Origin of the sequence: Aquicoccus sp. SU-CL01552 (genome assembly GCF_040365005.1) — a bacterium.
GTDB lineage: Bacteria > Pseudomonadota > Alphaproteobacteria > Rhodobacterales > Rhodobacteraceae > Antarcticimicrobium.
On sequence record NZ_BAABWV010000001.1, the window covers coordinates 1 to 451,359 of the forward strand.

The window sequence follows — 451,359 nt, forward strand, 5'->3', positions numbered from 1 at the left end:
GCGTGGGAAGTCGACGTGAAGTTGGTCTCGGAATTCGTTGCCATGCGCAGGGATGCGGGTGCTTCAATCGCGACGATCAATCGCGACCTCACCGCTTTCAACCATCTCATGAGCCATATCAAAAATCTGGGCTGGATTGAAATGAATCCAGTTCTGCAATTCGAGAAAACCGGAATGAAGGAAAGTCTGCCGGACATTGTGCTCCCCACCGATGAGGCTATCCAAAAGCTGGGTCGGCGCGTACCAGGCACCCTATGCTTTTTCCCGGCCTTCCTCGACGCAACCGGGGGCCGAGTTACAGAGATGTCGATGATCAAGTGGGCTGACGTGAAAGGCATGGACTGCCCAGTTGAGGGCCATGTAACGCTGACCTTGCTACACACCAAGGGACGTAAGATTCGGACGATCACTCTGCGCCAGCAGGCGATCGACATCCTGTTGCAGATCCGTCGCTCAAATTGCTCGCCATATGTCTTCTGGAACAAAACCGAGGATGGCTACTATCGTAGCGCGGCCAATCTGTTCTGGGACTATGCGCAGGAGACGGAATTTGGAGCTCGCCTCCACGGCATCCGACACAAGTTCGCCATCGAGCGGCTGATGGAAGGCTGGTCGGTCTACCGCGTGCAGCGCTACATCGGACATGGTTCTGTGAAGACGACCGAGCGTTACTACTTCCGCTACCTGTCTCAGGAGCAGCAGGAGATTGCCAATGCCGATGGCAACATCGGTCTATGAACATCTCGTTGCGTAGGAAAGAAGCCCCGCCAGAAATGGCGGGGCTTCTTGCATTAAGGGGGGCTGCCTGGCGTCCGTTGGCGTTCGGCCATGGCATACCAAGTGCATTCAGCGGCCGGAAATCCGGCATAGTATGACACCTTACTGCATTTTCAGGTATTGGGGCGCTCAAGGCCTGCCATTAAAAAGCCCCATTAATTCAGGGGCTTAGTGGCGGAGAGACAGGGATTCGAACCCTGGGATCCCGTGAAGGATCAACGGTTTTCGAGACCGCCCCGTTCGACCACTCCGGCACCTCTCCGCGGGGGTCTGGAGGCTGCGTTTAATCGCGAATGCGACGCGGTGCAAGGGCCGATTCCGGCCCAAACCGGGTTTTCCCGGATTTTCCGTTGCCCGGCCCGGCAAAACCCTTAGGTTCGGTGCCATGAGACACCTTGAAAACCCCCGGTTTCACCGCCGGATCGCTGTTGCCCCCGCCTTGGCGGGTCTGGTCATCCTGTTGTTTTCGCTGGTCTTGTTGCCTGGCTCGGCGCGGGCCGCCGAGCGTGACAGGATCGAGGCCTTTCTCCAGGTCACCGGTTTCGACGTGGCGCTCGACAGTATCGCGCTGTCGGCCAGCGCGGCGCCGAAGATGCTCGGGATCGACCCCGGGGTGTTCGGATCGGAATGGACCCGGCTCAGCAAGCAGGTCTTCGATACCGTGCAGATGCGCGAGATGGCGCTCGACATCCTGGTGCCCGCGCTTGGCGATGACGCCCTGGCCCATGCGGCGGGGTTCTATGCCACCGACCTGGGGCAGCGGCTGGTCGCGGCCGAGAATCGCGCGCATATGATCGAGGACGACAGCGTGAAACAGTCCGAGGGGATGCGCCTGTTGACCGAAATGCGCGACAAGGCGCCGGGGCGGCTGGAGATGCTGGAGCGGATGAACGGCGCCATCGACGCCTCCGGAACCAGCCTGCGCGCGCTGCAGGAGATCCAGTTCCGGTTCCTGATGGCGGCAAGTGCCGCGGGGGTGGTCGATCTGCGCGCCGACGCGGACGAGTTGCGGGCGCTGCTCAAGGAGAACGAGGACGAGTTGCGCGCCGCCATCCGGAGTTCGGCTCTGGCCTCGGCGGCCTATACCTATCGCGATTTTTCCGACGCCGACCTTGCCGCCTATACCGAGGCGCTGGAAGACCGCCTGATGCAGGAGGTCTATGAGTTGCTGAACGCCGTGCAATACGAGATCATGGCCAACCGGTTCGAGGCACTGGCCGCCCGCATGGCCGGGCTGCAACCCGGACAGGATATCTGACCCGATGACGGCGCTGCGCCGGTTTGGCGTCTCCTTGGCGGTGTTCCTGTGCGTGTCCGTCGCCGCGTTGAACGCCACGCCGAGCGGCGAGGCGCTGGCCCGCGTCCTGCGGATCGACGACCTGGCGCAGGCGCTGCATCACGAGGGGATCGACCACGCCCAAAACCTCGACGTGGAGATGCTGGACGGACGCGGTGGCGCCCATTGGTCCCGGCAGGCCGCGCGGATCTATGAAGTGGATCGGATCGCCGGGGCGATTCGGGGCGTGCTCTCCGACGGTCTCGCGGAGGACGAGGCCACGCAAACGATCGCGTTCTTCGACAGCCCGCTGGGGCAGGAGATCCTGTCACTGGAGATCGCCGCGCGAATCTCGATGCGCGACCCGGATGTAGAGGCGGCGGCGCGCGCCATCCATGATGGTCTGAAGGGCACTGGCGATCCCCGGCTGGCGCTGGTGACCCGTTTCGTCGCGGTCAACGACCTGGTCGAGCGCAACGTCGCCGGCGCCATGAGTGCCAGTTACCAGTTCCTGCGCGGCCTCTCGGACGGGGGCGCAACCGGGCTGGACGACGCGGCGATCCTGGCCGAGGTCTGGGCCGAGGAACCCGCCACGCGGGACGAGACCGAACGCTGGCTGTTCGCCTATCTCCTGATGGCTTACCGCCCGCTGACCGACGACGAGTTGCAGGCCTATATCACGTTTTCGGAAAGCCCGGCGGGACAGGCATTGAACGCGGCGCTGTTCGACGGGTTCGACCTGCTTTATCGTGGGATTTCCTATGAGCTGGGCCTCAGCCTGGCCGGGGCCCTTACGGCCAGCGACATCTGAGCGGGGGAAACCGGTTGACAGCCGTGGGCGAGGACGCCATAAGCACGCATCCCGGCCCGTTCGCGCGTGTCGGGTTTTGTTATCATGTCGCCCGAAGGGGCGCGCTGTCCGACGGTGGCGCCGGTTGAGAGCCCGGCCCGCAACACCCCGCCAAGGGGGGCCACAGGACGCGGCAAGGAAAAGGAAAGACGCATGTTTGCGGTCCTCAAGACCGGTGGCAAGCAGTACAAGGTTCAAGCGGGCGATATCCTCCGCGTTGAAAAACTGGCTGCCGATGCCGGCGAAAAGATCCAATTCAACGATGTCCTGATGCTGGGTGGTGACACCCCGGTCGTGGGCGCGCCCCTCGTCGACGGGGCTGCCGTCCAGGCCGAAGTGATCGACCAGGTCAAGGGCGACAAGGTCATCCACTTCGTCAAGCGCCGCCGCAAGCACTCCAGCAAGCGGACCAAGGGCCATCGTCAGAAGCTGACCCTGGTCAAGATCACCGAGATCCTGACCTCGGGCGCGGACAAGACCGGGATCAAGGTTGCAACCGGCAAGGGCGACGCCCCCGCCGCGGCTGCCGCCCCGGCTGCGAAGGCCGCTGCTCTGGCTGTTGCCGCATCCGACGATGATCTGACCAAGATCACCGGTGTCGGTCCCGCCGCCGCCAAGAAACTGGCCGAGGCCGGTCTGACCAGCTTTGCCCAGATCGCAGCCTTGTCCGAAGACGACATTGCTGGTATCGACGCGGTCAAAGTGAAGCCCGAATGGGTTGAGCAGGCCAAAGAGCTGGCCAAGGGCTAAGGAGACAGACGAATGGCACATAAGAAAGCTGGCGGTTCCTCCCGTAACGGGCGCGACTCCGCAGGTCGCCGCCTTGGCGTGAAGCTCTATGGCGGTCAGGCCGTCATTCCCGGCAACATCATCGTGCGTCAGCGCGGTACCAAGTTCTGGCCGGGCGAAGGCGTTGGCATGGGCAAGGATCACACCATCTTTGCGACCACCGATGGCGCCGTGAAGTTTCACAAGGGCCTCAAGGGGCGCACCTTCATTTCGGTCCTGCCGGTAGCGGAGGCCGCCGAGTAAGCCGAAACCCGAAGGGTTCCAGACAACTGGAGGGGGATCGGCGAAACCGCCGGTCCCCTTTCTCGTTGTGCCGCATCTCGCGCCACAGGTCTTGCGCAAACACGGGCGGCTCAACATATCGGTTAGGGGGAACGGTTGACCCAACGGTCAACACGTTGGTTTTTTGGAGGGGAAAAGAAGATGATGCTGGAACAGATCACGACGCAGACGGTCATCGACGCCGAACGTTTCGACCTGCGGCCGCTGCGGCGGTCGGACATGGGGTTGATCGAGCTTTATGCCGGTGATGAACGTGTCGCGCGCATGACCACCTCGATCCCGCATCCCTATCCCCCCGGCGCCGCCGAAGCCTTTGTCACCCGCGTGATGGCGCCCGACCGCAAAGAGGACGTCTGGGCCATCGACGGCACCAAGTCCGGCGAGAGCGAGGTTCTGGGCCTGATCAGCCTCAAGAAGATGGACCGCAACCAGTCCGAGGTCGGTTACTGGGTGGCGCCGCTGTTCTGGAACACCGGCATGGCCTCCGAGGCGGTGCAGGCGCTGGTCGAGGCCAACCCCCAGGGCAACGCCACCATGTTCGCCAGCGTTTTCCAGGACAACCTCGCCTCGGCGCGGGTCCTGACTCATTGCGGTTTCGCCTATCTGGGCGATGCCGAAGTTTATTCGGTGGCGCGCGATGCCACCGTTCCCACCTGGACCTACAGCCGAAAACTCTGATTGTGGCCGGACGGTTCTTTGCGATAGGCAAGGCCCATGAAATTTCTTGATCTCGCAAAGGTCCATATCCGGTCCGGCGCCGGCGGCAACGGCTGTATCAGCTTTCGCCGCGAAAAATACATCGAATACGGCGGGCCCGATGGCGGCGACGGCGGCAATGGCGGCTCGGTCATTGCCGAGGCGGTCGAGGGGCTGAACACGCTCATCGACTTTCGCTATCAGCAGCATTTCTTCGCCAAGAACGGTCGCCCCGGCATGGGCCAGCAGCGCACCGGCAAGGATGGCGAGGATATCCTGCTGCGCGTGCCGGTGGGCACCGAGATCCTCGACGAGGACGAGGAAACCGTGATCGCGGACCTCTCTAACGTCGGCGACCGGGTCGAACTGGCCCGGGGCGGCAACGGCGGCTGGGGTAACCTGCATTTCAAGAGCTCGACCAACCAGGCGCCGCGCCGGGCCAACCCGGGGCAGGAGGGGGTCGAACGCACGCTCTGGCTGCGCCTCAAGTTGATCGCCGACGCCGGGTTGTTGGGCCTGCCCAATGCGGGCAAATCCACATTTCTCGCCGCGACATCGAACGCGCGCCCCAAGATTGCCGACTATCCCTTTACCACGCTGCATCCCAACCTCGGGGTGGTGGGGATCGACAATGTCGAATTCGTCATCGCCGACATTCCCGGCCTGATCGCCGGCGCCCATGAGGGCAAGGGGATCGGGGATCGCTTCCTCGGCCACGTGGAGCGTTGTGCGGTGCTGTTGCACCTGGTCGATGCCACCTCCGAGACCATCGTCGAGGATTACCGCACCATCATCCACGAGTTGGAGGCTTATGGTGGCCACCTGGCCGACAAGCCGCGCGTGACCGCGCTGAACAAGGTCGATGCGCTGGATGAAGACCAACGCGCCGAGGCGAAGGCCGCATTGGAGGCCGAGGTGGGCCGGCCGGTGCTGTCGATGTCCGGCGTCAGCGGCGAGGGGCTGAAAGAGGTGCTGCGCGCGCTGCGGGCCGAGATCGACGAGGACCGCCTGCGCCACAAGCCCGGCGAGGAGGACGCGCCTTGGCAACCCTGAGCAGCGCGCGGCGCGTGGTGGTCAAGATCGGCTCGGCGCTGCTGGTCGACCGTGAAACCGGTGATCTGCGCGGCGACTGGCTGCATTCGCTGGCCGCCGACGTGGCGATGCTGAAGAGCAGGGGAACCGACGTGATCCTGGTCTCTTCCGGCTCGATCGCGCTGGGGCGCGGGGTGCTGGCGCTGCACGGTACCGACCTGCCGCTGGAACAATCCCAGGCCGCCGCCGCCGTCGGTCAGATCCGTCTGGCCCGCGCCTATGAAGAGGCGCTGACGCCGCACGGCATCACCACCGCGCAGGTCCTGGTGACGCTGGAGGACAGCGCCAACCGCCGCCGCTATCTCAACAGCCGGGCGACGCTGGAAACGCTGCTGGGATTCGGCGTGGTGCCGATCGTGAACGAGAATGACACCATCGCGACCGACGAGATCCGCTATGGCGACAACGACAGGCTGGCCGCCCAGGTCGCCGTCACCGTCGGCGCGGATCGGCTGGTGCTGCTCTCGGACGTGGATGGGTTCTATTCCGCCAACCCCAATGACGATCCTACCGCGCGCCGCTACGACGTGATCGAGGAGATCACCGCCGAGATCGAGGCGATGGCCGGCGATGCCGGGTCGGGCCTGTCCAAGGGTGGGATGAAGACCAAGCTGATGGCGGCCCAGACCGCCACCGCCGCCGGCTGCGCCATGGCGATCACCGAGGGCTCGCGCTGGAACCCGCTGCGCGGCCTCGAAGACGGCGCACCGGCGACCTGGTTCACCGCGCAACTCGATCCGCACGCGGCCCGCAAGCGCTGGATCGCGGCGATGAAGCCGCGCGGCCAGATCACCGTCGATGCCGGCGCCGCCCGCGCGCTCGACAACGGCAAAAGCCTGCTGCCCGCCGGCGTGGCGCGGGTCGAGGGCGAGTTCGGGCGCGGCGACCCGGTGTCGATCCTGGATGAACGCGGCCACAAGCTGGGCCAGGGGCTCAGCCGCTATACCGCGCTCGAGGCCGAGAAGATCCGCGGCCACCACTCGACCGAGATCGAGGAGGTCCTGGGCTATCCGGGCCGGGCCGCTTTGATCCATCGCGACGATATGGCACTCTAGCCCTTCGTTTCACTGCGACTACCCCGCCGGAGGCGTGAAAACCCCCGGCGCGCCCAAGAGAAAAGGCGCCGAGACATGAAAGACCTGGACAATATCCCCGCCCTGATGACCGAACTTGGCACGCGGGCCAAGGCCGCCGCGGCAGAGCTGGCGTTCGCCCCGCCGGAGGCCAAGCGCAAGGCGCTGGAGGCCGCCGCTGACGCGGTCTGGGCCAACCGGGCCGACATCGTCGTGGCCAACGGCAAAGACCTGGACTATGGCCGGGACAAGGGCCTGAGCGCGGCCATGATGGACCGGCTGATGCTGGATGAGGCGCGCATTCAGGGCATCGTCGACGGGCTGCGCGCGGTGGCGGCGCAACAGGATCCGGTCGGCGCGGTGATCACCGAATGGGACATGCCCTCGGGGCTGCACATCCAGCGCGTACGCACGCCGCTGGGCGTGATCGGCGTGATCTATGAAAGCCGCCCCAACGTGACCGCCGACGCCGGCGCACTGTGCCTGAAATCGGGCAACGCGGTGATCCTGCGCGGCGGTTCGGAAAGCTTCCATTCCTCCACCGCCATCCACGCCTGCCTGGTCGAGGGGCTGCGGGCGGCGGGCCTGCCCGAGGAAGCGATTCAACTGGTGCCCACCCGCGACCGCGCCGCCGTGACCGAGTTGCTGACCATGACCGATTACGTCGATGTGATCGTGCCGCGCGGTGGCAAGGGCCTGGTCGGTCTTGTCCAGCGCGAGGCGCGCGTGCCGGTCTTTGCCCATCTCGAGGGGATCGTGCACATCTATATCGACAAGTCCGCCGACCTGGACAAGACGCTCAAGGTGGTGCTGAACGCCAAGACCCGGCGCCCGGGCATCTGCGGGGCCGCCGAGTGCCTGCTGATCCACCGCGACGTGGTCGAGACCATCGGCAAGCCGGTGATCGCGGCGCTGGTCGAGGCCGGGGTCGAGGTGCACGCTGATCCGGCCCTGGGCGAGATCGCAGGCACGCAGCCCGCCAGTGAGGCGGATTGGGGGCGTGAATTCCTCGACATGATCATTGCCGCCAAGCCGGTCGATGACATCGACGCCGCGATCGCCCATATCCGCCGCTATGGCTCGAACCACACCGATTGCATCCTGGCCGAGGATCCGGCTGCGGTGGCGCGGTTCTTTGAACGGCTCGACAGCGCCATCCTGATGCACAACGCCTCGACCCAGTTCGCCGACGGCGGCGAATTCGGCATGGGCGCTGAGATCGGCATCGCCACCGGCAAGATGCACGCGCGCGGACCGGTCGGGGCCGAGCAGTTGACCAGCTTCAAGTACCTGGTCACCGGCGACGGCGCGACACGGGGGTGACCGGTGGCGCGCGGCGATCAGAACCGCAGGGTGAGCGAGGTCGCATCGCGTTCGGCGCGCAACTGGCCTCCGGTCTCGTCCACCGCCAGCGGCAGCAGGGCGAATTGCACCTTGGCCGGGATCAGCGCGGCGGCGTCTCCGGCGCCGTCGAGCCAGCCCCAGAGCGCCGGGTCGACGCTGACCTTGTCGCCGCTGGCCACCACCGTCCAGGCCCCGTCGGCCTCGATCACATGGGCCTGGCCGCCGCGCGGAAGCGCCGCTTCGCAACACAGCAGCGCGAGAAAGGCCAGCTTGACCGCGCTGCGCGGCTGATCACCGGCCGGTTTCCACGCGACCTGCATCCGGCTGTCACGTCCGATCTGGCCCAGCAGGGTTTCGATATCCGATCGCCCGATCACCTGGCTGCCCGCCGCGCCGAAGGCGATGCGAAAGAACCGCAGCCGCGCGCTGGCGCTGTCGGCGCTGTCCGCGATCAACTCACGCTCCGGCCCCGGCGAGTTGCCGCCGGCCATGTCCATCAGTTCCAGCCCGTTCACGATCGCGCCGATCGGCCCGATCAGGTCGTGACAGATGCGCGAGGCGACCATCGCCACCAGATCGGGCGCGGCGGTCTGCGCGTTGACGTTTGTCGGTTTCTGCATCAGGGAATACTCTGCCATGACTGATTTGAACTCCATATTGGAACCCGGAATGCTGGTGCGCCACCCCCAACACCCGGAATGGGGCATCGGACAGGTGCAATCCAACGCCGGTGGCAAGATCACCGTGAATTTTCGCGAAGAAGGCAAGGTCGTCATCGACGGCGCCCGGGTCACGCTTGCTCTCGCCTTTGATGCGTGAAACAGGTTGACGATTTCTTAACATCTGCGGCCCCCCGGCACCGCCGGTTGCACTGCCGGCTGGGGATGCGCTATCAGCCCGCAACACCGTGCGCCAATTCTATCGCCAAGGATGCAGATGCCTGACAGCGGGCCCGCCTTTACCGTCAAGATCGCAGAGACCGCGGACGAGCTGCGCGCAGCCCAGGCCCTGCGCTATGATGTCTTCGTGCGGGAACTGGGCGGCGGCGGTGAGATGGTCGATCACGACGCCGGGCTAGAGCGCGACCGTTTCGACCCGTTTTTCGACCACATGATCGTGAGTGACGCCGGCTCCGGGCGGGTCGTGGGCGTCTATCGGCTGTTGCGCGACGACCAGGCGCGCGCCGCCGGACAGTTCTATTCCGAGGATGAATACGATCTCACCGTTCTGAAATCCTCGGGGCGCAAGCTGCTTGAACTGGGGCGGTCCTGTTTGCATCCCGACTACCGGGGCGGCATGGCGATGTTTCACCTGTGGTCGGCGCTGGCCGATTACGTCGCCACCCATGGGATCGAGATCCTGTTCGGCGTCGCGAGTTTCCACGGCACCGATGTCGAGGCCTTGGCGCAGCCGCTCTCGATGCTGCATCAGAACCATCTGGCGCCGCCCGATCTGCGCGTGCGGGCCTGCGACGACAGTTTTCAGCCGATGGACCTCATCGCGTCCGGGGCGCTGGACCGGCGTCGCGCCATGGTCGAGACTCCGGCGCTGATCAAGGCCTATCTGCGGCTGGGGGGCTTCGTGGGCGAGGGGGCCTTTGTCGATCGCGCCTTCAACACCACCGATGTCTGTCTCGTGCTCGACACCGCACGCATGAACGAGCGGCAAAGGCGCCTCTACAGCGGCGAGCGCGGCGCATGAGTCCGACCTGGACCGCCCCCACGCCGCCCGATCCGGTGGTGATCGGGCCGCTGGGCTGGCTGCGGGTTGTCCTGCGCGGTGGCGCGCTGCTCTTGTTGATCGCGATCTGCCTGCTGGTGCTGCTGCTGATCCGGCTGATCGAGCGCCCGGTCTTCGGCATGGCCCGGCCGATCACACCCCATATCGTACAATTCGTGTGCCGAAATGCCTTTCGCATCCTCGGCATGGGCTACACCGTCCACGGTCGCCCGATCCACGGTCCCGGCGCGGTGGTGGCGAACCACACGTCCTGGCTGGACATCTTCACGCTGAACGCGCGCAAGCGGATCTACTTCGTCTCGAAAAGCGAGGTCGCCGGCTGGCCGGGCATCGGGATCCTGGCCCGGGCCACCGGAACCCTGTTCATCGACCGCGACCGCCGCCAGGCCCGGGCGCAGACACGGGCCTTTGTCGAGCGGCTGCATGCCGGGCACAAGCTGCTGTTCTTCCCCGAGGGCACCTCGACCGACGGGCTGCGCGTGCTGCCGTTCAAATCGACGTTGTTCGGCGCGTTTTTCGCCGCGCCCCTGCGCGAGACGCTGACCGTTCAACCGGTCAGCGTGATCTATCACGCCCCGCCGGGGGAACCTGCGCGGTTCTATGGCTGGTGGGGCGACATGGAGTTCGGCGAACACCTGTTGAAGACCCTGGCCGCCCCGCGTCACGGCGCGGTCGAATTGGTCTATCACCAGCCGCTCAAGGTCTCGGATTTCGAAAACCGCAAGGCGCTCGCCGCCCACGCCGAGGCGCTGGTGCGCGCCGGGCTGGAGGCCTATCTGCCCGAGGCCGCGCTGGCGGCTGGTGAGGACAGGGACCGGCGCGGCGCATCGGTGTGACGACCCGCCGGGCGCCGGCCACAACGGGCTTGCGCCCGGCGGGGAACTCGCCTATACGCGCGCCATTCAAACCCGCAGGCGGGGTTTGGGCCGGGCAGGGGAGACATCCCTGTCAGTCCGCCGGTTGGAGCATCCGCTCTGAGACCCCCGCCGAGGCGTAAACCGGAAAGGAAAATACGCATGGCTCTTCCCGAGTTCACCATGCGTCAGCTGCTCGAAGCTGGCGTTCACTTTGGCCACCAGACCCAACGCTGGAACCCGCGCATGGCGCCCTATATCTATGGCGCGCGCAACGGCATCCACATCATGGACCTGACCCAGACCGTTCCGTTGCTGGACCAGGCCCTGACCGCCGTGCGCGACACCGTCGCCCGGGGTGGCCGCGTTCTCTTCGTCGGCACCAAGCGCCAGGCACAGCAGCCGGTCGCGGACGCCGCCGAGAAATCGGCCCAGTACTTCATGAACCACCGCTGGCTCGGTGGCACCCTGACCAACTGGAAAACCGTGTCGCAGTCGATCAACCGTCTCAAGCAGATCGACGAGGCGATGGAAGCCGGCGCCGAGGGCCTGACCAAGAAAGAGCGTCTGGGCATGGAACGCGACCAGGCCAAGCTGGAAGCCTCGCTGGGCGGGATCCGCGAAATGGGCGGCACCCCGGACCTGCTGTTCGTCATCGACGTCAAGAAAGAGGCGCTGGCCGTCTCCGAGGCCAACAAGCTGGGCATCCCGGTGGTTGCCGTGGTCGACACCAACTGCTCGCCCGACGGGGTGGACTATGTGATCCCGGGCAACGATGACGCCGCCCGCGCCATCGCGCTCTATTGCGACCTGGTCAGCCGCGCCGCGCTGGACGGCATGTCGGCACAGCTGGGCGCCGCCGGCGTCGACCTGGGCGAACTGGAGCAGGGCCTCGAGGAAGAGGCGCTGACCGACGCGCCCGCCGCCGAAGGCGCCGCAGCCGAGGCCTGATCGGCTGTCACGGATCCGACATGCGGGGCAGGTTATGACCTGCCCCGAGCAACATTTGATTTGAGGAGAGCCAAGACATGGCAATCACAGCAGCACAGGTGAAAGAACTGCGCGACTCCACCGGCGCCGGCATGATGGACGCCAAGAAAGCGCTGACCGAAACCGATGGAGACATGGAGGCTGCGGTCGACTGGCTGCGCACCAAGGGTCTGGCCAAGGCCGCCAAGAAATCCGGGCGCACCGCCGCCGAGGGCCTGATCGCCGTCGTCGTCGATGGGGGCACCGGCGTCGCGGTCGAGGTGAACTCCGAGACCGACTTCGTCGCCAAGAACGCCGATTTCCAGGCAATGGTCGGTGACATCGCCAAGGCGGCGCTGTCCGTGGCCGACGTCGACGCGCTGGCGGCTGCCGATCTGGGCGGCAAGACCGTGGCCGACACCCTGACCGACAAGATCGCCACCATCGGCGAGAACATGTCGCTGCGCCGGATGGCCAAGATCGAAGGCGAAACCATCGTTGCCTATGTCCATAACGCAGTGACCGACGGCATGGGCAACATCGGTGTTCTGGTCGCGCTCAAGGGCGGCGACGCAGCCTTTGGCAAGCAGGTCGCGATGCATATCGCCGCGGTAAATCCCGCTGCCCTGTCCGAGGCCGATCTGGACGCTGCCGTGGTCGAGAAGGAACGCCAGGTCCAGATGGATATCGCCCGCGAATCCGGCAAGCCCGAGCAGGTGATCGAAAAGATGATCATCGGCCGGATGAAGAAATTCGTGGCCGAGTCGACCCTGCTGAACCAGCAATTCGTGGTCAACCCGGACCTGACCGTCGGGGCCGCCGCCGAGGCGGCTGGCGCCGAGATCACCGGGTTCATCCGCCTGGAAGTGGGCGAGGGCATCGAGGTCGAGAAGGAAGACTTCGCCGCCGAGGTGGCCAAGGCTGCCCAAGGCTGATCGCCCCCGCGACAGCGTGTGACAAAAGAAGCGGAGCCGCGCAATGCGCGGCTCCGTTTTGTTTTGACGACCCCGTTACAATGGGGATGCCGGGATCGTTCAAAAAACTCCGGCTCAGCCACGGATCAATACGAAACCGAACCGGACGGGTAGGAGAACCCTGAAATAGACAGGGGATCCTTTCCCGATGTTCCCGGGCCAAAGCCACCTCTCACGGAACGCACCCAGTATGCAGGGGGCGCGGACATTGGGAAAGTCATGTATTCCTTACCCTAGGTAAGCTTGAAAAAAGACGCGTTGGATCAGGGGGTTGGGAACGGATACCCGCCCGGTCGATCAGGCCTCGATCACGAACATCTGGTTGTGGAGCGCGGCTTTCATGACCGCCTGCGCCGTGGTCTCCACCGACAGGGCCTCGCGCGCGAGACGCAGGTGTTTTTCCACCGTGGCCGGGGTCAACCCCATCAACATCGCGATGTCCTGCGTGGTCTTGCCGTCGCCGACCCATTCCAACGCCTCACGCTGGCGCCGGGTCAGGGCCCGGTTCGGGGCCACATGCGGCAGCGTCAGGATCTTGAGGTGGGCGATATTGTTCATCAGCAGGATATCTTCGCCGTGTGCCTCCCAGATGGCGTCGACCTCATCCTGGCCGAGGTCCGGCCGGGCACAGAGCGAGATCGCCCCCTTGGACCGGGCGGACACCGAGTTGAAGCTGATCGTATAGCCAACGGTGACGCCCATCTCCCTGTTGAATTCATAGACCTTCTGTTCAGCGGGGGTCAGCGTCCGGCTGGCGACCATCTGGTTGATCAGGCGCCAACTTCCAGCGCCCTCGTTGTTCAGGGCCCAACGCAGCATCGGGGCGTGGAAATACAGCCCGCTATAGACGAACCCCTCGACGTATTCCTTGGGGTGATTGCTGAGGATGACGAAGTCCTCGGGATCGCCGAAAGAGGTTTCAGTCCGATACCGGGTGTAGCCGTACAAAAGCCGGTCGAAGCCGAACCACGCCATTTCCTTGGTATGGGCGGCCCAAAGCTCTTCGAGCGATTTGGCGCGGGTGACGAAGGAGAGATAGTTGCGCAGCCTCATGTCGCGGCGTGCCTCCGTGGCTGGCCGCCCGTTGCAACGCCTTCTGTTCCGCCAATGCAACCCCAACCAAGGGTGTCGACCGCCGGCACAAGGCCATGATGCGGTCGTCCCGGGTGGGTCCGATTGTACAGCATGACTCGCACACCCCCATTGAAGCCATGGGTACACGTACAAGCTGTACGTTGTCCAGATCTTCGGTGGTGTCCGTTCCGGACCCGACCAGCGGGACGAGACTCCGACCTCACCCCGGGGTGTCGGAAAAAACGCTCAACCCCAGCCATTCGGCCACCAGCGCGGGGCTGTCGTGGCCCTCGATCTCGATGGTCAGCTTGTGTTCGCGCAGCAATTCGCTCTCTGAGCGCTGGCGGACCGATGTCAGGGTGAAGCGGCCGCGCAGCCGCGACCCTGACGGTACCGGAGTGAGAAAGCGCAGCTTGTTGAACCCGTAGTTGATGCCCATGACCTGGCCCGGCATCTCCTGCATGCATTCATAGCTGAACTTGCTGGCCAGCGAGAGGGTCAGGAACCCATGCGCGATGGTGCCGCCGAACGGGGTTTCCGCCGCCGCGCGCGCGGGGTCGACGTGGATCCACTGGTGATCGTGGGTCACCTCGGCAAAGGTGTCGATCATGGCCTGGTCGACGGTGATCCAGTCGGACACCCCGATCTCGGTGCCGATCTTGGTCTCCAGTTCGGCGCGGGCGGTTTCGATTGCGGTCATTGCGTTTCCTCCTGTTTTGCGAATTCGGGATCCGGGCCGACCCGGACCATGCGTTTTCCCCGGTTCTCTCCGGCCAGCAGACCGATCAGGGCGGCGGGGGTGTTCTCCAGCCCCTCGATCACGTCCTCGGTCACCTTCACCTGGCCGCTGTCCACCCAGGTTTTCAGCGCGCGCAGGGCGGTGGCGTCCTGGTGGGCGAAATCCATGACGATGAACCCCTCCATGCGCAGCCGCTTGACCACCACCAGACCGGGCAGGTTGCGCGGGCCAGAGGCGGCGGCGCTGTCGTACTGGCTGATCGCGCCACAGCACACCACGCGGCCGCGCTCGTTTATGGCGAACAGCGCGGCCTCGAGGACCGGGCCGCCGACATTGTCGAAATAAACGTCAACACCATCGGGGCAGGCGGCGCGCAGCGCCTTGAACATCCCCGGATCGCGGTAATCGACGCAGGCATCGAACCCCAGCTCATCGGTGACGAACCGGCATTTCTCGGCGCCACCGGCCACGCCCACGACCCGGCAGCCCAGCGCCTTGGCAATCTGGCCGACATAGGCCCCGACCGCCCCCGCAGCGGCCGAGACCAGCACGGTTTCCCCGGCGATGGGCCGACCGACGCTCAACAACCCGTGAAAGGCGGTCTTGCCGGCGATGCCGTAGACGCTCATGTGGTGGGTGAGCGGGGACATTGGCGGCAGCTTCTCCACCTGGCGCGCCGGGACCACCGCGTGATCGGCCCAGACGGTTTCCCCGCCGACCAGGTCACCGGCGGACAGGCCCGGCGCCCGGCTCTCCATCACTTCGCAAAGCGCATAGCAGGGCATGGCGTCGCCCGCCCGCACCGGCGCGCGATAGGTGGCCCCCTGCAACCAGGCGCGCGCGGCGGCGTCGATCGAGATCAGGATCGTGCGCAACAGCACCTCGCCCGGACCGGGGGTGGGCAGATCGACCTCGCGCAGGGTGAAATGCTCTTGTGTCAGCGCCCCGTCCGGCAGGTTGGTGATGGCGATCTCTCGCGTTTTCATTCGGTTTCTCCCTTTGTTGTCTGGATGGGGCGTCGCAACGGGTTGCGCTTGCCGCCCCTCTGGTTAGCGTGGCGCGCGACATTCAACCGGAGGCCCCGATGACCAAGGAATACCGCCAGCACGTCTATCGCCCGCCCACGGGCGCCGCCGACATCCTGCTGATCCGCCACGGCGAAAGCATGCCGGCCCGGCCCGGAGAATCGTTCCCGATGAAGGACGGGCACGGCGATCCGGCGCTGCATGAGAACGGCCATGCCCAGGCCCGCGCGGTGGCCGAGCGGCTGCAGCGGGAGCCGATCGCGGCGATCTACGTCACCACGCTGCAACGCACCCACCAGACCGCGGCGCCGCTGGTCGCGCGCCTTGGCCTTGCGCCGCGCGTCGAGCCCGACCTGCGCGAGGTGCACTTGGGCGATTGGGACGGCGGATTGTACAGGATCAAGGCCGCTGAGAACGACCCGGCCTTTGACCGCGCGCGGCAGCGGCGCGAATGGGGAGAGATCCCCGGCGCCGAGACCACCGAAGCGCTGCACGCCCGGGTCCGTGCCGGGCTGTTGCGCATTGCCGGGGCGCACCCCGATCAACTGGTCGCCGCGGTGGTCCACGGCGGGGTGATCGGGGCGGCGATGGCGATGGCCGCGCAGTCGGACGCCTTTGCCTTCAACGGCGCGGCCAACGGCTCGATCAGCCGGCTGGTGATCCACGGCGACCGGATGACGGTGCGCGGCTTCAACGAATGTGCGCATCTGGGCTGACCCGGGCTCAGTCTACCGTCAGCACCACCTTGCCCATCGCCTTGCGCTCCTCCATCAGGGTCAGCGCCTGCGCCGCCTGGTCCAGCGGGAAGCGCGCGCTGATCCGCGGTCGGATCTTGCCCTCGGAATACAGGCGGAACAGGTCGGCCATGTTCTCGGCGTGGCCCTTGGGTTCACGCGCCACCGCCGCGCCCCAGAACACGCCGACGATCTGGCTGCCTTTCAGCAGGGTCAGGTTCAGCGGGATCTTGGGGATGCCGGCGGGAAATCCGACGACCAGGAACCTCCCCTTCCACGCCAGCGCGCGCAGCGCCGGTTCGGCGTAATCGCCGCCCACCGCGTCATAGACCACGTCGACACCGTCACCGCCGGCCAGCGCCTTGAACTGCGACGACAGCGCCTTTTGCGCGTCGCGGTCCATCTCGCGCGGATAGACCAGCGTCTCGTCCGCGCCGATCTCGCGGCAGAAGGCGGCCTTTTCCTCGGACGAAACCGCCGCGATCACCCGCGCGCCGGCCGCCTTGCCCAGTTCGATCGCGGCGGCGCCGACACCGCCCGCCGCCCCGAGAATCAACAGCGTTTCGCCGGGCTGGATCTGGGCCCGGTCCTTCAGCGCGTGATGCGAGGTGCCATAGGTGAACACGAAACAGGCCGCGTCCTCATAGGGCATCGTATCGGGAATCTTGACCGCCTTGGCCGGCTCGACGTTGACATGGCTGGCGAATCCGCCGTGTCCGGTCAGAGCCAGGACCCGGTCGCCCGGGGCAAAACCCTTCACGCCGTCGCCCACCGCCAGAACCTCGCCCGCGATCTCGCCGCCCGGCGCAAAGGGGCGCGGCGGCTTGAACTGGTACAGGTCGCGGATGATCAGCGTATCGGGAAAGTTCAGGCCCGCCGCGTGCACCCGCACCAGGATGCGGCCCTTTTCCACCTCCGGGTCCGGCAGGTCTGTCATTTCCAGCGTTTCGGGTCCGCCGGGGGCGGTGCTGAGCATTGCTTTCATCGTATCCTCCCTTTTCGTGCGGCTGGCCCGGCCTGCCGCTGCGTCGCAACAAGTCATCCTTTTGAAGATGAGTGTTGTCAATCGAAATGCAAAATGCAATTTTGCTCTGCGAAATGAAATAGGCAACATGAGGGGGAGGCATGGTGCAGGACACAGACGACCTGACTGGGTTTCGGGCCGATATCCGGGCGTGGCTGGACGAGAATTGCCCGCAGGAAATGCGCGACGGCGCCGTGGATGAGGATAGCATCTGCTGGGGCGGCAAGAACTGGAACTTTACGTCACAAGCACAGAAAACCTGGCTCGAGCGCTGCGCGGCGGCGGGCTACACCGTGCCGACCTGGCCGAAAGAGTATGGCGGTGCCGGGCTGAACCGGGACCAGGAAAAGGTCTTTTACGACGAGCTGGGGCGCATCAACGCGCGCCGTCCGCTGCAGAGCTTTGGCATCTGGATGCTGGGGCCGGCGCTGCTTCATTTCGGGACCCATGCGCAAAAGCTGCATTTCCTGCCGCCCATCGCGCGCGGTGAGATTCGCTGGTGCCAGGGCTATTCCGAGCCAGGCGCGGGATCGGACCTGGCCAGCGTGCAGACAAAAGCCGAGGATCAGGGCGATCACTGGCTGGTGAACGGGCAGAAGGTCTGGACCTCTTACGCCGATCAGGCCGACTGGATCTTTGCGCTGCTGCGCACCGACAAGGACGCGCCCAAGCACAAGGGTATATCCTTCGTGCTGATCGACATGGAAAGCGCGGGCGCCTCGACCCGCCCGATCCGGCTGATTTCCGGGGCTTCGCCGTTCTGCGAGACGTTTTTCGACAACGTGAAAGTGCCGAAATCCTACGGTGCGGACATTCCTGCACAGGTGGGTGAGATCAACCGTGGCTGGGACGTGGCGAAATACCTGCTGACCCATGAGCGTGAGATGATCTCGGGCTCGGCGATGCTGGCGGGCAGTGGCCGGTCGCTGGGCGCGATCCTGTCGGAAAGCGGGCATCTCGACGACCCGATCCTGCGTGCCGATGCAATGCGCGCCGAGATCGACGAACTGGCCTTTGGCCTGACGCTGGAACGCTACAAGGACCAGTCCGAATCCGGGCAGGGGACCGGCGATGCCTCGGCCATGCTGAAATACGTCGGCACCGAGCTGAACAAGGCGCGGCAAGAGCTGATCATGGCCGGCGCGGGCAGTGATGCGCTGGAGTGGGATGACGGGCGCGCGCCGCTTTGGCTGCGCAGCAAGGCGAACTCGATCGAGGGCGGTACGTCGGAGGTGATGCTCAGCATCCTCTCGCGCCGTGTCCTCGGGCTGCCGGGGTGAAGAAGATGACAAAACTGGTAAGAACCGAAGAAGAAACCATGCTGGCCGATGCCGCGCGCGGATTTCTCGACGAGGCGGCCCCGGTGACCAAGCTGCGCGCGCTGCGCGATGCGGGCCAGACCCACGATCCCGCCCTCTGGCAGGAGATGGCCCGGATGGGCTGGACCGGGGTGCTGGTGCCCGAGGCCGCCGGTGGCGCCGACATGGGATTTGCCGCCGCCAACGTGCTAGCCGAGGAGATGGGCAAGACCCTGAGCGTCAGCCCGTTCCTGTCGACCGCCGTGATCGCCGCCACCGCCCTGCGGCAGGTGTCGGATGGGCGCGCGACCGAGGCCATGAGTGCCATCGCCGAGGGCACGCGCACCTATGCGCTGGCGATTGACGAAAGCACCAAGCACGACCCGGAGGCCACCGCGCTGCGCGCCGAACGGGTCGGAAACGGCTTTCGCCTTGATGGCGAGAAGCGCTTTGTCGTCGACGGCGGCTTTGCCGACCGGCTGCTGGTGCTGGCGCGCACGGGGGACGGGCTGACCCTGTTCGACATCCCCGCAGACCGCGCCGGGATCGAGCGCGACGCGCAACCGATGATCGACAGCCGCGATGCGGCGCGGATCACGTTTTCCGGGGTCGAGGCGACGGGCGAGGATGTGCTGGGCCAGGTCGATGATGCAATGACCGTGCTGGCGCCGGCGTTGCGCGCGGGGCAGGCGGCGCTGGCCGCCGAGATGACCGGGCTGGCCGCCGGGGCCTTCGGGCTGACGGTGGGCTATCTCAAGGAGCGTAAGCAGTTCGGCGTGTTGATCGGCGGATTCCAGGCGTTGCAGCACCGCGCCGCGCACCTGTGGTGCGACTGCGAGGTGACCGCCTCGGCCATCCTGCACGCGGGCCGGATGCTGGACAACGACCCTGCCAATGCCGCGCTTGCGGTGTCGCTGGCCAAGGCACGCGCCAGCCAGACCGCGCAACTCGCGGTGCAGGAGGGGGTGCAGATGCACGGCGGGATCGGCATGACCGATGCCTTTGACATGGGCTTTTACATGAAGCGCGCCCGTGTCGGGGCCGAATGGCTGGGCGATTATGGCTATCACGCGGGCGTCGTCGCCCGTTTGCGCGGATTCTGAAGGAGCGATCATGACACCTGAAACCCTGTTCAACCTGGCCAGCAAGACGGCACTGGTCACCGGCGGCGCCACCGGCATCGGCCGCATGGCCGCCGAGGGGCTGGTCTGTGCCGGCGCCCGCGTCCTGATCGCCAGCCGCAAGGGCGACGCCTGCGCTGCCGTGGCGGCAGAGCTCAACGCGCTCGGCGCCCCTGGAAAAGCCGAGGGCTTTGCCGGCGACGTCGGCAGCGAAGAAGGCATAGACGCCCTCGCGCAAGAGGTCAAGAATCGCACGGAAACCCTTGATATCCTTATGAACAACGCGGGTCGCACGTGGGGCGCGCCGCTGGGTCAGTTCCCTTACGAGGCCTGGGACAAGGTGCTGGGGCTCAATGTCTCTGGCCCGTTCCACCTGACCCAGAAACTGCTGCCGATGCTGGTCGCCTCGGGCAGCATCGACGACCCGGCGCGGGTGGTCAACGTCGGCTCGGTCATGGGCGAGGTGCCGATGGGCGACGGCGCCTATAGCTACTCGGCCTCCAAGGCGGCGGTGATGCACCTGACCAAGATCCTGGCCAAGGAACTGGCGGGACAGGCGATCACCGTCAACGCGCTGGCGCCGGGGCCCTTCGTCTCCAAGATGACCGCCTTTGCCACCGTGGACGAGGAAAAGCGCGCCAAGGTGGGGGCGGGCGTGCCGCTGGGCCGGGTTGGCCGGGCCGAGGATATCGCCGGCTGCATGCAGTTTCTCTGCGGCCGTGGCGGGGCCTATGTGACCGGCGCGGTGATCCCGGTCTCGGGCGGGCTCAACGTCCAGATGGGCAACAATATCTTCGCGCCGGCGCTGGACTGACGCGAAACGAGGAGGAGAAGACACATGGATATCCGATTTGACGGGCGGGTCGCCATCGTCACCGGCGCGGGCGCCGGACTGGGGCGCAGTCACGCGCTGGGGCTGGCGGCGCGTGGCGCCAAGGTGGTGATCAACGATCTCGGCGCCGCGACCGATGGCGAGGGCCGCTCGGAGAGCGCCGCCAGCGCCGTGGTGGACGAGATCCGCGCCGGAGGCGGCGAGGCGATGGCGCATGGCGCCGACGTGGCCGACGAGGCCGGCGTGCGTGACATGGTCGAACAGGCGATGAAGCAATGGGGCCGCATCGACATCCTGGTCAACAACGCCGGCATCCTGCGCGACAAGACATTCGCCAAGATGACGCTGGATGATTTCCGCAAGGTGGTCGACGTGCACCTGATGGGCAGCGCTACCTGCGCCCACGCGGTCTGGCCGATCATGCGCGAACAGAAATACGGGCGGATCGTGCTGACCTCCTCGGCGTCGGGGCTCTACGGCAACTTTGGCCAGTCGAACTACGGCGCGGCCAAGGCGGCGATGATGGGGCTGATGAACGTGCTGCATATCGAGGGCGCACGTGACGATATCCGCGTCAACACCCTGGCCCCCACCGCCGCCACCCGCATGACCGAAAGCCTGATGCCCGAGCAGGCGCTGGAGCTTCTGGCGCCGGAGACCATCACCCCGGGCCTGCTCTACCTTGTCAGCGAGGATGCCCCCTCGCGCACCATTCTCGGCGCCGGGGCGGGCTGTTACGCCGTGACCCGGGTATACGAGACCGAGGGGATCCTGCTGGAGGGGGCGGAGAACAAGCCCGAGGGGGTCGCAGCCCGGTTCGAGGCGATTTCGGACCCTGCTGGACAGACGGAACTGACCGATGCCTTCCAGCAAACCCGCAAATACGCCCGCAAGGCCGCCGATGCGCGCGGGTTGTCCCTGCCGTGGGGCGACTGAGCGCAGATGGCCGAGCTTTTGGTGATACGGCATGCGCAGGCGTCTTTCGGCGCCGGGGATGCCGCGGGCTATGACCGGCTGACCGACCTCGGCCACAGGCAGGCCGAGGTCGCGGGCGAAGCCCTGCGCGCCTCGGGCTGGGTGCCCGACCGGCTGATCACCGGCACCTTGCAGCGGCAAAAGCAGACCCTGCGCTCGATGGGGTTCGAGGCGGCGCCGGAAACCCACCCCGGCTGGAACGAGTATGATTTCCACGACCTGCTGTACGCCCGCTTCGGCGGCGATGTGCCGGATGCGGTTGTCGGCGATCGCAAGACCCATTTCCGGACCCTGCGTGAGACCATCCTTGACTGGCAGGCGGGCGGGCTGGCCTCGGCGCGGGAAAGCTGGGCCGATTTCTCCGCCCGGGTCGAGGCCGCGCGGGCGTTTTCCACCGGTGATGCGGGGGATCGCGTGCTCGTGGTCAGCTCCGGCGGCGCCATCGGACAGCTCGTCGCCGCCAGTCTGGAGGCGCCGCCGAAACAGATGATCGCGCTGAACCTGCAGATCAAGAACACCTCGATATCGCGATTCATCTTTTCCGCGCAGCGGTTTTTCCTGCATGAATTCAATACAACACCGCATTTCGCGCTGCCCGGGGCGGCCGATTTGCTGACCTATAGCTGAGGATGACCGATGACGAACACGTCCCAGACACTCGATCTTGACGCGGTGGATGCCTACCTGCGGGCGCATCTGCCCGGGTATGAGGGGCCGTTGGAGGCGACGAAATTCGACGTCGGCCAGTCCAACCCGACCTTTCTGCTGGCGACACCGGCGAAAAAATACGTGCTGCGGCGCAAACCCCCCGGGGTGTTGCTGAAATCGGCCCATGCGGTGGATCGGGAGTTCCGGGTCCAAAAGGCGCTCGAAGGCAGCAAGGTGCCGGTCGCCAAGATGCACCTTTTGTGCGAAGACGACAGCGTCATCGGCTCGGCGTTCTACGTGATGGATTTCCTCGACGGGCGCAACTTTGCCGACCCGACCATGAAGGCCGAGGACAACGCCACCCGCGCCGGCGTCATCGACGAGATGAACCGCGTGTTGGCCGAGTTGCACATGGTCGATATCGGCGCGGTCGGGCTGTCGGATTATGGCCCGCCGGGAAATTACTTCGAACGCCAGGTCGGGCGCTGGTCTAAACAGTACCGTGCCTCCGAGACCGAGAGCGTTCCCGCGATGAACAGGCTGATGGAGCGGCTGGCTGCCGCGATCCCGCCCGACGACGGGCAGCGCACACTGGTGCACGGCGATTACCGCATCGACAACATGATCTTTGCCAAGGACGGGCCCGAGTGCCTCGCGGTGCTGGACTGGGAGTTGTCGACCATCGGCCACCCCTATGCCGACCTCGCCGCCGTCATCATGCAATGGCAGATGCCGCCGGGCAACGAGGGGCGCGGGCTGGCCGGCCTCGACCGCGCCGCGCTCGGCCTGCCCAGCGACGAGGAATTCATCGCGCGCTATTGCGAACGCCGCGGCTTGCCGGGGATCGACAACTTCGGATTTTACCTGGGGTTCTGTTTCTTCCGCATGGCGGGCATCATCCAGGGCGTGTTGAAACGCGCGCTGGACGGCAATGCCTCGAACCCGGAGCGGGGGCGGCAGTTGGGTCGCTATGTTCCGTTGTTCGCCGAGCACGGGCTTGCCGCGCTTGACGGAGGCGACCGGTGATGGACCCGAACCCGGACGAGGACAAGGACCGCAACTTCATCACCGCGCTGGCGCGCGGCCTGGACGTGTTGCGCTGTTTCCGTCCGGGCGAGGTCGAGCTGACCAATACCGATTTCTCCGAACGGACCGGCCTGCCCAAACCCACGGTGTCGCGGCTGACCTATACCCTGTGCAAGCTGGAGTACCTGGTGGCCGACCCGCGGACCGGAACCTATCGGCTGGGGGCCGGGGTGCTGCAACTGGGGTTCGGCGTTCTGGCGGGGATGGAGATCGGCGACCGCGCGGCGGAGGTTCTCAGCGACTTGGGGCAGGGGCCCAATTCCTATATCACCGTTGCCCTGGGCGAGAGGTTTCGCGACGTGGTGATCTACATCGCGACGCGAAGCTCGGTCGAGGACGTGTCGCTGACCATGCGGGTGGGATCGCGCGCGCCGCTGTTCCATTCCGCGATCGGCCGTGCGATCCTGGTGGCGATGCCTGAGGAGGCGCGCGAGGCAGAGTTCGAGACCGCGCTGTGCGCCGACCCCGAGGGTGATGCCCTGCGGCGGGCGGAATTCGCGACCGCGTTGGCGGAATACGAGGCGCAGGGTTTCTGCACCGCCTATGGCAGTTGGCGCAGCGACGTGAACGGCATCGCGGTTCCTGTCTTTGCCCTCGAAGGCGGTCCTGTGTACGGGCTGAACGTGGGCGGCCCCTCCTTCCACGTGAAGAAGAAACAGCTTGAGACCCATTATGGTCCGCGCCTGATCGAGGCGGGAAAGCGGCTGAGCCTGCGCGCCTGACCCCGGGCGCGCAGCGCGAGGGAATCGCTTGAAGCTCACGAAATTAAATTTTTCTGTGCGAAACTGACGCCCTCGATTCAGTGTACGCCCGATCGACCGGTCAGGGCCGTTTCACAGGGGGCATAGGCGCCGGAACCCGCATGGAAGCCCATGCCATACGGTGATCTTGCCGGGATATGTAAAAGTATCAGGTTAACTTTAGAGGTGTCCAAAAAATACGTTAAAGCAATACGGTAACGGTCATAAGTCATGTTAGAAACAGCTTGACGGAAATCGAGGCGGGTAATTTGATGAGTGGTCGGGTCGTGATTGTCACTTCTGTCGTTTCGACGGTACGTCACTCCGGGTTGGAGCGCTTGACTTTATCCGGTGATGTGCAACTCTTCCCCTAGGTGCGGCGCCGCTGGAGGCGGAAAAGCTGCACCTCTCTATGGGAGGAGAAACATGCGGAAATCCATGAAGCTCGGCCTCGGTGCCGTGCTCGCACTTACTGTAAGCGCCGGCGCTGTCCTGGCCGAAAACGTCAAGATCGCCTTTATCGATCCGTTGTCGGGTCCCTTTGCCAGCACCGGGAGCAACGGGCTGAGCCAGTTCCAGTTCGCGGCGGAGCGCCTGGTCAACGAGGCTGGGGGCGTGCTTGACGGCCAGATGTTCGAGATCGTGCCCTTCGACAACAAGATTAGCCCCAAGGAGTCCCTGATCCAGCTTCAGGTCGCCATCGACCAGGGGATCCGCTATGTCGTTCAGGGCAATTCCTCCGGCGTGGGTCACGCGCTGACCGAGGCCATCGACAAGCACAACCGCCGCAACCCGGACAGCCGGGTGCTGTACCTGAACTATGCGGCGGTCGATCCGGCGCTGACCAACGATGACTGCAAGTTCTGGCACTTCCGCTTCGACGCCAACTCGGACATGAAGATGGACGCGCTGACCGATGTGATCGCGCAGAAAGACAACATCAAGAAGGTCTACGTCATCGGGCAGGACTATGGCTTCGGCAAGGCCGTCGCTGCGGCGGCGTCCAGCATGCTGGGTGCCAAGCGTCCCGATATCGAGATCGTCGGAAACGAATTGCACCCGATCGGCAAGGTCAAGGACTTCACCCCCTACGCGCGCAAGATCGTGTCGAGCGGGGCGGATGCGGTGATCACCGGCAACTGGGGTGCCGACATGCTGAACCTTGGCAAGGCGGTGGTCGATAACGGGTTTGAGGGCCCGATCTACACCTACTACGCCGCCGGCAGCGGCATCACCGGGGCCATCGGTGAATCCGGCAAGGGGACCATCCGCCTGATCGCCCAGGGGGAGATCAACCCGCCCGCCTCGGATGCGGCGGCGGACTACTATCGCGCCTTCCTGGCCAAGTATCCTGATGGCAATATCGACCAGCCGCGGATCGCCAACACGATCGGCATGCTGGCCCAGGCCATCGACAAGGCCGGCACGGCCACCGACGTGGTCGCCGTCGCCAATGCGCTTGAGGGGATGGAATACGAGGAACTCTGGGGCGGCAAGCTCTACATGCGGCCGCAGGACCACCAAGTGGTCCAGAACCTGCACGTTCACGTCCATACCGATGAGGGCCTGACCTTTGACTTTGACAATTCCGGCTACGGCATCGTGACCGAGGATTCCGTCGAGATGGCAGGCATGGACACCCCGACCACCTGCAAGATGAAGCGTCCGTAAGACGCATCGCATCGGCCCCCGCCTGCCAGGTCGGGTGGGGGCCAGGCAGGCAGATCACAACAAAATTTTCCAGCAAGGGGAGAGAGGGCATGGACCTCATTCTCGTCAATCTGATCGACGGGTTGGTGACCGGCTTACTATTGTTCATGTTGTCGGCGGGGCTGACCCTCATCTTTTCGATGATGGGCGTCCTGAACTTCGCACACGCCAGTTTCTACATGCTCGGCGCCTATTTCGCCTATCAGGTCAGCCTCTACCTGGGGTTCTGGATGGGCCTTCTGATCGCGCCACCGGCGGTCGGACTGGTGGGCGCGATGATCGAACGCTACGGGCTGCGGCGGGTCCACCAGTACGGCCATGTGCCCGAGCTGATCTTTACCTTCGGGCTGGCGCTGCTGATCGAAGAGGCGGTGCAGTTCATCTGGGGCAAGGACCAGATCCCCTATGCGATCCCCGAGGTGCTGCAATTCACCGCCTTCTCGATCGCGGGCAATTCGATCCCGGCCTACAAGGTGTTCATGATCTTCATCTCGGTCGCGATCTTCGTGTCGCTGCTCTACGTGCTGACCCGAACCCGGGTGGGCATGATCATCCAGGCCGCACTGAGCTATCCCCGCACGGTCGAGGCGCTGGGGCATAACGTGCCGCTGATCTTCATGGGGGTGTTCGGCGTGGGCACCGCGCTGGCCGGAGTCGCCGGCGTGATCGCCGGGCCCGTGCTCTCGACCTTTCCGGGCATGGCCGTGGTGCTGGGCTCGATCGTCTTCGTGACCATCGTGATCGGCGGTCTCGGCTCGCTCTGGGGGGCGCTCGTGGCCTCCTTGCTGATCGGCTGGATCACCACCTTTGCCAAGTCCTACAACCTGCGGATGGAGGATCTGCTGACCAGCATCGGATTTTCCAAGCCCGAACCGGTCTGGGACAGCGCCTGGGCCGACCTCTGGACGCTGACATCGCCGCAGGTCGCTGACATCCTGCCGTATCTTCTGATGATCCTTGTCCTTGTCTTCCGGCCCTATGGCCTGTTCGGAAAGCGTGACGCATGAGCGGAATCGAACAAAAATACACCCCGACACAGCCGCGCCCGCCGCAGGAACGCACCGCAGTGCGCGCCCGACCGGTGCCCCTCACGATGGCCAATGCGATGCCCTGGATCCTGGGCGGGCTGTTCCTGCTGGTGATGCCCTTCATCTTCCAGTCCAACAGCGCCATCACGATCATGAACCAGATGGCCATCACCATCATCTTCGCGCTCAGCTACAACATGCTGCTGGGGCAGGGCGGAATGCTCAGCTTCGGCCATGCGGTCTACATGGGGGTCGGCGGGTTCTTCTGCGTGCATATCATGAACTGGGACGACGTCTTTGCCATGATGCCGCTGCCGGTGCTGCCGATCTTCGGCGGGCTGTTCGGCATGGGGCTGGCGTTGATCATCGGCAGTTTCTCGACCCGCCGGGCCGGCACGATCTTTGCCATGATCTCGCTCGGCGTGGGCGAGTTGATCGCCTCCTGCTCGGTCATCATCGTCGCCTTCTTCGGCGGTGAAGAGGGGGTCAGCGGCGACCGGACCTATGGCCTGCCGTTCTTCGGGGTCGAATTCCTGCACCAGATCGAGGTCTACTACCTCACCGCCGCCTGGCTGATGATTTCGGCGCTGTTGATGTACCTGTTTTCCCGAACCCCGGTCGGGCGGATGGCCAACGCGGTGCGCGATAATCCCGAACGGGCCGAGTTCCTGGGCTATTCCGCGCGCTGGGTTCGGTTCTATTCCTTTGTCGCGGCGGGGTTCTTTGCCGGTATCGCCGGCGGGCTGTTTGCCATCAACTACGAGATCCTGACCGAAGAGAACCTGAACCTCGTCACCTCGGGGCAGATCCTTCTGGTCACCTTCCTGGGCGGTGTCGGCTTCTTCTTCGGGCCGATCCTGGGGGCGATCGTGTTCACGCTGCTGCAAACCGTGCTGAGCCTGCAGACCGAGATCTGGCAGCTTTACGTCGGCGTGCTCTTCGTGGCCACGGTGATGTATTTCCCCGGCGGCTTGGCGGGGGTGCTGATGATGCATGCGCTGCCGTTCCGACTGGGGCGGGCCGGGCTGCTGGTCGGGCCCTACATCAAGACGCTGGTGCCTGCCGCGATCTGCGCGCTGGGGGCCGCATCGGTGATGGAGATCCTGTTTCACATGCGCCACGCCGCCCTGGGTGAAAGCGAGATGACCCTGTTCTGGGTGCAGTTCGACAGCCACTCGCCGCTGCCGCTGGCGATTGCCGTGATCGCGGCGGTCGGCGGATTCTGGTTGGCCCGCCGCAGCGCGCCGGCCATGGCCGAGGCCTGGCACCATGCCAATACACCGCAGGGAGGTGCCTCATGACCGGGCTTCACGCAACCCCACCCGCGCTCGAGATCGCCGGGCTGAAGAAAAGCTTCGGCAAGGCCGAGATCATTCGTGGCGTCGACCTGTCCATCGCCGCGGGCGAGCGGCACGCGGTGATCGGGCCCAACGGCGCCGGCAAGTCGACGCTGTTCAACCTGATCACCGGAAGGTTCCCGCCCAGCGCCGGCGCGATCCGCCTGCACGGCCATGACATCAGCGGCAAGGCGCCGTTCGAGATCAACCGGATGGGGCTGTCGCGATCGTTCCAGATCACCAACATCTTTCCGCGCATGACGGTGTTCGAGAACGTCCGCTGTTCGCTGCTCTGGGCGCAGGGGTATCGCTATTCGTTCTGGAACATGGTCAACCGGTCGCGCGACCTGACCGAGGGCGCCGAGGAGATCCTGGAACAGATCAACCTGACCGAGCGGCGTGATCTGCCCGCCGGGGTGCTCTCCTATGCCGAACAACGGGCGCTGGAGATCGGGATCACCATCGCCGGCGGCGCCGACGTGATCATGCTGGACGAACCCACCGCCGGCATGAGCCATTCGGAAACCGACTATATCGTCGACCTGATCGAAAAGGTGACCGTGAACAAGTCGCTGGTCATGGTCGAACATGACATGGGGGTGGTGTTCGGGCTGGCCGACCGGATCTCGGTACTGGTCTATGGCGAGATCATCGCCACCGGCCGCCCCGAAGAGGTGCGGTCCAACCCCAAGGTACAAGAGGCCTATCTGGGCGCGGCGCTGGAGGCGGAACATTGAATATGCTGGAAGTCACGGACATGCATGCCTTTTACGGCAAATCGCATATCCTTCAGGGCGTGAACCTGCAGATCGCCGAGGGCGAGATCGTCGCGCTGCTGGGCCGCAACGGCGTCGGACGCTCGACCACCTGCAAGGCGATCATGGGCGAGGTCGAACCGCAGGGCTCGGTCCGGTTCAAGGGACAGGAGATCGCCGGCAAGAAGGCCTATGAGATCGCCAAGCTGGGCGTCGGCTATGTGCCCGAGAACCGCGACATCTTCCAGGGGCTGACCACGCGGCAGAACCTGGTCCTGGGGCTGAAGCCGGGACAGAAGGAGGGCGCCGGTCGCTGGAAGATGCAGGACATGTTCGACATGTTCGAAAACCTTGCCAACCGCGCCGATGTCGAGGCGACGGTGATGTCGGGTGGCGAACAGCAGATGCTCACCATGTGCCGCACCCTGATGGGCGATCCCGACCTGGTAATGATCGACGAGCCGACCGAGGGGCTGTCGCCGCAGATGGTGCAAAAGGTGGCCGGCCTGCTGGAGGAGATCGCCCGGCGTGGCATCGCCACCCTGCTGGTCGAGCAGAAACTCTCCATCGCCATGGACATCGCCCACCGGGTCTATGTGATGGGCCATGGCAAGGTGGTGTTCGAGGGCACGCCGGACGAGCTGCGCGCGCGCGAGGATGTCCGCAAGGAGTGGCTGGAGGTCTGAACGGCCTCAGCCGCGGCCCAGTTCGTAGGCCAGATCGGGCAGGCTGTCCTTGCCAAAGAACATCTCGCCCCGCGCGAACATGGTCGGCGCACCGAAGACGCCGCGCGCCACCGCCGCCTCGGTCTGCGCGGTGAGCGCCGACTTGACCTCCGGGTCGGCGACTGCGGCGAGGATATCGCGTGCGGGCAGCCCGGCCTCGGCCAGCACATCGCCGATCACCTCTTCGTCGTCCATCTTCTGCCCGTGCACCCAGATCGCGTCGAACACCGCGTCGACAAAGGTGTCTTCCCAGTCCTTGCCGCTCGCATGGAGGGCGGCCCGCATGAGCGTCAGCGTCTTCACCGGGAAATGCGGGTTCATGTGGTACTTCAGCCCGTGGCGGGCGACAAAACGCTCGATCGCGCGCGCCTGATAGGCCAGCTTGCCGCGCACCTCGCGATAGGTAAAGATCGGCGGCTGGTTGCCGGTCGCCTTGAAGATGCCGCCCAGCAGCACCGGCACGTAACGTACCCTTGCCCCCGCCCGCGCGGCGAGGTCCGGCAGCACCTTGTGCACCAGATAGGCGTTGGGGCTGCCAAAATCGTAAAGGAATTCGATCTCTTGCATCACCAGGTCTCCCGGAAGGGCCGCAGGTCAAGCTCGAAGGTCCATGCGTCACGGCCCTGATGATACAGCATCCAATAGGCCTCGGCCACGGATTCCGGGCGCATCAGCGTATCGGGCGGCAAGGCGTGCGGATCGCCGCCGGCGGCGGTGATGCGGTCGCGGACAAAGGCGGTGTCGACACCGGCGTCGATCACCAGGTGCGCCACGTGGATGTTCCGTGGCCCCAGTTCCCGCGCCAGGCTTTGCGCCATGTTGCGCAGCCCCGCCTTGCCGGCGGCAAAGGCGGCATAGCCGTCGCCACCCCGAACCGAGGCCGTGGCCCCGGTGAAAAAGATCGCGCCGCGCCCGCGCGGCAGCATGTGGCGCGCCGCCTCGCGCCCGCACAGAAACCCCGCGAAACAGGCCATTTCCCAGACCTTTCGGAACACCCGCGACGTGGTCTCGAGGAGCGGGAAACGCACGTTGCCGCCGACATTGAAAATCACCAGGTCGATCGGGCCGACGGTCTCTTCGACGGTGCGAAAGGTCTGGGTGACGCTGTCTTCGTCCCGGGCATCCATCGCGAAGCCCCGCGCGCGGCCGCCGGCCGCCTCGATCTCGGCCACCAACGGGGACAGCTTGTCGCCGTTGCGCCGCCCAACGCAGACGGTAAAGCCGCCGGCGGCAAACCGCCGGGCAATGGCCGCGCCGATATGGTCGCCGGCCCCGACGATCAGCGCGACCGGCGCGCTCACAGGGTGCGCGCCTTTTGCAGCGCCGGCCGCTCCAGCAGCCGGTCGGCATAGGCCGCGAGGTTCGGCTTGTCCGAGAAATCCATCTTCAGCATGTCGCGGGAGACGGTGACGGAATGGCCGGTCATGATGTCTGCGGCCGAGAACTCACCGGCGAGAAAGGCGCGCCCCTCCATGTGGTGATCCACCGCCATCAGCATCTGGTTCAGCAGCTTGGTGGCGCGCTTGACGTTCAACTCGGTGCGCCGCTCGGGCGGCAGCAGCACGGTCTCGACCACCAGCGTGTTGATCGGCGGCATGATCATGCCTTCGCAGTAATGGAACCACTGCAGGTATTCTGCAAATTCCTGCGTTCCGACAGCGGGTTGCAGGCGTCCGTTACCGTAAAGGGCAAGGATGTACTGCACGATGGCGCCGGATTCGAAGATCCGGATATCGCCATCCTCCAGCACCGGCACCCGGCCCAGCGGATGGATCTTGAGGTACTCCGGCGCGCGCATGTCGCGGCCGCCCAGTTCGAATTTCTCGATTTCGTAATCGAGGCCGAGTTCTTCCAGCAACCAGGCGACGCGGACAGCGCGGGTGTTCTGCGCGTAATAAAGTTTCATGAGGCTCCTCCGGGGAAATTGACATGCGGTGATGTTTGTGAAAACGCTAACTTCAGAATTTGAAGTCTGTCAATGGCAACCAACCGCAGGGAGGGGGAAATGGGTCGATCGGATCTGGCGAATTCGAGTTGCCCGGTCTCGCGCGCGATCGAGCGTGTCGGCGATCCCTGGGTGCTGATGATCCTGCGCGAGGCCTTCGTCGGCACACGTAGGTTCGATGATTTTCAGGCGCAAACAGGGGCTTCTCCGCATTTGCTGAGCCAGAGGCTCAAGCAGCTGTGTGACGACGGCATTTTGCGCCGCAGACGCTATTGCGATCACCCACCGCGGTTCGAATACCTGCTGACCGACAAGGGCCGGGGCCTCTGGCCAGTGATCATCACCCTGCGCAACTGGGGGCAGGAATGGCTGGGCGGCAGTTCGGTCCGGCTCACCCACAAGGGATGCGGCGCGGTGATCGACCCGGGGCTGACCTGCCCGGACTGCGGCGCGGAGCTGAGCGCGCGGGACGTGGTGGCCGAGATCAGCGAAGATTTTGAAAAGGAACGCAAGCACCGTAAGGGAGGCACGGAATGACGGCATCGGAACATCTGGTTCGAAAGGATTACGGCGAGGGGATCATGGGGATCGAGTTGAACCGGGGGCCGGTCAACGCTCTCAGCCCCGCCTTCCTGATGGGGATGGCGGACATGCTGGCCGGGATGGAGCAGGACGACAGCGTGCGCGCGGTAGTTCTTTCCAGCCCGTTCAAGGTGTTCTCGGCCGGTCTTGACCTGAAAGAGGCACAGGACTACGACCTTGCCCAGCAACATGCCATCGTCGAGGCGCTGAACGTCGCCTTCCTGGCGCTGTTCGCCTTTCCCAAACCCGTCGTGGCGGCGGTGGGCGGCGCAGCTCTTGCCGGCGGGCTGTTCTATGTTCTTGGCAGCGATGTACGCGTCGCCGGCCCCCGCGCCAGTTTCGGGTTGGCCGAGGTGCGGGTGGGCGTCGATTTCCCGGCTCCGACGATGGAAATCGCCCGCGCGACCCTGGGGCCGAATACGCTGCGTCGGTTGATGCAGACCGGACAACCGATTGATGTGAAACAGGCCATGGCAGAAGGCATCGTCGATGTTCTTGAAGAAGACAGCGGCATCGTGCTGGATCGCGCACTGGCCGAGGCGCGGGCGCTGGCCGATATCCCGTCGATCGCCTATGCCTCGGTCAAGCGGCAGGTCCGGCAACCGGCGATCACCGCCTGCGAAGCCGCCATCGCGCAGGGCGCCAACGCCCCGGAGGGGGGGTGGTTCAACGTCCAGACCCGCGATGCCATGCGCCGGATGATCGGCTGAGGCGCGCCGTTACGTCAGTTTCGGATCAGGTCGGCCCGGCGCCTCGACATCCGTACGAAATCGCGGGAAAACTGTACAGGAGAGGCGGCCGCTCGCGCGGCCGTGAGGGGAGGAGCATATCAAATGGAAACCGCGAAACCGCAGGATCGGGGGTTTGACCCCAGTCGTCTCGATCGGATCGGTGCATGGATGGACCGCTATGTCGAGGCGCGGAAATATCCCGGCAGTTCGGTCCTGATCGCCCGCGGTGGCGAGGAGGTCTATTTCCACGCCACCGGCGCGCGCCGGATCGAGACCGGCTTGCCGTTCACGCGCGACACGATCGTGCGCATCTACTCGATGACCAAGCCGATCACCTCGGTCGCGTTGATGATGCTGGCGGAGGAGGGGCTGTTTCACCTCGACGCCCCGGTGTCCGAGTTCATCCCGGCGTTCTCGGACATGCGGGCGCTGGTTCCCGGCGCCGAGCGGATCGACCAGACCGAGCCCTGCGCCACGCCGACGCTGCATCAGCTTCTGACCCATACCAGCGGGTTGAGCTACCCGTTCAATCCCGGCGTGTTGTCGAGGGAGATGGACGCGCAGGACATGATGTTCAAGCCGAACCAGGGGTCGCTGGAGGCGATGGCCGACCAGGTCGCGGCGTTGCCGCTGGCGTTTCGGCCCGGCACCCGCTGGGAATACTCCGTGGGCATCGACATCATCGGCCGCGTGGTCGAGGTGGTCTCGGGCCGCACTCTGGCCGAATTTTTCGCCGACGAGATCCTCGGCCCCCTCGGCATGACCGAAACCGCGTTCTCGGTGCCCCGGGGCGCGGGCGACCGGTTCGCCTCGCTCTACACGCCGCTGGCCGGGGACGCGATGGCGCTGAACGCCGCGAAAGAGGGGCGCGACACGCTGCGCGAGGTCGACCAGGCCGGCGGTTCGCCCTTCGAGGCGGCTAGCCTCTATTCCGGTGGCGGTGGCCTTGTCGGCACCCTCGACGATTACATGAAGTTCGCGGAGATGCTGCGCCGGGGCGGGGTCTGTGACGGGGGGCGTCTGCTGAGCCCCTCGACGCTGGACTTCATGATGCGCAACCACCTGCCGGGCGACATTGCCGCGATGGGGCCGCAAAGCTTTGCCGAACAGCCGATGGAGGGCATGGGCTTCGGCCTTGGTGGGGCTGTGGTTCTGGATGCAGGACGTGCCAGAAGTCCCGGAAATATTGGCGATTTCAGTTGGGGCGGCATGGCCTCGACCTTTTTCTGGATCGACCGCGTGCTGGATATGAGCGTTGTGTTCTTCACCCAGCTTTCGCCGTCGAGTTCATACCCAAGTCGCGCCGAGTTGAAGGCGCTGGTGCACGGAGCAGTACTATCATGAGCGCAGAACGTCCCATCCTCTGGACCCCGGGCAAGGATCGCATCGAGGGGAGCCGCATGGCCGAATTCATGCGCTGGCTTGACGAGAAGCGCGGGCTGACATTCGAGACCTACAATGACCTCTGGGACTGGAGCGTGACAGACCTGGACGCCTTCTGGTTGGCGATCTGGGACTTTTTCGACATCCCGGCCAGCCGTCGTTGCGACACCATGCTGGCGGAACGCAAGATGCCCGGTGCCGTCTGGTGCCCGGGCGGGCGGATGAATTTCGCCGAGGTCATGCTGCGCCCGTCGCAGACCCGCCCCGAGGCCGAGGCGGTGGTGGTCCGCTCCGAGACCTTTGGCGACAGCCGGCTGAGCGGCGCCGAACTGTCGGCGCAGGTGGCCAGTGTCGCGGCGCGATTCCGCGCCATGGGCGTGACGCAAGGCGATCGGGTGGTTGCCATCCTGCCCAACACGGAAACCGCGCTGATTGCCTGCCTTGCCACCGCCAGCATCGGCGCGATCTGGTCGCTTTGCGCCCCCGACATGGGGCATGTGGCGATCCTTGACCGGTTCCGCCAGATCGAGCCCAAGGTGATCATTGCGCAGGACGGCTATGTTCACGCCGGCAAGATGATCGACCGGCGCGAGGTGCTGGCGACGATCTTTGACGGGCTGCCGACGCTGGAGCAGCGCATTCTGGTGCCGGTGGTGGGCGAGGTTACGGAGGGCGCGGTGGACTGGTCCGACCTGACCGGCGACATCGCCGAGCCGGAGTTCGCGCAGGTGCCCTTCGATCATCCGCTTTGGATCGTCTATTCCTCGGGCACCACCGGCAACCCCAAGCCCATCGTGCACGGGCATGGCGGCATTATCCTGGAGGGGGCGAAACAATCGCTGCACCAGGATCTGCGCGCCGGTGACCGGTACTGCTGGCTGACGTCCTCGGGATGGATCATGTGGAACGCGCAGTTCGTGGCGCTGGGGCAGGGGGCGACGCTGGCCATGTTCGACGGCGCGCCGAACCACCCCGACATGATGGCGCTGTGGCGCTTCGCGGCGGATGAAAAGTTCACCTATCTCGGTGTCGGCGCGGCCTATGTCACCGTCTGCATCAAGGCCGGCATTCGCCCCCGCGACGAGCTCGACCTGAGCGCGCTCAAATCGCTGGGCACCACCGGCTCGCCGCTGACCTCGGACGGCTACGACTGGATCTATGACGCGGTCGACCGCGACATCTGGCTGGCGCCGATCTCGGGCGGGACGGACTTTGGCGGTGCCTTCGTCTGTGGCAACCCGATGCTGCCGGTGCGCGCGGGCGAGATGCAGTGCCGTTCGCTGGGCAACGCGGTGCGCGCCTTTGACGACATGGGCAACGAGCTGTTCGGAGAGGTGGGCGAACTGGTCTGTACCGAGCCGCTGCCCTCGATGCCGCTTTACTTCTGGGGCGACGAGGACGGATCGCGCCTGCACGACAGCTATTTCGACACCTATCCGGGCATCTGGCGTCACGGCGACTGGATCGAGATCACGCGAGAGGGCGGATCGGTGATCTTCGGCCGATCCGACGCCACCATCAACCGCAAGGGGCTGCGGCTGGGTTCGTCCGAGATCTACCAGGCGGTCGAGGGGCTGGAAGAGGTGATGGATTCGATGGTCATCGACCTCGAATTCCTTGGTCGGGACAGTTTCATGCCGCTCTTCGTGGTGCTGGCGCCCGGCTTGACGCTGGACGACGCGCTGAAGGAAAAGATCAACGGTGCGATCCGCGCCTCGGTCTCGGCCCGGTTCGTGCCGAACGAGATCGTGCAGATCCCCGAGGTGCCGCGCACGCTGTCGGGCAAGAAGCTCGAGGTGCCGGTCAAGAAACTCTTGCTGGGGGCCGATCCCGAAACCGTGGTAAACCGCGATTCGATGGCCAACCCGGACAGTTTCGAGACCTTCATCGCTTATGCCGCTGCGCGAAGCTGACCGACCGAGAAAGGAACCTAGATGACCGATGTCGCCGCCGAACTGCTGAGCCTGCTGGATATAGAACGGCTGGAGGTCGATCTGTTCCGTGGTATCGGTTCCGGCGGCGAGACCAGCAAGAGGATCTATGGCGGGCAGGTGATCGCCCAGGCATTGGCGGCGGCCTATCGCACGGTGCCGGATCGACTGTGCCATTCGCTGCACGCCTATTTCATCCGGCCCGGCGACCCCTCGATCCCGGTGATCTACCAGGTCGACCGGGCCCGCGATGGCGGCAGTTTCACCACCCGCCGGGTGGTGGCGATCCAGCACGGCAAGCAGATCCTGAACATGGCTGCCTCCTTTCATTCAGAGGAAGAGGGCTGGGATTATCAGCACGAGATGCCCCAGGTCGCGGGGCCCGAGGGGCTGTTGAACCGCGAGGACCTGCGCGACCGCTGGGCGCCGCATATCCCCGAACACATGCGCCGCGATTTCCTGCGCCCGCGCCCGATCGAGATCCGCGAGGTCGAGCCGCGCGACCTGGTCGATCCGAAGCCCGAGAGCGACGTCAACCACCTGTGGTTCCGCATGGAGGCCGCTGCCGGGGCCAGCCCGCAGATGCAGCATATCCTGCTGGCCTATGCCTCGGACATGAACCTCTTGGGATCCTCTCTGCGGCCGCACGGGCTGACCTGGTTCACCGGAGAGGTGATGACGGCGAGCCTCGATCACTCCATGTGGTTCCACGGTCCGCTCGCCTTCGAGGACTGGCACCTTTACAGCATGGATGCGCCCTTTACCGGCGGCGCGCGCGGCTTCAACCGAGGCAAGATCTTTGCCCGTGACGGGCGGCTGGTCGCCAGCACCGCGCAAGAAGGGTTGATGCGCCCCTACAAGCCGAAGTGATCGACCGGGGCCGCAACGGGTCCGCGCGCGATGCCCAGGTGAACAGCGCGCGCGGCTTTTCTCACTTGCCCTCGACCTTGCCGCCGAACTGCCGGTTCAGCTTGCGCATGCCGCTGATCCATCGGTCATAATCGGCGGTCTTCAGGCGCATGTACTCCAGCACCTGCGGATGCGGCAGCACGAGGAAGGTCTCCTCCTCGATCGCCTTTAGACAGGCCAACGCCACCGGTTCGGGCTCCAACATGCCGTCGAGCGCGGCGACCCCCTCTTCGTGGCCCTGCGTCATCGCCGAGCGTACCGCCTGCGGGCACAGCACCGAGACCTTGATGCCCTGGTCGCCATAGGTCAGTGCCAGCCATTCCGCGAGGCCGACGGCGGCATGTTTCGTCACCCCGTAGGGCGCCGAGCCGACCTGGTTCAACAGCCCTGCCGCCGAGGCGGTGTTGAGCAGGTAGCCACCGCCGCGTGCGCTCATGCGCGGCACCAGGTGGCGGGCGGCCCAGACATGGGCCATCACGTTGACCTCCCAGATCTTTTGCCACTCCGCGTCTGGCACCTCGACGCCGCCGATGGCGAGGATGCCGGCGTTGGAACAGAACAGGTCGATGGGGCCGACCTCTTGTTCGGTCCTGTCGATCAACGCGGCGATCTCGGCCTCGACGCCGACGTTGCACCCCATGGCGATGCCGCCGATCCGGTCGGCCACCGCCTTGGCACCCGCCTCGTTCAGGTCGGCACAGACCACCCGTTTCGCGCCGGCGGCGGCAAAGCACTCGGCCATCGCCGCGCCGATGCCGCCGGCTGCGCCAGTGACGACGACGATCTTGTCTTTTACTTGCATGTCAATTCCTTACGTCCACATGTTCGAGCCGCCGCAGACGGTCAACGCCTGGCCGGTCATGTATCGGCTGGCGTCCGATGCGAGGAAAACCGCCAGCCCCTTGAAATCCTCCGGCTCGCCCAAACGGCGCAGCGGGATGTCATTCATGATCCGCTCGGCCACCTGCGGGTTGTCCCAAAGTTCGCGCGCGAATTCGGTGCGCACGAGGCCGGGACAAATGGCGTTGAACCGCACCCCCTTCGGGCCGAATTCGGCCGCGAGGTTGCGTACCAGCCCGATCAGCGCCAGCTTGGACATGCAGTAGGTGCCCAGCGTGTCAGAGGGTTTGAAGGCGCCGACGGAGGAGGTGAACATCATCGACCCCGCGCCCTTGTCCACCATGTCGGACACCGTCATCTGGGCCAGCCAGAGGTTCGACTGCACGTTCGCCGCCATGGTCTTTTCATAGGCCTCGTCGGGGATTTCCGAGGTCGGGCCGTAATAAGGGTTCACGCCCGCGTTGCCGACCACGATGTCGATCGGGCCGGCCTTTGCGCGGGCGGTCTCGACCAGCGCCTGCAACTGGTCCTTGTGGCCGACGTTGCAGGCCACCGGGATCGCGCGGTCTGCGCCGACCGCGGCGTTGATCTCGGCTGCTGCCTCGTCCAGCCGGTCCTGCTTGCGGGCCGAGATGACGACGGTTGCACCATGCTCGGCCAGCGCCGTCGCCATCGCTTGTCCCATGCCCTTGGAGGCCCCGGTCAAGAGCGCAACCTTTCCCGAAAGATCAAATAAGTTCATGCGTTTGATTCCAGTTCTTGATGTTCTTGTTCAGGGGGTTGCGGGGCCGATGGATCGTCCCAGTCCGGCAGGCAGATGGCGCGTAGGGCCCGGCGGTCGATCTTGTCGGTGGCACCGCGGGGCAGGGGATCGACCTGGGTCCAGATCCGCTCCGGCACCTTGAAATGCGCGACATGCTCGGCAAGGAAGGCGCGCAACTCCTCCTGCGTCGCGGTTTGTCCGGGGCGTATCTGGACCCCCGCGCCCACCACTTCGCCCAGCCGGGCATGGGGCAGGGCGAAGGCACAGGCCTCGGCCACGGCCGGGTGGCGGTGCAGCGCGTCCTCGACATCGAGACAGGCGATGTTCTCACCGCCGCGGATGATGATGTTCTTCTTGCGATCGACGATGGTGACAAAGCCGTCGGCATCGATCCGCCCCAGGTCGCCAGTGCGCAGCCAGCCGTCCTGCATCACCTCTTGCGTCGCCTCCGGTTTATTCAGGTAACACCGCATGTTGCAGGGGCTTCTTACGGTGATCTCGCCGATCTCGCCCGGCGCCACGTCGCGCCCGTCATCGTCGAGGAACCGCAACTCCTGCACCGGGGGATATAGTCGCCCGGCCGCGCCCGGCCGCGCGATGTAATCCTTGCCGAGCATGCCGATGCCATTGGCGTTGGTCTCGGTCATGCCCCAGCCGGTCGCGATATCCGCCTTGGGAAAGCGGCGCGACAGTTCGGCCACCTGTGCCGCCGGACGCTTGGCGCCGCCGGCGCCGATATAGTCCAGCGTTTCAAGCGTCTCGCCCATTCGCTCCGCCGCCTCGGACAGGTCTGCGCTTTGGGTTGGAACACCCAGAAAACGCGTGATTTTCTCCTCGCGGATCAGGCGCACGGCGGTATCGGCATCCCAACGATCCATCACCACCAGCTTAGAGCCCGCCGGCAGGCTGAGCAGGAAGACCGGATGGGTCGCGGTGACATGAAACAGCGGCGTGGCGACCAGGAAGATCGAGCGCGGGGCAGGGGCGTCGGGATCGTCGGGCGGGTCCAGCAGGGGGGCGATCAAGGCCTGCATGAGCCAGGTAAACACCGCGTTGACCGCGCCCCGGTGGGTCTGCACCACGCCCTTGGGGTCGCTGGTGGTGCCCGAGGAATACATGATCGCGAAATCATCGTCGGTGTCGATCTCGACCTCGGGCCAGGCGTCGGTTTCCGCCCCGGCAAGAAGATCGGAAAATTCTGCGTTTACAGTTCCCTCTGCATCGCGGGTCTCAACCAGCGTGAGGTTTCGCACCGGTTCCAACGGGCGAAGCCTGTCGATCCGTTTTTCGTCCGCAAAGACCAGCCGCACGCCGGTATCCTCAAGCGCGTAGTCCAGTTCCTCGGTGGTCCACCACGCGTTGAGAAACACGACGACGCCGCCGATGGAGGCGATCGCGGTGATCAACAGCAACAACTCCGGGCAATTCCGCATGGCGATGGCGACGCGATCCCCCTTGGATATCCCGAACCGAGTCTGAAGCACCGATGCCAACCGGTTGGAGTCCGAACAGAATTCGTCGTAACTCCAGCGTTCGTCACCAAAGACCAGGTACTCGGCGGCGCCGTCGCCCTGGGGGTTGCGGCTGGCCTGCATCAGCGCCCGGATATGCGGCGGCGTGTTGCGGAACGCCCGACAACGGGTACCTCGGATCATGGTCTCATGGGTCTCGAAGATCGGGTTCTCTTCGGTGACGCGGGCTATGGCCGCGTCCAGTGTGACGGCCGTCATGACACGAGGCCCCGCGACCACGGGGCGGCACGTTTGATTGCGCGCATTGCTTTCCTCCCTTTGACGGAGCGCGCGTGGGGTATGCGCGACTCCAACTCCTCCAGGGGTGAGGTTAGTGAGGAAACTCCCGTCTGCCAATACCGCAGAACGAAACGTCATTTCGCAATATTTCGTGCCGCTTGCGGTCGGGATTGCGCAGTGGAGTTACCGTTGTACAGTTGAGGGTATGCTGGCTTTTGGGTTTATCCGTATGGATTTCTAAGGTTTTCTTGTCTCAGCCCAGGGTCAATGAGATCTGTTTTATACATAATACCGATTATAGGAACCAAGTGTACCCGCGATGACGCCGGGAAATATCCCGGCGCCGCCCCCTTGTCAGGCCACGGATTTGTCTCCGGTGTGCAGTCGCCCGGTCAGCGTGGCAAAGGCATCGTATTGCGACAAGAACACCTCGCCGGACAGCTCATCGAGGAAATGGCTGCATTTCAGCCGGTCCATCACCGGCCCCTTCACCTCGGACAGATGCAGCGTGATGCCCTGGTCCGTCAGCCGTTGATTGATCGCCTCAAGCGATTCCAGCGCGCTGAGGTCGATTTCGTTTACCGCCGAGCACATCAGGACCACGTGTTTCAACTGGTCCCGGTTTTGGTACACGCGGGCCAGGATCAGATCCTCCATCCGCCGGGCATTGGCGAAATACAGGCTCTCGTCGATGCGCAGCGTCAGGATCGCCGGATCGGTGATCACCTTGTGGCGATGGATGTTGCGGAAATGCTGGCTGCCGGGCACCTGCCCCACCTCGGCCACATGCGGTCGCGAGGTTTTCCAGACGAACAGCGCCAGCGACACCAGGACGCCGGTGGCGACACCGACCTCGACCCCGACCCCCAGCGTCAACACGATGGTGCCCAGCACGGCGGCGAAATCAGCCCGGGAATAGGACCAGGCGCGGGTCAGGATCGACAGATCGACCAGCGACAGCACCGCCACGATGATGGTGGCCGCCAGTGTCGCCTTGGGCAGGAAATAGAGCAGCGGCGTCAGCATCAGCGCCGCCAGCAACAGCCCCACGGCGGTAAACGCCCCGGCGGCCGGTGTCTGTGCGCCGGCGTCGAAATTCACCACTGACCGCGCGAACCCGCCTGTCACCGGGTAGCCGCCCGACAAACCGGACGAGATGTTGGAGGCCCCCAGCGCGATCAACTCCTGGTTCGGCTCGATCCGCTGCTTGCGCTTGGCCGCCAGCGTCTGTGCCACCGAGACGCTTTCGACGTAGCCGATGATCGAGATCAGCACCGCCGGTCCGATCAGCGCCGACAACAGGCCGACATCCATGCTCGGCAGGCCCAGCGGCGGCAGACCGGTGGGCACGGTTCCCACTACCGAGACCCCTGCCCCCGGCAGGTCCAGCGCCCATGCGGCGACGGTGGTGCCGATCACCGCGAAGACCGGACCGACGCGGGCGGTGGTGGCGGCGGCATGGGCGCTCATCCCGAACCGGGATTTCAGCAACCCCGCCAGCCCCTTGCGTACCCAGAACAGAAAGGCCAGCGCGATCCCCCCGATCACCAGCGTCGGTCCGTTGGTCTGCGGCAGTTCCGTCCAGATCGACCCGAGGATCTCGGGCAGCGTGTGGCCATGCGCCTTGATCCCCAGGATGTGTTTCATCTGGCTCGAGGCGATCAGGATGCCCGAGGCGGTGATGAACCCCGCGATAACCGGGTGCGACAGGAAATTGGCCACCACTCCCAGCCGCAACACCCCCATCCCCAGCAGAACAAGCCCCGACAACAGCGCCAGAACGGCGGCGGCGGCGGTATACTCCGCCAGGGTTTTGAGCCCCAGCGGCGCCAGCGCCGAAGCGGTCATCAGCGAAACCACGGCCACCGGCCCCACCGCCAGCGCCCGGCTGGTGCCGAAGATCGCGTAGAACACCAGCGGCAGGATCGAGGCATACAGCCCGACCTCGGCCGGCAGCCCCGCCAGCAGCGCATAGGCCAGCGATTGCGGGATCAGCATGATCGTCACGATCACCGCCGCCGTCATGTCGCCGGCGAATTGCGCCCGGTCATAACGCCGGCCCCAGTCCAGCACCGGGAACACCGATTGCAGCCGGTCGGGTGAGAGGCGCGGCAGCGCGGTCAGAAACGTCTTCAAGGGAACGCACCTTTCTGTCGGGTCCGCGCGATCCGGCGGAGCGTGGCGTGGGTAGGCATTACATATAGATGTTTCTATATATGTAAGATCGCTGTCTTGTGAAGCCCGGGTAACGGCCGTGGATGCCTCAGGTGCGAAAAACGCGAAAAAGGCCGGGTTGCCCCGGCCTTTTTCCATGAATTTCCGTGCGTTACAATCAGAAGAACGCCTGCAACCCGGTCTGTGCGCGGCCCAGGATCAGCGCGTGCACATCATGGGTGCCCTCATAGGTGTTCACGGTTTCCAGGTTCACCATGTGGCGGATGACCTGGAATTCCAGGCTGATGCCGTTGCCACCGTGCATGTCGCGGGCCATCCGCGCGATATCCAGCGCCTTGCCGCAGTTGTTGCGCTTGATGATCGAAATCATCTCGGGCGCGGCATTGGCCTCGTCCATCAGGCGGCCGACCCGCAGGCTGGCCTGCAGCCCCAGCGTGATCTCGGTCTGCATGTCGGCCAGTTTCTTCTGGAACAGCTGGGTCTGCGCCAGCGGGCGGTTGAACTGCTTGCGGTCCAGCCCGTATTGACGCGCCCCGTGCCAGCAGGCCTCGGCGGCGCCCATCACGCCCCAGCTGATGCCATAGCGGGCGCGGTTGAGACAGCCGAACGGCCCCTTCAGCCCCTGCACGTTGGGCAGCAGCGCGTCCTCGCCCACCTCGACGCCCTCCATCACGATTTCGCCGGTGATCGAGGCGCGCAGGCTCATCTTGTTGCGGATCTTGGGCGCGCTCAGCCCCTTCATGCCCTTCTCAAGGACGAACCCGCGGATCTTGCCGTCATGGGCGTCGGACTTGGCCCAGACCACGAAAACATCGGCGATCGGCGCGTTGGAGATCCACATCTTGTTGCCGGTCAGGCGATAGCCGCCGTCGATCTTTTCGGCCCGGGTCTTCATGCTGGCCGGGTCCGATCCGGCATCGGGCTCGGTCAGGCCGAAACAGCCGATGAACTCGCCGCTCGACAGCTTGGGAAGGTATTTCTGGCGCTGCTCCTCGCTGCCGTAGGCATAGATCGGGTACATCACCAGCGAGCTTTGCACCGACATCATCGAGCGATAGCCCGAATCGACCCGCTCCACTTCGCGCGCCACCAGACCATAGCTGACATAACCGGCGCCAAGGCCGCCGTATTGCTCGGGGACGGTGGTGCCCAACAGGCCCATCTCGCCCATCTCGCGGAAGATCTCCGGGTCGGTCTCCTCGTTCTCGAAGGCCGAGAGCACCCGCGGTTGCAGCTTTTCCTGGGCATAGGCACGGGCGCTGTCCGCGATCATGCGCTCGTCCTCGGTCAGCTGGTCGTTGAACCGCAGCGGATCGGACCAGTCGAACCCGGCCAGGTCGGGGGCGTCTTTGGCGCGGAGTGTGGGGGCGTTCATCGCAGTCTCCTTGGTCATATGCGTTTGCATGGGATCTATCACAGGGTTTGCGCAAGAAACAGCAAGACATTCGCATGGTTTCATGAGTAAACGGAATACATGATTGCGCCGCGCCGATTCCTGCCCTCGATTGCCTCTCTGCGGGCGCTGGAGGCGTTGGAGCGCCTCGGCAGCGCCTCGGCGGTGGCCGAGGAACTCTCCCTGACCCAAAGCGCCGTCAGCCGCCAGTTGCAGACGCTGGAGGAACAGATGGGGGTCGAACTGATCCAACGCAGCCGCAAGCGGCTGTCGCTGACGCCGGCGGCGCGCGACTACGTGGCCGAGATCCGCCCTGCCCTGCACCAGATCGCCCAGGCCTCGATGCGGCTGCAGGTTCCACAGGCGGGCGGCGCGCTGAACCTCGCCATCCTGCCCGCCTTCGGCATGCGCTGGCTGATGCCGCGCCTGCCCGACTTCGCCCGGTTGCACCCGGAAGTGACGATCAACATGGCCACCCGCCTGCACCCGTTCAACTTCACCGGAGAGCCCTTCGACGCCGCGATCCATTTCGGCAGCGGCGACTGGCCCGGCACCGACCGGCTGTTGCTCAAGCACGAACAGGTGCTGCCGGTCTGCGCGCCGGCGCTGCTCACCGGCCATGCCACCGGCGATCCGCGCGCGCTGCTCTCGATGCCGCTTTTGCATATCGAGACGCGCCCGAGGGCTTGGCAGGACTGGTTGGCGCTCAAGGGCATCGCCACGGTCGGGCCGGTGCCGGGCACCATGTATGACCAGTTCTCGGCGATCATCCAGGCCGCGCTGCACGGGCTCGGGGTGGCGCTCCTGCCCGATTACCTGGCCGAACAGGACGTCGCCACCGGTCGCCTCGTGGCGCCCTTCGGCCCGGCCACGGAAATGCCCGGCGCCTATTACCTGGTCTGGCCGCAGGCCCGGGCGCACCACCCTCCGCTCACCGTCTTTCGCGACTGGCTCGGCGGGCAGGCCCAACCCGAAGACCCCCTGCCCCGCTAAGCGCCGCCGGGAGGTGGTCCCCCCCGCTTCTTCTCTTTTCCAAATACTCCCGCCGGAGGCTCCGACGGAAACGGGTTTCGGAAGGTCGGAAGGTCAGGCGTAGCGGTGGTCTTCAGCAAGACGCCGGTTTTCTCGGGGCTCCGCCCGTTCGGCGCTGAGAAAGGTCCACTGGACCTTTCTCCGGGCGCGCCTCACCCCAAGGCATACCCCGCGCCGCGCACGGTGCGGACCGGATCGGAGCCTCCGTGCTGGGTCAGCGCCTTGCGCAACCGACCGATATGCACGTCGACCGTGCGGGTATCGACATAGATGTCGCGCCCCCAGACCCGGTCGAGCAATTGCTCGCGGCTCCACACCCGGCCCGGTTTCTCCATGAAGGTCGACAGCAGGCGAAACTCGGTCGGGCCCAGTTTCAGCGGGTGCTCCGCCCGGCTGACCTTGTGGGTCTCGGCGTCCAGCACGATGTCCTCGTACTCCAGCCGCAGCCCCACGGTCGAGGGGCGCACCCGGCGCAGCTGCGTGCGCACCCGTGCCATCAGTTCCACGACGGAGAATGGCTTGACCACGTAATCGTCGGCGCCCGTCTCCAGCCCGCGCACCTTGTCCACCTCTTCCGACCGCGCCGAGAGCATGATGATCGGGATCGCACGCGTCTCGGGACGGGACTTGAGCCGGCGGCACACCTCGATGCCCGAGAGGTTGGGCATCATCCAGTCCAGCACGATGATGTCGGGCATGTCCTCCTGGACGACAAGCAGCGCCTCTTCGCCGTTCTCGGCCTTGAGCACGCGAAACCCCTCTGCGTCGAGATTGTACGAAAGGACTTCCCTTTGCGCCAATTCGTCCTCGACCACCAGGACGGTCGGCTGATCGGCTGCCATCGCCTAGCCCTCCAACATGCTGACCGAGGTGTCGTCGGCCTTGACGCGGATTTCATCCGGGCGGTCGCCGGTGACCAGGTAGATGACCTGCTCGGCGATACCGGTGACATGGTCCCCCATCCGCTCGATGTTCTTGGCGATGAAATGCAGGTGCATGCAGGCGGTGATGCTGCGCGGATCCTCCATCATGAAGGTCAGGAACTCGCGGAACAGGGCGTTGTACATCTGGTCGACCTCGAGGTCGCGTTCGACCACGTCGCGGGCCAGCTCGGCGTCGCGCTGGATATAGGCGTCCAGCGCGTCCTTGAGCATCAGTTCCACCTCGCGCGCCATGCGGCGCAGCGATGCGGTGGCGCCGGGCACCGCCGGCAGTTGCGCCAGCACGCCGGTCCGCTTGGCGATGTTCTTGGCATAGTCGCCGATGCGTTCGAGGTTGCCGCTGATCTTCATCACCGACAGCACCACGCGCAGGTCGACGGCGGTCGGCGCGCGCAGCGCGATCAGCCGCGCGGTTTCCTCGTTGATCAGGTCTTCGAGCGCGTCGATGGCAGCATCTCCGGCGCGGACCTTTTCGGCCTGCTCCTCGTCGCGCGCCTCGAGCGAGCCCGCCGATTCCATGATCGCGGCCTCGACAAGGCCGCCCATCTTCATGATCCGGGCCTGGATCGCCTCCAGATCGCGATCGAAGGCGGTCGCAATATGTTGTTCTGACATGCTGTTTCCTGTTCGCTTAGCCGATGCGACCGGTGATGTAGCTTTCGGTGCGCGGATCTTCGGGATTGGTGAAAATATGCCCGGTCTCCCCGAACTCGACGAGGTTGCCGAGGTGGAAGAACGCGGTCTTCTGGCTGACGCGGGCGGCCTGCTGCATCGAGTGGGTGACGATCACGACAGAATAGTTCTGGCGTAACTCGTCGATCAGCTCCTCGACCTGGGCGGTGGCGATCGGATCGAGCGCCGAGCAGGGTTCGTCCATCAACAGGATCTCGGGTTCGGTGGCGATGGCGCGGGCGATGCACAGCCGCTGTTGCTGTCCGCCCGACAGCCCGGTGCCCGGCGCATCCAGCCGGTCCTTGACCTCGTCCCAGATCGCGCCCCGGCGCAGTGATTTCTCGACGATCTCGTCCAGCTCGGCCTTGGTACGGGCCAGCCCGTGAATGCGCGGCCCATAGGCAATGTTGTCATAGATCGACTTGGGGAACGGGTTCGGCTTCTGGAACACCATGCCGACCTTGGCGCGCAGCTGCACCGGGTCGACCCTGGGGTCATAGATGTCCTCGCCGTCCAGCAGGATGTCGCCGGTGACCCGGCAGATGTCGATGGTATCGTTCATTCGGTTCAGGCAGCGCAGAAAGGTCGACTTGCCGCAGCCCGACGGGCCGATGAAGGCGGTCACGGTCTTGTCCTCGATATCGACATCCACATCCTTGATGGCATGGGTGTCGCCGTAAAAGACCTGGACGTTGCGCGCCGCGATCTTGATATCGGTCTGCTCCAAGGCACTCTCCGTTTTGGCTATATCGTACATGTTGGGCGTCCTCAGGTTCTTACCATTTTTTCTCGAACTTCTGGCGCAGGAAAATCGCCACCGCGTTCATCGCCACCAGGAATCCGAGCAGCACGAGGATCGCTGCCGAGGTGCGCGACATGAACCCGCGTTCCGGGCTGTCGGCCCAGATGAAGATCTGGGTCGGCAGGGCGGTGGCGCTGTCGAACGGGCTCGAGGCCGCCGAGGTGATAAAGGCGTTCATCCCGATCAGCAGCAGCGGCGCGGTCTCGCCCAAGGCCTGGGCCAGGCCGATGATGGTCCCGGTCAGCACGCCGGGCATCGCCAGCGGCAGCACGTGCTGGAACACCACCTGTTGTTTCGAGGCGCCAAGGCCAAGGGCCGCCTCGCGGATCGAGGGGGGCACCGATTTCAGCGCCGCGCGGGTGGCGATGATGATCGTCGGCATGGTCATCAGCGCCAGCGTCAGCCCGCCCACGAAGGGTGCCGAGCGCGGCAGTCCGAACCACCCGATGAAGACCGCCAGCGCCAGCAGGCCGAACACCACCGAGGGCACCGCGGCGAGGTTGTTGATGTTCACCTCGATGAAATCGCTGAACTTGTTTTTCGGCGCGAACTCCTCGAGGTAGATCGCTGCACCGATCCCCAGCGGGAACGAGATCAGGAAACAGGTGAGCAGCGCCCAGAACGACCCGGCCAGCGCGCCCTTCAGCCCCGCGAGCTCCGGAAAGCGCGAGTCCGCATTGGTGAACAGCGCCCAGTTGAACGGCTTGGAAATCGCCCCCTGCGCCTTGAGCGCATCGAAATAGCCGATCTCGGCATCCTTGACGCGGCGGTTCTGTTCCGGCGTGTCGCGGTCGATCAGCTTCTTGTTCAACTGGTCATAGGGGTCGGCCACCGGCACCGTCATGGTGATTATCTGGCCGATCAGCTCGGGATCGGCCACCACCATGTCGCGCAGCTTGAACTGGGCGCCGTTGGACAGGATCTTTTCCACCGATTTGGCGATCTTGCGCTGGCTCATGTCCGCCTGTGGCAGCATCCGGCCCAGCGAGGCGCCGAGTGCGTCGTCGAACCCGCCACGCGGCAGCCGCTCTTCGCGGATCTCCTCGGGATCGATGTAGACCGCGAGGGTCACGTGGGTCTGGGTGAACGCCTGCCAGCCGGTCGAGACCAGCGACCCGACCAGGATGATCAGCATCAGGAAGGCCAGCCCGATGGCCCCGAGGCCGATCCATTTCAGCCGCGCCTGTTTCCTGTGGCGGCGTTTGAGCGAGGCGGCCACGAGTTCGGTGGTCCGTTTCGGGGTCGGCGCTCCGGCGCCATGCGTGATATCGGACATCTGGGGGCCTCAATCATAGGCTTCGCGGTACTTGCGCACGATGCGCAGCGCGAAGACGTTGATCATAAGTGTGACAAGAAACAGCATCATCCCGAGCGCGAAGGCAGCCAGCGTCTTGGGGTTGTCGAACGAGGTGTCGCCGATCAAAAGCGTGACGATCTGCACGGTCACCGTGGTCACGCTGTCGAGCGGGTTGACAGTCATCTTGGCGATCAGGCCGGCGGCCATGACCACGATCATGGTCTCGCCGATGGCGCGGCTCACCGCCAGCAGCACACCGCCGACGATGCCGGGGATCGCGGCGGGAAACAATACGGTCGTCATCATCTCGGCACGGGTCGAGCCCAGCCCCAGCGCGGCGTCGCGCAGGGCGCGCGGCACCGCCGACAGCGCATCATCGGCAAAGGACGAGATGAAGGGAACCAGCATGATGCCCATGACGCCGCCGGCGGCCAGCGCGGTGTTGGGCGCCACGTCCAGCCCCAGCGACTGGCCGAATGTGCGGATCGCCGGGGCGACCACGAGGATGGCGAAAAAGCCGTAGACCACGGTGGGCACACCGGCGAGGATCTCGAGCACCGGCTTGACCACGGCGCGCAGTTTGCGGGGCGCGAATTCGTTGAGGTAGATCGCCGAAAGCAGTCCGACCGGCACCGCCACCAGCAGCGCCACCACCGTGATGACGATGGTGCCCAGGATCACCGGGAGCCAGCCAAAGGCGCCCTCGGCGGCGACCTGGTCCTCGCGCAGCGGGATCTGCGGTTCCCAGTTCAGGCCGAACAGGAACTCGGTCAGCGGCACCCGGTCGAGGAAGCGGATGGTCTCGTAGGACAGCGACACGATGATGCCGATGGTGGTGAAGATGGCGACCGTCGAGCAGAAGATCATCAACCCCGACACGATCCGCTCGACCCCCTGGCGCGCGCGGAACTCGGCCGAGACGCGGGACCGGGCAAAGGCGAGGATGGCCAGCGCCAGGGCCGCAACCACCGCGACCATCCACCAGTCGGACTGGGTCCGCAGCGCGCCGTAGCGCTCTGCCGCGACCATCTTCCACTCTTCCGGGGTGCCGAAGATCTGACCGCGCGAAATGGACTTGATCTCGGCCAGGACAAGCTGGACCGCACCGGTCCCCTGCCCGTCCAGCACGCCGTCCGGCAGGCCGGACATCACGAGGCGGTCAATCACCGGCCCTTCCAGGACCAACCACAACAGGATGATGGTCAACACAGGGACCAGCACCATCAGCGCCGAGAACATCCCGTGGTAGGAGGCCATCGAATGCAGGCGGGCGCCCTTGTCCCGGATCGTCCGGGCGGCCATGCGGTTGAGCACATAGCCCGCCAGCGTGGCCAGGATGAGCAGGAGAAACGGAAGGGCTGTCATGTTCGGGCGCTTTCCAGAAATGGATCCCCGGGCCAAAACCGCGGCCCGGGGAGTGGGTCTTTGGGGTCGCTTATTCCGGCGCGGTCATCGCTGTGCCGTTCAGAACAGCGTCCTGAAGCTCGACGCGGCGATCGTCCGACAGGGCCACCAGGCCACGCTCGGCCAGGTAGCCGTCGGCTTCCAGCGCGTCATCGGACATGTATTCCTCGATGAAGGCGTCGAGGTTGGGGATGACACCGCGATGGGCGTTCTTGACGTAAAAGAACAGCGGGCGCGACACCGGGTAGGACTTGTCGGCGATGGTATCGGTCGAGGGCTCGACACCACCGATCTTGACGCCCTTCAGCTTGTCGAGGTTCTCGTAGAGGAAGGAGTAGCCAAAGATGCCGACCGCGTTCTCATCCGCTTCGAGGCGCTGCACGATCAGGTTGTCATTCTCGCCGGCTTCGACAAAGGGGCCGTCCTGCCGCATGCGCGAGCAGTTTTCCTTGACCCATTTCTTGTCCTTGTTGAGGCCCTGCTCCTGAACCCAGGCGTTGGCCTTGCAGCCGGCGTGCATCGCCAGTTCGACAAAGGCGTCACGGGTGCCCGAGGTCGGCGGCGGGCCATAGGCCAGGATCTCGGTCGCGGGCAGGCTTTCGTCGATGTCCGACCACTTTTCATAGGGGTTGGCAACAATGGCGCCATCGACCGGAACCTCGGCGGCCAGGGCCAGGAACACCTGTTCCAGCGACAGGTCCCAATCGGCCGCGTTGCCGCGCGAAATGGCGATCGACAAGCCGTCAAAGCCGATCATGGCCTCGGAAATGTCGGTCACGCCGTTGTCCTGGCACAGCTCGTATTCCGATTTCTTCATCGCGCGCGAGGCGCCGGTGATGTCGGGATGGCCTTCGCCGATGCCACCGCAAAAGATCTTCATGCCGCCGCCGGTGCCGGTCGACTCGACGATCGGGGACGGCGCGCCGGTGTTGTTGGCGAACTGTTCGGCAACTGCCTGGGTATAGGGAAACACGGTGGACGAGCCGACGATGCGGATCTCGTCGCGGGCGGCGGCAGCTGTGGCCGAAATCGCGCCGAGGGCCAGGGCGGAAACCGTCAGTTTCACAAAGGACATGTCTGTCTCCTTGGTAGGAAGGGAATGCGATCACCCTCATGGTGATCCTGCGCCCCTCCTATTGAGCGTGCATGAGGCTTTTGTGACAGGCATGTAACAGTTGCATGACAGTGGCGGAAAAACCGCCGTTCACCGGCGAAAACATCCCCGGTACAGCGCGGATTTCCGGTGTTCAGGGGTTACCGAAGAACCCGGGGCGCATGCCTTAACTCGGCAAAATGACCGTGAAAACAGCGCCTTGCCCAAGTTCGCTTTCCACCCGCAACCGGCCGCGATGGCGATTGATGATGTGTTTCACGATGGCAAGGCCCAATCCGGTGCCGCCCAGTTCGCGCGACCGGTGGCTGTCAGCACGATAGAATCGCTCGGTCAGGCGCGGCAGGTGCACCGGGGCGATTCCCGGCCCCTTGTCGATCACCTGCACCCGGGCGCCGGGGCCGCGCACCGCCGGGTCACGCTCGGAGGCCGAGACCACCACGTCGACACGCCCGCCCGACCCGCCGTATTTGATCGCGTTCTCGATCAGGTTGGTAAAGACCTGCCGCAACTGGTCGGCGTCCCCGGTCACCACCACCGGCGCCTCGGGCGCAGCAAGGTCGAGCTTGACGCTGGCACCATCGGCCAGCGGGCGCAGGGAATTGAGCGTCTCGCCCAGCATCCCGGTCAGGTCCAACTGTTCCTTGGGCCGGACCCGTTCCTCGCTTTCCACGCGGTTGAGCGACAACAGGTCGCCCACCAGCCGGTTCATCCGCCCGGCCTCGCCCTCCATGATCGCCAGGAACCGGTCGCGTGCCGCGACATCCTCGCGCGCAGGGCCGCGCAGGGTCTCGATGAAGCCCATCAGCGCGGTCAGCGGCGTGCGCAGCTCGTGGCTGACATTGGCGACGAAATCGCGGCGCATCTGCACCGCCTGCTCCATGTGGGTGACGTCCTGGAAACTGACCAGAACCGCGCCGCCCTGCACCGCGCCGATCCCGTTCACATAGCGGCAGACCACCTCGTAAGTGATGTCCTGGGCGCCGTCGTTGGACAGCATCCGCGTCTGGTGCGGGCGGTTGTCGCGCAGGCAGGCCTCGACCGCGTCCAGCACCGTGGGTTGGCGCAGGATGGTGGCGAAATGACGCCCGGCGATCTGCTGGCCCAGCAGGGTCCGCGCCTCGGGGTTGGCGGCGATGATCCGTTCGCTCTGATCGACCATCAATGACGGCAACGGCACCGCCGCCAGAAATTCCGCGATCTGCTCGTTGCCCTGCACTGCCGTCATCCCCGCTGCTGTTGCGCCCTGTCCCGGCCGCCAGCCTGCCCGATGTTTGTAACTAGGATACGGCAGTCGCCGCCGCGACGGCCTCGGAAAACACCTTGAGCAGCGCGCCGGGCTCTTCCAGCCCGACCGAGACCCGGAAGAACCCCTCGGACAGCCCCACCGCGGCACGTTCCTGCGCCGTCATCCCCCGGTGCGACGAGGACGCCGGATGCGACAGCGTGGTGCCAACATCGCCCAGCGTCGGGGCAAAGCTCAGCCCCTCGGCGCCCCGGGCAAAGGCGTTCGCCTGTGGGCGTCCGCCCTCCAGCTCGAAACTGACCATGTTGCAGCCCTGCGTGCCCAGCAGCGCCGTCGCGCGGTCGCGGTCGGGATGGTCGGAGCGCAGCGGGTAGAGCACCCGCTTCACCCCCGGCAACCCGGCCAGGTGATCGGCCAGCGCCACCGCCGTCGCCTGCGCCCGGTCAAAGCGCAGGTCAAAGGTCAGCATGCCGCGCTCGGCCAGCCAGCAATCGAACGGGCTGGGTGTGAGGCCGGCGGTCACCGCAAAGATCCGCATCTTCTCGGTCAGTTCCGGGTCACGCGCCACGACATAGCCCAGCATCACGTCGGAATGCCCCGAGAGCAGCTTTGTCACCGAATGGATCACGATATCCGCACCGTGTTCGAACGGTCGGATAGATTTCGGCGTGGTGAACGTGTTGTCTACCGCCAGCAGGACACCGCGCGCCTTGCACAATGTCGCCAACCCGTCCAGGTCGGCCACCCGCAGCGTCGGGTTCGACACCACCTCGACCAGCACCATCCGGGTTTCGGGACGGATCGCCGCCGCGACCGCCGCGACGTCGCCGGGATCGGCCAGCGTGGTGGCGATGCCCATGCGCGGCAGGTCTTCCTTCATCAGACGCAGCGACCGACCATAGAGCTGGTTGCCGCCGATCACGTGATCGCCCGCGGCCAGCAGCCCCATCAGCACGGCAGAGACCGCTGCCATGCCGGAGCCGGTGACGACACCGCCTTCGGCCCCCTCCATCGCGTCCAGCCGCTTGGCCACCACGTCGGCATTGGGATGCCCCTCGCGCGAATAGGTATAGCCGTGAACGCGGCCTTCGTATTGCGAGTCCAACTCGTCGGGGCTTTCGCTGGCATAGACGACCGAGGGGCTCAGCGGCGTGACGACCGGTGTGCTGACGCTCTCGGGAAGCGGATCGGGGCGGACAAGCGAACCTTTGGAATTCTTCATTTCTTCACGGCCTTCATCTCGTCGCGGAACTTGCGCATGTTGTCCTGGTAATGCAGTGCGCCGGAGGTGATGCGCTGCGCATTCTTCTCGTCGACCTCGCGCACGACCTTGCCGGGCACGCCCATCACCAGCGAGTTGTCGGGGATTTCCTTGTTCTCGGTCACCAGCGCGCCAGCCCCGATCAGGCAATTCTTGCCGATCTTGGCGCCGTTCAGGATCATCGCGCCCATGCCGACAAGGGTGTTGTCGCCGATCTCGCAACCGTGCAGCATCACCTTGTGGCCGATGGTGCAGTCCTTGCCGATGCTCAGCGGATAGCCCGCGTCCACGTGCATCACGCAATCCTCCTGCACGTTGGAGCCTTCGCCGATGCGGATTTCCTCGTGGTCTGCACGGATGGTGCAGCCGAACCAGACCGAGGATCCAGCCTCCATCACCACCTTGCCGATCAGGTTGGCATCGGGTGCGACCCAGGTGTCGTCGTGGATTTGCGGGGCGTCCTCGCCCAGGGCGTAAATGGTCATGAAAGCTCCTCGAATTCGGCCTGCAACGCGCGCACATGTGGCAGAAGGCTGGGTTGCTGGGTGCGGCGCAGGCGGGTGGCGGTGACGATGCTCTTGAGGTTCTCCTCGGTCCGGTCGAGATCGTCGTTGATCAGCACGAAGTCGTAATATCCCCAGTGGCTGATCTCGGCCCAGCTCTTTTCCATCCGGGCGCCGATGGTCTCTTCGCTGTCGGTGCCGCGCTCGATCAGGCGGCGGCGCAACTCGGGGATCGAGGGCGGCAGCAGGAAGATCGACAGCGCGTGCTGCGCAAGGTCCGAGTTGCGGATCTGCACCTCGCCCTGCCAGTCCACGTCGAACAGCACGTCCTGCCCGGAATTGATCGCCGCCTGCACCGGGGTCTTGGGCGAGCCGTAGTAATTTCCGAACACATGCGCGTGTTCCAGCATCTCGCCCTCGCTCACCTTGCGCTTGAAGCTGTCCTCGGTCAGGAAATAATAATCCTCACCATCCACCTCGCCCGGGCGCGGCTTGCGCGTGGTGGCCGAGACCGAAAAGCGGATCGACGGGTCCCAGTCGCGCAGCCGCTTGGCCAGCGTCGATTTCCCCGCGCCCGAGGGCGAGGACAGGATGATCAGCAGCCCGCGGCGCTGTGTCATGTCATGTTCCTTTCCGTGTCATTCGACGTTCTGGACCTGCTCGCGCATCTGGTCGATCACCGCCTTGAGCTCCAGCCCCACCTTGGTCAGTTCGGCATTCTGCGACTTGGAACACAGGGTGTTGGCCTCGCGGTTGAACTCCTGCATCAGGAAATCCAGCTTGCGACCCACCGCACCGCCGGCATCCAGCAATTCGCTTGCGGCGCCGACATGGGCGCGCAACCGGTCCAACTCCTCGGTGACGTCGGCCTTGACCGCCATCATCGCCAACTCCTGCGCCACCCGGTCGGGATCGGCGCCCTCGGCGTTGTCGAGAATGCGCCGCAGGTTGCCGCGCAGCGCCTCGGCCACGGCCGGCTTGCGGGCCTCGGCCAGTTCCGCCGCGCGCGCGACCAGCGCGCTCACCTGGGTGAGTTGACCGCGCAGCACCTGCTCCAGCGCCCTGCCCTCGGCCCGGCGCATGGACAGAAAGGCGTCGATCAGCGGCCCCAGTTCGGCGCGCAACTGCGCGATCAGCGCGGTGTTGTCCTCGTCGCCGGGTGCCGGGTCCATCATCCCGCGCAGCCCCAAAAGGTCACTGGCCCGGGACGGCGCCAGCGCCACCCCCCTGGCCATCGCCTCGGCCTCGATCCGCGCCAGTGCATCGAGCGCGGTGGCCAGCACCTCCTCGTTCAGCGCCGATCCTGCAGCCGCGTCGGATCGCGTCAATCGCAGCGACAGGGTGACGTTTCCCCGCGCCACCGCCTTGGCCAGTTCTCCGCGCAGCGCCGCCTCCAGCCCTTCGAGCCAATCGGGGACCCGCAGTCGCAGGTCCAGCCCCTTGGCGTTCACGCTGCGCAACTCCCAGCCCCAGGAATAGCGCCCGCGTTCTCCCTTGGACGAGGCAAATCCGGTCATCGATGTGATCATGGGCTGCATCCCCCGAGTCCGCGTGTTTTCGGCTTTCAGGGCAAGTAATGGCAATGCGGCACGCAGGGCAAGCCCCACGGCGGCGGCGGGGGGCCGGGCTTGATTAACCACCGATTAAGAAAATGCTCTAAAATTGAGCAGAATTATGTCATATTGAGGGTAACGGATGCAGGTCGGCCCTTTGCCGGCCCTGGACCGGGCATATCAGGGGGCCGCTTGTCGCGGCTCTCAAGCAAGGACAGTAACGATGCGGCGGACAGGTTTCCCCCCAAAAAGGACATTTGGCGACGACAATGTCGTCGTTCTCCAACGGTTTCGCAGTGGGCGCAGCCTGTCGCCCCTGCGCCAGGCCGAGGGCTATTGGCTCGCGCTTTGCGAAAACGGCGCGGTGCCACGCCGCAGCCAGATCGACCCGCGCGCAATCAGCAACATCCTGGCTCACAGTTTCATCCTGCAACGCATCGGGCGGCGCAGCGCCCGGTTTCGCCTGGCCGGAGAGCGTCTGAATGACCTGGCCGGGTTGGACCTGCGCGGCACCCCATTCACCGCGCTGTTCGGTTATGACCACCGGGCCGAGGCCGGGGCGATCCTGCAACGGGTCTTTTCCGGCCCCTCCATCGCCGAACTGCGGTTGGAGCGCCCTGTGTCGTCGGACGGACGGTTGATCGAGGCGCGGATGTTGCTGCTGCCGCTGGCTACCGAGGCGGGCGATGTCGCACGCGCGCTGGGCGTGCTGGTGGCGGACAGCGACAGGGTCCGTCCGCCGGTGCGGTTCGGCATTTCCAACAAGCTGTTGCGTCCAGTGGGGCGGGAGGCCGCCGTTTCGCCGCCGCCCGATCCTCGGTCCGATCCCGGGACCGAGGCGCGTCCCGAAACCGGCATTTCCGAGACAGGCTTTGCCGAGAGCAGGCCGGCCCCGCTTACCCATCCACCCTACCTGCGGCTGGTGAAGTAGCCGGGCTGCAGGTCTTGCGCAGCCGCCGGGGTCAACCGGCGGCGCGGGTCAGCCGCGCGCTACGCAGCGCGCTCAGTTCCTCGGCGACGAGAAAGGCCAGTTCCAGCGACTGGCTGGCGTTCAGACGCGGATCGCAGGCGGTGTGATAGCGGTCCGACAGGTTCGCCTCGCTCACCGCGCGCACACCGCCGGTGCATTCGGTCACGTCCTGGCCGGTCATCTCGAAATGCACCCCGCCGGGCACCGTGCCCTCGGCGGCGTGCACGGCAAAGAATTCGCGCACCTCGCGCAGCACCGACTCGAAGGGCCGCGTCTTGAACCCGGTCGAGGATTTGATCGTGTTGCCGTGCATCGGATCACAGACCCAGGTCACCTTGGCGCCCTCCTCGCGCACCGCCTTGATCAGGCGCGGCAGATGCTCGCCCACGTTGCCGGCGCCGAACCGCGCGATCAGGGTCAGCCGCCCGGCCTCGTTCTCCGGGTTCAGCTTGGCCATCAGCAACTTGAGATCCTCGGCGGTCATGCTCGGTCCGCATTTCAGACCGATCGGGTTCAGCACGCCGCGGCAGAACTCCACATGCGCGCCGTCGGGCTGGCGCGTGCGGTCGCCGATCCAGATCAGGTGGCCGGACCCTGCCAGCCAATTTCCGGAGGTCGAGTCGCGCCGCGTCAGCGCCTCTTCGTACTCCAGCAGCAGCGCCTCGTGGCTGGTATAGAAATCCACCGTCTGCAGGGTGTGCGCGGTGTCGTTCTTGACCCCGGCCGCTTTCATGAAGTCCAGCGTATCGGTGATTCGACTGGCCATCTCACGATAGCGTTCGGATTTCTCGCCCTCGGTAAAGCTCAGCGTCCAGCTATGGACCTGGTTCACGTCGGCATAGCCGCCGGTGGAAAAGGCGCGCAAAAGGTTCAACGTGGCGGCAGCCTGGGTATAGGCCTGCAGCATCCGTGACGGATCGGGGATCCGCGCCTCGGGCGTGAAGGCCAGGTCGTTGATGATGTCGCCGCGATAGCTGGGCAGTTCGACTCCTTCGACCACCTCGGTCGGTGCGCTGCGCGGCTTGGCGAACTGGCCGGCCATGCGACCCACCTTGATCACCGGAACCTTGGCGCCATAGGTCAGCACCATCGCCATCTGCAACATCACCTTGAAGGTGTCGCGGATCGCATCGGCGCTGAACTGCTCGAAGCTTTCGGCGCAATCGCCCCCCTGCAACAGGAAGGCCTCGCCGCGCGACGCGGCCCCCAGTTCCTGCTTCAGGCGGCGGGCCTCACCGGCGAAAACCAGCGGCGGATATTTCGCAAGTTGGGCCTCGACCGCGCTCAGGTCGGCGGCGTCGGTATAATCAGGCATCTGCACGCGCGGCTTGGCGCGCCAGTCCGACTTGGTCCACTCGGTCATCGTTTCCCCTCCGCTGGGCGTATCAGGGGGCCTGTATACAAAACGCATGGGCCAGAGGCCATATCCCTTTTGCGCCACTTGACGCCGCAAATAACGTCTGAGCAAGCTGTGGGGCACCCCGCCCCGGCTGGGGAATCGGCGCGGAAACGGTTCGGGAACATCACCAATGACACAGCAACGCAACGTTGTCGGCCAGGACCGCCATGCGGGGCATCCCCGCCGTTTCGTCTTTGTGCTGCTGGACAACTTCACCCTGTTGTCCTTCGCCTCGGCGCTGGAGAGCCTGCGGATCGCCAATCGCATGGCGGGCACGCAGGTCTATGAGTGGCGCCTGATCGGCGAGGGCGGCGGTGAGCGCAGCTGCTCGGCCGGCACCACTTTCCACCTCGACGGGGATCTCGACGAGTTGCAGCGCGACGATACCGTTCTGGTCTGCGGCGGCATCGAGGTGCAGAAGGCCACCACCAGAAAGGTGCTGTCCTGGCTGCGGCGCGAGGCCCGCAAGGGGCTGGTGATCGGCGGGCTCTGCACCGCCGGCTACACGCTGGCCAAGGCCGGGCTGCTCGACGGCAAGAAGGCGACGATCCACTGGGAAAACGCCGACAGCTTCACCGAGGAATTCGACGAGGTGAACCTGACCAAGTCGGTCTTCGTGATCGACGGCAATCGAATCACCACCGCCGGCGGCACCTCTTCGATCGACCTGATGCTGAAACTGATCGCCAACGACCTGGGCGAGGATATGGCCAATGCCGTCGCCGACCAGCTCATCTATTCCTCGATCCGCACCGACCAGGACACCCAGCGCCTTTCGGTGCCGACCCGGATCGGCGTGCGCCACCCCAAGCTGAGCCAGGTGATCCAGATGATGGAGAGCAATATCGAGGAGCCGATCAGCCCCTCGATCCTGGCGCGCGACGTTGGCATGTCCACCCGCCAGCTCGAACGGCTGTTCCGACGCTATCTGAACCGCTCGCCGAAACGTTATTACATGGAACTTCGGCTGCAAAAGGCGCGCAACCTTCTGATGCAAACCGACATGAGCGTGATCAACGTTGCGCTGGCCTGCGGCTTTGCCTCGCCGTCGCATTTCTCGAAATGTTACCGGGCGCATTACAACACCACGCCCTACCGCGAACGCGGGGCGCAGGCGGCGCGGTTGTCGATCTGACATCGGCGCCCGGGCGGATCGTACGAAACGCAGCCGAAATTCCCCGATCTGAAATCGCCCGACCGCGGTGCGTCAATGTGCGGGCGTCAGGCGATAGATCGCCCCCTGCCCCTCGGAGACCACCCAGATCGACCCGTCCGGTGCCTCGGCCACGTCGCGCACCCGGCCTGTCGAAGCGCCCGAGATCCGCTCGACCTCGCGTAGCGGATTGCCCGCCAGCCGGCTGATCATGTCGAACTTGAGAGATCCGACGAGGAAATCGCCGCGCCACTCGGGCCAGAGCCAGCCGGAATAGATCATCACATCGGAGGGGGCGATGGAGGGGGCCCAGTAGAACACCGGCTGCTCCATCCCCGGTTTCGCGGTGCCCTCGCCGATTTTTTCGCCCGAGTAATGCCGCCCATGGGCGATCACCGGCCAGCCGTAGTTGGCGCCGCGCCGGATGCGGTTCACCTCGTCGCCGCCGCGCGCGCCGTGCTCGACCACCCAGAGCCGGCCCTGGCCGTCCACCACCGCGCCTTGCGGGTTGCGGTGACCGTAGGACCAGATCTCGGGTTGCACACCGGGCCTGCCGACAAAGGGATTGTCCGCCGGAACCGACCCGTCGCGGTTGATCCGAACGATGCTGCCGTTGTGATTGCCCCGGTCCTGCGCCGAGGGTCGGTCGCCGCGTTCGCCCAGGGTGACGAACAAAGTGCCGTCCGCCGCTTCGACGATGCGCGACCCGAAGTGCCGGCCGCCACGGCTGCCCGGTGCGGCGGTGAAGATCGTACGAACATCGCGCAGAATTGTACCATCGGGCGCAAGTTTCCCCACCGCGACCGCCGTGCCGGCCCCGCCGCCGGGCTCGGTGCGGGAGTAGGTAAGGAACACCGCGCGGCTGGTCGCGAAATCGCGTGGCACCATCACGTCGAGCAAGCCACCCTGCCCCACCGCCGCGACCCTTGGCACACCCTGCACCGGGTGCGCCCGGCCATCCCGTACATGCAGCAGCCTGCCGTCGCGTTCGGTCACGAGGTAGCCGCCACCGGGCAGAAAGGCGATTGCCCAAGGGGTGTCGAGCCCTGCGATCATCGTCTCGACCCGGATCGGTCCGGTATCGGAGGCGAGAATCTCGGCCCGCGCCGCGCCGGCGGCTACCACAAGGATGAGAAACAACCCCAAAATTCGCATCGCTTACCCTACTCAAATCGTGATCCGGATCATCTGATCATGACATTAGCGCAGGGTGCGGCCCGGAAAAGCGGGCGGTCAAACAGATTGCGTAATGTGCACGTAATGTAAGCACTTTTCTTTTTCGCAGAGCTTGCCTAGGCTCCCCCTCAGAACATCAGTGTTCCAACTTGGGAGAATAAAATCATGAAGAAACTGCTCATGGCCACAGCGGCCACCGCCCTGATGGCGGGCTCCGCGTTCGCCGCAAGCCACGGCAAGGAAGTCAAGATCGGCATCATCCTCGGCTTTACCGGCCCGCTGGAATCGATCACGCCGGACATGGCCGCCGGTGCCGAACTGGCAATGACCGAGGTGAACGACGCCGGCACGCTGCTGGGTGGGATGAAGGTGACGCCGGTGCGTGCCGACTCGACCTGCATCGACGCCGCCGCCGCCTCGGCTGCCGCCGAACGCCTGATCACCTCGGACGGGGTCAAGGGCATCATGGGCGCCGACTGCTCGGGCGTGACCGGTGCGATCATGTCCAACGTGGCGGTGCCGAACGGCGTCGTGATGGTCTCGCCCTCGGCGACCTCGCCGGCGCTGAGCCACATGAACAACGAGGACAACGGCCTGTTCTTCCGGACCGCGCCCTCGGATGCCCGTCAGGGCGTCGTGATGACCGACATCCTGATGGAGGAAGGCGTCAAGGAAGTTGCCGTCTCCTATGTCAACAACGACTATGGCAAGGGCCTCGCCGACAGCTTCCAGGCCGCCTTCGAGGCCGCCGGCGGCACCGTGACCATCAGCGCCGCGCATGAGGACCAGAAGGCCGACTATTCCGCCGAGGTGGGCGCACTGGCCTCTGCCGGTGGTGAGCGTCTGGTCGTGGCGGGCTATGTCGACGGTGGCGGTTCGGGCATCGTGCGCGCGGCGCTGGACACCGGCGCCTTCGATACCTTCCACTTCGTCGACGGCATGGTGTCCGACACGCTGACCGCGAAGTTCAAGGGCGAGATCGACGGTTCCATGGGCCAGGTGCCGGGTACCGACAGCCCGGGGGCCGCGAACTTCGAGAAGATGGCCGGCGATTCCTTCAACCCGACCGGTCCCTTCGCCAAGGAAAGCTATGACGCCGCCGCGCTGATCATGCTGGCCATGGAGGCCGCGGGCTCGACCGATCCGCAGGTCTACAAGGACAAGGTGATGGACGTGGCCAACGCGCCGGGCGAGCCGATTTTCCCGGGCGAGCTGGCCAAGGCGATCGAGATTCTCGCCGGTGGCGGTGACATCGACTATGTCGGGGCCACGGCGGTGGATCTGATCGGACCGGGCGAAAGCGCCGGCAACTACCGCCAGATTACCTACAAGGATGGTGAAGAAGTCACCGTCAAGTACCGTTAATCGCCATCGGACCCGAAATCGAAATACTCGGGCCCGAAAACTGAACCAGGACAGCCCGGATGCGCTTGCATCCGGGCTGTTCCAAAGACAAAAGTCGCAATCAAAGAAAAACGCGGCCAGGGGGTAACATGATCGTCGTCGAAGACGTCCACAAGCATTTCGGCGGGTTCCACGCGGTGGACGGGGCATCTCTTGAAATTGCCGAAGGGTCCATCACCGGGCTGATCGGCCCGAACGGGGCCGGGAAAACCACGCTTTTCAATGTGATCGCGGGCGTGCTGCCGCCCACCTCTGGGCGCGTCACAATGGCCGGCGAGGATATCACCGGCCTGCCGCCACACGACCTGTTCCACAAGGGGCTGCTTCGAACCTTCCAGATCGCGCACGAGTTCTCTTCGATGACCTGCCGCGAAAACCTGATGATGGTTCCGGGCGCCCAATCGGGCGAGATGCTGTGGAACACCTGGTTCGGGCGCAAACGGATCGCCGACGAGGAACGCGCGCTGCGCGCGAGGGCCGACGAGGTGCTGGAGTTCCTGACCATCGAGCATCTGGCCGACCACAAGGCGGGACAGGTCTCGGGCGGGCAGAAAAAGCTGCTCGAACTGGGGCGCACCATGATGGTGGATGCCAAGATCGTCTTTCTCGACGAGGTCGGCGCAGGGGTGAACCGCACCCTGCTGAACACCATCGGCGACGCGATCATCCGGCTGAACAAGGAGCGCGGCTATACCTTCGTGGTGATCGAACACGACATGGATTTCATCGAGCGTCTCTGCGACCCGGTGATCTGCATGGCCGAGGGCAAGGTGCTGGCCGAGGGCACGCTGGCCGAGATCAAGGCCAACGAACACGTGATCGAGGCCTATCTCGGGACCGGTCTGAAGAACAAGGATCAGATCGGCGCCTGAAGGCGGCCCGCGCCAGGCGGGCCAGAACCGGAAAGAGGACGAGACATAGCGTTCCGATGGGGATGAAAATGAATGATACTCCGAACCGCGGAGCACGCGGATGACCGGCGAGAAATATGACGACCGTGGCAACAAGGACCGGTCCATCACCAACCCGGACGGCCAGGGAGAGCTGCGCGCGTATCCCGGCACCGGCCAGACGATGGAGACGGCCAGCGCCTTTCTGATCGGCGACAGCATGACCGGCGGCTATGGCAAGGGCCCTGACATCCTGCATGATTGCACCATCGCCGTGAATCCCGGCGAGATCGCGGTGATCGTCGGCCCCAACGGCGCCGGCAAGTCGACCGCGATGAAGGCGGTGTTCGGCATGCTGGACCTGCGCAAGGGCTCGGTCCGGCTGGACGGCGAGGACATCACCGCCCTGTCGCCGCAGGACCGGGTGGTCAAGGGCATGGGCTTCGTTCCGCAGACCAACAACATCTTCACCTCGATGACGGTCGAGGAGAACCTCGAGATGGGCGCCTTCATCCGCCACGACGATTTCCGCGAGACCATGGCGCAGGTCTATGACCTGTTCCCGATCCTCAAGGACAAGCGCAACCAGGCGGCCGGCGAGCTTTCGGGCGGACAACGCCAGCAGGTCGCCGTGGGCCGGGCGCTGATGACCCAGCCCAAGGTGCTGATGCTTGACGAACCGACAGCCGGCGTCAGCCCGATCGTGATGGACGAGCTGTTCGACCGCATCATCGAGGTCAGCCGCACCGGGATCCCGATCCTGATGGTCGAACAGAACGCCCGCCAGGCGCTGGCAATCGCCGACAAGGGCTATGTCCTCGTTCAGGGCGCCAATGCCTATACCGGCACCGGGAAAGAGCTTCTGGCCGACCCCGAAGTGCGCAAATCCTTCCTGGGGGGCTGAGACATGGATTTCCTGAACGCCATCGTGGCGCTGTCCAACTTCGTCCTGGTCCCGGCCATTGCCTATGGCTCGCAACTCGCATTGGGGGCGCTGGGGGTCACGCTGATCTACGGCATCCTGCGGTTCTCCAACTTTGCCCATGGCGACACCATGGCCTTTGGCACCATGGCCGTGATCCTGGTGACCTGGCTGTTCCAGTCGATGGGTATCAGCTTTGGTCCGCTGCCCACCGCGCTGCTGGCGCTGCCGTTCGGCATCATGGGCTGCATGGCGCTGTTGCTGATCACGGATCGGGTGGTCTATCGTTTTTACCGCGAACAGAAGGCCAAGCCGGTGATCCTGGTGATCGTGTCGATGGGCGTGATGTTCATCATGAACGGGCTGGTCCGCTTCATCATCGGCCCGGATGAACAACGCTTTGCCGATGGTGAACGCTTCATCGTCTCGGCCCGCACGTTCAAGCAGATGACAGGGTTGCGTGAAGGGCTGGCGATCAAGAGCAGCCAGGGCATCACCGTGGTGGTCGCGGTGATCGCGGTGGTGCTGCTGTTCTGGTTCCTCAATCGCACCCGCACCGGCAAGTCGATGCGCGCCTATTCCGACAACGAGGATCTGGCGCTGTTGTCCGGCATCAACCCGGAACGCGTGGTGATCTATACCTGGCTGATCGTGGCGGCGCTGGCCACCGTGGCGGGCACGCTTTACGGGCTCGACAAGTCGTTCAAGCCGTTCGTCTACTTCCAGCTTCTGCTGCCGATCTTCGCCTCGGCCATCGTCGGCGGGCTGGGCAGCCCGCTGGGCGCCATCGCCGGCGGCTTCATCATCGCCTTTTCCGAGGTAACCATCACCTATGCCTGGAAAAAGGTGCTCGTCTACCTGATGCCCGACAGCCTCGAGCCCTCGGGGTTGGTGCAGCTTCTGAGCACCGATTACAAATTCGCGGTCAGTTTCGTGATCCTGCTGATCGTTCTGCTGTTCCGGCCCACGGGCCTCTTCAGGGGGAAATCGGTATGAGCGACACCATGAAGAATATCGGGCTGTTTGCCATCGTGGGGGCTTTGATCCTGTTGACCGGGGTCATGCAAAGCTGGAACACCGCGCTGTTGATCCTCAACATGGGACTGATCTCGGCGATCATGGCGCTCGGGGTGAACCTGCAATGGGGGTTTGCCGGCCTGTTCAACGTGGGCGTCATGGGGTTCGTGGCGCTCGGCGGGCTGGCGGTGGTGCTGGTCTCGGTCGATCCGGTGGGCGAGGCTTGGGCAGCAGGCGGCACCGGTGTCCTTCTGGGGCTGCTTCTGGGCGCGGCGACCGTGGTTGCGGCGGTTCTGGTAAACACCCGGATGCCCAGGGGGCGCGCCCGGGCGATCGCCACAGTTGTGATCCTGGTCGGCGGGTTCTTCCTGTATCGCGCCGTGTTCGATCCCGCCGTGGCAGCGGTGGAAAAGGTCAACCCGGCCGGAACCGGGTTTCTCGGCGGGTTGGGCCTGCCGGTGCTGCTGGCCTGGCCGGCGGGCGGACTGCTGGCCGCTGGCGGCGCCTGGTTGATCGGTAAGACGGCGCTGGGGCTGCGGTCGGATTACCTGGCCATTGCCACGCTGGGCATCGCCGAGATCATCATCGCGGTGATGAAGAACGAGGACTGGCTGGCGCGCGGGGTCAAGAACGTGGTCGGCCTGCCGCGCCCCCTGCCCTATGAGATCGACCTGCAGAACGATCCCGGCTTTGTCGAAACCGCGACCGGTCTGGGCATCGACCCGGTCACCGCCTCGACGCTATACGTCAAGCTCGGCTACTCGGTCCTGTTCCTGGCAGTGCTGTTGATCCTGTTGTGGATGGTGCAGATGGCGCGCAAGTCGCCCTGGGGCCGGATGATGCGCGCGATCCGTGACAACGAGACCGCGGCAGAGGCGATGGGCAAGGACGTGACCCGCAGGCATCTTCAGGTGTTCGTCATGGGCTCGGCGATCTGCGGCATTGCCGGTGCCATGATGACGACGCTGGATGGCCAGTTGACGCCGGGCACCTACCAGCCGCTGCGCTTTACCTTCCTGATCTGGGTGATGGTGATCGTCGGCGGTTCGGGCAACAATTTCGGCGCCGTTCTGGGCGGGTTCCTGATCTGGCTGCTCTGGGTCCAGGTCGAGCCGATCGGGCTGTTCCTGATGCAACTCGTCACCTCGGGCATGGCCGAGGACAGCGGCCTTCGCATCCATCTTCTGAACAGCGCGGCGCATATGCGGCTTTTCACCATGGGGTTGGTTCTGCTCCTGGTGCTGCGGTTCAGCCCGCGGGGGCTGATCCCCGAGAAGTAGGAGAGAGTGCAGGTTCGCGGCGGAGCACGGGGTTTTGCCCCACCGCCGCGATCGGGAGGTCAAGGCGATGAAAACGATCGCAGTCCTGGTTTTCGACGGGGTCGAGGAGATGGACTTTGCCGGCCCGTGGGAGGTGTTGGCCGCCGCCATCGAGGGCGCCCCGGACTGGCAGATCGCGACGGTGGCCGAGCGGGCCGATCCGGTGACCTGTGAAAAGGGCCTGCGGGTGCTGCCCGATCTGACCTATGACAACGCCGGAGACGTCCGCATCGTGGTGATCCCCGGCGGCAGCGGTGCCCGGCGCGAGATCGACAATCCGCGTACCGTCGCCTGGTTGCAACGGATCGCGCCCGGCTGCGACTGGATCACCAGCGTCTGCACCGGGGCGTTCCTGCTGGTGGGCGCGGGCTTGGCACCGGGCCGGCACGTGACCACACACCACCGGTTCACCGACCTATTGGCGCAGCAGGCGGGCGACAGCGTGGTCGAGACCCGGCGCATGGTGCGCGACGGCAATGTGATCAGCGCCGGCGGGGTGATGTCGGGGATCGAGATGTCGCTGTGGCTGACCGACCGGATCTGGGGTCCGGAAACCGGCGAACGGGTTCGTGACTACATCGCCTACGGCTATCCCGAGGCGACGGCGATCATCGAACGGAATTGAAACCAAGATCAGCGCCCCCGGAACAGCCCGCCCAGGATGCCACGCACGATACGTCGCCCGGTGGTGCCCTTGAGTTCCTTGATCACCGCCTCGGACAGGGCCGAGCCAAAACTGTCCTTTTTCCGCCGTTGCGGTTGTGCAGTGGAGCGGCCCACCCGGCTGCCGGAGTAGCGGCGGGCGGTGCTGAACTCGCGCGCCACCGGATCGGGGGCCTGTTCGGCGCGGGCCTCGGCCTCGGCGGCTGCGCGGGCGGCGGTTTCGGCGCGTTGGGCCAGGATCTCATAGGCCGAGCGCCGGTCGAGCGCGGTGTCGTATTTCCCGGCCAGCCCCGACGCTTTCATCGCGGCGGCGCGCTCCGTGGCAGTGATCGGGCCGAGTTGCGACGACGGCGGCCGGATCAGTGTGCGTTCGACGATACCGGGGGCGCCCTTGGCCTCGAGCATGGAGGTCACCGCCTCGCCCACGCCGACCTCTCGGATCGCCGCCTCGGTGTCGAAGCGGGGGTTTTCGCGATAGGTTTCGGCGGCCATGCGCAGGTTCTTGCGGTCGCGCGCGGTGAAGGCGCGCAAGGCGTGCTGCACCCGGTTGCCCAGTTGGCCGAGGATATCCTCGGGGATGTCCGCCGGATGCTGGGTGACGAAATAGACCCCGACCCCCTTGGAGCGGATCAGGCGCGCCACCTGCTCGACCTTGTCGACCAGCGCCTTGGGCGCGTCGTCGAACAGCAGGTGCGCCTCGTCGAAGAAGAACACCAGCTTGGGTTTGTCGGGATCGCCCACCTCGGGCAATTCCTCGAACAATTCGCTAAGCAGCCAGAGCAGGCAGGTGGCATAAAGACCCGGCGCCGCCATCAGCTTGTTCGCGGCGAGGATATTGACCATGCCGCGCCCCTCGGCATCGGTGCGCATCAGGTCCGAAAGCTCAAGCGCGGGTTCACCGAACAGCCGGTTCGCGCCCTGGTTCTCGATCACCAGCAGGCGGCGCTGGATCGCGCCGACCGAGGCGATGGAGACATTGCCATAGCGCAGCGACAGCTCGGCCCGGTTCTCGCCGATCCAGGTCAGCAGCGCCTGAAGATCCTTGAGATCCAGCAGCGGCAGCCCCTCTTCGTCGGAGAGCCGGAACGCGATGTTGAGGATCCCCTCCTGCGCCTCGGACAGCTCCAGCAGGCGCGACAGCAGCAGCGGCCCCATCTCGGCCACGGTGGTGCGCAGCGGATGCCCCTGTTCGCCGAAGATGTCCCAGAAGGTGACCGGGCTGGCACTATAGGTGTAATCGTCAAACCCGATTTTCGCCGCGCGCGAGACAAAGGCCTCGTGCAGCTTGAAATCGGGCGAGCCGGACCGCGCCAGCCCCGAGAGGTCGCCCTTCACGTCAGACAGCACCACCGGCACCCCGGCGGCGGAAAAGCCCTCGGCCAGGATTTGCAGCGTCACGGTCTTGCCGGTCCCGGTGGCCCCGGCGATCAGTCCGTGCCGGTTGGCATATTTCAGCGCAAGCCCCTGTTTGCTGGCATAGTCCACACCGCCGCCGCCCAGAAAAACCTTGCCATCCATCTCGTTCATCGCCTGTCGCCCCACCCTGTTCCGGCATCCGCCGGCCATACAATGTTAACCTATTACCCGAATACTGTGTTCTGTCCGGCGCGGCAACGCGGCGCGGGGCGAAGGCCCTCCCTGTTGAACTGGCCGTGCCCCGAGGGGTGCGGCCCTTTTCCCCGCAGGTGACGAAAATCCTCGGATGACGAAAAAACGTGCGGTTGCATCCCCGGTCCCGGGCCGCGCGCGCCGAACTTGCCTTTGCTGTTGACCGGGCAGCATCGCTTTCGTAACGTCCCTGTATAACTAAGTCGGCCAGTCCGACGGGGAGAAAACACTTTACGAAGAAGGGGGCTGTTTCAGCCCCCTTTTTTGCGACAGGATCTTGCTGGGTGTCGGAACATTTCCGCGCGGCGCGCGCAAAGGCCACTGACACCGGTTCTGCACCGTGCTAGAGCAGCCTCAACCAGACACCAAGGATAACGGAATACCACATGTTCAAGACCTTGACCTCTCTCTCCGTGATCGCATTGACCGCCCTGGCCGCTCCGGCGATGGCCCAGGAAACCGAGACCGAACAACCTGCGGCCGATCAGTTGCTGGACCTGGGGCAGCCGGCGGACGCGGACCCGCAACTCGGGTCGCGGTATTCCAAGGAAAAGATCGGAGACTGGGACCTGGCCTGCATCAAGACCGAGGGTGAAACCGACCCCTGTTCGCTGCTGCAGATCCTGAACGACGACAAGGGCAACCCGATGGCCGAATTCTCGATGTTCCGCATCGAGGGCAAGGGCCAGGCGGTGGCGGGAGCCACGATCATCGTGCCGCTTGAAACCCTGCTTCCGGCGCAGCTGACCCTGTCGGTCGATGGCGCCCCGGGCAAGCGCTATGGCTATTCCTTCTGCAACCCCTATGGCTGCGTCGCGCAGATCGGGTTGACCGAAGAGGATATCGCCGCATTCAAGCGTGGAACCGAGGCGACGCTGTCGCTGGTGCCGGCCCCGGCGCCCGACCAACTGGTGTCGCTGAAATTGTCCCTGAAGGGATTCACCGCAGGCTATGACAAGGTGGATGTGGTCAGCCAGAACTGAGTCCCGACCCGGATGCCAGGATCGCCGCCGGGCCCCGTGCCCGGCGGTTTTCGTTTCAGGCCCGCCGCAGCGCCAGAACGGCGTTGAGCCCGCCAAAGGCAAAGGCGTTGGACAGCGCCACCTCGACCGGCACTTCGCGCGCCGCGTTCGGAACCACGTCCAGCGCGCATTCCGGGTCCGGTTCCTCGTAACCGATAGTGGGCGCGATCACCCCGTCCCGCAGCGCCATGATGCAGGCCAGCAGCTCGACCGCGCCGGTGCCGCCGATCAGGTGACCATGCATCGACTTGGTCGAGGAGATCATCAACTCGTCCGCATGCGGGCCGAAGACATCGGCCACCGCCGCGCATTCGGTCTTGTCGTTGGCGGCGGTGCCGGTGCCGTGAGCGTTGATGTAACCGACCTGGTCGGGGGTGATCCCGGCATCGGCCAGCGCGCCGGCCATCGCCCGCGCCGCGCCCTGTTTCGACGGCATCACGATGTCGGAGGCGTCCGAGGTCATGGCGAAACCGGCCACCTCGCAGAGGATCTCGGCGCCGCGCTTGCGGGCGTGCTCATACTCCTCGAACACGAAAACCCCGGCGCCTTCTCCCTGGACCATGCCGTTTCGGTTGGCGCTGAACGGGCGGCAGGCGTCCTTGGACATGACCCGCAACCCTTCCCATGCCTTGACGCCGCCGAAACACAGCATCGATTCCGAGCCGCCGGTGATCATCGCCGGCGCAGCGCCGGAGCGCACCAGCTGGAACGCCAGCGACATGGCGTGGTTCGACGAGGCGCAGGCGGTGGACACCGTGAAACTCGGCCCCTTGAGATTGTATTTCATCGACACGTGGCTGGCGGCCGCGTTGTTCATCAGTTTCGGTACCACAAAGGGATGCACCCGGTTCTTGCCGTCCTCGTAGACCGAGCGATAGTTGTCGTCCCAAGTCGACACGCCTCCGCCCGCGGTGCCCAGAACCACGCCCGCGCGGGCCGAAAGATCGCCATGAAACTCCAGCCCTGCCTGGGTGATCGCCTCTTCGGCCGCGGCCAGGGTAAATTGCGTGAACCGGTCATACAGCGTCATCTGCTGGCGGTTGAAGCGCCCCTCGGTCTCGAAGCCGCGCACCTGGCCGCCGATCTGGATGGTCAGACGATCGACATCGCGGAATTCCAGCGGCCCGATGCCACAGCGCCCCTCGCGCATGGCCTCCAGCGTTTCGGGAACCGACTGGCCCAGGGCGTTGATGGTTCCGGCCCCGGTGATGACAACGCGTTTCATGTGGTCAGGCCCGTTCTGAGTGCTTCAGGATTTCTCGGCAACCAGCTTTTCGATACCGGTGATGATCGCGCCGACATTGGTGATGTCGAAATCGCTTTGCGTCGGCTCGTTGGCGTTGAAGGGGATCGAGATGTCGAATTCCTCTTCGATGGCAAAGATGCTTTCGACCAGGCCCAGGCTGTCGATGCCCAGGTCCTCCAACGTGCTCTCCACCGTGACGTCGGAGGGCTCCAGCACGGCCTGCTCGGCGATGATGGCGATGACCTTGTCGCGAATGCTCATTGGCGCTCTCTGAACTGCTGCACTGGGGCTGATTTACTCGGTCGAACCCAGTTTGGAAACAGCCTTTTTCAGGGCTGCGACATCGCGCATGAGACGCGGCAGCCGGCGCTGTGCCTTGTAGATTTCGGTCTGTGTGTCCATCTTGACGCCGGGGTATCCCATCATCACGCGCCCGGCCGGAACATTGGACAGGATCTTGGTGCCGCCGGCGGCGATCACCCCGTCTCCGATGAAGATATTGTCGACGACACCGCACTGGCCGCCCAGGATCACGTTGTTGCCGATCTCGACCGATCCGGAAATGCCGGTCTGGCCGGCGAAAAGGCAATCGGTCCCGGTGCGCACGTTGTGGCCCACGTGCACGAGGTTGTCGAGTTTGCAGCCATCACCGATCTCGGTGGCGCGGATGGTGCCGGCGTCGATGGTGGCATTGGCGCCGATCTCGACGTCGTCGCCGATGCGAACCGCCCCCAGCGAATGGATGCGCAGCCAGCTTTGCGCCTTGGCATCGCCCTGGTCGCCCATGGTCTTGCGCACGTTCTCGGCGCCGGACACCTCGGGTGTGACAAAGGAAAACCCGTCCGACCCGATCCGCGCGCCAGGCTGGGCGATGAATCGCGCGCCGATCTTCACCCTTGCGCCGATGCTGACCATCTCGCGCAGGAAGGCGCCTTCGCCAAGCTCGGCATCGGTTCCGACATAGCAATGCGGTCCGATCACCGAGCCGGCGCCGATCCGGGCCCCGGCGGCCACGACGGCCAGCGGGCCGACGCTGACGCCGATGCCCAGTTCGGCGGTGGGATCGACGACCGCCGAGGGGTGGATGCCGCTGCCAAAGCCCTGCCCCGGGTCCATCATCCGGGTCAGCCCCGACATGGCCATGCGCGGGCGCGGCGCAAAGATCGCTGCCTCCAGTCCCATCGCCTGCCAGTCCGCCCCCTCCCAGAGCATCGCGGCCCGGGCCAGGCCATTGCCGAGGTCTTCGGCGTATTTCGGCGCCATCGCAAGCGCGAGGTCATCCGGCCCTGCGGTGCCGGGCTCGGCGGCGCGTCGGATCGTCAAAGACACGTCGCCCCGGGCCTCGGTGCCCAGGGCGCGCGCGATTTCCTCGATGGTATAGCTCATTGCGGGTCCTGCCGTTCGTTTGGACCCCGTGCTTACCCCTGAACCGATCCGAGGGCTACCCCCGCCTGTTGAAGCGCGTTCCAGATCTTGGCATCGCGCCCATAGACGTCGCGGCGGAATTCGGCCCGGCCCAACTCGTCGGTGAAGGCGGTGCGATAGATGATGTGCACCGGCACGTGCTTTTCCAGATCGACCTTGGTCTCGCGTCCGGACTTGAGGATCGACTGGAACAACCCGCGCGGATCGTCCGATTGCACCGCCAGCAGCGCATAGGCGAATTCGAACGGCTCGGCCAGTCGGATGCAGCCGTGGGAAAACGCCCGTACCTCGCGCTTGAACAGGTGTTTTTGCGGCGTGTCGTGCAGGTAGATGTTGTAGCGGTTGGGGAACATGAACTTCACCAGACCAAGCGCGTTGCGGCTGCTCGGCGGCTGGCGCATGTCAAAGGGGAACGACTTTGCACTGTATTGCGAGAAATCGGCATTGGCCCGGTTCACCCGGCGTCCGCGGCTGTCGGTGATGATCAGGTGCCCGGCCGCGCCGGGGTTGTTGCGCAGCTTGGGCAGGTATTCCTTGACGATGATCGAGCGCGGGATGTGCCAGCTCGGGTTGATGATCATGTGCTCCATCTCGTCCGAGAACTCGGGGCTGCGACGATCATGCACGTTCTTGCCCACCACCGAGCGGGTCTGGAAGGTCACCCGCCCGTGGTCGACGATCTTGGCGGTGAAATCGGTCTGGTTCACCAGGACATGGCGTTCGCCCCGCTCGTGGTTGAGCCAGCGTTCGCGTTCCATCGCCACGATGATCGATTTCAGCCGCTCCGAGGCCGGTTTGTTGATCTCGCTCAGGGTTCCACCCCCGGCGACCCCGTCGGCCTCCAGCCCATGCGAGAGCTGGAACCGGCGCACCGCATCCTCCATCGCACGGTCATAGGTGCGGGTGGCGCTGCGGTCGAGGTATCCCATCGAAACCAGACGATTGCGCAGCGCGACCACCGCCGGCCCCTGGTCGCCAGGTTGGATCTTGCTTCCGGGCACGGCCGGACCCCAGCCACCCTGTGCGATCAGGTGTTCGAAATGAAGCTTCTCCTTCATCAGCGCCCGGTACTCGGCCGTCACCGGCGGCAGCGCCCGCAGGTAGGTCTGTGGTGCGCTTGCCGCGAACTCGGTCAGATATGCCTTGCGGTCATGCAGCGGCACCTTGCGCTTGATTTCGTCGTCGACCTTCGAGGGCGTCAACAACCCGGTCTGCACGTCCTTGGCATAGGTGACGAAGGCCAGGCTCAACGCCACCTCGACCCGCGCCAGGTCGCGGGTGGTGCGCACGGCGGCCATCTGGGCCTTCAGCTGCGCGACACCGTAGCGGCCTTCGGGCAGCCCATGCACCGAGGCACCGGACAGCGCGTCGAGCAAGGCCGCGCGTTGGGCGCGGGCCCGCTCGCCCTCGGCGGTCCAGAGCGGTTGATAGTTGCGCTCACGGTAAAAGGCGGCAACGGCGTCATCGGTCGAGGCCGCCTCGGCCACCGATTGCTTGAACGCAGTCACCTGCGCCTGGGCAGGAGGGGCAAGTGAAAGCCCCAGCACGCAGATCGCGGCCAGCAGCGTGACTTGGAGGGAAATCCGGAGGGTCGATATCATATTTGGCATTCCTGGGCAGCTCGGAAAAAGTCTGTGACTAATCAGTGTATTCTCAGTTTTTTCGCGCGGGGGTGCAATTGTCCATTCACAAATCCTTCAGGTCGCATTGCGGTCCACGCGGTGCGGCTTCGATGCATCGCTTGCGCGATTTCGAGGCAGCACAGGGGGACGATATCAGCCGAAACGCGGAATTTGCGCAGAATTTTGCCGAAAATTCCCCCTGTAACAGGGTTGAAACAATCCGTGCTTGGCAGGCGAATCGTCCTATGGCATGCAGTTGGCATCTGGGGATGGACGACTATTCGCGCGTGTAACATCACGCATAGGCAGGACGACAAGCGTACGGGACAACGCAGACCAATGGCAAATTCGAACGGATCGGGACTTACCCGGCGCTCTCTCTTGGGCGCCTTTGCAGCAACCGCTTTGGCAGCGGCCCCCACCTACTCCAGCGCAGCGGGCTTTCTTCGCGGAAGTGGCGACATCCGCAGGCTGAAGATGTACTCCGGTCGCACCGGCGAGCGGATCGACATGATTTACTGGATCGACGGCAAGTATATCAAGGACGCGGTCAAGGAGATCAATTATTTCATGCGCGACTGGCGCACGGATCAGATCAAGTCGATTGATCTGCGCACGCTGGATATCATGGCGGCATCGCACAACCTCATGGACGTGCATGAGCCCTACATGATGCTCTCGGGCTATCGCAGCCCGCAGACCAACGCGATGCTGCGCCGCCGCTCGCGCGGGGTTGCCAAGAACTCACTCCACATGAAGGGTCAGGCCGCCGACCTGCGTCTTGCCTCGCGCAGCGTCAACCAGATGGCCAAGGCGGCAATGGCCTGCCACGCGGGTGGTGTCGGGCGCTACTCCCGGTCGAACTTCGTGCATATGGATTGCGGCGTGGTGCGCCACTGGGGCGCCTGATCCGGTCCCAGTGTACCGAAACCGACCGTGCTGATCTCGCCCCCGCCTTTTCGCGGGGGCTTTTTCATGCTGGCGCCAGAGTTCGAAGCCGCCCTTTACGAGGCCACCCGCCACGTCGTAGAGAAACAGCCAGCTGCCCGCCAGATGCCTCCAACAGCAGACAGGACGCTGCCCTGATGACCGCAATCCGCACCTTGATTGCCCGCCTGAGCCCCTTGGCCCTTGCCGCGCCCGCCACCGCCCAGGAAGGGGCGATAAGCCCCAGCGACCCGCCGTTCACCGTGCCCGAGACTGTCGCCGAGACCGTGGCAAATCCGGCCTCGCCGCTGCCCCCGGTCCTGGCCGACGGCGGCCCGGTGATCTGGGCGATCGCCCTGCTCTCGGTCGTCACCCTGGCGATCATCCTGTGGAAGGCTTGGCGCCTCGCCCACGCCGGGGCCTGGCGAAAGGGCCGCGCGCGCGATGCGGTGGCCGCCTATGAGCGCGGCGATCATGCGGCGGTCGAGGCCATCCTTTCCCGGCGCGGCGGGCCGCGCTGCACCGTGGTGCGCGCCGCCATCGCCGGACGTGCCGACAAACCCGACGCGCTGGCGCGCGAGGACACGCTGCGGGTGGCGCGCAACGAGCTGGCCGAGGCGGCCACCGGCCTGCGCGCGCTGGAACTGATCGCCACGATCGCGCCGCTGCTGGGTCTGCTCGGCACCGTGCTGGGCATGATCGCCGCCTTCCAGGCGCTGCAGGACAGCGGCGCGCGCGCCGATCCCTCGCAACTCGCGGGTGGCATCTGGGAGGCGCTGCTGACCACCGCCGCCGGCATGGCCGTCGCGATCCCAGCCTCGGCCGCCCTGACATGGTTCGAGGCGGTTATCGACCGCATGCGCCGCGATATCGAGGACGCGGTGACGCGGATCTTCGTGGCGCCCGGCCCCCGGGCCGCCGAGATCGACCGGGCCGCGGAATAGCCATGGAGGGTCTCGCGCCGATCCGTCGTCGCCGGCGTCCCAGCCTGACGCCGATGATCGACGTGGTGTTCCTGCTGCTGGTCTTCTTCATGCTGGCCTCGCGCTTTGGTATCGACCAGGTCGTTCCGCTGCCGCTTGGCGGCGGTGGTGCCGCCTATTCCGGCCCCCCGCGGCTGGTCGAGATTGGCGCGGACGCTCTCTGGCTGAACGGGCAAGCCACCGCGCCCGAGGCGCTGGCGGCGGATCTGGCGCCGTTGATGGCCGCCCCCTCGGACACCATCATCCTGCGCGCACGGGACGCCACACCGTTGCAGGAGGTCGTTTCCGTCGCCGACCGATTGCGCGCGGCGGGGTACACCGCCCTCGTCCTGGTGGAGTAGCCACATGCAGATTTCCGCCCCCCGCCAACGCCCGCATCGCGAATCCGTGGTGCCGATGATCAACGTGGTGTTCCTGCTGCTGGTCTTCTTCCTGATGACCTCGCAGATCGCGCCGCCGGACCCGGTCGAGGTGACCCCGCCGCGCGCCACGCTGGGGGCCCCGGTCGATCACGGCACGCGGCTGTTTCTCGGGCACGACGGGATCGCGCGCATGAATGGGACCAGTGGCGATGCCGCGCTGGCAGCCCTGGCGGCGCGCGATCCCTCCCCCGGGCCGGTCATCCTGGTGGCCGACGCCAAGGTGCCGGCAGCGACGGTGGCCCGGCTGATGCGGCGCATGGCGGCACTGGGCATTGCCCGGGTCCAGCTTTCGGTGCTGCCGGAATGAGCGGACTGGTGGAAAAGACGGTGTTCGCGGCCCTGGCCGCCGGGCTGCACGTTCTCGCCTTTGCCGCGGTGCCGGGCGGAGGGACGCAATCGCGCGGTGCGGGGGGAGAGCGCCTCGTGACCCTGCAGGGGGCGACACCGCAGTTGTCGGCGATGGTTGCCGATTGGCAGGCCCCGCCGGAGGTCGCCGCCGCGCCGGAGCTTGCCGCACTTGCACGCCCGCCAGACCAACAGTCGGCATTGGACCTGCCACAGGTCACACGACCGGACCGCCCGACCGCGCAAGTCGCGCGTCCTGACCGGCCCCGCGATCCGGTTGATCCGCGCCCCGTGCCGCTGGCTTTGCCACACCCGACTGCGCCGCTGGCCGACGCGCCCGCGCTTCCGTCTATCGCGGCCGACAGCGGGGCGGCACCGCTTGCCCCCGAGGCCCCTGCCCCGGTTGCCGTTTCACGGCCGACCGCCACGATGAAACCCGACATACCGGCGCCCGCGTCCCCCCCGGAGATGTCCGAGGTGCGTGAAACAGCCGCGCCACCCGCCCCGGCAAAACCCGAGGCCCGTCCGCAGCGCCAGAGCCGGCCAAGCGCACCGGCTGCCCCGGCGCAAAAGGCCGCCGGCAGCGGTGGCGCGAAACAGGCCGGTACCGGCGGACGGGCCGACACCGCGACCCTGAGCACGGGCCAGCGCCGCAGCTTGGTGGCCAACTGGGGCGCGCGCATCCGGACCAAGATCGAACGTCGGAAACGGCATCCACGCGATGTGCGCGGTGGTGGGCGCGTGGTGCTGACCCTGCAGGTCGACCGCAACGGCGACCTGCAGTCGGTGGCGGTGCGGCAAAGTTCGGGCAACCCCAAGCTCGACGCGGCGGCGGTACAGGCGGTGCGCCGCGCCGGCCGGTTTCCCGCCGCGCCGGACGGGTTGAAAGACCCGGTCTATCGCTTCTCGCTGCCGATCCGCTTCAACGGCTGACCGAAGTGCGATCGGCGCGCAGGCTGTCGAGGAAATCCGGCTCCAGGTCCAGGTGCGTCTGGGCGATCTCCAGCAGCGAGTCCTCCACCCGGGGCGGTCCAAGGTCCAGATCCTGCGACAGCACTTCGAGGATGGTCCGAAGCGCGGCGATGCGGGCGTATTTCTTCTGGTTCGCCGGGATCACCGTCCAGGGCGCGTGGTCGGTCGAGGTTTTCTCGAACATCTCGTTGGTCGCCGCCTCGGATGCTGCCCAATGGTCGCGGTTGCGGAAATCCTCGTAAGACAGTTTCCACCGCTTCATCGGGTTGCGCAGCCGCTCTTCGAACCGCTTGGCCTGTTCCTTTGGCGAGATGTGAAAGAACAGCTTGACCACCCGCACCCCGTCGTCGACCATCATCCGCTCGAAGGTGTTGATCTCGTCATAGGCCGCGCGCCACCGGTGTTCCGGGGTCAGCTTCTCGACCCGTTCGACCAGCACCCGGCCATACCATGACCGGTCGAACACCGAGAGGCCGCCATCGGGTGGCAAACGCTCCATGAAACGCAGAAGGTAGTGGCGTTCGCGGTAATAGTCGCGCGGTGGTCCGATTGGCCAGACCTTGAACCCGCGCGGATCGAAGGCCTGCGACAACCGCCGGATGGTGCCCCCCTTGCCGGCCGCGTCCCAACCCTCGAACACGATCACCGCCTTGCGTCCAGACAAAAGATAGGCCTGCTGCATCTGGGTGAGCTTGCGTTGCAGATCGGCCAGCTGCGCGAGGTAGGTCTCCTTCTCGATCCGGCAATGCAGGTCCACGTCGTCAAGATGCGGCGTTTTATCAGCGCTCATGCTTGCGCCTCCTTCTGCCGCGCACCGGTACGGGCAAGGGCGCAGTCGTAAGCCGGCCCCGGCGCGCCGGCCAGCCGCAGCATGTGCCAGGCCAGCACGAGGTTGCTGGACAGAACGGGAATCCCGATCTCGCGCTCCAACGCGCCGATCATCGGCAGGGTATCGAGGTTAGTGCAGGACAGGAACAGCCCGTCGACCCCGCCTTCCGCGACCAGCGTCCGCGCCGCCTGCGCGATCGAGCCCGCCGTGATCCGCGCCACGCGGGCCTCCTCGGCCTCGGCGAAACTGCCGAACACCGGGGTCGCGATACCCTGTTCCGCAAGCACCGCGCGCAGCCGGTCCGACACCGCCGCCACATAGGGCGACAGCAGCGCCAACCGCCGCAGCCCCAGCGACCGGCAGGATGCGACAAGTGCGCTGACCGGGTCGGTCACATGGGCCGCGCGCGCCCCGACGCGCAGTTTTTCGGCCACCCGCGCCGATCCGATCTGCGCCGCGCCCGATGTGCAGCCATAGCCGATCACGTCAAATCCGACCGCCTCGGGAAACAGCCCCGCCGCGCGCGGCAATTCCGCCTCCATTCGCGCCAGCGTCTGCGGCGTCACGTCCAGCCCGCTGGGCACCCGGCTCACCAACAGATCCACCGGTGCAGGGAGCAACTGCCGCAGGTCCGCCTCGATCCGTTCATCGGCCTGGAGCACGACAAGCCCGAGGACGGGATGAGTGCGCGGTTCGGTTTCAAACGAAAACACCTGTATAGCTCAGCCCTCCGGAGGGACGATCAGCAAGCGCGCAAGCGGGGCCATGTCATCGGCGTTGCAGCGATATGGATCGGATCGGGTTTCCATGCCTGACAGCCGACCCGAAAGCCCCCCTTGCGGTCAAGCTTTAATGTCCCGGGGACAGGTTTCCGCAGGTCCATCTGGCACATGAAGGCCAAAGACGCGGGCCTTGTTCCTAAAGTGTCACCTGAATCGGCGACAGCAAGAGGCGATAAACAAAGATACAAAAACGACCGTAAAATTTTAAGATCAAAAGGCCGGACACAAGGCCCGGCCTTTCCGGTGTTCGGTTGGATCAGGCGCGGCGGCGGCGTCCGCCGGCCCGGCCACGGCGGCCGCCTGCGCCCTCTTCTCCCGGCGCAGCGGGCGGTTTGTTGAACCGGATCCATTCGCCGCCATGCGGGTCGTTGTTGGTCAGCAGGTTGGCGGCGCGAATGGCCGCCATCTCCGATCCGGGCCGGAACTGGGTGCTGCCCAGTCCGAACAACTGACAAAAGGTCTCGTCATCCATCCCCTCGGGCAGGACGATCCCGGCGGCCTCGACCGCCGCCCTTTTCTCGGCGATCTTGCTCGGCCCGACCGGCAGCGCGCAGGGGTTCATGATCGCGCTGGTCATGCCGGCGCCCATCGCCATCGGCAGGAACGCGTTGTTGATCCCGTGCCGGTTGGGAAGCCCGAAAGAGACGTTGGAGGCGCCGCAGGTGGTGTTCACGCCCAACTCCTCGCGCAGGCGCCGCACCAGCGCAAAAACCTGCTGACCGGCGGTCGCCATTGCGCCGATCGGCATCACCAGCGGATCAACCACGATGTCATGCGCCGGGATGCCGAAATCAGCGGCACGCTCGACGATCTTCTTGGCGACGGCAAAGCGCACGTCGGGATCCTCGGAAATCCCGGTGTCGTCGTTGGAGATCGCCACCACCGGCACGTTGTATTTCTTGACCAGCGGCAGAACCAGTTCCATCCGCTCCTCTTCCCCGGTGACGGAGTTCAGCAGCGGCCGACCCTCGGCCATCTCCAGCCCCGCCTCAAGCGCGCCGGGCACCGAGCTGTCGATGCACAGCGGAATGTCGACCAGCCCCTGCACCATCTCGACGATCTTGGTCATCAGCGGCGGTTCGGTCTCGTTCGGGTTGGGGTTGGAGTTGTAGACCACCCCGGCGTTGATATCGAGGATGTTGGCGCCGGCGGCGACCTGTGCCACGGCGTCCTTTTCCACGGTCGAGAAATCGCCCGCCTCCAGTTCCGCCGCCAGTTTCTTGCGGCCCGTCGGGTTGATGCGTTCACCGATGACGCAAAAGGGCTCGTCAAATCCGATGACGGCGGTCTTGGTTTTGCTTTCGACTACGGTGCGGGTCATGTGCATTCCTTTGATATCTGGTCAAATGCGCCCACCCTGGCCGCCAGGTGCGGGCAGTGGCGGGTCGCAACTCGGTGCGGGTGGCTTAGCCGATACGTGCGCAGCTTGTCTCGACAACGCTGCCCGACTGCGGATCCTGAAAGAGGTTGTATAGCGAATAGGGGTCGCCAGTGGGCCGCGCGAAGATCGAGAAGATCGCGTGGTTCTGCGGCGCCAACTGGAACCGGATCAGCCATTGCGGCACCTGTGCGTCTGGCGGCGCAATGGACCATGTCCCGGCCCCCTGCACGTTGTAGATGCGCGAGGTGTTGACATAGACGATGGTGCCGCGGCCCTGAAGCTGTTGGTTGGGATAGACCTGTAATTGCAGGTCTATCGACACGGTCTGGGAATTCGACACGCAGCGCCACATCCCGGCAAGGTTTGGCACGGGCGCGGCCTGTTGCGCAGCGGCTGCCAGCGGCAACAGCACCGCGAGCACGGCTAAAAACAGGTATCTGAACATGAGAGTCACCAAAATTTTTCAATCCAGTGACCCGACCATATCCCGGCAACGCCATTGCCCCAAGAGCCTGTATCGCGCGAGGCAGGGCGGCAAGGGTGGGCCGATGTCCTGCTTGCTGTGCTGTCATGCCGATGCCGCGGCCGCCGGGGTTCCCGACGCGCCGCCATGTTCGATCGCCCAGTTGGCGTTGGTCTTGATACCGCCAAGCGGGAAGAAATGCACGTTGGTGATGTTGAAGTCGGGATTGGCGACCTTGTGGGCGGCCAGTTCCGCCAGAACCTCGGTCGGCTCATAGGGCAGCAGCAGCTTGGAGACATCCATCGCCCGTTTCTGCAGCACCTTGAGCGAGGGGCCGACGCCACAGGCGATGGCGAACTTGATCAGCGTCTGTAGCTTGGCCGGCCCGGCGATCCCGATATGGATCGGCAGGTCGATGCCCGCCGCCTTGAGGCCATCGGCCCAGGCGATGATCGGTTTGGCGTCAAAGGCAAACTGGGTCGCCAGCGCCATTTCGGCATCGGTGCGTTCGCTGAAATCCTGTTTCCAGCGCAGCGCTGCCTCGACATTCGCATTGCCGCCCTCGGGGTCGATATCACGGTTGCCCTCGGGATGTCCCGCGACGTGCAGCCGCTTGAACCCCGCCTTGTCGAACAGGCCGGTTTCCATCAGCTGCATCGAGCTGTCGAAATCGCCCTGCGGCGCGGCCACGCCGCCGGCCAGCAACAGCGCCTGGTCGACGCCAGCCTCGCCCTGGTACATGGCGATCCAGTTTTCCAGCGTCGCCTTGTCCCTGATGATGCGGGCCGGGAAATGCGGCATCACCGCAAAGCCGTCGCGCGCCAGCCGGGCGGCGGTGCGCACCATGTCCTCGACGGGCGTGCCGTCGATATGGGCGATATAGACGCGGGTGCCCTCGGGCAGCAGGTCGCGGAAATCCTCGACCTTCTCGGCGGTGCGCGGCATCACCTCGATCGAGTAATGCTCCAACAGCGCCTCGACCTGCCGGTTCACCGGCGCCGGGGCGGCCGTGTCGCGTTTCTTGAAGTTCAACAATGCCATTGCGGCCTCCCAGAGTGATGCCAGGTTCATGCCCAGCCGTCGTTCGCGATCAGGGCCTTGATCCGGTCCTGATCGTATTCCGCTTCGAGACGGGTCGCCTCGGCCTCGGCCACCTCGGCCGGATCGCCGTCGACGGCATAGGGGGCCGCCTTGCGCCATTCGGCAAGGTAGGCATCGGTTCCTGCCGCGCCGGTCTTCATGGCGGCGCGGTCGATGGCCTGTTCGAACCGCTCGGCCAGCGGGCGCTTGGTGCCGCGGCGGCCCTTGCCCACGATGACCTGGGCCGGGATGTCGCGCCAGTATACGATTGTGACGTCCGGCATGGTTCTGATTCCCTGTCTTCTCTTTGCTCTCTCTACGGCAGGAGTGCCACGCGCCGTCGCCGGTTTTCGACGAAAACGACGCTATCCGCGACCAATGCCTAGGCAATCGAACCCGCGCTGGCCAGCCCGCGTGCCTGTCATTCTTTTCATCTTCTACATGAGGGCGATGATCCCTTGCGCGGCGACGGGCAAAGACATAGCTTGACGTTAACTTGAAATCGGAGGGCGTGTTGTCATGGCGCCCAAGCGTCCCAAAGGTGCGGGCGCGTTCCCGAAACCGGTCGAAAGCCCTGCGCCGTCCCGGCCCGATCCCGATGCGCTTTACGCGGCGCTGGATCTGGGCACCAATAGTTGCCGCATGCTCATTGCCCAGCCGAAGGGCAGCGGGTTCCATGTGGTGGACAGTTTCTCGAAATCCGTTCAGCTCGGGTCCGGGCTGGAGCGGACCGGGCGGCTTTCGCGTGCCTCGATGGGGCGCACGATCCAGGCGCTGCGGATCTGCCAGCAAAAGCTCAAGCGCAACAAGGTCCGTCGGATGCGGCTGGTCGCCACCGAGGCCTGCCGCCGGGCCAAGAACGCGCGCGAATTCATCCGCCAGGTCAGGCGTGAAACCGGCCTGAACTTGGAAATTATCCAGCCCGAGGAAGAGGCACGGCTGGCGGTGATCTCCTGCGCGCCGCTGGTCTCGACCAAGACCGACCAACTGCTGGTGGTGGACATCGGCGGCGGCTCGACCGAGCTGGTGTGGATCGATATCTCATCGGTGCCGCGCCGCGACCGGCCCCGCGCGATCATGCGGCTGCACGCCGGGTTCCACCCGCCCGAGAGCCCGTTTCCCGCCGCCAAGGTGGTGGACTGGATCTCGGTCCCGCTGGGCGTGGCGACGCTGCGCGACCAGTTCTATGACGTCGAGGACGATTCCGCGCGCTTTGCCCTGATGAGCTGGTTCTTCGAGGAGAACCTGGCCGAGTTCACCCCCTACCAGGACGTGCAGGCGCGCGAGGGGTTCCAGATCGTCGGCACCTCGGGCACGGTGACCACGGTGGCGGCCAGCCACCTCGGGCTGAAACGCTATGACCGCACCAAGGTGGACGGGTTGCGCATGACCAGCGACCAGATCGACAAGGTGATCCGCGGCTATCTGGCCCTCGGGCCCCTCGGTCGTCGCCGCGATCCGCGCATCGGCGAGGATCGGCAGGCTCTGATCATGTCCGGCTCGGCGATCCTGCAGGCGCTGTTGCGTTGCTGGCCGACCGACCGGCTGTCGGTCGCCGACCGTGGCCTGCGCGAGGGGCTGCTCTATGCGCAGATGAGCGCCGACGGCGTGTTGGAAGACGGCCCGTTCTGACGCGGGATCAAAGGACAACCGGGCTGTTCGCCGTCCCGCGTATTTACCGGTTCGACGTCGTCCGGGGCAATGGCCCACCGGGGCGAAGGTACGCGCGGACTTGCCCGACAGGGCGAGACCCGGTATCTGGGGTCGATTGCGAGGAACAGGACTCATGGCCAAGACACCCTCCGGGCGAAACACATCGGGACGCGGACAGCGTGACCTGACCGTCAAGGTCAAGACGGCGCGGGGACGCAAGCTGTCCTCGACCCGCTGGCTGCAACGCCAGCTCAACGACCCTTACGTCAAGCGGGCACAGGCCGAGGGGTTTCGCGGCCGCGCCGCCTTCAAGATCATGGAGCTTGACGACAAGTTCCGCTTTCTCGTGCCCGGCGCACGGGTGGTCGACCTGGGCTGCGCCCCCGGCGGCTGGATCCAGGTGGCGGTGCCGCGCATCAATGCCCTGGGCGAGAAATCGGGCAAGGCGGTGGGCCGCATCATCGGCGTCGACCTGCAGGAGGTCGAACCGATCGCCGGCGCCGAGATCCACCAGCTCGACTTCATGGCCGATGATGCCGACGAGGTGGTCAAGGGCTGGCTCGGCGGCAAGGCCGACGTGGTGATGTCCGACATGGCAGCCTCCAGTTCCGGCCACAAGCAGACCGACCACCTGCGCATCATCGCGCTGTGCGAGGCGGCGGCCTATTTCGCCTTTGACGTGCTGGAAGAGGGTGGCACCTTTGTCGCCAAGGTTCTGGCCGGTGGTGCCGAGGGCGATCTGCAAAAACTGTTGAAGCAGAAGTTCACCAAGGTGGTCAACGTCAAGCCGCCGGCGTCGCGGTCGGACAGTTCCGAGAAATTCGTGGTCGCCACCGGCTTTCGCGGCTGATCAGCGGCGCACGACATCGGACGGGCCGGACCAGGAGCGGGCGGCCATTGCCATGAACCGGTCGGGATCATCCAGCGGTTGTCGCGATCGCCGCTCAAGGCGCAGCGCGGTGTATTCGGCGCGGGCCTGCTGATGGATCAGGACGAACAGGCGGGTGTGGCGGCTGGCGCGATCGGTGGTGGGCATGGGCATCTCCCGTCATGTGACCGGGGGAGCCTGCCGCGCAAACGGGCCGTCAATGGGGCGCAATCGGGACCTTGCCGGGGAAATCAGCTGGCGGCGTGCTCGCCCTGCTCTTCGTCGATCAGCGCGCCGTTGAACTCTGCCCCGAGGATCAGGATCGCGGCGTTGAGATAGAGAAAGATCAGCGCCGACATCGCCCCGGCCAGCCCGGCATAGGTCGCCGAATAGGCTGCAAAGCGCCCGATGTAGATCGAGAACCCCCAGCCCGCCAGCCCGCCGAGTACCAGTGTCAGCACGATGCCCGGCAGGATCCGGCGCAGCCCATGGCGCCGCCCGGGCAGCACCATGTGGACGGCGATCACCCCCAGCACCGGCGCCGCGGCGACAAAGATCCAGCTGACCCCGACGCCGGTGAACCACGAGGTCACCTCGCCCGGCACCGCGTTGCGCAGCATGTTGGAATAGATCGGCCAGACCACGTCCACCGCGATCCCGACCAGCACCAGCACCGCACCGGCGATAACCAGCCCCAGGCACAACAGCCGCCTTTTCCAATAGGGGCGCGGATCGGTGTCGTGATAAGCCCGCGCCATCGCCACCCGCACCGCCTCGACCCCGTTGGAAGCGAAATAGAGCGCCAGCACCCCGCCCAGCGTCATCAGCCCCGAATCGGACGAGGCCAGGACCGCGCGCAATTCCCGCTCGATCGGGGCCGCGACCTCCTGCGGCCAGGAGCCGAGCAACAGCGCGAACAGGTCGTCGACCGGCACGTCGCGCGACAGCGACCCGGCCAGCGCCACCACAAACAGCACGAAGGGAAACAGCGCCATCATCACCGACATCGCCACGTGGCTGCTCATCACCCAGCCGCCCTTTTCGCCGAACCGACCCAGCGCGCGAAGAAATGCGCGCAGGCCGATGGCCAGGGGATCTTGTCTCTTGCCTGTCATGGCGCCACCCTATCCTTGGCCGGCGTCCTGTTCCAGACGCGCCATTCTGTACCGTTGCGTTCAAACGGGATCGGCGTCACCCTTTCATCCAGGGAGGCGCCGGGTCGGCCCGGCGCGGATCAAGGAGAGTATTGATGGACGATTTCGACGATTTCACCGCCAAGCTGAAACAGACCCGTGACGAGCTGAAACTTCAGATGCACCTGGCCAGCAAGGAGGCCGAGGAGGAATGGGAGGACCTGATCAAGGACTGGGACCGTTTCGTGCAAAAGACCCAGCTCGACAAATCCGCCGACGAGGTCGGTGAGGCCGCGAAGGAGCTGGGGATGAAGATCAAGACCGTCTTCGACCGGTTGCGCAAATCCTGAGTGCCGCACCGCATGCCCGGTGAACGGCAAGGCCCCGTGCAACCGACCTCCGGTCGCAAGGTGGTGGCGTGATGTGGGTCATCCTCGGCCCGCTGGTGATCGCGGCGTTCTACACCGCGTCCGTCCTGTTCGCCTTTCGTGCGGCGGCGACGGCGCGGACGCCACAGGGGGCGGTCGGCTGGGTTGTGTTCCTGCTCGCCCTGCCCTTTCTGGCCGTCCCGGTCTACCTGTTCCTGGGGCATCACCGGGTGCATGGCTACCTCATCTCGCGCCGCGAGGCGCGGCGGGTGGTCGAGGCGATCCGCGAGTTCGCCGCGCTCAATGCTCCCGACCCCGAGCGGACACGGGTCACCCTGGCGCCGTTCGAATACTGCGCCAACATGCCGGCGCTGCGGGGCAACGGGGCCGAATTGCTGATCGACGGCGCGGCGGCCTTCGACACCATGTTCGCCGCCATCGACGCGGCGCAACGCTATGTGCTGGTGCAGTTCTATATCATCCGCAACGACCGGCTCGGGCGCGCGTTCCAGGATCGGTTGATCGCGGCGGCGGCCCGTGGCGTCAAGGTTCGGGTGATGACCGATGCATTGGGCAGTTTCGGCCTGCCCAACCGCTATTTCGCGCGGCTGCGCGCCGCCGGGATCGAGGTTGCCCGCCGCAAGCGCGACCGCGCCCCCTCCTTTCGGTTCGAGATCAATTACCGAAATCACCGCAAGAGCCTGATCGTGGATGGCGAGACCGGCTTCATCGGCGGGCTGAACGTGGGCGACGAATACCTCGGGCGCAGCAAGGTCTACGGGCCCTGGCGCGACACCCACCTGCGGCTGCGCGGGCCGGTGGTATCGCAGTTGCAGTTGATCTTTCTCGAGGACTGGCACTGGCTGACCGGGGAAACGCCCTTTGCCGACCTGAACTGGACCGCGCCGCAGGATCCCGCGGACGCCACCGGGCTGATCGTCGCCACCGGCCCGGGCGACGAGACCGAGACCGGCAGCCTGATGTTCTTTTCCGCCATCGCCGCCGCACGGGACCGGGTGTGGATCGCCTCGCCCTATTTCGTGCCGGACACGGATATCATCACAGCGTTGCGCCACGCCGCGCTGCGCGGCGTCGACGTGCGCCTGCTGGTACCTGACAAGCCGGATCATTGGGTACCGTGGATGGCCGCCTGGGCCTATTTCGACCCGATGACCGAGGCCGGCGTGCGGGTGTTCCGCTATACCGGCGGGTTCATGCACCAGAAGGTCTTCGTGGTGGACGATACGCTGGCAGCGGTGGGAACGACCAACCTCGACAACCGATCGTTCCGGTTGAATTTCGAGGCCATGGCCCTGTTCTTCGATGCCGATGTCGCCGCCCGCGTCGACACCATGCTGCGGAGGGACTTCGAGCAGAGTTATGAGATGAAGGAGGGGATCGCCCAGCAAAGGGCCCTGATCCGGTACAGCGCACCGGTAGCACGGCTGTTCTCACCTTTGCTGTAGGTGTATTGCGCAAGTAAATGTTTCATCGCGGAAAAATACGAGACTTAAAGCGCCACCTAATCCTTCGAATCGCTCATGCATTGATCAAAATATTGCTTGTAACGTTTGGATTTCTCGCTGTTTCGGTTCGCTTCATGCCGTTCCCGCGCGGCGGCGCCCGCAGATGGCGGCGCCGAGGAAACAATCGGACCGCTGCTGCGCGAGACCCCCAGCGCGATCGACCCGCTCAGCCGAATGGTGACTTCGCCCACTTGGGTCTCGAGCGCGCCGGGACTGTAGCCGCTCAGCCGTTCGGCCCGGGCACGGCAGGTGTCCTCCCGCTCTTCGGCAGCCGCGGGGGCCGCCATGACCAGGGCAAGCCCCGCGGCGAGGGAAAAGAAACGGTTCATCATGCGGGCAGATCACCCGGTTCAGGTCCCCGCGTCAATCGGGGCGTGATGCTGCGGCGATGTTGACGCGGCATTCCGCCCAAGGGGGTGGACAGCCCGCGCCCGAAACCCAATTGATGACGCAACCGCCGGAAGCGAGGCCGCCGATGCTGCTGACGATAGACCACGTGCAAAAGACCTACCCGGGCGCGCGCCCGGTGCTGCAGGGTGTGTCCCTGACGCTGGACGCGGGGCAGACGCTGGCGCTGACTGGCGAAAGCGGCAGCGGCAAGAGCACGCTGTTGCATCTTGCCGGCGCGCTCGACGGCTTCGACGCGGGCGAGATCACGCTCGCCGGAACGCCACTGTCGCGGCTGGATGACAGCGCCCGCGCGGCGCTGCGGCGCAAGCGGGTCGCGCTGGTGTTCCAGCAATTCAACCTGATCCCCTCGCTGACCGTGGCGCAGAACCTGGCCTTTCACGCTCGGTTGGCGGGGCGCCTTGACCCGGATTGGATCGGCGAGTTGACCGAACGGCTCGGGCTGGCGGACCTGACCGCGCGCTATCCCGAACAACTCTCTGGCGGGCAGCAACAGCGGGTGGCCATCGGACGCGCGCTGGCGGCGCGCCCGGCCCTGTTGTTGGCAGACGAACCCACCGGAAACCTTGACGAGACCGCCAGCAACGCGGTGATGGACCTGATGCTGGAACTGGTACGCGCCAGCGGCACCGCCCTGTTCCTCGTCACCCATTCCGACCGCATCGCCGCGCGGCTGGACGCCCGCGCGCACCTGAGCCACGGGCGAATCGCATGATCGGCGCCGCCCTCCTGGCGCTGGCGTCACACTGGCGGCGGCATCCGTTGCAATTGGCAACGCTGCTGGCCGGGCTGGCACTGGCCACCGCGCTGTGGTCGGCGGTGCAAGCGATCAATGCCGAGGCGCGCGCCAGCTACGCCCGCGCGACAGCTCAGATCGGCAGTGGCGCGCTTGATGTGCTGGAGGCCCCCGGCGGTCCGATCCCGCTGGCACGTTACGTGGCGCTGCGGCGTGCCGGATGGCAGCTGTCCCCGGTGCTGGAGGGGCGTGCCCGGCTGGGCGAGTTGCGGGTTACGGTGCTGGGCCTCGATCCGGTTACCCATCCACCCCTGCCCGCCTTTGCCGCCACGATGGAGCGCGATTCTGCAACGCTGGGCCGGATGCTGGCGCAGGGCGGCGTGCTGTTCGCCCCGCCCGAGGTGGCGGCTGCCCTGGCCGATGTGCCCGGCCTGCCCGAAATTCGGGTCAGCGACAGCGTCCCACCCGGCATGGTCATGACCGACATCGGGGTTGCCGAACGGCTGCTGGCACGGCCCGGCCAGATCGACCGGCTGCTGATCCTGTCAGACCAGCCGCCCGGGTTGACCCCGCTGGCGGACCTTGCCCCCGAGTTGCAACGCCGGGCCTCGCGCGCCGGCACAGATACCGCGCGGCTGACCGACAGTTTCCACCTGAACCTTACCGCCTTCGGGCTGCTGTCCTTCGCTGTCGGGCTGTTCATCGTGCATGGCACCGTCGGCCTCGCCTTCGAGCAGCGACGCGGCATGGTCCGCACCCTGCGCGCGCTGGGGCTGCCGCTGCGGCTGCTCACGACGCTGATGCTGGGCGAGTTGCTGGTCCTGGCGCTGATCGGCGGCGGGCTAGGGTTGGTCCTTGGCTACCTCGTGGCCGCCGCGCTACTGCCCGACGTGGCCGCCACCCTGCGCGGGCTTTACGGCGCGCCGGTGGCCGGCGGGCTGTCGCTGCGCCCGTCCTGGGTGATGGGCGGGCTGGCGATGGCGCTGGCCGGAACCGGGGTGGCCAGCGCCCAGGCGCTGTGGCGGATGGTGCACATGCCGCTGCTCTCGGCACCGGGATTGCAGGCCTGGGCGCAGCGCGCCGCGCGGGGCGAGCGGCGCATGGCGCTGGCTGGGCTGGGCCTGATCGGCGCCGGGGGCGCGGCGCTCGTCCTGGTGCCGGGGCTGGTCGGCGGCTTTGCCCTGATCGCGGGTCTGATGCTGGGCGCGGCGCTGCTGCTTCCGCCGGTGCTGGCACTGGTCCTGCACCTCGGGCGGCGCTTGGCGCGCGGGCCGGTGGGCGACTGGCTCTGGGCCGATACGCGGGCACAGCTTCCCGGGATCGGGCTGGCATTGATGGCGCTTCTGCTGGCACTGGCGGCCAATGTCGGCGTCGGCACCATGGTCTCCAGCTTTCGCCTCACCTTCACCGGCTGGCTCGATCAGCGGCTGGTGTCCGAACTCTACCTGACCGCCCGAGATGATGAACAGGGGGCCGAGATCGCCCGCTGGCTGGTCCCGCGCAGCGAGGCGGTGCTGCCGATCCGCTCGGCCGAGTTCACCGTCGCGGGCGGGCCGGTCACCGTCTATGGCGTGGTCGATCACCCCACCTACAGCGAGAACTGGCCGCTGCTGGAGCAGGCCCCGAACGCCTGGGGCCGGGTGAACGCCGGCGCGGCGGTCTTCATCAACGAACAACTGGCACGGCGCCTCGGCCAGTGGTCCGGCGACAGCGTGCAACTGGCCCCCGGCTGGACCCTGCCGATCGCCGGGGTCTATTCCGATTACGGCAACCCCACCGGACAGGCCATCGTCGCGCTGCCTGCGCTCCTGTCCCACGCCAGCGCGGTGCCCAACCGCCGGTTCGGCGTGCGTGTGGCCCCCGATACGGTGCCGGGGCTGATCGCCGCGCTGCAGGAGGACTTCGACCTGCCCGCCTCGGCCCTGATCGATCAGGCCGGACTCAAGGCGCAATCCTTGGCCGTCTTCGACAAGACCTTCGTGGTGACCGGCGCGCTGAACCTGCTGACACTGGGCGTGGCCGGCTTCGCGATCCTCACCAGCCTGCTGACCCTGTGGTCGCTACGCCTGCCGCAACTGGCCCCGGTCTGGGCGCTGGGGCTAACGCGCGGTACGCTGGCGCGGCTGGACCTGGGGCGCAGCTTGCTTCTGGCGGCCTTCACCGCGCTCTTGGCGCTGCCGCTGGGGCTGGCGCTGGCCTGGGTGTTGCTGGCGGTGATCAACGTGCAGGCCTTTGGATGGCGGCTGCCGATGTACCTGTTTCCCGCCGACTGGCTGCGGCTCTTTGGCCTGGCGCTGCTGGCCGCGGGGCTGGCCGCCGCCATTCCGGCGCGGCGGCTCTATCGCCTGCCGCCCTCGGAGCTGCTCAAGGTGTTTGCCAATGCGCGCTAGACTGGCCCTCCTGCTGATCCTGCTCGCCGCCCTGCCCGCCTATGGCCAGGGCTATGCCGGGCTGGGCAGCACCGCCTCCGAGGGGTTCGCCAACCCCGACCCGAACACCCGCCTGCATTTCCCGCGCGATCACGGGCCCCATCCCGATTTCCGCATCGAGTGGTGGTATCTCACCGCCAATCTCACCGGACCGGACGGCACCGACTACGGCGTGCAGTGGACGCTGTTCCGCTCGGCCCTCGCCCCGGGCGAGGCGGCGGGATGGGCCAGCCCGCAGATCTGGATGGGCCACGCCGCCGCCACCACGCCGGAAAACCACTATTTCGCCGAGCGACTGGCGCGCGGTGGGATCGGTCAGGCCGGGGTGCGCGCCACCCCCTTCCGCGCCTGGATCGACGATTGGCAGATGGCCGGCGCGGATTTCGACAGCCTGCGTCTCACGGCGCTGGGGGCCGAGTTCGCCTACGACCTGAACCTCACCGCCGAGGGGCCGCTGGTGCTGCACGGGGTGAACGGGTATTCGGTGAAATCCGCCGACGGGCAGGCCAGCCATTACTACTCGCAACCGCACTACCGGATCACCGGCACGCTCACCCTGCCCTCCGGCCCGGTCGCGGTCACCGGTCAGGGCTGGCTCGACCGGGAATGGTCGTCGCAGCCGCTGGCCGCCGATCAGAGCGGCTGGGACTGGTTTTCGCTCACCTTCGACAGCGGCGCGCGCCTGATGGGGTTCCGGCTGCGCGGGGCGCGCGGCGATTTCACCTCCGGCACCTGGATCGACGCCGAGGGAAACGCCACACCGCTTGCGTCCGGCGCGTTCCGGGCCGCCCCCCTGGACGAGACCCCCGTCGCCGGCCGCGACGTGCCGGTGCGTTGGCGCGTCACCCTGCCCGACCGCGGCGTCGACGTGGAGGTCGCGGCCCTCAACCCGCAAAGCTGGATGGGCACGAGCTTCCCCTATTGGGAAGGACCGGTGCGCGTCTCCTGCAGCCACCCGGGGCGCGGCTATCTCGAAATGACCGGCTACGAGTGACCCCGCCTCAGCGTGGAAACACCAGCCCGTCCATCAACTTGCGCGCGCTGCGCAGGATGCCGGCACTCTCCACCGCGCCTGCCGCGTCCAGCGTGGCGACCACGGTCATCTCTCCGGTCGGATGCTCCACCGCCATGTTGCGCTGACCGCCCACGCCGGTCTCGGCGAGCGCATGGGCCGGCGTGCCCTCGATCAGGCAGGCGGTGGCGACGCTGACCGCGCCCAGCACCCCGATCGCCTTGTGGCAGCGATGCGGAATGAAGGTGCGGGTGGAAATCGCCCCGCCGTCGCGCGGCGCACTCACCATGGTCATCTTGGGCACCGACTTGTCGGTGACATCGCCCAGGTTCATCATCGGGCCACAGGCCAGCCGGATCGCCTCCAGACGCGCCCGCAGATCCGCATTCGCCTCGAGTTCTTCGGGGGGCTCGTCGCCGCTGATCCCCATGTCGGTGGCGCGCAACACCACGCAGGGCATACCGTTGTCGATCAGGGTGACCTCTACCCCCTCGATCACGTCCACCGCGTTGCCCGTGGGCAGCAGCGCGCCGCAGCTTGATCCGGCGGTATCGCGGAACACGATCGGCACCGGGGCCGAGGGGCCCGGCACCCCGTCGATCCGCGCCGCACCCGCATAGGAGACCGCGCCGCCGGGCGTCTGCACCCGCGCCTGCGCCACCTGCCCGGTGTTCTCCATGAAGATCGTCACCGGCGTCTCGCCATCCTGCGCCGCAACCAGACCGCGCTCGATGGCAAAGGGACCGACCCCGGCCAGGATGTTGCCGCAGTTCTGCGCATCGGTGACCAGCGGCCGATCGACGAAGACCTGCAGAAAAAGGTAATCCACATCGACGCCGGGCCGCTCCGAGCGTTTGACCACTGCCACCTTGGAGGTCAGCGGATCACCGCCGCCCATGCCGTCGATCTGGCGCGGATCGGGGCTGCCCATGATCTCCAGCAGCGCGGCATCGCGCGCCGCCACGTCCTGCGGCAGGTCATCGGCCAGGAAATACCCCCCCTTCGAGGTGCCGCCCCGCATCCACATGCAGCGTATTCCGTCGCTCATCTCCACGCCCCTGCTTCTTCTCTTTTGAAATACTCCCGGGGGGCCGCAGCTTGCTGCGGCGGGGCAGAGCCCCATTGCCCCGGGATCAGACGTATTTCAGCCCCTTCTCGGCCAGCCGATCGCGCATCTTGTAGATGTCTAGGCCAAGCTCCCCGGCCTCGAAACGGGCACGCTTCTCGGCCTCGAGGGCCTCGCGCGCGCGCGCCTTCTCCAGCACCGTTTCGGCTTCCTCGCGGCGCACCACGCAGACGCCGTCGTCATCGGCGACGATGATGTCGCCCGCGTTGACCAGTTCTCCGGCACAGACCACCGGCACGTTGACCGAGCCCAGGGTTTCCTTGATCGTGCCCTGCGCGAACACCGCCTTGGACCAGACCGGGAACTGCATCTCGGTCAGGTCGCGCACATCGCGCACACCGGCGTCGATGATCAGCCCGCGACAGCCGCGATGCTGCGCCGAGGTCGCCAGCAGATCGCCGAAATAGCCCGCCTCCGACGGCGAGGTCGGCGCCAGCACCAGCATGTCGCCGTCTCGGATCTGTTCGATCGCCACATGGATCATCCAGTTGTCGCAGGGCGGCGCCGAGATCGTCACCGCGCTGGCCGCCAGCCGGGCACCGGAATAGATCGGCCGCATGTAGCTGGCCAGAAGCCCCTTGCGCCCCTGTGCCTCGTGCACGGTGGCCACGCCGCATTGGCCCAGACCCGCGATCACCTCCGGGTCGGCGCGTTCGATATTTTGCACCACCACGCCCTGTGTTCCCACCGGATAGCTCATGCCAATTCGTCCACGGTCTGGGGAAAGATCATCTCGAAGCCTTCGGCATATTCCGCCTTGCGCCCGCCAGCCATGCCGCCGGAGTTGCGCCGGAAATGGTTGCCGCGGTTCTCGGCCACGTTGGTATAGAAATCCCACAGGTGCTCCTGCCCCTGCATGCATTCGATCGCCGCGCGCTTCTTGTCCCAGACCGGGGTGATGTCGAGGAAGACGTTGGGCTTCCAACCCATCTGCTCGGTCTGGTGCGGCTCGAACAGATAAAGCTGCGGCGCGCCCAGCACCTTCTGCCCGGGGTTGTGGCCCCAGGCTTGCGCGATCATCCGGCACTCCAGCGCGAATTGCGTCGTGTTCATGTGGTCGGTGTTATAGGGATCCCACTTGGAATGGCTCATCATCCACTTGGGCTGCACCTCGCGGATGATGTCGACCATCTGGTCCTGCGCGTCGCGATCCAGCCGCAGCGGGTAGTCGCCCAGGTCGAGAAAGCGGATATCCTTGACGCCAAGCGCGGCGGCGGCGTTGCTGGCCTCTTCCCGGCGCGCGTCCTTCACCCGCTCCAGCGTCATGCCCTCCTGCTTCCACAGCTTGGCGCTCTCGCCGCGTTCCCCGAACGAGAGGCAGGCCACGGTGACCTCGTATCCCCGTTCCTGGTGCAGGGCGATCGCGCCGCCACAGCGCCAGACGAAATCGGCGGCATGGGCACTGATCACCAGTGCGGTTTTCTTGTCGGACATGGGGCTCCCTCCCGGCGCGTTTCATGGTCGCTTCTGGTTAGGGTGGGATCCGGGGCTTGACCATTTCATTTACCATGCCCGTCGATAAGTTTTATCTATAGGAGGCGACAATCCCGGGATTTCCGCACAGGGTCACGGGGCGCCCCGAGCAAAGCCATGCATCTGGTGCAGCCCTGCCTTTCGACACGCAAGTCATGGGTTTTCGTCCAAACTTCAAATGTTACATTGAACCAGAATGACCAGGGCCATCCTGGCCCGAATGCGCCCCGACGGTGTCCGGCCCGGGGCCGTCACGAAGGAGCGTACATGTCCCGCATCGGCTTTATCGGCACCGGCCACATCGCCGCCCCCATGGCGCGGTTCCTGGCGCGAACCGGCCACGACATCCTTGTGTCCGACCGCAACGTCGACGTGGCCGCAACGCTGGAGGCGGTTTGCGGCGCGACCGTCGCGCCCAACCAGGCGGTCTTGGACTGCGCCGACATCGTGTTTCTCTGCCTGCGCCCGCATGTCGCCGAAGAGGTGCTCTCCGGGCTCACGTTCCGGCCCGAACAGCGTGTCGCCTCGGTCATGGCCGGCGTGTCGCTGGCGGACCTGCAGCGTCTCTGTGCACCGGCCCTCGACATCACCCGGACCATCCCGCTGGGCTTTCTCGAACAGGGCGGATGCCCGCTGGCGGCCTTTCCCGACACCGATCTGATCGACCGGCTGTTCGCGCCCGAGAACCCGGTGATCCCGGTGCCGGACGAGCGTGCCCTTTCGATGCATTTCGCCATCTGCGCGATGGTGCCGGGGCTGCTCGACCTGATCGCGACCGGGGCCGACTGGCTGGGGGCGGAAACCGGCGACCCGGAGATGGCCGAGTTCTATGCCACGCAACTGGTCTCGGGGTTCCTCGCCGCGATGGGGCGCACCCCCGGATCGCTCGCGCAGGAACGCGACGCGCTGGCGACCGAGGGCACGATCAGCCTGCAGATGACGCGGGCGCTGAAATCCGGCGGCGCGCATGAGGCGTTGCGCGCGGCCCTGGACCAGATCGGCGCGACCCTGACCAGGGATTAGCGATCCGCCCCGTCAAGCCGCGTGCCTCGGGAAACAGCATCACGAACATGACTGACGTCCATGGACAGGCGGTGAGCGGATGGTTGCTCCGGCGCAGACGCGGCGTTCATTTTTCCGCCACGGGCTGCCCGTGTGGGGGGCTGTACGCCGCAGAACCGTCGATGGACGCTTGACGGACCGGTGATCCCGAGGCAGGTGATAATGGTGACCCTGTGCAGATCACTGGGGTGTTGATGACTTTGTCGTAGTGGATTTTTTGAATATGTTTGAAGCGCTTACTGGTCATTCGGAGCGGCCATGACACCTGAAGCGATCCGCAAGAGCTACCTGGAAGAGCTCGTCACCGTCGCGCCGGATCTCGATCCGCAGACGGTTGGCGACAACGATCACATCCAGACCGATCTCGAACTGGACACCACGAATGTCCTCGACCTGGTGACAGCCCTGCAGGACCGGTTGGGCGTGATCATCCCCGAGGTCGATTACCCGGCGATCGCCACACCCGCGCTGGCGGTGGCGTATCTGGCGCAGGCGATCGGCCGCAAGGGCGGCTAAACCTCCGAAAGATCCATCGCCGCCCCGATCAAGGCGGCGCAGAGCAGCGCGCCGCGCGACAGCGCCGCCTCGTCGAAATCGAAATGCGGCGTGTGGTGGGCATCGGCAAGATCGGCGCCAAGCACGAAAATGCCGCCACTGCCGCCGCGCGCGTCCACCCGGCGGGCCAGCGTTGTGGCGTCCTCGCTCGCCCCGAAGAAAAACTCCGGCAGCACCGTCCCGAAAGCGCCGGCGCGCGCGTTCACCGCCGCGCCCCAGCGGGCGATATCGGCGGGGTTGCTCCAGGCCTCGGCCCCGCCCATGCGCGTGATCTGCACCTCCAGCCCGTGAGCGATGGCCGCCCCCTCGATCATTGCACGGCAGCGCCGGTCGAGTTCCTCGAGGTCGCCACTGTCACCGGCACGCATCTCGAACTCGAACTCGGCACTGTCGGGCACGATGTTCACCGCCGTTCCCGCACGCATCAGCCCCACGTTCACGCGGATGCCCGGCCGGCTGGACTGGGCCAGCGCGTGCAGGCCCTGCACCGCCTGCGCCGCCCCGAGCAGCGCGTTGCGTCCGCCCTCGGGGGTCTTGCCGGCGTGGGCAGCCTGCCCGGTCAGCGCGACGCGATAGCGCGCGTTGGCCAGAAAGCCGTGCACCGCAAAGGCGGCAGAACCCGAGGGCACGCCCAACCCGAGGTGGATGGCGACGAACAGATCGACATCGTCCATCCAGCCCGCCTCGGCCACCGCGCGACCACCGCGCCCGCCTTCCTCGGCCGGCTGGAACAGCAGTTTCAGCCGCCCGCGCCCCGTGGCCAGCACCGGGCGCAGCAATCGCGCGGCGCCCAATCCGATCGCGCTGTGCCCGTCGTGACCGCAGGCATGCATGACACCGGGGGCTTCCGAGGCATAGCCACCGGCGGCCGGGGCGTGGTTGCCGCCCGCCTCGTGGATCGGCAAGGCATCGATATCGACCCGCAGGCAGACCGTCGGACCCGGTCGCCCGGTGTCGTACAGCGCGATGCAACCGGTCTCGCCCTCGCCCGGGATCGGATCGGCGCTGAGCCCGGCGCGCACCACATCGCCGAGAAAGTCCGGCCCCGCGATTACCTCGTAGCCGTCCGCACTCAGATCCCGGACGATCTGCGCGGTGGTGGCGATCTCCTGCCAGCCCAGTTCCGGGGTACGATGAAACTGCCGTCGCCGCTCGACCAGCCAAGGCTGCAACGCCTGCGCCCCCTCCTGCAGCCGGATCAACAGGGACGCGTCAATATCGGGGGTGAGCGGCAGATCTGTCATGGCCCAAGCCTAGACAGGCCCCGGGGATCCCGGCAAGCGCAACCCGCTCGGCAAGAACGCGCGCAAGGCCGGCGCGGTTTGGCGAAAAGCCGCGCAGGCGGGCGCGCGGGGCTTGAGCGGGTCGGCCTGCCGGGCCAGAACGGGCCGATACAGAAAAGTTCCTTCCCGAGCAGGACCTGCCGCCATGTTGTTTCGACCGACCTTGTTTCGTGCCGTCTCTCCGATTCTGGGCGCCGCGCTGATCGCGCTATCGCCCGCGACGCCGGTGGCGGCCGCCACCGGCTGCGATGCCCCCCTCACCCGCGAGATCCCGCATCGGGCGGCGCGCGCGCCCTCTGGCAGCGCGGTGATGCAGAGCCTGATGAAAACCAGCGGCACAGCCCGCGACCGGGCCATCGTCGAACAGGTGCTGTCGGGCAACCTGCCCTCGTTCCTGCGCACCCTCACGCCCGTCACCCTGTCGGGCAAGGGGGCCGATGGGCAAGAGGTCAAGGTGACGATCTGTGTTACGCCCGATTACCTCGCCGTGGGCAACGACCGCGATTTCGTCCGGGTGCCGATGGGCCTTGCCGCCGCCGCCCGCGTGGCGAGCGAGATGGGCTTCCTGCTGCCGACTCCGCGCATGGTCGATGCGATCTACAGCCAGGCCAAGGTGCACGTCGCACCCAGCCCGATGACCCCGGGCAGCAAGATGGCCTCGACCGCCTATCTGCTGGAGCATGACCGCACGGTGGACCGCCAGCGGTCGCAAAAGACCCGCGAGGCCGGCGCGCTGACCGCCGGGCAGAAAAAGGACATCGTTCTGACCAACCGGCTGCTGTCCAAGCCCGGGCGCGTGGCGATCTATGGCTGGCACCGGACCAACGGCAAGCCGATCCAGCCGCTCAGCACCGTTCATGGCGCCGGCTATGCCGACTATAGCCACGGCGTGCGACTGGTCAGCCGGATGGCCTATCTGAACGGCAAGCAGGTGCCGCTGTCCCAGATCATGGAAGACCGCGACCTGGCCCGGATCGTCACCGGTGAGGGTCCGATCGGAAATGCCGAGCGGCTGCTGGCCGGGCTGTACTGAACCCCTGCCGCTAACGCGCAAGCCCGTTATCAGCCCCGCGCGGCCCGTCATCTCCGCGCGCCCTGTCATCCCCGCGAAAGCGGGGATCCCCCGACACCCGCAGCACCATGAGACCCCCGCTTTCGCGGGGGTGAAAGCTCGGTCGCGCAACCTGCACTCCTCGCGCAGGCAGGGATCTCACCGACGTCGCAGACCTATTTGATCGTCTTGCAGCAGCGGAACCCGAGGTGGTAATTCTCGTGGCTTGACGGGCTCATCACCCGGGCGCCATGCCAATAGGGCGCGCGCCAGCGGCACCAGTCGGGGTGGGCGCGGTACTTGTCCCAGATGAACCAGCTGCCCTTCATCTCGGTCACGCCCAGCTTGGTGCTGCCACGGCTGGCCATCTGGTCGGGCGCCATCGGCAGGTTCATGTGTTCGGCGGCATTGCCGTGCTGGTCATAGACCCCCAGCTTGCTGACGCATTTGGGAAAGGCGCCGGTGGGATAGGTGTTGGAGCCGCAGGAATTGTAGCCCCCGCCGCCGCAGGACGCGCTCTTGGTGCTGTTCTGGGCGCAGATTCCGCGCTGGAACGCCGGGCCATAGGCCCAACTGGCGCTGGCCGCGTACTTGCGGTTGTGGATGCTGCGCATGGCGGCGACCGAGCCGGCGCCAAAGGGGTAATCGGGCGGCTCCAGCGCCCCGGCGCAGGCGCCCTCCCATTCATGAGCGTCACACAGCCGCTTGCCTACAGCGGCACAGACCTCGGCGGCCTCCTTGGCCTTTACCCAGACCACCGGATAGGTGCAGGGAATGTTGGGAAACTCGAACTGGTCGATGCAGGCGCGGGCATCGCTGGCGCTCTCGCTGCGCGGATCATAAAGCGGCGCCATGTACTTGTCGCCGCAGATCCGGGTGTTGCGCGCGTTGGCATAGCCCCCCGAGGGGATCCGGGCGCGGCATTGCTCGGGTGTCATCGGGTGGCGGGTGATCCTGGGGTTGCCCTGCCCCATGAAGCCGGAGCGGGCGAAAATCTCCTGCACCCGGGCCATCTGCGCGGCAGACAGCTTGTGCACCTGTTTCAACTGCTGGAACAACACGGCGTTGGCCTGTTGCAGGCTGCTTTGGGCGGCGGCGGGCGCGGTGAGACCGGCCAGCGCGATCGCCCCGGCGGCAAGCGTTGCACGGATCATTTCGGCGGCTCCTTCCGGGTCAGGTAGAACAGGTCGCGATTGTCGGTAAAGCCGATGAACCGCGGCAGGATGGTGCCGCCGCGCATCTTCTTCTCGATCAGCGCCATGCCGGGCACCAGGTGCTCCACGTGCACCTTCCCGCCCATGCGGGCATAGACGGCCAGATAGGTGTGCTCCAGGGCGTTCATGTCCAGCAGCATGGCGTAATCGCAGCCATAGGCCTGGAAGGTGCGCGCCATGGCCGAGGGGGTGGCTGTCGAGAAATAGCCGTAGATCAGGTATCGCGTGCCGCCCGCCCGGGCCATGCAGGCCCCGGCGCGCAGGGTGCGCAATTCGGCCTTGGCCGAACCCGACCAGTTGCCCGGCCCCCATTTGGTGACCCGGTCGCCCGGAATGCCCATCCCGGTCTCGGGGTCGGTCTCAAGGATCGGCACGCCATTCTGCCGGGCAAAGCGGATTCGCGGTAGCAGAGCGTTGTCGTCCTCCTGCCAGGTCTTCATGTGCAGGCTGCCGTCGGTTAGCTCATACAGCGTCGACAGACCCGGCCACAGCTTGCTGAGGATCACGCCCTTCTCGATGAAACCGTAGTGGTGGCCATAGTTGAACCCGGCCATGTCGCCATAGCGGAACGCGCCGTGCTGGCGCTTGAACCCGGCGGTAAAGGTCGCGACGGCCTTGTCGGCGGTCTCGGGATTGACCATGCCCAGCATCACCAGCGGCGCGGCGTTGCGCACCCCGTCCGGGCCGGGCATCCCGCGCGGGCGAATGCTGGCCGGCGGGCGCGACGACCAGCCGAGCGCGGGGTGATCGGTGCCCACCGCATAGCCGATGTCGAACTGCGCCATGTCGAAGGCAATCATGTAGCCCGTGGCGCGCGACTCGATGCCGTCAAGCCGGTTCACCTGCCCCGGCCCCTGCATCACCGCATCGGCGACATAGCGCGGCTGAAACGCACTGGCAAAGACGCCGGGCACCCCCTCCGCCGGGTACCACAGCCCCACTGCCATCCGCTTGGGGTCGCCCCCTTTCAGCGCCATGTCCAGCAACGTCGAGATCACCGGGCGCTCGCCCAGTTCGAAATTGGTCAGCATCGGCGCCGGCCCGGCCCCCGGCCCTCCGCTGGCGCGACCGACGACCTCGCCGGTCTCAAGTTGTGAATCGCGAAAGAAATTGTCGCGCACGAAACGCACGATGGTTTCCCCGCCCCAGACATTGTCGCGCAGGAACTCGGCCGTGGCCTCCAGCGTGGTGCGCGCGCCGCTCACCTTGTTGCGCAGGTAAAGCTTGCCGTCACAGATCGGCGCATAGGCCAGCTTGGTCGCCCGTGCCTTGTCCAATGCCGCGTCGGCCCAAGGCCGGCAACGCGTTCCGCCGATCATCAGCGCCGGGCCGTCCCCGTCCAGCACCACCCGTTGCGAGTCCGGATCTGGGTTTTCCAGGTGATAGTTGGCTGGCGCCTTGTCCGGCGCGGCCCGGGTTTGCAGCAGGTACCATTCCCCCACGTTGGGATTGAGGTCGACCAGCGTGATCTCAAGACCTGCTTCGGCGTCAGTCGACGTAACCGTGTTGCGAAAGGGTTGCAACTCCAGGATGCTCTTGGCCCTCACCGCGTCATAGGCTTCGCGCTGAGCCTGCAGCGTTTCTGGCGTCTGTGCCTGTGCCGTCGCAGCGGAAAGCATCAGTACCGCCGCCAGCCATCCCTGTTTCCCTGCGATCCTCCGCATCGCCCCCTCCCGATTTCTCATTACAGCACCATCCGCACCAGTTTCAGCGCGCCCTTTTTCCACGGCACCCGGTGGCTCACCCCGGCCTGGGTCGAGATCCGGTCGCGGTTGGCGACATACCAGTCATAATTGCGCACCAGCGCCTCGGCGTTGGAATGTTCGGGCGCGAACCCCAGCCGGTCGCGGATCTTGTCGATGCTGACGAAACTGTCCTTGGCGGCGGTCTCGTAGATCCACTTGTACAGCGGCGAGAGGTGCAGCGCCTCCAGCACCCGCAAAATGGCTATCGCCGGTCCGGCGGGAAAACCGATGACGCGCTTGCCGTGCCCGGCCCGATCCAGCACCGCCTGGAAACTGTCGCGCAGGCTGCCGTATTCGGCCGCGCCGACGTTGAAGGTGTCATTCACCGCCGCCGCATCGCCGGTGGCACAAAGGTAGACCGCCTGGCACAGATCCTCGACGTCCATCAGTTGATAGATGTTGTCGCCCGACCCCAGCACCGGGAAACCGTGGCCGTCATAGGCGAAATCATACAGCAGCTCAAAGGCGCCCAGCCGCTCGGGCCCGACAAAGGATTTCGGCCGCAGGATCGGCAGGCACATGCCGCGCGCCCGGAAATCGGCGCAAAGGTGTTCGACCTCGACCTTGGATTCGCCGTAGGGGCCGACGCCCTGCATCGGGTCTTCCTCGGTCAGCGGGTGGTGATCGGGGATGCCATAGACGGCAGTGCTGGAGATATGGATGAAACGCGCGATGCCCCGTTCCTCGGCGGCCTCCAGCAGCGACAGCGTGCCGCCCACGTTGGTGGAATGGATCTCGGTCGGATCGGCCAGCGGCAGTGCTGCGGCGCAATGCACCACCACGTCGACACCGTCAAAGGCCCGGTCGTACAGCCCCATGTCGCGGATGTCGCCCTGCAACACGTCGACCCGGTCGGCCTCGGGGTAGGAAAACGGCGCGATGTCATAGCTGCGCACCTCTTGCCCGCGCTCCAGCAGGTAGCGGATCAGGTTGATCCCCATGAACCCGGCCCCGCCGGTGATCAGAAATCGTTGCTTTTCCATCGCGTTTCGTCTTTCCCTTGTCGTTGCGCGCCGACGGTCGGCGGCGCCTCCACCTTGCCCACGAAGGTCGTGCACGGGACATGATTTGTGTCAAATGAACCTCGATGAAACCGCGATAGACAGGGTCCGAGACCGTGACACAGCCGGATGCCCAAGAAAAATCATGCCCGCCGCAGAAATGACGATGCCGCAGACCGAACCTCAGACTGACATGACACCGCTGGTGTTGGACGTGGACGGCACGTTGCTGCGCACCGACATGCTGCATGAGAACTTCTGGGCGGCGATGGGCCACGACAGCCGGGCGGCGCTGGCGACACTGGCCCGGGACTGGCAGGCGCCGAACCGGCTCAAGGCCGATCTCCACCGGATCGCGGCGCCCAACGTTGCGCTGCTGCCGCTGCGCCCCGAGGTGGTGGCGCTCGCCGATGCGGCCCGGCGCGCGGGGCGACCGGTGTACCTGGCCTCCGGCTCCGATCAGGGGCTGGTCGAAGCGGTGGCGCGGCGGCTCGACCTGCCGGGCGACCATTTCGGCTCGGACGACAGCCGCAATCTCACCGGCGCAACCAAGGCGCAGGTGCTGGTCGAACGGTTCGGGGACGGCGGTTTCGATTATGCCGGCAATTCCGAGGCCGACCTGCCCGCATGGGGCGCGGCCCGCCGGGTTATCGCCATCGCGCCCGGTTCCGGGCTGCGCCGACGGCTGGACGCGCTGGAAAAACCGGTGCAGATCATCGGTGCGCGACCCGGGTTCGGCGCCCTCTGGCGCGAATTGCGGCCGCACCAATGGGTCAAGAACCTGCTGCTGTTCCTGCCACTGCTGGTGGCGCATGAGTTCGGCGCGGCGACGGTCGCGGCCACGCTTCTTGCGGTGGCGGCCTTCTGTGCCGGGGCTTCGGCAATCTATATCCTCAACGACCTTCTGGATCTCGAAGCCGACCGGCTGCATCCGGAAAAGCGCGCACGTCCGATCGCCTCGGGCGCGCTGTCGATCCGCGATGCGATGGTGGCCAGTGGCGTACTGGTGCTGCTGGCGCTGGCGCTGGCCTGGGCCGCCGGACCACCGGTGGCGGGGCTGACCCTGCTCTACATGGCGCTGAGCCTGACCTATTCGCTCTGGCTCAAGAAACGCCGCTGGCTCGACCTGGCCAGTCTTGCGACGATGTTCCTGATGCGGGTCTTGACCGGGGCTGCGGCGGCGCAGATCGCGGTGCCGGGACTGGTGCTCGGCTTTGTCTTTGCGGTGTTCTTCACCCTGGCCTGTGTCAAGCGGATGACGGCGCTGGCCCGTGCGGTCAACGGCGGGCATCTCCCCGGGCGGGGCTATACCCGGGCAGATCTCCGGGGGCTGGAACGGGTCGCGGCGGCGGGAATCGCGGCCAGCGCGGCGCTGTTCCTGGCCTATGCCTTCAGCGGCCATTCTGCGGCACTGTACGACTCGCAGGTGGTGCTGGCCGTTGCGGTGCTGCCGCTGGCGGCCTGGCTGACCCGCGTCGTCCGGTTGAGCGAACAGGGGCGCGAGAATTACGATCCCGTCCGCTTCGTCACCCATGACCGCACCGGGCTGCTGATCGCGGCGCTGGGCGCGGGTTTGGTGCTGCTGGCGGTGTGACGCGGCCTAGTCACCGCGAAAAACGAAGCGTTTGTCGAGCCGGTACTTGATCACATAGCCCGCGGCCAGCCCCAGGACCGCGCCGACCTCGCGCATCTGGCGGGTTTCCCAGATGGCCCAGAACAGGCTCTCGGCGCCCCAGAACAACGCCGTGGTTCCCACCCCCGTCAGGGTATAGAGCGAAAACCGCCGCGCCTGCGTGCCAAGCGCGCGCGTCCGGTCGAAAAAGATCCAGCGCTTGTCGAGCAGATACTTGACCACCAGCCCCGTGCCGGTGCCGCAGATCAGGGCAAGGATCAGGCTTGTCGCCCCCCCGGGCAGGACGGCGAACACCGCCCGCTGCGCCCCGAGGTTGCACAGCGTCGCGATCCCCGCGAACCCCGCGTAGCGTATGATCAGCCCTGCCGTCGTCACCTGCCCTGCCCCGTTGCTGCCCCCTTATGGCACGCCCATCCGGGTGAGGCCATTCCGTCACTGGTCGGTGCGCGCCTTGAGGTCGATCTCGTCGATCATCTGGTTGCACAGACGGAGCAACGCCGCCTCGGGCGGCGCCTCGACCGGGGCGCTGGTGGCGCCCGACAGCTATTACGCGCGCATCCGCGAGATCTGCGACGAATTCGGCATCGTCTTGATCTATGACGAGGTGATGACCGGCGCCGGGCGCACCGGCAAGTTCATCGCCGCTGAGCATTGGGGCATCACGCCGGACATCATCGCGCCCTCCAAGGGGTTCGCGGCAGGTTACGCGCTGCTGGGGGCGATGGTGGCGCGGTTCAACATGGTCGAGCCGGTGCTCGATGCGGGCGGTTTCCTGCATGGCTATACCTATACTGGAAACCCGCTGGCCTGCGCGGCGGGCTGTGCCGTGCTGGACGAGATCGCGCAAAATGACCTCGTCTCCAATGCCGCCGCGATGGGCGACCTGCTCAAGGCTCGCCTGACCGGGCTGATGGACCGGTTCCCCTTCATCGGGGACGTGCGGGGGCTGGGGCTGTTGCTGGCCTTTGAACTGGTCAGCGACCGCGAGACCATGGTGCCGCTGCCAAAGGAACTCAACGCCTATACCCGGCTGGTCGACCTGGCCTATGAGCGTGGGCTGATCATCTACTCGCGCCGCACAAGGGGCGGGATCGAGGGCGACCATTTCCTCGTCTCGCCGCCGCTGATCGTGAGCGAGGCGCAGATCGGCGAGATCATGGAGAAACTCACCGACAGCCTCGAGGCGATGGCCCGCGAAATGTCCCTGCCGGTGAGCGCATGACCGCCCTGCCCGACAAGTCTGTCGCGATGGAGGATGCCGTCGCCGCGATCCCGGACGGGGCCACGGTGATGCTGGGCGGCTTCGGCGTACCCGGCACCCCCTTTGCCCTGATCCGCGAGCTGGTGCGGCAGGGCAAGCGCGACCTGACCGTGATCAAGAACGACGCCAACGAACAAGGCCTCGGGGTCGATCACCTGCTGGCCGCCGGGCTGGTGCGCAAGCTGATCACCACCCATACCGGGCTGAACCCGCGCGCGGTGGCGATGCTGAACGCCGGCGATCTGGAGGTCGAGTTCTGCGCCCAGGGCATCCTGGCCGAGCGGGTGCGCGCCGGCGGTGCGGGCCTCGGCGGGGTTCTGACCGACATCGGCATCGAGACGGAATTGGCCAAGGGAAAGCAGGTGGTCGAGGTCGATGGCCGAACCGCCCTGCTGGAGCGTGCCCTGCGCGCCGACGTGGCGCTGATCCACGCCGACCGCAACCTGATCGACGCCGACGGCGCCTATATCTCGCCGGTGCCGGGCAGCGCCTATTTCGACAGTGCCGCCTCTTTCGCGCTGGTGCGATCCGGGCGGCTGGACCTGACCATGTTGGGGGCCTTCGAAGTGCCGCAAAGCGGCGGTCTGGCCAACTGGAAGATCCCCGGAAAATTCTCTCCCGGTGCCGGCGGCGCCATCGAACTGGCGCAAAAGGCCCGGCGCGTGGTGGTTCTGCCCCCCCACACCGACCGCAAAGGCGCGCCGAAACTGTTGGCCACATGCAGCCTGCCGCTGACCGCGCGGGGTTGCGTTGCGCGTGTTTTTACCGACATGGCGGTGATCGATGTGATAGACACCGGTTTTGCCCTGCGCGAGATTGCCGAGGGGTTGGAGCCCGAGCTGGTGATCGCCGCAACCGGCGCGCCTCTGACCCTGCCCACCGGCACCCTGCCCCGTTTCTGAAGGACGAATGATGAACACCAACATGCAAACCCGCCTCCTTGCCGCCGTCGACGATCGCTTTGACGACCAGATCGCGTTCCTGTCCGAGTTGACCGCGCATCCTTCGACCCGGGGCAATGAGCAAGGCGCACAGGATTTCATGGCGCGCGAACTGGCCGGGCGCGGGATGGAGGTTGACCGTTGGCAGATCGACGTCGCCGATATCCGCGACCTGCCCGGGTTCTCGCCGGTGATTGGCGATTACGAGGACGCGGTGAACGTGGTGGGCGCGCATCGCTCGGCCACGCGACAGGGTCGCTCGCTGATCCTGAACGGCCATATCGACGTGGTGCCCGAAGGCCCGCTGGAGATGTGGGACAGCCCGCCCTTTGCCCCGCGCGTTGCGGATGGATGGATGTACGGGCGCGGCGCCGGCGACATGAAGGCGGGGCTGGCCTCGAACCTGTTCGCGCTGGACGCGCTGCGTGCCTGCGGATTTGCGCCCGCCGCCGATGTCTTTTTCCAATCGGTGGTCGAGGAGGAATGCACCGGCAACGGCGCGCTGGCCTGCCTGCAACGGGGCTATCGCGCCGAGGCGGCGCTGATCCCCGAACCCTTTGCCGAACAGCTGGTCACCGCGCAGCTTGGCGTGATCTGGTTCCAGGTACATCTGAAGGGGCTGCCGACCCATGTGGCCTATGCCGGATCGGGCTCCAACGCGATCGAGGCGGCGGTGCCGCTGATCTCCGCCCTGCACGAGATGGAGGCGCGCTGGAATGCGCCCGCCTGCCGCCATGCCGATTACGCCCATCACGACCACGCGCTGAACCTGAACATCGGCAAGATCGAGGGCGGCGACTGGGCCAGTTCGGTGCCCGCCTGGTGCGTGTTCGACGTGCGCATGGGGATCTTTCCCGGCCAGGACATCGCGACCGCCAAATCCGAGATCCAGGAGGTGCTGCTTCAGGCCGCGCGCGACAACGATTTTCTGCGCAACAACACGCCCGAGATCGTCTATCACGGCTTTCACGCCGAGGGCTACGCGCTATCGCAGGACACGAGCGCGGCAGCGGTCGGTGCCATCGGCGCGTTGGAGGGGGCGCATCGCCGGGTCAGCGGGACCGAGTTGGACAAGGCGGCGATCACCGCCACCACCGACGCGCGGTTCTTCGGGCTCTATGCCGACACCCCGGCGCTGGTTTACGGGCCGAGGGCCGAGGCGATCCACGGTTTCAACGAGCGCGTCGATCTCGACAGCATGCGCCGCGTGACGCAGGCCACGGCGCTGTTCATCGCCGACTGGTGCGGGCTGGAACCGGCGGGCTGAGGGGCGGAATCCCGCCTGCAGTTCTGTTCCCGGCGGCCTTCAGGGAACATCTCCCACAGAGTATCCGTTTAAATAGATGCCTCGGTGATATAACGGACGTCAGTCTTGCCCGATCCGAGTGCGGCACCAGGCCACCAGCGCCGCAGGGTCCGTAGGCAGGGGGTCTGCCAGGGTTTCAGCAAACGCCAGGAACCGCTCCAGGTCCCCCTCGGCCACTGCCAGAAGCACCGGGACCCCCGCCATCAACGCGGTTCCGATCAGCGAGCGAAAGCCACGGCCCTCGCCCTCCTGCTTGCCGAACTTGTTGACGATCACGATCTGCGGTCCGGCCTCCAGCGCGCGCCCGACCATCGCCACCGCCCGTTCCAACCCGTCGGGGTCCAACCGGCACCCCTGCGACAGGGCGCCCAGATCCTGCGAAATGCGCACAGGAGCATCGCCGGGCAGAACCCGCAACTCCATGTGGCACCGGCCCTGCGCGTCGGCGGAGCCCTGCGACTGGATCGCACCGGCCACCGCCACCCCCGCCGCGTCGAGCCGCGCGGCCACCTCGCGCAAAATCGGGCCGGCGTCGCCCTGTCCCGACACGACGACATAGCCCAGCATCGCCGGCTCTGCCCCGGTCACAGCCGGTAAAGCGCCGAGAACTTGGCCTCGAGGTAGCCCATCAATGGCTCTGCAGTCGGGGTCATGCCGCTGGCCCGTTCGATCACCTCGGCCGGACGATACAGCCCACCGTGACGCTGCACGTTGTCGCGCAGCCACGTGGTCGCGCCAGCGGTCTCGCCCCGCGCCAATTGGTCGTCGAGCTCCGGCACCGCCGCCCGCAACGCCTGGTACAGGCAGCCGGCATAGACGTTGCCCAGCGAATATGTCGGGAAATAGCCGAACAGCCCGACCGACCAATGAACGTCCTGCAGGCACCCGTCCGAGGGCTTGTCGACCGCATATCCGAAATCGGCCGCGAACCGATCGTTCCAGGCCGCCTCGAGGTCGCCGACCTGCAAGTCGCCGCTCATCAACGCCCGCTCGAGGTCAAACCGCAGCATGATATGCAGGTTGTACTGCACCTCGTCGGCCTCGGTGCGGATATGGCCATCGTGCACCCGGTTGACGCAGCGATAGAATGTCTCGGGATCATCGATGCCGAAATCCCCGAAGGCATCGCGCATCTGGCCGAACAGCCAGCCGGTAAAGGCCCGCGACCGGCCCAGCTGGTTTTCATAGATACGGCTCTGGCTTTCATGCACGCCCATCGACACGCCGCCGCCCAGCGGCGTCAGCAGATAGGCATCGTCGATGTTCTGCTCGTAACAGGCATGCCCGACCTCGTGGATGGTCGAAAAAAAACAGTTGAACGGGTCCAGCTCGTTGGTGCGCGTGGTGATCCGCACGTCCTGGCCGGAGCCGGAACTGAACGGGTGCACCGCCTTGTCGATCCGCCCCCGCGTCATGTCATAGCCAAAGGTCGCCGCCAGTTTCTCGGCCAGGTCCATCTGCGCCGCGGACCCGAAATGCCCGGTCAGCGGTTTGGGGGCCTCGGCCGCCAGAACCGCGGCGCGCAGTGCCACAAGACGCGGCCGCATGGTGGCGAACATCGCCGCCAGGTCGGCGGCGGTCATTTCGGGCTCATAGTCGTCGATCATCGCGTCATAGACATCGCCGCCCCCGGCCAGCGCCTGCCCTTCCTCGCGCTTGAGCGTCACCACCTCTTCCAGCACCGGAAGGAAGGCGGCGACATCCTCGTCGGCGCGCGCCTGTGCCCATTGGCCCTGTGCCTTGCTGGTCACCTTGGCGATCCGGGCCGCCAGGTCGGCGGGCACCTTCATCGTGCGGGCATAGCTCTTGCGGATATGGCGCATCTGCGCCTGTCCCACCGGGTCAAGCGCACCGTCGTCGATCTGGTCCAGCCAGTCGCCGACGCGCGGGTCGATCCGGCGCGCGTGCAGCACGCCCTCCATCGCCGCCATCTCGCCGCTGCGCTGATCGGCGGCTCCGCGGGGCATCGTCGTCTCCTGGTCCCAGCCCAGCCGCCCGGCGACCTGTGCCAGCGCCTCGGTGTCGCGTTGGAACCGCATCAGTTCTTCATAGGCTGTCATGTCTTACCCCTCTCGGATCGACGTGGTGACGGGATAGCGTGCCAGGAACCGCGCCCGCAGGATCAGCACCCAGACCAGCACCGCGACAAGCTGGTGGGTGATCGCCGCATGCACCGGCGCCGCATAAAGCACCGTGACGATGCCCAGTCCCACCTGCACCAGCAGCGCGGCGAAGGCGGCGTTGAAGGCGAACCGCGTCGCCGCATGGGCCGAACGCCGCCCGCGCAGCCAGACCACGACACCGAAGATCAGCAACAGGTATCCGCTGACCCGATGGACGAACTGCACTAGCCCCGGATTCTCGAAGAAGTTGCGCCACACGGGTTCGATCATCAGCGGATCGGGCGGGATCACCTGCCCGCCCATCAGCGGCCAGTCGGTATAGGAGCGGCCCGCGTCGATCCCCGCCACCAGCGCGCCCAGCAGGATCTGGAGAAAGGCGAAATGCATCAAGCCGGTGGCCAGCCGGAACGGTTTGTCCTCGCGCCCGCGCCGCGCCTGCATCAGGTCGCGCTCCTCGCGGCCCAGTTGGAACACGTCCCAGGCGATCACGCCGAGAATGACAAAGGCCAGCCCCAGGTGCGTCGCCAGCCGGTAAGAGGCAACCGAGGTCATCCCCTCGCCCTGGGTCACGCCCGAAGAGACCATCCACCAGCCGATGGCCCCCTGCAGCCCGCCAAGCGCGCCGGGGATCACCAGCTTGCCGGTCCAGCCCGGCGGAATCCGCCGCGCCATCAGGAACCCGAAAAAGCCGATCGCCCAGACCAGCCCGATCAGCCGGCCCAATTGCCTGTGGCTCCATTCCCACCAGTAGATCGCCTTGAAATCCGACAGTTCCATCCACCGGTTCTGGATCTGCCACTGGTCGATCTGCTTGTACTTGTCGAACTCGGCCTGCCAGTCGACCTCACTCACCGGTGGTATCGCGCCGGTGACCGGGCGCCATTCGGTGATGCTCAGCCCGCTGTCGGTCAGCCGGGTCAGACCGCCCACCGCGATCATCGCCACCACCAGCACGAACAGCACGATCAGCCAGGCGCGGATGCCCCTGCGCGCGCCGCGCCGGCCGCGGTCGATCGCCCCCGGCTGGGCACTGCGGCCCGCCTGCGCCGTCTCGTCGCCGACCTCTTCGAAGATGGACCGTTTCGTCGCCATTGCCTCGCCCCACGCGTTCCGTCTGTTTGCACTCGCCCTCATGTAGACCGCACGGCGGGACAGGACAATCCATCGCTGCGGACCGGCCCCGGCGAAAAACTTTGGAAAAGCCGAAAAAACCGCGACGGAACCCGCCCGCCCCCGCGTTCTACAAGGTGATGACCGCAGATCGAAAGGATCCGACATGCTGCGCCCCCTTCTCGCCCCGATGACCCTTGCGCTGGGATTGGCCATTGGCCTGTCCTTCGGGCCTTCCGGCTCCGCACAGGCCGAAACCCTGCGCTTCGTCAAACCGGGCGTGACCTTGAACGCGCGCTCCGGCCCCGGCACGCAATATGGCGCCAAGACAAAGCTGGCGCCGGGCAGCAAGGTCACGGTGCTTAAAAATCAGGGCGATTGGTCGCAGGTGCGCACGCCCGAGGGGCTGCTGCTGTGGGTGTTCGGCAGCTACCTGATCGACCAGGCCACGCAACCGACCGCCCCCACCCCCCAGGGCGGCCCGAAAAAGGCGCCTCAAACCGCGCCGCAGCACGCACCGCAACCAAAGGCACAGCCACAGCCCCAGAAACCGCCGCAACAACACACCACCCAACCGCAGCTGAAAAAGGCCGGCGGGGCTCAGCAGCCCCCCAAACAGGTGACCAAGCAGGCCCCCGGCAAGACGCAGAAACATGACCAGCCGCAACAGCGGAAAGACCCGAACCACAAGGAGACCCCCGGCAATTGATCCGGGGGAAATGACGTTCTCTCCCGGTTCCGGTCGAGAGATCTCGGCGGAGCCCGGCCAATTCTGACCCCCCGGCCGGGTTCCGTTCTGTCTTTACCACCTCAAGGAAGACCCAGATGTATCGCAGCTTGTTTCGCCCCTTGCTGATCGCCTCGGCACTGTCGCTTGTCGCCGCCACTGCGCAGGCCGATGATGTCCTCTATGTCCAAAAGGACACCTATCTGAACGCGCGCAACGGTCCGGGCAAGCAATACGCGGCGGATCACGTTCTTCAGCCAGGAACCCGGGTCTCGGTGCTCCAGCGACAGGGCGACTGGACGCAGGTCCGCACCCCCGACGGGACGCAGGCCTGGGTCTTCGGATCCTACCTCGGGGATCAGGCGCCACAGTCGGATCCGCAAGCCGAAGCCTCGGCAAACACCAAGGCGCAAGATCCAGGCCAACGGCAGGACCAGCGCCCGGAGCAGGGACAGTTCAACGATCAGGGGTCCGACCAGGCAAACGATCAACGTCCCGGTCAGCGATCCGATCAACGCGCGGACGCACGCGGGCCGGGGAAATCGCGCCAAGGTCCGCAAGGGCAGTCAGGCCAACGCCCGCAGCGGGACCGTTCGCAACAGCACCAGTTCCCGGTGCAAGACCGGCCTCGGCAAGTGGTGTCGCAACAATGGGCACAGCAGAGCAGCGAGCCGCAGTGGACCGCATCGCAAAGCCAGCCAATCACGTCTCAAAAGGCGGACCAGTAACGCCCGCGGCAGCAAGACCCCGGCACGCCCGGACGGCGAAAAGCGGCCCATGCGACACCAAGCGCCTTTGCGCATCGCCGGGGCCGGATTTATCAATGAAAGGGTAAAAAGTACGCAAGAGGCCCCGGTCATGAGAAAAGCCCTTTTCGCCGTTGTCGTTCTGGTGGCCGGGCTGATGGTCACGACCGGCACCGCACGCGCCGATGCCTATCTCTACGTCCGCGACGGCATCCACCTGAATGCCCGGATCGGGCCGGGAACCCGCTATCGCATCCATGACGTGCTGGCGCCGGGAACCCGGGTCGAGATCGTGACGCGGGTCGGCAACTGGGCCAATGTGCGCACGCCCGAGGGGCTGATGCTGTGGGTCTATTTCACCTACCTGAGCCCGCAGCCGCCGCACCCGATCCTGCGCCCGGCGCCACCGATATTCCTCGCGCCGCCGCCGCGACCTCGGGTGGTCACGCCAACGCCGCCGCGCTGGTACACGCCCCGCTCCCGGGTGCGACCGCAGCCCTATGTTCAGCCGCACTCACGAGTGAAGCCGGATCGCCCGGTGAAGCCGAAAGTGCAGAAACCGGCGAAACCAAAGGTGCAACGGCCGGCAAAGCCCAAGGTGCAGCAGCGCCCGGTGAAGCCAAAGGTCCAGCGCCCCGCAAAACCAAAGGTTCAACGATCGACAAAACCGAAGGTGCAGCGCCCGACGCAACCCAAGCGGCAGCCGTCCCAGCGGAAGCAGCGGCGAAATGACCCCGATGAGGCGCGGCGCGGCATCTACAAGGGGCGTTGAGCCACCGGCAGCTCAGTCGCCGCGTTCCTTCCAGCGCACCATCTGGCGCATCACCCCGTGCAGCATCTGCACGTCGGCGCGGGTCAGCCGCATCCGGCTCCACAGGTTGCGCAGGTTGATCTTCATGCTCTCCGCCTTCTCCGGCGGGAAGAAGAACCCGGCCTGTGCCAGCCGGTCCTCGTAGTGCCCGGCCAGCTTCTCCATCTCGATGCCGCTGGCCCAGTCGGCACGCGCCATCTCGACGGTCTCATGGGTGATCTCGCTGACCTGTCGGCGCCATTCATAGCCGGTCAGCAACACGCATTGCCCCAGGTTGAGCGAGGCGAACTCCGGGTTTACCGGCACCGAGATGATCGCGTTCGCCCGCGCCACGTCTTCGTTTTCCAGCCCCGCGCGCTCCGGCCCGAACATCACCGCCACCTTTTCGCCGGCGGCGATCTTCTCGGCGGCCAGCGCCATCGCGCGCTCGGGGCTGAACACCGGCTTGGTCAGCCCGCGCTGCCGCGCCGTGGTGGCAAAGACAAAGGAACAATCGCCCACCGCGCCGGCCACGTCGTCGAACAGCCCGGCCTCGTCCAGCAACCGCCCGGCGCCGCTCGACATCGCCACGGCCTTGGGGTTGGGCCAGCCGTCGCGCGGCGCGACAAGGCGCATCCGGTCCAGCCCGAAGTTCCACATCGCGCGCGCCGCGGCGCCGATATTCTCACCCATCTGCGGGCGGACAAGCACGAAGGCGGGCTGCGGGGTGTCGCTGGGCATGAAGGCTCCTTGTCAAACTCGGCCCCGCTGTAATGCGGCCCGCCGCGCGGGGCAAGCACGCGGGCCAAGCACCCCATCGTGCAAAACCGTTTTCAAGCCCGCGCCAATCGGCTACACCGCCCGGAAAACCGCGCGAAACCAACCAAGGACCGCCGCCATGGACGCCCCCGAGCAGCCGCAGCTTTACCTGATCACGCCCCCCACCTTTGACCTCGAAGCGTTTCCCGACCAACTGGCACGCGTGCTGGACGCGGTCGAGATCGCCTGCATCCGCCTGACCCTGGCCAGCCATGACGAGGACGAGGTCGCCCGCGCCGCCGATGCCCTGCGCGAGGTGTCGCACGCCCGCGACGTGGCGCTGGTGATTACCGATCACGTGCTCCTGGCGCAGCGGCTGGGGCTGGACGGCGTGCACCTCTCCGACGCCGCCCGCTCGGTCCGCGCCGCGCGCAAGACTCTGGGCGCCGATGCCATCGTCGGAAGCTTTTGCGGCACCTCGCGCCATGACGGCATGACCGCGGGCGAGGCCGGCGCCGATTACGTCAGCTTCGGCCCGGTCGGCGCCACGGCGCTCGGCGACGGGACGATGGCCGAGCCCGAGCTGTTCGAATGGTGGTCGCAGATGATCGAACTGCCGGTGGTGGCCGAGGACGGATTGACGCCGGAAATCGTCGCGACCCTGACCCCGATCACCGATTTCTTCGGCATCGGCGATGAGATCTGGGGCGCCGACGACCCGCTCGCCGCGCTGCAGGGGCTGACCGCCGCGATGGGCTGAGCGGTCAGAGGAACACCCGCTCCACGAACCAGTAGCTGCCGATCAACGCGATCACCACCGAGGCCGGCACCGCGAGCCGCGCCCGGTACCAGGTCTTGTTGGCGAACCAGAGACCGACAGCGAGAAAGGCCAGCGCGATCACCGTCAACTGGCCGATCTCGACCCCGACGTTGAAGCCGAGCAGCGCCGGAACGAACTGCCCCTCGGGCAGGCCGAACTCGCCCAGGACGCTGGCAAAACCCAGCCCGTGCAGCAGCCCGAAGCCGAAGATCACCAGCGGGCGCCAGCGGCTGAGCCTTTCGCTGAGGATATCCTCGACCGCGACATAGACGATCGAGGCCGCGATCAGCGGCTCGACGATGCTGGCAGGAAGGCTGACCCAACCCAGCGCCCCCAACGCGAGGGTCACCGTATGCGCCAGCGTAAAGGCGCTGACCTGCCACAGCAGCGGCCGCCAGTGGGTCGAGAGAAAGAACAGCCCCAGCACGAACAGGATGTGATCCAGCCCCTTGGGCAGGATGTGGTCAAAGCCCACCGGAACGTATTCGGCAAAGGCCTGCCAGCCGGTCTGGTCCGATCCGCCCTTCAGCGCGATCGGCGGGGTCTGGATGCCGCCGGCGATATAGCCGGTAAAGGGATCCTCCACCCCCTGCTGGCGCAACACCAGGTCGCCCGCCCCGAACGGCCAGGCCAGGGTGAGACTGTGGCTCCCCTCCGGCAGTCGCCCCCTCAGCACAAGGTGCGAGGCGCGCGGCAATCCCGGATCGCCGACCTCTGGAACGCTGACATCCGCCACCTCCAGCGCAACCGGCCCGCCCGCCGTCACCCGGATCTGCCCGACCCAGGTTTCGGCAAAATCGCGTAGGCGCGGTGCGAACACCTCTGGCGGCTGCGCGCGCAGGCTGTCATAGAGCCCCGACCTTGCGGTGGCGTTCGTATCGGTCAACCCGTCCAGGTTGATTTCCGCAACAAAAGCCTCGGCATTCAGCCGAAGATCGAGGGTCAGGATCCCGTCGCGCACCGCCATGTCGGCGATGGTCGGGGTGACTTCATGCGCGCGCGCCATCGCGGTGCCGAACAGGATGCAGAGACTTGACAGCAGCGCCGCGGCGATCAGGTTCAAGCGGTAAGATCGGAAAGGATTGTACATTTTGCCCCGCGTTTTCCCCGTTTTTCTGGCCGCGCTCTGGCTATTCGCGCGCCCTGCCCTTTCCCATGAGTTTTGGATCGCGCCGCAGAACTATCAAGTGGAAATCGGCGCGCCGCTTTTGGCGGACCTGCGCACCGGACAGAATTTCAATGGCGCGGCCTACCCGTTCTTCGCCGCGCAAACCGCCCGGTTCGAACTGATCCGCGACGGCCGGGCCGAGGTTTACACCGGCCGCATGGGCGATCTGCCCGCGCTCTCCACCGCCGCCGGAGCTGACGGGCTGGTGGTGATCCTGCACCAGACCACGCCCTCGACCGTCGCCTACGCGACATGGGAGGACTTCGCCGCCTTTGCCGCGCACAAGGATTTCCCGAACATCCGCGCCCGCCATATCGGCCGGGGCCTGCCCGAGGCCGGGTTCCGCGAGGTCTATACCCGCTATGCCAAGGCGCTGGTCGGGGTCGGTGCGGCGCGCGGGGCGGATTCGCCCACCGGCCTGGAGACCGAGTTCGTGGCGCTGGCCAACCCCTATACCGACGACCTGACGGATGGTTTTGCGGTGCAACTGCTGTACCGGGGGGCACCGAGAGCGCAGGCGCAGATCGAAGTTTTCGACCGTGCCCCCGGGGGCGCCGTGACGGTGACCCGCCTGCGCACCGACGCTGCGGGCAAGGCGATGATCCCGGTCACGCCGGGGCATGAGTACCTGCTTGACGCGGTGGTCCTGCGTCCCGCGCCCGGGGATGCGGCAGCGGCCTGGGAAACCCTCTGGGCGGCCATGACATTTTCCGCCCCCTGACCACCGGCGGCGCTTGCGCCCTTTGGCAAATGACGGCACAACCGCTGCATGAACTCGCCCGCGCCCTCTCCAATCCTGTGCATCGGCAGCGTCCTTTGGGACGTCATCGGTCGCTCTCCCGCCGCGATGCGGGAGGGGGCGGACATGCCGGGGCGGATCACCCGCCTGCCCGGCGGGGTGGCCTTGAACATTGCCATGGCGCTGGCGCGTCACGGGCTGCGCCCGACCCTGCTCAGCGCGGTTGGCCGCGACCCCGAGGGCGATGAGCTGATCACCGCCTGCGCCGGGCTTGGCCTTGTCACCGATCACATCCACCGTCCCGAAGATCTGCCCACCGACCGGTACATGGCGGTCGAGGCGGCCAACGGGCTGGTTGCCGCCATCGCCGACGCCCATACGCTTGAGGCCGCCGGCGCGCGCATCCTTGCGCCGCTTGTCGATGGCACGCTGGGCGATCCCGGCGCGCCCTTTGGCGGGATCATCGCGCTGGACGGCAACCTGACCACGGCGCTGCTGGCCGAGATCGCCGAGAGCCCGGCCTTTGCCGCCGCCGACCTGCGCATCGCGCCCGCTTCGCCCGGCAAGGCGGACCGCATCGCGCGGTTCCTGCGCCACGGACGCAGCACGCTCTACCTCAACCTCGAAGAGGCCGGGTTGCTCTGCGATACCCGCTTCGAGTCCGCCGAGACCGCCGCCCGGGCCCTGCTGGCGAAAGGCGCCGTGCGGGCCCTGGTGACCGATGGCGCCCGCCCCGCCGCCGACGCCCATCGCGACGGTGTTCTCAGCCTCGCGCCGCCGGAGGTCGCCGTAGCCCGCGTCACCGGCGCCGGCGATACCTTCATGGCCGCACATATCGCGGCCGAGACCCGGGGGCACCCGCGTGACGCGGCGTTTCATCACGCGCTCGCCGCCGCCGCCCGTTACGTTTCAGGAGAGACATTACATTGATTTACATGACATTTTCCGCCGAAGCCGCCCGCGCCCGGTCCTCGGGTCAACCGTTGGTGGCGCTTGAAAGCACGATCATCACCCACGGGATGCCCTATCCGCAGAACGTCGCCGTGGCGCTCCAGGTCGAGGCCGATATCCGCGCCGCCGGGGCGACCCCGGCCACCATCGCGGTGATCGAGGGCCGGCTGCACATCGGACTCGAGGGCGAGTTGCTGCAGACACTGGGCAAGATGACCGATGTCGCCAAGCTGTCGCGCGCCGACCTGGCGCCCTGCCTGGCCAGTGGCGGCACCGGTGCGACCACCGTCGCGGCCACCATGATCGCGGCGAAACATGCCGGAATCTCGGTCTTTGCCACCGGGGGCATCGGCGGTGTGCATCGCGGCGCCGAAACCACCTTTGACATCTCTGCCGACCTGCAGGAACTGGCGCAGACGCCGGTCACCGTGGTCTCGGCCGGGGCCAAGTCGATCCTTGATATCGGCAAGACGCTGGAGGTGCTGGAAACCCTCGGCGTGCCGGTAATCGTGCCGGGGCAAGAGGTGTTCCCGGCATTCTGGTCGCGCCGGTCGCCCTATGCCGCGCCGCTGCGGATGGACGATGCCGAAACCATCGCCCGCGCCCATGGCGCGCGCAAGGCGCTGGGCCTGCCCGGTGGCCAACTGGTAGCCAACCCGATCCCGGAGGCGGACGAGATCCCCTCCGAGGTGATGGCGCCGATCATCGCCGCCGCGCAGATGGAGGCCGAGGAACAGGGAATCACCGGAAAGGCGGTCACGCCCTTCCTGCTGGACCGGGTGTTCAAGGCGACGCGCGGCAAATCCCTGCGTGCCAACATCGCGCTGGTTCGGAACAACGCGGTGCTGGCGGCACAGATCGCCCAAGCCTTGCGCAGGGTTTCGACCTGAGGGCGGTTCCGAGGCTGTGCCGGAGGCCTGACCATTGTAGAGTGCCGGGCGAATCCATATCTTCGCCTTCGGACAGGATGGAACACCGATGAACACCCCATTTGACGAGGAACCGCATCGCGGCCCGGGGCTTCTGGCCCGGCTTCGGGGGGCGTTCCTGACCGGGCTGGTGGTGATCGCCCCGGTGGGGCTGACGATCTGGCTGATCTGGTCGGTTGTGGGCTGGATCGACGGCGTCGTGCTGCCGCTGGTGCCGCAAACCATGCGCCCCGAGCAATACATCGGCATCAACCTGCGCGGCGTCGGGGTGATCATCTTTCTGATGTTCACCGTCATCGTCGGCTGGATTGCCAAGGGGATCATCGGCCGGTCGCTGATCGGCTTTGCCGAACGTCTGGTCGACCGGATGCCGGTGGTGCGCTCGGTCTATTCCGGGATCAAGCAGATTTCCGAGACGGTTTTCGCCCAAAGCGAAAGCTCGTTCGAGAAAGCCTGCCTGATCCAGTATCCGCGGCGCGGGATCTGGGCCATCGGCTTCATCTCGACCACCGCCAAGGGCGAGGTGGCGCAGCGCGCCGAAACCGGCGGCCGGCTGATCAGCGTTTTCGTGCCCACCACGCCGAACCCGACCTCGGGCTTCCTGCTGTTCTTTCCCGAAGAGGACGTGACCGAACTCGACATGACGGTCGAGGATGCGGCCAAGCTGGTGATCTCGGCCGGGCTGGTCTATCCGAACGAAAAGGACCCGACCCGGCCGCCGGCGTGATCCGGCCGGTTTCACTTTGACCTCGATCAAGGTGCGGCCCGGCGATGTGTCAGAACATGCGCGGCAGAATTATCATTTCCAGCCGGGAGGTCTCCCTTGCCACCTCGTGTTTTGACCGCCGTAGCCGTCGCGCTGTTCCTCGCGGCCACCGGCGCCCTCGCGCAGATGAGCGAGGCGCCCGGGATCCCCGGAACCGGCAGTACCGCCGACCATTCCCAGTTCAAGATCCTGCAGCAGGAGTTCAGCTCCGGCCCGGCGGTGACCGAGGCCTGCGTCAAATGCCATACCGAGGCCGACGACCAGGTGATGCACTCGATCCATTTCACCTGGGAGTTCGAGCATCCGGGGACCGGTCAGTTGCTGGGCAAACGCAACGTGATCAACGCCTTTTGCGGCAACGTCGTGGGCAACGAACCGCGCTGCACCTCCTGCCATGCCGGCTATGGCTGGGACAACATGAACCAGAGCCCGCAACAGGAGTCGGTGACGCCCGACTGCCTTGTCTGCCACGATCGCTCCGGCGAATACACCAAGAGTTCAACCGGCGCCGGGATGCCGCCTCTGGCCCCGGTCAAGCCGGGCACCAAGACCATCACCGGCGCCGATGCCTGGCCGGTCGATCTGTCCAAGGCGGCGCAAAGCGTCGGCATGCCGGGGCGCGAGAATTGCGGCCAGTGCCATTTCTACGGCGGCGGCGGCGACAATGTTAAGCACGGCGACCTGTCCTCGGTGCTGTTCAACCCGTCGCGCGACGTCGACGTGCACATGTCGCCCGATGGCGGCAACATGGTCTGTTCCGACTGCCATGTCAGCGATCAGCACAGCTGGGCCGGCTCGCGCTATGACGTCATGGCGGCCGACACCAAGGGGCCCGGCATGCCGCACCGGCGGCGCGATGTGGCCACCTGCCAGAGTTGCCACGGCACCGAGCCGCATCCCGTGACCCTGAAGGGCGTGAAGCTGAACGACCATACCGACAAGCTGGCCTGCCAGACCTGCCACATCCCCGAGTTCGCCCGCGGCGGCGTGGCGACCAAGATGGAATGGGACTGGTCCACCGCCGGCAAGATGGGGGCGGACGGCAAGCCGCTGACGCGCGAGGGTTATACCCAGGGCGACGGCAAGCATCGCCACACCTACCTGGCGACGAAGGGCGATTTCGTCTGGGAAGAGAACGTCGAACCGCTCTATGAATGGTTCAACGGACAGGTGGAATACACCCTGAGCGACGAGACCATCGATCCGAGCAAGGTGGTCGAGGTCAACAGGATCACCGGTGACCCCGCGGACGGCAACAGCCGGATCTGGCCGTTCAAGCGGCTGGACGGGCGGCAGGCCTATGATGCCGGGTTGAACCGCCTTGCCTACAGTCACGTCTGGGGGCCGACCACCGACAGCGCCTTCTGGACCAACTTCGACTGGTCCAAGGCGATCGCGGCCGGGATGAAGGCGGCCGGCGCCGAGTATTCGGGCGAATACGGTTTCGTCGATACCCACATGTCCTGGCCGATCACCCATATGGTCGCGCCGGCCAAGGATGCGCTGGATTGCGCCGAATGCCACGCCGCCGACGGCCGCATGGACGGGATCGACGGGGTCTACATGCCCGGGCGCACCCCGTTCAGCACCGCCGGGGTGCTGGGCCTTGCGCTGATCGCGGCGACCGCGCTGGCACTGGGCATCCATGCCTTGGGACGGATTTTCACTGGCAAGGACGGAGACGCGTCATGACCGAACGGTTCGTCAAGATCTATCCGCGTTTCGAACGCTTCTGGCACTGGACGCAGATGGCGCTGATCTTCGTGCTGATGTTCACTGGGCTGGCGGTGACCGGGCTGAACGGGCTGATGCCCTTTGGCCCGGCGGTGATGCTGCATATCATCACCGCGCTGGCGCTGATCCTGCTGTGGGTCTTCGCCATCTTCTGGCACATCACCACCGGCACCTGGGTGCATTACGTGCCCACCACCGAGGGGCTGTTCAAGGTCGCCCGTTTTTATGCCTGGGGCATCTTCAAGGGCGAGAAACACCCCTATCGCAAGGCCTATTGGCGCAAGCACAACCCGTTGCAGGCGCTGACCTACCTGGCGCTGAAATTGGTGCTGTTCCCGGCGATCTGGGTCACCGGGGTGATCTACCTGACCTATAATTTCTGGGACAGCGTGCCCAATGCCACGCTGTGGCTGACCATCGTGGCCAACCTGCACCTGCTGGCCGGCTTTGCCATCGCCGCCTTTGTCATGGCGCATGTCTACCTTTTGACGGTCGGCGGATCGTTCCGCGCCCACGTCCGGCCCATGGTCACAGGGTTCGACAAGGTGGACCTGACGCCCGAGGAAGAGGCCTATCTCGAGCAGGACGAGCCGGTGCGCATCCGCTGAACCGTCTCAGCCGAACATCTCTTCCAGGTTGACGCTGTGGCGTAGCCCGATGTTTGGCGCATCGCGATCAAGGAAGGTCTGCGCCGACGCGCGTCCGGCCTCTTTCAGACGGGCCAGGACCGACGGGGTCGGCACCACCTTGGTCGCGATCGAAAGCTCCTGCATCAGGGCATCGTCAGCGATCATGTGGACGAAGATCCGCGCAACCCGGTCGTCCCTCAGCGCGTTCTCGTCCATGACCTGTTGCGCGTAATGGATCGCCCGCAATTCTCGCAGCAGCGAGGAGTTGAAGCTGATCTCGCTGATCCGGTTCTCGATCTCCTGCGGCGATCTGGGCACCTCGGGGCGTTCCAGCGGGTTGATGTTCACCACCACCACGTCGGGGGGCAAATGCGGCTTGAACAGCGGGAACAGCGCCGGGTTGCCGGTATAGCCACCGTCCCAATAGGCCTCGACCTCGCCGGTCTCGGGGTCCTCGATCTCGACCGCCTGGAACAGGTTCGGCAGGCAGGCCGAGGCGAGCACCGCCTCGGTGCTGATATCGCGGCCTGAAAACACCCGGATCTTGCCGGTACGGACCCGCGTGGCACAGATGAACAGTTCCGGCGCCGCATCGGCGCAGACCCGGTCGAAATCCATCGCCCGCACCACCGGGTCCAGCGGATTGAGGTAGAAGGGGCCATAGGCATAGGGCGAGACCAGCCGCGTCCAGGCATCGGCCAGCGAGAACGGCAGCGAGTACTCGATCCCGCGTGCCATCTGCGCCGGCTCCAGCACACCGGCCCAGTTGCTCAGCCGCATGTCGCCCACCGCCCCCATCCGGCCCCAGAGCCAGTCGAGGTTTTCGCGCGCGCCCTCGCGCCCGCCCGAGACCATCCCGGCCTTGAGCGCCGCCGCGTTCAGCGCCCCGGCCGAGGTGCCGGTAATCGCCGCGATCTCCAACGTCTCGTCTTCCAATAGCCGGTCGAGCACGCCCCAAGTGAAGGCGCCATGCGCGCCCCCACCCTGCAGCGCGAGGTTGATGACCCGTTTCTTGGTCAAAGTGCGGTCCAGCCGCCGTCGACGCTGATCGTGGTGCCGGTGATCTGGGTGGCCGCGTCCGAGCACAGGAACACGGCGGTGCCGCCCAGTTGCTCGACAGTGGCAAAGGCCTTGCTCGGCTGGCGTTCCAGCATGACGTTCTTGATCACGTCCTCGCGGCTCATGCCGTATTCCTTCATGGTGTCGGGGATCTGCGCCTCGACCAGCGGGGTCAGGACGTAGCCCGGGCAGATCGCGTTGGCGGTGATCGGCTCCTGCGCGGTTTCCAGCGCCACGGTCTTGGTCATGCCGACGATGCCATGCTTGGCCGCCACATAGGCCGATTTGTAGGGCGAAGCGGTCAGCCCGTGCGCCGAGGCGATGTTGACCACCCGGCCCCAGCCCGCCTTGCGCATCAACGGCAGCGCGGCGGCGGTGGTGTGAAAGGCCGAGTTCAGGTTGATGGCGATGATTGCATCCCATTTCTCGACCGGGAACTCGTCGATCGGCGCGACGTGCTGGATCCCGGCGTTGTTGACGAGGATGTCACAGGTCCCGGCCTGTTCGATCAGCGCGCGGCATTCGGCGCCCTTGGACATGTCCGCCTTGATATAGCGCGCGGTGACCCCGGTTTCCTTGGCGATCTGCGCCGCCAGCGCGTGATCCTCGTCCCGGTCGGTGAAGGAGTTCAAGACAACATCGGCCCCGGCGCGGGCCAGTTCCCAGGCCACGCCCAGCCCGATTCCTGAGTTCGATCCGGTGACGATGGCGGTTTTTCCGGTCAGTGACATCCTGTTCCCCTTTGCTTGATTTCACGCGCATCCTGACATGCTGCACATGCGAAATATACATGAAAGCGGCGCCGGAAAACCCCGGCGGCGTTTTGTCCTTGCGGCGCAGGGCAGAAGGGGAATAAGGCCGGGCATGGTCCACCCGGACCGACCGATGCCCCCCCCCGAGGGGCGATCCCGATCAACCGGAAACCTGCCCAAAAAAAACGCCCGCACAAGGCGGGCGTTAAGTTATTGAGGCAGGTTTCATACAGGCAAGAAACCTATCGAGCAGTGAGGTCTTTATAAGCAATTCCCGGCGCTTCTCCAAGCTAAAAGTTTGAAAACACGCGAATCCCCCGTTAGCGTCACCATAAACGATACGAGCAGATCATGATTGTTTCCAAAGTGCGACCGGGCTTCTCTCCCATGGCGAGGGCGTTCCTGAGCGGAATCGCCCTTTATATTAGCGTTCAACTCGCCCAGGCGGCGCCAACGCATGGCATAGCTATGTATGGTGAGCCTGCGCTCCCACCTGATTTTGTGTCCCTGCCCTACGTCAACCCGGATGCCCCCAAGGGCGGGCGCGTGGTGTTCGGCAATACCGGCGGCTTCGATTCGCTCAACCCTTTCGTGCAGAAAGGCACCGCGCCCTGGCAGTTGCGATTCTGGGGCTACGAATCGCTTCTCGGTCGATCCTGGGACGAACCGTTCACGCTTTACGGTCTTCTGGCCGAATCGGTGGAAACCGCGCCGGACCGATCCTGGGTCGAATTCACCCTGCGCGAGGGCGCGAGGTTCTCGGATGGCAGCCCGGTGACGGTCGAGGACGTGATCTGGTCCTACGAGACATTGGGCACCAAGGGGCACCTGCGTTATCGTGGATTCTGGGGTCAGGTCGCGCAGATCGTACAAACCGGGCCGCGTTCCGTACGGTTGAGCTTCACCACACGTGACCGCGAGCTGGCGCTGATCGCCGGCATGCGCCCGATCCTGAAAAAGGCACAATGGGAGGGCAAGGATTTCACCGCCTCGGGGCTGGACGAGATCCCCATCGGCACCGGCCCCTACGTGGTGACCGATTTCGAGCCGGGCCGGTTCGTCACCCTCGCGCGCGATCCCGACTACTGGGGCGCGGATCTGCCGTTCCGGCGCGGCACGCAGAACTTCGACGAGATGCGGATCGAGTTCTATGGCGACGGCACCGTGCTGTTCGAGGCGTTCAAGGCCGGCGCGTTGTCTGCGGTGCGCGAGTTCAACGCCGAGAAATGGGACCGGCAGTATGATTTCCCGGCGGTCCAGCGCGGCGATATCGTCAAATCCGAAATCCCGCACAAGCGGCCCTCGGGGATGACGGGGCTGGTGATGAACACCCGGCGCGGCGCCTTTGCCGACTGGCGCGTGCGCGAGGCGATGCTGCTGGCCTTCAACTTCGAATACATCAACGACACCATGACCGGCGGGGCGCAGCCGCGCATCACCTCGTATTTCTCCAACTCCGAACTGGCCATGCATCCCGGCCCCGCAACCGGCAAGGTGCGCGATCTTCTGACGCCCTTTGCCGACAGCCTGCCGCCCGGCGCGATCGAGGGTTATGCCCTGCCCGAGGGCGACGGCACCGCGCGCAACCGCGCCAACCTGCGCCGCGCAATGGACCTGTTGAACGCCGCCGGATGGACGGTACAGGACGGGGAGTTGCGCAATGCCGGTGGCGCGCCTTTTGCCTTTTCCGTGCTGCTGCGCCAGGGCGACGGCGAGATGCAGCGCGTCGTCGACATCTATGCCACTGCGCTGTCGCGGCTGGGCATCACGCTGCGGGTCGATACGGTGGACGATGCCCAGTATGCCGGGCGGGTGGCCGCGTATGATTTCGACATGACCACCTTTCGTCGCGACCTTTCGCTGTCACCGGGCAACGAACAGCGGCTGTACTGGGGCAGCGCGGGGGTGGAGCAGCCGGGCACACGCAACCTGATGGGCATGGCCTCGCCCGCCGCCGACGCGCTGATCGATACCCTGCTCGAGGCCGAGGCGCACGAGGATTTCACCGCCGCCGTGCGCGCCCTCGACCGGGTTCTGACTGCCGGGCGCTATGTCATTCCGATCTGGCAGTACGACGTCGGACGGATCGCCCATATCCGGCAGATGAAATACCCCGACCGCCTGCCGGCCTATGGCGACCGGATGAATTTCATGCCCGATGTCTGGTGGTACGAGGAGTGAGTGCGCGACGGTCATGTCATCCCGGGTCGGACCCGGGATGACCACCGCGGTGCGTGCGGCTCAGGTCAGCGAGGTCACCCAGAGGATCGTTGCATCCTCTTCGCTGGTCGAGATCACGTTGTGGCCCATGGCCGCGTCGTAATAGGCGCTGTCGCCCCGGCGCATCTCGATCGGCTCGTAAAACTCGGTATAAAGCTTGATCACCCCGGTCAGCACGTAGAGAAATTCCTCGCCATCGTGGCGCACCCAGCCGTCGAACTCCTCCATGCGGCGGGCCCGCACCCGGGCGCGATAGGGCAGCATGGATTTCTTGGTCAGGCTTTCGGCCAGCAACTCGTGCTCATAGGTGGCGGTGGCGTAATCGGCCCCTTCGCCCGAGCGGGTCAGCGCCATGCGCCCGTTCACCTGTTCGCGCTGCGGCGGGGTAAACAGTTGCGGCACCGAGATCTCCAGCCCGACGGCCAGCTTCTTGAGCGCCTCATAGGTCGGTGACATCTGGCCGTTCTCGATCTTGGACAGCGTCGAGCGCGCCAACCCGGCCTGCCCGGCCGCCTGTTCCAGCGTCCAGTTGCGGGCCTTGCGCAGCTCGCGCACACGGGCGCCAAGGTCCAGCGGTTCGGCCTCGATTTCCGGGCCGCCGCTGCGGGCGATACGGATGATGGATTTGGGGTCTCGCGCGGTCATGATGCTTCTATATGGACGCAGGGGACCGCTTGCAACGGGCACGGGGCCACGCTAGCCAATTGCCATGCTCTCCATATTCGATCAAGGCCCGCCGTCGCCCTGCCCCGCCCCCTTCAACCTGGCCGCCTTCGTGCTGCGCCGGGCCGGGGACTCTCCGAACAAATGCGCGCTCTCGGTGCTGCGCCGCGACGGCTCTGACGACTGGAGCTATGCGGAGCTGGAGCGCGCGGTGCGCGGCACCGGCACCGGGTTGCTGCGCGCCGGGCTGGAGCCGGGGCAGATCGTGCTCTTGCGGCTGGGCAACACGGTGGAGTTCCCGATTGCCTATCTCGGCGCCATCGCCGCCGGGCTGGTGCCGGTGCCGACCTCGTCGCAGCTGACCGAACCGGAAACCGCCAAGATCATCGCCGAGCTTAAACCGGCAGCGGTGCTGCGCGACCCCGAGATCGCCTGTGCCGATCATCCGCTGCAGATCGACATCGCGGCGCTGGAGGCGATGCGCAGCCTGCCCGCCTGCGACTGGGCGATGGGCGATCCCGAGCGGCTGGCCTATGTCGTCTTTACCTCCGGCACCTCGGGCAGCCAGCGGGCGGTGGCCCATGCCCACCGCGCCATCTGGGCGCGGCAGATGATGGTCGAGGGCTGGTACGCGCTGACCCCCGAGGATCGGCTGTGCCATGCCGGCGCCTTCAACTGGACCTATACGCTGGGCACCGGGCTGATGGACCCCTGGACCATCGGCGCCACCGCGCTGATCCCCGAACCGGGCACCGATATCGCCATGCTGCCCGATCTGCTGCGCGAACACCGCGCCACCATCTTTGCCGCCGCGCCGGGGGTCTATCGCCGGATGCTGCGCGACCGAGAGGCCCTCGCCCTGCCCGACCTGCGCCACGGTCTCACCGCCGGCGAGAAACTGCCGCAGGATCTGCACCGCCGCTGGGAGGCGCTGACCGGAACCGGGCTGCACGAGGCCTATGGCATGTCCGAATGCTCGACCTTCATCTCGTCCAGCCCGGCCAATCCGGCGCGCGGCGTGGCGCTGGGACAACCGCAGGTGGGGCGCCGCCTGGCAATCCTGGGCGAGGACGGTCAGCCGGTGCCGCAGGGCGAACCGGGGGTGATCGCCGTGCACAAGGACGATCCGGGCCTGATGCTGGGCTATCTCAACGCGCCCGACGAGATGGCCGCGCGGATGCAGGGCGACTGGTTCCTGACCGGCGATCAGGGCGCGATGGCGGTGGACGGGCAGATCACCTACCTGGGCCGCGGCGACGACATGATGAACGCCGGCGGCTACCGCGTTTCGCCGGTCGAGGTGGAATCCGTGCTCGGCACCCATCCCGGCATCGAGCAGGTCGGCACCGCCGAGGTCGAGATCAAGCGCGACACGAAGATCATCGTCGCCTTTTACACCGGGCCGAAGGAACTGGACGAAGCGGAGTTGCGCACCTATGTCAACGGGACGCTCGCGCGGTACAAGCAGCCGCGCGCCTTTGTTCACCTTGATGCGCTGCCCAGTGGCGCCAATGGCAAGCTGTTGCGCCGCGCACTGCCTGCTTATTTCCCAGCCCGGAGTCCCGATCCCGCATGACCAACCAGACCGTCAAGCTCGACATCCTGTCCGACCCGATCTGCCCCTGGTGCTATATCGGCAAGGCCAGCCTTGATCGGGCGCTGGCCGAGATCCCCGATCACCCCTTCGTGATCGAGTTTCATCCGTTCCAGCTCAACCCCGACATGCCCGCCGAGGGGATGGACCGTCGCGCCTACCTGGAGGCCAAGTTCGGCGGCAAGCAGGGCGCCGCGCGCGCCTATGCACCGATCGTGGAGCATGCCGAGGCCGCCGGGCTGACTCTCAACCTCGACAAGATTCAGCGCACGCCCAACACGTTGGACGCGCATCGGCTGATCCACTGGGCCGGGATCGAGGGGCGCCAGTATGCGGCCAAGGCGGCGCTGTTCCAGGCCTATTTTGTCGACGGGCGCGACATCGGCGACCACGAGGTGTTGTGTGATCTGGCCGACAGCCTCGGGATGGATGCCTCGGTGGTGATGAAACTGCTCTCCTCCGACGCCGACCGCGAGGATATCCGGCGGCGCGATGCCCATAGCCGCGAGATGGGGGTCAATTCGGTTCCCACCTTCATCGTGGCGGGCAAACATGCCGTACCGGGTGCACAATCGGCCGAATTGTGGCAGAAAGTCATCAAGGAGATACAGGAGCAGAGCGCAGATTGGCCCACTTCAAGTCCCTGACACTGATCTTCAGCCTGCTCTCGGTGATCGCGCTGGGGACGGTGTTCTTTCACATCGTCGAGGGCTGGGGCTGGGTCGATTCCTATTTCTTCACGGTGGTGACGGTTTCCACCGTGGGATACGGGAGCCTCGTTCCCGCCACGATACTGGGCAAGATCGCGGCGACGGTGCTGATCTTCTTCGGGCTGGGCATCTTCGCCGTCGCGATCCACGAATTCGCCGTCTACAACATGCGCAAGCGCGAGGAAGAGGCCCTGTGGCTGATCGCGCGGCTGGGCCACAACACGCCCCAGCACCATATCCACCATCTGCATGAGAACGAGATCCAGGAAGCCGAGGAAGAAGGCGAGCTGCCCGCCGCCAACGAGGACGATCAGCCGCACGGACAACACGCCCCGGCGGAATGACGTTTCACGGCCTCTGGCCTCGCCGAGAAACGCGTGATACCGGCAGCGCGTAACCTCGCGGAGTTCCCATGCAGAATCGAATGTCGCGGACCGAATTCATCGCGCTGATCGCGATGATGTTCGCCACCATCGCCTTTTCCATTGATGCGATGCTGCCGGCGTTGCCGGAAATCGGCGCGCAACTCAGCCCCGACAACGTCAACCGCGCGCAGCTGATCCTGACCGCCTTTGTCCTGGGCATGGGGGCCGGCACCTTCGTGACCGGGCCGTTGTCGGACGCCTTCGGGCGCAAGCCAGTGATCTTGGCCGGCGGCATCATCTACATCACGGCAGCCTTCGTGGCCTGGTCCAGCACCACGCTCGAGGTGGTCCTGGCGGCGCGTCTGGTTCAGGGGTTGGGCGCGGCCGGCCCGCGCGTCGTGGCGATGGCAGTGGTGCGCGACCTTTACGCCGGGCGCCAGATGGCGCGCATGGTCTCGATCGCCATGATGATTTTCACCATCTTCCCGGCCTTTGCCCCGCTGATGGGCGCGGGCATCATCGCGCTGGCGGGCTGGCGCGGCATCTTCCTTGCGTTCATCCTGTTCTCGCTGATCTCGATGCTGTGGATGGAACTGCGCCTGCCGGAAACGCTGGCCCGGGAAAACCGCCGCCCGTTCCGCGCGCCGCTGCTGGGGGCCGCGCTGCGCGAGATGGCGACACATCCCACCGTGCGCCTGTCGATCCTGGTCCAGACCCTGTGTCTTGGAACGCTGTTCTCGATGATCCTGAGCGTGCAGCCGATCTATGACGTCATATTCGACCGCGCCGACAAGTTCCCGATCTATTTCGGGGTGGTGGCGCTGATCTCCGGTTCGGCCAGCCTACTCAACGCGGCGATCGTGGTGCGGATCGGCATGCGCCGGATCGTCACCTGGTCGCTGGGCGCCCAGATTGCACTTGCGGCGGTGATGCTCACGGCGGGCGAGATCGGTCTGGCGCGCGACGTGTTGTTCTGGGTCTTCGTCGTCTGGCAGACCTGCCTGTTCTTCATGACCGGCACCACCCTGGGCAATCTGAACGCCATCGGGATGGAGCCGATGGGCCATATCGCGGGCATGGCGGCCTCGATCATGGGCGCGCTGTCGACGGTCGGCGCGGGACTGCTTTCGGCGCCGGTGGGGCTGATGTTCAACGGCTCGGTCCTGCCGCTGGCCGCCGGGGTCCTGGTGTTCTCGTCCATCGCCTTTGCCCTGATGCTGCACATGGGACGGATCGAAAACCGCAATCAGATCTGACCCTGTCGCCCGCGCCCGGTTTCGGCGCGCGCCGGACCATGGTCCCGGTTGCACATTGACACATCGCGACGTGGCCTGAGCCGCGGTGGCGCCGGCCTGTCACGACCCGGTATCGCATTGCCGCAGGTTGGCGTGTTTTTGTACAAAAACAGGAAACGCGCGGTCATTTCATGATGGATTACAGTTCATTGTGGCCCTACCGATTTTAGTCTATCGTGTACATGATAGTGCATCCCATTGGGCGAAAGCAGGTTCCATGACTTCCAAGGCCACGCCGAAAACCAACCGGGGCGTTCGCGGACCAGCGCGGACCACCCGCGAGGATTGGCTCAATACGGCAATCGACACCCTGATAACCGAAGGCGTCGACCAGGTGAAAGTTCTGACGCTGTCGCAGAAACTGGGCTGCGCACGGTCCAGTTTCTACTGGTATTTCAAGAACCGGACCGAACTGCTGGATGCGTTGCTGGATCATTGGGCGGCGACCAATACCAAGGTTCTGATCGAAGCGGCGGGCGCGAAAAGCGACACGATCTGTTTTGCGCTGGGGCATCTTCTGGCGGCGTGGGTGTCGAAGGGAAATTTCGACACCAAGCTTGATTTCGCGGTGCGGGACTGGGCCCGTCGCTCTGGCGGCGTGCGGCGCGTTCTCGACCTTAACGAAGGGGCGCGCCTCGAGGCGATCGCGGCGATGTTTCGCAGGTTCGACTATCCCTATGGCGAAGCCGACGTCCGGGCGCGGATCGTCTACTTCACGCAGATCGGTTACGACCTTCAGGAAACGCACGAAAGCTGGGATACCCGGGTTGCGCGCGGTCGCGATTACCTGTTCTGCCTGACCGGACGCGAACCCTCCGAGGAAGAGGTGCAGTTCCTGTCCAAGCTGGTTTATGACGGGCTGACCGACCAGCCCGCCCAACAGGCGTGATGTCGCGCGCCCGGCAAATTACCCGACACGATGCCACCTTTCCGGGCGGCGAAAGACGAATCGCTCCCGGGTATATGTACAGGTGTGATGCCCTTCATCACTTTGACTCCACCCCCCCCCCGGCAGGAGATTGGCCTTGAATCCGTACCATAGACGGTCGTTTCTACCGGTTTCACATCGGCGCCATCTTCCGAACTTCCTCCCTTTTTTGAACGCGATTGACATTTTGTACATTTTTGTACCTAGCTGTGAGAGGTTCAATCAGGGAGACCATTGATGGGAAGCTTTTCGAAACGTCTGGCGGCCGCGGTGTGCGCTACCGCCTTGTTCGGCTCTATCGCCGCCGCCCAGGACGTCACGCTGAAACTGGCGACCGATTCCGGTGCGCGCGGCTCTTCGGTCGGGGACGCCATGGAAAAATGGGCGCAGATGATCGAGGAAGGCACCAACGGCGAGGTCGACGTCGAGATCTTCTATCAGAACGAGCTTGGCGGTCAGCAGGAGGTCTTTGACCTGTTCATGGCCAACGACGTGAACCTGATGATCAACTGGCCGATGACCTCTTATGACGGGCGTATCGCGGCGATCTACACCCCCTACATGTTCAAGGATTGGGAAGACGCGCTTGCCGCCTATGGCGAGGGCGGCTGGATGAACGGCGTTCTGGGCGGCATCTACACCGATCTTGGCCTGAAATTCTTTGGCGCCTGGCCCGAAGGGTTCAACGGCGTCGCGACCAAGGGCGGCTATGCCTCGACCATCGAAGAGGCCGCGAAGTTCAAGATCCGCGTGCCCCCGGTGACGCCGATGGCCGAAACCATTGATGCCCTGGGCTATCAGACCGCGACGATCGACTGGGGCGAACTGTTCACCGCGATTCAAACCGGTGTCGTGGATGGCGATGGCGCCAACGTGATCTATTGGGATTACGAGTATTTCCGCGATACGCTGGATTACTACACGGCGCTGGGTCAGCAGTTCAACACCGGCATCATCTCGATGAACCTCGAAGCCTGGGACAGCCTGACACCCGAGCAGCAAGAGGTGATCGCCTCCAGCTCGCAGGAGATCATGAAGATCGGGTTTGACGGTGCAAAGGCGCTTGATCAATCCTATGTCGATGCCGCCAAGGCCGCCGGGATGGAATATATCGAGCTCCCCGAGGAGACGATCGCGGAGTTTGCCGCAGTGGTGCGGGAAAAGGTCTGGCCGGTCATGGAGGACAAGCTCGGGGCCGAGATCATGCAGGCCATTCGTGACAACGCGAGCGAATTTTGAGCGCTGGCACCCCCCAAGATGGCACCATCATCGCAAGGGCGCTTGGCGCCTTTGCGGCTGTCAACATGGCCATGCTCACCGGATTGACCCTGTACCTGGTCATCGCGCGTGACCTGTTGCACACGGACGCCGGCTGGGCGCAGGAGCTCGGTATTCTCTGCGCGATCCAAGCCTATATGACCGGCGCCCTGATCGCCGCCTCGCGCCGTGCCCAGATCAACATCGATTGGCTCGAACAGCGGCTCGAGGCCGGGCGCGCGGCCCGCCTTCATCAGGCCGTCGTCGCGATCGTGGTGATCGTCGTGACCCTGTTCTTCTGCTACTGGGCCTGGGAAATGCTGGCATGGAACATGAATCGGCCACAGGTCACGCCCGCGCTGGGCCTGCCGCTGTGGATCTTTCAGATCTCGATCCTGCTCTGTGCGATCGGCTGCACCGGCTACGCGATCCGGGATCTTGTCCAGGCGATCGGATTCACCAAGGAAACGCTGGAATGACCGTCTTTCTCGTCCTTGTGTTGCTCATCATCCTGATGTCGATCGGGGTGCCCGTCGTCTGGAGTTTCGGGGCGATCCTTGCGATCATGACCCTGCTGTTCGACGTGAACCCCAGCACCCTCATGCTGCAGGGATTTCGGTCGCTCAACTCGGTCATCCTGCTGTCGTTGCCGCTGTTCATCCTGACCGGCTACCTGATGGAATCCGGCGGCGTCGCCAAACGTCTCATCGCCTTTGTGACCCGGTTGTCCTCCGGCAAGACCAGCATCGGCAACACGGTGGTGATCTCCTCGGCCATTTTCGGAGCCATCGCGGGCACCGCCACGGCGGCGGTGGCGTCGATGGGCACGATCCTGAGCAAGCCGGCCTCGGAACAGGGCTATGACAAGGGATACGTCGCCGCGCTCCTGGGCATGTCGTCGCTGTTGGGGATCCTGATCCCGCCGTCGATCACCCTGATCCTGTTTGCCGTCGTCACCCGGCAATCGGTCGCGGCGCTGTTCGCCGCAACGCTGGGACCCGCGATCCTGCTGATCATCGGGCTGCTGATCTATAACGCGGTCGTGGTGACCCGCCGGTTCGACGTAAAGGCTCCTCGGACCGGAAATCGGGCGCCGCTTGGCAAGGTCACGCTTGAGGCTGCGCCTGCCCTGCTTTTGCCCGTGATCATTCTGGGCGGCATCTATGGCGGGATCTTCACGCCGACCGAGGCCGCCGCCGTCGCCGCCGTGGCAACGCTGTTGATCGGCGCGGTCATCTACCGAGAGGTCTCGTTCAGGTCGTTTGCCCGCACGCTTGTCGACGCCAGCCAGACCACCGGGTCGATCATCCTGATCCTGCTGTTTTCCTTCATGATCTCGCGCGTTCTGACCGCCGAGCGGATTCCGCAGAACATCACCGAGGTCGTCTCGGCCATCGCCACCACGCCGATCGCGGTCATCCTGCTGGTCAACGCGGTTCTGGTCGTGGCCGGCGCGCTGATGGACGACCTCTCGGTCACCGTGGTCATCGCGCCGCTGTTCCTTCCGGCGGTCACCGCAGCCGGGATCGATCCCGTGCAATACGCATCCATCGTGGCCTGTTCGGTGGTGATCGGGGCCAACAGCCCGCCGGTCGCGCCGATCCTGTACATGTCGAGCCACGTGACCGAGGCCCCCGTGGTGGCCGCGATGCGCGCATCGGCGGGGTTGATCCTCTGTGTCGGGCTGCCGGTCCTGCTGGTGACGACATTCTGGCCGGGCCTGTCGCTCGCCATCCCGCGGTACTTCGGGTTGATGTAACCGCCCCGTGCCGCCGGCGTTTCGCGCCTTCAGCGGGTCCATTCATCAGAGACTTTGACGCGGCAAGAAGCCACCACCGGAGCTCGGTGGTGGCAAGCTTTCGACCTCAGGCGCGCATCCTGCCGCCGGTCGGATCGTAGGGAGAGTCCGCGATGACCTTCGCGGCGCGTTCCTCACCAACGATATGGACCATGACAGTCTGTCCCGCCGTCGCCAGCTTGGGGTCGATCAGGGCCATGGCGAGGCTTTTGCCGACGCGATAGCCATAGGCGCCCGAGGTGGTCATGCCGATGACCTTGCCTTCATGCCAGACCGGCTCGAACCCGATGGCATCGGCGTCGCCCTCCTCGACCTCGAGCGTCACGAGGATCCTGTCGGGATCGCCCGCGTCCAGGGCGGCCTGTTGGCCGATGAACCCCTGTTTGGATGTGTCGATCCAACGCTCCATCTTGGTCATCTTCGGCGTGTAACCTTGCGTGAACTCGGCGTTCCAGATGCCGATGCTCTTTTCGAGCCGCATCGAGAACATGGCCTGGAACCCGATCTCCCGGATGCCGAGATCCTTGCCGGCCTCGAGCAGCATCTTGCGCAACAGCGCGTGCTGAGTGACCGAGCCGGTAATCTCGACCGCGACCTCTCCCGAAAGCGACAGCCGCGCGACCTTCACCCGGTACAGACCGAGGTCGGCCTCCATGCAGCGCATCATCTTGAGGTCCGACAGATCGGTGTCGGTGATCCGCGACAGAAGTTCAAAGGTCCGGGGACCGTTGAGCGAGAACCCGGTCAGCGCGTCCGAGATATCCTCGATTTGCACGTCGAATCCGTCGCTGTTCAGGTCGAACCAGCGCTTATGGAAGGCCCGCAGGTAATAGGAGCCCATCAGCCAGTATTCGCCACCGCCCCAGTTGAAACAGGTCATGTCCCCCTTCAGGCGACCCTCCTGCCCCAACATCACCGCCAGTTTCACGCGCCCCGGTTCCGGCAGCTTGCTGGCCACGACCCGGTCGAGCCATGCCTTGGCATCCTTGCCGGTGATGCGATAGCGCGCAAAGCCCGAGATATCGAGCAGCCCGACCGCCTCTTGCGTGGCCTTGCACTCGGCCTCGATGAACGGCGCGGCTTCGGACCGTTTCATGGTGCCGGGTTCCTCGAAATCCTTCGGTGCGAAGTAGAGCGGGATTTCGAGGCCCCAGCTGGTGCCCCAACGGGCGCCCGCCGCATCCATGCCCTCGAAAGCACCCGGAACCTTGAGCTTGCGACCCGCCGGCAGCTGTTCGTTGGGATAGGTCAGGACGAAGCGGCGCGAATAGAATTGGGCGGTGGTCTGGCGGATGTATTCCTTGTTCGACTGGTGCAGCCCGAAGCGAGCCACGTCCATGCCGTAGATGTCCTCTTGCGGCTCGCCGTTGATCATCCATTCCGCCAGTGCCTTGCCGACACCGCCGCCCTGCGAAAAGCCCGCCATCACGCCGCAGGCCACCCAGTAGCCGCGCGGGCCGGTCGGGCCGACAAGCGGGTTGCCGTCAGGCGCAAAGGTAAAGGCCCCGTTGACCCACCGCTTGATGCCGACGCTGTCCAGACCGGGAAACCGTTCGAACCCAAGCGACAGTTCCTCGCCGATCCGGTCGATGTTTTCCGGGATCAGGTCCATGCCGTAATCCCAGGGCGCCCCGTCCATGTTCCAGTGAACCGCCTTGGTCTCGTACACGCCAAGCAGCAGCCCGTCGCGTTCCTGCCGGGTATAGGTGTAGCCTTCCGGGTCGACGACGATCGGCATCTCGCCCTCGAAGGCAGTGAGCGCATCCCATTTCTCGGTGATGAGATAATGGTGTTCCATCGGCGTGACAGGCAGGTCGACGCCGACCATGCGGCCAAGCTGCTTGGCCCAGAGGCCGCCGCAGTTGATCACGTGTTCGGTGTGGATCGTGCCCTGCTCGGTCACCACGTCCCAACTGCCGTCGGCGCGTTGGTTCAACGCGGTGACCCGGTTGCGCAGGATCACGTCGGCGCCGCGCTTTTTCGCGGCGGTGGCATAGGCATGTGTCGCCCCGTTCGGGTCAAGGTAGCCTTCGTTCGAATCGTAAAGGCCGCCCAGAACGTCGGACGTCTTGATGACCCCCTTGGTGAGTTCCTCGACCTCTTTCGGGCCGAGCAGTTGCGCGGTGTCGACGCCGAGCGCCTTGAAGGTGGCCCAGCCGGCCTTGGTCTGTTCCCAGCGCGCCGCGTTGGTCGCCAGGTTCACGCCACCGGTCATGTGCAGACCGCAACTCACGCCGCTTTCTTCCTCGATCTGCCGGTACAGCTTGATCGTGTAGTCCTGCAGCGCGGCGATGTTCGGGTCGCCGTTCAGGGCGTGAAATCCGGCAGCCGCGTGCCAGGTGGAGCCGGCGGTGAGTTCGCTCCGCTCGACCAGGGCCACGTCGTGCCAGCCGAACTTGGTTAAGTGATAAAGCACCGAGGCGCCCACGACTCCGCCGCCGATGACGACGGCCTGATATGAGGATTTCATTCGCACTCCCTGATTTGACATGTGCAACTCTGGCGGAGGTTAGGATAAAGGTACAGTTCTGTCCATAATTGCTTTCACGGGTCCAGCTCGCTGGACAGAGCCTGCCGGTTTCATATGAAACACTGGACTATCATGAACCTCTCTGGCGCTATGTCGGTGGCAGGTGTGCACGCGATTCCAATCCGCTGTGTACAGGAATGGACATTATCCATTGCAAAAGGGACGTGATCGGCTATTTTCACCCCTGCTGACGCAACGAGCGAGGATGGCGTGACTTCTCATTACTCTGCATTTTCGGTGTTCCGCGAAGGGCTGCGTGGGCAAAGGGGGTGGGCGAAAGCCTGGAATGACCCGACCCCCAAGCGCAGCTATGACGTCATTGTCGTCGGCGGCGGCGGGCATGGTCTTGCGACCGCCTACTACCTGGCCAGGAACCACGGCCTGACCAATGTCGCGGTGATCGAAAAAGGCTGGCTCGGCGGCGGCAACACCGGCCGGAACACCACCGTCATCCGCTCGAACTACTACTACCCCGAAAGCACGGCGCTCTACGATTTCGCGCTTCGGCTGTACGAGGGGCTGTCGCGGGACCTCAATTTCAATGTCATGTTCTCGCAGCGCGGGATGCTGGTGCTGCATCACTCCGAGCCGGAGGCCGAGATGGCGGCGCGGAACGTGAACGCGATGCAGCTCAACGGTGCCGACGCCGAGCTTCTGACCGCCGAAGAGGTGCGTGCGCGCGCGCCGCTGCTCAACTTTTCGCCGGACGCCCGCTATCCGATCCATGGCGCGACCTGGCAAAAGCGGGCCGGCACCGGGCGGCATGACGCGGTGGCCTGGGGCTTTGCCCGCGCGGCAAGCAAGGCTGGCGTCGACATCATCCAGAACTGCGAAGTCACCGATTTCATCATGGAGGCCGGCAAGGTGGTCGGCGTCAACACCACCAAGGGCGAAATCCGGGCCGGCGTGGTCGGGGCCGCCGTCGCCGGTCACAGTTCGACCATCGCCAGGATGGCGGGCCTGTCGCTGCCGATCACCTCCTATGCGCTGCAAGCATTCGTGTCCGAGGCGGTGAAGCCGGTGATCGACACGGTCGCCTTCTCGCCCGCCTATGGCACCTATTTCAGCCAGTCCGACAAGGGCGGCCTTGTCATTGGCGGCGGTCTGGATCGGGTTCCCTCCTATGGGCAGCGCGGCAATCTTCCTATGCAGGAGGCGGTGCTTGCGGGGCTGGTGGAGATGGCGCCGATGCTGGCCAAGGTCAAGCTGCTGCGCCATTGGGCCGGCATCGTCGATGTCACCCCGGACAGCTCTCCCATCATCGGGCCGTCGGGTGTCGACGGGCTGTACCTGAACTGCGGCTGGGGCACCGGCGGGTTCAAGGCGATCCCGGCGGGGGGCTGGCTGTTGGCGCATCTGCTCGCGACCGGCGAACATCACGAGATCAGCCGCCCCTTCGATCGGCGCCGTTTCATCACCGGACGGCTGATCGACGAAGCCGCCGCATCCGGCATCGCGCACTGAAGGAGACGACATGCAACACTTTCCCTGTCCCTTTTGCGGCCTGAGAAACGAGCGCGAGTTTCATTTCGCCGCCGAGGCCGGAAAGCTGCGCCCGGATACCACCCGCGAGGTGAGCGCGGACGATTGGAGCAGCTACCAATACGACCAACGCAACGAAAAAGGCGTGACGCGCGAGGTCTGGCTGCACCTGCCCTGCTCGGAAATGTTCATCCTAGAGCGGGACAGCGTGACGATGGAGGTTCTGGGGACCCAAAGCTTGAGGAAAGACGCAGAATGACCGGGACACGCACAAAGGCCGGCGGTCTGATCGACCGGTCCAGCCGCCTGACTTTCACCTTCGACGGCAAGTCCTACCAGGGGCACGAAGGCGATACGCTGACCTCGGCGCTGCTGGCGAACGGGGTGCGGATCCTGGCGCGCAGTTTCAAGTACCACCGCCCCCGGTCGGTCTGGGGCGCGTGGGTCGATGAGCCGAACGCGATTTTTTCGGTCGCCACCGCACGAGGCACCCTGCCCAACGTTCTGGGAACGACGACCGCCTTGCAGGACGGGATGCAGCTGCGGTCGGTCAACGCCTGGCCCAATGCGCAGCACGATGTGAAAGGCGGGCTGGACCTGCTCCACCCCTGGCTCAAGGCCGGTTTCTACTACAAGACCTTCATGTTCCCCGACTGGCACCTGTTCGAACCGATGATCCGCAAGATGGCGGGCCTCGGCGCGGTGACCGCGGACGAGATCGAGGGGTACAGCTCTGCCCAGACCCATGGCGACTGTGACTTGCTGGTCATCGGGGGCGGCGCAGCCGGGCTTGCGGCGGCCGAAGCGGCGGCCCGGATGGGCAAATCCGTCTGGCTGGTCGAGGATCATCCCGAAGCCGGCGGCGGGCTTTACCGGCGCGGACAGGACATCGAGGGCCTCGCGCCCGACGATTGGGTTCGTGACAGGTGCGATGCGATCAAGGCGGCGGGCGGGCGTATCCTGACGAATACGACGGCGTTCGGGGCCTTTGATCACGGCATGTTCGGCCTGATCGAAACCCATGACCTGGACCGGGCGCCGACGTTGTATCGGCTGCGCGCCAGGGCCTGCATCATGGCGACCGGCGCCATTGATCGCCCGGTGACCTTCGCCAACAACGACCTGCCCGGCGTGATGGGGCTGGAGGCCGGGCTGGAATACCTCGGGCGTTATGGCGCGCTGGTCGGCAAGACGATCGCCATCGCGGCGAACCACAGCCTTGTTGCGCAAGCGACAGCGCAGCTCGAGGCGGCCGGGGCCACGGTCTGTGTCTTCGATCCGGCCGCCGGACCGATGATTGCAAAGGGCCGCAAGGGCGTCACGCGGCTGGAACAGGGCGGGCGTGGCCAAAAGGTCGATACGGTGCTGGCCTCGGCTGGCTGGTCGCCGCTGGTCCACCTGTGGCGCCATGCGGGCGGCAAGCTGGACTGGAAGGAGAGCCTCGCGGCCTTCGTGCCCGGGGCCGCCCCCGCCGGTATGGCGGCGGTCGGAGCCGCCAACGGCACCTTCGACCTGGACGCCGCCCTGATCGAGGCCCGCGCCGTCGCCCGGGGCGAACCGGTGCCCGAGTTGTCACCGACCTTCTCCCTGACGCCGGTACTGCCGACCCCCGGCAGCAAGGGGCGCCAGTGGATCGACTTTCAGCATGACGTGACGCTGGAGGACATCGAACTGGCCGAGCGCGAGAACTTCGTGTCGGTCGAACATCTCAAACGCTATACCACGCTGGGCATGGCGGGTGATCAGGGCAAGACCTCGAACGTCGCCGGGCTTGCGGCGATGGCGGCCCTGCGGGGCAAGACCATCCCCGAGGTCGGCACCACCACCTTTCGCCCGCCGTTCGTGCCGGTTCCGGTGGAACTGTATCACGGCACCCACAGGGGGCAGAATTTCCACCCGCTCAAGCGGCTCGCGCTGGAGAACACCCACCGCTCCGCCGGCGCCGCGCTGGGAGAGTACGGCGGTTGGCTGCGTCCGGCGTGGTACGGATCGAAACCCGGTCACGAGGCGATCCACGACGAGGTGCGCATGGTGCGCGACGCGGGCGGTATCCTGGATGCCTCGCCGCTGGGCAAGATCGAGGTGATGGGGCCGGATGCCGAGGCCTTCGTGAATTTCGTCTATTACAATACCGTCAAGACGCTGAAACCGGGATCGCTCCGCTATGGCTTCCTGCTGACCGAAAGCGGGGTCGTCTTCGACGACGGGATCCTGTTCCGCTTTGACAAGGATCGCTTCGTGATCTCCTGCTCGTCGAGCCATGCCGAAGGTGTGACCGGGCTGTTGGAAAGCTGGCGGCAGGACGGCAACGATCCCGACCGGGTCTTTGTGCAGGATTCCACGAACCACTGGGCGACCGTGACCGTGACCGGCCAGAAGGCCCGCGAGATGGTCGCGACCCTTGGCCTGCCGATCGACCTGTCGGCCGAGGCGTTCCCGCATATGACCTTTCGGGAATGCGATTGGGACGGAGCGCCGATGCGGATCGCGCGGGTCAGTTTCACCGGCGAGATCAGCTTCGAGATGTCGGTGCCCGCGTCCCGCGCCGGGGCGCTGTGGGATGCGATGGTGGTGGCCGGCAAACCCCATGGCGTCGGGCCGTTCGGGATCGAGGCGCTGTCGATCCTGCGGGCCGAAAAGGGCTTTATCATCATCGGCAAGGATACCGATGGCGAGACGATGCCGCAGGACCTGGGATTCGGCGGTCCACGCCTTAAGAAATCCGCCGCCTTCGTCGGGGATCGTTCGTTGCATACCGAGGTCGGCAACGATCCGGCGCGCCGTCAACTGGTCGGGCTGACCGTGCCCGAGGGCGACAATCCGCTGCCGACCGGCGCCCATCTGGTCGAGGGAAAACGCTCGGTCGGGATTGTCACCTCAAGCTATCACAGCCCGACACTAGGCCGGCCCATTGCACTGGCCCTGGTCGCACGCGGCACCGAGCGGATGGGTGAGAACGTGAGCGTCTATCACCTTGGCAAGACCCGCGTAGCGACCATCGCCTCGCCGGTGGCATTCGATCCGGAAGGAGCCCGTATTCATGCGTGACGACAGCCAGAAGTGGGATGCACCGTTTTCATCGGACGAGGTACTGCAGGCCCCCGGCCTGACCATAGCCACCCTGCCGCTGGATCGGCTGACATCGGTAAACGGCACGCGCGCGCTGGCGGGCTCTGACCTGCCCGTCATAGGCTGGCCGGATATCGCGCCCGGGGCTGCATATGCCGTGGCCCTGCGACGCGATCGTATTCTGGAGGTGAACGGCCCCGCCCGCCCTGACGGATGGGACGCGGCGCAAGGGATCGGGTGTTCCGACATGACCGACGGGTACCACGCGTTCTCGGTCACCGGGAGTGCCGCGATGGAGTTCCTGCGCACCGGGGCCGAGCTGTCGCTCGACCTGCCGTCGAAATCCGCCGCCCGCCTGCTGTTCGGCCTGCCCGCGATCCTGTACCGGACCGGGGAGGACGCCTTTACGTTGATCGTCACCCGCCCGCAAGCCGTCGCGGCTTGGCATGCCTTTGGCCTGGTGCTCGACACGGACATCTGACGTCGGGCGCGGCCAGGCGTCGGCCCGAGTTCTCCCCGGGCCGACCGGTTCGATCATTCGTAGGCGCCGGCTGAATAGGTCAGCTCATAGCCATGGCTATAGAGTTCGAAGACAATTCCGAACGGGTCCTCGACATAGACCATGCGGTACGGCTTCTTGCCCGGGAAATACAACCGCACCGGCATCCGCTGACGGCCACCGGCCGCGACGATGCGCTCTGCGAGGCCCTCGACATCCGGATCCTGCACCGCGAAGTGAAATGTGCCGTGGCGCCGGTAATCCAGCTTGTCCTCGGGGGCGAAATTGCCCGGAAACTCGAAAATCTCGATGCCGATCCCGTCGGCGGTGGACAGATGCGCGATCCGGAGCGATCCCCACCCGGAGCCGAACACGTCGGTGCACATCACCCCGATCGCGCTGTCGTCCTCGACAGCCTGTGAGGGTTGCATGACGACGTAGAATCCAAGGACTTGGGAATAGAACTTCACGGCCGCGTCCAGGTCGGGAACGGACAGGCCGATATGCGAGAACGTGCGCGGGGTCGGGGTCATCGGGGTTTCCTTTCAAGGGTTGTCATCGCTTGGGTAGACAAGATGAGAAGAAACATGAAATTATCACTTGGAATGAAAATCATAATAAAATGTTTGCGCCCGCATGCTGAACTCCAAATGGCTCGAAACCTTCACCACGCTTTGTGAAACCGGGCATTTCACGCACGCGGCGGATCGGCTGAACATGACGCAACCGGGCGTGTCTCAGCATCTGGCAAAGATCGAAGCACAGGTGGGCCAAAGCCTGATCACGCGACAGGGAAAGGGGTTCATCCTCACCCCGGTCGGCGAGGCGGTCTTCGCGCTGGGCCGATCCCGCCGCGCCGAGGAGAAACGGCTCCGCGAAGTGATCGAGACGGATGACAGGGATGCGGGCGAGGTCCGGATCGCCTGTTCGGGGAGTTTCGCGGGGCTGCTTTACCCGGTCCTGCTTCGCTGGATGCGCGCGGCGCCCGATCTTGTCATCCATCTTGAGGCCGCGCCACAGGCCGATGTGCGCGCGGGCCTGCTGGAGGATCGTTTCGACCTGGGTGTGCTGGGGGCCGATCCGGGCCATCCCCGGTTGGAGGCACAGCATCTGGGCCGCGAGGAGCTCTGCCTGATCCTGCCGGCTGAGGCATCCGGCGTCGCGCCGACCTTCGCCGATCTGGACGCTCGCGGGTTTATCGCCCACCCGGACGGCTATGCCTATGCGGACGATCTGCTGAACCTCAATTTCCCGGATGCCTATCCGGGCGCGGACCGGTTGCGTGTCCGGGCCTTTGTGAACCAGATTGGCCAGATCCCCGCCCCTGTCGCGCAGGGGATCGGCTATACCCTGTTGCCCCGAAGTGGCGTCGAGGTGTTCAACCGAAAGGAACTCCTGACCGTCGCGCAATTGCCGCGGCGACGATGGCACGACCTGTGGTTGGCACACCGGCACCGGCGATCTCTGTCGGCCCGATTGCTACATGCAAGCCGTTTGATCGGGGAGGCTGCCGCGCTGTTGAAGTGAGCGGTTTTCGGGCGTTACCCGCCCTGCCCCCGAGCGCGACCTGTCCGGCTCAGGCCTTGGCCGGTTTTACCTTTTTCTTCTCTGCCGCCAGCTTTTCGGCCAGGTCGCGCGCGATGGCAAAGGCGCCCTTGATCTTGTCGCTGTCCTTGCGCCAGTCGCGGCGCACGACGATCTTGTTGTCCTTGATCTTGGCCAGCCCGTTTTGCGCCTGCACGAACTCCACCAGCCCGGCGGGCGAGGCGAACTTGTCGTTGTGGAACTGGATCGTCGCCCCCTTGGGCCCGCCGTCCAGCTTGGCGATACCGGCGCGTTTGCACATCGCCTTGATCCGCACCACCAGCAACAGCGTGTTGACCTCTTTCGGCAGTTTGCCGAACCGGTCGATCAGCTCGGCGGCAAAGCCCTCCAGCTCCACCTTGGTGGTCAGCGAGGACAGACGGCGATACAGGCCGAGGCGCACGTCGAGATCGGGCACGAAATCCTCAGGGATCAGGACCGGAACGCCAAGGTTGATCTGGGGCGCCCATTGGTCGTCGGCCTCGCTCAACCCCTCCATCTCGCCGGCGCGGATCTTGGCGATCGCCTCCTCGAGCATGGATTGATACAGCTCATAGCCGACGTCGCGCATCTGGCCCGACTGTTCCTCGCCCAGCAGGTTGCCGGCGCCGCGAATATCGAGATCCTGGCTGGCCAGGGTGAAACCGGCGCCAAGGGTGTCCAGGCTGCCCAGCACCCGCAGGCGTTTCTCGGCCGTGGCGGTCAGTTTCGCGCGCGGCTTGGTGGTGAGATAGGCATAGGCGCGGGTCTTGGACCGGCCCACCCGGCCCCGGATCTGGTAAAGCTGCGACAGACCGAACATGTCGGCGCGATGCACGATCATGGTGTTGGCGGTCGGAATGTCGAGGCCGCTCTCCACGATAGTCGTGGCCAGAAGCACGTCGTATTTTCCGTCGTAAAAGGCGTTCATCCGGTCATCCAGCTCGCCCGCCGCCATCTGGCCATGGGCGGTGATGAAACTGACCTCGGGCACCTGGTCGCGCAAAAAGGCCTCGATCTCGGGCAGGTCCGAGACGCGCGGCACCACGTAAAAACTCTGGCCGCCGCGATAATGCTCGCGCAGCAACGCCTCGCGGATGGTCACCGCGTCGAACTCGCTGACATAGGTGCGGATCGCCAATCGGTCGACCGGCGGCGTGCCGATGATCGAGAGATCCCGCACCCCGGACAGCGACAATTGCAGCGTGCGCGGGATCGGCGTGGCGGTCAGGGTCAGCACGTGGATGTCCGAGCGCAGCTGTTTCAGCCGCTCCTTGTGCGACACGCCGAAATGCTGCTCTTCGTCGATGATCAGCAGCCCGAGATTCTTGAAGCGAATGCCCTTGGCCAAAAGTGCATGGGTGCCGATCACGATATCCACCGTGCCTTTGGCCAGGCCCTCTCGGGTCTTCTGCGCATCGCCGCTGGTGACGAATCGGCTGAGTTGACGCACCGCAAGAGGAAAGCCGCGGAACCTCTCGGCAAAGCTGGCATAATGCTGTCGCGCCAGCAGCGTGGTGGGGGCGATCACCGCGACCTGGGTGCCGGACATGGCGGCAACGAAGGCGGCGCGCATCGCCACCTCGGTCTTGCCGAAACCGACGTCGCCGCAAATCAACCGGTCCATCGGCGAGCCGCTGTCCATGTCGCCGAGCACGTCGGAAATGGCGGCAAGCTGATCATCGGTTTCCTGGTACGGAAAGCGGGCGCAAAAAGCCTCCCATGCGTGGTGTTCGGCCTCCAGCACCGGCGCGCGGCGCAGGGCGCGTTCGGCGGCTACCCGGATCAACCGGTCGGCCATCTCGCGGATGCGTTCCTTGAGCTTGGCCTTCTTGGCCTGCCAGGCGCCACCGCCGAGCCTGTCGAGCAGCCCCTCTTCGTGACCATAGCGCGACAGCAGCTCGATGTTCTCGACCGGCAGGTACAGCCGTGCGTCCTCGGCGTATTCCAGCAACAGGCATTCATGGGCCGCGCCGGCGGCGGTGATCACCTCCAGCCCGTGATACCGGCCGATGCCGTGATCCACATGCACCACCAGGTCGCCCGGCGACAGCGATTGCGCCTCGGTCAGGAAATTCTCGGCCTTGCGGCGTTTCTTGGGCGCCCGGATCAGCCGGTCGCCCAGAACGTCCTGTTCCGCGATCACCGTCAGATCCGGGGTTTCGAACCCGTGTTCCAGCGCCCAGACCGCCAGGTGCAACCCGCGCTTGCCGATCCGCGAGCCGCTGGGCACGTCGACAGTTTCGGCCAGCCCCTCGTCCTCGATCAGCCCGGACAGGCGTTCACGCGCGCCCTCGGAATAGGAGGCGACCAGCACCGAACCCTTCTCAAGCTTTGCGCGAATATGGTCCGCCAGGGCACCAAAAAGGCTGATATTTTCCTGTTGTCGTTCCGGCGCGAAATTGCGCCCGATGCGTCCGCCCGCGTCGATCACCCCGGGTCCGCTGGCCTGCGGCAGCGGGTTGAACTGGAGCCTCCGCCGGCCCGCGACCGAGGCCTCCCAGGCCGCATCGTCGAGAAACAGCAGGTCAGGCGGGATCGGCTTGTACACGGTGTCGAGGCGCGACTTGGCCTGCATCGCCAGCCGCCGTGTCTCGTACTGGTCGGCGATGCTGTCCCAGCGCGCCAGCCGCGACGGGGTCACCTGGTCGTCCAGCGTCACCGTGGCGCCGGGCAGGTAGTCGAACAGGGTTTCCAGCCGCTCGTGAAAGAACGGCAGCCAGTGTTCGATCCCCTGGTGCTTGCGTCCGGCGCTGACCGCCTCGTACAGCGGGTCGTCGGTGCCGGCGGCCCCGAATTCGATCCGGTAGTTCTGGCGAAATCGCAGGATCGCGGCGTCGTCGAGGATCACCTCGCTCACCGGGGCAAGCTCGACCACGTCGAGTTTCTCGGTGGTGCGCTGGGTCGCGGGATCGAACCGGCGCGCGCCGTCGAGCACGTCGCCGAAAAGATCGAGCCGCACCGGCCCCGCGTTCCCCGGCGGATAGATGTCGATAATGCCACCGCGCACCGCGTAATCGCCCGGCTCGGTCACCGTGGGGCTCTGGCTGAACCCCATGCGCACCAGAAAGGCCCGCAGAGCGGCCTCGTCCACCCGGTGCCCGACGCGGGCGGTAAAGGCAGCCTCTCGCAGGACCTCGCGTGCGGGCACCCTCTGGCTGGCGGCGTTCAGCGTGGTCAGCAGGACGAATTGCTGCGGCATCTGGTGCACCAGCGCCGCCAGCGTCGCCATCCGGGCGGCCGAGATATTGGCGTTGGGCGACACCCGGTCATAGGGCAGGCAATCCCACCCAGGAAAGGCGATCACCGGCATCTCGGGCGCGAAGAAGGCCAGCGCGGCGCGCATCGCTTCCATCCGCTTGTCGTCGCGTGCGACATGAAGGACCGGCGCACCGGTCTTCGCGATCTCTTTCAGGATCAGCTGCGCGTCGAACCCTTCGGGCGCGCCGCCCACGGTGATGTGGCTGGCTTCGGTCATCCGCTTTCGCCTCTCGTTCGCTGCGCGTTATCCCAGAACGCCCAGCGACAGGTTTTGGTACATCCCCCAGAGCGCCGTGACGAAGATCGACAGCATCCCGATCATCTGGGTGTAAAGCCGGCAGCGCGCCAACCGCTTGTACAGCAGCGGGCCATGGGCCTGTTCGCCTTTGATCCGCCGGGCGGTGGCTGCGTTCAGGGCCGCAACCACCGACAGCGGCGCGGCCAGCAGGAACAAGGCCTGGGCAAACTCGACCCGGTAGACGAACCCCATTGTCAGCAGTGTCGACAGCAGGAAAAACATGATTCCCACCAGCCAGGAGCCCGAGACCCGCCCGATGTACAGCAGCCGGTTCACGTTGACCCGGGCGATATCCTCAAGGTCACGCTCGGCCTGGCCGCCGTTGCGGCGGGCACGCAACACCATGTCATAGGGTACGCCCAGCACCCAGTGGCTGGCCGAGGACCAGACGACCGCCAGCGCGATCCAGAACCAGAGGTTCGAGAACGACCGCATGTCGATCAATTCGAAAACCGTTGTGTACCAGTCCAACCGCCCTGCCCTTTCCGCGCCGCCGTCGCCCCTGCGCCAACTCGGGCGCGTCCATTGTTACCCTTGTGGGGGACGGTTTTCCATGCCACCCCATACGGAATTGTTCAAGGAGTCCGCGCCATGAAACCCACGATTGCCCCGTTTCCCGCAGCCCGTCCGCGCCGCGCCCGCCAAAGCCCGGCGGTCCGCGCTCTGGTGGCCGAAAACACGCTGAGCGTCGCCGACCTGATCTGGCCGGTGTTCGTGCGCGACGGCACCGGCGTGGAAGAGCCGGTCGCCTCGATGCCCGGTGTGATGCGGCGCAGCGTCGACCTGATCGCCAAGGCGGCGAAAGAGGCGCATGCCCTGGGCATTCCCGCGATCTGCCTGTTTCCCTATACCGACCCCAGCCTGAAAACCGAGGATTGCGCCGAGGCCTGGAACCCCGACAACCTGAGCAACCGCGCGATCCGCGCCATCAAGGATGCGGTGCCGGAGATGGCGGTGATGACCGACGTGGCGCTCGACCCCTACAACATCAATGGCCATGACGGTTTCGTCGTCGATAACGAGATCGTGAACGACCGAACCGTCGAGGCACTGGTCAAGATGACGCTGGCCCAGGCCGAGGCCGGGGCCGATATCATAGGCCCCTCGGACATGATGGACGGACGCATCGGCGCCATGCGCCGCGCGCTCGAGGCCGAGGGCCACCAACGGGTGATGATCCTGTCCTACGCCGCGAAATACGCCAGTGCCTTTTACGGCCCGTTCCGCGATGCGGTGGGCGCCTCGGGCGCGCTGACCGGCGACAAGAAGACCTATCAGATGGACCCGGCCAATTCCGACGAGGCGCTGCGCCTGATCGAGCGCGACCTGAGTGAGGGCGCCGACATGGTGATGATCAAGCCGGGCCTGCCTTATCTGGACATTTGCCGGCGCACCAAGGACATGTTCGGCGTGCCGACCTTCGCCTACCAGGTTTCGGGCGAATACGCGATGATCCAGGCAGCGGCGCAGAACGGCTGGATCGACGGCGACAAGGTGATGGTGGAAAGCCTGATGGCATTCAAACGGGCTGGATGCGACGGCATCCTGACCTATTTCGCACCAGAGGTGGCGCGGGCGCTGAACGGCTGACGTCGGCCGGGTCCGGGCGCGCCGGCAACCAGCGGAGGATGGATGAATGAGCGGAACCGGGCATTCAACCACCGGGGTCTTGGCCACCGGGGATGACCGGATCGACGGCATCCTCTATACGCAGCGGTGGTCGGACCTGCCCCTGACTTACAGCTTTCCCGACGGCCCCGGTGAATACGGGGGCAGCTACGGCAACGGAGAGAGTGCGGGCGCCTACACGGCCTCCTCCAGCATCCAGAGCACGGCCCGGTTCGCGCTGGACAAGGCGGCCGGGACCGCGGCCAACGACGGATTCTCGCTCGAAGGGTTCACCACCATCAGGGTGAAACCGACCGCTCTCGCAAACGCCCATGTCCGCGTTGCCGAAACCACCTCGGACCCGTTTTCCTACGGCACAGCCTGGAGTTATTTCCCCCAATGGTCGGCGGCCGGCGGGGATGTCTGGCTCTCCAATGTCTCGGTCGACTTTTCCACCGCGCGGGCGGGAAATTACGCCCATGTCACCGTGCTGCACGAGATCGGCCATGCGCTCGGCCTCGAACACGGGCATGATTACGGCTCTTTCGGCGCGCTGCCGACCGCCTACGACGCGATGGAATACACGCTGATGACATATCGCCCCTATGTGGGCGGCCCGACCAACGGCTATACCAACGAAACCTGGGGCTATGCGCAGAGCTACATGATGCTCGACATCGCCGCGTTGCAACATCTTTACGGCGCGGATTACAGCACCAATTCCGGCGATACGGTCTATCGCTGGACCCCGGCCAGCGGCGACACCCTGGTCGACGGTGGGGTCGCGATCGATCCCGGCGCCAACCGAATCTTTGCCACCATCTGGGACGGCGGCGGCACCGACACCTATGACCTCAGGGCTTATGACACCGACCTGTCGATCGACCTGGCGCCCGGCGCCGCATCCGTGTTCGCGGCGGCACAACTGGCCAACCTGGGGCGGGGGAACACTGCCTCGGGCAATATCTACAACGCACTCCTGCATGAGGATGACCCGCGCTCGCTGATCGAGAATGCCACGGGCGGTTCCGGCGACGACCATTTGCGCGGCAACCAGGCTGACAACCGCCTGATCGGCAATGCCGGCGACGACAGGCTCAACGGGCTGACCGGGGACGACCGGCTGATCGGGAAATCCGGCGACGATGTGCTGGCCGGCGGGCGCGGTGCCGACACGCTCAAGGGTGGCGGCGGCGACGATACGTTGAACGGGCGGCTTGGCGCCGACACCCTGCGTGGCGGCGCGGGCCGGGACACCGGATACGGCAACAAGGGCGACGATCTGCTGCTGGGGTTGAAGGGCAAGGACACGCTCTATGGCGGCCGCGGCGACGATACCCTGATCGGCGGCGCGGGGCGCGACGTGATGACCGGTGGCGCCGGGGATGACAGCTTTGTCTTCCAGAGTCGCGACGACAGTTCCGCCGCGGCCGCCCTGCCCGACCGGATCCTCGATTTCACCCCCGGCGAGGACATCATCGACCTCAGCGGGCTGGTGGGTGGTGCGCTGAATTTCATCGGCAAGGATGCGTTCTCGGAGACCACCGGAGAGCTGCGTTACGACGTCAATGGCCGCCACCTCATGGTCCTCGCCGACTGCGACGGCGACGGCGCGGCCGATTTCGGTCTGGAGTTGCGGGATCTGGACGTTCTGGAGGCCGGGGATTTCCTTCTCTGACCCGCGACGGCGCCCACAGACCCGCCGGGCAAGGGCAACAACCCGCGCATCCGGGCCCGTTGCGGCGTGACAGGCGCGCGGGTTGCGCGTATAACCACGCCCAAGGCCGAAAAACCGGTCAGAGCAGGTCAACAACAGGCAAAAGTCCAATGAACAACGCGATCCAATCCCATCGGCTGACCCGACGCGGGTTTGCCCTTTCCGCCCTTTCCGCCCTCGGCGTGACCGCAGCCTGCGGCAACGGCGTGGGCACCAACAAGGCGGCCAAGATCGACGCCCGCGTCGACGCGACGCTGAACCAGATGTACGCGCGCTATCCCAACACGGTGGTGCTGGCCGAGAAATCCACCGGCATGCTGGTGATGCCGCTGGTCACCGAGGCCGGCCTCGGGCTGGGCGGGGCCTATGGCCGCGGCGCGCTGCGGGTCAATGGCGTTACCGTCGATTACTATTCCACCGTCAAGGGCAGCGCCGGGTTCCAGATCGGCGCCCAACAATACGCCCATGTGCTGTTCTTCATGACCGAGGACGCGCTGCTTGAATTCCGCCGCTCGTCCGGCTGGGCCGCCGGCGGCGACCTGGAATACGTGATCAAGGACGAGGGTGACTCCATCGCCGCGGACACCAACACGATGCGGTCGCCGATCATCGCCGCCATTTTCGGTCAGGCCGGCCTGCGCGTGGGCGCGACGCTGGAAGGCACCAAGTACACCCGGATCATTCCCTAGGAAATCGCGCCGCAGGGCAGCGGCGATGGCTTTCGCTGCCCGACCATATCGCCTAGGTTGATCACGGCCTCCGGGTGGTGCATTCCTCGCCCGGAAAAGCAGGCAGGCGCGGCATGCAGGGGGACGTATGGGGTTGATTTTTCGTTGGTTGCTGCGGATCGCCGCCGGCCTGGTGGTGCTGGTGGTGCTTGCAATCGGGCTTGTCTATTACCTGGCTAACCAATCCCTGCCCGACTATGACCAGACCGAAAAGGTCGCGGGCCTCTCCGCGCCGGTCGAGATCATCCGCGACAACGCCAATGTGCCGCATATCTTCGGTGACAGCGACCCGGACGTGTTTTTCGGCCTTGGGTATGCGCATGCGCAGGACCGGCTCTGGCAGATGACGACCCTGCGCCGGACCGTGCAAGGGCGGCTGTCCGAGGTGTTCGGCGCCCGCACCGTGCGCATCGACCGGCTGTTGCGCCGGCTTGACCTGTACCGCCTGGCGCAGCAATCGGTCTCCGCGCAAGACGACTACACCACCGCCGCGCTCGAGGCTTATTCCGCCGGGGTCAACGCCCGTCTCAACGAGATCAACGATGAGGCACTGGGACGCGGCGCCCCCGAGATGTTCCTGTTCAACGCCCCGGTCGCGCCTTGGCATCCGGCGGATTCGCTGGCGATCATCAAGCTGATGAGCCTGCAACTCTCGGGCCACCTGGAGGAAGAGGTGTTGCGCGCGCGCACCGCGCTGATGCTGGATGACAATGCGCGGCTGCGCGACATCCTGCCCGACGCGCCGGGCACCGGCATCGCCGCGCTGCCGGAATACGCGCAGATGTTCCCAGGCCTGCCGCGCTATGCCCAAGGGACGCCGGTTTCCGACGATCCGCTGTCACCGTTCCCGCGGCGCGGGCTGGCCGGCGCCTCCAACGCCTGGGCCGCCGCACCGTCGCGCTCGGCCTCGGGGGGCACGTTGCTGGCCAATGACCCGCACCTGGGCTTTTCCGCACCCTCGACCTGGTACCTCGCGCGGATCGAGTTGCAAAGCGGCGGCGTGATCGGCGCCACCATCCCGGGGTTCCCGGCGATCCTGAGCGGACGCAGCAGAAAGCTGGGCTGGGGCGTCACCTCGTCCTATCTCGACGATCAGGACGTGTTCATCGAAAAGGTGAACCCGGAGAACACGGATGAATACCTCACCCCGGACGGCTACAAGCGGTTCGAAAGCCGCCCCTCGATCATCAAGATCAAGGATTCCACGCCCATCACCCTGACCCTGCGCTGGACCGAGAACGGACCGGTCCTGCCCGGCAGCCACTACAACCTGGGAACCGTGACGCCGCCCGGCCATGTCGCCGCCCTGGGCTGGACAGCGCTTGACCCGCAGGACACCACCGTGAGCGCGGCGATGGCCCTGATGCGGGCCCAGACGGTGCAAGAGGCGATCGCCGCCGGTGAACGCTATATCGCGCCGTCGCAGAACCTGATGCTGATCGACCGCGAGACCATCGCCCTCAAGACCATCGGCGCGGTGCCCCGGCGCGACCCGCGGCAGCAAAGCAAGGGGCGGCTTCCGGTCCAGGGATGGCGGGCCGAGAACCGCTGGCAGAGTCGACAGCCCTATGCCTCGAATCCGGAGTTCGTCAGCCCGCGCGGCGGGATCCTGGGCAATACCAACAACAAGATACTCGAGCGCCCGTTTCCCAACCACGTCTCCTATCTCTGGGGCGACACCCAGCGCATCAACCGCTGGCAACGGCTGATGCAGGCGCGCCAGGTCCATACCCGCGACAGCTTCATCGAGGCGCAGCTCGACACCGTGAGCTTTACTGCCCGCTCGCTGCTGCCGCTGATCGGGGCCGACCTGTGGTTCACCGGCGAGGCCGCGCCCGATGGCACCCCCGAACGGCAACGGCAGATCGCGCTTTCGCTGCTGGCCGAATGGAACGGCGAGATGAACGAACACCTGCCCGAACCGCTGATTTATGCCGCCTGGCTGCGCGCCCTGCAGACCCGGCTGATCGAGGATGAGCTTGGCCCGCTGGCCGACGAATACAAGCACGTGGACCCGGTGTTCATCGAGCGGGTCTACCGCGACATCGACGGCGCCGGCATCTGGTGCGACGTGCGCCAGAGCGCCCCGCGCGAGACCTGCACCGACATGGCGCGGCTTGCGCTGGACGATGCGCTGGTCTGGATCGGGGAACACTTCGGCGGCGCGCTGGAAAGCCTGCGCTGGGGCGATGCGCACCAGGCCACCCATGATCACCCGGTGCTGGGCGAGGTGCCGGTGCTGCGCTATTTCGTCAACATCCGCCAGTCGACCAGCGGCGGCGACAACACGCTGCAACGCGGCCGCACCTCGGGCGAGGACCCCGATCCGTTCTTGAACGTGCATGGCGCGGGGTATCGCGGGGTCTATGACCTCGCCGATCCGGACAGCTCGGTGTTCATCATATCGACCGGGCAATCAGGGCATTTCCTGTCACGCCACTATGACGACCTGGCCCAGTTGTGGCGGCGCGGCGAGTATATCCCGATGTCGCTGGATGCGGAACTGGCACGCGCCGCCTCGGTCGGGATCACGCGGCTGATCCCGCAATGACACTGGCCCCGCCCGGCGACCTGGCCTCTGCCCTCATGTCCCTGGGGGTGCTGTTCCTGGCCGGGCTGGCCGCCGACGCGCTGGGCCATCGAACCCGGTTGCCACGGGTGACGCTTCTGCTGGGCTGCGGATTGCTGGCCGGAACGACCGGCTTCGACCTGATGCCGGTCCTGCTGACCGAACTCAGCCCGGTGATCTCGATCATCGCGCTGACCATGGTGGCCTTTCTGCTGGGCGGCGAACTGTCACTGAAGGCGCTGCGCGCCAATGGCAAGGCGATCGTGCTGATCTCGCTCTCCATCGTGCTGGTGACCTTGCCATTGGTGGCGGCGGGCCTCTGGCTGGTCGGGTTGCCGTTGGCGGCGGCGCTGGTGCTGGGGGCGCTGGCCACGGCCACCGATCCGGCCGCCACTTATGACGTGATCCACCAGACCGGGGTGGAAAACCGCTTTACCCATACGCTCAAGGGCATCGTCGCAATCGACGACGCCTGGGGGCTGATCGTGTTCAGCCTGGTCATCGTGCTGGCCCGCGCGCTGGACGGGGGCGAATGGTCCTTCGTGGTGTTGCAACTGTCGTTGGTCGAAGTGGCCGGTTCTCTCCTGCTGGGGCTGGCGATCGGGGTGCCCGCCGCACTGCTGACCGGGCGGCTGTCCAAGGGCGAGCCGCTGCGGATCGAGGCGCTGGGGCTGGTCTTTGTCACCGCCGGTCTCGCGATCTGGCTCGAGCTGTCCTATCTGATCGCGGGGATGACGGTGGGCACGGTGATCGTCAACCTGGCCCGCCACCACACCCGCGCCTTTCACGAGATCGAACACCTGCAATGGCCGTTCATGATCATGTTCTTCATTTTTGCCGGCGCCTCGCTGGACGCCGAGGGCTTGCTGCTGGTCGGCCCCGCGGGGCTGGCCTATGCGGTGCTGCGGATCGCCGCGCGCATGTTGGGCGGCTGGCTGGGCGCATCGCTGGCCGGGGAACCGGTACGGGAGCGCAAATGGTATGGCCCTGCCCTGTTGCCGCAGGCCGGCGTCGCCATCGGCATGGCGCTGATCGCGGCCGAGCTGTTTCCCGCTTACGGGTCAACGATCATGGCGATGGCGGTAGGCACGACCATCGCCTTTGAGCTGATCGGACCGCTGGCCGCGTCAGTGACCCTGGGCCGGCTCGCAAGGAAGGCGGACGCCGACGAGGGTTAAAGCGCGCCGTACTGCGCCTCTTGCCGGGCGGTCCAGTAGACCGTGAGGTCGAACCCCTCTTCGGTCTGCTGTTCTTCCTGCACCACGTCCTGCGCGAAAAGCCAGGCCCGTTTGCGCCCCTCGGAGAACCCCAGGTGCAGCCGGGTCTCATGCCGCGCGCCCTGCAAGGTCTGCGCGATCGCGACGAGCAGCGGCTCCATCCCCTCGCCGGTCTGGGCGGACAGGGCGAAGGTGGTGTCACTGCGCGCCGCGCGGGCCTGTACCGCCTCGCGCTCGGCTGGGTCCAGCTGGTCGATCTTGTTCCAGACCTCCAGCCTCGGGCGCGCATCGGTCACGCCAAGCGACGCGAGGATCGTCTCGACGTCCCGTGCCTGTTCCTCGGTACCGGCGTGGCTGATGTCGCGCACATGCACGATCAGGTCGGCGGCCAGCACCTCTTCCAGCGTGGCGCGGAAGGCGGCGACCAGTTCGGTCGGCAGGTCCGAGATGAACCCCACGGTATCGGAAAGGATCACCTCCGGCCCGTCCGGAAGCTGGACCCGCCGCATGGTCGGATCGAGGGTGGCGAACAGCATGTCCTTGGCCATGACCTCGGCGCCGGTCAACCGGTTGAACAGGGTCGATTTTCCGGCGTTGGTATAGCCCACCAGCGCCACGATCGGATAGGGCACCTTGGCGCGCGCCTTGCGGTGCAGCTCACGGGTTTTCACCACCTTGTCGAGTTGCCGGCGCAACCGCACCAACTGATCGTCGATGGCGCGGCGGTCCGCCTCGATCTGGGTCTCGCCGGGTCCGCCGACGAACCCGAGTCCGCCGCGCTGACGCTCCAGGTGGGTCCAGGCGCGGACCAGCCGGGTGCGTTGATAGGACAGCGCGGCCATCTCGACCTGCAGCACACCCTCCCGGGTGCGGGCGCGATCGCTGAAGATTTCCAGGATCAACCCGGTCCGGTCGAGGATCTTGACGCCCCAGTCCTTTTCGAGATTGCGCTGCTGCACCGGGCTGACCGGCCCGTCGATCAGAACCAGCTCGACCTCGTTGGCCTCGAACCTGGCGCCGAGTTCCTCGATCTTTCCGGAGCCGAACAGGTGGCCGGGCTGGGCGCGTGGCAGGCGCACCACCTCGCCGCCGGCGACCTCAAGGCCCGGCAGCGCCGCCGCAAGCGCGACAGCCTCCTCCAGCGCCGGTCCCGGATCCCGGCGGTCTGCATCGGATTTGATGTCAGGATGCAGCACCCAAGCGCGGGTGGCTTCCGTCTCGTGGTCCATCAAGAGGCGTCTTCGCCCTCGTACAGGCTGATCGGTTGGGCCGGCATGATGGTCGAGATCGCATGCTTGTAGACAAGCTGTGACTGGCCGTCGCGGCGCAGCAGCACGCAGAAATTGTCAAACCAGGTGATGACGCCCTGCAATTTGACGCCGTTGATCAGAAAAATCGTGACCGGAACCTTGGTTTTTCTGACGTGGTTCAGGAACGCGTCCTGCAGGTTCTGTCTGTCCGAAGCCATTTGTTGAAATCTCGCCTTTGTTCTTGCCACGCGCTGCGGACCAACGCGCCCGTTCCGAAGGAGTATGAAGCGAGGTTCGGGGAGTTTCCAGCCGAAAACGTACAAATACGCGGCCAGTTTTCCCCCAAGGGATCAATTCCGCCACAGATCCGGGGTGATCAGCGCAATGATCGCGAGGGTTTCGAGCCGGCCCAAAACCATTGTTGCGCAGAGCACCACCTTGGCCAGCCCGCCCAGTTCGGCCAGCCGGATCGGCGTGTCGGCGGCCACGTCGATCAGCGGCCCGGTGGTCGAGAGCGCGGCGATGCTCAGCACGATGGCTTGGTCGAAACTCAGCCCCAGCGCCGAGAGCACCACGCAGACCAGCGTCAGCGTCAGCGCGAACATCATGAAGAAAATCCAGGCGATGAAGGCGCCGTTCTTCTGGATCCGTCGGTTGTAGCGTCCTTCGCCGCTGACCGAACTGGGGTGAACCAGCCGCTCCATCTCGCGCAACCCGTTGAGGTAGAGCGCATAGACCCGCAACAGCTTGACCCCACCGGCCGTCGTGGCGACGCCGCCGCCGATCACCGACAGCCCCAACAGGATCAGGCCCGGTGTGTTCAGCCCCGACCATTGCCCGGCCTCGTCCCAGAACACGCTTTCGAACCCGGTGGTGGTCAGGAACGACATCACCGTGAACATCGCCCCCCACCAGGCTTCGAGGGCCAACAACGGATGCCCGTCGCTGCTCACGTCCAGCGCGGCCAGCCAGTGCCGCAGGAACAGCAGCAACGGAATGCCCAGGATGATCAGCAGCCCGGTGCGGAACTCCGGGTCGGTGGCGAGGTTGGCGCGCTTGACCGTCGCGGTATCGGTCGAAAAGGTCAGGCGGGACAGGGCGAAGAACATGAACAGGAACAGGATCGCCTCGCCCCAGATTCCGCTGGCCGCGCCGGACAATCCGCCGACCGGCGAGATCCCCGAGGTCGCCATCACCGACATCGCGTGACACAGCGCGGTGAGCCCGGTTTCCCCCGAGATCAGCAGCATGACCCAGACCACCACCGTCAGCCCGGCATAGACCGGCGTCAGGGTGGCCGTTATCCGGACCAGCCTGCGGCGCGGATCGACCCCGGCCAGCGCGTTGGGCGTCGCCGCGGCGCGGCCCGGCTGTCCCCGCGCGGTCACTTCGAAGCCGCCCAGCGACAGCGGTGCCAGGATGGCCGAGGCGGCAATCCACATCACCAGCCCCCCCATCCAGCCGACCTGCGCCCGCCACAAGTGCAATGCACCGTCAAGCCGCGCCGGATCTTCAAACAGGTTGGCGCCGGTGGTGGTAATCGCGCTGACCATGTCGAAATAGGCGTTCAGATAGGTGGTGGTCTGCAGGGCCTCATAGAACGGCAGCGCCAGGAAAAGCGGCAACAGGGCAAAGGTCCCCAGCAGTGCCAGCAATTGCCCCAGGCTGCCGTGGCGCGGTCCCCCGCGCCCCAGTGCCAGTGCGATCAAGGTGACCCCGACGAGACCGAGCAACCCGGCAAAGAAGAAGTTCTGCGACACCAGGTGGTTCTTGCGGATCTCGGCATGGATCGCGGGCACCCACATCGACAGCGCCGCGATCCCCCAGATCATCAGGAACAACGGCAACCGCATCACGAGCCCGGGTTTGCTGCGCGTCGCCATGGTCAGAAGAAGTCGATCGAGACCTGCAGCAGCCGCTCGACCTCGGGCACGTCGGCGGCCATGGCAAAGATCGCCACCACGTCGCCCTCCTCGATCCGCAGCTCGCCGGCCGGGCGCAGCACCTTGTCGCCCTTGCCGACCGCACCGACCAGCACCCCCTCGGGAAAGTCGATATCGCCCAGCTTCTGTCCCGCCATCGGCGAGGTCGACAACACCTCGGCCTCGATCATCTCGGCCTCGGCGTCCCCGATGGAATAGACCTGACGCACCCGCCCGTGGCGGATATGGCGCAGGATCGAGCTGACGGTGGTGGCGCGCGGGTTGATATAGGCGTCGATGCCCAGCGGCTCCATCAGCGGCACCAGCGTCGGATCGTTGATCAGCGCGATCGCCAGCGGACAGCCCTCGGCCTTGGCGCGGACCGCCGACAGCATGTTGGTCTTGTCGTCGTCGGTGATCGCCAGCATGGCGTCGGCGCGTTCGATCCCGGCCTCCTTGAGCAGGCCCGAATCCAGCCCGTCGCCGTTGAGCACGATGGTGCGTTCCAGCGCCTCGGCCGCTCGCTCGGCCTGGGCACGGTTGCGCTCGATCACCTTGACGCGGGTCCGGGTCCGGCGTTTTTCAAGCGCGTGCGCCACCTCCAGCCCGACGTTGCCCCCCCCGACGATGACCACCCGGTTCTGGGTTTTCTGGGTCTTGCCGAACACCTCGAGCGTTCGGTCCACGTCCTCGACATGGGAAAAGACGTAACAACTGTCGCCGATGAACAGCTGGTCGTCCGGCTCGGGCGCGAACAGGGTGCCGTCGCGCCGCACCCCGACGACGATCGCCCGAAGGGTCGAGAACAGGTCGGTCAACTGGCGCAGCGGCGTGTTCACGATCGGGCAGTTTTCATCCACCATCACGCCCAGCAACTGTGCCCGCCCGTCCATGAAGGTCTCGGTATCGAAGGCCGCGGGCGCCGAGAGGCGCTGCATCGCGGCGGCGGCCACCTCGCGCTCGGGGCTGATCACCACGTCGATGGGCATGTGTTCGCGACGATACAGGTCGGAGTAAATCGCGGTCAGGTAGGATTGCGCCCTGAGCCGGGCGACCTTGCGCTGGATCGAGAACACCGAATGGGCTACCTGGCAGGTGACCATGTTGACCTCGTCCGAATGGGTGGCGGCGATCAGCATGTCAGCGTCGCGCGCGCCGGCCCGGTCAAGCACGTCCGGGTAGCTGGCAAATCCGGCAATGCCCTGCACGTCCAGCGCTTCCGTGGCCCGGCGAACCAGGTCGGGGTTGTTGTCCACGACCGTGACGTCGTTGTGTTCCCCCGATAGGTGGCGGGCGATCTGCCAACCCACCTGCCCCGCACCGCAAATGATGACTTTCATCTATAATGCTTCCCTGCCGACAGGGGTTTTGAATGACAGATGCCCCCGGAACGGTCAATTCAATTGTACCGCTTCCCACTCTGCGGCATTCTAATGCCATGAGACCTGCTGCACGCCTGATCTGTTCCGCCCTGTTCCTCGTCGGTTGCGCGCCGATGTCGCTGTATTATCAACCCGGCGTTTCTGTGGCGCGGATGCAGGACGACACCACCCGATGCGAGGTTCGCGCGCTGCGCGAAGCGCCGGTGGCCACCCAGATCCGCCAGTCTCCGCCGACCTTCGTGCCGGGGCGGCGCATCTGCAACCCGAAAGGCGAATGCCACGTCCGGCCGGGGCATTGGGTCGACGGGCCGATCTATACCGTCGACGTGAACGCGGGACTGCGCGCGCGGGTGACCCAGCTTTGCATGAGTGAAAAGGGCTATGACCCGGTGACCCTGCCGCTGTGCCCGGCCGAGGTGCGACAGGCAACGCCGCCGGGGGTGACACGGGTGCTGCCGCGTCTGACCGAGGGTGCCTGCGTGATCCGCAACGACGACGGCAGTTGGCAGATCGTCGCCCGCTGAGGGGCTGGCCCGCTACTCTGCCGCCTCGTCGACCCGCGCCACCCGCGCGCCGGATTTCTGCGAGGTGACCACGCCCAGCGATTTCAGTTTCCGGTGCAGGGCGCTGCGCTCCATGCCGACGAAACTGGCGGTGCGGCTGATGTTGCCGCCGAACCGGTTGATCTGGGTCAGCAGGTATTCGCGCTCGAAGGCTTCGCGCGCCTCGCGCAGCGGCAGCGTGGCCAGCGCGCCCGACAGCACGACGCGGCCATCGTCGGCGGGTTTGTCATCGTCGCCGGGAAGCTCGCTCGCCTCGATCGGGCCGGTTCCATCGCCGAGGATCAACACCCGTTCGATCAGGTTCTTGAGTTGCCGCACGTTGCCGGGCCAGACCATGGTCTGCATCAGCGCGATCGCCTCCTCGGTGAGTTCGCGGCGGGGCAGCCCCTGGCTGGCATGACAGCTCTCGATGAAATGCGCCGCCAGCACCGGGATGTCCTCGCGGCGGTCCTCCAGCGAGGGCACCGCAATCGGAACCACGTTGAGCCGGTGGAACAGTTCCTGGCGAAAGCGGCCCTCGTCGATTTCCTCTTCGAGGTTGCGGTTTGTGCTGGATATCACCCGCAGGTCGACCCGGACCTTATCGGTGCCGCCGACCCTCTGGAACTGCTGGTCCACCAGGACTCGCAGGATCTTGGACTGGGTGCCCTGGGGCATGTCCGCGACCTCGTCGAAGAAGATCACGCCGCCATGGGCCTCTTCCAGCAGACCGGGTTCGACTCCGCGCTCCGCGGTCTCGCGCCCGAACAGCACCTCTTCCATGCGCTCGGGCGCGATCGAGGCGCAGTTGACGCTGACAAAGGGGGCATTGGCGCGGCTGGAATTGGCGTGGATATAGCGCGCGGCGATCTCCTTGCCGGAGCCGGCCGGCCCGCTCAGCATCACCCGCCCGTTCGACTTGGTCACCTTGTCGAGCTGGCCCTGCAGGGTGCGGAAGGCGGCACTTTGACCGATCATCTCGGCGCTGGTCACCTCGCGGCGTTTCAGCGCGCTGTTCTCGCGCCGCAGGCGCGAGGTTTCCATCGCCCGGCGGATTACCACCATCAACTGGTCGATGTTGAACGGTTTCTCGATGAAATCATAGGCGCCCTGCTTGATCGCCGCGACCGCGATCTCGATGTTGCCATGCCCGGAGATGATCACCACCGGCACGTCCGGGTTGTCGCGCTTGACCGTCTTGAGGATGTCGATCCCGTCCATCCGGCTGTCCTTGAGCCAGATGTCGAGGATCAGAAGCGCCGGCGCCTCGGTGTTGATCGCCGCCATGCACTCGTCGGAATTGCCGGCCCGCCGGGTGGCAAACCCCTCGTCCTCGAGAATATCGGAGATCAGTTCGCGGATGTCGCGTTCGTCGTCAACAATCAGAATATCACTCATGTCATACCTGCTATAAACTTTTGTTTTCTGTTCGGCGGGCGCGTCTGGGCGGATCCGGCGGTGGCCATCGCCGCCGGAAGGCGGATCACGGCCATGGCACCGAAATGGACCTGCCCCTCGAAGACCGGCGCATCCTGCAGTGTCAGGTTGCCGCCATGTTCCTCGATGATCTTCTTGACGATGGGCAGGCCCAGTCCGGTGCCCTCGTCCCGGGTGGTGACGTAGGGTTCGAACAGCCGCGCGCGATCCTCGGGCAGGCCGATTCCGTTGTCGGCGATGGTGATCTCGCTGCCCTCTTGCGTTTGCGCCAGACGGACGCGGATTTCCGGCGCGAACCCCTCGGGCGCACCGCGCTTTTCAAGGCTTTCGATCGCCTCGCCGGCGTTCTTGATCAGGTTGGTCAGGGCCTGCGACAGCATGGTCGCGTCCACCTCGGACATGACCGGCCCCTCGGGAAGGTCGGACTTGAGCGCGACATCGGGTTGCCCGGTTCGCTGCAACAGGACCGCATCGGCCACCAGTTTCACCAAGTCCTCGCTGTGCCGTTCCGGCTCGGGCATGCGGGCGAACTTGGAGAACTCGTTGACGATACGGTGCAAATCGTTGGTCTGGCGCACGATCACGTCGGTCATGGATTCGAGCGCGTCGCTGTCCTCCTCGCCCAACCGGGGGGCGAACTTGCGCTTGATCCGCTCGGCGCTGAGCTTGATCGGAGTCAGCGGGTTCTTGATCTCATGGGCGATGCGCCGGGCGACGTCGCCCCAAGCGGCCAGGCGTTGGGCGCTGACCAGATCGGTCACGTCGTCGAAGGCGACCACATAGCCCTCCAGCCCGCCATCCTCGCCCGAGCGAGTCGCAAGGCGGACCAGAAGGTGCTCCAGCCGACCCTCCCGCGATACCTTGACCTCGCCCTGCGCAGTGCCCGTTCTGGAGACCTTCACACTGTCGAACAGCGGCCCGAACTCGGGCACCGCCACCTCCAGCGCCAGCGCGGTTTCGCCGCCCGACCATCCCAGCAGCCGCTCGGCGGACCGGTTGACGAAGGTCACCCGCCCCTCCGGGTCAAGGCCGACAACGCCCGAGGTCACCGAACTGAGCACGGAATCGAACAGCCGCCGTCGCGCTTCGATCTGGCGCGTATTGTCCAACAGGGTCTGGCGCTGGCCCTTCAACTGGCGCGTCATCTGGTTGAAGTAGCGGCCCAGCATGGCGATCTCGTCGTCGCCCTCTTCCTCGACCACCTGGACGTCGAGGTCGCCGGTTCCCACCCGTTGCGCCGCGGTCGTCAGCCGCCCCACCGGACGCGACAGCCGTTCGGCGAACCACAGGCCCAGCCAGACCGCCGCAAGGATCAGGATCACCGCGAAGCCGATATAAAGCAGCCCGAATTCGAATAGGACCCGGCCCCGGTCGCTCTCGAGTTGTTGATAGAGGACCACGGTCTGCTTGGTGTCGTCGAGAAGGTTCAGGATCCCGCCATCGACTTCGCGGCTGACATAAAGGAACCGGTCGACAAAGGCATTCAGCCGCACCAGCGCCCGAAACTCGTTGTTGTCCCAGTCCTGGATGATCACCATCCCGGTCTTGCTGGCCTCGGCGATCTGTTCGTCGGTGGGCCGGTCGAAATCGAAAAGGTAGGACCGTTCTCCGCGCGCCCGGATCTCTCCGGTGCCGTCGATCACATAGGCCTCTCGCAGCCCGCGCTGGATCTGGCCCTGTCCCTGCGCCAACATCTGCCGCAACTCGGCATCGTTGATGAAAAAGGCCACCGCGCGGCTTTTGTCGAGGAAACGGGCCAGCGCGCGGGCGTCTTCCTCCAGATCCTCTCGGTGTTCCTGTTCATAGGCCTCCGCCGCCGAGAGCGAGGTGCCGACCACCTGCCGCACCCGGTCCGAGAACCAGCCCTCCAGCCCGATATTCAGGGTCAGCATCGCAAAGACCGCGACGATCACGGTCGGCAGCAGCGCCAGGAAGGTGAAAACACCGATCAGCCGCAGGTGCAGGCGGGAACCCGCCGATTTCGCCCGTCGCGCCGCGATCAGCCGGCCAAGCTGGCCCAGAACCAGGGCCGCAACCACCAGAACATAGACGAGATCGGCCAGCAGGATGACCCGCAGCCCCGGCGCCGAGGCATTCAGATCGAACGGCCCCAGCACCATGAAAGTGGCCAGCGCCAGCGCTGGACCCAGCAACACCAGCCCAAGCGTGCCGATATTGCGGGCGCGCCGTGTGCGCCGCCACCTGTTTACTGCTGGAAACAGCCCGTATTGTGACCGGCTTGTCACCTGCTGCCCTCATCAATGTGTGCCGCTTGCGCGGCTGACCGCCAAATGTCGTGGTCTATTCCGGCGCCAAATCAGTACTGGCACCGGACCGCCACGGTTCTGTGGCCTTTTTACATCAATTTGCGGCGGCGTGTCACCTCTATATCGAGATCGGTGATCTTCTTGCGCAGGGTATTGCGGTTAATTCCCAGTAATTCCGCACATTTTGCCTGGTTTCCGCCGGTCGCCTCGAGGGCGATCTCGATCAGCGGCATTTCGACCTCGCGCAGGATTCGCGCATAGAGCCCCGGCGGCGGCAGCATGTCGCCATGCAGATCGAAATAGCGTTGCAGGTGACGGGCGACCGAGGCGCTCAGCTTTTCCGACCCGCCGTTGTCCAGCACCGGCTCCATCTCGGGTTGGCGGCCCAGCACTGCCTCGACCTCCGAGCGGGAGATTTCCTCGGCCCGCCCGGTCAGGACCAGCCGCCGCACCGCGTTTTCCAGTTGGCGCACGTTGCCGGGCCAGGAATAGGCCCGCACCAGCGCCTCGGCCTCTTCGCCGAGATAGCGTTTCGGCGCCCCGTCGCGTTCGGTCCGGGTGAGGAAGTGTTCGGCCAGGAGCGGGATGTCATCGACCCGTTCGCGCAGCGCCGGCACGTGGATGTTGGTGCCGCTCAGCCGGTAATAAAGATCCTGGCGCAGCCGTCCCTCTTCCATCGCCTTGGTCGCATTGCCCTGGCTGGTGGCCATGAAGCGCGGCACGTGATCGCCGGGCGCGTCCATCATCCGCACGATACGCGCCTGCACCTCTTCCTCCAGGTCGCCGATCTCGTCGACCAGGAGCGTGCCGCCCTTGACCCGCGCCAGCACGCGCGCCGGGCCTTCAAGTTCTTGCAGGTCGGCGCCCGAGACGGTCACGAAGGGCAGCGTGCGCCGGTCCGAGAAATCATGGATCGCCCGCGCGATCAGCGATTTCCCGGTGCCGCTCTCGCCGGTGATCAGCACCGGCAGATCGGTGTTCATGACCCGCGCCACCAGGCGATAGAGCGCCTGCATCGCCGGGGTCCGCCCGACCAGGGGCAATTCGTCGGGGCGATCGGCCTCTTCCGGCTGGTCCTGTTCGGAGGGCGCGCGCCGCTTTTGTTCCAGCGCGCGGGCGGTCCGCTTCATCAGGTCGGGCAGATCGAAGGGCTTGGGCAGGTAGTCATAGGCTTCGGCCTCGGCCGCCTGGATCGCCGTCATGATGGTGTTCTGCGCCGAGATCACGATCACCGGAAGACCGGGACGATCCTGCGAGATCTTGGGCAGCATCTCCAACCCGTTGCCGTCGGGCATGACCACGTCGGAAATCACCACGTCACCCTTGCCCTCTCCGACCCAGCGCATCAGCGTGGTCAGCGAGCTGGTCGCATGTACCTTGCACCCGGCGCGCGTCAGCGCCTGGGTCAGGACCGTTCGGATCGTGCGGTCGTCATCTGCGACCAGAACCGTGCCATCCATCAACCGTTCTCCTTGCTATCTTGGTCGCGCGGCACCCGGGCCAGCGACAAGCGAAATACCGTGCGTCCGGGCACAGAGGTCACGGAAATCCATCCGCCATGGTCAGAGACGATCTTGCTGACCAGCGCCAGCCCGAGTCCGGTGCCGTTCTCACGCCCGGACACGAAGGGGTCGAAGATGTCGCCCCGGATATCCTCGGGCAGGCCGGGACCGTCGTCTATGATCTCGACCTGCAGCGGCAGCGACCGGCCCGAACCGTCGGCCCGCCGCAGCCGGAAGGAATGTTCGAAATAGGTATGCAGCCGGATCGTCCCGCCCCTGGTATCGGCCGCCTCGGAGGCGTTCTTGACCAGGTTCAGCACCACTTGCAGCAACTGGTCCGGATCGCCCCAGGCCAGCGGCAGCGAGGGATCGTAATCCTCGATGATCTTCATGTGCGCGCCGAATCCCAGCAGCGCCGAGCGGCGCGCGCGATCCAGCACGTCGTGGATGTTCACCGGTTTCATGTCCGGCGGGCTGAGATTGCCGAACTGTTCGACCTGCTCCAGCAGCTTCACGATCCGGCGACTCTCGGCGACGATCAGATCGGTCAGCTCGAGATCCTCCTGGCTGAGGTTCATGCTCAGCAGTTGCGCCGCCCCGGTGATCCCGGCCAGCGGGTTCTTGATCTCATGCGCCAGCATCTCGGCCATGCCGATTGCCGATTGCGCCGCCGAATGCACCGAATGGTTGCGGGTCATCCGTGCGGCCAGTTCCCGTGGCGAGATCATCATGATCATCTGCCCCGGATGGCCCGATAGCGGCGCGATCTGCAGCCCGCATTGCAAAGGCGCGCGGTTGCCGGTGCCGACGTCGATATCGTTGACGAAAAGCGGTGTTCCCTTGTCCCGGGCGCGGGCAAAGGCATCCTCGATCGGCGCATCGATGGCGACCTGGTCCCAGACCGGCGTGCCGACCACCGATTTGCTCGAGGCGTTGAAGAACCCCTCGGCGGCGGTGTTGACGTCAAGGATGCGGTCGTCCTCCCCGATCAGGATGGCAGGCACCGGGAGCGAGCTCCAGATCGTTTGGTCGGAGGTCATGCCGCCACCTTTGCCGTTGTGGCGGGCGGGGTCAGCGCCTCGGGCAACAGCTGCAGCACCGCCGCCGGATCGCGCGCGGTCAGCACCGCGCGGCGCAGGCCGGGCCCAGTTCCGACCTCGTCCATGTACCAACCCAGATGCTTGCGCGCCACGCGCAGCCCAAGGTCTGCGCCGTAGAACCCGAGCATCGCCTCGTAGTGACCGGCGACCAGATCCGCCAAGGCGGCCCCCCGGGGCACCTGAGGCGCGGGTGTCCCCCAGATGTCATGGGCGATCTCGGCCAGCAGCCAGGGCCGGCCCTGCACGCCGCGTCCGACCATCACCCCATCGGCGCCGGACTGGGCCAGCGCACGCCGCGCGTCGGCCGGGCCGCGGATATCCCCGTTGGCCAGAACCGGGATGTCGACGGAGTGTTTCACCTCGGCGATCGCGGCCCAATCGGCGACACCCTTGTAAAACTGGCACCGGGTGCGGCCATGGATGGTGATCATCACAACCCCTGCCGCCTCGGCGCGCCGGGCCAGCTCGGGGGCGTTGCGCATGTCGTCGTCCCATCCCAGCCGCGTCTTGAGCGTCACCGGAACGTCGACCGCGCCGACGACGGCCTCGATCAGCGTCAGCGCATGGTCGATATCCTTCATCAGGGCCGAGCCGCTGGCCCCTGCCCCGCTGGCGCTGGTGACCTTCTTGGCCGGACAGCCCATGTTGATGTCGATCATCGCCGCGCCCCGGTCGGCGACCTGGCGGGCCGCCTCGGCCATCCAATGCGCCTCGCGCCCGGCCAGTTGCACTGCGGTGTTCTCCACGTCCATGCCCAGTTCGGCCCGTTCGCGCACGCCGGGCTTGGCCTGAACCATTTCCTGGCTTGCGACCATCTCGCTCACCACCAACCCGGCGCCGAACCGGCGGACCAGATCGCGAAAGGGCCGGTCGGTGATTCCGGCCATCGGCGCCAGGGCCACCGGAGGCGTCAGCGCCAGAGTTTTCAGATGAATGGTCAAACGCCCAATCCTTGTGCAGTTAACGACTATCTAGGGAAATTCGGTCCGGTTAACAATCAAACGCGCGCCCTCAAAGCCCAACAAAACACCACATGCCTATTTTTTACGCACACATTCTCGGGCAATTGCCTCGCCCCGCATCACCGCATACACAGAACCGCGCGCCCCGCCGGGCGCCGAAAGTCGGAGCGGTTTGATGAGCACAGCGGCCATACTGGTTGCGGCCGGGCGCGGTCAACGGGCCGGCGGCGGCACCCCCAAACAGTGGCGGCCCCTCGCCGGGCGGCGGGTGGCGGACTGGACCCTCGACGCCTTTCGCGCGGCCCCGGGAATCGGCCCGATCATCCTGGTCCTTTCGCCCGAAGACCGCGCGGCCTGGGCCGAGTTTGCCGATGATCCCGACGTGACCCCGGTCGCCGGCGGCGCCGACCGCGCGGCGTCAGTGCGCAACGGGCTGGCAGCGCTGGAGGGGGCCGACGTGGACCGCGTGCTGATCCATGACATCGCGCGCCCCTGCATCTCACAAACGTTGATCGCGGCGGTGATCGCGGCGCTGGACACGGCCCCCGCCGCCGCGCCCGGACTTGCGGTAACCGACGCGCTCTGGACCGGGGTCGAAGGGGCGGTGACCGGCACCCGTGATCGCACCGGCCTGTTCGCGGCGCAGACACCGCAGGGGTTTCACCTGGACGCGATCCGCGCCGCCCACGCGGCACATCCCGGGGGCGCTGCGGATGACGTGGAGGTCGCCCGCGCCGCCGGGCTGCGGGTGGCCATCGTGCCGGGCGAGGCTGACAACCTGAAAATCACCCGGCCCGAGGATTTCGCCCGGGCCGAACGCATATTGAGGCAGGACATGGATGTAAGACTGGGCAACGGATACGACGTGCATCGGTTCGGACCGGGCGATCACGTGACGCTTTGCGGGGTTCTTGTGCCGCATGAGCGCGGCCTTCAGGGGCATTCGGATGCAGATGTGGGCATGCACGCGATCACCGATGCGATCTATGGCGCGCTGGCGCAGGGCGATATCGGGCGCCACTTCCCCCCTTCGGACCCGCAGTGGAAAGGCGCCGACAGCGCCATCTTCCTGCGCCACGCAGGCGATCTGGCGCGACAGATGGGGTTTCAGATATCGAACGTCGACTGCACGCTGGTCTGTGAGCAGCCCAAGATCGGCCCCCATGCCGAGGCGATGGCCGACCGCCTGGCGGATATCCTGGACATCCCGGCCGACCGGATCTCGGTCAAGGCCACCACCTCGGAGCGGCTGGGCTTTACCGGCCGGGGCGAAGGCATCGCGGCGCTGGCCACCGCCGCGCTGATCGGAGGGTAAACCATGTTGCGTGCGATCAATACCTTCGGATTCGTCGGCCTGCTGCGCCCGGCACCGGGCACCTGGGGGTCCCTCGTGGCGGTCCTGCTGGGCTGGGCAATCGAGCATTGGCTGGGCTTCGTGCCGCTTGTCGTCGCCTTCGTCGCGGTGACGGCGCTGGGGTTCTATACCATCGGCGCCGAGTTGCGCGACCGTCCGGGCGACGATCCATCGGAGATCGTGATCGACGAGGTGGCAGGCCAGTGGCTGGCCCTGCTGTTCCCCGCCATGGGGTTCTGGATGCGCGACGTGCCGATGGTCTGGCCCGGCGCGGTGGCGGCGTTCCTGTTGTTCCGGCTGTTCGACATCTGGAAGCCCTGGCTGGTGGGCCGCGCCGACCGGCGCCACGATCCCGCCGGGGTGATGCTCGATGATCTCTGGGCCGGCCTCTTTGCCGGGGTCTGCACGGTGATCCTCGCCGCGCTTTATCACGGGGTGATGCTGCGATGACTATTGCCGCGCTGCTTGACGCCGCCCGTGCCAAGGGGGTCAGGATCGCCACCGCCGAAAGTTGCACCGGCGGCATGGTCGCCGCCGCGCTGACCGATGTGGCCGGCTCGTCCGACGTGGTTGACCGGGGGTTCGTGACCTATTCCAACGGCGCCAAGCGCGACATGCTGGGGGTGCGACAGGAAACGCTGGATGCCCATGGCGCGGTGTCGGAACAGGTGGCGCGCGAGATGGCCCAGGGCGCCTTGCGCCAGTCCGCCGCGGATCTGGCCATCTCGATCACGGGAATCGCCGGCCCCGGCGGGTCGGAACACAAGCCCGAGGGGCGGGTCTGTTTCGGGGTGGCGATGACCGGGCACGAGACCCAAGTCGAAACCATCGAGTTCGGCGCGCTGGGCCGGGCCAATGTGCGCGCGGCGTCTCGCGATCACGCGCTGGCGCTGCTGCTTCGGGCGCTGTCCTGACCCTTCCCGCCCCGGGGGCGCCGCTTAACCGTACAGCGCCTTGGCCCGTGCCTCGAAGGCGCGCACGATTCGTTGCATCGCCTCGTTGAACACCACGCCGATCAGCTTTTGCAGCACAGCGTTCTTGAACTCGAAATCGACGAAGAACGACACGTCGCAGCCCCCGTCGCGATCTTCGAACCGCCATTGCGATTTCATGTAGCGGAACGGGCCGTCCAGATACTCGGTGTCGATCAACCCCGCCTGGGGCCAGAGCTTGACCCTGCTGCCAAAGCGTTCGCGGAAAACCTTGAAGGAGATCACCAGGTCGGCCTCCATCAACTCTCCCTGCCCCTCCTCTTCGCCCGTGATGGGCCTGCGCGAGCGGATGCGCGCCGCCGCGGTCCAGGGCAGGAACTCGGGGTAACGGGCCACATCGGCGACCAGATCGTACATTTCACGGGCCGAATAGGGCAAATGGCGGGTTTCGGAGTGGGTCGGCATCCTGACGCGGTGTTTCCTGGGTGACAGTGGCGCCCCATGTCCTATGCTTGGCGGCGAAGTTCAAGGGGGACCCATGACAGAGCGTCCATATGTCATCGACGAAATGATTTCCGCCAAGGCCATCGCGGCGCGGATCGAGGAGCTGAGCCGCGAAATCTCGGAGGAATTCCGCGATACCAGCAAGCTGGTGGTGGTCGGACTGTTGCGCGGGTCCTTCGTGTTCATCGCCGACCTTGTGCGCGAGCTGGACCTGCCGATCGAGGTCGATTTCATCGAGGCCTCGTCATATGGTGACGGCATGGAAAGCAGCCGCGAAGTGCGCATCCTGAAGGACCTGCGCTCGACCATCGAGGGGCGCGATGTGCTGGTGGTCGAGGATATCGTCGATACCGGCTTTACCCTGTCCCATGTCATCAAGCTGCTGCAGAACCGCAAGCCGGCGCGGCTGAAAACCATTGCGCTGCTCGACAAGCCGTCGCGGCGCGAGGCGGATATCAAGGCCGACTGGGTCGGCTTCGAGATCCCGGATGAATTCGTCGTCGGCTATGGCGTCGATTTCGCCCAGAGGAACCGCAACCTGCCCTTTATCGGCAAGGTGCGGTTCACGTCGTGAATTTCTTCTGGCTGTTGCGGATGCGGCAGTGGGTGCAGCACCCGCCGTCGAAACAACGGGTAGTCCTGGTGCTGATCGTGATCGGGATCTGCCTTGCGCTTTATGCCGTCGAACACTGGATCGGCTGGCCCGAAGCGCTGAGCGTTCAGCCCGGCGGCCCCCGGATGCGCCCGTTCCGCTGACCGCCCCCGGATCACGCGGATGTGAAAACCCGACGTAAAGGTTTGTCGCACAGTCTCGCCACGATAGAGTGACCGCAAACCCAATTGCCAATAGTGAGGATTGTCATGAAAAAACAGGTATTCGCCCTTGCCACCGCCGCCGCCCTGATCGCCACGGGGGCCGTGGCGCAGGATTATTCCGCCAACCTCAAGGCCCGGCAGGGCCAGTTCCGCATCATGGCGCTGAACCTCGGCATCCTGGGCGGCATGGCGCAGGGCAAGATCGCCTATCAGGCCGAGGCCGCGCAGCGCGCCGCCGATACGCTGGTGGCGGTGTCGCATATCGACCCCGGCCCGCTCTGGCCCGAAGGATCGGACAACATGAGCATCGACGGCACCCGCGCGATGCCCTCGATCTGGGACGAGAACGCCGATTTCCTCGCCAAATGGGGCGCCTTCGGCGACGCGGCGGCCGGGATGCAGCAGGTTGCCGCCACCGGGCAAGAGGCGCTGGGCCCGGCCATGGGCAAGCTCGGCGGCGCCTGCAAGGCCTGCCACGACAAACACCGCGCGCCCCAGTAAGCGATGCGCGTGTTTCGCGGGTTGATCCTTGTCGCCGTGTTGGTCGCGGCGGCGGGGTGGTGGATGACACGGCCCCGCCCCCTGCCCGCCGATGCGCTGACGGGGTTGGAGGGTGACGCGGCGCGGGGCGAGACGGTGTTCCTGGCGGCTGGCTGTGCCTCGTGCCACGCGGCGCCGGAGGCCACCGACAAGCGCATCCTGTCCGGCGGGCAGCGGTTCGCCTCGGATTTCGGCACCTTCGTCGCGCCCAACATATCGCCCGACCCGGTGCAGGGGATCGGCGGCTGGACCGGCGCACAATTCGCCAGCGCCCTGCGGCGCGGCGTGTCGCCGGAGGGGCGGCATTATTACCCGGCCTTTCCCTATACGGCCTATGCGAAGATGCGCGGCCAAGACATCGCCGACCTCTGGGCGTTTTGGCAAACCTTGCCGGCCAGCGAAGCGGCGAGCCAGCCGCATGAGGTGAGTTTTCCGTTCTCGATCCGTCGGGGCGTCGGGGTTTGGAAAAAGCTTTTCCTGAATGAGGACTGGGTCATGGAAGGTGACCTTGATCCAAAGCTTGAACGTGGTCGCTACCTGGTCGAGGCGCTGGCCCATTGCGGCGAATGCCACACCCCGCGCGGGTCGCTGGGCGGCCTCGACCGCGACCGCTGGCTGTCGGGCGCGCAGAACCCCTCGGGCAAGGGCGAGATCCCGGCACTGACCCCGGACAGGTTGACCTGGGACGCCGGCGAGATCGCCTATTACCTCGAGACCGGCTTCACCCCCGACTATGACAGCGCCGGTGGTCACATGGTGGCTGTGGTGGAGAACTTTGGAAAATTGACCGCAGAGGATCGCGCGGCGGTGGCGGCCTATGTGAAGGCGTTGCCTTAGCTTTCTGTGCCATGACCTTGTAAGTGCGAGTCTTTGTCCCTCGTGCTTTTGGGCCGGAGGTCCCCGCTTTCGCGGGGATGACAAGTCGCGCAATAGCGGGACAGGAGCGCAGGCAACGCGGCGCTGACGGGCCTCAGCCCTGCGCCAGCTTGGCCTCTCGCGCGGTCCGCAACCGGGCGAAATCGTCGCCGGCGTGGTAGGACGAGCGGGTGAGCGGCGTCGCCGAGACCATCAGGAACCCCTTGCCGAAGGCGGCCTTTTCATAGGCCGCGAACTCCTCGGGAGTGACGAAACGATTGACCGCATGGTGTTTCGGCGTCGGTTGCAGGTATTGCCCGATGGTCAGGAAATCGACATCTGCCGCGCGCATGTCGTCCATCACCTGGCGCACCTGCGGCGCATCCTCGCCAAGCCCGACCATGATGCCCGACTTGGTGAAGATCGAGGGATCAAGCTCTTTCACACGCTGCAGCAGCCGCAGGGAATGGAAATAGCGTGCCCCGGGGCGCACCTCGGGGTAGAGGCCGGGCACGGTTTCCAGGTTGTGGTTGAAGACATCGGGTTTTGCCTCGACCACCACCTCGAGCACCTCGGGGGCGCATTTCAGGAAATCCGGCGTCAGGATCTCGATCGTGGTCGCCGGGCTGCGGTGACGCACGGCGCGGATGGTCTGGGCGAAATGCTCCGCCCCGCCGTCCTCAAGGTCGTCGCGGTCGACGCTGGTGATCACCACGTGGTTCAGCCCCAGCTTTTCCACCGCGTGGGCAACGCGACCCGGTTCGAACGCATCCAGCGTGTCGGGCCGCCCGGTGGCGATGTTGCAGAAGGTGCAGCCGCGGGTACAGATCTCGCCCATGATCATCATGGTGGCGTGGCCCTGGTTCCAGCATTCGCCGACGTTGGGGCAGCCGGCCTCTTCGCAGACCGTCACCAACCCGTTGTCGCGCATGATCTTGTGGGTATCCGCATAGCCCTTGCCGCCCGGCGCCCGGACCCGGATCCAGTCCGGCTTCTTGGGCTGGGCGTTGTCGGGACGGTGCGCCTTTTCCGGGTGGCGCTGCTGTGGGATCTTGAGATCACGCATGGAGGGGGCCTCGATCATGTCTGTTTGGCGTTCCTTAGCATATTTGCGCCGCCACGAAACCACCAGTCACGCATGGCGGCCATGTACCGCGGGCTGGCGGGTGATGGCGCCACCTACGGACCTGCAACGCAAGCCTGTTTTTCCCGCAGCGACGCGCCCCGGAAAAAGGAATGCTGCAAATGCAGCATTCCCCGGTTGATGGCACTCTGGAATCGTTTTAAATCGACGAGAAACCAGTCTTCACAGGAGTCCGATATGAAAGCCGGAATGAAACTGCCGAACGTGACCTTCCATACCCGCGTGCGTGACGAATCCGTTGGCGGCCCGAACCCCTTTCGCTGGGAAGACAAGACCACCGAGGATTACTTTGCCGGCAAGCGCGTGATCCTGTTCTCGCTGCCCGGTGCCTTTACCCCCACCTGCTCGACCTATCAGCTGCCCGGTTTCGAGAAGGGCTATGACGAGTTCAAGGAACTGGGCATCGACGAGATCTATTGCATGTCGGTCAACGACAGCTTTGTCATGAACAAATGGGCCGAGGCGCAGGAGCTGAAGAACGTCAAGGTCATCCCCGATGGCTCGGGCGAGTTCACCCGCCGCATGGGCATGCTGGTGCGCAAGGACAACCTCGGGTTCGGCCTGCGCTCCTGGCGCTATGCCGCCGTGGTCAAGGATGGCGTGATCGAAGCCTGGTTCGAAGAGCCCGGGCTGGCCGACAACCACCCCGAAGATCCCTATGGCGTGTCCTCGCCGGAGACGGTCAAGGATTACCTGGCCGAGGCCGCAAAATCCGCCGCCGCCTGATCCCTGCCATCTGAAACGACATCGACGGGTCCGCCTTGCGCGGGCCCGTTTTCGGTCCGAAAGGCCGAAATCAACCCCTCTCCGACATCGCGGATCATCTGGCCCAGCTGCGCGAACCAATCCTCTTCCGGTGTGCTTTCGCGGCGGACAAGGCCGATGCGACGCGCGGGCTCGGGCTCAGGGAAGCGGCGCAGCGCCAGTTCCGGCGCCGCCGCCCGTTCGGCCGCGGCGGCCAGTTCCGGCATCAGCGTCAGCCCGAACCCCGCCGCCACAAGCCGCGACAGGGTGGCCAGAGACGAGGCGCCCATGTCGATGCTGCCGCTGTTTCGATCCATGCCGCAGACCTCCAACGCCTGATCGGTCAGGCAATGCCCATCCTCCAGCAGCAGAAGTTGCGAGGGCTGCAGGTCGGTCGGGCGCAGCACCTGCCCGGTCGCATCCATCCGCGAGAGCCGCGCGTGCGACCCGGCCAGCAAAAAGCGATCCTCGAACAGCGGTTGCTCGACCAGGCCCCGCGTGCCGGTCGGGAGCGCCAGGATCACCGCGTCCAACTCCCCTGCCCCGAGTGCGGCAAGCAACCGCTCGGTCCGCGCCTCGCGCACCTGCACGGTCAGCGAGAGATCACCAGCGCGCAACGCCTCCAGAACACCTGGCAGCAGGTAGGGCGCCAGCGTCGGAATCACCCCCAGAGACAGGCTGCGCCCGCCGCCCTGATCGCGGGACAGTCGATCCAGCCGACCGGCGGCCGACAGCACCTCGTCCGCCTTGGCCAGAACCTGCCGTCCCATCCCGGTCAGAACGACATCGCGCGCGCGCCGCTCGACCAGCATCCCGCCCATCACATCTTCCAGTGCGCGTATCTGGACCGAAAGCGCCGGTTGCGACACGTTGCAGACCTCGGCCGCGCGGCCGAAGTTCCGGTGTTCCGTCAGGGCCTTGAAATAGGTGAGCTGCCGCAGTGTAAATTTCATGGGATTCTCTTATCGCAAGGCGTCAATTCGATAAATCCCCCTTATGGCGCAACGCATGCGCACAATTCGAATCCCCGTTGTCCCAGCACGGTCACATCCATTCCTGAAACAATCCGCCTTCCCCAAAAGGCACCGAGTATGGGCACGCGAAGTTTCCTTCCCCACACGCGGTAACTGGATCTGCGCCGACAGTAAGGGCACGTGCCGCCCTGTCAACGCTGGATCTCCTTTCGTGTAGAATGAAACGCTTAATTTTTGGGCCGACTGCAAGCGTCCAAGGCAATTTTCGGTAAAGATGAGTGAGAATTGCGCATTTTTCGCCTTCAACCGATCAAGGCATCCCGCCCCGACAGCCGGTCATAATGGGCCTGAAGCCGTTGCAACGCGATCCGAAGCACGATCTTGCCGGACCGGGCCGACCAGCCGAGACGTTTCTCGGCCTGTTCCAGCCCCTCCATGTAGCAGCAGCACCGCAGCGCAACATCGCTCAAGCCGGGGCCGAGATCTTCGAGGGCGCGCCGCACACGGTCGCGCGCGGCGACCGGACCGGAACTGGCGCCTGATCCGGTGCTGCCATCGGCAACGCCGCCGGTCAGGACCCGGTCCCAGTTTCCGGTGACCCGCGGACCGATCTGGGCGAGTTCAAAATCCTCGCGCAGACGCTCGCCCGCGCGCACCTTCCCGGTGTCGAGGAACGGCTGACCATCCTTGTCCTTGCGGCGGGCAAGCAAAAGGATCGGGCTTTCGGCGCGACAGTTGCGCCCTCGCCCTGGCTGGGCGTCCTCTTCCGATCCGCCGGCTCCGGACACGGTGTAAGGGACCTGTGCCTCGGCCATCCCGGTTTCGGTCCGGGTCCGGGCACGGTTTTCCAACCGGGCCAGCATCCGCTGCAACGCGGTGCGCCCGACCCCGGTGATCCGATAGCGACAGATCCGGCCCGGCGCGTCACAGGCGATCCAATCGTTCAACGCCATCGCTTGTGCAACTGCCACATCGACAACGGCGGTACGTGTTCCCGCCCCCTGTGCATCCCCCCGAACCACCACGGCCTTTTCCATCTGCTCGGCGACGGCCAGCACGGCGCCGGGTTCGCAGAGACGGCGCAATATGGTCAGCGCTTCATTGTTGAACGCGCCCCCCTCGGTTTCGGGGGCTGGGATTTGCGCGTGGTTCATCGCGGCGGCCTCCTTTCCTGCGGCCTGCCCGGCGAGGTCCGACGCCGATCCGGCATAGACCGCCGCCAATGCCGTCAAGGCGGCATCCACCAGCGGGTCATCCCGGCGCGTTTCCACCCGGCGGATCTGGCGCAGGACGGTCGAGGCATGGCAGCCCGCCGCGCGCGCCAGCGCCCGGATCGGTCGGCCGGCGACAGTATGGTCGAGATACCGTTTCGCGGGGGTCGGAACCCAGGTGGGAACCGGCGGAAGAGGATCATGTTTCATCTTTTCGCCAGCAGATCGTCTCAAGGGCAGATCAGTTCATCCAGTTCATATCCCCAGGGTTATCCACAAAGTTGGGTAACCTTGGTTACGCAGCGGTTAACAAATCGCCGGAACGGAAAGCATTGTTTCCTAAAGATAAACAAAAGTGAAAGCAGCGCGCGCTCACATCCGCCCCCGCAACACCCGCTTGGGTTGTGCAAAACTCGAGCCTTTCCCTCTGCTCGGAAAGGACCCGCGATGCAAGACATCCACAGCCTGATTGCCCGTCTCCGGCGTCCCCGCCTCTTGGTCCGCGCGGCCCGGATCGGGGCGCGTGACTATCGCCGGACGGTGCATTTGCCGCGGCTGCTCGGCTATGGCCGACTACCGGAGCCGGCGCCGGCCCTGATCCGCCTGATAGAGATCGAGGAGGAGATCGAGGAGCTGCGACGCATCCAGGATGCCGGCTATTCGCTGATCCGGCATCTGGACGTTCTGATTGCCCTGGTCGGCGAGGCGCAGCTGCTGCATGTGCAGCGCGATGCGCCGCACCTCACCCCGGTTACATGAAGGCGTCGGGCATCGACTCCTTCTTGGCGGCGACATAGGCGGTCAACGCCTCGGCGATCGCCGGATCAAGCGCTGGCTGCTGATAGACGTTGAGCAGATGCGCCACCCGGGCCGAGGCCAGCGCCTGGGTGTCGCGCGCGCCGTCTTCCTCCCAGGTCTCGAACGGCTTGTAGTCCAGCAGATCGGTGCGCCAGAACGCAGATTTGAAATTCGCCTGGGTATGCGCGCAGCCAAGGTAATGGCCACCCGGCCCCACCTCGCGCAGGGCGTCCATCGCCTGGGCGCTCTCGTCCACCGGCACCCCTTCGGCCAGCTTGTGCAGGATGCCCAGCTGATCCGCGTCCATCACGAATTTCTCGTAGGAGGACACCAGCCCGCCCTCGAGCCAGCCGCAGGCGTGCAGCATGAAGTTCACCCCGCCCAGCAGTGCCGCGTTATGGGTATGCGCGGTTTCATAAGCCGCCTGCGCGTCGGGCAGTTTCGAGGCACAGAGCCCCCCGCCCGACCGGAACGGCAGCCCCAGCCGCCGCGCCAACTGACCGGCACCATAGAGGATCTGGCTGGCCTCGGGCGTGCCAAAGGTCGGCGCGCCGGAGTTCATGTCGATCGAGGTGACAAAGGCGCCGAATACCACCGGTGCGCCGGGGCGCACCAACTGGCTGTAGGCGATGCCGGCCAGAACCTCGGCCAGTACCTGCGTCAGAGTGCCCGCGACCGAGACCGGCGCCATCGCACCGCCTACGATGAAAGGCGAGATCACGCAGGCCTGGTTGTTGGCGGCATAGATCTCCAGTGCGCCCATCATCACGTCGTCGAAGGTCATCGGCGAGTTGATGTTGATCAGCGAGGTCATCACCGTGTTGTCTTGCACGAACTCCTTGCCGAACAGGATCCCGCACATGTCGACGCTGTCCTGCGCGCGGCTCGGATCGGTCACCGATCCCATGAAGGGCTTGTCGCTCAGGGTCATATGGGCCAGCAACATGTCGAGGTGACGCTTGTTCACCGGGACATCGGTGGGTTCGCAGACCGTGCCGCCGGAATGGTGCAGGTACTTGGACATGTAGCCCAGTTTCACGAAATTGCGGAAATCCTCCATCGTGGCATAGCGGCGCCCGCCAGCGGCATCGCGCACGAAGGGCGGGCCGTAGACCGGGGCGCAGACCAAGGTCTTGCCGCCGATCTCCACCGATTTCTCGGGATTGCGAGCGTGCTGGGTAAAGCGTGACGGCGCGGTCGCGCAGAGCTTGCGCGCCAGACCACGCGGAATGCGCACCCGTTCGCCCTCGATCTCGGACCCGGCGGCGCGCCAACGCTCCAGCGCGGCGGGGTTGTTGACGAAGTTGACGCCGATCTCTTCCAGCACGGTTTCGGCGTTGGCCTCGATAATCTCCATCGCCTCTTCGGTGAGGATCTCGAAATTCGGGATATTGCGCTCGATGTATTTCGCGGTTTCGATCCGCACCGCGGTCCGCTCGGCCCTGCGGGCCGCGCCCCCACCGCCCCGTGCCCTGCGTCGTGTACCTGCCTCTGACATGTCTTCATCCCCCGACCAGCCGGATTGTTGTGTTCCGGTTGATAGCGCAGCCACAGGGGCAGCCCCGCATGGATAACGGCGCATCAGGGGAAAAAGCGACATCCCGGGCCTGCCGCAAAACATATGGACGTCCATTCACCGAAAAATCGACGTGCGATACGCCAAGGGACCGCTTGAACGACGGCGGCAGCCCGGGGGCCCTTGTCTGCGGCAACGGAGAAACGAGCACCGACCTATCGGCCCCCCTTTCGCGAGGCTGGGCGTCTGGCGTCTCCTACGGATGGTGATTTCCGGCGCGCCCGCGTGAAACCATGCGCGGGCGCCACTTGCGCAAATCAAGAAGCGGCGCTATCGACCGCTGCATGACCCAGACATCGCATGACCGCCTCCTCATCATCGATTTCGGCAGCCAGGTAACGCAGCTCATCGCGCGCCGCCTGCGCGAGCTGAACGTGTATTGCGAAATCCACCCCTATCAGAACGTGACCGAGGGTTTTCTCGACACGTTCTCGCCCAAGGCCGTGATTTTTTCCGGCGGGCCGGATTCGGTAACGCGCGAAGGCTCGCCCCGGCCGCCGAAAGCGGTCTATGACCTTGGCGTGCCGATCCTGGGCATCTGCTATGGCCAACAGGTCATGATGCAGGACCTGGGCGGCAAGGTAGAGGCCGGCGAATCCCACACCGCCGAATTCGGCCGCGCCTATGTCACCCCCACGGACACCCGGATCGACCTGCTGGTCGGGTGGTTCCTCGAGGATCGCGAACAGGTCTGGATGAGCCACGGCGATCACGTCTCGGCGCTGGCCCCGGGTTTCGAGGTCTACGGCACCTCGCCCGGCGCGCCCTTTGCGATCACCGCCGATCTGGAGCGCAATTTTTTCGCGGTGCAGTTCCACCCCGAGGTGCACCACACCCCCAACGGCAAGACGCTGTATGAAAACTTCGTCCGGCTCGCGGGTTTCACCGGCGACTGGACCATGGACGCCTACCGCGAAGAGGCGATCCGCAAGATCCGCGAACAGGTCGGCGACGCCAAGGTGATCTGTGCCCTGTCCGGCGGGGTCGACAGCTCGGTCGCCGCCGCGCTGCTGCACGAGGCGATCGGCGAGCAACTCACCTGCGTCTTTGTCGACCACGGGCTGTTGCGCCTGAACGAGGCCGAGGAAGTCGTGGGCATGTTCCGCGATCACATGAACCTGCAGGTGATCCACGCGCAGGAGCAGGAGTTGTTCCTGGGCGAACTCGACGGCGTTTCGGACCCCGAAACCAAGCGCAAGATCATCGGCAAGCTGTTCATCGACGTGTTCCAGAAATACGCCGACGGGATCGAAGGCGCGCAGTTCCTGGCGCAAGGCACGCTTTATCCCGACGTGATCGAATCGGTCAGCTTCAACGGCGGCCCCTCGGTCACCATCAAGAGCCACCATAACGTCGGCGGACTGCCAGAAAAGATGGGGCTGAAGCTGGTCGAGCCGCTGCGCGAGTTGTTCAAGGACGAGGTGCGCGCGCTGGGCCACGAGTTGGGCCTGCCGGCGAGTTTCATCGGGCGTCACCCCTTCCCGGGTCCGGGCCTTGCCATTCGTTGCCCCGGCGAGATCACCCGCGAAAAACTGGACATCCTGCGCAAGGCCGACGCCGTCTATATCGACCAGATCCGCAAGCACGGCCTTTACGACGAGATCTGGCAGGCCTTCGTCGCGATCCTGCCGGTGCGCACGGTGGGCGTGATGGGCGACGGGCGCACCTATGATTTCGCCTGTGCGCTGCGCGCGGTCACCAGCGTCGACGGCATGACCGCCGACTATTACCCGTTCAGCCACGAGTTCCTGGGCGAGACTGCCACCCGGATCATCAACGAGGTCAAGGGCATCAACCGTGTCACCTATGACGTGACCTCGAAGCCGCCGGGCACTATCGAGTGGGAGTGAGGGCGAGTGACGGACCATCGACAAACCCCGGCCTAGTGCCGGGGTTTTCGTTTTCCGCCATGCAAGGCGCGCCAATACCCGCTTGACCTCCCCCGGCTTTGGCGGTTCGGTGCGCGCCGAAGAGAGGTCGCAACATGCAGGATACATCGCCGCCCCGCGTCGGGCTTGCCGCGCTCTGGATGACCGGCGCCATCGTGTCGTTCTCGGCGATGGCGATCTCGGGACGCGAGGTCAGCCAGACCCACGATACCTTTGAAATCATGATGTATCGCAGCCTGTTGGGCTTCGTGATCGTGGTCGTCATTCTGGCGGCGACCGGCAAGCTGGGACAAGTCAACACCCGTGACTTCGGCACCCAGACCGGGCGCAACCTGATGCATTTCGCCGGTCAGAACCTCTGGCTTCTGGCGGTCACCCTGATCCCGCTGGCGCAGGTCTTTGCGCTGGAGTTCACCGCGCCGCTCTGGGTGGTGGTGCTGTCGCCGCTGGTGCTGGGCGAACGGCTGACCCCGACCCGGGCGCTGGCGGCGCTGATCGGCTTCGCCGGCATCCTGATCGTCGCCCGCCCCAGCGCCGAGACGCTGAACATCGGGCTGTTGGCGGCCGCCAGCGCGGCCCTGTTCTTTGCCATCACCAACATGCTGACCAAGAAGCTCACGCGGCGTCACAGCGTGGCGAACATCATGTTCTGGCTGACGCTGATGCAACTTGTTTTCGGGGCCGTCGCCGCCGGGTTCGACGGCGATGTCGCCCTGCCCGATGCCGTCAGCCTGCCGTGGCTGGTGGTGATCGCGCTGGGTGGGCTGCTGGCGCATTTCTGCATAACCAACGCGCTGTCCATCGCGCCCGCAACGGTGGTGATGCCGATCGACTTTGCCCGGCTGCCCACCATCGCCATCGTCGGCATGATTCTTTACGCGGAACCGCTGGACATCTGGATCTTTGCCGGCGCGGCGGTGATCTTTGCCGGAAACTACCTCAACATCCTTGCCGAGACGCGGCGGACCCGCCCGGCCTGAGGCAACCACGCCCCCGGCCTGATTGACCCCCCCGCGCCGCGTCGCTAGCAAGGGCGAAAAGGGGATCGAGGGATCATGCTCTACACTTCGGCGGATGACTGGCGCGGCGCGGCGCGCAAACGGGTGCTGTTCTTTGGCATGTCGGGGCTGGGCAAGACCTTCGTGAGCAACATGCTCCGCGCGCAGGGCGACTGGTTCCACTACAGCATCGATTACCGCATCGGCACCCGCTACATGGGCGAGTACATCACCGACAACGCCAAGGCGCAGGCAATGAAGGTGCCGTTCCTGCGCGATCTCCTGCTGTCGGATTCGATCTACATCGGCTCGAACATCAGCTTCGACAATCTCACCCCGGTCTCGACCTACTTGGGCAAGCCCGGCGATGCGGCCAAGGGCGGGCTGCCGATCACCGAGTACCGCCGGCGGCAAGAGCAGTTCCGCCTGGCCGAGATCCACGCGCTGCTGGATACCGAGTATTTCATCGACCGGGCCGAACGGCTGTATGGCTATCCCAATTTCATCTGCGATACCGGCGGGTCGATCTGCGAATGGGTCGATCCGGACGATCCCAAGGACCCGGTATTGAGCGAGTTGGATCGCCACACGTTGATGGTCTGGATCAAGGGCGACGACGCCCATACCGAAGAGCTGATCCGCCGCTTCGACCGGGCGCCCAAGCCGATGTCCTACCAGCCGGAATTCCTCGACAGCGCGTGGACCGCCTATCTCGACCAGAAGGGCGTCGACGAGGCCCGGGTCGATCCCGATGATTTCATCCGCTGGACCTATGCGCAGGCACTGGCGCATCGCCAGCCGCGCTATGCGGCGATGGCGCGCAACTGGGGCCTCACGGTGACCGCCGACCAGATCGCCGCGCTGCGCGACGCGGCGGATTTCGACACGCTGATCGCCGAGGCCATCGCCGCGCGCCGCTGACCCCCGGCCCCTTTGACGACCCAAGGACGGTGGCCATTGATCGGCTGCCCCCTCCCCCCACCGCCACGGACGGCAACCGGGCGGGAAATGCCACCGCAGCGCGCCGTTCGGCCCGGTATCAAGACCCGCAATCCGGCCCGGAGACTTGGCACCGCCGCAGGCACGGATTATCTAGCGGGTACAAAAGGAAGATCTTCGACATGCCCATCAAAATCCCATCCGACCTGCCCGCCTATGATGTCCTCACCCGTGAAGGCGTCATGGTCATGTCCGAGGAACAGGCGGCCCGTCAGGATATCCGCCCGCTGAAGATCGCGCTTCTCAACCTGATGCCGAAGAAGATCCAGACCGAGACGCAGTTCGCCCGGCTGATCGGCGCGACGCCGCTGCAGATCGAATTCTCGCTGATCCGGATGTCCGATCACGAAAGCAAGACCACCTCGACCGAGCACATGGAAGAGTTCTACCATCCGTTCAAGGAGGTGAAGGACCAGAAATTCGACGGGCTGATCATCACCGGCGCCCCGATCGAACACCTGGATTTCGGCGATGTCACCTATTGGGACGAATTGCGCGAGGTGTTCGAATGGACCCAGACCAACGTGCATTCCACCTTTGGCGTCTGCTGGGGCGCAATGGCGATGATCAACCATTTCCACGGGGTTCAGAAACACCTGCTCGAACACAAGGCCTTTGGCTGTTTCCGCCACCGCAACCTTGCGCCGGCCTCGCCGTTCCTGCGCGGCTTTTCCGACGACCTCGTGGTGCCGGTCAGCCGCTGGACCGAGATCCGGCAGCCGGAGCTGGACGCCAAGCCTGCACTGACCACGCTTCTGAGCAGTGACGAGGTCGGCCCTTGCCTTGTCGAGGACCCGCAGCATCGCGCGCTCTATGTGTTCAACCACTTCGAGTACGATAGCGATACCCTCAAGCAGGAATATGACCGCGACGCCCAGAACGGCACCGCCGTCAACGTCCCGGTGAACTATTATCCCGACGACGATCCGTCGCGCACCCCGCTGAACCGCTGGCGCGGCCATGCCCATCTTCTCTACGGGAACTGGATCAGCGAGATTTACGGCACCACCCCCTATGATATCGAGCGGATCGGCCTGGAATCCTCGGACCTGAGGGGCTGAGCGACGTGACGTCGCTGTTCTGCGTATCGCACGGGTTTGCGTAAAGCGGATTAACATTCCATATAGAGATCGAAGGTTATTGAAAGGCAGGCGCATGGACCTCCCGTTCGACGGTGCGATCACGCGGTTCTTTGAACAAGAGGCGCCCGACGAAATACGCAAGGCGATCCGCCGGGCCGACAAGGACGACATCCTGACCCCGGCCTACCCCCACTCCGAGCGGCTGGGCAAGAAAACCTACGAGCGCGACCTCGAGGCGTTGCAGATCGAACTGGTCAAGATGCAATCCTGGGCCAAGGCCAGCGGAGCGCGCATCGTCGCCCTGTTCGAGGGACGCGACGCCGCCGGCAAGGGCGGCACCATCAAACGATTCCGCGAATACCTCAACCCGCGCGGCGCCCGCGTGGTGGCCCTGCCCAAACCCACCGAGGTCGAACGCGGCCAATGGTATTTCCAGCGCTATATCGACCACCTGCCGACGGCGGGCGAGATCGCGTTCTTTGACCGCAGCTGGTACAATCGCGGCGTGGTCGAAAAGGTCTTCGGGTTCTGCACCGAGGCCGAGCGTGAACGGTTCTTTCGCCAGGTGCGCCCGTTCGAGCAGGCGCTGGTCGATGACGGGATCCACCTGTTCAAGTTCTGGCTGAACGTCGGCCGGGCCGAGCAGTTGCGCCGGTTCCTCGATCGCGAACGCGACCCGCTGAAACACTGGAAACTCAGCGAGATCGACGTCAAGGGGCTGTCGCGCTGGGAGACCTATTCCGAGGCCATCGAGGAAACCCTCACCCGCAGCCACGCCGAGCGCGCGCCCTGGACGGTAATCCGGTCCGACGACAAGCGCCGCGCGCGGATCGAGGCGATCCGCCACGTGCTGCTGGCGTTGGACTATGATCACAAGGACCCAAAGGCGCTGGGCACCCCCGACCCTTCGGTCTGTGGCGGGCCGGGCCTCTGGGATGGCTAAACGCGGCTATCATCACGGCAACCTGCGCCAGGCGCTGATCGAGGGGGCGCTCGAGCTGATCGAGGCCAAGGGGCCGACCGGCTTTACCCTGTCCGAGGCGGCCAAGACGGCGGGCGTCACCCCGGCGGCGGTCTATCGCCATTTCGCCGGACGCGAGGACCTGATCGCCGAGGCCGCGCGCCAGGGATTCGAGATGTTCGCCGACCTGATGCAATACGCCTATGACACCGGGCAGCCCTCGGCACTGGCCGCCTTCGAGGCCACCGGGCGGGCCTATCTTGCCTTTGCGCGCAAGCATCCCGGCCATTACATCGCCATGTTCGAAAGCGGCATCTCGGTGAACCGCACACCGGACCTGGCCGCCGCCTCGGCCCGGGCGCGCGGCGTGCTGGAAAAGGCCGCCGCCGATCTCTCCGAGCATATCCCCGCTGACAAGCGCCCGCCGGCCGCGATGTTCAGCGCCCATATCTGGGCGCTCAGCCATGGCGTGGTCGAGCTTTATGCCCGCAACGCCGGGGCCACCGCCCCGTTCTCTCCCGAGGATCTTCTGGAAACCGGAATCGGAATCTACCTGCGCGGGCTGGGGCTGATCGAACCGGACGCATAGGCGCGAACCGGGGCACGAAAAAAGGCCGCGCAAACGCGCGGCCTTTTCGTTTGGGTATTGCCAGCGATTAACGCTTGGAGAACTGGAAGCTCCGGCGCGCCTTGCGCTTACCGAATTTCTTGCGTTCCACCACGCGGCTGTCGCGGGTCAGGAAGCCGGCGGCCTTCAGCGCGGCGCGCAGGTTCGGGTCATACAGCTGCAGCGCCTTGGAGATGCCGTGCTTGACCGCACCGGCCTGACCGGAAAGGCCACCGCCCTTGACCGTCGCCATGACGTCGAACTGGTCCTCGACACCGGCCACGGTGAACGGTTGACGCAGGATCATCTGCAGCACCGGACGGGCAAAATAGGTTTTCATTTCCTTGCCGTTCACGACGACCTTGCCGGAGCCCGGCTTGATCCAGACGCGGGCGACCGCATCTTTCCGCTTGCCGGTGGCATAGGAGCGGCCGAGGTCGTCCCGCACGGGTTCGCGCGCGATGATTTCTTCGGCCACGGGTTCCACGCCTGCGACGGCGCTCAGCTCTTCGAGAGTGTTGATCTGATCAGCCATCTGTTTCAGCTCCGGGTGTTTTTCTTGTTCATGGATTTGACATCCAGAACTTCGGGGCTCTGGGCCTCATGCGGGTGTTCGGTCCCGGCATAGATGCGCAGGTTGGTCATCAGCTGGCGCGAAAGGCGGTTGCCCGGCAGCATGCGCTTGACGGCCTGCATCACCACGCGCTCGGGGTGGGCCCCCTCGAGGATCTGCTGCTTGGTGCGCGACTTGATGCCGCCCGGATGGCCGGTGTGCCAGTAAAAGTTTTCTTCACGCTTCTTGCCGGTCATCTGCACCTTGTCGGCATTGATGACGATGACATTGTCGCCCATGTCCATGTGCGGCGTGAAGGTTGCTTTGTGCTTTCCACGCAGGCGCGTGGCGATGATCGAGGCAAGACGACCCAGAACGACGCCCTCGGCGTCGATCAGGATCCATTTCTTGTCGATCTCTGCAGGGGTCGCAGAAAAGGTTTTCATCGGATCGGTCCCGTTTGTCGTGAACGGCGGGCCCAAACGGCACCGCCGGAATTCGATGGACGGGGTATAGGCAAGGCCACACCCCCAGTCAACGGCAAGTTACCTTAATTAAACACGTAAAAACATTGGTTTGTGATTATGGTATTATTTTACCCCATGCTCAGACGCTGATTTGTTCCGGCGGGTTGTCCAACAGCGCCCGCAACCGTCGCATCGCCTCCTCGAAGGTACCCAGCGGCACCTGGGCATTCACCGCGATCCGCACCGCATGGGGGGCGCGGCCATCGCGCAACGCGAACTCGTCCGCGGTTCGCACCTGTACGCCCTCGCGCTCGGCGGCGCGGGAAAACCCGGCGGCGCGCCAGCCCGGCGGCAACCGCAACCACAGGAATGGCACCGAGGCGCCCCAGGTCAGGTCGTATTTCCCGAGCACCGTCACCGCGACCCGGACGTACTCGTCCATGCGCGCCCGCACCCGGCCCGCCATCTCGCGCGTGGCCGGGTCGCTGAGCAACAACCTGGCCAGTTCGGCAAGCGGCTGCGACAGCCCGAAATAGCCATACTCCGACACCCGGCGCAGGTCCGCGCCCCGATCCAGCGGCGCCAGGGCGAACCCGATGCGCAGCGCCGGGGTAAACGACTTGGACAGGGACGACACGTGCCAGGTGATGTCGGGCGCCAGCGCGCGCAGCGACGGCCCCCGCGCCTCTCCGAAGCTGTAGCAATCATCGTCGACGATCTGCAGATCGTGCTGCCGCGCGACCTCAACCAGCGCCTTGCGCCGCTCCAGCGGCATATGCGCGCCGGTCGGATTCTGCACCTCGGGCGACAGGCAGACCAGTTGCGCCGGCGATTTCCGCGCGGCTTGCTCCAGCGCTTCGGGCAGCATGCCATGTTCGTCCATCGCAACACCGACCACCGTGGCGCGCATCAGCTCGGCGGCGCGACGGAACCCGGCATAGGACAGATCCTCCACCAGGACCGCCGGTTGCGGTCCGCGCAGGATCGTCTGGAACACCACGCAAAGCCCGTTCTGCCCGCCATGGGTGAGAACCACGTCGTGCTGATCCACCGGCCCCAGCGACAGGTCCGACATCCAGTTCACCACCGCCTCGCGCACCGGGCGGTAGGCATCGCGGGTGGGATAGTTCAGGAACAGCGCCGGATCGGCATCGGCGACCTTGCGCAAGGCGGCGCGAATCGCCTGGACCTGGCCGACGTCGGGCAGGCGCGGACTGAACAGGCTGACGCTGCCGGGATCCTTGGCCACCAGTTTGGATTCCTGGCGCGCCCAGACGTCGTCCTGGATAGGCGTAAGCCGTTCCGCAACGAATGTGCCGCGCCCCACCTCGGCCTGCAGCACGCCGTCGTCGGTCAGGATCTTGTAGGCCCGCGCCACGGTTCCTGGTGTGATTTCAAGCTGATAGGCCAGTTCGCGCACCGGCGGAAGTTTCTCGCCCGGCGCCAGATCACCGGCCTCGACAGCCGTGCGAATGCGGTCGGCAACGGCTTTGTATTTTGGTTTTTTGGTGTCGGAAAGCGTGGCGGCCAGTATTGTATTCATTACAATCTTTCCTTTGACGGTACATCCCTGTTTATTGTATCAACAGTTGTATCGAGAACACGCAACTGTATCAATACAATTCAAAAGGTGCCCAAATGTCACGCGTTCTGCACAACGGTTATCCCGCCCCCCTCGCCCCCGGCCGCGGCCGGGTCGCACGCGGTATCCGTCTGGCGAGCGTGCTGGGCACTTGGGTCATGCGCCGTCGTACGCGCACCCGGCTGAGCGAGCTGGATGCCCACATTCTCGCCGATATCGGCGTCACGACCGCCCAGGCCCACAAGGAGGCCAAGCGCCCCTTCTGGGACGCCTGACCCCACGGTTTTCCCCCCGTCCGGTAACGGACCTCTTCCTCGCCGGGGCTCTGCCCCGGCGTTTTTTTTAGCTTGCACCCAATTCGGAACCCTGTCCTAGCCCTATTCGGGCTGGCAGATCTCATTCCGGGCAATCGCCAGCACGGTTCGCAAAATCAGGCCGGCGATGATTACAACCAGGGTGAACAGGCCAATCAGGCCAATCACCTCGTACGCGCCCGAGCCGGTCAGCCGGGCATAGAGGAAAGAGGCGATCGTCAGAGCCGCCACCGGAAAGGACAGCGCCCACCAACTCAACGCAAAGGGCAGCTTGAGCAGTTTCGGCACCTGCACCAGGATCAGCGCGGCAAAGACATAGGTGGTGTTCATCAGCACGTGCCCGAAGGGATCAAGCGTTCCAACCAGTTGAATATACGAGATGAAACCGACCGCAGGCGGGGCGATCAGGATCAGCAGCGTCGGGAACAGCCGCGCCGGGATCGGGTTGTGAAACACCAGCCGGTTCATCACCAGCGTCAGCAGCACGATCCAGAGCACCAGCCCGCCGGAAAAGAACAGCCACGAGATCTCGGGGTAGCCCAGCCGCACGCCCGCGACCGGCACGATGATGTTGCCGACCGCGGGAATGAACCACGCGGGCGTCAGGTGCCCGACCTCGAACGACCGGTGGCTGATCCAGCCCGAGAGAACCGACACCGTCAGGATCCCCTGCGCGATGGTTGCCACCACCCAGAGCGCATGGGCCGCCTGCGGAAAGCTCGCGTAGCAGGCGACCGACATCAGCAAGAGCGAGATCGACATCGCCGGAAAGAACGCCAGCCGGACCGGATGGTTCCATTCCCACACCACCGCGCCGGGGTGGTGCAGGATCTTGGCGACGTAAAAGATCGCGATGAGGACGAAGACGGCAATCCCGAAGAACAGCGCGATGTTTACCAGGGGTTCGACCCAAGGCAGAACCTCCTGCGCGCTGTGCAGCGCCAGCACCAGCCCCATCAGCCCCATCACGATGGCGAAAAAGGTGATCGGAAAATGCGCCAAACGGTGAAAATCGGAGTTCTCCGGCGCTTGGCCGGGCGCGGTTGCATCGCTCATTTCATGTCCTCATGTGATCCTTGCGCCACCATGGGCGGCGCAGCGACGGAAAACCTTGATACAAATCAAACCTGCACATGAGGCGCACCTTTTATTGATGTCGGCGGGCGCCCCAGCTGCCGGCACATTGTACCAATACAAGTTTTGGGGAGTTTCCCGCCTGTTTCGTACAATCCGATGGGCGCCTTGCCCCGGTTTCGTACAATCCGCCCCCGCCGCTCAGCGCGGCGGGATCGAATAGGTCAGGCTTGCCCGCGCCACCGGCTTGTCGCTGCCTTCCGAGGCCATCAGAACATCGCCCACCGCAAGGACGCGGCCGAGTTTCAGCAACCGACACTGCGCGATCAGGTCGCGGCCGGACTCGGGCTTGCGCATGAAATCCATCGAGCAATTGGTGGTCACCGCCAGCGCCTTTTTCCCCACCCGCGCCAGCACCATCGCATAGACCGAAACGTCGGCCAGCGCGAACATCGACGGTCCCGACACCGTGCCGCCAGGGCGCAGGTGCCGCTCATCGGTCAGCAACCGCATGGTGATCGTGTCCGCGGTCAGGTCATCAACGGCGAAATCGTCGCGGATTTGCGGAAAGATTTCCGCCAGGTAATCGGTCAGCTCTTCCTTGTTCAGGACCAGAGACATGCTTTTCCTCCCTCGTTGTTGGTCCTAGAGTTGCCGCAACATCCGATGGGAGGACAAGATGGCAATTCTGGAACGTAACGACACGGGCGCGGTGGCGCATCTGCACATGAACGCACCGGAGCGGATCAACGCGTTGTCGGACGGGATGATCGCGGCACTGCAGGATCAGTTCGATGCACTGAAGGAGGACGGCAGCATTCGCGCGGTGATCCTGTCGGGGGCGGGCAAGGCATTTTGCGCCGGGCATGACCTCAAGGAGATGACGGCGGGTCGCCAGGCCGAAGATGGCGGCAAGGCCTATTTCAAGGACCTGTTCGAACGCTGTTCGAAAATGATGCTGTCGATCCAGTCGTTGCCGCAACCGGTGATCGCGCAGGTGCACGGGATCGCCACCGCCGCCGGCTGCCAACTGGTGGCAAGCTGTGACATGGCAGTGGCGGCGCAGGGCACGCGGTTCGGCGTGAACGGGGTGAACATCGGGCTGTTCTGCTCGACCCCGATGGTCGCGCTGACGCGCAATGTCCCCCGCAAGCACGCCTTCGAGATGTTGAGCACCGGCGAGTTCATCGAAGCCGAGCGCGCCCGTGAGCTGGGGCTGATCAACCGGGCGGTCGCGCCCGAGGATCTGGAGGCGGAAACCGCCGCGCTGGCGGCAAAGCTGGCCGACAAGCTGGGCGCGGCGGTGCGGATCGGAAAGCAGGCGTTTTACGAGCAGGCGCAGATGTCGATCAGTGACGCCTATGCATATGCCGGATCGGTGATGGTGGAGAACATGCTGTATCGTGACACCGAGGAGGGGATCTCGGCCTTTCTCGACAAGCGCACGCCGGAGTGGACCCAGTAACCACGTCAACAATCGTTTCTGAAACCCAAAACATTGTTTCCAAACCTCGGCTTCTCTTGATGGCAAGACTGTGGCACATCTGTGGTGACGGCCCGTCTCGGGCTGCCGCCGAAGGAGGGTCCCTCCACGCCCGGTTCTCTCGCCGGTCGGTTCCCTTTTTGCAGCGGCTCCGAGACGTGGCCTTGTCTCTCCTTATGATCCATGCGCGGTTGACGGTCTGTCGTTTGATGGTCTGTCGCTTGGCAGTCCGTCGTTTGACAGTCTGGCGTTGCACCGCGCCCGCCGCTGCCCTATCTGGCAGCGCATGAGCGAGACATTACACATCGTGGGCGGCGGCATGGCCGGGTCCGAGGCCGCCTGGCAGGCGGCAGAGGCTGGCATCGACGTGGTGATCCACGAGATGCGCCCCAAGGTCGAAACCTTTGCCCACCGCACCGGCATGCTGGCCGAGATGGTCTGTTCCAACTCGTTCCGGTCCGACGACAGCGAACAGAATGCGGTCGGGCTGCTGCATTGGGAAATGCGCGCGGCGAACGGGCTGATCATGGCGACGGCGGACGCGCACCGGCTGCCCGCCGGCGGTGCGCTGGCGGTGGACCGCGATCCCTTTGCCGAGGCGGTGACGGCGCGGCTGACGGCGCATCCGCGCATCTCGGTCAGCCACGAGGAAATCGACAGCCTGCCCGACCAGGGGCGCTGGATCATCGCCACCGGGCCGCTGACCTCGGCAGGCTTGGGACAGGCAATCCGGGCCGAGACCGGGGCCGAGGCGCTGGCGTTCTTCGACGCGATCGCGCCGATCGTCTATGCCGAGAGCATCGACATGTCCAAGGCGTGGATGCAGTCGCGTTATGACAAGGGCGAAACCGAGGAAGAGCGCACCGCTTACCTCAACTGCCCGATGGACAAGGACCAGTACGAGGCCTTTATCGACGCGCTGCTGGCCGCCGACAAGACCGAGTTCCATGAAGGCGAGACGGCCGGGTACTTCGACGGCTGCCTGCCGATCGAGGTGATGGCCGAGCGCGGCCGCGAAACCCTGCGCCACGGGCCGATGAAACCCGTTGGGCTGACCAACCCGCACCAGCCCGACATCAAGGCCCATGCGGTGGTGCAGCTGCGCCGCGACAACAAGCTGGGCACGCTGTTCAACATCGTCGGGTTCCAGACCAAGATGAAATACGGCGCCCAGACCGAGGTGTTGCGGATGATCCCGGGGCTGGAACAGGCGCGGTTCGCGCGGCTGGGGGGCATTCACCGCAACACCTTCCTCAACTCCCCGACCCTGCTGGATGCGCAGATGCGGCTGAAGTCGCGGCCCAACATCCGTTTTGCCGGGCAGATCACCGGCGTCGAGGGCTATGTCGAAAGCGCGGCGATGGGGCTCTTGGCGGGCCGATTGGCGGCGGCAGAGATCCAGGGGCGAGACTTGGTGGCGCCGCCGGGCACCACGGCGACCGGCGCGCTGATCACCCATATCACCGGCGGGGCCGAGGCCAAGACGTTCCAGCCGATGAACGTGAACTTCGGCCTGTTTCCCCCGGTCGAGGGTCTCAAGGGCGGGCGGCGCGGGCGCAAGGACCGCTACAAGGCCTATACCGACCGGGCCAAGGCCGAATGGCAGCTCTGGCTGGATGCCGCGAACGGGTGAGCTTTACCACCCGGTTCGCCCCCTCGCCCACCGGGCCGCTGCACCTGGGCCATGCCTTTTCGGCTATGCTGGCCCATGACATGGCGCGGGCGGCGCGGGGGCAGTTCCTGCTGCGCATCGAGGACATCGACCAGAGCCGCGCCCGCCCGGAGTGGGAGGCGCAGATTTACGACGACCTGCATTGGCTGGGGCTGCGCTGGCCCGACCCGGTGATGCGCCAGTCGGACCGCCTGCCGCGGTATCGCACTGCGCTGGAGCGGCTGGCGGCGCTTGGCCTGACCTATCCCTGCCGTTGCCGGAGGGGCGATATCGAGGCCGCCGCCGGTGCCCCGCAGGAGGGGGTGCCACAATTCGGCCCTGATGGGCGGATTTATCCCGGCACCTGCCGCGCCCGCCCGATGGCCGAGACCGGGCCGGAGGACGTGATCCGGCTGAACATGGAAAAGGCCACGGCGGGCCTGCCGCCGCTGGCGTTCACCGAAACCGGGCCGGATCACGACGGCCTGCAGCGGCTGGACCGTCGCCAGTTGATCGAGGCGGTGGGCGATATCGTGCTGGTGCGGCGGCACATGGGAAGCTCGTACCACCTGTCGGTGGTGGTGGATGATGCCGACCAGGGGATCACCCACGTGGTGCGCGGGCGCGACCTGTTCGAGGCGACGCAGATCCACGTGCTGTTGCAGCACCTGCTGGACCTGCCGACGCCGGTCTATCACCATCACCGGCTGATCCGCGACGCGTCGGGCAAGCGGCTGGCCAAGCGGGACGATGCGCGGGCGATCGCGAAATATCGCGCCGAGGGGGTCACACCGAAGGAGATTCGGCAGATGGTCGGGCTGGGCTGAGCCGGGCGCCGACCTCAGCCCTCCATCGGTTTCATCAGCTCGACCTCTTCACCCTCGCGCACCGCGGTGTAGAAACAGCTGCGGCGGTTGGTGTGGCAGGCCGGGCCGATCTGGTCGACCAGCACAAGCAGGCAGTCGCGATCGCAATCGACGCGGAAATCGACGAGGGTCTGCACGTGACCCGAGGTTTCGCCCTTGACCCAATAGGCCTGGCGCGAGCGCGACCAATAGGTCACCCGCCGGGTCTCCAGCGTGCGGGTGACCGCGGCGGCGTTCATCCAGGCCATCATCAGCACCTCGCCGGTTTCCGAATCCTGGGCGATGGCGGGTATCAACCCGTCGGCGTTGTAGGTGAGCGTGGCAGGATCGAAGGACATGGGCGGAAAACCTTTTGCATCGCGGAACCGGCCCCCTATGTATGGGGAACACGTTACGAGGGAAACCCATGTCCGGCGACACCGACCTGATCAAGCTCTACTCGGCCCGCATCCTGGCGTTGGCCGCCGATATCCCGCACCTGGGCCGGCTGGACAGCCCCGACGCCACGGTCAAGAAACGCTCGCCGCTGTGCGGATCGACCGTGACCGTGGACGTGAAGGTCGAAGACGGAAAGATTTCCGATTTCGGTCAGGATGTGAAGGCCTGTGCCCTGGGCCAGGCCTCGGCCTCGGTGGTGGGTGCCGGGATCATCGGCGCGACACGGGCGCAGGTGGAACAGGCGCGCGACCAACTCAAGGCGATGCTGAAGCAGGATGGCCCGGCCCCCGAGGCGCCCTTTGATGGGCTGGAGGTGCTGCGCCCCGCGCGCGAGTACAAGAATCGCCATGCCTCGATCCTGCTGGCGCTGGAGGCCACCGCCGAGGCGATGGAACAGGCCGAACAGGTCAATTGCGCCTGACCCGGGCGGGCGCCCTGCCCCTGTATCCCTGCACCTGTGACACCTGAGCGGCGCGACGCGCACCCCTGACACGAAAAAAACCGCCGCACCTCCGGGACAGGAGGGCGGCGGCAGTCAAATGCGTCTCGTGAGGCGTCCGTTTGGCATGGGGCCCGTTGGGCACGGGCCGGACAGGGATCGGTTGAGGCAGGTCACCCTAGAGCATCGAACAGTGGGACAGAGATGCAGAGCCGTCCGGCACGAGAACGCAGGCAGAAACGGGTGTCAGACCAGACCGGGCAGGTGCAGCGCCCCCAGCAACATCGCCATCAAGGCCGCAGCCCCCAGCGCATCCTGCAAGAGCGTCTTGCGGCTGGTCGACAGGGTCGTCTTGATCTGGGTCAGCATGGGGTCACCTCCAAGTTTGTCAGGCGGTTGATGTTCCGTGTTGCCCTTTTGTTCTCATATTTCCCTACGCCCTGTAAAGAACTTTTTGAGAACATTTGCGAACTTTTGAGAACACGAAAGCCAAGCGACTGATATGACGTGACTTTTCGTGAGGCTTTTTGTTCCCCCTTTGTGCGCCCGAAGCTCGGCTTGTGAGGAGGCCTTCCCCGGGGCTCCGCCCGTTCGCGGCTGAAAGGCTCCACTGGAGCCTTTCCAAGACGCCGCTCACCCCACCGTGATCCAGCGGATCGCGCGGTCCTGTCGCATCAGCCAGAGCAGCACGCGGGTCGCACGGCCGCGGTCCCCCTGCAACTCGGGGTCAACCTCCAGAAGCGCGCGGGCGTCGTTCTGCGCCACCGCCATCAGCGCGGTCTGACGTTCCAGATCGGCGATGAGGAACCGGGGGACCCCCGACTGCGCGGTGCCGATCAGGTCGCCGGCGCCGCGCATCTGCAGATCCACCTCGGAAATGCGGAACCCGTCCTCGGTCTCGCGCAGAAGCTCCAACCGCCGCCGCCCGGTCTCGCCCAACGGCGGGCGGTACATCAGCAGGCAGGTGCTCTGCGCCGCGCCACGCCCCACCCGGCCGCGCAACTGGTGCAACTGCGCCAAGCCAAAGGTCTCGGCGCGCTCGATCACCATGATGGTGGCGTTGGGCACGTTCACCCCCACCTCGATCACCGTGGTGGCGACCAGAACCTGGGTCTCTCCCGCCTGGAAGGCGGTCATCGCGGCGTCTTTCTGGTCATTCGGCATCTGGCCATGGACCAGCCCCACCACCCCCTCGCCCAGCACCGCGCGCAGGTGCTTGAAGCGTTCCTCGGCGGCGGTCAGGTCGGAAAGCTCGGATTCGTCCACCAGCGGGCAGACCCAATAGCATTGCCGCCCCTCGGCGATGGCCCCGCGCAGGTGGTCGATCACCTCGCCCATCCGCTCGGTGCTGATCACGGCGGTGCGGATCGGCTTGCGCCCCGGGGGTTTCTCATCCAGCACCGAGACATCCATGTCGCCGTATTGCGCCAGCGACAGGCTGCGCGGGATCGGTGTCGCGGTCATCACCAGCATGTCGGCCGCCACGCCCTTTTCCGCCAGTTCCATCCGCTGTTTCACGCCGAACCGGTGCTGCTCGTCGACGATGGCAAGGCGCAGGTCGTGAAACGCGACATCGGCCTGGAACACCGCGTGGGTGCCGACCAGCACCTGGATGTCGCCGCGCGCCAGCGCCGCCAGCTTGGCCTGCCTCTCGCGCCCCTTGTCGCGCCCGGTGAGAAGTTCCAGCACCACGCCGGCCTCTTCCGCCATCGGCTGCAACGCCTCGAGGTGCTGACGGGCGAGGATCTCGGTCGGGGCCATCATCACCCCCTGCCCGCCCGCCTCGACCGCGATCAGCAGCGCGAGGAAGGCAACCAGCGTCTTGCCCGCGCCGACGTCCCCCTGGAGCAGCCGGTTCATCCGCTCCGGCGCGGCCATGTCGGCGGCAATCTCCTCCAGCGCGCGGTGCTGCGCGCCGGTGGGCGCATAGGGCAGCGAGGCCAGCACCTTTTGCCTCAGGTCGCCACTGCCGCGGCTGGCAATGCCGCGCGCCTTGCGCTCGCGCCGCCGGGCCAGCGCCAGCGTCACCTGGTGGGCGAAGAATTCGTCATAGGCCAGCCGGACGCGCGCCGGGGCATCGGGGCTGATGTCGTCCATCCCCATGGGCGCATGGGCGGTGCGGATCGCATCGGCCCAGCCGGGCAGTTCCTGCGCCGCGACATAGGCCGGGTCGATCCACTCGGCCAGCTCGGGCACGCGGGTCAGCGCCCCCTGCACCGCCTTGTACATCACCTTCTGGCTCACGCCCTGGGTCAGGTGATAGACCGGCTCGAAATCGGGGATCTCGCCGGCCTCCTCGACCGGCAGCACGTGGTCGGGGTGGACCATCTGGGCGATGCCGTCGAACAGCTCCAACTTGCCCGAGACGACCCGCTTCTCCCCCTCGGGCAACAGCCGCTTGAGGTAGTCGCCGCGCGCGTGAAAAAAGACCAGCTGGAACTCCTCCTGCGCGTCACTGACATGCACGCGGTAGGCACCGCCGCGGTTGCGGGGGGCGCGGTGCATGCCCACCGTGACCTCGACGGTGAGCGTGCCGGGGATCTCGGCGCCGCGGATGGTGTCGCGCCGGCGCCGGTCGACCACCGCGAATGGCAAGGAAAACAGCAGGTCGCGCGGGGCCTCGATCTCCAGCTGCGCCATCAGCTTGGCGGTCTTGGGGCCGACCCCCTCGAGCGTTTCGAGGTCGGCGAACAGCGGGAACAGCGCCTCGGGCCGGCCGGTCATGCCGCCCCGATCAGTTCGAGCCAGCCGTCCTCGTCGATGGTCTCGATCCCGAGCTCGGCGGCCTTGGCGGCCTTGGACCCGGCGCCGGGACCGGCAACTAGGAGGTCGGTCTTCTTGCTGACCGAGCCCGAGACCTTGGCCCCCAGCGCCTCGGCCCGCGCCTTGGCCTCGGCGCGGGTCATCTTTTCAAGCGAGCCGGTGAAGACCACGGTCTTGCCCGCCACCGGGCTGTCGGCGGTGTCGGGCGCCTCGACCGGCTGAATGTCGAGCTGCGCGACCAGACGGTCGATCGAGGCCCGTTCGGCGGGCTGGGCAAAGGCGGTGACAAGGGCCACGGCGACCGTGGTCCCGATGCCATCGACACCGACCAGATCCTCCCACGCCGCGCGGGCCCCGGCGGGCAGCGGCGGGTCCTCGGCCCAAATGGCGGCGCGGGTGTCGGTGACGCGGGCACGGCGCCCCTCTTTTGCGGCCGCAGCGCGTTCGGCCAGCACGGCGGCCTCGGCCTTCAGGTGCCGTTCCATCGCCGGGCGCGCGGCATCGAGGGAGGCGATCATCGCCGGCCAGCGGGTATAGTGGCGGGCCAGGTCGGCGGCCCCCACCTCGCCCACGTGGCGGATGCCAAGCGCAAAGATCACGCGGTTGAGCGGGATGGTCCGGCGCTCGTCGATGGCGGCAAAGAGATTCTGCGCCGATTTCTCGCCCCAGCCTTCGCGGTTCTTCAGCTGCTGCATGCCGCTGCCGTAACGGTCACGCAGGGCGAAGATATCGACCGGTTCGGCGATCCAGCCGTCGGCATGGAACTGTTCCACCTGTTTCGCGCCCAGCCCCTCGATGTCGAAGGCGGCGCGCGAAACGAAGTGTTTCAGCTTTTCAACTGCCTGCGCGGGGCAGATCAGTCCGCCGGTGCAGCGGCGCACCGAATCCCCCTCTTCACGGATCGCGTCCGAGCCGCATTCGGGGCATTTGCGCGGGAAAATGTACGGTTCCGCCCCCTCCGGCCGCTTGGAAAGGTCCACGTCGGCGACCTTGGGGATCACGTCGCCGGCGCGATAGACCTGCACCCAGTCGCCGATGCGGATATCCTTGCCGTCGCGGATCGGGGCGCCGGAGGAATCGCGCCCGGCGATGTAATCCTCGTTGTGCAGCGTGGCGTTGGAGACCACCACGCCGCCCACCGTCACCGGGGTCAGACGCGCCACCGGGGACAGTGCGCCGGTGCGCCCGACCTGGATGTCGATCGCCTCGAGCCGGGTCCAGGCGGTTTCGGCGGGGAACTTGTGGGCAATTGCCCAGCGGGGCGTGGTGGAGCGAAACCCCAGCCGCGCCTGCAACGCCAGATCGTCGACCTTGTAGACCACGCCGTCGATGTCATAGCCCAGCGTGGCGCGCTGTTCCTCGATCACGCGGTAATGGGCCAGCAACTCCTCCGGCCCCTTGCACAGCCGGGTCAGATCGTTGGTGGAGAACCCCAGCGCCTTGAGCCGGGCAATCGCGCCCATCTGGGTCTCGGCCAGCGGCTCTGACAGCGCGCCCCAGCCATAGGCAAAGAACCGCAGCGGGCGCGACCGGGTGATCTCGGCATCCAGTTGCCGCAGTGACCCGGCGGCGGCGTTGCGCGGGTTGGCAAAGCTCTTGCCACCGCGCGCGGCCTGACGCGCGTTCAGGGCGGCGAAATCGGCGTGGCTCATGTAGACCTCGCCGCGCACCTCGAGCAGATCCGGCGCGTCGGTCAGCCGTTGCGGGATATCCTCGATGGTCAGCGCGTTGGCGGTCACGTTCTCGCCCACAGCGCCATCGCCGCGGGTGGCGGCCTGCACCAGTTCGCCCTGTTCATAGCGCAGCGACAGCGACAGCCCGTCGATCTTGGGCTCGGCGGTATAGGCGACGGTCCCCGGCCCCATCCCGAGGTACTTGCGCACGCTGGTGTCGAAGGCCGAGACGTCCTCGGGGGCAAAGGCATTGCCCAGCGACATCATCCGCTGGGCATGGGTGACCTTGGCGAACCCCTCGGCGGGCCGGGCCCCGACCCGGTCGGAGGGGCTGTCGGCGCGTTTCAACTCGGGAAAGCGGGCCTCGATCGCGGCATTGCGGCGTTTCAGCCGGTCATAGGCCGCGTCCGACATCACCGGCGCGTCCTCGGTGTGATAGGCCGCGTCGGCCCCGGCCAGCAGGTCGGCCAGCCGCGCCAGTTCTGTCCGTGCGGCGTCCTCGTCCAGTCGCTCTATGTCGATTTCGGTGTCGTCAGTCACAGCCGCGCGCGCCCCACAGTTGATCCCGGGTGTCTTTCCGGTCCCGTGATACGGTGCGGCAGGCCGCAGGTCCAGACGCCGCGACCGCGCCGGATGCGGGTTTCGCGCTCAGCCCGTGGTCAGGCCGAGGCGGCCATGCGCGCGCTGCCCTCTTCCTCGCGCGGATCGCGCAGCACGTAGCCACGGCCCCAGACGGTTTCGATGTAATTCTCGCCGCCGGTGGCCTGGCCAAGTTTCTTGCGCAGCTTGCAGATGAACACGTCGATGATCTTCAGCTCCGGCTCGTCCATGCCGCCGTAGAGGTGGTTGAGGAACATTTCCTTGGTCAGGGTGGTTCCCTTGCGCAGGCTGAGCAGTTCGAGCATCTGGTATTCCTTGCCGGTCAGATGCACTGCCTCGCCCTCGACCTCGACCGTCTTTTCATCGAGGTTCACGGCGATCTTTCCGGTATGGATGATCGATTGCGAATGCCCCTTGGAGCGGCGGATGATCGCGTGAATGCGCGCGACCAGCTCATCACGGTGGAACGGCTTGGTCAGGTAATCGTCGGCGCCGAATCCGAATCCCTTGAGCTTGCTGTCGGTATCGTCCGCCCCGGTCAGGATCAGGATCGGAGTGTCGACGCGCGCCAGGCGAATCTGGCGCAGCACCTCGTGCCCGTTCATGTCGGGCAGGTTCAGATCGAGCAGGATCAGGTCGTAATCATAGAGCTTGGCCAGGTCGATGCCCTCTTCGCCCGAAGCGGTCGTATAGACGTTCAGGTTGGCATGAGTCAAAATCAACTCGATGCTTCTCGACGTGGTCGGGTCGTCTTCCACAAGTAATACACGCATCAGGAAACTCTCCGTAAACTCGGGTCCATAGTAATGCGTTAACCTTGGCGAAAAAAAGTTAATCGCGCGTTACCGCTATGGCGTTACCCTGCACTATGACAAATCAACCTTGCGTTGTCTATATTTCTTCAAAGCGGTTGCTTTCAGGGCCTTTTCGCCATGCGACGTCACCGCGCCGATCCACGATTGCAACTCTTCATTGCTGAGCGCATAGCGCGTCTTGGCCTCGGTTTCGGTTATCAGCCCGTACAGAACCGCCCGCACGACCGCCGCCTTGCGTGACGCGACCCATCGTTTGGTCGACGTCGGAGGCAGATCGGCGCGGGTCATTATCGTGCCATTCGGAAGTCGGACCGCGCGCGGCCCATCCACTTTCTTAAGATACATCACCAACCCCTGAGCATTCCCGCCACCATCATTCCGGGCAGCTCTTAACGGCTGGTGAAACCGGCCCCTTGAGAGTATGTGGCATTTTCCTATATTCCGACGTAATTCCCTGGACCCGTCACCACTCGAGGAGCCGCCGCCATGGCGCTGGACACCGATGCACCGCTGAACTCCCTTGGCCTGCCGAAACCGCCGGCCGAGACCCGCGTCGTCGTCGCCATGTCGGGCGGCGTCGACAGCTCGGTCGTGGCCGCGCACCTGGCTGCCGAGGGCTACGACGTGGTCGGCGTGACCCTGCAGCTTTACGATCATGGTGCGGCGCTGGCGAAAAAGGGCGCCTGCTGTGCCGGGATCGACATCCACGATGCCCGCCGCGTGGCCGAGGAACGGGGCTTTCCGCACTATGTCCTCGACTACGAGAACATCTTCAAGGACGCGGTGATCGACGAGTTCGCCGACAGCTATCTGGCCGGCGCGACGCCGGTGCCCTGCATCCGCTGCAACGAGAAGGTCAAGTTCAAGGACCTGCTGGAGACCGCCAAGGACCTGGAGGCCGATTGCATGGCGACCGGCCATTACATCCAGCGCAAGATGGGGCCGAACGGGCCGGAACTCCACAGCGCCGCCGACCCCACCCGCGACCAGTCGTATTTCCTGTTCTCGACCACGCCGGAACAACTCGACTTTCTGCGGTTCCCGCTGGGGCATCTTCCTGGAAAGGCGGCGACGCGGGCGATGGCCGCAGACTACGGGCTGGCGGTGGCGGACAAGCCCGACAGCCAGGACATCTGCTTCGTGCCCAACGGCGATTATGCCAGCGTGATCGAGAAACTGCGCCCCGGCGCCGCCGAACCGGGCGAGATCGTGCATGCCGACGGCCGCGTTCTGGGCAGCCACGAGGGCGTGATCCACTATACCATCGGCCAGCGCCGGGGGCTTGGCATCGGCGGGTTGAGCGAGCCGCTTTACGTGGTCAAGCTGGACGTGGACAAGAAACAAGTCGTGGTCGGCCCCAAGGAGTTGCTGGCGACCCGGGTGATCCCGGTGCGCGAGATCAACTGGCTGGGCGACGAGCCGTTCGACAGCCGGCCCGAATGGCACCTTTCGGTCAAGGTCCGCTCGACCCGCCCGCCGCGCGAGGCGATCGTGCGGCCGACCTCGCCCACTACGGCGGAGGTGGAACTGCTGACCCCCGAGGAAGGCGTCAGCCCCGGACAGGCCTGCGTGTTCTATGAAACCGAGGGCACCCGGATCTTTGGCGGCGGCTGGATCTGGCGCGGGGCGTAACCGCGCCGCCGCTCTGCTGCCCGCTCACATCCGGGCCAGCACCGCCCGCGCCGCGCACAGACCCGGCGCCTCGCCCTCCCGCCCGAGCCGCTCCATCGTCAGGGCCATGGCCTCCCTTTGCGCGCCGGGATGTGCCAAGGCCTCCAGCACCGCCTTGGTGATCGGCTCGGGGCGGCACTCGGGGCCAAGACACTCGGGCACCACGCGGGTGTCGCTGACCAGGTTGACCAGGTTGGCAGTGTCGATGCGCATCATCCGGCGGGCCAGTTGCCAGGTCAGCCAGTTCACCTTGTAGGCCATGACCATCGGCGTATCGGCGGCGGCCAGTTCCAGCGCCACGGTGCCGGAGGCGGCGAGCGCGAGCTCGGCCGTGGCGAAAGCGGCGCGCTTGTCGGCCCGGGTCCCATCGGCGCCCGCCTCGCGCGGGTCGAGGATCAGCGGCGCGCCGGGCCAACCCGCCGTCATCTCGCGCACCATCCCGGCCACCGGGGCGGCGGCCGGCACCACAAGGCGCAGATCGGGCCGCGCCGCCAGAACCGGCCCCAGGGCCGCGCCAAAGACAGGCGCCAGCTTGCCGACCTCGCCCCTGCGCGAGCCCGGCAGCACCAGCAGCACCGGCGCCGCACCCAGCCCGTGACGGGCGCGAAACTCCGAAATCTCCTGCCCCGTGGCCACCGGTTCGGCCACCACCGGGTGACCGACGAAATCGCAGGCCATCCCGGCGGCCTGCATATAGGGCGGCTCGAACGGCAAGAGCGCCAGAACATGGTCGATCACCCGCGCCATCCGGTCGGCACGTTTCGGCCGCCAGGCCCAGACCGAGGGCGCGACGTAGTGCACCGTGCGAATCTCGGTTTCCGCCTTGACCAGACGGGCCACGCGCAGACAGAAATCCGGGCTGTCGATGGTGATCAGAACATCCGGCCTGGTCTCGATCACCGCGCGCGCGGTCTGTTCGATCCGGCGCTTGAGATCGAAGTACTTCGGCAGCACCTCGGCGATGCCCATGACGCTGAGTTCATCCATCGGAAAGCGGCTGACGAGACCCTGCGCCTGCATCTCCGGCCCACCGACCCCGTCAAAGGTGATCCCCGGCGCCAACTCGGACAGCCCCCGCATCAGGGCCCCGCCCAACCGGTCGCCCGACGGCTCTCCGGCGACGAGAAAGGCGCGCATCAGCCCGCCTGCCCCCGCGACCAGAGGAACATGCCCATCCGGTCACAGGCGGCGATGACACCGGGCTGGTCCAGAACGATCACGCCGCCGGCCTCGATCACGATCCCCTTCAGCCCGGCGCTGGCTGCGGCGCGCACGGTTTCCGGCCCGATGGTGGGTAGATCGGCACGCCGGTCCTGCGCGGGTTTCGGCGCCTTGAACAACAGCCCGCCTTCGCCGTCCGGGCGATCGGCCAGCGCGGCGAGCATCCAGTCGGTGCCGAACACCCCCTCGACCGAGAGCGCCTGTTCGCGGCGAACCGCACAGGCCTGGCCGATGTCCGCCGCCGCCATCGCCGCGACGATCTCGGCGCCGCGGGCGGCATCGGCCCGATGCGCCTCGGTCGGCTGTGCCACCGTCGGAATGCCCGACCCCATCAACAGGCCCGGCGCGGCCTCCTGTGCGGCGAGCACGGAAAAACCGGCGGATTCGAAGATCCCGATCAGGGCGCGCAGCGCCCCGTCGTCGCCGATGGCGAGCGCCTCGGACAGGATCGGAACCAGCGGCAGCGTCGCCGCGTCGATGGCCGCCGGGTCGATCTGCGGACGGGTGATCCCCCCGGCCATGCAGACGCGGGTGACGCCGCGCGCCTTGAGGGCCTCCAGCAGGGTTCCCAGCGTCTCGATCCGATAGGTGATCTCGACCTCGAGCCGATCCGGCGGATCGCTCTCCAGCGCGCAGATCACCGGGGCCTGATCCTGGGCCGCCGCGATGGCGGTCGGCAGCGCCCCGCGCCCGGCAAGCAGTGCCAGCATGTCCTAGCTCCCCGGTGTCAGGAACGACCGGTCGGTGTCGCCCCTGACGAAATCGACGATATGGCGTACATAGTCGCTCTCGGTCTCTTCGCCCAGACGGCGGGCGCGGTCCTGGAAGGTGCCCTCGCCCTGCGCCAGCATCTGGAATGCCGCCCGCAGCGCGGTGATGTCCGCGCGCGCCACCCCGCGGCGCTTGAGCCCGACCAGGTTCAACCCGTCAAGTTCGCCACGCGGCGCCTGCACCAACCCGTAGGGAATGACATCATTGGTCACCCGCGTCAGCCCTCCGATGATCGCACCGCGCCCGATCCGCACCCATTGGTGCACCCCCGACAGGCCACCGACGATGACGTCATCCTCGAGCACGCAGTGTCCGGCAATGGCGACATGGTGAACCAGGATCACCCTATCGCCGATCTGGCAATCATGGGCGATGTGGGTTCCGGCCATGAACAGACCGTCGTCGCCGATCCGCGTGACCCCGCCACCGCCCTTGGTGCCCGGGTTCATCGTGGCGTGTTCGCGGATCCGGTTGCGAGCGCCGATGACCAGCTGGGTGTCTTCTCCCTGGTACTTCAGGTCCTGCGGCACCTCGCCGATCACCGCGAAGGGAAAGATCACGGTCTCCTCGCCGATCCGGGTGTCGCCGGTCACCACCACGTGGCTTTTCAGCTCGACCCGGTCGCCCAGCACCACCTTGGGCCCGACGATGCAAAACGGACCGATGACACAGCCCTCGCCCAACCGGGCGCCCTCTTCGACAATCGCACTGGGGTGTACCCGGCTCATCTCGGTCACTCCGCCTGGATGTCGACCATGGCAGAGAACTCTGCCTCGGCGGCGGTTTCGCCGTCGACGGTGGCCTTGCCGGAAAACTTGAATATCTTGCCGCCGGGCTTGCCGCGCAGGGTGGTCACATTCATCTTCAGCACGTCGCCGGGCACCACCTTGCGGCGGAACTTGCACTTGTCGATGTTCATGAAATAGATCAGCAGGTCGGAATCGATGATATCCATGCCCACGCCCAGCATCACGCCGGCGGTCTGGGCCATGGCCTCGACGATGGTGACGCCGGGCATGATCGGCGTACCCGGGAAATGGCCCTGGAACTGCGGCTCGTTCATCGTCACGTTCTTGATGCCACACGCAGAGCTGTAGCCATCGATTTCGACCACCTTGTCGACCAGAAGAAACGGATATCGATGCGGAAGGATGCGCTGGATCAATTCGATATCGGCGCGTTTCAGCTCAGCAGTCATGAATGGCTTCCCGTTTTTGAACGTTGCCGCCTGACTAGCAATCCCACCCCCTTTGGGCAAGTCGCGCTATTGATCGGCGTCGTTACCTGACGTGGTCTTGCCGTCGCCGATGGCCGCGTCGATGCGGGAAATGGCAAGATCGGTGATATCGGTCGCGTTGGAGCTAAGGAACACGCTGGAGCGTTCCATGATCACGCCGGCCCCGGTTTCGCGCATCAGCGCCTCGAGCACCGGGCGCGCCGCGCGCAGGAACTCCACCCGCGCCTTGTCCGCCCTCTGGCTCAGGGCGTGGGTCTTGGAATCCTGGGTGCGCCGGAAGGACTGGACCTTTTCGTCAAAGGCGTCGGCCAGGGTACGGAAGGCCTCGGGATCCATCTCAGAGCGGCGCGCGGTCAGTTTCTGCTCCTCGGCCATCAGCTCGGCCTCGATCCGCCGGTTCTCGGCCGCCAGCACCGCGCTATCTGCCTCGATCTCATTGGCGGTCCGCTTGCCGAAGGCCGATTGCGAGAACAGTCGGTCGGCCTCGATGGTCAGGATCGCCGATTGCGGTAGACCGAGTTGCTGGGCGCGTACCGGTCCGATCGCATAAAGCAGACCCGCAATCACGAGAACCAAGGCCAGACCCGGCCCGATATGTTCCCGCGACCGCGCCACCACCGGCGATCAGAATTGCGCCTGAAGGGTCAGGTCGAAGGTCTGTTCCTTGTCGTAGGATTCCTTCTGGATCGCCTTGGAGAAGTTGAACCGCAAGGGGCCGATTCCGGTCGTCCACAGGAACGACAACCCGATCACCGAGCGCCATGCGCCGTCGGCCCCCACGATGCAGCTAGAGGTTCCACCCGTCCCGCAGGTCGAGGACGCCGCTGAGGTGTCGACGTTGCTCAGGTCCCACAGGTTGCCGATATCGAGGAACACCCCGCCGCGCAGACCGATCTCCTCGGGCAGGCCCAGCGGGAACTCGGCCTCGAACTTTGCCACCGCGTAGAGGTTGCCCCCCAAGAAGTCGTCATAGGCATCGCCGCTCGAATCCGGCGACATGTCGCGCGGCCCGATCCCGTAGGATTCGAACCCGCGCATGATGTCCGAGGACAGCGAGAACCGGTCCAGAGTGCGGCTGTTGTTGTTGCCCATCCAGTTGAGCGCACCAGCCTCAAAGGTGGCCCTCAGGGTGACCTCCTCGTTGAGAATCTTCTTCTGCGCAACGGCCTTGACCGAGGTCTTCAGGTATTCGCTGTCGCCGCCGAGGCCGGCGTAATCCGCCCCCACCGAGAACAGGAAACCGGCGGTTGGATCAATCCCGGCAAGACGGCTATCATAGCTGTAGGTAAAGCCGACACCGCTGGAAGTGATGGCCCCTTGCGCGATTTCGGTCCCAATCACCGGCCCTTCGATCGAGGTATCCCGCACCTTCATTTCGCTCCCCCTCCAGGAGTAGCGAGTCGCCAGCGTCGAGAGTTCGCCGAGTTGGAAGGTCAGCTGCGGAGTGAAATACCCGATTGCCGTGTTGAAACTGGAGTAATCCGAATCCGTCTCCGCATAACCGATATCCAGGCCGAGTTTGAGGTCGCGCCCGAGCAGGTAAGGTTCGGTGAAGGACAGAACATAGGATTCCGCGTCCTCTACCGTCGAGAAGGTGAACGACAGCCGCTGCCCCCGCCCGAGGAAGTTGTTTTCGGACAGGCCGATCGCAAGACCGAAACCGTCGCTGACCGAATACGATCCGCCCAGGCTCAGAGACCCGGTGGCCTGTTCCTCGACATTCACATCGACCACGACCTTGTCTGGAGACGAGCCCTCGCGCGCCTCCACATCTGCGTTGGCGAAAAAACCGAGGGCACGGATGCGTTCGGCACTGGCGCGAACCTCGCGTGGATTGAACGGATCCCCCTCGGCGATCCGGAATTGCTGCCGAACTACGCGGTCAAGCGTCGTGGTGTTGCCCTCGATATCGATTCGCTCGACAAAGACCCGCGACCCCTTGCTCAGGACAAACTCGACATCTAGGGTCAGGTCGCGGTCATTGCGAGTGATCTTCGGTTCGATCCGCAGAAAATTGACCCCCTGCTTGATGGCGAGCCGCTCCATCCGGGTGATCGAGCTTTCCACCAGGGACGGCGAATAGACCACGCCCGGGCGCAGCTTGAGCGCGGCCTGGTACGCGGCAGCGTCAACGCCCGGATACTCGCTGACAGTGGTGATCTCGCCAAGACGGAACTGCTGCCCCTCCTGCACGTCGACCACGAGGTAGAAACCATCCCGTTCGCGGGTGAATTCGGTGTTGGCGCTGTTCACACGGAAATCCACATAGCCGCGCGACAAGTAGAAATCGCGCAGAACCCGCTTGTCGAACTCGATCCGTTCTTCGATGAAAGTATCGGAGCGCAGGAAGGCGCGCAGGAAGTTGGCCTGTTTCGTCTCGAGTACCCGGCGCAGACGCCGGTCGGAATAGACGCGGTTGCCGACGAAGCTGACCCGTTCGACCTCGATCGTCTGGCCTTCTGCAATTTCGAATATCAGATCAACCCGGTTGTCGCTGCGGCGAATGATGCGCGGCGTGACCGTGGCAGCCACCCTGCCCTGCTGAGAATAGGCAGTGGCGATGTTGGTGGCGTCCTGCTCGGCCTGGGCCGGGTTGAACGCCTGCCGCGAAGTGGACTCGACGATCTTGGCAAGATCCTCGTCCTTGATGCGGCGGTTCCCCTCGAAGTTGATCACGTTGATCGTGGGAAATTCCGTCACCGACACCACCAGCGTTCCGCCCCGTGGTGTCAGGTCGACCGTTTGGAACAACCCGCTGCCGAGAACTCGCTGATAGGCGTCGTTCAACTCGCCGGCCGAAACGCTCTTGCCGCGTTCGATGCCGGTATAGGCCACGATGGTGGCCGCCTCGATCCGCTGGTTCCCCTCGACGCGAACCGAATTGAACCGATAGCTTTGCGCCAGCGCGGTTTCCGGCAGACCCAAAAGCAGCAGCGAAAAAATGAAAACGAACGTGGGAAGCACACGGTGCCGAATGGTGCGTCCAAAATTACGTCCTGCGCAGGGGGTCCCTGCGGCGCTTCCCAATCCCATATTTCGAACCCAGTATTAAGCAGACATTGGGTTTGTGGTATCGGGATTGCCCGGCGTTGTCAAAACCGCAATTGCCGTTTTGCGCGACCATTCCGTTGATCCCGCGGGACCTAGAGATGACTGCCCAGCCAAGCGCCCGCCAACAGGGCGAACGCGATGGTGGCCATGTAGATGATCAGGTCCCAGTTCAGTTCCATAACCAGGCTGAGCCCGCGATATGAACGCTCGAGTGTGTGCATGTCATGGTCCTTCCGGCGTCCGATTCCCGTAGGCTGAATACCTATGACCCGATTATGGCAACACTAGGGCGCCCCCCGCGGGGGCACCCCCGGCTGCGCGGTTCAGCACAGCAGATCGTTGGCCAGTGCAAAGACCATGAGCGACAGAATCATGGTCAGGCCGATGGCCATCAGCACCCGCACCACCCCGTCGCTGGGCGGTTTCCCCGCGACCGCCTCATAGGCGTAGAACATCAGGTGCCCGCCATCCAGCGCCGGGACCGGAAACAGGTTCAGCAGCCCCACCGCCGTCGACAGCACCGCGATGAACGAGATGAAGCTCTGCGCGCCCTGGCTCGCCATCGCGCCCGAGGTCTCGGCGATGCCGATCGGCCCCGAGATGTTGCAGGTGCTGATCGCGCCGGTCACCATGTGCCACAGTCCCGACAGCGAGCCGGTGATGATCGACCAGGTCTGCGACAGCCCGCCCAGCAGGGCGGCAACCGGACCGGCGGTCTCGGTCGCGGGGTCGAAGGCCATGCCACCGACGATGCCGATCCGCCACTGGGTGGCGAAACCGCCATCGGCGGTCGGCTCGTCGGTGCTGCGGGGCGCCAGCGTGAATTGCAGCGTCTTGCCGTCGCGCCAGACATCCAGCAACAGCGCCCGCCCGTTTGAGGCCTCGACCGCCTGCTTCAACTGGTCGAAGGCATGGATCGACGCACCGTCCACCGCGACGATCACGTCGCCGGGGCGCAGGTCGATGTCCGCCGCGGCACTGCGCGGCATCACCCGATTGACATAGGCCGGGAACGGGTATGGACCGCTCACCGTCATCTCCTGCCCGTCGCGGCGCACGCGATAGTCCAGAACCTCCGCCTGCGGCAGCGTTTCGATGATCGCGCCCCAAGTGGTGCCGTTATCGGTCGTCGGCACATCGACCCCGCCGATCGCCACGATCTCGTCGCCCGCGCTCAGTTCGATCCCGGCGGCGGGCAGGGTGTGCAATTCGCCCACGGTCAGCGGCTCTCGCGCAACGCCCTGCACCATGAACACGCCGGTAAAGACCACGATCGACATGATGAAGTTGAAAACCGGCCCGGCCGCCACCGTGGCGCTGCGCGCCCAGAGCGGCGCCCCATGCATGGTGTGACGCAGATCATCGGGATTCGTGCGATAGATCTCGGCCATGGTCTCGCCGTCCTTGCCCGAGGCCGCGTTGGCATCGCCGCGAAACTTGACGTAACCACCGAACGGAAGCGCCGCGATCTGCCAGCGGGTGCCGCGCCGGTCCTTGCGGCTCCACAGCACCGGGCCGAACCCCAGCGAGAACACATCGGCATGGATACCGGACCAGCGGCCGACGATGTAATGGCCGTATTCATGCACCGCGACGATCACGGACAGCGCGACGACAAAGGCGACGATCGTGTAGACCAGCCCGCCAAACTGCGGAATCAATTCAATAATATTCAAAGCCTATCCTGCCCTTTCGGCCATCGCCTCATCTGCCCACATACGGGCGACATGGTCTGTTTCCGACACGTTATCAAGTGTCATTGCGGCGGTAACGTGGTGGCCCTGGGTCAGGAAACGGTCAAGCACCCGCTCCACCACCGCCGCCATCTCGAGAAATCCCAGCCGCCCGGCGATGAACCCGTCGAGGCTGCGTTCCTTGGCGGCGTTGAACACCGCACCGGCCAGCCCGCCGGTCTCCATCACCGCGCGCGCCAGCCGCAACGCGGGATACCGCACCTCGTCCGGGGCCCGGAACGTCAGCGCGCCGACCGCGGCCAAGTCCAGCCGCGGCACCGGCAACGCCCGGCGCTCAGGCCAGTGCAGCGCATAACCGATGGCGTGGCGCATGTCGGGCGCCCCCACATGGGCCATCAGCGCCCCGTCATTGAACCCCACCAGAGCGTGTACCAGGGATTCGGGATGCACTAGCACCTCGATCTGCTCCGGTTTCACCCCGAAGAACTCGCGCGTTTCGATCACCTCCATCGCCTTGTTGAACATCGAGGCGCTGTCGATGGTGATCCGCTGGCCCATGTCCCAGTTGGGATGGCTCGAGGCCTCGGCCACGGTGGCGCCGGCCAGCCGCTCGACCGGCCAGTCGCGAAACGCCCCGCCCGAGGCGGTGATGACGATGCGTTCGACCGCCGCCAGATCCTCGCCCGCCAGCGCCTGGAACACCGCCGAATGCTCGCTGTCCACCGGCAGGATCCGGGCGCCGTGCCGCTGCGCCGTCTCGAGCAGCAGCGCGCCGGCGCAGACCAGCGATTCCTTGTTCGCCAACGCCAGCGTCGTGCCCTGCTCCAGCGCCGCCAGTCCCGGCGCCAGCCCGGCCGAGCCGACGATGGCCGACATGATCCAGTCGGCCGGGCGGCGCGCCGCCTCGATCACCGCCTGCGTGCCGGCGGCCACCGCGATTCCGCTGCCCGCCAGTGCCGCGCGCAGATCCTCCAGCCGGTCGTCATAGGCGGTCACCGCCAGGTCGGCCCCGAGCGCGCGCGCATCCTCGGCCAGCCGGGCGATATTGGCCCCGCCGGTCAGTGCCACCACGTCATAGGCCGCCGGCTCACGCCGGATCAGATCGACGGTGTTCTGCCCGATCGAGCCGGTCGCGCCCAGGATCGTCACCCGCCGCATCGCTCATGTCCTCTCATTCAGGCGCTCATACAGGTCCGGGCGGATAGCCGGTCAGGTGCATCACCACCAGCACCAGGATCGCCGCCCCGAGCATGCCGTCGAACCGGTCGAACAACCCGCCGTGCCCCGGGATCAGCGCGCTGGAATCCTTGACGCCGCTCCTTCGTTTGACCGCGCTTTCGGCGATGTCGCCCAGTTGCGAGGCAAAGGCGGTCGCCGCCGACAGCAGCACCAGCCAGGCACCGGCGCCGGTCAGCAGCATGAAGACCGCGCCGACCACCGCCGCGACAGCCCAGCCCGCCACCGTGCCCGACCATGTTTTCTTCGGGCTGATCGCCGGCCAGAACTTCGGCCCGCCGACAAGGCGACCGGCAAAGTAGCCGGCGATATCGGTGCCCGCCACCACCAGCACCAGCCAAAGCATCCAGACAAAGCCGAACTCGCTGCGGACCGACATCATGCCGAAGGCAGCCAAAAGGATGAACACCAGGAACGGCACAAAGATGCCCCGGTGACGCGGCAACCAGGCATAGCCGACGATGGCCGGCACCAGCAGCGTTGGCAGCGCGAATCCGGCCGGGAAATAGATCGCCAGGAACCCCGCAACGCCCGAGATCGCCCCCATCACCACCGTGCGCAGCCCGTCCTCGGGCGCCAGCATCCGGGTCAGTTCCCACGCGATCAGCCCGGTCACCACCGAAACGAAGCTGACGAAGTAATAGCCCCCCGCCCAGACCGCGCCGAGACCGGCCGTCGCCAGCACAAGGCCGGACAGAAGCCGTGCGGTCAGGTCACCCCATTGGCCGGATCCGCTCATGCCTTGACCGCCCCGAAGCGGCGATCGCGTGCACCGTAGCTCTGGCACAGGCGCGACAGCTCCTCGGCGGTGAAATCGGGCCACAGCGTGTCGATGAACTCATACTCGGCATAGGCCGACTGCCACAGCAGGAAGTTCGAAATCCGCGCCTCGCCGCTGGTCCGGATCACCAGGTCCGGGTCGGGCAGCACGCAGGTGTCGAGGTATTTCGGCAGCGTCTCCTCGTCCACGTCCTCGGGGCGCAGCTTGCCGTCGGCCACGTCCTGCGCCAGCCGTTTTGTGGCGCGGGCGACCTCGTCGCGGCCACCGTAGTTCAGCGCGATAGTCAGCTGTGTGCCGGTATTGCCCTCGGTCTGCACCTCGAGTTGATCCATTAGCGCGATCAGCTTGGTGTCCAGCCGCACCCGGTCGCCGATGAAGCGCACCCGCACGTTGTTGACGGCGATCGCCTGCATCTCCTTGGCGATGTAGCGGCGGAACAGGCTCATCAACCCGGCCACCTCGACCTGGGTCCGTTTCCAGTTCTCGGTCGAGAAGGCAAAGATCGTCAGGTATTTCACCCCGAGCGCCGGGCAGGCCTCGACCACCTCGCGCACGCGGCGGGCGCCGGCATGGTGGCCGAACAACCGCGGCCGTCCGCGCGCCTGCGCCCAGCGTCCGTTGCCGTCCATGATGATGGCGACATGGCCGGGGCCGTGCGGATGGGCCGCGATCTCGGGATCCTTTGGCATGGCTGCGATCAGACCTGCATGATCTCGGCTTGCTTGGACTCCAGCGCCTCGTCCACCGCCGCGATCATCTTGTCGGTCAGCTCCTGCACCTCGGTCTCCCAGAACTTCTGGTCGTCCTCGGACATGCCGTCGGCCTTGGCCTTCTTGATCTGGTCCATGCCGTCGCGGCGCACGTTGCGAATCGACACCCGGGCGTGTTCGGCATACTGGCCGGCGACCTTGGTCAGGTCGCGGCGCCGCTCTTCGTTCAGCTCCGGGATCGGCAGCATGATGATGGTGCCGTTGAGCTGCGGGTTGATCCCCAGCCCGCTTTCGCGGATCGCCTTTTCGACCTTGCCGACAAGGCCCTTGTCCCAGACGTTCACGGTCACCATGCGCGGTTCCGGCACGTTGACGGTGCCGACCTGGTTGATCGGAGTCATCTGGCCATAGGCATCGACCTGCACCGGTTCCAGCATCGAGGCGCTGGCCCGCCCGGTGCGCAACGAGGCGAACTCGGTGCGCAGGTTCGCCATGGCGCCGTCCATGCGGCGTTTCAGATCATCGGTATCGAGTTCAAAATCCTCGGACATGTCTGCCCTCTCCCCAAACTGCGGATTGTCGCCTGCACGTTACATGCTTGCGCGGTCTATACCCCTAGCCGCGCACCTTTGTATAGGTGCCCTCGCCCGCAAGGATACCACGGAACCCGCCGGGCTCGTCGAGCGAGAACACGATGATCGGCAGGTTGTTGTCGCGTGCCAGCGCGATGGCACTGGCATCCATCACCCCCAGACGCTTGGCCAGCACGTCGTCATAGCTGACCTCGTCATAGCGTTTGGCATCGGGGAATTTTTCCGGATCCTTGTCATACACTCCGTCGACCTTGGTGCCCTTGAAGATCGCCTCGCAGGCCATCTCGTTGGCGCGCAGGGTCGCCGCCGTGTCGGTGGTGAAATAGGGGTTGCCGGTGCCGGCGGCAAAAATGCAGACCCGCTTTTTCTCAAGGTGGCGCACCGCGCGGCGACGGATGTAGGGCTCACAGACCTCGTCCATGCGGATCGCGCTGATCACCCGGGTGAACACGCCGATCTCTTCCAGCGCGCTCTGCATTGCCAGCGCGTTCATCACCGTGGCCAGCATCCCCATGTAGTCGGCGGTGGTCCGCTCCATCCCCTGGGCGCTGCCCTGCAAACCGCGAAACACGTTGCCGCCGCCGATCACCATGCAGATCTCGACGCCCATGTCATGCACCGACTTGACCTCCTGCGCGACGCGCTGGACGGTCGGCGGATGCAGGCCGAAGCCCTGGTCGCCCATCAGCGCCTCGCCCGAGATCTTCAGCAGCACGCGCCTGTATGTCGTCTGTTTCGATTGCGATTCTGGGGGATTTGACGAGGTCATGTTGCGCTTCTCTCCGGCACGAGGTTATTTTCGCGCAAAATGTCGGAAATCGGCCCAAGGTTCAATGCGCCAACCGCAGGACCGGCGCCGGTTTCCACGGTTTCGAACAGGCGTACATGCAAAAACTTGGCCCGCTCCCCGAAATCCCCGACGACCGGCCGGTGCTGATCGCGGGGCCGACCGCCTCGGGCAAGTCGGCGCTGGCCCTGCGGATCGCGCAGGAACGGGGCGGCGTCGTGGTCAATGCCGACGCCAGCCAGGTGTTTGCCTGCTGGCGCGTCATCACCGCGCGCCCCAGCGCGGAAGAAGAGGCGCAGGCGCCGCACCGCCTGTACGGTCATGTCCCCTGCGATGCGCAATATTCCGCCGGTCACTGGCTGCGCGAGGTCGCGCCGCTGCTCGAGGCCGGCCAGCGCCCGATCATCACCGGCGGCACCGGGCTCTATTTCACCGCGCTGACCCAGGGCCTGGCCGAGATCCCGCCCACCCCGCCGGAGTTGCGCGCCGAGGCCGACCTGATCCCGCTGGACACCCTGCTGGCCGATCTCGACCCGGCGACCGCCGCGGGCCTCGACCGGCGCAACCGGGCACGCGTCCAGCGCGCCTGGGAGGTGCAGCGAGCCACCGGCCGACCGCTGGCCGACTGGCAGGCCGACACGCCGCCGCCGCTGTTGCCGCTGACCTCCGCCGTACCGCTGCTGTTCGACGTGCCCAAGGACTGGCTGCTCGAACGGATCGCGCGGCGCTTCGACGCGATGCTGGAACAGGGCGCCATCGATGAGGTGGCGGCGATGCGCGACCGCTACGCCCCGGCCCTGCCCGCCTTTCGCGCCATCGGCGTGCCGGAACTGATGACCTATATCGAGGGAGGTTGCACCCTCGACGAGGCGCGTGAACGCGCCACCATCGCCACCCGCCGCTTTGCCAAGCGGCAACGCACCTGGTTCCGGGCGAAAATGCGCCATTGGCAGCCGATCCGCCCGGCGGGCTGAGCGTCCGACTTGTCCGCGCGGCGTTTCTGTGGTGTAAAAAGGGTCATAACCCCCGACGTTAACAGTCATTTTTGTGCCCATGCCCTTCGATCCAAATGAAATGGACGACCTGCGCCTGGTGACATTGGCGCAACTGGCAAAGGCGGGGGCATGGCAACTCGAACTCGCCCATGACCGAGCCGAGCATCTTCTGATCTGGATCACGCGGGGCCAGGGCGTGGCCCTGCTGGACGGGGCGCGACACGGCATTGGCACCCATAACGCGCTGTTCATCCCGGCGCGCAACCTGATGGCGCTCGAACTGATGCGCAACGGCTTCGGCCAGGCGCTGGTGATCCCGGATGGGGCCAACCTGACCCTGCCGCAGACGGTGCAGCACCTGCGCATCCGCGACGTCGCGGCCCAGGCCGAGCTGACCGTCCTGTTTGAGGCGATGGGCCGGGAACAGAACGCGCAGCGCCCGCTCTATCATTCGGCGATGCGGGCCTATGGCGACCTGATGGCGGTCTGGCTGCGCCGCCACCTGCCCGACGACCCGGCCCCCGGCCGGAGCGCCGCCCAGCGGCTGGTGACCGCCTTTTGCGACCGGCTGGTGCGCGACTATGCCGATGGGTCCAGCATGGCCGACCACGCCGAAGCGCTGGGGGTCACCCCGACCCACCTGACCCGGGTCTGCCGCGCCGAGACCGGGCGTACCGCCGCCACCCTGCTGACCGAGCGTTTGCTGCACGCGGCGCGGACCCTGCTGATCAGCACCGACGTCCCGGTGCAGGACATCGCGCGCCACCTCGGATTCGGCAGCGCGGCCTATTTCACCCGCTTTATCCAGCAACATACCCAAAAGACACCGACCGCCCTGCGGAAGTCGGTCCGCTCGGCGGCCTGACGGGGCCCCAAAAGCCTCCTGTCGTTTTTTGACTTGTCGATGTCGTTTTTTTACACTGTAAAGCGCATTCCAACCGTTGACGGATGGGAATTTCTGATGCCGAATGAAGGGCATGGGGAAGATCCGGAAAGAGACATAGACGTTCAGCCGGAGCGGTGCCGTTCAAACCGGCACCAACCAACGACATTCAACAAGATCAAAAGGCCCACAGGGAGACTTTCATGAACAACCCGACACTCAATGCGAAACCCGTCCATCCGGCGGCGCATATGCACGCGCAGGAGTACAAGGACGGCAAGCTCAGCCGGCGCGAGTTTCTGACCCGCGCCACCGCGCTGGGCGTTTCCGCGACCGCGGCCTATGGTCTGATCGGTGTCGCGGCGCCCGGCGTGGCGCAGGCCGCCACCCCCAAGCAGGGTGGCACGCTGCGCGTCCAGATGCAGGTCAAGGCCCTCAAGGACACCCGCACCGCAGACTGGTCCGAGATCGGCTGCGTCACCCGTGGCACCTGCGAATATCTGGTCGAGTACAACAACGACGGGTCGTTCCGCGGCATGCTGCTGGACGGCTGGTCGGTGAACGAGGACGCCACCGAATACACGCTGAAGGTCCGCCAGGGCGTGAAATGGCATAACGGCGACGATTTCACCGCCGAGGACGTGGCCCGCAACTTCGAACGCTGGTGCGAAAAGGACGTCGAGGGCAACTCGATGGCCGCGCGCGTCGGCTCGCTGGTTGATCCCGACACCGGCAAGGCGCGCGAGGGCGCGATCACCGTGGTCGATGCCTCCACCGTGCTGCTCAAATGCGCGACGCCGGATATCTCGATCATCCCCGGCCTCGCCGATTACCCGGCCGGCGTGGTGCATGCCAGCTATGACCCGGCCAACCCGAACGAGCTGATCGGCACCGGCCCCTACAAGCTGACCAATATCGAGGTCGGCGTCGGCGCCACGCTGGAGCGCGCAACCGATCACACCTGGTGGGGCACCGAGGTCTATGGCGGCCCCTACCTCGACAAGATCGAGTACATCGACTACGGCACCGATCCCTCGGCCTGGCTTGCTGCGATCGAGTCCGAAGAGGTCGACATGCTTTATGAATCGGTGGGTGAGTTCATCGACATCATGAACGACATCGGCCTGGTCCAGTCCGAGGTGGTGACCGCCGCGACCATCGTGATCCGGCCCAACCAGCTGGCCGAGATCGACGGCATGAAGCCCTATGCCGACAAGCGCGTGCGCAAGGCGCTGTCGCTGGCCGTCGACAACGCCGTCTGTCTCGAACTGGGCTATGGCAACCGCGGCGAGGTGGCCGAAAACCACCACGTCTGCCGGATTCACCCGGAATATGCCGAACTGCCCAAGATCAAGGCCGATCCCGCCGCCGCCAAGGCGCTGATGGAAGAGGCCGGCATGGCCGATTTCGAGCACGAGATCGTCTCGATCGACGACGACTGGCGCCGCAACACCACCGACGCCGTGGCCGCGCAGCTGCGCGACGCCGGCATCAAGGTCAAGCGCACGGTGTTGCCCGGCAACACCTTCTGGAACGACTGGGTGAAATACCCGTTCAGCTCGACCAACTGGAACCACCGCCCGCTCGGCGTGCAGATCTGGGCGCTGGCCTATCGCTCGGGCGAGGCCTGGAACGAGTTCGGCTGGGCCAACCCGGAATTCGACGCGCTGCTCGAGGAGGCGCTGGCCATCGCCGATGCCGACAAGCGCCGCGAGATCGCTGCCAAGGGCGAAGCGATGATCCAGGAAGAAGGCGTGACGATCCAGCCCTACTGGCGCTCGCTCTATCGCCACATGCGCGAGGGGCTGGTGGGCACCGACATGCACATCACCTACGAACACCACCACTACAAGTGGGGCTGGGCCGCCTGACCCGGCGAAAAGACAGGGGCCGTCCCGCAAGGGGCGGCCCGATTTTCCTGCGGTGCGCTCTCCGCGCCTGCCACCAATAGGCCCGCAAAGGGCCGATAGATAGCCTGACCAACAGGGGGCCCCATGGGACTGTTCATCCTGCGCAGGACGGGCGTGATGATCCTGACGGCACTATGCCTGACCTTCATCGTGTTCTTTCTGACCAACCTCTACCCGAACCTCGAAAAGCTGGCCAAGACGCAGGGCAACTTCCGCATGTCCGACGAGGCGGTGGCAAGCTGGCTCGAGGGCAACGGCTACCTGCAACCGCTGCCGTTGAAATACGGCCAGTGGCTGGGCGTGGTTCCGGGCTGGACCCATGAAACCGACGAGGGCGTCACCGGCCGCTGCCTGCGGGGCACCGCGACGGCGCAAGAGGCCGCCGCCGCGCCGCGGTTCTGCGGCATCCTGCAGGGCGACTGGGGCTATTCCACCGTGTTCCGCGACGAGGTGTCCGGCATCATCGGCACCCGGCTGGGGCTCACCGCCAAGCTGATGTTCTGGGTGCTGGTGCTGATGGTGCCCTCGGCGCTGATCGTCGGCGTGCTGGCCGGGATGCGCGAAGGCTCGCCGCTGGACCGGTCGCTCTCGACCTTCTCGATCATCACCACGGCCACGCCCGAATATGTCTCCGGCGTGATCTTCATCGCCGTATTTGCCTCCTCGACCGTCGGGCTGAAATGGTTCAAGGGCACCGCCACCAGCGCGATGGACAACGCCAATTTCGAGAATTTCTTTCTGCCGGTCCTGACCATCGCCCTGTACGGCATGGGTTATATCGCGCGGATGACGCGGGCCAGCATGACCGAGGTGATGACGGCACAATACATCCGCACCGCCCGCCTCAAGGGGGTGACGTTTCGCAACATCGTGATGAAGCACGCGCTGCGCAATGCGCTGATCGCGCCCTTCACCGTGATCATGCTGCAATTTCCCTGGCTGCTGAACGGCGTGGTCATCGTCGAGACCCTGTTCAACTACAAGGGCTTCGGCTGGACGCTGGTGCAGGCGGCGGGCAACAACGACATCGAACTGCTGCTGGCGGTCTCGGTGGTCTCGGTGATCGTGGTTCTGGCGACGCAGCTGATCTCGGATATCGGCTATGTCTACCTCAATCCGCGCATCCGGATTTCATAAGGGAGGATCGGAGCCATGGAACCTCTCGGCTGGATCGAGATCATCACCCGCGTCCTCTACCAGTTCACCTCTGTCTGGGTCGCACTGGTCATCCTCTTCGCCGTCTCGGTGGCCTTCAAGCGGCGGCTGGGCCTTTACGGGAAACTGTTCGACAGCCCGATCGGCATGATTGGCTTTGCGCTGGTCATGTTCTGGGTCTTTACCGGCGTGTTCGGCGCGCTTGACCTGATCGTGACCCACGATCCCCTGTCGCAGGTCTCGGGGATGAAAAACAAGGTGCCCGGCACCCCCCTGCGCGGCGCCGAGGCCGGCGAGTACGCCTGGTACCTGCTGGGCGGCGACAACCTGGCGCGCGACGTGTTCAGCCGCATGGTCAAGGGGGCCTGGGTGGTGGTGCAGATCGCGCCGCTGGCGACGCTCTTTGCCTTCATGGTCGGCATCACCCTGGGCCTGCCGGCGGGCTACTACGGCGGGCGGCTCGACACCTTCCTGTCGTTCCTGGCCAACCTGATCCTGGCCTTTCCGGTGATCCTGCTGTTCTACCTGCTGGTCACGCCCGAGATCGTCGACACCGGCGTGCCGAGCTACATGGCGGCGGTGCTGTTCATCTTTCCCATCGTGTTCCTCGCGGTGCTGCTGAACTCGCGCTATTACACCCAGCCCAGGTTCCGCACGCCGCTTCTGATCGGGGTTCTGGGGGTGTCGTTCTGGCTGTACCTGTCGCTGATCTCCACCGATGGCTACTTGGTCAACTCCAACACGGTCACGATCCCGGCGCTGCCGCAGATCCTCGACCTGTTCGACATCCCCGGCGGCATCCTGGTGGTCTTCGTCTCGGTGGTCTTCGTCAATTCGCCCACGGTGTTCCGCATCGTGCGCGGGCTGGCGATGGACATCAAGACGCGCGATTACGTCGCCGCCGCCCAGACCCGGGGAGAGGGCCCGTGGTACATCATGCTGTGGGAGATCCTGCCCAATGCGCGCGGGCCCCTGATCGTCGATTTCTGCCTGCGCATCGGCTATACCACCATCCTGCTGGGCACATTGGGCTTCTTCGGCCTCGGCCTGCCGCCGGAAAGCCCGGACTGGGGCTCCACGATCAACGAGGGGCGCAAGCTGCTGTCGATCTACCTGCACCCCGCCCTGCCCCCGGCGCTGGCGCTGCTCAGCATGGTGCTGGGTCTCAACCTGCTCGCTGACGGGCTGCGCGAGGAATCGCTCAAGGACTGACGGTGGATCGGGGGCCCTGCCCCCGGACCCCCGGCGTATCACAAGCCAGACAAAGACGGGGCACCGGCCCCGCAAGCCAACGGGGACCAGAAGAATGCCGAAACCCAAATACGACGGCCCGATCCTGGACATCGACAGGTTGTCGATCTCTTTCTTCACCCGGCTGCGGGAAATCCCGGCGGTGATGGATTTCTCGGTCAAGGTCCGACCCGGCGAGGCGGTCGGCCTGGTCGGGGAAAGCGGTTGCGGGAAATCGACCGTGGCACTCGGCGTGATGCGGGATCTGGGCAAGAACGGCCGCATCGTCGGCGGCTCGATCAAGTTCAAGGGCCGCGACATGGGCGAGATGAGCGCCGACGAGCTGCGCGACATCCGCGGCTCCGAGATCGCGATGATCTACCAGGAACCGATGGCCAGCCTGAACCCGGCGATGAAGATCGGCAAGCAGCTGATGGAGGTGCCGATGATCCACCAGGGCGCCTCGGAGGACGAGGCCTATGCCCGCGCCCTGCAGGTGGTCACCGACGTCAAGCTGCCCGACCCCAAGCGCATCCTCAATTCCTTTCCGCACCAGCTTTCGGGCGGGCAACAGCAACGCATCGTCATCGCCATGGCGCTGATGTCGGAACCCTCGCTGCTGATCCTGGACGAGCCGACCACCGCGCTCGATGTCACCGTCGAGGCCGCCGTGGTCGAACTGGTCAAGGATCTGGGCAAGAAATACGGCACCTCGATGCTGTTCATCTCGCACAACCTCGGGCTGGTGCTGGAAACCTGCGACCGCATCTGCGTGATGTATTCCGGCGAGGCGGTCGAGCGCGGCTCGATCGAGGACGTCTTCGACGAGATGCAGCACCCCTATACACAGGCGCTGTTCCGCTCGATCCCGCTGCCCGGCGCCGACAAGAACGCCCATCCGCTCAAGGCGATCCCGGGCAACTTTCCGCTGCCGCACGAACGGCCCAGGGGCTGCAACTTCGGCCCGCGCTGCGACTATTTCGAGGCCGGCCGCTGCGACGCCAAATCCATCCCGATGTCCGACGTGCCCGGCAACGACCGCCACGCCACCCGCTGCCTGAAGTTCCAGGAGATCGACTGGCAGGCGCCACCCGAACTAATGGAGACCAAGCAGAAGGGCGAGATCGGCGAGGTCGTGCTGCGCATGGACAAGCTCAAGAAATACTACGAGGTGGCGGCCAACGCCCTGTTCGGCGGCGGCGCCAGGAAGGTCGTCAAGGCCAACGAGGAACTGACCTTCGAGGCGCGCGAATCCGAAACCCTGGCCATCGTCGGCGAATCCGGCTGCGGCAAATCCACCTTTGCCAAGGTCCTGATGGGGCTGGAAACGGCGACCGACGGCGAGATCCTGCTCGACGGGCGCAATATCGAGCAGACCCCGATCCAGGCCCGCGACGCCAAGACCGTGGGCGAGGTGCAGATGGTGTTCCAGAATCCGTTCGACACGCTCAACCCCTCGATGACGGTGGGCCGGCAGATCATCCGCGCGCTGGAGATTTTCGGCATCGGCAATTCCGAGGCCGAGCGCAAGGCGCGCATGCTGGAATTGCTCGACCTGGTGAAACTGCCCCGCGCCTTTGCCGAGCGGATGCCGCGGCAGCTTTCAGGCGGGCAGAAACAGCGCGTCGGCATCGCCCGCGCCTTTGCCGGCGGCGCCCGTATCGTGGTGGCCGATGAGCCGGTCTCGGCGCTGGACGTGAGCGTTCAGGCCGCCGTCACCGACCTGTTGATGGAGATCCAGCGCGAGGAGAAGACAACGCTTCTGTTCATCTCGCATGACCTGTCCATCGTGCGCTACCTGAGCGACCGGGTGATGGTGATGTACCTGGGCCACGTGGTCGAACTGGGCACCACCGACCAGGTGTTCAGCCCGCCCTACCACCCCTATACCGAGGCGCTGCTCTCGGCGGTGCCGATTGCCGACACCTCGGTCGAAAAGACCCATATCGTGCTCGAAGGCGACATCCCCTCGGCGATGAACCCGCCCCCCGGCTGCCCGTTCCAGACCCGCTGCCGCTGGAAAGACCAGGTGCCCGGCGGACTCTGCGACCGCGAGGTACCCCCGGTGCGCACCCTGGCCGAGGGCCACCAGGTGAAATGCCACCTGAGCGACGAGAAGCTGGCCGAGATGGAGCCGGTGATCAAGATCGCGGCGGAGTAAGGTAAATCAGTCCGGTCTCGCAGGGCCGGCCACGACAGCCAGAACAGACGAACGGGACCGGCCCGAAATCATAAGGGGATCGGGCCGATCCCGGGGGGATGTCGGTGTCGAAGGCGCGGATCAGTCCGGCACGCCGTGCTCGCGCAACCGCTGCGACAGCCGCGCCTTGATCTCGGCGGGTTCCGCGCTGATCGCCCGCACCACCTGCTCGAGCTGGCTTTGCGCCCCGTGGAGTTGATCCAGCAGTGACATGATGATGACCAGCGCATCCTCGTTCACTTCGAAATCATCGGTCAATTCACAGATCAGCGTGATCCGGCGCACGTCCAGCTTGCGATAGCGCGGCCCCTCCGATGTCATCACCGGGGTCACGATGCGCAAACGCTCGAACAGGTCCAGACGCTCGGCGGTCAGTGCGGTGACGCGCTCGATCACCTGCTCCGGGGCATAGGCGTGGGTCATGATCTCTCCTTTCCGGCGCGGGGGTCATAGGCGTGATTTGCCCGCCAGCCTTCCATGAAGTGTTTCAATTCGTCGTCGATCTTCGGCGGGCTGACAATGCGCAGCGTCACCCGCTGATCGCCCTTGCCGGACCGGCCCTTGACCCCGCGTCCCTTGAGCCTCAGCACCTGCCCCGAACTTGCACCGGGTGGCACCGTCAGCTTGACCACCCCCGTCACCGTGGCGACCGGAACCTTGCCGCCCAGGATCGCCTCGTCGATCGAGATCGGCAAGGTCACCAGGATGTCGTCACCGTCGCGTTCGAAATCGGGGTGCGGGGTAACGTCCAGCGTGATGAAGGCATCCCCGGGGCGCCCGGCCCCGAGGCCCGGCTCTCCCTTGCCGCGCAGACGCAGGGTCTGCCCGTCATGCGCCCCCTCGGGGATCTTGACCTCGAGCGCGCTTCCGTCCGGCAGGGTGATCCGGGTCTTGCTCCCCCGCACGGCATCCAGAAACGGCACCGCAAGACGGTATCGGGTGTCCTGCCCCGGCCAGTCGCCCGAACTCGTGCGGCCAAACCCCTCGTCATGTCCGGCGGCCCCCCGGCCGCGGGCGAAGTGGGCAAAGAAATCATCCGCATCGAACCCCGCGCCGAACGGATTTCCGCCAGAGGCGGTACGGCTTTGGGTATAGGGGTTCTCCGGCCTGCGCGCCTCGTCCCGGTAATAACCGCGCGGCGCCTTTTCGGCCCCCGTCGCATCAATTTCCCCGGCATCGAACCGCCGGCGCAGCTCCGGGTCCTTGAGCAGGTCATAGGCCTGCCCCGCCTCCTTGAAGCGCGCCTCGGCAGCGGGGTCATCGGGGTTCAGGTCGGGATGGCACGTTCGCGCGATCTTGCGATAGGCCTTCTTGATCTGGTCTGGGGTGGCGTCCTTGGACAGGCCCAGAGCGGCATAGGGATCCTTGGTCATTCTGCACTCCGCATCTGGTAAATCATCTATCGCAGGTCGTAGGGATTACAATGCAATACGACCCTTGCATAACCCCTTGGATCATCCAGGCGGACCCGGCAAGGTAGACGATGTCGCACCCGCCCCTGGTCACGCCCCCTGGCCGAGGGCCACCAGGTAAAATGCCGCCAGAGCGACGACAAGTCAGCCGAGATGGGGCCGGTGATCAAGATCGCGGCGGAGTGAAAGGGGCCTCGGCAGGGCAGAGCCGGTCATCCGCAGCACGTGGCCCGAATGCCCGGACAGGGGAACGGGACAGCCAAACGCAGAGGATGGCAGTCCACAATCCAAGATCGGCGTATCGACGTCCCAAGCAAATGAGGTGCCGCCGCTCCGCATATCAGCGGATCTCGGTACGGAACGTTGACGGTGCCGCCTTGTCATTCGGATTTCTGTCGTCGCACGGGGCGGACCAGCCCCCATTGTGGTCGACCTTGTCTGGGGTTTGGCGGATCGCACCCGCCTGAAGTGTTGCCCGGACAGGTCGTGCGTAAGCGGCCCGCAATCTTTCCGCCCCGATGCCTCGGGGCATCGAACACGCTCGGTGGCCTGTCCATTTCGTTCGAACGTGCCGCGGCGAAAGACGAGCGACCGAGGAACCAACCTCTTGTTACTGCATCGTAAACGTCGATGACGACCCGTCTGCGTTGATGAATGAAACTTGTCTGCCTTCAAACACAACATCCTGGCAGCTCGTCCCGGCGATCGTCTCGGGAGAAGAGATGGTGCGGCAATACTGTTTATTGCGGACATCCCAGGCGCCGGCAATCTCATCCCCACCCGCGGTTTGGCCCGTGACGCGGCCGTTCGGATGAAGCGTGATCGTGGTGCCCGTTTCATGCACGCCGTTCATGCCGGACAGTCGCGACTTGAGCGGGTCCATTTCAACGTCTGATGCTGTTTCCATACATCCGGCCAGAACAATTCCGGCGGCAAGAAAGCAAAAGGTTCTAAAATGCATTATTCCCCTCCAGATACTCGTTACAATTTCCATTTATTACTAAATTTCCGCGTTTCTTGCAACTAAATTTCCGCACCCTATGCGAGAGTAAGGAGGCGACGAAGATCACGAGGACCAGTCGGTGCCAATTCTTGCCCGCACCGATGGACGTGTGGCCTTTCACCATGGCGTGTGGTCGGTGGCCGATGTATCGGCGAACGCACCGCCCCCCGGTCACGCCCGCCGCTGCGCCCTACTCCTCCAGCAGATCCTCGTACCGCGCATCGGTCAGCGTTTTCAGGAACGCCACCAGCGCGTCGATGCGATCGTCCTCCAACGCCGGGCCGGTGGTCAGCTCTTCCATCGACAGCGTGCCGTCCACCTCTGGCGGGCCAAAGGGCGCGCCGGTCTCCGGGTTGATCTGCCGCCCCTGCGCCTTGCTGTTGTATTTGTTGTAGAACAGGACCACCGTCCTCAGGTCCTCGAACACGCCGTTGTGCATGTAGGGGCCGGTCACTGCCACGTTGCGCAGTGTCGGCACCTTGAACTTGCCCGCCTGCGCCGGGTCGTCGACCTGCGGGTTGTCCAGCAGCCCCTTGTCCGGTGCCGCCATATGCGCCAGCCTCGGGTTCGCCGGCACGCCGATGTTGTGATACTCGTAGTTGGTGAAACTCTCTGCCGGGTCCACCGGGCTGGTCCCGAGCTGGTGGCACAGGTTGCAGTTGGTGAACTGCTGCGAAAAGAACAGCAACCGCCCCAGGTCCTCTTCCCGCGTCAACTGGTATTCGCCGCGCAGGTACCGGTCGTACTTGCTGTCAAAAGGGGCAAACTCCGGCGTGCGCTCATAGGCGGCGATGGCCCGGGTCATGGCATCATAGGCGCGCGCATCGTCGTCGAATACATCCGCTCCGGCCAGCCCTTCCAGCGCCGCCACGTAGTCCGGGTTTTCCCGCAGCCGCGCCACCACGGCGGGCTTGTCAGGCATCGCCATTTCCACCGGGTTCAGCGGCGGCCCCCCGGCCTGCTCCGCAAGGTCCACGGCGCGCCCGTCCAGGAACAGCCCGCCGGCCCATTTGCCCTCGGCGGTCAGATGAAACGGCGGCGTCAGCGCGGCATAGCTGGCGGTGGGCGCATTGCGCGTGCCCAGTGAATGCCCGTCATCGCCCAACGAAACGGCCCGGCCCAGGTCGGTCTCGCGCGGATCGACAAAGCCGGCGGCCGGGTCGTGGCAGGTGGCACAGGATTGGGTCCGGTCGCGCGACAGCTCGGGATCAAAGAACAGCGCCTCGCCCAACGCTTCCCAGCTTTCATAGGCCGGTGCGGCCATCAGCGGCGCGACAAGGGCCGTCGTGGTCACGACAAGGCCCGCACAGCCAATCCGAAATGCCCAGTTCATGCCCGTACTCCCACCGCGCGACTCAATTTCCAGAGTGTTATAGTCAGGAATGGCGAGGCGGAAAATAGCCCGATGTCATCGACCAGTGGGCCCGATGAACCGGGATCAGCCGTCCGTACTGCCCCAGATCGCCTTGACGTAATTTCGGGTCTCGTCATAGGGCGGCACGCCGCCGTGCTTGCGCACCGCTGCAGGCCCCGCGTTATAGGCCGCCAAGGCCAGCCGCCAGGATTTGAAATTGCGGTACTGCTTGGCCAGGTAACGCGCGCCGCCGTCAAGGTTTTGCTTCGGATCGGCCGGGTCCACCCCCAACCGGCGGGCGGTCTCGGGCATCAACTGTGCCAGCCCCAGCGCGCCCTTGTGCGATTTCGCATTGGGGTTCCAGCCCGACTCCTGTTGCACCAGCCGCAGGAACAGGTCTTCGGGCACCTTGTGACGCTGCGCCGCCGCGCGCGCCATCGCAAGGTATTCCCCCTTGTACTTGCCGGTATAGGGCAGCGAACCCCACTTGCTCGGGGTGTGGATCGTTGGCGGCTGAAGACGCACGGAATCGTTGTACTGGATCGCTGCACGGGTATCGAGAACCCGGGTCTGCGACTTGAACAGGTTCTTCTGGCTGCGGGTGGAAAAGATATCCGCCGCCGCCGGCATAGCCAGCCCGACCGCCACCGCAATCCCTACCGCAAGCCTGTGCATTCCGCCCTGCCTCACATGGTCAAATCCGGCGCAACTATACAGGTTATCGCGACAAAGGAAAGTTGCCGCGCCCCCGACCCCGCCGGGTCGGCGAAACCCGGCAAACGGACGCGGATAACCATGTTTCAACCTCTCTGCCTGAGGTATAGGGTGCCCTTCCAAGGATCGTACAGATTCGGGCAACAATCGGACAAAACAAGACGGGGGCTTACATGGCCGGCTCAGTGAACAAAGTCATTCTCATCGGCAACCTGGGCCGCGACCCCGAGGTGCGCACCTTTCAGAACGGCGGCAAGGTGTGCAACCTGCGCATCGCCACCTCCGAGACCTGGAAGGATCGCAACACCGGCGAGCGCCGCGAACGGACCGAGTGGCACTCGGTCGCGATCTTCAGCGAAGGTCTGGTGCGCGTCGCCGAGCAGTACCTCCGCAAGGGATCGAAGGTTTATATCGAAGGCCAGTTGCAGACCCGCAAATGGCAGGACCAGAACGGCCAGGACCGCTACTCCACCGAGGTGGTCTTGCAGGGCTTCGGCTCGACCCTGACCATGCTGGACGGTCGCGACGGTGGCCAGGGCGGCGGTAGTCAGGGCGGTGGCGGCTATGGCGGCAGCCAGGGCGGCGGTTACGGCGGCGGCTACGACAGCGGCCCTCAGGGCGGCGACCCCTATGGCGGCGCTCCCGCTGCGGGTGGTGGCGGCCCGTCGAGCAACATCGACGACGACGAAATCCCGTTCTAGCGGATCCAGGGGCGGGCCGATTGGCGCGCCCCTTTACTTTTTTGACGTAAGGCATTGAAATGGGTTGGTCTTTTTCCATCGGCAGGCTGTTCGGATCCGAGCTTCGGGTGCATGTCACCTTTTTCCTGCTGCTGGCCTGGATCGGCTATGTCACCTATGCCGACGGCGGATGGCCGGCGGCGCTTGAAAACGTGGTCTTCGTGATCGCGCTGTTTGCCTGCGTGGTGGCGCATGAGTTCGGCCATGCGCTGACCGCGCGCCGCTATGGCATCAAGACGCCGACCATCACGCTTTTGCCGATCGGCGGGTTGGCGCAGCTGGAACGGATGCCCGAGACACCGACGCATGAAATCCTCGTCGCGCTGGCCGGCCCGATGGTCAACGTGGTGATCTGGGCGGTGCTCATGTTGGCTGGGGTGGACATGAGCTTCGACATCGCCAGCGAGACGGACCTGACCGGACCCGACTTTTTCGGGCGGCTGGCCTTCGTCAACCTGTTCCTGGCCGTGTTTAACCTGATCCCGGCCTTCCCGATGGACGGCGGGCGCGTGTTCCGCGCGGTTCTGTCGCTGTTCACCAACCGGGTGCGCGCCACGCGGATCGCGGCCGCCGCCGGGCAGATCGTGGCGCTGCTGTTCGGCTTCGCCGGGTTGAGCAGCGGCAACCCGATGCTGATCCTGATCGCGGTCTTCGTCTTCATCGCCGCCAATGCCGAAAGCCAGGATGTGGCGATGCGCGCCGTGGCCCGGCAGCTGGTCGCGCGCGACGCCACCATCACCAGTTTCGAAAGCCTCACCCCCGAGGATACCCTTCAGGCCGCCACCTCGGCGCTGGTGCATACCACCCAGCACGAATTTCCGGTGATCGGGATCGACGGCACCTTTCTGGGCTTCGTCACCCGGACCGCGCTGTTCGCCGCCCTCGCGCAGGAAGGGCCGCGAAGCCGCCCGGTCTCGGAGATCATGACCACCGGAATCCCCAGCATGACCTTGACCACCCGGTTGGAAAAGGTGCTGAACGCGCTCTACCAGGGGGCGCCGGCGGTGACGGTAACCGACAGCAAGGGCAACATGATCGGCTATATCACCCGCGAGAACGTCGGCGAGCTGATGGTGATCAACGGCCGCTGAGCGGCGGCCCCCCTCACCGCGCCGCCAACGCGTCCTGCAACAATTCGCGCACCGCCTCGCCCGGCACGTCCGAGGTGACAAAGGCCTCGCCGATTCCGCGCGCGAGGATAAAGCGGAGCTGACCGTCCACCACCTTCTTGTCCTGCGCCATCAGATCGCACAGCCCGGCGGCATCCGGCAGATCGCCCGGAATGTCGGCCAAGTCCACCTTTGTCCCCATCGCGCGCAGATGCGCCCGCACCCGGCTCGGGTCCTCCTGCGAACACAGGCCCAACCGCGCCGACAGCTCGAAGGCCAGCGCGCAGCCGATCGCCACCCCCTCGCCATGCAGCAGCCGGTCGGAATAACCCGTCGCCGCCTCCAGCGCATGGCAGAACGTATGCCCGAGATTGAGCAGCGCGCGGTCGCCCTGCTCGGTCTCGTCGCGCACGACGATATCGGCCTTCATCTGCACCGACCGGGTCACCGCCCGCACCCGCGCACTCATGTCGCCGGCGGCCAGAGCCGGCCCCTCGGCCTCAAGCCAAGCAAAGAACTCCGCGTCCCCCAGCATCCCGTACTTGATCACCTCGCCGTAGCCGGCCAGGAAATCGCGCGGAGTCAGCGTGTTCAGCACGGCGGTATCGGCCAGCACCAGCGACGGCTGGTGAAAGGCGCCGACCAAGTTCTTGCCCTGCGCCGTGTTGATCCCGGTCTTGCCCCCGACCGAACTGTCGACCTGCGCCAGCAGGGAGGTCGGGATCTGGACAAAGCGCACGCCCCGGCGCAGCACCGATGCGGCGAACCCGGCCAGGTCGCCGATCACCCCGCCGCCCAGGGCGACGACAATATCGCGCCGCTCGACCTTCTGCTCCAGCAGCCATTCGACGGCGCGGGTGAACTGCGGCCAGCCCTTGGTCGCCTCTCCCGGCGACAGCGCCAGCGCCACCATCTCGACCCCGGCGGCGGCCAGCCCGGCGCGCAGCGCCTCGAGATGCAGCGCGGCGACCGTCTCGTCGGTCAGCACCGCCACCCGTGGCCGCGCCAGCAGCGGCGCAATGCGCGCGCCCGCCTCATCGATCAGGCCCGGGCCGATCTGCACGTCATAGGCCCGATCGCCCAACGCTACATGGACGCATTCCGTCATTCTTCCGGCTCCAATACATCGGGGCGCGTGGCCAGCGCGGCCAGCACCCGGTCCACCATCCCCTCGACCGAGACCTGCGCATCCGAGACCACGGCAAGATCGGCCTCGGCGTAGAACGGCACGCGCTGTTCGTAAAGATCGCGCAGCGTCGCCTTCGGGTCGGGGGTTTTCAACAACGGGCGGGTGTCGCGGTGGCGCACCCGGCCCCACAGCACCGGCAGATCCGCGTTCAGCCAGACCGAGACGCCCTTGTCCGAGATCGTCTTTCGGTTCTCGGCCGACAGAAAGGCGCCGCCCCCGGTAGACAGCACGCCGCGCGCGTCCACCAGCAGCCGGGCGATCACCTGGGCCTCTTTCTTGCGAAAGAAGGCCTCGCCGTCGCGCGCGAAGATCTCCGGGATGGTCATGTTGGCCGCCTCTTCGATCTCGTGATCGCTGTCGAGGAACGGCACCCCCAGCCTTGCGGCCAGGGCGCGGCCGACTGCGGTCTTGCCCGCCCCCATCATGCCGACCATGACGATGGTCTTTTTCAGCCGCCCGGGCCGGCCGGCGCCGTCTCCGGCGGGCGCAACCGTGCTCGATTTGGCGACACTATGCTCAATTTCGCTCATTCTGTAGTGAATGACGTGATCTTGCCCAAAAGGCCATATATAAGTTGAGCAAAACGGCAGAGGCACGGGCAGAGGGAACACTCATGGGGCGCTTGATCAAGTACTTGTTCTACCTTCTTATTCTCGCCGCGATCGGCTTGGTGATCTACGCATATCTGGGGCCGTGGTTCGGTGCCGATTTCTCGCCGCCGCGCGCCGAGATCCGGCAACCGGTGACGCTGCATGCGAACTAGGGTCGCGCTGGTCGCACTATGGCTGCCGTTGGCCGCCACCGCCGAGGAACCGCTTTCGGCGATCGACTGGCTGGGTCAGGCCCACCCGTCGTCCCTGCCCGGACCGGTGCTGCTGGAACCGCCGGTGGCCGAACATGCCCTTGGCCCCGAGATCGAGGTCAGCGCGCTGGAGGAACTGGCGCCGCCGGTCGGGCTGGTACCGCCCGATATCACCGGGCTGCCGGTCGATCTGTGGCGCGGCAGCGATGCACGGCAACTGGCCCGCCTGATCAAATCCGCCCCGGTCGAGACCAGCCCGGCGATGCAGGCGCTGTTCTATACCCTGCTGCTGGCCGAGAAACGCCCGCCGCCGGGGGCCTCGCGGCAGGCGGCCGAGTCGCTGTTGCTGGCCCAGATCGACCGGCTGATCGACCTTGGCGCCACCGATCCAGCCCTGGCCCTGACCGAGATTGCCGGCCCGCCCCGGTCGCGGGCGCTGTTCCGGCGCTGGTTCGACGCCACGCTCCTGGTCGGGCAGGAGGACGACAGCTGCGCCGCGCTCGAGGCACAGCCGCACCTGGCCCCGGATTTCGCCGCGACGATCTTTTGCACGCTGCGCGCCGGCGACTGGCAGACCGCCGCGCTGACGCTTGAAACCGCCCATGCGCTGGAACTGTTGCCGCGTGCCCAGCTTGACCTGCTGGACCGGTTCCTCAGCCCCGAGATCTTCGAGGGGGCGCCGCCCCTGCCCGCCCCCGATTCCCCCGATCCGCTGACCTTCCGCTTGTTCGAGGCCATCGGCGAACGGATGCCCAGCACCCGCCTGCCGCGCGCCTTTGCCAATGCCGATCTGCGTGACCTGGCCGGCTGGAAGGCCCAGATCGAGGCCGCCGAGCGTCTGACCCGGATCGGCGCGCTCAATCCCAACAAGCTTCTGGGTCTTTACACCGAACGCGCCCCGGCGGCCTCGGGCGGGGTCTGGGACCGGGTCGCGGCGGTGCAACGGTTCGATACCGCGCTGAACACCGGCAGCGCCGAGGCGGTGACGAAGACCTTGCCCGCCGTCTGGAAACAGGTCCGCGCCGCCGGGCTCGAGGTGCCCTTTGCCAATCTCTTCGCCGACCGTCTGGCCGCCTACCCGCTGACCGGCGCGGTCGGGGCGCTGGCCTGGCGCGTCCGGTTGCTGTCGCCCGGATACGAGACCGCCGCGCGCACCCCGCCGGATGACGGGGGAGACACCGTTTTCCTTGCCAAGCTGGCCCAGGGCGCGCCCGGTGACGCGGTACCGCCGAACGACCGGGCGCAGGCCATATCCGAGGGGTTCTCCGGCACCGCTCAGCCCCCGCAGGAGGTTCGGACCGCCCTCGACGACGGCCGCCTGGGCGAGGTGATCCTGCGCGGAATCTCCTTGTTCGACAGCGGCGCGCGCGGCAATCCCGCCGACCTCACCGCCGCGCTGGCGACCCTGCGCGCCATCGGGCTCGAAGACACCGCGCGGCGTGGCGCGCTGCAACTGATGCTGATCGGCCGGACCTGAGATGGCGGCCCCCTCGGATCACGCCGGCTGGATCAGCGGCTTTCTGGAGGCGCAGGCGGCGGAACTGGGCGCGGCCACCAACACCCAACTGGCCTATGGCCGTGACCTCAAGGATTTCGCCGGCTGGCTCGACCGGCGCAACAGCGACTTTGCCAGCGCCGACCGCGCCGTGATCGAGGCCTATCTGGTCGATTGCGATGCGCAAGGGCTGTCGCGCGCCACCCGCGCTCGGCGGCTCTCGGCGATCAGGCAGCTGTACCGCTTTGCCTTCGAGGAGGGCTGGCGCGCCGACAGCCCGGCGATCCAGATTCGCGGCCCCGGACGTGACAAGCGGTTGCCCAAAACCCTCGACGTGCCGGATGTCGACAGGCTGCTGGCGGCAGCGCGGGAAACCGGGCGCAGCCCGGCGGACCGGCTGCGCAACACCTGCCTGATGGAGCTGCTCTATGCCACCGGCATGCGGGTGAGCGAATTGGTCTCGCTGCCCGCCGCCGCCGCGCGCGGCGATCCCAACATGCTGCTGGTGCGCGGCAAGGGCGACAAGGAGCGGATGGTGCCGCTGTCACCGCCGGCGCGGGCTGCGCTGGCCACATGGCTGGCCGAACGCGACGCGACCGACGAGAAAGCCGTGGCCAAGGGCGCCGCCCCGTCGCCGTTCCTGTTCCCGTCGCGCGGAAAATCCGGCCACCTGACGCGGCACCGCTTCTACCTGCTGATCAAGGAACTGGCGGTCACCGGCGGTGTCGATCCGGCCCGGGTCACGCCACACACCCTGCGCCACGCCTTTGCCACCCATCTTCTGGCCAATGGCGCCGACCTGCGCGCGATCCAGACGCTGCTGGGACACGCCGATATATCCACCACCGAGATCTATACCCATGTGCTGGACGAGCGCCTTTCGGAACTGGTGCTGGAGCATCATCCGCTGGCGCAGCCCCGCAAAGACGGGAACTGACCCGACGCGGTCTTGATAACCGCCCGGTCCATCCCCATAACCGAATGCAGGACAAAGGGCATTCTATTCCGATGGAGACCATCTCGACCCACCTCGACACCGCTTTCTGGGGAACGGTGGGCGGCATTCTGTTGCTGCTGATCCTCTCGGGGTTCTTTTCCGGTTCCGAAACCGCGCTGACCGCCGCTTCGCGCGGGAAACTGCGCGCGCAGGCCGACAAGGGATCGCGCGGGGCTGAAAAGGCGCTGCGCATCACCGAGGACAACGAACGGCTGATCGGTTCGGTGCTTCTGGGCAACAACCTCGTCAACATCCTTGCTGCCTCGCTGGCGACCGCGCTGTTTACCCGGGTCTTTGGCGAAAGCGGCGTGGCGCTGGCGACGCTGGTGATGACCTTTCTGGTGCTGATCTTTGCCGAGGTGCTGCCAAAGACCTATGCGATCACCAACTCGGAAAAGGCCGCCGCCGCCGTCGCGCCGCTGATCGGCGTCATCGTCACCGTCTTTTCCCCCATCGTCGCCGCGGTGCGGCTGCTGGTGCGCGCGGTGCTGCGGGTGTTCGGCGTGCGCATCGACCCCGACAGCCAGGTGCTCGCCGTGCGCGAGGAGATCGCCGGCGCGCTGCAACTGGGCCATTCCGAGGGGGTGGTCGAGAAAGAGGACCGCGACCGCATCCTCGGGGCGCTCGACCTTGGCGACCGCACCGTCGAAGAGATCATGCTGCACCGCTCGGGGATCGAGATGATCGACGCCGCATCCGCCCCGCAGGACATCTTTGCCCAATGCGTCAACAGCCCCCATACCCGGCTGCCGGTGTTCCGCGACGAGCCTGAGAACATCATCGGCGTGATCCACGCCAAGGACCTGCTGCGCGCCATGTACAAGCGGATCGGCGGCCCCGACGGAACGCCCGACGCGTTGCGCGGGTTCCAGATCACCGACGTGGCCAAGCCGCCCTATTTCGTCCCCGAGACCACGACACTGGACGACCAGATGCGACAGTTCCTGCGGATGCGGTCGCATTTCGGGCTGGTGGTCGATGAATACGGCTCGCTGCAGGGGCTGATCACGCTCGAGGACATCCTCGAGGAGATCGTCGGCGAGATCACCGACGAGTTCGACGTCGACGCCGACCACCCGGTCCGCAAGACCGAGGACGGGCAATACCTTGTCGATGGCGCCATGACGATCCGCGACCTCAACCGCGCCACCGACTGGCAGCTTCCCGATGACGAGGCCAACACCGTCGCCGGGCTGGTCATCCACGAGGCGCAGATGATCCCGACCGTCGGGCAGGTGTTCTCGTTCCACCATTTCCGCTTCGAGGTGATGGAGCGCGAGGGCAACCGCGTCACCGCGCTCAAGATCCGACCGCTATGACCGGCCATCTGGGCGCGCTGCGCGGCTGGATCGACGCGGTCGTGTTCGATCTGGCCCGCCAGCTGCGCTGGTCGTTCCTGCCGCCGCTGATGGTCTATTTCGCCTATGGCGCCTCGGGGATCACCAGCGTCGTCGGCACCTTCTTCATCAAGGATTACCTTGATGTCTCGGCGGCGTTCGTGGCCGGCCTCGCCTTCTGGACCGGACTGCCCTGGGCGCTCAAGATGCCGATGGGCCACCTTGTCGACCTGATGTGGCGATGGCGATGGGTTTTGGTGTTCATCGGCGCCGGGCTGATCGCGGCCAGTTTCACCATCATGTACGGGCTCGCCAACCGCACCCCCTGGATGACCGAGGTGATGCCGGTGACGGCCTGGTTCGTGCTCGCTTCGCTGCTGTCGCCTTGCGGCTACGTGATCCAGGATTCGGTGGCCGACGCGCTCTCGGTCGAGGCGGTGCCGAAACTCGACGCCACCGGCGCGCCGCTGGACGACGACACCCTGCGCGCCCAGCATACCACCATGCAGACGCTGGGCCGCGTCGCGCTGATCGGCGCATTGACGGTGGTCGCCGCGCTCAACATCACGCTGTTCTCGGGGATCGAGGCGCTGCCGCTGGCCGAACAGGGCGCCGTCTATGGCCGGGTCTACCTGATGGGGCTGGCGATCCCGGTGATCTCGGTCTCCGGGGTGATCCTCGCCATGATCCAGCAACGGCGCCACATCGCCGCGCTGGTCGCCCGGGGGATCAGCCGCACCGAGGCCGAGGCACAGTTCGCCCCCGAGAGTGGCGCGGTCAAACCCAACTGGTCCTATTTCATCGGCGGCGGTCTGTTCGTCGCGGTGACACTGACGGTCGGCCTGTCCGACATGCCCTATTCGCAGGAAATCATCTTTGCCGGCTCGATGGCGGTGGTGCTGTTTCTCATGCGCCAGCTCATCGCCGTGCTGGAGCCGGCCAAGGCCCGCGCGCTGATCGGCACCGCGATCATCATCTTCATCTTCCGCGCGACACCGCTTCCCGGCGCCGGCGCGACCTGGTTCACCATCGACGAGCTGGGGTTCGACCAACAGTTCCTCGCGGTGCTGTCGCTGATCATCTCAATGCTTACGCTGGTGGGCATGTTCGTGCTCCGCCCGCTGATGGCCAACCATTCCATCGTCTATATCGTGGTGCTGCTGTCGCTGGCGGCGGGGCTGCTGTCGCTGCCCAACATCGGGCTGTTCTACGGGGTCCAGACCTGGACCGCCGCGCTGACCGGCGGCATCGTGGACGCCCGCTTCATCGCCATCATCGACGCCGCGGTGGAAAGCCCGCTGGGCCAGATCGCGATGATCCCGATGCTGGCCTGGATCGCCCGCAACGCGCCGGAAAACCTCAAGGCGACGTTCTTTGCGGTCATGGCCTCCTTCACCAACCTGGCGCTCTCGGCCAGCAGCCTCGGCACCCGCTACATGAACGAGATCTTCACCGTCACGCGCGAGGTGCGCGACGAGGCCGGCGCGCTGGTCACCCCGGCGGATTATTCGCAACTGGGCTGGCTCCTGATCACCGTGGCGCTGATCACCGTGGCGCTGCCGCTGCTGGCCGTGGTCGTGGTCCAGAACTCGCCCCTGCGCACCCCGGACTGACGCGCCCCGATCACGCCCTCAGCCGCGCGCCGGTGGGATCGAATGGCGGCGCGGTCAGGATGCGCGCGCGGTGCGGACGGCCCAGCACCATCACATCCACCGCGTCCCCCGGCCCGGCGCCCCTCACGTACCCCAGCGCCAGCGACATCCCCACCGAATACCCGTAGGCGCCCGAAGTGACCCGCCCGATGCCCTCGCCATCCTTGAAAATCGGCTCACCCCCGGTGGCATCCGCGTCCGAGGCGGTCACGTCCGCCTCCTCCAGCGCCAGCAGGACCAACTGTTCGCGCGGCGGATTTGCCAGCGTGCCCTCAACAGCGGCCTTGTTCAGGAAATCCTTGTCCAGCTTGACCAACCGGTCCAGCCCGACCTCTTGCGGCCAATACTCCGGGCTGTATTCCCGCCCCCAGGAGCCATAACCCTTTTCGATCCGCAGGCTCATCAGCGCCCGGCTGCCCACCGGCCCCGCGCCCACCGCGCGCCCGGCCTCGATCAGGGCCGAATAGAGCCGCACCTGTTCCTCTGCCACGCAATGCAGCTCCCACCCCAAGTCGCCGGTAAAGGACACCCGCAGCGCAAGGCAATCGACGCCGCCCAGTTCGATCCGCCGGCTCGCCATGAACGGAAACTCCGCCGTTTCCAGCGAGGCATTGGTCAGCCGCTGCAGCATCTCGCGCGATGTCGGCCCGGCGACGTTGAAGCCGCAGACCGCCTCGGTCAGGCTCTCGAACACCGTCCCCTCGGGCAACGGCACCGCGCGGAAGAACCGCTGGTGATAGCGTTCCGCCATCCCCGATCCGATCACCCAGAACTCCTCTTCGCCCAGCCGGGTCACGGTGAAATCCCCCGCGATCCCGCCCCGCTTGCCGATCAGCGGCGTCAGGCAGGACCGGCCCACGCGCGTCGGCATCCGATTGGCGAACAGCGCGTTCAGCCAATCCTCGGCCCCCGGCCCCGCCACGCGGTACTTGGCAAAGTTGGAGATATCGATGATCCCGGCCCGATCGCGCAGCATTCGGCATTCATCGCCCACCGGCCCCCACCAGTTCTGCCGGGTAAAGCCGTTGCTGTCCTGCGCGCCGGGCTCATCCGCGAACCACAACGGATGCTCCCAGCCCGCATTCAGGCCAAAGACAGCGCCCATCCGTTGCTGCATGTCATACACCGGCCGAGTGCGCGCCGGCCGCCCCGCCGCACGCTCCTCGTTCGGGAAATGGATCGAGAAGCGGTGGGCATAGACATCCCGCACCCGCGCCTTGGTAAAGGCTGTATCGGCCCAATCGCCGAACCGCGCCATGTCCCAGGCGAACATGTCGTACCTGGTCTCGCCCTCGACGATCCATTGCGCCGCCATCAACCCCATGCCGCCCGACTGGCTGAACCCCGGAATGATGCCGTTGCAGCAGAAATAGCCCGTCATCTCGGGCACCGGGCCAAATAGCACGTTGGCATCCGGCGACCAGATCATGGGCCCGTTGATCACTCGCTTGATACCTGCCGCGCCCACCGCCGGCACCCGGTCGATGGCGCGCATCATGTTTTCCTCGATCCGCTCCAGGTCGTCGGGGAACAGGTCATGCGCAAAATCCAGCGGCGTGCCCGCCTCGGCCCAGAACCGCATGTCGCGCTCATAGGCGCCGACCAGCAAGCCCTGCCCCTCCTGCCGCAGGTAATACTCGCCGTCGCGGTCCGCGACCGAGGGCAGCCGCCGGTCCAGTGCGGCGATCTCGGCAATGGTCTCGGTCACAAAATACTGGTGCTCGGTCGGTTGCAGCGGCAGCGTCAGCCCGGCCAGTGCCGCCACCTCGCGGCCCCAGAGCCCGGCGGCGTTGATCACCCAGTCGGTGCGGATCTCGCCCTTGGGCGTGCGCACGATCCACGATCCGTCCGGTTGCGCCTCGGTCGCCGTCACCGGGGTGAACCGATGGATCTCCGCCCCCCGCGCCCTTGCCCCCGCGGCATAGGCCTGGGTCACGCCCGAGGGATCGACGTTGCCGCCGTCGGGTTCCCACATGATGCAGCGGATGCCGGTGAAATCGACCAGCGGATGCAGCCGCTCGGCCTCGTCGCGGCTGACCTCGTGGAAGTTCATGCCGTACAGCTTCGCCTTGGCCGCCTGCAGCCGCAACTGGTGCTCGCGCGCCTGCGTCTGCGCGAGGTAAAGCGAGCCGGGCTGGAACACGCCACAGCCCTGCCCGGTCTCCTCCTCCAGTTCCTTGTAGAGGGACATGGTGTAATGCTGGATGCGGCTGATGTTGGTGTTGTCATGCAGCCCGTGGATATTGGCGGCGGCATGCCAGGTGGACCCGCTGGTCAGCTCGTCGCGCTCCAAGAGGACCACGTCGGTCCATCCCAGTTTGGTCAGGTGGTAAAGGATCGAGCATCCGATGACGCCGCCGCCGATCACGACGGCCTGTGCGTGGTTCCGCATGAGGTGGGCTCCCTGGGCCGGTTTCGCTGACCGCCAGCCTGCCCGCGCCGCCGCCCGCCGGATCGCCACCCGGCGACATTTCCGGTCGCAACCGTACAAAACGGGGCGGGAATTCCCCAAAGTCTCCTGTCCCCCAGCGACACTTCTCGTCGTATTCGGGCAAGCGAACCCCGGCGTCACATCACAGGCTGCCCCCAGATCAACAGGAGGCCCCCATGCAAACCACCACCCGTGTCGCCGTGATCGGCGGCGGTGTCGTCGGATGTTCCGTTCTGTACCACCTGACCAAGCTGGGCTGGTCGGACGTGATGCTGCTGGAACGCTCCGAACTCACGTCCGGCTCCACCTGGCACGCGGCGGGCGGGTTTCACACCCTGAACGGCGATACCAACATGGCGGCGCTGCAAGGCTATACCATTCGCCTTTACAAGGAATTGGAGGAGATCACCGGCCTCTCTTGCGGGTTGCACCATGTCGGCGGCGTGACACTGGCGGACAACCGCGACCGCTTCGACATGCTGCTGGCCGAACGCGCCAAGCACCGCTTCATGGGGCTGGAGACCGAGATCGTCGGCCCGGAGGAGATTGCCAAGATCGCCCCGATCACCAATCTCGACGGGATCATCGGCGCGCTCTACGATCCGCTCGACGGCCACCTCGACCCCTCCGGCACCACCCATGCCTATGCCAAGGCGGCGCGCATGGGCGGCGCCACCATCGAAACCCATTGCATGGTCAAGGAAACCAACCAGCGCCCCGACGGCACATGGGACGTGGTCACCGACAAGGGCACCGTGCACGCCGAGCATGTGGTCAATGCCGGCGGCCTCTGGGCGCGCGAGGTCGGCGCGATGGCCGGGATCTATGTCCCGCTGCACCCGATGGAGCATCAATACATCGTCACCGACGATATTGCCCAGATCTACGAGCGCGACCGGGAACACCCGCACGTGATGGACCCGGCCGGCGAAAGCTACCTCAGGCAAGAGGGACGCGGGCTGTGCATCGGGTTCTACGAGCAGCCCTGCAAACCTTGGGCGGTGGACGGGACGCCCTGGAGTTTCGGTCACGAACTCTTGCCGGATGACTTTGACAAGATATCGGAAAGCATTGAATTCGCATACAAACGCTTTCCCGTCCTGGCCGAGGCCGGGGTCAAGTCGGTGATCCACGGCCCCTTCACCTTTGCCCCCGACGGCAACCCGCTGGTCGGCCCGGTGCCCGGCGTGCGCAACTATTGGTCCGCCTGCGGGGTGATGGCCGGGTTCAGCCAGGGTGGCGGCGTCGGCCTCACGCTGGCACAATGGATGATCGAGGGCGCACCCGACCGCGACGTGATGGCGATGGATGTCGCCCGTTTCGGCGATTGGATCGGTCCCGGCTATACCCGCCCGAAAGTCATTGAAAACTATCAGAAACGTTTCTCGGTCTCCTACCCGAACGAGGAACTGCCAGCGGCGCGGCCCAACCGCACCACACCGATGTACGACATCTTTTCCGACATGGGCGCGGTCTGGGGGCAGCAATACGGGTTGGAGGTGGTCAACTATTTCGCTCAGGGCGAGGAGCCACGCTATGAAACCCCGTCGTTCCGCCGCTCCAACGCCTTCGCGGCCACCGCGCGCGAGGTGAAGTCCGTACGGGAAGCCGTTGGAATCAATGAAGTTCACAACTTTGGCAAGTATCGTGTCAGCGGACCGGGCGCACGCGCCTGGCTTGACCGGATCATGGCCGGGCGGATTCCGGCGCCGGGGCGGCTGTCGCTCACGCCGATGCTCTCACCGTGCGGCCGGCTGATCGGCGATTTCACCGTATCCTGCCTTGGCGACGAGAGCTTTCAACTCACCGCCTCCTACGGCGCGCAGGCCTTTCACATGCGCTGGTTCCTACAACATCAGGAAAACGGCGTAACCATTGAGAATATAAGCGATAACCTGAACGGTTTCCAGATCGCCGGACCGAGGGCGCGCGATCTGCTCACCGCCTGCACCCGCGACGATGCCGCCGCCCTGCGCTTCATGGACGTGCGGCGGATGACCGTGGGGATGACCGACTGCCTGGTGCAGCGGGTCAGCTATACCGGCGACCTGGGGTACGAGATCTATTGCGATCCGATGGCGCAGCGACAGCTTTGGTCCACCCTCATCGCCGCCGGCCAGGACCATGGCATCACCCCCTTCGGCATGCGCGCGATGATGAGCCTGCGACTGGACAAGTTCTTTGGTAGTTGGATGGCCGAGTATTCGCCGGATTACACCCCGGGCGAGACCGGGTTGGATCGCTTCATCTCCTTCGGGAAAGAGATTGATTTCATTGGAAGACAGGCGGCAGAGGCCGAACGTGAAACCGGCCCGTCCCGCCGGCTTGCCGCCTTTGTCGTCGCGGCGGAAGATGCCGATGTCAACGGCTATGAACCGATCTGGCTGGACGGGTCGGTACAGGGGTTCTGCACCTCGGGCGGTTATTCCCACCATGCCGGGAAATCGGTCGCGCTGGGGTTCCTGCCCGCCGACCACATCGCCGAGGGGCTGGAGGTCGAGATCGAGATCCTCGGGGCCATGCGCAAGGCGCGGCTGGTCACCACGCCGCTATTCGATGCCGACGGGGCGCGGATGCGCGGGTGACAACCCCCGCCTCAGGCGCCATGATCGTCACATGAAAAACATACCGATCCTGCTGCTGGCCGCTGGACAGTCGCGCCGCATGCGCGGGCGCGACAAGCTGATGGAGGACGTGGACGGCGACCCTCTGTTGCGGCGGGTGGCAAAGCGCGCCTGCGCCGCCGGGATCGGGCCGGTGATCGTGGCCCTGCCGCCCGCACCCCATCCCCGCCACGCCCCGTTGGAGGGGCTGCCGGTTGTCCCGGTGGAGGTGCCGGACGCGGCCGATGGCCTCTCGGCCAGCCTGAAGCGGGCGTTGGCAGCGGTGCCCGACACGGCCGAGGCGGTGATGATCCTGCTGGCCGACCTGCCCGACATCCTGACGCAGGACATAATCCACGTCGCGCAAGCCACTGTTTCAAAAAAACATTCACTCATATGGCGCGGCGCCACCGAGGATGGCGCACCCGGTCACCCCGTGGTTCTGGCGCGGGCGCTGTTCCCGGAATTGGCGGCGCTGAACGGCGATGCCGGCGCCCAGGTGGTGATCCGGCGCCACGCCGACCGGGTGATGCTGGTGCCCTTGCCCGGCCAGCACGCGTTGCACGATCTCGACACGCCGGAGGACTGGGCCTGCTGGCGCGCGGAACGCGATCGCAAAACGGGAAAAGGCAGGGCGTGAACCCTGCCTTCCCCCCGCATCGCGCGGCGGTCGTCCTGTAGCTGCAACCGTCAGGCTCCCCCCGCCCCTCGGGTTACTGCCGCAAGAGCGCGGCCTCGTGCTTTTTCAGCGCGCGACGCGCAGCCGGGTAATTGAGCTGCCCTTGCTGCGTTTCCAGCTCCGGGAACAGTTCGAGGAGTTCCCGCCGCTGGTCGCCGTCCATGCCGCGGAGGGTCAGGTCGCCGGGCTGGAAACTCTCGGTCCAGGCGCCGTCGGACAGCACGACCTCGTGCTGGTTGAACATGAAGTGGATGTAGGTCACCGCCGACTGCGTGACACGCTCGACGCCCTCCATCCCGACCAGGTGCTTGGCCGCGACCAGCACTTCGCGATCCTCGAAATAGAGCGCAGTGCGGTCATTGGCGATCAGCACCCGGTGGTTCGGGCTCACCATCATGTCGCGTTCGGGCAACCCGGCTCCCAGCGCACCCTTGCGGATCCGCACCGGCTGCAGATGATCCGACAGCGCCAGTTCCAGCCCGTTCAGGCGGCGCGAGCCAAGCCAGCGGATTTCCTGGATGCCGTTGTCGCGGGTGATCACCCTGTCGCCGACCTCCAGATCCTCGACCAGACGTTCACCCTGCGGCGTCGCGATGCGCGTGCCGGGGGTGAAACAGGGGATGATCTCCTCGATTTCCTTGAAGGTCATCGTCCCGGTCCGGTCGCCACCGGCATCAAAGAAATCAATGGTGCCCGAGGTGCTGTTGCCGTCGGGGTCCAGCGTCTGGCTGGTGATGGTGAAATTGGTCCCGGTCAGATCCAGCACGTCATAGTCGTCGCCGCCACTGCCGCCATCGACATAATCGTTGCCACCACCGCCATAGAAGGTATCGCGATCGTCCCCGCCATACAGCGTGTCGTCGCCCTGGCCGCCGGTGATCTGGTCGTTGCCGGCGCCGCCTTCGACATAGTCGTCGTCGATACCCGCGTCGATGACATCATCGCCGGCGCCGCCATAGATGGTGTCATCGTCGTCCTGGCCAAAGATGATGTCGTCGCCGTCGCCGCCGTGGATCACGTCCATGCCGTTGGTCGTCTCGGGGTCGGGGGCACCGGCGCTGCCATCGTCGGGGATGTTCAGCACATCGGGATAAACCGGGTCGAGCCCGCCATAGATAACGTCATCGCCCGCGCCGCCGTCGATCGTGTCCGAGCCTTCGCCGCCGACGATCACGTCGTCGCCCGCGCCGCCCTGGATCGTATCGTCGTCCAGCCCGCCGTCGATGGTGTCATCGCCGTCGCCGCCGTCGATGATGTCGTTGTCATCGCCGGTGGTGATGATGTCATCGCCCGCGCCGCCATTGACCGTATCGCGATCATCATAGGGGTCGGGATCGGCCGTCACCTCGGGCAGCCCCTGGTAAGAGGGGAACCCACGATCGGGCAGCGGCGCACCGGAGATCGAGCTGGTGTCGATCACGTCGTCGCCGTCACCGCCGTCGACCGTGTCGCTGCCGTCGCCGCCGACGATCACATCGTCGCCCGCACCGCCCTGGATCGTATCGTCGTCCAGCCCACCGTCGATGGTGTCATCGCCGTCGCCGCCGTCGATGATGTCGTTGTCATCTCCGGTGGTGATGATGTCATCGCCCGCGCCGCCATTGACCGTATCGCGATCATCATAGGGGTCGGGATCGGCCGCAACCGCGGGGTTCCCATCATAAGCGGGGAACCCACCGTCGGGCAGCGGCGTGCCGGTGGTCGAACCGGTGTCGATCACGTCGTCGCCATCACCGCCGTCTACGGTATCGTTGCCATCGCCGCCGGTGATGGTGTCATCGCCATCCTGGCCGTAGATCATGTCATCCCCGTCACCGCCGTGAAGGGTGTCGTCGCCGCCCGTCTCGGTGTCACAACCGGGGGCGTCGAAATAGATATCCGTCACCGCGACGCCGGAATCCAGCGGGCCGTCCTGATCGTGGGTGATCTCGAGTTTCGAGATCGGGCCGGCAATCTCGACCAGCACCGAGTGCGACGGGTCGGTATAGGGCGGGTTGCCCCCGTTGGAATAGGCGGTGTCAACGCCGGCCACGGAATCGGTATCCGCCATGGTCAGGTTGGATCCACCGGTCAGGGTCACCTCGACCGGGTTGCCGTCGGCGTCAAACGCCTTGACCGTGACCAACCCGTCGTTGTCGACGTCGTTGATGCGGAACGACACGTTTTCCACCGGGTCGGAGAACCCGAGTTCATAGATCACCGGCTGGTTTTCCACATAGGCGTCGGAATCGAGTGCGCTGGTGGCGTCCGCCGGGGTCCCGTCGATCGTGGAGATGCCGTCCACGTTCTGGGTCTGGCCGGAGAACGTCGTGGCGCTGCCGGGGCCTTGCGCCACAACGGTAAAGGTCACGTCGACGCCGCCCGTGGTCTGGGTGAAACCGCCACTCAGATCGTCGCCGACATCAATCGCGCTGGCATCGTCCGGGTCCGGGGCCTGGTCCCACTGGAACACCGCTCGGCCGGGGCCGTTGACGCCACCGGGCGCGTTACCATCGCCATAGATGACATCGTCGCCGGCCTGGCCATAGACCTCGTCATCGCCGCTGCCGGCATAGATCTCGTCGTTGCCTTCGCCGGCCTCGATGTAATCGTCGCCGCCGCCGGCATCCACGATATCGTCGTCGCCGACCTCGCCCGGGAGAGAGGCATCGCCATTGTCGATCATGTCGCCGTCCGTATCGCCGGTATAGGCAAGGTCGATCCGGTTGTCGTCACCGTCTCCTTCGACAATGCCGTTACTATTAGGTCCTGGCGTACATTTATCTGGCATCACTCATTCTCCTTTTCGACCCTCGCCGAGCCGCCTGCCGCATGGTCGCGGCACCTGGGGCCCTGGAAGCGATCCTTCGCTCGCGCGGCAATCCCGACCCGGTTCCCCATCGCGACAGACAGGAAGGACGGTGCGCTGCCATGTTCAAACACATGGCAAACCGCTCCAGGCGCGTTGCGCCCGGCACCCGCCCCGCCGCAGCCTGGTCACGACCCGGCCACACGGGATCTTCCTGCATCTATTCGATGCGAACAGTCGGTCGCCAATGCGACCTTCAGACATCGCCCCCCAGTAGGCTGATTAAGAATTACCCCAGGGGTCGGAGCGCACAAAACGAAAATTCGAACAAAATCATGGCCATTTTGGCCCAATCGTCCGGTCAGACGGTTTTCGGTAGCTGGCTTGCCCGAAAATCCGCCAAAGATTGTTTCGCAAAAACGGCGGCTGAATCGGGTATTTCCCCGGTTCCTTCCGGTTTTAGCAGCGTGAAGGTCGAAATCCGTGCCCCATTGTTTCCGAAATGTTTACATTCAGTCAGAGTGTCGCGAGGGATCTCGCAACGGGATTGTGACCGGTCCCCGGTCTTCCCTGCGCAAGCGACCTTGCGAATTTTGGAACCAATATCAAAAAAACAGCCGAACCATTGGCGAACCTGTGAACAATCAGACGGTTCCGCGCATGATTCGAAGCGTTAACGTTTTCGTGTCAATTGCTTCTGTTTCCTGCCGATGGCGACACATGTGCCGGGCGGACCCGGGGCCGGTCAGAACGCGTGCTGCCTGATATTGGCCAGCATCTTGTGCAGCGTGCCCAGAAAGGCACGCTGCTCGGCCTCGTCGATGCCCTCGAACATCCGGTCATGACTGGCGGCCATATGCGGCCACAGCCGGTCAAAGGCCGCGCGCCCGGCCCGTGTCAGGTAGATACGACTTGCGCGCAGGTCGTCCGGGTCGGTCTCGCGCCGGGCCAGCCCATCCGCGCACAGCGACTCCGCCGCGCGCGACAGGGTCGATTGTTCCACCACCGCGTAAACGCCCAATTTGGACATCTGGATGCCGTCCATCACCGACAGAACCGCCAGCGCCCGCATCTTGGCCGTGCTCAGCCCCATCGCCGACATCTCACGGCGCAGGTCGTTGTTATAGCGGCCCATGATCCGGTTCATCAGGTAGGGCGCAAAGCCGTTCAGCCCGACCTCCCCCAGCCAGGGCTGCGTCTCGGACTCGGCGCGCACCGCCGAACCGTCCAACTCTGCGTGTTCCGTCGCTTCGCGCATCTGCCCCATCCCTCCGGCCGCCACGTTCTGCGCATCTTTTTTCCATGAAAAATCAGGTATTCGCAACCGGTCTGCGGCGACCACCTTGTCGCATGTCGCAAGTTACCTTCACGCGCGTCGCATTCCACGTGCCGCATTTGGATGCAGCGATCGCCGCGGCCGTCCGCCCCGGCGACAAAGCGACTGGCCCTCGGGACGATCCTCTGTCAGCTTGCGCCGGACACAGGGCCGCCCTCACCGATCGCGCGCCAAGGAGACCGCATGGAAGACCGTATCGAGATCTATGGACGCGGGCGGCTGCCGCCCCGGCTGGAAACCCGCCTGGCCGCGCATTTCACCCTGCGTGCCGACCCGGATCCGTTTCCGGGCGAGGCCTGGCTGGCACGGCACGGAACCACCGTGCGCGGGTTGGCCAACGGCAGTTTCGCGCCGCTGACGGCCGAGCTGATGGACCGGTTGCCGAATCTCGAGATCATTTCCAGCATCGGCGTCGGCTATGACATGATTGACGTCGCCGCCGCGAAACAGCGCGGCATCCTTGTCACCCATACGCCCGACGTGCTGAACGCTGATGTGGCGAACTACGCTCTACTGCTGCTGCTGGCGGCCAGCCGTGACCTGATCCTGCAGGACAGCCATGTGCGCTCTGGTCGCTGGGCCAGCGACGGTCCGGCCCCGTTGACCCACACGCTGGAGGGGCAGCCGATCGGCATCGTCGGGTTGGGCCGTATCGGGCGCGAACTGGCGAGAAAGCTGGAGATTTTCGGCGGGCCGATCCTCTATCACGGGCGCCGGGAACAACCGGAGGTTTCGTACGAATTCTGCCCCGATCTGTACGACATGGTCGGGCGCTGCAGCGCGCTGATCCTGTGCCTGCCCGGCGGCGCCGGGACCGACCGGCTGATCGACGCGCGGGCGCTCGACGCGTTGGGGCCCGAGGGCATCCTCGTCAACGTGGCGCGCGGATCGGTGGTGGACCAGCCCGCCCTGATCGCGGCGCTGCAGGAGGGGCGGTTGGGCCGCACGGCGCTGGACGTGTTCGATGACGAGCCCGAGGTGCCGCAGGCGTTGCGCGACAGTGAACGGGTGATCCTCTCGCCCCATGCCGCCAGCGCCACGGTCGAGACCCGGCAGGCGATGTTCGACCTGGCCGCCGACAACCTGATCGCCTATTTCCGCGATGGCGCGGCGCACACCCCGGTGCCGGAGTGCCGCGCCTGACGCCTCAGCCCGGGGTCCGGCCGTCGAGTTGCGCCAGAAGCGTCTCGAGCATCGGCTTGATCCGCTGAGCATCCGCACCGCCCAGGTCATCCAGAATACGGGCCTCATGCGCGCGCGCGTCCACGATCAGCCGCAGCGCCAGGTCCCGCCCCTCGTCGGAGAGGAACACCCGCACCCGGCGCCGATCCTCGGGGTCGGACTGGCGCCGAACCAACCCCCGCACGGCCATCTGGTCGATGATTCGAGTCAGCCGCGATTGCTCCATCAACGACAGCCGCGCCAGCCGCGTGACCATCGCGCCATCCTCGTCGGCAAGGCAGGCCAGCACCCGCCATTCGGGCACCCGCAAGCCCGCCGCACGGGCATGGTCGTGAAATTCAGCACTTGCCCGATCGCTGACCGCCGCCAGCAAATACAGCAGGTAGGATGTGACAAACGGTTGATCAGGCTCGTTTTTTTTCAAATCATTCATTGGACGGCATCTGTTTTTCAGGTCGCGGCTTAGGCCCTGCGCACCCCGAGGTCAAGAATTCGTCCCCCGGGGCACAAGAAAGGGGTTGACCGGTTTTATATGAATTTTCATATTATTTGCACAGGGAGAAAACGCGTGAAACAACAACTGGTCATCGACCGCATCGAAGACGAAACCGACCGTATCCGGGTCATCACCCTGCGTCCGCAGGACGGGAAAGAACTGCCGCCCCATACCGCCGGGGCGCACCTGGATTTCGACCTCGGGCCGCTTGGCACGCGGTCCTATTCGCTGATCGACTGGCCGGGCGACGCGCGCCCCGCCGCCACGTGGCGCATCGCGGTGCAGCGCGAAGAGGATGGCCAGGGCGGCTCCATGCAAATGCACGGGTTTCAACCGGGTGACAGGATTTCCGCGACCGCGCCCAGCAATGATTTCGGACTGGGCGACCATGCCGGTCCGGCGCTTTTGCTGGCCGGCGGTATCGGCATCACGCCGGTAATCTCCATGGCCACCGCGCTGGCCGCTGCCGACCGCCCCTTTGCCCTGCACTACACCGCCCGGTCGCGCGGGCTGATGGGGTTTGCCGATGCGTTGGGCACGGCCTTCGGTGACAAGCTCACCTGTCATTTCGATGACGCGGCACCGCTGGACCTGGCCGCGCTGTTCGGCGGGATCGCCCCCGACACGCATCTTTACGTCTGCGGCCCCAAGGGCATGATCGAGGCCGCCCGCGCCGCCGCCAACGCCGCCGGCCTGCCCGACGCGCAGATCCACTTCGAACTGTTCGCCACACCGCAACCGCAAGAAGGCGACAGCGCCTTCGAGGTCGAGGTCGCCTCGACCGGGCAGGTGTTCACCATCCCGCCGGGTCGCAGCATCATCGAGGTGCTGGAAGAGGGCGGCGTCGACCTGATCTATGATTGCCAGCGCGGCGATTGCGGCATTTGCCAAACCGAGGTGCTGGAGGGCACCCCAGATCACCGCGACGTGGTCCTGTCAGACAGCGAAAAGGCCGAGGGCAAGCTGATGCAGATCTGCGTCAGCCGCGCCAAAACGGCCAAACTCGTCCTCGATCTCTAGGGAAGGAGCCCGCCATGCCAGCCGCCACGCCAGCCTATACCGTCGATACCGTCACCGACCTGGTGCAGCCGCACCAGGTTCACCGAGACGTCTATATCGACCCGGAGGTGTTCCGGCTGGAGATGAAACATCTTTTTGCCAACACCTGGGTCTTTGTCGGGCATGACAGCCAGACACCGAACAAGGGCGATTACTATACCACCCAGATCGGCGATCAGCCGGTGATCCAGGTGCGCCATAGCAATGGCGAGATCAACGTTCTTTATAACCGCTGCCCGCACAAGGGCACCAAGATCGCCATCGACCGGACCGGCAACACCGGCAAGTTCTTTCGCTGCCCCTATCACGCCTGGTCGTTCAAGACCGACGGCTGCCTTTTGGCGATCCCGCTGAAAAAGGGGTACGAGGGCACCGGGCTGGACAAGACCGAGAACGGCCAGGGGATGAAAGCTGTCGGCGCGGTCAGGAATTACCGCGGCTTCATCTTTGCCCGGCTGGCGGATGAGGGCATCAGTTTCGAGGAGTACTTCGGCGACAGCCTGTCCTCGCTCGACAACATGGTCGACCGCTCGCCCGCCGGACGGCTGGAGGTGGCCGGCCCGCCGCTGCGTTACATGCACCAGTGCAACTGGAAAATGCTGGTCGAGAACCAGACCGACACCTGCCACCCGATGGTGGCGCATGAATCCAGTGCCGGCACTGCGGTCAAGATCTTCGAGGACATGGACTGGCCCGAGGACAAGCCCAAGCCGATGGCGATGGAGATCATCGCGCCCTTCATGTCTCCCTATGAATTCTTCGAGAACATGGGCATCCGCACCTGGCCCAACGGCCACGGGCACACCGGCGTGCACCACTCAATCCATTCCGATTACTCGGCTATCCCCGGCTATTTCGACCAGATGGTCGAAGCCTATGGCGAGGAAAAGGCAAAGGAGATCCTGGGCGAGAACCGGCACAACACCGTCTATTTCCCCAACATCATGATCAAGGGGCCGATCCAGCAACTGCGCAACTTCATCCCGCTGGGCCCCGACAAGACGCTGGTCGAAAGCTATATCTATCGCCTTGTCGATGCGCCCGACCAATTGCTTGCCCGCACCGCCATGTACAACCGGCTGATCAACGCGCCGACCTCGATGGTCGGTCACGACGACCTCGAGATGTACGAGCGCGCGCAAGAGGGGCTGGCCGCCGACGGCATGGAATGGGTGAACGTGCAGCGCCTGTACGAGGAGGGCGAGGATTTCGACCACGAGGCAGTTGAGAACGGCACCACCGAACGGCAGATGCGCAACCAGTTCCACGCCTGGGTCAAGTTCATGTCGCCCCAGCCCGCAACCGACAAGGTGGAGGCCGCAGAATGAGCTTTCCTTCCCGCGACGACCTGATCGATTTCATCTATGACGAGGCCCGCATGCTGGACGAGGGCCGCTTTTCCGAGTGGCTGGAGCTGTGGATGCCCGAGGGGATCTACTGGATGCCGCTCGACTACAAGCAGACCGACCCGGATTGCGTGACCTCGCTGCTTCATGAGGATCAGTTCATGCTGCGCCTGCGGGTGGAGCGGCTGAACGGCGCGCGCACCTTCAGCCAGAAACCGAAAAGCCGCTGTCACCACGTGATCCAGCGCCCTTTCGTCGACGTGATGGACGCAGACGCCAACCGTTACGTCACCAACACCAGCATGCATTACGTGGAGACCCGGCTGGACGACCAGTTCCTGCTGGCGCTGACCGCCACGCATGAGCTTTGCGTCGAGGGGGGAAAGATCCGCATCGCCAACAAGCGGGTCGATCTGCTCAACAGCGACGCCGCCTTCGGCAACATCCAGCTGTTGCCATGAGGTCAGGCGGTTTTGCCAGCGCGCACGACACCTTTGCCGCCGCCCGCCGGTGGCCGGAGCGGACAGAAAAGGACACCGCATGACCGATTATACCGCCGTCATCACCGGCGCCTCCAAGGGGATCGGCGCCGACCTCGCCCAACGCCTGCTGGAACGGGGCTACAAGGTGATCTCGATTGCCCGGCACGACCCCGAGTTCACCCATGAGAACCTGACCAGTGTACGCTGCGACCTGCTGCACGCCGATGCGGTGGCCCAGACGGCGGCAAAGATCGCAGCCGAGCACGAGGTCACCCACCTGATCCACAACGCCGGGCTGATCTGGCCGAACCTGCTGGAAGAGGCCAAGCCAGAAGATCTTCTTGGCCTGACCCAGATCCACCTGGGCAGCGCGCTGACCCTGATCCAGGCGTTTCTGCCGGCGATGAAGGCGCGCGGCTTTGGTCGCGTCGTGTTCAACGGCTCGCGCGCGGCACTCGGGGTGCCGACCCGCACCGCCTATTCGGCGACCAAGGCGGGGATGATCGGCATGGCGCGGACCTGGGCGCTGGAACTGGCGCCGCACGGGATCACCGTCAACGTGGTCGCCCCCGGCCCGGTGCGCACCGACAATTTCTGGGGCATCATCGAGAAGGACAGCGAGCACGAGGCCGCGCTGGCGGCGCGAATCCCGGTCGGACGGCTGGGCGAGGTGCGCGACATCTCCAACGCCTTCCTGTTCTTCTGCGATCCCGAGAACGGCTTTGCGACGGGCCAGACACTCTATGTGTGCGGCGGTGCCAGCATCGGCACGCTGCAGTTGTAACCATCTGAAAACAGGAGCCAATCTCCAGACTGAACAATTGCGTTTGTTAACCCGTGGCCTGAAGATGAACAAAAAAAACGATCCGCAACAGGAGAGGAAAAGACCATGAAAATGAAAACCCTGATCACCACCCTTGCCGCCGGCGTCACCGCCGCCGGTCTCACCGCAGGCGCCGCGCTGGCGCAGACCGAGCTGACCTATTCGTCGTGGATTCCGTGGAGCCACCCGGTCAACCTCAACATCTACGTCCCGTGGATCGAGGCGATCGAGAAGGAAAGCGAAGGCCGCATCACCTTCAAGCGGCTGCCCAAGCCGGTGTCCTCGCCGCCCGCCGCACTGGACGCGGTGCGCACCGGCCAGGCCGATGTGTCGTTCTCGGTGCACGGCTATGCGCGCAAGCAGTTCACTGCCTATCTGTTTGCCGAACTGCCACTCTTGGGTGACAGCGCCGAGGCCACCTCGATCGCGCTGCAACGCACCCATGACAAGTTCCTGGCCGACAAGGGCCTGTACAAGGGCGTTCACCTGGTCGGGATGATGATGCACGGCCCCGGCCAGGTGCACCACACCAAGAAACTGATCGCGACCCCCGCCGACATGGAGGGGCAAAAGATGCGCACCGGCGGCCCGATCCCGATGGCCATCACCGAGGCCTGGGGCGGCGTCTCGATCCGCCAGCCCTCGTCGAAATCCTACGAGATCCTGTCCTCGGGCATCGCCGACGGCATCATGTTCCCCTATGAGAGCGTGACCAGCTTCAACCTGAGCGACGTCACCACGTATTCGACCAACGTGCCGGGCGGCTGGTATTCCTCCAGCCACTTCCTGTTCATGAACCAGCGCGCCTATGACAAGCTGCCGGACGAGGACAAGGCAATCGTCGACAAGTACTCGGGCGAAGCCTTTGCCAAGCTGGCCGGCCATGGCTGGGACGTGATCAACACCAAGGGGCTCGAAGATCTCACGGCCAATGGCAACACCATCGTCGACGCCTCGCCCGAGCTGATGGCCGCCATCACCGAGCTGCGCGACCAGTTCCTTGCCGATTACTATGCTGCCGCCGAGGCCGAAGGTGTCGATGGCAAGGCCATGTATGAGTACTTCCAGGCCCAGATGGCCGAATTGACCGCCGAATAAGGCCCGGGGAGCATAACGCGTGGACCTTCAAAGCACCTATGGAACCGCGGATCATATCCGCGGTTTCACCCCGCTCGCGCGGCTGTTGTCGCGCATCGCCTGCCTGCTGCTGTTTTCGATGATGGTCCTGACCTTTGTCGACGTGGCGGGCCGGTACCTGTTTTCCGCCCCCCTGCCCGCGACCTACGAGGTGGTGTCGCTGATGATGCCGGCGATCATCTTCTGCGCGCTGCCTCTGACCGTGCTCTATGACGGGCATGTCACCGTCGACCTGCTCGACAGCATCATTCCGGCGCCGCTGGCCCGGGTGCAGTCGGTGGTGGTGCATCTGTTCAGCGCCTCGGCACTGGGGCTGATCACCTGGCGGCTGGTGATCAAGTCGATGGACCAGCGCTATTACGAAGAAGTGACCGACGAGCTTTACCTCAACCTCTGGCCGTTCAGCGCCCTGATGGCCGTCCTGTGCGCCGTGGCCACGCTGGCCGCGCTTGCCAATATCGTGCTGGTGATCACCGGCAGAAAGATCCGGGGATAATCCGACATGATCGAAGCCCTCGTCGGCCTTGCCGTCCTCCTGATCCTCGCCTTCCTGCGCATTCCCATCGCCTTTGTCATGGCGCTGGTCGGCTTTGCCGGCATGGCCTGGGTCAACAGCCCGACCGCCGCGCTCTACAACGTCGGCCAGACCGCCTTTGACGCGGCCATCAACTATGAACTCTCGGTCGTGCCGTTGTTCGTACTGATGGGAAATTTCGTTGCCCGGGCCCGTCTGGCGTCCGAGCTTTACAATGCCTCCAACGCCTTTCTCGGCCACCGCAAGGGCGGGCTGGCGATGGCGACCGTGGTGGCCTGCGGCGGGTTCTCGGCGATCTGCGGATCGTCGCTGGCCACCGCCGCCACCATGTCCAAGGTCGCCATGCCCTCGATGCGGCGGTTCGGCTATTCGGATTCGCTGGCCACCGGCTCCATCGCGGCGGGCGGCACGCTGGGCATCCTGATCCCGCCCTCGGTCATGCTGGTGATGTACGGCATCCTCACCCAGCAAAGCATCGGCAAGCTGTTCGCCGCCGGCATCCTGCCCGGCGCGATCGGCATGCTGTTCTACCTGCTGGCCGTGCGCTGGGTGATCTGGCGCCGTCCGAGCGAGGGGCCTGCGGCCGTGCGCCAGACCTGGCCGGAGCGCCTGCACGCGCTGCGTTCGGTCTGGGGCGTCCTGGTGTTGTTCATCGTGGTGATGGGCGGCATCTATGGTGGTGTCTTCTCGCCCACCGAGGCCGCCGGCATCGGCGCGCTCGGCTCGTTCCTCTTCGCGCTGTTTCGCGGCGCGCTGAGCTGGCGGGTGCTGCTGGACATTCTTGAGGAAAGCGTCGCCACCACCGCCATGCTGTTCGCGGTGCTGATCGGGGCGCTGTTGTTCGCCAACTTCATCAACCTGACCGATTTCCCGCAGGCATTGGTGCAGATCTCGATGCAGTTCCAGGACACCCCCTGGCTGGTGATCGCCTCGATCCTGGTGATCTACATCCTGCTGGGCTGCGTGTTCGAGAGCATGTCGATGATCCTGCTGACGGTGCCGATCTTCTATCCGCTGATCCTGCAGATGGGCTATGACCCGATCTGGTTCGGTATCGTGGTGGTGGTGGTGACCGAGATCAGCCTGATCACCCCACCGGTGGGCCTCAACGTCTTCGTGCTGCGCGGGGTGCTGCCCGACGTGAGCACGGGCACCATCTTCAAGGGGGTCACGCCGTTCTGGGTGGCCGATATCTTCCGGCTGTCGCTGATCGTGCTGGTGCCCTGGATATCGACCTGGCTGGCCTCCTATGTGGCCTGACCCCCGCTTACGCGGCGAGGGTCACGCCGACGGCACCCAGTGCCCCCATGGTGACATCCACCTGGCCAACCTCCGGGTCCAGCACCCGGAGCGGCAGGTGGGTGCCGCACATCACCACCATGCCGGGCGACAGGGGCAATCCGCGCGCGGCCAGGTGGCCGATCAGCCAGGCCACCGCGTCGCCCGGGTGCTGCGGCGCCGCGCCGATGGCCTGCCCCACCCGTTCGCCGTCGAGATCGAGCGTCACCTCCAGCCCGTCGAGGTCCAGCGCCTCGGGCGCGACGCGCCCCGCGCCCAGCACGATGCCGGCGTTGAACACGTTGAGCGCGATGGCCTGGCTCAGCCCGACCTCGGACATCGGCACGCCGCGCTGGTCGATCAGTTCGATCGCCGGGCGGAAGCATTCGATCACGGCCATCGCCCCGGCCCGATCCACCGGACCGGAGAGCATTTCCACCCCCGGCCCCATCACTGCGGCGATCTCGGGCTCGATGCTGACCGCCTCGAATCCGGCCTTGGACAAAACGGCGCCGGAATCGTACATTTCACCGGCAAAGATCCGGCCCGAGACCGGCTCGGACACGCCGAAATGCGCCATCTGCGGCGCCCCGTTCACCGCCAGCTTGTAGCCACCGACCGGCAAGCCCAGGGCGGCAACATAGGCATCCTGGAACCCATAGGCCGGGCCGGTCGACGGCCCGTCCAGCCCCTGTGGCATCTGGTATCGTTCGATTTGTTTTCGCGCGACGGCCGCGGCCTGTGCCGCGCTGTCCAACCCGTTGTTCATCCTGCAAAACTCCCTGCCTGTTGCATTTTCGTTCGCGCCCATGTTGACGTCGGCGCGCGGCGAAATCCAGACCGAACCGCCGTCCCGGAGGACAAATGACCAAACCTGATCCCAAACCCCGCAAACTGCGCTCTCGCGTGACCACAGACGGGCTCGACCGGGTGCCGCACCGCGCCTTTTACCGTGGCATGGGGCTCGATGACGACGCCATCTCGCGCCCGATGATCGGCGTCATGAGCACCGCCGGCGAAACTTCGCCCTGCAACGCCAACTTGGGCGACCAAGCCGCGCATACCTATCGCGGCGTGCAGGAGGCGGGCGGAACCCCCCGGGAATTCACGACAATTTCCGTCTCGGACGGGTTTTCCATGAACCATCAGGGCATGAAGAATTCGCTGATGTCGCGCGAGGTGATCGCCGATTCCATCGAACTGGTGATGCGCGGCCATGCCTATGACGGGCTGGTCGGCTACGGCGGCTGCGACAAGAACCTGCCGGCGATCATCATGGCGATGGTGCGGCTGAACGCGCCCTCGGTCTTTGTCTATGGCGGCTCGACCCTGCCGGGACAGTACAAGGGGAAGACGATCAGCATCCTCGACACCTACGAGGGCGCCGGCGCGGTGATGACCGGCGAATTGTCGCAATCCGAGTTGGACGAGATGGAGCGCGCCGCGATGCCCACCGTGGGCGCCTGCCCGGGGCAGTTCACCGCCAACACCATGGGCATGGTCTCCGAGGTGCTGGGCATCGCGCCGCTGGGCTCGTCGCTGATCCCGGCGGTCTATTCCGAACGCGCCGCCCTGGGACGCCGTGCAGGAAAGCTGGTGATGCAGATCCTGGAAAACGGCGGCCCGCTGCCGCGTGAGCTGATCACCCGTGAGAGCATCGAGAACGCCTGTGCCATCGTTGCCGCCACCGGCGGATCGACCAACGCGGGCATGCATCTTTCGGCGATCGCGCATGAGGCCGGGATCGCGTTTACCATGGACGATGTCGGCGCGGTGTTCGAGCGCACGCCGCTGATCGGCAACCTGCGCCCCGGCGGGCAGTATTACGCGCTGGACGTGCACCGGCTGGGCGGGGTGGCGATGATCGTCAAGGAGTTGATCGCCAGCGGCCACATGCACGGGGACACCCTGACCCTGACCGGCCAGACCCTGGCCGAGGCGGTGGCCGATGCCCCTGCCCCCGATGGCGACGTGATCCACCCGGTCACCAACGCCCGCGACAGTTCGGGCGGGGTGATCGTGCTCAAGGGCAATCTCGCGCCGCAGGGCGCCTTCATCAAGGTGGCCGGGTTGAAGACCCGCGTTCACGAAGGCCCTGCCCGCGTGTTCGAGAGCGAAGAGGATTGCATGGCCGCCGTGCGCAAACGTGATTACGCCGAGGGTGAGGTCATCATCATCCGCAACGAGGGGCCAAAGGGTGGCCCCGGCATGCGCGAGATGCTGGGGCCGACGGCGGTGATCTATGGCCAGGGCATGGGCGAAAAGGTGGCCTTGGTCACCGATGGCCGGTTTTCCGGCGCGACGCGGGGGATGTGCATCGGCTATCTCTCGCCCGAGGCCGGCGATGGCGGGCCGCTGGCGCTGGTCGAAAACGGCGACATCATCCGCATCGACACCGAAGAGGCCCGCGCCATCGACCTGTTGGTCGATGAGGCCGAACTTGCCAAACGCCGCGCCGCGCTTGAAGCGCGCCCGCCCCGCCGGTTGGCCGGGGTGCATGAGAAATACGCAGCGCAGGTGCAAAGCGCCTATTACGGCGCGGTGACCCATTCGGGTGCCGCCGAGTGGCCGATGGATGGACTCGACGATGAATAAGCCGCGACTGGGATACCTTGGCACCGGGCTGATGGGCGGCCCGATGGTGCGCAACCTGCTCAAGGCGGGCTACGAGGTGACGGTGTGGAACCGCACCGCATCGAAATGCGACGAGGCCGTCGTCGCCGGGGCGCGGCGCGCGACCAGCCCGGCGGAGCTGGCGCGGCACAGCGACGCGGTGATGGCCTGCCTGACCAATGCGTCGGCGGTCGAGGCAGTGCTGTTCGGCCCGGATGGCGTGTCGGGGGTGACGGGGCCGGCGTTGTTCGTCGATTTCTCCTCGATGGACCCGGAGCAGACCCGTCTCTTTGGTGAGCGGTTGCGCGCGGCCAACGGCATGGGCTGGGTCGATGCGCCGGTCTCGGGCGGCACACCGGCGGCCACCGCCGGGGCGCTGACCATCATGGCCGGCGGCACAGAGGCTGATTTCGCGATGGCCGAACCGCTGATGGCGCCGCTGGCGCAACGGGTCACCCACATGGGGCCGTCCGGGACCGGGCAGATGACCAAGCTGGTGAACCAGGTGATCTCGGGCTGCACCATGGCGGTGGTGGCCGAGGCGGTGCAATTCGCCAAGGCCAAGGGAGTCGACGCCACCCGCCTGACCGACGCGCTTGCCGGCGGATTCGCCGATTCCAAGCCGTTTCAACTGCTGGCGCCGCGCATGGCCGCCGAGAATTTCGAGAACCCGCTGGGCACGGTGGCGATGATGCTGAAGGATCTCGACACGGTGGCCGAGGTCGGTGAGGGAAGCGCGGCGCTGCCGATGACCGAGACCGCCCGCGCGCTGATGCGCACCGCCTGCGACCAGGGCCACGCGCAGGATGATATCTCGACCATCGTGCTCACGCTCAAGGGGCTGGCATGACCCGTATCGGAATGATCGTGCCCCCCGCCGCCGGCGCGGTCCCGCCCGAGCCGCCGCAGCTCTATCCCGATCTCGAGTTCATATCGGTCGGGCTCGGCATTCCCGAGGTGACGCCGGAGGGCTTCAACCAGGTGATCGGGCGGCTGTCGGATCTGGCCGGGGACTTGCGGGCGCAGGGAGCCGAGGCGATCTCGCTCATGGGCACTTCGCTGAGCTTCTATCGTGGGCCGGAGGGCAATGCCGAGGTGCTGCAGGCGTTGCGCGCGGGCGGCGGCGTGCCGGCGACCACGATGACCGACTCGGTGCTCGACGCTCTCTCTGCGGTGGGCGCGAAACGGGTTGCGGTCGGCACCGCCTATACCGAACCGGTGAACGCCGCGCTGACCCGCTACCTGACCGCAAACGGGTACGAGGTGGCGGCGCTTGAGGCGATGCACCTGAAAACGGTCGAGGAGGTGTTCGCCACCAGCGACGCCGACCTGATCGCGCTGGGCGAGCGCGCCATCGCCGCCGCGCCGGGGGCCGATTGCCTGTTCATCTCCTGCGGCGGGCTGCACACCCTGCCGGTGATCCCGGTGCTGGAGGCATCGCATGGGCTGCCGGTGATCTCCAGCGCCACCGCCGGCGCCTGGGGCGCGGCGCGGCTGGCCGGGCATTCGGGGCGCTCGCCGGGTCACGGGCGATTGTTTGAGGTCTGAGGCCCGGCGCGGGGGTCATCCGTCACGCCCTCTCCTGTCATCCCCGCGCAAGCGGGGATCCCGGACCGAGGCGCTTGGCTTGAGAGGTCCCCGCTTTCGCGGGGATGACAGCGTTGTGCACGCTGCCTGACACCACGAAACGCGAACGGGCCGCCCCGTTTCCGGAACGGCCCGATTGCCAGGCGATCCGAACCGCCTATTGCGGGATATGCGCGGTCGCCTCGATCTCGAGCAGCGCCTCGTCCTCGAGCAGGTCGGCCACCACCAGCAGCGACATCGCCGGGAAGTTGCGGCCCAGGATGCCGCGATAGGCGCGGCCGATCTCGCCCTGGTGCGCCATGTACTCTGCCTTGTCCTTGACGAACCAGGTCAGGCGGGTGATGTGCTCAGGCCCGCCGCCGGCGGCCTCGACCACGTCGCGAATATTCTTCAGGGCCTGTTCCATCTGGCCGATGAAATCGTGGCTTTCGAACTTCTGCTCGGCGGTCCAGCCGATCTGTCCGCCCACGTAAAGCGTTCCGTCCGCCGTCAGAATGCCGTTGGCATAGCCCTTGGCCGGTGCCCATCCGTCGGGCTGGATAACCTTGTTCGTCATGTCTTGCCTTTCCGTTCTGTCTCAGGTCACCCGCGAGCGGGTCTGGTATTTCGCGTCGCGCCACAACTCGTTGCCAATCACATCCTCGATGATCTTGGCGGCGGCGACGACGTCGTCCTCGTCGATGTAAAGCGGCGTGAAGCCGAAACGCATGATGTCGGGGGCGCGGAAATCGCCGATCACACCGCGGTCGATCAGCGCCTGGATCGCCGCATAGCCATGCTCGAACCGGAACGAGACCTGGCTGCCCCGGATCGTACCGTCGCGCGGCGTTGCCAGTTCCAGTTGCGGACAGCGCGCCTCGACCTCGGCGATGAAGCGATTGGTCAGCGTCAGCGAGGCGGCGCGCAGATCCTCCATATCCACCCCGTCCCAGGCGGTCAGCGCCTGTTGCAGCACCGCCAGTTGCAGGATCGGCGGCGTACCCACCCGCAACCGCTCGGTCGACATCGCCGGGCGATAGTGCCGTTCCATCGCGAAGGGCGCATCATGGCCCAGCCAGCCCGAAAGCGCGGGCTGCACCTGCTCGACGATATCCGGGCGCACATAGATGAAGGCCGGCGCGCCGGGGCCGCCATTGAGATACTTGTAGGAGCAGCCGACCGCGAATTCACAGTTGCTGCCGGCCAGATCGACCGGCACCGCGCCGGCGCTATGGGCCAGGTCCCAGATCATCACCGCACCCGCGTCATGGGCCAGCCTGGTGATCGCCTGCATGTCGTGCATGCGACCGGTGCGGTAATCGACTTGGGTCAGCATCACCACCGCGACCTCCTCGGTGATGGCCTCGGCCACCGCCTCGGGGTCGGGCGCGCGCAGCTCGTAGCCCTGCCCCAACAGCCCGACCAGCCCCTCGGCCATGTAGAGGTCCGAGGGGAAATTGCCGTTGTCCGACAGGATCACCTTGCGGCCCGGACGCATCTTCAGCGCCGCCGCCAGCGCCTGGTAAACCTTGATCGAGAGCGTATCGCCGGTGGCGACCGATCCCGCCGGTGCGCCCACCAATTCGCCGATCCGATCGCCCACAACTCGCGGCAGATCCATCCAGCCGGCGCTGTTCCAGGCCTTGATCAGGTCCGCGCCCCATTCGTCGCGCATCACCGCGCCGACGCGGTCCACCGCACCCTTGGGCAGCGGCCCCAGCGAGTTTCCGTCAAGATACAGAACGCCCTCGGGCAGATCGAACAGATCCTTTCGGGGCAAGGTTGCTTTGCTCATTCTCACAATTCTCCGCGCAAGTGCCACAGTTCGGGAAACAGCTCGACGTCGAGCATCCGGCGCAGGTACTGCACGCCCGAGGTGCCGCCGGTGCCGCGTTTGAAGCCGATCACCCGTTCCACCGTGGTGACATGGTTGAACCGCCAGCGGCGGAAGTAATCCTCCAGATCGACCAGTTTCTCGGCCAGTTCATAGAGCGTCCACCACTTGTCCACGTCCTCATAGACCTGCTTCCACTTGGCCTGCACCTCGGGCAGCGCGCTGTGCGGCTGATCCAGTTGCAGCGCCGGAACCTTGGCGTCCGGCCCGTCGATTGTGGTGAAGAGAAGCCGGATCACGTCGTCGTAGAAACTGGGCCGTGCCAGTTCCGCGGTCAGCATCTGCTGCACCTCGGGCTGATGCGCGTGCGGCTTGACCATGTTGGTGTTCCGGTTGCCCAGGATGTATTCGATCATCCGGTACTGGTAGGACTGGAACCCCGACGACGGCCCCAGTGCCTCGCGGAACCGGGTGTAATCGGCCGGCGTCATGGTGCGCAGCACGTCCCAAGCGTTGTTGAGCTGTTCGAAGATGCGGCTGACCCGCGCCAGCATCTTGAACGCCTGCGGCATGGAGCCGGCGTTCATCGCGTCGCGCGCCGCCGTCATCTCGTGGATTGCCAGTTTCATCCACAGCTCGCTGGTCTGGTGCTGGATGACGAAGAGCATCTCGTCATGGGCACCGCTCAGCGGGCGCTGCTGGTCCAGCAGGGCGTCGAGCCCCAGGTAATCGCCATAGGACATGGCGTCCGCAAAGCTCATCCGGGCGCCTTCGGCCCCGGGATCATAGGCCGATCCGGTCATTCCGCGTTCCTCAGTCTGAAGCGTTGAATCTTGCCCGACTCGGTTTTCGGCAGTTCCTTGGCGAACACCACCGAGCGCGGGTATTTATAGGGCGCGATCACCGCCTTGACGTGATCCTGCAACAGCTTGACCATCAAATCGCCCGGCACATGGCCGGCGCCGAGCACCACATGCGCCTCGACGATCTGGCCGCGCGCCGCGTCCGGAGCACCGATCACCGCGCATTCCAGCACCGCCTCATGCGCCAGCAAGGCCGCCTCGACCTCCGGCCCGGCGATGTTGTAGCCCGACGACAGGATGATGTCGTCGTTGCGCGCGGCGAAATGGAAATAGCCGTCCTCATCCTGCACGAAGGCGTCACCGGTGACGTTCCAGCCGTCCTGGACATACTCGCCCTGACGCTCGCCGAAGAGATAGCGACAGCCGCCCGGCCCGCGCACCGCAAGGCGGCCGACCGTCCCGCGCGGCACCTCCTGGCCATCCTCGCCGATCACCTTGGCCTCATAGCCCGTGACCGGCTTGCCGGTACAGGCGGGCTTGTGATCATCGAACCGGTTGGTGATGAAGATATGCAGCATCTCGGTGGCGCCGATCCCGTCGAGCATCGGCTTGCCGGTCTTTTCGATCCAGGCGTCATAAACCGGACCCGGCAGGGTCTCGCCCGCCGAGACCGCCGCGCGCAGCGAGGACAGGTCGGCCCCCTCGTCCATCGCCACCAACATCGCGCGATAAGCGGTCGGCGCGGTGAAACAGACAGTCGCCTTATATTTCTCGATGATCTCGATCATGTTCGGCGGCGAGGCATTTTCCAGCAGCGTCGCCGCCGCCCCGAAGCGCAGCGGAAAGATCGCCAGCCCGCCCAGCCCGAAGGTAAAGGCCAAGGGCGGCGAGCCGATGAAGATATCCTCGGGGGTGACGTTCAGAACCTCGCGCGCGTAGCCGTCGGCGATGATCAGCAGGTCACGGTGAAAATGCATGGTGCCCTTCGGTTCCCCGGTGGAACCGGAGGTGAAGCCGATCAGCGCCACGTCGTCCTGGGCGGTGTCGACGGCGTCGAACTTCACCGGTTTCTGCAACGCCAGCCGGTCCAGTTCGGCGTCATGGTTCGAGGTGCCGTCGAACCCCACCACGGTTTCCAGGATGTCGCTGTCCTTGGCACAGGCGGTCATCTCGTCCATCAGCCGGGTGTCGCAGAGCGCATGGGTGATCTGCGCCTTTTCCACGTATTTCGCCAGTTCCCCGGCGCGCAGCATCGGCATGGTGTTGACCACCACCGCGCCGACCTTGGTCGCGGCCAGCCAGCAGGCCACCATCGCCGGGTTGTTGGCCGAGCGGATCATCACCCGGTTGCCCGGTTTCACCCCGAGATCGTCGACCAGCGCATGCGCCAGCCGGTTGGTCCAGTCGGTGAGTTCCTTGTAGGTGCGCCGTCGCCCGTTGCCGATCAGCGCGGTGTGATCGCCAAAGCCCTTGTCGACCATGGCGTCGGTCAGCTCCACCCCCGCGTTCAGCCGGTCGGGATAGTCGAACCCGTCCAGCAACAGGTCGGGCCAGGTCTCGGGCGCCGGCAGGTTGTCGCGGGTGAATGTATCGCTATGGGCAGATGGTCTGAGCATTCGGTCTTCCCTCTCCTGATTGGGACCGGGATCCGCCGTCTGACGCGGCTTTTTCCCGGTCCTGTTTGTCCTGACTTAGCCTTGCTGGAACGCCCCCAGCGCCTGGCGGGCGATGACCACCCGCTGCACGTCCGAGGCGCCCTCGTAGATGCGCAGCGCGCGGATCTCGCGATAGAGCTTTTCCACCGCCTCGCCCGAGCGCACGCCGTCGCCGCCGTGCAATTGCACCGCCTTGTCGATCACCTGCTGCGCCTGGTCGGTGGCGAACAGTTTCGCCATCGCCGCCTCGCGGGTGACGCGCGGCGCGCCGCTGTCCTTGGTCCAGGCGGCGCGATAGACCAAAAGCGCGGCCGCATCCACGTCCAGCGCCATGTCGGCGATATGCCCCTGCACCATCTGCAGGTCGAACAGTGGCGCGCCCTGCACCGTGCGGCTTGTGACCCGCGCTAGCGCCTCGTCCAGCGCCCGGCGCGCGAATCCCAGCGCGGCGGCAGCGACGGTGGAGCGGAATACGTCCAGCACCGACATCGCGATCTTGAACCCGGCGCCCGCCTCGCCCAGCAGCGCGCTGGCCGGGATCCGGCAATCGGTGAACCGCAGCGTCGCCAGCGGGTGCGGCGCGATCACCTCCAGCCGCTCGGCGATCTCCAGCCCCGGCGTATCAGCGGGCACGATGAAGGCCGACAGCCCCTTGGCGCCGGGCGCCTCGCCGGTGCGGGCAAAGGTGCAATAGACATCCGCGATCCCGCCGTTGGAGATCCAGGTCTTTTCCCCGTTCAGCACGAAGTGATCGCCGTCCCGCGTCGCGGTCATGGTCGAATTGGCCACGTCCGACCCCGAGGCCGGCTCGGTCAGCGCAAAAGCGGAAATCGCCTTGCCGGCCCGCGTCTGCGTCAGCCACTCGGCGCGCTGCGCCGGCGTGCCGAACAGCGAGATCGCGCCGGTGCCCAGCCCCTGCATCGCGAAGGCGAAATCGGCCAGCCCGTCATGGCGCGCCAGTGTCTCGCGGATCAGGCAGAGGCTGCGCACGTCCAGCCCGGTGCCGGTTTCGGGATTGACGGCAGAATGGGTCAGGAACCCGGCCTCGCCCAGCCCGGCGACCAGCGCGCGGCAGGCGGCATCGGTATCGCCGTGATCAATGGCGCCAAGGTGCGTGCTCGCCCAGGCCTCCAGCGCCTCGGACAGCTCTTTGTGCTTCGGCTCGAAAAACGGCCAGTTCAGGAAACTCCGGTCGGGCATCTTGCACCCCTCCCCTGTTCTTCTCTTTTCAAATACTCCCGCCGGAGGCGCTGCCGCCGGCCACCCGCCCGGCCCGTTGCCGGACCGGGCGCCCGGATCAATCGCCCTCGAAGACCGGTTTTTCCTTGGCGACAAAGGCATGGTAGGCGCGGTGGAAATCCTGCCCCTGCATACAGATCGCCTGCGCCTGTGCCTCGGCCTCGATCGCCTGTTCGATCGACATGCACCATTCCTGCGCCAGCATGGTCTTGGTCATCATGTTGGCGAAATTGGGCCCGGCGGCGATCCGCGCGGCGATGTCCCGGGCGGTCGCCGCAAGTTCGTCCTCCGGCACCACCTTGTTGAAATAGCCCCAGGACAGCCCCTCCTCGGCGCTCATCGAGCGACCCAGGTACAGCAGTTCCGCCGCCCGGCCCTGGCCAATGATGCGCGGCAGGATCGCGCAAGCGCCCATGTCGCAGCCGGCCAGCCCGACTCGGTTGAAGAGGAACGCCGTCTTTGCCCCCGGCGTGGCCACCCGCAGGTCGGACGCCATCGAGATGATCGCCCCGGCGCCGGCGCAGATCCCGTCGACGGCAGCGATGATCGGCTTGCCGCAATTGACCATCGCCTTGACTAGGTCGCCGGTCATGCGGGTAAAGGTCAGCAGCTCCTTCATCGTCATCTTGGTCAGCGGGCCGATGATGTCATGCACATCCCCGCCCGAGCTGAAGTTGCCGCCGTTCGAGGCAAAGACGACTGCCTTGACGCTGTCGTCATAATGCAGGTCGCGGAACCAGTCGCGCAACTCGGCATAGCTGTCGAAGGTCAGCGGGTTCTTGCGCTCGGGCCGGTCCAGCGCGACGGTGGCGATGCCGTCGGTGATCTCGCATTTGAAATGCTGCACGTCGGTGCGCATGGTCATTCTTTGTCCTCCAGTGTTTCGTTCAGGTAATCGAGCCGACGGATCATCCCCTCGACATCGTCGGCGTTCAGCCCGTCCAGCATGTCGTCGATCCAGCTTTCATGGGCGGCGGCGTGTTCGGCAAAGGCCGCCTGCCCCTTGGGCGTCAGCCGCACCAGCGAGGCGCGCCGGTCGCCCGGCACCGCCACGCGCAGCGCCAGCCCCTCGTCGGTCAGCCGGTCAACGATGCCGGTCACATTGCCGTTCGACACCCGAAGCATCTCCGAGATCTGCGACATCTTCAGCCCCTCGGGGCTGCGTGACAGCGCCGACATCACGTCGAAACGCGGCAGGGTCGACTGGTATTGGTCGCGCAGGCGGCGGCGGATCTGGTCCTCGATCAGGTTGCTCGCCTTGAGCAATTTCAGCCACAGTCGCAGCCGGGATTTCGACAGCGGTTCGTCGCCGGTCTCGACCGATTGCGGTGTCATATTTCTCCCCCCGAAAGGCTGAGCGCGTGGCCGTTGACCGAACGCGCGGCCTGCGAACACAGCCACAGCGCGGCACCGGCGACCTCGTCGGTCTGGATGAAACGCTTTTGCGGGTTGCCCGATTTCAGGGATTTTTCCGCCTGTTCCGCGCTCATGCCGGTGGTCGCGACGATATTCTCGATCGAACGCTCCAGCAACGGGGTCTCGATGAACCCGGGACAGATCGCGTTCACCGTGATGCCCGTGCGGGCCAGTTCCAGCGATAGCGCCCGGGTCAGCCCGACCACCCCGTGTTTCGCCGCGCAATAGGCGGAAACGTAAGGGTAGCCCTTGAGCCCGGCGGTGGAGGCGATGGCGATCATCCGGCCCCAGCCGGCGGCCTTCATGTCGGGCAGCGCCGCCTGCCAGCAGTTGGAGACCCCCACTAGGTTGACCGAAAGCATCGCGGTGAGTTGCTCGGGCGTCATCTTGGCAAAGGGCACACTGTCGGCGGCGCCGGCGTTGGCGACCATGATCCCGACCGGCCCCTGATCCGCGCGCGCGGCGGCAAAGGCGGCCTGAACCGCACCCGCGTCGGTCACGTCACACAGCTGATAGGGCAGCCCCTGCGCCTTGAGCGGGGCCTCCGAGCGGCCCATGATGGTGACCTTGGCGCCGGCCTCGGCCAGGGCACGGGCCACGTCGGCCCCCACCCCGGTGCCGCCGCCGGTGACGACGGCATGTTTGCCCGAAAGGCTCATACCTTGATCGCCGCTTCTGCTTCGCGCTCGGCCAGGCGCCAGTACAGGTCACGACCACCACGATAGGGATCGGGCCAGCTCGCGTGACGGTCGCCCAGCTGGCTGCCCGCGTGCAGCGTCCAGTAGGGATCGGCCAGATGCGCCCGCGCCAGGCAGACCAGATCGGCGCGCCCCGCCATCAGGATCGAGTTGACGTGGTCGGGTTCGTAGATGTTGCCGACCGCCATGGTCTTGATCCCGGTCTCGTTGCGGATGCGGTCCGAGAACGGCACCTGGAACATCCGGCCATAGACAGGCTGTTCCTCCGACACGGTCTGACCCGAGGAAACGTCGATGATATCGGCACCGGCGGCATCGAAGGCCTTGGCGATCTCCACCGCGTCCTCGGGCTGGTTGCCCTCCTCGCCGACCCAGTCATGGGCCGAGATCCGCGCCGACATCGGTTTCTCCTGCGGCCAGACGGCGCGCATCGCGTTGAACACCTCGAGCGGGAAGCGCAGCCGGTTCTCCAGGCTGCCGCCGTATTCGTCCGAGCGCTGGTTGGTGGCCGGCGACAGGAAGCTGCCGATCAGATAGCCGTGGGCGGCGTGCAGTTCGATCATGTCGAACCCGGCACGCTCGGCCATCTCGGCGGCGGCGACGAACTGGTCGCGCACCGCGTCCATGTCGGCGCGGGTCATCTCGCGCGGGGTCTGGCTGGCCGGTTTGTAGGGCAGCGCCGAGGGGGCGAGGATTTCCCAGTTGTCCTGTGCCAGCGGCGCGTCCATGCCGCCCCCGTCCCAGGGCACGCAGGTCGAGCCCTTGCGCCCTGAATGACCGATCTGGCAGCACATCTTGGCCTGCGTCTCGGCGTGGACGAAATCGGTCAGGCGTTTCCACGCCGCCTCATGCTCGGGCGCGTAGAGGCCGGGGCATCCGGGGGTTATCCGCGCTTCGGGGCTGACGCAGGTCATCTCGGTATAGACCAGCGCAGCCCCACCCTTGGCGCGTTCCGAGTAATGGACGAAATGCCAGTCGGTCGGGGTGCCGTCCACCGCCTTGTACTGTGCCATGGGCGAGACGACGACACGGTCGACCAGTTCCATCTCGCGCAGCTTGAAGGGGGCGAACATCGGCGCGCGCACCGGCGCATCCGCCGGCACACCGGCTTGCATCTGGAACCATTTCTCGGCCGATTCCAGCCACTTGGGATCGCGCAGGCGCAGGTTCTCGTGCGAGATACGCTGCGAGCGGGTCAGCAGGGAATAGTTGAACTGCACCGGGTCCAGATCGAGGTAACGCTCGACCTCCTCGAACCATTCGAGCGAGTTGCGCGCCGCCGATTGCAGCCGCAGCACGTCGAGGCGCCGCTCTTCCTGGTAGCGTTCGAAGGCCTTTTCGAGCGTCGGTTCGGTATGCACGTAATTGGCCAGCGCGATGGCGCTGTCAAAGGCCAGCCGCGAGCCCGACCCGATCGAGAAATGCGCCGTGGCCGAGGCATCGCCGAGCAGAACGACGTTCTCGTGATACCATTTCTCGCACAACACGCGGGGGAAGTTGATCCAGACCGCCGAACCGCGCAGGTGATCGGCGTTCGACATCAGTTCGTGGCCGCCCAAGTGAGCCTCGAACACCTTGCGGCAGGTCTCGACGATCTCTTCCTTGCTCATGTCCTCGAAGCCGAAATTCTCCCAGGTCTGTTGCGAGCATTCGACGATGAAGGTCGCGGTCTTGTCGTCGAATTGATAGGCATGCGCCCAGATCCAGCCGTGCTCGGTCTTTTCGAAGATGAAGGTAAAGGCGTCGTCGAACCGCTGGTGGGTGCCGAGCCAGAGGAACTTGCACTTGCGGGTGTCGATATCGGGTTTGAAGTGATCCGCGTATTCGGTGCGGACCTTGGAATTCAGCCCATCGCAGGCGACCACGAGGTCATAGTCCTTGCGGATCGCCTCGGCCGATTCGAACTCGGTCTCGAACCGCAGCTCGACGCCCAGCTCGCGGGCGCGTTCCTGCAGCAGGATCAGCATCTGCTTGCGCCCGATCCCGGCGAACCCGTGCCCGCCCGAGACGTTGCGCACGCCATCGTGCACCACGGCGATGTCATCCCAATAGGCGAAATGTTCGCGGATCGCCTCTGCACTGACCGGATCGTTCTCGCGCAGGTTCTCGAGCGCGTCATCGGAGAGGACCACCCCCCAGCCAAAGGTATCGTTGGCGCGGTTGCGCTCGATCACGACGACCTCGTGCGCCGGATCGCGCAGCTTCATCGAGATCGCGAAATAAAGGCCCGCCGGCCCGCCGCCCAGACACGCAATACGCATGAGTTTTCCCCTGTGACTGTTTTCAAAGGACCGGCAACCCGGCCGTTGGGGAAAGGCTAGAGCGAGTCGATTTTTACTTCAAGCCTAAACTTTCCATGCTGTAACCATTCATGCCTGAAGCTTTTGCACGGGCGCCCTGCCCCGTCGAGACTGGCCAGCCGCCACGGGCCGGGATAGGGTTTGCCCATGTCCGACCCCGTCTCATCCATCCGCAACCTTGGCCCGGCCTCCGAGGAAAGCTTTGCCCGTGCCGGAATCCATTCGGCGGACGAGTTGCGCGCGCTGGGGGCCGATGCGGCCTATGCGCGGCTGCTGGCGGCGGGCAGCCGGCCGCATTTCATCGGTTATTACGCGCTGGTGATGGGGTTGCAGGGGCGCCCCTGGAACGACTGCCGGGGTGAGGAAAAGGCGGCGCTGCGCCGCCGGTTCGACGCGATCCGCGCCGAGGCGCGCGGCAAGGGCGATGCCGGGCTTAGCGCGCTGGAGACCGCGCTTGATGCTATCGGGGTGGTCGAACGGCGCCGGTAATCGCAGACGGGAGAAGCGAAAAAACGCCCCGCAGGGCGTTCTCCGTCAATCCCGGAAGGGCAAGGGGCGCAGCGCCCCCTGCCCGATCCTGGGGTCGCTTAGCCGACCAGTTCGGTGCCGGCGAAGAAATAGGCGATCTCGACGGCGGCGGTTTCCGGTGCGTCGGAACCGTGGACCGAGTTTTCACCAACCGATTCCGCGAACTCGGCGCGGACGGTGCCCGGTGCGGCGTCGGCGGGGTTGGTGGCGCCCATCACTTCGCGGTTCTTGGCGATGGCGTTCTCGCCTTCCAGCACCTGCACCACGACCGGACCGGAGGACATGAATTCGCACAGTTCGTCATAGAACGGGCGTTCCTTGTGCACGCCGTAGAATTCACCGGCCTGTGCCTTGGTCATCAGGATCCGCTTCTGCGCGATGATGCGCAGGCCGGCATCCTCGAACTTGGCGTTGATCTTGCCGGTCAGGTTGCGGCGGGTTGCGTCGGGTTTGATGATCGAGAACGTGCGTTCCAGTGCCATTGAGAATGCTCCTTGATGACCCGTCCCAGCGGGGCTGCGGGACGATGCTGACATTGCGCGCCGCGTAGCACGGGCCGAGGCGATTGAAAAGCCTTCCGCACCACGGCTCTCCTGCGCGCGCGCAAGGCTTCGTCAGTTCAACGTCGGCAAGGGATCGCGCGCGTCGACCCACCGCACGAAAAGCGCCGCGATCAGCCCGAGGACGCTGGTCGCCAGCATGATGGACAGCACGATGTAAGGCGCGTGTTCCGGCGTCACCAAGGCCCCGGTGAGGCTGGTCATCACCGCCCCCAGTCCCACCGTCATCGCCCCCGAAAGACCCGAGGCGCTGCCCGCCAGCCGCGGACGCACCGACATCACGCCGGCACTTGCATTGGCATTGGTCAGCCCGTTGCCGAAGCCCACCACGATGGCCGAGCCGAAAAACACCCAGAGCGTTCCCGCCCCGGACCAGAACAGCACCAGCCCCACAACCGGCCCCACGGTGGCAAAGATGCGCCCGGCCAGAACCATGGTCACCAGCGCGCTGCGTGCGCCGATCCGGCCGGAGACGAAATTGCCCGCCATGAAGCCCACGGTGATGATCCCGATCCCAAGCCCCAGCGCCGCCGGGCTCAGGTTGTACCACGCCGCCGCCACCAAGGGCGCCCCGGTGATGAAGGAAAAGAACCCCGCCACGGCAAAGGCGTAGCACAGGCTGTAGCCCCAGAACCGGCGTGACCGGAAAAGCTCGGGGTAGTCGCGCATCTGGTCGCCAAGGCTCAGGCTAGCGCTGACGGGGTTGGTCTCGCCCAGATCGCCCCACAGGATTACCAGCATGAGAATGCCCAGCAGCGCATAAAGGACGAAGGACGACCGCCAACCAAAGGCCATGTCCAGCCCGCCCCCCAGCATCGGCCCCAGCATCGGGGCCAGCGCCATCGCCATGGCAACATGGCCCAGCATCCTTGCCGCCGCCTTTGGCTCGTGCAAGTCCCGGATCACCGCCCGCGACAGCACCTGTCCCGACACGATTCCCGCCTGCAACATGCGGAACCCCAGAAACACCCAGATGTCCTGCGCCAATGCGCAACCGACCGAAGCGGCGGCGAAGATCGCGGTGGAGACAAGCATCACCGGGCGCCGCCCGAAACTGTCCGACAGAGGCCCCATCACCAGTTGCAGGACCGCCGAGATCGCCAGATATCCCGCCACCGACAGGTTCACGAGGCCATAGTCGGCCTCCAGCGCCTCGGCCATCTTGGGCAGCGAGGGGAGGAACATGTTCAGCGTCAGGACAGAAAGGGCGTTGGCCAGGATCAGGGTCAGCAGGTGCGGCGGGGTCTGAGCAGGGCGCATGGGCGGGTCCGGTCCGGAAAATCCAACAGCTTGGGCCGATAGCACGCGCCTTTCGAAATGACCATCCACCGGCGCTGGCGGCGGCGCAATCGCTCTGCTATGAGCCGGCCCATGTTACGGATTGAAAACATCTCCTACGCGGTCGCGGGCCGCCCCCTCCTCGACGGCGCCAGCGCCACCATTCCCGATGGCCACAAGGTCGGCCTGATCGGGCGCAACGGCGCCGGCAAGACCACGCTGTTCCGGCTGCTGCGGGGGGAACTGGCGCTGGAGTCCGGCTCCATCTCGCTGCCCAGCCGGGCCCGTATCGGCGGTGTGTCGCAGGAGGTCCCCTCCTCCGACGTGTCGCTGATCGACACCGTGCTGGCCGCCGATACCGAGCGGGCCGCGCTGATGGCCGAGGCCGACGAGGCCACCGACCCCTCTCGCATCGCCGAGGTGCAGATCCGGCTGGCTGATATCGACGCCTGGTCGGCCGAGGCGCGGGCGGCGGCGATTCTCAAGGGGCTGGGATTTTCCGACGCCGACCAGCAACGCCCCTGTTCGGATTACTCCGGCGGCTGGCGGATGCGGGTCGCGCTGGCCGGGGTGCTGTTCTCGCAGCCCGATCTGCTGCTGCTGGACGAACCGACCAACTATCTCGACCTCGAGGGCGCGCTCTGGCTGGAAAGCTACCTGGCGCGCTATCCGCACACGGTGATCATCATCAGCCACGATCGCGGGCTGCTGAACCGGGCCGTCGGCGCGATCCTGCACCTCGAGAACAAGACCCTCACCCTGTACAGCGGCCCCTACGACCAGTTCGCCCGCCAACGCGCCGAACAGCGCGCTCTGCAGGCGGCGGCGGCCAAGAAACAGGATGCGCGCCGCGCCCACCTGCAAAGCTTCGTTGACCGGTTCAAGGCCAAGGCCAGCAAGGCCAAACAGGCGCAATCGCGGGTCAAGATGCTGGAAAAGATGGAAAAGATCACCGCGCCCGAGGATGCGGCGCGCACCGTCTTCACCTTTCCCGAACCCGAGGAACTGTCGCCGCCGATCATCTCGCTCGAGGGAGCCTCGACCGGCTATGGCGACAAGGTCATCCTGCGCGGCATGACCCTGCGCATCGACCAGGACGACCGCATTGCGCTCTTGGGGCGCAACGGCGAGGGCAAATCGACCCTGTCCAAGATGCTGTCGGACCGGCTGGCACTGATCGACGGCAAGATCACCCGGTCGTCGAAACTGCGCATCGGCTTTTTCGCCCAGCACCAGGTCGACGAGCTCTATATCGACGAAACGCCGCTGCAACACCTACAACGTGCGCGGCCCGGCGAACAGCAATCCCGCCTGCGCGCCCGGCTGGCCGGATTCGGCCTTGGCGCCGACCAGGCAGAAACCGTCGTGGGCAAGCTCTCGGGGGGGCAAAAGGCGCGGCTGTCGCTGCTCCTGGCGACGCTGGATGCGCCGCATCTGCTGATCCTCGACGAGCCGACCAACCACCTCGACATCGAAAGCCGCGAAGCGCTGGTCGAGGCGCTGACCGCCTATTCCGGCGCGGTGATCCTCGTGTCCCACGACATGCACCTGCTGTCGATGGTGGCCGACCGGCTCTGGCTGGTGTCGGACGGGACCGTCAAACCCTATGAGGGCGATCTCGAGGAATACCGCGCCTTCCTCCTGTCGGCCGATCAGCCGGCGCGCAAGAAATCCGACACGCCGAAACCGGCGGCCCGGTCGAAACGCCCGCCGCGCGAAACCCTGCTGGCGCTGCGCGCCGAGCTGCGCAAATGCGAGGAGCGGGTCGCGAAGATCAGCGACATGCAGAACAAGCTGTCAGCCAAGCTGGCCGACCCGGAACTGTACGAGGGCACCCGCAACGGCGAGTTGGAAGTCTGGAACCGCAAGTACGCCGAGGTGAGCGACGCCATGGACAAGGCCGAGGCGCTCTGGATCGCCGCGCAGGAAAAGCTGGACGCGGCCGGGGGCTGACGTCCTGGCCCCTTCGCCGCGCGCGGAGGGGTTTTCTTTCCTGCCGCGCCAATCCATCCTGCCCGCAACCACACTCCGGGGGGCCGCATGGACACCGCCTTTCTGATTACCGCCTTCGTCACGCTCTTCGTGATCATCGACCCGATCGGGCTGACGCCGATGTTCGTGGCGCTGACCCAAGGCATGGCCCCCGCCCGGCGCCGCGCGATGGCGCTGCGCGCCTGCCTCACCGCCGCGATCCTGCTGACCCTGTTCGCCGGTTTCGGCGAGGCGGTGCTGGGCTTTGCCGGGATCTCGATGCCCGCGTTTCGCGTCGCCGGCGGCATCCTGTTGTTTCTCACCGCGCTCGACATGCTGTTCGAACGCCGCACCAAGCGGCGCGAGGGCCAGGCCGAGGAGGCCGAAGACGAGGACGACGGCCACGACCCCTCGGTGTTTCCCCTCGCCATCCCGCTGATCGCCGGCCCCGGCTCGATCGCCACCATGATCCTGCTGGCGGGCCAGAAACCCGGTCTGGCCGGGCTGGCCATGGTGGTCGGGGTGATGCTGGCGGTGCTGGCCGTTCTGTTCCTGCTGTTTCTCTCCGCCGGGCTGTTCGAGCGCGCCATGGGCAAGACCGGGATCAACGTGATCACCCGGCTGCTGGGCATGCTGCTGGCCGCGCTCTCGGTGCAGTTCGTGCTGGACGGGCTGCGGACCTTTGGCCTCGCCAACTGGTAACCGGGGCGGCAATGCCTACATCTGAGGGGGAATACGTCGGAGGCTACGAGAATGGATTCATGGGATATCGGCAGCCTGGCCTATCTGGGCCTGTTGGGGGCCGTTCTCGTCTTTTGGCTGATCGTCCATAACCGCCAGGCCCTGGGCCGGACGCTGCAACAGGCGGCGGGCTGGGTTCTGATCTTTCTCGCCGTGATCGCAGTGGTGGGGCTGTGGGACGACATCCGGCGCACCGCCCTGCCCGGCCGCGCCGCCGTGGCGACCGAGGGCCGGATCGAGGTGCCGCGTTCACCCGACGGGCATTTCTACCTCACCCTTCTGGTCAACGACGCGCCGGTGCAGTTCATGATCGACACCGGCGCCAGCGCCGTGGTGCTGCGCCCCGATGATGCGGCCCGCACCGGCATCGACACCGCCGACCTGGCCTTTACCGGGCGCGCCAATACCGCCAACGGCGCGATCCGCACCGCCCCCGTGCGACTGGCCAAGGTTTCCCTGGGCCCGATCGAGGACCGCAACCTGCGCGCCTGGGTGAACGAGGGCGCGATGGACCAGTCACTCCTGGGCATGTCCTATCTGGAACGCTGGGGCCGGATCGAGATCGCCGGACAGCACCTTGTGCTGGAGCGCTAGGCCAAGCCACGGTTTCCCCTGCGGGTGCGTTTTGCGCGCCCTGCGCCACGCAAAACCTCACCTTTTTCTCAGTGCTTATGCGTCAACGCCCCCGCGATGAGCGCCAGCAACGCGACCGGGACCAGCAGGCCCCAATCCGGCCCGTGCGGACCGGCCACGACCGGCCCGGGGTGTGGCGCCGGAACCGGCTGGGCGGATGAGGCCACGGGGGCAAGCAGCGCGGCAACGGCAACCAGGATCGTCAGGTGTGTTCTGAGCATTCTGCATCTCCATGTTGAGGCTCCCCGTCTTCCGTCCGGGACCCGTTGATGTAAATGCGCCTTTGCCCGCGTCGGCAGCGCGCCGCCGCCACCCTTCCACCCCATGAGCAAAGGGCCGCCGCGCTGCAACCAAGCGGCTCATCAAGGTGAACATATTGAAATAACTGCCGGGATACCTGTCAGGTTTCGTGATCCGCATCGGCGCCGGACCGTCAGCCGTGCTGCGGCGCGCTGCTATTTCTCGGCCTTCTTCTCCCAGCGACCGGAGTCCTCGGACCAGTATTGCGCCGAACACCCGGCATCGGTCAGCGCCTTCCACTGGCTGCGCGCCCGGGACAGAGCTGCGCCATCCTGGCCGTCGAAGAGGATGCAGACCCGTTCCAGCGCCCGCACCTCCTGCGCCGTGACTTCGGCCCCGTCCACCGCCATCAGGCAGGCCGGGTCGTTTGCCGCCGTCGGCGCCGTGGTGAGCAGGATCGGCTGATCCGCGTCATGCGGACCGCCGGCCAGCCCGTGCGGCAGAAAGCTCTCGTCGCCGAGCAACCACAGCTTTTCGTCGAGCCAGGCCAGCCGGCCCGGGTCGCTGCCCCGGACAGCGATGCGCCAGCCCGCCGCGCGGGCCTTGTCCAGCAACAGCGGCAGCGTCGCCTCCAGCGGGCGCCGCGTCAGGTGATAGAAATAGGCCGCGCCCATGGCCCTATTCGGTTTCGAACCGGTTGCGCACCAACCGGTCCAGCGCCATCACGCCCCAGCCGGTCGCCCCCTTGGGCGCCAGATCCGTGCCCTCCTTGATCGAGGCCACGCCTGCAATATCGAGGTGAATCCAGGGCGTGCCCTCCTTGACGAAACGCTGCAGGAACTGCGCCGCGGTGATCGACCCGGCGGGCCGGCCGCCGACGTTCTTCATGTCGGCGACGCGCGATTTCAGCATCTTGTCGTAAGCCGCACCCAGCGGCATCCGCCAGGCGCCCTCGCCCTCGTCCGCAGCGGCCTTGAGAAAATCGCCGCAAAGCGCGTCGTCGTTCGAGAACACGCCGGCGTTCTCATGCCCCAGCCCGATGATGATCGCGCCGGTGAGCGTGGCCAGGTCGATCATGCCGGCGGGTGCGAAGCGGTCCTGCGCGTACCACATCACGTCGCACAGCACGAGCCGCCCCTCGGCATCGGTGTTGATGATCTCGACGGTGTCGCCCTTCATGGATTTCACCACGTCGCCCGGTCGGGTCGCGGTGCTGGAGGGCATGTTCTCGACCAGCCCGACCAGCCCGACGACATTGGCCTTGGCCTTGCGCAGCGCCAGCGCCCGCATGGTGCCCGCCACCACCCCGGCGCCGCCCATGTCCATGGTCATGTCCTCCATGCCGGCCCCGGGCTTGAGGCTGATACCGCCGGTGTCGAACACCACGCCCTTGCCGACCAGCGCCAGCGGGGCCTCGCCTGCGGCGCCCCCCTTCCACTGCATCACCACCACCTTGGTCGGGGTGGCCGACCCCTGGCCGACGCTGAGCAGGGTTCGCATCCCCAGCTTTTCCAAGTCTGCCTCTTCCAGAACCTCGACCTCCAGCCCCAGGTCGCGCATCGCCGCCAGACGATCGGCGAACTCGGTCGTGGTCAGCACGTTCGCCGGTTCGTTGACCAGGTCGCGGGTCATCAGAACCCCCTCGGCCACCGCCAGCAGCGGCACCGCCTCGGCCTCCAGCGTCTCGGGCCGGGGGTGCATCACCGTGATGTCGCCGGTCGCGTCGCTGTCTTCCTCCCCCGTCTTGTGCGCGTCGAAGGCGTAGCTGCGCAGCACCATCCCCTGCACCAGCACCGCCGAGCGGACATGGGACGACCCCAGCGCCAGCAGAACCGGCGCGCCCGCCGCCCGCGCCACGAGCGCCGCGCCGGCCTTGCGTGCCGCCACCGCGTCGGCCTTTTTCGACAGCACCAGGATATCCAGCGCCTCGGCGGCCATGCCCGCCGGCCAAGCCAGCGTGATCACATCGCCGCTCTTCGCCTTAGCGAACCGCGCACTCTCGACCATGCGCTTGACCGCGCCCTTGCTCAGCCGGTTGGCCCGCCGCGCCGCCGGGTCGAGCGTGCCCTCGGGCGTGACCGTGACGACAACACGCCCCTCGGTCCCCTCGAGGGCGTCGAGATCGAGGTCGGCAAAGCGGATCGGGGTCGTACGGGTCATGGATGTCTCCTTGATTTCGCGGGGTTCCCTCATGGGTAGCGCGCGGGTCGCGGAATGACCAGATAGCAGTTTTCCCTGCCAATCAATTGCAGTAAGGTCCGCCGCAAGACCAATGGCCGGCTCCGGGGGGATCGCAGTGCCACTACCTGTCAGCGGAACGACGCTGCCCAATTTGCTGCCTGCCAAGCCGGGCGCCGAGGAGGCGCCCGAATGATTCTCGACAGGTATTTCGCGCGACGGTTTCTACAGGCCTTTGCGACCATCGCGGCCATCTTCCTGGCGTTGATCCTGCTGATCGACGCGATCGAACAGTTGCGCCGTTTCGAGGGGCTGGACGTGGGCCTCGGGCAGTTGATCCGGCTCAGCCTGCTCAGCGCCCCCGCCACCATGAGCCAGATCCTGCCGTTGCTGATGATCCTGTCCACCGTCGTGCTTTACGTCAGCCTCGCGCGCAGCAGCGAGTTGGTCGTCACCCGCGCCGCCGGACGGTCCGGGTTGCGGGCACTGGCGGCGCCCGTCGCCGTGGCCCTGGTGATCGGCGGGTTGGCGGTGACCACCCTCAACCCCATCGCCGCGGCCACCTCTAACCGCTACAGCCAGTTGTCCGAAACCTTTCGCGGCACCGGGCTGTCGGTGTTGTCGCTCAGCGGCGAAGGGCTGTGGCTGCGTCAGGGCGGCGCTCAGGGGCAATCGGTGATCCACGCCACCGGTCACGGCGGTGACGCGGTCACGCTGTTCGACGTGACCATCCTGACCTATGCGCCGGATGGCGGGCCGGTGCGACGCATCACCGCCAAGAGTGCCCGGCTCGAGGAGCAGGCCTGGGTGCTGACCAACGCCAAGGTCTGGCCGCTGGCCGCCGGGCTGAACCCAGAGGCCACCGCCGCGACCCACGAGATCCTGCGCATCCCAACCACGCTTACCCCCGACCGGATCCGCGACAGCCTCGGCCGCCCGTCCGGAGTGTCGATCTATGCGCTGCCGGCGACCATCCGCCAGCTGGCCCAGGCCGGCTTCTCCACCCGCCGCCACGAGGTCTGGTACCAGGTCGAACTGGCCCGGCCGCTGTTCCTGGTGGCCATGGTACTGGTGGGCGCCGCCTTTACCATGCGGCACAGCCGGTTCGGCGGCACCGGGGTGGCAGTGCTCTCGGCGGTCCTGCTGGGGTTTTCGCTCTATTTCGTGCGCAACTTCGCCCAGATCCTCGGCGAGAACGGGCAGATCCCGGTGATGTTGGCGGCCTGGGCGCCGCCGCTGGCGGCGGTGTTCCTGTCGCTCGGCCTGCTACTGCACGCGGAGGACGGATGATGCTGCGCCTTCTGATATCCGCAGTCGTGCTGGTGGCGGGCACCCATCTGGGCAGCCTCGCGCTGGCCCAGGCCGGCCCGTCGCAAGACACCCGGACCGAGCCGCCGGCGATGCTGGTGGCCGATCGCGTTTTCATCACCCCCGAACGGCAGCTCGTCGCCGAGGGCTCGGTCGAGGCCTTCCAGGGCGAGACCCGCCTCAGGGCCGAGCGGATCACCTTTGACCGCAAGACCGGCCAGATGACCATCGAGGGACCGATCCGCATCGACCAGGGCGACCAGTTCACCGTGCTGGCCGACGCCGCCGAGATGGACCGCGGCCTGCGCGACGGGTTGCTGCGCGGCGCCCGTCTGGTCTTCGATCAGCAGGTCCAGCTGGCGGCGCTGCAGATGGTCCGCGTCGGCGGCCGCTACACCCAGCTTTACAAGACCTCGGTCACCTCCTGCAAAGTCTGCGAGGACGGCCGTCCGCCGCTGTGGCAGATCCGTGCCCGCAGCGTCACCCATGACCAGCAGGAACGGCAGCTCTATTTCGAGGGCGCGCAACTGCGCGTGCTCGATGTCCCGGTGTTCTACTTTCCGGCGCTGCGCCTGCCCGACCCCTCGCTCGAGCGCGCCTCGGGCTTCCTGATCCCGACCATCCGCACCACCTCGAAGCTCAACACCGGCATCCGGGTGCCCTATTTCTTCCGGATCGGCGATCACAAGGACCTGACCGTCACGCCCTATCTTTCGCCCAAGACCCGGACGCTGACCCTGCGGTATCGCCAGGCGTTCAGCAACGGCCGGATCGAACTCGAGGGCGCCCACACCCGCGACGACCTGATCCCGGGCGACAACCGCGGTTACTTCTTCGGCACCGGCGCCTTTGACCTGGCCAATCGGTTCAAACTCAGCTTCGACATCAAGACCGCCTCGGACAACGCCTACCTGGTGGATTACGGGCTGACCGATTACGACCGGCTGGAAAGCGAAGTGGAGCTGACCCGCACCACCCGCGACACCGCATTTCGCAGCGCAATACTCCACTACGACTCGCTGCTCGACGACGAGGACGAGTCGGAGCTTCCCACCCTGATCGGCGATTTTTCCTATGAGCGGCGGATCTTCCCCAATACCCTTGGCGGAGAGCTGCGCCTGGGTCTGGACATGCGAGGATTCCGCCGCGGCTCGGAGGCCAACGTCATCGGCCGTGACGTCACCCGCCTGACGGCGGACGTGGAATGGCGCCGAAACTGGATCTTCGACAGCGGGTTCCGCGCCGATTGGACCATGGGGTTCTCCGCCGATCACTTCGCGATTTCCGACGATACCTTCTATCCCTCCACGATCGAGCGCACCACGCCGCGCGCGGCCTTGGCGCTGCGCTATCCGATGACGCGCGGGACCGGTTCAGGGGCGACACAATTCCTTGAACCACTGGTCCAGATCGGCTGGAGCGACGTGAACGGCCCCGCCGCGCCAATCGACGCAAGCACCTTTGTCGAGTTCGACCAGGGCAACCTGCTGTCGTTGTCACGGTTCCCCTCTTCGGATGCGCGCGAGGATGGCACTGCGGCTGCCGTGGGCGTGAACTGGGCCCACTACGCACCCTCGGGCTGGCAGGCCAACGCCACGGTGGGCCAGGTCTTTCGCGGCCTCGCAGATCCGAATTTCTCCGTCACGTCGGGATTGTCGGGCGAGGCTTCGGCGCTGCTGGTCGCCGGGCAGATCCTGCTGGACCAGGGATTCAGCCTGACCGGTCGGTCGCTGCTGGACGACTCGCTTCACTTCAACAAGGCGGAATTGCGCGGCAGCTGGTCCGGCAAGCGCACCCGGATCAGCGGCTCCTACCTCTGGCTCGGGATCGACCCGGCAGAGGACCGAGACGCCGATGTCTCCGAATTCTGGTTCGACGGCAGCTACCGGGTCACCGCGAACTGGACCGCCAGCGCCAACCTGCGCTATGACATCGCGGATGACAGCGCGTCGAGCGCGGGGGTCGGCCTTGTTTATCAGAATGAATGCGTGACAGTCGATCTTTCGATCGACCGCAGCTATACCTCGTCAACAAGTGTTGAGCCTTCGACCGATTTCGGATTTACCATCGCCCTCAGCGGCTTTGCCGTTGAGAGCGGAACAGAAAAATACAGGCGATCATGCGGAAAATCCTGACCCCCCTTCTGACCATTCTGCACCGGAACACCTGCTTTTCCGTGCGTCTGGCTGCAATGGCCCTCATCGCCACCCTGCCCGGCGCCACATTGGCACAGGGCCTGTTCTCGCCTGCGATCACCGTCAACGGCGATGCCATCACCGGCTATGAGCTGGAACAGCGCGCGCTTCTCCTGCGCGTGTTGAACGCCCCCGGCAACACCCCCGAACTGGCGCGCAAGGCTTTGATCGAAGACAAGCTGAAACTGCAGGCCGCCAAGGCGGCCGGGATCGAGCTTACGCCCGAGGAATTGAAAGCCGGCATGGACGAATTCGCCGGCCGCGCCAACATGTCCACCGACGCGCTTTTGCAGGCGCTCGCACAGGAGAACATTTCGCGCCAGACCCTGCGGGATTTCGTCAAGGTCAACCTGCTGTGGCGCAACTACGTCACTGCCCGCTTCGGCGCCCGGGCCCGCCCAACCGACGCGGAAGTCGACCGCGCCATGGGCCGCGGCGGGGCCTCGGGCGGGATCCAGGTGCTGCTGTCCGAAGTGATCATTCCGATCACCCCGCAGACCGCCGCACAGGTCGAGGCGCTGGCCGACCGGATCGCACAAGTGAAAGGTTATGACGCCTTCTCGGCCGCGGCGACCCAGTACTCGGCCAGCAACAGCCGTGCCGATGGCGGCCGGTTGGGCTGGATGCCGCTGACGCGCCTTCCCGCACCGCTGCAATCGGTGATCCTGGGACTGAAAAAGGGCGAGGTCACCGCACCGCTGGCGCTGCCCAACGCCGTGGCGCTGTTCCAGATGCGGGGCATCCGGGAAACCGGGGGCAGCGACCCGAGCTATGCCAAGATCGACTATGCCAGCTACCTGATTCCCGGCGGCCGCTCGCCCGAGGCGCTGGCTACGGCGCAACGGATCATCGACAGCACCGACACCTGCGACGATCTTTACGGAATCGCCAAGGATCAGCCGCCCCAGGTGCTGGAGCGCAACGAACGCGCCCCGCGCGATATCCCGCGCGACGTGGCACTGGAACTGTCCAAGCTGGACACCGACGAAACCTCGACCGCGCTCACCCGCAACAACGGTCAGACTCTGGTCCTGCTCATGCTTTGCGGCCGCACCGCGCAGTCCATCGCCGAGGCCAGCCGCGACCAGATCGGCAACGCCCTGATCGAGCAACGACTGCAGAGTTTCTCCGCCAGCCAAATCGAACAGCTCCGGGCCGACGCGCAGATCCTCGAACGATGATCCGCCCCGTCGCGCTCAGTTGTGGCGAACCGGCAGGGGTCGGGCCGGAAATTGCCGTCAGCGCCTGGCAGGCGCTGCGCGGCGACTGCCCCTTCGTCTGGATCGGGGATCCGCGCCACCTGCCCGAGGGAACCCCGGTCGCCGTGCTGGACGACCCGGCCAAGGCCATCGCTGCCTGCGCCTCCGCCTTTCCAGTGCTGGCGCATCCCTTCGCCAACCCGACCACGCCCGGGCACCCAGACCCGGCCAACGCGCGCGGCGTGATCACCGCCATCGAACGCGCAGTTGCGCTTACACAGTCCGGCCAGACCTGCGCCGTCTGCACCGCGCCGATCCACAAGAAGGCGCTGATCGACGGCGCCGAGTTCGGCTATCCCGGCCATACGGAGTTTCTGGCCGCCCTCGGCAGGGTGGAACGTGTGGTGATGATGCTGGCCAGCGACGCCCTGCGCGTGGTGCCCACCACCATACATATCGCCCTGTCTGAGGTGCCGCTCCGGCTCACCCCCGAGCTGCTGCGCGAAACCATCGAAATCACCGCCCGCAGCCTGCGCGACCAATTCGGCATCCCGCAGCCGCGCCTCGCCGTCGCCGGCCTCAACCCCCACGCCGGTGAAAGCGGCGCCATGGGCCGCGAAGAGATCGACTGGATCGCGCCGCTTTTGGCCCGGATCCCGCAAGAGGGGTTTACCCTCACCGGTCCGCATCCCGCCGACACGATGTTCCACGCCGCCGCTCGCGCCCGCTATGACGCCGCGATCTGCATGTACCACGACCAGGCGCTGATCCCGATCAAGACGCTCGATTTCGACCGTGGCGTCAACGTCACGCTCGGCCTGCCCTTCATCCGCACCTCGCCCGATCACGGCACCGCCTTTGACATCGCAGGACAGGGCAAGGCCAATCCCTCCAGCCTGATCGAGGCGCTGAAGCTGGCGCAGCGGATGGCCGCCACGGGATGAGCGCCATCGACCCCCTCCCGCCGCTGCGCGCGGTGATCGCCAGTCACGGCTTGTCCGCGCGCAAATCGCTGGGCCAGAACTTCCTGCTGGACCTCAACCTCACCGCCAAGATCGCGCGGCAGGCGGGGGACTTGACCCAATGCGACGTTCTGGAGATCGGCCCCGGACCCGGCGGGCTGACCCGCGGGCTGCTGGCCGAGGGCGCGCGCAAGGTTCTGGCCATCGAAAAGGACCCCCGCTGTATCCCCGCGCTGGAGGAGATCGCCGCAGCCTATCCCGACCGGTTGCAGATCATCAACGGCGACGCGCTCGAGGTTGATCCGCTGGCGCATCTGACGCCGCCCATCCGCATCGCCGCCAACCTGCCCTACAACATCGGGACCGAGCTTCTGGTGCGTTGGCTCACGCCCGCCGACTGGCCGCCGTTCTGGCAAAGCCTGACCCTGATGTTCCAGCGCGAGGTGGCCGAGCGGATCGTGGCCACGCCCGGTTCCAAGGCCTACGGGCGGCTGGCGATCCTGGCGCAATGGCGCTGCACCGCCCGCATCGTGATGTCCCTGCCGCCCGGGGCCTTTACCCCGCCGCCCAAGGTCTCCAGCGCCGTGGTGCATCTCGAGGCGCTGCCCGAGCCGCGCTTTCCGGCCGACCCGGCGGTGCTGTCGCGGGTCGTCGCCGCCGCCTTCAACCAGCGCCGCAAGATGCTGCGCGCCGCACTCAAGGGGCAGGCCCCGGATATCGAGGACCGGCTCATTGCCGCCGGCATCGCCCCCACCGAACGCGCCGAACAGGTCGGGCTGGAGCAGTTCTGCGCCCTCGCCCGGGCGCTTGCCCGCCCCTGAGCGGGATCGGTTCCCGAGGGCCTGCCCCGGTCAGACAGGGCGCCCAACCACCCCGCCAACGATTCGCCCCGCCACGGGAAGGCGGGCACCCGGCCCGGCGTGGACAACGCCATGATCCCCTTCGATCTCGGTCTTTCGGGTGCGAAAAGGGCCGGTGCGGTTTCCCGCCCGGCCCCTTGGGTCACATCAATTTGTTTCGCCCGGCTGCGATCACTCGGCGGCGGTGCTTGCCTCACCCGCATCGCCGGGGGTCTCGTCTTTCGGGGTTTCGGACTTCGCCTCGGGCTTGGCGTCGCCCTTGGCGCCTCCCTCTTCCGCTGCGCTGTCCTTCGGCTTGGCCGCCGGCTTGCGCGTGCGCGGCTTGCGCGTGGAGGTTTTCTTCGGCTTGCTTTCCGGGGTCTCGACCAACCCGCTTTCGGCCTCGGCCTCGCCCGTTCCCAGGTCCATCACGTCGGGCTGCGGCGCCTCGGCCGGATCCGGAGCACCGGCGGCGGCCTCGCGCTCCTGGCGCTGGGCGCGCTCGCGGTCACGCTCGGCCTGGCGTTCGCGGTTCTGCCGCTCCTGCTCCTCGCGGCGGGCGTCCTGCTCGCGCTGGGCCTCGCTCAGCATGCGCAGGTAATGCTCGGCGTGCTGCTGGAAGTTCTCCGTCGCCACGCGGTCATTGGACAGCTGCGCGTCACGGGCCAACTGGTTGTATTTATCTATGATCTGCTGCGGCGTACCGCGCACCTTGCCTTCGGGGCCGGAACTGTCAAACACGCGGTTGACGATGTTTCCGCCAGAGGGACGGTTGCGGTTCGACTTCGACCGCGAACGGGATTTGGACGATCTCATTTTTTCTTACGTCAGCCTTGTCTTCACTGTCGTGTGATCCGGGTGCGCCTCATGCGCTGGGTTCAGTGGCCGGATCTTCGACTTCGGGGGCTTTGTGTTGCACGGAAGCTGCGACAGCCTCTGCCGGGGCAACACCTCTGAGTAAACATGTCCTGCGGGTCGGCACAAGAGGGCGAAGGGAAAAAACCGGTTTTTTGCGCCCTTACGGTAAACTTTCCGCCGATATCGCCCCCCATTTGCACCCGTTACCGCAACCGGGCGCAAACGACACGGTCGCGCCCGTCGAGGTCCTGCACCACGCCGATATCGCTCAGACCGACTGCGGACAGGATCGCGCAGACCGCCGCCGCCTGGGTCGGGCCGATCTCGACCAGCAACCGCCCGCCGGGCTCCAGGTGCCCGGTCACCTGCGCCGCGATGGCCCGGTAGGCGCCCAGCCCGTCGCCGCCATCGGTCAGCGCCAGTTCGGGTTCGTGCCGGCGCACCTCGTCGGCCAACCCGGCCATCTCGCCCGCCGCGATATAGGGCGGGTTCGACACGATCAGGTCGAAGCGCCCCGCGACATTGGAAAACCAGTCCGATTGCAGGATCTCCGCCCGCGCCTGCACCCGGTGCAGCACCGCATTGGCACTGGCCTGCAGACAGGCCGCCTCGCTCAGGTCCACGCCCAGCCCGGTGGCCTCGCCGCGCTCGGCAAGCAGTGTCACCAGGATGCAGCCCGAACCGACGCCAAGGTCCAGCACCCGCGCGAAGGGTTCCGCCAGCGCCGCCTCGATCAGGGTCTCGGTCTCCGGTCGCGGGTCCAGCACGTCGCCCGAGACCTTGAACCGGCGGCCATAGAAAGCCCGTTCTCCGATCAGGTGCGATACCGGCACCCGGATCGCACGCAAGGCAATCAACTGCTCGTACCGCTCGGCGATCTCCGGCTCCAGGTCCTCCGGCGCGATCAGCGTCACCCGCGCCGCCTCGATCCTTGCTGCATGAGCCAGAAGCACCCGCGCATCCCGCGCCGGGTCATCGACACCCGCCGCGCGCAACCGGGCCGCCGCCGCCGCCATCGCCTGCGCCGCTGTCTGGCCGCCGCTCATTGGCCCATCTCGGCCAGCATGCGGGCCTGGTCGTCGGCGGTCAGCGCGTCGATCGCCTCATCCAGGTCGCCCTGCATCACCTGCTCCAGCTTGTAGAGCGTCAGGTTGATGCGGTGATCGGTCATCCGCCCCTGCGGAAAGTTGTAGGTGCGGATGCGTTCGCTGCGGTCGCCCGAGCCGACCTGGCTCTTGCGCGCTTCCGAGCGCGCGTCATGCGCCTTCTGCCGCTCCATGTCGTAAAGCCGCGTGCGCAGCACATCCATCGCGATCTCGCGGTTCCGGTGCTGGGATTTCTCGGAACTCGTCACCACGATCCCGCTGGGAATATGGGTGATCCGAACAGCCGAATCCGTGGTGTTCACATGCTGCCCGCCGGCACCGGAACTGCGCATGGTGTCGATGCGGATATCGTTCGCGTCGATCCTGATGTCGACGTCCTGCGCCTCGGGCAGGACCGCCACCGTCGCCGCCGAGGTATGGATGCGTCCGCCGCTCTCGGTGGTGGGCACCCGCTGTACCCTGTGCACGCCGGATTCGTATTTCAACCGGGCGAAGACATTCTCGCCGCCGATCCGGATCACCGCCTCCTTGACGCCGCCCAGCTCGGTCTCCTGCAGTTCGATCACCTCCCAGCGCCAGCCGCGCCCCTCGGAATAGCGTTGGTACATCCGCAGCAGGTCGCCGGCGAACAGCGCCGCCTCGTCGCCGCCGGTGCCGGGCCGGATCTCCAGCATGGCCGAGCGGGTGTCGGCCTCGTCGCGCGGCAGCAACGCCAGCCGCAGATCGTGCTCGGCCTCGGGCAGACGCGCCTTGAGGGAGAGGATCTCCTCCTCGGCCAGTTCGCGCATGTCGGGGTCTTCCAGCATCGCCTCGGCCTCGGCCAGCTCGTCGCGCAGGGCGCGCCATTCGGCGATCTTCTCCACCACCGGCCTGAGGTCGGAATACTCCTTGGCCAGCGCGGCGATCTCGCCGCCGGCGGCGCCGGCCATCGCGGCTTCAAGGTACTCAAACCTTTGGGTGATCTGTTCTAGACGTTCTTCGGGAACCATTGGCGCGGTGTCCTCCATCCCAGGGCTTTGGTCAAGGGGAATGCCGTGCTAGGCTCAGCAGAACAGACCGACCGGAGCCCGCCCGATGACCCACCTCGCCCTGCTTTTCGTCCCGCTGTTCGCCCTTGCCGCCGCTCCGGTGCGGGCCGATGTCATCGCCCCCGACGGCAGCGTGCGCGACTGTTATTGCACCGATAGCACCGGCGGCCGCGTCGAACTGGGCGAAACCATCTGCCTGCATGTGGACGGGCGGATGTTCATGGCGCAATGCCAGATGTCGCTCAATGTGCCGATGTGGCGCGAGGTGCAGGAGGGCTGCCTGTCATCGCGCCTGCAATCGCGCCAGCCACCCCTCGACACGGGCGCCGTTCACCCCAAGATCTGAGCGCCCGAAGCGCAAACGCGCGTAGAGCTCCAGCGTTCCGTTCACCTTCTGAACAGTGGTGTAATCGGGAAACCCCATCACCCGGCTGCGGGTGACATAGGTGATCATGCCCTCGCCCGGCGACCCGGCCAGAACCCGCGTGCGCGGGGTGTCCCGAATGATCGCGTCAAGCCGCGCCAGCCCATCCGGCCCTGCCGGTAGCCGCCGCTTCACCCCTGATTTGAAGGTCTTGTCGCTGTTCACATCTGGCGGGCGGTGCCAACGCGCCGGATTGCTGGGGGCCAGCCGGACATAGGCCATCCCCGCCACGGCCAGCCCCAGAAGAACCCAAAGCACCACCATCATCCGCCCCATCCCCGGCTCACATCAACATGGTCCAGCCCAGCAGGCAGATGATCGACACCGCCACATGGGCGCCGGCCACCGCCGTGATGCCGGCCATGTCGAAGGGCGGCGAGACCTCGACCACGTCGCCGCCCTTGATGTTGATCCCGCCCAGGTCGCGCAGGATCATCGACGCCTGCGCCGAGGTCATCCCGCCCCAGACAGGCGTGCCGGTGCCGGGCGCAAAGGCCGGGTCGAGCCCGTCGATGTCGAAGGTCAGATAGGTCGGGTGATCGCCCAGGATGCCCCGGATCTTTGCCGCCACCGCCTGCGGGCCGGTCTCGTGCACCTCGCGCGCGTCGATGATGTTCACCCCCATGGTATCGTCGTTATGGGTGCGAATCCCCACCTGGACCGAGCGCGCCGGGTCCACCAGCCCCTCTTTCACCGCCTTGTAGAACATGGTGCCGTGGTCGATGCGGTCGGGATCGTCATCGGCCCAGGTGTCGGTATGGGCATCGAACTGCAACAGCGACATCGGCCCGTATTTCTCGGCAAAGGCCTTCAGCACCGGGTAGGTGATGTAATGATCCCCGCCCAGCGTCACTGGCGCCACACCGGCCGCCAGGATCTTGGCGATATGCGCAGTCAGCGCGGCGGGAAACGCCGGGATATTGGCGTAATCATAGGCTAGGTCACCGTAATCCACGATCGCCAGTTCGCTCAGCGCCTTGAACGGCCAGCCATAGGGTTCGTCATAGGGCTGATAGCTCGACGCCTCGCGAATCCCGCGCGGACCCAGCCGCGTGCCGGGCCGGTTCGACACCGCCATGTCAAAGGGCACCCCGGTCACCGCGATCTGCGCGCCGCTCAGATCCTTGGTATAGCGCCGCTTGAGGAACGAGGGCGCGCCGCCATAGGCCGCCTCGAGATTGATCCCCCGCAGATCCTCGCGGGTAAAGCCCGCGTCGATCTCGTTTTCGACATCGCTCATGGCCATTATGGACCCTCCTTATTTGGCCGCCAGCGGCTGGGCGCGTTCCACCAGCCGGGCAAAGAACGAGGCGCCCACAGGCGCGATCTCGTCGTTGAAATCGTAAGTCGGCTGATGCAGCCCGGCGCTGTCGCCCTGCCCGATGAACAGATAGGCACCCGGGCGGTGCTGCAGCATATAGGCGAAATCCTCCGCCCCCATCTCGCGCCCGGACTCGCCCTGCACCCGCGCCGCGCCGGCGACCTCCTCGGCCACCTCCACCGCAAAGCGGGTCTTGTCGGTGTCGTTGACCGTCGCCGGGTAGCCTCGTTCATAGTCCAGCTCTGCCGCCACCCCGAAGGACAGCGCCTGCCCCGCCACGATGGTCTTCATCCGCTCGATCACCATCTGCTGCACCTTCGGATCGAAGGTCCGCACCGTGCCGTTCAGATAGGCCGTTTCCGGGATCACGTTGTCGGTGGTGCCGGTGTGAATCTGGGTGACCGACACCACCAGGTCGTCCAGCGCGTAATGGTTGCGGCTGACAATCGTCTGGAACGCCTGCGCGATGGCCACCGCCGCGACCACCGGATCGCGGGTCTCATGCGGCATCGCGCCATGCCCGCCGACGCCCTTGATATGCACGTGGAACTCGTCCACCGCCGCCATCAGCGGCCCCGGCGTGGTATAGAAACTGCCAGCCTCGATCCCCGGCGCATTGTGCAGCGCATAGACCTGGGCAATGTCGAAGCGATCCAGAACCCCTTCCTCGACCATCACCCCGGCGCCGCCGCCGGTCTCTTCCGCCGGCTGGAAGATCAGCGCGACCTTTCCCGCGAAATTGCGTGTTTCGGCCAGGTATTTCGCCGCCCCCAGCAACATCGTGCTGTGCCCGTCATGGCCGCAAGCGTGCATCTTGCCCGCGTGGGCAGAGGCATAGTCCAGCCCGGTCGCCTCGGGGATCGGCAGCGCGTCGAAATCCGCGCGCAGCCCGATGGTGGGGCCCGGCCCCTGCCCCTCGATGATCGCCACGATGCCGGTCCGGGCAAGCCCTTCGTGGATCTCGTCGACGCCGAACCCCTTCAGCTTTTCGGCGATGAAGGCCGCCGTCTGCGGGCAATCGAAGCCCAGTTCGGGGATTCGATGCAGGTGACGGCGCCAGCCGGTCATCTCCTCGGCGTAATCGGCGATGCGGTTGACGACGGGCATGGGCTGGACTCCTTCGGCCTCATCCGGAATGGATGCATCTGACACCGGAACAGGAGCCTCCGCAATGCCCGAAAACGACCTTGTCCAAGACCCGACGGCGGGAATCGAACGGCTGCTGGAAATCATGCGCCGGTTGCGCGACCCGGAAACCGGCTGCCCTTGGGACATCGAGCAGGATTTCGCAAGTATCGCCCCCTATACCATCGAGGAGGCCTACGAGGTTGCCGACGCCATCGAGCGCAACGCCTGGGACGAGCTGAAGGGCGAATTGGGCGACCTGCTGTTTCAGTCGGTTTTCCACGCCCAGATGGCACAGGAAGCCGGGTACTTCACCTTTCAGGACGTGGTGCGCACCATGTCCGACAAGATGGTATCGCGCCATCCGCATGTCTTCGGTGATGAGGACCGCGACAAGAGCGCCGAACAGCAGACCCGCGACTGGGAGGCGATCAAGGCCGCCGAACGGGCACAAAAGGCGCAACGCGGCGCGCTCGAGGGGGTCGCGCCCAATCTCCCCGCGCTGCTGCGCGCCTACAAGCTGCAACAACGTGCCGCGCGCGTCGGCTTCGACTGGCCCGACGCCGGCGACGTGATCGCCAAGATCGCCGAAGAGGCCAACGAGCTGGTCGAGGCCCGCGACAGCCTCGGCCCGGACGAGATCGAGGAGGAATACGGCGATCTCCTCTTCGTCATGGCCAACCTCGGCCGTCACCTGGGGGTGGAGCCCGAAACCGCCCTGCGCCGCGCCAACGCCAAGTTCACCCGCCGCTTTTCCGCCGTTGAGTCGGCGCTGGCCGACCAGGGCAAACGCCCCGAGGACAGCGACCTTGCCGAGATGGACGCGCTCTGGGATGCGGTGAAGGCGCGCGAAAAGGACAAGGGGTAGGTGAACCCTGGACCGGCCCCGGAATATCCCCACGAAGAGACCCCCTTCTTCTCTTTCCCAATACTCCCGCCGGAGGCACGCGGCCCCGAAGGGGCGCGTTTCGGCCCGGCCGCGGCGCCCCTCGCTGGACATCGCCGCGTGCGCCTGCAACTGTCGCGCCAAACCGGACAGAGGCCACCATGACCGCGCGAAAAATCATCATCGACACCGACCCCGGACAGGATGACGCCGTTGCCATCCTGCTGGCACTGGCCAGCCCCGAGGATATCGAGGTGCTGGGAATCACCGCCGTGGCCGGCAATGTGCCACTGCCGCTGACCTCGAAGAACGCCCGCATTGTCTGCGAACTGGCCGGGCGCCCCGAGATCCCCGTCCACGCCGGCTGCGACACCCCTCTGGCGCGCCCGCTGGTCACCGCCGAGCACGTGCATGGCAAGACCGGGCTCGACGGACCGGCCCTGCCCGACCCGGAGGTCGACCTTGCCGCCGGCCATGCGGTCGATTTCATCATCGACACCCTGCGCGCCCATCCCCCCGGCACCGTTACCCTCTGCCCGCTGGGACCGCTGACCAATATCGCCACCGCCTTTCGCGACGCCCCCGATATCGTCGCGCGGGTGCAGGAGGTGGTGCTGATGGGCGGTGCCTATTTCGAGGTCGGCAACATCACCCCGGCAGCCGAATTCAATATCTACGTCGATCCCGAGGCCGCCGATATCGTGTTCCGCGCCGGTGCCCCGATCACCGTCATGCCGCTGGATGTCACCCACAAGGCGCTGGTGACCGGGTCCCGCAACGCGGCCTTTCGCGCGCTGGGCACGCCAGTGGGCCATGCGGTGGCCGAGATGACCGATTTCTTCGAGCGGTTCGACAAGGAGAAATACGGCAGCGCCGGCGCGCCGCTGCACGATCCCTGTGTCACCGCCTACCTGATCCGCCCCGATCTGTTCCGTGGTCGTCACATCAACGTCGAGATCGAGACCCGCTCGGACCTTACCCTCGGGATGACCGTGGCCGACTGGTGGCAGGTGACCGAGCGCGCGCCCAATGCCACCTTCATGGGCGATCTGGACGCGGATGGGTTCTTTGCCCTGCTGACCGAGCGGCTGGCGCGGCTATGACCGCGCTGCACCTTGCCAGACCCGAGGACCTGGAGCGGCTGGTCACACTCAGCGCCGCCTGTCACGCCGAGATGGGGATCGCGCGCGACGACGACAGCCGCCGCGCCGGACTGGCGCCGCTGCTCGACGGGCTGCCGCAGGGCGCGGTCTACCTGGTCGGACCGACCCGCGCGCCGCTGGGCTATGCCGTGCTGAGCTTTGGCTGGTCGCTGGCAGAGGCCGGGATCGAGGCGCGGCTGGAGGAATTGTTCATCCGCCCCGCGGTGTGCCGCCGCGGCATCGCGACCGAGGTGCTGGCCGACCTGCCCAAGGCACTGGGCGCGGCCGGGGTCCGGGCGCTCACCCTGCGGCTCGCCCCGGATGCGCCATCCCGCGCCCTGTTCGAGCGCGCCCGATTCCAGCCGGTCGCGGCGGAGGTGATGATCAAACAGCTCTGAGCGCCGCGCTGATGCGCCCCTGACGGGGCGCCACGATTAGCGGCCCGATGCGGTCACGTCGTACCCGTAGATCCAGTCGAACTGATGCACCGCCTGCGCCGGGGCCATCGCGCCGCCCAGGCGCAGCGCCAGGTGCCCGATCTCGCGCAACGGCGACAGCCGGAAATGGTATTTCCACGCGTTCGCATTGGCCGCCGCGATCACCCGCACCGCCCGGTCCCGCCGCCGCGCCTGGTAGCGCCCCAGCGCGGACACCTGGTCCTCCTCGCCGGCCAGGCAGTCGGCCAGAACCCAGGCATCCTCCAATGCCAGGTTCGCGCCCTGGGCCAGGAACGGCAGGGTGGGATGGGCGGCATCGCCCAGGATCGCCACCCCCGCGCCCTGCCAGCGTTCCGCCACCGGGTGCCGGAACAGCCCCCAGAGCAGAACCTCGCGCACCTGCTCCAGAAGCTCGGCGGGCAACCCGCGAAAATCGGCGAAGGCGGCGCGCAGGTTGGCCGGATCGTCGCGGTGATGCCAGCCCTCTTCGGCCCAGTCCTTTCGCTCCTGCACGGCCACGATATTGACCAGCGTTCCCCCACGCAGCGGGTAGCAGACCAGGTGCCGCCCCGGCCCCATGTAGATCCGCGCCTCCGGCGGCAGTTGCAAGCGGTTGGGCACCGTGGCGCGCCAGGCCACCTGGCCGGTGAAAAACGGCGCATCGGCCCCGTTCAGCGCCACCCGCGCCCTGGAATGCAGCCCATCGGCCCCGACCACCAGGTCGGCCCGAGCCTGGGCCGCGTTGGCCAGATGCAGCGCGGGCGTCGCACCGGGGGTCACCCGGTCGACCCGCTGCAACAGGCGCAGCGGAATGCCGGCAGCACGCGCCGCGCACGCCAGCATGTCAATTAGGTCGACGCGGTGCACAAGGTAGAAATCCTGGTCCGGGGCATGGCGCGCCAGGTCCAGCCGCAGAACTTCGCCGGACCGGCGGTAGTCACGCAGAACCACCGCGCGCGAGGGCATAGCGATGCGCGCCAGGGCATCCCCGAGCCCCAGCGCGTGCAGCACCGCGACTCCGTTGGGGCTGATCTGCAGCCCGGCGCCCACCTCGGAAATCTCGCCCGCCTGTTCCAGCACCGTGACCTCGGCGCCGCGCGCCCGCAATGCCAACGCCGCCGCCAGCCCGCCGACGCCTGCGCCCACCACGATGATGTTCCGGCCCTTCAGCCCCATGAAACCCTGCCCGTCCGTGCCTGTCGCGGCCCTTGGCCGCCCTCAACGAAAAACGCCAGGGCGACCGACCCCGGCGTTTCCATATTCTCTCACCGCCCGTCGCCGCGCTCAGTCGTCGCGATGCACCTTCTCGCGGCGTTCGTGGCGCTCTTGCGACTCAAGGCTCAGCGTCGTGGTCGGGCGCGCCACCAGCCGTTTGAGCGAAATCGGTTCGCCTGTGTCCTGGCAATAGCCGAACTCACCCTCGTCGATCCGGCGCAGGGCTGCGTCGATCTTGGACACCAGCTTGCGCTGGCGGTCGCGGATGCGCAGTTCAAGCGCGCGGTCGGTCTCTTCGCTGGCGCGATCCGCCACGTCGGGAATGTTGCGCGTGCCATCCTGCAACCCGGCGATGGTGGATTTGCTTTCGTTCAACAGTTCGTTTTTCTGCCGCAGCAATTCACGGCGAAACCACTCGAGCTGCCGCTCGTTCATGAACGGCTCATCCTCGGCCGGACGGTAGTCATCCGGCAGAAAGTTTTCCTGATTCATTTTGGGTCCCCTGGTCTGGCCAATAACGTCCGTCAAACCTACTGATTTCGACATCTGGCTCCCCCTTACTGCCGCTGCGTTTATCCGAGAGATTTCAGATTGTCACTACACAATAGCATTTCATCTGCGCTAAAACCGTCGCCAGGCCGTAACGCGCAACTGCGAACAGCAAAGGGTTGGAAAACATGAGATTTCAGGGCACCAAGGACTATGTGGCGACCGAAGACCTGACCATCGCGGTGAATGCTGCGGTCACATTGGAACGCCCCTTGCTGGTCAAGGGCGAGCCCGGCACCGGCAAGACCGAACTGGCCCGCCAGGTCGCCGACGCGCTTGGCCTTGGAATGATCGAATGGAACGTCAAATCCACCACCCGCGCCCAACAGGGCCTGTATGAATACGACGCGGTCAGCCGGTTGCGCGACAGCCAGCTTGGCGACGAGCGGGTGCATGACGTCAGCAACTACATCAAGAAGGGCAAGCTCTGGCAGGCCTTCGAGGCCGAGGAAAAGGTCGTCCTGCTGATCGACGAGATCGACAAGGCGGACATCGAGTTCCCCAACGACCTTCTGCAAGAACTTGATAAGATGGAGTTTTTCGTCTACGAGACCGGCAAGACGATCCGCGCCCGCCAGCGCCCGATCGTGATCATCACCTCGAACAACGAAAAGGAACTGCCCGACGCCTTTCTGCGGCGCTGTTTCTTTCACTACATCCGCTTCCCCGACGAGGCGACCATGCGCAAGATCGTCGAGGTGCACCACCCCGGCATCAAGGAATCGCTGCTGACCACGGCGCTGACCCAGTTCTACGAGCTGCGCGACACGTCCGGGCTGAAAAAGAAACCCTCGACCTCCGAAGTGCTGGACTGGCTCAAGCTGCTGCTGGCCGAAGATCTGGACGCTGAGGATCTCAAGCGCGACGGCGTCAACGCCCTGCCCAAGCTGCACGGGGCGCTGCTCAAGAACGAACAGGACGTGCACCTGTTCGAACGACTGGCCTTCATGGCGCGCAGCCAGCGGTAACCCTTTCAGCGCCCCGGGACCGTCGCTGACGGCCCAGGGCCTTTTCGCGGCGCCCTCGGTGCCGCGATCCCTTGGCATGGAATGGATGTCACCGGGGGTCGCATTTTCCGAAGACCTCGGTTCGGCGCGAAATGGCACCATCCAAACCCCGCCATTGCAGCGCGAGACTTTCGTGAATATCGTGACAGGACCTAAACCTCGTCCGCTTTGCCCCCATGGTCGAAGCACGATTCCCTGCATTGGACCGCCCCGATATTGCCATGACCGATCTGATCATTCGCCCCCTGCGTCCCGAGGATCGCCCGCATTGGACCGCGTTATGGCGTGCCTATCTGGAGTTTTACGAAACCACTTTGCCCGATGCGGTCTATGACAGCACCTTTGCCCGCCTGCTGGGCGAGGATCCGCAGGATTTCAGCGCCCTTGTGGCCGAGGCCGACGGCGGACTGGTGGGTCTGACCCACTACCTGTTTCACCGCCATGGCTGGAAGATCGAGAATGTCTGTTATCTACAGGATCTCTATGCCGTGCCAGAGCGGCGCGGACAGGGCGTCGGGCGGGCGCTGATCGAAGGTGTTTATGCCGCGGCGGACGCGCATGGCGCCCCGTCTGTCTATTGGTTGACACAAGACTTCAACGCCACCGCCCGCAAGCTGTATGACCGGGTCGGTGTGCTCACGCCTTTCATCAAGTATCAGCGCCCATGATCCGGGCCGCGCTTGTCTTCTGCCTCGGCGTAGCGCTGGCGGCCTGCAACACGGTCCCTCTGACCGACACGCCGACGCGGGCCAAGATCACCGACAGCACGCTGCCCCCGATGAAGGCCTTTGCCACCCCGTCCCCCGACGCGCCGGCGCGATCCAACGCCAATATCGCCGCCGATTTCCTCTCGCTGCATTTCCAGCTTGAAAGCGGCCGCAAGCTCGAGGTCTTTACCCGCTTCGAGACACCGATCACCGTGCGTATCACCGGTGCGCCGCCGCCCAGCCTGGAGCCCGACCTGCGCCGGCTTCTGACGCGCCTGCGGCGCGAGGCCGGGATCGACGTCCGCCAGATCACGCAAGGAGCGGCCAACATCACCATCGAGGCGGTCAGCCGGGCCGAGATTCGCCGCGCCCTGCCCCAGGCCGCCTGTTTCGTGGTGCCCAACGTCTCCAGCTTCGACGAGTTTCGCCGCGACCGCCGCAAGCCCAAGACCAACTGGTCGGTGCTGCGCACCCGTACCCGGATGGGCATCTTCGTGCCGCACGATTCCAGCCCGCAGGAATTGCGCGACTGCCTGCACGAGGAGCTGGCCCAGGCGCTCGGGCCGCTCAACGACCTCTACCGGCTGCCCGACTCGGTGTTCAACGATGACAACGTGCACACGGTCCTGACCGGATTCGACATGCTGATCCTGCGCGCCACCTACGCCCCCGAACTGCACAGCGGCATGACCGAGGGCCAGGTCGCGGCCAAGCTGCCGGCGCTGCTGGCGCGGCTGAACCCGGCCGGAACCCACCGGCCCGCCACCCCGGTCAACGCCACGCCGCGCGCCTGGATCGACGCGGTGCAGACCGCGCTTGGCCCCGATGCGGCCCCTGCCGCCCGGCGGGCGGCCGCCATCTCGGCCGCGCGCACCGCGCAGGCGCAGGGCTGGCAGGATCACCGTCGCGCCTTCAGCCACTACATGCTGGGGCGCATCACCCAGATGACCGATCCCGACGCGGCGCAACCGCATTTCCGTGCCGCCCTGTCCCTCCTCTCGCGAAGCCCGACCACCCGCCTGCACGCCGCCTATGTGGTGACCCAGACGGCAGCCTATCAGATTGCCATCGGTGACGGCGCGCAGGCCCTGCGCGAGATCGACCCGATGCTCGACGTGGCCGCGCGCTCCGAGAACGCCGCGCTGCTCTCGACTCTGATGCTGCTCAAGGCCGAGGCGCTCGACGAGTTGGGCCGCCCCGACGAGGCCCGCAGCGTCAGACTGGACAGCCTCGGATGGGCACGTTACGGATTTGGCTCAGATTGGGCGGTGCGGGCCAAGATGCGCGAAATTGCGGCGCTGAACCCCCAGAACAGAGGGCGCGGATAAACCTAGGATGATCGTAATTTCAGCGGCGCTGATCGGCGCCCTTCTGGGCGGGGTGACGGCCAGGAAACGCGGCGGAACGCTCGCCGATATTGCCCAATACGCCGCCGTCTACGCGATCGGTTTTGCGATCGTGGGAATGATTGCGACGATCATGATCCACCGCGCGGCGATGTAGGCGAGGCCCCCATGTTCCTGCCCTTCTTTGAAAATCTCCGGAAATCCGGCATCCCTGTCAGCTTGCGGGAATACCTCTCGTTCCTGGAGGGGATGAAGGCGGGACTGGCCACCTATGACGTCGAGGCGTTCTATTACCTCGCCCGCACCGCGATGGTGAAGGACGAGCGTAATCTCGACAAGTTCGACCGCGCCTTTGCCGCCAGTTTCAAGGGGTTGGAACAGATCGGTCTTGAGCAGGTGCTCGAGGCGGTCGACCTGCCCGCCGACTGGCTGGAAAAGATGGCCGAAAAACACCTGAGCGCCGAGGAAAAGGCCGAGATCGAGGCCCTGGGCGGTTTCGACAAGCTGATGGAAACCCTGCGCGAGCGGCTGAAGGAACAGGAGGGCCGCCACCAGGGCGGCAACAAGTGGATCGGCACCGCCGGTACCTCGCCTTTCGGCGCCTATGGCTACAACCCCGAAGGCGTGCGCATCGGCCAGAAGGAAAGCCGCCACCAGCGCGCGGTCAAGGTCTGGGACAAGCGCGAGTTCAAGAACCTCGACGACACCGTCGAACTGGGCACGCGCAACATCAAGGTGGCGCTGAAACGGCTGCGCCGCTGGGCCCGCGAGGGCGCGCATGAGGAGCTGGACCTCGACGGCACCATCCGCGCCACCGCCGAACACGGCTATCTCGACGTCAAGACGCGGCCCGAACGGCACAACGCGGTCAAGGTGCTGCTGTTTCTCGACATCGGCGGCTCGATGGACCCGCATATCAAGGTGGTCGAAGAGCTGTTTTCGGCCGCACGGACCGAGTTCAAGCACCTCGAATACTACTATTTCCACAACTGTTTGTACGAAGGCGTCTGGCGCGACAACCGCCGCCGCTGGGATGCACAAACCCCGACCTGGGAGGTGCTGCACACCTACGGGCCGGACTACAAGTGCATCTTCGTCGGCGACGCCAGCATGAGTCCCTATGAAATCGCCTATCCCGGCGGCGCCAACGAACACTGGAACGCCGAGGCCGGCCAGACCTGGCTCCAACGCGCGCGGGAACAGTGGAAAGACAACCTCTGGATCAACCCGGTGCCCGAGAAATACTGGTCCTATACCCATTCGATCCAGATGATCCGCGAACTCTTCGACAACCGCATGGTGCCGATGACCCTCTCGGGGCTGGAACAGGGCATGAAGGAACTGACGCGCTAGGCGCGGCGGCTCAGATCCCCTCGACCAATTCGACCGACAGGATCGTCGGCAGGTGGCGGGCAACCTCGGACCAGGTTTCTCCCTCGTCGAAACTGGCAAAGACCGAGCCGCTGTTGGTCCCGAAATAGACCCCGGCGGGATCACCGGAATCACCCGCCATCGCCTGGCGCAACACGGTAAAGAAACAGCCGCTCTGCGGCAGCCCGGCGCGATGATCCTGCCAGCTTTTTCCGCCGTCGCGGGACCGCCAGACCGCCGCCGCCGCGCCGGGCGGGAACCGCCCGCTGTCGTCGCCGTTCAGCGGCAGCGTCCAGATCGTGTCAGGATCGCGCGGATGAACCCGGATCGGAAACCCGAAGGTCGAGGGCAGCCCGTCGTTGATATCCTCCCAACTGCGGCCCCCGTCGCCGGAGCGCCAGACCCCGTGGTGGTTCTGCTGGTACAGGGTGGTCCCATCGCCCGGCGCCAGCATCATGTTGTGCACGCAATGGCCGGTCTCGCCGTCGCGGGGGGCCGCCGGGTGATCGTGCGGCTGACAGGCGGCGGCATTGGACAGCCGGTTGCGCCGCTCCCAACTCTGGCCGCCGTCCTCGGTGGCAAAGACACCGGCGGCGGAAATCCCCACCCACATCCGCTGTGGATCGGTGGGGTGCGACAGGATGGTGTGCAGGGTCAGCCCCGCCGCACCCGGGGTCCAATCCGCCGCGGACGGGTGATCGGTCAGCCCGTCCACCCGCGCCCATGTGCCGCCGCCGTCGTGGCTGACCAGAAGCGTCGCGGACTTGGTCCCGGCATACAGCGCGCCGTGGGCGTGGCACAGCGACCAGACCTGTGCAAACTGGTCGTCGAACGGCAGGGGGTCTCCGGTGACCCCGAACATCTCGGCGAAACCGGCGTCACTCTCGGCCCAGTCGTCGATCGTGCCCCGGGTCAGCCGGGTCTTTTGCCAAGTCTCGCCGCCATCCCCGGACCGCCAGACCGCGGCACCGTACCAGTCACCGCCGCCGCCGGCCCAGAACACGCCCGAGGCCGCATCGCCGATCACGTGGTTGACCGGCCAGCCATCGCAGAACGGCCCCGAAACCGCCCAGTCCGCCCCCTCACGCATGCCGCGCAGCACGAAGGCGCCCTTGGTGGTTCCCAGAAGTATCGTGACCGCTTCCTCGGGCATCGCCTCCCCTCCACTCTCGCTGCGCAAGGATACCACGTTTTTCGCAGCCCGGCACGGGGGGCCGCCGCAACGACGCCCTTGCCCCCTGCTGCATCCCGGCCCATATCCAGAGATATGCTGAAGTTCACCCCCATCCTTCTGGCCCTGCTCTATGGGCTTGCCATGTACCGGGTCTCGGTCTGGCGCACCCATCGGGAGCTTGACGCAAAATCGACCGAACTGGCCGATGCGCGGCTCAAGCATCTGACCGACCAGCTTGCCGCCGCGCTGGGGCTGGCGCGTATCCCGGTCTATATCTATGAAATCGACCCGGTGAACGGACTGGCGGCGCCGGACGGGCGGATCTTCATCACCCGGGGGTTCTACCGCAAGTACCGCAACGGCGAGGTCACGGGCGAGGAGATGGCATCGGTGATCGCGCATGAGCTGGGTCACGTGGCGCTGGGGCACGCGCGGCGGCGGATGCTGGATTTCTCGGGTCAGAACGCGCTGCGCACCGCGCTGGTCATGGTGCTGGGCCGGATCATCCCGGTGGCCGGCGTCTGGATCGCCAACGCGCTGACCGGGCTGCTGGCGGCGCGGCTGTCACGGGGCGACGAGTACGAGGCCGACGAATACGCCGCCGCCCTGCTGACCAAGGCCGGGATCGGCGTGGCACCGCAGAAGTCGCTGTTCACCAAGCTGGAAAAGCTGACCCAATCGCGCGCCGGTGTCACCCCTGCTTGGCTGATGAGCCACCCCAGGACCGAAGAGCGGATCGCCGCGCTGGACCGGCTCGAGGCGCGCTGGAACGCGCAAAGCTGATCCCCCGATCAGAGACCATCATTCACAAGGACAGACATGCGATACTCCCTGCTCGACCTCGCCCCGATCCCCGAGGGTTCGGACGCCGCTCAAGCGATGCGCAATTCCGTCGCGCTGGCCCGCGCGGCCGAGGCGCTCGGCTTTCACCGTTACTGGCTGGCGGAACATCACAACATGCCCGGCATCGCCTCGTCGGCAACCGCGGTGATGATCGGTCATATCGCCAGCGCGACCCGCAGCATGCGGATCGGCGCCGGTGGCATCATGCTGCCCAACCACGCGCCGCTGGTGATCGCCGAGCAGTTCGGCACGCTGGCCACCATCCACGGCGACCGCATCGACCTGGGCCTTGGACGCGCGCCGGGAACCGACATGGCGACCGCCCGCGCGCTGCGCCGCAACATGGCGGCACAGGATACCTTTCCGCAGGACGTGACCGAGCTGATGGCCTATCTGGACGATCCTGAACCGGACCAGCGCCTGCACGCGATCCCGGGCGAAGGCACCAAGGTGCCGGTCTGGATTCTCGGCTCGTCGCTTTATGGCGCGCAACTGGCTGCGCACCTGGGGCTGCCTTACGCCTTTGCCTCGCATTTCGCGCCCGATGCCCTGGGCCAGGCGGTCGAGGTTTACCGGCGCGGGTTCCAGCGGTCCAAGACGCTAGAGAAACCCTATTTCATGATGGCGATGAACATCTTTGCCGCCGATGACGCGAAAGAAGCAGTGCGCCTGAAAACCTCTATGCAACAGTCATTTATCCGGCTTAGTTCAGGTAAAGCCGGAAGGCTTCCGGCGCCGGTGGACCGGATCGAGGACGTCGCCGATCCGCGCTGGATCGCGGCAGTGAACGATGCGCTGTCGGTCAGTGCCACCGGCACGACCCAGATGGTACGGGACCAGACCAAGGCGCTGATAGACCGCTACCAACCGGACGAGGTGATGATCTCGGGGCAGATCCACGACCCGGCGGCGCGCATCCGCTCGTTCGAAATCGCCGCCGAGGTGATGGCCGGCCTGGTCCTGGACAACTGACCTTCGCGGTCTACACCTGACGTGGGAACGGCTGGCCGGCCAACCGCTTGCCCACCCTTTCCCGAACCGCCTAGCGGGTTCCTTGCGGGCATTTCCCGCATCGCGCCAAGAATAGCAACGGGGCCGAGGTCTTGCCGCAACTAAATCGTCATGGCGGTAAACCAGGGCGGATGGACATCATGCCTTGGCCTCCTTGGTAGCCGGTTTGCGCGCAAAGAGGCGTTTGTAGGCTTTGGGCGTAAAGGCAAATCCGATCTGGCTGCGCAGGGTCGGTTTCATGTCATCGTGGACGCCCAATGGGCCATCGCATGGGCCGGGCAGGTAATAGGTACCGAACATCCGGTCAAAGAGGCAGAAGATCTCGGCGAAATTCTTGTCAAACGCCTTTTCTTCGGCCGAGTGGTGCCAGCGATGCATGGCTGGGGACACGATGAACTTGCCCAGCTTGCCATAGGTCCAGGGCAGGTTGGCATGGATGAAGAACCCGTATTGCCCGCGCATCATCGAGTTGAACAAAAGCGCCCAGACAGGGAACCCCATGACCAGCATCGCCGTGCCGGCAATCCCGTGGACGGTCAGCAGGTTAAAAGGGTGCCAGCGGGCCGAGGTCAGCCATGTCACTTCGGTGTCCGAGTGATGCACAGCATGGGCGGGCCACAGGATGGGCGTATGCTCGAAACGGTGGCGCCAATAGCCTACGAAATCACCGAAAAAGACCGCAAAGAACAGCACCAACGGCACTGGCAGGGCCTCCCAATGTGCCGATTTGAACAGGTACAGCCCGTGTTCGTGAATCCATCCGTGCAGAAACGTCAACACGATTGAGATCAGCGGCACAGATACCGCGGCGTTGAACAGTAAGATTTTCAACGACAGTCCGGTTTCCTGCTTGGCCTGTTTCAAGTCGGACAGCCAGTGTTCCCGCCGGAAATGGATCTGGAGGATCAGGAAAACGATTGCCGGAATGATCAGGAATCGCAACGCCGCGTACATGTTCATGGCGCTGTCGATCAGCAATTGGAATAGTGTTTCCATCGGTCCGTGCCCCCATAGGTGCCGTGAGATTTTCCCAGAATGATCACAAGAAATTGGGGCGCCAACATGGCGGCCCCCGGGCAAGTTTCGAACAGGCATGGCGGCAATGGCCGTGCCGCGGTGGGTGGATGTGACCGCGGCGTCGCTACCCCGCCAGCGCCTTGCCCAGACGTGGCAGCCGCGCCTTTTTCATCAGGGCGCGGATGTCCCAGCCGCCGCCGGCCATCGCGTTGGCCTGGACCAACACCCGGGCGCCGACATCGGTCAGCCCCTTGGGGTCTTTGAGCCACAAATCGTACAAAAGCCCGTCCGGCTCCAACCGATCCAGCCCCTCTTCGGCGAGGATGTTCCTGGGAAAGTCCCGGCGGTTCACCGTCACGATCGCGTCGGCCGAACCCGCCACGGCCACCGCCAGCACGTGCAGGTCGGCCGGGTCGGGCAGCCAGAGCCGCGCCTCGATCCCGGGCGCGGCGGGCAGTTCGGCCTGCGGCCAGCCGGCTCTCATAAGCGCGATCTCGCCCCGCGCCTGGTCCTCGCCGGTCGGCCCCAGCTTGCGCGCGGCGCGGGCCCATTCCTCGAGGATGCGGGCCGACCACAGCGGGGTGAAATGGCCCAGCCGCGCCGCGCCCAGCAGCATCTCGCGCATCACCGTGGGGTAGAGCACGCAGGTGTCGAGGACGAGTTTCACAGCCGGTAGAACAGCGCCTTGAGATAGCCGGTCTCGGCCAGTTGCGGCAGTTGCGGATGATCCGGCCCGGCAAAGCCGGTGCGCAGCAATTGCCCGGCGCGCCCGGCCTTGCCTATGCCACGGGTACAGGCGGCACGGAAGTTGGCCAGATCGGCGGCGTGCGAGCAGGAGCACAGGCCCAGATAACCGCCCGGCACCACCAGCGGCGCGGCCATGCGCGCGATGCGCTCATAGGCGCGCAGCCCGGCGTCGAGCGCCTTTTTCGATGGCGCGAAGGCGGGCGGATCGCAGATCACCACGTCGAACTGCGCTCCCTCTTCGGCCAGCGCCGCGAGGGTGTCAAAGGCATCGCCCTGCCGGGTCTCGAACCGGTCGGACAGGTTTGAGGCCGCCGCTCCCTGGGCCGCCAGCTCCAGCGCCGGGGCAGAACCATCGACGGCCAGCGCGTGATCGGCCCCGCCCGCCAGCATGGCCAGCGCGAACCCGCCCACGTGGGAAAACACGTCGAGCACCCGCGTCCCCGGCCCGGCCAGCCGGGCCGCAAAGGCGTGGTTGGGGCGCTGGTCATAGAACAGCCCGGTTTTCTGCCCGCCGGTCAGATCGGCCATGTAGGTGGCCCCGGACATCGGCACCGGCAGCGGCGCCGAGGGCGCCGTGCCCGCCAGCACCGCGCTTTCATCGTCCAGCCCCTCGAGCGCGCGGGTGCGCCCGGCGGCGTTCTTGAGCACGGTGGTCACGCCGGTGACCTCGACCAGCGCGGCGGTCAGATCGTCGAGCCGCGCCTCGGCCCAAGCGGCGTTGGGCTGAACCACGACGGTATCGCCGAAGCGGTCGATCACCAGCCCGGGCAGACCGTCGCCCTCGGCATGGACCAGCCGGTAGAACGGCGCGTCGTACAGCCGGTCGCGCAGCGCCAGCGCATGGGCAAGACGCCTGGCGAACCAGTCCCGGTCGATGTGCGCGTTCGGGTCGCGGTCGAGCATCCGGCAGATGATGCGCGAGGCCGGGTTCACCGCCACCACCCCCATCGGTGTGCGGGCGCTGTCCTCCAGCACCGCAAGGGCACCGGGTTTGAGTGCCTTGGTGCGTCGGTCGGTCACAAGCTCGTTGGCATAAACCCAGGGAAAGCCGTGGCGGATGGCGCGGGCGTTGGCCTTGGGCATCAAGCGGACGCGGGGCAGGTCGGGGTTGGGATCAGGCGTTGTCATGGCGTCCTCTTAGGGGCAACGGCGGGCCTTGGGAAGGGGAAGTGCGCCTCGCCGCCCGCGTGGGTAACTGTCATCCCCACGCCAGCGGGGATCCATGGGCCAGCACATTGGGGAGGTCCCCGCCTTCGCGGGGATGACAGCGGTGGAGCCCGGCTTCACCCTCGCAATCACGCGTTACGGTCACTGTCATCCCCGCGCAGGCGGGGATCTTCAGCGTCCTGTTCGGGAGGTCCCCGCTTTCGCAGGAATGACAGCCTTGCCCGCGCCCAGCGTTGCGTAGAGGTCCGGACGCCGGTCAGTCGCGCGGGCGCGCGCGCCAGCCGCCGCGCCGGCGCGGACGGCCCGCCTGCGCCAGGCCATCGGTCAGAACCTGTGTCATCGGGTGGTCCGGAGCCGCCGACCCGTAGCGGTCGAGCAACAGGCGCAGTGCCGCGCTGCTGTCCTCTCCCTCCGGCAGGCTGAGCGCCCAGTCGAGAAAGATGCTGCGGCATTCCGGGGCGGTGATCCCCTCGATGCGATAGGCCTCGCGGACCAGCCCCTTGCGGTCGATCTCAAGATCCCCTTTCATCGGCTCCCTCCCGGATGAGCGCGGCATCGATCAGCGCCGCCGCCTCGGCATAGCGCGCCTCCAGCGCGGCGCGCAAGCTGTCCGTACTGTCCTGTCCCGTCGCGCGGCAGAGAAAGGCCGCGCCGCCCTCGCCCAGCCCGTCCTCGCCGATGCCGCTGGCCGAGATCAACCGCGCCGCCGTCTGCACTGCCCAATAGAGGTCATAGGCGGCGCCCAGGGCCTCGGCCTCCCGCGCGGTGAGCCAGCCACAGGCGTGACCGCCGGTCAGCCCGCTGGCCACGTCGCGCTCTGCCCCGCCCGACAGCAGGGTGCCAGCCTGAGCAACCAGCTCGATATCCAGCAGCCGCCCCGGCCCGGTCTTGGCATCCCAGACCCCCGTCGGTGTCTTGGCCGCGGCGATGCGCGCGCGCATCTGGGCCACCTCGGCCAGCACGGCGGCACGGTCTCGGGGCTGGGCCAGGATCTCTTGCCGGAACGCCTCGATATCGGCGCCGAGATCGGGATCGCCCGCCACCACCCGCGCGCGGGTCAGCGCCAGGTGTTCCCAAGTCCAGGCCTCGTTGCGCTGGTAATTGGTGAAACTGGCCCAGCTTGTCGCCACCGGCCCCTGCGTGCCCGAGGGGCGCAGCCGCATGTCGACCTCGTAAAGCCGCCCCTCGGCCATCGGCGCGCTGAGCGCGGTGATCAGCGCCTGGGTCAGCCGCGCGTAATAGGGGCGCACCGCCAGCGGACGCGGCCCGTCAGAGCCCTCGGCCTCCTGCGGATCATAGATCACGATCACGTCGAGATCCGAACTGGCGTTGAGCCGCCCTGCCCCGAGCGAGCCCATGCCCAGCACTGCCGCACCGCGCCCCGGCGGCGGCCCGTGCTTGCGCGCGAACTGGGCGATGACCACCGGCGTGATGGCAAACAGCACCGCCCCGGCCAGATCGGCATAGTGTCGCCCGGCGGTCTCGGGGTCGATCAGCCCGCGCAGCAGGTGCACGCCGATGCGGAAATGCGATTCCTTCATCCAGCGCCGGGCGCTGTCCAGCTGCCGCTCGTAGTCGTCCTCTGACGCCAGCAGCGCGGTCAATTCCTCGCGCAGCGCCGCCTCGCCCGGCCAGTCGGCGAAGAAATCGCCGCCGATCACTGCGTCGAACACGCCCGCGTTGCGCGACAGGTGGCTGGCCAGCGCATGCGAGGTGCCGGCGATATCGACCAGCAGGTCGATGAGCTGCGGGTTGGCGTCGAACAGCGAGAACAACTGCACCCCCGCCGGCAGCCCCGACAGGAAGCCGTCCAGCGCCAGCAGCGCCTCGTCCGGTTTCGCGGTCCGCGCAAGGCGGCACAGGATCTCGGGCTTGAGCCGCTCGAAGATATGCTGTGCGCGCTCCGACCGCAGCGCCGGATAGCCGTGCCAGCGCGCCAGAACCGAGGCATCGAACTGCGCCTCGACAGGGGGCGCGTCGGAGGTGGTGCCGGGGGCGACGTCGGGGGCGAAAAACGCCTCGGTCCTCTGGTGCACCTCGTCCAGGCGGCGGGCCAGATCGGCGGTGAGCGCAGCGCTGTCCATGCCCATCAGGCAGGCGACGCGCGCGATGCCGTCCTCGGTGTTGGGCACCCTGTGGGTCTGGGCGTCGTGGACCATCTGGATCCGGTGCTCCACCTCGCGGTGGGCGCGGTAATGGGCCGAGAGGGTGTCGGCCAAGTCCTGCGGGATCCAGTCCTTGCGCGCCAGCGCCGCCAGCCCCTCGACCGTGCCGCGCAGGCGCAGCTCGGGATCGCGGCCGCCGGCGATGAGCTGCTGGGTCTGGGTAAAGAACTCGATCTCGCGGATGCCGCCCCGCCCCAGTTTCATGTCGTGGCCCGGCACGGTGATGCGCCCGCCGGTGCCCTTGTTCTCGCGGATGCGCAGGCGCATGTCGTGGGCGTCCTGGATCGCGGCGAAATCCAGGTGCTTGCGCCAGACGAAGGGGCGCAGGGTCTGCAGGAACCGCGCGCCGGCCTCGAGGTCGCCGGCGCAGGGGCGCGCCTTGATATAGGCGGCGCGCTCCCAGGTGCGGCCGAGGCTTTCGTAATACGTCTCGGCGGCGGCCATCGAGATGCAGACCGGCGTCACCGAGGGATCGGGGCGCAGCCGCAGGTCGGTGCGAAAGACATAGCCGTCGCCGGTCTTGTCCGACAGCGCCGACGCCATGTTGCGGGTGGCGCGCACCAGCGCATGGCGCGCCTCCTGGTAGGTATCGGGATCATAGCGGGTTTCATCGAACAGGCAGATCAGGTCGATGTCCGAGCTGTAGTTCAGCTCATGCGCGCCCATCTTGCCCATTGCCAGCACGGTCAGCCCGGCGGCGGTCTCAATGTCATCCGCGGTCATGCCCGGCAGCTTGTTGCGACGGATCAGGGTAGCGATCTCGGATTTCAGCGCCAGGTCACAGGCCAGCCCGGCGAAATCGGTCAACAGCCCGGTCACCCGCTCCAACGGCCAGGCGCCCGAGAGATCGGCCAGCGCAGTGATCAGCGCGACCCGCCGCTTGGCTTGGCGCAACCCGGGTTTGATCTGGTCCGGGGGCAGCGCGCGGCAGCTGTCCAACAGCCCGGCGACGGCGGCGTCGGGATCGTGCAGCGCGCCCTCCAACCAGTCGGCTTCACGCTCGATCAGCCCCTTGAGATAGGGGCTGGAGCCGCCCGCCCCGGCGATCAGGTCGGACATCTCGCCACGGACCTGTGGCAGGGCGGCGCGGGTTTCCTCGCCCAGTGCGGGATCGAAGGCGCGCGGCAGGCGCGCGATTTGCAATGCGTTGCTCATGGCCGCAGGTTGCGTCTGCCGCCCCCCGGCGTCAATGCGGCAAAGGCTTGAATTTCCCCCGAACGCGCAGCAATCCTGCATCCCATGAGCAAGAGCATGAAACGCGTCCGTGCCGCCCTCGAGGCCGCCGGGCTTGACCCGCAGATCCGCGAAACCGACCTGGCCCGGACCGCCGGAGATGCCGCGACGGCGATTGGCTGCACGGTGGACCAGATCGCCAAGTCGATCATCTTTCGCGGCGAGACCAGCGGCGCCGCGATCCTGTTCCTGACCGCCGGCGGCAACCGGGTGGACGCCGCCCGCGCCGCCGAGGTGGCGGGCGAGCCGCTGGGCAAGGCGGATGCGGCGCTGGTGCGGGCGCAGACCGGCTTTGCCATCGGCGGCGTCGCCCCGGTGGGGCACCTGAACCCGATCCGCGCCTTCCTGGACCCCAGGTTGCAGGCGTTCGACGTGGTCTGGGCCGCCGCCGGGACGCCGCACCATGTCTTTCCCATCGCGCCGGCCGACCTGTTGCGCCTCACGGATGCGCAAGTTCATGATTTCGCTACACATTCCTGATTAATGTAAAAAACTTTCACATCCGCCCTTGCAAAGGGGCCGCCGGACTCCGATCTATCTTTATGTGAAAGGCATTCACATCACATCTGACCTGGAGATACCGACAATGACCACGCTTTCCGACCCGGCCCCGGCTGTTGCGCGCTTCAGCTGGCTTGCGCGGACCGAAGCCTGGCTTGACGACAGGGGCAAAGGCGCCTGGATCGCGGCCATGGTTCTTGGGTTCATCATCTTCTGGCCGATTGGCCTGGCCCTACTTGCCTACATGATCTGGAGCAAACGCATGTTCAGCCATTCCTGCCGCCACCGTCAGCACCGCCGCCATGGGCGCGGCACCTTCCGGCACATGGGCGCGATGACGCCCTCGGGCAACACCGCCTTTGACGCCTACAAGGACGAGACCCTGCGCCGCCTCGAACAGGAGCAGATCGAGTTCGAATCCTTCCTCGAACGGCTGCGCGAGGCCAAGGACAAGGCCGAGTTCGACCAGTTCATGCAGGACCGCGCCAAACGCGCCGCCGAAGAGACCCGCGACGCCGACGACCCGGACACCCCCAAGGGCGCCGAGGCCTGAGCCCGGACTGACCAATGCGCCCCGGAGCCCGCTCCGGGGCGCCTGTATGTGAACAGGAGACCCGCCGGATGCACGCCCTGCCCGACCCCGACAGCCAACCGCAGTTCTACGACTCCGTCCCCGGCAAGCGGCTGATCGCCTGGGTCGTCGACAGCGCGATCACCTTCGTGCTTTGCCTCGGCGCGGTGCTGGCCACGGCCTTTGTCGGGCTGTTCATCTGGCCGCTGCTGTTCCTGGTGCTCGGCTTTGCCTATCGGGTGGTGACCATCGCCAGTGGATCCGCCACCTGGGGCATGCGTTTCGCGGGGATCGAGCTGCGCGACACCACCGGCGCGCGGCTCGACCTCGGCCAGGCGGTGGCCCATACTGCCGGCTACACGATCAGCGTCGGCATTCCGATCCTGCAGGTGATATCGGTGGTGATGATGCTGACCGGGCGGCGCGGACAGGGCCTGACCGACAGCGTTCTGGGCACCGTCGCCCTGAACCGCCGGGCGCTGTTCTGAGCCTGCCACGGGACGCGACACCGGGGCAATCAATCCTGACTTGGCGCGCGCGGGTTGCATTGTTATCATCCGTCGGAAACCCTGCGGGAGAGACATGCGCCATACCCTGCCCATCGCGCCGCAATTCTACGTGACGGCCCCCCAACCCTGCCCCTATCTCGAGGGGCGGATGGAACGGAAGCTGTTCACCGCGCTCCAGGGCGAGGGGGCGGAGCGACTGAACAATTCGCTGTCGCAACAGGGGTTTCGCCGCTCGCAGAACGTGCTCTACCGGCCCTCCTGCTCGGATTGCGCCGCCTGTCTCTCGGCGCGGATCGACGTGCGGTCCTTTCGCCCAACCAAAAGCCAGAAGCGTGCCGCGCGGCGCAACCACCACCTGGCGCGCCGGGCCAGTTCGCCCTGGGCCACGGAAGAGCAATACGCCCTGTTCCGCCGCTATCTCGATGCCCGCCACGCCGATGGCGGCATGGCCGACATGGACGTGTTCGAGTTCGCCGCCATGGTCGAGGAGACCCCGGTGCGCAGCCGGGTGGTGGAATACACCGACCCCGAGACGCGCGAGTTGATCGCGGTCAGCCTGACCGACGTGCTCGAGGACGGGGTGAGCATGGTCTATTCCTTCTACACCCCGGACCTGCCGCATGCCTCGCTCGGCACCTGGATGATCCTCGACCATATCGAGATCGCGCGCGAAAACGGGCTGCCTTACGTCTATCTCGGTTACTGGGTGCCGGGCAGCCCGAAGATGGGGTACAAGTCCAACTTCTCGGGGCTGGAGGTGTTTTCCGGCGGCTATTGGCAATGCGTGACCGATCCGGAGGCCTTCTCCTCGACGCAGCACCCGCTGGGCACCGAGCCGATCGCCGAGCAGGTCGCCAATATCTCGCTCCCCGACCGGCGCCCGACGCGGGCGTGACACCGGATTGATACGGGCCCGAAAACGGGCGCGCAGGTCATCGTTGCCGTGTCGCGCGCCCTTCTTCCTTCTTCTCTTTCCAAATACTCCGGGGTGAATGCGCCGCAGGCGCAGAGGGGCAGCGCCCCTCCTGTCCCGGTATGTCCCGATGAAAAAGGGGCCCGAGAGGGGCCCCTTTCCTGTTGTCCATCCACTCCCGGTCAGTTCGGGATCAGGTTCGGCACGATGGTCACGATCCCGGGGAAGAACCAGAGGATCCCCAGCCCCAGCACCTGGATCAGCACGAAGGGCAGGATGCCGCGATAGATGTGGCCGGTGGTCACCTCTTTCGGCGCCACGCCGCGCAGGTAGAACAGCGCAAAGCCGAACGGCGGCGTCAGGAACGAGGTCTGCAGATTCACCGCCACCATGATCGTCACCCATTTCGGATCGAAGGAACCGCCGTAGATCACCGGCCCGACGATCGGGATCACGATGTAGATGATCTCGAGGAAGTCGAGCACGAAGCCGAGGAAAAAGAGCACCAGCATCACGATCAGGAACACCGTGAACTCGTTGTCGAAGCTCTTGAGGAACTGCTGGATGTAATGCTCGCCCCCGAAGGAGATCACCACCAGGTTCAGCAGCTGCGAGCCGATCAGGATGGTGAACACCATCGAGGTGACCTTGGCGGTCTCGCGCACGATCGGGGTCAGCACCCCGCCGGTGAACAGCACCCAGCAGCCGTAGATCAACCCGAACAGCGCGTAGAGATAGGCGCCGTAGGCCCCGAAGAAGGCGATCCAGCTTTCCGCGCTCACCCCCCCTACCTGGCTGATCCGCAGGTCGAAGTTCACCCCGATCAGGATGCAGATCAGGATCGCGAAGGTGGACCAGATGATCACATGCCCCGAGCGGTTCTGATCCTGCAGCTTGCGGTAGGCCGCCAGCATGATCGCCCCGCCCGCCCCCAGCGCCGCCGCCGGCGTCGGGTTGGTGATGCCGCCGAGGATCGACCCGAGCACCGCCACGATCAGCACCAGCGGCGGGAACACCACCCGGATCAGGTCATGCGTGGCCAGCCGTGCCGCCGCGTGGCGACCGCCGTAGAGCGCCAGCGCAAAGGGCAGCGCCACCAGCAGCCAGGTCGCCCCCGAGGAGGTGGTCGGCCCGATCAGCGTCAGGTCGACCAGCGCCACCAGCAGCAGCCCTGCTGCACCGATGATCAGCGGCTTGGGATCCGAGGACGGCGACACGCCGCGCCCGCCCACCAGAACCAGCCCCAGCAGCACGATCAGCGTGGCGATGCCGCTGCCGATCGGCGGGGTCGAGGCGATCTTGTCCGCCAGCGCCTGCGACACTTCCTCGTCGCTGAGCTTGCGGCTTTGGGTATCTTCGTCGCTGGCGTCGATCTTGGCCTGTTCGGCAACCGCCTGGTCCCAGGCCGACTGGCCGTGCAGTTCAATCATCGCGGCCTTGCATTCCGCGTTGACGTTGGTGCGCAGGCTGGCCCCCTCGCCGATACTGGAATAGCTCGAGACCGTGATGTCCTGGCTGCCGACAATGCCGACGCTGGACAACAGGATCACACCACCGATCAGCCCGATCGGTGCGGCCAGGAACCACCCCAGCGCCTCGCCGCGGGTGATCGGTTCCTTGCTGGCCGACCCCAGTTCGACCGCCGGGGCCTTGCCCGGGTTGAGCAGCGCGTAGACAAAGGCATAGCCGGCATAGAGCAGCGCCAGCAGGATGCCCGGCAGCAGCGCCGCCTGGAACAGCGTGCCGACCGAGACCACCGCCGGTTCGCCGAGATAGGTCAGCGCGTCGGAACAGCCCGCCGCAGTGGCCCTTGCCTCCTGCGCGGTGGAATAGAGATCGCCGGCCAGCGTGCCCAGCAGGACGATCACGATCGAGGGCGGGATGATCTGCCCCAGCGTGCCCGAGGCCGCGATCACCCCGGTCGCCAGTTCCGGCGAGTAATTGTTGCGCAGCATCGTCGGCAGCGCCAGCAGCCCCATGGTGACCACGGTGGCGCCGACGATGCCGGTGGAGGCGGCGAGAAAGGCCCCCACCACCACGATCGACACCGCAAGGCCGCCGGGCAGCGGGCCGAAGACCCGCGCCATGGTGGTCAGCAGGTCGTCGGCGATTTTCGACCGCTCCAGCGTGATGCCCATCAGGACGAACATCAGCACCGCCAGCAGGGTCTCGATCGAGGCCCCGGCAAAAACCCGTTCGTTCATCCGATTGACGATGAAGGACACGTTGCGGTCCAGCGCCATTTCCCATCCACCGGGAAAGATCGACTGGGCCGCGCGTGGCAGGTCGGGGTATCGGAAGATCGATATGCTGTCGGGCCGGATGCCCGAGCTGACCAGGTCGTTATAGGCCTGGGAGGAGGTGTCGATCGCCTGGTGGATCAGCAACCCCGCGCTGTCGAGCGCGGCTATGATCCCAAAGGAGATAACCCCGGCCCCGCCGATGGCAAAGGCCACCGGAAACCCCGAGAGGATCCCTCCGAACAGGCAGAGGAATAGAATGATCAGGCCGATTTCGACGCCATCAAGACCGAATAGCATGCGTGGCTGTCCCTTGCTTTAATGAGCGCCTTCGTAGGCTTCTTCACCTTCGCCAAGGCTGTCCTTGTCGAGGTACTTGTTTTCGCTGCCGGCGCCCTCGCGGAACTCCAGGTAGGAGCGGTAGAGCACGGCAATGGCCTGCAGGAAGATCATCGCGGCAAAGGCGCAGAGGAGTATCTTGAACAGGAAATACCCGTTGAACCCGTTCGGGCTGAACCCGATGGTCTCCACGTTCCAGCGCAGCGCGCGCGATTTCATCAGCAGACGGTCGATGGTGTCGCTGGCCGAGGGTTTCGGCACGATCAGGTGCCGCCACAGGAAGAACCAGCCATACATCCAGACCAGCACCGCCATCGGCATCATGAACACCAGCGCGCCGATCATGTCGATCACCTTCTTGGTGCGGAACCGCACCGCGGAATAGAACAGGTCGACCCGCACGTGCCCGCCCTGCACGAAGGTATAGGCGGCGCAGAGCGCCACCACCATCGCGTTGTAGAGCTTCAATTCCTCGGCGAACCAGCTGATGTCCTTCTGGAACGACAGGCCGACGCCAAAGACCAGGTCCGGCCGGGCAAAGATCCGCTGCACGAAGACGATGATGATCTGTTGCAGCACCATGATCAGGCCGGCCCAGGCAAAGAAGCGGCCGACCGTATTGGCGAAACCTTCCAGCGCCCGCACCGTTCCCCACATCACCTGTCGCCGGAACAGGCCGACGGCGGTAACCACCAGGAACAGCGTGAAAACGACGAAGAAGAACTCGGTCGATCCACCGTAGTAGACGAACCGCATGATCGCCTGCTTGTCGGACCAGTCGAGCCACATCTGCGGATGGCTGATCGCGTAGCCGGCATTGTAGAACGCCATGATGATGTTGCTGACGAGCCAGGTCAGACCGTCGAGAATTGCCCCGAACGTCCCGTTGGCGGCTGTTTCGTCCATTGCCGATGCCCCTGATTAGCGAGTGAGCCGGTGCGCAATCCGGGCGGCGCAGGGCAAACGCCCCGGCCACCTGGCTGCAGCTGCGGACAGGCCCCCGCCGATTGCGGGGGCACATCCTTTGATGATCGTGTCAGATCACATGCCGTAGACGCGGTTGCGCTGCGCCGAATAGGCCCCTTCCGAACGGCTGATCCAGCCGGCGGAGGAGGTCATCGACGCCATGTAGCTGTCGTAGCACTTCTTGTAGAACTCGTCGTCCAACGGGGCCTCGATGACCTCTTTCGCGGCGGTGCCGAAGGCATCCCAGACCGAGTCGGGGAATTCCAGCACCTTGACGCCACCGGACTGCAGACGCTGCAGCGCGGCCGAGTTGTTGGCCATGAACAGCGACATGGTCCAGATGTTCGACGCGCGCGCGGTCTGCTCGACCACGGCCTTTTGCGACGCGGTCAGGCTCTCGTACACGTCGAGGTTGAGGTTCAGCGTCAGGATCGGGCCGGGCTCGTGGAAGCCGGCGGTGTAGTAGGTCTTGGTGATTTCCTGGAAACCGGCCTTTTCATCCGCCCAGGGACCGATCCACTCGGTGCCGTCGATGGCGCCCGAGGACAGCGCCTGGTACACTTCCGAACCGGGCAGGTTCTGAACGCTGGCGCCCAGTTTGCCCAGCACCTGGCCACCCTGGCCCGGCATCCGGAATTTCAGGCCCTGGAAATCTTCCGGCCCGTTGATTTCCTTGTTGAACCAGCCACCCGATTGCGGGCCGGTGCTGCCCGCGGCAAAGGATTTCAGGCCAAAGATGGAATACAGCTCGTCGGCCAGGGCCATCCCGCCTTCCTGGTAGTACCAGTTGTTGAATTCCTGGAAGGTCATCCCGAAAGGCACCTGCGAGAAGAACGACAGCGCCGGGTGCTGGCCAAGGAAATAGTAGTCCACGGCGTGGTACATGTCGGCCTGACCCGCGGAAACGGCGTCGAACACTTCAAAGGCCCCCACCAGCTCGCCGGCCGCCTTCAGCTCGACGGTCAGCTGGCCGTCGGTCAAGGCAGTGATCGTGTCGGCACAGTATTGCGCGCTGTCATGCACGCCGGCCAGGCCGCGGCCCCAGGTGCTGACCATGGTCAGGGTCCGCTTGCCCTGGGCATAGGCCGGGGCGGCCAGCGAGGTCGCGGCGGCGGCCGAGCCACCAAGTGCAGTTGTTCTCAGAAAAGAACGACGATCCATTTCGGTTTTCCTCCCATTCGGATACATTCGTCGATCCCCGCGCCAGGGGCACGAGGAAAGTGGAGGCAAGTTAACCGGTCGTTTCCCTTTGCGGAATACCAAGTTGTACGTAGTCACTGCGCAAAAACCCGGCAAAAACATCCCCTTCCGCCCGTATTTTCGCCGTCAGGGGCACGATTTCCGCGCCGTTGCGGCAGGACGGGCCATTGATTCGGCCGCCCCGGCAGGCGAAGGTCACCGGATGAAACGCCTGCGTGCCCTGCTCTCTCCCAGCTACGGCCAGAAGATCTTTCTTCTGGCCTCCGTCCCGCTGCTGCTGGCGGCTGTGGCGATCTCGATCCTGGTGGCCAGCCAGGCCCGGCAACTGGCCGAGAGCGAGATCCGCGCGCTGGAGCACAAGATGCTGGAGGCCAAGAAGGCCGAGCTGCGCAACTACGTCACCCAGGCGCGCAACGCCTTCTACTTCATCTACGGCCCCGCCGCGCCCGACGACGACCGCTCCAAGGAACGGGTGCTGCAGATCCTTGCCGCGATGATCTACGGCGAAGAGGGGTTCTTCTTTGTCTACGATTACGACGGCAACAACCTTGTCTCGCCGCGCCAGACCGAGTTCATCAACCACAACTGGGCCGGGCTGACCGACAGCGAGGGCACCCCGACCGTCGACGCCTTCATCCGGATCGCCCGGGGCGGCGCGGGCTGGCATGAACACCTCTGGCCCAAGCCCTCGACCGGCGAAGAGGCGCGCATGGTCACCTATGTTCTGGGCCTGCAAGACTGGCAATGGGCGGTGGGAACCGGCGTTTTCATCGACGACGTACTGGCCCAGGTCGCCGCCTCGCGCGCCGAGGTCGAGGCGCGGGTGAAACGCACCTTCTACTATATCATCGCCATCACGCTGGCGGCGCTGCTGCTGGTGTTCAGCTCGGGCATGGTGGTGAACATCCGCGAGCGGCGACTGGCCGATGCCAAGCTCAAGAAACTGACCCAGCGCGTCTTCGATGCGCAGGAGGAGGAGCGCGGCCGCGTCGCCCGCGAATTGCACGACAGCATCAGTCAGATCCTGGTCGGAGTGCGCTACGCGCTGGACAACACCCGCCGTCGGCTGGAGCGCGGCGACCATGCCCGCGCCGCAGAGCCGCTGGACAAGGGGATCGAATACCTGGGCAGCGCCATCTCGGAGGTGCGCCGGATCAGCCGCGACCTGCGCCCCGGCGTGCTGGACGATCTCGGGCTTGGCCCGGCGATCAAGGCACTGACGGATGATTTCGCCGCCCGCACCGGCATCGCGACCGAGTTCACGACCGTCGTGTTCCGTAACCGGCTGGACCAGGATGCCAAGATCGCGCTTTACCGCATCGCGCAGGAGGCCCTGACCAATGTCGAGCGCCATTCCGGCGCCACCCGGGTCGAGATCGACCTGCGTGGCCACAAGTTGGGCGCCACCCTGCGGATCTCGGACAACGGTCGCGGCCTGCCGCCGCAATCGGGACGCACCGGCCCCGGCATCGGCCTGCGCAACATGCAGGAACGGATCGAGCAACTTGACGGCACCCTGCGATTTCTGTCATCTCGCGGCGCGCAAAGCGGCACGGTGATCGAGGCCACCCTGCCCCTGAGCCACCTGCTGCCGCCCGAAGACGCAGCAACGCCCAAGATGGAGGCCCAGGCATGACCGCCCCGATCCGCGTTCTCATCGTCGACGATCACCCCATGGTGGCCGAGGGCATTCAGTCTATCCTGGAAAACTACGACGACATCGACGTGGTCGGCACGCTGTGCGACGGACAGGCGGCGGTCGAGCAGGCGCCGGCGCTGGCCCCCGACGTGATCCTGATGGATCTGAACATGCCCCGCTTGGGCGGGTTGAGCGCCACCGAGATCCTGCTTGAACGGGTGCCCTGCGCGCGCATCCTGATCCTGTCGATGCACGGTGACCAGGAATATATCACCTCGGCGCTGAGCCACGGCGCGATGGGCTACGTGCTCAAGGATGTCCCGACGGAAGAGATCAAGCAGGCGATCGACACCGTCGCGCGCGGCGAACGCTATCTCTGCACCGGGGCCAAGGGGTCGCTGGAACCCAAGACAGGTGACGGGCGCGAACAGCTTACTGGCCGCGAACAGACCATCCTGCTGCAACTGGCACAGGGCAAATCCAACAAGCAGGTGGCCCTGGACCTCGACATCTCGGTGCGCACGGTCGAAACCCACCGCAAGAACATCAAGCGCAAGCTCGGGATCTCCTCGACCGCGGGACTGACCCGTTATGCGCTGGAACACGGGGTGCTGCAGGGCACCGGCGTGAGGTACTGAGCGGCAGGCCCGGCCCCGACGACATCGCACATCGACGCAGACTCACGGTCGCCCCGGTCCGGACCGCCGGGAGCGCGGCGCGACCTTGGATGCCGAAATATCCGGCTGATCGCCATTTTCTTTGCGGAAATGTCCCCCAACGACCCCCGAAAGAAACAAAATTTCACCAGAACCCCGCGTGAAGGACATTTTTTCGCAGCATTGCCTGTTGACGCCCCTCTCGCCCGGACATAATCTGCGCCGCAGCAAGAGGAGCCGATGGCCATGGCCGCACTAGTCGTAATTGTAGGAACCACGCGCATGGGCCGGTAACGGTAGACCATAATCTGACCCATGCGCCCTCGTTCGACCGGGGGCTTTTTTTTGTGCTGATGAAACTTGGAACGGGCGAATGCACGCGTTGCCGCGGATGGAGCAAAGCAGATGAAACGTGAGATGACCGGAGCGAAAATGGTGGTTCAGGCCCTGAAGGATCAGGGTGTGGACACGGTATTCGGATACCCCGGTGGCGCGGTCCTGCCGATTTATGACGAGATCTTCCTGCAGAACGACATCCGCCACATTCTCGTGCGGCATGAGCAGGGCGCGGTGCACGCCGCCGAGGGTTATGCCCGGTCCACCGGCAAGCCGGGCGTCGTGCTCGTTACCTCCGGCCCCGGCGCCACCAACGCGGTGACCGGACTGACCGACGCGCTGATGGATTCGATCCCGATCGTCGTTCTCACCGGCCAGGTGCCCACCTTCCTGATCGGCTCGGATGCCTTCCAGGAGGCCGACACCGTGGGCATCACCCGCCCCTGTACCAAGCACAACTGGCTGGTGAAGGACCCCGATGCCCTGTCGGGCACCATTCACGAGGCGTTCCACGTCGCCACCGCCGGTCGGCCCGGCCCGGTGCTGATCGACATTCCCAAGGATGTGCAGTTCGCCTCGGGGACTTATAGTGCGCCGAAACCCTCGACCCTGCATTACCAGCCGCGGGTCAAGGGCGACCTGGAGGAGATCACCGAACTGGTCGCCGCGATCGAGAAGGCCAAGAAACCGGTGTTCTATACCGGCGGCGGGGTGATCAACTCCGGTCCGGCGGCCAGCCAGCTGTTGCGCGAACTGGTCGATGCCACCGGCTTTCCCATCACCTCGACCCTGATGGGCCTGGGCGCCTATCCCGCCAGCGGCAAGCACTGGCTTGGCATGTTGGGGATGCACGGGCTGTACGAGGCCAATATGGCGATGCACGATTGCGACCTGCTGATCGCCATCGGGGCGCGGTTCGACGACCGGATCACCGGGCGCATCGACGCCTTCAGCCCCAAGTCGATCAAGGTGCATATCGACATCGACCCTTCCTCGATCAACAAGGTGGTCAAGACCGACATCCCCATCGTCGGCGATGTCGCCCATGTTCTCGAGGATATCCTGAAGGTCTGGAAATCGCGCGGCCGCAAGACCGACGCGGCCCCGGTGGCCCAGTGGCGCGACCAGATCGACGATTGGCGCAAGGTCAACTGCCTCGCCTATGCCGGCAGCGAGACCATCATCAAGCCGCAATACGCGCTGCAACGGCTGGAAGAGCTGACCAAGGGCCATGACCGCTATATCACCACCGAGGTCGGCCAGCACCAGATGTGGGCGGCGCAGTTCCTGAACTTTGAGGATCCCAACCACTGGATGACCTCGGGGGGGCTGGGCACCATGGGCTATGGCTTCCCGGCCTCGGTCGGGGTGCAGACGGCACATCCGGATGCGCTGGTGATCAACGTCGCGGGCGAGGCCTCGTGGTTGATGAACATGCAGGAGATGGGCACCGCGGTGCAGTACCGCCTGCCGGTCAAGCAGTTCATCCTCAACAACGAACGCCTCGGCATGGTGCGCCAGTGGCAGCAACTGTTGCACGGCGAACGCTATTCGCAGTCCTGGTCCGAGGCGCTGCCCGATTTCGTCAAGCTGGCCGAGGCCTTTGGCGCCAAGGGGATCCAATGCTCGGACCCGGCCGACCTGGACGACGCGATCATGGAGATGATCAACTACGACGGGCCGGTGATCTTTGACTGCCTGGTGGAAAAGCACGAGAACTGCTTGCCGATGATCCCGTCGGGCAAGGCGCACAACGAGATGCTGCTGGGCGATGCCGAGACCCGCGGCGTGATCGACACCAAGGGTGCGGCGCTGGTGTAAGAGATACGGGCCGCAGTCCTTTGCGGCAGCGGCCCCGAATATTCGGAACTGTCCGGCACGCGCCGGAAATCGAGGAACAGAACATGTCTGCCCTACACATCAAGAAAGGCGCGACCAAGCACTCCGCCTACAACCTGCGGCCCACCTTCTCGGACGTGCAGGAGAAACACACCCTCGCCGTTCTGGTCGAGAACGAACCGGGCGTGCTGGCCCGCGTCATCGGGTTGTTCTCGGGGCGCGGCTACAACATCGAAAGCCTGACCGTGGCCGAGGTGGACCATACCGGCCACCGCAGCCGGATCACCATCGTCACCACCGGAACGCCGCAGGTGATCGAACAGATCAAGGCGCAACTGGGCCGCATCGTGCCGGTGCACGAGGTTCACGACCTGACCGTCGAGGGTGCCTCGGTCGAGCGCGAACTTGCCATGCTCAAGGTGGTGAGCGACGGCGAGAAACGCGTCGAGGCGCTGCGGCTGGCCGACATCTTTCGCGCCAACGTGGTCGACAGCACGCTGAACAGCTTCGTGTTCGAGATCACCGGCGCGCCGGACAAGATCGACGCCTTTGCCGATCTGATGCGCCCGCTGGGCCTGGCCGAGATTGCCCGGACCGGCGTCGCCGCCCTCTCGCGCGGCTTCTGACGCCCGGGGGCGGTCGGCCTAGGCGCGATCGGGACGGCGTCGGTTCCGCGCCGCCGTCTCGAGTCGGACGATCTCTGTCGTGCACCCGGTCGACGCGCCCGGCGCCGCCGGGGTGTTCGCCCCCTTCAACCTGTCCGCCAATCCGCCAAAGACCCCCTCGGCCACCAGCCGCGGGTTGTGCGCAAGGCGCATGTCGCACCCTGTCGTAACCTCAAATTGCACCAGATCCCCGGCATCCATTTCCATCGGTTCGGATTCTTCCAACCGGCGATAATACGCCAGGTCCCCTTGATCCTCGCACCAGATAACAGCCTTGTTCTCAAATGTATTACACCAAAGCACCACACCAAACATACATCGACCCCCGTCGTTCCGTTCCTGTTCCGATATTAGAAAAATAACCGGGGCAGAACACGAGCAATTGGGCGTCACGCTGATGATTATTGTGTCGAAATCCGTTGTGCTTGACGCGGAATAGCATCAAAGTGAGACTCGTGAGAGTCGGGTTAGGTATATTGGTGTCATTGGAAGTATACTGACAACAATCCTTGAGGGAAAGCCCGGACTTCCAGCGCAACCCAGACGGAGCAAAGCCGCCAGACATGCCCAAGCCGAGCCGTTCTCCAGCCGAATTGCGCAACATGTTCGGCGCCAACCTTCGGGTTCTGTCCCGAAATTACCCCTCTATTTCCGACCTTTCGCGGCGTCTCGGCATCAACCGCACGCAACTCAACCGCTACCTGTCCGGGGAAAGCTTTCCGCGCCCCGATGTGCTGGATCGGATCTGCAGCTTCTTCGACGTCGATGCGCGAATCCTGCTCGAACCGGTCGAGGCTCTGACCCGCAACAGAATGGTTCTGAACAGCCCGTTTCTGGCCGATTTCCTCGGCAAGGCCGCCCTCGACCTCCCCGAAGCGTTGTTTCCGACCGGGTTCTACCGGTTCTCGCGCAGCAGTTTCCTCGACAGCGCGCTGATCATTGTCGGCCTCGTTTATGTCTTTCGCGATGGCGAAATGACCTTTGCCCGCGGCTACGAACCCAGGGAGGCGATGCGGCAGCAGGGGCTGCCCGATACCCCCCGGGCGCGCGAATTTCGCGGCTTCGTCATCCGCCAGGAAGAAGGCATCGGCCTGAACCTGTCGCGTCATGACGCGATGACCTCTTCGTTCAATTTCCTCAGCCGGGTGCCCTCCTACGAGAACAACTATTGGGTCGGCTACGTCACCCGGACCATCCGTGAAAGCGTCAACGTGAGCCGTGTCACCCGCGTGGTCTATGAGCATCTGGGCCGCGACACCGGCACCGTGCTGGCCGCCGCGCGCGGCACCGGCTTTCGGACCGCCGACGACCTCCTGCCCTATCACAAACGCCTTTTGCAGATCGGCACGCCGTTCCGCTAGCCCCGTTTTCGTCCGGGTTTGTCGTTTTGGGAAAACTCCTGTCGCTGTGATGGCGGACGGAACCGGCGAAATGGGGGATGGGCTGTCTGACCAACAAGGAGAGACAGCCATGACCGCGCCGATGACCGATCTGTCCGATGTCCGCCGCCCGATCGCCCGGGCCAACGGGTTGCCCAACGCGCATTACACCGACGCCGCCGTCTTTGCCGAGGAGAGCCAGGCACTGCTGGCGCGGCAATGGGCCGGGCTTGCCGTCGCCGCCGATGTCCCCGCGGCCGGCGACGCCAGGCCGATCACCTTTCTGGACATGCCGCTGCTGCTCTTGCGCGACAAGCAGGGCCGGGTCCGGGTGTTCCAGAACATCTGCCGCCATCGCGGCATGATCCTGGTCTCCGAACCGCGCCGGATCGAGGGGGCGATCCGCTGCCCCTATCATTCCTGGTGCTATGGCACCGACGGGCGGCTGGTCTCCACCCCGCATGTGGGCGGGCCGGGCCACAACACGCACGAAGACATCGACAAATCCACCCTCGGGCTGGTCGAGGTGCGCAGCCATGTCTGGCGCGACGTGGTCTGGATCAACCTGAGCGGCGACGCCGCCCCCTTCGAAGAGGTGCACGCCGATCTGATCGCCCGCTGGGCCGCATTCGACCAGCCGCTGTTCCATGGCGGCGCGGAGAGCACGTTCGAACTCACGGTCCGGTGCAACTGGAAACTCGCGGTGGAGAACTACTGCGAAAGCTATCACCTGCCCTGGGTCCATCCCGGCCTCAACAGCTATTCCCGGCTAGAGGACCATTATCATATCGAGGCGCCGGACCAGTTCTCGGGGCAAGGCACGCGGGTCTATCGCCAGTTCACCGGGGCGGATGGTGGCAGGTTCCCCGATTTCGCCGGGCTGTCCGCCGCCTGGGACAGCGCCGCCGAGTACATCTCGGTCTTTCCCAACGTGTTGCTGGGTGTGCACCGCGACCATGCCTTTGCCATCGTGCTGCAACCGGCGACGATCGACCGTACCGTGGAACAGGTGCATCTCTACTACGCCACGCCCGAAACGGACGCCGACCTGCGCGCCGCCAATGCCGCGCTGTGGAAGACCGTGTTCGAAGAGGACATCTTCGTGGTCGAGGGGATGCAGGCCGGTCGCAACGCCCCCGGCTTTGACGGTGGCCGCTTCTCACCGGCGATGGACGGGCCGACCCACCTGTTTCACGATTGGGTGGCAACTCGGATCGAGGCCCATCGCGGCACCGCGCGAGCGGCGGAGTGAGCGACCTCGACGACCGGCTGCTGGCGGCGCACACGCGCGGTGACCGCGCCGCGCTGGTCACGCTGTATTGCGAGGCGGCCGAGACCGCGCAGGAGGACGAGGCGCGGTATTTCTACCTCACCCATGCCTATGTCAATGCGCTGGAAGGTGACCACCCGCAGGCCCCCGCCCTGCGCGCCCGACTGGTCGCCGCCGGACGGGAAAGCGCCTGAGCGCCGCTAGGCGCGATCCGGGTCCGGGCATGGCACGGCGGCCCCTGCCCCGACCTCTGACATGCGGGCCTGGCGATAGACGTGCCAGGTCGCATGGCCCAGCAGCGGCAACACCACCAAAAGCCCCAGGAACGCCGGCACCATGGCGGCAAAGGTTGCCACGGCGATGAAGGCCGCCCAGCCCAGCATCGGCACCGGGTTCTGCTGCACGTAGGAAAAACTGGTGATCATCGCGGTGACGAAATCCACCTCGCGGTCCAGCAACAGCGGCAGCGCCAGCACCGTGATCATGTAGAGCAGCAGCGCGAACAGCGCCCCCACCAGCGTGCCGAAGCCCAGCATCTTGATCCCGTCAAAGGTCGCGAACACCTCGAAGGACGAGGAGATGTTGGTCATCGTCGACAGCCCCAGGAACAGGGCAAAGATCATATGGCCCAGGAAGAACCAGAACAGGAACACCACCACGATGATCGCGCAGATCGACGGCAACTGCCGCCGCCTCTGCTGCGCCACAACCCCCATGATCTCGCCCAGCCGCCAGGATTCGCCGTGCTCGATCCGGTGCGACACCTCGTAAAGGCCCACCGCCGCGAACGGCCCGAGCAGCGGAAACCCGATCGCTGCCAGCACCAGCCAGAAGGTGGTTTGCGTCTGCCAGGTGACCGCGATCATGGCCCAGCCGCCCAGCACGTAAAATCCGGCAAACGCCAACCCGCAGATCGGCGCGCGTCGAAAGTCGCGCCAGCCGCAGGCCAGCGCCTGGCGCAGCATCGCCCCCGTCATCGGACGCAGCGGCGGTACGCCGTGTTTCTTTTCCATCCCTGTTGATCCTCCTCCCGTTTGGTCCGGTTACATCGCCGGCATCCTCTGTGGCCATTCGGTCGCCGCATGATAGGCCGCCCCCAGCGCCAGCAGCCGCGCATCGCCGCCGCGCGGGCCAAAGATCTGAACCCCCATCGGCAGGCCCTGCGCACCGAAGCCCGCCGGCGCGGCCAGGCAAGGCAGCCCCAACAGGCTGACCGGCACCACCACCTCCATCCAGCGATGATAGGTATCCATCGCGTGCCCGTCGATCTCCTGCGGCCAGGGCAGGTCCACGTCAAAGGGCCAGGCCTGCGCCGCCGGCAGAACCAGCGCGTCATACTCCTCGAACAGCGCGGCGGCCCGCTTGTACCAGTCCGACCGGATCACGCTGGCGCGGTGCACCTCCATCGCGCTCAGCGCCAGCCCGCGCTCGGCCTCCCAGATGGCGCTGTCCTTGAGCTTGGCGCGCTGGTCCGGTTGCGCCATCGCCGTGGCCAGTCCCGCCGCCACCTTCCACGACCGCAGGGTGATCCAGCTCTCCCAGATCGACTCGGCCGGGAACGGCGGTGCCAGCGGCTCGACCTGGCAGCCGATCTCTTCCAGCACCGTCAGCGCGCCCTGACAGCAATCAATAACGCCCGCCTCCATCGGATAGGCGCCGCCCCAATCGCCCAGCCAGCCGATGCGCATCCCCTTCGGATCGCAGGGCTGCAGCGGCGCGATGGGATCCTGGCGCAGCCCGTGCGGCTGGCGCGGATCCGGCCCGGCGATAACGTCGAGCAAAAGGGCGATGTCCTGCGGGCTGCGCGCCATCGGGCCCAGAGTCGAGATCTGGTGCAGAAAGGTATCGCCCTCGGGCTCGGAGGGCACCAGCCCCCAGCTTGGCCGGAACCCGTAGACATTGTTCCAGGCCGCCGGGTTACGCAGGCTGCCCATCATGTCGGACCCGTCGGCCAGCGCCACCATCCCCGTGGCCAGCGCCACCGCCGCGCCCCCCGACGAGCCGCCGCAGCTGAACGCCGGATCATAGGGGTTGGCGGTCGCACCATAGACCGGGTTGAAGGTATGCGACCCCAGCCCGAACTCGGGCACATTGGTCTTGCCGATGAAGATCGCCCCGGCCGCCCGCATCCGCGCCGCGATCATATCGTCGGTCTTGGGCACGAAATCGGCCATCAACGGCGAGCCCTGCGTCGCGGGCAGGCCGGCCACCTTGACCAGGTCCTTGACCGCGATCGGCAGCCCGTGAAGCGGGCCACGCCGGGGGGCGGTATCGGCGGCACGTGCGGCCGCCATCAGCGCATCGGCGTCCGGCATGGCGACGATGGCATTGACGGTTCCGTTGACCTCGGCGACGCGGTCCAGCGTCGCCCGCATCAGGTCTTCCGCGGAAAGGCGGCCGGCAGAGAGATCGGCCAAGATCGCACTGGCGCTTTGTCGGGTCAGGGTCATGGGGGGGCCTGTATGCAAGCTCGGGTTGACCCCAACCTAGCCCCTCCATCTGCGGACGCAAACATATTGTTGCACCACATCTTTTTTCGCCGACGCCGGTGCTTCAGACGAAATCGAAATCCCCCGCGCCCAGGCTGGTTCCCGCCTCGCCCAGCAACAGGATCGTGCCGCCGTCGTGGATGATCTCGAGGTTCTTGCCCTTGTCCGAGATGCTCAGCGTCGCGAACCCGCCCTCGTGATCCGCGATCCGCAACGTATCGACGGACTGGTCGTAATCCTTGACCCGATCCGTCCCGCCATCGGCGGCGAAAACAAAGGTGTCCTTCCCTTGTCCGCCGATCAGGGTGTCATTCCCCTCCGCACCGGCCAGCACATCATTGCCCTTGCCACCGTTCAACAGGTTTTTGCCGTCGTCCCCGCTCAAACGATCACCCTTGACGCTGCCGATCAGGTTCTCGATGGAACTGGCCTGGAAATATCCTTTCCCGGGCTTTTCCAGGTTGCCGTTCTTTGCCGCCGGGTTCTGCCAGGCGCCGTCGCTGTCGAGGGTAAAGACGATCGCGGTCCCGAACTTGGCAAAGCTGATGGTGTCGGTTCCGGAGCCGCCGAGGATCGAAAGACCATAATCCGGATCGGTGGGAGACAGGACAATCGTGTCATTCCCATTTCCCATCCGAACCTGGCCACCACCGCCACCGCCCAACTTGACGGTATCATTGCCGTTGCCGGTGTTGATCGCCCCGACCCAGCCGTCATTGGTGATCACCACATCCTTGCCGGCTCCGGTCTTGACGGTCTCGACCCCACCGGCACCGATGGTGACCTTGTCATTTCCGGCGCCCACATGGATGAACTCGACGTATCCCTTGTTGGTCTTGACGATGTCGCGTCCGTTCCCGGTCGAGATCGCCTCGACATACCCCGTGGTGGTCGTCACCCGGTCACTGCCGTCGTGAGTCTGCACCTGCCCCGCGCCACCGGAGCCGATCTTGATCACGTCGCCGATCGCACTCTCGCCGAAGTTGCCCGTGTTGATCTGCTGCACATAGGCGTTGCCGGTCGTGACGATGTTCTCGTCCGCATAGAGGTTTATGCTGTAGGTCGAGCCGTCCTGCTGGTTGCCCAGCTTGACCTCGTGCTTTTCCCCGTCCCAGCCAAAAATATAACGCGCCCGGGTCGAGATCAGCTCGACATCAGAATTGTAGCCCAGTTCGAGAAAGTCGATACGCCGCCCCGACCCGTTGTCCAGATCGGTGATATTCGTCTTGTTCTTTTCTCCGCCAAAGCGCAGCGTCTTGACCGTCCAACTGTCTCCGGTCAGGCTGACGTTGGCCCGAAAGAGTTCCGCCTCCGAGTGGTAGACGCTGTAATACGCCATGAACTTGGAAGACCACTCCACATCCGATTGACCGGGCAAGCGCGACACCGCGTTGATGCCGTCAAATGTCACATTGAGAACCTCAACCATTCCTTCCTCCCGCAAGGATACAAACACTAAAGCGGAGTAAAATTACCACAATCCCCTCTTGATTGAAATATTGCTGCATATTTTTCAGTCAAAACGACATCCATCGCCCCGAGGGGACAAGAAAAAACCGCGCCCGGAAGGGCGCGGCACATCTGCGTCGTCAGGGTAAAATCGGCGTCGTCAGCCGTCGTTCTGGGCGTCGGCGCGGCTTTTGCCCGAGGCGTTCATCGCCAGCGTCGCGGCCATGAACCCGTCAAGATCGCCGTCCAGGACCCCCTTGGTATCCGAGGTCTCGTGCTCGGTGCGCAGGTCCTTTACCATCTGGTAGGGCTGCAACACGTAAGACCGGATCTGGTTGCCCCAGCCGGCGCTGCCCTTGCTCTCATGCGCCTCGTTGATGGCCGCGTTCCGCTTGTCGAGTTCAAGCTGGTAGAGCCGCGATTTCAGCGCCTTCATGGCGATGTCACGGTTCTGGTGCTGCGATTTCTCGGAACTGGTCACCACGATGCCGGTGGGATGGTGGGTGATCCGCACGGCAGAGTCGGTGGTGTTCACGTGCTGGCCGCCGGCGCCCGAAGAGCGGTAGGTATCGATACGGATATCGCTCGGGTTGACCTCGATCTCGATATTGTCATCGACCACCGGATAGACCCAGACCGAGGCGAAAGAGGTTTCGCGCGTGCCCTTGCCAAAGGGCGAGATCCGCACGAGCCGGTGCACGCCGCTTTCCGATTTCAGCCAGCCATAGGCGTTGGGCCCCGAGATCTTGTAGGCGCAGGACTTGATCCCCGCCTCGGACCCGGCCTCCTCGGATTGCAGCTCGACCTTGTAGCCGCGTTTCTCGGCCCAGCGGACGTACATCCGTTGCAGCATCTGCGCCCAGTCGCAGGCCTCGGTACCGCCGGCGCCGGCGTTGATCTCGAGAAAGGTGTCATTACCGTCGGCCTCGCCGTTCAGCAGCGCCTCGAGCTCTTTCTTCGCGGCGTTCTCATGCAGCGCCTTCAGCGCCGCCTCCGCCTCCGCGACGACCTCCTCGTCCTCTTCCATCTCGCCCAGTTCGATCAGTTCGACATTGTCGTTCAGATCGCGCTTGATGGCCTCGTAGGTCTCCAGCGCATCGACCAGCATCTGCCGCTCGCGCATCAGCTTCTGCGCCGCGTCGGGATCGTCCCACAGGTTGGGATCCTCGACCCGGGCGTTGAATTCCTCCAGCCGGTGTTGTGCGGTCTCATGGTTCATCCGCTGGGCCAGAAGCTCCAGCGATTTCTCGATCTCGGCAACGGTGTTCTGCGTCTCGGCGCGCATGGAGGATCCTGCGATGCTGCGTGAATTGAGTGAGGGTGATAGACCAGCGCAGAAGCACGGGCAAGGTGGCGCGGGCGAAAACCGGGTTTGGTGTCCCGGCTCCGCTCCGCACCCGGCTCAGTACAGCCCGCCCGAACTCACCGTTCCGAAATCCGCCTTGGGGCCGACCACCGCCTTGCCCCCGGTCGAGGTGGTCACCTCGCGCCCGCCACCGGTCACCTCTTCGAACAGCGGCAGGTTCGAGCCCATCGCAAAGCCACCGTCATAGGTCAGGCCAAAGATCGGCTCTTCGCCATCGCGGAAATACTCCGCCACCACGTATTGCCCGCTGGCGTCATCGGGCAACCGCGCGCCGGTATAGCGGTCGATCTTGATGAAATGCCCACCCGGCGGCACCTCGAACGGACCACCGCCGAATTTCTTGACCGCCTTCTCCATGAACGACTGGAACACCGGGCCGCACATCGACGACCCATAGGCCCCCCGCCCCAGCGGACGCGGCCGGTCATAACCGATGTAACATCCGGCGACGATGTTGCTGGTAAAGCCGATGAACCAGACGTCGCGCGCCTCGTTCGTGGTCCCGGTCTTGCCGGCGGTCGGCACCGGCAGGTTGACCGCGCCGCTGGCGGTGCCGCGCTCGACCACGCCGCGCATCATCGAGGTCAGCTGATAGGCCGTGATCGCGTTCATCACCCGGCGCCGGTTCGACACGATGCGCGGCGGCTGCCCCGGCGGCAGATCGGCGACATCGCAATCGGCGCAGGCGCGCTTGTCATGGCGATAGATGGTCTTGCCGAACCGGTCCTGAATCCGGTCGACCAGCGTCGGTTCGACCCGCTCGCCGCCATTGGCGAACATCGCATAGGCCGCCACCATCCGGTACAGCGTGGTCTCTTCCGAGCCCAGCGAGTTGGCCAGGTACGGCCCCATCTCGTCATAGACACCAAAGCGTTCGGCATAGCTGGCCACCACCGGCATGCCGACTTCCTGCGCCAGGCGGATGGTCATCAGGTTCCGGCTCATCTCGATCCCGGTCCGCAGCGGCGTCGGCCCGTAGAACTTGTTCGACGAATTGCGCGGCCGCCACAGCCCTTGCGGCGTGTCGATCTCAATCGGCGCGTCGACCACGATGGTGGCGGGCGAATAGCCACTGTCGAGCGCGGCGGCATAGACGAAGGGCTTGAACGACGACCCCGGCTGGCGCATCGCCTGGGTGGCACGGTTGAACACCGAATCCTGGTAGGAGAATCCGCCCTGCATGGCGATCACCCGACCGGTGTTGACGTCCATCGCCATGAAACCGCCCTGCACCTCTGGCACCTGCCGCAGGGTCCAGCGGATGAACGATCCGTCCTTGTCGGCGGTCATCCGGCGCACCAGAACCACGTCACCGACCGACAGCAGGTCACCGGCCACGCGGGCCTTCTTGGCCAGCTTGCCGTTCTCCAGCCGCTTGCGGGCCCATTGCACGTCCTTGGCGGGAATCCAGTGGCCGTCCGCGTCCTCCTCGACCCCCTCGATGCCGATGCGGGCGTCGTTCTTGCCGACCTCCAGCACCACCGCCGGATACCACGGGTTCTCCAGAACCACGTCACGCGGGGCCTCGACATCGGACAGCGCCGCGCGCCAACTCTCTTCCGAGGTCAGCTTCTCGGCGGGAATCGTGGCGATCAGCCCGTGCCAGACGCCGCGGTTGCGGTCATACTTCTCCAACTGCGCGCGCAGGGCGTGGGCGGCCTCCAGCTGCATCTGCTGATCGACGGTGGCGCGCACGGTGAACCCCCCGGTAAAGAACTCGCCCTCGCCGAAATCCTCGGTCAGCTGACGGCGGATCTCGTCGGTGAAATAGTCACGCGGCGGCAGCGCGGTGCGGAAGCTCTCGAAATCGCCGTTCTGGACCGAGCGCAGCGGCTGCGCCACCTCCTGCTCGTACACCGCCTGGGTGATATAGCCGTTCTGGTGCATCTCGCGCAGCACGTAGTCCCGGCGCTGGCGCAACCGCTCCTTGTTGCGCACCGGGTGGAAATCAGACGGCGCCTTGGGCATCGAGGCCAGAAAGGCCGCCTCGTGCGGGGCCAGTTCCGACAGCGTCTTGTTGAAATAGGTCTGCGCCGCCGCCGTCACGCCATAGGAGTTCTGGCCGAGGAAGATCTCGTTCAGGTAAAGTTCGAGAATATGTTCCTTGTCCAGCGACTGTTCCAGCCGCGCGGCCAGGACGATTTCCTTGATCTTGCGCGCGACCTTGCGGTCGCCGGACAGCAGAAAGTTCTTCATAACCTGCTGGGTGATGGTCGAGGCCCCCCGCACGGTCTTGCCGCGGGTGCGCACCGCCTCGATCACCGCCGCCGCGATGCCGCGCGGGTCATAGCCCTTGTGCTGGTAGAAATTCTTGTCCTCGGCCGAGATGAAGGCCTGCTTGACCAGGTCGGGAATCTCCTCGGCCGGGGTGAACAGCCGGCGTTCCTGGGCGAATTCGTCGATCAGCTCGCCCTCGCCGGAATAGATGCGGCTGATGGTGGGCGGACGATACTGGGCCAGCGCCTCGTGGCTGGGCAGATCGCGCGCATACATCCAGAACACGCCGCCGATGCCGAGCGCCACCAGAAAGATGCTCAGCGTGAGCGCGCTGAAGATCGCCCCGAAGAAAGAGAGAATGAACCGAAGCACTGCAAAACCTTTTTTTGCGCGATCCCCCAATATAGGCAATCGACGCGCAGGGGTCAAAACGACGACCGGCAGGTTGATGCCGGTCAGCCGCGAATAAGCTCGATATCGGGCATCGCGGCGATACGGTCAAGATCGGCGGCATGGCGCGCCTGCCATCGGCGGTGTTCGGCCTCGGGGAAACGGGCGAATCCCAGGTCCTCCCGGTCGTCGGCATGGGCCGCGATCAGCGCGTCGATCTCGGCCTGCGCCGGCCTGCCCCCTTCGGCGAACCGCGCCTGTACCGCCTCCAACGCCCGGTCGGTGGCGCTGAGGTTCAGGATCTTCTCCGGCTCGCGTAGGTCCGCGGCGGTGACATCCGGCAACAGCCTGTCCAGCACCGCCCGGCTCTGGCCCCGGCTGGCATAATCGACCACGGTGAACCGCTGCGGGCGCAGCTGCTCTTGCAGCAGGGCGATCAATTCGGGCCAGCCCCGGTCAAGCCCGTCCAGCGCGGCGCGGAACGCGTCGAACCCGGGCACCTGGCGTTGCACCGCCCGCTTGCGATGGCAGGAAACAAAGAACCCCGGGTAATCGCGCACCACGTAGACCAGATGCGCCACCGGTCCGCCCAGGGCCTGCGCCAGCACCTGCGCGCGGGTCTCGGCGGCGGGAAAGAACCGCCCGGTGTAGAGGTGCATCATCCGCCCCGGCACGTTCTCTTCCGACAACAGCAACCGGTCGCGCCCCTCGGTCACGCGGTCAACCTCCCGCGCCACCCGTTCGGTCAGCCGCGCGACCTCTTCGCCACCATGGCGCGGTTCCGGCAGCTTGAGCTTCAGCGTTCCGCCCGGCGCCCCGTCGCGCGCCGAATAGCCCAGGGCATAGCCGCGCCCCTCCAGAACCGCACGATTCTCGGCCAGGCACAGTTGCACGCTGGAACTGCCGGTGCGATGCCCGCCCGCATGCAGATAGACCGCGCGCCCTGGCGCCGTCCCACGCGCCAGCGCCGGGGCGACAACCGCATCGCGATCGGCCTCGGCCTCCTCCGCGTCGCGGTCCTTGACGTTGGCCTTGCCCCACCACGGCAGGTCAATCCCGAGAAAGCCGCCGATCTTCTCCGCAGCCTGCGGGTCGGTCAGGTCGTACTCCAGGAAACCCGGATCGCCCGCGAACACCCGCCGGCAAAAGGCGTAATGCCCCTCGATCCAGCGCGTCAGCTCCTCCGGCGTTCCGCCATAGCCCGTCGGCAGCCCCGGCACGTTCTGCTGCGGCAGCCGCGATTTACCCAGGTTGGACCAGCCCAGCATGGATTTCACCAGCGCCGCCGGATCCCGATGGCTGAGCAGGAATTTCACCCCCGGATGGTGCCGCCGGATCGCGTCGAGCAGCCCCCAGTCCATCTGCGGCCAGAGCGACATCCCGTGCGAGGCGACGCTCATCTCGGTCACCGCGTCGAACTCACCCAGCAGTGCCAGCGGATCGCCGGTCTCGAAATAACCGCGGTACAGGTGGTCACCGACAAAGCCGGACAGGATGCGCCTGTCCTCGGTCTGGCCTTTGCGAATGCGCCAGTCGGCGACCTTCAGCCCCGCCTTGCCCAGGGCCACGCCCAGCGTCGTGGTGCCGGATTTCGGCAGGCCCAGGTTGATGATCCGCAAACGTTCCATGCGCCCTCCTATTGCCGCACCAGCGGGCGGCGGGCCAGGTCGGACTTGCGCCAATTCTGCAACCCGTTGCGAATGCCCTTGACGATCCGCGCCCGCCACGCGGGATCCTCGAGGTTCTTCAGGTCGCGCGGGCTGGACAGGAACCCGACCTCGATCAGCACCGAGGGCGTGTCGGCGGCCTTGAGCACCGAGAACGCTGCCGACCGGTTCGGCCGTCGGTTCATCGGCCCGCCCACGTTGGTCATCCCCGAGATCAGCGCCTTGGCCAGCGCCTCGCTGCGCGGATGGGTCTCCTGTCGCGCGAGGTCGAGCATGATGTCGGTCACCCGGTCGTCGGCCGTGGTCAGGTCCGCGCCCGCCAGAAGGTTGGCCCGGTCATGCCGCTCGGCCAGAAGCGCGCTGGCGGTGTCCGACGCGTCCTTTGCCAGCACATAGACGGTGGCCCCATGCGCCAAGCCCTCCGACAGGGCATCCGCGTGCAACGACACGAAGACATCGGCCCCGGCCTGATGCGCCAGCGAGACGCGTCGCTCCAGCGACACGAAGCGGTCGTCGTCGCGCGTCATCGCCACCTCGAACCCGCCCGAGCGCAGCAACACCTCGCGCAGCTCGCGCGCCAGGGTCAGCATCAGGTCCTTTTCGCGCAGGTTGCCCTCCTCGGCGCCCGGGTCGATGCCGCCGTGACCGGGATCCAGCATCACCAACAGGGGGCCGTCCGGATCATCGCGCAGGCCCGGTCCCACCTCGGCCGGTTCCGGAAGATCCCAGCGCGGGTCATAGGGCGGGCCGGCCGCCGCCGTGAACTCGGCCTGCGGCACCGGCGCCAGCCGCAACGCCAGATGCGCCGCCGCCGTCACCTCGTCGACGCCCAGCTCGGCCTCTTTCACCGCCATCGGCCCGGCCAATTCGACCACCATGCGCGACCAGCCCGGCACATAGGCCCCGAACTGCGCCCGCAGCACCCGATCGGTCTGCACCAGCCTGTCGGCGTCCAGCCCGCTCCAGTCGACCTCCTGGAAATCCAGCACCAAGCGCGGCGGCCCGTCCAGCGTGAACAGCCGGTACGGCACCCCCTGGCTGAACTGCAGGTCGATGAACACCCCGCGCCGTCCCGCATCGGTGATCCGGCTGGCCTCCGGGTCGATCCGCGCCAACCCGGAAAACTCCTGCGCCGGGGTGGCCGTCGCCAAGGCCAGAAGCGCCGCCAAAATCGTCAGAACCCTGTGAAACACCCGCACCGCCCGCTTTTCCATCACCTGTGCGGCCACGTGTCGGACCGCTTGCGCGCAGGATAGACCAGCGCGCCGGTGTTGGGAACGCCGGATTTCATCGGCACCGCCGCCTTGGGAATGGTCCGGGGACGATCAGCCGCGCGCCTGCATGAACCGGGCCAGCCGCGCCAGCCCCTCCTCGATATCGGCGGTGGCGCGCGCGTAGGAGAACCGCAGCGTGGTCGCGCCGCGCACCGGATCGAAATCCAGCCCCGGCGTCACCGCCACCCCGGCCTTGTCGAGGATCTCGGCGGCAAAGGCGCGGCTGTCCTGCGTCACCTCCGACACGTCGGCATAGACATAGAACGCCCCGTCCGGCGGCGCGATGCGGTCAAAGCCCGCCTTCGGCAGCCCTTCGAGCATCAGCGCCCGGTTCTTGCGGTAGACCTCGAGGTTGCCCTGCAGTTCTGCATCGCAATCCATCGCCGCCAGCGCCGCGACCTGGCTGGCGTGGGGGGCGCAGATGAACATGTTCTGCGCGATCCGCTCCAGCACCCGCACGTGATCCTCGGGCACCACCATCCAGCCGACGCGCCAGCCGGTCATCGAGAAATACTTGGAGAAGGAGTTGATCACGTAGACATCGTCGCTGACCTCAAGCGCGGTCACCGCCTTTTTCTCGTATTCCAGCCCGTGGTAGATCTCGTCGCTGATGAACGAGGCGCCCTGCCCCTGCGCCGCGCCGATCAGCGCCGCCATCGCATCGCGGTCCAGCATGGTGCCGGTCGGATTGGCCGGCGAGGCCACCATCAGCCCGGCCAGGTCCAGACCGGCGAAATCCTCCGCCACCGGCTGATAGCGGTTCGCGGGCGCGGCGGGCAGATCGACCGGCACCATGCCAAGGGCCGACAGGATCTGCCGGTACGAGGGGTAACCCGGCGCGCCGATCCCCACCCTGTCGCCGGTGTCGAACAGCGCGGTAAAGGCCAGGATGAAACCGCCGGAGGAGCCAGGTGTGATCACCACCCGCTCGGGGTTCAGGTCGACATCGTACCATTCGCCGTACATCCGCGCGATGCGCTGGCGCAGCGCCGGCAGACCCAGCGCCACGGTATAACCCAGTGCGTCCTGGTCCAGCGCGGTCTTCACCGCCGCAAGCGCCCCCTTGGGCGCGCCGGTGCTGGGCTGGCCCACCTCCATGTGGATGATATGACGCCCGGCATCCTCGGCCTTGCGGGCGGCCTCCATCACGTCCATCACAATGAAGGGATCGACCCGGGATCGGCTTGAGTTTCGCATGTTCTGCTCCCATGGTTGCGCGATGGGTAAAGACCGCTTCTATCGGCCGGCGTCAATCCCGGCGCCACAGCTTTGCGCGCGACCGGTCGGCCGGAGGGGGCCGGCATCCGCGCCCGGCGCACCGTTATTCAGCGCCCGCGCGGTTCGCCACCTTGGCAACGCGCCCGGGATGTGTTGAGTGCTTTAGAAAGATACCGGAAAAGGAACTGATGATGATCCGATTTGCCGCCCCGGCCCTGACTGCGCTGGCCCTCCTGGCCGGACCGGCCCAGGCCACCGACCTGTCGCAACTGACCGATGGCGAACGCGCCGCCTTCCGGGCCGAGGTCCGCTCCTACCTGATGGAGAACCCCGAGGTGATCCTCGAGGCCGTGCAACTGCTCGAACAGCGCCAGGCCGACGCCGAGGCCAAGGCCGACCTCGACATGGTCCAGGCCAATGCCAAGGCGATCTTCGACGACGGCTATTCCTGGGTCGGCGGCAACCCCGAGGGCGACATCACCCTGGTCGAGTTCATGGATTACCGCTGCGGCTATTGCCGCAAGGCAGTGCCGGAGATCGAAACCCTGCTCGAGCGCGACGGCAACATCCGTTTCATCGTCAAGGAATTCCCGATCCTGGGCGAGGCATCGCTGATCTCGTCGCGCTTTGCCGTGGCAACCAAGCAGGTGGCCGGCGACGAGGCCTATGGTCAGGTTCATGACGCTCTGCTGGAGGTCCAGGGCGATGTCTCGGACGTGGTCCTGCGCCGTCTGGCCGAGGGGCTCGGCCTCGACGCCGAGGCGATCCTTGCCCACATGGACAGCGACGAGGTGACCGAGGTGCTGGCCAAGACCCACGACCTCGCGCAGACCCTGCGCATCACCGGCACCCCCACCTTCGTGCTCCAGGACGAGATGCTGCGCGGCTACCTGCCCGCCGACCAACTGGAAATGATCGTGGCCGAGAAACGCGCCGCCGACTGAGGCCCGCGTTTCCCGACGGGAACGAGACAGGCGCGTCGCCCCGGCGGCGCGCCTTTTTTCAATCTGTACGAAACGCCACCCGTTTTCCCCAATTCGCGAGCCCCTGTGCGCTTCGCGCGTCCCTGTCACCCCCGCGAAGGCGGGGATCTGTTCCCGCGCACCGGGATGCGGGAGATCCCCGCTTGTGCGGCGATGACAGTTCAGGACAGTTGACGAGGGGAACAGCGCCCCGCAAAACGCGAACGCCCGCCCCGGTTTCCCGGGACGGGCGCCAAGGGGGCGGGCCGTTGAGCGGCCCGCGACACTCCCCCAAAGGTCTTAGTTCAGTGCCTTGTCGGTGATGGCCAGCGTATAGGCCCCTTCCGGCGCCTTGGTGATCACCGGGTCGGACCCGCCCGAGAGCAGCGACTGCACGGTGCGCTCGTAGTCGGCGACGTCAAGCGCGCCGTTGGAACCGGCGGTGAGCTTGGCGATCTCGCGCATCATCCGGGTCTGGTGCTTTTCGGTCTGGGCGCCGGTGGCGTCGTTGTCGAGCACGATCATCGCCGCGTCGTCAGGGTTCTCCTCGGCCCATTTCCAGCCCTTCATCGAAGCCCGCACGAAACGCTCCATCTTGTCGACGAAGGCCGGATCCTCGAGGTTGGAGCCGATCACGTAGATGCCGTCTTCCAACGTGGCGACGCCCTGGTCCTCGTACTTGAAGACCACCAGTTCTTCCGGCGTCAGGCCGGCGTCGATGATCTGCCAGTACTCGTTATAGGTCATGGTCGAAACGCAATCGGCCTGGCCGTTGAGGATCGGGTCGACGTTGAAGCCCTGCTTGAGTACGGTCACGCCATCCTCGCCGCCATCGGTGGAATAGCCCAGCTTGTTCATCCAGCTCAGGAACGGATACTCGTTGCCGCCGAACCAGACGCCCAGCGTCTTGCCCTTGAAGTCGGCCGGGGTGGCGATGCCGCTGTCCTTGCGGCAGGTCAGCATCATGCCCGAGCTCTTGAACGGCTGGGCGATGTTCACCAGGTCGAGGCCCTTTTCGCGGCTGGCCAGCGCCGAGGGCATCCAGTCGAGCACCACGTCGGCACCGCCGCCGGCGATCACCTGTGCGGGCGCCACGTCGGGGCCGCCGGGCTTGATGGTGACGTTCAGGCCTTCTTCCTCGTAAAAGCCCTTGTCGAGCGCCACGTAATAGCCGCCGAACTGGGCCTGGGTGACCCATTTGAGCTGCAGCGTCACATCATCGGCCGCCTGCGCAACCGAGGCCCCCATGGCCATCGCACCGGCGAGAACTGCGCCATAGATCGTTTTCATTGATAGTACTCCTTGTTGGTCTTTCTTGGATTTTCTTGAGTGGTTCTTGTTGTTTTTGCTCTCAGCCTCGTTGTGAGGGATGCCAGAAGGTGACGACGCGTTCGGCCAGCGCCACCGCGCCATAAAAGGCCGACCCGACGATCGCTGCAACGACAATCTCGGCCCAGACCATGTCGAGCGCAAGCCGCCCGACCTCTGTCGAGATGCGAAAGCCCATGCCCTTGATCGGAGAGCCGAAAAACTCGGCCACGATGGCGCCGATGAGGGCAAGCGTCGTGCAGATCTTGAGCCCGTTGAAGATGAAGGGCATCGCGGCGGGCAGCCGCAGCTTGCGCAGCCCCTGCCCCGGCGTCGCGGCATAGGTGCGCATCAGGTCGCGCTGCATCGACTCCGAAGCCTGCAGCCCCTCGACCGCGTTCACCAGCATCGGGAAGAACACCATCACCACCACGACCGCCGCCTTGGATTGCCAGCCGAAACCGAACCACATCACCAGGATCGGCGCCATGCCGACGATCGGCAGGGCCGCGACGAAGTTGCCCACCGGCAACAACCCGCGTTGCAGAAAGGGCGAGCGATCCACCGCGATGGCGGTGAGCACCCCGGCGGTGCAGCCGATCACATAGCCCGACAGCGCCCCCTTGAAGAAGGTCTGCACAAGGTCGCCCCACAGCGTCGGGATTTCGCCCACGAAGGTGGCGGCGATGGCCGAGGGCGCGGGCAAGAGCACCGGGTTGACCCCGAAGCCACGCACCATTCCCTCCCAGACGACGATCACGGTCACGCCGAACAGCGTCGGCACGAAGAACCGCACCCAAGTGGCCGACAGCCGCGACAGCCGCGCGTTGAGCGCCCAGGCCGCGAGCCAGAACACCAGCGATCCGAATACCCAGGCCATCATTGCGCGAACCCCATCCGTTTGAGCGTGATCTTCTGCGCCACGCCGATTGCCCAGACCAGCACGGCCGCGAGGGCCGCAGCGGCGAACAGCGCGCTCCAGATCTGCACGGTCTGCCCGTAGTAGCTGCCCGCGAGCAAACGCGCGCCAAGCCCGCCGTTGCTCGACAGCGACAACTCGGCCACGACCGCGCCGATCAGCGAGGCCGCGACGCCCACCTTGAGCGAGGCAAAGAGATAGGGTGCGCTGGAGGGCAGCCGCAGCTTCCACAGGGTTTCGGTCCGGGTGGCATTCCAGGTCTTCATCTGGTCCATCTGCATCGCGTCCGGGCTGCGCAGTCCCTTGACCATGCCCACCACCACGGGAAAGAAGCTGAGGTACATCGAGATCACGCCCTTGGCGACGATGTCATCCACGCTCAGCGCCGCCAGCACCACCACGATCATCGGCGCGATGGCCAGGATCGGCACGGTCTGCGAGGCGATGATCCAGGGCATCACGCTCATGTCCATCGCACGCGAATGCACGATGGACACCGCCAACACGATGCCAAGCGCGGTGCCAAAGGCAAATCCCAGCAGCGTCGCCGACAGGGTGATCCACCCGTGCAGGATCAGGCTGCGCTTGGAAAAGGCGCGGCCCCGTTCGATCATGCCCCAGGTGGTCTTCCAGAACTCCTGCGCCACCTGGTGTGGCGCGGGAAGCTGCGGTCGCTCCTGCGTGAACACCGTCGACCACAGGCCCGTGTTCTGCAGCGCGAGCGAGATCCGCCCGGTTTTCCGGCGTTCGGGTGCCTCGGCCGGGGTCACGTCCACCCCCGCCCGCTGCGCCTGGATCGCGGCCTCGTGGATGTTCATCGGCACGCAGGCCGCGTACCAGAAGGCGATCAGCGCGGCGACGACGGTGAGGATCGAGAGGAATGATTTCATGACCACGCCCCCCGGATCGTGGCGGGATGTCTGGGATCAATCGTCATAGGCGTGCCCCGCCCTGAGTCCTTCACGCACCCGGTGCGCCACCTCGAGGAACTCCGGCGTATCGCGGATATCCAAGGGGCGTTCCTTTGGCAGCGGGCTTTCGATCACGTCGGTGATCCGCCCCGGACGCGGGCTCATCACCACGATCTTGGTCGAGAGATAGACCGCCTCGGGGATCGAGTGGGTGACGAAGGCGATGGTCTTGTCGGTGCGCGCCCAAAGCTTGAGCAACTGCTCGTTCAGATGGTCGCGCACGATCTCGTCCAGCGCGCCGAAGGGTTCGTCCATCAGCAGGATGTCGGCGTCGAAGGCCAGCGCGCGGGCGATGCTCGCCCGTTGTTGCATCCCGCCCGACAACTGCCAGGGGAACTTGCCACCAAACCCTTCCAGGTCAACCAGTTGCAGGACTTTCTTCACCCGTTCGTCCTGGTCGGTACGGCTGTAGCCCATGATCTCGAGCGGCAGCTTGATGTTCTTGGCGATGGTGCGCCACGGGTACAGCCCGGCGGCCTGGAACACGTAGCCATAGGCGCGGTTGCGGCGGGCCTCGTCCGGGGTCATCCCGTTCACCGTCAGGCTGCCGCCAGTGGGCTGCTCCAGCGCCGCGATGCAGCGCAGGAAGGTCGTCTTGCCACAGCCCGACGGGCCGATGAAGCTGACGAAATCGCCCTGGTCGATGGTCAGGTTGACGTCCTTGAGCGCCTGGACCGGGCTGTCCTTGGTCTGGAACGTCAGGTCCAGCCCTTTTGCTTCGACGACGGCCTTGGGGGGAGCAGCCTGGGTAGTCGTTTCGTTGTTCATTATATCGCCTTGATCAGACAGGGTTTTCGGACCGCCATACAGGCGGCCCGACCCCGATTACACACCAGTCGCCGGAATGCCGCTGCGCTCCACCGGACGCGGCGCGGTCAGGTCTTTCCACTTGGACAGGGCGGTGTTGACGGTGGCGTTCGGATCGCGCGCGACGAACTCGCCGTGGCCCTCCTTGGCCACCAGCTCGCCCTTGTCGACCGCAACGAAGCCCCGGCTCAGGACGTAGCGCGGCAGGGCGGTGACCTCGATCCCTTCAAAGACGTTGTAATCAATCGACGAGGCCTGGGCGTCGGCCGTGATGGTCTTGCCCATGCTCGGGTCCATCACCACGATGTCGGCATCCGCCCCGACCAGGATCGCCCCCTTCTGCGGGTAGCAGTTGAGGATTTTCGCGATATTGGTAGAGGTTACGGCGACAAATTCATTCATCGTGATGCGCCCGGTCTCGACCCCTTGGGTCCACAGCACAGGCAGCCGGTCTTCCAGCCCGCCGGTGCCGTTCGGGATCTTGGAGAAGTCGCCGACACCGTAGCGTTTCTGCTCGGTGGTAAAGGCGCAGTGATCGGTTGCCACGCAAGACAAAGTGCCCGACGCCAGACCGGCCCAGAGGCTGTCCTGATGTTTCTTGTTGCGGAACGGCGGGCTCATCACGCGGCGGGCGGCGTGATCCCAATCCTCGTTGAAATACTCGCTCTCATCCAGCACCAGGTGCTGGATCAGCGGCTCGCCCCAGACCCGCTTGCCGGCCAGTTTCGCGCGCCGGATCGCCTCGTGGCTCTCCTCGCAGGAGGTATGCACCACATACAGCGGCGCGCCGGCCATGTCGGCGATCATGATGGCCCGGTTTGTGGCCTCGCCCTCGACCTGCGGCGGGCGGGAATAGGCGTGCCCCTCGGGGCCGGTGTTTCCCTCGGCCAGCAGCTTGGCGGTCATCTCGGCGACGAGATCGCCGTTTTCCGCATGCACCAGCGGCGTTGCCCCCAGCTCGGCACAGCGCTTGAAGCTGGCGAACATCTCGTCGTCGTTCACCATCAGGCTGCCCTTGTAGGCCATGAAATGCTTGAAGGTATTGATGCCCCGTTCCTCGGTCACCACCTTCATCTCGTCAAAGACCTGCTCGCTCCACCAGGTCACCGCCATGTGGAAGGAATAGTCGCAGCAGGCGCGGGCTGATTTGTTGTCCCAGGTCTTCAGCGCATCCAGCAGGCTCTCGCCCGGGCTGGGCAGCGCGAAATCGACCACCATGGTGGTCCCGCCTGCCAGTGCCGCGCGGGTTCCGGCATAGAAATCATCGCTGGAATGGGTGCCCATGAAGGGCATCTCAAGGTGCGTGTGCGGGTCGATCCCGCCGGGCATCACAAAGCAGCCGGCGGCATCGAGGATCTCGTCCCCGGTCAGGTCGGGGCCGATCTCGACGATCTTGCCGTCCTCGATCTTCACATCCGCCTTGTAGGTCAGATCGGCGGTCACGACGGTGCCGCCCTTGATCACTTTGCTCATCTTTCAGTACTCCCACGTTGTTCTTGTCAGACCGAAGCGTAACACCCGATCGCATCCCCGTGCACGCCGATGTCCAGCGGTCCGAAATCGCTTTCGACACAGAGCGAGAAATATCCCGCCGTCGGCAGGTAGATCACCCGATAGCAGCCATCGCCGCGCGTCACTGACCAGCATTTCTGGGTGATCCCGCCGGAGAAGTTCACCGTCACCGGGCGCGGCTCACGCAGGGCGGCGCGGAACGCCGCGACCGTCATCCGCCCGCAACGGTCGCCCGCCGGATAGGCGGCGATTTCGCCCGCGATCAGCGTCTTGATCTGTTCCGGTACGGAATGCTCCGCCTTGTCCATCGCCGCTTTCCGGGTCCACACCCTTTTTCTGGCCTCAGATTTTCCGAGACGACGGGGGCAGATTCCCTGCCCCCGTCGTCTCGGGATCATTCCACGATTTCAGCCGTTTCCAGCACCGCATGCAACAGCACATCCGTGCTGGCCGCGGCCCAGTCCTTGCTGATTTCCTCGGCCTCGTTATGGCTCAGGCCATCGACGCAGGGGCACATCACCATGGTTGCCGGCGCCACCTTGGCGGCCCAGCAGGCATCGTGGCCGGCGCCCGACACCAGATCCATATGGCTGTATCCCAGACGCTCGGCGGCATTGCGCACGTTCTCGACCAGTTCCGGCGCGAAGGTGACGGGATCGAAATGCCCCACCGCCTCGACCGAACAGCCGACCCCCATGCCGTCGCAGATCTTGGCGGCCTCTGCCTCAATCTTGGCGCGCATGCCGTCCAGCTTGGCCTGGTCGGGCGTGCGGATATCGACGGTGAACACCACCGTTCCCGGCAGCACGTTGCGCGAATTGGGGCTGAAGGTCATCTGCCCGACACCGCCGACGGCGTTGGGCTGGCTCTCCATCGCCACGTCCTGAACCATCTCGAGGATCTTCGCCATGGCAAGACCCGCGTTGGTGCGCATGTTCATCGGGGTCGAGCCGGTGTGCGCCTCTTTCCCGGTCAGGGTAAATTCCAGCCACCACAGCCCCTGGCAATGGGTGACGACGCCGATCTCCTTGTTCTCGGCTTCGAGGATCGGGCCCTGCTCGATATGCAGCTCGTAATACGCGTGCATCTTGCGCGCGCCGACCTCTTCGTCGCCGACCCAGTCGATGCGCTTGAGCTCCTCTCCATAGGTCGCGCCCTCAAGATCCTGACGACCATAGGCATAGTCCAGCGAATGGACCCCGGCAAACACGCCCGAGGCCAGCATCGGCGGCGAGAACCGCGCGCCTTCCTCGTTGGCCCAGTTGGTCACCACGATCGGATGCTTGGTCTTGACCCCGAGATCGTTCAGCGTGCGCACCAGTTCCAGCGCGCCCAGAACCCCGAGGACCCCGTCGTATTTCCCACCCGTCGGCTGGGTGTCGAGGTGCGAACCCACGTAGACCGGCAGCGCGTCGGGGTCTTCACCCGGGCGCGTCATGAACATGGTGCCCATCTTGTCGACACCCATGGTCATGCCGGCGGCCTCGCACCATTCCTGGAAGAGAGCGCGCCCCGCGGCATCTTCGTCGGTCAGGGTCTGGCGGTTGTTGCCGCCGGCCACGCCCGGGCCGATCTTGGCCATTTCCATCAGGCTGTCCCAAAGACGATCGCCGTTGATTTTCAGATTTTGCGCCGGAGCAGCCATGGCTCTCACACTCCCAGTCTTTTTGTCTTCATGTATGATTTGACCAAAAGGTCAAACTCACGCTATCACGGGCGACGCGCCAGTCAAGAAATTGCCGCGAGTTGGCGCGCATTCGTAGCCCGTTTTTTGGGCAGGGACGAAAAAACAGGCAACCTGAGAAGAGCGGAGATTGCGCCCGATGCCGGAGGCCCGCGCCCCGACCCGAATCCAACGGAAAAACCGCGCCGCCATCCTCGATGCCGCGCTTGACGTGTTCTCCTCCCAGGGATTTCGCGGCGCCACCGTCGACGAGATCGCCACCGCCGCCGGGCTGAGCAAACCCAACCTGCTCTATTACTTCCCGTCGAAAGAGGCGATCCACGCGGCGGTTCTGGAACAGTTGCTCGATACCTGGCTCGATCCGCTGCGCGCGCTCGATCCATCTGGCGAGCCGCTGGAAGAGATCCTGGCCTACATGCACCGCAAGCTGCAGATGGCCCGCGACCTGCCGCGCGAAAGCCGGCTTTTCGCCAATGAGATCGTGCAGGGCGCGCCGCGCATCCACGACGTGCTGTCGACCGATCTCAAGGCGCTGGTCGACGAAAAGGTCGCGGTAATCAGGGCCTGGATGGATGCCGGCCAGATCGCGCAGGTGCATCCCTATCACCTGATCTTCTCGATCTGGTCACTGACACAGCATTATGCGGATTTCGATGTGCAGGTGCGCGCGGTGCTGGGGCCGGAGGATCCCTTTGCTGCCGCGCCGGAGTTCATGGAAACGCTGTATCGGCGTTTGCTCACGCCGCCCGATCAGGCCTGAGCGGGGCGCCACGCGGGCGCCCCGCCCCGCGATCATTCGGCCGCCTGGGCCGCCGGGTTGTTGGGATGGGTGGTCCAGTTGGCGTAGTCGCCTTGCACCACCTTGCCGGTGCGCGGGTCGGTTTCGCCCGGGGCCATCGGCACCATCGAGATGCAATCCTCGACCGGGCAGACATCGACGCAGAGGTTGCAGGCGACGCATTCGGCATCGTTGACCTCGAACACCCGGTCCTCTTTCATCCAGATCGCCTGGTGGCTGGTGTCCTCGCAGGCGGCATAGCAGCGGCCGCACTTGATGCAGGCATCCTGGTCGATCTTGGCCTTGGCGACGTAGTTCAGGTTCAGGTACTGCCAGTCGGTGACGTTGGGCACGGCCTGGCCGATGAAATCGGAGGTCGCGGCGTAGCCCTTTTCGTCCATCCACTGGCTGAGGCCCGAGATCATCTCTTCGACCACCTTGAAGCCATAGGTCATGGCGGCGGTGCAGACCTGAACATTGCCCGCGCCCATCACCATGAACTCGGCCGCGTCCCGCCATGTGGTCACGCCGCCGATGGCGCTGATCGGCTTGCCGGCGGTCGCCGGATCGCGGGCGATCTCGGCCACCATGTTCAGCGCGATCGGCTTCACCGCCGGGCCGCAATAGCCACCGTGGGTGCCCTTGCCGTCCAGCGTCGGCTCCGGCGCCATCTGGTCAAGATCGACCGAGATGATCGAGTTGATGGTGTTGATCAGCGACACCGCGTCGGCATTGCCGGCAAAGGCCGCCCGCGCCGGGTTGCGGATATCGGTGATGTTCGGCGTCAGCTTCACGATCACCGGCTTGGAATAGTACTGTTTGCACCACTCCGTCACCATCTGGATGTATTCCGGCACCTGCCCGACAGCCGAGCCCATGCCGCGTTCCGCCATGCCGTGCGGGCAGCCGAAGTTCAGCTCGATCCCGTCGGCGCCGGTTTCCTCGACCAGGGGCAGGATCGCCTTCCAGCTCTCCTCGTCGCAGGGCACCATGAGCGAGACGATCAGCGCCCGGTCGGGATAGTCCTTCTTGACGCGGGTGATCTCCTCGAGGTTGGTCTGCAGCGGCCGGTCGGTGATCAGCTCGATGTTGTTGAGCCCCAGCAACCGCCGGTCAGCGCCATAGATCGCGCCGTAACGCGGCCCGTTGACGTTGACCACCGGCGGTCCTTCGCTGCCCAGGGTCTTCCACACCACGCCGCCCCATCCGGCCTCGAAGGCGCGGCGCACGTTGTATTCCTTGTCGGTCGGCGGCGCCGAGGCCAGCCAGAACGGGTTGGGGCTCTTGATGCCCAGGAATTCTGTCGTCAAATCAGCCATTTGTTCGGCCTCCCTGATGTATGTCGCAGCCGTTTTCGGCCCGCGTTTTCTAGGTACTGCCGCGCGGCCCTCAGGCCATCAGCGCGCTGTGAATATCCATCGCCGCGTCGCGGCCCTCGGCCACGGCGGTCACGGTCAGATCGTCGCCGCCGCTGGCGCAGTCGCCGCCGGCCCAGATTCCCGCGACGCTGGTCTTCCCGGCCCCGGTCACCGCGATCTTGCCGCCGTCCAGCGCCACGCCGTCCGGCGCACCGTCAAGCGTCTGGCCGATTGCCTTGAACACCTGATCGGCAGCCAGCGTGACGGTCTCGCCGGTGCCCTTGACCCGGCCATCCTCGACCGTGGTGTATTCCAGTTCCACGCCGGTCACCGCGGCCTCGCCGAGGATCGCCACCGGCATCACGTTGAACATCAGCTTGACGCCCCTGGAGGCGGCCAGATCCTGTTCGAACCGGCTGGCCGGCATCGCCTCGCGGCCCCGGCGATAGGCGATGGTCACGTTTTCCGCGCCCAGCAGCTTCGATTGCACCGCGGCATCCACCGCCGTCATGCCGCCGCCGATCACCACGACGTTGCGCCCGACCGGCAGGCTGGCCAGGTCATCGGCCTGGCGCAGGTCCTCGATGAAATCGACCGCGTCACGCACGCCCGCCAGATCCTCGCCCGCGGCGCGCAGCGCATTGACGCCACTTAGCCCGATGGAAAGGAACACCGCGTCATGATCGGCCTTGAGCCCGTCCAGCGTCACCCCGTCGCCCAACGCCTTGCCGGTCTCGATGGTGATGCCGCCGATCCCCAGCAGCCAGTCGACCTCGCGCGCGGCGAAATCATTGGTGCTCTTGTAGGCGGCGATGCCGAATTCGTTCAGCCCGCCGGGCTTGCCCCTGCCCTCGAAGACGGTGACGTCATGGCCCAGCATGGCAAGACGATGCGCACAGGACAGGCCCGCAGGCCCCGCCCCGACGACCGCCACGCGCTTGCCGGTCGGCTCGGCGCGGGTAAAGGGATGATCGCCCTTGGCCATCAGCGCATCGGTGGCATAGCGTTGCAGCCGCCCGATCTCGACCGGCTTGCCCTCGGCGGTCTCGCGCACGCAGACCTCTTCGCACAGCGTCTCGGTCGGGCAGACCCGCGCGCACATCCCGCCCAGGATGTTCTGACCCAGAATGGTGCGCGCCGCGCTTTCGGGGTGCCCTGCCTGGATCTCGCGGATGAACTGCGGAATGTCGATGTCGGTCGGGCAGGCCGTCATGCACGGCGCGTCATAGCAGAAATAGCACCGGTCTGCCGCGACCGCCGCCTCATGCGGGGCATAGGCGGGGTGCAGATCGTTGAAGTTGTCGGCGAGGGTATCGGCGGACAGGCGCGCCGCCACGATCCCGGATGCCTGATGGCCATTTGCCATTGGGTGTCTCCCTGATGTTTTGCCTTATTGCCATCAGAGTGCCACATCCATATTTTTTATCAATTGGTAAAATTTCCCAAATGGTCAAAAAAATGCCCCTACGCCCGGCCTGCCCGTTTTTCGGGCAGGTCAGGCGCGCCGCCGCGACCTGGGCGACGGGATCAGGGCATCAATACGCTGTTGCGGGTGAATTGGGCGTGATCGGTGCTCAGGTCGTCGAAGGTGACCTCGACATCGACGGTGGCGATGGAATTGGGCGGGTACATGCGCAGCGGGTTTCCGTCGCCCTCCAGAACCGCGTTGGGCGTCGCGTATTCCTCGTGGCAGGCCGGCAGCGGCCAGACCTCCAGCGGTCCGCCGTTCACGCCGACCCGCATCTGCACCAGCCCGCAACGCCAGGACCAGATCTGTGTCACGTAAAGGTAATCGACCCCCTCGTAGAGGCGGATCGCGATCCAGTTGGCCTTGGTTGCCGCCAGGATCGGCTTGACCTCGGTAGCGGTGGTGAACTTGCCGCTGGGCACCTGCGGCTCGGCCACCAGCGTCGGGCCCGAGGGCGCAAGAAAGGCCGGCGGCGCCTCGGCCTGGGCGGCGGGCTGTGGCGCGAGGAAGACGGGCGCCGCCTCGGCCTGCGCGGTTTGCGTCCCCGCCCCGGGTGACAGGAACGCCGGCGGTGCCTCGGCGGTTGCCGTGGCGGCGGGCGCGGGCGTGGCGGGGGCAAGGAAGGTCGGCGGTGCCTCACTCGCCGCCTGTCCGGCCTCCTCCACCGGCGCGGTGACCGCCGGCGGGGGCGCTGCGGCCATCTCCTCGCCCTCGGCGGACTGCACCGCAACCGCGAACATCACCAGAAACAACTCAAGCATCGCTTAACTCCCAAATCCCTAGACCCAAAATTTCGACGGCGGGCTTTTGGGAACGCGACGCGCCCCCTATAGTGCCCGCATCAGGCAGTCGCCGCGACAAACCCTGCGGCAGGAAAACTATGGCAAACAAACCGGCCCCGCGCCAAGCATTCAATATCGTCATTGTCGGTCAATCCGGCCGCCTGCAATACGAGGCTCTGCTTTTCGCTGCCTCGCTGCGCGCGATGTCCCCCGGGTTCGAAGGGCGGCTTTTCGTCGCCGTGCCGCAGGCGGGCCCGATGTGGGAGGGCAACCCGGAGATCCGCAACGGCGAGGTACTTGATGCGCTCGACCGGCAGGGCGCCGAGATCCTGCCCTTCGAGTCCCGTGTCTTCGGCCAGTCCTACCCGCAGGGCAACAAGATCGAATGTCTCTCTGCCCTGCCGGCGGGGGAACCCTTCGTCTTTTTCGACAGCGACACGCTGGTCACTGGCGATCTTGCCCGCGTGCCGTTCGATTTCGGCCGCCCCGGCGCCTCGCTCCGGCGCGAAGGGACATGGCCCGAACCGACGCTTTACGGCCCCGGCTATGGCGCGATCTGGAAATCGCTTTATGACCGCTTCGGGTTGGAGTTCGACAGCAGCCTCGACCCGGCCCAGCCTGATGAGTATTGGGAAAAGTATCTCTATTTCAACGCGGGCTATTTCTTTCACCGCTGCCCACAGGAGTTTGGCGCGCGTTTTCTCGATTACGCCCGCAGCATCCGCGACGATCCACCGGTGGAACTCGTGGGGCAAAGCCTTGATCCTTGGCTCGACCAGATCGTGCTGCCGCTGGTGATCCATTCCTTTGGCGGAGGTCGCGACGCGCTGCCCCCCGGCCTGCTGGATGGCGATGTCACCTGTCACTACCGGCTGTTCCCACTGCTCTATGCCCGTGAGAGCGATCATGTGGTCAAGGTGCTGGAGCAGGTTGCCGCCCCCAACAAGATCAAGAAGGTGCTCAAGGGCTACGAGCCGATCAAGCGGCTGGTCTACCAGGGGCGCGGCCAGAAGGTGCGCGCGCTGTTCGACCGCGACCACCTGCCCCGCAAGGAACAGGCAATCCGCAACAGGATCAAATCCAACGGGTTCTGGATGCGCTAGGCCCCTTGCCCGGGCAGGCATCGCGCAGCCCCTCGGGGCGATCCCGGGTCAAGTCCGGGGTGACAGCTGCGCGGCGAGGTCCGAAGCGCGCGAAACGCGAAAGGCCGCCCCACCGGGACGGCCCCTTGCCTCGCGCTCTGGCCTGAAGTCGTCAGGCGGCGGGCATTTCCAGCAGGGTGTAAGAGGAGATCACCTCTCCCTTGACCTGCGCGCGCATGATCTTGCCCGCAGCGTCCCGCTTGCTCTTGGCACCGACCGCGCGCTTGATCAGGCGGCCGAGTTGCTGGTTCAGCGCCACGTCGGCACGGGCGGCCTGCTTGGGCTTGTCCGCCGTATCCGCGACGGCGGCGGCGTACATCCCGGCGAAACCCGCGTCCGCATGGGCGCGCTTGAGCACCTTGAGGATGAAATCCGCGTCAAAACCGCCCTCGGCCTGCATCTCTTGCGCCAGCTTGACCACATGATCGACCACGCTGCGCCGGGCCTTGAGCCGTGCCGCCAGCGGGTCGCCCTCGGGCGCGCTGTCGATGATGTGGGACTCGGCCAGTTTCTGCATGAAATGGCCCATGTCCATGCCCGCGGCCCTGGCTTGCGCCGCCAAGGCCCGGCGCACGTCGGTCTGCAGGGTCACAGTGATCTTGTTGGCCTGTTCGATACGCGCCATCCGCTCCTTGCGGCGGGCGCCCTTTCCGGCGGCAGCCGCTGCGGCCCCGGCCTTCTGGCCCGGTTTCTTGACGGCTTTTCCAGCACCCTTCTTGACCGGATTCTCGGCCACGACGTCCAACTTAGTTGCCATGTTTGAACTCCCTCATAACATACTGCGAAGGTATGTATGAAGACTCGGTGCGTCAACATATTTCCGCAGTATGATTAATGAGCTCCTGACCACCCCGGCCCAGGCCGACGCGGTTGCCACATCCCGGCCGATGCCCTATCGCTTGCTGCGATATTTTCTCCAGGAGGACCCCGACATGACCGATGCGCCGCAATACGGTTTCGACACGCTGCAGATCCACGCCGGGGCCCGACCCGACCCGGCCACAGGTGCCCGCCAGACGCCGATCTACCAGACCACGGCCTATGTGTTCCGCGACGCCGAACATGCTGCCGCCCTCTTCAACCTGCAGGAGGTCGGCTATATCTATTCGCGCCTGACCAACCCCACCATCGCGGTGCTGCAGGAACGCATGGCCACGCTCGAGGGCGGTGCCGGAGCGGTCTGCTGCGCATCCGGGCATGCGGCGCAACTGATGGCCTTGTTCCCGCTGATGGCCCCGGGGCGGAACGTTGTCGCCTCGACCCGGCTCTATGGCGGAACGTTGACCCAGTTCAGCCAGACCATCAAGCGGTTCGGCTGGTCCGCCAAGTTCGTCGATTTCGATGATCTCGACGCGGTCAAGGCCGCCGTGGACGAGGACACCCGCGCCATTTTCGGCGAGTCCATCGCCAACCCGGGCGGCTATGTCACCGACATCCCGGCGCTGGCCGAGATCGCCGATGCCGCCGGCCTTCCGCTGATCATCGACAACACCTCGGCCACCCCCTACCTGTGCCGGCCGATCGAACAGGGCGCCACGCTGGTGGTGCATTCGATGACCAAGTATCTCACCGGCAACGGCACCGTGATGGGCGGCGTGGTGGTTGATTCGGGCACCTTCGACTGGTCGGCCTCGGACAAGTTCCCCTCGCTCAGCGAACCCGAACCGGCCTATCACGGGCTGAAATTCCACGAAACCTTCGGCCCGCTGGCCTTTACCTTCCACGGCATCGCCGTGGGCCTGCGCGACCTTGGCATGACGCTGAACCCGCAGGCGGCGCATTACACGCTGATGGGAATCGAGACCCTGAGCCTGCGGATGCAGCGCCATTGCGAGAACGCGCAAAAGGTCGCCGAATGGCTTGAGGCCGATCCGCGCGTCGACGCCGTGACCTATGCGGGGCTGGCCTCGTCACCCTACCACGACCGCGCCGAGCGGCTGTTTCCCAAGGGCACCGGCGGGCTGTTCACCGTGGCGCTCAAGGGCGGCTATGACGCCTGCGTCAAGTTCGTTGACAGCCTGGAACTGTTCAGCCACGTCGCCAACCTGGGCGATACAAGGTCGCTGGTGATCCACTCGGCCTCGACCACGCACCGGCAACTGACGCCGGAACAGCAGGAGGCCGCCGGCGCCGGACCCAGCGTGGTGCGCATCTCGATCGGGATCGAGGACGCCGACGACCTGATCCGTGACCTCGACCAGGCGCTGAACAAGGCGGGCGCGTAACCCCGCCGCAGGCCTGCTCCGACGACCACCTGCCACCCCGGCCAACGGGCCGGGGCCTTCGGCGTCAGGACCGATCCCGGGTCAAGTCCGGGATGACAGAGGTTTGGCGCGCAGTTGGCAGCGTCCTTAACGTCCACCTGTCACCCCGGCCATCGAGCCGGGGTCTCCAATATCCCGGATCAGTTCTGCGAGGGCAGCGGCCTCAAGCTCCCTACTCCGCGATGGCGAACACCATCGCCACATTCGCCGTGATGGTCAGCTCTCCTGCCGCCACCGGCGCGCCGGCCGCGCTCATCCGCATCGCCATCTCGGCCATCGGCGCCACCGACCCGCCGCCATGCTCGTCGATCGACAGCACCGGTCCCAGGGTGACCCCCGCGGCCCCGGCCAACAGTTTCGCCCGATCCATCGCGTCACTCACCGCGCGCTGCCGCGCCTCGTCCATGAGCGGCGCAGGATCCTGAAGACCGAAACGCAGCCCGTTGAAATCGTTGGCCCCGTCCTCGATCACCGCATCCAGGACACCCCCCAGCGCCGCCAGGTCGCGCACCCGCACGATCACCGTGTTCGAGGCGACGAAGCCGGTGATCCGCCGCCGGTCGCGGTCCGAGACCGAGCTGTCCGACCACAGCGGGTTCAGTGACAACTGCCGGGTCTGAAGATCGCGCGGCGCGATGCCCATCGCCGCCAGCCGCTCCAGTACCTTCGCCACCGCCTCCGAGGTGGCCTGCATGGCATCGCGCGCCTCCTTCGCCTCATGGGTCACGCCCAGCGTGATGGTCGCCATGTCCGGCGCGGCCTCGATCCGGCCCTCTCCGGCCACGGTGATACGGCGCTCGACCGGTTCGGCCCAGGCGGTGCCGGACAGCAGCGAACAGAACAGGACGGCGGTCAGGATTCGATGAAACATGGCAACACTCCTTCTTTGCCGCCAAGATGCGCCGAGGGGTTCCGGATCGGCAAGATCCCGCCAAGTGTTTTTCTTTTCCTCGGCAACCTCCTGCTTTATGGTCCGGGCTCGGGCGTCACGTGCGCATGCAGGAACGGGTTGGGTAGTTTTCAGCAGTATGAAACCGGGTTTCGCGCTCTCACTTTCGTTTGAGGGAATCTCTCTGTTGCACCGCGCCGCCGGCGGATGGCGTCGTGTCGGCGAGGTGTCTCTGGACGTTCCCGACCTGTCCGCCGCCCTGTCCGAGCTGCGCGACACGGCGCTGTTACTTGAACCCGACGGCATCAGTTGCAAGCTGATCATTCCCAACGACCAGATCCGCTATCTCACGCTTGAAACCGGAAATACCGAGGGCGAGGCGCGCCGCGTTCTGGTGCGCGAGGCACTGGATGGGGCCACCCCCTATGCGGTGGATGACCTGTCCTTCGACATCTCGGTCGAGGGGCCGATGACCCATGTCGCCGCCGTCGCGCGCGAGACCCTGGCCGAGGCCGAGGGGTTTGCCGTCGAACACCAATTCAACCCGGTGAGCTTTGTCGCCATTCCCGGCGACCAGCCCTTTTTGGGCGAGCCGTTCTTCGGCGCTGCGGAAAACGCGGGAACGGCCGACGTCGAACCCGACGGCATCGCCGTGGTGGTGACCGGCCCCGCCGAGATCCCGCAGCCCGAGACCGCGCCCACCGAAACACCCGCTGACGATCCGACCGAGAGGAATATCTTTCTGGACGACGGGGACACGCCCACCGTGTCCGAGGAAGAGATCACCGGCGCCGAGACGCCCGACGAGGCGCCGGCAGCCCCGGAAACCGCCCCCGATCCCGAACCGGCCGCGCCCGACCCGGATGACAAGCCTGCTCCGCCCACCATCGGCTTTTCCAGCCGACGCGGCAAGGAGGGCGACAGCGCCGCGCCGGTGCTTTCCGGGGCCAGCCGCGATGCCCTGCCCGAAAGAGCGAAACCCGCCCCGGCCGTTTCCCGGCCCGACCCAGCGACAAAGCCCGCAGCCGCCGCCAGCCCAATCCCCACCCCGGTTTCGCCGCCCGCGTCGCCACCTATGCCGGATCCGTCGAAACGCGTCATCTCCGGGCCGGAGACAGCCGCCCCTGCGGCCTTGAGGGGCTCAGTCCTTCTGGGATCGGTCCGCACCCGCGCCAAGGCGCTTCTCGAGCGCCGCCAGTCGAGCAAGACCAACGCCCCATCGCCCGTCACGCCGCCCGCTGTCGGGCAAGGCGCGACCGTCATCGCCCCGCCGCCAGAGCAAACGCCGGTCGAGGCCGAGCGCATGACCGTGTTCGGCGCCCGCGCCACGCAACAGACCCGCGGCAAACCGCGCCATCTGGGCCTGATCCTCACCGCCGTCCTACTGTTGTTCCTCGCCGCCATGGCGGCCTGGGCGGCGCTGTTCACGCCCGAGCCGCTGGCCCGTCTCTTTGCCCCGAAGGACGCGCCCGGAATCGCCGGTCGCCCGGAGCCAGCCGCTGATCAGGATGCTGACCCGTCTGCCGAGATCGCCCCCCCTGAGGGGACGAATGCCACCGACAGGGACAGCGCCCCGGCGCCGGCACAGCCACCGATGACCAGCGCGCTGCCGCCGCCTGCCCCATCGGACACGATCGCAGCCCTTCCGCCCGACGCCACGGCCTTGCCCGACGCCGGCGACGGCGAGACCGCCCCGACGCATCCTTTTGCGCCGCAGTCGCCCGCGCTTTCCGAAACCGACAGCGCCGTGCTCGAGGCCTTGCGCGGCGACCGCACCGTCCCCCTCTCCGAAGAAGAGACCGCAACGGACGAGGCCGCGCTTGATCCCGAGTTGGAACACGAGCCCGACCCGGATATGACCGCCGATCTTGCCGGTGCCGATACGGAAACCTTCTACGCCGCCACCGGCATATGGCCCGCCGCCCCGGACACGCCCGAGGTCCCCGCGATCATCGACCTCGACGATCTCTACGTGGCCTCGATCGACCGGACCGACCTGTCACAAGACGCCGTCGCCCTGCCGGCAGCGCGTGATTTCGCCACCGATGCCTCGCTCAGCGGGGTCACGTCGCCCGCCGCCGCCGGCACCGCGTTCAACCTCGACACGCGCGGGTTGGTCACCGCCACGCCCGAGGGCGCCGTCACACCGGATGGATTCACTGTTTATCTCGGCCGCCCGCCGGTGGTGCCGCCAGCGACGCCGGCACGCCTCCCCGCCACCGATGACGCCGCGGTCGAGGCCGCGGCCCTGCGCCAGCGGCTGGCCGGGTTCCGACCCCGTCCACGCCCGACCGATCTGGTCGAACAGACCGAACGCACCCAACTTGGCGGTCGAAGCCGCGCGGAACTCAACCGGTTCCGACCGCGGGCCCGCCCGCGCAGTGCGCAAGACGACGCCACCGAAACCAGCGGCGGCGGTAAGGCCACACCGCAAGCGGTCGCCAGCGCGCTGGTTCCCAGGGCGCGGCCCGGCGATTTCCAGAAGATCGTCCGCAACTCTGCCCGCGCCTCCATCGGTATTCCCGAAAAGCCCACGGCTGCCGCGGCGGCGCCGGCCACGGTGGCGCCCAGCATCCCCTCCTCGGCCTCGGTCGCGCGGCAAGCAACCCTGAAGAACGAGATCAACCTGCGCCGGATCAACCTGATCGGCGTCTATGGCAACGCGTCGAACCGGCGCGCCCTGATCCGCCTGTCCAGCGGCCGCTACAAGAAGGTCAAGGTGGGCGACCGGATCGACGGCGGCAAGGTCGTGGCGATCGGCGAAGACCAGCTCCGCTACCAGAAGGGCGGACGCGACCACACCCTGAAGATGCCCAGCAGCTGAGCCACCGGCGCGATGCGCGGGGCACGGCGGCCAGAAAAAAACCGCGCGGACATTTCTGCCCGCGCGGTCCACTCGTTACCATGGCACTGGTCAACCCGTCACTTGGTGATGATCTCCGGCCCCATGAAGGTGGTGGGCAGCCAGGTGGAGAGCACCGGGATATAGGTCACCATGATCAGGAACACGAAGAGCACGGCGAGGAACGGAAGCGCCGCGCGCACCACCCGCATCATCGGCATCCCCGCCACCCCGGAGGTGACGAAGAGGTTGAGCCCCACCGGCGGCGTGATCATGCCGATCTCCATGTTCACCACCATGATGATGCCAAGGTGAATCGGGTCGATGCCCAGCTCGATGGCGATGGGAAAAACCAGCGGCGCCACGATCACGATCAGCCCCGAAGGTTCCATGAACTGACCGCCGATCAACAGGATCACGTTGACGATCACCAGGAACATCACCGCGCCGAACCCCGCGTTCAGCATCGCCGCCGCGATCTGCTGCGGGATCTGCTCGTCGGTCAGCACGTGCTTGAGGATCAGCGCGTTGGCGATGATGAACATCAGCGTGACCGTCAGCTTGCCTGCCTCGAACAGGGTGTCGCGGGTATCGCGGTGAAAGAACACCGTGATCAGCGCGATCGGCTTCTGGATCAGGCTGAGGTTGCGTTCCCCCTCTGGCCGCGCCAGCGGCCCCATGTCGCGATAGACGAAACTGGCGATGAAGAAGGCATAGACCGCCGCCACCGCCGCCGCCTCGGTCGGGGTGAAGATGCCGCCATAGATGCCGCCGAGGATGATGACGATCAGGAACAGGCCCCAGCCGGCTTCGGTGCCGGCCTCCATCACCTCTCCCCAGCCCTTCCACTCGCCCTTGGGAAGGTTGCGCAACTTGGCGATCAGGTAGATCGTCAGCATCAGCATGGTGCCGGCCATCAGCCCTGGGATCACCCCAGCCAGGAACATCCGCCCGACCGAAACATCCGTCGCGCTGGCATAGACCACCATCACGATGGAGGGCGGGATCAGGATGCCGAGCGTGCCCGCGTTGGCGATCACCCCGGCGGCGAAATCCTTGGAATAGCCGACCTCGCGCATCCCGGCGATGACGATCGAGCCGATGGCGACCACCGTCGCCGGGCTGGAGCCCGACAGCGCGGCGAACAGCATGCAGGCGAAGACCCCGGCAATCGCCAGCCCGCCGGGGAAATGCCCGACGATGGCGATGGAGAACCGGATGATCCGCCGCGCCACCCCACCGGTGGACATGAAACTTGACGCCAGGATGAAGAAGGGGATCGCCAGCAGGGTGTAATGCCCCGCCATCGCCTGGAAAAAGCTTTGCGCGATGGAGGCGAGCGAGGTGTCGCTCAGCACCAGCAGGAACACGGTCGAGGCGAACCCGAGCGACACCGCGATCGGCACCCCGATCAGCATCAACCCCACGACCATGCCGAAGAGAATTGCAACTTCCATGGCTCAGCGCTCCCGGTTCATGTGGGCGACGTCCTCGATGGCGTCTTCGGCCTCGTGGCTCACGATCAGGTTCTCGTCCCGTCCGGTGGCGATCCGCCAGGTCGCCTGCACCACCCGGAACAGCAACAGCGCCATGCCGAAAGGCAGGATGAAATAAGGGATGAAGCGCGGGATCTTCTCGTATTCCTCACCCTCGTTCATCAGCGGCTCGATCCACCGCAGCCACTCGGGCATCGGGATGTCGACCACCTCGTACCAGCCGCGGTAGCTGGTGCGTTTCATCTCCTCCAGCCCGGTCGGGAACCAGCGACCGGTGGTCCGCGGCAGGTTGGCGAAATTGGCCCAGTAGTCCCAGGCCCCCTTCAGCAGAAGCGCACCGTAGGCGATGAACACCGCCGCCGCGACCAGCGCCAGGAATCGCCGCACCGGGGCCGAGAACAGGTTGATCACCGCGTCCACGCCCAAGTTGGCGGTGACCTTGACCGCATAGCTGACCCCGAACAGCACCAGCCAGGCGAACAGAAAGGTGGTTGCCTCCAGCCCCCAGATAATCCCGGTGTTGAAGCCATAACGCAGCACGACGTTGATGAAGGTGATGATCGTCATCAACCCGAGGATCACCGCGATGGCAGTCTCCTCGATTTCATTGACGACCCGGCCCAGAACCGAGTCCGATAGGTGGTGATCCGACATGAGTGCCCCCGTTGCCCGACTGGTCGGGCCGATAGTGCCTGCGGACAGGACAGGCCCGGCCCCCGATCCAGGGGCCGGGCCCGGCATCCGCCATTGCGGTCAGTGCTTGGCGTTGATCGCCTGCGCGGCGTCGATGTTTTCCTGGCCGACATCGTCGGTGAACTCGGCCCACACCGGCTTCATCAGGTCGACCCAGGCCTGGCGCTGCTCCGGCGTCAGTTGGCGCACGACGCCGCCGGCATCGACGATGGCCTGCTTGGCCTCTTCGTTGACCTCGAACGACTGTGCGTTACGGGTATCGGTCACCTCCTGAAGGATGGTGGCCAGTTGATCTCGCACGTCGTCGGGCAGGCTGTCCCACCAATCGACCGAGGTCACGACCATGTAGTCGAGCAGACCGATATTGGCCTCGGTGACCCCGTCCTGCACCTCGAAAAACTTCTGGCCGTAGATGTTCGACCAGGTGTTCTGCTGCCCGTCGACAACGCCGGTCTGCAACGCGCCATAAACCTCGGAAAAGGCCATCGGCTGCGGCGAGGCGCCCATCGCCTTCATCTGGGCCTTGAGCACGTCGGAGTTCTGCACCCGGAACTTCAGCCCCTTGGCGTCTTCCGGCACGATCAGCGGCTTGTTGGCCGAGATCTGCTTCAGCCCGTTATGCCAGAACTGCAGCCCCAGCAGGCCGCGGCGCACCATGGTTTCCTTCATCGCCCGGCCGGTGTCCGAATTCTGGAACTCGTCAACCGCGTCGATGTTCTTGAACATGAACGGCAGGTCGAAGATGCGGAACTTCTTGGTGAACTGTTCGAACTTCGACAGGCTCGGCGCGGCCAGTTGGACGTCGCCCTGCAGCATCGCCTCCAGCACCTGGTCGTCGTTGTAAAGCGTCGAGTTCGGGAAGACCTCCATGCAGGCCTTGCCGTCCATCTCCTCGTTCACCCGCTTTTGCAGCAGCGTCGCCGCGATCCCCTTGGGATGGCGGTCGGTATTGGTCACGTGGCTGAACTTGATGACGATCTCGCCGTCGTCACAGGCGGCAAAGGCCGCCGGGGCTCCAAGGCCCATCGCTATGGCAAGGCTTGCCACACCAAACAATTTCATCGGTCACTCCTCCCGATATCTTGATCTGGGTCGGGGGGCGTCCTGCCCCCTGCGCACCGGGAATCGATGCGTCGGCGCCAGTGAAGCGATTCGAATCGCCCCGCTCAAGCATCCGGTACCCCGATCTTGATCATAACGAAAAATCACACATTTCCAGCATGTTAATGTACTATCCTCAACAGATCCCGGACTACCTCCCGCACCCTTGTGCGGAATTCCGCACGGGATTCGGGCGCCCTGTGCGGAAATCCGCACAGCTGTGGTCGCCACCGCGACTCACTTTCAACGGCGGTAGTCCTCGGGCCGGATGCCATAGCGCGCGAGCTTGTCGTAAAACGTCTTGCGCGGCAGCTTGAGCGCCTTGGCCGCCTCCGAGGCGCGGCCGTTCTGCCGCCCCAGCGCCGCGACCAGCAGCGAGCGTTCCACCTGCGCCATCTGCTCGGCCAGGCCCAGCCCGCCCGCCTGCGCGCCCTCGTCCGGCATGCCCAGAACAAAGCGCATCGCCGCCGACATCAGCGACCGCGCGTTGCCCGGCCAGTCCTGCGCCATCAGCGCCGCCAGATGATCCGGGTCGATCTCGGGCACCGCGATTCCCGCCTGCTCGGCCGCCTGCGCGACGTAATGTCGAAACAGCACCGGGATATCCTCGCGCCGCTCGCTCAGCGCCGGAACCCGGATGTGCATCACGTCAAGACGATAGAACAGGTCGGCATTGAACCTGCCTCTCTCGACCCGCTGCGCAAGGTCGGCGGTCGAGCCCGCGATCACCCGGACCGGCGCCCCCTGCTCCAGCACCTCCTGCACCGCGTATTGCGTCGCCTCGGGCATCGCCGAGACCTCGTCTAGAAACAGCGAGCCACCCGCCGCCTGCTCGCAGAGCGCCGCGAACCCCTCGGCCTCGAGCCCCGCCGCCGGGCGTTTGACAAAGGGACCGCGTGCCACCGGCGACATCAGGTGCACCACCTCGGCCACCTTGGAAATGCCGCTGCCCTGCGGGCCGAGCACCAGCACGTCGGCGCCGGTGGGCGCCACGCTGCGCACACGCGCGCGCAGTTTCTCGGCCCGCGACGAGGTGCCGAACAGCATCCGTGCCGCCGGATCGCCGCGCTCCAGTTGCCGCTTCAGCCGCCGGTTCTCCAGCACCAGCGCCCGTGTCTTCAGCGCCCGCTCCAGCACCGCCAGAAGATCCGCCGCCGCGCAGGGTTTTTCCAGGAAATCAAAAGCCCCCTGGCCCATCGCGCGCACAGCCATCGGGATATCCCCCTCGCCGGTCAAAAGGATCACCGGCAGCTCTCGGTCGACTTTCTGGACATAGTTCAACAGGTGAAACCCGTCGCGCCCGGGCATGCGGATATCCGACAGGATCACGCCAGGGAACTCCGGCGTGATATGGTCCTTGGCCGCCACGAAGGATCCCGCGGTGATCGCCTCCAGCTCGGCCAGGTCCAGCGTCTGGCCCAGGGCATCGCGCACCGCCGCGTCGTCATCCACCAACAGTACCTTGCGGGTCATGCGGCACGCTCCTCTCGCCAGCGGTCCAGTTCCACGGTGAACACCGCGCCGCCGCCAGCCGCATTGGCGCCCCGGATATTGCCGCCAAAGCTTTGCACCAGCCCGTAGGAAATCGACAGGCCCAGTCCCATCCCCTCGTCTCCTCCGACCTCCTTGGTGCTGTAGAACGGCTCGAAGATCTTGTCCGGATCGGCGATGCCCGGCCCGCTGTCGCGCAGCCGCACCGCCAGCCGATCGCCTTCGTCCTCGACCGTGATGACAATGCGCTTGTCCGCCCGGCCCGCCATCGCATCGGCCGCATTGTTGATCAGGTTGACGAAAACCTGCGCCAGCCGCACCTCGCCGCCCCAGACGAACAGCGGCCCCGCCGGCGCCGCCCAGTCGAGCCCCACCGCGTCCGCGCGCAGCCGCGCCTCGGTCAGCTCCACCGCGCTGCCGATCACCTCCACCAGGTCGACCTTTGCCATCGGCTCACTCTCGTTGCGGGCAAAGGCGCGCAGGTTCTTGATGATCCGCGCCATCCGTGCCGCCATCTCGGCGATGCGGGTCAGGTTTTCGCCGGCTTTCTCCGCCCTGCCCCGGGCGAGAAAGGCCGCGCCGTTGTCGGCAAACTGCCGGATCGCCATCAGCGGCTGGTTCAACTCGTGGCTGATGCCCGCACTCATCTGGCCCAGCGCGCTCAGCTTGCCGGCCTGCACCAGGTCGGCCTGCGCCTGTTTCAGCGCCGCCTCGGCCTCCTCGCGTTCGACCACCTCGCGGCGCAACTTGACATTGGCCTGCGACAGCGCCCGGGTCCGGTCCGCCACCCGTTCCTCCAGCTTGATGTTGGCCTCGGCCAATGCCCGGCGCCGCTCGGTCACCAGGAACAGCACCGCGCCGAAGGCGAGGCAGATCGCCGCCACCGTCGCCGCCTGCAACCCGGCCAGCCGCCGCGCCGGGGCCACGTCGACCAGGATCTCGCCGGTCAGCCCCACCACCGGAAGCTCGCGCACCAGGTGCAGCGCGCGCCGCGGCAGGTATTGGCCCCAGTTCAGCCGCCAGACCTCATGCCCGCCGACCCGCCCGGTCGAGACCGACAAAGGGCCGCCCCCCACCGGCACCAAGCCCACCTGCCCGGGCACACGACGCCAGAACAACAGCTCGGAGCGGTTGGCGATGAACACCTCTTGCCGGTCGTCGACAAAGAACACCGCCGGCAGGCTGCCACGCCAGCTGCGCTCCACGTCCTCGACATCGGCCACCACCACCAGCGCGCCGCGCACCGATCCGTCGGCGGCAAAGGCAGGCGCCGCGAAGTAATAAGCGCGCCGCCCCTGCGGCCCGACGATGCCATGACCGCTGCCCAGCGCCCCATGCATGGCACGCCGGAAGTACCCCGCCCCGCCCAGGTCGGTGCCGATGATTCCCTGCGCCGCGGCCAGCACCTGGCCCGAAGTATCCATATAGAAGATGTCCAGCGCCCCGGTCTTGTCGGCCAGCGCCCGCAACAGCACGCGCGCCGCCGGTCGCCGAGCCGGATCCTCCAGCCCGGTCAGGGCGGGGCGATCCACGATCAGCACCGCCAGTTCCCGGTAGACCTGCAACTGCGTCGCCAGCCGGTCGCTGGCCAGCGCCAGATCGGCCTCGGCCCGCTGCGCCAACTGCCCCAGCGCCTGCACATAGCCATAGCGCCAGATCCCCGCCCCCAACGCCGCGACGCCCAGCACGAAGGCCAGGACGATCCAGCGGGGAAAGGCGGGTTTCGAACTCATGGCGCCCAGATTAGCAAACCCGCGCATGGATTGACCAGACAGCGCGCCCCGCCGGGCAGCGACCGTCACCCCTCCAGCGGCAGATCCGTGGTCGACTTGATCTCTTCCATCGACAGCAGCGCGGTGACGTTGTGCACCCGCACCTCCGAGATCAGCGCCTGGTAAAAGGCGTCATAGGCACGCGCATTCTTCACCCGCACCTTGAGGATATAGTCGATATCACCGGCCAGCCGGTGCGCCTCCTGCACCTCGGGGCGGTCCTGCAACGCCTTGAGAAAGGTCGCCTGCCACTCCGCCTCATGCTCCGAGGTGCGGATCAGCACGAAGAAACACGCCTCGTAGCCCAGCGCCTCGGCATCCAGGATCACGGTCTGCTTGCCGATCACCCCGGCGTCGCGCAGCTTGCGAATCCGGTTCCACACCGGGGTCTTCGAACTGCCCACGTTGCCCGCGATCACGTCCAGCGACTGGCTGGCATCGCGTTGCAGTTCGGCCAGTATTTTCCGGTCCAGCGCATCCATCCGTACCGACATTCTACTTTCCCCTTCACATTGGGACACAGGTTCCATCCATCACCACACATAGAACATATGTCCTTTTTCTTTCGTGCATATGGCTATTGCACGGAACATTTTCCTATATTCGATCTCAAGTCAATCACAGTGGACGGGCCAGCCATGCACCGCAAAGATCCCTCCTCCTCCGCACCTGCCTTCGCGCCGGGCTCCGTCTCTTTCACCGGCGCCGGCCCCGGCGACCCCGATCTGCTCACCCGCCAGGCACTACGTGCTCTGGCACAGGCCGATGTGGTCCTGCACGACAGCCTGATTTCGCCCGAGATCCTGGCAGAGGCCGGCCCCGACGCCCGCCTGATCGAAACCGGCAAGCGCGGATTTGCCCCCTCGATGGCGCAAGCGGAAATCAACGCCCAGATCGTGGCCCACGCCCGGACCGGCGCCCGCGTGGTGCGGCTGAAATCCGGCGATGCCACGATCTTCGGCCGCCTGGACGAAGAGATCGAGGCCTGTGACGCCGCCCGGATTCCCTGGCGCATCCTGCCCGGCATCACCGCCGCCTCTGCTGCCGTCGCCAGCATCGGTCAAAGCCTGACGCGACGGGGCCGCAACGCCTCGGTGCGTCTGCTCACAGGGCACGACATGGCGGGCTTTGCCGATCACGACTGGACCACGCTGGCCCGCCCGGGCGAGGTTGCGGCGATCTACATGGGCAAGGCCTCGGCCCGTTTCGTGCAGGGCCGACTGCTCATGCACGGCGCCGAGCGCGCCACCCCGGTCACGCTGGTCGAAAACGCTTCGCGCCCCGACCAGCGCATCCTTGCCACCACGCTGGACCGGTTGCCCGTCGAGCTCTCCGCTGCCGGCCTTGATGGTCCGGTCCTCACCCTCTACGGGCTCGCCCCCCGCGCCGCCGCGCGGGTCCTGCCCGGCCTCGCAACACAGCAAAAGGAATTCGCCTGATGCCCCGTCCCTTCACCCCAAAGATCGTCACCGCCTCGGACCTGATCGACGGCGACGTGATCTATCTTACCGCCGACGACCGCTGGAGCCGCCGCATCAGCGAGGCCGAGTTGATCGAGGACGAGGCCCACGCGCAGTTGCGCCTGCTCTATGCCGAGGCCCAGCAAACCCGCATCGTCGGCGCCTACCTCGCCGATGCGCGTCCCGGTCCCGACGGCCCCGAGCCGCTTCACTTCCGCGAGGCGTTCCGCGCCACCGGCCCCTCCAACTACGCTCACGGCAAGCAGGCCGAGGCCTGATCCCGCACGCCCAACACCCTTCCACAAGTGTGGGCAATTTTCTGCGCAGAAAATTCCCCCGGACCGCCGCCGAACAGGATCCTGACATGTACCGCTACACCGACTTCGACACCGCCTTTCTGGCCAGCCGCAACGCCCAGTTCCGCGCCCAGGTCGACCGCCGCATCAAGGGTCACCTGACCGAGGACGAGTTCAAGCCGCTGCGCCTGATGAACGGCGTCTACCTGCAATTGCACGCCTACATGCTGCGCGTGGCGATCCCCTACGGCACGCTGAATTCGGCACAGATGCGCCAGCTTGCCTATCTCGCCGAACGCTGGGACAAGGGGTACGGTCATTTCACCACCCGCCAGAACATCCAGTACAACTGGCCGAAACTGCGCGACATCCCCGACATGCTCGACGCCTTGGGCGAGGTCGGCTTGCACGCGATCCAGACCTCGGGCAACACCATCCGCAACACCACCGCTGACCCTTTCGCCGGCGCTGCCGCGGATGAAATCGCCGATCCGCGCCCGATCGCGGAACTGATCCGCCAATGGTCCACCGACCATCCGGAGTTCCAGTTCCTGGGGCGCAAGTTCAAGATCGCCATCACCGGCAGCCCCGACGACCGCGCCGTGACCAAGGCGCATGACGTCGGGCTGCGCCTTGTCGAACGCAATGGCGAAATTGGCCTGCAGGTGCTCATCGGCGGCGGGCTGGGCCGCACCCCGATGGTCGCGCAGGTGCTGCGCGACTTCCTGCCGCGCGAAGACCTGCTGCCCTATCTCGAGGCGGTGCTGGCGACCTACAATCAGCTCGGCCGCCGCGACAACAAGTACAAGGCGCGGATCAAGATCACCGTGCACGAGAACGGCATCGACACCATCCGCGCTCTGGTGGAAGAGCGGTTCGCGCAGATCCGACCGGACTTCACCGGCGAGGACCAGGCGCTGCTGCGCGAGATCGAGACCCATTTCGCCCCGCCCGCCTTTCGCGGCGGCAACGCACAGGCCTATGAGGCCGCCTATGACGCCGACCCGCTGTTCCGCTCCTGGGCCGACACCAACCTCGCCCCGCACCGCCGCGCCGATCACGCCATCGTCTCGATCAGCCTCAAGGCGCATGGGGCAACCCCCGGCGATGCCTCGGCCGAACAGATGCGCACGATGGCCGACCTGGCCGAACGCTACGGCTATGATGAGCTGCGCATCAGCCACGAACAGAACGTGATCTTGCCGCATGTGCACAAATCCGACCTGCCGGCACTGCACGCCGCCCTGCGCGCACAGGGTCTGGCCACCGCCAATATCGGGCTGATCTCCGATATCATCGCCTGCCCAGGCATGGATTACTGCGCCCTGGCCACCGCCCGCTCGATCCCGATCGCGCAGGAGATCGCCACCCGCTTCGACGAGTTGAAACTCGAACACGAGATCGGCGAGATGAAGATCAAGATCTCGGGCTGCATCAATGCCTGCGGCCACCACCACGTGGGCCATATCGGCATTCTCGGCCTCGACCGCGCCGGGGTGGAAAACTACCAGATCACCCTGGGCGGTGACGGCGGCCCCGACACGACGCTGGGCGAACGCACCGGCCCGGGCTTTTCCGCCGACCAGATCGTGCCGGCCATCGAACGGCTGATGCTGGCCTATCTCGAACTGCGCGAGGGGCCGGAGGAAAGCTTCCTCGACACCTACCGCCGACTTGGCGCCGATCCGTTCAAATCGGCGCTCTACGACAGCACCCGGACCGAGGCCGCGTAACCCCCATGCCTCTTCTCTTTGAAAATACTCCCGCCGGAGGCTCCGGCGCCGAGGCCTCCGCGTCGCTGGCCGACAAGGTCGCCGCGCTCAACACCCGCTATCGCCACCACGGCGCGACCGAGGTGATGGGTGCCGCCCTGACCGAGGCCGGGCGCATCGCGCTGGTGTCCAGCTTTGGCGCCGAATCCGTGGTGCTGCTGCACATGGCGGCGGTGATCGACCGCGCCGTGCCGGTGGTTTTCATCGACACCGAGATGCTGTTCACCGAAACGCTGGTCTACCAGGCCGAGCTCAGCGAACGGCTGGGCCTGCGCAACCTGCAGATCATCCGCGCCACCGACATCGCGCGCGAGGATCCCGACAACACCCTGCACCAGCGCAACACCGACGCCTGCTGCGCCCTGCGCAAGACCCGGCCACTGCAGGCGGCGCTCAAGGGGTTCGACGGCTGGATCACCGGGCGCAAGCGGTTCCAGTCCGGCCGCCGCGCCGCGCTCGACTTCTTCGAGCTCGAGGAGGGCACCGGCCGCATCAAGGTCAACCCGCTGGCCCATTGGGCGCCCGAGGACGTGCAGACCTATATCGAGGAAAACCGCCTGCCGCGGCATCCGCTGGTGGCGCACGGCTATCCTTCCATCGGTTGCGCGCCCTGTACCTCGCCCGTCAAACCCGGCGAAGACCCGCGTTCCGGCCGCTGGCGCGGCCAGCAAAAGGACGAATGCGGGATTCACTTCGTCAACGGCAAACTCGTCCGCACAGGAGTCTCCGCATGACCGACACCGTTCTTGTCACCGATACCGGCTTTTCCCCCGACGACTGGTCGGGGGACGACACGCGCAGCGCGACCCTCGCCCCCGACGACCGGGCTGGCGACCTGGCCGCCCGGCTGGCCGAGCTGGACCTGATCCGCGTCACCTTTCCCAGCTTCGCCGACGGGCGCGGCTTCACCCTGGCGCGCGACCTGCGGCGGCTGGGCTATGCCGGGCGGCTGCGCGCCACCGGCCACGTCCTGGCCGACCAATACGCCATGGCCCGCCGCGCCGGCTTCGACGAGGTCGAGATCGACAGCGCCCTCGCCGCGCGCCAGCCCGAGGATCAATGGCGCGCCCGTGCCGATTGGCGCGCGCATGACTACCAGGCCCGGCTGCGCGGCGGCACCGACGCCCGGACGCCCGCCTGAAATCGCCCCGGACAGCCGCAACCGACCGCTATCTGAAACGCGGCTCGAGACATCAGGTCGCGGATTTCCCCTTCACCTGACCTGAATCAAAGATTACCCAGAGGTGTCGGTATATCGACCGGCAAGGAAACAATGACCGAGATGCGCCCCGTGACTGATCCAGCGACCGATCCCGCAACCGATGCCACCCCCGTCAAGGCCCCCACCCTGCCCGACGCCCAGACGGTGACCTTCGTCAAACATTGGACCGACCGGCTGTTCTCCTTCCGGGTGACGCGGCCCGCCTCGCTGCGGTTCCGCTCCGGCGAATTCGTGATGATCGGGCTGATGGGCGATCCCGACCCAAAGACCGGCAAGCAGAAACCGCTGCTGCGCGCCTATTCCATCGCCTCGCCGTCCTGGGACGAGGAGTTGGAGTTCTACTCGATCAAGGTGCCCGACGGCCCGCTGACCTCGCGGCTCCAGCACATCGAAGCGGGCGACGAGATCATCCTGCGCCCCAAGCCCGTTGGCACGCTGGTGCATGACGCGCTCCTGCCGGGCAAGCGGATCTGGCTGTTCGCCACCGGCACCGGCATCGCCCCCTTCGCCAGCCTGCTGCGCGACCCGCAGACCTATGAGGATTACGACGAGGTGATCCTGACCCACACCTGCCGCCAGGTCGAAGAGTTGCAATTCGGCAAGGAGCTGATCGACAGCATCCGCAGCGACGAGTTGCTGGCCGAACTGATCGGCGAGGGTTTTCACGACAAGCTGCGGTATTACCCCACCACCACCCGCGAAGAGAGCCCCAAGATGGGCCGCATCACCGACCTGATGCGCAAGGGCGAGGTGTTCGAGGATCTCGGCGTCGATCCGATCAACCCCGACAACGACCGCGCCATGGTCTGCGGCAACCTCGCCTTCAACCTCGAGATCAAGGAGATGCTCGAGGGCTACGGGCTGGAAGAGGGCGCCAACTCCAAGCCGGCGCAATACGTGGTCGAAAAGGCGTTTCTCGACTGATCCCGCGCGCGCTGTCGCCGGCCCGGCGGCGCCACTGTTCCCCGGTCGCGAGAGACGACGTTCATCGTCGCATCATCGAGAACAGCCCGCCTCTTCGAACCAGGGGCGACCCGCCAAAACATGGCAAATCAACAGAGCGATGGAAACGCCATCGTTTCTTGCTGGAGTCATGTCCAGACGAAGAAATTGAGTATTTGGAAAGAGAAGAAGGGGGCTTTCCTGCCGTCGCCGCGAAGCCGCCTCATGGCGGCAGGCGCCGCGGTTTCAGGCCTCCAGCTCTGCGTCCCAGTAAAGAAAGTCCATCCAGCTTTCGTGCAGCAGGTTGGGCGGGAACTTTCGCCCGGTATTGCGCAGCTCCTCGGCCCCGGGCTGACGCGGCGGGCGGCGCAGCGACATGCCGGCACGGCGCAGCGACTTGGACCCCTTTTTCAGGTTGCAGGGCGAACAGGCCGCGACCACGTTTTCCCAGCTGGTGACGCCACCGGCGGCGCGCGGCACCACGTGGTCAAAGGTCAGGTCGCCCTTGGCGCCACAGTACTGGCAGCGGAATTCGTCCCTCAGAAATAAATTAAAGCGCGTGAAGGCCACGCGCTTTTGAGGTTTGACGTAATCTTTCAGGACCACCACGCTGGGCATCCTGATGCTGGTACTGGGACTGTGCACGAAGTCGTCGTATTCGGCGACGATATCCACACGGTCAAGCCAGGCCGCCTTGATCGCCTCCTGCCAGGACCACAGCGATAATGGGTAGTAGGACAGCGGCCGGTAATCCGCGTTCAGGACCAGCGCCGGGTGCTGTTTCAGGGCCCCGGGCCGTCGTACAAAATCCGATCTGAAATCGCCGTCCATCACCTGAGTCCGCCCTCGTCCTGTCCGCCTGTTTCCCGACGCCAGGACGGGGAACCCCGCCCCAGCCTCATCTTGACTATATATCGTGGTTGACCTCTGGCAAGCACAGATTAACCACTACATGTCGCAACAGCGATACGCTGCCCGGATGACAGGCAGATGACAGTTATCCACAAGCGGGACATTTCCTTTTCACCGCGGCTGCGCTAGGGCGGCGGCATGACCCGGCTGATCCGTTTCAACAAACCGCATGACGTGCTGCCCCAGTTCACCGACCGGGGCAGCGAAGGCAGCCCGCGCAGGACGCTGTCGGATTTCATCGACCTGCCCGGGGTCTATCCCGCCGGGCGGCTAGACCGCGACAGCGAGGGGCTGATGCTGCTGACCGATGACGGGCGGCTGCAGGCGCGCATCACCGATCCTCGGCACAAGATGGAAAAGACCTACCTCGTGCAGGTCGAGGGGCTGCCCGACGCCACCGCGCTGGCAGCGTTGCGCGATGGAGTCGAGCTGAAGGACGGCCGCACACGGCCCGCGAAAGCGCGGCGGATCGAGGCGCCAAAGGCCCTCTGGCCGCGCGATCCGCCGATCCGAGTGCGCAAGAGCGTGCCCGATTGCTGGATCGAACTGACCCTGCGCGAGGGGCGCAACCGGCAGGTGCGGCGGATGACGGCCGCGGTGGGTCACCCCACCCTGCGGCTGATCCGCTGGCGCATCGGGCCGTGGACGCTGGACGGGCTGGCCCCGGGCGCGTGGGAGGACCTGCCGCCCCCTGACAGGCGCGCCGCCCGCTGATACACTGTGGTCATGACCCGAACCTCTTCCCTTCCCCCCGCACCTGCCCCCGGCGCCGTGCTGGAAACCGGGCTTTATGCCGCCGATCTCGATGCGGCCGAGGCGTTCTATGGCCGGCTGCTGGGGCTGGAGCGGATCACGCGCGACGGCAATCGCCACGTGTTTTTCCGCGTCGGGCCCGGTATGCTGCTGATCTTCAACCCTGAGGAGACCGAGACCGACACCGGCACCACGACGATGCCGGTGCCACCCCACGGGGCGCGCGGACCCGGGCACATGTGTTTTGCCATGGAGCGCGACGAGATCGCGGCGATGCGCGCCCGGCTGCTGGCGGCGGGGCTGGAGATCGACGCGGAGTTCGACTGGCCGAATGGCGCGCACTCACTCTATGTCCGCGACCCCGACGGCAACTCGGTCGAGTTCGCCGAGCCGCGCCTGTGGCAGGACGATTGATCATGCGCAAGGACGGGCGGCGCTTGACCGACTAACTTGGGGAGATCCGGCAAGGAGATCCCCGATGACCGAGTCCCCTGCCCTGCACTACATGGTCGGCGGCGGGATCGCCGCGCTGGCGGCGGCATCCGCCCTGATCCGCGATGCCGGCGTTGCCGGCGAGACGATCCGCATCCTCGACGACCGGTCCCGGCCCGGCGGCGCCCTTGATGGCGCCGGAGAGGCGACCTGGGGGTACCTCACCCGGGGCGGGCGGATGTTCGAGCCGAATTTCCTCAACACGCTTGACCTGCTGTCGCAGGTCCCGGCCCCCGACATGCCCGACCGCAGCGTGACCGAGGATATCCTGGCCTTCAACGCCGAGGTACAGGCCGGATCCAACTGTCGGCTGATCGCGGCGGGGCAGCCGGCGGACATGACGCACCTGGGCCTCGCGGCGGTGGATATCGTGGCGTTGAACCGGCTGATGCTGACCGGCGAGCACAGCCTCGGCGCGCGCACCATCGGATCATGCTTCGGGCGCGCCTTTTTCGACAGCAATTTCTGGATCATGTGGTCGAGCATGTTCTCGTTCCAGCCGTGGCACGCGGCCGTTGAGATGCGGCGCTATCTGCGGCGTTTCCTTCACCTGTTCCCTGGCTTCGCCCGGATCGAGGGGATCCTGCGCACCCGCTACAACCAGTATGACAGCGTGATCGCCCCGCTGGAGGGTTGGTTGCGTGACCAGGGCGTGCGTTTCGACAGCGGCGCGGTCGTCACCGGACTCGAGATCGAAGGCACCGAGGCCCGCCGCGACGTGACCGCGATCACGCTGTCGGAGGGCGCGCATATCCCGGTTCGGCCCGGGGACCGGGTGTTCCTCACGCTGGGGTCGATGACCGATGGCGCCACCTATGGCACCAATGCCGCCGCACCTCCGCTGACGCCCGGCCCGACGCCCGCTCTTGATCTATGGCACGCCCTGGCCCGGCAGCATTCCGGCTTTGGCACGCCGAACACCTTTGCGGGGGATATCGAGAAAACCGCCTGGACCTCGTTCACGGTGACCCTGGACCGACCGGAATTCCGCGACCACATCGAGACCCTGACCGACAATGAGACGGGCACCGGCGGTCTGGTGACCATCCGCGACAGCGCGTGGCTTTTGTCCTTCGTGCTGTTCAACCAGCCCCATTTCCGGACCCAGCCAGAGGGCACCACGGTGTTCTGGGGCTATGGGCTGCGCGGCGACCGTGACGGCGATTTCGTATCCAACCCGATGTGGCAGGCAAGCGGCGACCAGATCCTCTCCGAGCTGTGCTGGCAGTTGCGCCTGTCCCCTGATGCGCGTCGCTGGTTCGATGGCGCGCGGATTCTGCCCTGTCGGATGCCCTATATCACCAGCCAGTTCATGCCGCGCCGGCGCGGCGACCGGCCTGCGGTGCGTCCGAAGGGGGCGGGAAACTTCGCCCTGATGGGGCAGTTCGTCGAACAGCCGCTCGATACCGTCTTTACCGTCGAATATTCGGTGCGCAGCGCGCGGGCAGCGGTTCACGCCCTGACCGGGCGGGGCGCGCCGATCCCGGTCAGGCGCAGCGACCGCGATCCGCGCGCCCTGCTGCGCGCGGCCCGTGTTCTGATGGAGGTCTGATATCTGAACGGCGGCTCACCCCGTCGGGGTCTTTTGCGCCGCGCCGCCCCGGTCCGGGGCGACCTCGAATGTGCCGGTTACGACCAGCCGGGATCACAGCCCCAGCTTGTCGCGCATGAAGGCCAGCGCCACGCTCAGCCCGTCGGGCGCGATGCCGTGGCCGGTGCCCTTCATCACATGGGCAAAGACATCCTTGAACCCGGCCTCCTGCAGCGCCTCGGCGGTCTCCGGAAGCGATTGCGGCGGCACCATGTCGTCCTGGTCGCCATGCACCAGCAGCACGGGCATCCGGCTGACCACCTCGTCCTTGAGGGTCTCGGGGCTGAGCAGACGCCCGGAGAAGGCCACGATGCCGGCCACCGCATCCTCGCGCCGGGGGGCGACATGCAGGCTCATCATCGTGCCTTGGGAAAAGCCGAACAACACCACCTGTTCGGGCAGCACGTCCTCGTCGACCATCAGCGCGTCGAGAAAGGCGTTGATGTCCTCGACCGCCGCCCGCATCCCGCGCTCGGCCTCTTCCTCGCTCGAGCCGTCAAGCCAGGGGATCGGGAACCACTGGAAGCCATAGGGCGCGCCGGCGCAATTCTCCGGCGCGTCGGGCGCCACGAAAAGCGTGTCGGGCAGATGCTCGCCCAGCGGATCGGCCAGCCCCAGCAGGTCGGCGCCATTGGCACCGTAGCCATGCAGAAACACCACGATCGAGCGCGTCTGCCCCGACAGCGGCCCCTTGCGGCCGGCGTTCAATACTCGTGTCATCGGATCCCTTCCCTGTCCTTGGCCACGCGGTAATAGGCCCACAGAAGCCGCGCCGCAACCGAGCGCCAGGGCGCCCAGTCCTCGGCCATCCGGCGCAAGACCCGTTCGCGCGGACGCTCGGGCAGATCGAACAGCAGCCGAGCCGATTCCTGCAAGGCCAGATCGCCGGGGGCAAAGACATCGGCGCGACCAAGGCTGAACATCGCGTAGATTTCCGCCGTCCACACCCCGATCCCCGGAACCTGCGTCAGGGTCGCGATCACCGCCTCGGTGGGGGCGCCGCGCAGGGCGGCGTAGTTGATCCGCGCCTCGGCCAGCGCCCTTGCATAGCGGATCTTTTGCCGGCTGAGCCCGACGGCGCGCAGATCCTCGTCGCTGGCCCACCCGATCTTGCGCGGGCCGGTCAGCCGCGCCGCCTGCATCCGCCCCCAGATCGCATTGGCCGAGGCGACGCTGACCTGCTGGCTGACGATGGCCGACAGAAGCTGCGCAAAGCCGTCCGGTCGCAGCCGCAGCGGCAGCGGTCCGGTCTGCGCCAGCGCCCGCGCCAGCCGCGGATCGCGCGCGGCAAGCCAGGCCGCCCCCTCGGCGACGCAATCGGCGGTTTCGATGATCCGTCCCGTGGTCATGCCCGGACCATAGGAATTGTATCGACACAGGCAAGCCGTCTTGTGTCCCTTCACATTCACCGATACGCAAGCGTCATGCATGATATCGACGACAAAAAAGCCAAGCGAAACGTGGCCGTCCTGGTCGCCGCCCAGGCCCTGCTGGGGGCGCAGATGCCCATGATCTTTACCGTCGGCGGGCTGGCGGGCCAGTCGCTGGCCAGCAATGCCTGCCTGGCGACGCTGCCGATCTCGCTCATCGTTCTGGGCTCGATGATGGCGGCGACCCCGGTCTCGGCGATCATGCAGAAATGGGGCCGCCGGGCGGGCTTCATGCTGGGGGCCACGGCTGGGGCGACCGGCGGGGCGATCGGGGCCTATGGCCTGTACCTCGCATCGTTCCCGGTGTTCCTGCTGGGCAGCCTGATCACCGGCATCTACATGAGCGCGCACGGATTTTACCGCTTTGCCGCCGCCGACACCGCCTCGGAGACGTTTCGCCCCAAGGCGATTTCCTACGTGATGGCCGGCGGGCTGTTGTCGGCCGTGATCGGGCCGCAACTGGTCAAGGTCACCTCGCAGGCGATGGTGATCCCCTTCCTCGGCACCTATCTTGCCGTGATCGGTGTGAATGTCGTCGGCTCGCTGCTGTTCCTGCTTCTCAACATCCCCAAACCGAAAGCACCGGCGGCAGATGCGCCGCGCGGCCGCACACGGTGGGAGCTGATCACCACCCCCCGTATCCTGGTGGCGGTGATCTGCGCCATGGTGTCCTACGCGCTGATGAACCTGGTGATGACCTCCACGCCGCTGGCGGTGGTCGGCTGCGGCTTCGAACAGAACAGCGCCGCCGACGTAGTCACCAGCCACGTCCTGGCAATGTACATCCCGTCGTTCTTCACCGGACACCTGATCGCCCGCTTCGGGGTGGAAAAGATCATGGCGGCGGGGCTTGTCATCCTGGCCGGGGCCGGTGCGGTGGCGCTGAACGGGGTGGAACTGGAGAACTTCTTCATCGCGCTGGTGCTGCTGGGGCTGGGCTGGAACTTTGGTTTCATCGGCGCCACCACCATGCTGGCCGGCGCGCATGAGCCGCATGAACGCGGCCGGATGCAGGGGCTGAACGACCTGCTGGTGTTCGGCGGGGTCACCATGGCCTCGCTGGCCTCGGGCGGGCTGATGAACTGTTCAGGCGGCACCGCGCAGGAGGGCTGGACCGCCGTGAACATGGCGATGGGTCCGTTCCTGATGCTGGCCGGCGGCGCGCTGCTGTGGCTGATGTTCCAGCCCGAACAAGGTCGCACGCGCGATACCTGAGCTTACTACCAGCGCCCAGAGGCGGCGCGCGCCATCAGCGTCAACCGCTTGCGCGCCTCGCTCTGGCCCAGCGTGCCCTGCGCCACCCGCGCCGGTTCCTGCTGCGCCTGCCGCAGAATGACACCGGTCTGCCACCCCGACAGCAACGCCGGGCGTGCCCCGGGCGAGATCGCACCGCGCGCCGCCCTTGCGCGCGACAGGTGATCGAGGCCACGTTCGGCCAGCGCCCGCACCGCTTCGGGCCGCCCGTCCAGCAGGGGAATGCGCCCGCGCGCCTCAAGCTCGGGCACCGCGCGCAACCAGTTGGCCAACCCGGTGGCAAAGCCGAAATCGCGCACCACACGCTCCTCGGCCGCGCCCAGCATACTGGCCGCCGCCCAGAGCAGGCTGCCGGCACTCTGGTCGATGTAGCGGTCGAAATGGGCAGCATCCTCGAAGGGATCACGATATATATCCCAACGCCTTACGGCAACATGCTCATCCATCGCCGCCGCCAGTTTCGGCGTCATCACCGCACCCAGCGGCGTCACAACCTCGTGCCGGCGCACGGGGCCACCGGCGGCGATCTCCTCCAGCGCGTCGCGCCACCATTGTAGCCGCATCTCGGCGATCATCGCCTCTTGCGTGACCCAGGGCGCGCGCGACACCTCGACATTCATCGCGAACAGTGGAAACAGGGCCCGCCGCGCCGCCGGGGGGGCGGCCATGGTGGCGAGGAACCGGTCAGGATCGCCGCGCTGCACCAGCCCGGCACAGGCCGCCAGATCATCATTGGAGCTGGTCAAGGTACTCTCCCATCAGGCGCGGGGTAACGGCGGCATTGATCACGCCCAGGTGGCTTACCCCCGGGATCAGGTGATAGGATCCGCCGGGATTGGCCGGGACCATCGTGGCCTGGAACCGGTCGGCGCGAAACGCCTCGTCGGCGTCACCCAAAACAAGAAGAAATGGAAGCAAGGCACTGATGTCCTTTAGGTAATCCGCCCTGGGCGCATAAGAAATATTGAGCCGGTAGCTATAGGCGCCCGTCATCTCGCCGCGCAGCCGTTCCGGCACGTTGAACTCGATCGCGGTCAGCCCGTTCAGCGCCCGGAAGCCGACCGCGTTGAGCATCGACAGACCGATGATCCGCCGCGTCAAGGGACGCGCCCAACCCCCTGAATTATTGCGCATTGTCGGCGCGTCGTACTTCAGGAACGGGGCCACCAGCATCGCGCCGTCCGGGCGCGGGGTTTGCGCCCCGCCGGCATAGCGGATCGCCAGCCCGCCGCCCGAGGAATGCCCGGCGAGGACGAACTTCTGCCCCGGTTCCAGATGCGCTCGGGCGAGGTCGGCGATATCCTCTTCCAACTGGCCGATATGGGTCACGTCGGGGGCCTTGGCCCGGCTGGCCCCGTGGCCACGCAGATCCGGCAGGAGCACGGTGGCATGCGCCGACAGTGCCCCGGCCAGCCCGGCGTAATACAGCCCCTGCGCGCCGGAGCCGTGGATCAGCACCACCAGCGGCGTGCCTTCGGGGCCGGGAAACAGGCGATAGGCCAGTTCGACGCCGTCGCGCGCGGTATAGCTTTGCGGCTCGGGCGCGGAGATTGCGCCGCCCGGCTCCGGGAACGTCAGCCCGCCGCCCGCGAAGGGCTGCCCCGGCCGCTGCGACAGGATCAGCCCGCCGGCCACCGCCAGGTAAGCCGCCGCGCCGATCAGCGCGCTTCGCAGCAGGATCGGGGCGAGGCCGGAGATCATGCGTCGGTCGGTGCGGCGTCGCGGACCAGCTTCCAGCGGATCGCGTCAAGCAGCGCCTCGAAACTGGCGTCGACGATGTTCGGACTGACCCCCACGGTGGACCAGCGCCGCCCCTGCCCGTCGGCGCTGTCAATAATCACGCGGGTCACTGCCTCGGTGCCGCCCTGGGTGATGCGCACCTTGAAATCGACCAGCCGCATGTCCTCGATGATCGCCGAATAGCGGCCCAGGTCCTTGGCCAGCGCCTTGGACAGCGCGTTGACCGGGCCGCGGTCACTGCCGTGTTCATCGACGGACTCGCTGACCGAGAGTTTTTTCTCGCCGTCGACCTTCACCACCACCACGGCCTCGGACAGGCTGACCATGCGGTCATACTTGTTCTTGCGCCGCTCGACCGTCACCTTGTAACGCTTGACCTCGAAGAAGGCGGGCAGTTGCCCCAGTTCGTCGCGCGCCAGCAACTCGAAACTCGCCTGCGCGGTGTCATAGGCATAGCCTTCGTCCTCGCGCGCCTTGATCCGGTCAAGGATGCGGCCAAGGGCGGGGTCACGCGGCGCGACCTCCAGCCCGGCCTCGGCGAGCCGCCGGCGCAGGTTGGATTGCCCGGCCTGGTTCGACATCGGGATGATGCGCGCATTGCCGACCAGATCGGGCGTGATGTGCTCATATGTCGCCGGGTCCTTGAGGATGGCGCTGGCATGCAGCCCGGCCTTGTGGGCAAAGGCCGAGGCGCCTACATAAGGCGCCTGTTTCATCGGTACCCGGTTGAGGATATCGTCCAGCATCCGGCTGGTCCGGGTCAGCCCCTTGAGCGCCTCAAGGCTGATGCCGGTCTCATAGGTGCTGGCATAGGGTTCCTTGAGCAGCAGCGTCGGAATCAGCGAGGTCAGGTTGGCATTGCCACAGCGTTCGCCCAGCCCGTTCAGCGTGCCCTGCAACTGCCGCACCCCGGCATCGACGGCGGCCAGCGTGCCGGCAACCGCGTTCTCGGTGTCGTTATGGGTGTGGATGCCCAGGCGGTCGCCGGGAATGCCCTCGGCGATCACCGCGCGCACGATACGGGCGATCTCCTCCGGCAGGGTGCCGCCGTTGGTATCGCAAAGCACGATCCAGCGCGCGCCGCCCGCCTGCGCCGCCTGCAGACATTGCAGCGCATATCCCGGGTTGGCCTTGTAGCCGTCAAAGAAATGCTCGGCATCGAACAGCGCCTCGCGCCCCTGCGCCACGATATGGGCGATGGAGGCGCCGATGTTCTCGAGGTTCTCCTCCAGTGTGATGCCGAGCGCGGTCTCGACGTGGTAATCATGGGTCTTGCCGACAAGACAGACCGCACCGGTGCCCGCGTTCATCACCGCCGCCAGCACGTCGTCGTTTTCCGCCGAACGCCCGGCGCGCTTGGTCATGCCAAAGGCGGTCAGCCGGGCCTTGGTCGCCGGGGCGGTCTCGAAAAACGCGCTGTCGGTGGGGTTGGCCCCGGGCCAGCCGCCCTCGATGTAATCAACGCCAAGGCTATCGAGTGCCTGCGCGATGCGGATCTTCTCTGGCGTGGAGAATTGCACGCCTTGCGTCTGCTGCCCGTCGCGCAGCGTGGTGTCGTAGATGTAGAGACGATCCTTAAGCAGGGTGGCCTTAGACATGGTGCATCTCCTCCTGCGCGTATTGGGTCTTTGGCGGAACCATGGCCCCCTTGCCCGCGAAGCGGGCAGCGCCCGTCCCGCCCCCCCACGGGGCGGGCGCTTTGCGTCCCCCCCGCGCTGTCCGGGCGCGATGGTCTGCGTTTTGAACGGGGCGTGTCATTCGAGACCCTCCAGCTTGGTGGCGTCGAAGTTTGGGCCAGGGACCAACTCGACCCCATCTTTCGACATTCGAACTTCCAACCCGGCAGCGATAAGGACTTTTTTTTGTGTATCTACTTTCGAAAAGTCCTTGCTCTCCATCGCCTCTTTACGGAGTTGGTCGAGAGCCAACCCGAGTTCAGCCAATTCTGCACTCGCACCGAACCCATGCGCCATCGACAGATAGTGTTCTTTAAAATTTGCCCTGACGTCATCCGACAAGAGCCCCATGAAGCGCGCGTGGTCCAGAAGGTCCTGTGGTTTTGATTGCATCGAATTCACGATCGTAAGCGCCAAGTGCGTATTAAGATCATCGCCCAAGGCATCGAGCAGTTTCGGGTTCGGCTGGAACTCCTCCGACGGTACAGGATCGAGATCAACTGTGGCCATCATCCAATTTTGCAAGGTCGCCTCGGCTTGCTTTGCCTTCTTCTCCGTCCAGTCCATCGGCTTGCGATAATGTGTGCTCAGAAACACGAACCGGATCACCTCGCCCGGTATGCCCTGGTCCAGCAGGTCTCGCACGGTAAAGAAATTGCCCAGCGATTTGGACATCTTCTTGCCCTCGACCTGCAGCATCTCGTTGTGCAGCCAATAGCGGGCGAACTCCCCCTTGGGGTGGGCGCAGCAGCTTTGCGCGATCTCGTTTTCATGGTGCGGGAACATCAGGTCGTTGCCGCCGCCGTGGATGTCAAAACTGTCTCCCAGAAGCTCGTAACTCATCGCCGAGCATTCGATATGCCAGCCGGGCCGCCCCCGTCCCCAGGGGCTGTCCCAGCCGGGCTGGTCGGGCTCGGAGGGTTTCCACAGCACGAAATCCATCGGGTTGCGCTTGTAGGGCGCGACCTCGACCCGGGAACCGGCGATCATGTCATCGACCGTGCGCCCCGAGAGCGCGCCGTAGCTCTTGTAGCTTTCGACCGCGAACAGCACGTGCCCCTCGGCCGCATAGGCATGACCACCCGCGATCAAGTCCTCGATCATCGCCACCATCTGCGGGATGAACTCGGTCGCGCGCGGCATGGCGTCGGGCTCCAACGCCCCCAGCGCGCCCATGTCGTCGAGGAACCATTGGGTGGTCTCGGCGGTGATCTGCTCGATTGGCCTTCCGCTCTCCTCGGCGCGCCGGATGATCTTGTCGTCGACGTCGGTGAAGTTGCGGACATAGGTGACGTGGTCGGCACCGTACGTTTCGCGCAGCAATCTGTACAAGACATCGAACACCACGACGGGGCGGGCGTTGCCCAGATGCGCCCGGTCATAGACCGTCGGCCCACAGACATACATCCGCACGTTGTCCGGGTCGATGGGGGTGAACACCTCTTTGCGGCGGGTGCGGGTGTTGTGCAGTTTGATCGTCGTCATGACGTACTCCTCGACGGCGCGGCGCTCGGCGCGGGCTTAGCAACTTGTCTCGGAGATGGAAACGACAGAAACCGGCCCGCTGATACGCTCAGCAGGGAATGCAGCAGATAATGATGCAACGGGTCCGGGTCATGGCGATGGGATAGCACGCAGCGCCCCGCCGGAAAAGGTGAAAAGCAGCGCGTCGGCGCAGCACAGGGTCCCGCGCCGCACGCCGGAGGGTTGAGCGGCGGTTGTCCCTCCCACACCCGGCGGCTATGGTGCAACTCAAGATGGAGAAACCAAAATGGCATCGTTGAAACGCTGGCTGGACCGCCGTCGCAACCCGTGGAAGGGCGTGTTCTTCGACTCCTTCCTCAAGTTCCGAAAAGACGGGGCGCAGGCGCGGCTGACCGATTTCCTTGACCTCGAGGCCGGGTCGGTGGTGATCGACTTCGGCGGCTTCGAGGGGACATGGACCGACGCGGTGCTGGCCGCCCAGCCCGAGGCCCGCGTGCATGTGTTCGAGCCGCATCCCGGCTATGCCGCCGCCCTGCGCGACAAGTTCGCCGATCGCCCGAACGTCACCATCCACGAGGCCGCCATGGGGCGCGAGGCGGGCACGCTGTCGCTGTCTGACGCGGGGGATGCCTCCTCTGCCGTGGCCACGCATGACCGCAGCTTTACGGCCCCGGTCATCGCGGCGCGAACCTTCTTCGACGAGCAGGGAATCGACCGGGTGCAACTGGCCAAGATCAACATCGAGGGCGGCGAATACGAGCTTTTGCCGGCGCTGATCGAGGCCGGGCTGATCGGGCGGGTCGCACGACTGATGGTGCAGTTCCACCTGTTCGAGCCGAAATTCCACGAGCTGCGCAGCGATATCGTGAACCACCTGTCCGAGACCCACGCGCTGGGCTGGTCCTATCCCTTCGTCTGGGAGGAATGGCGGCTCAGGGCCTGACAAAAAAAGGGGGGGCTTTCGTCCCCCCCTCAGTTTCGCCGTCCAGGCTCATCTCGTTGACCGCTCAAAGTGTTTTTTGCCTGCGGCCAGGACGTCGTCAGGGGCGAGCGCACCCGCCCCGGAGAAGAGTGGGAAGGGCGATACCCTGCCCCACCCCGTACACGCGGGCTTCAAGGAAACCCGCCGGACGGAACCGATTGGAAACCAGCGGTTTCCGCGCGGTCCCGCGCCGTATCTGTCCAGGCGGGGCGCATGACCGCCCCGCCCCCTTGTTCGGCGGGGCCGGACCCGAAGGCCCCCTGCCCCTGAGCGCCCCTGTCGGCGCTGTTCGCTCAGCTACACCCGCTGGTCGCACCGCAGGTGTTGCATTTCATGCAGGTGCCGTTGCGCACCAGCGTGTAGTTGCCGCATTCGCCACAGGCCTCGCCCTCGTAGCCCTGCATCTTGGCCTTGGCGCGGGCGTCCATCGACACCGTGCCGCTGCTCGTCGCGGTGCTGGAGGCGGCGGCGGCACCGGCCGACGCGGTCTCGGGCACCAGCGTTTGCAGCGCGGCCTCGGCATCGGGACTGCCGCTCAGCGCGGTGGCGCCCAAGCTCTGGCCGCCGTTGAGCACGATCAACTCCTGCGGCAGGCGCTTGCGCAGGTAGCCGGTGGAGCTGATCTGTTTCAGCACCTCCAGCGAGCGGGAGGCAGCGGATTCGCTCATCTCCGAGATGTTCGAGACACCCTCTTCCTCGCCATGCCCCAGATCGTCAAAGCTGGTGCCTTGCGGTTTGATATGGGCCAGGTCGGTACGGTCGAGGTAGGAGACCGCCAGTTCGCGGAAGATGTAATCGAGGATCGAAGTCGCGTTCTTGATGCTGTCGTTGCCCTGCACCATGCCCGCCGGTTCGAACTTGGTGAAGGTAAAGGCATCGACGAATTCCTCGAGCGGCACGCCGTATTGCAGCCCGACGGACACCGCGATGGCAAAGTTGTTCATCATCGCGCGAAAGCCGGCGCCTTCCTTGTGCATGTCGATGAAGATCTCGCCCAGGTGGCCATCCTCATACTCGCCGGTGCGCAGGTAGACCTTGTGCCCGCCGACGATGGATTTCTGGGTGTACCCCTTGCGGCGCGTCGGCATCTTTTCGCGGCCCCGGGCAACCTCCTTGATCACGACCTTCTCGATCACCTTCTCGGCCAGAGTTGCGGCCTTTTCCTGCATCGATCCGGTGGCGAGGATTTCCTCGGCCTCCTCGTCATCCTCGACCAGGGCCGCCGCCAGCGGCTGACTCAGCTTGGAGCCGTCGCGGTAGAGCGCGTTGGCCTTCACCCCCAGCGACCAGCTGAGTTCATAGGCCTTCTGGCAGTCTTCGATGGTGGCGTCGTTGGGCATGTTGATCGTCTTGGAGATCGCCCCCGAGATGAAGCTTTGCGCTGCCGCCATCATCGTGATGTGGCTGTTGACGTCAAGGAACCGCTTGCCCTTCTTGCCACAGGGGTTGGCGCAGTCGAAGATGCTGTAATGCTCCTCGCGCAGGTGCGGCGCCCCTTCCAGCGTCATGGTTCCGCAGACGTGGTCGTTTGCCGCCTCGATGTCGGCGCGGGAATAGCCCAGGTGCCGCAGCAGGTCGAAGGTGGGGTCGTTCAGCTTTTCCGCCGGAATGCCCAGCACGGTCTTGCAGAACTCCTCGCCCAAGGTCCACTGGTTGAAGACGAAGCGGATGTCGAAGGCGCTTTCCAGCGCCGCCTCGACCTTGGCCAATTCGTTCTCGCCAAAGCCGTGCCCGGCCAAGGTGGTCGGGTTGATCGCCGGCGCATTGCCGATCGAGCCGTGACCGACGGCATAGGCGACGATCTCCTCGATCTCGGCACTGGAATACCCGAGGTTCTCCAGCGCGGCGGGAACCGAGCGGTTGATGATCTTGAAGTACCCGCCGCCGGCGAGCTTCTTGAACTTCACCAAGGCAAAGTCGGGCTCGATCCCGGTGGTGTCGCAGTCCATCACCAGACCGATGGTGCCGGTCGGCGCGATGACCGAGACCTGCGCGTTGCGATAGCCGTGCTTCTCGCCCAGTTTCAGCGCCTTGTCCCAGGCCTTCATCGCCAGTTTGACCAGCCGCGCATCGGGGCAGTTGGCGTGATCGAGCGGCACCGGCTTGACCTCGAGCCCCTCGTATCCGTGACCGTTGCCCTGCGCCGCATTGCGGTGGTTGCGGATCACCCGCAGCATGTGCGCGGCGTTGCGCTCATAGCTGGCAAAGGCCCCCAGTTCCCCCGCGATCTCGGCGCTGGTGGCATAGGCGGTACCGGTCATGATCGCGGTCAGGGCCCCGGCCATGGCGCGGCCCTCGTCGCTGTCATAGCCCAGCCCCATGTTCATCAGCAGGCCACCGATGTTGGCATAACCCAGCCCCAGGGTGCGGAAATCATAGGAAAGCTGCGCGATCTCCTTCGACGGGAACTGTGCCATCGTCACCGAGATTTCCAGCGTCAGCGTCCACAGCCGGGTGGCGTGGATGTAGTCCTCGGCCTGGAATTCGCCATCCTTGTAGAAGGTCAACAGGTTCATCGACGCCAGGTTGCAGGCGGTATCGTCGAGGAACATGTACTCCGAACAGGGGTTCGAGCCGCGGATCGGCCCGTCCTCGGGGCAGGTGTGCCAGGCGTTCACGGTGTCGTGGAACTGGATGCCCGGATCGGCACAGGCCCAGGCCGCATGGCCGATCTTTTCCCACAGGTCGCGGGCCTTGACGGTTTTCGACACCTTGCCGTCGGTACGGTTGATCAGCTCCCAGTCGCCGTCTTCGCGTACCGCCTTGAGAAAGCCGTCGGTGACGCGGATCGAGTTGTTGGAGTTCTGTCCGGAGACCGAGTTGTAAGCCTCGGAATCCCAGTCGGTGTCATAGGTCGGGAACTCGATGCTGGTATAGCCCTGCTTGGCATAATCCAGCACGCGTTTGACATAGGTCTCTGGGATCGCCGATTTCTTGGCGTCGCGGATCGCCGCCTTGAGCCCCTCGTTGGTCTTGGGGTCGCAGGCGTCCTCGATGCTGCCGTCCCAGGACTTGATCGCGGCGAAGATGCCGTTCAGCTTCTGCTCGTGCATCTTGGAGCCGGCGACGATGCTGGCGACCTTTTGCTCTTCCAGCACCTTCCAGTCGATGAATTCCTCGATATCGGGGTGGTCGGCATCGACGATCACCATCTTGGCCGCGCGCCGGGTGGTGCCGCCCGACTTGATCGCGCCGGCCGCCCGGTCACCGATCTTGAGAAAGCCCATCAGCCCCGAGGATTTGCCGCCGCCCGAGAGCGACTCGCCCTCGGCGCGCAGGTGGCTGAAATTGGTGCCGGTGCCCGAGCCGTATTTGAACAGCCGTGCCTCGCGCACCCAGAGATCCATGATGCCACCCTCGTTCACCAGGTCGTCGCCGACCGACTGGATGAAGCAGGCATGCGGCTGGGGATGCTCGTAGCTGGATTTCGACTTGGTCAGCTTGCCGGTCTTGTAATCGACATAGTGATGGCCCTGCGCCGGCCCGTCGATGCCATAGGCCCAGTGCAGCCCGGTGTTGAACCACTGCGGCGAGTTCGGCGCGGCGCGCTGGCTGGCCAGCATGTAGCGCATCTCGTCGAAATAGGCGCGGGCGTCCTCCTCGGTGGTGAAATAGCCACCCTTCCAGCCCCAATAGGCCCAGGCCCCGGCCAGCCGGTCGAACACCTGCTTGGACGAGGTTTCACCAGTGGTTTCCACGTCGCTTCCATCGGGAACCGAGCGCCAGAGGAACTCCGGCACGTCTTTTTCACGCTGCTTCTTCAACCGCACCGGCACGCCGGCCTTGCGAAAGTATTTCTGTGCGATCACGTCGCTGGCGACCTGGCTCCAGCTGGCGGGAACCTCGATGTTCTCCAACCGGAACACGATGGTGCCATCGGGATTGCGAATCTCGGATGTCGCCGACACGAAGTCCAGATCGGCGTATGCGTCCTGCCCTGCCTTGGTGAATTTTCTTTCGATCTTCATTATTGCTGCCTCTGACCTTCGGTTCGTCACGTTCGGCCCGGGTACCGGACCAGTCCCTCTGGCGCCTGTCGCGCCTTGTTTCCACGGCCTCCCTTGGGCAACCCGGTCTGCTGCGGGGCCGCGCCGGACCCTCGCATCGGGCGTTCTGCCCGTGCCGCGTAATGCTTGCTGTGCCGTTCTTGCGTGCTGAGGGCCTAGTGCTATCCACTAGATTTAGTGGCCGCCCAGCTAGCCCACACAATTTGGAGCAATCCAGAGGGAAGGGTCAACGGTTTTATTTGGAGTCCGAGGCCATATTTGTTGTTGACCCCTGCCGCCACGAAAACGCTCCACGATTCTTCCACAGGATGCTGCGCAGCAGAAGTTCACAACCGGGCTCAACCCCGCGCCGGAACCTCTTTCTTCGCAAGGCAAAACCGGGATCGGCCAGGACGCGCGCCAATGCGGCGCAGCATGGGCGCCGAATTTCCGGGCAAACCACGCGACTCGCAACGGATCGGCGCCTGCCCCCCTTCGTGATACCGATGAGTCGCCAGCTATGGCACCTGTTGACGCGCTGGAGGGCCTGCAGGACTCCCGGCCCGGATCCTGTACCGCCGCCCCCAAGACCAAAAAGACCCGCCGCGTTTTACGCGGCAGGTCTGGTTTTTCGGATCTGTCTCCGTTCGGAACGGGTCGGCTGAACCGCCCCGTTTCGGGATCACTCGGCGCAGGCGCGGATCTTTTCGATGTCCGGGCCGTTCGGCGTCCGACCCAGGTTGAACGGGGCGGATGCATCGCGCCACTTGGCGTAATCGGCCAGGTACTCGAGCTGGCTCAGATAGACCTTTGCGGAATCGGGGTTCTCGCAGGCGGTCTCCTCGATCACCACGTTGGCCATTTCCTGCACCTTGGCGAGGGTCTCGTCGTCATAGCGCGAGATCTCGATCCCGGCGTCGATGAACTGCTGATAGGCCTCGGTGGCGCGCTTCTCGGTGAAGGACAGCGACCAGATCAGGTTGGCTTGCGCCGCGATCTTCAGGTTTTCCTGGGTTTCCGGCGACAGGGCATCCCAGGATGCCTTGTTGATCATCACGCCGAAGATCGACGCCGACTGGTGCCAGCCCGGAGTCGCCCAGTACTTGGTGACCTGCTGGAAGCCGCCGGAGAAGTCGACGTTGGGGGTCGAGAATTCGGCCCCGTCGATCACCCCACGCTCCAGCGACTGGTAGATTTCGCCACCGGCCATGGAGACCTGGTTGCCGCCGAGTTTCTCGAGCAGACGGCCCTGTTCCAGCCCCGAGAGACGCAGACGCTTGCCCTTGAGGTCTTCCAGCGTGACGATCTTTTCGTTGGTGCGGAAACCGGATTCGTTGTTGGTCACGCCATAGGGCAGGTAAACCATGCCGAACTTGCCGTAGATCTCGTTGTAGAGCTCCGCGCCGCCCCACTGTTCGATCCAGTTGACGTAGTCGACCGCGTTGAACAGGCTCGCCGTGGTGGCCAGCGGCGAGAAGGCCGAGTTGCGGCCGGCCCAGTAACCCGGCCAGTCGGCGCCGGCCTGGATGGTACCGGATTCGACGGCGCCAAAGACTTCACCAGCGGGGACAAGCGCGCCGCCTTCGAAGAATTCGATGGTCAGATCATCACCGGTCAGCTTGTTGGCAAGCTCGACGAAATGCTTGTCCATCTCGATCAGTTCGAGCGAGGTCGGCCAGGTGGTGGTCATGGTCCAGCTTTCCTGGGCCACGGATTGCGTCGCAATCCCCGCCGCCAGCGCCAGGCCGGCCATCATAGTTGTCTTGATCGTCATTTCACATCCTCCTCAGGTTACTTGGTATAAAGGGTTTCGGGCAGCCAGGTGACCAACTGCGGGAACAGGGCAATCGCCACGCACATCATCAGGATCAGCCCGATGAACGGCAGCACGCCGATGATGATCTGCGAGGTCTTCACCGACCGGGGCGCGATGGCCCGCAAGTAGAACAGCGCGTATCCGAACGGCGGCGTCAGGAACGAGGTCTGCAGAACCACCGACATCAGCACGACGAACCACAACAGGCTCACGTCCATTTCCTGAATGATCGGCAGGAAGATCGGGAACGACAGCAGAACGATGCCGGTCCAGTCCAGGAAGGCGCCCAGGATGAAGACGATGAACATCATCATCGCGATCAGCAGCCAGGGTGCCATGTCGAGGTTGCGGATGATCTCCTGCGTGGCGCGCAAGCCGCCGGTGATGTTGAACACGCCGGTAAAGGCGGTCGCGCCGATCACGATGAACAGGATCATCGCCGAGGTGCGGCCGGTCTCCAGCATGGCGCCGTAAAAACTGCGCCAGTGGAACTTGCCGCGCATGATCACGATGACAAGGGCCAGTGCCGCGCCGATGGCCGAGGCCTCGGTCGCGGTGGCAATCCCGGCCAGAAGCGACCCGAGAATGCCGAGGATCAGCACCAGCGGCGGCACCGCCTCGATCGCCAGCATGCGCAACAGTTCCGGCTTGCTGATCTTCTCGTCCGGCTCGACCGCCGGCGCCATGTCGGGGCGCACCACCGAGACGATGAACACCCAGACCGCATAGAGCAGGCCCAGCACCACGCCGGGCACCATGGCCCCGGCAAACAGCTCGCCCACCGAGAGCGGCGAATAGCTGGCCATCAGGATCAGCATGATCGACGGCGGAATGAGGATGCCGAGGCAGCCGGAGGCGGCAATCACCCCGGTCGTCAGCGTCGCACTATAGCCGTATTGCAGCATCGGCCGCAGCGCCATCACCCCCATCACGGTGATCGAGGCGCCGATGATCCCGGTGGTCGCCGCCAGCAGGATGGAAATGAACACCACCGCCAGCGCCAGCCCGCCTCGCACGTTCGACATCAGCAGGCGCAGCGACTCGAACATCTTGTCGGTCACGCCGGAGTCGGACAGGAATCGCGCCATCAGGATGAACAGTGGAATCGCGATCAGCGTGAAATTGTCCAGCACGTCGCCGAAAATCCGGTTGATCACGATGCCCAGCACCATCGGCTTGCCCGCGATCAGGGCCCCCAGAACGGCGGTTCCGCCCAGCACAAAGGCCAGCGGGTGCCCCATGAACAGGCCCAGCAGCAGCAGGCCGAACATGCACAATGCGATGAGCTCAGGCGTCACTGGGCATCTCCTGTCGGTTCAAGACGAGTTTGAGGAATTCCGAGATCCCCTGCAAAAGCAGCAGGGCCGCCGCCAGCGACATGGCCATCTTGAGCGGGTAAACCGGCAGCTGGACCGAGCCATAGGTGGTCTCGCCCTGCGCAAAGGACCGCATCCCGAAGTCATAGGACCGGGTCATGAAGACCCAGGCGAAAGGAAAGAAGAAGATCACGTATCCCGCCGCCTCGACCCAGCGCCGCGCGGTCGAGCCGAGCATCTCGGTGACCAGGTCGACCCGCACATGCGCCTGGTGGCGCAGCGCATATCCGCCAAGCATGACGAAATAGAAACCGTACATCTGCTTGGTCACGTCGAATGCCCAGCGGGTGGGTTCACTCAGGACATAGCGCATGAAAACGTCGTAGATGATGATCGTCGCGAAGATGACCGCCACGATCGAGACGATCCTGCCAACAAGTTCGTTCAGCCGGTCGATGAAATGAATTAACATCGCAACCCTCCCTCTTGGCCGCGACAATATCGCCGTTTCCGCCAGAGGCAAGTGGTTAAGCGGCATGAATGTTGCGAGTACGTAGTTCTACGGCATTGATTTCTATTACTTAAAGTGCACCCCCCTGAGTCTTGGGGGCAACTCGCGCCGGGGCGGGTTCTGGTTGCATACCCTCCATCATGAAAACGGGATCAATAGGAGGTTTCAACCCTCGCGTTGTGATTGTCCAACCCCTGGCATCGCATTACCAAAGGGTTGATCAGAGCATCGGCCCGGTCACGTCCTGCGCGATCCGGGCCATCGGAACCATCGGGGGGTTAGCTGATGGCGGCGGTGTGCCAGACGTTCTTGACGGTCAGGTAGTTGTCCAGCCCCTCGGAGCCGCCCTCGCGTCCATAACCGCTCGACTTCACCCCGCCAAAGGGGGTTTCGGGCAAGGAGGCCTCCAGCGTGTTGATCGAGAGATTGCCCACCTCGACCTCGTCGATCATCCGGTCGATGTAATCGGCGCGGTTGGTGAACCCATAGCCCGCCAACCCGTAGGGCACGGAATTGGCCTGCGCGATGGCCGCGTCCAGATCCTTGACGGGATTGAGCACGGCGACGGGGCCAAAGGGCTCTTCCTGCATGATCCGCGCCGAGTTGGGCACATCGACCAGAACCGTCGGCTGAAAGAAATACCCAGCGTTGCCAAGCCGCGCGCCACCGGTGCGCACCTCGGCGCCCTGCGCCACCGCATCCTCGACCAGCCCGGTGAGGACGGGCACCCGGCGGTCATTGGCCAGCGGTCCCATCTCGACCCCGGCCTCGACCCCGTTGCCGACGACGGTGGCCGCCGCACGCTCGGTAAAACTCTCGGCAAACTCGTCGAAAATGCTCTCATGCACGAAGAACCGGGTGGGCGAGGTGCAGACCTGCCCGGCGTTGCGCATCTTGCGCACGGCGCTGCTGATGGCGGCCCTTTGCACGTCGGTATCCTCGCAGACGATCACCGGGGCGTGGCCGCCCAGTTCCATCAGGACGCGGGTGTCACTTTGCGCCGCAAGCGCGGTCAGATGGCGGCCCACCGTGGTCGAGCCGGTCAGCGCCACCAGCCGCACCGCGGGCTGCGGGATCAGGAACTCCGAGATTTCCGAGGGCGTGCCGAAGACAAGGTTCAGCACCCCGGCCGGCAGCCCCGCCTCCTCGAAGGCGCGCACGATGTGGATGGCGCCGGCGGGGGTTTCCTCGGCCGCCTTGAGAATGATCGAGCAACCCGAGGCCAGCGCACCGGCGATTTTGCGCGCGGGCTGGCTCATCGGGAAATTCCACGGCGAGAAGGCGGCGACCACGCCGATGGGCTGGTGATGCACCGAGATCTTGGAGCCGGGCGCAGCGGGGATCACCCGGCCATAGGTGCGCATCGCCTCGCCGGCATCCCATTCAAAGAACTCGGCACCCCGGATCACCTCCAGCCGCGCCTGCGGCAGCGGTTTGCCATGTTCGGCGGTGATCGCCTGCGCAATCTCCTCTTGCCGCGCGCGCATGATCGCGGCGGCCCGCAGGATGATGTCCGCGCGATCCCGCGGCGATGTCCGGCGCCAGATCCGGAAGCCGTCCTCGGCGGCGGTCAGCGCGTCTTCGAGATCGGAAATCCGGGCATGCGGAAGGCGCCCGAGTTCTTCCTCGGTGGCCGGATTCAGCACCGGGATATCCTCCGGCGTCTTGCGCCATTCGCCGCCAATGAAGAGTTTCAGTTCCGGATAGGTGCTCATTCCGACCTCGTTGCTGGCTGTTCCCTTGCGCAAACTGTCCTGCGCCGGCGGCATCACCACAACTGAATTGAACAAATACCGATATCGGAAAGACGAATATCAGCTCGCCGGGGGCGTGCCGCCGATCCGGTTCGCCGCCGCGTGCAGCGCCTCGAGAAAGGTGCTGCCAGCGGGCGACAGGCTTTGCTTGCCGCGATAGGAAACCCCGACCGGCCCGGCCCCGAAGGGCGCGACCCAGTCGATGCTGGCCAACAGCCCGCTCTGGATGTCGAGCGCGGCGACATGCGCGGGCATCAACCCGATGAAATCATGGGTACGCAACAGCGACCGGTTGGCCAGGTAGGACACCGATTCAATCGCGGTGCCGGGCACATACTGGCCCTGCCGGATAAAGAACTGTTCGGTCTGGCGGCGCAGGGTGGTTTCCACCGGCGGCAGGATCCAGCCAAAGGGTTTGAGCTGATCGAAGGAGACATTCGAGCGTTTTGCCAGCGGGTGCTGGGTGCCGGCCACCGCGAGGATCCGTTCATCAAAGAACTTTTCCTGCGTGATGTTCTCGCGGTGCCTCTGGCTGGGCAGCCGCCCCACCACCATGTCGATCTCACCCGAAAGCAGGCCGGGCATCAGAACCTCGTTGGTGCCCTCGACGATCTTGATCGCCACCTTCGGGCGATCCTTCAACAACTGTTCCACCGCCATCGGCAAGAGCGACGGGGACGCGGCCAGAAGCGTGCCGACCACGACCCGGCCGCTGTTGCCCTCGTTCAGGTCCTCGAGCTCCTGCGCGGCGTTGGAGACCTGCGCGAAGATCAGTTTTCCGTGGCGGATCAGCGTCTCTCCGAACACCGTCGGCACCACGCCGCGATTGGTCCGGTCAAACAGCTTCACCTCGAAATCAAGTTCCAGGTCCTGGATCATCTTGGTCGCCGCCGGCTGGGAAATGCTCAGGTCGTGGGCGGCGTTCTGGATGCTGCCGTGCTGGCCCACGGCGACGAGGAGCCGCAACTGGCGCAGCTTCAACCGGGTCATGGCGCGTTCGACGATGCGGGTATGGCGGGTGGCCATGGGCTCTCCTTAGATCGTGACGGGGGCGATCTGGCGCTCGATGGCCGCGATCGCGCTCATGGCGGCCAGGGCCGAACTGCGCGGGTTGTCGGGCAGCGTCTTGCCCTCGATCCGGAAGGTAAACCCGCCAAAGGCCCCTGTGGCGTGGATCTCATGGATATTGGCGGTGACTACGGGGTCGGCGATCAGTTGCACCCGCGTCGCATCGAAACCGGCCCCCGCCAAGGCGACGGCGGCGGCGACATTTGCATTCTTGGGATAGGCGATGGCGGCCTCGCGCGCGGTGCCCTCGAAATGGACCGCAGCGGCCGAAAGCGTATCGAGGTCAAGCTGCTGCTCGGCGGGCGATCCGCGCCAGCCAAGCGGTGGTTTGCGGCCGATGTAGGTCACCGCGTCCAGCCCCCCGACCCGCGCGGCCTGCAGGGTGTCGAGCGCGCCGATGGCGCCGCTGGCAAGGTGGAGTTGCGCCCTGCCCCTGCGCGCCGCATCTGCGAGCGCGTCGGCAAGGTCAGGATCGGCCAGCGCCCCGAGCGAGACGGTGATCAACCCGATCCCGCGCTCCAGAATCGCGCAGCCATGTGCGGCCAGACCCGCGTGGCCGGCACAATCGACCATCACGGACATCCCTTCGGGCAGATCATCCACCGATCGGACGCGCGGAACACCCTCCATGACCCCGCCCGCCGGATCGGAGCGGACCAGAACGACATGCGGGCCAAGCTCGCGTTCGGCCAGGCGGTCCGCCACATACTGTCCGATGGCGCCTGCGCCGATGATCCCGATCTTCATGCCAGCCTCCTGCATTGAAACTCTAGTATCCGAAATTGCCAAGGGCCTGATATCAAAATTTTGGATACCCAGTTTCCCGGAATGCGGTTGGTTTCGACCGGCCAAGGCTGGCTTAGTGGCCGCCAAAGAACGACGCGAGCCGCGTCATTCGCCCCCCGCCCGCGACGGAGCCCAGCCGATGAAATATTCCAAGACCGACGCCAAAGCCCATGCCCGCGAAACCATGCGCGGCATCTGGGCCGCGGCCCTCAACCCGTTTGACGACCAGTTGAAACTGGACGAGGCCGGGCTGCGCAGCAACATCCGTCACTGGATCGACGACCTGGGCATCCAGGGCCTGTTCATCGCCGGCAAGCAGGGCGAGTTCTGGTCGATGTCGCTGGAAGAGCGCAAGCGCAACATGACCATCGCCGTCGAGGAATGCGGCGACAAGGCCGGCACCATCATGTCGATCTCGGACCAGAACGTCGACACAGTGCTTGAGCTGGGCCGCCACGCGCAGGACTGCGGCGCCGACTACGTCGTCGTGCATGCGCCGATGCTCAGCTTTTGCCACGACCGCGACGAGGTTCTGTACAATTACTACAAGTATTTGTGCGATCGGCTCGACATCGGCATCGCCATGTGGAGCCACCCCGACAGCGGCTACCTGATGGAGCCGGAAACCTGCGCGCGGATCTCGGAATTGCCCAACATCATGGCGATCAAGTATTCGGTCCCGCGCGAGATGTATGCCCGGCTGACGCGAATGGTCGGCGACAAGATCCTGGTGTCCACCTCGGCCGAGGCCGAATGGCTCGACAACATCGAAGAACTGGGCTGGCAGCTCTACCTCTGTTCTTCGCCGCCCTACCAACTGCAAACGAAAAACGATCTGCGGATGCATGAGTACACCGAGCTGGCCTTTGCCGGGAAGTTCGAGGCCGCGCGCCGGGTGCGCGACAGCCTGGAACCGGTGCGCGCCGCGATCCGCGATACCAAGCCGGGCGGCAAACCCACGGCGCATGGCAAGTACTGGCAGGAGCTTCTGGGCCAGGTCGGCGGGCGCGTGCGTCATCCGATGCTGGAACTGACCGAAACGGAAAAGGCCGCGACCAGCGCCGCCTTCGAGGATTGCGGCCTGCAACTCTGATCCGCCGGGATGAGTGGAGAGCTCCTCGCCGTGTTTGCCGCCCTCGCCTACGGCGTGGCCGGGGTGTCCATTGTGCAGAGCAAGGCGACGGCAAGGGGCGACAACGGCGTCTTTCTCTCCGTCGTGCTCACCGCGCTGCTGTCCTGCGCGCTCTGGCTCGGCTGGGGCACGGTCGAGATCGCGGCGCTGTTGACACCGTCGGCGGGCATGGGCCTTGCCATCTTTGCCCTTGCCGGGGTGGCCTCGAACGTGATCGGCCGGCAGTCGATGTATCGCGCGACCGAGCGGATCGGCGCGGTGCGCGCCGGTCTGCTGCGCCGGCTGACTCCCCTTTTTTCCCTGCCCTGCGCCTTCCTCGTTCTGGGCGAGGTGCCGGGACTGCCGACGCTCGCCGGTGGCGGGCTCGTGCTGGCGGGGGTTCTGTTCTACATGCGCCCGTCGCCCGGGACGGTGACGGCAGCCCCGGCGGCGGGGCTGTTGCTGGGCATCCTGTCGCCGCTGGCCTATGCGCTGGCCTATACGCTGCGCGGACTCGGACTGGATTTTGCACCGGATGCCGCGCTTGGCACCTGTATCGGCGCCCTGGTTGGCGGGGCCTGGGTCCTGGGGGCGGCGGTGCTCCGCAGGGGCCTCGAAGGCGGGCTTGCTTTCGTGACCGTCGATCGCCGCGCCGGACACTGGCTGACGGCGCTGGCGCTGAGTGCCGGGCAACTGTTGCAGTTCTTCGCGCTCAAGGCCGCCCCGGTGGTCTCGGTCGCGATGCTGGGAACACTGGAGGTGGTGTTCTCCGCCCTGATTATCCTGGCGGTGACCCGTGGCGAAACCGTTGCGATCACACGACTTGTCATCGCCGCCCTGCTTGCGATGGCCGGCACCGCCCTGCTGTTCCAGGGCTGACTCCGGGTATCGGAAAAATATATACCCAGTTTCTTAGAAACAAATATTTCCTTAGCACAAATTCTCATAACCTTTGCCCTCAAAAGCCGCCCCAACCCCCGAAACAGCGGCCCCAACCGGAGGTGATCATGACCCAGCACCCGACTTTGAAGCCCTTCAACTTTCACAAGTGGGTGGAGGAAAACGCCGACAAGCTGCGTCCGCCGGTGGGCAACAAGTTGCTGCACACGGAAGGCGACATGATCGTGATGGTTGTGGGCGGCCCGAACACGCGGATGGATTTCCACGACGACCCGGTCGAGGAATGGTTCTTTCAGCAAAAGGGCGACATGATGCTGAAGATCGCCGATGGCGGCAAGATCTACGACGTACCGGTCCGCGAGGGCGAGGTGTTCTTGCTGCCGCCGCATGTGCGCCACGCGCCGCAACGCCCGCAGGAGGGCTCGATCGGAATCGTCGTCGAGGCGCCGCGCCAGCCGGGCATGAAAGAGGGGTTCGAGTGGTACTGCTTCAACTGCGAGGGGCTGGTGTACCGCAAGGAGGTCACCCTTGACGGCCCCGAGGGGATCGTTACCGCGCTGCCCAAGATCTACGACGCCTTTCACAACAGCGTCGAGGCGCGTACCTGCCCGAACTGCGGCGAATTGCACCCCGGCAAGGGCAAACCGCCCGAGGGGTGGGTTCAAATCTGAACCAAGACCAGTAAAATCAACAGTAACAAAACAGGGAACCAAACAATGAAGACCATCAGCAAGGCCCTTGCCGGCGCCGCACTCGTCGTCGCCTCAGCCCTCCCCGCGCTCGCGGAGGAATTCCGCCTGGGCCTCATCACGCCGCCGCCGCATATCTGGACCAAGGCCGCCGAAGCCTTTGGCGCCGACCTGGCCGAGGCCAGCGGCGGTGCCCACAGCGTGACGGTGTTCCCGGCGCGCCAGCTCGGCAACGAGGCCGAGATGCTGCAGCAATTGCAGACCGGCGCGCTCGACATGGCCTTCATGACGGTGGCCGAAGTGTCGAACCGCGCGACGGATTTCGGCGCGCTCTACGCCCCCTTCCTGGCCAATGACATCGCCCATGCCGGCCGCATCCTGCGCAGCGACACCGCCAAGGCGATGCTGGCGCAACTGCCGGCGACCGCCGGTGTGGTCGGGACCGGCTATGGCATGGCGGGCCTGCGCCAGATCGTCAGCAGCAAGCCGATCACCTCTGTCGAGGATCTTGCCGGCCTGAAACTGCGGATCACGCCATTCGAGGCGAACCTCGATTTCTACAACGCCATCGGCGCCGCCCCGACCCCGATGCCGCTGCCGGATGTCTACGACGCGCTGGCCAATGGCCAGGTCGATGCCATCGACATGGATTCCGAGCTGATCTGGCTGCTCAAGTACTATGAGTTCTCCGAGACCGTCCTGCAATCCGACCACATGATGTTCCCGATGGTGGGGCTGGTGTCCGGGCGGGTCTGGGCCGGCCTGTCGGAAGAGGACCGCAGCATGATCGGAGAATTGATGGCGCGCCACGTGGACAGCACCATCGACACCTACATCGAGAAAGACCCGATCTGGCTGGAGCAGGTGCGCGACACCGGCCGCACCTATGTCGAGGTGGACGAGGATTTCTTTGCCGATGCCGTCGCCGAATGGAACGGGATCTGGTCCGAGCGCGCACCTTCGCTTGACGCCCTGCGCAAGGTCGCGGCAGAAACCGCCAACTGATCGGTAGAAAACCGGAAAAGGGCGCGCGTGGCTCCACGCGCGCCTTATCATGAGCAGGGAGAGGCCAATTGATCGGACGCATCTCGGCGCATTGGGCGCGTATCGAACTGGCGCTGGCCGCGGTTTGCGCCGTTTCCGTCACCGGGCTGATCCTGCTCAACGTCGTTACCCGCAGCATCGGCGCGGCGCAGTTCTGGGTCGATGAACTGGCGATCTACGCCATGGCCTGGATGACCTTTCTCGGCGCTTCGGCGGGGCTGCATTACGGGCACACTGTCGCCGTCACGGTGCTGACCGACTGGCTCGGGCCGGGTCTGCGCCGGATCGCGGCCAAGCTGGTGGACGGGATCGTCCTTGTCTTTGCGCTGTTCATGGTCTGGTTCTGCTGGCGCTGGTTCCTGCCGCTCGAGCTGGCGCACCACGGCTGGGACACGCAGGCGTTTCAGGGCGCGACATTCAACTTCGTCTACGCGGAACCGACCACGACCCTCGGGGTTCCGAAATTCTGGGTCTGGTTGGTGATGTGGGCCTTTGCGCTGGGCGCCACCCTGCACGCGCTGGCCAATCTTCTGGGCCAGAACCAGACCGCCAAGGGGGACCAAGCGTGACACCAATCACCTTTGCCATCATGCTCATGATCGCGGTTCCGGTGCCGCTGGTGCTTGCGCTGACCGCGATCTGGTACATCTGGGAAAGCGGCAACACGGTCCTTTACGACAGTTTCGCGCAAAAAATGTTCGCCGGGCTGGAAAACTATGGCCTGCTGGCCATTCCGCTGTTCATGCTGACCGGCGAGATGATGAACGAGGGCGGCATGACCCGGCGGCTGATCAACGCCGCGCGGGTGTTCGTCGGCGGGTTCCGGGGCGGGCTGGCCTATATCAACCTGCTGGCCAACATGTTCATGGCCGCGATCATCGGCTCGGCCACGGCGCAGATCTCGGTGATGGCGCGCGCCATGACGCCGGAGATGGAGAAAGAGGGCTATGACGTCGGCTTTGCCGCTGCCACCACGGCCGCCGGCGGGCTGCTGGCGCCGGTGATCCCGCCCTCGATGATGTTCGTGATCTACGGCGTGCTGGCGCAGATCCCGATCGGCGACATGTTTCTGGCGGGCATCCTGCCCGGCCTGCTGATGGCCGCTGCCTTTGGCGGCGTGGTCTTTGTCATCGGGCTGGCCTCGGGGTTTCCCAAGGGCGCCTGGTTCACCAGGAGAGAGGCGTTTTCGGCGCTGCTGTTCTGTCTGCCTGCCGCGCTGATCCCGCTGGCGATCATCGGCGGCATCCTGTTCGGCATCGCCACGCCCACCGAAAGCGCCGCCATCGCCTCGCTCATCGCCTTTCTGGTCGGCTGGTTGATCTATGGCGAGTTGAAGCCCGGATCGCTGTTCTCGATCTTCAAGCGGACGGCGGTGAATGCCTCGATGATCGTGTTCATGATCGCGGCAGCCAACGTGTTCGGGTGGGTGATCATCTACGAGGCGCTGCCGCAGAAGCTCGCCGCGCTGATCACCTCGGTCACCAGCGACCCGTTCCTGTTCCTGCTGATCGTCAACCTGGTCCTGCTGTTCGTCGGCATGTTGATCGACGGGATCGCCGCGGTCATCCTGATCTCGCCGATCCTGCTGCCGATCGCGATGAACGACTATGACATCAGCCCCTATCAGTTCGGCGTGGTGATGTGCCTCAACCTGGTGCTGGGGCTGCTGACGCCGCCGGTCGGTGTCGGGCTGTACATCACCTCCTCGATGAGCGGCGTGCCCTCCGGACGCATCCTGAAATCGCTCTGGCCGTTCCTGCTGGCGGTCGCGGTCATCCTGATCCTGCTCAGCCGGTTCCCCTGGCTCTCGACCGCGCTGATCTGAGGATTTCGGAACCGCTGCGGACCAGGGCAGCCCCCCTATCCCGCCGGATCGGGGTCGATGGATGCGGCGACGTGGCGCCGCCGCATCCTGTATCGCGTCTCAGCCGCGACCGGCCAGCATCGGCAGGGTCATCGAGCTGGCGTAATCCTGGGCCTGCGCCAGGTAGGGATCGTAGCTTTCGCGCACCCGGGCGACGTCTGGATTTGCCTGCGTCAGCTCGTCCTGCACCTGCCCCCAAGCCTCGCGCATCGCCGCGATGATCTCGTCGTTGAACGACCGGAAATCGACCCCGTCGGCGCGCAGCGCGGCCATCGCCTGGGCGTTGTAGAAATCGAACTCCGCGTGGCTTTCCAGCGCGGCGGCATGGGCCGCGTTCTCACAGATGCTCTGCAGATTTGCGGGCAGTTCGTTCCAGGCGTCCTGGTTGAACACGATGGCCAGCCCGGCGCCCGGCTCGGTCAGGGCGGGCAGGTAGCACAGCTTGGTGACCTTCTGCAGGCCGAACGCCTGGTCCAGCATCGGGCCGACCCATTCGGCGGCGTCGATGGCCCCGGATTGCAGCGATTGGAAGATTTCCGGCGGCGGCATCAGCACGGCGTTCACGCCCAGCTTGCGGAACACTTCACCGCCTAGTCCGGCGATGCGCATGTTCAGCCCCTTGAGATCGTCAAGCGTGTTGATCTCGCGCTTGAACCAACCCGCCGACTGGGTGTTGGAGTTGCCGCTGTAGAACGGCTTGAGCCCCCGCTGGGCATAGATGTCGTCCCAGATCTCCTGCCCGCCACCGTATTTCAGCCAGGCAACGTGCTCTGACGAGGTCATGCCAAACGGCACGGCGGTGAACCAGTGCAGCGCCGGGTTCTTGCCGGCGGCGTAGTAGGTCGGGCCGTGCCCCACCGGCGCATTGCCCTGTTGCACCGCATCCTCGACCGCAAAGGGCGGCACCAGCTCGCCACCGCCGAAGACCTTGAAGGTCAGCTGTCCGTCGGACATGGCCGCGACCTTGGCGGCAAAGTTGCGGACGTTGGACCCAACCCCCGGCGCGTTCTTGGGAAAGGCCGTCGGCAGGTTCCATTCGATCTTGCCCTGCGCGATCGCGGGGCTGCTCAGGGTCGTCGCGGCGGCGGCGATCCCCGCCCCCGACGCGAGAAAGGTTCTGCGTTTCATGTGATGTTGTCCTCCTACAAGTAAATCTTATCTTCCGAATACCATTTGCGGTAGCCAGGTTGCCAGTGCCGGGAAGGCAATCAACAGGCCCAGCCCGACAAGTTGCAGCACCACGAAGGGCGCGACTCCGACATAGATGTCCGTGGTGGTGATGTGGCGCGGCGCGGTCGAGCGAAAATAGAACAGGGCGAATCCGAATGGCGGCGTCAGGAAGCTGGTCTGCAGGTTCATCGCCAGCAGCACGCCGAACCAGACCGGAGAGATGTCGCCACCCAGCAGGGCCGGACCCAGAAGCGGCACGACGATATAGATGATCTCGACCGCCTCGAGCACGAAGCCCAGCAGGAACACCACCAGCATGACCGCGGCAAGCGCGCCCCATTCACCGCCCGGCAGGCCCTCCATCGCGGCCATCACGATGTCGTCGCCGCCAAAGCCACGGAACACCAGCGCCAGGAGCGAGGCGGCGACCACGATCCCGAACACCATGCCGGAAATCCGCAGCGTGTCGCCCACCGCGCCCTGCAACAACCGGGCCGACCACAGCCGCCAGGCCGCGACCCCGACGCCGAGCACCAGCAGGACCGCCAGCGCGACAGCAAGACCGCCCAGCCCTGCGCCCTCGCTGCGGGCATCGCTGAACAGCCGCAGCACCATCAGCGCAAAGGCCGCCAGGACACCGGCCAACACCAGCTTGCGTTGCAAACCGGGCAGATCCCCCCGGTAGGCCGCCAGCATCAGGGCACCGATCGCCCCCAAGCCGGCCGCTTCGGTGGTGGTGGCGATGCCTGCGAGGATCGAGCCAAGCACCGCCAGGATGAGCAGGAGCGGCGGGGCAAAGCTGGACAGAACCTCGCGCAGGGCAACCGGCGCGACCACGACCGTCGCGCGCGCGGCGTCGGAGGCCTTGGCCGCCGAACGCAGGCCGACGAAGATATACAGGGCGTACAGGCCCACCAACACCAGGCCGGGCAGCAGCGCCCCGGCAAAGAGGTCGCCCACCGACACCGGATCAGGCGCGAAATTGCCCGCCTTTTGCTGTGCCTCCAGATAGGTGTTGCCGATCTGGTCGCCCAGCAGCACCAGCAGGATCGAGGGCGGAATGATCTGGCCCAGGGTGCCGCTGGCACAGATGATGCCCGTCGCCATCCGCTTGGGCACACCGGCCTCGAGCATCGCGGGCAGGCTGATCAGCACCAGCATCACCACCGTCGCCCCCACGATCCCGGTGGAGGCGGCAATGATCGCGGAAAACACCAGGACCGACAGCGCCATCCCCCGCGTCGATCCGCCCAGCATCCGGCCAAGAACCTCCAGCATGGATTCGGCCAGCCGCGACCGCTCGAGCAGAACCCCCATCAGCACGAAGAGCGGCACCGCCATCAGCAGCGGATTGGACATCGCGCCGTAGACCCGCGCCGGAAAGAAATTGAGAAAGCCCAAGTCAAAGGCGCCCACCAAGGCCCCGATCACCGCCGTCAACAGCGGCACGCCCGCGATCGCCAGCATGGCCGGAATGCCGCTGAGAATACCCGCGAACAGGCCCAGGATCATGCCCGCCAGGAACAGTTCATCGGTGATCATGCCGCGCCCTCTTTCGGGTCGAGCAGCACCGCGATCCCCTGCAGGATCATCAGCACGCCGCTGAGCGGAACGGCGGTCTTGACCAGGAACACCCCGCCCAGCCCGCCAGTTTCGATCGAGCCCTCGCGGATCGACCAACTATAGATCAGATCGGGCATCCATGCCCAGGCCAGCAGACCGAACACCGGCACCAGGAACACCACCAGCGCGACGCTGTCCGCGATCCGCAGATACCCGTCGGGCAGCCGTTCCGACAGGACCTCGACGCGCACGTGCCCCGCCCGGCGCAGGCAATAGGGCAGAGACAGGATCATCAGGATCGCAAAGGCGTAGCCGGCGAGGTTCTGCAACTGGATGAAGCCGGTATCGAACCCGAAGCGCAGGATCACGGTGCCCAGTACCGCGCCGGCCAGAACCACGCAGGCAACGGCACACAGACCGGCGGTGATCCGGTCAAGCACCTGACAAGTCGACAGGAAAATCGCGCGCAATGCTGCCCCCCTCGCTGGCTGTTCGCGTGTGGCCTAGCACCAAGAGGCCCGATTGACCACACTGATCTCCTCATGGGTTGACGTGTCAGGAGCGGGCCATCACCGAACCTGATGCCTGTCATGAGAAACAATGGTTTCTGGCTGGCCCCGCGCACCGCTAGGCTGTTTCGTCAAGGAATGGGAGGACCATCATGCCGAAAGGATCGACCGGATCGCGCCGCGCAGAGGCCAGCGGAACCGCCCGGCGGATTGCCGAAGTGTCGGAACCGTCGCTGCACCGGATTGCCCGGCTGCGACGCCCTCTGCCCCCGCATTGCACCCCTCTTGCCCCGCAGGCCACGTTGAAGGAGATCTTCTCGGCGTCGGAAATCGAGCAGATTTCCATGGCCTGCGCCCTGTTCGACATGGTCAACCGGCTGAGCGACGATCTTGGCCCCGCACCGGAGTCCGAGGTGATCACCCAGATTCCATGGGATGCGGGCGAGGTGCTGTCGGTCGAGGACTTCGGCGATTTCGCCAGCCGCATTGCCGAGCTTGGCGCCACAAACCACGACGCGCCGATCTGAGCGCGCATTCTCCCGTCCCCTAGCTGCGGCCCGTTTCCGGCAACCGCAGGTGGGGGCGGTGCCGGCTGGCCGATTGACTCCCGCAATCGGCCAGCCGACCCGATCCCCGGTTCCGTCAAGGAAAGGATGACGCGGAATGACGCGGAAAACACGGCCCGTGCTCTCGGTCATCGTTCGGCGGTTCCACCCGGACCACGCGGATGACATCGAAACCTCGATCCGCAGCATCCAGCAGGCCTCGGCCGATCAGCCGGGGTTCATCGGCCTGCAAAACAGCATCACCCCCAAACGGGACGATTGCGAGTTGGTGACGGTCATTTCCTTTGACACCCAGGACAACCTTGACCGGTGGGAGACCTCTGCGCTGCGCAAGGCCTTTGTCACCGATCTGGACCGGCTTTCGATGGACGATGCCACCAACAGCCGGTTCCAGGACCTGCGGCTGCTGGCCCACCCCGCCGCGCACATCAGCAAGGCCGAGACCGTCGTCATCCTGATTGCATGGATCCTGCTTCTGGGCACGGCGCTGCGCTATCCGGTTGACCTCGTGCTGCCCGAGGGCACCGGCCCGTTCTGGCGCAGCGTCGTGATGACCACGCTGATCGTCCCGCTGATCAGTTACATGCTGCTGCCCTGGTCCAGCATCGTGCTGACGCGCCTCAAGGCCCGGCTGGACCGCAAATGAAAACGGCGGGCGCGGTCTGCGGCTCACGCCCCGCCAAACCGCTCCATCAGCCAATGCGCCACCGACAGGACCGCGCGATCGTCCCCGTGACGGCCGATCACTTGCACACCCATTGGCCGGTCTTGCGCGTCGCGCAGGATCGGCACGGTGCAGCAGGGAAACCCGAGCAGCGACCAGATCCGGTTGAAGATCGGATCGCCGGTACCGCTTTCGGACGGGGGGGCGACGCCGGTGGTGGCCGGAGTCAGCCAGACGTCCCCTGCCCGCGTCTCATCCATCGCGCGCAGGCGCAGATCGGTCATGTTCAGCCGGTCGGCAAGACGCAGTTCCGGCGGTTGCGCAGCACCGCTCTCGATCTGTTCGCGCAACCCCTGCGACAGCAACTCGGGCGCAATCGCCATCTCGTGGCTCAAGGCTTCGGAGGCTTCTACCGCCATCAGCCGCGCGTGAAGTTCCGGGATGCCCGCCATCGCCTCAACAAACCCCGGTGAGAACGGCGCGCGAGCGAGCGGTGCGGCCTTGCCAAGCTGGTCCTCGAACTCTGCCCAGGCCGCCTGCATCGCCGGCGTCGCGCTCTCCCAGACCGGGCTGCGAAAGATCGACAGCGCCGACAGCTCGGGGGACAGCGGTTGCAGGGCCAGCCCGGTCAGGGCCTCTGCCCCCAGCGCGGCATCGGGCACCGTGCGCGCAAAGACGCCAACGGTATCGAAGCTGCGGGCGAACACGCTGATGCCACCGGTTTCGATCAGGTCGAACGAGGGTTTGAAGCCCACCACGCCGCAAAAGGCGGCCGGACGGATCACCGAGCCCGAGGTCTGTGTTCCCAGCGCCAGCGGCACCATCCCGGCGGCCACCGCCGCCGCCGAGCCCGAGGAGGACCCCCCCGGCGTCGCCCCCGGCACCACCGGGTTGCGGGTGCGCGACGGTTTGTAGCCGGCGAACTCGGTCGTCTCGGTCTTGCCGAGGATCACCGCGCCGGCGCGACGTGCCAGCGCCACCGACCCGGCATCGAAGCCGGCCACGCGATCGCGCCAGATCGGCGAGCCGCTGCGCCACGGCAGATCGCGGACCGCGAAGATGTCCTTGACCCCCATCGCCACGCCATGCAGCGGGCCACGCACCGGCCCGGCGTCGAGCGCCCGGGCGGTTGCCAGCGCGCCCTCGGCATCGAGCTGCACCCAGGCGCCGATCTCATCCTCTCGTTCGGCGCAGCGTTCAAGGCGCGCGCGCGTGGCGGCCTCGGCGGTCATGCGCCCCTCGGCAATCGCCCGGGCGGTTTCAAGCGCGCCCGGCAGATCGTGGTCCTGGTCTTTCATCCTGTCAGCCTTTCCACCGCTCCAACGCCCCACGATAGATCGCCACCGCTTCTTCGAGACGGGCGACCCGGACGTATTCATCCGTCTTGTGCGCCATCTCGGGTTGTCCCGGCCCGAGAACGACCGTCGGCACCCCGTCCAGCGCCGGCGTGAAAATCGAGGCGTCGGTGAAATAGCTCATCGCCATCGGCTCCGTCTCGGCCTGAGAGATCACGGCGCTTTCGCGGGTGATCTCCGCCAGCCAAGGGGTCTCGGGGTCAGTCCAGACCGCGGGCAGGTCGATCAGCGGCTCGACCCCTGCATCCTGCGGCAGGCAGGACCGGATCGCGGCGATCAGCCCGGCATGATCCACCCCGGGAACCGAGCGCAGGTCGAGCGTCACCTCGCAAAGGTCGGGCACCGAGTTGGTGTTCAGCCCGCCCCGGATCGTGCCGATGTTCAGCGTCGGCGCGCCCATCACCGGATGCGCCGCGCCAAGGTCCAGCGCCTCGATCTGCGGCAGCGCCCGTGCCGCCAAGCTTACCGCGTTCACCCCACGCTCCGGCATCGACCCATGCGCCGTCACGCCGTGGAACCGCAGCCGCAGCCACAAGGCGCCCTTGTGCCCGGGCACGGCCCGGTTCGCGGTGGGTTCGGCCACGACCAGCGCACCGACCGGCGGCAGGCCCCCGAGCCCGGCCAAATGCCGCGCCCCGTCGCTGCCGGACTCTTCGCCCGCCGTGATCAACAGCGCGACACCGCCCGGCGGCGGGTCCGCCTGGTCCAGCGCGGCGATCATGAAGGCGGCGACACCCCCCTTCATGTCGGTGCTGCCCCGGCCATACAGCCGCCCGTCCTCGATGACGCCCGCATGGGCCGGATGGCGCCACGCGGCGCCCCCAAGCGGAACCGTGTCGAGATGCCCGGTGAACCCCAACGCCCGCCCGGTGCCGATGCCGCGCGTGGCGACGAGGTTGCAGCGCCCCTCCCCCTGCGGCACCAGCCGGCAGTCGAACCCGCCCGCCGTCAGCAACTCGGCGCAGTATTCCATCGCCGGCTGTTCGTTCCCCGGCGGATTGACCGTGTCGAAGGCGATCAAACGCCGGGTCAGGTCGGTGACGGTCATGTTACCGGGCATCTTGTCGGACCTCATATCAGTCATTGCATCATCCAAAGTAGGCTTCATGCACGGCGGTATCCTGCGACAGCTCTGCCGCCGCGCCCTGCGCCACCAGTTTTCCCCCGGACAGGACATAGCCGTAATCCGAGATCGCCAGCGTCTGCCGCACGTTCTGTTCGACCAGGAACACGGTGATGCCCTGTTCACGGATGTCCTTGATGATGCGGAAGTTCTCCTTGACGTAGAGCGGCGACAGGCCAAGCGAAGGTTCGTCGATCAGCAGGATCTTCGGCCCGCCCATCAAACCGCGTCCGATCGACACCATCGCCTGTTCGCCCCCCGACATCGTCCCGGCCAGTTGGTCGCGCCGTTCGGCCAGGCGGGGAAAGGTGTCAAACACCCGCGCCAGCCGTTGCCGGATCAACGCCTCGTCGGTGACCTGAAAGGCACCGAGACGCAGGTTCTCGGTGACCGTCATCTTGGGGAACATGCGCCGTCCCTCGGGGATCGCCGCGATGCCGCGGGCGACGACCTTGTGCGGCGCGAGGCCGGTGATCTCTTCGCCGTCGAGCAGGATCTGCCCGGTATGCGGCGGGGTCAGCCCGAGGATGGCCCGGATCAGCGTCGATTTCCCGGCGCCGTTCGAACCGAGCAGGCAGGTGATCCTGCCCGGCTCCACCGTGAGCGAGACATCATGCAGCACGTCGGCCTTGTCATAGGCCACGCGCAGCCCGCGAATTTCGATTCCAGCCATCAATCCGCTCCCAGATAGGCGTTCTGCACTTCGGGGTCCGCCGCCACCTCGGCATAGGTTCCCTCGGCGATCTTGCGCCCGTAGCTCAGCACGCAACAGCGATCGGTGATCCGTTCGATCACCCCCATCTCGTGTTCCACGATGATGATCGACAGCCCCTCGCCCCGGGCGCGCACGGCAAGGATGTCGTCCATCAACTGATGCGTCTCGTCATGGGTCATCCCGGCCGAGGGCTCGTCGAGCAACAACAGCCGCGGCCCCGAGATCAGCGCCCGGCAGATCTCGATCCGGCGCCGTTCGATCATCGGCAGGGCGCCCACCGGCTGGTCCATCCGGTCGGCCAGATGGCCCGAGAAGGTGCCCACCAGCTCGCGCGCCAGCCGATAGGAGGTGTCGAGTTGCTTGTTCAACCCGCCGCGCGCGATCAGGTTCGACCACAGCCCCTGGTCCAGCCGCGACGTGTCGCCGATCATGATGTTGTCGTAGATCGACAGAGGCAGGCAGAGCCGCGACCGCTGGAACGTGCGCACGATCCCGGCCTCGTAGACGGTGCGCGCCGGGGCGTTGGTGATCTCCCGCCCCTCGAAGAACACCTGCCCCGAGGTCGCCTTGTAGATCCCGGTCAGCACGTTGAAGCTGGTGGTCTTGCCCGATCCGTTCGGACCAATCAGCCCGAGGATCTCTCCCGACGACAGGGTCATCGAGAAATCGTCAAGCGCCGTCACTCCGCCGAAGCGTTTCACCAGGCTGCGGAATTCCAGAAGAGGTTGGCTCATTTCCCGGCCCTCCGGCTTGCAAAGAAGTTCCGCAACTGTCGCGGCAACAGCCCGTCGGGCCGGAACAGCAGCACCAGGATCACGAGGACCGAGAACAGCAGGAACCGATATTCCTGCAGCAGTTGCAGCTTTTCGGGCAGCAGGATCACGATCGTCGCCGCCACCGCCGCGCCCCAGGGGCTGCCGAGCCCGCCCAGCAGGACGATCGACACCATCAGCAGGCTGTCCGAAAAGGCGAAGGAGGCCGGTGCGATGAACGAGATCATCATGCCGTAAAGCGCGCCGCTCACCCCGAGGATCAGGTTGCCCATCAGAAAGGCGGTGATCTTGGTGCGCTTGATCGAGATGCCGAAACAGGCGGCCGCCGTCTCGTCAAGGCGCACCGCGTCCATGTGCAACCCGATCCAGCTCCGCTCCAACCGGCGCAGCAGGGTAAAGACCAGCGCCGCCAGCACCGCCGCCAGCAGCGCGTAATTGGCATAGAACGACATCTCGAAACCCGCGATGACGGGCGAATTGTTGAAATCCCAGCCGAACAGCCGCATCGGCGCCACCATCAGCCCTTGCGGACCGCCCAAGATCTCGTTCACCTCGAGGAAGGTGCGGAACAACACGCCGAAGGCGATGGTCACAACGGCGGCATAATGCCCCGTCGTGCGCACGATCGGCACCAGCAGCGGGATGCTGAGCACCAGCGCGACAAGTCCGCCCGCGACCAGCGTGAGCAGCGGCGGAAAGGCGGTGACATTGCCCAGAACCGCCGCCGTGTAGGCGCCCGCACCGAAAAAAGCCGCGCCGGCAAAGTTCACCATCCCGGCAAAGCCGAACTGGATGTTCAGCCCCATCGCCGCGACGAAGTAGAGCAGCACCGTCGTCACCATGAGCAGCGCGAAATGCTCCTGCGAGAGCGCCAGGATCAACGCGATCAGCGTCGCAAAGGCCAGCCGGTTCAGCCGGGGTTCGGACCCCGCCCAAGCCTGGTGCACCTGTTTGACCTGGCCGGTCTTGAAACCGATGAGCACCGCCACGAGGGCCAGCACCAGAAGCCCCAGCACCTGCCAAGTCTCCTCGGCCATGATCAGCGCCCAGCCGTAAACGCCGGCGGCCAGGATCACGATCGCACCGGTCCGCCAGGGGCGCGGTCGATCAGTTGAATTGAGGGAAAGATCAGTCATTGCATCACACCCGGTCACTGGAGCGTTCGGGGATCAACCCGGTCGGTTTCCACGCCATCAATGCGATGACGACGGCAAAGGCGAAAACGTCCTTGTAGGCGGACGCAAAGGGCAAGAGGGCAGCCCCGACCGTCTGCAGCCCGGCGAACAGGAAGCCACCGAGGATCGCGCCGTAAAGGTTGCCCAACCCGCCGACGATGGCCGCCGAGAACCCGATCAGCCCCAGGATCAGCCCCATGCCGAAATTGATTTCATTGTAGTAAAGCCCGTTCATGACGCCGGCAAAGGCGGCCACGCCGGAGCCCAGCGCAAAGGTGGCCAGCACCACCAGCGTATAGTTGATGCCCATGATCCGCGCGGTCTCCTCGTCCTGCGCGACGGCCCGGATCGCCAGCCCGAGGCGGGTCCGGTTGATCACCAAGTTCAAGAGCCCGATCAGCCCCAGCCCGGCCAGCACAAGGATCACGCTGTCGGCGCGCAGGGAAAAGTTGCCGATCTCGATCGCGGCATCCGGCAGCAGCGCCGGAAACGCCTTGGGGTTCGAGCCGTTGGGATAGAACAGCCGGACCGCCTCGCGGATCGCGGTGCCCAGCGTGAGGGTGATCAGCAGCGTGTTGAGCTGCGGCGCATTCTTGAGCGGCAGCACCAGCCACTTGGCAATCGCCGCGCCGATCAGCGCGGTGGCGCCAAGGCTGCACAGCAGGATGCCGAGCAGTTGCAGCCACGGATTGCTGACTCCGATGGCCTCGAGCCCCAGCCAGGCGGTGAAACCGATGAAGGTCCCCAACATCAGCACGTCGCCGTGACTGAACTTGATGACGTCGAGCACACCGAAGAACAGCGTGAACCCGACCGCGACCAGCGCGTACATCGTGCCCAGCAAAATGCCGTTCGCCACGTATTGGGCGATCAATCCGAAATCCATCATTCCCTCTTTTCTCGGAAGGCAGGCGCGGCAGGACAGGCCCGCCGCGCCGCAGGTCCAGTGGTGTTACTTGGCCGCCGGCAGCTTGCGCGTGCCCTTGGCATAGTCGCTGTCATCCCAGACGACCCACTTGCCATCCTGAGCGACATAGCCGGTGATCAGCGCCACGGTGTTCTGACCATGATCGTCGAAGGAGATCGGCCCGGTGATCGAGTCATGCCCTTCGACCTTGCCCATGTACTCGACAATCGCCTTGCGGTCGGGGCCGACGGCCTCGACGGCGTCGATCAGCAGGTCCATCGCGGCAAAGGCAAAGGGACCGTAAGCCTCGGGCGGGGTCGAGAACCCGGCCTTTTCGTATTCGCTCAGGAAATACGCGCCACCGGGCAGTTTCTCGGCCGGGGCCCCTTCGAGGAAGGTCAGCGTTCCTTCGGCCAGCTCGGCGCCGAGCCCTTCAAAAAAGGCGTCCGACTTGATCCCCGAAACCCCTTCGAAGACGGCTTGGATGCCCAGCTTGTCCATCTGCTGGCGCACCCGCACGCCGCCGGGGGTCAGGCCGGCATAGACCACGACCTCGGGGGCGAGCGCCTTGATCTGGGTAAGTTCAGCGGTGAAATCCTGTTGGTCCGAGGTGACACCAAAGGCGCCGACAACCTCGGCCCCGTTCTCGGCAAGGTATTTCGACAGGTAGTTGAAGTGCCCCTTGCCGTAATCGGTGGTGTCATGGACGATCGCGAAGCTCTTGTAGCCGAGACCGGTCATCACCTTGGCGGCGGTCTCATTCTGGTTGATCATCGTGCCGTTCACCCGGGTGATCTCGGGGTAATCGTTGCCATAGGTAATGTCCGGCAGCACCGCGCCCCAGATCGTCGCCGGCATGCCAAAGCGGTGATAGACGTCGACCGTCCCCATCGCCACGGCCGAGCAGTAATGCGTCACCGCACCGGCAATCTTGCGGTTGGTCGCCAGCTTGGTCGCGACCTGCACGCCAACATTCGGCTTGCACTCGTCATCCAGCGCGTCGAGTTCGTAGGTATACTTGGTGTCGGGATCGGCGTTGCGCAGCTTGATCGCCAGCTCGGCCGAGTTCCGTCCGCCCAGGCCGACCGAGGAGTTGCCGCCGGTCAGCGGCCCGAGAAAGCCCAGATGGACCGTGGTTTCCGCCTGGGCACCGCTGGCAAGCGCAAGGCCCGCGCAGGCGCTGGCCGCCAGCACGATCCCATGAAATTTGTTTCTCATATTGAATTCCACTCCACTTTCCCTGAGATTGCTTGGGCGACTTGACCCACAATCGTGTCTGTCCCAGAAAGATGAATTTCATTCAATTTTTTCGACAAGTCACAGCGGGAATTTGAATCCAGGTCACGTTTTGGTCAAAAATAAGGCAGAGTCCGGGGGTGTGAGCATGGAAACTGAGCAGGTTGAAGACGTCGAGGCTCTTGCGGCGGACGACTCGCCCCCGCGCACGATGTCGGATCTTGGCCCCCGGCTGCGCCAGGCCCGCAAGGCCCACAAGAAAACGCTGCGTGTTCTTGCCGAGGAAGTGGGCTGCTCGCCGTCGTTGCTGTCGAAGATCGAGAACGAACAGGCCACCCCTTCGCTGCGCACGTTGCACCGGATCCTGGCCGCGCTCGACACCTCGATCGTGCATCTCTTTACCGGGGACACCGCGCATGACGAGATCAGCCTGATGCGCGCCGAGTCCCGCCCCGCGGTCAAGGTCAGCCATACCGGGAACGGCGCGGGGATCCTGCTGGAACGGTTGACCCCGACCTTTCCGGACCTGCTGCTCGACGCAAATATCCACACGCTCGAACCCGGCGCCGAGAGCGGCGGCGACATCCAGCACGCGGGCCAGGAGGTCGGCTATGTGCTGCAAGGACGGGTCGAATTGATCGTCGACGGGAAAAGCCATTTCCTCGGTCAGGGTGACAGCTTTTTTTTCGCCTCCAGCCTGCCGCACCGGTACCGCAATATCGACCCGGACGTCAGCCGGATCCTCTGGGTGGCAACGCCGGCAACCTTCTGAGGCGACGGACCTGCCTCACCCGGGCCCCTGCCCCTGCGCAACCACTGCCCCGAAGGCGCCACCAGTGGCCGGGCGACCCACCGGACGCCGGGAGACCAGGATGGGATTGAAATCGAGATCGTTGGCGATCTCGAACATCGACACCCTGCGATCATACCAGTTCACGACGATCTCGCGCCCCTCCTCAAAGACGACGACACAGTATTTGCCGCTTGCGACGTCGCAGCTGTCCTTGTGCAGGACGGAGACGACAAAAGGGTCAATCAGATGCGCCTTGAGCCGGATCAGCGCCACGCGTTGCTTCCCGGTCAGCAGCAGCCCCCCGGCAAGAACGGCCACGGAGACGCCGATCATCCCCCAGCCCGAGAAACCGCGAAAGGGATTGATCTCCTTGATCCGATCCCCGTAGGCGACAAAGACCAGCCGGCCGGCAAACCCCAGGGCGGCCACCGTGCCGACAATGACGAGGACGCCGACCATGTCGCCATGTGCCCGGGATGCGACCGATGCGGCGCGCTCGACATCAAGCCCGAAATCCATGGAACCCCTCCAGAACACTGGTCACCACCGTCCGCTTGGAGCAGAAAACCGGCGAGAATGTGGATGACAGCAAAAATCCCCCAAAGATTGTCTGCCGATGTTTATAAATTCGGTAAACGTGTGAAAACTGAAAACCGGAGCGCCGCGCAACTGATCGGCACGGGCAACGAGAAAGCAGGTTGTGATTCAAATGCTCGATCTGCGCCTCGGGCAGCACGGCGCGGACAAACCCGATCCGACGGACATTCAGCCGCACCTTGCCGACCATGACCGGGCTGTCGTCGGAATACTCCGAAAGGCCGGTGCAGATCTAATGCTGCGGTGGCCCGGCCCCCCAGTGTGCCGGTCGCCGGCGTCCATGTCCCGGACGACCGCCCGTCCCGGTTTCAGTGCAGGGTGGTTTTCTTCGCAGGCGCCTCGGCCACCGCCGCCACATGCATGACCGCCGCCTGTGTCTTGTCGCCGTCGATCTCAAGCTTGGGCCCCAGCGGCAGCGCCCCCATGCCAAGCCGCGCCATCCACCGCTTGAACACGGCGGGCACGATCCCGATCACATGGGTTGCCCCCTCGGCCACCGCCGTCCGCGCCATTTCCGACAGCAAAAGCGTCTGCACGAAAATGCGGCGGTCCGCCTCGACATCGGGCGAAACGAAAAGTCGGGTCGCCTCCCAGATGTGATCGGCGACCGGGGCCTTTTCGTAAAGGACATGCGGCGGAATCCCCGCCAACATCCCCCGCTGGGCATCGCGCAGCATGTAGGAATAGCATCCGCAGCGGGCCGTCGTCGGCAGCAAGCGGATACCGGCCAGCACCTGCCCGAATTCATGCACCACCACCGACCGGCTTTGCGGCGTGTCGTACTGGTCGAACTCCATCCCCTCGGTATGGGGTAAATCCCACTGTTTCGTGTCGATAAACACTTGTTTCCTTGCCTTCAGGAACTCGGCGTAGAGCTCACCGTAGTGGTGCTGCGTGGTCACGGAGAGGACCGAACTGCGCATCCGGTTGGGCATGACCCTGCGCCCTGTCGCGCCGCCCGGACGCGGCATGCTCCGCGCGGGTTTCGATGCAACCCCCGATAGCGAATCATCAGATTGCCCCGTCGATGCCGGGACCAGCTCAGGCAAAAGGTCCCGCCCCCCCTGTCGCCTGCCCCTCGTGTGAAAGCCCATATCTAACCCACCGATATTTTTCGTGTTTTTGCTTGGCACAGCGGCCCGTTTGTTCCAAGTTTTGACACAATCGCACCAAAGTTCCATCAATTTTCACCAGTACAATCTATGCGTGTTGCATTAAACACACAAGTTTAGACAGAGGCACGGCAGGGGCCTGGGACAGTCATGATCAGCCAATTGAGAAGCGAATTCGCGGACGGCAACGGCACCCTTTGGGCAGACCGCCGAAGGCTGCGCGACTATGCCAAGGTCGGGCGCATGCTACTACTGCAGCGTATCGTGATCTATTCCTCCGCCATCTTCCTTGCCGGCGCCTATTACAACTGGTGGATCGCGCTGATCACCTACGCCTTCACCCTTGCCGCCGAGATCTATGACGGCGCCACCTTCCGCAGGATCCTGGTGACCCGGCAATGGACCGAGAAGGCGGTGCGGCGCTCCATGCGCGACATCTATATCGGCACGGCCATCAGCGCGACGGTGATCTCGGCCTTCGCCATCTCGTTCGCGATCCTGCAGGGCCCCGAAACCGGGCATTTCATGCCCCTTTTCATGCTGTTTTCCGCCGCCGTCTTTGCAGCCATCAACAACCACCACTTCCTGCCCGTGCTGGCGCTGCGGCTGACGATCTACGTTGCCGCCATCCTGTACATCCCGATCCGGGACCTCTGGATCGTGCGGCCTCCGCTCTCTTCCGAGCTTTGGCTGCACTTCTTCACCGTCCTGTTCGTTCTCGGGTTCATCGTTGAATGTTCCCGCAGCTTCCTGGTCGGATACAGCAACTACCTGCGCAACCTTCACAACCTCGAGCGCGAGCACGAGCGTACCAAGGCCGCTTACAAGACGAAAACCCAGTTCCTGTCGACCGTCAGCCACGAGTTGCGCACCCCGCTCACCTCGATCAAGGGGTCGCTGGAGATCATCAGCTCGGGCATTCTGGGGGAGCCGCCCGAAAAAATGGCAAAACCGCTGGATATCGCAACCCGCAACGCACGCCGCCTTGCAGATCTGGTCAACGATCTGCTGCTGCTGCAAAAGGCCGAGGCCGGCAAGATCGACTATTTCTTCGAGAACGCCGATGTCGGCGACCTGGTGCAAGAGGTGGTCGAACGGTTCCGCCCCTTTGCCGACCGCCGGAATATCTCTATCACCACCGATCCCGAAGCGAGCGGCCATTTTGCACGGTTCGACAAGGTGCGCCTTGACCAGGTGATCACCAACCTTCTGTCCAACGCCACGAAATTCTCCTACGACGACGGCGAGGTCCGCGTGATGCTCTCGCACCATGAGGGCAATGTCCGGATCTCCGTTTCGGATGACGGCATCGGCATCTCCGACGCCTCGCGCCCCAAGATCTTCCAGGAGTTCAGCCAGGTCGATTCCACCAATGCCCGCCAGTTTGAGGGCACGGGCCTTGGGCTGAACATCTCCAAGCGGATCGTCGAGGCGCATGGCGGCGCGATTGATTTCACAAGCAAGCCTGGCGTCGGCTCGACCTTTTTCATCGACCTGCCGGAAGAGGACGCCCCAGCGCAATCCGCCCCGGTGAAGGACGCCGCCTGACCCGCCCGGTCCCCGGCCCGCGGAAGGCCCGGTCCGCTGGCCCCGAGACCCGAAACAAGAGCGCGCCGCAGGCAACGCGCACCTCCGCACCGTGCGACCCACGAGAAGGGAAAGGAATTCCACGCTGCTTTGGTTTGGTGGAATACACCAAGGACAGCGACCGAAGCCCCCCACGTTCGGGACGGCACCCAGCCGCCCCACCCCGCACCAGGCCCTTGCCACGCGGGCGACACCCCAAAGCCTGGCACAACCTCGGGACGACTCCGCAGATCACAGGCTCCCGCAGGGAGAGATGAATTCAGAATTCATGAAACTACAGGGGCATTTCACCTCGATATCAACGGTTTTCCGCTTGCCCAGGTCGCCATTGATCACGGAGAATTGCCAATCACGGCCCACCCGGCGGAACTGTTTCGACGAGTGGAAAAAAGTGCACAGGTACAGAGCAAAACATGAAAAAAGCGAACCTTCTCTCCGGCCTGGCCGTGGTCGCGCTGCTTGGCGTTTTTTTCGTCATGCTCGAATCCATCAGGTACAAGACCTTTGTCGAGTCGGAGCGACAGCAGGCAACCCGGTTCGCAGAAGACCTCAAGGAGCGGATCGAGCACGAGGTGTTCGATTTCATGCTCAGGGCGCGCGGCCTGACAACCGCGGTCGAACTGAGCGGCGAAATCGGGCAGGATCGGTTTGCCCATATCGCCGAACGGTTCCGCCTGGAAAGCGATTCCATTGTCGATATCGCCCTTGTCGAACACGGGATCATCACGCTTGTTCATCCGCTCGAAGCAAACCGCCACCTGATCGGCTTCGATCTTCGCGACAATCACCACCAATGGCCGGCGCTGGTCCGGTCCCAACGCACCGGCCAGGTCACCGTTCAGGGGCCGGTTCGACTGTTGCAGGGAAAGACCGGGTTCGTCGTGCGCACGCCGGTGGCGGCGTACCGACCTGGTGCAGAGCCGCCTGCGATCACCAAGGTCGTCTCCGTCGTGGTCGACGCACAGGCGGCCTTCGACGATATACTGCGGCTCAAGGCGGCAGCTGACGGCGGTGACCAGGGGTTTCGCGTTGCGCTGACAACCATGAAGGCCGGCGGCGACACGATCGGCCCCCTCGGGGTATTTGACGAGGACCCCGAGGTTGCCGTTCTTGCCGTGCCGGGCAACGCCTTGAAACTGGGCGTGGTCCCCGAGGCCGGTTGGGCGATGGGTTACCGGATCGACTGGGCCGCCGACCTGGGCCTTCTGCTGATCATACTGACCACGCTTTTCTTCGTTCAGCAGCTGCTGCGGCAACGCGCCGAACGCAACAAGGCCCGGCTCCAGCTCAACATGGCCATCGAAACCCTGCCCGATGGGTTCGTTCTGTACGATGCCGAGGGCCGTCTGGTCCTGTGCAACCGGAATTACCGGGAGTTTTACGAGAAAAGCGCCGAGGCGCTGGTGCCCGGCAACACCTTCGAGGACATCCTGCGGGTCGGGCTGAAAAACGGGCAATACGCGGATGCAATCGGCCGCGAGGAGGCCTGGCTGGCCGAGCGTCTGGCCCTGCGCCAGGCGACGGAATCGACCCATGATCAAGAGTTGGGCGACGGCAGATGGCTGCGCATCTTCGAGCGCATGATGCCCGATGGCAGCCGGGTCGGTGTCCGGGTGGATATCACCGAGTTGAAACGGCACCAGGCCGAACTGGAGGCCTCGAACGCCGAGTTGCGCGATGCGCTTGCCCGGCGCGACCTGGCCGAAAAGCGGTTCTCGAACGTGGCCGAGCTCAGCCGGGACTGGTTGTGGGAAATGGACAAGGATCTGCGGTTCACCTACCTCTCCGACAGCTACCTGAGCAACGACATCGCCTATCTGCTTGGCAAGACCCGCCGCGAGGCTCACCAGGACCACCCGCAGGTCTTTGAAACCGCCGATTGGGACTGGCTCGACCAGAAGCAACGCGCGCATGAGCCGTTCCGGGATTTCATCTACCAGGCGATCGGCGCAACCAAGGACAACAAATGGATCCGCACGAGCGGGGTTCCGATCTTCGACGAAAACGGCGACTTCGCCGGCTATCGCGGCGTCGGCTCCGACATCACGGTCGTCTACAACGCCAAGCGCGACGCCGAGGCCGCAAGTGCTGCAAAGACCGAGTTTCTCAACGTGATGACGCATGAGTTGCGGACACCGCTGACCGTCATCCTCGGCTACAACACCTTGATGGCCAAACCCGGGTACCTGCCGTCGATCAAGGCCCTGGAAAGCGACATCAAGGCCGGCGCCCTGACCCCGGAGAACGCAGAACAGAAGCTGGCCCCCGTCAAGCAGGAGATCGCCAAGTTCGCAAGCAAGATGGACCAGTCCGGACGCCACCTTCTGAGCCTGATCAACGACATCCTGGACCTTGCCAAGATCGAGGCCGGGAAACTGAATATCGACCCGCACGCCATCGAGATCGCGCCGGTTCTGGATTTCGTCGTGGACCAACTGGCCGAAACCGCCCAACAGAAATCTCTGGATCTGAGCATCGAGACAAGCGGCGGCGTCGTTCTTGCCGACGATCTGCGGCTGCGCCAGATCCTGATCAACCTTGTCGGCAACGCGGTGAAATTCACCGACCAGGGCCATGTCAAGATCCGCACCGAGCAGTTGGGCGACCAGATGGCGTTCCATATCGAGGATAGCGGCTGTGGCATACCCGAGGACAAACAGGCGACCATCTTCGGGAAATTCGACCAGGTCGACTCCTCCGGCACGCGGGGCAAGGGCGGCAGCGGCCTTGGCCTGTCGATCTCGCAGCAACTGGTGGAACTGCAGGGCGGCCGGGTGACGGTACAAAGCGAGTTGGGGGTCGGAAGCACCTTTACCTTCACCCTGCCCGCGCTGGCACAGGACGCCCGGACCGCCGCGGCGTGACCGGGGCCGATCCGGGGCCTGGCAATCGCGACCAGACCCTGCACCGCCTCCGGGCCGTCAGAGGATGAAATCGCCCGCCGTCAGCGTTAAACTCCCGTCGACCAGGATAAAGAAATCCGCTGACCCGTCTCCGTCGATATCCCCCTGGATCTCGCGCTTGGCATCATCGGCCCAGGACCGGTAACGCAACTCGCCCGCGGCGCCACTGAAGGCATCGCCGCCGACAAAGGTGAACGCCTGGTTGCCGGACAGCGTTGAATTCGCGTCGACCCCGGACAGGTCGATGATGTCATCGGCGCGATCGAAATCCTTGATCACGTCGCGGACCGAGCGACTGTCGTTCTGGCTGGCCTTTGAAAAGGCGAAAACATCCGCGTCGGCGCCGCCATATAGCTTGTCCTTGCCCGCGCCTCCGTCCAGCGTGTCCTGGCCGTTCCCCCCGCGCAGGACGTCCTCGCCGTTCTCACCAAACAGCGTGTCACTGCCCTTCTTGCCGTACAGCTTGTCGCCACCGCCACAACCGTACAAAAGATCCCCTCCGGCGCCGCCTTTCAGCGTGTCCGCGCCGGCCAGCCCGTCGAGGACATCGCTGCCGGCAAGCCCCCGGATCAGATCCGCGCTGGCGCTGCCCTGCAGGGTGTTGTTGCCGCTGTCGCCGACAATCTCGCCCGAGCCGCTGCTGCTGCCCCCCGTGCCGGTGCCGCTGCTGCCACCGCTCGTACCGCCGGCTCCACTGTCGAGCAGTACCGTACCATCGGTAGCCGCAAAGTTCTGGGTGATCATGACCGAGTCGAACCCCTTGTAGTCACCCTGTTCGATCCCGATCCCGATATAATCATAGTCGGGGTTGAGGATGTTCCACCGATGCCACGTGCTGTCCATCAGGCGCTCGTGGATGTCTTCCACGTCGTCGAAAAGACCCGCCGCGCCGCGTTCGCTCTGGAAACCGATGTTCTCGCCCGACCGCGAACTGCCGGAAAAATCGAAACCCGCGTCGACCATGCGATCATAGGAGGACGAGCCGCCCGCCCCGGTATGAGAGAAGATATCTTCGGCCAGAACCCATTCGCTGTGGGTCTCGGCCGAGTCGTTGAGATGCTGCTCCAGCTGCAGCGGGTCCACCCCTGCGGCCGCGCGTTCGGCGTTGATCAGCTCGAGCATGTAGAGCTCAAGATCGTTTGCAATCGACATCGTGTTACTCCGCAAATTTTTCATCGCGGTCTCGATTGCATATCGCTTGTTGCCGCAGCAACCGGGCCGGAAAAAGCCGGAAAAACTCCGCCCAAATTCGCAGGGGGTCGGCAGATGTTCGCCTTTTTCGCAGCCCTCAGAGCCTGCGGCACACGGCATGCGGGCCCGGTCTGCGAGCCGTCAACCTGCGGCCCTGACTGTCACAGGTTCCCATGTCCCGACGCGCGTCGGCTTCAATCCCAAACCGGCGAAATCTGGCAAAAGGTCGCCGCCCCTTGCACCGACATGTGAGACCCGGGATTCAACAGGCTGTACTTTTGGAACTGGCCCTGCCCCTCGGGGGGGGCGGCGTCGGCATCCATGGTGAACTGCACCGCCGTGCGGCGGCCGGTGGTGACACTGGGCCCGCGCCCCCGCAACAGATAGATCTGTGCCGTCCAGGACGCGCCCAGCACCCGTCGGGCATAATCAGAGGCACCGCACCAGTAATCGTCAACCGCCCCGCCAATGCGCGTGATCACCTCGAAAGAGCTGTCGTTGATCGGATTGACCCGGGTCCCGTTCCGCCCGGTAAAGGCCTCGGCAGAGAATGGCAGGGCCAGGCAAAGGGCGGTGAAAGCTGCGAGAGTTCGGGACATGGGGGTCATGGCGTACAACACTATTTGGGACAGGAGGCCAGCATAACGCGGTTCAGGCCGGCCCGATAGAGGCGCACACGCGGGCGTGATCGGACCGGGGCCCCAAGAGCCGTCTCGATGAAAAAAGGCGCCCCGCAGGGCGCCTTTTCGATCTTACTGATCCAGGAAGGACCGGAGTTTTCGGGACCGCGACGGGTGCTTGAGCTTGCGCAGCGCCTTGGCCTCGATCTGCCGGATCCGTTCGCGCGTCACGCTGAACTGCTGGCCGACCTCTTCCAGCGTGTGGTCGGTGTTCATGCCGATGCCGAACCGCATCCGCAGAACCCGCTCCTCACGTGGGGTGAGGCTGGCCAGAACCCGCGTGGTGGTTTCCTTCAGGTTCTCCTGAATGGCGGAATCCAGCGGCAAAACCGCGTTCTTGTCCTCGATGAAATCGCCAAGCTGGCTGTCTTCCTCGTCCCCGATCGGGGTTTCGAGGCTGATCGGCTCCTTGGCGATCTTCATCACCTTGCGGACCTTCTCCAACGGCATCTGCAGCTTCTCGGCCAGTTCTTCCGGCGTCGGCTCGCGGCCGATCTCGTGCAGCATCTGGCGCCCGGTGCGCACCAGCTTGTTGATCGTCTCGATCATGTGCACCGGGATACGGATGGTGCGGGCCTGATCCGCGATCGAACGTGTGATCGCCTGCCGGATCCACCATGTGGCGTAGGTCGAGAACTTGTAGCCCCGGCGATACTCGAACTTGTCCACCGCCTTCATCAGGCCGATGTTGCCTTCCTGGATCAGGTCAAGGAACTGCAAACCGCGGTTGGTGTATTTCTTGGCGATCGAGATCACCAGCCGCAGGTTCGCCTCGACCATTTCCTTCTTGGCCTGGCGCGCCTCTTTCTCACCCTTCTGGACCTGCTGAACGATGCGGCGGAACTCGCTGATATCGAGGCCGACATATTGCCCGACCTGCGCCATCTCGGCGCGCAGGTCCTCGACCTTGGAGGTCGACCGTTCGATGAACATCTGCCAGCCGCGACCGGGCTTTTGCGCCATCTCGTCCAGCCATGTCGGGTCCAGCTCGCGCCCGCGATAGGCCTCGACGAACTCGCGGCGGTTGATCCGGGCCTGATCGGCCAGTTTCACCATCGAACTGTCGATCGCCATCACCCGGCGGTTGATGCCGTAAAGCTGGTCGATCAGCGCCTCGATGCGGTTGTTGTGCAGGTGCAGCTCGTTGACTTGCTCGACGATCTGCGCCCGCTTGGCCTGGTAGGTGTCCTCCTGCCGCTGCGAGAACGCCCCGGTGTCGCCCAGCGTTGCGGCGATGCGACTGTCCTGCATCTCCGACAGCTTCGCGTAATCGAGCGAGATCTGCTCCAGCGTGGTCAGGACCTGGTCCTTGAGCGCGGCCTCCATCGCGGCCAGCGACATGTTGGCCTGATCCTCTTCCTCATCGTCGTCGTCCTTGGCGATGGGGTTGCCGTCCGCATCCAGTTCCGGGCCGCTGTCGGCCGCGGGCTTCTTGTCGGCGGCCACGGTCGAGGTATCGACCAGCGGCTCGGCATTGTCGTCGTCGTCGCCCATCTGGTTGCCGAAGGTGGCCTCCAGATCGATGACGTCGCGCAGCAGGATGTCCTCGGACAGCAATTCGTCGTGCCAGATGGTGATCGCCTGGAACGTCAGCGGACTCTTGCACAGCCCGGCGATCATCGTGTTGCGGCCTGCCTCGATGCGCTTGGCGATGGCGATCTCGCCCTCGCGGCTCAACAGTTCGACGCTGCCCATTTCCCGCAGGTACATGCGCACCGGATCGTCGGTGCGATCCAGCTTCTCGGTCTGCTGGCTGGCCAGCGTGACCTCGCGCGCGCTCTCGGTGGTGGCGACCTCGGTCGAGCCCTTCTGCTCTTCCTCTTCGGCCTCTTCGTCCTCGATGATGTTGATGCCCATCTCCGAGAGCATGGACATCACGTCTTCGATCTGTTCCGAACTGACCTGGTCGGGGGGCAGAACCTGGTTGAGCTGGTCGTAGGTGATGTAACCTTTTTCGCGGGCCTCGGCGATCATCTTCTTGACCTGGGCCTGGCTCATGTCCAGCGTGATTTCCGGTTCCTGGTCCTCGGTTTTCTGGTCCTCGGTATCCTTGGCTGCCATTCAATGCTCCTGCAGGGGCTTGAGGTGATTCGTCCGGATGCGAATCACTTGGTACGGTCCGGCGATTCGGTCACCCGAAGGCCCGATTGTCCACCTCTATTCGATATAAAACGCCGTCTCAACGGCCCGACTCGGGATTACTGGTCCGATTCCTGTCTCCATGTCCGCGTCTCAGCCGCGCGACCGACCGCCGCGGGTGAAATCGATATTGTCGAAAACCTTGTCGCGATACTCGACATCCGATTTGTTCAGGGTCAGCCCGTTCTTGGCCACGACCGATTCACCGCCTCCGTCCAGCTCGATGCGATAGGACCGCGACCGCGCCTCCGCCGCCTGGCCCAATCGCCATGTCACGGCCTCGTCCGCCATCCCGTTCAATTCCTCCTCGGCCTCGGCGACCTCGGCATATCCCCCTCGCAGCGCCTCGATTTTCGCGAATTCCTGCGCCAGTGTCTTTCGGGCCAGGTCGATATCGCCGGGTTTGCGCATGCAGGGGTTAATTGCCACATGGCGCAGCCGGTACAGGTTTTCAAGGGTCTCCGGCCCGGCAGCGGCCGCAATCCTGTCCTTCAACTCGCCCGGATCGGTCTCGGCGTTGCGCAGGATCAGGTCCCGCAACAGCGCGTGATCGGAATCGGCACAGCCCATCGCCTCGATCCGGTGCTCGAATTCCACGATCAACTCCGGCGCAGAAATCGCCGTGGCCAGGATCACCGCCTCGCGCATATGGGTCTCGGCCGCGTCTCCGGCGGCCACCAGGAACGACGACTTGGTCGACGCCGCCGGCCCCTCCAGCACCGCGCCCCGGCCCTTCCAGCCGCCCGCTACAAAGGCCCCCTGCCCGCGCGCACGCGGCTTTTTCTTCGGGCGGAACAGCTCCCAGCGCAGGTCCTTGATCTCCTGGCCGTAATGGCTGCGGATCGACGGATCGCGGATCGCCTTGATCCGCTCGCGCAGGGCCTTGTCCAGCGCTGCCTTGCGCTCGGGGCTGTCGAACGACCGGCCCTCGGTCTCCCGCTGCCACAACAGCCGCACCATCGGCTGCGCCGCGTCCAGCACCGCCTGCACCGCCCTGGCCCCCTCGGCGCGCAACAGATCGTCGGGGTCCTTGCCCTCGGGCATCAGTGCAAAGCGCAACGACTTGCCCGCCTCCAGCAGCGGCAGCGCCAGGTCGATCAGCCGCATCGCCGCGCCCAGCCCCGCCTTGTCGCCGTCCAGCGCGATGATCGGCTCGTCCGAGATCCGCCAGAGCAATTGCAGCTGCGTCTCGGTGATCGCCGTGCCCAGCGGCGCCACGGCGGCCGCGAACCCGGCCTCGACCAGCGCGATCACGTCCATGTAGCCCTCGGCCACCACCAGAGGCTGCCCCTTGCCCGCCGCCGCCCGCGCCGGACCGTGGTTGAACAACGACCGGCCCTTGTCGAACAACTCGGTCTCGGGGCTGTTGAGGTACTTGGCGTTGTCGGTGGGGTCCATCGCCCGGCCGCCAAAGGCGATCACCCGGCCGCGCGCATCGCGGATCGGGAACATGATCCGGTGGCGAAAGGTGTCATAGGGCTTGCCGCCCTTGTTGGAGGGTTTCGCCAGCCCGGCGGCGATGATCAGCTCTTCTTCGACCCCCTTGCCGCGCAGATGATCCCACAGGTTCTGCCAGCCCGGCGGGGCAAACCCGATCTCCCAGCGCTCCAGCGCCGCCGCGTCCAGTCCCCGGCGGGCCAGGTAATCGCGCGCCTCGGTGCCGGCCCCAGTGTTCAGCTGCAGGCGGAAAAACTGCGCCGCCTGCTCCATCACCTCGGCCAGTTGCCCGCGCCGGTCGGCCTTTTGCTGCGCCCTTGGATCGCGGGCGGGCATCTCCATCCCCACCTCCCGCGCGAGGATCTCCACCGCCTCCATGAAGCTGACGTTCTCGGTCTCTTTCACGAAGCCGATGGCGTCGCCCTTGGCCTGGCAGCCAAAGCAGTAATAGAATCCCTTGCGATCATCGACGTGGAAACTGGCGGTCTTCTCGTGGTGGAACGGGCACGGCGCCCACATGTCGCCTTTGGCCTGGTTCGATTTTCGATTGTCCCAGATCACCTTGCGCCCCACCACCTGCGTAAGCGAGGTGCGGCTGCGCAATTCGTCCAGGAATCCGGGGGGCAATGACATGGGCGCGATTATCCTCCCATTGACCAAGCCTGTCCAGAGCGGACGCGGACGGAAAACCGCGATCGACGGCCCGCCGCGACGCGATCAGTTCTTCATGTCTTCCAGCATCTGCTGCCGCTGGTCCCAGGTTTGCAGGCATTGCTGCTCCCACAGGGTGCCCAGGTCGTTCTGCTTCAACTCGCGCCGCTTCATCTGGAAGACATAGCCCACCATCTGCGGAATCGCGGCGTTGTAGTTTTCCGGCCAGCTCGGGTCGGATGCGGCCAGGTGGTCGGCCACCTTGGCCTCCGCGACTCGGTCCAGCCGGGCCTGCTGCACCGCCGCCATCACCTGTGCCTCGTAGCGGCAGGCCTCCTCCTTTGCGTCGGCGGCCAGCACCGGCGTGGACAGAAGGGCGGCGGCAAGGGTCAGGCGGATCAACATCGGGGCAACTCCTGAATCGGTTGGTGTTCGCCCGCCACCCTACCCGCGCGCTGCGACCGCTTCCATCGCCGTTTTCAGGTCGTGAACCAATGTCACCGCCATCGAGCGGAACACCAGGATCAGGAACGCCCGCTCGCCCACCCGGGTGACCGATCCCGGCATATGCGCCACCTGGCTGCGCGCCGTGTGCCCCCGCGTGAACACCGCGCCGCGCAGATCGACCGGCACCAGCCGCGCCAACACCTCCTCGGCGCCTGCGCCTTCCAGCCGAACCGCCGCCCAGGCGTCGCTCTGATCGCTCAGCGCAGCATGCTCGGCCAACCCCGGATCGGCCGCAGGTCCCATCAAAAACGCCTGTTCGCGCCCCATCCACACCGCCCGCGCCCCGGCCTTTCCGGTGGCCCTGTTCGGCGCCGGAAATGCCATGCCATGGGCCGCCTGCAACGCCTGCGACAGCGACTTTTCCCGCCCCTTGTAGGGCAGCAGCGCGGTCACCGCGCCCAGGTCCTCCTCGGTCAGCTTGACCGCCCCGATCTCCAGCGGCAGCAGCCCCGCGCAGGGGGATTTCGCAACAAGTTCAGCCACGCACGCGCCCTCCCTCGGGATCGAAGAACACCGGGTTCACCACCTCGCACAGGGTTTCCACCCCACGCAGATGGTCGACCATCTTCACCACCTCGCCGATCCGCTCCGGTCCGCGCCGCAGAAAGCCCAGCGCCACCACATGCCCCAGCGTCGGCGAATACCCCGCCGAGGTGACATGGCCCTGATCATTCTCGCGCGTGGGCGCGGCGTCCCTGTCGAACAGGTGCCCGCCGGCAGTGATCAGCTTGACCGCGCCCACCGGCTTCAGCCCCACCAGCCGCTCGCGCGCCGGGTCGGTCAACCCGGGCCGCTGGCTCAGCGTCTTGCCGATACAGTCCTTTTTCGCCGAGATCATCCGCCCCAAGCCGATGTCAAAAGCGGTGGTGCGCCCGTCGATCTCCGCATGGGTGATCAGCCCCTTCTCGATCCGCAGCACGTTCAACGCCTCCATGCCATAGGCGCCACCGCCGATCGCCTCGGCCCGCGCCACCAGAACCCGAAACAGGCTGTCGCCGAACCGCGCCGGCACCGACAGCTCATAGGCATGCTCGCCCGAGAACGAGATCCGGAACAGCCGCCCCGCGACCCCCATCACCCGCACCGCGCCGCAGGCCATGAACGGCCAGTCGCCCGCCTCCAGCGGCGCGTCCAGCAGCCCGTTCAGCAGCTCGCGCGATTTCGGCCCGGCCACCGCGAACTGCGCCCATTGCTCGGTCACGGAAGCGAAGCGCACGTCCCACTCCGGCCGCAGGCCCTGGTGCACGAACTCCAGATGCCGCATCACCTCGCCCGCCGCCGCCGTGGTGGTGGTCATCAGGTAGTGATGCTCCCCCAGCCGCGCGGTGGTGCCGTCATCCATGACGTAACCGTCCTCGCGCAGCATCAGCCCATAGCGCACCCGCCCGACCTTCAGCGTGCTGAACATGTTGGTATAGACGAAATCGAGAAACCGCCCCGCGTCCGGCCCCTGGATGTCGATCTTGCCCAGCGTCGAGACATCACAGATCCCCACCGCCGCGCGCACCATCCCCACCTCGCGGTCACAACTCTGCCGCCAGGTCTTTTCCCCCGGCGCCGGGAAAGTGCTGGGCCGATACCACAGCCCCGCCTCCACCATCGGCGCGCCGCGCTCGGTGCTGGCCTTGTGGCTGGTGGTGAACCGTTCGGGCGCAAACCCCTTGCCCTGCCCGCCCGCGCCCAGCGCCGCGATGGCAATCGGACTATAGGGCGGCCGGAACGTGGTCGTTCCGGTCTCGGGGATCCCCCGCCCGGTGGCATCGGCCAGCACGGCCAACGCCGCCACGTTGGAACTCTTGCCCTGGTCGGTGGCCATGCCCTGCGTGGTATAGCGCTTCATATGCTCGACCGAGCGGTAATTCTCCGCCGCCGCCTGGCGGACGTCCTTCACGGTCACGTCGTTCTGGAAATCCAGCCAGGCCCGCCCCTTGCCCGCCACCGCCCAGAGCGGCGAGATGGCATAGCGAGCGTCCTCCGCAACCGGCAGATCGGCTTTCGGCGCGCTAATGCCAAGATCGGCCAGGGCCCCGCGTGCGGCTTCTGCCCCTTCGCGCAGGCAGGCCAGCGTCGGGAACGCGCCGTTGCAGGCCCCCGCCGCGACCATCCCAGGCACCGCACCGGGCGAAGGCACGAAACCGGCGATATCCTCGCGCCAGACCGGCCGCCCGTTCATGTGGCAGGTCAGGTGAACGCTCGGGTTCCAGCCGCCCGACATGGCCAGGCAATCGGTCTCCACCCGGTGCTCCCCCGCGCCGCCGCGCAGGGTGATCGCCTCCAGTCCCAGCCGCCCGGCGCTGCCGACCACATGGGCGCCGCGATGCACCTCGAACAGGTCCGACCCCGGCGCATCGGCGCGGCTGTCGATCACCGCCACCACGTCGACCCCGGCCTTGACCAGATCGCGCGCCGTGCGATGGGCGTCGTCGTTGTTGGCAAAGACCGACACCCGCCGCCCCGGGCTCACCCCCCAGCGATTGAGATAGGCGCGCACCGCCCCCGCCGTCATGATCCCGGGCCGGTCGTTGTCGGCAAAGGCGATCGGCCGCTCCAGCGCCCCCGCCGCCAGCACCGCGCGTTTCGCCACGATGCGCCAGAAACACTCCAGCGGCAGCCCCTCCTGCGGCGCGCGGTGATGGCCGACCCGCTCCAGCGCCGCGAAGGTGCCCTGGTCATAGGCCCCGGCGACGGTGGTGCGGGTCATCAGCCGCACGTTCTCCATCGCCGCCAGCTCGGCCAGAACCTCGCCGGCCCATTCGTGCCCCGGCCGTCCGTCGATCTCTTCGCATTCGGCCAGCAGCCGCCCGCCCATGCGCATGTCCTCGTCGGCCAGGATCACCTCGGCCCCGGCGCGCCCCGCCACCAAAGCCGCCATCAGCCCGGCGGGCCCGGCCCCGATCACCAACAGGTCACAGAATGCAAAGGCACGCTCATAGCGGTCCGGATCCGGGGCCCCCGACAGCGCCCCCAACCCGGCGGCGCGGCGAATCGCCGGCTCGTAAAGCTTTTCCCAGAACGCCTTGGGCCACATGAAGGTCTTGTAGTAGAACCCGGCGCCAAAGAACGGCGCGGCCAGGTTGTTCAGGCTCAACAGATCGTACTTCAGCGACGGCCAGGCATTCTGGCTGCGCGCCTCCAGCCCCGGGTGGATCTCCTGCACCGTGGCACGGGTGTTGGGCGTCTGCCGCGCCCCCGCCCCCACCGTCACCAGCGCATTGGGTTCCTCGCTGCCCGCCGTCAGGATGCCGCGCGGCCGATGATACTTGAACGACCGCCCCACCAACCGCACCCCGTTCGCCAGCAGTGCCGAGGCCAGCGTATCGCCCTCCAGCCCGGCATGGCGCACCCCGTCGAACCGGAACGGCACCGAGCGTGACCGATCCAGCAGCCCCTTGCCCGCGATCCTCATGCGCCCACCTCCCCGGCCAGCCGGCAGTCCAGCACCGCGTGGCTCACCGTGTCGCGGGTGACCACGATCCAGGCACCGCAGCCATCGGCGTGATACCACAGGTCCCGGGTCTCGCCCGCCGGGTTGTCGCGCAGAAACACATAGGCGTCCCAGGCCGCCGCGCCCGCATCAGGTTCCGGCCGCTCCAGCGCCAGTGCCGCGCCCTTGTAATAGAATTCCCGGCGATCCCGCTCGCCGCAGAGCGGACAGGTGATCCTCATCGCGCGCGCCCCTGCTTCTTCTCTTTGAAAATACTCATGCTCGGCCTCTCCGCCCGCGCTCAGTGCAGATTGTGCTGCGCACCGGTGCCCTCCTCGTCCATGATGCCGACCCCGGTGCGGAACCGGTCGAGCCGGAACTGCGCGGCCGCCGCGTGCGGCTGCCCGGTCGCGATCAGATGGGCGAAACAATGGCCCGAGCCGGGCACCGCCTTGAACCCGCCGTAGCACCAGCCGCAGTTGAGAAAGAGCCCGTCGATCCCGGCCTTGTCGATGATCGGTGATCCGTCGGGCGTCATGTCCATGATACCGCCCCAACTGCGCAGCACCCGCGCCTTGCCGATCATCGGCATCAGGGTCATCCCCGCCTCCATCACGTGTTCCACCGCCGGCAGGTTGCCGCGCGCGGCATAGGAGGCATACATGTCGATATCGCCGCCGAAGACCAGCCCGCCCTTGTCCGACTGGCTGATATAGAAATGCCCCATGCCGAAGGTCACCACCGTGTCGATCAGCGGCTTCAGCCCCTCGGTGACAAAGGCCTGCAACACGTGGCTCTCGATCGGCAGCCGCATCCCCGCCAGGGCCGCCACCTGGCTTGAACGGCCGGCAACCACGATCCCGACCTTCTTCGCCCGGATCGCGCCGCGGGTGGTCTGCACCCCGGTCACGGCGCCGTTCTCCACGTCGATCCCGGTCACTTCACAGTTCTGGATCAGGTCGACGCCCCTCTGGTCGGCCCCCCGGGCATAGCCCCAGGCCACCGCGTCATGGCGCGCGGTGCCGCCGCGTGGGTGATACAGCCCGCCGTAGACCGGGAACCGCGCATTGTCGAAATCGAGGTAAGGTACCATCCTTCGCACGCCCTCGCGGTCCAGCAGGATCGCGTCGTCGCCCTGGTTCACCATCGCGTTGCCACGCCGGACAGAGGCGTCGCGCTGACCGTCGGAATGAAACAGGTTGAGCACACCGCGCTGCGAATGCATCACGTTGAAGTTCAGCTCCTGTTCCAGCCCCTCCCAGAGCTTGAGCGAATGGGAATAGAACTCCGAATTTCCCGGCAGCCCGTAGTTGGCCCGCACGATGGTGGTGTTGCGCCCGACATTGCCGCCGCCGAGATAGCCCTTCTCCAACACCGCGATATTGCTCAGCCCGTGTTCGCGGGCCAGGTAATAGGCGGTCGCCAACCCATGGCCGCCACCGCCGATGATGACGATGTCATAGGCCGGCCTGGGTTCGGGGTCGCGCCAATGGGCGGTCCACCCCCTGTTGCCGGTCAATCCCTCCCTGAGGACTCGCAGCCCGGAAAATCGCATCTCGGTCTCCTGACAGATCGGCGCGCGACGGCGCGCCCGACGGCGGTGACACTATCACCGGATCAGGGATTGACCAGCCCGGGAAACCCGAAAAGGGACAGGCCGCCCGAGACAGGATCGCGGCTGGAGCCGCAGGCCCCCGGAACACGGCCGAAGTGTACGAAACGGCGCCGGAATCCCCCGATCCCGGCGCCGCGCGTGATCCGGTACCGCCGGGTCAGAGCCCCTTGGCGCGGTAGCTGGCCGCCACCTTGCCGATCGACACGATATAGGCCGCCGTGCGCAGGTCCTGCACGTCGGCCCGGTCGTGCCAGACCTCGCGCATCGACTGGTAGGCGGTGCGCATGGTGTCGTCGAGCCCCGAGCGGACAAGCTCCAACTCATCGGCGCCGCGCAGGTACTTCTCCTTGAAATCCGGGCTTGGAGACCAGGTCTTGCCGAGGGCGTCACTCAGGGTCTCGAGCTGCTCGACCACCAGTTGGTGGCGCGCCTCCTCCTGGCGCCGCTGCATCCGGCCAAAGCGGATGTGGGACAGGTTCTTGACCCACTCGAAATAGGACACCGTCACGCCGCCGGCATTGGCGTACATGTCCGGGATGATCACCGTGCCCTTGTCGCGCAGGATCTCGTCGGCCCCCGCCGTCACCGGACCGTTGGCGGCCTCGATGATCAGCGGCGCCTGTATCCGGTGCGCGTTGGCCAGGTTGATCACCCCTTCCAGCGCCGCCGGGATCAGGATGTCGCAATCGTGTTCGAGCACCGCCGCCCCCTCGGCGGTATGGGTGGCATCGGGGAACCCGGAGACCCCGCCGTGCCGCGCGATCCAGTGATGCACCGCCTCGACGTCCAGCCCGCCCTCGTCGAACAGCGCGCCGTCGCGCTCGATGATCCCGGTGATCCGCACACCGTCCTGCTGGGCCAGGAACTTGGCCGCGTGATAACCCACGTTGCCCAGCCCCTGCACGATCACCCGCTTGCCCTCGAGACCGCCGGTCAGACCGGCCTTCTCGACGTCGCGCGGATCGCGAAAGAACTCGCGCAGGGCGAATTGCACGCCGCGCCCGGTGGCCTCGACCCGCCCGGCGATGCCGCCGGCGTTCAGCGGCTTGCCGGTGACGCAGGCGCGCGCGTTGATGTCGGTGGTGTTCATCCGCGCGTATTGGTCGGCGATCCAGGCCATCTCGCGTTCGCCGGTGCCCATGTCCGGCGCCGGCACGTTCTGCGACGGGTTGATCAGGTCGCGCTTGGCCAGCTCATAGGCAAAGCGGCGGGTGATCATCTCCAACTCGTGCTCTTCGTACTGGCGCGGGTCGATGCACAGCCCGCCCTTGGAGCCGCCGAAGGGCGCCTCGACCAGCGCGCATTTATAGGTCATCAGCGCCGCCAGCGCCTCGACCTCGTCCTGGTTCACCGCCATGGCGTAGCGGATGCCGCCCTTGACCGGTTCCATGTGCTCGGAATGCACCGAGCGGTACCCGGTAAAGGTGTGGATCTGGCCACGCAGCCGCACCCCGAACCGAACCGTGTAGGTCGCGTTGCAGACACGGATCTTTTCCTCAAGGCCAGGCGGAAGATCCATGATCGCCGCCGCCCTGTTGAACATGAGGTCCACGCTTTCACGAAAACTCGGTTCCTGTAGGACCATGGGTAAACCTCCTCTTGCCGTTCCCAGATCACGCGCGACTCGCCGCCCGCGGTCGCATTCCAGCAGCCTAGGACCTTCGTTGACGGGCTGCGACCATTTTAAGCATTCACGATCCGGAAGCCGAATTTTCCGGCACCCCGAGACCCACCTCCGCGGAAATGCGGGGGACGGGAAAACGGCCCGAATACCCCCGATTCCCGCGCTAAAAGCCCCTGTTTTCCCCGAAATACCGTGTATTCGCCCAACTTAGGCCACGATCCGGGCAGACAAAGACCAAGGTGACATGCGTCCCGACGAACAGGACGCGGATCATGTTTAACGAGGACCGCCATGCGACAGCGAACTGAAAACCGGACTGGCCCCCACGGAAATTCCGCCCGCCTCGACGGCGGCGCGTCGATCCGGTTGCGCGACCGGGTCAGAGGGTTCGCAATCCGCGAGGATGGGTCACTGATCGTCTTCGCCGTCTATGTATTCGTGATCATCCTGATGTTCGGGGGGATCGGCATCGACCTGATGCGGTTCGAACGTGATCGCGCCAACATGCAATACACCATGGACCGCGCGGTTCTGGCCGCCGCCGACATCGACCAGACTCTGCCGCCGGAGGACGTGGTCAGGGATTACCTCGAAAAGGCCGGGATGGGCGATTACCTCACAAGTGTCACCGTCGACGAGGGGCTGAGCTTTCGTACGGTGTCCGCCACCGCCTCGGCCGATTTCCCGACCCAGTTCATGCACATGAGCGGCGTCGACACACTGACAGCGCCGGCCGCCAGTACCGCCGAGGAACGCATCGACGGGGTGGAGATCTCGCTGGTTCTCGATGTGTCCGGCTCGATGAACAGCAACAGCAAGCTGAAAAACCTCAAGGTCGCAGCCAAGGAATTCGTCGAAACGATGGTCGACAACACCGAGGACGGCAAGATGTCGATGTCGATCGTGCCCTACGCCCAACAGGTCTCGGTCCCGGCCGAGTTCCTGGACCAATTCAACGTCACCGACGAACACAACTATTCCAATTGCGTGAACTTCGCCTCCTCCGATTTTGACAGCGCCGCGCTGTCGACCAAGACCGAGCTGAAGCGGACCATGCATTTCGACTACACGACCAGCAGCTTCGAAGGGCGCGACGACCCCAAGCTGATCAAGAACCCGGTCTGTCTTCCCGACAGCGACCGCGAGGCGATGGTCATGCAAAAGAACGAAAGCAAGCTCAAGTCGTTCATTTCCGATCTCTGGGCCGGAGGCTACACCTCGATCGACCTCGGGATGAAATGGGGCACCGCCCTGCTCGACCCCAGCATCCAGCCCGCGATCACCGAGTTGGTCAATCTGGGCGAGGTTTCTGCGGATTTCTCTGCCCGCCCGCACACCTATGAAAGCGGCGAGACGCTGAAGGTCATCGTGCTGATGACCGACGGAGATAACACCAGCCAATACTATCTGCCGGACGAGTATCGAAACGGTGATACCCGTGCCTGGTGGAACGCCGAGGAAGAGGTCTATTCGATCAACGTCGGCCCCGACCTTCTTGACCGGGACGGTGATTTGAACCTGCTCGAGGACATTTATTACTGGAACGAGTTGGATGAATGGGCCGACCATCCCTATGGCAACGGCACATATGAAAAGGCCGATTATGAATGGGGTTGCACAAAATACAATTGGAAGGGCAAGTGCACGAAAAACGGATGGGTGGAATCCGGAACCGAAACCGTCGAAGAGGACGGCACCTCGGTCAAACTCACGATGGGCGAACTGTTCGCCTACACCACCCCGAGGAAGATCGCCGATGAGATTTTCCAGCCGACCATGGGGTATACTGCGGCGCGCAACGAATGGTACTACGGGCCCCGCGGTCACTACGTAAACGGCTCCACCAAGGACACCCGCACCAAGGCGATCTGCGATGCCGCCAAGGCACAGGGCATCGTCGTGTACAGCATCGCGTTTGAGGCAAGTTCAGGTGGAAAGGCCGTACTCAAGGACTGTGCCAGTTCCGACAGCCATTACTTCGACGTCGACGGGCTGGACATCGTCGATGCCTTCTCCTCGATCGCCTCGTCGATCCGCAAGCTGAGGTTGACACAATGAGCATGGGTATCCTCGGGCGGCTGCGCCGCTTCTGGCGGGACCAGGCCGGCAACGCCACGGTCGAATTCGCCATCACCTTTCCGGCGATCATCACCATCATGTTGTCGGGTCTGGAACTGGGCTTTGTCTCGTTGCAGCAATCAATGCTGGAACGCGCGGTGGACATGACCGTGCGCGACATCCGGCTGGGCACCGGCACCGCGCCGCAGCATGACGACATCCGGGACATGATCTGCAACCGCAGCGCCTTCATCCCCGATTGCACCAGCAGCCTGCGGCTGGAGATGATCCAGGTCGATCCCCGCAACTGGAGCGACATTCCCACCGTGCCCGACTGCACCGACAAATCCGAAGAGGTCTCGCCGGTGCGCAATTTCGTGAACGGACAGGAGAACGAGCTGATGGTGTTACGCGCCTGTGCCAAGATCGACCCGGTCTTTCCCACCACCGGGCTGGGCAAGAACATGGTCAAGGACGAGTACGGCCAATATGCCCTGACCGCGACCACCGTCTTTGTCCAGGAACCGAGGTAACGATGATGCTCAACCGTCTCGCCCCCCTTTTCCGCCGTTTCGGCACCGACACCCGCGGCAGCGTCTCGGTGGAGTTCGTGATGGTCATGCCGCTCCTGTTCTGGGCGTTCATGGCCACATACGTCTTTTTCGACGGATTCCGGCAGAGCGCGCAGAATCTCAAGGCGGCCTATTCCATCGCCGACATGATCTCGCGCGAGACCGAGGCGATCAACGACGATTACATCGACAGCATGGAGGCGGTGCTGCAACTGATGACGCGGTCAGAGACGCCGCTCAAGCTGAGGGTCACCGTGGTGCGCTGGGACGAGGACGACGACCGATATTACGTCGACTGGTCGGAAAGCCGCGACCATGGCTTTGAGCGCACGAACTCCACCATCTCAGACGTCGAGGACAAGCTGCCGGTGATGCCGGACAATGAACGCGTCATCCTGATCGAGACCGAGGCCATCTACCAGCCTCTCTTCAATATCGGGCTCGGCGATCAGGAACTGGACAACTTCGTCTTTACCCGGCCGCGTTTCGCGCCGCAGGTGGTCTGGTCGGACAGCTAGGCGCGTTCGGCCAGCAGCGCCGCCAGCACCTCGGACATCGCCTTGGTCTGCGGCGGCGCGGTCACCCCGCCAATGCCGATGCGCCGGCCAAACCGCCACCACACCCCCGGTTGCCACGCCCGCCCGCCCGGCGCTCGGGTGCGGATCAGGAACCCGTTCGAGGGCTTGAAGGCGAACGCCCCGCGATCCAGCCCAGCGATCTCGTCGATCGCCGCAATGCGGGTGCCGTCGCTGGCGCGCAACTCGGTCCGGGTCAATTCGAGCCGATGGCCGGTGGCGCGTCGCATCCGCTCGGCGGTCCACAACGCCGCCGCCCCGGTCAGCAGCAGGAAGACCTGCCATTGCGGGGCCGGCGGCGACGACAGCGCGACATAGATCACCAGCCCGGCCAGGCCGAGAAGCATCCCAACGCCCAGCCAGCGGCGCGGCGCCGATACCTGAACCGTCACCAGAATTTCGTCCTCCATCGAGCCCTCCGCCTGCCTGCGCCGGTGGGCTTACCTGAAATCACCCCAGGCGAACAGGCGATTCCGCGTGGACGCGCTTCAAGCCTCTCGCCCGCCCGGCCCCCGGAACCGTGCATCCGCGCACAGTTTGCGTGAGCATGCCGGCGTTTTCCCCGTGCCGCGCCCGGCCTATCTCTGCCTCACCGCATCAGGCAGGAGCCATCCCATGTCGCTGAGACCCACCATCGAAACCCGCCGCGCCGTCCCCGCAATGGAAGGCGCCGGGGTGAAACTGCACCGCGCCTTCGGGTTCCAGGACCCGACCGAGCTGGACCCCTTCCTGCTGTTCGACGATTTCCGCAACGAGCGCCCCGAGGATTACCTGCGCGGCTTTCCCTGGCATCCGCACCGGGGGATCGAGACCATCACCTATGTGCTCTCGGGCACGGTCGAGCATGGCGACAGCCTCGGCAACAGCGGCACGCTAGGCGCGGGCGACGTGCAATGGATGACCGCCGGATCGGGCATCCTGCACCAGGAGATGCCGAAAGGGAACGCGCAGGGCCAGATGCACGGTTTCCAGCTTTGGGGCAACCTGCCTGCGGCGCAGAAGATGACCGCGCCGCGCTACCAGGATGTGAAGGCCACCGACATCCCCGAGGTGATCGACGACGACGGCACCCGGGTGAAGGTGATCGTGGGCGAGTTTTGGGGCCGGCGCGGCCCGGTCGACGGCATCGCCGCCGATCCGCAATACCTCGACATCTTCATCCCTGCCGGGGTGAAAAAGACATTCCAGATAGACACTTACCGCCGGGCCTTCGCCTATGTCTTCAACGGGTCGGCCGGTTTCGTCGATGCCTCGGCGCCCTCGGGCGTGCTGTTGGAAAAGGAACTGGCCGGCGCCGAGGTCAATATCCGCGACCTGTCGGGCGACCGCACCCTGGTCCGCTTTGGAACCGGCGACGAGATCACCGTGCAGGCAGGACCGGAGGGCGTGCGCTTCCTGCTGATCTCGGGCGCGCCCATCGCCGAGCCGGTGGCCTGGCATGGCCCGATCGTGATGAACACGCAGGAGGAGCTGATGCAGGCGATGCGCGACCTGCGCAACGGAAATTTCATCAGACCGGCGCACTGATCCGACGAGGGCCAGTCGCGGCAGACTGGTGCCCGGGTTGCGCGGACCCGGGCAAAGTCACGAGCGGATTTTCCGGTCTCGCGATGCTGAAAATCGGCCAATGAAGCGGTAGCGCAGGTCGAAAAACCGGACGCGGGTCAAAAAGCAGGAAAAATCTGCCAAGGACTGGTATGATCACACCGTGGCCCTGGCCGCGGGAATGGCAAACGTGGTCGACGGGCACCACGCCAGGCGGGAGAAAGCCGAAAAACATGCCCGTCGGCGACGAACGCGCTCAAGGCCGATGATAAGGCCCGCAAGGCGCTGCAAGAAAAACTCAAGACCCGGAAACAGCCGGACCGCGATCCGGCCCCGCGACAGGAGGTCAGGATGAAAGTGACGCTGAAAATCCCCAAACCCGCCAGCAACAAATGGACGGTCAAGGGCAAGACCATCGAAGACCTGTTCAAGAACCTCAAAAAGCACAAGTGGTGGGGACGATACCGGTCGCATTCCGAATGTTCCTACAAGAAAAAGGACGGGGTGGTGAGCGATTTCATCCTCAAGGCCAAGCCCGAGATTATCATGCCGGTCTGGGCGAACTACTCAAAAGCCTCCAAGGAAGAGAAGAAATCTTGGGACGACATGTGGAAGGCTCTGAAAAAGCACGAGGAAAACCACCACGTGATCTTTAAAAAGGAAGCGGAAGCCTGGAAGAAGGCGATGGAAAAGGCCGGCGATCTCGACGAGGCCAAGGTGATAAAGGCCTGGAACAAGTTCGGGAAAGAGGCACAGGGCAAACAGGACGCCTATGACAAGAAATCCGATCACGGCATCAAGGAAGGGGTGATCCTGAATCAGGTCTGAAGCTGCAGCGGGCGGCCGTCCCGTCTGCATTGACCGAAAGGATGCGGTCAGGCGGCAACCGCCTTGCGCACCATGTCCCAATAGACGGTCTCGACTTCGTCCAGCGACAGCCGCCCGCCGGAACGGTACCAGGTGTTGACCCCGTTCAGCATCGCGATCACCGCCAGCGTCGCGATCTTGGTATCGGCGACGTCAAAGGCGCGCTCGGCAACGCCACGCTTGAGGATCGCCTCGAGCGCATCCTCGTAGCGCCCGCGCAGGGCGCTGATGGCGGCGTGGTTCTCGGGCGTGAGGTTGCGCAACTCCATGTAGGCGATGAACACCTCGTCCGGGCGCTCCAGGTGGAACCGGATGTGAAACCGCGTGAAGGCCTCCAGCGCGGCAACCGGCCCCTCGCCCTGCGGCCGCGTGGCCCATGTGGCGAGCAGTTCCTGCATGTGATCCTGCATCAGGCCGAACAGCAGGCTTTGCTTGTCGCGGGTGTAATTGTAGAGCGCGCCGGCCTGTACCCCCACCTCGCCTGCGATCTGGCGCATCGACACCGCCGCATAGCCATGGCGCGCAAACAGCCGCAGCGCCGCGTCCTGAATGCGCGGCCCGGTGATATCGGAATGGGAACCTGCTGTGCGTGCCATCGCCGAAAGGTTATCTGAACGCACGTTCAGAAAAAACCCCCCGCTTGCGCCTTTTGCATCGAACGGGCATGAAAGGCCACGCCTGATACCGGATTGCCCATGTTCCAGCCCTGCCGCCCCCGTGCCACCCCTGCCCGCCTGTGCCTGCTTGCCGGCGCGGTGCTGCTTGCCGCCGGCTGCAACCGGGTTCCGGCGCTGGACGCGACCCAGGGCGACAGCTTGCGCCATGCCGACTACCCGGCGTTGATCCCGCTGGAACCGGCGCTGGCCCTGCACGCAGCCGAGCCCGACAGCGCCGAGGATCTGGAGCGCCAGATGGACTGGCGCCGCGCCCGGCTGGAGGCGCGGGCGGCCCGGTTGCGCGCGGCGCAGGCAGACTGAGCGGCAAGGCAAAGGACAACGCAGGGGGCACCGCCCCGCGCCGTTGCACCGCCCAGCCGAACCGGATAAGGCACGGCGCAACATTTCGCGACAGACCGAAGGATGGATGCACGATGACGAACGTTCTGCGCCTGGGGATAGCCGGATTGGGAACGGTGGGTGTGGGCGTGGTCCGCATCCTGCGCAAACAGGCCAAGCTGCTGGAGGCGCGCACCGGGCGGCGGATCGAGATAACGGCGGTCAGCGCCCGCGACGCCGGCAAGGACCGTGGCGTCAACCTGTCGCACTACGCCTGGGAAACCGATCCGGTGGCGCTGGCCCGGCGGGATGACGTGGATATCTTCGTCGAGCTGATGGGCGGCTCCGAGGGGGCCGCCAAGGACGCGACCGAGGCGGCGCTGTCCAGCGGCAAGCACGTGGTCACCGCCAACAAGGCGCTGCTGGCGCTGCATGGCCAGGCGCTGGCCGAACAGGCCGAGGCGGCGGGGCTGTCGATCCGTTACGAGGCGGCGGTCGCCGGTGGCATCCCGGTGATCAAGTCGCTGACCGAGGGGCTTGCGGGCAACGAGATCACCCGCGTGATGGGGGTGATGAACGGCACCTGCAACTATATCCTGACCCGGATGGAGGCCACCGGGCAGGGCTACAACACCTTGTTCGAAGAGGCCGACAAGCTGGGTTATCTCGAGGCCGATCCCAACCTTGACGTGGGCGGCATCGACGCCAGCCACAAGCTGGCGATCCTGGCCTCGATCGCCTTTGGCACCAAGGTGAATTTCGACGGGGTCGAAATCGAGGGAATCCAGCGGGTGTCGCTGGAAGATATCCGCCAGGCCGCCGACATGGGCTATCGCATCAAGCTCTTGGGCGTGGCGCAACGCAGCCCGCGCGGACTGGTGCAGCGGATGCAGCCCTGCCTGGTGCCGGCCAATTCGCCGCTGGGCCAGCTCGAGGGCGGCACCAACATGGTGGTGATCGAGGGCGATGCGGTGGAACAGGTCGTGCTGCGCGGCCCCGGCGCCGGCGAAGGCCCCACCGCCAGCGCGGTCGTGGGCGACATCTGTGACTTGGCGCGCGGCTGTCACATGCCGGTGTTCGGCCAGCCCGCCATCACGCTGGAACAGGCCAAGCCCGCCCAGACCGGCCTGCCGGCGCCCTATTACCTGCGGATGTCGCTGCTGGACAAGCCCGGCGCACTGGCCAAGATCGCCAGTCTACTGGGCGAGGCCGGGATCTCGATCGACCGGATGCGCCAGTACGGCCATTCCGAATCCGCCGCCCCGGTGCTGATCGTCACCCACAAGACGACCCGCGCCGCGCTGAACCAGGCGCTCGAGGCGATGTCCGGAACCGACGTGATGGCGGGCGAGCCGGTGGCGCTTCGGATCGAGCACGTCTGAGCCCGCGCCGACGGCGGGGCCTTGCGGCCCCCGCCCCGGGCGGGGTATGCGATCCACAGGATTTCTGACACAGGATATTGCCATGACCGCCAAGGATACGAACGCCGCTTTTCAGGACCGGATGCTGTCGCTGGGCCTTGCCCGGGTGGCCGAACAAGCCGCGTTGGCCTCGGCGCCGCTGATCGGGCGCGGCGATGAAAAGGCCGCCGACCAGGCCGCCGTCAATGCCATGCGCGAACAGCTGAACAAACTGGATATCGCCGGCGTCGTGGTCATCGGCGAGGGCGAACGCGACGAGGCGCCGATGCTGTTCATCGGCGAAGAGGTGGGCACCGGCAATGGCCCGGGCGTGGATATCGCGCTCGACCCGCTCGAAGGCACCACCCTGACCGCCAAGGACATGCCCAACGCGCTGACCGTGATCGCGATGGGGCCGCGCGGCTCGATGCTGCACGCGCCGGACACCTACATGGACAAGCTCGCAATCGGCCCCGGCTTTGACGAGGGCGTCGTCACCCTGGACATGACCCCGACCCAGCGGGTCGAGGCGCTGGCCGCCGCCAAGGGCTGCAAGCCCACCGACATCACCGTCTGCATCCTCGAACGCCCGCGCCACGAGGCGATGATCGCCGAGGTGCGCGGCACCGGCGCCTCGATCCGGCTGATCACCGATGGCGATGTCGCCGGGGTGATGCATTGCGCCGAGAGCGAGCTCACCGGGATCGACATGTACATGGGCTCCGGCGGCGCCCCCGAGGGGGTGCTGGCGGCCTCGGCGCTGAAATGCATGGGCGGTCAGATCTATGGCCGGCTGCTGTTCCGCAACGACGATGAAAAGGCCCGCGCGGCCAAGGCCGGGATCACCGATCTCGACCGGATCTATACCCGCGACGAGATGGTGACGCAGGACGTGATCTTTGCTGCCACCGGGGTCACCAGCGGCACCCTGCTGCCGGGGATCAAGCGGATGCCGGGCTGGCTGGAGACGACGACTCTGCTGATGCGCTCCAAGACCGGGTCGGTGCGGCGGATGCAGTACCGGACGCCGGTCTGAACCGGGACGGACGGGATCCGCGTCGGTGCCGTCGACGTGGGCAATTTTCGCCGGATAACAGGGCCGGTCCATCCCGGGCCGGCCTTGAGACACAGGAGGTGAGCAGGTGGCATTCCTGGGGGTCGAACACTCTCTGACCGGGCGGCGCTGGACCGGGCCCTCGGTCGAGCTGGACCGCGCCTCCGAGGCGATGGCGCAGGCAACCGGCCTGCCGCGCCCGGTCTGCCAGGTGCTGGCCCGCCGCGGCGTGCCGCCGGAAGAGGCCGAGCCGTTCCTGACCCCGCACCTACGCGACCTTCTGCCCGATCCGCGCCAGATGAAGGACATGCAGGCCGCCGCCGCCCGTTTCGTCGATGCGGTCAGGCGCGGCCAGCGGATCGCGGTCTTTGCCGATTACGACGTCGACGGCGGCAGTTCGGCGGCGCTGATCCTGACCTGGTTGCGGGGGATGGGGCGCGACGCCACGCTCTATGTCCCCGACCGGATCGATGAGGGCTATGGCCCCAACGAACCGGCGATGCGCGATCTGGCGGCACGGCACGACCTGATCGTCTGCGTCGATTGCGGCACCCTCAGCCACGGACCGATCGCGGCCGCCAAGGGTGCCGACGTGATCGTGCTCGACCACCACCTGGGCGGCGAGACTCTGCCCGATTGCGTCGCCGTGGTGAATCCCAACCGTCAGGACGAGAGCGGCGACCTGGGCTATCTCTGCGCCGCCGGCGTGGTGTTCCTGATGCTGGTCGAGGCGCGGCGACAGCTGCGCGAGGGCGGCGGCGGCACCGGCCCCGACCTGATGGCGCTTCTGGACCTGGTGGCGCTGGCCACGGTGGCCGACGTGGCGCCGCTGATCGGCGCCAACCGGGCGCTGGTGCGCCAGGGGCTGCGGGTGATGGCGCAGCGCAAGCGGCCCGGGCTGGTGGCGCTCTCGGACGTGGCGCGGATGGATTCGGCGCCGAGCAGCTATCACCTGGGCTTTCTGCTGGGGCCACGGGTCAACGCCGGCGGGCGCATCGGCAAGGCCGACCTGGGCGCGCGGCTGTTATCGACGCAGGACGTGAACGAGGCCCAGTCGCTGGCCGAGCGGCTGGACCAGCTCAACACCGAGCGGCGCGAGATCGAAGAGGCGGTGCGCGCCGCCGCGATGGAACAGGCCGAGGAACGCGGTCTCGATGCGCCGCTGGTCTGGGCGGCGGGCGAGGGCTGGCACCCCGGTGTGGTGGGCATCGTCGCCTCGCGCCTGAAAGAGACCGCCAACCGCCCCGCCGTGGTGATCGGGCTGGACGGCGACGAGGGCAAGGGGTCTGGCCGCTCGGTCTCGGGGGTGGATCTCGGCGCGGCGATCCAGCGGCTGGCCGGCGAGGGGCTGCTGCTCAAGGGCGGTGGCCACAAGATGGCCGCCGGGCTGACGGTGGAGCGCAACCGGCTGGCGGAGGCGATGGCCCGCCTGTCCGACCTGCTGGCGCGGCAGGGCGCGGGCCGGGCCGGGCCCGCCGATCTGAAACTCGACGGCGCGCTGATGCCCGGCGCGGCGACGATTGACCTGATCGAGCGGATCGAACAGGCCGGCCCGTTCGGCGCCGGCGCCCCTGCCCCGCGCTTTGCCCTGCCCGATCTGCAGGTCCGCTTTGCCAAGCGCGTCGGCGCCTCGCACCTGAAGCTCTCGCTCAGCGACGGCATGCAGGGCCGGCTGGAGGCGATCGCCTTTGGCGCCTTTGACAGCGATCTCGGGCCGCGGCTGGAGGGTCACGGCGGCGCCCGGTTCCATTTTGCCGGGCGGTTGGAGATCAACACATGGGGCGGGCGGCAGAGCGTGCAGCTGCGCCTCGACGACGCCGCCGAGGCCTGAGCCGCCCTGCCGCGTGCGGCGGCGAAAAATCTGGGCTTTCGGGCCGTTTTTGTCTTGCGGGGTTCGGCGCGATTGCCTAAAGAACCGCTCACCACAGCGTGGCCCGTTCGTCTATCGGTTAGGACGCCAGGTTTTCAACCTGGAAAGAGGGGTTCGATTCCCCTACGGGCTACCACTTCTTCCCGACATGAAGGTTGATCAGGCGACCGCCCGGCGATAGCATCGGTGTGCCGGGACGGGTCGACCACGGACCGCTCCAAGTCATGACGAATCCGACGTCATTCATTCCGAAATCAGTCCTTTTCCTCACCAATCAGTACGTTATTTTCCGGACAACCTCATTCTCAGGCCCGGAACATGCTGACATCCACTCAAGCCTTTCATCCCTCCGACCGCGCGGCGTCGCTCAGCCTGTCGGAAATCGCCCTGGTATCCGAAGCGGCGGCGCGCCTGCGCGCGCAAGGCAAGCCCGTCCTCAGCTTTGGCACCGGCGAGCCCGACTTTCCCACCCCCGCCCATGTGATCGAGGCGGCGCATCAGGCGGCGCTGGACGGCAAGACCACCTATCCCGCGACCCAGGGCGTGACCGCCCTGCGAGAGGCCATCCTCACCGATGCCGGTCTGGACCATGACCCGACGCAGGTGATCGTCTCGACCGGGGCCAAGCAGGTGTTGTCGAATGCCTTTCAGGCCAGCCTGAACCCGGGCGACGAGGTGATCGTCCCCGCGCCCTACTGGACCAGCTACAAGGACATCATCGCGTTCTGCGAGGCGACCATGGTCCCGGTGCCCTGCCCGGCCGAGGCCGGTTTCCTGCTGACGCCCGAGGCGCTGGAGGCGGCGATCACCGGCAAGACCCGCTGGCTGCTGCTGAACACGCCGGGCAACCCGTCGGGCGCGATGTATTCGCGCGCGCAGCTTTCGGCGCTGGCCGAGGTGCTGCGGCGGCACCCCCATGTCTGGGTGATCGCGGACGAGATCTATCAGCACATCGCCTATCACCCCTTTACCAGCGTGCTGGAGGCCGCCCCCGACCTGGCCGACCGGACCCTGATCGTGAACGGCGTGTCCAAGGCCCATGCGATGACCGGCTGGCGCATCGGCTGGGGCATCGGTCCGGCCGGGTTGATCCGCACCATGGTCGCGATCCAGGGGCAGTCGACCTCGGGCGCCTGCTCGATCTCTCAGGCGGCGGCGCTGGCCGCCCTCACGGGGCCGCAGGATCACCTTGCCCCGCGCAACGACGCGTTTCGCGCGCGCCGCGATCTTGTCGTTGCCGCCCTCAACGACATTCCCGGCCTCGATTGCCCGACGCCCCAGGGCGCGTTCTACGTGTTTCCCGCCTGCACGGGCCTGTTCGGCAAGCGCCGCCCGGACGGCGGCGTAATCGAGGACGATGCCGGGGTCTGTGACTATCTTTTGAATGTGGCCAACGTGGCGCTGGTCCCGGGCCGCGCCTTTGGCCTGCCCGGCCATGTCCGCCTGTCCTACGCCTATGCGACGCGCGACCTGGAGGAGGGGCTGGCCCGGATCGCCTCGGCGGTGGCCGCCCTTGGCTGACCGAGAGAGCCCCCGGCCTCTCGGCCCGCAACCGACCCGCATGCCTTAAGCCAAGGAGACCCCCATGGATCGCGCAGACATCATCGACAAGGCCTTTCGGGACAAGGTCCGATCTGGCGCCCTGCCGACCGGGCAGCCCGCCACCGACGCCCTGGCGCCGCATGACGCGGTCGAGATATTTCACGCCCAGTGCCTGAGCCGAAACCTCGACCGCCGGTCACGCAAAATGCAGGCGGAAGGGCATGGATACTATACCATCGGATCGTCGGGGCATGAGGGGATGGCGGCGGTCGCGGCGGCGTTGCGTCCCGACGACATGGCCTTCCTGCATTACCGCGACGGGGCGTTCCAGACCATGCGCTCGGCCCGGGTGCCCGGCACGACGCCGGCCTGGGACATGTTGCTGAGCTTTGCCACCTCGACCGAGGATCCGATGTCGGGCGGACGTCACAAGGTGCTGGGATCGAAATCGCTGGCGATTCCGCCGCAGACCTCGACCATCGCCAGCCACCTGCCCAAGGCGGTCGGGGCGGCCTATTCCATCGGTCTTGCCAAACGTCACCGCCCCGAGCACCGGGTGCTGGCCGAGGATGGCCTCGTGATGTGCTCGTTCGGCGATGCCTCGTCGAACCATTCCACCGCGCAGGGGGCGATCAACACCGCGTGCTGGACCTCTTACCAGTCGGTGCCGCTGCCGCTGTTGTTCGTCTGCGAGGACAACGGCATCGGCATTTCCACCCGCACGCCGCAGGGCTGGGTGGCAGCGAATTACGCGCATAAGCCGGGGTTGAAGTATTTTCACGCCGACGCCCTGGATATTTACGATACCTATCGCGCCGCGCGGGACGCGGCCGAATACGTGCGCAGCCGCCGCAAACCGGCCTTTCTGCACCTGTCGATGGTGCGACTCTATGGCCACGCCGGATCGGACCTGCAGCAAGCCTATCTGAGCAAGGATATCTTCGAGGGCTGGGAGGCGGACGACCCGCTGTTGCATTCGGCGCGGCTGCTGATCGACGCCGGCGTGCTCAGCCCGGACGAGGTGCTGGCGATCTACCAGGACTGCGAAGACCGCTGCACCCGCGTCGCCGAGCAGGTGGTCACCCGGCCAAGGCTGCGCACCGCCAGCGAGGTGATGGCCTCGCTGCTCCCGCCGGCACGGGACAACACCCCCACCAACGGTCCCTCGCCCGAGGATCGCGCCTCCGCATTTGGCAGCGATCTCAAGGCCATGGCCAGCCCGCAGCCGATGAACAAGCTGCTGAACTGGGCGCTGACCGACCTGATGCTGGAACATGGTGAAATCATCATGATGGGCGAGGACGTGGGCCGCAAGGGCGGTGTCTACGGGGTAACGCAGAAACTGACCGAGCGGTTCGGACCCGACCGGATGATCGACACGCTGCTGGACGAACAGTCGATCCTGGGCCTGGCCATCGGCATGGCGCATAACGGCTTCGTCCCGATGCCCGAGATCCAGTTCCTCGCCTATCTGCACAACGCCGAGGATCAGCTCCGGGGCGAGGCCGCGACCCTGCCGTTCTTTTCCAACGGCCAGTTCACCAACCCGATGGTGGTGCGGATTGCCGGGCTGGGATACCAGAAGGGCTTTGGCGGGCATTTCCACAACGACAATTCGCTGGCGGTTCTGCGTGACATTCCCGGCGTGGTCATCGCCTGCCCGTCGCGCGGCGATGACGCGGCGATGATGATGCGCGAATGCGTGCGGCTGGCGCGCGAGGACCAGCGGGTGGTGGTGATGGTCGAACCCATCGCGCTCTATCCCATGCGCGACCTGCTGGACGCCAAGGACGGCGGCTGGATGTCCACCTATCCCGCGCCCGACCGGCGGATCGCTCTGGGCGAGGTCGGGGTCGAGGGCGACGGCCCACTGGCGCTGCTGACCTATGGCAACGGGCGATACCTGAGCACGCAGGCGGCGCATGACCTGGCCGCCGAGGGGATCGACACCCGCGTCATCGACATGCGCTGGCTGGCGCCCCTGCCCGAGGCCGGCATCCTGTCGGCGCTGGAGGGGGCGGAAAAGGTCCTGATCGTCGACGAATGCCGCAGCACCGGCAGCCAGTCCGAGGCGCTGATGGCGCTGCTGCACGAACGGTCCGACCTGCCGCACGCCCGCATCGCCGCCGAAGACAGCTTCATCGCCACCGGCCCGGCCTATGCCGCCACCATGCCGTCGCGCGAGAGCATCGCCGAGGCCGCCCGCACCCTGTGGAGCGCAACATGAAACAGACCGCCGTCGTCGTCGCGCCGGGGCGCGGCACCTACAACCGCGAAGAGCTGGGATATTTCGCGCGACACCACCCGGACAAGTCCCGCCTGATGGCGCAGTTCGACGATTTCCGCCGGCAGGCCGGGCAAGAGCCACTGTCCGCACTGGATGGCGCCGAGCAATACGCGGGCGCGACATTCACCCGGGGCGACAATGCCTCGGGGCTGATCTATGCCTGCGCCTACGCGGATTTCCTGTCGATCGACCGCACGCGCTTTGACATCCTGGCGGTCACCGGCAACTCCATGGGGTGGTATATCGCGCTGGCCTGCGCCGGCGCGCTGGATGCCATGGACGGGCTGAACGTGGTCAACACCATGGGCACGCTGATGCACCGGAACATGATCGGCGGGCAGCTGATCTATCCCTTCGTCGACGAGAACTGGGTGCCGATCCCCGGACGGCGCGCCGAGATCGAGACCCGGATCGCCGAGATCGACCGCCGCGCCGGGCATGTCCTGGGGCTGTCGATCGACCTGGGCGGCATGCTGGTTCTGGCCGGCAATGCCGAGGGGCTGGCCGCCTTCGAAGCCGAGATGCCAAAGGTCCAGTCCCGGTATCCGATGCGCCTGCCCGGCCATGCGGGGTTTCACACCGCGCTGCAGGCCCCGGTCGCCGCCGCCGGACAGGCCCGCTTGGGCCCCGAACTGTTCGACACCCCCGACATTGCGTTGATCGACGGGCGCGGCGCCGTTTGGCGGCCGAAATCCAGCGATCCCGCGCGCCTGCGCGCCTATACCCTGGGCCACCAGGTGACCGAGCCCTATGATTTCACCGCCGCCATCCGCGTCGCCGCCCGCGACCTGATGCCCGATGTCTTCATCGTGCTGGGGCCAGGCACCACGCTGGGCGGGGCAACGGCGCAGAGCCTGCTGTCGTGTCACTGGCGCGGATGGCGGGACAAGGCCGGCTTCCAGGCCGCCCAGCAAGAGCATCCCCGTCTGCTGGCGATGGGACGTCCCGATCAACGGGCTTTGGTCACCGCTCCCCCGGGCGGACGGACGGCGTGACGTACGCGCGCCCGGCTTACTGCCGGGCGGCTTGTCGGAGCACCCAGCCCTCGAAGGCCTCGGCCGGCTCGGAAAGGCGCCCGACCGGCCGCACCAGGTAATAGCTCTGCCCGGTGGTCACCTCCGGGCCACCCAGCCGGACAAGCTCGCCGCTGGCGAGTTCCCGTTCCACCATCTGCATCGGCACGATCGCGGCGCCCAGCGAGGCGATCGCGGCCGAGATCACCATCGAGTGCTGATCGAAATACCGCCCCTCGAGCGGCGCGGCGCGGTCTATTCCGGCCTGCGCCATCCAGTCCGGCCAGGCGTTGGTTCGGCTGGCCAGATGCAGGACCGGCGCGTCGGACAGGTTGCGCAGGTCCGCGCCCAGACCATGGGCCTCACGGAACCGTGGCGAACAGACCGGCGCCACCTTTTCCCCGAACAGATGGTGCATCCGGGTTCCCGGCCAATTCTCGCCACCATAGTGGAAGGCAAGATCAAGCGGCTCGCGCTCGAAATCGAACGGCACCAGCCGGGTGGACAGGGACAGTTCGATATCGGGATGCTCCGCCAGGAAATCCGGCAGGCGCGGGATCAGCCAGAGGTTGGCAAAGGTCGGCAGGATGCCGATGGACAGGGTGGTTTTCCGCGCCCCGCCGGCCACCGCCTCCTGCACGGTCTTGCGCAGCCCGCCCAGATCGGCGGACAGGTTCTCTGCGAACCGCCGCCCGGCTTCGGTCAGGGCGACGCCACGCCCGACCCGCTGGAACATGTCGAATCCCAGGTCCGCCTCAAGCTCTCGGATCTTCTTGCTGACCGCGCTTTGGGTCATGCCCATGTCCTCGGCGGCGATGGTAAAACTCTCGTGCCGCGCGGCGCTCTCGAAACACCGCAGGTGGGTCAGGCTCGGAAGGCGAATGGACATCCCTACTCCCTCCTCGCCCGCGCATCCTGTCCGACCTGGTCCCGCAACCAGTCGCGGAAGCGCGCCAGCGCGGCACCGCCGGCCTCGGCCTCCGGCCAGACCAGGAAATATTCCCCCAGCGAGGTCGCCGCCCCCTCCATCGCAAGGCACAGGCGGCCCTGCGCGATCTCGTCCTCGGCCAGAAAGGTGGGCAGAAGCGCGATCCCCAACCCGTGCACGGCGGCCTGCGTCATGGTCGAGGACTGGTCGAACAGCATCCCCTCCAGCTTGGACACCTCGACCCCGTGCAGGCCGAACCATTGCTCCCACGAGTCGGGATGCGAATCGAGGTGCAGCAGCGGATAACCCAACAGCCCCTCGGGGCGCGAAAGCGGCGCCTCGAGCAGCCCCGGCGCGCAGACCGGCAGCACGTATTTCGGCATCAACGGCAGGTACTCGACACCGGCCCAGTCGCGGGCGCCGTAATGGATCGCCGCCTGCGCCTGGCTGGTGTCAAAGCTGAACGGCAGGTTGTGGGTTTGCAGGTTGATGGTGATGTCGGGATTCCGGCTGACAAAGTCCTTCAGGCGTGGCGCCAGCCAGTTCAGGCCGAAGGCCGGCAGGATCGACAGGTTCAGCCCGCCGCCCCGCGGATTGGCGCGCAGCTTGATCGAGGCCTGCGCCAGCCGCCCCAGCAGGAACCGCGCCTCGCGCGCGAACTCGGCCCCCGAGGGCGTCAGGTGCAACCGCATCTGGTCGCGCGAAATCAGGTCGACGCCCATCTGGGCCTCGAGTTGCTTCAACTGGTGGCTGACCGCGCTTTGCGTCAGCGACAGGTCCTCGGCGGCGGCCGAGGCACTGCCGAGGCGGTCCACCGCCTCAAGCGCCAGCAAGGACGAGATGGAGGGCAGGAATCGACGTTGTGCAATCATACAAGTATTCCTCATGCAATACGGATTTTGTTTCAATAGGAATCCTACGCCGGCCATGAGACGATGCCGGCCAATCCAACACTGTCGGGCCATTCCCGCGATCCCCTTGGATCTCCGGGCGCCATGATGAAAGGAAAGCTCATGACTCATATGGATACATCGACACCCGCCACGCCGTCGCACGCCGAGACCCTCGCGGCCTCGGGCCTGACCGAAGCCGAGTTGAACGCCGGGCCGCTGGAGGTCTTCACCCCCATCGACGGCAGCCGCATCGCCAGCCTCGCCCCCCACAGCGTCGCAGAGGCCGAGGCGCAGATCGCCAGCGCGAAAGAGACGTTCAAAAAGTGGCGCATGGTGCCCGCCCCGCGCCGGGGCGAATTGGTCCGCCTGCTGGGCGAGGAGTTGCGCCGGGAGAAGGAAAACCTCGGCCGCCTGGTCACCCTGGAATGCGGCAAGATCCTGCAGGAGGGCTTGGGCGAGGTGCAGGAGATGATCGACATCTGCGACTTTGCCGTCGGCCTGTCGCGCCAGCTGTACGGGCTGACCATCGCCAGCGAGCGCCCCGGCCATGCCATGCGCGAAACTTGGCACCCGATGGGCACCTGCGGCGTGATCACCGCCTTCAACTTCCCGGTGGCGCCGTGGTGCTGGAACGCGGCGCTGGCGCTGGTCTGTGGCGACCCGGTAATCTGGAAGCCGTCGGAAAAAACCCCGCTGACCGCCCTCGCGGTCCAGAAGATCTGCGACCGCGTGATGGATCAATTCGGTGCGGATGCACCCAGCGGCCTGATCCAGACCCTGATCGGGGATCGTGACCTGGGCGAGGCGATGACCGCCTCGCGCGACGTGGCCATCATCTCGGCCACCGGGTCGGTGCCGATGGGTCGCGCCGTCGCCGGCGACATGGCCGGGCGGCTGGGCCGCACCATCCTGGAACTGGGCGGCAACAACGCGATGATCGTCGCCCCCTCGGCCGACCTGGAAATGGCCCTGCGTGCCATCGTGTTCTCGGCGGTGGGCACCGCCGGCCAGCGCTGCACCAGCCTGCGCCGCCTGATCGTGCACGATGACGTCTATGACGCGCTGATCCCGCGCCTGGTCAAGGCCTATGAGGGGCTCCCCGTCGGTGATCCGCTGGCGGCAGGCACGCTGGTTGGCCCGCTGATCGACCAGGGCGCGATGGCCGCCATGGACCGCGCGCTGGACCAGGCCCGCACCGAGGGCGGCACCGTGCATGGCGGTGGGCAGATCCTGGCCGAGAGCCACCCCAAGGCCGCCTATGTCCGCCCGGCCATCGTCGAGATGCCGTCGCAATCCGCGATCATGCATCACGAGACCTTTGCGCCGATCCTCTATGTCGTGAAATACAGCGACCTGGAGGATGCGATCGAGATGCAGAACGCGGTTCCGCAGGGTCTGAGTTCCTGCATCTTCTCGACAGATCTGCGCGAGACCGAGTATTTCCTCTCGGCAGCCGGGTCCGATTGCGGTATCGCCAACGTCAATATCGGCCCCTCGGGCGCGGAAATCGGCGGCGCCTTTGGCGGCGAAAAGGAAACCGGCGGCGGCCGCGAAAGCGGGTCCGACGCCTGGAAGGGTTACATGCGGCGGCAGACCAACACGGTGAACTACTCGCGCGAGCTGCCCTTGGCACAGGGGATCAAATTTGACATCTGACTTGTCTGACAGCCTCTGGCACGACACCAGCGGCGAAACGGTGGACGCCCCCGAGTTGATCGGGGACGTCCAGGCCGACCTCGTGGTGATCGGCGGTGGCTATACCGGCCTGTCCGCGGCGCTGCACGCGGCCATGGACGGGGCTTCGGTCTGCCTGGTCGAGGCCGAGGAATTCGGCGCCGGCGGATCTGGGCGGAACGTCGGGCTGGCCAATGCCGGCCTCTGGCTGCCGCCCGAGGACATCGACGCCCGGATGGGCAAGGCGGCGGGCGCGCGCCTCTCTGACGTGCTGTCCGGGGCGCCGGACATGGTCTATGGCCTGATCGACACTTTCGACATCGCCTGCGAACCGGTCCGCAACGGCACGATGCATTGTGCCCATGCGCCGCGCGGAATGAAGGACCTGGAGAATCGCCACCGGCAACTGGCCGACCGCGGGGCGCCTGTCCAGCTCTTGTCGCGCGACGAAGCCGTGGCGCGGGTGGGATCGGAGCAGGTGCACGGCGCCCTCTTCGACCCGCGCGCGGGAACCATTCACCCACTCGCCTATGCCAAGGGGCTGGCCCGCGCCGCCATCAAGGCCGGCGCCCGGCTGCATGAGGCCACCCCGGCCCTGACCGTCGACAAATCCGGCAAGGACTGGCACGTCACCACCCCGAGGGGGCGTGTCATCGCCCGCCACATGATTCTGGCGACCAACGGCTATACCAAGCCGGTCAAGGGGCTGAAGGCGCCAAGGATCGTCCCGGTCCACTATTTCCAGGCCGCGACCGATCCGCTGTCCGACGCCGACCTGGAGCGCATCCTGCCCGGCAAGGAGGGCTGCTGGGACACCGCGCTGGTCATGTCGTCGTGGCGGCTGGACCAGGCCGGGCGGCTGATCATCGGCGGCATGGGGGAGTTGGGGCATATCGCCGATTCTGCCCACCGGAACTGGCTGGATCGCAAACTGGCCCGGATGTTCCCCGCGATTGCCGGAACGCCGCTGCGGCAGCTCTGGTTCGGGCGGATCGCGATGACGGCGGAATACCTGCCCAAGATCCTGGCGCTGGACCCGACCGGGTTGGTCAGCTTCGGCTATTCCGGGCGCGGCATCTGCCCCGGCACGATCTTTGGCGAACGCATGGCGCGGGCGCTGCTGAGCGGGGATTTCGCCGGGTTGCCCACCGATCCCGTCACCGACCACAGCCTGCCCTTCGCCGGGCTGCGCCAAGCCTATTACGAAACCGGCGCGACGATGACCCACCTGGTCAAGGACCGGATCTAGAACCGGAAAAACGCCTGCCGGGGCCCGCATGAAGGCCCCCGGCGGGCGCGTTGCCGGAAAGACGCGGCGAAGCGCGAAATTTCTGCCTGCGCCCTCTTGCGTCCCGCCGCGCAATTGCCTAGTCAGGCGCTCACCACAGCGTGGCCCGTTCGTCTATCGGTTAGGACGCCAGGTTTTCAACCTGGAAAGAGGGGTTCGATTCCCCTACGGGCTACCAGTGGTTTTCCCCTCACTATCCGGCATCGACTTCTGCGGGTGATCCGCGCCGAACCGCCGTGCGGATCGGGGAATTTTCGCCCGGAATCGTACAATCGGCCCGAAGGCCGGTTTCACACCGCCGAGAGCGGCACCAGGTGGTTGTCCCAGCGCACCTCGGCGCGGGTGATCGCGGTGGCCCCCTCGGCGCCCATCCGCGCCAGTTGCCCGGTCCCGGACGAGAGCAGGAAGCCCCCCGGCGCCGCACCAAGGCCGCAGACATCCTCTATCGCCAGGCTGTGCGCCAGCGCGCCGGTTTCCGCGTCAAAGGCCTGCACCCTCCCCCCGCGCGGCGAGGAGACCGCCAGCAGGCTGCCATCGCCGGAGAAGGCCACGCTGCCGCCATAGCCGTTCATCTGTCCGGCAATCCCGTCCGCGCCGCCAAGCAGGCGTGCGGCCCCGCCCCGGCGATGGGTTCCCAGAACGGGGGGCAGATCGCCCTGCCCGCCCTGCCACTGCATCGCGAATCCCACCAGCCCGTCGGCGCGCAGGTCGAGGTGGCGGATCGAGTTCATGTGCAGTGTGGGGGAAAGTTCGACCAGCTCCCGCAGTTCGCCCTCAAGGCCCAGGTAGGCCAGGTTGGGTTGCATCACCGGGATGTTCAGCTTGGCCCGCCCGCTGTCGGGGTGGGTCTCGATGCCGCCGTTGGCGATCACCAGCGTCTCGCCATCGGGCATAAGGCGGATGTCATGCGGGCCGACCCCCTGCGAGGCGAACTCGCCCAGCCGCCGGTAGCCCGCCGGCACGTCCCAGACCCCGATCACCCCGACAGCGGCGTCGTAATCGTTCTCGGAGGTGAACAGCAGAGATCCGTCGCGGGAAAACACCCCGTGCCCGTAGAAATGCCGCCCCGGGGGTGCCGACAGTTCGGCCACGGTCCGACCGGTGACGCAGTCGAGCACGAAGGCGAAGGTGCCCGGGCGCCGGGCAAAGCCCACCGCCTGCGCTCGATGCGGGTGGGCGGCGGCGGCATGGCCGCGCCCAGGGATCGGTTGGCGAAAGAGGATGCTGCCATCACCCGCCAGCCCGTAGAGCGCATGCGCCCCGTCCGCCCCCTGCCCCGCCGAGAGGTAGTCGGGCGCGCCGGCGTCGGCCCATGTCGCCGCCGGTGCCAGCCCCGTGGCCAGCATCCCCACCAGAAATCCGCGCCGCGATGTCATGATCAGTCTCCGTCCAGTGAATTGAACCCGGCCGCGACACCCAGCGCCGGGCCGAGGTTCTGGCTGGCCTCGGTGCGGATCGCCGCGATGGCCTGTTGCAGCACCTCGACCCGCAGCCGTCCCTGCGGCGTGGCAACCCCGGCAAAGACCGGATCGTCGAGCTTGGCGGCGCGGTCCAGCGCGATGTCAAAGGCATGGTCCAGCCGCGCGGCAAGATCCGCCTCTCCGACGGCAAGACGGGCCGCGAGATCGCGCAGCGCGGTGAGCGAGACCACCACGTGGTGAAGCGACCGCCCCGACCGGCGCGCCTCGGCCCGCAGCGGGCGCGGCTTGCCCACCTGACCCATCGGGCGACCGAGCCGCAGGTCGGCGTTGATCTCCAGCCCAGTGGTCAGCGCCTTGAAGAATTCCTGCAGGACCTCCGCGTCACTCTGATAAGGGCCGTCGGGACCCGGCGCGCGCATCAGCCCGGCGTAATTGTCCTGCCAGTCGCGGGACAGATCGGCGGCGGTCACGGCGATGTCGCCGGTAATGGCCCGGGTCAGCGCACAGCGATAGGTCTCACTGCCCAGGGTGACGGTCTCGGGATCATAGAGCAGCAGTTCCAACGCGTAGAACCCGCGCCCGGCAATCGAGACGGTGGCAAAGCCCTCGGCGGTTTCGACCACCGGATCTTCGCCGGCGATCATGCTGCGCAGGGTCTTGGGCGTCATGCCGCGCGTATCCGGCCAGAAGGCCAGCGAAAAGCCGCGCGCCTGCGTTTCGGCGGGGCCAAAGCGCAGGTGGCTGACCGCGATCCAGGCGTCGAAGGCGGTGCCATAGGCCGCGCGCAGCGCCGCGTTCTCCGCCGTGCAGTCGGCGCGGGCGGCGGCATCGAGCGCGGTGGCGTTCTCGGCCAGCTTCTGCATCCCCGGCAGCACGTGGTGATCGAGAATGTCTTCGGTCTTGGTCCCCGCCTGCGCGGTGAGCGCGCTCAGCGTGAGGGCCCCGGTGACGAGGGCGGAAAAGAGGAATCGCATGGTCTACAAACTCTCCAGGAATCGGATCAGGGCGGCGCGGTCGGCGGGGGGCATGGCGATCACCCGGTCTCTATGCGGCTGCGCCTCACCGCCATGCCAGAGGATCGCTTCGAGCAGGCTGCGCGCGCGCCCGTCGTGCAGAAAGCTAGCCTCGCCGCTGACCGTTTCGGTCAGACCGATACCCCAAAGCGGGGCGGTGCGCCATTCCCGCCCCGTCGCGCGCGCCTCGGGGCGATCGTCGGCCAGCCCCGGCCCCATGTCGTGCAACAGCATGTCGGAATAGGGCCAGATCAGCTGGAAACTCAGTTCCGGTTGGTCGGGCAGCACATGGGTGACGAATTTGGGCCGATGGCAGGCGGTGCAGCCGGTGTCATAGAAGACCTTCTTGCCGCGCAGCACCTTTGAGTCGCCCGGATCGCGGCGGGCGGGCACCGAGAGGCCCCGGGTATAGCCTGTCACCAGGTCAAGGCCGATGTCGTCCACCTCTAACACCCGCGCGTCGCCATCGCCGTGCGGGGCGCTGCGGCAGGCCTCCTGCGCGGCGGTGCAATCGCCCCAGCCCGCCGGGACCAGGGGGGTAGAGAGGCCGATATCGTCGGCAAAGGCGCGCGCGCTTTGATCGCGCAGGGTGGGCTGGTCGGCCTTGCGCCCGAAGCGGCCCAGCATCGGGCGCTGATGCGTCATCGACCAGGTGATATTGGCCCGCCCCGAGATGCCGTCGCCATCCCGGTCGTCGGGATCGGCCCCGGCGAGGATTTCTTGCGCCGGGATCGCCTCCAACAGGCCCAACCCGATCATCTGCGGAGCGGCGCGGGCGCTGATCCGGGTTTCGGGGTCGAGCTGGCCGTGGGCGAGATCGTTCAGGGTATAGCGCGGGGCGTGGAGCGTCACGCTCTCGCCGCCGGACAGGGGGATCTCGATCGCGTCATGGTCGATCGTGAGGCGGTATTCAGCGGTGAGGCCACGCAGCGCCCGCGTCTGCAACTGCCGGCCATAGACCGGGTCGGGCGCGGTCGCGTGATATCCGGGAATGTCGGCCATAGGCCCTGTTGCAGTGGTCGGGCGCGACAGGTGCAGGACCAGCCCCACCGGCCTCTCGCCCGGGGCGGGCGGATGGCCGCGCCCGTCACGGATGTGACAGCTTTCGCAGGCCCGCGCGTTGTAGAGCGGCCCCAGCCCATCGGAGGCCAGCGTCGAGGACGGCGATGACACCCAGAGTTTCTCGAACAGGGCCTTGCCGGTACGGAAATCCAGCTCATCCTCGAAATCCAGCGTGGTGGCGGGCTGGGCAAAAGCCTGGGAATCCCCCCTTTGCACGGTGCCGGCACCGGCGGAATTGGCCTCGAAGGGTTCGGGCGCGGTGAATTCCCGCGTCAGCCGCTGAATGCGGGTGGCGCGCACCGCCTGCGCCGGGCTGGGGGCGATGGGGTCAAGGTGCGGCGCGTCGTCCCTGCCGGTCAGATCCGGGGAGGAGGCTGCCAGCCCGATCACCGACAACCCGACCAGCCCCCAGAGGCGCCGCGTGGCGGGTGGAGTCCGGTATCTCCACATGATCTTGAGCATGGCCGCCCCTTTCAGTCTCGCGGTGCAGCGTGCACCGGTCGCGGGCCGGGATCAAAGGCCAATGTC

The 451,359-nt window shown here is 65.8% G+C and carries 422 protein-coding genes and 3 tRNA genes; 212 read left to right on the forward strand and 213 right to left on the reverse strand.

Annotated features, from left to right (window positions below; all coding sequences use genetic code 11):
- Positions 1-738 (forward strand): tyrosine-type recombinase/integrase (locus ABWV23_RS00005; protein ID WP_353343614.1); only part of this gene is annotated, 738 nt, incomplete at its 5' end.
- Positions 739-949: 211 nt separating this feature from the next.
- Here ABWV23_RS00005 and ABWV23_RS00010 read toward each other — a convergent pair.
- Positions 950-1,039: transfer RNA gene (locus ABWV23_RS00010), tRNA-Ser, on the reverse strand.
- Positions 1,040-1,162: 123 nt separating this feature from the next.
- Between ABWV23_RS00010 and ABWV23_RS00015 the strand changes: the two genes are divergently transcribed.
- From ABWV23_RS00015 to ABWV23_RS00050, 8 genes are all read left to right on the forward strand, one after another.
- The gene (locus tag ABWV23_RS00015) at positions 1,163-2,035 is read left to right on the forward strand and encodes a DUF2059 domain-containing protein (protein ID WP_353343616.1); all 873 of its coding nucleotides are present in this window, start codon (positions 1,163-1,165) and stop codon (positions 2,033-2,035) included.
- A gap of 4 nt (positions 2,036-2,039) precedes the next feature.
- Positions 2,040-2,864, forward strand: a complete 825-nt coding sequence (locus ABWV23_RS00020) for a DUF2059 domain-containing protein (protein ID WP_353343618.1) — start codon at positions 2,040-2,042, stop codon at positions 2,862-2,864.
- Between the two features lie 192 nt (positions 2,865-3,056).
- Positions 3,057-3,653, forward strand: coding sequence for a 50S ribosomal protein L21 (locus tag ABWV23_RS00025; RefSeq protein WP_353343620.1), 597 nt, complete (start codon positions 3,057-3,059; stop codon positions 3,651-3,653).
- A gap of 12 nt (positions 3,654-3,665) precedes the next feature.
- Positions 3,666-3,935 carry a 50S ribosomal protein L27 gene (gene rpmA, locus ABWV23_RS00030; protein WP_353343623.1) on the forward strand — a complete coding sequence of 90 codons (270 nt, stop codon included), beginning with the start codon at positions 3,666-3,668 and terminating at the stop codon, positions 3,933-3,935.
- A 180-nt stretch (positions 3,936-4,115) separates the two neighbouring features.
- Positions 4,116-4,652: a GNAT family N-acetyltransferase gene (locus ABWV23_RS00035; RefSeq protein WP_353343625.1), complete on the forward strand. Its 537-nt coding sequence runs from the start codon at positions 4,116-4,118 to the stop codon at positions 4,650-4,652.
- Between the two features lie 36 nt (positions 4,653-4,688).
- The gene (gene obgE / locus ABWV23_RS00040; RefSeq protein WP_353343627.1) at positions 4,689-5,723 is read left to right on the forward strand and encodes a GTPase ObgE; all 1,035 of its coding nucleotides are present in this window, start codon (positions 4,689-4,691) and stop codon (positions 5,721-5,723) included.
- Positions 5,711-6,817, forward strand: coding sequence for a glutamate 5-kinase (proB, locus tag ABWV23_RS00045; RefSeq protein ID WP_353343629.1), 1,107 nt, complete (start codon positions 5,711-5,713; stop codon positions 6,815-6,817). The genes obgE and proB overlap by 13 nt, the downstream gene beginning before the upstream one ends.
- 75 nt (positions 6,818-6,892) lie before the next feature.
- Positions 6,893-8,158 (forward strand): glutamate-5-semialdehyde dehydrogenase, encoded by a 1,266-nt coding sequence (locus ABWV23_RS00050; RefSeq protein ID WP_353343631.1) that lies wholly within the window; start codon positions 6,893-6,895, stop codon positions 8,156-8,158.
- 17 nt (positions 8,159-8,175) lie between these two features.
- On the opposite strand, the gene ABWV23_RS00055 is transcribed toward ABWV23_RS00050, so the two are convergent.
- On the reverse strand, positions 8,176-8,817 hold the full coding sequence (locus ABWV23_RS00055; protein ID WP_353343633.1) for a histidine phosphotransferase family protein: 642 nt from the start codon (positions 8,815-8,817) through the stop codon (positions 8,176-8,178).
- Between ABWV23_RS00055 and ABWV23_RS00060 the strand changes: the two genes are divergently transcribed.
- The 5 genes from ABWV23_RS00060 to tsf all read left to right on the forward strand — a co-directional run bounded on the left by ABWV23_RS00060 (position 8,816) and on the right by tsf (position 12,677).
- Positions 8,816-8,998, forward strand: coding sequence for a DUF3553 domain-containing protein (locus tag ABWV23_RS00060; protein WP_353343635.1), 183 nt, complete (start codon positions 8,816-8,818; stop codon positions 8,996-8,998). The two genes, ABWV23_RS00055 and ABWV23_RS00060, sit on opposite strands and share 2 nt — an antisense overlap.
- 117 nt (positions 8,999-9,115) lie before the next feature.
- Positions 9,116-9,880: an L-ornithine N(alpha)-acyltransferase gene (gene olsB, locus ABWV23_RS00065; RefSeq protein WP_353343637.1), complete on the forward strand. Its 765-nt coding sequence runs from the start codon at positions 9,116-9,118 to the stop codon at positions 9,878-9,880.
- A complete protein-coding gene (olsA, locus tag ABWV23_RS00070; protein WP_353343639.1) occupies positions 9,877-10,755 on the forward strand; it encodes a lyso-ornithine lipid O-acyltransferase in 879 nt (292 codons plus the stop codon). Before olsB ends, olsA begins: the two co-directional genes overlap by 4 nt.
- Positions 10,756-10,935: 180 nt before the next feature.
- Positions 10,936-11,724, forward strand: a complete 789-nt coding sequence (gene rpsB / locus ABWV23_RS00075) for a 30S ribosomal protein S2 (protein WP_353343641.1) — start codon at positions 10,936-10,938, stop codon at positions 11,722-11,724.
- A 77-nt stretch (positions 11,725-11,801) separates the two neighbouring features.
- Positions 11,802-12,677 carry a translation elongation factor Ts gene (gene tsf, locus ABWV23_RS00080; RefSeq protein WP_353343643.1) on the forward strand — a complete coding sequence of 292 codons (876 nt, stop codon included), beginning with the start codon at positions 11,802-11,804 and terminating at the stop codon, positions 12,675-12,677.
- Positions 12,678-13,013: 336 nt separating this feature from the next.
- Here the strand turns inward: tsf and ABWV23_RS00085 are convergent, their stop codons facing one another.
- From ABWV23_RS00085 to ABWV23_RS00095, 3 genes are all read right to left on the reverse strand, one after another.
- A complete protein-coding gene (locus ABWV23_RS00085) occupies positions 13,014-13,769 on the reverse strand; it encodes a helix-turn-helix transcriptional regulator (protein WP_353343645.1) in 756 nt (251 codons plus the stop codon).
- Between the two features lie 241 nt (positions 13,770-14,010).
- Positions 14,011-14,490, reverse strand: a complete 480-nt coding sequence (locus tag ABWV23_RS00090; protein ID WP_353343647.1) for a MaoC family dehydratase — start codon at positions 14,488-14,490, stop codon at positions 14,011-14,013.
- Positions 14,487-15,515, reverse strand: a complete 1,029-nt coding sequence (locus tag ABWV23_RS00095) for an NADP-dependent oxidoreductase (RefSeq protein ID WP_353343649.1) — start codon at positions 15,513-15,515, stop codon at positions 14,487-14,489. Before ABWV23_RS00095 ends, ABWV23_RS00090 begins: the two co-directional genes overlap by 4 nt.
- A 98-nt stretch (positions 15,516-15,613) precedes the next feature.
- Here ABWV23_RS00095 and ABWV23_RS00100 point away from each other — a divergent pair, with 98 nt between their 5' ends.
- Positions 15,614-16,270 carry a histidine phosphatase family protein gene (locus ABWV23_RS00100; RefSeq protein ID WP_353343651.1) on the forward strand — a complete coding sequence of 219 codons (657 nt, stop codon included), beginning with the start codon at positions 15,614-15,616 and terminating at the stop codon, positions 16,268-16,270.
- A 7-nt stretch (positions 16,271-16,277) separates the two neighbouring features.
- Here ABWV23_RS00100 and ABWV23_RS00105 read toward each other — a convergent pair whose 3' ends face one another.
- Positions 16,278-17,273: an NADPH:quinone oxidoreductase family protein gene (locus tag ABWV23_RS00105; RefSeq protein WP_353343653.1), complete on the reverse strand. Its 996-nt coding sequence runs from the start codon at positions 17,271-17,273 to the stop codon at positions 16,278-16,280.
- Between the two features lie 140 nt (positions 17,274-17,413).
- Between ABWV23_RS00105 and ABWV23_RS00110 the strand changes: the two genes are divergently transcribed.
- The 12 genes from ABWV23_RS00110 to ABWV23_RS00165 all read left to right on the forward strand — a co-directional run bounded on the left by ABWV23_RS00110 (position 17,414) and on the right by ABWV23_RS00165 (position 29,528).
- Positions 17,414-18,592 carry an acyl-CoA dehydrogenase family protein gene (locus ABWV23_RS00110; RefSeq protein WP_353343655.1) on the forward strand — a complete coding sequence of 393 codons (1,179 nt, stop codon included), beginning with the start codon at positions 17,414-17,416 and terminating at the stop codon, positions 18,590-18,592.
- A gap of 5 nt (positions 18,593-18,597) precedes the next feature.
- Positions 18,598-19,713 carry an acyl-CoA dehydrogenase family protein gene (locus tag ABWV23_RS00115; protein WP_353343657.1) on the forward strand — a complete coding sequence of 372 codons (1,116 nt, stop codon included), beginning with the start codon at positions 18,598-18,600 and terminating at the stop codon, positions 19,711-19,713.
- A gap of 10 nt (positions 19,714-19,723) precedes the next feature.
- Positions 19,724-20,545 carry an SDR family NAD(P)-dependent oxidoreductase gene (locus tag ABWV23_RS00120; RefSeq protein WP_353343659.1) on the forward strand — a complete coding sequence of 274 codons (822 nt, stop codon included), beginning with the start codon at positions 19,724-19,726 and terminating at the stop codon, positions 20,543-20,545.
- 24 nt (positions 20,546-20,569) lie between these two features.
- A complete protein-coding gene (locus ABWV23_RS00125; RefSeq protein WP_353343661.1) occupies positions 20,570-21,499 on the forward strand; it encodes an SDR family NAD(P)-dependent oxidoreductase in 930 nt (309 codons plus the stop codon).
- Between the two features lie 6 nt (positions 21,500-21,505).
- Positions 21,506-22,165, forward strand: coding sequence for a histidine phosphatase family protein (locus tag ABWV23_RS00130; RefSeq protein ID WP_353343663.1), 660 nt, complete (start codon positions 21,506-21,508; stop codon positions 22,163-22,165).
- Between the two features lie 9 nt (positions 22,166-22,174).
- Positions 22,175-23,212 (forward strand): phosphotransferase family protein, encoded by a 1,038-nt coding sequence (locus tag ABWV23_RS00135; protein WP_353343665.1) that lies wholly within the window; start codon positions 22,175-22,177, stop codon positions 23,210-23,212.
- Positions 23,212-23,994 carry an IclR family transcriptional regulator gene (locus ABWV23_RS00140; protein WP_353343667.1) on the forward strand — a complete coding sequence of 261 codons (783 nt, stop codon included), beginning with the start codon at positions 23,212-23,214 and terminating at the stop codon, positions 23,992-23,994. Before ABWV23_RS00135 ends, ABWV23_RS00140 begins: the two co-directional genes overlap by 1 nt.
- Positions 23,995-24,438: 444 nt before the next feature.
- Positions 24,439-25,683, forward strand: coding sequence for a branched-chain amino acid ABC transporter substrate-binding protein (locus tag ABWV23_RS00145; RefSeq protein WP_353343669.1), 1,245 nt, complete (start codon positions 24,439-24,441; stop codon positions 25,681-25,683).
- Positions 25,684-25,772: 89 nt separating this feature from the next.
- Positions 25,773-26,729 (forward strand): branched-chain amino acid ABC transporter permease, encoded by a 957-nt coding sequence (locus ABWV23_RS00150; protein ID WP_353343671.1) that lies wholly within the window; start codon positions 25,773-25,775, stop codon positions 26,727-26,729.
- Entirely contained in the window at positions 26,726-28,051 is a 1,326-nt protein-coding gene (locus ABWV23_RS00155) for a branched-chain amino acid ABC transporter permease (protein WP_353343673.1), read from the forward strand. The genes ABWV23_RS00150 and ABWV23_RS00155 overlap by 4 nt, the downstream gene beginning before the upstream one ends.
- The gene (locus ABWV23_RS00160) at positions 28,048-28,824 is read left to right on the forward strand and encodes an ABC transporter ATP-binding protein (protein ID WP_353343675.1); all 777 of its coding nucleotides are present in this window, start codon (positions 28,048-28,050) and stop codon (positions 28,822-28,824) included. Before ABWV23_RS00155 ends, ABWV23_RS00160 begins: the two co-directional genes overlap by 4 nt.
- 2 nt (positions 28,825-28,826) lie before the next feature.
- Positions 28,827-29,528, forward strand: coding sequence for an ABC transporter ATP-binding protein (locus ABWV23_RS00165; protein ID WP_353343677.1), 702 nt, complete (start codon positions 28,827-28,829; stop codon positions 29,526-29,528).
- Positions 29,529-29,534: 6 nt separating this feature from the next.
- On the opposite strand, the gene ABWV23_RS00170 is transcribed toward ABWV23_RS00165, so the two are convergent.
- Genes ABWV23_RS00170 through ABWV23_RS00180 form a run of 3 tightly spaced genes read right to left on the reverse strand, consistent with a single transcriptional unit; the run spans position 29,535 to position 31,473 of the window.
- Positions 29,535-30,134: a 2-hydroxychromene-2-carboxylate isomerase gene (locus tag ABWV23_RS00170; protein WP_353343679.1), complete on the reverse strand. Its 600-nt coding sequence runs from the start codon at positions 30,132-30,134 to the stop codon at positions 29,535-29,537.
- Positions 30,134-30,868 (reverse strand): SDR family oxidoreductase, encoded by a 735-nt coding sequence (locus ABWV23_RS00175; RefSeq protein WP_353343681.1) that lies wholly within the window; start codon positions 30,866-30,868, stop codon positions 30,134-30,136. The genes ABWV23_RS00170 and ABWV23_RS00175 overlap by 1 nt, the downstream gene beginning before the upstream one ends.
- A complete protein-coding gene (locus ABWV23_RS00180; protein ID WP_353343683.1) occupies positions 30,865-31,473 on the reverse strand; it encodes a glutathione S-transferase family protein in 609 nt (202 codons plus the stop codon). Before ABWV23_RS00180 ends, ABWV23_RS00175 begins: the two co-directional genes overlap by 4 nt.
- A gap of 99 nt (positions 31,474-31,572) precedes the next feature.
- Here ABWV23_RS00180 and ABWV23_RS00185 point away from each other — a divergent pair, with 99 nt between their 5' ends.
- From ABWV23_RS00185 to ABWV23_RS00205, 5 genes are all read left to right on the forward strand, one after another.
- On the forward strand, positions 31,573-32,049 hold the full coding sequence (locus tag ABWV23_RS00185) for a winged helix-turn-helix transcriptional regulator (protein WP_353343685.1): 477 nt from the start codon (positions 31,573-31,575) through the stop codon (positions 32,047-32,049).
- Positions 32,046-32,804, forward strand: a complete 759-nt coding sequence (locus tag ABWV23_RS00190) for an enoyl-CoA hydratase/isomerase family protein (protein ID WP_353343687.1) — start codon at positions 32,046-32,048, stop codon at positions 32,802-32,804. The genes ABWV23_RS00185 and ABWV23_RS00190 overlap by 4 nt, the downstream gene beginning before the upstream one ends.
- Positions 32,805-32,927: 123 nt before the next feature.
- A complete protein-coding gene (locus ABWV23_RS00195; RefSeq protein ID WP_353343689.1) occupies positions 32,928-34,169 on the forward strand; it encodes a serine hydrolase domain-containing protein in 1,242 nt (413 codons plus the stop codon).
- Positions 34,166-36,121 carry an acetoacetate--CoA ligase gene (locus ABWV23_RS00200; protein WP_353343691.1) on the forward strand — a complete coding sequence of 652 codons (1,956 nt, stop codon included), beginning with the start codon at positions 34,166-34,168 and terminating at the stop codon, positions 36,119-36,121. Before ABWV23_RS00195 ends, ABWV23_RS00200 begins: the two co-directional genes overlap by 4 nt.
- Before the next feature lie 21 nt (positions 36,122-36,142).
- Positions 36,143-37,009 carry an acyl-CoA thioesterase gene (locus ABWV23_RS00205; protein ID WP_353343693.1) on the forward strand — a complete coding sequence of 289 codons (867 nt, stop codon included), beginning with the start codon at positions 36,143-36,145 and terminating at the stop codon, positions 37,007-37,009.
- A gap of 61 nt (positions 37,010-37,070) precedes the next feature.
- Here the strand turns inward: ABWV23_RS00205 and ABWV23_RS00210 are convergent, their stop codons facing one another.
- The 5 genes from ABWV23_RS00210 to ABWV23_RS00230 form a co-directional block, all read right to left on the reverse strand.
- The gene (locus ABWV23_RS00210) at positions 37,071-37,850 is read right to left on the reverse strand and encodes an SDR family oxidoreductase (RefSeq protein WP_353343695.1); all 780 of its coding nucleotides are present in this window, start codon (positions 37,848-37,850) and stop codon (positions 37,071-37,073) included.
- Positions 37,851-37,859: 9 nt separating this feature from the next.
- On the reverse strand, positions 37,860-38,630 hold the full coding sequence (locus ABWV23_RS00215) for an SDR family NAD(P)-dependent oxidoreductase (protein ID WP_353343697.1): 771 nt from the start codon (positions 38,628-38,630) through the stop codon (positions 37,860-37,862).
- A complete protein-coding gene (locus ABWV23_RS00220; RefSeq protein ID WP_353343699.1) occupies positions 38,627-40,381 on the reverse strand; it encodes a class I adenylate-forming enzyme family protein in 1,755 nt (584 codons plus the stop codon). Before ABWV23_RS00220 ends, ABWV23_RS00215 begins: the two co-directional genes overlap by 4 nt.
- Before the next feature lie 375 nt (positions 40,382-40,756).
- On the reverse strand, positions 40,757-42,538 hold the full coding sequence (locus ABWV23_RS00225; protein ID WP_353343701.1) for a SulP family inorganic anion transporter: 1,782 nt from the start codon (positions 42,536-42,538) through the stop codon (positions 40,757-40,759).
- Between the two features lie 196 nt (positions 42,539-42,734).
- Positions 42,735-43,952, reverse strand: a complete 1,218-nt coding sequence (locus tag ABWV23_RS00230; protein ID WP_353343703.1) for an acyl-CoA dehydrogenase — start codon at positions 43,950-43,952, stop codon at positions 42,735-42,737.
- 99 nt (positions 43,953-44,051) lie between these two features.
- On the opposite strand from ABWV23_RS00230, the gene ABWV23_RS00235 reads away from it, so the two are divergent.
- Positions 44,052-44,963: a LysR family transcriptional regulator gene (locus tag ABWV23_RS00235; protein WP_353343705.1), complete on the forward strand. Its 912-nt coding sequence runs from the start codon at positions 44,052-44,054 to the stop codon at positions 44,961-44,963.
- A 191-nt stretch (positions 44,964-45,154) separates the two neighbouring features.
- Here the strand turns inward: ABWV23_RS00235 and phoB are convergent, their stop codons facing one another.
- The 11 genes from phoB to ABWV23_RS00290 form a co-directional block, all read right to left on the reverse strand.
- On the reverse strand, positions 45,155-45,844 hold the full coding sequence (phoB, locus tag ABWV23_RS00240) for a phosphate regulon transcriptional regulator PhoB (protein WP_353343707.1): 690 nt from the start codon (positions 45,842-45,844) through the stop codon (positions 45,155-45,157).
- Between the two features lie 3 nt (positions 45,845-45,847).
- Positions 45,848-46,558 (reverse strand): phosphate signaling complex protein PhoU, encoded by a 711-nt coding sequence (gene phoU, locus ABWV23_RS00245; protein ID WP_353343709.1) that lies wholly within the window; start codon positions 46,556-46,558, stop codon positions 45,848-45,850.
- Between the two features lie 16 nt (positions 46,559-46,574).
- On the reverse strand, positions 46,575-47,372 hold the full coding sequence (pstB, locus tag ABWV23_RS00250) for a phosphate ABC transporter ATP-binding protein PstB (protein WP_353343711.1): 798 nt from the start codon (positions 47,370-47,372) through the stop codon (positions 46,575-46,577).
- Between the two features lie 19 nt (positions 47,373-47,391).
- Positions 47,392-48,693, reverse strand: a complete 1,302-nt coding sequence (gene pstA, locus ABWV23_RS00255) for a phosphate ABC transporter permease PstA (RefSeq protein ID WP_353343713.1) — start codon at positions 48,691-48,693, stop codon at positions 47,392-47,394.
- Between the two features lie 9 nt (positions 48,694-48,702).
- A complete protein-coding gene (pstC, locus tag ABWV23_RS00260) occupies positions 48,703-50,079 on the reverse strand; it encodes a phosphate ABC transporter permease subunit PstC (RefSeq protein ID WP_353343715.1) in 1,377 nt (458 codons plus the stop codon).
- Positions 50,080-50,149: 70 nt separating this feature from the next.
- Positions 50,150-51,193 carry a substrate-binding domain-containing protein gene (locus ABWV23_RS00265; RefSeq protein ID WP_353343717.1) on the reverse strand — a complete coding sequence of 348 codons (1,044 nt, stop codon included), beginning with the start codon at positions 51,191-51,193 and terminating at the stop codon, positions 50,150-50,152.
- Positions 51,194-51,398: 205 nt separating this feature from the next.
- Complete coding sequence (locus tag ABWV23_RS00270; protein ID WP_353343719.1) at positions 51,399-52,457, reverse strand: ATP-binding protein; 1,059 nt, start codon at positions 52,455-52,457, stop codon at positions 51,399-51,401.
- A gap of 52 nt (positions 52,458-52,509) precedes the next feature.
- Positions 52,510-53,697, reverse strand: a complete 1,188-nt coding sequence (locus ABWV23_RS00275; RefSeq protein WP_353343721.1) for a trans-sulfuration enzyme family protein — start codon at positions 53,695-53,697, stop codon at positions 52,510-52,512.
- Positions 53,694-54,221 (reverse strand): gamma carbonic anhydrase family protein, encoded by a 528-nt coding sequence (locus ABWV23_RS00280; RefSeq protein WP_353343723.1) that lies wholly within the window; start codon positions 54,219-54,221, stop codon positions 53,694-53,696. Before ABWV23_RS00280 ends, ABWV23_RS00275 begins: the two co-directional genes overlap by 4 nt.
- Positions 54,218-54,859, reverse strand: a complete 642-nt coding sequence (gene gmk, locus ABWV23_RS00285; protein WP_353343725.1) for a guanylate kinase — start codon at positions 54,857-54,859, stop codon at positions 54,218-54,220. Before gmk ends, ABWV23_RS00280 begins: the two co-directional genes overlap by 4 nt.
- Positions 54,860-54,877: 18 nt before the next feature.
- Entirely contained in the window at positions 54,878-55,768 is an 891-nt protein-coding gene (locus tag ABWV23_RS00290) for a YicC/YloC family endoribonuclease (protein ID WP_353343727.1), read from the reverse strand.
- 247 nt (positions 55,769-56,015) lie between these two features.
- On the opposite strand from ABWV23_RS00290, the gene ABWV23_RS00295 reads away from it, so the two are divergent.
- Positions 56,016-56,723 carry a PAS domain-containing protein gene (locus ABWV23_RS00295; RefSeq protein WP_353343729.1) on the forward strand — a complete coding sequence of 236 codons (708 nt, stop codon included), beginning with the start codon at positions 56,016-56,018 and terminating at the stop codon, positions 56,721-56,723.
- 31 nt (positions 56,724-56,754) lie between these two features.
- Here the strand turns inward: ABWV23_RS00295 and ABWV23_RS00300 are convergent, their stop codons facing one another.
- Positions 56,755-58,125 (reverse strand): class II 3-deoxy-7-phosphoheptulonate synthase, encoded by a 1,371-nt coding sequence (locus tag ABWV23_RS00300; protein ID WP_353343731.1) that lies wholly within the window; start codon positions 58,123-58,125, stop codon positions 56,755-56,757.
- 166 nt (positions 58,126-58,291) lie between these two features.
- On the opposite strand from ABWV23_RS00300, the gene ABWV23_RS00305 reads away from it, so the two are divergent.
- Complete coding sequence (locus ABWV23_RS00305; RefSeq protein ID WP_353343733.1) at positions 58,292-59,296, forward strand: GlxA family transcriptional regulator; 1,005 nt, start codon at positions 58,292-58,294, stop codon at positions 59,294-59,296.
- Positions 59,297-59,368: 72 nt separating this feature from the next.
- Here ABWV23_RS00305 and ABWV23_RS00310 read toward each other — a convergent pair whose 3' ends face one another.
- Entirely contained in the window at positions 59,369-60,469 is a 1,101-nt protein-coding gene (locus ABWV23_RS00310; protein WP_353343735.1) for a PQQ-dependent sugar dehydrogenase, read from the reverse strand.
- 186 nt (positions 60,470-60,655) lie between these two features.
- Between ABWV23_RS00310 and ABWV23_RS00315 the strand changes: the two genes are divergently transcribed.
- The 6 genes from ABWV23_RS00315 (at position 60,656) to ABWV23_RS00340 (ending at position 66,667) form a co-directional block, all read left to right on the forward strand.
- Positions 60,656-61,855 (forward strand): ABC transporter substrate-binding protein, encoded by a 1,200-nt coding sequence (locus ABWV23_RS00315; RefSeq protein WP_353343737.1) that lies wholly within the window; start codon positions 60,656-60,658, stop codon positions 61,853-61,855.
- A 128-nt stretch (positions 61,856-61,983) separates the two neighbouring features.
- Positions 61,984-62,766, forward strand: a complete 783-nt coding sequence (locus ABWV23_RS00320; RefSeq protein WP_353343739.1) for an ABC transporter ATP-binding protein — start codon at positions 61,984-61,986, stop codon at positions 62,764-62,766.
- A gap of 100 nt (positions 62,767-62,866) precedes the next feature.
- Positions 62,867-63,688, forward strand: a complete 822-nt coding sequence (locus tag ABWV23_RS00325) for an ABC transporter ATP-binding protein (RefSeq protein ID WP_353343741.1) — start codon at positions 62,867-62,869, stop codon at positions 63,686-63,688.
- Positions 63,689-63,691: 3 nt separating this feature from the next.
- The gene (locus ABWV23_RS00330; RefSeq protein ID WP_353343743.1) at positions 63,692-64,702 is read left to right on the forward strand and encodes a branched-chain amino acid ABC transporter permease; all 1,011 of its coding nucleotides are present in this window, start codon (positions 63,692-63,694) and stop codon (positions 64,700-64,702) included.
- Positions 64,699-66,003, forward strand: a complete 1,305-nt coding sequence (locus ABWV23_RS00335) for a branched-chain amino acid ABC transporter permease (protein WP_353343745.1) — start codon at positions 64,699-64,701, stop codon at positions 66,001-66,003. Before ABWV23_RS00330 ends, ABWV23_RS00335 begins: the two co-directional genes overlap by 4 nt.
- Before the next feature lie 67 nt (positions 66,004-66,070).
- Positions 66,071-66,667: a DJ-1/PfpI family protein gene (locus ABWV23_RS00340; protein ID WP_353343747.1), complete on the forward strand. Its 597-nt coding sequence runs from the start codon at positions 66,071-66,073 to the stop codon at positions 66,665-66,667.
- 8 nt (positions 66,668-66,675) lie between these two features.
- Here ABWV23_RS00340 and ABWV23_RS00345 read toward each other — a convergent pair whose 3' ends face one another.
- Positions 66,676-68,223 (reverse strand): helicase HerA-like domain-containing protein, encoded by a 1,548-nt coding sequence (locus ABWV23_RS00345; protein ID WP_353344641.1) that lies wholly within the window; start codon positions 68,221-68,223, stop codon positions 66,676-66,678.
- A 476-nt stretch (positions 68,224-68,699) separates the two neighbouring features.
- Between ABWV23_RS00345 and ABWV23_RS00350 the strand changes: the two genes are divergently transcribed.
- Positions 68,700-69,296, forward strand: a complete 597-nt coding sequence (locus tag ABWV23_RS00350) for an invasion associated locus B family protein (RefSeq protein WP_353343749.1) — start codon at positions 68,700-68,702, stop codon at positions 69,294-69,296.
- Between the two features lie 55 nt (positions 69,297-69,351).
- Here ABWV23_RS00350 and ABWV23_RS00355 read toward each other — a convergent pair whose 3' ends face one another.
- From ABWV23_RS00355 to ABWV23_RS00370, 4 genes are read right to left on the reverse strand one after another with little or no spacing between them, the layout of a single operon-like run.
- Positions 69,352-70,560 (reverse strand): beta-ketoacyl-[acyl-carrier-protein] synthase family protein, encoded by a 1,209-nt coding sequence (locus ABWV23_RS00355; protein ID WP_353343751.1) that lies wholly within the window; start codon positions 70,558-70,560, stop codon positions 69,352-69,354.
- Positions 70,561-70,584: 24 nt separating this feature from the next.
- Positions 70,585-70,842 (reverse strand): acyl carrier protein, encoded by a 258-nt coding sequence (locus ABWV23_RS00360; protein ID WP_353343753.1) that lies wholly within the window; start codon positions 70,840-70,842, stop codon positions 70,585-70,587.
- Between the two features lie 33 nt (positions 70,843-70,875).
- Positions 70,876-71,967 (reverse strand): UDP-3-O-(3-hydroxymyristoyl)glucosamine N-acyltransferase, encoded by a 1,092-nt coding sequence (locus ABWV23_RS00365; RefSeq protein ID WP_353343755.1) that lies wholly within the window; start codon positions 71,965-71,967, stop codon positions 70,876-70,878.
- Between the two features lie 32 nt (positions 71,968-71,999).
- Positions 72,000-73,607 (reverse strand): L,D-transpeptidase family protein, encoded by a 1,608-nt coding sequence (locus ABWV23_RS00370; RefSeq protein WP_502901575.1) that lies wholly within the window; start codon positions 73,605-73,607, stop codon positions 72,000-72,002.
- A 360-nt stretch (positions 73,608-73,967) separates the two neighbouring features.
- Between ABWV23_RS00370 and mepK the strand changes: the two genes are divergently transcribed.
- From mepK to ABWV23_RS00395, 5 genes are all read left to right on the forward strand, one after another.
- Entirely contained in the window at positions 73,968-74,537 is a 570-nt protein-coding gene (gene mepK, locus ABWV23_RS00375) for a peptidoglycan L,D-endopeptidase MepK (protein WP_353343759.1), read from the forward strand.
- Between the two features lie 176 nt (positions 74,538-74,713).
- Positions 74,714-75,499 carry a MotA/TolQ/ExbB proton channel family protein gene (locus ABWV23_RS00380; RefSeq protein ID WP_353343761.1) on the forward strand — a complete coding sequence of 262 codons (786 nt, stop codon included), beginning with the start codon at positions 74,714-74,716 and terminating at the stop codon, positions 75,497-75,499.
- 2 nt (positions 75,500-75,501) lie between these two features.
- Positions 75,502-75,879: an ExbD/TolR family protein gene (locus ABWV23_RS00385; RefSeq protein ID WP_353343763.1), complete on the forward strand. Its 378-nt coding sequence runs from the start codon at positions 75,502-75,504 to the stop codon at positions 75,877-75,879.
- A gap of 4 nt (positions 75,880-75,883) precedes the next feature.
- Positions 75,884-76,267: a biopolymer transporter ExbD gene (locus ABWV23_RS00390; protein ID WP_353343765.1), complete on the forward strand. Its 384-nt coding sequence runs from the start codon at positions 75,884-75,886 to the stop codon at positions 76,265-76,267.
- Positions 76,264-77,238 (forward strand): energy transducer TonB family protein, encoded by a 975-nt coding sequence (locus tag ABWV23_RS00395; RefSeq protein ID WP_353343767.1) that lies wholly within the window; start codon positions 76,264-76,266, stop codon positions 77,236-77,238. Before ABWV23_RS00390 ends, ABWV23_RS00395 begins: the two co-directional genes overlap by 4 nt.
- On the opposite strand, the gene ABWV23_RS00400 is transcribed toward ABWV23_RS00395, so the two are convergent.
- From ABWV23_RS00400 to ABWV23_RS00425, 6 genes are all read right to left on the reverse strand, one after another.
- Positions 77,228-78,067: a polyphosphate kinase 2 family protein gene (locus tag ABWV23_RS00400; RefSeq protein ID WP_353343769.1), complete on the reverse strand. Its 840-nt coding sequence runs from the start codon at positions 78,065-78,067 to the stop codon at positions 77,228-77,230. The genes ABWV23_RS00395 and ABWV23_RS00400 overlap by 11 nt on opposite strands.
- On the reverse strand, positions 78,064-78,825 hold the full coding sequence (locus ABWV23_RS00405; protein WP_502901580.1) for a maleate cis-trans isomerase family protein: 762 nt from the start codon (positions 78,823-78,825) through the stop codon (positions 78,064-78,066). Before ABWV23_RS00405 ends, ABWV23_RS00400 begins: the two co-directional genes overlap by 4 nt.
- 319 nt (positions 78,826-79,144) lie before the next feature.
- Positions 79,145-80,209 (reverse strand): methyltetrahydrofolate cobalamin methyltransferase, encoded by a 1,065-nt coding sequence (locus tag ABWV23_RS00410; protein ID WP_353343773.1) that lies wholly within the window; start codon positions 80,207-80,209, stop codon positions 79,145-79,147.
- A gap of 85 nt (positions 80,210-80,294) precedes the next feature.
- Complete coding sequence (locus tag ABWV23_RS00415; RefSeq protein ID WP_353343775.1) at positions 80,295-80,714, reverse strand: hypothetical protein; 420 nt, start codon at positions 80,712-80,714, stop codon at positions 80,295-80,297.
- Between the two features lie 123 nt (positions 80,715-80,837).
- Positions 80,838-81,773 (reverse strand): methylenetetrahydrofolate reductase, encoded by a 936-nt coding sequence (locus ABWV23_RS00420; protein ID WP_353343777.1) that lies wholly within the window; start codon positions 81,771-81,773, stop codon positions 80,838-80,840.
- A 26-nt stretch (positions 81,774-81,799) separates the two neighbouring features.
- Positions 81,800-82,096 (reverse strand): virulence factor, encoded by a 297-nt coding sequence (locus ABWV23_RS00425; RefSeq protein ID WP_353343779.1) that lies wholly within the window; start codon positions 82,094-82,096, stop codon positions 81,800-81,802.
- A gap of 235 nt (positions 82,097-82,331) precedes the next feature.
- On the opposite strand from ABWV23_RS00425, the gene ABWV23_RS00430 reads away from it, so the two are divergent.
- Both ABWV23_RS00430 and ABWV23_RS00435 read left to right on the forward strand, forming a co-directional pair.
- Entirely contained in the window at positions 82,332-83,444 is a 1,113-nt protein-coding gene (locus ABWV23_RS00430; RefSeq protein ID WP_353343781.1) for a Ppx/GppA phosphatase family protein, read from the forward strand.
- Positions 83,445-83,598: 154 nt separating this feature from the next.
- Positions 83,599-84,315, forward strand: a complete 717-nt coding sequence (locus tag ABWV23_RS00435) for an RlmE family RNA methyltransferase (RefSeq protein ID WP_353343783.1) — start codon at positions 83,599-83,601, stop codon at positions 84,313-84,315.
- On the opposite strand, the gene ABWV23_RS00440 is transcribed toward ABWV23_RS00435, so the two are convergent.
- Positions 84,316-84,501: a hypothetical protein gene (locus ABWV23_RS00440; protein WP_353343785.1), complete on the reverse strand. Its 186-nt coding sequence runs from the start codon at positions 84,499-84,501 to the stop codon at positions 84,316-84,318.
- Between the two features lie 83 nt (positions 84,502-84,584).
- Positions 84,585-85,448, reverse strand: a complete 864-nt coding sequence (locus tag ABWV23_RS00445) for a YihY/virulence factor BrkB family protein (protein WP_353343787.1) — start codon at positions 85,446-85,448, stop codon at positions 84,585-84,587.
- 134 nt (positions 85,449-85,582) lie between these two features.
- Here ABWV23_RS00445 and ABWV23_RS00450 point away from each other — a divergent pair, with 134 nt between their 5' ends.
- On the forward strand, positions 85,583-85,816 hold the full coding sequence (locus ABWV23_RS00450) for a hypothetical protein (protein ID WP_353343789.1): 234 nt from the start codon (positions 85,583-85,585) through the stop codon (positions 85,814-85,816).
- A gap of 71 nt (positions 85,817-85,887) precedes the next feature.
- Complete coding sequence (gene cls, locus ABWV23_RS00455) at positions 85,888-87,300, forward strand: cardiolipin synthase (RefSeq protein WP_353343791.1); 1,413 nt, start codon at positions 85,888-85,890, stop codon at positions 87,298-87,300.
- A 56-nt stretch (positions 87,301-87,356) separates the two neighbouring features.
- Here cls and ABWV23_RS00460 read toward each other — a convergent pair whose 3' ends face one another.
- Positions 87,357-87,692 carry a hypothetical protein gene (locus tag ABWV23_RS00460; RefSeq protein ID WP_353343793.1) on the reverse strand — a complete coding sequence of 112 codons (336 nt, stop codon included), beginning with the start codon at positions 87,690-87,692 and terminating at the stop codon, positions 87,357-87,359.
- Positions 87,693-87,835: 143 nt separating this feature from the next.
- Here ABWV23_RS00460 and ABWV23_RS00465 point away from each other — a divergent pair, with 143 nt between their 5' ends.
- Genes ABWV23_RS00465 through ABWV23_RS00475 form a run of 3 tightly spaced genes read left to right on the forward strand, consistent with a single transcriptional unit; the run spans position 87,836 to position 91,927 of the window.
- Positions 87,836-88,483 carry an ABC transporter ATP-binding protein gene (locus tag ABWV23_RS00465; RefSeq protein ID WP_353343795.1) on the forward strand — a complete coding sequence of 216 codons (648 nt, stop codon included), beginning with the start codon at positions 87,836-87,838 and terminating at the stop codon, positions 88,481-88,483.
- Positions 88,480-90,894, forward strand: a complete 2,415-nt coding sequence (locus ABWV23_RS00470) for an FtsX-like permease family protein (protein ID WP_353343797.1) — start codon at positions 88,480-88,482, stop codon at positions 90,892-90,894. Before ABWV23_RS00465 ends, ABWV23_RS00470 begins: the two co-directional genes overlap by 4 nt.
- Complete coding sequence (locus tag ABWV23_RS00475; protein WP_353343799.1) at positions 90,884-91,927, forward strand: lipocalin-like domain-containing protein; 1,044 nt, start codon at positions 90,884-90,886, stop codon at positions 91,925-91,927. The genes ABWV23_RS00470 and ABWV23_RS00475 overlap by 11 nt, the downstream gene beginning before the upstream one ends.
- A 7-nt stretch (positions 91,928-91,934) precedes the next feature.
- Here ABWV23_RS00475 and ABWV23_RS00480 read toward each other — a convergent pair whose 3' ends face one another.
- The 3 genes from ABWV23_RS00480 to ABWV23_RS00490 all read right to left on the reverse strand — a co-directional run bounded on the left by ABWV23_RS00480 (position 91,935) and on the right by ABWV23_RS00490 (position 94,505).
- Positions 91,935-92,993 (reverse strand): 4-oxalomesaconate tautomerase, encoded by a 1,059-nt coding sequence (locus ABWV23_RS00480; RefSeq protein ID WP_353343801.1) that lies wholly within the window; start codon positions 92,991-92,993, stop codon positions 91,935-91,937.
- A gap of 85 nt (positions 92,994-93,078) precedes the next feature.
- On the reverse strand, positions 93,079-93,771 hold the full coding sequence (locus tag ABWV23_RS00485; protein WP_353343803.1) for a 4-carboxy-4-hydroxy-2-oxoadipate aldolase/oxaloacetate decarboxylase: 693 nt from the start codon (positions 93,769-93,771) through the stop codon (positions 93,079-93,081).
- On the reverse strand, positions 93,768-94,505 hold the full coding sequence (locus ABWV23_RS00490; RefSeq protein ID WP_353343805.1) for a PIG-L deacetylase family protein: 738 nt from the start codon (positions 94,503-94,505) through the stop codon (positions 93,768-93,770). Before ABWV23_RS00490 ends, ABWV23_RS00485 begins: the two co-directional genes overlap by 4 nt.
- Positions 94,506-94,811: 306 nt before the next feature.
- Between ABWV23_RS00490 and ABWV23_RS00495 the strand changes: the two genes are divergently transcribed.
- Both ABWV23_RS00495 and ABWV23_RS00500 read left to right on the forward strand, forming a co-directional pair.
- On the forward strand, positions 94,812-95,567 hold the full coding sequence (locus tag ABWV23_RS00495) for an NAD(P)-binding domain-containing protein (protein WP_353343807.1): 756 nt from the start codon (positions 94,812-94,814) through the stop codon (positions 95,565-95,567).
- Between the two features lie 297 nt (positions 95,568-95,864).
- Positions 95,865-96,122 carry an acyl carrier protein gene (locus ABWV23_RS00500; protein ID WP_353343809.1) on the forward strand — a complete coding sequence of 86 codons (258 nt, stop codon included), beginning with the start codon at positions 95,865-95,867 and terminating at the stop codon, positions 96,120-96,122.
- On the opposite strand, the gene ABWV23_RS00505 is transcribed toward ABWV23_RS00500, so the two are convergent.
- Positions 96,119-97,405 carry an amidohydrolase gene (locus ABWV23_RS00505; protein WP_353343811.1) on the reverse strand — a complete coding sequence of 429 codons (1,287 nt, stop codon included), beginning with the start codon at positions 97,403-97,405 and terminating at the stop codon, positions 96,119-96,121. The two genes, ABWV23_RS00500 and ABWV23_RS00505, sit on opposite strands and share 4 nt — an antisense overlap.
- Positions 97,406-97,589: 184 nt before the next feature.
- Here ABWV23_RS00505 and ABWV23_RS00510 point away from each other — a divergent pair, with 184 nt between their 5' ends.
- Entirely contained in the window at positions 97,590-98,477 is an 888-nt protein-coding gene (locus ABWV23_RS00510) for a hypothetical protein (protein WP_353343813.1), read from the forward strand.
- A gap of 194 nt (positions 98,478-98,671) precedes the next feature.
- Here ABWV23_RS00510 and ABWV23_RS00515 read toward each other — a convergent pair whose 3' ends face one another.
- From ABWV23_RS00515 to ABWV23_RS00525, 3 genes are read right to left on the reverse strand one after another with little or no spacing between them, the layout of a single operon-like run.
- Complete coding sequence (locus ABWV23_RS00515) at positions 98,672-99,649, reverse strand: SUMF1/EgtB/PvdO family nonheme iron enzyme (protein WP_353343815.1); 978 nt, start codon at positions 99,647-99,649, stop codon at positions 98,672-98,674.
- Positions 99,646-101,373 carry a hypothetical protein gene (locus tag ABWV23_RS00520; protein ID WP_353343817.1) on the reverse strand — a complete coding sequence of 576 codons (1,728 nt, stop codon included), beginning with the start codon at positions 101,371-101,373 and terminating at the stop codon, positions 99,646-99,648. The genes ABWV23_RS00515 and ABWV23_RS00520 overlap by 4 nt, the downstream gene beginning before the upstream one ends.
- A gap of 20 nt (positions 101,374-101,393) precedes the next feature.
- Positions 101,394-102,437, reverse strand: coding sequence for an NAD-dependent epimerase/dehydratase family protein (locus tag ABWV23_RS00525; protein WP_353343819.1), 1,044 nt, complete (start codon positions 102,435-102,437; stop codon positions 101,394-101,396).
- A 163-nt stretch (positions 102,438-102,600) separates the two neighbouring features.
- On the opposite strand from ABWV23_RS00525, the gene ABWV23_RS00530 reads away from it, so the two are divergent.
- A complete protein-coding gene (locus tag ABWV23_RS00530; protein WP_353343821.1) occupies positions 102,601-104,049 on the forward strand; it encodes a UbiA family prenyltransferase in 1,449 nt (482 codons plus the stop codon).
- Positions 104,050-104,055: 6 nt separating this feature from the next.
- Here ABWV23_RS00530 and ABWV23_RS00535 read toward each other — a convergent pair whose 3' ends face one another.
- Positions 104,056-104,463, reverse strand: a complete 408-nt coding sequence (locus ABWV23_RS00535; protein WP_353343823.1) for a GtrA family protein — start codon at positions 104,461-104,463, stop codon at positions 104,056-104,058.
- Positions 104,464-104,530: 67 nt separating this feature from the next.
- Here ABWV23_RS00535 and ABWV23_RS00540 point away from each other — a divergent pair, with 67 nt between their 5' ends.
- Genes ABWV23_RS00540 through ABWV23_RS00550 form a run of 3 tightly spaced genes read left to right on the forward strand, consistent with a single transcriptional unit; the run spans position 104,531 to position 107,557 of the window.
- A complete protein-coding gene (locus ABWV23_RS00540; protein WP_353343825.1) occupies positions 104,531-105,310 on the forward strand; it encodes an aminotransferase class III-fold pyridoxal phosphate-dependent enzyme in 780 nt (259 codons plus the stop codon).
- The gene (locus tag ABWV23_RS00545) at positions 105,307-106,251 is read left to right on the forward strand and encodes a 3-oxoacid CoA-transferase (protein WP_353343827.1); all 945 of its coding nucleotides are present in this window, start codon (positions 105,307-105,309) and stop codon (positions 106,249-106,251) included. Before ABWV23_RS00540 ends, ABWV23_RS00545 begins: the two co-directional genes overlap by 4 nt.
- A gap of 10 nt (positions 106,252-106,261) precedes the next feature.
- Positions 106,262-107,557, forward strand: coding sequence for an ArgE/DapE family deacylase (locus ABWV23_RS00550; RefSeq protein WP_353343829.1), 1,296 nt, complete (start codon positions 106,262-106,264; stop codon positions 107,555-107,557).
- A 99-nt stretch (positions 107,558-107,656) separates the two neighbouring features.
- Here ABWV23_RS00550 and ABWV23_RS00555 read toward each other — a convergent pair whose 3' ends face one another.
- The 3 genes from ABWV23_RS00555 to ctaA are packed head-to-tail and all read right to left on the reverse strand — an operon-like array spanning position 107,657 to position 110,811.
- Positions 107,657-108,184 carry a DUF2478 domain-containing protein gene (locus tag ABWV23_RS00555; protein WP_353343831.1) on the reverse strand — a complete coding sequence of 176 codons (528 nt, stop codon included), beginning with the start codon at positions 108,182-108,184 and terminating at the stop codon, positions 107,657-107,659.
- Positions 108,181-109,656: a carboxypeptidase M32 gene (locus ABWV23_RS00560; protein ID WP_353343833.1), complete on the reverse strand. Its 1,476-nt coding sequence runs from the start codon at positions 109,654-109,656 to the stop codon at positions 108,181-108,183. Before ABWV23_RS00560 ends, ABWV23_RS00555 begins: the two co-directional genes overlap by 4 nt.
- Positions 109,657-109,659: 3 nt before the next feature.
- Positions 109,660-110,811: a heme A synthase gene (gene ctaA, locus ABWV23_RS00565; RefSeq protein WP_353343835.1), complete on the reverse strand. Its 1,152-nt coding sequence runs from the start codon at positions 110,809-110,811 to the stop codon at positions 109,660-109,662.
- Positions 110,812-110,995: 184 nt separating this feature from the next.
- On the opposite strand from ctaA, the gene ABWV23_RS00570 reads away from it, so the two are divergent.
- From ABWV23_RS00570 to ABWV23_RS00580, 3 genes are all read left to right on the forward strand, one after another.
- Positions 110,996-111,538, forward strand: coding sequence for an SH3 domain-containing protein (locus ABWV23_RS00570; RefSeq protein ID WP_353343837.1), 543 nt, complete (start codon positions 110,996-110,998; stop codon positions 111,536-111,538).
- A 116-nt stretch (positions 111,539-111,654) separates the two neighbouring features.
- Positions 111,655-112,284 (forward strand): SH3 domain-containing protein, encoded by a 630-nt coding sequence (locus tag ABWV23_RS00575; protein WP_353343839.1) that lies wholly within the window; start codon positions 111,655-111,657, stop codon positions 112,282-112,284.
- Positions 112,285-112,414: 130 nt separating this feature from the next.
- On the forward strand, positions 112,415-113,074 hold the full coding sequence (locus ABWV23_RS00580) for an SH3 domain-containing protein (RefSeq protein WP_353343841.1): 660 nt from the start codon (positions 112,415-112,417) through the stop codon (positions 113,072-113,074).
- A gap of 12 nt (positions 113,075-113,086) precedes the next feature.
- On the opposite strand, the gene ABWV23_RS00585 is transcribed toward ABWV23_RS00580, so the two are convergent.
- On the reverse strand, positions 113,087-113,833 hold the full coding sequence (locus ABWV23_RS00585) for an RNA methyltransferase (RefSeq protein WP_353343843.1): 747 nt from the start codon (positions 113,831-113,833) through the stop codon (positions 113,087-113,089).
- A 157-nt stretch (positions 113,834-113,990) separates the two neighbouring features.
- Between ABWV23_RS00585 and ABWV23_RS00590 the strand changes: the two genes are divergently transcribed.
- The gene (locus ABWV23_RS00590) at positions 113,991-114,611 is read left to right on the forward strand and encodes a thiamine phosphate synthase (RefSeq protein ID WP_353343845.1); all 621 of its coding nucleotides are present in this window, start codon (positions 113,991-113,993) and stop codon (positions 114,609-114,611) included.
- 4 nt (positions 114,612-114,615) lie between these two features.
- Here ABWV23_RS00590 and ABWV23_RS00595 read toward each other — a convergent pair whose 3' ends face one another.
- Entirely contained in the window at positions 114,616-115,761 is a 1,146-nt protein-coding gene (locus ABWV23_RS00595; protein ID WP_502901576.1) for a HupE/UreJ family protein, read from the reverse strand.
- 1 nt (position 115,762) lies between these two features.
- Between ABWV23_RS00595 and ABWV23_RS00600 the strand changes: the two genes are divergently transcribed.
- From ABWV23_RS00600 to ABWV23_RS00625, 6 genes are all read left to right on the forward strand, one after another.
- Positions 115,763-116,560, forward strand: coding sequence for a DUF4198 domain-containing protein (locus ABWV23_RS00600; protein WP_353343847.1), 798 nt, complete (start codon positions 115,763-115,765; stop codon positions 116,558-116,560).
- Between the two features lie 48 nt (positions 116,561-116,608).
- The gene (locus tag ABWV23_RS00605) at positions 116,609-117,508 is read left to right on the forward strand and encodes a PfkB family carbohydrate kinase (protein ID WP_353343849.1); all 900 of its coding nucleotides are present in this window, start codon (positions 116,609-116,611) and stop codon (positions 117,506-117,508) included.
- Complete coding sequence (locus tag ABWV23_RS00610) at positions 117,505-118,419, forward strand: pseudouridine-5'-phosphate glycosidase (RefSeq protein WP_353343851.1); 915 nt, start codon at positions 117,505-117,507, stop codon at positions 118,417-118,419. The genes ABWV23_RS00605 and ABWV23_RS00610 overlap by 4 nt, the downstream gene beginning before the upstream one ends.
- Before the next feature lie 88 nt (positions 118,420-118,507).
- Positions 118,508-119,185, forward strand: coding sequence for a DUF502 domain-containing protein (locus tag ABWV23_RS00615; RefSeq protein WP_353343853.1), 678 nt, complete (start codon positions 118,508-118,510; stop codon positions 119,183-119,185).
- Between the two features lie 96 nt (positions 119,186-119,281).
- Positions 119,282-120,916, forward strand: a complete 1,635-nt coding sequence (locus ABWV23_RS00620; RefSeq protein WP_353343855.1) for a tetrathionate reductase family octaheme c-type cytochrome — start codon at positions 119,282-119,284, stop codon at positions 120,914-120,916.
- On the forward strand, positions 120,913-121,566 hold the full coding sequence (locus ABWV23_RS00625; protein WP_353343857.1) for a cytochrome b/b6 domain-containing protein: 654 nt from the start codon (positions 120,913-120,915) through the stop codon (positions 121,564-121,566). Before ABWV23_RS00620 ends, ABWV23_RS00625 begins: the two co-directional genes overlap by 4 nt.
- A 6-nt stretch (positions 121,567-121,572) precedes the next feature.
- On the opposite strand, the gene ABWV23_RS00630 is transcribed toward ABWV23_RS00625, so the two are convergent.
- Together ABWV23_RS00630 and ABWV23_RS00635 are read right to left on the reverse strand one after the other, a co-directional pair.
- Positions 121,573-122,607, reverse strand: coding sequence for a patatin-like phospholipase family protein (locus tag ABWV23_RS00630; RefSeq protein WP_353343859.1), 1,035 nt, complete (start codon positions 122,605-122,607; stop codon positions 121,573-121,575).
- On the reverse strand, positions 122,604-123,377 hold the full coding sequence (locus ABWV23_RS00635; protein WP_353343861.1) for a 3-hydroxybutyrate dehydrogenase: 774 nt from the start codon (positions 123,375-123,377) through the stop codon (positions 122,604-122,606). The genes ABWV23_RS00630 and ABWV23_RS00635 overlap by 4 nt, the downstream gene beginning before the upstream one ends.
- Before the next feature lie 408 nt (positions 123,378-123,785).
- Here ABWV23_RS00635 and ABWV23_RS00640 point away from each other — a divergent pair, with 408 nt between their 5' ends.
- On the forward strand, positions 123,786-125,579 hold the full coding sequence (locus tag ABWV23_RS00640) for an extracellular solute-binding protein (RefSeq protein WP_353343863.1): 1,794 nt from the start codon (positions 123,786-123,788) through the stop codon (positions 125,577-125,579).
- A gap of 60 nt (positions 125,580-125,639) precedes the next feature.
- Here ABWV23_RS00640 and ABWV23_RS00645 read toward each other — a convergent pair whose 3' ends face one another.
- Positions 125,640-126,263, reverse strand: a complete 624-nt coding sequence (locus ABWV23_RS00645) for a helix-turn-helix domain-containing protein (protein ID WP_353343865.1) — start codon at positions 126,261-126,263, stop codon at positions 125,640-125,642.
- A 64-nt stretch (positions 126,264-126,327) separates the two neighbouring features.
- Here ABWV23_RS00645 and ABWV23_RS00650 point away from each other — a divergent pair, with 64 nt between their 5' ends.
- The 8 genes from ABWV23_RS00650 to ABWV23_RS00685 all read left to right on the forward strand — a co-directional run bounded on the left by ABWV23_RS00650 (position 126,328) and on the right by ABWV23_RS00685 (position 134,189).
- Complete coding sequence (locus ABWV23_RS00650; RefSeq protein ID WP_353343867.1) at positions 126,328-127,857, forward strand: class I adenylate-forming enzyme family protein; 1,530 nt, start codon at positions 126,328-126,330, stop codon at positions 127,855-127,857.
- On the forward strand, positions 127,854-128,522 hold the full coding sequence (locus ABWV23_RS00655) for a DsbA family oxidoreductase (RefSeq protein ID WP_353343869.1): 669 nt from the start codon (positions 127,854-127,856) through the stop codon (positions 128,520-128,522). The genes ABWV23_RS00650 and ABWV23_RS00655 overlap by 4 nt, the downstream gene beginning before the upstream one ends.
- Positions 128,501-128,929 carry a potassium channel family protein gene (locus ABWV23_RS00660; RefSeq protein ID WP_353343871.1) on the forward strand — a complete coding sequence of 143 codons (429 nt, stop codon included), beginning with the start codon at positions 128,501-128,503 and terminating at the stop codon, positions 128,927-128,929. Before ABWV23_RS00655 ends, ABWV23_RS00660 begins: the two co-directional genes overlap by 22 nt.
- An 80-nt stretch (positions 128,930-129,009) precedes the next feature.
- Positions 129,010-130,206 (forward strand): multidrug effflux MFS transporter, encoded by a 1,197-nt coding sequence (locus ABWV23_RS00665; RefSeq protein ID WP_353343873.1) that lies wholly within the window; start codon positions 129,010-129,012, stop codon positions 130,204-130,206.
- Between the two features lie 256 nt (positions 130,207-130,462).
- Complete coding sequence (locus tag ABWV23_RS00670) at positions 130,463-131,134, forward strand: TetR/AcrR family transcriptional regulator (protein WP_353343875.1); 672 nt, start codon at positions 130,463-130,465, stop codon at positions 131,132-131,134.
- A gap of 276 nt (positions 131,135-131,410) precedes the next feature.
- Entirely contained in the window at positions 131,411-132,412 is a 1,002-nt protein-coding gene (gene dctP / locus ABWV23_RS00675; RefSeq protein WP_353343877.1) for a TRAP transporter substrate-binding protein DctP, read from the forward strand.
- Between the two features lie 65 nt (positions 132,413-132,477).
- A complete protein-coding gene (locus ABWV23_RS00680) occupies positions 132,478-132,909 on the forward strand; it encodes a TRAP transporter small permease (protein ID WP_353343879.1) in 432 nt (143 codons plus the stop codon).
- Positions 132,906-134,189, forward strand: a complete 1,284-nt coding sequence (locus ABWV23_RS00685) for a TRAP transporter large permease (RefSeq protein ID WP_353343881.1) — start codon at positions 132,906-132,908, stop codon at positions 134,187-134,189. The genes ABWV23_RS00680 and ABWV23_RS00685 overlap by 4 nt, the downstream gene beginning before the upstream one ends.
- A gap of 106 nt (positions 134,190-134,295) precedes the next feature.
- On the opposite strand, the gene ABWV23_RS00690 is transcribed toward ABWV23_RS00685, so the two are convergent.
- On the reverse strand, positions 134,296-136,698 hold the full coding sequence (locus ABWV23_RS00690; RefSeq protein ID WP_353343883.1) for a GcvT family protein: 2,403 nt from the start codon (positions 136,696-136,698) through the stop codon (positions 134,296-134,298).
- A gap of 270 nt (positions 136,699-136,968) precedes the next feature.
- Here ABWV23_RS00690 and ABWV23_RS00695 point away from each other — a divergent pair, with 270 nt between their 5' ends.
- The 4 genes from ABWV23_RS00695 to ABWV23_RS00710 are packed head-to-tail and all read left to right on the forward strand — an operon-like array spanning position 136,969 to position 141,790.
- Positions 136,969-138,222, forward strand: a complete 1,254-nt coding sequence (locus ABWV23_RS00695) for a sarcosine oxidase subunit beta family protein (RefSeq protein ID WP_353343885.1) — start codon at positions 136,969-136,971, stop codon at positions 138,220-138,222.
- A 10-nt stretch (positions 138,223-138,232) separates the two neighbouring features.
- On the forward strand, positions 138,233-138,499 hold the full coding sequence (locus ABWV23_RS00700) for a sarcosine oxidase subunit delta (RefSeq protein WP_353343887.1): 267 nt from the start codon (positions 138,233-138,235) through the stop codon (positions 138,497-138,499).
- The gene (locus ABWV23_RS00705; RefSeq protein WP_353343889.1) at positions 138,496-141,288 is read left to right on the forward strand and encodes a 2Fe-2S iron-sulfur cluster-binding protein; all 2,793 of its coding nucleotides are present in this window, start codon (positions 138,496-138,498) and stop codon (positions 141,286-141,288) included. Before ABWV23_RS00700 ends, ABWV23_RS00705 begins: the two co-directional genes overlap by 4 nt.
- Positions 141,281-141,790 carry a hypothetical protein gene (locus ABWV23_RS00710; RefSeq protein ID WP_353343891.1) on the forward strand — a complete coding sequence of 170 codons (510 nt, stop codon included), beginning with the start codon at positions 141,281-141,283 and terminating at the stop codon, positions 141,788-141,790. The genes ABWV23_RS00705 and ABWV23_RS00710 overlap by 8 nt, the downstream gene beginning before the upstream one ends.
- A gap of 53 nt (positions 141,791-141,843) precedes the next feature.
- Here the strand turns inward: ABWV23_RS00710 and ABWV23_RS00715 are convergent, their stop codons facing one another.
- Positions 141,844-142,341: a lactoylglutathione lyase family protein gene (locus ABWV23_RS00715; RefSeq protein ID WP_353343893.1), complete on the reverse strand. Its 498-nt coding sequence runs from the start codon at positions 142,339-142,341 to the stop codon at positions 141,844-141,846.
- 103 nt (positions 142,342-142,444) lie between these two features.
- Between ABWV23_RS00715 and ABWV23_RS00720 the strand changes: the two genes are divergently transcribed.
- Positions 142,445-143,335, forward strand: coding sequence for a LysR family transcriptional regulator (locus ABWV23_RS00720; protein ID WP_353343895.1), 891 nt, complete (start codon positions 142,445-142,447; stop codon positions 143,333-143,335).
- A 49-nt stretch (positions 143,336-143,384) separates the two neighbouring features.
- On the opposite strand, the gene mfd is transcribed toward ABWV23_RS00720, so the two are convergent.
- Both mfd and ABWV23_RS00730 read right to left on the reverse strand, forming a co-directional pair.
- Entirely contained in the window at positions 143,385-146,849 is a 3,465-nt protein-coding gene (gene mfd, locus ABWV23_RS00725; protein WP_353343897.1) for a transcription-repair coupling factor, read from the reverse strand.
- 27 nt (positions 146,850-146,876) lie between these two features.
- Positions 146,877-147,401: a component of SufBCD complex gene (locus tag ABWV23_RS00730; RefSeq protein ID WP_353343899.1), complete on the reverse strand. Its 525-nt coding sequence runs from the start codon at positions 147,399-147,401 to the stop codon at positions 146,877-146,879.
- A gap of 120 nt (positions 147,402-147,521) precedes the next feature.
- Between ABWV23_RS00730 and hemB the strand changes: the two genes are divergently transcribed.
- The 5 genes from hemB (at position 147,522) to ABWV23_RS00755 (ending at position 154,730) form a co-directional block, all read left to right on the forward strand.
- Positions 147,522-148,520, forward strand: a complete 999-nt coding sequence (gene hemB, locus ABWV23_RS00735; RefSeq protein ID WP_353343901.1) for a porphobilinogen synthase — start codon at positions 147,522-147,524, stop codon at positions 148,518-148,520.
- A 46-nt stretch (positions 148,521-148,566) separates the two neighbouring features.
- Positions 148,567-150,216 (forward strand): M10 family metallopeptidase C-terminal domain-containing protein, encoded by a 1,650-nt coding sequence (locus ABWV23_RS00740; RefSeq protein WP_353343903.1) that lies wholly within the window; start codon positions 148,567-148,569, stop codon positions 150,214-150,216.
- A gap of 149 nt (positions 150,217-150,365) precedes the next feature.
- Entirely contained in the window at positions 150,366-150,944 is a 579-nt protein-coding gene (locus tag ABWV23_RS00745) for a lipid-binding SYLF domain-containing protein (protein ID WP_353343905.1), read from the forward strand.
- A 127-nt stretch (positions 150,945-151,071) separates the two neighbouring features.
- Positions 151,072-153,534: a penicillin acylase family protein gene (locus ABWV23_RS00750; protein ID WP_353343907.1), complete on the forward strand. Its 2,463-nt coding sequence runs from the start codon at positions 151,072-151,074 to the stop codon at positions 153,532-153,534.
- Positions 153,531-154,730, forward strand: coding sequence for a cation:proton antiporter (locus ABWV23_RS00755; RefSeq protein ID WP_353343909.1), 1,200 nt, complete (start codon positions 153,531-153,533; stop codon positions 154,728-154,730). Before ABWV23_RS00750 ends, ABWV23_RS00755 begins: the two co-directional genes overlap by 4 nt.
- Here ABWV23_RS00755 and hflX read toward each other — a convergent pair.
- From hflX to trkA, 4 genes are all read right to left on the reverse strand, one after another.
- Complete coding sequence (gene hflX, locus ABWV23_RS00760) at positions 154,727-155,998, reverse strand: GTPase HflX (RefSeq protein WP_353343911.1); 1,272 nt, start codon at positions 155,996-155,998, stop codon at positions 154,727-154,729. The two genes, ABWV23_RS00755 and hflX, sit on opposite strands and share 4 nt — an antisense overlap.
- The gene (gene hfq, locus ABWV23_RS00765) at positions 155,998-156,237 is read right to left on the reverse strand and encodes an RNA chaperone Hfq (RefSeq protein WP_008204623.1); all 240 of its coding nucleotides are present in this window, start codon (positions 156,235-156,237) and stop codon (positions 155,998-156,000) included. Before hfq ends, hflX begins: the two co-directional genes overlap by 1 nt.
- A 132-nt stretch (positions 156,238-156,369) precedes the next feature.
- Positions 156,370-157,902, reverse strand: coding sequence for a TrkH family potassium uptake protein (locus ABWV23_RS00770; RefSeq protein WP_353343913.1), 1,533 nt, complete (start codon positions 157,900-157,902; stop codon positions 156,370-156,372).
- Between the two features lie 2 nt (positions 157,903-157,904).
- Positions 157,905-159,281, reverse strand: coding sequence for a Trk system potassium transporter TrkA (gene trkA / locus ABWV23_RS00775; RefSeq protein ID WP_353343915.1), 1,377 nt, complete (start codon positions 159,279-159,281; stop codon positions 157,905-157,907).
- Positions 159,282-159,379: 98 nt separating this feature from the next.
- On the opposite strand from trkA, the gene ABWV23_RS00780 reads away from it, so the two are divergent.
- Complete coding sequence (locus tag ABWV23_RS00780; RefSeq protein ID WP_353343917.1) at positions 159,380-159,847, forward strand: hypothetical protein; 468 nt, start codon at positions 159,380-159,382, stop codon at positions 159,845-159,847.
- 12 nt (positions 159,848-159,859) lie between these two features.
- On the opposite strand, the gene ntrX is transcribed toward ABWV23_RS00780, so the two are convergent.
- From ntrX to dusB, 5 genes are all read right to left on the reverse strand, one after another.
- Complete coding sequence (gene ntrX, locus ABWV23_RS00785) at positions 159,860-161,263, reverse strand: nitrogen assimilation response regulator NtrX (RefSeq protein ID WP_353343919.1); 1,404 nt, start codon at positions 161,261-161,263, stop codon at positions 159,860-159,862.
- Positions 161,260-163,548: a sensor histidine kinase NtrY-like gene (locus ABWV23_RS00790; protein ID WP_353343921.1), complete on the reverse strand. Its 2,289-nt coding sequence runs from the start codon at positions 163,546-163,548 to the stop codon at positions 161,260-161,262. Before ABWV23_RS00790 ends, ntrX begins: the two co-directional genes overlap by 4 nt.
- Positions 163,549-163,658: 110 nt before the next feature.
- Positions 163,659-165,029: a response regulator gene (locus tag ABWV23_RS00795; RefSeq protein ID WP_353343923.1), complete on the reverse strand. Its 1,371-nt coding sequence runs from the start codon at positions 165,027-165,029 to the stop codon at positions 163,659-163,661.
- On the reverse strand, positions 165,029-166,111 hold the full coding sequence (locus tag ABWV23_RS00800; protein ID WP_353343925.1) for a two-component system sensor histidine kinase NtrB: 1,083 nt from the start codon (positions 166,109-166,111) through the stop codon (positions 165,029-165,031). The genes ABWV23_RS00795 and ABWV23_RS00800 overlap by 1 nt, the downstream gene beginning before the upstream one ends.
- Positions 166,108-167,058 (reverse strand): tRNA dihydrouridine synthase DusB, encoded by a 951-nt coding sequence (gene dusB / locus ABWV23_RS00805; RefSeq protein WP_502901581.1) that lies wholly within the window; start codon positions 167,056-167,058, stop codon positions 166,108-166,110. Before dusB ends, ABWV23_RS00800 begins: the two co-directional genes overlap by 4 nt.
- Positions 167,059-167,308: 250 nt before the next feature.
- Here dusB and ABWV23_RS00810 point away from each other — a divergent pair, with 250 nt between their 5' ends.
- From ABWV23_RS00810 to ABWV23_RS00820, 3 genes are read left to right on the forward strand one after another with little or no spacing between them, the layout of a single operon-like run.
- Positions 167,309-168,448: a bifunctional 2-C-methyl-D-erythritol 4-phosphate cytidylyltransferase/2-C-methyl-D-erythritol 2,4-cyclodiphosphate synthase gene (locus tag ABWV23_RS00810; RefSeq protein WP_353343929.1), complete on the forward strand. Its 1,140-nt coding sequence runs from the start codon at positions 167,309-167,311 to the stop codon at positions 168,446-168,448.
- A 3-nt stretch (positions 168,449-168,451) separates the two neighbouring features.
- Positions 168,452-168,937 carry a phosphatidylglycerophosphatase A family protein gene (locus ABWV23_RS00815; RefSeq protein ID WP_353343931.1) on the forward strand — a complete coding sequence of 162 codons (486 nt, stop codon included), beginning with the start codon at positions 168,452-168,454 and terminating at the stop codon, positions 168,935-168,937.
- Entirely contained in the window at positions 168,934-169,401 is a 468-nt protein-coding gene (locus tag ABWV23_RS00820) for a CinA family protein (protein WP_353343933.1), read from the forward strand. The genes ABWV23_RS00815 and ABWV23_RS00820 overlap by 4 nt, the downstream gene beginning before the upstream one ends.
- Positions 169,402-169,425: 24 nt before the next feature.
- On the opposite strand, the gene ABWV23_RS00825 is transcribed toward ABWV23_RS00820, so the two are convergent.
- On the reverse strand, positions 169,426-169,884 hold the full coding sequence (locus tag ABWV23_RS00825; protein WP_353343935.1) for a type II toxin-antitoxin system RatA family toxin: 459 nt from the start codon (positions 169,882-169,884) through the stop codon (positions 169,426-169,428).
- 73 nt (positions 169,885-169,957) lie between these two features.
- Between ABWV23_RS00825 and hpt the strand changes: the two genes are divergently transcribed.
- From hpt to ABWV23_RS00845, 4 genes are all read left to right on the forward strand, one after another.
- A complete protein-coding gene (gene hpt / locus ABWV23_RS00830) occupies positions 169,958-170,497 on the forward strand; it encodes a hypoxanthine phosphoribosyltransferase (RefSeq protein WP_353343937.1) in 540 nt (179 codons plus the stop codon).
- Entirely contained in the window at positions 170,494-170,679 is a 186-nt protein-coding gene (locus ABWV23_RS00835) for a hypothetical protein (protein WP_353343939.1), read from the forward strand. Before hpt ends, ABWV23_RS00835 begins: the two co-directional genes overlap by 4 nt.
- A gap of 105 nt (positions 170,680-170,784) precedes the next feature.
- A complete protein-coding gene (locus ABWV23_RS00840) occupies positions 170,785-171,240 on the forward strand; it encodes a c-type cytochrome (RefSeq protein WP_353343941.1) in 456 nt (151 codons plus the stop codon).
- A gap of 3 nt (positions 171,241-171,243) precedes the next feature.
- Positions 171,244-172,116: a cytochrome c gene (locus ABWV23_RS00845; RefSeq protein ID WP_353343943.1), complete on the forward strand. Its 873-nt coding sequence runs from the start codon at positions 171,244-171,246 to the stop codon at positions 172,114-172,116.
- Between the two features lie 133 nt (positions 172,117-172,249).
- Here the strand turns inward: ABWV23_RS00845 and lipA are convergent, their stop codons facing one another.
- On the reverse strand, positions 172,250-173,200 hold the full coding sequence (gene lipA, locus ABWV23_RS00850; RefSeq protein WP_353344644.1) for a lipoyl synthase: 951 nt from the start codon (positions 173,198-173,200) through the stop codon (positions 172,250-172,252).
- A 255-nt stretch (positions 173,201-173,455) separates the two neighbouring features.
- Here lipA and ABWV23_RS00855 point away from each other — a divergent pair, with 255 nt between their 5' ends.
- Positions 173,456-174,004 carry a peroxiredoxin gene (locus tag ABWV23_RS00855; protein ID WP_353343945.1) on the forward strand — a complete coding sequence of 183 codons (549 nt, stop codon included), beginning with the start codon at positions 173,456-173,458 and terminating at the stop codon, positions 174,002-174,004.
- Here the strand turns inward: ABWV23_RS00855 and ABWV23_RS00860 are convergent.
- Entirely contained in the window at positions 173,968-174,975 is a 1,008-nt protein-coding gene (locus ABWV23_RS00860) for a LysR substrate-binding domain-containing protein (RefSeq protein WP_353343947.1), read from the reverse strand. The genes ABWV23_RS00855 and ABWV23_RS00860 overlap by 37 nt on opposite strands.
- Positions 174,976-175,298: 323 nt before the next feature.
- Positions 175,299-176,417 (reverse strand): DUF6456 domain-containing protein, encoded by a 1,119-nt coding sequence (locus ABWV23_RS00865; RefSeq protein ID WP_353343949.1) that lies wholly within the window; start codon positions 176,415-176,417, stop codon positions 175,299-175,301.
- A 237-nt stretch (positions 176,418-176,654) separates the two neighbouring features.
- Between ABWV23_RS00865 and ABWV23_RS00870 the strand changes: the two genes are divergently transcribed.
- Positions 176,655-176,966 (forward strand): DUF6477 family protein, encoded by a 312-nt coding sequence (locus ABWV23_RS00870; RefSeq protein ID WP_353343951.1) that lies wholly within the window; start codon positions 176,655-176,657, stop codon positions 176,964-176,966.
- On the opposite strand, the gene ABWV23_RS00875 is transcribed toward ABWV23_RS00870, so the two are convergent.
- Positions 176,959-178,503 (reverse strand): trimethylamine methyltransferase family protein, encoded by a 1,545-nt coding sequence (locus ABWV23_RS00875; RefSeq protein ID WP_353343953.1) that lies wholly within the window; start codon positions 178,501-178,503, stop codon positions 176,959-176,961. The genes ABWV23_RS00870 and ABWV23_RS00875 overlap by 8 nt on opposite strands.
- Before the next feature lie 362 nt (positions 178,504-178,865).
- On the opposite strand from ABWV23_RS00875, the gene guaA reads away from it, so the two are divergent.
- From guaA to ABWV23_RS00905, 6 genes are all read left to right on the forward strand, one after another.
- Positions 178,866-180,431: a glutamine-hydrolyzing GMP synthase gene (gene guaA, locus ABWV23_RS00880; RefSeq protein ID WP_353343955.1), complete on the forward strand. Its 1,566-nt coding sequence runs from the start codon at positions 178,866-178,868 to the stop codon at positions 180,429-180,431.
- Between the two features lie 134 nt (positions 180,432-180,565).
- On the forward strand, positions 180,566-181,450 hold the full coding sequence (locus ABWV23_RS00885; protein WP_353343957.1) for a DMT family transporter: 885 nt from the start codon (positions 180,566-180,568) through the stop codon (positions 181,448-181,450).
- A 75-nt stretch (positions 181,451-181,525) separates the two neighbouring features.
- Positions 181,526-182,389, forward strand: coding sequence for an ATPase (locus ABWV23_RS00890; protein WP_353343959.1), 864 nt, complete (start codon positions 181,526-181,528; stop codon positions 182,387-182,389).
- Between the two features lie 200 nt (positions 182,390-182,589).
- Positions 182,590-183,528 carry a homoserine O-acetyltransferase MetA gene (metA, locus tag ABWV23_RS00895; protein WP_353343961.1) on the forward strand — a complete coding sequence of 313 codons (939 nt, stop codon included), beginning with the start codon at positions 182,590-182,592 and terminating at the stop codon, positions 183,526-183,528.
- 94 nt (positions 183,529-183,622) lie between these two features.
- On the forward strand, positions 183,623-184,492 hold the full coding sequence (ppk2, locus tag ABWV23_RS00900) for a polyphosphate kinase 2 (RefSeq protein WP_353343963.1): 870 nt from the start codon (positions 183,623-183,625) through the stop codon (positions 184,490-184,492).
- Positions 184,485-185,099: a TetR/AcrR family transcriptional regulator gene (locus ABWV23_RS00905; RefSeq protein WP_353343965.1), complete on the forward strand. Its 615-nt coding sequence runs from the start codon at positions 184,485-184,487 to the stop codon at positions 185,097-185,099. Before ppk2 ends, ABWV23_RS00905 begins: the two co-directional genes overlap by 8 nt.
- 67 nt (positions 185,100-185,166) lie before the next feature.
- Here ABWV23_RS00905 and rpsI read toward each other — a convergent pair whose 3' ends face one another.
- From rpsI to ABWV23_RS00920, 3 genes are all read right to left on the reverse strand, one after another.
- A complete protein-coding gene (gene rpsI / locus ABWV23_RS00910) occupies positions 185,167-185,652 on the reverse strand; it encodes a 30S ribosomal protein S9 (protein ID WP_353343967.1) in 486 nt (161 codons plus the stop codon).
- A 5-nt stretch (positions 185,653-185,657) separates the two neighbouring features.
- Positions 185,658-186,116 carry a 50S ribosomal protein L13 gene (gene rplM / locus ABWV23_RS00915; protein WP_353343969.1) on the reverse strand — a complete coding sequence of 153 codons (459 nt, stop codon included), beginning with the start codon at positions 186,114-186,116 and terminating at the stop codon, positions 185,658-185,660.
- Positions 186,117-186,276: 160 nt separating this feature from the next.
- Positions 186,277-187,680, reverse strand: a complete 1,404-nt coding sequence (locus ABWV23_RS00920) for an aminotransferase-like domain-containing protein (protein WP_353343971.1) — start codon at positions 187,678-187,680, stop codon at positions 186,277-186,279.
- Between the two features lie 95 nt (positions 187,681-187,775).
- On the opposite strand from ABWV23_RS00920, the gene ABWV23_RS00925 reads away from it, so the two are divergent.
- Entirely contained in the window at positions 187,776-187,994 is a 219-nt protein-coding gene (locus ABWV23_RS00925; protein ID WP_353343973.1) for a DUF1127 domain-containing protein, read from the forward strand.
- A gap of 102 nt (positions 187,995-188,096) precedes the next feature.
- Here the strand turns inward: ABWV23_RS00925 and ABWV23_RS00930 are convergent, their stop codons facing one another.
- Positions 188,097-189,089 carry an SLAC1 anion channel family protein gene (locus tag ABWV23_RS00930; protein WP_353343975.1) on the reverse strand — a complete coding sequence of 331 codons (993 nt, stop codon included), beginning with the start codon at positions 189,087-189,089 and terminating at the stop codon, positions 188,097-188,099.
- Positions 189,090-189,308: 219 nt separating this feature from the next.
- Complete coding sequence (locus tag ABWV23_RS00935; protein ID WP_353343977.1) at positions 189,309-189,728, reverse strand: PaaI family thioesterase; 420 nt, start codon at positions 189,726-189,728, stop codon at positions 189,309-189,311.
- Between the two features lie 58 nt (positions 189,729-189,786).
- On the opposite strand from ABWV23_RS00935, the gene ABWV23_RS00940 reads away from it, so the two are divergent.
- From ABWV23_RS00940 to gluQRS, 3 genes are all read left to right on the forward strand, one after another.
- Complete coding sequence (locus tag ABWV23_RS00940) at positions 189,787-190,572, forward strand: enoyl-CoA hydratase (RefSeq protein WP_353343979.1); 786 nt, start codon at positions 189,787-189,789, stop codon at positions 190,570-190,572.
- Positions 190,573-190,876: 304 nt separating this feature from the next.
- Positions 190,877-192,223: a methylenetetrahydrofolate--tRNA-(uracil(54)-C(5))-methyltransferase (FADH(2)-oxidizing) TrmFO gene (gene trmFO / locus ABWV23_RS00945; RefSeq protein WP_353343981.1), complete on the forward strand. Its 1,347-nt coding sequence runs from the start codon at positions 190,877-190,879 to the stop codon at positions 192,221-192,223.
- On the forward strand, positions 192,220-193,068 hold the full coding sequence (gene gluQRS / locus ABWV23_RS00950) for a tRNA glutamyl-Q(34) synthetase GluQRS (RefSeq protein ID WP_353344646.1): 849 nt from the start codon (positions 192,220-192,222) through the stop codon (positions 193,066-193,068). The genes trmFO and gluQRS overlap by 4 nt, the downstream gene beginning before the upstream one ends.
- A gap of 14 nt (positions 193,069-193,082) precedes the next feature.
- Here gluQRS and hisI read toward each other — a convergent pair whose 3' ends face one another.
- Positions 193,083-193,445 carry a phosphoribosyl-AMP cyclohydrolase gene (hisI, locus tag ABWV23_RS00955; RefSeq protein ID WP_353343983.1) on the reverse strand — a complete coding sequence of 121 codons (363 nt, stop codon included), beginning with the start codon at positions 193,443-193,445 and terminating at the stop codon, positions 193,083-193,085.
- A 68-nt stretch (positions 193,446-193,513) separates the two neighbouring features.
- Here hisI and ABWV23_RS00960 point away from each other — a divergent pair, with 68 nt between their 5' ends.
- Positions 193,514-193,966, forward strand: a complete 453-nt coding sequence (locus tag ABWV23_RS00960; RefSeq protein WP_353343985.1) for an iron-sulfur cluster assembly scaffold protein — start codon at positions 193,514-193,516, stop codon at positions 193,964-193,966.
- A 264-nt stretch (positions 193,967-194,230) separates the two neighbouring features.
- Here the strand turns inward: ABWV23_RS00960 and ABWV23_RS00965 are convergent, their stop codons facing one another.
- The 5 genes from ABWV23_RS00965 to sciP form a co-directional block, all read right to left on the reverse strand.
- Positions 194,231-194,353 (reverse strand): hypothetical protein, encoded by a 123-nt coding sequence (locus tag ABWV23_RS00965; RefSeq protein ID WP_353343987.1) that lies wholly within the window; start codon positions 194,351-194,353, stop codon positions 194,231-194,233.
- A gap of 264 nt (positions 194,354-194,617) precedes the next feature.
- Entirely contained in the window at positions 194,618-196,708 is a 2,091-nt protein-coding gene (recG, locus tag ABWV23_RS00970; protein ID WP_353343989.1) for an ATP-dependent DNA helicase RecG, read from the reverse strand.
- Entirely contained in the window at positions 196,705-198,960 is a 2,256-nt protein-coding gene (ligA, locus tag ABWV23_RS00975) for an NAD-dependent DNA ligase LigA (protein WP_353343991.1), read from the reverse strand. Before ligA ends, recG begins: the two co-directional genes overlap by 4 nt.
- Before the next feature lie 119 nt (positions 198,961-199,079).
- The gene (gene ctrA, locus ABWV23_RS00980) at positions 199,080-199,793 is read right to left on the reverse strand and encodes a response regulator transcription factor CtrA (protein WP_353343993.1); all 714 of its coding nucleotides are present in this window, start codon (positions 199,791-199,793) and stop codon (positions 199,080-199,082) included.
- Positions 199,794-199,886: 93 nt separating this feature from the next.
- Complete coding sequence (gene sciP, locus ABWV23_RS00985; RefSeq protein WP_353343995.1) at positions 199,887-200,180, reverse strand: CtrA inhibitor SciP; 294 nt, start codon at positions 200,178-200,180, stop codon at positions 199,887-199,889.
- A gap of 141 nt (positions 200,181-200,321) precedes the next feature.
- On the opposite strand from sciP, the gene mnmA reads away from it, so the two are divergent.
- Complete coding sequence (gene mnmA, locus ABWV23_RS00990) at positions 200,322-201,467, forward strand: tRNA 2-thiouridine(34) synthase MnmA (RefSeq protein WP_353343997.1); 1,146 nt, start codon at positions 200,322-200,324, stop codon at positions 201,465-201,467.
- Positions 201,468-201,491: 24 nt separating this feature from the next.
- Here the strand turns inward: mnmA and lpxB are convergent, their stop codons facing one another.
- From lpxB to pyrH, 13 genes are all read right to left on the reverse strand, one after another.
- A complete protein-coding gene (lpxB, locus tag ABWV23_RS00995) occupies positions 201,492-202,643 on the reverse strand; it encodes a lipid-A-disaccharide synthase (RefSeq protein ID WP_353343999.1) in 1,152 nt (383 codons plus the stop codon).
- On the reverse strand, positions 202,643-203,437 hold the full coding sequence (locus ABWV23_RS01000) for an LpxI family protein (protein ID WP_353344001.1): 795 nt from the start codon (positions 203,435-203,437) through the stop codon (positions 202,643-202,645). Before ABWV23_RS01000 ends, lpxB begins: the two co-directional genes overlap by 1 nt.
- Before the next feature lie 3 nt (positions 203,438-203,440).
- Positions 203,441-204,226 (reverse strand): acyl-ACP--UDP-N-acetylglucosamine O-acyltransferase, encoded by a 786-nt coding sequence (lpxA, locus tag ABWV23_RS01005; RefSeq protein ID WP_353344003.1) that lies wholly within the window; start codon positions 204,224-204,226, stop codon positions 203,441-203,443.
- Between the two features lie 5 nt (positions 204,227-204,231).
- Positions 204,232-204,696, reverse strand: coding sequence for a 3-hydroxyacyl-ACP dehydratase FabZ (fabZ, locus tag ABWV23_RS01010; protein ID WP_353344005.1), 465 nt, complete (start codon positions 204,694-204,696; stop codon positions 204,232-204,234).
- A gap of 66 nt (positions 204,697-204,762) precedes the next feature.
- Positions 204,763-205,302, reverse strand: coding sequence for an OmpH/Skp family outer membrane protein (locus ABWV23_RS01015; protein ID WP_353344648.1), 540 nt, complete (start codon positions 205,300-205,302; stop codon positions 204,763-204,765).
- Positions 205,303-205,359: 57 nt separating this feature from the next.
- Positions 205,360-207,768 carry an outer membrane protein assembly factor BamA gene (gene bamA / locus ABWV23_RS01020; protein ID WP_502901577.1) on the reverse strand — a complete coding sequence of 803 codons (2,409 nt, stop codon included), beginning with the start codon at positions 207,766-207,768 and terminating at the stop codon, positions 205,360-205,362.
- 110 nt (positions 207,769-207,878) lie between these two features.
- Positions 207,879-208,007: a hypothetical protein gene (locus tag ABWV23_RS01025; protein WP_353344009.1), complete on the reverse strand. Its 129-nt coding sequence runs from the start codon at positions 208,005-208,007 to the stop codon at positions 207,879-207,881.
- Between the two features lie 102 nt (positions 208,008-208,109).
- Positions 208,110-209,462, reverse strand: coding sequence for an RIP metalloprotease RseP (gene rseP, locus ABWV23_RS01030; RefSeq protein WP_353344011.1), 1,353 nt, complete (start codon positions 209,460-209,462; stop codon positions 208,110-208,112).
- 3 nt (positions 209,463-209,465) lie between these two features.
- Positions 209,466-210,638: a 1-deoxy-D-xylulose-5-phosphate reductoisomerase gene (dxr, locus tag ABWV23_RS01035; protein ID WP_353344013.1), complete on the reverse strand. Its 1,173-nt coding sequence runs from the start codon at positions 210,636-210,638 to the stop codon at positions 209,466-209,468.
- A gap of 25 nt (positions 210,639-210,663) precedes the next feature.
- Positions 210,664-211,455, reverse strand: a complete 792-nt coding sequence (locus ABWV23_RS01040; protein ID WP_353344015.1) for a phosphatidate cytidylyltransferase — start codon at positions 211,453-211,455, stop codon at positions 210,664-210,666.
- A complete protein-coding gene (uppS, locus tag ABWV23_RS01045; protein ID WP_353344017.1) occupies positions 211,452-212,186 on the reverse strand; it encodes an undecaprenyl pyrophosphate synthase in 735 nt (244 codons plus the stop codon). Before uppS ends, ABWV23_RS01040 begins: the two co-directional genes overlap by 4 nt.
- An 8-nt stretch (positions 212,187-212,194) precedes the next feature.
- Positions 212,195-212,758 carry a ribosome recycling factor gene (gene frr / locus ABWV23_RS01050; protein WP_353344019.1) on the reverse strand — a complete coding sequence of 188 codons (564 nt, stop codon included), beginning with the start codon at positions 212,756-212,758 and terminating at the stop codon, positions 212,195-212,197.
- A 64-nt stretch (positions 212,759-212,822) separates the two neighbouring features.
- Complete coding sequence (gene pyrH, locus ABWV23_RS01055) at positions 212,823-213,569, reverse strand: UMP kinase (RefSeq protein WP_353344021.1); 747 nt, start codon at positions 213,567-213,569, stop codon at positions 212,823-212,825.
- A 116-nt stretch (positions 213,570-213,685) separates the two neighbouring features.
- Between pyrH and miaA the strand changes: the two genes are divergently transcribed.
- From miaA to ABWV23_RS01085, 6 genes are all read left to right on the forward strand, one after another.
- On the forward strand, positions 213,686-214,561 hold the full coding sequence (miaA, locus tag ABWV23_RS01060; protein ID WP_353344023.1) for a tRNA (adenosine(37)-N6)-dimethylallyltransferase MiaA: 876 nt from the start codon (positions 213,686-213,688) through the stop codon (positions 214,559-214,561).
- A 100-nt stretch (positions 214,562-214,661) separates the two neighbouring features.
- Positions 214,662-215,447, forward strand: coding sequence for a helix-turn-helix transcriptional regulator (locus tag ABWV23_RS01065; RefSeq protein ID WP_353344025.1), 786 nt, complete (start codon positions 214,662-214,664; stop codon positions 215,445-215,447).
- 221 nt (positions 215,448-215,668) lie between these two features.
- On the forward strand, positions 215,669-217,336 hold the full coding sequence (locus ABWV23_RS01070) for an ABC transporter substrate-binding protein (RefSeq protein ID WP_353344027.1): 1,668 nt from the start codon (positions 215,669-215,671) through the stop codon (positions 217,334-217,336).
- 123 nt (positions 217,337-217,459) lie between these two features.
- Complete coding sequence (locus tag ABWV23_RS01075) at positions 217,460-218,512, forward strand: ABC transporter permease (RefSeq protein WP_353344029.1); 1,053 nt, start codon at positions 217,460-217,462, stop codon at positions 218,510-218,512.
- A 15-nt stretch (positions 218,513-218,527) separates the two neighbouring features.
- On the forward strand, positions 218,528-219,742 hold the full coding sequence (locus tag ABWV23_RS01080; RefSeq protein ID WP_353344031.1) for an ABC transporter permease: 1,215 nt from the start codon (positions 218,528-218,530) through the stop codon (positions 219,740-219,742).
- 94 nt (positions 219,743-219,836) lie between these two features.
- Positions 219,837-221,921: a dipeptide ABC transporter ATP-binding protein gene (locus tag ABWV23_RS01085; protein ID WP_353344033.1), complete on the forward strand. Its 2,085-nt coding sequence runs from the start codon at positions 219,837-219,839 to the stop codon at positions 221,919-221,921.
- 120 nt (positions 221,922-222,041) lie between these two features.
- Here ABWV23_RS01085 and ABWV23_RS01090 read toward each other — a convergent pair whose 3' ends face one another.
- The 5 genes from ABWV23_RS01090 to ABWV23_RS01110 form a co-directional block, all read right to left on the reverse strand.
- Positions 222,042-222,383 carry a chaperone modulator CbpM gene (locus ABWV23_RS01090; RefSeq protein ID WP_353344035.1) on the reverse strand — a complete coding sequence of 114 codons (342 nt, stop codon included), beginning with the start codon at positions 222,381-222,383 and terminating at the stop codon, positions 222,042-222,044.
- Positions 222,380-223,333: a DnaJ C-terminal domain-containing protein gene (locus tag ABWV23_RS01095; protein WP_353344037.1), complete on the reverse strand. Its 954-nt coding sequence runs from the start codon at positions 223,331-223,333 to the stop codon at positions 222,380-222,382. The genes ABWV23_RS01090 and ABWV23_RS01095 overlap by 4 nt, the downstream gene beginning before the upstream one ends.
- Positions 223,334-223,982: 649 nt before the next feature.
- Entirely contained in the window at positions 223,983-224,333 is a 351-nt protein-coding gene (locus ABWV23_RS01100) for a hypothetical protein (RefSeq protein WP_353344039.1), read from the reverse strand.
- A 232-nt stretch (positions 224,334-224,565) separates the two neighbouring features.
- Positions 224,566-225,708 carry a cytochrome-c peroxidase gene (locus ABWV23_RS01105; protein WP_353344041.1) on the reverse strand — a complete coding sequence of 381 codons (1,143 nt, stop codon included), beginning with the start codon at positions 225,706-225,708 and terminating at the stop codon, positions 224,566-224,568.
- A 105-nt stretch (positions 225,709-225,813) separates the two neighbouring features.
- Positions 225,814-226,404, reverse strand: a complete 591-nt coding sequence (locus ABWV23_RS01110) for a lytic transglycosylase domain-containing protein (RefSeq protein WP_353344043.1) — start codon at positions 226,402-226,404, stop codon at positions 225,814-225,816.
- 212 nt (positions 226,405-226,616) lie between these two features.
- Here ABWV23_RS01110 and ssb point away from each other — a divergent pair, with 212 nt between their 5' ends.
- A complete protein-coding gene (ssb, locus tag ABWV23_RS01115) occupies positions 226,617-227,144 on the forward strand; it encodes a single-stranded DNA-binding protein (protein WP_353344045.1) in 528 nt (175 codons plus the stop codon).
- A gap of 59 nt (positions 227,145-227,203) precedes the next feature.
- The gene (locus ABWV23_RS01120) at positions 227,204-228,274 is read left to right on the forward strand and encodes a site-2 protease family protein (protein WP_353344047.1); all 1,071 of its coding nucleotides are present in this window, start codon (positions 227,204-227,206) and stop codon (positions 228,272-228,274) included.
- Positions 228,275-228,287: 13 nt separating this feature from the next.
- On the opposite strand, the gene aroB is transcribed toward ABWV23_RS01120, so the two are convergent.
- Positions 228,288-229,400 (reverse strand): 3-dehydroquinate synthase, encoded by a 1,113-nt coding sequence (gene aroB, locus ABWV23_RS01125; protein ID WP_353344049.1) that lies wholly within the window; start codon positions 229,398-229,400, stop codon positions 228,288-228,290.
- Entirely contained in the window at positions 229,397-230,011 is a 615-nt protein-coding gene (locus ABWV23_RS01130; RefSeq protein WP_353344051.1) for a shikimate kinase, read from the reverse strand. The genes aroB and ABWV23_RS01130 overlap by 4 nt, the downstream gene beginning before the upstream one ends.
- An 83-nt stretch (positions 230,012-230,094) precedes the next feature.
- Here ABWV23_RS01130 and ABWV23_RS01135 point away from each other — a divergent pair, with 83 nt between their 5' ends.
- The 5 genes from ABWV23_RS01135 to ABWV23_RS01155 all read left to right on the forward strand — a co-directional run bounded on the left by ABWV23_RS01135 (position 230,095) and on the right by ABWV23_RS01155 (position 235,725).
- Positions 230,095-230,244, forward strand: a complete 150-nt coding sequence (locus ABWV23_RS01135) for a hypothetical protein (protein ID WP_353344053.1) — start codon at positions 230,095-230,097, stop codon at positions 230,242-230,244.
- On the forward strand, positions 230,234-231,760 hold the full coding sequence (locus tag ABWV23_RS01140; RefSeq protein ID WP_353344055.1) for a hypothetical protein: 1,527 nt from the start codon (positions 230,234-230,236) through the stop codon (positions 231,758-231,760). Before ABWV23_RS01135 ends, ABWV23_RS01140 begins: the two co-directional genes overlap by 11 nt.
- A 1-nt stretch (position 231,761) precedes the next feature.
- Positions 231,762-232,715, forward strand: a complete 954-nt coding sequence (locus tag ABWV23_RS01145; protein WP_353344057.1) for a site-specific tyrosine recombinase XerD — start codon at positions 231,762-231,764, stop codon at positions 232,713-232,715.
- A 71-nt stretch (positions 232,716-232,786) separates the two neighbouring features.
- Positions 232,787-234,094, forward strand: coding sequence for an HlyC/CorC family transporter (locus ABWV23_RS01150; RefSeq protein ID WP_353344059.1), 1,308 nt, complete (start codon positions 232,787-232,789; stop codon positions 234,092-234,094).
- Positions 234,091-235,725 (forward strand): MFS transporter, encoded by a 1,635-nt coding sequence (locus tag ABWV23_RS01155; protein ID WP_353344061.1) that lies wholly within the window; start codon positions 234,091-234,093, stop codon positions 235,723-235,725. The genes ABWV23_RS01150 and ABWV23_RS01155 overlap by 4 nt, the downstream gene beginning before the upstream one ends.
- 10 nt (positions 235,726-235,735) lie before the next feature.
- On the opposite strand, the gene ABWV23_RS01160 is transcribed toward ABWV23_RS01155, so the two are convergent.
- Complete coding sequence (locus ABWV23_RS01160) at positions 235,736-238,156, reverse strand: GcvT family protein (protein WP_353344063.1); 2,421 nt, start codon at positions 238,154-238,156, stop codon at positions 235,736-235,738.
- Between the two features lie 215 nt (positions 238,157-238,371).
- Between ABWV23_RS01160 and ABWV23_RS01165 the strand changes: the two genes are divergently transcribed.
- Together ABWV23_RS01165 and ABWV23_RS01170 are read left to right on the forward strand one after the other, a co-directional pair.
- On the forward strand, positions 238,372-240,780 hold the full coding sequence (locus ABWV23_RS01165) for a GcvT family protein (protein WP_353344065.1): 2,409 nt from the start codon (positions 238,372-238,374) through the stop codon (positions 240,778-240,780).
- Between the two features lie 31 nt (positions 240,781-240,811).
- Entirely contained in the window at positions 240,812-241,438 is a 627-nt protein-coding gene (locus tag ABWV23_RS01170; protein ID WP_353344067.1) for a nucleotidyltransferase family protein, read from the forward strand.
- Positions 241,439-241,511: 73 nt separating this feature from the next.
- On the opposite strand, the gene ABWV23_RS01175 is transcribed toward ABWV23_RS01170, so the two are convergent.
- Both ABWV23_RS01175 and ABWV23_RS01180 read right to left on the reverse strand, forming a co-directional pair.
- Positions 241,512-244,247: a Hint domain-containing protein gene (locus tag ABWV23_RS01175; RefSeq protein ID WP_353344069.1), complete on the reverse strand. Its 2,736-nt coding sequence runs from the start codon at positions 244,245-244,247 to the stop codon at positions 241,512-241,514.
- Between the two features lie 763 nt (positions 244,248-245,010).
- Complete coding sequence (locus tag ABWV23_RS01180) at positions 245,011-245,523, reverse strand: MarR family winged helix-turn-helix transcriptional regulator (protein ID WP_353344071.1); 513 nt, start codon at positions 245,521-245,523, stop codon at positions 245,011-245,013.
- 261 nt (positions 245,524-245,784) lie between these two features.
- On the opposite strand from ABWV23_RS01180, the gene ABWV23_RS01185 reads away from it, so the two are divergent.
- Entirely contained in the window at positions 245,785-246,744 is a 960-nt protein-coding gene (locus ABWV23_RS01185; protein WP_353344073.1) for a 2-hydroxyacid dehydrogenase, read from the forward strand.
- A gap of 4 nt (positions 246,745-246,748) precedes the next feature.
- Here ABWV23_RS01185 and ABWV23_RS01190 read toward each other — a convergent pair whose 3' ends face one another.
- Positions 246,749-247,216 (reverse strand): MarR family winged helix-turn-helix transcriptional regulator, encoded by a 468-nt coding sequence (locus tag ABWV23_RS01190; RefSeq protein WP_353344075.1) that lies wholly within the window; start codon positions 247,214-247,216, stop codon positions 246,749-246,751.
- Between the two features lie 135 nt (positions 247,217-247,351).
- Here ABWV23_RS01190 and ABWV23_RS01195 point away from each other — a divergent pair, with 135 nt between their 5' ends.
- From ABWV23_RS01195 to ABWV23_RS01225, 7 genes are all read left to right on the forward strand, one after another.
- Entirely contained in the window at positions 247,352-248,299 is a 948-nt protein-coding gene (locus tag ABWV23_RS01195; RefSeq protein ID WP_353344077.1) for a PDR/VanB family oxidoreductase, read from the forward strand.
- A 14-nt stretch (positions 248,300-248,313) separates the two neighbouring features.
- Positions 248,314-249,666: an aromatic ring-hydroxylating dioxygenase subunit alpha gene (locus ABWV23_RS01200; RefSeq protein WP_353344079.1), complete on the forward strand. Its 1,353-nt coding sequence runs from the start codon at positions 248,314-248,316 to the stop codon at positions 249,664-249,666.
- A complete protein-coding gene (locus tag ABWV23_RS01205; RefSeq protein WP_353344081.1) occupies positions 249,663-250,145 on the forward strand; it encodes an aromatic-ring-hydroxylating dioxygenase subunit beta in 483 nt (160 codons plus the stop codon). Before ABWV23_RS01200 ends, ABWV23_RS01205 begins: the two co-directional genes overlap by 4 nt.
- A 79-nt stretch (positions 250,146-250,224) precedes the next feature.
- The gene (locus tag ABWV23_RS01210) at positions 250,225-250,950 is read left to right on the forward strand and encodes an SDR family NAD(P)-dependent oxidoreductase (protein WP_353344083.1); all 726 of its coding nucleotides are present in this window, start codon (positions 250,225-250,227) and stop codon (positions 250,948-250,950) included.
- Between the two features lie 105 nt (positions 250,951-251,055).
- Positions 251,056-252,087, forward strand: a complete 1,032-nt coding sequence (locus ABWV23_RS01215; protein ID WP_353344085.1) for a TRAP transporter substrate-binding protein — start codon at positions 251,056-251,058, stop codon at positions 252,085-252,087.
- 19 nt (positions 252,088-252,106) lie between these two features.
- Entirely contained in the window at positions 252,107-252,622 is a 516-nt protein-coding gene (locus tag ABWV23_RS01220) for a TRAP transporter small permease (protein WP_353344087.1), read from the forward strand.
- A 6-nt stretch (positions 252,623-252,628) separates the two neighbouring features.
- Positions 252,629-253,921, forward strand: coding sequence for a TRAP transporter large permease (locus tag ABWV23_RS01225; RefSeq protein WP_353344089.1), 1,293 nt, complete (start codon positions 252,629-252,631; stop codon positions 253,919-253,921).
- Positions 253,922-253,928: 7 nt separating this feature from the next.
- On the opposite strand, the gene ABWV23_RS01230 is transcribed toward ABWV23_RS01225, so the two are convergent.
- Complete coding sequence (locus ABWV23_RS01230; RefSeq protein WP_353344092.1) at positions 253,929-254,708, reverse strand: 2-keto-4-pentenoate hydratase; 780 nt, start codon at positions 254,706-254,708, stop codon at positions 253,929-253,931.
- Positions 254,709-254,803: 95 nt separating this feature from the next.
- On the opposite strand from ABWV23_RS01230, the gene ilvD reads away from it, so the two are divergent.
- The 3 genes from ilvD to ABWV23_RS01245 are packed head-to-tail and all read left to right on the forward strand — an operon-like array spanning position 254,804 to position 258,100.
- Positions 254,804-256,534, forward strand: coding sequence for a dihydroxy-acid dehydratase (gene ilvD / locus ABWV23_RS01235; protein WP_353344094.1), 1,731 nt, complete (start codon positions 254,804-254,806; stop codon positions 256,532-256,534).
- Complete coding sequence (locus tag ABWV23_RS01240) at positions 256,527-257,402, forward strand: NAD(P)-dependent oxidoreductase (protein ID WP_353344096.1); 876 nt, start codon at positions 256,527-256,529, stop codon at positions 257,400-257,402. Before ilvD ends, ABWV23_RS01240 begins: the two co-directional genes overlap by 8 nt.
- Positions 257,399-258,100 carry an arylmalonate decarboxylase gene (locus tag ABWV23_RS01245; RefSeq protein ID WP_353344098.1) on the forward strand — a complete coding sequence of 234 codons (702 nt, stop codon included), beginning with the start codon at positions 257,399-257,401 and terminating at the stop codon, positions 258,098-258,100. The genes ABWV23_RS01240 and ABWV23_RS01245 overlap by 4 nt, the downstream gene beginning before the upstream one ends.
- 196 nt (positions 258,101-258,296) lie before the next feature.
- Here ABWV23_RS01245 and ABWV23_RS01250 read toward each other — a convergent pair whose 3' ends face one another.
- The 9 genes from ABWV23_RS01250 to ABWV23_RS01290 form a co-directional block, all read right to left on the reverse strand.
- Entirely contained in the window at positions 258,297-258,695 is a 399-nt protein-coding gene (locus ABWV23_RS01250; RefSeq protein WP_353344100.1) for a RidA family protein, read from the reverse strand.
- A gap of 21 nt (positions 258,696-258,716) precedes the next feature.
- The gene (gene kynU, locus ABWV23_RS01255; RefSeq protein ID WP_353344102.1) at positions 258,717-259,913 is read right to left on the reverse strand and encodes a kynureninase; all 1,197 of its coding nucleotides are present in this window, start codon (positions 259,911-259,913) and stop codon (positions 258,717-258,719) included.
- A 2-nt stretch (positions 259,914-259,915) separates the two neighbouring features.
- The gene (gene kynA / locus ABWV23_RS01260; RefSeq protein ID WP_353344104.1) at positions 259,916-260,755 is read right to left on the reverse strand and encodes a tryptophan 2,3-dioxygenase; all 840 of its coding nucleotides are present in this window, start codon (positions 260,753-260,755) and stop codon (positions 259,916-259,918) included.
- Entirely contained in the window at positions 260,752-262,371 is a 1,620-nt protein-coding gene (locus ABWV23_RS01265) for an AMP-binding protein (RefSeq protein WP_353344106.1), read from the reverse strand. Before ABWV23_RS01265 ends, kynA begins: the two co-directional genes overlap by 4 nt.
- Positions 262,372-262,446: 75 nt before the next feature.
- Entirely contained in the window at positions 262,447-263,610 is a 1,164-nt protein-coding gene (locus ABWV23_RS01270; protein ID WP_353344108.1) for an acyl-CoA dehydrogenase family protein, read from the reverse strand.
- A 97-nt stretch (positions 263,611-263,707) separates the two neighbouring features.
- On the reverse strand, positions 263,708-264,508 hold the full coding sequence (locus ABWV23_RS01275) for an enoyl-CoA hydratase family protein (protein WP_353344650.1): 801 nt from the start codon (positions 264,506-264,508) through the stop codon (positions 263,708-263,710).
- Positions 264,509-264,510: 2 nt separating this feature from the next.
- Complete coding sequence (locus tag ABWV23_RS01280; RefSeq protein ID WP_353344110.1) at positions 264,511-264,984, reverse strand: MarR family winged helix-turn-helix transcriptional regulator; 474 nt, start codon at positions 264,982-264,984, stop codon at positions 264,511-264,513.
- A complete protein-coding gene (locus tag ABWV23_RS01285) occupies positions 264,981-265,724 on the reverse strand; it encodes an SDR family NAD(P)-dependent oxidoreductase (RefSeq protein WP_353344112.1) in 744 nt (247 codons plus the stop codon). Before ABWV23_RS01285 ends, ABWV23_RS01280 begins: the two co-directional genes overlap by 4 nt.
- Positions 265,721-268,024 (reverse strand): bifunctional salicylyl-CoA 5-hydroxylase/oxidoreductase, encoded by a 2,304-nt coding sequence (locus tag ABWV23_RS01290; RefSeq protein ID WP_353344114.1) that lies wholly within the window; start codon positions 268,022-268,024, stop codon positions 265,721-265,723. The genes ABWV23_RS01285 and ABWV23_RS01290 overlap by 4 nt, the downstream gene beginning before the upstream one ends.
- 186 nt (positions 268,025-268,210) lie before the next feature.
- Here ABWV23_RS01290 and ABWV23_RS01295 point away from each other — a divergent pair, with 186 nt between their 5' ends.
- A complete protein-coding gene (locus ABWV23_RS01295; protein WP_353344116.1) occupies positions 268,211-268,552 on the forward strand; it encodes a TfoX/Sxy family protein in 342 nt (113 codons plus the stop codon).
- A 98-nt stretch (positions 268,553-268,650) separates the two neighbouring features.
- On the opposite strand, the gene ndk is transcribed toward ABWV23_RS01295, so the two are convergent.
- Together ndk and ABWV23_RS01305 are read right to left on the reverse strand one after the other, a co-directional pair.
- A complete protein-coding gene (ndk, locus tag ABWV23_RS01300) occupies positions 268,651-269,073 on the reverse strand; it encodes a nucleoside-diphosphate kinase (RefSeq protein WP_353344118.1) in 423 nt (140 codons plus the stop codon).
- A 132-nt stretch (positions 269,074-269,205) separates the two neighbouring features.
- Positions 269,206-270,411, reverse strand: coding sequence for a multidrug effflux MFS transporter (locus ABWV23_RS01305; protein ID WP_353344120.1), 1,206 nt, complete (start codon positions 270,409-270,411; stop codon positions 269,206-269,208).
- Between the two features lie 111 nt (positions 270,412-270,522).
- On the opposite strand from ABWV23_RS01305, the gene ABWV23_RS01310 reads away from it, so the two are divergent.
- From ABWV23_RS01310 to ABWV23_RS01320, 3 genes are all read left to right on the forward strand, one after another.
- A complete protein-coding gene (locus tag ABWV23_RS01310) occupies positions 270,523-272,382 on the forward strand; it encodes an ABC-F family ATP-binding cassette domain-containing protein (protein ID WP_353344122.1) in 1,860 nt (619 codons plus the stop codon).
- An 87-nt stretch (positions 272,383-272,469) separates the two neighbouring features.
- On the forward strand, positions 272,470-273,102 hold the full coding sequence (locus ABWV23_RS01315) for a MarC family protein (protein WP_353344124.1): 633 nt from the start codon (positions 272,470-272,472) through the stop codon (positions 273,100-273,102).
- Positions 273,103-273,153: 51 nt separating this feature from the next.
- A complete protein-coding gene (locus ABWV23_RS01320; RefSeq protein ID WP_353344126.1) occupies positions 273,154-273,735 on the forward strand; it encodes a retropepsin-like aspartic protease family protein in 582 nt (193 codons plus the stop codon).
- A 68-nt stretch (positions 273,736-273,803) separates the two neighbouring features.
- On the opposite strand, the gene ABWV23_RS01325 is transcribed toward ABWV23_RS01320, so the two are convergent.
- The 3 genes from ABWV23_RS01325 to ABWV23_RS01335 form a co-directional block, all read right to left on the reverse strand.
- Entirely contained in the window at positions 273,804-273,995 is a 192-nt protein-coding gene (locus ABWV23_RS01325) for a hypothetical protein (RefSeq protein WP_353344128.1), read from the reverse strand.
- A gap of 234 nt (positions 273,996-274,229) precedes the next feature.
- Positions 274,230-274,688, reverse strand: a complete 459-nt coding sequence (locus tag ABWV23_RS01330; protein WP_353344130.1) for a DNA polymerase III subunit chi — start codon at positions 274,686-274,688, stop codon at positions 274,230-274,232.
- Between the two features lie 4 nt (positions 274,689-274,692).
- Complete coding sequence (locus tag ABWV23_RS01335; RefSeq protein WP_353344132.1) at positions 274,693-276,174, reverse strand: leucyl aminopeptidase; 1,482 nt, start codon at positions 276,172-276,174, stop codon at positions 274,693-274,695.
- Positions 276,175-276,384: 210 nt separating this feature from the next.
- Here ABWV23_RS01335 and lptG point away from each other — a divergent pair, with 210 nt between their 5' ends.
- From lptG to rsmA, 5 genes are read left to right on the forward strand one after another with little or no spacing between them, the layout of a single operon-like run.
- Complete coding sequence (gene lptG / locus ABWV23_RS01340) at positions 276,385-277,482, forward strand: LPS export ABC transporter permease LptG (protein WP_353344134.1); 1,098 nt, start codon at positions 276,385-276,387, stop codon at positions 277,480-277,482.
- Positions 277,482-279,635, forward strand: coding sequence for an LPS-assembly protein LptD (locus ABWV23_RS01345; RefSeq protein WP_353344136.1), 2,154 nt, complete (start codon positions 277,482-277,484; stop codon positions 279,633-279,635). The genes lptG and ABWV23_RS01345 overlap by 1 nt, the downstream gene beginning before the upstream one ends.
- The gene (locus ABWV23_RS01350; protein WP_353344138.1) at positions 279,620-280,876 is read left to right on the forward strand and encodes a peptidylprolyl isomerase; all 1,257 of its coding nucleotides are present in this window, start codon (positions 279,620-279,622) and stop codon (positions 280,874-280,876) included. Before ABWV23_RS01345 ends, ABWV23_RS01350 begins: the two co-directional genes overlap by 16 nt.
- Positions 280,873-281,838, forward strand: coding sequence for a 4-hydroxythreonine-4-phosphate dehydrogenase PdxA (gene pdxA / locus ABWV23_RS01355; RefSeq protein ID WP_353344140.1), 966 nt, complete (start codon positions 280,873-280,875; stop codon positions 281,836-281,838). Before ABWV23_RS01350 ends, pdxA begins: the two co-directional genes overlap by 4 nt.
- Positions 281,835-282,677 (forward strand): 16S rRNA (adenine(1518)-N(6)/adenine(1519)-N(6))-dimethyltransferase RsmA, encoded by an 843-nt coding sequence (rsmA, locus tag ABWV23_RS01360; RefSeq protein WP_353344142.1) that lies wholly within the window; start codon positions 281,835-281,837, stop codon positions 282,675-282,677. Before pdxA ends, rsmA begins: the two co-directional genes overlap by 4 nt.
- A 210-nt stretch (positions 282,678-282,887) precedes the next feature.
- Here rsmA and ABWV23_RS01365 read toward each other — a convergent pair whose 3' ends face one another.
- From ABWV23_RS01365 to prfA, 3 genes are all read right to left on the reverse strand, one after another.
- On the reverse strand, positions 282,888-283,511 hold the full coding sequence (locus ABWV23_RS01365; RefSeq protein WP_353344144.1) for a DUF4167 domain-containing protein: 624 nt from the start codon (positions 283,509-283,511) through the stop codon (positions 282,888-282,890).
- A 245-nt stretch (positions 283,512-283,756) separates the two neighbouring features.
- Positions 283,757-284,599, reverse strand: coding sequence for a peptide chain release factor N(5)-glutamine methyltransferase (prmC, locus tag ABWV23_RS01370; RefSeq protein WP_353344146.1), 843 nt, complete (start codon positions 284,597-284,599; stop codon positions 283,757-283,759).
- Positions 284,596-285,648 (reverse strand): peptide chain release factor 1, encoded by a 1,053-nt coding sequence (gene prfA / locus ABWV23_RS01375; RefSeq protein WP_353344148.1) that lies wholly within the window; start codon positions 285,646-285,648, stop codon positions 284,596-284,598. Before prfA ends, prmC begins: the two co-directional genes overlap by 4 nt.
- Positions 285,649-285,733: 85 nt before the next feature.
- Here prfA and ABWV23_RS01380 point away from each other — a divergent pair, with 85 nt between their 5' ends.
- Positions 285,734-286,033, forward strand: coding sequence for a hypothetical protein (locus ABWV23_RS01380; RefSeq protein ID WP_353344150.1), 300 nt, complete (start codon positions 285,734-285,736; stop codon positions 286,031-286,033).
- Here the strand turns inward: ABWV23_RS01380 and ABWV23_RS01385 are convergent.
- The 3 genes from ABWV23_RS01385 to ABWV23_RS01395 are packed head-to-tail and all read right to left on the reverse strand — an operon-like array spanning position 285,971 to position 288,539.
- A complete protein-coding gene (locus ABWV23_RS01385) occupies positions 285,971-286,378 on the reverse strand; it encodes a DUF1499 domain-containing protein (RefSeq protein WP_353344152.1) in 408 nt (135 codons plus the stop codon). The genes ABWV23_RS01380 and ABWV23_RS01385 overlap by 63 nt on opposite strands.
- Before the next feature lie 16 nt (positions 286,379-286,394).
- Entirely contained in the window at positions 286,395-287,357 is a 963-nt protein-coding gene (speB, locus tag ABWV23_RS01390; RefSeq protein ID WP_353344154.1) for an agmatinase, read from the reverse strand.
- A 12-nt stretch (positions 287,358-287,369) separates the two neighbouring features.
- Positions 287,370-288,539, reverse strand: coding sequence for a M20 aminoacylase family protein (locus ABWV23_RS01395; protein WP_353344156.1), 1,170 nt, complete (start codon positions 288,537-288,539; stop codon positions 287,370-287,372).
- A gap of 64 nt (positions 288,540-288,603) precedes the next feature.
- Between ABWV23_RS01395 and mazG the strand changes: the two genes are divergently transcribed.
- The 3 genes from mazG (at position 288,604) to ABWV23_RS01410 (ending at position 290,983) form a co-directional block, all read left to right on the forward strand.
- Positions 288,604-289,425, forward strand: a complete 822-nt coding sequence (gene mazG, locus ABWV23_RS01400; RefSeq protein WP_353344158.1) for a nucleoside triphosphate pyrophosphohydrolase — start codon at positions 288,604-288,606, stop codon at positions 289,423-289,425.
- Between the two features lie 179 nt (positions 289,426-289,604).
- Positions 289,605-290,546 carry a nucleoside hydrolase gene (locus tag ABWV23_RS01405; RefSeq protein WP_353344160.1) on the forward strand — a complete coding sequence of 314 codons (942 nt, stop codon included), beginning with the start codon at positions 289,605-289,607 and terminating at the stop codon, positions 290,544-290,546.
- Positions 290,543-290,983: a GNAT family N-acetyltransferase gene (locus ABWV23_RS01410; RefSeq protein WP_353344162.1), complete on the forward strand. Its 441-nt coding sequence runs from the start codon at positions 290,543-290,545 to the stop codon at positions 290,981-290,983. Before ABWV23_RS01405 ends, ABWV23_RS01410 begins: the two co-directional genes overlap by 4 nt.
- Before the next feature lie 36 nt (positions 290,984-291,019).
- Here the strand turns inward: ABWV23_RS01410 and ABWV23_RS01415 are convergent, their stop codons facing one another.
- Both ABWV23_RS01415 and dksA read right to left on the reverse strand, forming a co-directional pair.
- Entirely contained in the window at positions 291,020-292,198 is a 1,179-nt protein-coding gene (locus tag ABWV23_RS01415; RefSeq protein WP_353344164.1) for an FAD-dependent monooxygenase, read from the reverse strand.
- Positions 292,199-292,306: 108 nt separating this feature from the next.
- Positions 292,307-292,729: an RNA polymerase-binding protein DksA gene (gene dksA, locus ABWV23_RS01420; protein ID WP_353344166.1), complete on the reverse strand. Its 423-nt coding sequence runs from the start codon at positions 292,727-292,729 to the stop codon at positions 292,307-292,309.
- A gap of 185 nt (positions 292,730-292,914) precedes the next feature.
- On the opposite strand from dksA, the gene ABWV23_RS01425 reads away from it, so the two are divergent.
- The 5 genes from ABWV23_RS01425 to ABWV23_RS01445 all read left to right on the forward strand — a co-directional run bounded on the left by ABWV23_RS01425 (position 292,915) and on the right by ABWV23_RS01445 (position 297,199).
- A complete protein-coding gene (locus ABWV23_RS01425) occupies positions 292,915-293,754 on the forward strand; it encodes an AAA family ATPase (RefSeq protein ID WP_353344168.1) in 840 nt (279 codons plus the stop codon).
- Positions 293,755-294,014: 260 nt separating this feature from the next.
- Positions 294,015-294,461, forward strand: a complete 447-nt coding sequence (locus ABWV23_RS01430; protein WP_353344170.1) for a GNAT family N-acetyltransferase — start codon at positions 294,015-294,017, stop codon at positions 294,459-294,461.
- Positions 294,458-295,828, forward strand: a complete 1,371-nt coding sequence (locus ABWV23_RS01435; protein WP_353344172.1) for a DUF2927 domain-containing protein — start codon at positions 294,458-294,460, stop codon at positions 295,826-295,828. The genes ABWV23_RS01430 and ABWV23_RS01435 overlap by 4 nt, the downstream gene beginning before the upstream one ends.
- A 7-nt stretch (positions 295,829-295,835) precedes the next feature.
- Positions 295,836-296,003: an apolipoprotein acyltransferase gene (locus tag ABWV23_RS01440; RefSeq protein ID WP_353344174.1), complete on the forward strand. Its 168-nt coding sequence runs from the start codon at positions 295,836-295,838 to the stop codon at positions 296,001-296,003.
- Positions 296,004-296,014: 11 nt separating this feature from the next.
- The gene (locus ABWV23_RS01445) at positions 296,015-297,199 is read left to right on the forward strand and encodes a vWA domain-containing protein (protein WP_353344176.1); all 1,185 of its coding nucleotides are present in this window, start codon (positions 296,015-296,017) and stop codon (positions 297,197-297,199) included.
- Between the two features lie 10 nt (positions 297,200-297,209).
- Here the strand turns inward: ABWV23_RS01445 and ABWV23_RS01450 are convergent, their stop codons facing one another.
- Positions 297,210-298,370 carry a sialidase family protein gene (locus tag ABWV23_RS01450; protein WP_353344178.1) on the reverse strand — a complete coding sequence of 387 codons (1,161 nt, stop codon included), beginning with the start codon at positions 298,368-298,370 and terminating at the stop codon, positions 297,210-297,212.
- Between the two features lie 114 nt (positions 298,371-298,484).
- On the opposite strand from ABWV23_RS01450, the gene ABWV23_RS01455 reads away from it, so the two are divergent.
- Together ABWV23_RS01455 and ABWV23_RS01460 are read left to right on the forward strand one after the other, a co-directional pair.
- Positions 298,485-299,174 (forward strand): M48 family metallopeptidase, encoded by a 690-nt coding sequence (locus ABWV23_RS01455; RefSeq protein WP_353344180.1) that lies wholly within the window; start codon positions 298,485-298,487, stop codon positions 299,172-299,174.
- A gap of 36 nt (positions 299,175-299,210) precedes the next feature.
- The gene (locus ABWV23_RS01460) at positions 299,211-300,206 is read left to right on the forward strand and encodes an LLM class flavin-dependent oxidoreductase (protein ID WP_353344182.1); all 996 of its coding nucleotides are present in this window, start codon (positions 299,211-299,213) and stop codon (positions 300,204-300,206) included.
- Positions 300,207-300,383: 177 nt separating this feature from the next.
- Here the strand turns inward: ABWV23_RS01460 and ABWV23_RS01465 are convergent, their stop codons facing one another.
- The 5 genes from ABWV23_RS01465 to ABWV23_RS01485 all read right to left on the reverse strand — a co-directional run bounded on the left by ABWV23_RS01465 (position 300,384) and on the right by ABWV23_RS01485 (position 306,496).
- A complete protein-coding gene (locus tag ABWV23_RS01465; protein WP_353344184.1) occupies positions 300,384-301,241 on the reverse strand; it encodes a sterol desaturase family protein in 858 nt (285 codons plus the stop codon).
- A 145-nt stretch (positions 301,242-301,386) separates the two neighbouring features.
- Positions 301,387-301,929 (reverse strand): RSP_2648 family PIN domain-containing protein, encoded by a 543-nt coding sequence (locus ABWV23_RS01470; protein ID WP_353344186.1) that lies wholly within the window; start codon positions 301,927-301,929, stop codon positions 301,387-301,389.
- The gene (locus tag ABWV23_RS01475; RefSeq protein ID WP_353344188.1) at positions 301,926-303,137 is read right to left on the reverse strand and encodes an RSP_2647 family RNA methyltransferase; all 1,212 of its coding nucleotides are present in this window, start codon (positions 303,135-303,137) and stop codon (positions 301,926-301,928) included. Before ABWV23_RS01475 ends, ABWV23_RS01470 begins: the two co-directional genes overlap by 4 nt.
- Positions 303,138-303,432: 295 nt before the next feature.
- Entirely contained in the window at positions 303,433-303,705 is a 273-nt protein-coding gene (locus ABWV23_RS01480) for a hypothetical protein (protein ID WP_353344190.1), read from the reverse strand.
- Complete coding sequence (locus tag ABWV23_RS01485; protein ID WP_353344192.1) at positions 303,689-306,496, reverse strand: bifunctional [glutamine synthetase] adenylyltransferase/[glutamine synthetase]-adenylyl-L-tyrosine phosphorylase; 2,808 nt, start codon at positions 306,494-306,496, stop codon at positions 303,689-303,691. The genes ABWV23_RS01480 and ABWV23_RS01485 overlap by 17 nt, the downstream gene beginning before the upstream one ends.
- A gap of 84 nt (positions 306,497-306,580) precedes the next feature.
- Here ABWV23_RS01485 and ABWV23_RS01490 point away from each other — a divergent pair, with 84 nt between their 5' ends.
- The 4 genes from ABWV23_RS01490 (at position 306,581) to ABWV23_RS01505 (ending at position 309,050) form a co-directional block, all read left to right on the forward strand.
- On the forward strand, positions 306,581-307,054 hold the full coding sequence (locus ABWV23_RS01490) for a YbaK/EbsC family protein (protein ID WP_353344194.1): 474 nt from the start codon (positions 306,581-306,583) through the stop codon (positions 307,052-307,054).
- 106 nt (positions 307,055-307,160) lie between these two features.
- A complete protein-coding gene (locus ABWV23_RS01495; protein ID WP_353344196.1) occupies positions 307,161-307,628 on the forward strand; it encodes a DUF2852 domain-containing protein in 468 nt (155 codons plus the stop codon).
- Positions 307,629-307,696: 68 nt separating this feature from the next.
- Entirely contained in the window at positions 307,697-308,134 is a 438-nt protein-coding gene (locus ABWV23_RS01500) for an RDD family protein (protein WP_353344198.1), read from the forward strand.
- A gap of 94 nt (positions 308,135-308,228) precedes the next feature.
- Entirely contained in the window at positions 308,229-309,050 is an 822-nt protein-coding gene (locus tag ABWV23_RS01505; protein WP_353344200.1) for an arginyltransferase, read from the forward strand.
- A gap of 200 nt (positions 309,051-309,250) precedes the next feature.
- Here ABWV23_RS01505 and ABWV23_RS01510 read toward each other — a convergent pair whose 3' ends face one another.
- The 3 genes from ABWV23_RS01510 to ABWV23_RS01520 form a co-directional block, all read right to left on the reverse strand.
- The gene (locus ABWV23_RS01510) at positions 309,251-311,608 is read right to left on the reverse strand and encodes a TRAP transporter large permease (protein ID WP_353344202.1); all 2,358 of its coding nucleotides are present in this window, start codon (positions 311,606-311,608) and stop codon (positions 309,251-309,253) included.
- A gap of 18 nt (positions 311,609-311,626) precedes the next feature.
- Positions 311,627-312,553 carry a TRAP transporter small permease subunit gene (locus ABWV23_RS01515; RefSeq protein ID WP_353344204.1) on the reverse strand — a complete coding sequence of 309 codons (927 nt, stop codon included), beginning with the start codon at positions 312,551-312,553 and terminating at the stop codon, positions 311,627-311,629.
- Between the two features lie 135 nt (positions 312,554-312,688).
- The gene (locus ABWV23_RS01520) at positions 312,689-313,774 is read right to left on the reverse strand and encodes a TRAP transporter substrate-binding protein (protein ID WP_353344206.1); all 1,086 of its coding nucleotides are present in this window, start codon (positions 313,772-313,774) and stop codon (positions 312,689-312,691) included.
- Positions 313,775-314,015: 241 nt separating this feature from the next.
- On the opposite strand from ABWV23_RS01520, the gene ABWV23_RS01525 reads away from it, so the two are divergent.
- The 4 genes from ABWV23_RS01525 to ilvN all read left to right on the forward strand — a co-directional run bounded on the left by ABWV23_RS01525 (position 314,016) and on the right by ilvN (position 318,909).
- Positions 314,016-315,449 carry a cache domain-containing protein gene (locus ABWV23_RS01525; protein ID WP_353344208.1) on the forward strand — a complete coding sequence of 478 codons (1,434 nt, stop codon included), beginning with the start codon at positions 314,016-314,018 and terminating at the stop codon, positions 315,447-315,449.
- Positions 315,446-316,090, forward strand: a complete 645-nt coding sequence (locus tag ABWV23_RS01530; RefSeq protein WP_353344210.1) for a response regulator transcription factor — start codon at positions 315,446-315,448, stop codon at positions 316,088-316,090. The genes ABWV23_RS01525 and ABWV23_RS01530 overlap by 4 nt, the downstream gene beginning before the upstream one ends.
- Before the next feature lie 423 nt (positions 316,091-316,513).
- Positions 316,514-318,265 carry an acetolactate synthase 3 large subunit gene (locus ABWV23_RS01535; protein ID WP_353344212.1) on the forward strand — a complete coding sequence of 584 codons (1,752 nt, stop codon included), beginning with the start codon at positions 316,514-316,516 and terminating at the stop codon, positions 318,263-318,265.
- Positions 318,266-318,348: 83 nt separating this feature from the next.
- Positions 318,349-318,909 carry an acetolactate synthase small subunit gene (gene ilvN / locus ABWV23_RS01540; RefSeq protein WP_353344214.1) on the forward strand — a complete coding sequence of 187 codons (561 nt, stop codon included), beginning with the start codon at positions 318,349-318,351 and terminating at the stop codon, positions 318,907-318,909.
- A gap of 18 nt (positions 318,910-318,927) precedes the next feature.
- On the opposite strand, the gene ABWV23_RS01545 is transcribed toward ilvN, so the two are convergent.
- Positions 318,928-319,263 carry a hypothetical protein gene (locus ABWV23_RS01545; RefSeq protein WP_353344216.1) on the reverse strand — a complete coding sequence of 112 codons (336 nt, stop codon included), beginning with the start codon at positions 319,261-319,263 and terminating at the stop codon, positions 318,928-318,930.
- 248 nt (positions 319,264-319,511) lie between these two features.
- Between ABWV23_RS01545 and ABWV23_RS01550 the strand changes: the two genes are divergently transcribed.
- The 3 genes from ABWV23_RS01550 to ABWV23_RS01560 all read left to right on the forward strand — a co-directional run bounded on the left by ABWV23_RS01550 (position 319,512) and on the right by ABWV23_RS01560 (position 321,791).
- Positions 319,512-320,309, forward strand: coding sequence for a helix-turn-helix domain-containing protein (locus ABWV23_RS01550; protein ID WP_353344218.1), 798 nt, complete (start codon positions 319,512-319,514; stop codon positions 320,307-320,309).
- A 109-nt stretch (positions 320,310-320,418) separates the two neighbouring features.
- Positions 320,419-321,579, forward strand: coding sequence for an aromatic ring-hydroxylating oxygenase subunit alpha (locus ABWV23_RS01555; protein ID WP_353344220.1), 1,161 nt, complete (start codon positions 320,419-320,421; stop codon positions 321,577-321,579).
- On the forward strand, positions 321,576-321,791 hold the full coding sequence (locus ABWV23_RS01560; RefSeq protein WP_353344222.1) for a hypothetical protein: 216 nt from the start codon (positions 321,576-321,578) through the stop codon (positions 321,789-321,791). Before ABWV23_RS01555 ends, ABWV23_RS01560 begins: the two co-directional genes overlap by 4 nt.
- A 6-nt stretch (positions 321,792-321,797) precedes the next feature.
- On the opposite strand, the gene ABWV23_RS01565 is transcribed toward ABWV23_RS01560, so the two are convergent.
- The 8 genes from ABWV23_RS01565 to ABWV23_RS01600 all read right to left on the reverse strand — a co-directional run bounded on the left by ABWV23_RS01565 (position 321,798) and on the right by ABWV23_RS01600 (position 333,646).
- On the reverse strand, positions 321,798-322,610 hold the full coding sequence (locus tag ABWV23_RS01565) for a DUF2189 domain-containing protein (RefSeq protein ID WP_353344224.1): 813 nt from the start codon (positions 322,608-322,610) through the stop codon (positions 321,798-321,800).
- A 30-nt stretch (positions 322,611-322,640) separates the two neighbouring features.
- Positions 322,641-324,047, reverse strand: a complete 1,407-nt coding sequence (locus ABWV23_RS01570; RefSeq protein WP_353344226.1) for an amidase — start codon at positions 324,045-324,047, stop codon at positions 322,641-322,643.
- A gap of 103 nt (positions 324,048-324,150) precedes the next feature.
- Positions 324,151-325,515, reverse strand: a complete 1,365-nt coding sequence (locus tag ABWV23_RS01575; RefSeq protein WP_353344228.1) for a calcium-binding protein — start codon at positions 325,513-325,515, stop codon at positions 324,151-324,153.
- Between the two features lie 180 nt (positions 325,516-325,695).
- A complete protein-coding gene (gene prfB, locus ABWV23_RS01580) occupies positions 325,696-326,820 on the reverse strand; it encodes a peptide chain release factor 2 (protein ID WP_353344230.1) in 1,125 nt (374 codons plus the stop codon).
- 117 nt (positions 326,821-326,937) lie between these two features.
- A complete protein-coding gene (locus ABWV23_RS01585; RefSeq protein WP_353344232.1) occupies positions 326,938-329,490 on the reverse strand; it encodes a penicillin-binding protein 1A in 2,553 nt (850 codons plus the stop codon).
- Between the two features lie 83 nt (positions 329,491-329,573).
- Positions 329,574-331,136 carry a sulfotransferase gene (locus ABWV23_RS01590; RefSeq protein ID WP_353344234.1) on the reverse strand — a complete coding sequence of 521 codons (1,563 nt, stop codon included), beginning with the start codon at positions 331,134-331,136 and terminating at the stop codon, positions 329,574-329,576.
- 8 nt (positions 331,137-331,144) lie between these two features.
- On the reverse strand, positions 331,145-332,389 hold the full coding sequence (locus ABWV23_RS01595; protein WP_502901582.1) for an N-acetylmuramoyl-L-alanine amidase: 1,245 nt from the start codon (positions 332,387-332,389) through the stop codon (positions 331,145-331,147).
- 111 nt (positions 332,390-332,500) lie between these two features.
- Entirely contained in the window at positions 332,501-333,646 is a 1,146-nt protein-coding gene (locus ABWV23_RS01600) for a pyridoxal phosphate-dependent aminotransferase (RefSeq protein ID WP_353344238.1), read from the reverse strand.
- Between the two features lie 209 nt (positions 333,647-333,855).
- Here ABWV23_RS01600 and ABWV23_RS01605 point away from each other — a divergent pair, with 209 nt between their 5' ends.
- Complete coding sequence (locus tag ABWV23_RS01605; protein ID WP_353344240.1) at positions 333,856-334,611, forward strand: DsbA family protein; 756 nt, start codon at positions 333,856-333,858, stop codon at positions 334,609-334,611.
- A 318-nt stretch (positions 334,612-334,929) separates the two neighbouring features.
- Here ABWV23_RS01605 and ABWV23_RS01610 read toward each other — a convergent pair whose 3' ends face one another.
- From ABWV23_RS01610 to ABWV23_RS01640, 7 genes are all read right to left on the reverse strand, one after another.
- Entirely contained in the window at positions 334,930-335,919 is a 990-nt protein-coding gene (locus ABWV23_RS01610) for an ABC transporter substrate-binding protein (protein WP_353344242.1), read from the reverse strand.
- Positions 335,920-335,980: 61 nt separating this feature from the next.
- A complete protein-coding gene (locus ABWV23_RS01615) occupies positions 335,981-336,817 on the reverse strand; it encodes an ABC transporter permease (protein WP_353344652.1) in 837 nt (278 codons plus the stop codon).
- A complete protein-coding gene (locus ABWV23_RS01620; RefSeq protein WP_353344244.1) occupies positions 336,817-337,746 on the reverse strand; it encodes an ABC transporter permease in 930 nt (309 codons plus the stop codon). The genes ABWV23_RS01615 and ABWV23_RS01620 overlap by 1 nt, the downstream gene beginning before the upstream one ends.
- A gap of 36 nt (positions 337,747-337,782) precedes the next feature.
- On the reverse strand, positions 337,783-338,595 hold the full coding sequence (locus ABWV23_RS01625) for an ABC transporter ATP-binding protein (RefSeq protein WP_353344246.1): 813 nt from the start codon (positions 338,593-338,595) through the stop codon (positions 337,783-337,785).
- A 57-nt stretch (positions 338,596-338,652) separates the two neighbouring features.
- Complete coding sequence (gene hydA / locus ABWV23_RS01630) at positions 338,653-340,107, reverse strand: dihydropyrimidinase (RefSeq protein WP_353344248.1); 1,455 nt, start codon at positions 340,105-340,107, stop codon at positions 338,653-338,655.
- Between the two features lie 26 nt (positions 340,108-340,133).
- Complete coding sequence (locus ABWV23_RS01635; RefSeq protein WP_353344250.1) at positions 340,134-340,454, reverse strand: hypothetical protein; 321 nt, start codon at positions 340,452-340,454, stop codon at positions 340,134-340,136.
- An 86-nt stretch (positions 340,455-340,540) separates the two neighbouring features.
- Complete coding sequence (locus ABWV23_RS01640) at positions 340,541-341,791, reverse strand: Zn-dependent hydrolase (protein ID WP_353344252.1); 1,251 nt, start codon at positions 341,789-341,791, stop codon at positions 340,541-340,543.
- Between the two features lie 178 nt (positions 341,792-341,969).
- Here ABWV23_RS01640 and ABWV23_RS01645 point away from each other — a divergent pair, with 178 nt between their 5' ends.
- Positions 341,970-342,590, forward strand: a complete 621-nt coding sequence (locus ABWV23_RS01645; protein WP_353344254.1) for a TetR family transcriptional regulator C-terminal domain-containing protein — start codon at positions 341,970-341,972, stop codon at positions 342,588-342,590.
- A 32-nt stretch (positions 342,591-342,622) separates the two neighbouring features.
- Here the strand turns inward: ABWV23_RS01645 and preA are convergent, their stop codons facing one another.
- The 3 genes from preA to ABWV23_RS01660 all read right to left on the reverse strand — a co-directional run bounded on the left by preA (position 342,623) and on the right by ABWV23_RS01660 (position 346,195).
- Positions 342,623-343,927, reverse strand: a complete 1,305-nt coding sequence (gene preA / locus ABWV23_RS01650; RefSeq protein WP_353344256.1) for an NAD-dependent dihydropyrimidine dehydrogenase subunit PreA — start codon at positions 343,925-343,927, stop codon at positions 342,623-342,625.
- Between the two features lie 70 nt (positions 343,928-343,997).
- On the reverse strand, positions 343,998-345,332 hold the full coding sequence (locus ABWV23_RS01655) for an NAD(P)-dependent oxidoreductase (protein ID WP_353344258.1): 1,335 nt from the start codon (positions 345,330-345,332) through the stop codon (positions 343,998-344,000).
- A 161-nt stretch (positions 345,333-345,493) separates the two neighbouring features.
- Positions 345,494-346,195 carry a hypothetical protein gene (locus ABWV23_RS01660; RefSeq protein WP_353344260.1) on the reverse strand — a complete coding sequence of 234 codons (702 nt, stop codon included), beginning with the start codon at positions 346,193-346,195 and terminating at the stop codon, positions 345,494-345,496.
- Between the two features lie 119 nt (positions 346,196-346,314).
- Here ABWV23_RS01660 and ABWV23_RS01665 point away from each other — a divergent pair, with 119 nt between their 5' ends.
- A complete protein-coding gene (locus ABWV23_RS01665; RefSeq protein ID WP_353344262.1) occupies positions 346,315-347,319 on the forward strand; it encodes a GT-B fold glycosyltransferase domain-containing protein in 1,005 nt (334 codons plus the stop codon).
- A gap of 151 nt (positions 347,320-347,470) precedes the next feature.
- Here the strand turns inward: ABWV23_RS01665 and ABWV23_RS01670 are convergent, their stop codons facing one another.
- The gene (locus ABWV23_RS01670) at positions 347,471-348,115 is read right to left on the reverse strand and encodes a hypothetical protein (RefSeq protein ID WP_353344264.1); all 645 of its coding nucleotides are present in this window, start codon (positions 348,113-348,115) and stop codon (positions 347,471-347,473) included.
- A gap of 175 nt (positions 348,116-348,290) precedes the next feature.
- On the opposite strand from ABWV23_RS01670, the gene ABWV23_RS01675 reads away from it, so the two are divergent.
- Entirely contained in the window at positions 348,291-349,583 is a 1,293-nt protein-coding gene (locus ABWV23_RS01675; protein ID WP_353344654.1) for an O-acetylhomoserine aminocarboxypropyltransferase/cysteine synthase family protein, read from the forward strand.
- Positions 349,584-349,794: 211 nt separating this feature from the next.
- On the opposite strand, the gene ABWV23_RS01680 is transcribed toward ABWV23_RS01675, so the two are convergent.
- Positions 349,795-350,493, reverse strand: a complete 699-nt coding sequence (locus ABWV23_RS01680; RefSeq protein WP_353344266.1) for an SIMPL domain-containing protein — start codon at positions 350,491-350,493, stop codon at positions 349,795-349,797.
- Positions 350,494-350,698: 205 nt separating this feature from the next.
- Between ABWV23_RS01680 and ABWV23_RS01685 the strand changes: the two genes are divergently transcribed.
- A complete protein-coding gene (locus tag ABWV23_RS01685) occupies positions 350,699-353,335 on the forward strand; it encodes a hypothetical protein (RefSeq protein ID WP_353344268.1) in 2,637 nt (878 codons plus the stop codon).
- A 98-nt stretch (positions 353,336-353,433) separates the two neighbouring features.
- Here ABWV23_RS01685 and ABWV23_RS01690 read toward each other — a convergent pair whose 3' ends face one another.
- The 6 genes from ABWV23_RS01690 to ABWV23_RS01715 form a co-directional block, all read right to left on the reverse strand.
- Entirely contained in the window at positions 353,434-354,810 is a 1,377-nt protein-coding gene (locus ABWV23_RS01690) for a TRAP transporter large permease (protein WP_353344270.1), read from the reverse strand.
- A gap of 3 nt (positions 354,811-354,813) precedes the next feature.
- Positions 354,814-355,503, reverse strand: a complete 690-nt coding sequence (locus ABWV23_RS01695) for a TRAP transporter small permease (RefSeq protein ID WP_353344272.1) — start codon at positions 355,501-355,503, stop codon at positions 354,814-354,816.
- Positions 355,504-355,602: 99 nt separating this feature from the next.
- On the reverse strand, positions 355,603-356,604 hold the full coding sequence (locus tag ABWV23_RS01700) for a DctP family TRAP transporter solute-binding subunit (RefSeq protein ID WP_353344274.1): 1,002 nt from the start codon (positions 356,602-356,604) through the stop codon (positions 355,603-355,605).
- Between the two features lie 282 nt (positions 356,605-356,886).
- Entirely contained in the window at positions 356,887-358,116 is a 1,230-nt protein-coding gene (locus ABWV23_RS01705; RefSeq protein ID WP_353344276.1) for a sigma-54-dependent transcriptional regulator, read from the reverse strand.
- Positions 358,113-359,867 (reverse strand): sensor histidine kinase, encoded by a 1,755-nt coding sequence (locus ABWV23_RS01710; protein ID WP_353344278.1) that lies wholly within the window; start codon positions 359,865-359,867, stop codon positions 358,113-358,115. Before ABWV23_RS01710 ends, ABWV23_RS01705 begins: the two co-directional genes overlap by 4 nt.
- A gap of 65 nt (positions 359,868-359,932) precedes the next feature.
- Positions 359,933-360,400 (reverse strand): Lrp/AsnC family transcriptional regulator, encoded by a 468-nt coding sequence (locus ABWV23_RS01715; protein WP_353344280.1) that lies wholly within the window; start codon positions 360,398-360,400, stop codon positions 359,933-359,935.
- A 144-nt stretch (positions 360,401-360,544) separates the two neighbouring features.
- Between ABWV23_RS01715 and cobA the strand changes: the two genes are divergently transcribed.
- From cobA to ABWV23_RS01745, 6 genes are all read left to right on the forward strand, one after another.
- Positions 360,545-361,345: a uroporphyrinogen-III C-methyltransferase gene (gene cobA, locus ABWV23_RS01720; protein WP_353344282.1), complete on the forward strand. Its 801-nt coding sequence runs from the start codon at positions 360,545-360,547 to the stop codon at positions 361,343-361,345.
- Positions 361,345-361,644, forward strand: a complete 300-nt coding sequence (locus tag ABWV23_RS01725) for a DUF2849 domain-containing protein (protein WP_353344284.1) — start codon at positions 361,345-361,347, stop codon at positions 361,642-361,644. Before cobA ends, ABWV23_RS01725 begins: the two co-directional genes overlap by 1 nt.
- Positions 361,645-361,730: 86 nt before the next feature.
- Positions 361,731-363,395 (forward strand): nitrite/sulfite reductase, encoded by a 1,665-nt coding sequence (locus ABWV23_RS01730; protein WP_353344286.1) that lies wholly within the window; start codon positions 361,731-361,733, stop codon positions 363,393-363,395.
- 5 nt (positions 363,396-363,400) lie between these two features.
- Complete coding sequence (locus tag ABWV23_RS01735) at positions 363,401-364,168, forward strand: phosphoadenylyl-sulfate reductase (protein ID WP_353344288.1); 768 nt, start codon at positions 363,401-363,403, stop codon at positions 364,166-364,168.
- On the forward strand, positions 364,165-364,575 hold the full coding sequence (locus tag ABWV23_RS01740) for a DUF934 domain-containing protein (RefSeq protein ID WP_353344290.1): 411 nt from the start codon (positions 364,165-364,167) through the stop codon (positions 364,573-364,575). The genes ABWV23_RS01735 and ABWV23_RS01740 overlap by 4 nt, the downstream gene beginning before the upstream one ends.
- A gap of 132 nt (positions 364,576-364,707) precedes the next feature.
- Positions 364,708-365,580: a ferredoxin--NADP reductase gene (locus ABWV23_RS01745; RefSeq protein WP_502901578.1), complete on the forward strand. Its 873-nt coding sequence runs from the start codon at positions 364,708-364,710 to the stop codon at positions 365,578-365,580.
- 264 nt (positions 365,581-365,844) lie between these two features.
- Here ABWV23_RS01745 and ABWV23_RS01750 read toward each other — a convergent pair whose 3' ends face one another.
- Positions 365,845-366,429 carry an HNH endonuclease gene (locus ABWV23_RS01750; protein WP_353344292.1) on the reverse strand — a complete coding sequence of 195 codons (585 nt, stop codon included), beginning with the start codon at positions 366,427-366,429 and terminating at the stop codon, positions 365,845-365,847.
- Positions 366,430-366,648: 219 nt separating this feature from the next.
- Here ABWV23_RS01750 and ABWV23_RS01755 point away from each other — a divergent pair, with 219 nt between their 5' ends.
- The 3 genes from ABWV23_RS01755 (at position 366,649) to ABWV23_RS01765 (ending at position 369,307) form a co-directional block, all read left to right on the forward strand.
- Positions 366,649-367,224 carry a pseudouridine synthase gene (locus ABWV23_RS01755; RefSeq protein ID WP_353344294.1) on the forward strand — a complete coding sequence of 192 codons (576 nt, stop codon included), beginning with the start codon at positions 366,649-366,651 and terminating at the stop codon, positions 367,222-367,224.
- 12 nt (positions 367,225-367,236) lie between these two features.
- Positions 367,237-367,677, forward strand: a complete 441-nt coding sequence (locus ABWV23_RS01760; RefSeq protein ID WP_353344296.1) for a VOC family protein — start codon at positions 367,237-367,239, stop codon at positions 367,675-367,677.
- A 64-nt stretch (positions 367,678-367,741) separates the two neighbouring features.
- The gene (locus tag ABWV23_RS01765) at positions 367,742-369,307 is read left to right on the forward strand and encodes an oleate hydratase (protein ID WP_353344298.1); all 1,566 of its coding nucleotides are present in this window, start codon (positions 367,742-367,744) and stop codon (positions 369,305-369,307) included.
- Between the two features lie 93 nt (positions 369,308-369,400).
- Here ABWV23_RS01765 and ABWV23_RS01770 read toward each other — a convergent pair whose 3' ends face one another.
- Together ABWV23_RS01770 and ABWV23_RS01775 are read right to left on the reverse strand one after the other, a co-directional pair.
- Positions 369,401-370,066 carry an alpha/beta hydrolase gene (locus ABWV23_RS01770; protein WP_353344300.1) on the reverse strand — a complete coding sequence of 222 codons (666 nt, stop codon included), beginning with the start codon at positions 370,064-370,066 and terminating at the stop codon, positions 369,401-369,403.
- Positions 370,063-370,695 carry a DNA-3-methyladenine glycosylase family protein gene (locus ABWV23_RS01775; RefSeq protein WP_353344302.1) on the reverse strand — a complete coding sequence of 211 codons (633 nt, stop codon included), beginning with the start codon at positions 370,693-370,695 and terminating at the stop codon, positions 370,063-370,065. The genes ABWV23_RS01770 and ABWV23_RS01775 overlap by 4 nt, the downstream gene beginning before the upstream one ends.
- Before the next feature lie 75 nt (positions 370,696-370,770).
- Between ABWV23_RS01775 and ABWV23_RS01780 the strand changes: the two genes are divergently transcribed.
- A complete protein-coding gene (locus ABWV23_RS01780) occupies positions 370,771-371,991 on the forward strand; it encodes an MFS transporter (protein WP_353344304.1) in 1,221 nt (406 codons plus the stop codon).
- Between the two features lie 5 nt (positions 371,992-371,996).
- Here the strand turns inward: ABWV23_RS01780 and ABWV23_RS01785 are convergent, their stop codons facing one another.
- The 4 genes from ABWV23_RS01785 to cysS form a co-directional block, all read right to left on the reverse strand.
- Positions 371,997-372,776, reverse strand: a complete 780-nt coding sequence (locus tag ABWV23_RS01785) for a squalene/phytoene synthase family protein (protein WP_353344306.1) — start codon at positions 372,774-372,776, stop codon at positions 371,997-371,999.
- Entirely contained in the window at positions 372,760-373,731 is a 972-nt protein-coding gene (locus ABWV23_RS01790) for an alpha/beta hydrolase (protein WP_353344308.1), read from the reverse strand. Before ABWV23_RS01790 ends, ABWV23_RS01785 begins: the two co-directional genes overlap by 17 nt.
- Entirely contained in the window at positions 373,728-375,368 is a 1,641-nt protein-coding gene (gene cimA, locus ABWV23_RS01795; protein WP_502901579.1) for a citramalate synthase, read from the reverse strand. Before cimA ends, ABWV23_RS01790 begins: the two co-directional genes overlap by 4 nt.
- A 156-nt stretch (positions 375,369-375,524) precedes the next feature.
- Positions 375,525-376,931: a cysteine--tRNA ligase gene (gene cysS, locus ABWV23_RS01800; protein WP_353344310.1), complete on the reverse strand. Its 1,407-nt coding sequence runs from the start codon at positions 376,929-376,931 to the stop codon at positions 375,525-375,527.
- Between the two features lie 286 nt (positions 376,932-377,217).
- Between cysS and ABWV23_RS01805 the strand changes: the two genes are divergently transcribed.
- Positions 377,218-377,874, forward strand: coding sequence for an FkbM family methyltransferase (locus tag ABWV23_RS01805; RefSeq protein ID WP_353344312.1), 657 nt, complete (start codon positions 377,218-377,220; stop codon positions 377,872-377,874).
- A 332-nt stretch (positions 377,875-378,206) separates the two neighbouring features.
- Here ABWV23_RS01805 and ABWV23_RS01810 read toward each other — a convergent pair whose 3' ends face one another.
- From ABWV23_RS01810 to ABWV23_RS01840, 7 genes are all read right to left on the reverse strand, one after another.
- A complete protein-coding gene (locus tag ABWV23_RS01810) occupies positions 378,207-381,881 on the reverse strand; it encodes a vitamin B12-dependent ribonucleotide reductase (RefSeq protein WP_353344314.1) in 3,675 nt (1,224 codons plus the stop codon).
- Between the two features lie 700 nt (positions 381,882-382,581).
- Positions 382,582-383,673 carry a TRAP transporter substrate-binding protein DctP gene (dctP, locus tag ABWV23_RS01815; RefSeq protein ID WP_353344316.1) on the reverse strand — a complete coding sequence of 364 codons (1,092 nt, stop codon included), beginning with the start codon at positions 383,671-383,673 and terminating at the stop codon, positions 382,582-382,584.
- A gap of 17 nt (positions 383,674-383,690) precedes the next feature.
- The gene (locus ABWV23_RS01820) at positions 383,691-384,986 is read right to left on the reverse strand and encodes a TRAP transporter large permease (protein WP_502901583.1); all 1,296 of its coding nucleotides are present in this window, start codon (positions 384,984-384,986) and stop codon (positions 383,691-383,693) included.
- Positions 384,987-385,002: 16 nt separating this feature from the next.
- Complete coding sequence (locus tag ABWV23_RS01825) at positions 385,003-385,503, reverse strand: TRAP transporter small permease subunit (RefSeq protein WP_353344320.1); 501 nt, start codon at positions 385,501-385,503, stop codon at positions 385,003-385,005.
- Positions 385,504-385,820: 317 nt separating this feature from the next.
- Positions 385,821-387,257 (reverse strand): NAD-dependent succinate-semialdehyde dehydrogenase, encoded by a 1,437-nt coding sequence (locus ABWV23_RS01830; RefSeq protein WP_353344322.1) that lies wholly within the window; start codon positions 387,255-387,257, stop codon positions 385,821-385,823.
- Positions 387,258-387,356: 99 nt separating this feature from the next.
- Positions 387,357-388,322, reverse strand: coding sequence for a LysR substrate-binding domain-containing protein (locus ABWV23_RS01835; protein ID WP_353344324.1), 966 nt, complete (start codon positions 388,320-388,322; stop codon positions 387,357-387,359).
- Positions 388,323-388,331: 9 nt separating this feature from the next.
- Positions 388,332-389,111 (reverse strand): aspartate dehydrogenase, encoded by a 780-nt coding sequence (locus ABWV23_RS01840; RefSeq protein WP_353344326.1) that lies wholly within the window; start codon positions 389,109-389,111, stop codon positions 388,332-388,334.
- A gap of 178 nt (positions 389,112-389,289) precedes the next feature.
- On the opposite strand from ABWV23_RS01840, the gene ABWV23_RS01845 reads away from it, so the two are divergent.
- The 6 genes from ABWV23_RS01845 to ABWV23_RS01870 all read left to right on the forward strand — a co-directional run bounded on the left by ABWV23_RS01845 (position 389,290) and on the right by ABWV23_RS01870 (position 394,719).
- Positions 389,290-390,243, forward strand: a complete 954-nt coding sequence (locus tag ABWV23_RS01845) for a dihydrodipicolinate synthase family protein (RefSeq protein ID WP_353344327.1) — start codon at positions 389,290-389,292, stop codon at positions 390,241-390,243.
- Between the two features lie 9 nt (positions 390,244-390,252).
- Entirely contained in the window at positions 390,253-391,140 is an 888-nt protein-coding gene (locus ABWV23_RS01850) for an EamA family transporter (protein WP_353344328.1), read from the forward strand.
- A 128-nt stretch (positions 391,141-391,268) separates the two neighbouring features.
- The gene (locus ABWV23_RS01855; protein WP_353344330.1) at positions 391,269-391,832 is read left to right on the forward strand and encodes a 3-hydroxyanthranilate 3,4-dioxygenase; all 564 of its coding nucleotides are present in this window, start codon (positions 391,269-391,271) and stop codon (positions 391,830-391,832) included.
- A 45-nt stretch (positions 391,833-391,877) separates the two neighbouring features.
- Positions 391,878-392,855, forward strand: coding sequence for a TRAP transporter substrate-binding protein (locus tag ABWV23_RS01860; RefSeq protein ID WP_353344332.1), 978 nt, complete (start codon positions 391,878-391,880; stop codon positions 392,853-392,855).
- Between the two features lie 68 nt (positions 392,856-392,923).
- The gene (locus ABWV23_RS01865; RefSeq protein WP_353344334.1) at positions 392,924-393,463 is read left to right on the forward strand and encodes a TRAP transporter small permease; all 540 of its coding nucleotides are present in this window, start codon (positions 392,924-392,926) and stop codon (positions 393,461-393,463) included.
- Positions 393,460-394,719, forward strand: a complete 1,260-nt coding sequence (locus ABWV23_RS01870) for a TRAP transporter large permease (RefSeq protein ID WP_353344336.1) — start codon at positions 393,460-393,462, stop codon at positions 394,717-394,719. Before ABWV23_RS01865 ends, ABWV23_RS01870 begins: the two co-directional genes overlap by 4 nt.
- Before the next feature lie 99 nt (positions 394,720-394,818).
- Here the strand turns inward: ABWV23_RS01870 and ABWV23_RS01875 are convergent, their stop codons facing one another.
- The 3 genes from ABWV23_RS01875 to ABWV23_RS01885 are packed head-to-tail and all read right to left on the reverse strand — an operon-like array spanning position 394,819 to position 397,961.
- The gene (locus ABWV23_RS01875; protein WP_353344338.1) at positions 394,819-395,886 is read right to left on the reverse strand and encodes a TRAP transporter substrate-binding protein; all 1,068 of its coding nucleotides are present in this window, start codon (positions 395,884-395,886) and stop codon (positions 394,819-394,821) included.
- A 27-nt stretch (positions 395,887-395,913) separates the two neighbouring features.
- On the reverse strand, positions 395,914-397,470 hold the full coding sequence (locus ABWV23_RS01880; RefSeq protein ID WP_353344339.1) for a TRAP transporter large permease: 1,557 nt from the start codon (positions 397,468-397,470) through the stop codon (positions 395,914-395,916).
- The gene (locus tag ABWV23_RS01885) at positions 397,467-397,961 is read right to left on the reverse strand and encodes a TRAP transporter small permease subunit (RefSeq protein ID WP_353344341.1); all 495 of its coding nucleotides are present in this window, start codon (positions 397,959-397,961) and stop codon (positions 397,467-397,469) included. The genes ABWV23_RS01880 and ABWV23_RS01885 overlap by 4 nt, the downstream gene beginning before the upstream one ends.
- 191 nt (positions 397,962-398,152) lie before the next feature.
- Here ABWV23_RS01885 and ABWV23_RS01890 point away from each other — a divergent pair, with 191 nt between their 5' ends.
- Both ABWV23_RS01890 and ABWV23_RS01895 read left to right on the forward strand, forming a co-directional pair.
- Positions 398,153-398,527 (forward strand): hypothetical protein, encoded by a 375-nt coding sequence (locus ABWV23_RS01890; protein ID WP_353344343.1) that lies wholly within the window; start codon positions 398,153-398,155, stop codon positions 398,525-398,527.
- Positions 398,528-398,663: 136 nt separating this feature from the next.
- Entirely contained in the window at positions 398,664-399,212 is a 549-nt protein-coding gene (locus ABWV23_RS01895) for an antibiotic biosynthesis monooxygenase (RefSeq protein WP_353344345.1), read from the forward strand.
- 23 nt (positions 399,213-399,235) lie between these two features.
- Here the strand turns inward: ABWV23_RS01895 and ABWV23_RS01900 are convergent, their stop codons facing one another.
- The 7 genes from ABWV23_RS01900 to ABWV23_RS01930 form a co-directional block, all read right to left on the reverse strand.
- The gene (locus ABWV23_RS01900; protein ID WP_353344347.1) at positions 399,236-400,528 is read right to left on the reverse strand and encodes an amidase; all 1,293 of its coding nucleotides are present in this window, start codon (positions 400,526-400,528) and stop codon (positions 399,236-399,238) included.
- 4 nt (positions 400,529-400,532) lie between these two features.
- Entirely contained in the window at positions 400,533-401,669 is a 1,137-nt protein-coding gene (locus ABWV23_RS01905) for a M20 family metallopeptidase (protein ID WP_353344349.1), read from the reverse strand.
- Positions 401,670-401,673: 4 nt separating this feature from the next.
- Positions 401,674-402,381, reverse strand: coding sequence for an ABC transporter ATP-binding protein (locus ABWV23_RS01910; protein WP_353344351.1), 708 nt, complete (start codon positions 402,379-402,381; stop codon positions 401,674-401,676).
- Entirely contained in the window at positions 402,381-403,157 is a 777-nt protein-coding gene (locus ABWV23_RS01915) for an ABC transporter ATP-binding protein (protein WP_353344353.1), read from the reverse strand. Before ABWV23_RS01915 ends, ABWV23_RS01910 begins: the two co-directional genes overlap by 1 nt.
- On the reverse strand, positions 403,154-404,332 hold the full coding sequence (locus ABWV23_RS01920) for a branched-chain amino acid ABC transporter permease (RefSeq protein ID WP_353344355.1): 1,179 nt from the start codon (positions 404,330-404,332) through the stop codon (positions 403,154-403,156). Before ABWV23_RS01920 ends, ABWV23_RS01915 begins: the two co-directional genes overlap by 4 nt.
- A 4-nt stretch (positions 404,333-404,336) precedes the next feature.
- A complete protein-coding gene (locus ABWV23_RS01925) occupies positions 404,337-405,257 on the reverse strand; it encodes a branched-chain amino acid ABC transporter permease (protein WP_353344357.1) in 921 nt (306 codons plus the stop codon).
- A 66-nt stretch (positions 405,258-405,323) separates the two neighbouring features.
- Entirely contained in the window at positions 405,324-406,496 is a 1,173-nt protein-coding gene (locus ABWV23_RS01930) for a branched-chain amino acid ABC transporter substrate-binding protein (protein WP_353344359.1), read from the reverse strand.
- A gap of 166 nt (positions 406,497-406,662) precedes the next feature.
- On the opposite strand from ABWV23_RS01930, the gene ABWV23_RS01935 reads away from it, so the two are divergent.
- Entirely contained in the window at positions 406,663-407,286 is a 624-nt protein-coding gene (locus tag ABWV23_RS01935) for a cupin domain-containing protein (RefSeq protein ID WP_353344361.1), read from the forward strand.
- 15 nt (positions 407,287-407,301) lie between these two features.
- Here ABWV23_RS01935 and ABWV23_RS01940 read toward each other — a convergent pair whose 3' ends face one another.
- The 3 genes from ABWV23_RS01940 to ABWV23_RS01950 form a co-directional block, all read right to left on the reverse strand.
- A complete protein-coding gene (locus ABWV23_RS01940) occupies positions 407,302-407,826 on the reverse strand; it encodes a hypothetical protein (RefSeq protein WP_353344363.1) in 525 nt (174 codons plus the stop codon).
- Positions 407,810-408,094, reverse strand: coding sequence for a hypothetical protein (locus ABWV23_RS01945; RefSeq protein ID WP_353344365.1), 285 nt, complete (start codon positions 408,092-408,094; stop codon positions 407,810-407,812). Before ABWV23_RS01945 ends, ABWV23_RS01940 begins: the two co-directional genes overlap by 17 nt.
- Before the next feature lie 118 nt (positions 408,095-408,212).
- A complete protein-coding gene (locus tag ABWV23_RS01950; protein WP_353344367.1) occupies positions 408,213-408,839 on the reverse strand; it encodes an acyl-homoserine-lactone synthase in 627 nt (208 codons plus the stop codon).
- A 339-nt stretch (positions 408,840-409,178) separates the two neighbouring features.
- Between ABWV23_RS01950 and ABWV23_RS01955 the strand changes: the two genes are divergently transcribed.
- Together ABWV23_RS01955 and ABWV23_RS01960 are read left to right on the forward strand one after the other, a co-directional pair.
- A complete protein-coding gene (locus tag ABWV23_RS01955) occupies positions 409,179-410,564 on the forward strand; it encodes a sensor histidine kinase (protein WP_353344369.1) in 1,386 nt (461 codons plus the stop codon).
- Positions 410,565-411,016: 452 nt separating this feature from the next.
- Entirely contained in the window at positions 411,017-413,467 is a 2,451-nt protein-coding gene (locus ABWV23_RS01960) for a sensor histidine kinase (RefSeq protein WP_353344371.1), read from the forward strand.
- A gap of 57 nt (positions 413,468-413,524) precedes the next feature.
- Here the strand turns inward: ABWV23_RS01960 and ABWV23_RS01965 are convergent, their stop codons facing one another.
- The 10 genes from ABWV23_RS01965 to ABWV23_RS02010 form a co-directional block, all read right to left on the reverse strand.
- Positions 413,525-414,658 (reverse strand): CAP domain-containing protein, encoded by a 1,134-nt coding sequence (locus tag ABWV23_RS01965; RefSeq protein ID WP_353344373.1) that lies wholly within the window; start codon positions 414,656-414,658, stop codon positions 413,525-413,527.
- Positions 414,659-414,891: 233 nt separating this feature from the next.
- Complete coding sequence (locus ABWV23_RS01970) at positions 414,892-415,296, reverse strand: hypothetical protein (protein WP_353344375.1); 405 nt, start codon at positions 415,294-415,296, stop codon at positions 414,892-414,894.
- A gap of 153 nt (positions 415,297-415,449) precedes the next feature.
- On the reverse strand, positions 415,450-417,438 hold the full coding sequence (gene rpoD, locus ABWV23_RS01975) for an RNA polymerase sigma factor RpoD (protein WP_353344377.1): 1,989 nt from the start codon (positions 417,436-417,438) through the stop codon (positions 415,450-415,452).
- A 171-nt stretch (positions 417,439-417,609) separates the two neighbouring features.
- Complete coding sequence (dnaG, locus tag ABWV23_RS01980) at positions 417,610-419,586, reverse strand: DNA primase (protein WP_353344379.1); 1,977 nt, start codon at positions 419,584-419,586, stop codon at positions 417,610-417,612.
- 84 nt (positions 419,587-419,670) lie between these two features.
- Positions 419,671-420,009, reverse strand: a complete 339-nt coding sequence (locus tag ABWV23_RS01985; protein ID WP_353344381.1) for a hypothetical protein — start codon at positions 420,007-420,009, stop codon at positions 419,671-419,673.
- A gap of 39 nt (positions 420,010-420,048) precedes the next feature.
- Entirely contained in the window at positions 420,049-420,594 is a 546-nt protein-coding gene (locus ABWV23_RS01990; protein WP_353344383.1) for a sarcosine oxidase subunit gamma, read from the reverse strand.
- Positions 420,587-423,517 (reverse strand): sarcosine oxidase subunit alpha family protein, encoded by a 2,931-nt coding sequence (locus tag ABWV23_RS01995; RefSeq protein ID WP_353344385.1) that lies wholly within the window; start codon positions 423,515-423,517, stop codon positions 420,587-420,589. Before ABWV23_RS01995 ends, ABWV23_RS01990 begins: the two co-directional genes overlap by 8 nt.
- A complete protein-coding gene (locus ABWV23_RS02000; protein ID WP_353344387.1) occupies positions 423,514-423,777 on the reverse strand; it encodes a sarcosine oxidase subunit delta in 264 nt (87 codons plus the stop codon). The genes ABWV23_RS01995 and ABWV23_RS02000 overlap by 4 nt, the downstream gene beginning before the upstream one ends.
- A gap of 59 nt (positions 423,778-423,836) precedes the next feature.
- Positions 423,837-425,090, reverse strand: coding sequence for a sarcosine oxidase subunit beta family protein (locus ABWV23_RS02005; RefSeq protein WP_353344389.1), 1,254 nt, complete (start codon positions 425,088-425,090; stop codon positions 423,837-423,839).
- Between the two features lie 217 nt (positions 425,091-425,307).
- A complete protein-coding gene (locus ABWV23_RS02010) occupies positions 425,308-426,735 on the reverse strand; it encodes a Glu/Leu/Phe/Val family dehydrogenase (protein ID WP_353344391.1) in 1,428 nt (475 codons plus the stop codon).
- 330 nt (positions 426,736-427,065) lie between these two features.
- Here ABWV23_RS02010 and ABWV23_RS02015 point away from each other — a divergent pair, with 330 nt between their 5' ends.
- From ABWV23_RS02015 to ABWV23_RS02025, 3 genes are read left to right on the forward strand one after another with little or no spacing between them, the layout of a single operon-like run.
- Positions 427,066-428,832: a pilus assembly protein TadG-related protein gene (locus ABWV23_RS02015; protein WP_353344393.1), complete on the forward strand. Its 1,767-nt coding sequence runs from the start codon at positions 427,066-427,068 to the stop codon at positions 428,830-428,832.
- Positions 428,829-429,365, forward strand: coding sequence for a TadE/TadG family type IV pilus assembly protein (locus ABWV23_RS02020; RefSeq protein ID WP_353344395.1), 537 nt, complete (start codon positions 428,829-428,831; stop codon positions 429,363-429,365). The genes ABWV23_RS02015 and ABWV23_RS02020 overlap by 4 nt, the downstream gene beginning before the upstream one ends.
- Positions 429,366-429,367: 2 nt before the next feature.
- The gene (locus ABWV23_RS02025; protein WP_353344397.1) at positions 429,368-429,922 is read left to right on the forward strand and encodes a TadE/TadG family type IV pilus assembly protein; all 555 of its coding nucleotides are present in this window, start codon (positions 429,368-429,370) and stop codon (positions 429,920-429,922) included.
- Here ABWV23_RS02025 and ABWV23_RS02030 read toward each other — a convergent pair.
- A complete protein-coding gene (locus ABWV23_RS02030; RefSeq protein WP_353344399.1) occupies positions 429,919-430,389 on the reverse strand; it encodes a hypothetical protein in 471 nt (156 codons plus the stop codon). The two genes, ABWV23_RS02025 and ABWV23_RS02030, sit on opposite strands and share 4 nt — an antisense overlap.
- A 205-nt stretch (positions 430,390-430,594) precedes the next feature.
- Here ABWV23_RS02030 and ABWV23_RS02035 point away from each other — a divergent pair, with 205 nt between their 5' ends.
- Together ABWV23_RS02035 and ABWV23_RS02040 are read left to right on the forward strand one after the other, a co-directional pair.
- On the forward strand, positions 430,595-431,506 hold the full coding sequence (locus ABWV23_RS02035; protein WP_353344401.1) for a pirin family protein: 912 nt from the start codon (positions 430,595-430,597) through the stop codon (positions 431,504-431,506).
- Between the two features lie 369 nt (positions 431,507-431,875).
- Positions 431,876-432,352 (forward strand): DUF922 domain-containing protein, encoded by a 477-nt coding sequence (locus ABWV23_RS02040; RefSeq protein WP_353344403.1) that lies wholly within the window; start codon positions 431,876-431,878, stop codon positions 432,350-432,352.
- A gap of 47 nt (positions 432,353-432,399) precedes the next feature.
- On the opposite strand, the gene ABWV23_RS02045 is transcribed toward ABWV23_RS02040, so the two are convergent.
- Positions 432,400-432,987, reverse strand: a complete 588-nt coding sequence (locus tag ABWV23_RS02045) for a TetR/AcrR family transcriptional regulator (protein ID WP_353344405.1) — start codon at positions 432,985-432,987, stop codon at positions 432,400-432,402.
- A 99-nt stretch (positions 432,988-433,086) separates the two neighbouring features.
- On the opposite strand from ABWV23_RS02045, the gene ABWV23_RS02050 reads away from it, so the two are divergent.
- From ABWV23_RS02050 to ABWV23_RS02085, 8 genes are all read left to right on the forward strand, one after another.
- Positions 433,087-433,368 carry a hypothetical protein gene (locus ABWV23_RS02050; protein ID WP_353344407.1) on the forward strand — a complete coding sequence of 94 codons (282 nt, stop codon included), beginning with the start codon at positions 433,087-433,089 and terminating at the stop codon, positions 433,366-433,368.
- Between the two features lie 113 nt (positions 433,369-433,481).
- Positions 433,482-434,768 (forward strand): homoserine dehydrogenase, encoded by a 1,287-nt coding sequence (locus ABWV23_RS02055; protein WP_353344409.1) that lies wholly within the window; start codon positions 433,482-433,484, stop codon positions 434,766-434,768.
- 82 nt (positions 434,769-434,850) lie between these two features.
- Positions 434,851-435,822: a class II fructose-bisphosphatase gene (glpX, locus tag ABWV23_RS02060; protein ID WP_353344411.1), complete on the forward strand. Its 972-nt coding sequence runs from the start codon at positions 434,851-434,853 to the stop codon at positions 435,820-435,822.
- A gap of 106 nt (positions 435,823-435,928) precedes the next feature.
- Positions 435,929-437,671, forward strand: a complete 1,743-nt coding sequence (gene recJ, locus ABWV23_RS02065; protein ID WP_353344413.1) for a single-stranded-DNA-specific exonuclease RecJ — start codon at positions 435,929-435,931, stop codon at positions 437,669-437,671.
- Positions 437,672-437,771: 100 nt separating this feature from the next.
- A tRNA-Glu gene (locus ABWV23_RS02070) sits at positions 437,772-437,846 on the forward strand.
- Positions 437,847-438,028: 182 nt separating this feature from the next.
- Positions 438,029-439,231, forward strand: a complete 1,203-nt coding sequence (locus ABWV23_RS02075) for a pyridoxal phosphate-dependent aminotransferase (RefSeq protein ID WP_353344415.1) — start codon at positions 438,029-438,031, stop codon at positions 439,229-439,231.
- Between the two features lie 64 nt (positions 439,232-439,295).
- Positions 439,296-441,479: a thiamine pyrophosphate-dependent enzyme gene (locus ABWV23_RS02080; protein WP_353344417.1), complete on the forward strand. Its 2,184-nt coding sequence runs from the start codon at positions 439,296-439,298 to the stop codon at positions 441,477-441,479.
- Positions 441,476-442,534, forward strand: a complete 1,059-nt coding sequence (locus ABWV23_RS02085; protein WP_353344419.1) for an ACP S-malonyltransferase — start codon at positions 441,476-441,478, stop codon at positions 442,532-442,534. Before ABWV23_RS02080 ends, ABWV23_RS02085 begins: the two co-directional genes overlap by 4 nt.
- A gap of 16 nt (positions 442,535-442,550) precedes the next feature.
- Here the strand turns inward: ABWV23_RS02085 and ABWV23_RS02090 are convergent, their stop codons facing one another.
- Both ABWV23_RS02090 and ABWV23_RS02095 read right to left on the reverse strand, forming a co-directional pair.
- Positions 442,551-443,441: a LysR substrate-binding domain-containing protein gene (locus tag ABWV23_RS02090; protein WP_353344421.1), complete on the reverse strand. Its 891-nt coding sequence runs from the start codon at positions 443,439-443,441 to the stop codon at positions 442,551-442,553.
- A 2-nt stretch (positions 443,442-443,443) separates the two neighbouring features.
- Positions 443,444-444,352, reverse strand: coding sequence for a LysR substrate-binding domain-containing protein (locus ABWV23_RS02095; protein ID WP_353344423.1), 909 nt, complete (start codon positions 444,350-444,352; stop codon positions 443,444-443,446).
- Positions 444,353-444,502: 150 nt separating this feature from the next.
- Here ABWV23_RS02095 and amaB point away from each other — a divergent pair, with 150 nt between their 5' ends.
- From amaB to ABWV23_RS02110, 3 genes are all read left to right on the forward strand, one after another.
- Positions 444,503-446,029, forward strand: a complete 1,527-nt coding sequence (amaB, locus tag ABWV23_RS02100) for an L-piperidine-6-carboxylate dehydrogenase (protein ID WP_353344660.1) — start codon at positions 444,503-444,505, stop codon at positions 446,027-446,029.
- A complete protein-coding gene (locus ABWV23_RS02105; RefSeq protein WP_353344425.1) occupies positions 446,019-447,296 on the forward strand; it encodes an NAD(P)/FAD-dependent oxidoreductase in 1,278 nt (425 codons plus the stop codon). Before amaB ends, ABWV23_RS02105 begins: the two co-directional genes overlap by 11 nt.
- Positions 447,297-447,438: 142 nt before the next feature.
- Positions 447,439-447,513: transfer RNA gene (locus ABWV23_RS02110), tRNA-Glu, on the forward strand.
- 112 nt (positions 447,514-447,625) lie between these two features.
- Here the strand turns inward: ABWV23_RS02110 and ABWV23_RS02115 are convergent.
- Genes ABWV23_RS02115 through ABWV23_RS02125 form a run of 3 tightly spaced genes read right to left on the reverse strand, consistent with a single transcriptional unit; the run spans position 447,626 to position 451,293 of the window.
- A complete protein-coding gene (locus ABWV23_RS02115) occupies positions 447,626-448,711 on the reverse strand; it encodes a DUF1513 domain-containing protein (protein WP_353344427.1) in 1,086 nt (361 codons plus the stop codon).
- Between the two features lie 2 nt (positions 448,712-448,713).
- The gene (locus ABWV23_RS02120) at positions 448,714-449,730 is read right to left on the reverse strand and encodes an imelysin family protein (RefSeq protein ID WP_353344429.1); all 1,017 of its coding nucleotides are present in this window, start codon (positions 449,728-449,730) and stop codon (positions 448,714-448,716) included.
- A 3-nt stretch (positions 449,731-449,733) separates the two neighbouring features.
- Complete coding sequence (locus ABWV23_RS02125) at positions 449,734-451,293, reverse strand: di-heme oxidoreductase family protein (protein WP_353344431.1); 1,560 nt, start codon at positions 451,291-451,293, stop codon at positions 449,734-449,736.
- Between the last annotated feature and the right edge of the window lie 66 nt (positions 451,294-451,359).

Excerpts from the sequence above, each read along its gene's own strand:
- ABWV23_RS00840 (WP_353343941.1), top strand. The coding sequence starts at position 170,785 with ATGAAAAAACAGGTATTCGCCCTTGCCACCGCCGCCGCCCTGATCGCC.
- ABWV23_RS00965 (WP_353343987.1), bottom strand. The coding sequence starts at position 194,353 with ATGCTGACCCAGATCAAGACGACCCTGTCGACCAGCCGCAAGACGCTC.
- ABWV23_RS00445 (WP_353343787.1), bottom strand. The coding sequence starts at position 85,448 with ATGACAGGCAAGAGACAAGATCCCCTGGCCATCGGCCTGCGCGCATTT.
- ABWV23_RS00305 (WP_353343733.1), top strand. The coding sequence starts at position 58,292 with ATGACACAGCAACGCAACGTTGTCGGCCAGGACCGCCATGCGGGGCAT.
- ABWV23_RS01965 (WP_353344373.1), bottom strand. The coding sequence starts at position 414,658 with ATGTCGATTGCAAACGATCTTGAGCTCTACATGCTCGAGCTGATCAAC.
- ABWV23_RS02115 (WP_353344427.1), bottom strand. The coding sequence starts at position 448,711 with ATGACATCGCGGCGCGGATTTCTGGTGGGGATGCTGGCCACGGGGCTG.
- ABWV23_RS00845 (WP_353343943.1), top strand. The coding sequence starts at position 171,244 with ATGCGCGTGTTTCGCGGGTTGATCCTTGTCGCCGTGTTGGTCGCGGCG.
- ABWV23_RS00200 (WP_353343691.1), top strand. The coding sequence starts at position 34,166 with ATGAGCGCAGAACGTCCCATCCTCTGGACCCCGGGCAAGGATCGCATC.
- ABWV23_RS00855 (WP_353343945.1), top strand. The coding sequence starts at position 173,456 with ATGAAAGCCGGAATGAAACTGCCGAACGTGACCTTCCATACCCGCGTG.
- ABWV23_RS01790 (WP_353344308.1), bottom strand. The coding sequence starts at position 373,731 with ATGATCTCCGGCCTCGCCCCGATCCTGCTGCGAAGCGCGCTGATCGGC.
- ABWV23_RS02125 (WP_353344431.1), bottom strand. The coding sequence starts at position 451,293 with ATGCTCAAGATCATGTGGAGATACCGGACTCCACCCGCCACGCGGCGC.
- dksA (WP_353344166.1), bottom strand. The coding sequence starts at position 292,729 with ATGAATCAGGAAAACTTTCTGCCGGATGACTACCGTCCGGCCGAGGAT.
- ABWV23_RS00875 (WP_353343953.1), bottom strand. The coding sequence starts at position 178,503 with ATGTCAGAGGCAGGTACACGACGCAGGGCACGGGGCGGTGGGGGCGCG.
- ctaA (WP_353343835.1), bottom strand. The coding sequence starts at position 110,811 with ATGGCGACGAAACGGTCCATCTTCGAAGAGGTCGGCGACGAGACGGCG.
- ABWV23_RS01825 (WP_353344320.1), bottom strand. The coding sequence starts at position 385,503 with ATGTTAATTCATTTCATCGACCGGCTGAACGAACTTGTTGGCAGGATC.
- ABWV23_RS01520 (WP_353344206.1), bottom strand. The coding sequence starts at position 313,774 with ATGGATCGTCGTTCTTTTCTGAGAACAACTGCACTTGGTGGCTCGGCC.
- ABWV23_RS00780 (WP_353343917.1), top strand. The coding sequence starts at position 159,380 with ATGAGACCTGCTGCACGCCTGATCTGTTCCGCCCTGTTCCTCGTCGGT.
- ABWV23_RS00110 (WP_353343655.1), top strand. The coding sequence starts at position 17,414 with ATGGTGCAGGACACAGACGACCTGACTGGGTTTCGGGCCGATATCCGG.
- mazG (WP_353344158.1), top strand. The coding sequence starts at position 288,604 with ATGCCCGAAAACGACCTTGTCCAAGACCCGACGGCGGGAATCGAACGG.
- ABWV23_RS00085 (WP_353343645.1), bottom strand. The coding sequence starts at position 13,769 with ATGAGGCTGCGCAACTATCTCTCCTTCGTCACCCGCGCCAAATCGCTC.
- ABWV23_RS01830 (WP_353344322.1), bottom strand. The coding sequence starts at position 387,257 with ATGAGCACCTATCCGGAACTGAAACTCTTCATTGGCGGCGAATGGCGC.
- ABWV23_RS01695 (WP_353344272.1), bottom strand. The coding sequence starts at position 355,503 with ATGTCGGATCACCACCTATCGGACTCGGTTCTGGGCCGGGTCGTCAAT.
- ABWV23_RS00690 (WP_353343883.1), bottom strand. The coding sequence starts at position 136,698 with ATGAAATCCTCATATCAGGCCGTCGTCATCGGCGGCGGAGTCGTGGGC.
- ABWV23_RS01480 (WP_353344190.1), bottom strand. The coding sequence starts at position 303,705 with ATGAAAGGGGATCTTGAGATCGACCGCAAGGGGCTGGTCCGCGAGGCC.
- ABWV23_RS01140 (WP_353344055.1), top strand. The coding sequence starts at position 230,234 with ATGCGAACTAGGGTCGCGCTGGTCGCACTATGGCTGCCGTTGGCCGCC.
- cysS (WP_353344310.1), bottom strand. The coding sequence starts at position 376,931 with ATGACGACGATCAAACTGCACAACACCCGCACCCGCCGCAAAGAGGTG.
- ABWV23_RS00755 (WP_353343909.1), top strand. The coding sequence starts at position 153,531 with ATGACACTGGCCCCGCCCGGCGACCTGGCCTCTGCCCTCATGTCCCTG.
- ABWV23_RS01640 (WP_353344252.1), bottom strand. The coding sequence starts at position 341,791 with ATGGCTGCTCCGGCGCAAAATCTGAAAATCAACGGCGATCGTCTTTGG.
- ABWV23_RS01950 (WP_353344367.1), bottom strand. The coding sequence starts at position 408,839 with ATGCCCAACCGGATGCGCAGTTCGGTCCTCTCCGTGACCACGCAGCAC.
- ABWV23_RS00340 (WP_353343747.1), top strand. The coding sequence starts at position 66,071 with ATGAAAACGATCGCAGTCCTGGTTTTCGACGGGGTCGAGGAGATGGAC.
- ABWV23_RS01970 (WP_353344375.1), bottom strand. The coding sequence starts at position 415,296 with ATGTCCCGAACTCTCGCAGCTTTCACCGCCCTTTGCCTGGCCCTGCCA.
- ABWV23_RS01455 (WP_353344180.1), top strand. The coding sequence starts at position 298,485 with ATGCTGAAGTTCACCCCCATCCTTCTGGCCCTGCTCTATGGGCTTGCC.
- hemB (WP_353343901.1), top strand. The coding sequence starts at position 147,522 with ATGAAACCCACGATTGCCCCGTTTCCCGCAGCCCGTCCGCGCCGCGCC.
- ABWV23_RS02015 (WP_353344393.1), top strand. The coding sequence starts at position 427,066 with ATGCGACAGCGAACTGAAAACCGGACTGGCCCCCACGGAAATTCCGCC.
- ABWV23_RS00480 (WP_353343801.1), bottom strand. The coding sequence starts at position 92,993 with ATGAGCGACGGAATACGCTGCATGTGGATGCGGGGCGGCACCTCGAAG.
- ABWV23_RS00025 (WP_353343620.1), top strand. The coding sequence starts at position 3,057 with ATGTTTGCGGTCCTCAAGACCGGTGGCAAGCAGTACAAGGTTCAAGCG.
- ABWV23_RS01545 (WP_353344216.1), bottom strand. The coding sequence starts at position 319,263 with ATGTTTGGTGTGGTGCTTTGGTGTAATACATTTGAGAACAAGGCTGTT.
- cimA (WP_502901579.1), bottom strand. The coding sequence starts at position 375,368 with ATGTCTAAGGCCACCCTGCTTAAGGATCGTCTCTACATCTACGACACC.
- ABWV23_RS00315 (WP_353343737.1), top strand. The coding sequence starts at position 60,656 with ATGAAGAAACTGCTCATGGCCACAGCGGCCACCGCCCTGATGGCGGGC.
- hflX (WP_353343911.1), bottom strand. The coding sequence starts at position 155,998 with ATGGACCACGAGACGGAAGCCACCCGCGCTTGGGTGCTGCATCCTGAC.
- ABWV23_RS00510 (WP_353343813.1), top strand. The coding sequence starts at position 97,590 with ATGTTGTTTCGACCGACCTTGTTTCGTGCCGTCTCTCCGATTCTGGGC.
- ABWV23_RS00360 (WP_353343753.1), bottom strand. The coding sequence starts at position 70,842 with ATGAGCATTCGCGACAAGGTCATCGCCATCATCGCCGAGCAGGCCGTG.
- ABWV23_RS01320 (WP_353344126.1), top strand. The coding sequence starts at position 273,154 with ATGGATTCATGGGATATCGGCAGCCTGGCCTATCTGGGCCTGTTGGGG.
- pyrH (WP_353344021.1), bottom strand. The coding sequence starts at position 213,569 with ATGACCTCGTCAAATCCCCCAGAATCGCAATCGAAACAGACGACATAC.
- ABWV23_RS00180 (WP_353343683.1), bottom strand. The coding sequence starts at position 31,473 with ATGAAACTTTATTACGCGCAGAACACCCGCGCTGTCCGCGTCGCCTGG.
- ABWV23_RS01445 (WP_353344176.1), top strand. The coding sequence starts at position 296,015 with ATGTTCCTGCCCTTCTTTGAAAATCTCCGGAAATCCGGCATCCCTGTC.
- ABWV23_RS00350 (WP_353343749.1), top strand. The coding sequence starts at position 68,700 with ATGTTCAAGACCTTGACCTCTCTCTCCGTGATCGCATTGACCGCCCTG.
- dnaG (WP_353344379.1), bottom strand. The coding sequence starts at position 419,586 with ATGTCATTGCCCCCCGGATTCCTGGACGAATTGCGCAGCCGCACCTCG.
- ABWV23_RS01510 (WP_353344202.1), bottom strand. The coding sequence starts at position 311,608 with ATGCTATTCGGTCTTGATGGCGTCGAAATCGGCCTGATCATTCTATTC.
- ABWV23_RS00470 (WP_353343797.1), top strand. The coding sequence starts at position 88,480 with ATGATCGGCGCCGCCCTCCTGGCGCTGGCGTCACACTGGCGGCGGCAT.
- ABWV23_RS00605 (WP_353343849.1), top strand. The coding sequence starts at position 116,609 with ATGAACTCGCCCGCGCCCTCTCCAATCCTGTGCATCGGCAGCGTCCTT.
- ABWV23_RS00450 (WP_353343789.1), top strand. The coding sequence starts at position 85,583 with ATGGACGATTTCGACGATTTCACCGCCAAGCTGAAACAGACCCGTGAC.
- ABWV23_RS01310 (WP_353344122.1), top strand. The coding sequence starts at position 270,523 with ATGTTACGGATTGAAAACATCTCCTACGCGGTCGCGGGCCGCCCCCTC.
- ABWV23_RS01200 (WP_353344079.1), top strand. The coding sequence starts at position 248,314 with ATGCCAGCCGCCACGCCAGCCTATACCGTCGATACCGTCACCGACCTG.
- ABWV23_RS01425 (WP_353344168.1), top strand. The coding sequence starts at position 292,915 with ATGAGATTTCAGGGCACCAAGGACTATGTGGCGACCGAAGACCTGACC.
- ABWV23_RS02025 (WP_353344397.1), top strand. The coding sequence starts at position 429,368 with ATGATGCTCAACCGTCTCGCCCCCCTTTTCCGCCGTTTCGGCACCGAC.
- ABWV23_RS00885 (WP_353343957.1), top strand. The coding sequence starts at position 180,566 with ATGCAGGATACATCGCCGCCCCGCGTCGGGCTTGCCGCGCTCTGGATG.
- ABWV23_RS00935 (WP_353343977.1), bottom strand. The coding sequence starts at position 189,728 with ATGTCTCTGGTCCTGAACAAGGAAGAGCTGACCGATTACCTGGCGGAA.
- ABWV23_RS01190 (WP_353344075.1), bottom strand. The coding sequence starts at position 247,216 with ATGAATGATTTGAAAAAAAACGAGCCTGATCAACCGTTTGTCACATCC.
- hisI (WP_353343983.1), bottom strand. The coding sequence starts at position 193,445 with ATGTCCTTCGATCCTGCCACGCTCACCTACAACGCCGACGGGTTGATA.
- ABWV23_RS01605 (WP_353344240.1), top strand. The coding sequence starts at position 333,856 with ATGATGATCCGATTTGCCGCCCCGGCCCTGACTGCGCTGGCCCTCCTG.
- ABWV23_RS00590 (WP_353343845.1), top strand. The coding sequence starts at position 113,991 with ATGGACGCCCCCGAGCAGCCGCAGCTTTACCTGATCACGCCCCCCACC.
- ABWV23_RS01465 (WP_353344184.1), bottom strand. The coding sequence starts at position 301,241 with ATGGAAACACTATTCCAATTGCTGATCGACAGCGCCATGAACATGTAC.
- ABWV23_RS01275 (WP_353344650.1), bottom strand. The coding sequence starts at position 264,508 with ATGCGCACCGACGTGCAGCATTTCAAATGCGAGATCACCGACGGCATC.
- olsA (WP_353343639.1), top strand. The coding sequence starts at position 9,877 with ATGAGTCCGACCTGGACCGCCCCCACGCCGCCCGATCCGGTGGTGATC.
- ABWV23_RS01810 (WP_353344314.1), bottom strand. The coding sequence starts at position 381,881 with ATGAAGATCGAAAGAAAATTCACCAAGGCAGGGCAGGACGCATACGCC.
- ABWV23_RS01525 (WP_353344208.1), top strand. The coding sequence starts at position 314,016 with ATGAAACGCCTGCGTGCCCTGCTCTCTCCCAGCTACGGCCAGAAGATC.
- ctrA (WP_353343993.1), bottom strand. The coding sequence starts at position 199,793 with ATGCGTGTATTACTTGTGGAAGACGACCCGACCACGTCGAGAAGCATC.
- ABWV23_RS01180 (WP_353344071.1), bottom strand. The coding sequence starts at position 245,523 with ATGCGCGAAGCGACGGAACACGCAGAGTTGGACGGTTCGGCGGTGCGC.
- pstA (WP_353343713.1), bottom strand. The coding sequence starts at position 48,693 with ATGTCCGATATCACGCATGGCGCCGGAGCGCCGACCCCGAAACGGACC.
- prmC (WP_353344146.1), bottom strand. The coding sequence starts at position 284,599 with ATGAGCGGCGGCCAGACAGCGGCGCAGGCGATGGCGGCGGCGGCGGCC.
- ABWV23_RS00580 (WP_353343841.1), top strand. The coding sequence starts at position 112,415 with ATGAGAAAAGCCCTTTTCGCCGTTGTCGTTCTGGTGGCCGGGCTGATG.
- ABWV23_RS00295 (WP_353343729.1), top strand. The coding sequence starts at position 56,016 with ATGCGGCGGACAGGTTTCCCCCCAAAAAGGACATTTGGCGACGACAAT.
- bamA (WP_502901577.1), bottom strand. The coding sequence starts at position 207,768 with ATGGGATTGGGAAGCGCCGCAGGGACCCCCTGCGCAGGACGTAATTTT.
- ABWV23_RS00135 (WP_353343665.1), top strand. The coding sequence starts at position 22,175 with ATGACGAACACGTCCCAGACACTCGATCTTGACGCGGTGGATGCCTAC.
- miaA (WP_353344023.1), top strand. The coding sequence starts at position 213,686 with ATGCAAAAACTTGGCCCGCTCCCCGAAATCCCCGACGACCGGCCGGTG.
- ABWV23_RS01805 (WP_353344312.1), top strand. The coding sequence starts at position 377,218 with ATGGCATCGTTGAAACGCTGGCTGGACCGCCGTCGCAACCCGTGGAAG.
- dusB (WP_502901581.1), bottom strand. The coding sequence starts at position 167,058 with ATGGCCGGAATCACCGACCGGCCCTTTCGCGATCTGGTCCGCCGGTTC.
- sciP (WP_353343995.1), bottom strand. The coding sequence starts at position 200,180 with ATGTATCTTAAGAAAGTGGATGGGCCGCGCGCGGTCCGACTTCCGAAT.
- ABWV23_RS01245 (WP_353344098.1), top strand. The coding sequence starts at position 257,399 with ATGACCCGTATCGGAATGATCGTGCCCCCCGCCGCCGGCGCGGTCCCG.
- ABWV23_RS02055 (WP_353344409.1), top strand. The coding sequence starts at position 433,482 with ATGACGAACGTTCTGCGCCTGGGGATAGCCGGATTGGGAACGGTGGGT.
- ABWV23_RS01730 (WP_353344286.1), top strand. The coding sequence starts at position 361,731 with ATGTACCGCTACACCGACTTCGACACCGCCTTTCTGGCCAGCCGCAAC.
- ABWV23_RS00275 (WP_353343721.1), bottom strand. The coding sequence starts at position 53,697 with ATGAAGAATTCCAAAGGTTCGCTTGTCCGCCCCGATCCGCTTCCCGAG.
- ABWV23_RS00320 (WP_353343739.1), top strand. The coding sequence starts at position 61,984 with ATGATCGTCGTCGAAGACGTCCACAAGCATTTCGGCGGGTTCCACGCG.
- ABWV23_RS01850 (WP_353344328.1), top strand. The coding sequence starts at position 390,253 with ATGAGTGGAGAGCTCCTCGCCGTGTTTGCCGCCCTCGCCTACGGCGTG.
- ABWV23_RS01915 (WP_353344353.1), bottom strand. The coding sequence starts at position 403,157 with ATGAGCCAACCTCTTCTGGAATTCCGCAGCCTGGTGAAACGCTTCGGC.
- ABWV23_RS00665 (WP_353343873.1), top strand. The coding sequence starts at position 129,010 with ATGTCGCGGACCGAATTCATCGCGCTGATCGCGATGATGTTCGCCACC.
- ABWV23_RS00185 (WP_353343685.1), top strand. The coding sequence starts at position 31,573 with ATGGGTCGATCGGATCTGGCGAATTCGAGTTGCCCGGTCTCGCGCGCG.
- ABWV23_RS00865 (WP_353343949.1), bottom strand. The coding sequence starts at position 176,417 with ATGAAACATGATCCTCTTCCGCCGGTTCCCACCTGGGTTCCGACCCCC.
- ABWV23_RS00820 (WP_353343933.1), top strand. The coding sequence starts at position 168,934 with ATGACTATTGCCGCGCTGCTTGACGCCGCCCGTGCCAAGGGGGTCAGG.
- ABWV23_RS01555 (WP_353344220.1), top strand. The coding sequence starts at position 320,419 with ATGACCGCGCCGATGACCGATCTGTCCGATGTCCGCCGCCCGATCGCC.
- ABWV23_RS00570 (WP_353343837.1), top strand. The coding sequence starts at position 110,996 with ATGCTGCGCCCCCTTCTCGCCCCGATGACCCTTGCGCTGGGATTGGCC.
- ABWV23_RS01295 (WP_353344116.1), top strand. The coding sequence starts at position 268,211 with ATGTCCGACCCCGTCTCATCCATCCGCAACCTTGGCCCGGCCTCCGAG.
- ABWV23_RS00060 (WP_353343635.1), top strand. The coding sequence starts at position 8,816 with ATGACTGATTTGAACTCCATATTGGAACCCGGAATGCTGGTGCGCCAC.
- ABWV23_RS01655 (WP_353344258.1), bottom strand. The coding sequence starts at position 345,332 with ATGGCAAATGGCCATCAGGCATCCGGGATCGTGGCGGCGCGCCTGTCC.
- ABWV23_RS01240 (WP_353344096.1), top strand. The coding sequence starts at position 256,527 with ATGAATAAGCCGCGACTGGGATACCTTGGCACCGGGCTGATGGGCGGC.
- ABWV23_RS00155 (WP_353343673.1), top strand. The coding sequence starts at position 26,726 with ATGAGCGGAATCGAACAAAAATACACCCCGACACAGCCGCGCCCGCCG.
- ABWV23_RS01860 (WP_353344332.1), top strand. The coding sequence starts at position 391,878 with ATGAAGACCATCAGCAAGGCCCTTGCCGGCGCCGCACTCGTCGTCGCC.
- kynU (WP_353344102.1), bottom strand. The coding sequence starts at position 259,913 with ATGAGCAAAGCAACCTTGCCCCGAAAGGATCTGTTCGATCTGCCCGAG.
- ABWV23_RS00345 (WP_353344641.1), bottom strand. The coding sequence starts at position 68,223 with ATGGATGGCAAGGTTTTTCTGGGCGGCGGCGGTGTGGACTATGCCAGC.
- ABWV23_RS01025 (WP_353344009.1), bottom strand. The coding sequence starts at position 208,007 with ATGCACACACTCGAGCGTTCATATCGCGGGCTCAGCCTGGTTATGGAA.
- ABWV23_RS00750 (WP_353343907.1), top strand. The coding sequence starts at position 151,072 with ATGGGGTTGATTTTTCGTTGGTTGCTGCGGATCGCCGCCGGCCTGGTG.
- mfd (WP_353343897.1), bottom strand. The coding sequence starts at position 146,849 with ATGACCGAAGCCAGCCACATCACCGTGGGCGGCGCGCCCGAAGGGTTC.
- ntrX (WP_353343919.1), bottom strand. The coding sequence starts at position 161,263 with ATGAGTGATATTCTGATTGTTGACGACGAACGCGACATCCGCGAACTG.
- ABWV23_RS01280 (WP_353344110.1), bottom strand. The coding sequence starts at position 264,984 with ATGACACCGCAATCGGTCGAGACCGGCGACGAACCGCTGTCGAAATCC.
- ABWV23_RS01135 (WP_353344053.1), top strand. The coding sequence starts at position 230,095 with ATGGGGCGCTTGATCAAGTACTTGTTCTACCTTCTTATTCTCGCCGCG.
- ABWV23_RS01840 (WP_353344326.1), bottom strand. The coding sequence starts at position 389,111 with ATGAAGATCGGGATCATCGGCGCAGGCGCCATCGGACAGTATGTGGCG.
- ABWV23_RS01075 (WP_353344029.1), top strand. The coding sequence starts at position 217,460 with ATGGGACTGTTCATCCTGCGCAGGACGGGCGTGATGATCCTGACGGCA.
- lptG (WP_353344134.1), top strand. The coding sequence starts at position 276,385 with ATGATTCTCGACAGGTATTTCGCGCGACGGTTTCTACAGGCCTTTGCG.
- ABWV23_RS00770 (WP_353343913.1), bottom strand. The coding sequence starts at position 157,902 with ATGGCGACGCGCAGCAAACCCGGGCTCGTGATGCGGTTGCCGTTGTTC.
- ABWV23_RS01710 (WP_353344278.1), bottom strand. The coding sequence starts at position 359,867 with ATGAGTTCGAAACCCGCCTTTCCCCGCTGGATCGTCCTGGCCTTCGTG.
- ABWV23_RS00520 (WP_353343817.1), bottom strand. The coding sequence starts at position 101,373 with ATGCGGAGGATCGCAGGGAAACAGGGATGGCTGGCGGCGGTACTGATG.
- ABWV23_RS00090 (WP_353343647.1), bottom strand. The coding sequence starts at position 14,490 with ATGACCGCAATCGAAACCGCCCGCGCCGAACTGGAGACCAAGATCGGC.
- ABWV23_RS00595 (WP_502901576.1), bottom strand. The coding sequence starts at position 115,761 with ATGTACAATCCTTTCCGATCTTACCGCTTGAACCTGATCGCCGCGGCG.
- ABWV23_RS01780 (WP_353344304.1), top strand. The coding sequence starts at position 370,771 with ATGCATGATATCGACGACAAAAAAGCCAAGCGAAACGTGGCCGTCCTG.
- ABWV23_RS00390 (WP_353343765.1), top strand. The coding sequence starts at position 75,884 with ATGCAGATTTCCGCCCCCCGCCAACGCCCGCATCGCGAATCCGTGGTG.
- ABWV23_RS00280 (WP_353343723.1), bottom strand. The coding sequence starts at position 54,221 with ATGACCATTTACGCCCTGGGCGAGGACGCCCCGCAAATCCACGACGAC.
- ppk2 (WP_353343963.1), top strand. The coding sequence starts at position 183,623 with ATGGACCTCCCGTTCGACGGTGCGATCACGCGGTTCTTTGAACAAGAG.
- ABWV23_RS00710 (WP_353343891.1), top strand. The coding sequence starts at position 141,281 with ATGCGTGACGACAGCCAGAAGTGGGATGCACCGTTTTCATCGGACGAG.
- ABWV23_RS01755 (WP_353344294.1), top strand. The coding sequence starts at position 366,649 with ATGACCCGGCTGATCCGTTTCAACAAACCGCATGACGTGCTGCCCCAG.
- ilvD (WP_353344094.1), top strand. The coding sequence starts at position 254,804 with ATGACCAAACCTGATCCCAAACCCCGCAAACTGCGCTCTCGCGTGACC.
- ABWV23_RS00545 (WP_353343827.1), top strand. The coding sequence starts at position 105,307 with ATGACCGCCCTGCCCGACAAGTCTGTCGCGATGGAGGATGCCGTCGCC.
- ABWV23_RS00325 (WP_353343741.1), top strand. The coding sequence starts at position 62,867 with ATGACCGGCGAGAAATATGACGACCGTGGCAACAAGGACCGGTCCATC.
- ABWV23_RS00685 (WP_353343881.1), top strand. The coding sequence starts at position 132,906 with ATGACCGTCTTTCTCGTCCTTGTGTTGCTCATCATCCTGATGTCGATC.
- rpsI (WP_353343967.1), bottom strand. The coding sequence starts at position 185,652 with ATGGCTGATCAGATCAACACTCTCGAAGAGCTGAGCGCCGTCGCAGGC.
- ABWV23_RS01740 (WP_353344290.1), top strand. The coding sequence starts at position 364,165 with ATGACCGACACCGTTCTTGTCACCGATACCGGCTTTTCCCCCGACGAC.
- ABWV23_RS01760 (WP_353344296.1), top strand. The coding sequence starts at position 367,237 with ATGACCCGAACCTCTTCCCTTCCCCCCGCACCTGCCCCCGGCGCCGTG.
- ABWV23_RS01750 (WP_353344292.1), bottom strand. The coding sequence starts at position 366,429 with ATGGACGGCGATTTCAGATCGGATTTTGTACGACGGCCCGGGGCCCTG.
- amaB (WP_353344660.1), top strand. The coding sequence starts at position 444,503 with ATGGATACATCGACACCCGCCACGCCGTCGCACGCCGAGACCCTCGCG.
- ABWV23_RS00170 (WP_353343679.1), bottom strand. The coding sequence starts at position 30,134 with ATGCAAGAGATCGAATTCCTTTACGATTTTGGCAGCCCCAACGCCTAT.
- ABWV23_RS01935 (WP_353344361.1), top strand. The coding sequence starts at position 406,663 with ATGGAAACTGAGCAGGTTGAAGACGTCGAGGCTCTTGCGGCGGACGAC.
- ABWV23_RS02090 (WP_353344421.1), bottom strand. The coding sequence starts at position 443,441 with ATGTCCATTCGCCTTCCGAGCCTGACCCACCTGCGGTGTTTCGAGAGC.
- ABWV23_RS01765 (WP_353344298.1), top strand. The coding sequence starts at position 367,742 with ATGACCGAGTCCCCTGCCCTGCACTACATGGTCGGCGGCGGGATCGCC.
- ABWV23_RS01680 (WP_353344266.1), bottom strand. The coding sequence starts at position 350,493 with ATGTTTCATCGAATCCTGACCGCCGTCCTGTTCTGTTCGCTGCTGTCC.
- ABWV23_RS01285 (WP_353344112.1), bottom strand. The coding sequence starts at position 265,724 with ATGAGCCTTTCGGGCAAACATGCCGTCGTCACCGGCGGCGGCACCGGG.
- prfA (WP_353344148.1), bottom strand. The coding sequence starts at position 285,648 with ATGGTTCCCGAAGAACGTCTAGAACAGATCACCCAAAGGTTTGAGTAC.
- ABWV23_RS00550 (WP_353343829.1), top strand. The coding sequence starts at position 106,262 with ATGAACACCAACATGCAAACCCGCCTCCTTGCCGCCGTCGACGATCGC.
- aroB (WP_353344049.1), bottom strand. The coding sequence starts at position 229,400 with ATGACGGAATGCGTCCATGTAGCGTTGGGCGATCGGGCCTATGACGTG.
- ABWV23_RS01995 (WP_353344385.1), bottom strand. The coding sequence starts at position 423,517 with ATGAGGATCGCGGGCAAGGGGCTGCTGGATCGGTCACGCTCGGTGCCG.
- ABWV23_RS00640 (WP_353343863.1), top strand. The coding sequence starts at position 123,786 with ATGGCGAGGGCGTTCCTGAGCGGAATCGCCCTTTATATTAGCGTTCAA.
- ABWV23_RS00615 (WP_353343853.1), top strand. The coding sequence starts at position 118,508 with ATGAACACCCCATTTGACGAGGAACCGCATCGCGGCCCGGGGCTTCTG.
- ABWV23_RS00230 (WP_353343703.1), bottom strand. The coding sequence starts at position 43,952 with ATGAACGCCCCCACACTCCGCGCCAAAGACGCCCCCGACCTGGCCGGG.
- ABWV23_RS00125 (WP_353343661.1), top strand. The coding sequence starts at position 20,570 with ATGGATATCCGATTTGACGGGCGGGTCGCCATCGTCACCGGCGCGGGC.
- ABWV23_RS01070 (WP_353344027.1), top strand. The coding sequence starts at position 215,669 with ATGAACAACCCGACACTCAATGCGAAACCCGTCCATCCGGCGGCGCAT.
- preA (WP_353344256.1), bottom strand. The coding sequence starts at position 343,927 with ATGGCTGATTTGACGACAGAATTCCTGGGCATCAAGAGCCCCAACCCG.
- ABWV23_RS01620 (WP_353344244.1), bottom strand. The coding sequence starts at position 337,746 with ATGAAATCATTCCTCTCGATCCTCACCGTCGTCGCCGCGCTGATCGCC.
- obgE (WP_353343627.1), top strand. The coding sequence starts at position 4,689 with ATGAAATTTCTTGATCTCGCAAAGGTCCATATCCGGTCCGGCGCCGGC.
- ABWV23_RS01080 (WP_353344031.1), top strand. The coding sequence starts at position 218,528 with ATGGAACCTCTCGGCTGGATCGAGATCATCACCCGCGTCCTCTACCAG.
- ABWV23_RS01485 (WP_353344192.1), bottom strand. The coding sequence starts at position 306,496 with ATGAGCAACGCATTGCAAATCGCGCGCCTGCCGCGCGCCTTCGATCCC.
- ABWV23_RS01305 (WP_353344120.1), bottom strand. The coding sequence starts at position 270,411 with ATGCGCCCTGCTCAGACCCCGCCGCACCTGCTGACCCTGATCCTGGCC.
- ABWV23_RS01415 (WP_353344164.1), bottom strand. The coding sequence starts at position 292,198 with ATGGGGCTGAAGGGCCGGAACATCATCGTGGTGGGCGCAGGCGTCGGC.
- ABWV23_RS00115 (WP_353343657.1), top strand. The coding sequence starts at position 18,598 with ATGACAAAACTGGTAAGAACCGAAGAAGAAACCATGCTGGCCGATGCC.
- hfq (WP_008204623.1), bottom strand. The coding sequence starts at position 156,237 with ATGGCTTCGGACAGACAGAACCTGCAGGACGCGTTCCTGAACCACGTC.
- ABWV23_RS00330 (WP_353343743.1), top strand. The coding sequence starts at position 63,692 with ATGGATTTCCTGAACGCCATCGTGGCGCTGTCCAACTTCGTCCTGGTC.
- ABWV23_RS01440 (WP_353344174.1), top strand. The coding sequence starts at position 295,836 with ATGATCGTAATTTCAGCGGCGCTGATCGGCGCCCTTCTGGGCGGGGTG.
- ABWV23_RS01100 (WP_353344039.1), bottom strand. The coding sequence starts at position 224,333 with ATGCATTTTAGAACCTTTTGCTTTCTTGCCGCCGGAATTGTTCTGGCC.
- ABWV23_RS00475 (WP_353343799.1), top strand. The coding sequence starts at position 90,884 with ATGCGCGCTAGACTGGCCCTCCTGCTGATCCTGCTCGCCGCCCTGCCC.
- ABWV23_RS00410 (WP_353343773.1), bottom strand. The coding sequence starts at position 80,209 with ATGACCCGCACCGTAGTCGAAAGCAAAACCAAGACCGCCGTCATCGGA.
- metA (WP_353343961.1), top strand. The coding sequence starts at position 182,590 with ATGCCCATCAAAATCCCATCCGACCTGCCCGCCTATGATGTCCTCACC.
- ABWV23_RS01230 (WP_353344092.1), bottom strand. The coding sequence starts at position 254,708 with ATGAACAACGGGTTGGACAGCGCGGCACAGGCCGCGGCCGTCGCGCGA.
- ABWV23_RS01930 (WP_353344359.1), bottom strand. The coding sequence starts at position 406,496 with ATGAGAAACAAATTTCATGGGATCGTGCTGGCGGCCAGCGCCTGCGCG.
- ABWV23_RS00370 (WP_502901575.1), bottom strand. The coding sequence starts at position 73,607 with ATGATATCGACCCTCCGGATTTCCCTCCAAGTCACGCTGCTGGCCGCG.
- ABWV23_RS01530 (WP_353344210.1), top strand. The coding sequence starts at position 315,446 with ATGACCGCCCCGATCCGCGTTCTCATCGTCGACGATCACCCCATGGTG.
- ABWV23_RS01925 (WP_353344357.1), bottom strand. The coding sequence starts at position 405,257 with ATGGATTTCGGATTGATCGCCCAATACGTGGCGAACGGCATTTTGCTG.
- ABWV23_RS01105 (WP_353344041.1), bottom strand. The coding sequence starts at position 225,708 with ATGAACTGGGCATTTCGGATTGGCTGTGCGGGCCTTGTCGTGACCACG.
- ABWV23_RS01205 (WP_353344081.1), top strand. The coding sequence starts at position 249,663 with ATGAGCTTTCCTTCCCGCGACGACCTGATCGATTTCATCTATGACGAG.
- ABWV23_RS01515 (WP_353344204.1), bottom strand. The coding sequence starts at position 312,553 with ATGGACGAAACAGCCGCCAACGGGACGTTCGGGGCAATTCTCGACGGT.
- ABWV23_RS00195 (WP_353343689.1), top strand. The coding sequence starts at position 32,928 with ATGGAAACCGCGAAACCGCAGGATCGGGGGTTTGACCCCAGTCGTCTC.
- ABWV23_RS00400 (WP_353343769.1), bottom strand. The coding sequence starts at position 78,067 with ATGAGCGCTGATAAAACGCCGCATCTTGACGACGTGGACCTGCATTGC.
- ABWV23_RS00645 (WP_353343865.1), bottom strand. The coding sequence starts at position 126,263 with ATGACCGCGCGAGACCCCAAATCCATCATCCGTATCGCCCGCAGCGGC.
- ABWV23_RS01715 (WP_353344280.1), bottom strand. The coding sequence starts at position 360,400 with ATGTCGGTACGGATGGATGCGCTGGACCGGAAAATACTGGCCGAACTG.
- ABWV23_RS00190 (WP_353343687.1), top strand. The coding sequence starts at position 32,046 with ATGACGGCATCGGAACATCTGGTTCGAAAGGATTACGGCGAGGGGATC.
- cls (WP_353343791.1), top strand. The coding sequence starts at position 85,888 with ATGTGGGTCATCCTCGGCCCGCTGGTGATCGCGGCGTTCTACACCGCG.
- ABWV23_RS02040 (WP_353344403.1), top strand. The coding sequence starts at position 431,876 with ATGAAAGTGACGCTGAAAATCCCCAAACCCGCCAGCAACAAATGGACG.
- ABWV23_RS00160 (WP_353343675.1), top strand. The coding sequence starts at position 28,048 with ATGACCGGGCTTCACGCAACCCCACCCGCGCTCGAGATCGCCGGGCTG.
- trmFO (WP_353343981.1), top strand. The coding sequence starts at position 190,877 with ATGAGCGAGACATTACACATCGTGGGCGGCGGCATGGCCGGGTCCGAG.
- ABWV23_RS01065 (WP_353344025.1), top strand. The coding sequence starts at position 214,662 with ATGGACGACCTGCGCCTGGTGACATTGGCGCAACTGGCAAAGGCGGGG.
- gmk (WP_353343725.1), bottom strand. The coding sequence starts at position 54,859 with ATGACACAGCGCCGCGGGCTGCTGATCATCCTGTCCTCGCCCTCGGGC.
- ABWV23_RS00420 (WP_353343777.1), bottom strand. The coding sequence starts at position 81,773 with ATGGCATTGTTGAACTTCAAGAAACGCGACACGGCCGCCCCGGCGCCG.
- ABWV23_RS01145 (WP_353344057.1), top strand. The coding sequence starts at position 231,762 with ATGGCGGCCCCCTCGGATCACGCCGGCTGGATCAGCGGCTTTCTGGAG.
- ABWV23_RS01775 (WP_353344302.1), bottom strand. The coding sequence starts at position 370,695 with ATGACCACGGGACGGATCATCGAAACCGCCGATTGCGTCGCCGAGGGG.
- ABWV23_RS00705 (WP_353343889.1), top strand. The coding sequence starts at position 138,496 with ATGACCGGGACACGCACAAAGGCCGGCGGTCTGATCGACCGGTCCAGC.
- ABWV23_RS00465 (WP_353343795.1), top strand. The coding sequence starts at position 87,836 with ATGCTGCTGACGATAGACCACGTGCAAAAGACCTACCCGGGCGCGCGC.
- ABWV23_RS00270 (WP_353343719.1), bottom strand. The coding sequence starts at position 52,457 with ATGACGGCAGTGCAGGGCAACGAGCAGATCGCGGAATTTCTGGCGGCG.
- ABWV23_RS01590 (WP_353344234.1), bottom strand. The coding sequence starts at position 331,136 with ATGGAACGTTTGCGGATCATCAACCTGGGCCTGCCGAAATCCGGCACC.
- ABWV23_RS01705 (WP_353344276.1), bottom strand. The coding sequence starts at position 358,116 with ATGACCCGCAAGGTACTGTTGGTGGATGACGACGCGGCGGTGCGCGAT.
- ABWV23_RS00145 (WP_353343669.1), top strand. The coding sequence starts at position 24,439 with ATGCGGAAATCCATGAAGCTCGGCCTCGGTGCCGTGCTCGCACTTACT.
- ABWV23_RS00740 (WP_353343903.1), top strand. The coding sequence starts at position 148,567 with ATGAGCGGAACCGGGCATTCAACCACCGGGGTCTTGGCCACCGGGGAT.
- rpoD (WP_353344377.1), bottom strand. The coding sequence starts at position 417,438 with ATGGCAGCCAAGGATACCGAGGACCAGAAAACCGAGGACCAGGAACCG.
- ABWV23_RS00335 (WP_353343745.1), top strand. The coding sequence starts at position 64,699 with ATGAGCGACACCATGAAGAATATCGGGCTGTTTGCCATCGTGGGGGCT.
- ABWV23_RS02000 (WP_353344387.1), bottom strand. The coding sequence starts at position 423,777 with ATGAGGATCACCTGTCCGCTCTGCGGCGAGCGGGATCGCCGGGAATTC.
- ABWV23_RS01450 (WP_353344178.1), bottom strand. The coding sequence starts at position 298,370 with ATGCCCGAGGAAGCGGTCACGATACTTCTGGGAACCACCAAGGGCGCC.
- ABWV23_RS01490 (WP_353344194.1), top strand. The coding sequence starts at position 306,581 with ATGAGCAAGAGCATGAAACGCGTCCGTGCCGCCCTCGAGGCCGCCGGG.
- ABWV23_RS01475 (WP_353344188.1), bottom strand. The coding sequence starts at position 303,137 with ATGACAACGCCTGATCCCAACCCCGACCTGCCCCGCGTCCGCTTGATG.
- rplM (WP_353343969.1), bottom strand. The coding sequence starts at position 186,116 with ATGAAAACCTTTTCTGCGACCCCTGCAGAGATCGACAAGAAATGGATC.
- ABWV23_RS00670 (WP_353343875.1), top strand. The coding sequence starts at position 130,463 with ATGACTTCCAAGGCCACGCCGAAAACCAACCGGGGCGTTCGCGGACCA.
- ABWV23_RS02005 (WP_353344389.1), bottom strand. The coding sequence starts at position 425,090 with ATGCGATTTTCCGGGCTGCGAGTCCTCAGGGAGGGATTGACCGGCAAC.
- ABWV23_RS01435 (WP_353344172.1), top strand. The coding sequence starts at position 294,458 with ATGATCCGGGCCGCGCTTGTCTTCTGCCTCGGCGTAGCGCTGGCGGCC.
- lpxB (WP_353343999.1), bottom strand. The coding sequence starts at position 202,643 with ATGCGCGCCTTTCTCGTCGCCGGAGAGCCGTCGGGCGACCGGTTGGGC.
- ABWV23_RS00165 (WP_353343677.1), top strand. The coding sequence starts at position 28,827 with ATGCTGGAAGTCACGGACATGCATGCCTTTTACGGCAAATCGCATATC.
- ABWV23_RS01120 (WP_353344047.1), top strand. The coding sequence starts at position 227,204 with ATGGGTTGGTCTTTTTCCATCGGCAGGCTGTTCGGATCCGAGCTTCGG.
- ABWV23_RS00220 (WP_353343699.1), bottom strand. The coding sequence starts at position 40,381 with ATGACGGCCGTCACACTGGACGCGGCCATAGCCCGCGTCACCGAAGAG.
- ABWV23_RS01270 (WP_353344108.1), bottom strand. The coding sequence starts at position 263,610 with ATGCCCGACCGGAGTTTCCTGAACTGGCCGTTTTTCGAGCCGAAGCAC.
- ABWV23_RS01910 (WP_353344351.1), bottom strand. The coding sequence starts at position 402,381 with ATGGCTGGAATCGAAATTCGCGGGCTGCGCGTGGCCTATGACAAGGCC.
- ABWV23_RS01635 (WP_353344250.1), bottom strand. The coding sequence starts at position 340,454 with ATGGACAAGGCGGAGCATTCCGTACCGGAACAGATCAAGACGCTGATC.
- ABWV23_RS00210 (WP_353343695.1), bottom strand. The coding sequence starts at position 37,850 with ATGCAAGTAAAAGACAAGATCGTCGTCGTCACTGGCGCAGCCGGCGGC.
- ABWV23_RS00810 (WP_353343929.1), top strand. The coding sequence starts at position 167,309 with ATGAGCACAGCGGCCATACTGGTTGCGGCCGGGCGCGGTCAACGGGCC.
- ABWV23_RS01460 (WP_353344182.1), top strand. The coding sequence starts at position 299,211 with ATGCGATACTCCCTGCTCGACCTCGCCCCGATCCCCGAGGGTTCGGAC.
- ABWV23_RS01690 (WP_353344270.1), bottom strand. The coding sequence starts at position 354,810 with ATGGAAGTTGCAATTCTCTTCGGCATGGTCGTGGGGTTGATGCTGATC.
- ABWV23_RS01385 (WP_353344152.1), bottom strand. The coding sequence starts at position 286,378 with ATGATGGTGGTGCTTTGGGTTCTTCTGGGGCTGGCCGTGGCGGGGATG.
- dxr (WP_353344013.1), bottom strand. The coding sequence starts at position 210,638 with ATGCGGCGGGTGACGATCCTGGGCGCGACCGGCTCGATCGGGCAGAAC.
- frr (WP_353344019.1), bottom strand. The coding sequence starts at position 212,758 with ATGTCCGAGGATTTTGAACTCGATACCGATGATCTGAAACGCCGCATG.
- ABWV23_RS00930 (WP_353343975.1), bottom strand. The coding sequence starts at position 189,089 with ATGAGCGATGCAACCGCGCCCGGCCAAGCGCCGGAGAACTCCGATTTT.
- ABWV23_RS00150 (WP_353343671.1), top strand. The coding sequence starts at position 25,773 with ATGGACCTCATTCTCGTCAATCTGATCGACGGGTTGGTGACCGGCTTA.
- ABWV23_RS01495 (WP_353344196.1), top strand. The coding sequence starts at position 307,161 with ATGACCACGCTTTCCGACCCGGCCCCGGCTGTTGCGCGCTTCAGCTGG.
- ABWV23_RS00105 (WP_353343653.1), bottom strand. The coding sequence starts at position 17,273 with ATGAAAGCAATGCTCAGCACCGCCCCCGGCGGACCCGAAACGCTGGAA.
- mepK (WP_353343759.1), top strand. The coding sequence starts at position 73,968 with ATGGCAAATTCGAACGGATCGGGACTTACCCGGCGCTCTCTCTTGGGC.
- ABWV23_RS00435 (WP_353343783.1), top strand. The coding sequence starts at position 83,599 with ATGGCCAAGACACCCTCCGGGCGAAACACATCGGGACGCGGACAGCGT.
- ABWV23_RS00365 (WP_353343755.1), bottom strand. The coding sequence starts at position 71,967 with ATGAGCTATACCATCGAGGAAATCGCGCGCGCCCTGGGCACCGAGGCC.
- ABWV23_RS00300 (WP_353343731.1), bottom strand. The coding sequence starts at position 58,125 with ATGACCGAGTGGACCAAGTCGGACTGGCGCGCCAAGCCGCGCGTGCAG.
- ABWV23_RS01845 (WP_353344327.1), top strand. The coding sequence starts at position 389,290 with ATGAAATATTCCAAGACCGACGCCAAAGCCCATGCCCGCGAAACCATG.
- ABWV23_RS01345 (WP_353344136.1), top strand. The coding sequence starts at position 277,482 with ATGCTGCGCCTTCTGATATCCGCAGTCGTGCTGGTGGCGGGCACCCAT.
- ABWV23_RS01770 (WP_353344300.1), bottom strand. The coding sequence starts at position 370,066 with ATGACACGAGTATTGAACGCCGGCCGCAAGGGGCCGCTGTCGGGGCAG.
- ABWV23_RS01225 (WP_353344089.1), top strand. The coding sequence starts at position 252,629 with ATGATCGAAGCCCTCGTCGGCCTTGCCGTCCTCCTGATCCTCGCCTTC.
- ABWV23_RS01290 (WP_353344114.1), bottom strand. The coding sequence starts at position 268,024 with ATGCGTATTGCGTGTCTGGGCGGCGGGCCGGCGGGCCTTTATTTCGCG.
- ABWV23_RS02035 (WP_353344401.1), top strand. The coding sequence starts at position 430,595 with ATGTCGCTGAGACCCACCATCGAAACCCGCCGCGCCGTCCCCGCAATG.
- mnmA (WP_353343997.1), top strand. The coding sequence starts at position 200,322 with ATGGCGCTGGACACCGATGCACCGCTGAACTCCCTTGGCCTGCCGAAA.
- ABWV23_RS01890 (WP_353344343.1), top strand. The coding sequence starts at position 398,153 with ATGCCGAAAGGATCGACCGGATCGCGCCGCGCAGAGGCCAGCGGAACC.
- ABWV23_RS00355 (WP_353343751.1), bottom strand. The coding sequence starts at position 70,560 with ATGAAACGCGTTGTCATCACCGGGGCCGGAACCATCAACGCCCTGGGC.
- ABWV23_RS01725 (WP_353344284.1), top strand. The coding sequence starts at position 361,345 with ATGCCCCGTCCCTTCACCCCAAAGATCGTCACCGCCTCGGACCTGATC.
- ABWV23_RS02045 (WP_353344405.1), bottom strand. The coding sequence starts at position 432,987 with ATGGCACGCACAGCAGGTTCCCATTCCGATATCACCGGGCCGCGCATT.
- ndk (WP_353344118.1), bottom strand. The coding sequence starts at position 269,073 with ATGGCACTGGAACGCACGTTCTCGATCATCAAACCCGACGCAACCCGC.
- recG (WP_353343989.1), bottom strand. The coding sequence starts at position 196,708 with ATGACCGGCCGGCCCGAGGCGCTGTTCCCGCTGTTCGCCGACCTCGAA.
- ABWV23_RS02120 (WP_353344429.1), bottom strand. The coding sequence starts at position 449,730 with ATGCGATTCCTCTTTTCCGCCCTCGTCACCGGGGCCCTCACGCTGAGC.
- ABWV23_RS01900 (WP_353344347.1), bottom strand. The coding sequence starts at position 400,528 with ATGAAAGACCAGGACCACGATCTGCCGGGCGCGCTTGAAACCGCCCGG.
- ABWV23_RS01155 (WP_353344061.1), top strand. The coding sequence starts at position 234,091 with ATGACCGGCCATCTGGGCGCGCTGCGCGGCTGGATCGACGCGGTCGTG.
- ABWV23_RS00505 (WP_353343811.1), bottom strand. The coding sequence starts at position 97,405 with ATGACAGATCTGCCGCTCACCCCCGATATTGACGCGTCCCTGTTGATC.
- ABWV23_RS00440 (WP_353343785.1), bottom strand. The coding sequence starts at position 84,501 with ATGCCCACCACCGATCGCGCCAGCCGCCACACCCGCCTGTTCGTCCTG.
- rsmA (WP_353344142.1), top strand. The coding sequence starts at position 281,835 with ATGAGCGCCATCGACCCCCTCCCGCCGCTGCGCGCGGTGATCGCCAGT.
- ABWV23_RS00100 (WP_353343651.1), top strand. The coding sequence starts at position 15,614 with ATGACCAAGGAATACCGCCAGCACGTCTATCGCCCGCCCACGGGCGCC.
- ABWV23_RS02095 (WP_353344423.1), bottom strand. The coding sequence starts at position 444,352 with ATGATTGCACAACGTCGATTCCTGCCCTCCATCTCGTCCTTGCTGGCG.
- fabZ (WP_353344005.1), bottom strand. The coding sequence starts at position 204,696 with ATGACTGCTGAGCTGAAACGCGCCGATATCGAATTGATCCAGCGCATC.
- ABWV23_RS01130 (WP_353344051.1), bottom strand. The coding sequence starts at position 230,011 with ATGAGCGAAATTGAGCATAGTGTCGCCAAATCGAGCACGGTTGCGCCC.
- ABWV23_RS01395 (WP_353344156.1), bottom strand. The coding sequence starts at position 288,539 with ATGCCCGTCGTCAACCGCATCGCCGATTACGCCGAGGAGATGACCGGC.
- rpmA (WP_353343623.1), top strand. The coding sequence starts at position 3,666 with ATGGCACATAAGAAAGCTGGCGGTTCCTCCCGTAACGGGCGCGACTCC.
- ABWV23_RS01000 (WP_353344001.1), bottom strand. The coding sequence starts at position 203,437 with ATGCTGGCACTGCTTGCCGGGCGCGGGGCGCTGCCGACCGCCATCGCG.
- dctP (WP_353343877.1), top strand. The coding sequence starts at position 131,411 with ATGGGAAGCTTTTCGAAACGTCTGGCGGCCGCGGTGTGCGCTACCGCC.
- ABWV23_RS01170 (WP_353344067.1), top strand. The coding sequence starts at position 240,812 with ATGAAAAACATACCGATCCTGCTGCTGGCCGCTGGACAGTCGCGCCGC.
- ABWV23_RS01500 (WP_353344198.1), top strand. The coding sequence starts at position 307,697 with ATGCACGCCCTGCCCGACCCCGACAGCCAACCGCAGTTCTACGACTCC.
- ABWV23_RS01160 (WP_353344063.1), bottom strand. The coding sequence starts at position 238,156 with ATGCGGAACCACGCACAGGCCGTCGTGATCGGCGGCGGCGTCATCGGA.
- ABWV23_RS02080 (WP_353344417.1), top strand. The coding sequence starts at position 439,296 with ATGGATCGCGCAGACATCATCGACAAGGCCTTTCGGGACAAGGTCCGA.
- ABWV23_RS00745 (WP_353343905.1), top strand. The coding sequence starts at position 150,366 with ATGAACAACGCGATCCAATCCCATCGGCTGACCCGACGCGGGTTTGCC.
- ABWV23_RS01430 (WP_353344170.1), top strand. The coding sequence starts at position 294,015 with ATGACCGATCTGATCATTCGCCCCCTGCGTCCCGAGGATCGCCCGCAT.
- ABWV23_RS00095 (WP_353343649.1), bottom strand. The coding sequence starts at position 15,515 with ATGAAAACGCGAGAGATCGCCATCACCAACCTGCCGGACGGGGCGCTG.
- ABWV23_RS01670 (WP_353344264.1), bottom strand. The coding sequence starts at position 348,115 with ATGGCAACTAAGTTGGACGTCGTGGCCGAGAATCCGGTCAAGAAGGGT.
- uppS (WP_353344017.1), bottom strand. The coding sequence starts at position 212,186 with ATGCCAAAGGATCCCGAGATCGCGGCCCATCCGCACGGCCCCGGCCAT.
- ABWV23_RS00035 (WP_353343625.1), top strand. The coding sequence starts at position 4,116 with ATGATGCTGGAACAGATCACGACGCAGACGGTCATCGACGCCGAACGT.
- ABWV23_RS00585 (WP_353343843.1), bottom strand. The coding sequence starts at position 113,833 with ATGCCCAGCGACACCCCGCAGCCCGCCTTCGTGCTTGTCCGCCCGCAG.
- ABWV23_RS00655 (WP_353343869.1), top strand. The coding sequence starts at position 127,854 with ATGACCAACCAGACCGTCAAGCTCGACATCCTGTCCGACCCGATCTGC.
- ABWV23_RS01600 (WP_353344238.1), bottom strand. The coding sequence starts at position 333,646 with ATGCGAAACTCAAGCCGATCCCGGGTCGATCCCTTCATTGTGATGGAC.
- ABWV23_RS01610 (WP_353344242.1), bottom strand. The coding sequence starts at position 335,919 with ATGAAAACGATCTATGGCGCAGTTCTCGCCGGTGCGATGGCCATGGGG.
- ABWV23_RS01570 (WP_353344226.1), bottom strand. The coding sequence starts at position 324,047 with ATGACCCTGACCCGACAAAGCGCCAGTGCGATCTTGGCCGATCTCTCT.
- ABWV23_RS01405 (WP_353344160.1), top strand. The coding sequence starts at position 289,605 with ATGACCGCGCGAAAAATCATCATCGACACCGACCCCGGACAGGATGAC.
- ABWV23_RS00860 (WP_353343947.1), bottom strand. The coding sequence starts at position 174,975 with ATGAAATTTACACTGCGGCAGCTCACCTATTTCAAGGCCCTGACGGAA.
- ABWV23_RS01645 (WP_353344254.1), top strand. The coding sequence starts at position 341,970 with ATGCCGGAGGCCCGCGCCCCGACCCGAATCCAACGGAAAAACCGCGCC.
- ABWV23_RS00235 (WP_353343705.1), top strand. The coding sequence starts at position 44,052 with ATGATTGCGCCGCGCCGATTCCTGCCCTCGATTGCCTCTCTGCGGGCG.
- ABWV23_RS00050 (WP_353343631.1), top strand. The coding sequence starts at position 6,893 with ATGAAAGACCTGGACAATATCCCCGCCCTGATGACCGAACTTGGCACG.
- ABWV23_RS00960 (WP_353343985.1), top strand. The coding sequence starts at position 193,514 with ATGTCCGGCGACACCGACCTGATCAAGCTCTACTCGGCCCGCATCCTG.
- ABWV23_RS01945 (WP_353344365.1), bottom strand. The coding sequence starts at position 408,094 with ATGGTCGGCAAGGTGCGGCTGAATGTCCGTCGGATCGGGTTTGTCCGC.
- ABWV23_RS00205 (WP_353343693.1), top strand. The coding sequence starts at position 36,143 with ATGACCGATGTCGCCGCCGAACTGCTGAGCCTGCTGGATATAGAACGG.
- ABWV23_RS00485 (WP_353343803.1), bottom strand. The coding sequence starts at position 93,771 with ATGAGCTATCCGGTGGGAACACAGGGCGTGGTGGTGCAAAATATCGAA.
- ABWV23_RS01250 (WP_353344100.1), bottom strand. The coding sequence starts at position 258,695 with ATGACGAACAAGGTTATCCAGCCCGACGGATGGGCACCGGCCAAGGGC.
- ABWV23_RS01325 (WP_353344128.1), bottom strand. The coding sequence starts at position 273,995 with ATGCTCAGAACACACCTGACGATCCTGGTTGCCGTTGCCGCGCTGCTT.
- ABWV23_RS01595 (WP_502901582.1), bottom strand. The coding sequence starts at position 332,389 with ATGGAAAAGCGGGCGGTGCGGGTGTTTCACAGGGTTCTGACGATTTTG.
- ABWV23_RS00715 (WP_353343893.1), bottom strand. The coding sequence starts at position 142,341 with ATGACCCCGACCCCGCGCACGTTCTCGCATATCGGCCTGTCCGTTCCC.
- ABWV23_RS01905 (WP_353344349.1), bottom strand. The coding sequence starts at position 401,669 with ATGACTGATATGAGGTCCGACAAGATGCCCGGTAACATGACCGTCACC.
- kynA (WP_353344104.1), bottom strand. The coding sequence starts at position 260,755 with ATGACCGGATCGGCCTATGATCCCGGGGCCGAAGGCGCCCGGATGAGC.
- ABWV23_RS01575 (WP_353344228.1), bottom strand. The coding sequence starts at position 325,515 with ATGGTTGAGGTTCTCAATGTGACATTTGACGGCATCAACGCGGTGTCG.
- ABWV23_RS01665 (WP_353344262.1), top strand. The coding sequence starts at position 346,315 with ATGGCAAACAAACCGGCCCCGCGCCAAGCATTCAATATCGTCATTGTC.
- ABWV23_RS00530 (WP_353343821.1), top strand. The coding sequence starts at position 102,601 with ATGCCCGCCGCAGAAATGACGATGCCGCAGACCGAACCTCAGACTGAC.
- ABWV23_RS00890 (WP_353343959.1), top strand. The coding sequence starts at position 181,526 with ATGCTCTACACTTCGGCGGATGACTGGCGCGGCGCGGCGCGCAAACGG.
- rpsB (WP_353343641.1), top strand. The coding sequence starts at position 10,936 with ATGGCTCTTCCCGAGTTCACCATGCGTCAGCTGCTCGAAGCTGGCGTT.
- ABWV23_RS01895 (WP_353344345.1), top strand. The coding sequence starts at position 398,664 with ATGACGCGGAAAACACGGCCCGTGCTCTCGGTCATCGTTCGGCGGTTC.
- ABWV23_RS00415 (WP_353343775.1), bottom strand. The coding sequence starts at position 80,714 with ATGTTCAGATACCTGTTTTTAGCCGTGCTCGCGGTGCTGTTGCCGCTG.
- phoB (WP_353343707.1), bottom strand. The coding sequence starts at position 45,844 with ATGGCAGCCGATCAGCCGACCGTCCTGGTGGTCGAGGACGAATTGGCG.
- dctP (WP_353344316.1), bottom strand. The coding sequence starts at position 383,673 with ATGACGATCAAGACAACTATGATGGCCGGCCTGGCGCTGGCGGCGGGG.
- ABWV23_RS00575 (WP_353343839.1), top strand. The coding sequence starts at position 111,655 with ATGTATCGCAGCTTGTTTCGCCCCTTGCTGATCGCCTCGGCACTGTCG.
- ABWV23_RS01175 (WP_353344069.1), bottom strand. The coding sequence starts at position 244,247 with ATGCCAGATAAATGTACGCCAGGACCTAATAGTAACGGCATTGTCGAA.
- ABWV23_RS00650 (WP_353343867.1), top strand. The coding sequence starts at position 126,328 with ATGCTCTCCATATTCGATCAAGGCCCGCCGTCGCCCTGCCCCGCCCCC.
- ABWV23_RS00265 (WP_353343717.1), bottom strand. The coding sequence starts at position 51,193 with ATGTCCTTTGTGAAACTGACGGTTTCCGCCCTGGCCCTCGGCGCGATT.
- ABWV23_RS01855 (WP_353344330.1), top strand. The coding sequence starts at position 391,269 with ATGACCCAGCACCCGACTTTGAAGCCCTTCAACTTTCACAAGTGGGTG.
- prfB (WP_353344230.1), bottom strand. The coding sequence starts at position 326,820 with ATGCGCGCCGAGACGCAGAACACCGTTGCCGAGATCGAGAAATCGCTG.
- cobA (WP_353344282.1), top strand. The coding sequence starts at position 360,545 with ATGCACCGCAAAGATCCCTCCTCCTCCGCACCTGCCTTCGCGCCGGGC.
- ABWV23_RS01835 (WP_353344324.1), bottom strand. The coding sequence starts at position 388,322 with ATGGCCACCCGCCATACCCGCATCGTCGAACGCGCCATGACCCGGTTG.
- ABWV23_RS01565 (WP_353344224.1), bottom strand. The coding sequence starts at position 322,610 with ATGGAAAAGAAACACGGCGTACCGCCGCTGCGTCCGATGACGGGGGCG.
- ABWV23_RS01090 (WP_353344035.1), bottom strand. The coding sequence starts at position 222,383 with ATGACCCACGCCTATGCCCCGGAGCAGGTGATCGAGCGCGTCACCGCA.
- ABWV23_RS00310 (WP_353343735.1), bottom strand. The coding sequence starts at position 60,469 with ATGCGAATTTTGGGGTTGTTTCTCATCCTTGTGGTAGCCGCCGGCGCG.
- ABWV23_RS01330 (WP_353344130.1), bottom strand. The coding sequence starts at position 274,688 with ATGGGCGCGGCCTATTTCTATCACCTGACGCGGCGCCCGCTGGAGGCG.
- ABWV23_RS00920 (WP_353343971.1), bottom strand. The coding sequence starts at position 187,680 with ATGAATACAATACTGGCCGCCACGCTTTCCGACACCAAAAAACCAAAA.
- ABWV23_RS00055 (WP_353343633.1), bottom strand. The coding sequence starts at position 8,817 with ATGGCAGAGTATTCCCTGATGCAGAAACCGACAAACGTCAACGCGCAG.
- ABWV23_RS01335 (WP_353344132.1), bottom strand. The coding sequence starts at position 276,174 with ATGACCCGTACGACCCCGATCCGCTTTGCCGACCTCGATCTCGACGCC.
- tsf (WP_353343643.1), top strand. The coding sequence starts at position 11,802 with ATGGCAATCACAGCAGCACAGGTGAAAGAACTGCGCGACTCCACCGGC.
- ABWV23_RS00380 (WP_353343761.1), top strand. The coding sequence starts at position 74,714 with ATGACCGCAATCCGCACCTTGATTGCCCGCCTGAGCCCCTTGGCCCTT.
- ABWV23_RS00625 (WP_353343857.1), top strand. The coding sequence starts at position 120,913 with ATGACCGAACGGTTCGTCAAGATCTATCCGCGTTTCGAACGCTTCTGG.
- ABWV23_RS01700 (WP_353344274.1), bottom strand. The coding sequence starts at position 356,604 with ATGAAATTGTTTGGTGTGGCAAGCCTTGCCATAGCGATGGGCCTTGGA.
- ABWV23_RS00395 (WP_353343767.1), top strand. The coding sequence starts at position 76,264 with ATGAGCGGACTGGTGGAAAAGACGGTGTTCGCGGCCCTGGCCGCCGGG.
- ABWV23_RS01820 (WP_502901583.1), bottom strand. The coding sequence starts at position 384,986 with ATGTTCGGCCTGCTGCTGCTGGGCCTGTTCATGGGGCACCCGCTGGCC.
- ABWV23_RS01110 (WP_353344043.1), bottom strand. The coding sequence starts at position 226,404 with ATGCACAGGCTTGCGGTAGGGATTGCGGTGGCGGTCGGGCTGGCTATG.
- ABWV23_RS01365 (WP_353344144.1), bottom strand. The coding sequence starts at position 283,511 with ATGAGATCGTCCAAATCCCGTTCGCGGTCGAAGTCGAACCGCAACCGT.
- ABWV23_RS00940 (WP_353343979.1), top strand. The coding sequence starts at position 189,787 with ATGGCAATTCTGGAACGTAACGACACGGGCGCGGTGGCGCATCTGCAC.
- ABWV23_RS00500 (WP_353343809.1), top strand. The coding sequence starts at position 95,865 with ATGACACCTGAAGCGATCCGCAAGAGCTACCTGGAAGAGCTCGTCACC.
- ABWV23_RS01210 (WP_353344083.1), top strand. The coding sequence starts at position 250,225 with ATGACCGATTATACCGCCGTCATCACCGGCGCCTCCAAGGGGATCGGC.
- ABWV23_RS00925 (WP_353343973.1), top strand. The coding sequence starts at position 187,776 with ATGTCACGCGTTCTGCACAACGGTTATCCCGCCCCCCTCGCCCCCGGC.
- ABWV23_RS01880 (WP_353344339.1), bottom strand. The coding sequence starts at position 397,470 with ATGATCACCGATGAACTGTTCCTGGCGGGCATGATCCTGGGCCTGTTC.
- ABWV23_RS00795 (WP_353343923.1), bottom strand. The coding sequence starts at position 165,029 with ATGGATGGCACGGTTCTGGTCGCAGATGACGACCGCACGATCCGAACG.
- ABWV23_RS00425 (WP_353343779.1), bottom strand. The coding sequence starts at position 82,096 with ATGCCGGACGTCACAATCGTATACTGGCGCGACATCCCGGCCCAGGTC.
- ilvN (WP_353344214.1), top strand. The coding sequence starts at position 318,349 with ATGTCTGCCCTACACATCAAGAAAGGCGCGACCAAGCACTCCGCCTAC.
- ABWV23_RS00825 (WP_353343935.1), bottom strand. The coding sequence starts at position 169,884 with ATGCCGACCCACTCCGAAACCCGCCATTTGCCCTATTCGGCCCGTGAA.
- phoU (WP_353343709.1), bottom strand. The coding sequence starts at position 46,558 with ATGTCAGAACAACATATTGCGACCGCCTTCGATCGCGATCTGGAGGCG.
- ABWV23_RS01550 (WP_353344218.1), top strand. The coding sequence starts at position 319,512 with ATGCCCAAGCCGAGCCGTTCTCCAGCCGAATTGCGCAACATGTTCGGC.
- ABWV23_RS00290 (WP_353343727.1), bottom strand. The coding sequence starts at position 55,768 with ATGATCACATCGATGACCGGATTTGCCTCGTCCAAGGGAGAACGCGGG.
- ABWV23_RS01315 (WP_353344124.1), top strand. The coding sequence starts at position 272,470 with ATGGACACCGCCTTTCTGATTACCGCCTTCGTCACGCTCTTCGTGATC.
- ABWV23_RS00495 (WP_353343807.1), top strand. The coding sequence starts at position 94,812 with ATGTCCCGCATCGGCTTTATCGGCACCGGCCACATCGCCGCCCCCATG.
- ABWV23_RS00430 (WP_353343781.1), top strand. The coding sequence starts at position 82,332 with ATGGCGCCCAAGCGTCCCAAAGGTGCGGGCGCGTTCCCGAAACCGGTC.
- ABWV23_RS00720 (WP_353343895.1), top strand. The coding sequence starts at position 142,445 with ATGCTGAACTCCAAATGGCTCGAAACCTTCACCACGCTTTGTGAAACC.
- ABWV23_RS01615 (WP_353344652.1), bottom strand. The coding sequence starts at position 336,817 with ATGGCCTGGGTATTCGGATCGCTGGTGTTCTGGCTCGCGGCCTGGGCG.
- glpX (WP_353344411.1), top strand. The coding sequence starts at position 434,851 with ATGACCGCCAAGGATACGAACGCCGCTTTTCAGGACCGGATGCTGTCG.
- ABWV23_RS01150 (WP_353344059.1), top strand. The coding sequence starts at position 232,787 with ATGGAGACCATCTCGACCCACCTCGACACCGCTTTCTGGGGAACGGTG.
- pstB (WP_353343711.1), bottom strand. The coding sequence starts at position 47,372 with ATGTACGATATAGCCAAAACGGAGAGTGCCTTGGAGCAGACCGATATC.
- ABWV23_RS00800 (WP_353343925.1), bottom strand. The coding sequence starts at position 166,111 with ATGACCTCCGACCAAACGATCTGGAGCTCGCTCCCGGTGCCTGCCATC.
- ABWV23_RS00905 (WP_353343965.1), top strand. The coding sequence starts at position 184,485 with ATGGCTAAACGCGGCTATCATCACGGCAACCTGCGCCAGGCGCTGATC.
- guaA (WP_353343955.1), top strand. The coding sequence starts at position 178,866 with ATGACCCAGACATCGCATGACCGCCTCCTCATCATCGATTTCGGCAGC.
- ABWV23_RS00130 (WP_353343663.1), top strand. The coding sequence starts at position 21,506 with ATGGCCGAGCTTTTGGTGATACGGCATGCGCAGGCGTCTTTCGGCGCC.
- ABWV23_RS01040 (WP_353344015.1), bottom strand. The coding sequence starts at position 211,455 with ATGAGCGGATCCGGCCAATGGGGTGACCTGACCGCACGGCTTCTGTCC.
- ABWV23_RS01875 (WP_353344338.1), bottom strand. The coding sequence starts at position 395,886 with ATGAAACGCAGAACCTTTCTCGCGTCGGGGGCGGGGATCGCCGCCGCC.
- ABWV23_RS00560 (WP_353343833.1), bottom strand. The coding sequence starts at position 109,656 with ATGACAGCCTATGAAGAACTGATGCGGTTCCAACGCGACACCGAGGCG.
- ABWV23_RS01505 (WP_353344200.1), top strand. The coding sequence starts at position 308,229 with ATGCGCCATACCCTGCCCATCGCGCCGCAATTCTACGTGACGGCCCCC.
- trkA (WP_353343915.1), bottom strand. The coding sequence starts at position 159,281 with ATGAAAGTCATCATTTGCGGTGCGGGGCAGGTGGGTTGGCAGATCGCC.
- ABWV23_RS01265 (WP_353344106.1), bottom strand. The coding sequence starts at position 262,371 with ATGCTCAGACCATCTGCCCATAGCGATACATTCACCCGCGACAACCTG.
- ABWV23_RS00015 (WP_353343616.1), top strand. The coding sequence starts at position 1,163 with ATGAGACACCTTGAAAACCCCCGGTTTCACCGCCGGATCGCTGTTGCC.
- lpxA (WP_353344003.1), bottom strand. The coding sequence starts at position 204,226 with ATGAGCCGGGTACACCCCAGTGCGATTGTCGAAGAGGGCGCCCGGTTG.
- ABWV23_RS00215 (WP_353343697.1), bottom strand. The coding sequence starts at position 38,630 with ATGAACTTATTTGATCTTTCGGGAAAGGTTGCGCTCTTGACCGGGGCC.
- ABWV23_RS01535 (WP_353344212.1), top strand. The coding sequence starts at position 316,514 with ATGAAACGTGAGATGACCGGAGCGAAAATGGTGGTTCAGGCCCTGAAG.
- speB (WP_353344154.1), bottom strand. The coding sequence starts at position 287,357 with ATGGCCATGAGCGATGTCGAAAACGAGATCGACGCGGGCTTTACCCGC.
- ABWV23_RS01920 (WP_353344355.1), bottom strand. The coding sequence starts at position 404,332 with ATGACTGATCTTTCCCTCAATTCAACTGATCGACCGCGCCCCTGGCGG.
- ABWV23_RS01625 (WP_353344246.1), bottom strand. The coding sequence starts at position 338,595 with ATGAACAACGAAACGACTACCCAGGCTGCTCCCCCCAAGGCCGTCGTC.
- ABWV23_RS02010 (WP_353344391.1), bottom strand. The coding sequence starts at position 426,735 with ATGGTCCTACAGGAACCGAGTTTTCGTGAAAGCGTGGACCTCATGTTC.
- ABWV23_RS01675 (WP_353344654.1), top strand. The coding sequence starts at position 348,291 with ATGACCGATGCGCCGCAATACGGTTTCGACACGCTGCAGATCCACGCC.
- ABWV23_RS01165 (WP_353344065.1), top strand. The coding sequence starts at position 238,372 with ATGCAAACCACCACCCGTGTCGCCGTGATCGGCGGCGGTGTCGTCGGA.
- ABWV23_RS02030 (WP_353344399.1), bottom strand. The coding sequence starts at position 430,389 with ATGGAGGACGAAATTCTGGTGACGGTTCAGGTATCGGCGCCGCGCCGC.
- ssb (WP_353344045.1), top strand. The coding sequence starts at position 226,617 with ATGGCCGGCTCAGTGAACAAAGTCATTCTCATCGGCAACCTGGGCCGC.
- ABWV23_RS00700 (WP_353343887.1), top strand. The coding sequence starts at position 138,233 with ATGCAACACTTTCCCTGTCCCTTTTGCGGCCTGAGAAACGAGCGCGAG.
- ABWV23_RS00525 (WP_353343819.1), bottom strand. The coding sequence starts at position 102,437 with ATGGAAAAGCAACGATTTCTGATCACCGGCGGGGCCGGGTTCATGGGG.
- ABWV23_RS01735 (WP_353344288.1), top strand. The coding sequence starts at position 363,401 with ATGCCTCTTCTCTTTGAAAATACTCCCGCCGGAGGCTCCGGCGCCGAG.
- ABWV23_RS00515 (WP_353343815.1), bottom strand. The coding sequence starts at position 99,649 with ATGATCCGTGCAACGCTTGCCGCCGGGGCGATCGCGCTGGCCGGTCTC.
- ABWV23_RS00490 (WP_353343805.1), bottom strand. The coding sequence starts at position 94,505 with ATGTCCGACAAGAAAACCGCACTGGTGATCAGTGCCCATGCCGCCGAT.
- pstC (WP_353343715.1), bottom strand. The coding sequence starts at position 50,079 with ATGACAGCCCTTCCGTTTCTCCTGCTCATCCTGGCCACGCTGGCGGGC.
- ABWV23_RS01095 (WP_353344037.1), bottom strand. The coding sequence starts at position 223,333 with ATGACCAAGGATCCCTATGCCGCTCTGGGCCTGTCCAAGGACGCCACC.
- ABWV23_RS02075 (WP_353344415.1), top strand. The coding sequence starts at position 438,029 with ATGCTGACATCCACTCAAGCCTTTCATCCCTCCGACCGCGCGGCGTCG.
- ABWV23_RS01085 (WP_353344033.1), top strand. The coding sequence starts at position 219,837 with ATGCCGAAACCCAAATACGACGGCCCGATCCTGGACATCGACAGGTTG.
- ABWV23_RS01215 (WP_353344085.1), top strand. The coding sequence starts at position 251,056 with ATGAAAATGAAAACCCTGATCACCACCCTTGCCGCCGGCGTCACCGCC.
- ABWV23_RS01745 (WP_502901578.1), top strand. The coding sequence starts at position 364,708 with ATGACCGAGATGCGCCCCGTGACTGATCCAGCGACCGATCCCGCAACC.
- olsB (WP_353343637.1), top strand. The coding sequence starts at position 9,116 with ATGCCTGACAGCGGGCCCGCCTTTACCGTCAAGATCGCAGAGACCGCG.
- ABWV23_RS00460 (WP_353343793.1), bottom strand. The coding sequence starts at position 87,692 with ATGATGAACCGTTTCTTTTCCCTCGCCGCGGGGCTTGCCCTGGTCATG.
- ABWV23_RS00815 (WP_353343931.1), top strand. The coding sequence starts at position 168,452 with ATGTTGCGTGCGATCAATACCTTCGGATTCGTCGGCCTGCTGCGCCCG.
- ABWV23_RS00385 (WP_353343763.1), top strand. The coding sequence starts at position 75,502 with ATGGAGGGTCTCGCGCCGATCCGTCGTCGCCGGCGTCCCAGCCTGACG.
- ABWV23_RS01985 (WP_353344381.1), bottom strand. The coding sequence starts at position 420,009 with ATGTTGATCCGCCTGACCCTTGCCGCCGCCCTTCTGTCCACGCCGGTG.
- ABWV23_RS01380 (WP_353344150.1), top strand. The coding sequence starts at position 285,734 with ATGACCCACCTCGCCCTGCTTTTCGTCCCGCTGTTCGCCCTTGCCGCC.
- lipA (WP_353344644.1), bottom strand. The coding sequence starts at position 173,200 with ATGCGTGATCTCAAGATCCCACAGCAGCGCCACCCGGAAAAGGCGCAC.
- ABWV23_RS02050 (WP_353344407.1), top strand. The coding sequence starts at position 433,087 with ATGTTCCAGCCCTGCCGCCCCCGTGCCACCCCTGCCCGCCTGTGCCTG.
- ABWV23_RS01350 (WP_353344138.1), top strand. The coding sequence starts at position 279,620 with ATGCGGAAAATCCTGACCCCCCTTCTGACCATTCTGCACCGGAACACC.
- ABWV23_RS02020 (WP_353344395.1), top strand. The coding sequence starts at position 428,829 with ATGAGCATGGGTATCCTCGGGCGGCTGCGCCGCTTCTGGCGGGACCAG.
- ABWV23_RS00140 (WP_353343667.1), top strand. The coding sequence starts at position 23,212 with ATGGACCCGAACCCGGACGAGGACAAGGACCGCAACTTCATCACCGCG.
- ABWV23_RS00635 (WP_353343861.1), bottom strand. The coding sequence starts at position 123,377 with ATGTCACTGACCGGAAAAACCGCCATCGTCACCGGATCGAACTCAGGA.
- hydA (WP_353344248.1), bottom strand. The coding sequence starts at position 340,107 with ATGAGCAAAGTGATCAAGGGCGGCACCGTCGTGACCGCCGATCTGACC.
- ABWV23_RS01410 (WP_353344162.1), top strand. The coding sequence starts at position 290,543 with ATGACCGCGCTGCACCTTGCCAGACCCGAGGACCTGGAGCGGCTGGTC.
- ABWV23_RS00020 (WP_353343618.1), top strand. The coding sequence starts at position 2,040 with ATGACGGCGCTGCGCCGGTTTGGCGTCTCCTTGGCGGTGTTCCTGTGC.
- ABWV23_RS01940 (WP_353344363.1), bottom strand. The coding sequence starts at position 407,826 with ATGGATTTCGGGCTTGATGTCGAGCGCGCCGCATCGGTCGCATCCCGG.
- ABWV23_RS01185 (WP_353344073.1), top strand. The coding sequence starts at position 245,785 with ATGGAAGACCGTATCGAGATCTATGGACGCGGGCGGCTGCCGCCCCGG.
- ABWV23_RS01960 (WP_353344371.1), top strand. The coding sequence starts at position 411,017 with ATGAAAAAAGCGAACCTTCTCTCCGGCCTGGCCGTGGTCGCGCTGCTT.
- ABWV23_RS01660 (WP_353344260.1), bottom strand. The coding sequence starts at position 346,195 with ATGCTTGAGTTGTTTCTGGTGATGTTCGCGGTTGCGGTGCAGTCCGCC.
- ABWV23_RS00680 (WP_353343879.1), top strand. The coding sequence starts at position 132,478 with ATGGCCATGCTCACCGGATTGACCCTGTACCTGGTCATCGCGCGTGAC.
- hpt (WP_353343937.1), top strand. The coding sequence starts at position 169,958 with ATGACAGAGCGTCCATATGTCATCGACGAAATGATTTCCGCCAAGGCC.
- ABWV23_RS00120 (WP_353343659.1), top strand. The coding sequence starts at position 19,724 with ATGACACCTGAAACCCTGTTCAACCTGGCCAGCAAGACGGCACTGGTC.
- ABWV23_RS02085 (WP_353344419.1), top strand. The coding sequence starts at position 441,476 with ATGAAACAGACCGCCGTCGTCGTCGCGCCGGGGCGCGGCACCTACAAC.
- pdxA (WP_353344140.1), top strand. The coding sequence starts at position 280,873 with ATGATCCGCCCCGTCGCGCTCAGTTGTGGCGAACCGGCAGGGGTCGGG.
- ABWV23_RS00870 (WP_353343951.1), top strand. The coding sequence starts at position 176,655 with ATGCAAGACATCCACAGCCTGATTGCCCGTCTCCGGCGTCCCCGCCTC.